Source organism: Corynebacterium tuberculostearicum (assembly GCF_032821615.1).
Classification (GTDB): Bacteria; Actinomycetota; Actinomycetes; order Mycobacteriales; family Mycobacteriaceae; genus Corynebacterium; species Corynebacterium tuberculostearicum_H.
In genome coordinates this window covers 171,930-584,810 of sequence record NZ_JAVBIF010000001.1, presented here as the reverse complement: position 1 = coordinate 584,810, position 412,881 = coordinate 171,930, and the positions used below count along the sequence as shown (strand labels likewise).

General features: G+C 59.4%; 377 protein-coding genes, 9 tRNA genes, 1 other RNA gene, 6 pseudogenes and 1 riboswitch (1 of these 394 cut by a window edge). Of the genes and pseudogenes, 252 read left to right on the top strand and 141 right to left on the bottom strand.

Features of this window, described 5'->3' with window-relative positions; all coding sequences use genetic code 11:
• Nucleotides 1–254: 254 nt before the first annotated feature.
• Nucleotides 255–629 (top strand): hypothetical protein, encoded by a 375-nt coding sequence (locus RAE09_RS02790; RefSeq protein ID WP_316980874.1) that lies wholly within the window; start codon nt 255–257, stop codon nt 627–629.
• A 153-nt stretch (nt 630–782) separates the two neighbouring features.
• Here RAE09_RS02790 and RAE09_RS02785 read toward each other — a convergent pair whose 3' ends face one another.
• The 6 genes and pseudogenes from RAE09_RS02785 to RAE09_RS02760 form a co-directional block, all read right to left on the bottom strand.
• Nucleotides 783–1,481, bottom strand: a complete 699-nt coding sequence (locus RAE09_RS02785) for a hypothetical protein (RefSeq protein WP_316980873.1) — start codon at nt 1,479–1,481, stop codon at nt 783–785.
• Nucleotides 1,482–1,640: 159 nt separating this feature from the next.
• Nucleotides 1,641–2,771 (bottom strand): DUF3322 domain-containing protein, encoded by a 1,131-nt coding sequence (locus RAE09_RS02780; protein ID WP_316980872.1) that lies wholly within the window; start codon nt 2,769–2,771, stop codon nt 1,641–1,643.
• Nucleotides 2,758–6,129, bottom strand: coding sequence for an ATP-binding protein (locus tag RAE09_RS02775; protein ID WP_316980871.1), 3,372 nt, complete (start codon nt 6,127–6,129; stop codon nt 2,758–2,760). Before RAE09_RS02775 ends, RAE09_RS02780 begins: the two co-directional genes overlap by 14 nt.
• The gene (locus RAE09_RS02770; protein WP_150850728.1) at nt 6,113–6,763 is read right to left on the bottom strand and encodes a DUF4194 domain-containing protein; all 651 of its coding nucleotides are present in this window, start codon (nt 6,761–6,763) and stop codon (nt 6,113–6,115) included. Before RAE09_RS02770 ends, RAE09_RS02775 begins: the two co-directional genes overlap by 17 nt.
• On the bottom strand, nt 6,760–8,193 hold the full coding sequence (locus RAE09_RS02765) for a DUF3375 domain-containing protein (protein WP_250410223.1): 1,434 nt from the start codon (nt 8,191–8,193) through the stop codon (nt 6,760–6,762). The genes RAE09_RS02770 and RAE09_RS02765 overlap by 4 nt, the downstream gene beginning before the upstream one ends.
• Nucleotides 8,194–8,702: 509 nt before the next feature.
• Nucleotides 8,703–8,858 (bottom strand): annotated as a pseudogene (locus tag RAE09_RS02760) (organic hydroperoxide resistance protein); the annotation flags it as partial.
• Between the two features lie 195 nt (nt 8,859–9,053).
• On the opposite strand from RAE09_RS02760, the gene RAE09_RS02755 reads away from it, so the two are divergent.
• Both RAE09_RS02755 and RAE09_RS02750 read left to right on the top strand, forming a co-directional pair.
• Entirely contained in the window at nt 9,054–9,338 is a 285-nt protein-coding gene (locus tag RAE09_RS02755; protein WP_316980870.1) for a zinc-binding dehydrogenase, read from the top strand.
• A complete protein-coding gene (locus RAE09_RS02750; RefSeq protein ID WP_250410174.1) occupies nt 9,335–9,622 on the top strand; it encodes a hypothetical protein in 288 nt (95 codons plus the stop codon). Before RAE09_RS02755 ends, RAE09_RS02750 begins: the two co-directional genes overlap by 4 nt.
• Nucleotides 9,623–10,086: 464 nt before the next feature.
• On the opposite strand, the gene RAE09_RS02745 is transcribed toward RAE09_RS02750, so the two are convergent.
• From RAE09_RS02745 to RAE09_RS02735, 3 genes are all read right to left on the bottom strand, one after another.
• Nucleotides 10,087–11,052: a Fic family protein gene (locus RAE09_RS02745; RefSeq protein ID WP_179386785.1), complete on the bottom strand. Its 966-nt coding sequence runs from the start codon at nt 11,050–11,052 to the stop codon at nt 10,087–10,089.
• A 490-nt stretch (nt 11,053–11,542) separates the two neighbouring features.
• Nucleotides 11,543–11,962, bottom strand: a complete 420-nt coding sequence (locus RAE09_RS02740; protein WP_316980869.1) for an organic hydroperoxide resistance protein — start codon at nt 11,960–11,962, stop codon at nt 11,543–11,545.
• Between the two features lie 54 nt (nt 11,963–12,016).
• Nucleotides 12,017–12,436, bottom strand: coding sequence for an organic hydroperoxide resistance protein (locus RAE09_RS02735; protein WP_316980868.1), 420 nt, complete (start codon nt 12,434–12,436; stop codon nt 12,017–12,019).
• A 90-nt stretch (nt 12,437–12,526) separates the two neighbouring features.
• Here RAE09_RS02735 and RAE09_RS02730 point away from each other — a divergent pair, with 90 nt between their 5' ends.
• From RAE09_RS02730 to RAE09_RS02720, 3 genes are all read left to right on the top strand, one after another.
• Nucleotides 12,527–13,009, top strand: coding sequence for a MarR family winged helix-turn-helix transcriptional regulator (locus tag RAE09_RS02730; RefSeq protein ID WP_316980867.1), 483 nt, complete (start codon nt 12,527–12,529; stop codon nt 13,007–13,009).
• 98 nt (nt 13,010–13,107) lie between these two features.
• Nucleotides 13,108–13,677 carry a Panacea domain-containing protein gene (locus tag RAE09_RS02725; RefSeq protein WP_316980866.1) on the top strand — a complete coding sequence of 190 codons (570 nt, stop codon included), beginning with the start codon at nt 13,108–13,110 and terminating at the stop codon, nt 13,675–13,677.
• Between the two features lie 17 nt (nt 13,678–13,694).
• On the top strand, nt 13,695–14,054 hold the full coding sequence (locus RAE09_RS02720) for a type II toxin-antitoxin system death-on-curing family toxin (RefSeq protein WP_208853986.1): 360 nt from the start codon (nt 13,695–13,697) through the stop codon (nt 14,052–14,054).
• A 29-nt stretch (nt 14,055–14,083) separates the two neighbouring features.
• Here RAE09_RS02720 and RAE09_RS02715 read toward each other — a convergent pair whose 3' ends face one another.
• From RAE09_RS02715 to RAE09_RS02700, 4 genes are all read right to left on the bottom strand, one after another.
• Nucleotides 14,084–14,695, bottom strand: coding sequence for a hypothetical protein (locus RAE09_RS02715; protein WP_316980865.1), 612 nt, complete (start codon nt 14,693–14,695; stop codon nt 14,084–14,086).
• Between the two features lie 38 nt (nt 14,696–14,733).
• Nucleotides 14,734–16,305: a PTS ascorbate transporter subunit IIC gene (locus tag RAE09_RS02710; protein ID WP_250410179.1), complete on the bottom strand. Its 1,572-nt coding sequence runs from the start codon at nt 16,303–16,305 to the stop codon at nt 14,734–14,736.
• Nucleotides 16,306–16,316: 11 nt separating this feature from the next.
• Complete coding sequence (locus RAE09_RS02705) at nt 16,317–17,132, bottom strand: PTS sugar transporter subunit IIA (protein ID WP_316980864.1); 816 nt, start codon at nt 17,130–17,132, stop codon at nt 16,317–16,319.
• Nucleotides 17,133–17,304: 172 nt separating this feature from the next.
• The gene (locus RAE09_RS02700) at nt 17,305–18,300 is read right to left on the bottom strand and encodes a DUF5067 domain-containing protein (protein WP_316980863.1); all 996 of its coding nucleotides are present in this window, start codon (nt 18,298–18,300) and stop codon (nt 17,305–17,307) included.
• A 111-nt stretch (nt 18,301–18,411) separates the two neighbouring features.
• Here RAE09_RS02700 and RAE09_RS02695 point away from each other — a divergent pair.
• Together RAE09_RS02695 and RAE09_RS02690 are read left to right on the top strand one after the other, a co-directional pair.
• Nucleotides 18,412–18,485 (top strand) — tRNA-Ile (locus RAE09_RS02695).
• Between the two features lie 108 nt (nt 18,486–18,593).
• Nucleotides 18,594–19,649: a trimeric intracellular cation channel family protein gene (locus RAE09_RS02690; RefSeq protein WP_316980862.1), complete on the top strand. Its 1,056-nt coding sequence runs from the start codon at nt 18,594–18,596 to the stop codon at nt 19,647–19,649.
• 66 nt (nt 19,650–19,715) lie between these two features.
• Here the strand turns inward: RAE09_RS02690 and RAE09_RS02685 are convergent, their stop codons facing one another.
• Nucleotides 19,716–20,252: a hypothetical protein gene (locus tag RAE09_RS02685; RefSeq protein WP_250410181.1), complete on the bottom strand. Its 537-nt coding sequence runs from the start codon at nt 20,250–20,252 to the stop codon at nt 19,716–19,718.
• A gap of 143 nt (nt 20,253–20,395) precedes the next feature.
• Here RAE09_RS02685 and RAE09_RS02680 point away from each other — a divergent pair, with 143 nt between their 5' ends.
• A complete protein-coding gene (locus tag RAE09_RS02680; RefSeq protein WP_316980861.1) occupies nt 20,396–22,000 on the top strand; it encodes a mechanosensitive ion channel family protein in 1,605 nt (534 codons plus the stop codon).
• Here RAE09_RS02680 and RAE09_RS02675 read toward each other — a convergent pair.
• Entirely contained in the window at nt 21,997–22,137 is a 141-nt protein-coding gene (locus tag RAE09_RS02675) for a hypothetical protein (protein WP_302258343.1), read from the bottom strand. The genes RAE09_RS02680 and RAE09_RS02675 overlap by 4 nt on opposite strands.
• Between RAE09_RS02675 and RAE09_RS02670 the strand changes: the two genes are divergently transcribed.
• Entirely contained in the window at nt 22,136–23,224 is a 1,089-nt protein-coding gene (locus RAE09_RS02670; RefSeq protein WP_316980860.1) for an alkene reductase, read from the top strand. The genes RAE09_RS02675 and RAE09_RS02670 overlap by 2 nt on opposite strands.
• 147 nt (nt 23,225–23,371) lie before the next feature.
• Here the strand turns inward: RAE09_RS02670 and RAE09_RS02665 are convergent, their stop codons facing one another.
• Nucleotides 23,372–25,042: an alkaline phosphatase D family protein gene (locus RAE09_RS02665; RefSeq protein ID WP_316980859.1), complete on the bottom strand. Its 1,671-nt coding sequence runs from the start codon at nt 25,040–25,042 to the stop codon at nt 23,372–23,374.
• A 352-nt stretch (nt 25,043–25,394) separates the two neighbouring features.
• Between RAE09_RS02665 and RAE09_RS02660 the strand changes: the two genes are divergently transcribed.
• Nucleotides 25,395–26,189, top strand: a complete 795-nt coding sequence (locus RAE09_RS02660) for a serine hydrolase domain-containing protein (RefSeq protein ID WP_316980858.1) — start codon at nt 25,395–25,397, stop codon at nt 26,187–26,189.
• A gap of 475 nt (nt 26,190–26,664) precedes the next feature.
• Nucleotides 26,665–27,075 (top strand): hypothetical protein, encoded by a 411-nt coding sequence (locus tag RAE09_RS02655; RefSeq protein WP_200435398.1) that lies wholly within the window; start codon nt 26,665–26,667, stop codon nt 27,073–27,075.
• 79 nt (nt 27,076–27,154) lie between these two features.
• On the opposite strand, the gene RAE09_RS02650 is transcribed toward RAE09_RS02655, so the two are convergent.
• A complete protein-coding gene (locus RAE09_RS02650; RefSeq protein WP_200435399.1) occupies nt 27,155–27,940 on the bottom strand; it encodes an HAD-IIA family hydrolase in 786 nt (261 codons plus the stop codon).
• Complete coding sequence (locus tag RAE09_RS02645) at nt 27,937–28,230, bottom strand: acyl carrier protein (RefSeq protein ID WP_005324371.1); 294 nt, start codon at nt 28,228–28,230, stop codon at nt 27,937–27,939. The genes RAE09_RS02650 and RAE09_RS02645 overlap by 4 nt, the downstream gene beginning before the upstream one ends.
• A gap of 27 nt (nt 28,231–28,257) precedes the next feature.
• Between RAE09_RS02645 and RAE09_RS02640 the strand changes: the two genes are divergently transcribed.
• Nucleotides 28,258–29,256 (top strand): alpha/beta fold hydrolase, encoded by a 999-nt coding sequence (locus RAE09_RS02640; protein ID WP_316980857.1) that lies wholly within the window; start codon nt 28,258–28,260, stop codon nt 29,254–29,256.
• A gap of 115 nt (nt 29,257–29,371) precedes the next feature.
• Here RAE09_RS02640 and aceE read toward each other — a convergent pair whose 3' ends face one another.
• A complete protein-coding gene (gene aceE, locus RAE09_RS02635) occupies nt 29,372–32,119 on the bottom strand; it encodes a pyruvate dehydrogenase (acetyl-transferring), homodimeric type (protein ID WP_316980856.1) in 2,748 nt (915 codons plus the stop codon).
• A gap of 338 nt (nt 32,120–32,457) precedes the next feature.
• On the opposite strand from aceE, the gene RAE09_RS02630 reads away from it, so the two are divergent.
• On the top strand, nt 32,458–32,856 hold the full coding sequence (locus RAE09_RS02630; protein WP_316980855.1) for a DUF3052 domain-containing protein: 399 nt from the start codon (nt 32,458–32,460) through the stop codon (nt 32,854–32,856).
• Between the two features lie 68 nt (nt 32,857–32,924).
• A tRNA-Val gene (locus RAE09_RS02625) sits at nt 32,925–32,997 on the top strand.
• Nucleotides 32,998–33,136: 139 nt separating this feature from the next.
• On the opposite strand, the pseudogene RAE09_RS02620 reads toward RAE09_RS02625, so the two are convergent.
• Nucleotides 33,137–33,421 (bottom strand): annotated as a pseudogene (locus RAE09_RS02620) (IS256 family transposase); the annotation flags it as partial.
• A gap of 143 nt (nt 33,422–33,564) precedes the next feature.
• The gene (locus tag RAE09_RS02615) at nt 33,565–34,302 is read right to left on the bottom strand and encodes a GAP family protein (protein WP_256042106.1); all 738 of its coding nucleotides are present in this window, start codon (nt 34,300–34,302) and stop codon (nt 33,565–33,567) included.
• Nucleotides 34,303–34,370: 68 nt separating this feature from the next.
• Here RAE09_RS02615 and RAE09_RS02610 point away from each other — a divergent pair, with 68 nt between their 5' ends.
• Nucleotides 34,371–34,994 carry a TetR/AcrR family transcriptional regulator gene (locus tag RAE09_RS02610; RefSeq protein ID WP_256042107.1) on the top strand — a complete coding sequence of 208 codons (624 nt, stop codon included), beginning with the start codon at nt 34,371–34,373 and terminating at the stop codon, nt 34,992–34,994.
• Here RAE09_RS02610 and RAE09_RS02605 read toward each other — a convergent pair.
• The 3 genes from RAE09_RS02605 to RAE09_RS02595 form a co-directional block, all read right to left on the bottom strand.
• On the bottom strand, nt 34,991–36,181 hold the full coding sequence (locus RAE09_RS02605; protein ID WP_316980854.1) for an IS1249 family transposase: 1,191 nt from the start codon (nt 36,179–36,181) through the stop codon (nt 34,991–34,993). The genes RAE09_RS02610 and RAE09_RS02605 overlap by 4 nt on opposite strands.
• Nucleotides 36,182–36,416: 235 nt before the next feature.
• A complete protein-coding gene (locus RAE09_RS02600) occupies nt 36,417–37,436 on the bottom strand; it encodes an SURF1 family cytochrome oxidase biogenesis protein (protein WP_316980853.1) in 1,020 nt (339 codons plus the stop codon).
• 10 nt (nt 37,437–37,446) lie between these two features.
• Complete coding sequence (locus RAE09_RS02595) at nt 37,447–37,938, bottom strand: low molecular weight protein-tyrosine-phosphatase (protein WP_316980852.1); 492 nt, start codon at nt 37,936–37,938, stop codon at nt 37,447–37,449.
• A 95-nt stretch (nt 37,939–38,033) separates the two neighbouring features.
• Here RAE09_RS02595 and RAE09_RS02590 point away from each other — a divergent pair, with 95 nt between their 5' ends.
• The 5 genes from RAE09_RS02590 (at nt 38,034) to RAE09_RS02570 (ending at nt 42,903) form a co-directional block, all read left to right on the top strand.
• Complete coding sequence (locus RAE09_RS02590; protein ID WP_316980851.1) at nt 38,034–39,173, top strand: Nif3-like dinuclear metal center hexameric protein; 1,140 nt, start codon at nt 38,034–38,036, stop codon at nt 39,171–39,173.
• The gene (locus tag RAE09_RS02585; RefSeq protein ID WP_005324390.1) at nt 39,174–39,890 is read left to right on the top strand and encodes a zinc ribbon domain-containing protein; all 717 of its coding nucleotides are present in this window, start codon (nt 39,174–39,176) and stop codon (nt 39,888–39,890) included.
• Entirely contained in the window at nt 39,890–41,020 is a 1,131-nt protein-coding gene (locus RAE09_RS02580) for a bifunctional RNase H/acid phosphatase (protein ID WP_316980850.1), read from the top strand. The genes RAE09_RS02585 and RAE09_RS02580 overlap by 1 nt, the downstream gene beginning before the upstream one ends.
• A 15-nt stretch (nt 41,021–41,035) precedes the next feature.
• Nucleotides 41,036–41,483: RNase P RNA component class A (rnpB, locus tag RAE09_RS02575), an RNA gene on the top strand.
• A 25-nt stretch (nt 41,484–41,508) separates the two neighbouring features.
• Nucleotides 41,509–42,903 carry an RNB domain-containing ribonuclease gene (locus tag RAE09_RS02570; protein ID WP_316128197.1) on the top strand — a complete coding sequence of 465 codons (1,395 nt, stop codon included), beginning with the start codon at nt 41,509–41,511 and terminating at the stop codon, nt 42,901–42,903.
• Between the two features lie 12 nt (nt 42,904–42,915).
• On the opposite strand, the gene RAE09_RS02565 is transcribed toward RAE09_RS02570, so the two are convergent.
• Entirely contained in the window at nt 42,916–44,190 is a 1,275-nt protein-coding gene (locus tag RAE09_RS02565; RefSeq protein ID WP_316980849.1) for a galactokinase family protein, read from the bottom strand.
• Nucleotides 44,191–44,449: 259 nt separating this feature from the next.
• Between RAE09_RS02565 and RAE09_RS02560 the strand changes: the two genes are divergently transcribed.
• A complete protein-coding gene (locus RAE09_RS02560) occupies nt 44,450–44,638 on the top strand; it encodes a hypothetical protein (RefSeq protein ID WP_204611356.1) in 189 nt (62 codons plus the stop codon).
• Nucleotides 44,639–44,697: 59 nt separating this feature from the next.
• Here the strand turns inward: RAE09_RS02560 and RAE09_RS02555 are convergent, their stop codons facing one another.
• Both RAE09_RS02555 and RAE09_RS02550 read right to left on the bottom strand, forming a co-directional pair.
• Nucleotides 44,698–46,434, bottom strand: a complete 1,737-nt coding sequence (locus RAE09_RS02555; RefSeq protein WP_316980848.1) for a CYTH and CHAD domain-containing protein — start codon at nt 46,432–46,434, stop codon at nt 44,698–44,700.
• 136 nt (nt 46,435–46,570) lie between these two features.
• Nucleotides 46,571–47,629, bottom strand: coding sequence for a DUF2786 domain-containing protein (locus tag RAE09_RS02550; RefSeq protein WP_316980847.1), 1,059 nt, complete (start codon nt 47,627–47,629; stop codon nt 46,571–46,573).
• A 192-nt stretch (nt 47,630–47,821) separates the two neighbouring features.
• Between RAE09_RS02550 and RAE09_RS02545 the strand changes: the two genes are divergently transcribed.
• From RAE09_RS02545 to RAE09_RS02520, 6 genes are all read left to right on the top strand, one after another.
• Nucleotides 47,822–49,159 (top strand): glutamine synthetase family protein, encoded by a 1,338-nt coding sequence (locus RAE09_RS02545; protein WP_005324400.1) that lies wholly within the window; start codon nt 47,822–47,824, stop codon nt 49,157–49,159.
• A 7-nt stretch (nt 49,160–49,166) separates the two neighbouring features.
• The gene (locus tag RAE09_RS02540; protein ID WP_316980846.1) at nt 49,167–52,238 is read left to right on the top strand and encodes a bifunctional [glutamine synthetase] adenylyltransferase/[glutamine synthetase]-adenylyl-L-tyrosine phosphorylase; all 3,072 of its coding nucleotides are present in this window, start codon (nt 49,167–49,169) and stop codon (nt 52,236–52,238) included.
• A 97-nt stretch (nt 52,239–52,335) separates the two neighbouring features.
• Nucleotides 52,336–52,680 (top strand): hypothetical protein, encoded by a 345-nt coding sequence (locus RAE09_RS02535; RefSeq protein ID WP_179386756.1) that lies wholly within the window; start codon nt 52,336–52,338, stop codon nt 52,678–52,680.
• Nucleotides 52,637–53,140 carry a hypothetical protein gene (locus RAE09_RS02530; RefSeq protein ID WP_302258207.1) on the top strand — a complete coding sequence of 168 codons (504 nt, stop codon included), beginning with the start codon at nt 52,637–52,639 and terminating at the stop codon, nt 53,138–53,140. The genes RAE09_RS02535 and RAE09_RS02530 overlap by 44 nt, the downstream gene beginning before the upstream one ends.
• A gap of 145 nt (nt 53,141–53,285) precedes the next feature.
• Nucleotides 53,286–53,504, top strand: a complete 219-nt coding sequence (locus RAE09_RS02525; RefSeq protein ID WP_284765722.1) for a hypothetical protein — start codon at nt 53,286–53,288, stop codon at nt 53,502–53,504.
• A gap of 10 nt (nt 53,505–53,514) precedes the next feature.
• A complete protein-coding gene (locus RAE09_RS02520; protein WP_316980845.1) occupies nt 53,515–54,222 on the top strand; it encodes an AAA family ATPase in 708 nt (235 codons plus the stop codon).
• Nucleotides 54,223–54,236: 14 nt separating this feature from the next.
• Here RAE09_RS02520 and RAE09_RS02515 read toward each other — a convergent pair whose 3' ends face one another.
• Nucleotides 54,237–55,544 (bottom strand): MFS transporter, encoded by a 1,308-nt coding sequence (locus RAE09_RS02515; protein WP_316980844.1) that lies wholly within the window; start codon nt 55,542–55,544, stop codon nt 54,237–54,239.
• A gap of 39 nt (nt 55,545–55,583) precedes the next feature.
• On the opposite strand from RAE09_RS02515, the gene thrC reads away from it, so the two are divergent.
• From thrC to RAE09_RS02495, 4 genes are read left to right on the top strand one after another with little or no spacing between them, the layout of a single operon-like run.
• Nucleotides 55,584–57,026, top strand: a complete 1,443-nt coding sequence (gene thrC, locus RAE09_RS02510) for a threonine synthase (protein ID WP_316980843.1) — start codon at nt 55,584–55,586, stop codon at nt 57,024–57,026.
• Nucleotides 57,027–57,029: 3 nt separating this feature from the next.
• On the top strand, nt 57,030–57,176 hold the full coding sequence (locus RAE09_RS02505; RefSeq protein ID WP_005328137.1) for a hypothetical protein: 147 nt from the start codon (nt 57,030–57,032) through the stop codon (nt 57,174–57,176).
• Nucleotides 57,154–57,987, top strand: a complete 834-nt coding sequence (locus RAE09_RS02500; RefSeq protein WP_250410201.1) for a trypsin-like serine protease — start codon at nt 57,154–57,156, stop codon at nt 57,985–57,987. The genes RAE09_RS02505 and RAE09_RS02500 overlap by 23 nt, the downstream gene beginning before the upstream one ends.
• A 29-nt stretch (nt 57,988–58,016) precedes the next feature.
• Nucleotides 58,017–58,562 (top strand): NUDIX hydrolase, encoded by a 546-nt coding sequence (locus tag RAE09_RS02495; RefSeq protein ID WP_250410202.1) that lies wholly within the window; start codon nt 58,017–58,019, stop codon nt 58,560–58,562.
• A 2-nt stretch (nt 58,563–58,564) separates the two neighbouring features.
• Here RAE09_RS02495 and RAE09_RS02490 read toward each other — a convergent pair whose 3' ends face one another.
• The 5 genes from RAE09_RS02490 to glnA all read right to left on the bottom strand — a co-directional run bounded on the left by RAE09_RS02490 (nt 58,565) and on the right by glnA (nt 62,987).
• Nucleotides 58,565–58,939, bottom strand: a complete 375-nt coding sequence (locus RAE09_RS02490; protein WP_316980842.1) for a hypothetical protein — start codon at nt 58,937–58,939, stop codon at nt 58,565–58,567.
• Nucleotides 58,939–59,148 (bottom strand): hypothetical protein, encoded by a 210-nt coding sequence (locus tag RAE09_RS02485; RefSeq protein WP_250408622.1) that lies wholly within the window; start codon nt 59,146–59,148, stop codon nt 58,939–58,941. Before RAE09_RS02485 ends, RAE09_RS02490 begins: the two co-directional genes overlap by 1 nt.
• 24 nt (nt 59,149–59,172) lie before the next feature.
• Nucleotides 59,173–60,138 (bottom strand): TDT family transporter, encoded by a 966-nt coding sequence (locus RAE09_RS02480; protein WP_316980841.1) that lies wholly within the window; start codon nt 60,136–60,138, stop codon nt 59,173–59,175.
• 172 nt (nt 60,139–60,310) lie between these two features.
• Nucleotides 60,311–61,216 (bottom strand): Abi family protein, encoded by a 906-nt coding sequence (locus RAE09_RS02475; protein WP_316980840.1) that lies wholly within the window; start codon nt 61,214–61,216, stop codon nt 60,311–60,313.
• A gap of 337 nt (nt 61,217–61,553) precedes the next feature.
• Nucleotides 61,554–62,987, bottom strand: a complete 1,434-nt coding sequence (gene glnA, locus RAE09_RS02470) for a type I glutamate--ammonia ligase (protein ID WP_005324424.1) — start codon at nt 62,985–62,987, stop codon at nt 61,554–61,556.
• 118 nt (nt 62,988–63,105) lie between these two features.
• Here glnA and RAE09_RS02465 point away from each other — a divergent pair, with 118 nt between their 5' ends.
• Complete coding sequence (locus RAE09_RS02465; protein WP_316980839.1) at nt 63,106–63,579, top strand: RDD family protein; 474 nt, start codon at nt 63,106–63,108, stop codon at nt 63,577–63,579.
• A 75-nt stretch (nt 63,580–63,654) separates the two neighbouring features.
• Here RAE09_RS02465 and RAE09_RS02460 read toward each other — a convergent pair whose 3' ends face one another.
• The 7 genes from RAE09_RS02460 to sucB form a co-directional block, all read right to left on the bottom strand.
• Nucleotides 63,655–64,440, bottom strand: a complete 786-nt coding sequence (locus RAE09_RS02460) for a DUF4191 domain-containing protein (RefSeq protein ID WP_250408625.1) — start codon at nt 64,438–64,440, stop codon at nt 63,655–63,657.
• An 81-nt stretch (nt 64,441–64,521) separates the two neighbouring features.
• The gene (gene lipA / locus RAE09_RS02455) at nt 64,522–65,586 is read right to left on the bottom strand and encodes a lipoyl synthase (protein WP_005327094.1); all 1,065 of its coding nucleotides are present in this window, start codon (nt 65,584–65,586) and stop codon (nt 64,522–64,524) included.
• A gap of 127 nt (nt 65,587–65,713) precedes the next feature.
• Nucleotides 65,714–66,517, bottom strand: coding sequence for a lipoyl(octanoyl) transferase LipB (gene lipB, locus RAE09_RS02450; protein WP_005324431.1), 804 nt, complete (start codon nt 66,515–66,517; stop codon nt 65,714–65,716).
• A gap of 80 nt (nt 66,518–66,597) precedes the next feature.
• Nucleotides 66,598–66,990 (bottom strand): glycine cleavage system protein GcvH, encoded by a 393-nt coding sequence (gene gcvH / locus RAE09_RS02445; RefSeq protein ID WP_250408626.1) that lies wholly within the window; start codon nt 66,988–66,990, stop codon nt 66,598–66,600.
• A 36-nt stretch (nt 66,991–67,026) separates the two neighbouring features.
• Nucleotides 67,027–68,139 carry a glycine cleavage system aminomethyltransferase GcvT gene (gene gcvT / locus RAE09_RS02440; RefSeq protein ID WP_316980838.1) on the bottom strand — a complete coding sequence of 371 codons (1,113 nt, stop codon included), beginning with the start codon at nt 68,137–68,139 and terminating at the stop codon, nt 67,027–67,029.
• 2 nt (nt 68,140–68,141) lie between these two features.
• Nucleotides 68,142–70,985, bottom strand: coding sequence for an aminomethyl-transferring glycine dehydrogenase (gene gcvP / locus RAE09_RS02435; protein ID WP_316980837.1), 2,844 nt, complete (start codon nt 70,983–70,985; stop codon nt 68,142–68,144).
• Between the two features lie 293 nt (nt 70,986–71,278).
• Nucleotides 71,279–72,970, bottom strand: a complete 1,692-nt coding sequence (sucB, locus tag RAE09_RS02430) for a 2-oxoglutarate dehydrogenase, E2 component, dihydrolipoamide succinyltransferase (RefSeq protein ID WP_316980836.1) — start codon at nt 72,968–72,970, stop codon at nt 71,279–71,281.
• A gap of 125 nt (nt 72,971–73,095) precedes the next feature.
• Between sucB and RAE09_RS02425 the strand changes: the two genes are divergently transcribed.
• Nucleotides 73,096–73,506: an oxidoreductase gene (locus RAE09_RS02425; RefSeq protein ID WP_204608291.1), complete on the top strand. Its 411-nt coding sequence runs from the start codon at nt 73,096–73,098 to the stop codon at nt 73,504–73,506.
• Here the strand turns inward: RAE09_RS02425 and thiC are convergent.
• The 3 genes from thiC to RAE09_RS02410 form a co-directional block, all read right to left on the bottom strand.
• Nucleotides 73,498–75,279 (bottom strand): phosphomethylpyrimidine synthase ThiC, encoded by a 1,782-nt coding sequence (gene thiC, locus RAE09_RS02420; protein WP_179386740.1) that lies wholly within the window; start codon nt 75,277–75,279, stop codon nt 73,498–73,500. The two genes, RAE09_RS02425 and thiC, sit on opposite strands and share 9 nt — an antisense overlap.
• Nucleotides 75,278–75,388, bottom strand: a riboswitch (TPP riboswitch). (Overlaps the previous gene by 2 nt.)
• A gap of 316 nt (nt 75,389–75,704) precedes the next feature.
• Nucleotides 75,705–76,241 carry an isochorismatase family protein gene (locus RAE09_RS02415; RefSeq protein ID WP_250412996.1) on the bottom strand — a complete coding sequence of 179 codons (537 nt, stop codon included), beginning with the start codon at nt 76,239–76,241 and terminating at the stop codon, nt 75,705–75,707.
• A 38-nt stretch (nt 76,242–76,279) separates the two neighbouring features.
• Nucleotides 76,280–77,767 (bottom strand): leucyl aminopeptidase, encoded by a 1,488-nt coding sequence (locus tag RAE09_RS02410; protein ID WP_316980835.1) that lies wholly within the window; start codon nt 77,765–77,767, stop codon nt 76,280–76,282.
• Nucleotides 77,768–77,870: 103 nt separating this feature from the next.
• Here RAE09_RS02410 and RAE09_RS02405 point away from each other — a divergent pair, with 103 nt between their 5' ends.
• A complete protein-coding gene (locus RAE09_RS02405) occupies nt 77,871–78,968 on the top strand; it encodes a branched-chain amino acid aminotransferase (protein WP_394371980.1) in 1,098 nt (365 codons plus the stop codon).
• A gap of 7 nt (nt 78,969–78,975) precedes the next feature.
• Here RAE09_RS02405 and RAE09_RS02400 read toward each other — a convergent pair whose 3' ends face one another.
• A complete protein-coding gene (locus tag RAE09_RS02400) occupies nt 78,976–79,770 on the bottom strand; it encodes a nicotinate-nucleotide--dimethylbenzimidazole phosphoribosyltransferase (protein WP_316980833.1) in 795 nt (264 codons plus the stop codon).
• Nucleotides 79,771–79,781: 11 nt separating this feature from the next.
• Complete coding sequence (locus tag RAE09_RS02395; RefSeq protein WP_316980832.1) at nt 79,782–80,474, bottom strand: DUF3043 domain-containing protein; 693 nt, start codon at nt 80,472–80,474, stop codon at nt 79,782–79,784.
• A 141-nt stretch (nt 80,475–80,615) separates the two neighbouring features.
• On the opposite strand from RAE09_RS02395, the gene RAE09_RS02390 reads away from it, so the two are divergent.
• Entirely contained in the window at nt 80,616–80,960 is a 345-nt protein-coding gene (locus RAE09_RS02390) for a HesB/IscA family protein (protein ID WP_005324455.1), read from the top strand.
• A 66-nt stretch (nt 80,961–81,026) separates the two neighbouring features.
• On the opposite strand, the gene asnB is transcribed toward RAE09_RS02390, so the two are convergent.
• Complete coding sequence (gene asnB, locus RAE09_RS02385) at nt 81,027–82,949, bottom strand: asparagine synthase (glutamine-hydrolyzing) (protein WP_316980831.1); 1,923 nt, start codon at nt 82,947–82,949, stop codon at nt 81,027–81,029.
• 390 nt (nt 82,950–83,339) lie between these two features.
• Here asnB and ctaC point away from each other — a divergent pair, with 390 nt between their 5' ends.
• The 12 genes from ctaC to RAE09_RS02325 all read left to right on the top strand — a co-directional run bounded on the left by ctaC (nt 83,340) and on the right by RAE09_RS02325 (nt 96,548).
• Nucleotides 83,340–84,413, top strand: coding sequence for an aa3-type cytochrome oxidase subunit II (gene ctaC, locus RAE09_RS02380; protein ID WP_005324460.1), 1,074 nt, complete (start codon nt 83,340–83,342; stop codon nt 84,411–84,413).
• Between the two features lie 19 nt (nt 84,414–84,432).
• On the top strand, nt 84,433–84,864 hold the full coding sequence (gene ctaF / locus RAE09_RS02375; protein WP_005328946.1) for an aa3-type cytochrome oxidase subunit IV: 432 nt from the start codon (nt 84,433–84,435) through the stop codon (nt 84,862–84,864).
• 547 nt (nt 84,865–85,411) lie between these two features.
• Entirely contained in the window at nt 85,412–86,023 is a 612-nt protein-coding gene (gene ctaE / locus RAE09_RS02370) for an aa3-type cytochrome oxidase subunit III (protein WP_430516378.1), read from the top strand.
• 53 nt (nt 86,024–86,076) lie between these two features.
• Nucleotides 86,077–86,964: a cytochrome bc1 complex diheme cytochrome c subunit gene (qcrC, locus tag RAE09_RS02365; RefSeq protein ID WP_250412999.1), complete on the top strand. Its 888-nt coding sequence runs from the start codon at nt 86,077–86,079 to the stop codon at nt 86,962–86,964.
• The gene (gene qcrA, locus RAE09_RS02360) at nt 86,961–88,181 is read left to right on the top strand and encodes a cytochrome bc1 complex Rieske iron-sulfur subunit (protein ID WP_005324466.1); all 1,221 of its coding nucleotides are present in this window, start codon (nt 86,961–86,963) and stop codon (nt 88,179–88,181) included. The genes qcrC and qcrA overlap by 4 nt, the downstream gene beginning before the upstream one ends.
• Nucleotides 88,181–89,803: a cytochrome bc1 complex cytochrome b subunit gene (gene qcrB, locus RAE09_RS02355; protein WP_179386733.1), complete on the top strand. Its 1,623-nt coding sequence runs from the start codon at nt 88,181–88,183 to the stop codon at nt 89,801–89,803. Before qcrA ends, qcrB begins: the two co-directional genes overlap by 1 nt.
• A 961-nt stretch (nt 89,804–90,764) precedes the next feature.
• Nucleotides 90,765–91,394, top strand: coding sequence for a C40 family peptidase (locus RAE09_RS02350; RefSeq protein ID WP_005324468.1), 630 nt, complete (start codon nt 90,765–90,767; stop codon nt 91,392–91,394).
• Between the two features lie 114 nt (nt 91,395–91,508).
• Nucleotides 91,509–92,552 carry a C40 family peptidase gene (locus RAE09_RS02345; protein ID WP_005328943.1) on the top strand — a complete coding sequence of 348 codons (1,044 nt, stop codon included), beginning with the start codon at nt 91,509–91,511 and terminating at the stop codon, nt 92,550–92,552.
• On the top strand, nt 92,553–93,656 hold the full coding sequence (locus RAE09_RS02340; RefSeq protein WP_316980830.1) for a glycosyltransferase family 4 protein: 1,104 nt from the start codon (nt 92,553–92,555) through the stop codon (nt 93,654–93,656).
• Nucleotides 93,657–93,694: 38 nt separating this feature from the next.
• Nucleotides 93,695–94,627 carry an ROK family protein gene (locus tag RAE09_RS02335; RefSeq protein WP_200435430.1) on the top strand — a complete coding sequence of 311 codons (933 nt, stop codon included), beginning with the start codon at nt 93,695–93,697 and terminating at the stop codon, nt 94,625–94,627.
• A gap of 23 nt (nt 94,628–94,650) precedes the next feature.
• Entirely contained in the window at nt 94,651–95,391 is a 741-nt protein-coding gene (locus RAE09_RS02330) for a lysophospholipid acyltransferase family protein (RefSeq protein WP_316980829.1), read from the top strand.
• A 62-nt stretch (nt 95,392–95,453) separates the two neighbouring features.
• Nucleotides 95,454–96,548: a hypothetical protein gene (locus RAE09_RS02325; RefSeq protein ID WP_050776594.1), complete on the top strand. Its 1,095-nt coding sequence runs from the start codon at nt 95,454–95,456 to the stop codon at nt 96,546–96,548.
• Here RAE09_RS02325 and RAE09_RS02320 read toward each other — a convergent pair.
• Complete coding sequence (locus tag RAE09_RS02320) at nt 96,454–97,635, bottom strand: glycosyltransferase 87 family protein (RefSeq protein WP_316980828.1); 1,182 nt, start codon at nt 97,633–97,635, stop codon at nt 96,454–96,456. The genes RAE09_RS02325 and RAE09_RS02320 overlap by 95 nt on opposite strands.
• A gap of 74 nt (nt 97,636–97,709) precedes the next feature.
• Here RAE09_RS02320 and RAE09_RS02315 point away from each other — a divergent pair, with 74 nt between their 5' ends.
• Together RAE09_RS02315 and RAE09_RS02310 are read left to right on the top strand one after the other, a co-directional pair.
• Nucleotides 97,710–98,219, top strand: coding sequence for a polyadenylate-specific 3'-exoribonuclease AS (locus RAE09_RS02315; protein ID WP_204611416.1), 510 nt, complete (start codon nt 97,710–97,712; stop codon nt 98,217–98,219).
• 44 nt (nt 98,220–98,263) lie between these two features.
• Nucleotides 98,264–99,652 (top strand): class II 3-deoxy-7-phosphoheptulonate synthase, encoded by a 1,389-nt coding sequence (locus RAE09_RS02310; protein ID WP_316980827.1) that lies wholly within the window; start codon nt 98,264–98,266, stop codon nt 99,650–99,652.
• Here RAE09_RS02310 and RAE09_RS02305 read toward each other — a convergent pair.
• Complete coding sequence (locus RAE09_RS02305) at nt 99,649–101,001, bottom strand: protein kinase domain-containing protein (protein ID WP_316980826.1); 1,353 nt, start codon at nt 100,999–101,001, stop codon at nt 99,649–99,651. The genes RAE09_RS02310 and RAE09_RS02305 overlap by 4 nt on opposite strands.
• Before the next feature lie 10 nt (nt 101,002–101,011).
• On the opposite strand from RAE09_RS02305, the gene RAE09_RS02300 reads away from it, so the two are divergent.
• Entirely contained in the window at nt 101,012–101,416 is a 405-nt protein-coding gene (locus RAE09_RS02300; protein WP_080970387.1) for an Rv2175c family DNA-binding protein, read from the top strand.
• On the opposite strand, the gene RAE09_RS02295 is transcribed toward RAE09_RS02300, so the two are convergent.
• The 3 genes from RAE09_RS02295 to RAE09_RS02285 are packed head-to-tail and all read right to left on the bottom strand — an operon-like array spanning nt 101,385 to nt 104,568.
• Nucleotides 101,385–102,875 (bottom strand): alpha-(1->6)-mannopyranosyltransferase A, encoded by a 1,491-nt coding sequence (locus tag RAE09_RS02295; RefSeq protein ID WP_316980825.1) that lies wholly within the window; start codon nt 102,873–102,875, stop codon nt 101,385–101,387. The two genes, RAE09_RS02300 and RAE09_RS02295, sit on opposite strands and share 32 nt — an antisense overlap.
• 8 nt (nt 102,876–102,883) lie before the next feature.
• Nucleotides 102,884–103,963 (bottom strand): polyprenyl synthetase family protein, encoded by a 1,080-nt coding sequence (locus RAE09_RS02290; protein ID WP_316980882.1) that lies wholly within the window; start codon nt 103,961–103,963, stop codon nt 102,884–102,886.
• 50 nt (nt 103,964–104,013) lie between these two features.
• Nucleotides 104,014–104,568 carry a GNAT family N-acetyltransferase gene (locus RAE09_RS02285; RefSeq protein WP_005324493.1) on the bottom strand — a complete coding sequence of 185 codons (555 nt, stop codon included), beginning with the start codon at nt 104,566–104,568 and terminating at the stop codon, nt 104,014–104,016.
• A 227-nt stretch (nt 104,569–104,795) separates the two neighbouring features.
• Here RAE09_RS02285 and RAE09_RS02280 point away from each other — a divergent pair, with 227 nt between their 5' ends.
• The 21 genes from RAE09_RS02280 (at nt 104,796) to RAE09_RS02180 (ending at nt 126,729) form a co-directional block, all read left to right on the top strand.
• Nucleotides 104,796–105,227 (top strand): SAV_6107 family HEPN domain-containing protein, encoded by a 432-nt coding sequence (locus tag RAE09_RS02280; protein ID WP_204608338.1) that lies wholly within the window; start codon nt 104,796–104,798, stop codon nt 105,225–105,227.
• Nucleotides 105,228–105,336: 109 nt separating this feature from the next.
• A complete protein-coding gene (locus RAE09_RS02275; protein ID WP_302258156.1) occupies nt 105,337–105,735 on the top strand; it encodes a DUF3040 domain-containing protein in 399 nt (132 codons plus the stop codon).
• A gap of 450 nt (nt 105,736–106,185) precedes the next feature.
• The gene (gene mraZ, locus RAE09_RS02270; RefSeq protein ID WP_005324499.1) at nt 106,186–106,620 is read left to right on the top strand and encodes a division/cell wall cluster transcriptional repressor MraZ; all 435 of its coding nucleotides are present in this window, start codon (nt 106,186–106,188) and stop codon (nt 106,618–106,620) included.
• Nucleotides 106,621–106,778: 158 nt separating this feature from the next.
• Nucleotides 106,779–107,819, top strand: a complete 1,041-nt coding sequence (rsmH, locus tag RAE09_RS02265) for a 16S rRNA (cytosine(1402)-N(4))-methyltransferase RsmH (protein ID WP_302258155.1) — start codon at nt 106,779–106,781, stop codon at nt 107,817–107,819.
• Nucleotides 107,816–108,613 carry a hypothetical protein gene (locus RAE09_RS02260; protein ID WP_225746719.1) on the top strand — a complete coding sequence of 266 codons (798 nt, stop codon included), beginning with the start codon at nt 107,816–107,818 and terminating at the stop codon, nt 108,611–108,613. Before rsmH ends, RAE09_RS02260 begins: the two co-directional genes overlap by 4 nt.
• 195 nt (nt 108,614–108,808) lie before the next feature.
• Nucleotides 108,809–110,680, top strand: coding sequence for a peptidoglycan D,D-transpeptidase FtsI family protein (locus RAE09_RS02255; protein ID WP_371744516.1), 1,872 nt, complete (start codon nt 108,809–108,811; stop codon nt 110,678–110,680).
• A 9-nt stretch (nt 110,681–110,689) separates the two neighbouring features.
• Nucleotides 110,690–112,225 (top strand): UDP-N-acetylmuramoyl-L-alanyl-D-glutamate--2,6-diaminopimelate ligase, encoded by a 1,536-nt coding sequence (locus tag RAE09_RS02250; protein WP_302258152.1) that lies wholly within the window; start codon nt 110,690–110,692, stop codon nt 112,223–112,225.
• A 2-nt stretch (nt 112,226–112,227) separates the two neighbouring features.
• Nucleotides 112,228–113,757: a UDP-N-acetylmuramoyl-tripeptide--D-alanyl-D-alanine ligase gene (locus RAE09_RS02245; RefSeq protein ID WP_302258150.1), complete on the top strand. Its 1,530-nt coding sequence runs from the start codon at nt 112,228–112,230 to the stop codon at nt 113,755–113,757.
• Nucleotides 113,758–113,787: 30 nt separating this feature from the next.
• A complete protein-coding gene (gene mraY, locus RAE09_RS02240; protein ID WP_005328919.1) occupies nt 113,788–114,894 on the top strand; it encodes a phospho-N-acetylmuramoyl-pentapeptide-transferase in 1,107 nt (368 codons plus the stop codon).
• Between the two features lie 42 nt (nt 114,895–114,936).
• Nucleotides 114,937–116,328 carry a UDP-N-acetylmuramoyl-L-alanine--D-glutamate ligase gene (gene murD, locus RAE09_RS02235; protein ID WP_316980824.1) on the top strand — a complete coding sequence of 464 codons (1,392 nt, stop codon included), beginning with the start codon at nt 114,937–114,939 and terminating at the stop codon, nt 116,326–116,328.
• Between the two features lie 29 nt (nt 116,329–116,357).
• On the top strand, nt 116,358–117,758 hold the full coding sequence (locus RAE09_RS02230) for an FtsW/RodA/SpoVE family cell cycle protein (RefSeq protein WP_302258148.1): 1,401 nt from the start codon (nt 116,358–116,360) through the stop codon (nt 117,756–117,758).
• A 23-nt stretch (nt 117,759–117,781) separates the two neighbouring features.
• Nucleotides 117,782–118,882 carry an undecaprenyldiphospho-muramoylpentapeptide beta-N-acetylglucosaminyltransferase gene (gene murG, locus RAE09_RS02225; protein ID WP_302258146.1) on the top strand — a complete coding sequence of 367 codons (1,101 nt, stop codon included), beginning with the start codon at nt 117,782–117,784 and terminating at the stop codon, nt 118,880–118,882.
• Nucleotides 118,883–120,346 (top strand): UDP-N-acetylmuramate--L-alanine ligase, encoded by a 1,464-nt coding sequence (gene murC / locus RAE09_RS02220; protein WP_302258144.1) that lies wholly within the window; start codon nt 118,883–118,885, stop codon nt 120,344–120,346.
• Nucleotides 120,346–121,017 (top strand): cell division protein FtsQ/DivIB, encoded by a 672-nt coding sequence (locus RAE09_RS02215; RefSeq protein ID WP_302258142.1) that lies wholly within the window; start codon nt 120,346–120,348, stop codon nt 121,015–121,017. Before murC ends, RAE09_RS02215 begins: the two co-directional genes overlap by 1 nt.
• A gap of 312 nt (nt 121,018–121,329) precedes the next feature.
• Complete coding sequence (gene ftsZ, locus RAE09_RS02210) at nt 121,330–122,649, top strand: cell division protein FtsZ (RefSeq protein WP_269953148.1); 1,320 nt, start codon at nt 121,330–121,332, stop codon at nt 122,647–122,649.
• 24 nt (nt 122,650–122,673) lie between these two features.
• Nucleotides 122,674–123,405, top strand: coding sequence for a peptidoglycan editing factor PgeF (gene pgeF / locus RAE09_RS02205; protein ID WP_316980823.1), 732 nt, complete (start codon nt 122,674–122,676; stop codon nt 123,403–123,405).
• Nucleotides 123,405–124,103 carry a YggS family pyridoxal phosphate-dependent enzyme gene (locus tag RAE09_RS02200; protein ID WP_316980822.1) on the top strand — a complete coding sequence of 233 codons (699 nt, stop codon included), beginning with the start codon at nt 123,405–123,407 and terminating at the stop codon, nt 124,101–124,103. The genes pgeF and RAE09_RS02200 overlap by 1 nt, the downstream gene beginning before the upstream one ends.
• Nucleotides 124,104–124,207: 104 nt before the next feature.
• The gene (locus tag RAE09_RS02195) at nt 124,208–124,660 is read left to right on the top strand and encodes a cell division protein SepF (RefSeq protein WP_316980821.1); all 453 of its coding nucleotides are present in this window, start codon (nt 124,208–124,210) and stop codon (nt 124,658–124,660) included.
• A 75-nt stretch (nt 124,661–124,735) separates the two neighbouring features.
• Nucleotides 124,736–125,029 (top strand): YggT family protein, encoded by a 294-nt coding sequence (locus RAE09_RS02190; protein WP_250412550.1) that lies wholly within the window; start codon nt 124,736–124,738, stop codon nt 125,027–125,029.
• 203 nt (nt 125,030–125,232) lie between these two features.
• Nucleotides 125,233–126,408, top strand: coding sequence for a DivIVA domain-containing protein (locus tag RAE09_RS02185; protein WP_316980820.1), 1,176 nt, complete (start codon nt 125,233–125,235; stop codon nt 126,406–126,408).
• Between the two features lie 99 nt (nt 126,409–126,507).
• Nucleotides 126,508–126,729, top strand: a complete 222-nt coding sequence (locus RAE09_RS02180; RefSeq protein WP_250412552.1) for a zinc-binding dehydrogenase — start codon at nt 126,508–126,510, stop codon at nt 126,727–126,729.
• 75 nt (nt 126,730–126,804) lie between these two features.
• Here the strand turns inward: RAE09_RS02180 and RAE09_RS02175 are convergent, their stop codons facing one another.
• Nucleotides 126,805–127,806 (bottom strand): HNH endonuclease signature motif containing protein, encoded by a 1,002-nt coding sequence (locus tag RAE09_RS02175; RefSeq protein WP_316980819.1) that lies wholly within the window; start codon nt 127,804–127,806, stop codon nt 126,805–126,807.
• 288 nt (nt 127,807–128,094) lie between these two features.
• On the opposite strand from RAE09_RS02175, the gene ileS reads away from it, so the two are divergent.
• On the top strand, nt 128,095–131,265 hold the full coding sequence (gene ileS, locus RAE09_RS02170) for an isoleucine--tRNA ligase (RefSeq protein WP_316980818.1): 3,171 nt from the start codon (nt 128,095–128,097) through the stop codon (nt 131,263–131,265).
• Nucleotides 131,266–131,334: 69 nt separating this feature from the next.
• Here ileS and RAE09_RS02165 read toward each other — a convergent pair whose 3' ends face one another.
• The 6 genes from RAE09_RS02165 to RAE09_RS02140 all read right to left on the bottom strand — a co-directional run bounded on the left by RAE09_RS02165 (nt 131,335) and on the right by RAE09_RS02140 (nt 137,606).
• Nucleotides 131,335–132,567: an MFS transporter gene (locus RAE09_RS02165; RefSeq protein ID WP_005324537.1), complete on the bottom strand. Its 1,233-nt coding sequence runs from the start codon at nt 132,565–132,567 to the stop codon at nt 131,335–131,337.
• Nucleotides 132,564–133,208, bottom strand: coding sequence for a GntR family transcriptional regulator (locus tag RAE09_RS02160; protein ID WP_005324538.1), 645 nt, complete (start codon nt 133,206–133,208; stop codon nt 132,564–132,566). The genes RAE09_RS02165 and RAE09_RS02160 overlap by 4 nt, the downstream gene beginning before the upstream one ends.
• Nucleotides 133,209–133,273: 65 nt before the next feature.
• A complete protein-coding gene (locus tag RAE09_RS02155) occupies nt 133,274–133,897 on the bottom strand; it encodes a metallophosphoesterase (protein ID WP_316980817.1) in 624 nt (207 codons plus the stop codon).
• Nucleotides 133,887–135,551, bottom strand: coding sequence for an ABC transporter permease (locus RAE09_RS02150; RefSeq protein WP_316980816.1), 1,665 nt, complete (start codon nt 135,549–135,551; stop codon nt 133,887–133,889). Before RAE09_RS02150 ends, RAE09_RS02155 begins: the two co-directional genes overlap by 11 nt.
• A 3-nt stretch (nt 135,552–135,554) precedes the next feature.
• A complete protein-coding gene (locus RAE09_RS02145) occupies nt 135,555–136,616 on the bottom strand; it encodes an ABC transporter substrate-binding protein (protein WP_316980815.1) in 1,062 nt (353 codons plus the stop codon).
• 9 nt (nt 136,617–136,625) lie between these two features.
• Nucleotides 136,626–137,606 carry an ABC transporter ATP-binding protein gene (locus tag RAE09_RS02140; RefSeq protein ID WP_316980814.1) on the bottom strand — a complete coding sequence of 327 codons (981 nt, stop codon included), beginning with the start codon at nt 137,604–137,606 and terminating at the stop codon, nt 136,626–136,628.
• Nucleotides 137,607–137,764: 158 nt separating this feature from the next.
• Between RAE09_RS02140 and RAE09_RS02135 the strand changes: the two genes are divergently transcribed.
• Nucleotides 137,765–139,153 carry a DNA polymerase IV gene (locus RAE09_RS02135; RefSeq protein WP_316980813.1) on the top strand — a complete coding sequence of 463 codons (1,389 nt, stop codon included), beginning with the start codon at nt 137,765–137,767 and terminating at the stop codon, nt 139,151–139,153.
• Here the strand turns inward: RAE09_RS02135 and RAE09_RS02130 are convergent.
• Nucleotides 139,150–140,043 (bottom strand): asparaginase, encoded by an 894-nt coding sequence (locus RAE09_RS02130; RefSeq protein ID WP_316980812.1) that lies wholly within the window; start codon nt 140,041–140,043, stop codon nt 139,150–139,152. The genes RAE09_RS02135 and RAE09_RS02130 overlap by 4 nt on opposite strands.
• A 108-nt stretch (nt 140,044–140,151) precedes the next feature.
• Here RAE09_RS02130 and RAE09_RS02125 point away from each other — a divergent pair, with 108 nt between their 5' ends.
• Nucleotides 140,152–140,802, top strand: a complete 651-nt coding sequence (locus tag RAE09_RS02125) for a hypothetical protein (protein ID WP_179386707.1) — start codon at nt 140,152–140,154, stop codon at nt 140,800–140,802.
• On the opposite strand, the gene RAE09_RS02120 is transcribed toward RAE09_RS02125, so the two are convergent.
• Nucleotides 140,803–141,744 (bottom strand): hypothetical protein, encoded by a 942-nt coding sequence (locus tag RAE09_RS02120; RefSeq protein ID WP_200435449.1) that lies wholly within the window; start codon nt 141,742–141,744, stop codon nt 140,803–140,805.
• Nucleotides 141,745–141,785: 41 nt separating this feature from the next.
• Here RAE09_RS02120 and lspA point away from each other — a divergent pair, with 41 nt between their 5' ends.
• Genes lspA through RAE09_RS02095 form a run of 5 tightly spaced genes read left to right on the top strand, consistent with a single transcriptional unit; the run spans nt 141,786 to nt 145,109 of the window.
• Nucleotides 141,786–142,277, top strand: a complete 492-nt coding sequence (gene lspA, locus RAE09_RS02115; RefSeq protein WP_394371979.1) for a signal peptidase II — start codon at nt 141,786–141,788, stop codon at nt 142,275–142,277.
• Entirely contained in the window at nt 142,270–143,196 is a 927-nt protein-coding gene (locus RAE09_RS02110; RefSeq protein ID WP_204608391.1) for an RluA family pseudouridine synthase, read from the top strand. Before lspA ends, RAE09_RS02110 begins: the two co-directional genes overlap by 8 nt.
• Complete coding sequence (locus RAE09_RS02105) at nt 143,193–143,729, top strand: hypothetical protein (protein ID WP_040425205.1); 537 nt, start codon at nt 143,193–143,195, stop codon at nt 143,727–143,729. Before RAE09_RS02110 ends, RAE09_RS02105 begins: the two co-directional genes overlap by 4 nt.
• 60 nt (nt 143,730–143,789) lie before the next feature.
• Entirely contained in the window at nt 143,790–144,830 is a 1,041-nt protein-coding gene (locus tag RAE09_RS02100) for an HNH endonuclease signature motif containing protein (protein ID WP_250412561.1), read from the top strand.
• Nucleotides 144,831–144,839: 9 nt separating this feature from the next.
• Nucleotides 144,840–145,109, top strand: coding sequence for a permease (locus tag RAE09_RS02095; RefSeq protein WP_200435451.1), 270 nt, complete (start codon nt 144,840–144,842; stop codon nt 145,107–145,109).
• Here the strand turns inward: RAE09_RS02095 and rarD are convergent.
• Nucleotides 145,096–145,965 carry an EamA family transporter RarD gene (gene rarD / locus RAE09_RS02090; RefSeq protein ID WP_316980811.1) on the bottom strand — a complete coding sequence of 290 codons (870 nt, stop codon included), beginning with the start codon at nt 145,963–145,965 and terminating at the stop codon, nt 145,096–145,098. The genes RAE09_RS02095 and rarD overlap by 14 nt on opposite strands.
• A gap of 27 nt (nt 145,966–145,992) precedes the next feature.
• Between rarD and dnaE the strand changes: the two genes are divergently transcribed.
• A complete protein-coding gene (gene dnaE / locus RAE09_RS02085) occupies nt 145,993–149,565 on the top strand; it encodes a DNA polymerase III subunit alpha (protein WP_005328847.1) in 3,573 nt (1,190 codons plus the stop codon).
• A 72-nt stretch (nt 149,566–149,637) separates the two neighbouring features.
• Entirely contained in the window at nt 149,638–150,828 is a 1,191-nt protein-coding gene (locus RAE09_RS02080; RefSeq protein ID WP_316980810.1) for a cobalamin-independent methionine synthase II family protein, read from the top strand.
• A 49-nt stretch (nt 150,829–150,877) separates the two neighbouring features.
• Here the strand turns inward: RAE09_RS02080 and RAE09_RS02075 are convergent, their stop codons facing one another.
• Nucleotides 150,878–151,363, bottom strand: a complete 486-nt coding sequence (locus tag RAE09_RS02075; RefSeq protein ID WP_005324567.1) for a hypothetical protein — start codon at nt 151,361–151,363, stop codon at nt 150,878–150,880.
• Between the two features lie 62 nt (nt 151,364–151,425).
• Nucleotides 151,426–153,291, bottom strand: a complete 1,866-nt coding sequence (locus RAE09_RS02070; RefSeq protein WP_316980809.1) for a choice-of-anchor I family protein — start codon at nt 153,289–153,291, stop codon at nt 151,426–151,428.
• A gap of 99 nt (nt 153,292–153,390) precedes the next feature.
• Here RAE09_RS02070 and ilvA point away from each other — a divergent pair, with 99 nt between their 5' ends.
• The 4 genes from ilvA to RAE09_RS02050 are packed head-to-tail and all read left to right on the top strand — an operon-like array spanning nt 153,391 to nt 155,929.
• A complete protein-coding gene (ilvA, locus tag RAE09_RS02065; RefSeq protein WP_250409989.1) occupies nt 153,391–154,659 on the top strand; it encodes a threonine ammonia-lyase IlvA in 1,269 nt (422 codons plus the stop codon).
• Entirely contained in the window at nt 154,659–155,297 is a 639-nt protein-coding gene (locus tag RAE09_RS02060; RefSeq protein WP_250409990.1) for a YigZ family protein, read from the top strand. The genes ilvA and RAE09_RS02060 overlap by 1 nt, the downstream gene beginning before the upstream one ends.
• A gap of 2 nt (nt 155,298–155,299) precedes the next feature.
• Entirely contained in the window at nt 155,300–155,539 is a 240-nt protein-coding gene (locus tag RAE09_RS02055) for a hypothetical protein (protein WP_250409991.1), read from the top strand.
• Nucleotides 155,540–155,929, top strand: a complete 390-nt coding sequence (locus tag RAE09_RS02050; RefSeq protein ID WP_023021235.1) for an RNA-binding S4 domain-containing protein — start codon at nt 155,540–155,542, stop codon at nt 155,927–155,929.
• A gap of 22 nt (nt 155,930–155,951) precedes the next feature.
• Here RAE09_RS02050 and RAE09_RS02045 read toward each other — a convergent pair whose 3' ends face one another.
• The 5 genes from RAE09_RS02045 to RAE09_RS02025 all read right to left on the bottom strand — a co-directional run bounded on the left by RAE09_RS02045 (nt 155,952) and on the right by RAE09_RS02025 (nt 161,765).
• Nucleotides 155,952–156,950, bottom strand: coding sequence for a GTP pyrophosphokinase (locus RAE09_RS02045; RefSeq protein ID WP_316980808.1), 999 nt, complete (start codon nt 156,948–156,950; stop codon nt 155,952–155,954).
• A 10-nt stretch (nt 156,951–156,960) separates the two neighbouring features.
• The gene (locus tag RAE09_RS02040; protein WP_316980807.1) at nt 156,961–157,431 is read right to left on the bottom strand and encodes a hypothetical protein; all 471 of its coding nucleotides are present in this window, start codon (nt 157,429–157,431) and stop codon (nt 156,961–156,963) included.
• A gap of 229 nt (nt 157,432–157,660) precedes the next feature.
• Nucleotides 157,661–158,992 (bottom strand): exonuclease domain-containing protein, encoded by a 1,332-nt coding sequence (locus RAE09_RS02035; protein WP_250409993.1) that lies wholly within the window; start codon nt 158,990–158,992, stop codon nt 157,661–157,663.
• Between the two features lie 13 nt (nt 158,993–159,005).
• Nucleotides 159,006–161,204, bottom strand: a complete 2,199-nt coding sequence (gene glgX / locus RAE09_RS02030) for a glycogen debranching protein GlgX (protein ID WP_302258099.1) — start codon at nt 161,202–161,204, stop codon at nt 159,006–159,008.
• Nucleotides 161,205–161,225: 21 nt separating this feature from the next.
• Nucleotides 161,226–161,765 carry a TetR family transcriptional regulator gene (locus tag RAE09_RS02025; protein WP_250409995.1) on the bottom strand — a complete coding sequence of 180 codons (540 nt, stop codon included), beginning with the start codon at nt 161,763–161,765 and terminating at the stop codon, nt 161,226–161,228.
• Between the two features lie 164 nt (nt 161,766–161,929).
• Here RAE09_RS02025 and RAE09_RS02020 point away from each other — a divergent pair, with 164 nt between their 5' ends.
• Together RAE09_RS02020 and RAE09_RS02015 are read left to right on the top strand one after the other, a co-directional pair.
• On the top strand, nt 161,930–162,724 hold the full coding sequence (locus RAE09_RS02020; protein ID WP_250409996.1) for a hypothetical protein: 795 nt from the start codon (nt 161,930–161,932) through the stop codon (nt 162,722–162,724).
• A gap of 82 nt (nt 162,725–162,806) precedes the next feature.
• A complete protein-coding gene (locus RAE09_RS02015; RefSeq protein ID WP_250409997.1) occupies nt 162,807–163,211 on the top strand; it encodes a hypothetical protein in 405 nt (134 codons plus the stop codon).
• A gap of 9 nt (nt 163,212–163,220) precedes the next feature.
• Here RAE09_RS02015 and RAE09_RS02010 read toward each other — a convergent pair whose 3' ends face one another.
• Nucleotides 163,221–164,117: a YbjN domain-containing protein gene (locus RAE09_RS02010; protein ID WP_179386696.1), complete on the bottom strand. Its 897-nt coding sequence runs from the start codon at nt 164,115–164,117 to the stop codon at nt 163,221–163,223.
• A gap of 127 nt (nt 164,118–164,244) precedes the next feature.
• Here RAE09_RS02010 and hisD point away from each other — a divergent pair, with 127 nt between their 5' ends.
• The 15 genes from hisD to RAE09_RS01935 all read left to right on the top strand — a co-directional run bounded on the left by hisD (nt 164,245) and on the right by RAE09_RS01935 (nt 177,398).
• Complete coding sequence (gene hisD / locus RAE09_RS02005; protein WP_302258072.1) at nt 164,245–165,555, top strand: histidinol dehydrogenase; 1,311 nt, start codon at nt 164,245–164,247, stop codon at nt 165,553–165,555.
• Entirely contained in the window at nt 165,556–166,686 is a 1,131-nt protein-coding gene (locus tag RAE09_RS02000; protein WP_302258070.1) for a histidinol-phosphate transaminase, read from the top strand. It begins immediately after the preceding gene.
• Nucleotides 166,683–167,285, top strand: a complete 603-nt coding sequence (hisB, locus tag RAE09_RS01995; protein ID WP_302258068.1) for an imidazoleglycerol-phosphate dehydratase HisB — start codon at nt 166,683–166,685, stop codon at nt 167,283–167,285. The genes RAE09_RS02000 and hisB overlap by 4 nt, the downstream gene beginning before the upstream one ends.
• 5 nt (nt 167,286–167,290) lie before the next feature.
• Entirely contained in the window at nt 167,291–167,458 is a 168-nt protein-coding gene (locus RAE09_RS01990) for a hypothetical protein (RefSeq protein WP_005324605.1), read from the top strand.
• Complete coding sequence (locus RAE09_RS01985; RefSeq protein ID WP_302258066.1) at nt 167,455–168,705, top strand: MFS transporter; 1,251 nt, start codon at nt 167,455–167,457, stop codon at nt 168,703–168,705. The genes RAE09_RS01990 and RAE09_RS01985 overlap by 4 nt, the downstream gene beginning before the upstream one ends.
• A 3-nt stretch (nt 168,706–168,708) precedes the next feature.
• The gene (gene hisH / locus RAE09_RS01980; protein WP_179386691.1) at nt 168,709–169,341 is read left to right on the top strand and encodes an imidazole glycerol phosphate synthase subunit HisH; all 633 of its coding nucleotides are present in this window, start codon (nt 168,709–168,711) and stop codon (nt 169,339–169,341) included.
• Nucleotides 169,342–169,355: 14 nt separating this feature from the next.
• Nucleotides 169,356–170,144 (top strand): bifunctional 1-(5-phosphoribosyl)-5-((5-phosphoribosylamino)methylideneamino)imidazole-4-carboxamide isomerase/phosphoribosylanthranilate isomerase PriA, encoded by a 789-nt coding sequence (gene priA / locus RAE09_RS01975; protein ID WP_316980806.1) that lies wholly within the window; start codon nt 169,356–169,358, stop codon nt 170,142–170,144.
• A gap of 3 nt (nt 170,145–170,147) precedes the next feature.
• Nucleotides 170,148–170,930, top strand: coding sequence for an inositol monophosphatase family protein (locus tag RAE09_RS01970; protein WP_316980805.1), 783 nt, complete (start codon nt 170,148–170,150; stop codon nt 170,928–170,930).
• Nucleotides 170,931–170,960: 30 nt separating this feature from the next.
• Entirely contained in the window at nt 170,961–171,731 is a 771-nt protein-coding gene (gene hisF / locus RAE09_RS01965; protein ID WP_316980804.1) for an imidazole glycerol phosphate synthase subunit HisF, read from the top strand.
• Nucleotides 171,728–172,090, top strand: a complete 363-nt coding sequence (gene hisI / locus RAE09_RS01960; RefSeq protein ID WP_239234739.1) for a phosphoribosyl-AMP cyclohydrolase — start codon at nt 171,728–171,730, stop codon at nt 172,088–172,090. Before hisF ends, hisI begins: the two co-directional genes overlap by 4 nt.
• Nucleotides 172,087–172,725 carry a TIGR02234 family membrane protein gene (locus tag RAE09_RS01955; RefSeq protein WP_005324612.1) on the top strand — a complete coding sequence of 213 codons (639 nt, stop codon included), beginning with the start codon at nt 172,087–172,089 and terminating at the stop codon, nt 172,723–172,725. Before hisI ends, RAE09_RS01955 begins: the two co-directional genes overlap by 4 nt.
• Nucleotides 172,726–172,809: 84 nt before the next feature.
• A complete protein-coding gene (locus RAE09_RS01950; RefSeq protein ID WP_179386685.1) occupies nt 172,810–173,640 on the top strand; it encodes an indole-3-glycerol phosphate synthase TrpC in 831 nt (276 codons plus the stop codon).
• Nucleotides 173,641–173,685: 45 nt separating this feature from the next.
• Nucleotides 173,686–174,639 (top strand): prolipoprotein diacylglyceryl transferase, encoded by a 954-nt coding sequence (gene lgt, locus RAE09_RS01945; RefSeq protein WP_250410006.1) that lies wholly within the window; start codon nt 173,686–173,688, stop codon nt 174,637–174,639.
• 159 nt (nt 174,640–174,798) lie between these two features.
• A complete protein-coding gene (gene pyk, locus RAE09_RS01940; RefSeq protein WP_100067822.1) occupies nt 174,799–176,214 on the top strand; it encodes a pyruvate kinase in 1,416 nt (471 codons plus the stop codon).
• Nucleotides 176,215–176,507: 293 nt separating this feature from the next.
• Nucleotides 176,508–177,398 carry a cation diffusion facilitator family transporter gene (locus RAE09_RS01935; RefSeq protein ID WP_005324622.1) on the top strand — a complete coding sequence of 297 codons (891 nt, stop codon included), beginning with the start codon at nt 176,508–176,510 and terminating at the stop codon, nt 177,396–177,398.
• A 30-nt stretch (nt 177,399–177,428) separates the two neighbouring features.
• Here RAE09_RS01935 and RAE09_RS01930 read toward each other — a convergent pair.
• Nucleotides 177,429–178,156, bottom strand: a pseudogene (locus RAE09_RS01930) (IS1634 family transposase); the annotation flags it as partial.
• Nucleotides 178,157–178,192: 36 nt separating this feature from the next.
• Nucleotides 178,193–179,536, bottom strand: coding sequence for an IS256 family transposase (locus tag RAE09_RS01925; RefSeq protein WP_302258054.1), 1,344 nt, complete (start codon nt 179,534–179,536; stop codon nt 178,193–178,195).
• 72 nt (nt 179,537–179,608) lie between these two features.
• On the opposite strand from RAE09_RS01925, the pseudogene RAE09_RS01920 reads away from it, so the two are divergent.
• Nucleotides 179,609–180,697 (top strand): annotated as a pseudogene (locus tag RAE09_RS01920) (alkaline phosphatase); the annotation flags it as partial.
• A 70-nt stretch (nt 180,698–180,767) separates the two neighbouring features.
• Here RAE09_RS01920 and RAE09_RS01915 read toward each other — a convergent pair.
• Together RAE09_RS01915 and RAE09_RS01910 are read right to left on the bottom strand one after the other, a co-directional pair.
• Entirely contained in the window at nt 180,768–183,158 is a 2,391-nt protein-coding gene (locus RAE09_RS01915) for a glycogen/starch/alpha-glucan phosphorylase (protein ID WP_316980803.1), read from the bottom strand.
• A gap of 98 nt (nt 183,159–183,256) precedes the next feature.
• Nucleotides 183,257–184,462 carry an amidohydrolase gene (locus RAE09_RS01910; RefSeq protein WP_316980802.1) on the bottom strand — a complete coding sequence of 402 codons (1,206 nt, stop codon included), beginning with the start codon at nt 184,460–184,462 and terminating at the stop codon, nt 183,257–183,259.
• Between the two features lie 36 nt (nt 184,463–184,498).
• Between RAE09_RS01910 and RAE09_RS01905 the strand changes: the two genes are divergently transcribed.
• On the top strand, nt 184,499–184,897 hold the full coding sequence (locus RAE09_RS01905) for a hypothetical protein (protein WP_005325290.1): 399 nt from the start codon (nt 184,499–184,501) through the stop codon (nt 184,895–184,897).
• Here RAE09_RS01905 and RAE09_RS01900 read toward each other — a convergent pair.
• On the bottom strand, nt 184,894–185,976 hold the full coding sequence (locus RAE09_RS01900) for a glycerate kinase (RefSeq protein ID WP_005325289.1): 1,083 nt from the start codon (nt 185,974–185,976) through the stop codon (nt 184,894–184,896). The genes RAE09_RS01905 and RAE09_RS01900 overlap by 4 nt on opposite strands.
• A 199-nt stretch (nt 185,977–186,175) precedes the next feature.
• On the opposite strand from RAE09_RS01900, the gene gdhA reads away from it, so the two are divergent.
• On the top strand, nt 186,176–187,522 hold the full coding sequence (gene gdhA, locus RAE09_RS01895; RefSeq protein ID WP_316980801.1) for an NADP-specific glutamate dehydrogenase: 1,347 nt from the start codon (nt 186,176–186,178) through the stop codon (nt 187,520–187,522).
• Between the two features lie 200 nt (nt 187,523–187,722).
• The gene (locus tag RAE09_RS01890; protein ID WP_200435476.1) at nt 187,723–188,481 is read left to right on the top strand and encodes a DivIVA domain-containing protein; all 759 of its coding nucleotides are present in this window, start codon (nt 187,723–187,725) and stop codon (nt 188,479–188,481) included.
• 191 nt (nt 188,482–188,672) lie between these two features.
• Here RAE09_RS01890 and RAE09_RS01885 read toward each other — a convergent pair whose 3' ends face one another.
• Nucleotides 188,673–189,320 carry a hypothetical protein gene (locus tag RAE09_RS01885; protein ID WP_005328791.1) on the bottom strand — a complete coding sequence of 216 codons (648 nt, stop codon included), beginning with the start codon at nt 189,318–189,320 and terminating at the stop codon, nt 188,673–188,675.
• A gap of 150 nt (nt 189,321–189,470) precedes the next feature.
• Between RAE09_RS01885 and RAE09_RS01880 the strand changes: the two genes are divergently transcribed.
• The 16 genes from RAE09_RS01880 (at nt 189,471) to ffh (ending at nt 210,086) form a co-directional block, all read left to right on the top strand.
• A complete protein-coding gene (locus RAE09_RS01880; protein ID WP_316980800.1) occupies nt 189,471–190,016 on the top strand; it encodes a YceD family protein in 546 nt (181 codons plus the stop codon).
• Nucleotides 190,013–190,783: a ribonuclease III gene (gene rnc / locus RAE09_RS01875; protein WP_005325284.1), complete on the top strand. Its 771-nt coding sequence runs from the start codon at nt 190,013–190,015 to the stop codon at nt 190,781–190,783. Before RAE09_RS01880 ends, rnc begins: the two co-directional genes overlap by 4 nt.
• A 2-nt stretch (nt 190,784–190,785) precedes the next feature.
• Nucleotides 190,786–191,601: a bifunctional DNA-formamidopyrimidine glycosylase/DNA-(apurinic or apyrimidinic site) lyase gene (gene mutM / locus RAE09_RS01870; protein ID WP_005325283.1), complete on the top strand. Its 816-nt coding sequence runs from the start codon at nt 190,786–190,788 to the stop codon at nt 191,599–191,601.
• A gap of 53 nt (nt 191,602–191,654) precedes the next feature.
• Complete coding sequence (locus RAE09_RS01865; protein WP_005328783.1) at nt 191,655–193,154, top strand: alanine/glycine:cation symporter family protein; 1,500 nt, start codon at nt 191,655–191,657, stop codon at nt 193,152–193,154.
• A gap of 16 nt (nt 193,155–193,170) precedes the next feature.
• Nucleotides 193,171–193,455: an acylphosphatase gene (locus tag RAE09_RS01860; RefSeq protein ID WP_034668477.1), complete on the top strand. Its 285-nt coding sequence runs from the start codon at nt 193,171–193,173 to the stop codon at nt 193,453–193,455.
• A 78-nt stretch (nt 193,456–193,533) separates the two neighbouring features.
• Nucleotides 193,534–197,055, top strand: a complete 3,522-nt coding sequence (gene smc, locus RAE09_RS01855) for a chromosome segregation protein SMC (protein WP_316980799.1) — start codon at nt 193,534–193,536, stop codon at nt 197,053–197,055.
• Between the two features lie 91 nt (nt 197,056–197,146).
• Complete coding sequence (gene ftsY, locus RAE09_RS01850) at nt 197,147–199,126, top strand: signal recognition particle-docking protein FtsY (protein ID WP_316980798.1); 1,980 nt, start codon at nt 197,147–197,149, stop codon at nt 199,124–199,126.
• Nucleotides 199,127–199,497: 371 nt separating this feature from the next.
• On the top strand, nt 199,498–202,476 hold the full coding sequence (locus RAE09_RS01845; RefSeq protein WP_316980797.1) for a DUF4040 family protein: 2,979 nt from the start codon (nt 199,498–199,500) through the stop codon (nt 202,474–202,476).
• Nucleotides 202,476–202,952: a sodium:proton antiporter gene (locus RAE09_RS01840; RefSeq protein WP_005325274.1), complete on the top strand. Its 477-nt coding sequence runs from the start codon at nt 202,476–202,478 to the stop codon at nt 202,950–202,952. The genes RAE09_RS01845 and RAE09_RS01840 overlap by 1 nt, the downstream gene beginning before the upstream one ends.
• Complete coding sequence (locus RAE09_RS01835) at nt 202,952–204,493, top strand: monovalent cation/H+ antiporter subunit D family protein (RefSeq protein ID WP_316980796.1); 1,542 nt, start codon at nt 202,952–202,954, stop codon at nt 204,491–204,493. Before RAE09_RS01840 ends, RAE09_RS01835 begins: the two co-directional genes overlap by 1 nt.
• Nucleotides 204,494–205,027 carry a monovalent cation/H+ antiporter subunit E gene (locus RAE09_RS01830; RefSeq protein ID WP_005325271.1) on the top strand — a complete coding sequence of 178 codons (534 nt, stop codon included), beginning with the start codon at nt 204,494–204,496 and terminating at the stop codon, nt 205,025–205,027.
• Nucleotides 205,024–205,314, top strand: coding sequence for a cation:proton antiporter (locus tag RAE09_RS01825; protein WP_005325267.1), 291 nt, complete (start codon nt 205,024–205,026; stop codon nt 205,312–205,314). Before RAE09_RS01830 ends, RAE09_RS01825 begins: the two co-directional genes overlap by 4 nt.
• Before the next feature lie 3 nt (nt 205,315–205,317).
• Complete coding sequence (locus RAE09_RS01820; RefSeq protein ID WP_005325266.1) at nt 205,318–205,686, top strand: Na+/H+ antiporter subunit G; 369 nt, start codon at nt 205,318–205,320, stop codon at nt 205,684–205,686.
• A 230-nt stretch (nt 205,687–205,916) separates the two neighbouring features.
• The gene (locus tag RAE09_RS01815; protein ID WP_250410019.1) at nt 205,917–206,255 is read left to right on the top strand and encodes a P-II family nitrogen regulator; all 339 of its coding nucleotides are present in this window, start codon (nt 205,917–205,919) and stop codon (nt 206,253–206,255) included.
• Between the two features lie 6 nt (nt 206,256–206,261).
• Nucleotides 206,262–208,385: a [protein-PII] uridylyltransferase gene (locus RAE09_RS01810; RefSeq protein WP_302258025.1), complete on the top strand. Its 2,124-nt coding sequence runs from the start codon at nt 206,262–206,264 to the stop codon at nt 208,383–208,385.
• A 51-nt stretch (nt 208,386–208,436) separates the two neighbouring features.
• Nucleotides 208,437–210,086, top strand: coding sequence for a signal recognition particle protein (ffh, locus tag RAE09_RS01805; protein ID WP_005325263.1), 1,650 nt, complete (start codon nt 208,437–208,439; stop codon nt 210,084–210,086).
• Between the two features lie 150 nt (nt 210,087–210,236).
• Here ffh and RAE09_RS01800 read toward each other — a convergent pair whose 3' ends face one another.
• Nucleotides 210,237–212,504, bottom strand: coding sequence for an acyltransferase family protein (locus tag RAE09_RS01800; RefSeq protein ID WP_302258023.1), 2,268 nt, complete (start codon nt 212,502–212,504; stop codon nt 210,237–210,239).
• Between the two features lie 352 nt (nt 212,505–212,856).
• On the opposite strand from RAE09_RS01800, the gene rpsP reads away from it, so the two are divergent.
• The gene (gene rpsP, locus RAE09_RS01795) at nt 212,857–213,372 is read left to right on the top strand and encodes a 30S ribosomal protein S16 (protein ID WP_005328760.1); all 516 of its coding nucleotides are present in this window, start codon (nt 212,857–212,859) and stop codon (nt 213,370–213,372) included.
• Between the two features lie 219 nt (nt 213,373–213,591).
• On the opposite strand, the gene RAE09_RS01790 is transcribed toward rpsP, so the two are convergent.
• Together RAE09_RS01790 and RAE09_RS01785 are read right to left on the bottom strand one after the other, a co-directional pair.
• On the bottom strand, nt 213,592–214,278 hold the full coding sequence (locus tag RAE09_RS01790; protein WP_294164266.1) for a TetR/AcrR family transcriptional regulator: 687 nt from the start codon (nt 214,276–214,278) through the stop codon (nt 213,592–213,594).
• A gap of 38 nt (nt 214,279–214,316) precedes the next feature.
• A complete protein-coding gene (locus tag RAE09_RS01785; RefSeq protein WP_150851172.1) occupies nt 214,317–214,721 on the bottom strand; it encodes a cupin domain-containing protein in 405 nt (134 codons plus the stop codon).
• Between the two features lie 106 nt (nt 214,722–214,827).
• Between RAE09_RS01785 and rimM the strand changes: the two genes are divergently transcribed.
• The 13 genes from rimM (at nt 214,828) to RAE09_RS01720 (ending at nt 227,269) form a co-directional block, all read left to right on the top strand.
• Nucleotides 214,828–215,325 (top strand): ribosome maturation factor RimM, encoded by a 498-nt coding sequence (rimM, locus tag RAE09_RS01780; RefSeq protein WP_302258018.1) that lies wholly within the window; start codon nt 214,828–214,830, stop codon nt 215,323–215,325.
• Nucleotides 215,322–216,194, top strand: coding sequence for a tRNA (guanosine(37)-N1)-methyltransferase TrmD (gene trmD / locus RAE09_RS01775; RefSeq protein WP_302258016.1), 873 nt, complete (start codon nt 215,322–215,324; stop codon nt 216,192–216,194). Before rimM ends, trmD begins: the two co-directional genes overlap by 4 nt.
• Before the next feature lie 495 nt (nt 216,195–216,689).
• Complete coding sequence (locus RAE09_RS01770) at nt 216,690–217,322, top strand: hypothetical protein (RefSeq protein ID WP_316980795.1); 633 nt, start codon at nt 216,690–216,692, stop codon at nt 217,320–217,322.
• A 146-nt stretch (nt 217,323–217,468) separates the two neighbouring features.
• Nucleotides 217,469–219,802, top strand: a complete 2,334-nt coding sequence (locus RAE09_RS01765) for a Tex family protein (RefSeq protein ID WP_316980794.1) — start codon at nt 217,469–217,471, stop codon at nt 219,800–219,802.
• A gap of 173 nt (nt 219,803–219,975) precedes the next feature.
• Nucleotides 219,976–220,320: a 50S ribosomal protein L19 gene (gene rplS / locus RAE09_RS01760; RefSeq protein ID WP_005325245.1), complete on the top strand. Its 345-nt coding sequence runs from the start codon at nt 219,976–219,978 to the stop codon at nt 220,318–220,320.
• 183 nt (nt 220,321–220,503) lie between these two features.
• A complete protein-coding gene (lepB, locus tag RAE09_RS01755) occupies nt 220,504–221,307 on the top strand; it encodes a signal peptidase I (protein ID WP_316980793.1) in 804 nt (267 codons plus the stop codon).
• Nucleotides 221,285–222,022: a signal peptidase I gene (lepB, locus tag RAE09_RS01750; protein WP_005325241.1), complete on the top strand. Its 738-nt coding sequence runs from the start codon at nt 221,285–221,287 to the stop codon at nt 222,020–222,022. Before lepB (RAE09_RS01755) ends, lepB (RAE09_RS01750) begins: the two co-directional genes overlap by 23 nt.
• A complete protein-coding gene (locus tag RAE09_RS01745) occupies nt 222,009–222,650 on the top strand; it encodes a ribonuclease HII (RefSeq protein WP_005325240.1) in 642 nt (213 codons plus the stop codon). Before lepB (RAE09_RS01750) ends, RAE09_RS01745 begins: the two co-directional genes overlap by 14 nt.
• Before the next feature lie 62 nt (nt 222,651–222,712).
• Nucleotides 222,713–223,018 (top strand): DUF2469 domain-containing protein, encoded by a 306-nt coding sequence (locus RAE09_RS01740; protein ID WP_005325239.1) that lies wholly within the window; start codon nt 222,713–222,715, stop codon nt 223,016–223,018.
• 172 nt (nt 223,019–223,190) lie between these two features.
• A complete protein-coding gene (locus RAE09_RS01735) occupies nt 223,191–223,589 on the top strand; it encodes a YraN family protein (protein ID WP_150850567.1) in 399 nt (132 codons plus the stop codon).
• Nucleotides 223,576–225,138, top strand: coding sequence for a YifB family Mg chelatase-like AAA ATPase (locus tag RAE09_RS01730; RefSeq protein WP_316980792.1), 1,563 nt, complete (start codon nt 223,576–223,578; stop codon nt 225,136–225,138). Before RAE09_RS01735 ends, RAE09_RS01730 begins: the two co-directional genes overlap by 14 nt.
• Nucleotides 225,135–226,316 (top strand): DNA-processing protein DprA, encoded by a 1,182-nt coding sequence (gene dprA / locus RAE09_RS01725; protein ID WP_316980791.1) that lies wholly within the window; start codon nt 225,135–225,137, stop codon nt 226,314–226,316. Before RAE09_RS01730 ends, dprA begins: the two co-directional genes overlap by 4 nt.
• A gap of 35 nt (nt 226,317–226,351) precedes the next feature.
• Nucleotides 226,352–227,269 (top strand): tyrosine recombinase XerC, encoded by a 918-nt coding sequence (locus tag RAE09_RS01720; protein ID WP_316980790.1) that lies wholly within the window; start codon nt 226,352–226,354, stop codon nt 227,267–227,269.
• Here the strand turns inward: RAE09_RS01720 and RAE09_RS01715 are convergent.
• On the bottom strand, nt 227,266–227,787 hold the full coding sequence (locus RAE09_RS01715; protein ID WP_316980789.1) for a M23 family metallopeptidase: 522 nt from the start codon (nt 227,785–227,787) through the stop codon (nt 227,266–227,268). The genes RAE09_RS01720 and RAE09_RS01715 overlap by 4 nt on opposite strands.
• Before the next feature lie 378 nt (nt 227,788–228,165).
• Between RAE09_RS01715 and rpsB the strand changes: the two genes are divergently transcribed.
• Nucleotides 228,166–228,999 (top strand): 30S ribosomal protein S2, encoded by an 834-nt coding sequence (gene rpsB / locus RAE09_RS01710; RefSeq protein WP_316980788.1) that lies wholly within the window; start codon nt 228,166–228,168, stop codon nt 228,997–228,999.
• A 159-nt stretch (nt 229,000–229,158) separates the two neighbouring features.
• Here the strand turns inward: rpsB and RAE09_RS01705 are convergent.
• A pseudogene (locus RAE09_RS01705) lies at nt 229,159–230,455 on the bottom strand (IS3 family transposase).
• A gap of 285 nt (nt 230,456–230,740) precedes the next feature.
• Between RAE09_RS01705 and tsf the strand changes: the two are divergent.
• From tsf to RAE09_RS01685, 4 genes are all read left to right on the top strand, one after another.
• Nucleotides 230,741–231,553: a translation elongation factor Ts gene (gene tsf / locus RAE09_RS01700; protein ID WP_005325225.1), complete on the top strand. Its 813-nt coding sequence runs from the start codon at nt 230,741–230,743 to the stop codon at nt 231,551–231,553.
• Between the two features lie 265 nt (nt 231,554–231,818).
• Entirely contained in the window at nt 231,819–232,505 is a 687-nt protein-coding gene (pyrH, locus tag RAE09_RS01695) for a UMP kinase (protein ID WP_023027755.1), read from the top strand.
• A gap of 71 nt (nt 232,506–232,576) precedes the next feature.
• A complete protein-coding gene (gene frr / locus RAE09_RS01690; protein ID WP_005325221.1) occupies nt 232,577–233,134 on the top strand; it encodes a ribosome recycling factor in 558 nt (185 codons plus the stop codon).
• Between the two features lie 148 nt (nt 233,135–233,282).
• Complete coding sequence (locus RAE09_RS01685) at nt 233,283–234,161, top strand: phosphatidate cytidylyltransferase (protein WP_005328723.1); 879 nt, start codon at nt 233,283–233,285, stop codon at nt 234,159–234,161.
• 83 nt (nt 234,162–234,244) lie between these two features.
• On the opposite strand, the gene RAE09_RS01680 is transcribed toward RAE09_RS01685, so the two are convergent.
• Entirely contained in the window at nt 234,245–234,652 is a 408-nt protein-coding gene (locus RAE09_RS01680) for a LapA family protein (protein ID WP_005325219.1), read from the bottom strand.
• An 82-nt stretch (nt 234,653–234,734) separates the two neighbouring features.
• Between RAE09_RS01680 and rlmN the strand changes: the two genes are divergently transcribed.
• The 3 genes from rlmN to RAE09_RS01665 are packed head-to-tail and all read left to right on the top strand — an operon-like array spanning nt 234,735 to nt 238,306.
• On the top strand, nt 234,735–235,859 hold the full coding sequence (rlmN, locus tag RAE09_RS01675; RefSeq protein WP_005325218.1) for a 23S rRNA (adenine(2503)-C(2))-methyltransferase RlmN: 1,125 nt from the start codon (nt 234,735–234,737) through the stop codon (nt 235,857–235,859).
• 18 nt (nt 235,860–235,877) lie between these two features.
• On the top strand, nt 235,878–236,708 hold the full coding sequence (locus RAE09_RS01670) for an ABC transporter ATP-binding protein (protein ID WP_005325217.1): 831 nt from the start codon (nt 235,878–235,880) through the stop codon (nt 236,706–236,708).
• A 5-nt stretch (nt 236,709–236,713) separates the two neighbouring features.
• Nucleotides 236,714–238,306, top strand: coding sequence for a hypothetical protein (locus RAE09_RS01665; RefSeq protein WP_200435499.1), 1,593 nt, complete (start codon nt 236,714–236,716; stop codon nt 238,304–238,306).
• 187 nt (nt 238,307–238,493) lie between these two features.
• Here RAE09_RS01665 and RAE09_RS01660 read toward each other — a convergent pair whose 3' ends face one another.
• Nucleotides 238,494–239,000, bottom strand: a complete 507-nt coding sequence (locus RAE09_RS01660) for a DUF2631 domain-containing protein (protein ID WP_005325215.1) — start codon at nt 238,998–239,000, stop codon at nt 238,494–238,496.
• Nucleotides 239,001–239,132: 132 nt separating this feature from the next.
• Between RAE09_RS01660 and dxr the strand changes: the two genes are divergently transcribed.
• The 5 genes from dxr (at nt 239,133) to map (ending at nt 245,660) form a co-directional block, all read left to right on the top strand.
• The gene (gene dxr / locus RAE09_RS01655; RefSeq protein WP_005325207.1) at nt 239,133–240,293 is read left to right on the top strand and encodes a 1-deoxy-D-xylulose-5-phosphate reductoisomerase; all 1,161 of its coding nucleotides are present in this window, start codon (nt 239,133–239,135) and stop codon (nt 240,291–240,293) included.
• Between the two features lie 14 nt (nt 240,294–240,307).
• The gene (locus RAE09_RS01650; protein WP_005325205.1) at nt 240,308–241,516 is read left to right on the top strand and encodes a M50 family metallopeptidase; all 1,209 of its coding nucleotides are present in this window, start codon (nt 240,308–240,310) and stop codon (nt 241,514–241,516) included.
• Nucleotides 241,517–241,625: 109 nt separating this feature from the next.
• Nucleotides 241,626–242,789 carry a flavodoxin-dependent (E)-4-hydroxy-3-methylbut-2-enyl-diphosphate synthase gene (gene ispG / locus RAE09_RS01645; RefSeq protein WP_179386645.1) on the top strand — a complete coding sequence of 388 codons (1,164 nt, stop codon included), beginning with the start codon at nt 241,626–241,628 and terminating at the stop codon, nt 242,787–242,789.
• Nucleotides 242,790–242,870: 81 nt separating this feature from the next.
• Complete coding sequence (locus tag RAE09_RS01640; protein ID WP_316980787.1) at nt 242,871–244,724, top strand: penicillin-binding transpeptidase domain-containing protein; 1,854 nt, start codon at nt 242,871–242,873, stop codon at nt 244,722–244,724.
• Nucleotides 244,725–244,790: 66 nt separating this feature from the next.
• A complete protein-coding gene (gene map / locus RAE09_RS01635) occupies nt 244,791–245,660 on the top strand; it encodes a type I methionyl aminopeptidase (RefSeq protein ID WP_005325202.1) in 870 nt (289 codons plus the stop codon).
• A gap of 195 nt (nt 245,661–245,855) precedes the next feature.
• Here the strand turns inward: map and RAE09_RS01630 are convergent, their stop codons facing one another.
• From RAE09_RS01630 to RAE09_RS01615, 4 genes are all read right to left on the bottom strand, one after another.
• A complete protein-coding gene (locus tag RAE09_RS01630) occupies nt 245,856–246,257 on the bottom strand; it encodes a hypothetical protein (RefSeq protein ID WP_005325201.1) in 402 nt (133 codons plus the stop codon).
• Nucleotides 246,258–246,305: 48 nt separating this feature from the next.
• On the bottom strand, nt 246,306–246,665 hold the full coding sequence (locus RAE09_RS01625) for a hypothetical protein (RefSeq protein ID WP_005325199.1): 360 nt from the start codon (nt 246,663–246,665) through the stop codon (nt 246,306–246,308).
• Between the two features lie 316 nt (nt 246,666–246,981).
• Nucleotides 246,982–248,385 (bottom strand): mycothione reductase, encoded by a 1,404-nt coding sequence (gene mtr, locus RAE09_RS01620; RefSeq protein ID WP_316980786.1) that lies wholly within the window; start codon nt 248,383–248,385, stop codon nt 246,982–246,984.
• Between the two features lie 27 nt (nt 248,386–248,412).
• Nucleotides 248,413–249,441 (bottom strand): alpha/beta hydrolase, encoded by a 1,029-nt coding sequence (locus RAE09_RS01615; RefSeq protein ID WP_005328696.1) that lies wholly within the window; start codon nt 249,439–249,441, stop codon nt 248,413–248,415.
• A gap of 264 nt (nt 249,442–249,705) precedes the next feature.
• Between RAE09_RS01615 and mqo the strand changes: the two genes are divergently transcribed.
• Nucleotides 249,706–251,202 carry a malate dehydrogenase (quinone) gene (mqo, locus tag RAE09_RS01610; protein ID WP_005325195.1) on the top strand — a complete coding sequence of 499 codons (1,497 nt, stop codon included), beginning with the start codon at nt 249,706–249,708 and terminating at the stop codon, nt 251,200–251,202.
• A gap of 85 nt (nt 251,203–251,287) precedes the next feature.
• Here mqo and RAE09_RS01605 read toward each other — a convergent pair whose 3' ends face one another.
• Together RAE09_RS01605 and RAE09_RS01600 are read right to left on the bottom strand one after the other, a co-directional pair.
• On the bottom strand, nt 251,288–252,643 hold the full coding sequence (locus RAE09_RS01605; protein ID WP_316980785.1) for a protein adenylyltransferase SelO: 1,356 nt from the start codon (nt 252,641–252,643) through the stop codon (nt 251,288–251,290).
• Complete coding sequence (locus RAE09_RS01600) at nt 252,644–253,465, bottom strand: PhzF family phenazine biosynthesis protein (protein ID WP_316980784.1); 822 nt, start codon at nt 253,463–253,465, stop codon at nt 252,644–252,646.
• 364 nt (nt 253,466–253,829) lie between these two features.
• On the opposite strand from RAE09_RS01600, the gene RAE09_RS01595 reads away from it, so the two are divergent.
• The 5 genes from RAE09_RS01595 to RAE09_RS01575 all read left to right on the top strand — a co-directional run bounded on the left by RAE09_RS01595 (nt 253,830) and on the right by RAE09_RS01575 (nt 258,558).
• Nucleotides 253,830–254,717 carry a sensor histidine kinase gene (locus tag RAE09_RS01595; RefSeq protein ID WP_236587096.1) on the top strand — a complete coding sequence of 296 codons (888 nt, stop codon included), beginning with the start codon at nt 253,830–253,832 and terminating at the stop codon, nt 254,715–254,717.
• Nucleotides 254,710–255,453, top strand: coding sequence for a response regulator (locus RAE09_RS01590; RefSeq protein WP_302257982.1), 744 nt, complete (start codon nt 254,710–254,712; stop codon nt 255,451–255,453). The genes RAE09_RS01595 and RAE09_RS01590 overlap by 8 nt, the downstream gene beginning before the upstream one ends.
• Nucleotides 255,454–255,519: 66 nt before the next feature.
• Nucleotides 255,520–256,419, top strand: coding sequence for an ABC transporter ATP-binding protein (locus RAE09_RS01585; RefSeq protein ID WP_179386638.1), 900 nt, complete (start codon nt 255,520–255,522; stop codon nt 256,417–256,419).
• Nucleotides 256,420–256,464: 45 nt separating this feature from the next.
• Nucleotides 256,465–257,217 carry an ABC transporter permease gene (locus tag RAE09_RS01580; RefSeq protein ID WP_316980783.1) on the top strand — a complete coding sequence of 251 codons (753 nt, stop codon included), beginning with the start codon at nt 256,465–256,467 and terminating at the stop codon, nt 257,215–257,217.
• 27 nt (nt 257,218–257,244) lie between these two features.
• Nucleotides 257,245–258,558: a DUF4921 family protein gene (locus tag RAE09_RS01575; protein ID WP_316980782.1), complete on the top strand. Its 1,314-nt coding sequence runs from the start codon at nt 257,245–257,247 to the stop codon at nt 258,556–258,558.
• Nucleotides 258,559–258,588: 30 nt separating this feature from the next.
• On the opposite strand, the gene yaaA is transcribed toward RAE09_RS01575, so the two are convergent.
• Nucleotides 258,589–259,311, bottom strand: coding sequence for a peroxide stress protein YaaA (gene yaaA, locus RAE09_RS01570; protein WP_316980781.1), 723 nt, complete (start codon nt 259,309–259,311; stop codon nt 258,589–258,591).
• A 31-nt stretch (nt 259,312–259,342) separates the two neighbouring features.
• Between yaaA and RAE09_RS01565 the strand changes: the two genes are divergently transcribed.
• Together RAE09_RS01565 and RAE09_RS01560 are read left to right on the top strand one after the other, a co-directional pair.
• The gene (locus tag RAE09_RS01565) at nt 259,343–261,112 is read left to right on the top strand and encodes a proline--tRNA ligase (RefSeq protein ID WP_316980780.1); all 1,770 of its coding nucleotides are present in this window, start codon (nt 259,343–259,345) and stop codon (nt 261,110–261,112) included.
• Between the two features lie 40 nt (nt 261,113–261,152).
• A complete protein-coding gene (locus RAE09_RS01560; RefSeq protein ID WP_316980779.1) occupies nt 261,153–261,515 on the top strand; it encodes a DoxX family protein in 363 nt (120 codons plus the stop codon).
• Between the two features lie 121 nt (nt 261,516–261,636).
• Here RAE09_RS01560 and RAE09_RS01555 read toward each other — a convergent pair whose 3' ends face one another.
• The gene (locus RAE09_RS01555; RefSeq protein WP_049361177.1) at nt 261,637–261,966 is read right to left on the bottom strand and encodes a transglycosylase family protein; all 330 of its coding nucleotides are present in this window, start codon (nt 261,964–261,966) and stop codon (nt 261,637–261,639) included.
• A 181-nt stretch (nt 261,967–262,147) separates the two neighbouring features.
• A complete protein-coding gene (locus RAE09_RS01550) occupies nt 262,148–262,999 on the bottom strand; it encodes a DUF4439 domain-containing protein (protein WP_250410050.1) in 852 nt (283 codons plus the stop codon).
• 38 nt (nt 263,000–263,037) lie between these two features.
• Between RAE09_RS01550 and rimP the strand changes: the two genes are divergently transcribed.
• The 9 genes from rimP to RAE09_RS01505 all read left to right on the top strand — a co-directional run bounded on the left by rimP (nt 263,038) and on the right by RAE09_RS01505 (nt 272,564).
• Entirely contained in the window at nt 263,038–263,577 is a 540-nt protein-coding gene (rimP, locus tag RAE09_RS01545; RefSeq protein ID WP_316980778.1) for a ribosome maturation factor RimP, read from the top strand.
• A 23-nt stretch (nt 263,578–263,600) separates the two neighbouring features.
• The gene (nusA, locus tag RAE09_RS01540) at nt 263,601–264,617 is read left to right on the top strand and encodes a transcription termination factor NusA (protein WP_198491606.1); all 1,017 of its coding nucleotides are present in this window, start codon (nt 263,601–263,603) and stop codon (nt 264,615–264,617) included.
• Between the two features lie 84 nt (nt 264,618–264,701).
• Nucleotides 264,702–265,049 carry a YlxR family protein gene (locus RAE09_RS01535; protein WP_049361181.1) on the top strand — a complete coding sequence of 116 codons (348 nt, stop codon included), beginning with the start codon at nt 264,702–264,704 and terminating at the stop codon, nt 265,047–265,049.
• Nucleotides 265,050–265,155: 106 nt separating this feature from the next.
• Nucleotides 265,156–267,987 carry a translation initiation factor IF-2 gene (gene infB / locus RAE09_RS01530; RefSeq protein ID WP_316980777.1) on the top strand — a complete coding sequence of 944 codons (2,832 nt, stop codon included), beginning with the start codon at nt 265,156–265,158 and terminating at the stop codon, nt 267,985–267,987.
• Nucleotides 267,988–268,250: 263 nt separating this feature from the next.
• Nucleotides 268,251–268,694 (top strand): 30S ribosome-binding factor RbfA, encoded by a 444-nt coding sequence (gene rbfA, locus RAE09_RS01525; RefSeq protein WP_239194447.1) that lies wholly within the window; start codon nt 268,251–268,253, stop codon nt 268,692–268,694.
• Nucleotides 268,695–269,657 (top strand): DHH family phosphoesterase, encoded by a 963-nt coding sequence (locus tag RAE09_RS01520; protein WP_239194446.1) that lies wholly within the window; start codon nt 268,695–268,697, stop codon nt 269,655–269,657. It abuts the gene before it with no gap.
• A 20-nt stretch (nt 269,658–269,677) separates the two neighbouring features.
• Nucleotides 269,678–270,994: an MATE family efflux transporter gene (locus tag RAE09_RS01515; protein ID WP_040425272.1), complete on the top strand. Its 1,317-nt coding sequence runs from the start codon at nt 269,678–269,680 to the stop codon at nt 270,992–270,994.
• An 86-nt stretch (nt 270,995–271,080) separates the two neighbouring features.
• Nucleotides 271,081–271,893, top strand: a complete 813-nt coding sequence (locus tag RAE09_RS01510) for a metallophosphoesterase family protein (RefSeq protein WP_316980776.1) — start codon at nt 271,081–271,083, stop codon at nt 271,891–271,893.
• Nucleotides 271,890–272,564 carry a 4'-phosphopantetheinyl transferase family protein gene (locus tag RAE09_RS01505; RefSeq protein WP_316980775.1) on the top strand — a complete coding sequence of 225 codons (675 nt, stop codon included), beginning with the start codon at nt 271,890–271,892 and terminating at the stop codon, nt 272,562–272,564. The genes RAE09_RS01510 and RAE09_RS01505 overlap by 4 nt, the downstream gene beginning before the upstream one ends.
• Here RAE09_RS01505 and truB read toward each other — a convergent pair.
• The gene (gene truB / locus RAE09_RS01500; protein ID WP_316980774.1) at nt 272,561–273,454 is read right to left on the bottom strand and encodes a tRNA pseudouridine(55) synthase TruB; all 894 of its coding nucleotides are present in this window, start codon (nt 273,452–273,454) and stop codon (nt 272,561–272,563) included. The two genes, RAE09_RS01505 and truB, sit on opposite strands and share 4 nt — an antisense overlap.
• 23 nt (nt 273,455–273,477) lie before the next feature.
• Here truB and RAE09_RS01495 point away from each other — a divergent pair, with 23 nt between their 5' ends.
• From RAE09_RS01495 to RAE09_RS01480, 4 genes are all read left to right on the top strand, one after another.
• Nucleotides 273,478–274,500, top strand: coding sequence for a bifunctional riboflavin kinase/FAD synthetase (locus RAE09_RS01495; protein ID WP_316980773.1), 1,023 nt, complete (start codon nt 273,478–273,480; stop codon nt 274,498–274,500).
• Nucleotides 274,501–275,433: a nucleoside hydrolase gene (locus RAE09_RS01490; protein WP_316980772.1), complete on the top strand. Its 933-nt coding sequence runs from the start codon at nt 274,501–274,503 to the stop codon at nt 275,431–275,433. It abuts the gene before it with no gap.
• Nucleotides 275,434–275,602: 169 nt separating this feature from the next.
• On the top strand, nt 275,603–275,872 hold the full coding sequence (gene rpsO / locus RAE09_RS01485) for a 30S ribosomal protein S15 (protein WP_005278802.1): 270 nt from the start codon (nt 275,603–275,605) through the stop codon (nt 275,870–275,872).
• A gap of 144 nt (nt 275,873–276,016) precedes the next feature.
• On the top strand, nt 276,017–278,263 hold the full coding sequence (locus RAE09_RS01480; RefSeq protein WP_316980771.1) for a polyribonucleotide nucleotidyltransferase: 2,247 nt from the start codon (nt 276,017–276,019) through the stop codon (nt 278,261–278,263).
• Between the two features lie 96 nt (nt 278,264–278,359).
• On the opposite strand, the gene RAE09_RS01475 is transcribed toward RAE09_RS01480, so the two are convergent.
• A complete protein-coding gene (locus RAE09_RS01475) occupies nt 278,360–279,058 on the bottom strand; it encodes an AMIN-like domain-containing (lipo)protein (protein ID WP_316980770.1) in 699 nt (232 codons plus the stop codon).
• Between the two features lie 113 nt (nt 279,059–279,171).
• The gene (locus RAE09_RS01470; protein WP_316980769.1) at nt 279,172–279,561 is read right to left on the bottom strand and encodes a VOC family protein; all 390 of its coding nucleotides are present in this window, start codon (nt 279,559–279,561) and stop codon (nt 279,172–279,174) included.
• A gap of 141 nt (nt 279,562–279,702) precedes the next feature.
• Between RAE09_RS01470 and dapB the strand changes: the two genes are divergently transcribed.
• The 7 genes from dapB to RAE09_RS01435 all read left to right on the top strand — a co-directional run bounded on the left by dapB (nt 279,703) and on the right by RAE09_RS01435 (nt 289,845).
• Nucleotides 279,703–280,449, top strand: coding sequence for a 4-hydroxy-tetrahydrodipicolinate reductase (gene dapB, locus RAE09_RS01465; RefSeq protein WP_250412626.1), 747 nt, complete (start codon nt 279,703–279,705; stop codon nt 280,447–280,449).
• Nucleotides 280,450–280,452: 3 nt separating this feature from the next.
• On the top strand, nt 280,453–281,199 hold the full coding sequence (gene thyX, locus RAE09_RS01460; RefSeq protein ID WP_316980768.1) for an FAD-dependent thymidylate synthase: 747 nt from the start codon (nt 280,453–280,455) through the stop codon (nt 281,197–281,199).
• 56 nt (nt 281,200–281,255) lie between these two features.
• The gene (gene dapA, locus RAE09_RS01455) at nt 281,256–282,164 is read left to right on the top strand and encodes a 4-hydroxy-tetrahydrodipicolinate synthase (RefSeq protein WP_316980767.1); all 909 of its coding nucleotides are present in this window, start codon (nt 281,256–281,258) and stop codon (nt 282,162–282,164) included.
• Between the two features lie 2 nt (nt 282,165–282,166).
• Complete coding sequence (locus RAE09_RS01450; protein ID WP_316980766.1) at nt 282,167–284,317, top strand: ribonuclease J; 2,151 nt, start codon at nt 282,167–282,169, stop codon at nt 284,315–284,317.
• 58 nt (nt 284,318–284,375) lie between these two features.
• Nucleotides 284,376–285,011 (top strand): TIGR03085 family metal-binding protein, encoded by a 636-nt coding sequence (locus RAE09_RS01445; RefSeq protein ID WP_250412628.1) that lies wholly within the window; start codon nt 284,376–284,378, stop codon nt 285,009–285,011.
• Nucleotides 285,012–285,227: 216 nt separating this feature from the next.
• A complete protein-coding gene (locus tag RAE09_RS01440; protein WP_394371982.1) occupies nt 285,228–288,554 on the top strand; it encodes an FtsK/SpoIIIE family DNA translocase in 3,327 nt (1,108 codons plus the stop codon).
• A 169-nt stretch (nt 288,555–288,723) separates the two neighbouring features.
• Nucleotides 288,724–289,845: a TerC family protein gene (locus tag RAE09_RS01435; protein ID WP_316980764.1), complete on the top strand. Its 1,122-nt coding sequence runs from the start codon at nt 288,724–288,726 to the stop codon at nt 289,843–289,845.
• Here RAE09_RS01435 and RAE09_RS01430 read toward each other — a convergent pair.
• Nucleotides 289,842–290,129, bottom strand: a complete 288-nt coding sequence (locus tag RAE09_RS01430; protein WP_294164118.1) for a YciI family protein — start codon at nt 290,127–290,129, stop codon at nt 289,842–289,844. The two genes, RAE09_RS01435 and RAE09_RS01430, sit on opposite strands and share 4 nt — an antisense overlap.
• A 59-nt stretch (nt 290,130–290,188) precedes the next feature.
• Here RAE09_RS01430 and pgsA (RAE09_RS01425) point away from each other — a divergent pair, with 59 nt between their 5' ends.
• The 4 genes from pgsA (RAE09_RS01425) (at nt 290,189) to RAE09_RS01410 (ending at nt 292,711) form a co-directional block, all read left to right on the top strand.
• Nucleotides 290,189–290,773 (top strand): CDP-diacylglycerol--glycerol-3-phosphate 3-phosphatidyltransferase, encoded by a 585-nt coding sequence (pgsA, locus tag RAE09_RS01425; RefSeq protein ID WP_239277515.1) that lies wholly within the window; start codon nt 290,189–290,191, stop codon nt 290,771–290,773.
• Between the two features lie 7 nt (nt 290,774–290,780).
• Nucleotides 290,781–291,278, top strand: a complete 498-nt coding sequence (locus tag RAE09_RS01420) for a CinA family protein (protein WP_294164115.1) — start codon at nt 290,781–290,783, stop codon at nt 291,276–291,278.
• A gap of 26 nt (nt 291,279–291,304) precedes the next feature.
• Nucleotides 291,305–291,667, top strand: a complete 363-nt coding sequence (locus RAE09_RS01415; protein WP_049377430.1) for a helix-turn-helix domain-containing protein — start codon at nt 291,305–291,307, stop codon at nt 291,665–291,667.
• Nucleotides 291,668–291,850: 183 nt separating this feature from the next.
• Nucleotides 291,851–292,711, top strand: coding sequence for a PspA/IM30 family protein (locus tag RAE09_RS01410; RefSeq protein ID WP_005325125.1), 861 nt, complete (start codon nt 291,851–291,853; stop codon nt 292,709–292,711).
• A gap of 79 nt (nt 292,712–292,790) precedes the next feature.
• Here the strand turns inward: RAE09_RS01410 and RAE09_RS01405 are convergent, their stop codons facing one another.
• Genes RAE09_RS01405 through RAE09_RS01395 form a run of 3 tightly spaced genes read right to left on the bottom strand, consistent with a single transcriptional unit; the run spans nt 292,791 to nt 294,678 of the window.
• Nucleotides 292,791–293,411 carry an energy-coupling factor transporter transmembrane component T family protein gene (locus RAE09_RS01405; RefSeq protein WP_316980763.1) on the bottom strand — a complete coding sequence of 207 codons (621 nt, stop codon included), beginning with the start codon at nt 293,409–293,411 and terminating at the stop codon, nt 292,791–292,793.
• Nucleotides 293,412–293,422: 11 nt separating this feature from the next.
• Nucleotides 293,423–294,115 (bottom strand): energy-coupling factor ABC transporter ATP-binding protein, encoded by a 693-nt coding sequence (locus RAE09_RS01400; RefSeq protein ID WP_316980762.1) that lies wholly within the window; start codon nt 294,113–294,115, stop codon nt 293,423–293,425.
• Nucleotides 294,115–294,678 carry a biotin transporter BioY gene (locus RAE09_RS01395; RefSeq protein WP_316980761.1) on the bottom strand — a complete coding sequence of 188 codons (564 nt, stop codon included), beginning with the start codon at nt 294,676–294,678 and terminating at the stop codon, nt 294,115–294,117. Before RAE09_RS01395 ends, RAE09_RS01400 begins: the two co-directional genes overlap by 1 nt.
• Before the next feature lie 163 nt (nt 294,679–294,841).
• On the opposite strand from RAE09_RS01395, the gene RAE09_RS01390 reads away from it, so the two are divergent.
• The 5 genes from RAE09_RS01390 to RAE09_RS01370 all read left to right on the top strand — a co-directional run bounded on the left by RAE09_RS01390 (nt 294,842) and on the right by RAE09_RS01370 (nt 299,288).
• The gene (locus RAE09_RS01390) at nt 294,842–295,057 is read left to right on the top strand and encodes a DUF3046 domain-containing protein (RefSeq protein WP_005325117.1); all 216 of its coding nucleotides are present in this window, start codon (nt 294,842–294,844) and stop codon (nt 295,055–295,057) included.
• 182 nt (nt 295,058–295,239) lie between these two features.
• Nucleotides 295,240–296,376, top strand: coding sequence for a recombinase RecA (gene recA, locus RAE09_RS01385; protein ID WP_005328639.1), 1,137 nt, complete (start codon nt 295,240–295,242; stop codon nt 296,374–296,376).
• Nucleotides 296,377–296,426: 50 nt separating this feature from the next.
• Nucleotides 296,427–297,029: a recombination regulator RecX gene (gene recX, locus RAE09_RS01380; RefSeq protein WP_023021362.1), complete on the top strand. Its 603-nt coding sequence runs from the start codon at nt 296,427–296,429 to the stop codon at nt 297,027–297,029.
• Nucleotides 297,030–297,073: 44 nt separating this feature from the next.
• Entirely contained in the window at nt 297,074–298,636 is a 1,563-nt protein-coding gene (miaB, locus tag RAE09_RS01375) for a tRNA (N6-isopentenyl adenosine(37)-C2)-methylthiotransferase MiaB (protein ID WP_285439544.1), read from the top strand.
• 22 nt (nt 298,637–298,658) lie between these two features.
• Complete coding sequence (locus tag RAE09_RS01370; RefSeq protein ID WP_316980760.1) at nt 298,659–299,288, top strand: Rv2732c family membrane protein; 630 nt, start codon at nt 298,659–298,661, stop codon at nt 299,286–299,288.
• Between the two features lie 11 nt (nt 299,289–299,299).
• On the opposite strand, the gene RAE09_RS01365 is transcribed toward RAE09_RS01370, so the two are convergent.
• A complete protein-coding gene (locus RAE09_RS01365) occupies nt 299,300–300,430 on the bottom strand; it encodes a GNAT family N-acetyltransferase (protein WP_316980759.1) in 1,131 nt (376 codons plus the stop codon).
• Entirely contained in the window at nt 300,430–301,734 is a 1,305-nt protein-coding gene (locus tag RAE09_RS01360; protein ID WP_302257929.1) for a DUF349 domain-containing protein, read from the bottom strand. Before RAE09_RS01360 ends, RAE09_RS01365 begins: the two co-directional genes overlap by 1 nt.
• Before the next feature lie 136 nt (nt 301,735–301,870).
• On the opposite strand from RAE09_RS01360, the gene RAE09_RS01355 reads away from it, so the two are divergent.
• The 3 genes from RAE09_RS01355 to dapF are packed head-to-tail and all read left to right on the top strand — an operon-like array spanning nt 301,871 to nt 304,232.
• Nucleotides 301,871–302,470 (top strand): hypothetical protein, encoded by a 600-nt coding sequence (locus tag RAE09_RS01355; RefSeq protein ID WP_316980758.1) that lies wholly within the window; start codon nt 301,871–301,873, stop codon nt 302,468–302,470.
• On the top strand, nt 302,470–303,366 hold the full coding sequence (miaA, locus tag RAE09_RS01350) for a tRNA (adenosine(37)-N6)-dimethylallyltransferase MiaA (protein ID WP_316980757.1): 897 nt from the start codon (nt 302,470–302,472) through the stop codon (nt 303,364–303,366). The genes RAE09_RS01355 and miaA overlap by 1 nt, the downstream gene beginning before the upstream one ends.
• A 5-nt stretch (nt 303,367–303,371) precedes the next feature.
• A complete protein-coding gene (gene dapF / locus RAE09_RS01345) occupies nt 303,372–304,232 on the top strand; it encodes a diaminopimelate epimerase (RefSeq protein WP_316980756.1) in 861 nt (286 codons plus the stop codon).
• Between the two features lie 39 nt (nt 304,233–304,271).
• On the opposite strand, the gene RAE09_RS01340 is transcribed toward dapF, so the two are convergent.
• Both RAE09_RS01340 and RAE09_RS01335 read right to left on the bottom strand, forming a co-directional pair.
• On the bottom strand, nt 304,272–304,883 hold the full coding sequence (locus tag RAE09_RS01340) for a hypothetical protein (protein WP_394371978.1): 612 nt from the start codon (nt 304,881–304,883) through the stop codon (nt 304,272–304,274).
• 36 nt (nt 304,884–304,919) lie between these two features.
• Complete coding sequence (locus tag RAE09_RS01335) at nt 304,920–305,717, bottom strand: hypothetical protein (RefSeq protein WP_302257923.1); 798 nt, start codon at nt 305,715–305,717, stop codon at nt 304,920–304,922.
• 75 nt (nt 305,718–305,792) lie between these two features.
• On the opposite strand from RAE09_RS01335, the gene hflX reads away from it, so the two are divergent.
• The 3 genes from hflX to RAE09_RS01320 all read left to right on the top strand — a co-directional run bounded on the left by hflX (nt 305,793) and on the right by RAE09_RS01320 (nt 309,719).
• The gene (gene hflX / locus RAE09_RS01330) at nt 305,793–307,286 is read left to right on the top strand and encodes a GTPase HflX (RefSeq protein WP_150851071.1); all 1,494 of its coding nucleotides are present in this window, start codon (nt 305,793–305,795) and stop codon (nt 307,284–307,286) included.
• 31 nt (nt 307,287–307,317) lie between these two features.
• The gene (locus tag RAE09_RS01325) at nt 307,318–308,598 is read left to right on the top strand and encodes a uracil-xanthine permease family protein (RefSeq protein ID WP_040425259.1); all 1,281 of its coding nucleotides are present in this window, start codon (nt 307,318–307,320) and stop codon (nt 308,596–308,598) included.
• A 131-nt stretch (nt 308,599–308,729) separates the two neighbouring features.
• Nucleotides 308,730–309,719, top strand: coding sequence for an HNH endonuclease signature motif containing protein (locus tag RAE09_RS01320; RefSeq protein ID WP_302257920.1), 990 nt, complete (start codon nt 308,730–308,732; stop codon nt 309,717–309,719).
• Between the two features lie 68 nt (nt 309,720–309,787).
• Here the strand turns inward: RAE09_RS01320 and RAE09_RS01315 are convergent, their stop codons facing one another.
• Genes RAE09_RS01315 through RAE09_RS01305 form a run of 3 tightly spaced genes read right to left on the bottom strand, consistent with a single transcriptional unit; the run spans nt 309,788 to nt 313,208 of the window.
• On the bottom strand, nt 309,788–310,057 hold the full coding sequence (locus RAE09_RS01315; RefSeq protein WP_005325102.1) for an HPr family phosphocarrier protein: 270 nt from the start codon (nt 310,055–310,057) through the stop codon (nt 309,788–309,790).
• Between the two features lie 54 nt (nt 310,058–310,111).
• Nucleotides 310,112–312,229, bottom strand: coding sequence for a PTS fructose transporter subunit IIABC (locus RAE09_RS01310; protein ID WP_316980754.1), 2,118 nt, complete (start codon nt 312,227–312,229; stop codon nt 310,112–310,114).
• A gap of 13 nt (nt 312,230–312,242) precedes the next feature.
• Nucleotides 312,243–313,208, bottom strand: coding sequence for a 1-phosphofructokinase family hexose kinase (locus RAE09_RS01305; RefSeq protein WP_200435542.1), 966 nt, complete (start codon nt 313,206–313,208; stop codon nt 312,243–312,245).
• Between the two features lie 197 nt (nt 313,209–313,405).
• Between RAE09_RS01305 and ptsP the strand changes: the two genes are divergently transcribed.
• The gene (gene ptsP, locus RAE09_RS01300) at nt 313,406–315,094 is read left to right on the top strand and encodes a phosphoenolpyruvate--protein phosphotransferase (RefSeq protein WP_316980753.1); all 1,689 of its coding nucleotides are present in this window, start codon (nt 313,406–313,408) and stop codon (nt 315,092–315,094) included.
• A 21-nt stretch (nt 315,095–315,115) separates the two neighbouring features.
• Here the strand turns inward: ptsP and RAE09_RS01295 are convergent, their stop codons facing one another.
• Nucleotides 315,116–315,898, bottom strand: coding sequence for a DeoR/GlpR family DNA-binding transcription regulator (locus RAE09_RS01295; RefSeq protein ID WP_250408393.1), 783 nt, complete (start codon nt 315,896–315,898; stop codon nt 315,116–315,118).
• 359 nt (nt 315,899–316,257) lie between these two features.
• A complete protein-coding gene (lexA, locus tag RAE09_RS01290) occupies nt 316,258–316,962 on the bottom strand; it encodes a transcriptional repressor LexA (protein ID WP_150851050.1) in 705 nt (234 codons plus the stop codon).
• A gap of 730 nt (nt 316,963–317,692) precedes the next feature.
• On the opposite strand from lexA, the gene nrdR reads away from it, so the two are divergent.
• A complete protein-coding gene (gene nrdR, locus RAE09_RS01285; RefSeq protein WP_005328590.1) occupies nt 317,693–318,151 on the top strand; it encodes a transcriptional regulator NrdR in 459 nt (152 codons plus the stop codon).
• On the opposite strand, the gene hrpA is transcribed toward nrdR, so the two are convergent.
• Nucleotides 318,148–322,035: an ATP-dependent RNA helicase HrpA gene (gene hrpA, locus RAE09_RS01280; protein WP_316980752.1), complete on the bottom strand. Its 3,888-nt coding sequence runs from the start codon at nt 322,033–322,035 to the stop codon at nt 318,148–318,150. The two genes, nrdR and hrpA, sit on opposite strands and share 4 nt — an antisense overlap.
• Before the next feature lie 106 nt (nt 322,036–322,141).
• On the opposite strand from hrpA, the gene RAE09_RS01275 reads away from it, so the two are divergent.
• Entirely contained in the window at nt 322,142–323,050 is a 909-nt protein-coding gene (locus RAE09_RS01275) for a hypothetical protein (protein ID WP_150850341.1), read from the top strand.
• 89 nt (nt 323,051–323,139) lie between these two features.
• On the opposite strand, the gene RAE09_RS01270 is transcribed toward RAE09_RS01275, so the two are convergent.
• Nucleotides 323,140–324,084 (bottom strand): hydrogen peroxide-inducible genes activator, encoded by a 945-nt coding sequence (locus RAE09_RS01270; protein WP_150850342.1) that lies wholly within the window; start codon nt 324,082–324,084, stop codon nt 323,140–323,142.
• A 160-nt stretch (nt 324,085–324,244) separates the two neighbouring features.
• Here RAE09_RS01270 and RAE09_RS01265 point away from each other — a divergent pair, with 160 nt between their 5' ends.
• Together RAE09_RS01265 and RAE09_RS01260 are read left to right on the top strand one after the other, a co-directional pair.
• A complete protein-coding gene (locus tag RAE09_RS01265) occupies nt 324,245–324,838 on the top strand; it encodes a peroxiredoxin (RefSeq protein WP_023021385.1) in 594 nt (197 codons plus the stop codon).
• 97 nt (nt 324,839–324,935) lie between these two features.
• The gene (locus RAE09_RS01260; protein ID WP_005325083.1) at nt 324,936–325,460 is read left to right on the top strand and encodes a carboxymuconolactone decarboxylase family protein; all 525 of its coding nucleotides are present in this window, start codon (nt 324,936–324,938) and stop codon (nt 325,458–325,460) included.
• A 108-nt stretch (nt 325,461–325,568) separates the two neighbouring features.
• Here the strand turns inward: RAE09_RS01260 and RAE09_RS01255 are convergent, their stop codons facing one another.
• On the bottom strand, nt 325,569–326,465 hold the full coding sequence (locus tag RAE09_RS01255; protein ID WP_316980751.1) for an NAD(P)/FAD-dependent oxidoreductase: 897 nt from the start codon (nt 326,463–326,465) through the stop codon (nt 325,569–325,571).
• Between the two features lie 225 nt (nt 326,466–326,690).
• Here RAE09_RS01255 and RAE09_RS01250 point away from each other — a divergent pair.
• A pseudogene (locus RAE09_RS01250) lies at nt 326,691–327,731 on the top strand (SulP family inorganic anion transporter); the annotation flags it as partial.
• Nucleotides 327,732–327,775: 44 nt separating this feature from the next.
• On the opposite strand, the gene RAE09_RS01245 reads toward RAE09_RS01250, so the two are convergent.
• On the bottom strand, nt 327,776–330,319 hold the full coding sequence (locus RAE09_RS01245) for a DEAD/DEAH box helicase (protein WP_316980749.1): 2,544 nt from the start codon (nt 330,317–330,319) through the stop codon (nt 327,776–327,778).
• Nucleotides 330,320–330,353: 34 nt separating this feature from the next.
• The gene (locus RAE09_RS01240; RefSeq protein ID WP_302257904.1) at nt 330,354–331,418 is read right to left on the bottom strand and encodes a PAC2 family protein; all 1,065 of its coding nucleotides are present in this window, start codon (nt 331,416–331,418) and stop codon (nt 330,354–330,356) included.
• Between the two features lie 243 nt (nt 331,419–331,661).
• Here RAE09_RS01240 and RAE09_RS01235 point away from each other — a divergent pair, with 243 nt between their 5' ends.
• A complete protein-coding gene (locus tag RAE09_RS01235) occupies nt 331,662–332,747 on the top strand; it encodes a DUF4192 domain-containing protein (protein ID WP_316980748.1) in 1,086 nt (361 codons plus the stop codon).
• Nucleotides 332,748–332,759: 12 nt separating this feature from the next.
• Here RAE09_RS01235 and galE read toward each other — a convergent pair whose 3' ends face one another.
• From galE to RAE09_RS01190, 9 genes are all read right to left on the bottom strand, one after another.
• Nucleotides 332,760–333,746 (bottom strand): UDP-glucose 4-epimerase GalE, encoded by a 987-nt coding sequence (gene galE, locus RAE09_RS01230; protein ID WP_198493185.1) that lies wholly within the window; start codon nt 333,744–333,746, stop codon nt 332,760–332,762.
• Nucleotides 333,747–333,748: 2 nt separating this feature from the next.
• The gene (locus RAE09_RS01225; RefSeq protein WP_040425254.1) at nt 333,749–334,426 is read right to left on the bottom strand and encodes a metal-dependent transcriptional regulator; all 678 of its coding nucleotides are present in this window, start codon (nt 334,424–334,426) and stop codon (nt 333,749–333,751) included.
• A gap of 222 nt (nt 334,427–334,648) precedes the next feature.
• On the bottom strand, nt 334,649–335,662 hold the full coding sequence (locus RAE09_RS01220) for a sigma-70 family RNA polymerase sigma factor (RefSeq protein WP_005325073.1): 1,014 nt from the start codon (nt 335,660–335,662) through the stop codon (nt 334,649–334,651).
• A 181-nt stretch (nt 335,663–335,843) separates the two neighbouring features.
• Nucleotides 335,844–336,635, bottom strand: coding sequence for a helix-turn-helix transcriptional regulator (locus RAE09_RS01215; RefSeq protein WP_394371977.1), 792 nt, complete (start codon nt 336,633–336,635; stop codon nt 335,844–335,846).
• Nucleotides 336,636–336,779: 144 nt separating this feature from the next.
• On the bottom strand, nt 336,780–338,153 hold the full coding sequence (locus RAE09_RS01210) for an L-serine ammonia-lyase (RefSeq protein ID WP_316980747.1): 1,374 nt from the start codon (nt 338,151–338,153) through the stop codon (nt 336,780–336,782).
• A gap of 46 nt (nt 338,154–338,199) precedes the next feature.
• A complete protein-coding gene (locus RAE09_RS01205; protein WP_005325068.1) occupies nt 338,200–339,615 on the bottom strand; it encodes an SLC5/6 family protein in 1,416 nt (471 codons plus the stop codon).
• A 358-nt stretch (nt 339,616–339,973) separates the two neighbouring features.
• On the bottom strand, nt 339,974–340,417 hold the full coding sequence (dtd, locus tag RAE09_RS01200) for a D-aminoacyl-tRNA deacylase (protein WP_200435550.1): 444 nt from the start codon (nt 340,415–340,417) through the stop codon (nt 339,974–339,976).
• Nucleotides 340,418–340,459: 42 nt separating this feature from the next.
• The gene (locus RAE09_RS01195; RefSeq protein ID WP_316980746.1) at nt 340,460–342,031 is read right to left on the bottom strand and encodes a class I SAM-dependent methyltransferase; all 1,572 of its coding nucleotides are present in this window, start codon (nt 342,029–342,031) and stop codon (nt 340,460–340,462) included.
• A 15-nt stretch (nt 342,032–342,046) separates the two neighbouring features.
• Nucleotides 342,047–342,421 (bottom strand): DUF3099 domain-containing protein, encoded by a 375-nt coding sequence (locus RAE09_RS01190; RefSeq protein ID WP_316980745.1) that lies wholly within the window; start codon nt 342,419–342,421, stop codon nt 342,047–342,049.
• Between the two features lie 137 nt (nt 342,422–342,558).
• On the opposite strand from RAE09_RS01190, the gene RAE09_RS01185 reads away from it, so the two are divergent.
• Nucleotides 342,559–342,810: a DUF3039 domain-containing protein gene (locus tag RAE09_RS01185; RefSeq protein WP_005325062.1), complete on the top strand. Its 252-nt coding sequence runs from the start codon at nt 342,559–342,561 to the stop codon at nt 342,808–342,810.
• A complete protein-coding gene (locus RAE09_RS01180; protein WP_005328565.1) occupies nt 342,807–344,573 on the top strand; it encodes a DEAD/DEAH box helicase in 1,767 nt (588 codons plus the stop codon). Before RAE09_RS01185 ends, RAE09_RS01180 begins: the two co-directional genes overlap by 4 nt.
• 85 nt (nt 344,574–344,658) lie before the next feature.
• Here the strand turns inward: RAE09_RS01180 and RAE09_RS01175 are convergent, their stop codons facing one another.
• The gene (locus RAE09_RS01175) at nt 344,659–346,128 is read right to left on the bottom strand and encodes an RNA polymerase sigma factor (RefSeq protein ID WP_316980744.1); all 1,470 of its coding nucleotides are present in this window, start codon (nt 346,126–346,128) and stop codon (nt 344,659–344,661) included.
• 200 nt (nt 346,129–346,328) lie between these two features.
• Nucleotides 346,329–347,087 (bottom strand): polyphosphate--glucose phosphotransferase, encoded by a 759-nt coding sequence (gene ppgK, locus RAE09_RS01170; protein WP_316980743.1) that lies wholly within the window; start codon nt 347,085–347,087, stop codon nt 346,329–346,331.
• On the opposite strand from ppgK, the gene RAE09_RS01165 reads away from it, so the two are divergent.
• Together RAE09_RS01165 and RAE09_RS01160 are read left to right on the top strand one after the other, a co-directional pair.
• On the top strand, nt 347,086–347,973 hold the full coding sequence (locus tag RAE09_RS01165; RefSeq protein WP_316980742.1) for an inositol monophosphatase family protein: 888 nt from the start codon (nt 347,086–347,088) through the stop codon (nt 347,971–347,973). The genes ppgK and RAE09_RS01165 overlap by 2 nt on opposite strands.
• Nucleotides 347,974–348,085: 112 nt before the next feature.
• Nucleotides 348,086–348,376, top strand: a complete 291-nt coding sequence (locus RAE09_RS01160) for a DUF4193 domain-containing protein (protein WP_005325023.1) — start codon at nt 348,086–348,088, stop codon at nt 348,374–348,376.
• Nucleotides 348,377–348,487: 111 nt separating this feature from the next.
• On the opposite strand, the gene RAE09_RS01155 is transcribed toward RAE09_RS01160, so the two are convergent.
• Nucleotides 348,488–349,024, bottom strand: a complete 537-nt coding sequence (locus RAE09_RS01155) for a DUF3093 domain-containing protein (RefSeq protein WP_394371976.1) — start codon at nt 349,022–349,024, stop codon at nt 348,488–348,490.
• 64 nt (nt 349,025–349,088) lie between these two features.
• Between RAE09_RS01155 and dut the strand changes: the two genes are divergently transcribed.
• The 5 genes from dut (at nt 349,089) to dxs (ending at nt 354,578) form a co-directional block, all read left to right on the top strand.
• Nucleotides 349,089–349,562: a dUTP diphosphatase gene (gene dut, locus RAE09_RS01150; RefSeq protein WP_316980741.1), complete on the top strand. Its 474-nt coding sequence runs from the start codon at nt 349,089–349,091 to the stop codon at nt 349,560–349,562.
• 48 nt (nt 349,563–349,610) lie between these two features.
• Nucleotides 349,611–350,558, top strand: a complete 948-nt coding sequence (locus RAE09_RS01145; RefSeq protein ID WP_316980740.1) for a DUF3710 domain-containing protein — start codon at nt 349,611–349,613, stop codon at nt 350,556–350,558.
• A gap of 17 nt (nt 350,559–350,575) precedes the next feature.
• Nucleotides 350,576–351,298, top strand: a complete 723-nt coding sequence (locus RAE09_RS01140; protein WP_316980739.1) for a DUF3159 domain-containing protein — start codon at nt 350,576–350,578, stop codon at nt 351,296–351,298.
• The gene (locus RAE09_RS01135) at nt 351,291–352,514 is read left to right on the top strand and encodes a class I SAM-dependent RNA methyltransferase (RefSeq protein WP_316980738.1); all 1,224 of its coding nucleotides are present in this window, start codon (nt 351,291–351,293) and stop codon (nt 352,512–352,514) included. The genes RAE09_RS01140 and RAE09_RS01135 overlap by 8 nt, the downstream gene beginning before the upstream one ends.
• A gap of 138 nt (nt 352,515–352,652) precedes the next feature.
• Nucleotides 352,653–354,578 (top strand): 1-deoxy-D-xylulose-5-phosphate synthase, encoded by a 1,926-nt coding sequence (gene dxs / locus RAE09_RS01130; RefSeq protein WP_316980737.1) that lies wholly within the window; start codon nt 352,653–352,655, stop codon nt 354,576–354,578.
• A 20-nt stretch (nt 354,579–354,598) separates the two neighbouring features.
• On the opposite strand, the gene RAE09_RS01125 is transcribed toward dxs, so the two are convergent.
• A complete protein-coding gene (locus tag RAE09_RS01125; RefSeq protein ID WP_316980736.1) occupies nt 354,599–355,843 on the bottom strand; it encodes an HRDC domain-containing protein in 1,245 nt (414 codons plus the stop codon).
• 1 nt (nt 355,844) lies between these two features.
• Nucleotides 355,845–356,504 (bottom strand): DUF3000 domain-containing protein, encoded by a 660-nt coding sequence (locus RAE09_RS01120; RefSeq protein ID WP_005325015.1) that lies wholly within the window; start codon nt 356,502–356,504, stop codon nt 355,845–355,847.
• A 146-nt stretch (nt 356,505–356,650) separates the two neighbouring features.
• On the opposite strand from RAE09_RS01120, the gene hemQ reads away from it, so the two are divergent.
• Nucleotides 356,651–357,352 carry a hydrogen peroxide-dependent heme synthase gene (gene hemQ, locus RAE09_RS01115; protein WP_316980735.1) on the top strand — a complete coding sequence of 234 codons (702 nt, stop codon included), beginning with the start codon at nt 356,651–356,653 and terminating at the stop codon, nt 357,350–357,352.
• A gap of 113 nt (nt 357,353–357,465) precedes the next feature.
• On the opposite strand, the gene msrB is transcribed toward hemQ, so the two are convergent.
• From msrB to RAE09_RS01090, 5 genes are all read right to left on the bottom strand, one after another.
• On the bottom strand, nt 357,466–357,888 hold the full coding sequence (gene msrB / locus RAE09_RS01110; RefSeq protein WP_005328550.1) for a peptide-methionine (R)-S-oxide reductase MsrB: 423 nt from the start codon (nt 357,886–357,888) through the stop codon (nt 357,466–357,468).
• Nucleotides 357,889–357,897: 9 nt separating this feature from the next.
• The gene (locus RAE09_RS01105; protein WP_005325012.1) at nt 357,898–359,049 is read right to left on the bottom strand and encodes a glycosyltransferase family 87 protein; all 1,152 of its coding nucleotides are present in this window, start codon (nt 359,047–359,049) and stop codon (nt 357,898–357,900) included.
• 18 nt (nt 359,050–359,067) lie between these two features.
• Nucleotides 359,068–359,754 carry a pyrimidine reductase family protein gene (locus RAE09_RS01100; protein ID WP_005328546.1) on the bottom strand — a complete coding sequence of 229 codons (687 nt, stop codon included), beginning with the start codon at nt 359,752–359,754 and terminating at the stop codon, nt 359,068–359,070.
• Nucleotides 359,755–359,826: 72 nt separating this feature from the next.
• Nucleotides 359,827–360,729 (bottom strand): DMT family transporter, encoded by a 903-nt coding sequence (locus tag RAE09_RS01095; RefSeq protein ID WP_198493269.1) that lies wholly within the window; start codon nt 360,727–360,729, stop codon nt 359,827–359,829.
• Nucleotides 360,730–360,802: 73 nt separating this feature from the next.
• Nucleotides 360,803–360,874: transfer RNA gene (locus RAE09_RS01090), tRNA-Val, on the bottom strand.
• Nucleotides 360,875–361,119: 245 nt separating this feature from the next.
• On the opposite strand from RAE09_RS01090, the gene RAE09_RS01085 reads away from it, so the two are divergent.
• The 15 genes from RAE09_RS01085 (at nt 361,120) to RAE09_RS01015 (ending at nt 370,546) form a co-directional block, all read left to right on the top strand.
• Nucleotides 361,120–361,195: transfer RNA gene (locus tag RAE09_RS01085), tRNA-Gly, on the top strand.
• 47 nt (nt 361,196–361,242) lie between these two features.
• Nucleotides 361,243–361,314: transfer RNA gene (locus tag RAE09_RS01080), tRNA-Val, on the top strand.
• 38 nt (nt 361,315–361,352) lie between these two features.
• A tRNA-Gly gene (locus RAE09_RS01075) sits at nt 361,353–361,428 on the top strand.
• 30 nt (nt 361,429–361,458) lie between these two features.
• Nucleotides 361,459–361,529, top strand: a tRNA-Cys gene (locus tag RAE09_RS01070).
• A 27-nt stretch (nt 361,530–361,556) separates the two neighbouring features.
• A tRNA-Val gene (locus RAE09_RS01065) sits at nt 361,557–361,628 on the top strand.
• 44 nt (nt 361,629–361,672) lie between these two features.
• Nucleotides 361,673–361,745, top strand: a tRNA-Gly gene (locus RAE09_RS01060).
• A 530-nt stretch (nt 361,746–362,275) separates the two neighbouring features.
• The gene (locus tag RAE09_RS01055; protein ID WP_316980734.1) at nt 362,276–362,842 is read left to right on the top strand and encodes a copper resistance CopC family protein; all 567 of its coding nucleotides are present in this window, start codon (nt 362,276–362,278) and stop codon (nt 362,840–362,842) included.
• The gene (locus RAE09_RS01050; RefSeq protein ID WP_316980733.1) at nt 362,842–363,444 is read left to right on the top strand and encodes a copper chaperone PCu(A)C; all 603 of its coding nucleotides are present in this window, start codon (nt 362,842–362,844) and stop codon (nt 363,442–363,444) included. Before RAE09_RS01055 ends, RAE09_RS01050 begins: the two co-directional genes overlap by 1 nt.
• A gap of 2 nt (nt 363,445–363,446) precedes the next feature.
• A complete protein-coding gene (locus RAE09_RS01045) occupies nt 363,447–364,673 on the top strand; it encodes a Dyp-type peroxidase (RefSeq protein ID WP_316980732.1) in 1,227 nt (408 codons plus the stop codon).
• 77 nt (nt 364,674–364,750) lie between these two features.
• On the top strand, nt 364,751–366,814 hold the full coding sequence (gene thrS / locus RAE09_RS01040; protein ID WP_316980731.1) for a threonine--tRNA ligase: 2,064 nt from the start codon (nt 364,751–364,753) through the stop codon (nt 366,812–366,814).
• A gap of 49 nt (nt 366,815–366,863) precedes the next feature.
• A complete protein-coding gene (locus tag RAE09_RS01035; RefSeq protein WP_150850607.1) occupies nt 366,864–367,400 on the top strand; it encodes an HIT family protein in 537 nt (178 codons plus the stop codon).
• On the top strand, nt 367,393–367,998 hold the full coding sequence (gene pgsA / locus RAE09_RS01030; RefSeq protein ID WP_005325002.1) for a phosphatidylinositol phosphate synthase: 606 nt from the start codon (nt 367,393–367,395) through the stop codon (nt 367,996–367,998). Before RAE09_RS01035 ends, pgsA (RAE09_RS01030) begins: the two co-directional genes overlap by 8 nt.
• Nucleotides 367,999–368,037: 39 nt before the next feature.
• Complete coding sequence (locus tag RAE09_RS01025) at nt 368,038–368,982, top strand: phosphatidylinositol mannoside acyltransferase (RefSeq protein WP_005328534.1); 945 nt, start codon at nt 368,038–368,040, stop codon at nt 368,980–368,982.
• Nucleotides 368,982–370,085: a glycosyltransferase family 4 protein gene (locus tag RAE09_RS01020; protein ID WP_250412774.1), complete on the top strand. Its 1,104-nt coding sequence runs from the start codon at nt 368,982–368,984 to the stop codon at nt 370,083–370,085. The genes RAE09_RS01025 and RAE09_RS01020 overlap by 1 nt, the downstream gene beginning before the upstream one ends.
• Nucleotides 370,085–370,546: a hypothetical protein gene (locus RAE09_RS01015; RefSeq protein ID WP_005328532.1), complete on the top strand. Its 462-nt coding sequence runs from the start codon at nt 370,085–370,087 to the stop codon at nt 370,544–370,546. The genes RAE09_RS01020 and RAE09_RS01015 overlap by 1 nt, the downstream gene beginning before the upstream one ends.
• Before the next feature lie 21 nt (nt 370,547–370,567).
• On the opposite strand, the gene RAE09_RS01010 is transcribed toward RAE09_RS01015, so the two are convergent.
• Complete coding sequence (locus tag RAE09_RS01010; RefSeq protein ID WP_316980730.1) at nt 370,568–371,905, bottom strand: DUF2029 domain-containing protein; 1,338 nt, start codon at nt 371,903–371,905, stop codon at nt 370,568–370,570.
• A 182-nt stretch (nt 371,906–372,087) separates the two neighbouring features.
• Between RAE09_RS01010 and RAE09_RS01005 the strand changes: the two genes are divergently transcribed.
• The 13 genes from RAE09_RS01005 (at nt 372,088) to RAE09_RS00945 (ending at nt 387,680) form a co-directional block, all read left to right on the top strand.
• The gene (locus RAE09_RS01005; RefSeq protein WP_316980729.1) at nt 372,088–372,960 is read left to right on the top strand and encodes an acyl-CoA thioesterase; all 873 of its coding nucleotides are present in this window, start codon (nt 372,088–372,090) and stop codon (nt 372,958–372,960) included.
• A 93-nt stretch (nt 372,961–373,053) separates the two neighbouring features.
• The gene (locus RAE09_RS01000) at nt 373,054–373,809 is read left to right on the top strand and encodes a YebC/PmpR family DNA-binding transcriptional regulator (protein WP_005328529.1); all 756 of its coding nucleotides are present in this window, start codon (nt 373,054–373,056) and stop codon (nt 373,807–373,809) included.
• Nucleotides 373,810–373,989: 180 nt separating this feature from the next.
• Complete coding sequence (ruvC, locus tag RAE09_RS00995; RefSeq protein ID WP_005328522.1) at nt 373,990–374,556, top strand: crossover junction endodeoxyribonuclease RuvC; 567 nt, start codon at nt 373,990–373,992, stop codon at nt 374,554–374,556.
• Nucleotides 374,557–374,590: 34 nt separating this feature from the next.
• Nucleotides 374,591–375,208, top strand: a complete 618-nt coding sequence (gene ruvA / locus RAE09_RS00990) for a Holliday junction branch migration protein RuvA (RefSeq protein ID WP_005328521.1) — start codon at nt 374,591–374,593, stop codon at nt 375,206–375,208.
• A 21-nt stretch (nt 375,209–375,229) separates the two neighbouring features.
• A complete protein-coding gene (gene ruvB / locus RAE09_RS00985) occupies nt 375,230–376,309 on the top strand; it encodes a Holliday junction branch migration DNA helicase RuvB (RefSeq protein ID WP_316980728.1) in 1,080 nt (359 codons plus the stop codon).
• A gap of 72 nt (nt 376,310–376,381) precedes the next feature.
• Nucleotides 376,382–376,744, top strand: a complete 363-nt coding sequence (gene yajC, locus RAE09_RS00980) for a preprotein translocase subunit YajC (protein ID WP_316980727.1) — start codon at nt 376,382–376,384, stop codon at nt 376,742–376,744.
• Nucleotides 376,745–376,982: 238 nt separating this feature from the next.
• Nucleotides 376,983–378,875 carry a protein translocase subunit SecD gene (gene secD / locus RAE09_RS00975; RefSeq protein ID WP_316980726.1) on the top strand — a complete coding sequence of 631 codons (1,893 nt, stop codon included), beginning with the start codon at nt 376,983–376,985 and terminating at the stop codon, nt 378,873–378,875.
• 2 nt (nt 378,876–378,877) lie between these two features.
• Nucleotides 378,878–380,038: a protein translocase subunit SecF gene (gene secF, locus RAE09_RS00970; RefSeq protein ID WP_316980725.1), complete on the top strand. Its 1,161-nt coding sequence runs from the start codon at nt 378,878–378,880 to the stop codon at nt 380,036–380,038.
• 53 nt (nt 380,039–380,091) lie between these two features.
• The gene (locus RAE09_RS00965) at nt 380,092–381,759 is read left to right on the top strand and encodes an ABC transporter substrate-binding protein (RefSeq protein WP_316980724.1); all 1,668 of its coding nucleotides are present in this window, start codon (nt 380,092–380,094) and stop codon (nt 381,757–381,759) included.
• A 53-nt stretch (nt 381,760–381,812) separates the two neighbouring features.
• Nucleotides 381,813–382,358: an adenine phosphoribosyltransferase gene (locus tag RAE09_RS00960; protein ID WP_005324978.1), complete on the top strand. Its 546-nt coding sequence runs from the start codon at nt 381,813–381,815 to the stop codon at nt 382,356–382,358.
• Between the two features lie 86 nt (nt 382,359–382,444).
• Nucleotides 382,445–384,733, top strand: coding sequence for a RelA/SpoT family protein (locus RAE09_RS00955; RefSeq protein WP_316980723.1), 2,289 nt, complete (start codon nt 382,445–382,447; stop codon nt 384,731–384,733).
• Between the two features lie 204 nt (nt 384,734–384,937).
• On the top strand, nt 384,938–387,010 hold the full coding sequence (locus tag RAE09_RS00950; RefSeq protein WP_316980722.1) for a bifunctional metallophosphatase/5'-nucleotidase: 2,073 nt from the start codon (nt 384,938–384,940) through the stop codon (nt 387,008–387,010).
• A gap of 97 nt (nt 387,011–387,107) precedes the next feature.
• Entirely contained in the window at nt 387,108–387,680 is a 573-nt protein-coding gene (locus tag RAE09_RS00945) for a DUF421 domain-containing protein (protein ID WP_179386574.1), read from the top strand.
• Between the two features lie 130 nt (nt 387,681–387,810).
• On the opposite strand, the gene RAE09_RS00940 is transcribed toward RAE09_RS00945, so the two are convergent.
• Together RAE09_RS00940 and RAE09_RS00935 are read right to left on the bottom strand one after the other, a co-directional pair.
• The gene (locus RAE09_RS00940; RefSeq protein WP_179386573.1) at nt 387,811–388,098 is read right to left on the bottom strand and encodes a hypothetical protein; all 288 of its coding nucleotides are present in this window, start codon (nt 388,096–388,098) and stop codon (nt 387,811–387,813) included.
• A 357-nt stretch (nt 388,099–388,455) separates the two neighbouring features.
• Nucleotides 388,456–389,316: a peptidylprolyl isomerase gene (locus tag RAE09_RS00935; protein ID WP_316980721.1), complete on the bottom strand. Its 861-nt coding sequence runs from the start codon at nt 389,314–389,316 to the stop codon at nt 388,456–388,458.
• Between the two features lie 143 nt (nt 389,317–389,459).
• Here RAE09_RS00935 and tpx point away from each other — a divergent pair, with 143 nt between their 5' ends.
• The 3 genes from tpx to hisS all read left to right on the top strand — a co-directional run bounded on the left by tpx (nt 389,460) and on the right by hisS (nt 391,972).
• Nucleotides 389,460–389,957, top strand: a complete 498-nt coding sequence (tpx, locus tag RAE09_RS00930; protein ID WP_316980720.1) for a thiol peroxidase — start codon at nt 389,460–389,462, stop codon at nt 389,955–389,957.
• A gap of 84 nt (nt 389,958–390,041) precedes the next feature.
• Nucleotides 390,042–390,677 (top strand): MBL fold metallo-hydrolase, encoded by a 636-nt coding sequence (locus RAE09_RS00925; protein WP_005328505.1) that lies wholly within the window; start codon nt 390,042–390,044, stop codon nt 390,675–390,677.
• A gap of 5 nt (nt 390,678–390,682) precedes the next feature.
• The gene (hisS, locus tag RAE09_RS00920; protein ID WP_250408462.1) at nt 390,683–391,972 is read left to right on the top strand and encodes a histidine--tRNA ligase; all 1,290 of its coding nucleotides are present in this window, start codon (nt 390,683–390,685) and stop codon (nt 391,970–391,972) included.
• Nucleotides 391,973–391,999: 27 nt separating this feature from the next.
• On the opposite strand, the gene RAE09_RS00915 is transcribed toward hisS, so the two are convergent.
• The 7 genes from RAE09_RS00915 to ypfJ all read right to left on the bottom strand — a co-directional run bounded on the left by RAE09_RS00915 (nt 392,000) and on the right by ypfJ (nt 399,587).
• Nucleotides 392,000–392,575 carry a TetR/AcrR family transcriptional regulator gene (locus RAE09_RS00915; RefSeq protein WP_005328503.1) on the bottom strand — a complete coding sequence of 192 codons (576 nt, stop codon included), beginning with the start codon at nt 392,573–392,575 and terminating at the stop codon, nt 392,000–392,002.
• Nucleotides 392,576–392,585: 10 nt separating this feature from the next.
• Entirely contained in the window at nt 392,586–393,995 is a 1,410-nt protein-coding gene (locus RAE09_RS00910; RefSeq protein ID WP_316980719.1) for an L-serine ammonia-lyase, read from the bottom strand.
• 170 nt (nt 393,996–394,165) lie between these two features.
• Entirely contained in the window at nt 394,166–394,825 is a 660-nt protein-coding gene (locus RAE09_RS00905) for an FMN reductase (RefSeq protein WP_005324961.1), read from the bottom strand.
• 2 nt (nt 394,826–394,827) lie between these two features.
• A complete protein-coding gene (locus tag RAE09_RS00900; protein WP_316980718.1) occupies nt 394,828–395,940 on the bottom strand; it encodes an LLM class flavin-dependent oxidoreductase in 1,113 nt (370 codons plus the stop codon).
• Between the two features lie 75 nt (nt 395,941–396,015).
• Complete coding sequence (locus tag RAE09_RS00895) at nt 396,016–396,738, bottom strand: CBS domain-containing protein (protein ID WP_302257826.1); 723 nt, start codon at nt 396,736–396,738, stop codon at nt 396,016–396,018.
• A 143-nt stretch (nt 396,739–396,881) separates the two neighbouring features.
• Nucleotides 396,882–398,468, bottom strand: coding sequence for an inorganic phosphate transporter (locus tag RAE09_RS00890; protein ID WP_316980880.1), 1,587 nt, complete (start codon nt 398,466–398,468; stop codon nt 396,882–396,884).
• 240 nt (nt 398,469–398,708) lie between these two features.
• Nucleotides 398,709–399,587: a KPN_02809 family neutral zinc metallopeptidase gene (gene ypfJ / locus RAE09_RS00885; protein ID WP_316980717.1), complete on the bottom strand. Its 879-nt coding sequence runs from the start codon at nt 399,585–399,587 to the stop codon at nt 398,709–398,711.
• Nucleotides 399,588–399,831: 244 nt separating this feature from the next.
• Between ypfJ and aspS the strand changes: the two genes are divergently transcribed.
• From aspS to aroB, 11 genes are all read left to right on the top strand, one after another.
• Nucleotides 399,832–401,664 (top strand): aspartate--tRNA ligase, encoded by a 1,833-nt coding sequence (aspS, locus tag RAE09_RS00880; RefSeq protein ID WP_316980716.1) that lies wholly within the window; start codon nt 399,832–399,834, stop codon nt 401,662–401,664.
• A gap of 123 nt (nt 401,665–401,787) precedes the next feature.
• Nucleotides 401,788–403,002: a phosphotransferase gene (locus RAE09_RS00875; protein WP_316980715.1), complete on the top strand. Its 1,215-nt coding sequence runs from the start codon at nt 401,788–401,790 to the stop codon at nt 403,000–403,002.
• Nucleotides 403,003–403,045: 43 nt separating this feature from the next.
• On the top strand, nt 403,046–404,437 hold the full coding sequence (locus RAE09_RS00870) for a replication-associated recombination protein A (RefSeq protein WP_316980714.1): 1,392 nt from the start codon (nt 403,046–403,048) through the stop codon (nt 404,435–404,437).
• Nucleotides 404,438–404,538: 101 nt separating this feature from the next.
• On the top strand, nt 404,539–407,223 hold the full coding sequence (gene alaS / locus RAE09_RS00865; protein ID WP_316980713.1) for an alanine--tRNA ligase: 2,685 nt from the start codon (nt 404,539–404,541) through the stop codon (nt 407,221–407,223).
• Between the two features lie 10 nt (nt 407,224–407,233).
• The gene (gene ruvX, locus RAE09_RS00860) at nt 407,234–407,785 is read left to right on the top strand and encodes a Holliday junction resolvase RuvX (RefSeq protein ID WP_316980712.1); all 552 of its coding nucleotides are present in this window, start codon (nt 407,234–407,236) and stop codon (nt 407,783–407,785) included.
• A gap of 38 nt (nt 407,786–407,823) precedes the next feature.
• On the top strand, nt 407,824–409,017 hold the full coding sequence (gene mltG / locus RAE09_RS00855) for an endolytic transglycosylase MltG (RefSeq protein WP_316980879.1): 1,194 nt from the start codon (nt 407,824–407,826) through the stop codon (nt 409,015–409,017).
• 31 nt (nt 409,018–409,048) lie between these two features.
• Entirely contained in the window at nt 409,049–409,876 is an 828-nt protein-coding gene (locus RAE09_RS00850; RefSeq protein ID WP_316980711.1) for a shikimate dehydrogenase, read from the top strand.
• Nucleotides 409,877–409,982: 106 nt separating this feature from the next.
• Entirely contained in the window at nt 409,983–410,384 is a 402-nt protein-coding gene (locus RAE09_RS00845; RefSeq protein ID WP_316980710.1) for an A24 family peptidase, read from the top strand.
• Nucleotides 410,385–410,452: 68 nt separating this feature from the next.
• On the top strand, nt 410,453–411,664 hold the full coding sequence (gene aroC, locus RAE09_RS00840; RefSeq protein ID WP_316980709.1) for a chorismate synthase: 1,212 nt from the start codon (nt 410,453–410,455) through the stop codon (nt 411,662–411,664).
• Between the two features lie 3 nt (nt 411,665–411,667).
• Entirely contained in the window at nt 411,668–412,204 is a 537-nt protein-coding gene (locus RAE09_RS00835; protein ID WP_005328489.1) for a shikimate kinase, read from the top strand.
• Nucleotides 412,205–412,269: 65 nt separating this feature from the next.
• Nucleotides 412,270–412,881: the 5' portion of a 3-dehydroquinate synthase gene (gene aroB / locus RAE09_RS00830; RefSeq protein WP_316980708.1), read on the top strand. 459 nt of this gene lie beyond the right edge of the window; 612 of the gene's 1,071 nt are visible here — the first part of the coding sequence; its start codon is at nt 412,270–412,272; its stop codon lies off the right edge, out of view.

The window sequence follows — 412,881 nt, the reverse complement described above, 5'->3', positions numbered from 1 at the left end:
GCAGACGGCACTCCTGGTGCAACCTTCTAGCCCCCGATGACTTCGAGGCGCTTAATTCAGCTACACTGACCCAAGCAGCATAGCTAACCCCCGACGTGTCTACTTTCCGGGGGCCAGGCCCGTATTTGAATGAGGACGCAGATCCATGGATCAGGACTGTACGTGCAATTAATGTTGTTGTTAACGGCTACGAAAACTCGGGTGGGAGGAATAATGCGTCACCCTACAGTGAAGCGACAGCAGATCACATAAAGATGAAGCAGGCATTCGCTTCTCAGGGGTATGGGAAATCGCAGAAACTCTTGAACTGCACAGATTTGGTAGCGGAATATTTCGATGGCTTCCAGGGCGGAGAAATGTACAGCCGGTTCAATCGGTCCGTGCATCATAATGTGGTGAGACAAATTGAGCTCGCATTAGCTCAAGACAGAGATGAGCGTCAGAATGCAGTTGAAACCTTTGAAATTGCTATTCGGGCTGCAATTGCGGTCGGTGCAGCGGCTTTTAGCCTTCAAGAGTTTAGACACTGCAGCGGTGTCGATGTCGACCCGATCCATGCTTTAAGAGATGTCTTTGAGGATTGGACCTCTTATCTCGACCACCTGGGCAAACAGGGATTTGTTGCCTAGCTCCGTCAGCTCGCATGTAACTCGTCATGATGCTCCTATAGAGCTGCTATTGACTCTAAAGGGGGTGGTAGGGCATAATCTTTAGCAGGAGCAGCCCTACATCATGTACAGCTGCTCGACCCTCACCGAGGCTACTGGCAGGTGAGGGTCATTTTATTGTGAATTCCAGTTCGGCTTCGGGAATGCTTGCTTCGGAGTTACCTTTAGAATTTCGCAATGCTCTTCCAAGTATTTCTGGTATAGAAATGTGCTTTGCCCTCCGTGGGTAAAAGTGCGCCTGTATGTAAAAGCGACGAGGTCCGGTATCCAAAGGCAAGTTTCATCGGCAGGGCTAATCCATGCCAAACTGATTCCAGAGTGCAGTGACTTTTTCTTGCGCATGCGCTTGAGGGTATTTCTGTCTTTATCGTTATCTGACTGAGAGTGGCGTGCTTCGAAAATTATGCCTTTCAGAGAAGGCTCATTCTTGGTGAGTGCAGTAATGAGCAGTTCAAGGCAATCTTGACGAGCATGCTCAATATCCTGATTTCGTTGCAGTGGTCGAAGGCAGGCTATATATTGCAAATCCTCAAAGTCATCGCATAACTTGAGCATTTCTTCGACTTTCTTCCGGCCATCACAACTGCGCATCGATTCGGTCGTATGCCAATAGTTCGACTGTGCAGTCTCCCTGAGGAGGCTCCGAGTGTTACTAAGGTGTTCGAATTTGATGGCCGTGCCGACCAGGATATAGAAAGATTCTGAAAAGTCCTCCTCTGGTGCAACGTAGCTTTCGTCGATGAAGGCAATGATGTCATCAGGTTTTGAGCGTTGGAAAATACGTAATAGGGAAGGGTGAATCCGGTCTGGCAAAGGCCTCTCCAAATGAAAGATTGAATTATATGTTCGAATACTACTTAAGCATATGTATCAGGGGCAGACAATGTTTAGAGCTAGTTTGTGTAACGGTTCCGAGCTCAATTATGCGACAGCCGCGCCATTCGGTTTCCGGGCGTGATTTTAAACGTTAGATCAATCTAATTTGTGGTGGATGGCGTCGCTCGCGTGTGTGAAAGGGATTCGCTCTTGCTCAATTCGCAGCCTGCCCTCGGTGAAGAGTAGACGGTAGGCTTCCTGCTCTTCGGTGGTGAGGTGGGTGAGCGTGGCTGAACCGTCGCCTGGGTCGGGGACAGCGAGGTGCTTAAACGCAGTTACGGTAGCAGTATCCATGAGCAGAGATGCGGTGTGGGGGAAGCGGGCGCGCACGGCGTTGAGGATGCTGAAGCCCGCAGCGTCGAGATCACCCCAGTAGGTGATTTCAGATTGGTGGAGCCAGTTGAGGGCGTGGAGCTGATGCGCTGCGGTGCCGGAACCTAAGACAGCAATGGTGGGCGGAGCGGCGTCCGAAAGCACAGGTAAAGCCAGAAAAGTTTGTTTATTTTCCACGATGAGCACTCGCGGTGGCCTGGTGGGGAAAAGGGATGCGGCGTGGGAGAGTGGAATCTCGAGGTCGGACACTGCCGGGACGTGGTTGAGATAGCGCAAGCGAATACGGGCGTCGCTGCGGCGCAGTCCTAGTTCCGCGATGCCGAAAGGAGAAAGCAGGGTTAGCAGCAGGCGCCGGTGGGACCCGATCCACTTGCCATCAACGCCCTCTACGGGGACGGCGCGTTCCCACTCACCCGAATCGGGATGGGTGAGCAACCAGTTCAAACACGGTCTCAAGCAATGCAGGTCGTAGGCGCTTAAGTCTTTCCACTGCTTGTAAGCACGGTGAACGGTGTGAGCGAAGTCAGGGTGCTCGGGGAAAATCGAGGCGATCTTTTGAGCTCTTTGAACCGCATGCGAGTATGTTGTGGCCATGCCTGCTGCGGAAGCGATGCGTTCAGGTCCATCAATTACCACGCGTACAGGCACGGAATTGGTGCCCAGCCCAGTACGCGACCAATTGCGGGACTCGTAGATAACCTCTTCCTGGTGCGGCCAGCGCTGCCAGGCGCGGATGAATTCTTGGGTCATTGGTAAATCGCGTTTGGCGGTGGCTGCCGTCGGTGGATGTAGCGGCCAGTCCAAACGGAGGGAATCCGGCGAAGATAGCGCCTCCGCAAAGTGGTTGCGCAAGAGCTTTGCCGCATGTGCTTGTAGGTCTTTAGGAATCCGCATTGGGGTCCTCCTGGGGATACGAGGCGGCGTCGATAAGTGAATAGCCTGTGCGTGCCTGTGGACGGCCATGAATGATGGGCTCGTCGTAGTTGACCACGATTGTGCCGTCGACGTAGGGCGATAATGTTTGAATCAGCTTGAATGGCGTTGCCAAAATCATGTGGAAACCAAACGATTCAAACACAGACATTGCCGTGCGGGTAAAGGCTGGATCTGCGCGGTCAAAAGCTTCGTCCAAAATGATGGAACCATAGGTGGGAACATCCTGATCCGGCTCCGCTAGCCGGAAACGCAGGGCCGCAGCCAGGCAGAAGAAAACTAGCTTTTGTGCCTGGCCACCAGAGAGGGAAGCAGAATCCTGATAAGTATTGGCGGTTGTTCCATCGGGGTAGCATTCGCGGCCGATGAAGCTTACGTGTTTTCGGGTATCAAGAACCAGGTTGCGCCAACGAATATCTTCCGGTTGGGTTGAACCCAAACGGCTGAGAATTTTATCCAAAGCATGGTAGCGCCGCAACGCCGCTTCCGGCTCATCTGCGCTGATCTCGGCCAGGCTATGCGAAGTCGCGGAATCTAGATCTCGCTGGAAATCCTGTACTACCTGGCCGCGAGCGTCTTTCACATCAATTCGCAAGATACGGTCGCCATTAAAGGGCGAGCGCTCCAGCGACTTATTGATAAATTCCATACGCAGCTCGATATCGCTGCGAGCGTGGCGCAACGAAGAAGCAAGGTGAGACAGATTTTGCACCGTTGTTCCGTTGAGTAGTTCCAAGAACTGAGCACGGAAATCGGCAAGGCGATCGGCCCGAAGGAACTTCAACTTTTCAATGCCCTCACCGGCAAAGTTTGCCTGTGGCTGTAAATCCGCAGATTCCGCTGGCCACTGAGACAAGTATTTGTGGAGAACGGAGACAATCTTGGCATTTATCTCCTCGATGTTTCGTGCAGCCGCGCGGGATGTATCGTGCAGGCTGTTTTGTACTGCATCGCGCCGGGAATCGATGTCATCGATGGAAAGCTTGCGCTTTCCGTTGTGGAGGGCCTCTTTGACCTCCTTGGCTATAGCTTCGTCAGCGATGGTAGGTACGGTGCCGATGTTCTGGCGACGCTGTGTGGAGCGCTGGAGATCGCCCTCAATGCTTCCAAGGTGCTTTTGAGATTGCTTAAGGCGGGCACGGGCTGCAGCTAGCCTATCCTTTGCTCGATTATGCGCGGCATGTAGGGCTTTCGCCTCGGGTGACGAGGCAAGAGAATCATATTGCCGTTGCAGATCTCGTTTGCGAGTTTCTGCAGATGCGGTATCAATATCCTGAAACTTAGTCTCTAACACCAGTTTCGCTTTATCGCGTTGAGTGCGCAGGATATCCATTTTTCGGTTTAAGTCTTGAACTAGCTTGGCGGTGGCACTGGCATGGGCTTTTGCTTTATCGAGTTGCGTGCGCAGCAGCTCAATCTTGGCGTCATTGGTAGAGCCCACCCGGTACCAGCTGGTGCCGGAAAAACGCCTGCGGTCGTCTTTAATAAAGCGGGTAGACCCATCTTTATCCTTAGGGCGGCTTTCTAAGCCATCGCGAGTAACAGCTGGGGTCTTAGTTACCTGTTCGAGCGCCGCGACTGAACTGACACATTCGTAGTTAAATCGGCGTGAAATATGATGGCGGACCCACGGTGCCATAGGGTGGTCTTGGAAATCCAGCTTGTGAATGAGTTGTTGTGGGCTACGCGCAGTTGCTGGTGCGGGTGCAAACTCAGGGATGGTTCGGTATTCGAGCCGGGTCCCCACGTCCCGAGAATTGACCCACTGATTAATCGCTTTCTGTGCGCTTTCCGGAACCAGCAGGGTAGCAGCAAACCCGTGAAGAAGCTTTTGGAGGACCGGCTCCCATTCCGTCTGTTGCGGACTAATATCCATGAGCTCACCAGCAAACGGAAGTTCTGACTCGGCGTACCCCGTATCGTGAGCGAGCTGGGACCGTAGCTCTACCAATGCTTTGTCTATGTTGGTGTTTCGCGAACCGAAAGAAGCGAGTTCGCTTTTCAGAGTGGCAAACGTTGTCGCGGCGTCGCGAGCAGCTACTCCAGCCTCTTGCTGCTGATTGATGAGCTTGGCAGAGTCAGATTCGAAGTCCGCGATGCGCAGCTTCGCATTAGCCTGAAGTTCCGCAAAGCCATGCGGATTGAACTCATAATTGTCGGTCCACCGGCCGGCGGCAGTGGCCAAGCGCCGGAATTCTTTGGAGCGGTGCTCGATTTCTTTTTCAGCAGTCTCCATTTTTGCGCTTAGGGCATCGAGCTCGCCGGCACTAAGTTGAGACACAGCCACTGCTGCTAACCGCTCCGTCTCGTCGAGGTGTTTGACCTCGTCCTCGAGAGACTCGGCATCTGATTGAGCCTCAGCCAACTGCGCGTTTAGCGCTCTGATTTGATAGTCCAATTCCTCAGCCACCATGCGAGCTCGGACCGCTGGTAGCGCTTCACTCATGGCCTCGGCCTTGTGCTTGGCAGATTCTGCAACATCTCGCTGCGCATGCAGACGAGGAAGGGGAGCGAGTGTGTCAATCTGTGCTTTGACATCCTCCACCCGCAGGTAAGCTTGGCGGAGGTCCTCGAATTGCTCCACAGCTTCATCGGCTCGCTCGAAAGTAGAGGGCTTGTCCAGCATGTAGCCTCGGAAGAGCTGATCCAGGCTGGATAGGGACTTAGCGGATTGAGTGCGGTGCAGGAGCACCTGGCCTAGTTCGCTTTTGATCCCAAGGCGCTTACGAAAGCGATCTGCGAACGTACTATACGTCTGTGTGAAAGATGCCCCTGGTCCCTTATATAAAGCTTTAATCTTGCGGGTATCTAGGCTCCGCGTGAGCAGGGAACTCAGCTTATCGATGTCCTCATCTCCCTGCACCACTCCGTAGAGTTTCTTAACCTGGCTCACGGAATTTTCACCGCCATTGAGGCGGAAAATAGCAATGAGGGTATGCTGCTTTCCAGCTCCGTTATCGTAGGTCAGGGCCACAATTGAATTCGTTGCGCCCGTTCGCAGGTACTCGGGAGCAATCTCACCCGTCTGTGTATTTTCCTGTTGCCGCCATGCACCACGCACATAGGATACGAGATTGCGACCATCATGCCGCCCAAGGTCCTGTTGCGATGCCGCGTTAAATTTCAGATCTTTCTGCGGTACTAACACCGCCGACATTGCATCCAATAAGGTAGATTTGCCGGAACCGGATCCGCCGGTGATTAGGAAACCCTTTCTAGCTACGGGGATGGAAAAGTATCCGTGAAATGTGCCCCAGTTAATTAATTGGATGCGGCTTATCCGGTATTGGCCTTGGTAAATTTTAGTCATTCGAATCATCCTCTTGGCCATTTCCTGTCTCCGCTAGGCGGGCGTACTCGTCCCGGATGGCGGTAACTGTGGCGGAATCGAAAAGCTGGCGCAATACGGGGGAAACCTCAAACCGGCCTTCAGTCTCAGTAGCGCTTAACAGTGAATATTCATTGCGGATGCGTTTGATTGCTGCATTGAAGCGATTATTGAATCCGGCCTCGTCTCGGTTATCAACCGCGCGGACGTACCCGATTCCCTCTCGCAGGTCTTCCACGTCCACGATTACACGTTCGCCAGGTAGCGCCAGCCCCAGTTCTTGGCGCAGGTTTAACAAGATGGCTGTGTCGATGTGCTTGAGCTTATCCGTGCGCAGCACCTGCGGAATAGCTAACGTTTCTTCTTCCACCATTCGGGTGAAGGCGAATCCTTCTGCTTCATCGATAACGAGCTCGAGAAATAACTCGTGCAGTCTAGCCCGCAGGTTTTCTTCGTCTGAAATAATCGCAGCCCACAAGACAGGTTCCTTCTGTGCTCGAATAAGTGGTCCTTTTAGCAGCTGTACCAACGCGCGGCGTGAGTTATACGTCAGCGTTCCTTTATCGCTATTCCAAAGCGGCGGTTCATGCTCGGAATCGACGCGGTGATTAAGTGCAGCGGTCACGATAGCTCCTCAATGGTGGTGCGGTCGAAATACATAGTGGGAATGAAGGCGGCGCGTGTTGCGCCGTTTTCTTCGGTCCAAAAGACCTTCTCCGTGGAATTTCTCAAGTCAGGCAGGGGGTGCTGATCCGCAATGTGCACCAAGCCCACTACACTAGCTAAGCCTTGCGTGGCAGGGTAGGCCTGCAATACTTGGCCAATGGTGCACGGGCCCGCCTTATCGACGGCCTTTCGAATCATCTCGTGCAACTCTTCAAAGTCAATCTCTGATTCGCGCACTAGCTCGAGTAATGCTTCTGCGTTTTCCTCGCCTGGCTGGAACGCCTCAGGTGATTCCTCTACTACCTCTCGACCTGGGTTGGCTAAGCGAATGCGTGAAACGGAGTGGATGGACATACCGATGCGCTGCAGCGGCGTCTCCATTCGGTGAAAGGCCTTGAGCTCAGAGTTCTGCGCAGCATCAATGGCCATACCGCGCGCCTCTCTTAGGAGCTCAATCATGCGCCTGTCTTCTGCGAATTGCTCTGAGGAAACGTAGTTGCGCAAGCTACGCGCCAAGCCAGTCATCGTCTGGTTGACATCGAAACTCGTGTCTTCCATATCGCGGAAAAGATTTCGCAGGTGCTGCCGCATTTCTGGCGCCAGCTCCTGGCCGGTATCGCTTTCTAAAACTTCTTTTATCCACTGGTCCAACCATGCACTGCGTTCCCTATCCATAAGAAGGGAATAGAATCCGCGGAAACTGCGTCCAGCCTCAGATTCAGCAATATGGTCCACGCCGGTGAAGATCTCTTCGAGCACATCGCCGCGGTATCCCTCTGGGTCTAATAACTGCCGGCGTAGTTGATGATTGAGGGCCTCAAGTTCGTGGCGCACTCGGGCGAAATCGCTCGGTACCGCCGTTGCCATATTAAGCACGTCTTGTACACGTTCTTCTGTCTCTGCTGAGGTTAAGGATTCGAACTGTCCTAAACGTGCCTTTTCAATTTCCTGGTCAATGCGGTTCCGTTCTGCCTCGAGACTGGCAACGCGACTGGCGATGTCCTTATTCGTGTCCCTTGCTAACCGTTGTAGGGCCGAGCTAATGGATTCCACCCGTGATGCTGTGACGGCAGATACCGGTGACTCCCACCGCTCGATGGCCTCTAGAGCAGAAAGTGCGTCTTCGCTTGGTTCCAACGTTTCGCCGTGTGAACTTTTACCTGATTTTCTCACCAACCATCCTGCTTTTACCCAGTCAGTGCAATAACTCTGGGGCGTACGGGGCATGGCAAAATCGTTGGCAATAACCTCAAAATCAGTGACCATCAACTCGTATACCTCCGCCGCTGGCCGTGCTCGGGTACCGCGGGGGAAGTACTCTGCGATCAGCGCCAAAATTACCGGCGCGTTATCAGCCGCAAGCAGTCGTACCGCCGCAGAATTGTGCATTAACCGTCGCAGTGAGAGGGCCCTAGCTTCAACAGACATGACTCGATTTTGACAGCTGTGGCGGACATGTGCAGTGGTGTCTGGTTCATTTATTCGATTTTTGGGTTTTCGAGTAGGGGTGTAAAGAGGATCCGTGCGCGACATGTGGCAGAATTCGCCGTGCCGGTGACAGGTCATTTAGCCCGTCCGAACCGTCGACGATGTGGACAACTCCAATGAAGTACCGGGAATTGGTTTTTCACCGACGCCAAAGACGGAGCAGAGTCAGGGTATTGCGTGATGTAGGATTCGCCTGATTTTCGTTTGTAAAAGATGATGAAACCAGTCATACTTCCGCTTTCTCAAAGTGCGGATTAATTTATCTAAGCAAGCCCAATGATTTTGAGTTTCCCGCAGATAGTGTCGGCTGTATTCAAGACTCCGTTATTTCAAGGTTGGCAGTAAATTGTGAAAAGAAACCCCTCACCACAGCAATGCTGTAGCGAGGGGCTAGAGGCTAGACGCCAGGATTAGTCCTGTGCAACACCAACGTTGACCTCGATGTTGCCGCGGGTGGCTTTGGAGTAAGGGCACATCTGGTGGGCGGCGTCGGCAAGCTCTTGTGCCTTGTCGTCCCCAATGCTTGGATTGGTGACCTCGAGATTGACGCAGAGGTAGAAGCCCTCACTGCAGCTGCTTACGTCCTTTGGTTGGTCATAGTGAAATCTGGATCGGAATTCTTGACTATTACGCGCTCGCCTCGGTCTGCTCCGATGGAGAGTGTTTTGGCGGGAGCACTGCGGGTTCGTTGCCTAACAGGGGCGAAGGCCGCGCTTGGCGATGTCCCCGCCTCAATCGTCTCCTGTGCCGGAGCCACCGTTATGGCTGCCCTCGATACGGCCTGTCCCTCCATGGACTCGTTGAAGGAAAAGCGGGTCCTAGTCGTGGGCTTAGGCATGCTCGGTCTCCTTGCAGTGGAGGCCGCTTTGCGCGCGGGCGCTGCCGTCACCGCGACGGATCCCAACTCTCATCGGCGCAGGTACGCTGCTCAGCTGGGTGCCTGCATCTCCGGTTTTAGTGACTTCGATCCCGCTTTAGATATTGTTGAGAACTTCGACGTCGCGCTGGAATTCTCCAGCTCGCCCAAGGTGTTATCACCTGTTTGAAGCCTCTCGACATTAATGGCGTGGCCGTACTCGCCGGTTCCGTTGCGGACAGCCCTGCTATCGACTTGGACCCCGAATGGATTGTCCGCGGCTGGCGCACTGTTACCGGCGTGCATAACTACGAGCCGCATCACCTTGAGCAGGCCGTCGACTTACTTGCCGGCTCCCGCATTGACTGGCAATCTGTCACCGATGGCCCTATCACCCTCTCCCAAGTTCCCGAGGCATTTCACCGTTCGGCAGGGGAGGGGATGCGGAGGGTGGTTGACCTTAGCGAGTCATAAATCGCAGGAGAGCAGCGCCTTAGCTTTGTAGGCAACGTATTTCTTCCGCGACGCTAGCTCCGCCGATTTCGTCCACTGTGCTTGGGAATCCGCCGCGAAGCGCGGCGTGGCACTCGCCCTCTATGCCACCTGAACCTGAATTGCCACGTTTCTCGCTGGGGAGAGTACTAGGAAGAATTAGCGGGGCTAAGATATGGACAGAGAAACCCTATTTATTAAAAATCGACGATTTTATAAAATAGCCATCCACTCTGGGGATCTTATTGCTAAAAACCCGCGTTTTTATCAATAAGGATCCGCAGCGGTGACTACAGGAGTGGAATGCACAGCAGCGCGAAGGGGCACGGCGTGTTGGGCACCAGGTGTTAAGGATTAGATGTACTACGACTGCTAGGTTGGCCCCTTTCTCATTATCAGCATTGAGAACTCGACAAGAAGGGCAGTATCTCTCACTACGAGTGTTGCTATTCAATGTCTAGAAACTCACGGGCTTCTTCCGTGAGTGCAAAAGAGAGCGGCTTGTGTGACCGCTCTTCCAAGAGCCCTTCCTTAACTAGACGTTTCGTATCGGCACGGACGGTTTGCTTACTTTTATCCAAGTAGGTCGCTAGAGTGTCGAGATCGAGTCCTAAGAGAGGGCCAAAAAGCGCGGCTTGTCCCATTATGAAGAGGATATTAAGTCGGCGATCCTCTTTGGAAGTTCCAGGCCCATTTCGCAGTTCTTGAATTCGGCCTTCGAGTTTCTCGAGGGCGAACTTTTTTCGCTCAAGTGAGTTTAATAGAGATTCTTGCGCCGAGCTCAACATCTCTAGGAGCGCAATGACAAAAAACGTTGCCTCGCCACGATTGAGAGGCTCTTCGGTGACCGTGAAGGACTTGTAGTATTTTTGCCGGTCTTTCGAGAGCTCTCGAGAAAGAGACATCGCGGTGGGTACAGAAAGTATTTCTCGCAGCTTCAAGCCCATGAGAAACCGGCCGAGACGGCCATTGCCATCATAAAATGGATGCGTGTGCTCGAACATAAAATGCCCTGCTAGGGCATTAATGAGGCCGTTTGAAGTAGACGCTTGACACGCCAGGAACTGTTGGAGCCTGGTTCGAATATCTTGCTCGTTGTGAGCCTCGGACGTGAATTGGGTGCTGCCGCCAAAGATGTGGACAACGCCATTTCGAAACAGCTCACCGTCGATACCATTCTCAGCATCGATTTCTCCTTTGAGGAGAGAATCGTAGAGCGCGCGAATATCTTCAAGCTGAGTGGGAAAGCTGACCTCACTTCCATCGAGTCCGGTAAGCGAAGAATATAGCGCTGACATTTCCTCGAAGCGCTTGGTGGAAGTAGAATCCGCCTTGGATAAAGCTTCCGCGATTTCTTTCTTTGTGGAATGAACGCCTTCAATCTCGTTCGAAGATTGAATTTCTTCAATCAAGAGTTGAAAAATGTAGTGGCGCGTCGCAGCTTTAGGTAACAGGGACCATAACCGGGAAATAATAACTTCTCGGCGCCATACCTGTTCACACAAGGAGTGGAGCCGAGTGGTAACAACAACAAAGAGGTCTTTTCCGCGCACCTGATAGTCCCAACAGATTGTACTCGGACTCTGCAGCCTAAGAGCGTGAGCCTCGTCGACGGAGGATTGTCCGTGTGAAGACTGATGGAAAATAGACTTTAAAGAGTGATAAGAGTGTGCCATCGAGGTTCCTTCTATTTGTTAAAAACGCGCCTTTTTATAATTTAGCTCCACCCTACGGCGGGCTTATTGATGAAACGGCGCGTTTTTATCAATAAAGTTCTGGACTGGCCGCCGCGCCGAGCCGTCTTCCAGAGCAGAAGACCAATCTGAGAGGTTGCACAAGGCATAAAAATACCCACGCGGCGCTGAAAGTAGCGCGGCGTGGGCTGGGGGAGCGGACTAGAAACTAGTCCTGTGCAACACCAACGTTGACTTCGATGTTGCCGCGGGTGGCCTTGGAGTAAGGGCACATCTGGTGAGCGGCGTCGGCAAGCTCCTGTGCCTTGTCGTCCTCAACGCCTGGGATGGTGACCTCGAGGTCCACGCCGAGGAAGAAGCCCTCGTCGTTCTTGCCCAGGGAAACGCGGGCACCGACGGTGGAGTTCTCCACGTCTACGCCCTTGTCCTTGGCCACTGCCTTCAGTGCGGAGTGGTAGCAAGCGGCGTAACCGGCAGCGAAGAGCTGCTCCGGGTTAGCGCCCTCACCGCTGCCGCCCATCTCCTTTGGGGCGGTCATGGTGAAGTCCAGATCGGAATCCTTGACTACAGAGCGGCCGTCGCGGCCCGCGCCGGTGGAGAGTGCTTCGGTGGTGTAAACGGCGTCCATGATGACTCCTTTTCTATTGGGTCTTTGTACGTCCGCCGATTGTACGCAAGAACGCTAGTCTTCGACGACGCTGACGGTGACCTCGATATTGCCGCGGGTGGCGTTGGAGTAGGGGCAGACCTGGTGGGCGGCGTCGGCAAGCTGCTGCGCAGTGGCACGGTCCTGGGCGGGGATGGATACCTCCAGCTCTACTGCCAGCTGGAAGCCTTCGCCCTGCTTATCGATGCCCACTCGTGCCCCCACGGCCGAATCTCCCAGCTCGACCTTCTGGCTGCGCGCCACGGCCTGCAGCGCGGAGTGGAAGCACGCGGCATAGCCGGCGGCAAAGAGCTGCTCCGGGTTAGCACCCTCGCCGCTGCCGCCCATCTCCTTGGGGATGGCCAGGGCAAAGTCCAGGTCCGAGCCCTTGATGGCGGCGTGGCCGTTGCGGCCTGCTCCGGTGGCGAGGGCCTCGGCGGTGTACATGGCGTCCATGATTGCTCCTTTCAGTAGGTGCTCGAAACGGTTTTGATTGTACACAATTAAATCGGATGCAATGTTTTGCTGACGTCTATACTTTTGGCCATGAATGACGCGCCCACTGATCGCCTCGCCCTGGATAGTCAGCTGTGCTTTGCGCTCTACCGCGCCAATAGGGCAGTGGTGCGCTCCTACCGCCCGCTGTTGGCGGAGCTCGGCCTGACCTATCCGCAGTACCTGGTCATGTTGGCGCTGTGGGAGGCAGATGAGCCGGTGCCGCTGAAATTCATCGACTCCCGCCTGGGCCTGGATAGTGGCACGCTCACGCCGCTGCTCAAGCGCTTGGAAAAGCAGGGCTATGTGGAGCGTTGGCGCGACCCGAACGATGAACGGCGCACCCTCGCTGCCCTGACTGCCGACGGCGCCTCCCTCCGCACCCGTGCCGAATGCATCCCCGAAGCCATGGCCGCGGCCTATAAGGAGGTAGGCCTCGACCTTGCCGAGTTCAAGAAATCGCTGGACATCCTCGCCGGCGTGCCCGTGGACGTGGAGCTGCCGTGGCCTTCTGAGGATGACTTTGTAGGTTAAAGTGTGGCCTTCATATAGCAGATGAGGACGGCTATACTGGCTTAAGAATTTTGGCTCTTTACACGTAAAAATTGTTTCGCACTATGAGAGGAGGGGCCATGGCTACAGCAGTAGACGTCGCGCAGGTTATCTACAACAAACTGGGGTGGGTCGATGCGTGGAAGCTGGAGAAGCTTACGTATTACTGCCAAGCGTGGAGCCTGGGCTGGTACGGGCGACCTCTTGTCTCGAATGAATTTCAGGCGTGGAAGGACGGTCCGGTTGAACCCGACCTCTATCGCGAGAATAAATATCAACGCTCCGAGAAATCCTCCACGGTGTTACCGGGAGCTGATGTAGAGGCAATAGGGGAGGAAGCCGAAAAGATCATCGATGCTGTGATTGCCTTTTATGGTGATAAGACATCCAACGAACTGATTGAACTTACGCACTCGGAACGTCCATGGATTGTCGCTCGTGGTCAGATGGGCCCCGAGGCGAATGCTAACGAGCCGATTTCGCAGCTGGAAATGAAAAAATACTATGCCTTGCAGGAAGCACGTGGAGCTGAGGGGCCGACGCGGCCTATGCTTTCGGTGCAGCATCTTTCCGGCAGTGACCTCCAGCAGCGCTTGCAAGCTTCAGTAGAACGCTGGAAGGGCGCTCTTGAGATTCTTGCAACCCGATGAATGAGTACTGCCTTCCGGTGGAAGACGTGGTTCGACTGAACCGTCAACTTATCGGTCGGGATGGCAACCTCCTCGATCGGTCGAAACTTGAGTCAGCGTTGGCCACCCCTTTACAAACCTTCGGCGGAGAGTACTTGCACCCATCTGCACTGGATAGGGCTGCAGCGTTGTTGCACTATCTGGCAAAAGCGCATGCATTCGTTGACGGCAATAAGCGAATCGCCTGGGTATGTGCCTCCACCTACCTAGAAATCGAAGGCTTTGGGCTGGGGCCAATCCCCGATGAAGAAATTGTGGAGCTCGTTGAAACCGTGGCCGCTGCGCGCGATAAGAAGGAAGGCTTCATTGCAGAATGGTTTGCTGAACGGTTGATCTAGTTCGGTCTGGTTAGTTTCTTGGCTAGCGGTTAGTTCGTGGTGGCCACGCGCTTGGTCCACACGCTCCTATCCGCGGTTTCAAACGAGGCACTCACCGTTCTATCGCTGGGCTTTTCGCAGGTGAGCACTCGCTGGTCGCTGCCCATGCGGCAATCCAGGTTATAGGACTGCTTGGTCACCGGGCTGCTGGCGGTGATATCTGCGTGGTATACCGCCGTCACCGTGGGATCTTTCGAACGCATGGTGTAGCTAGCCTGCATCGCGGCATCGAAGACCGCGGCGGCGAATTCGCATGAAGTCAGATCGCCGGCGTCGATGGAATCGCCCGATGACGATGTGCCGCAGTAGCCGCCAATCTGGCCCGCGTTGATGTTGTGGTTGCCGCCGGCCGGCGGTGCGGGCTGCTCCGGTTCGGCCTGTTTGGTGACTGTCTCGGTGCGGCGTTGTTTCGTTTCCTTTTCCGGGCTGGATTCTTTTTCGGCTTTGCCCGCAGCGGAGCTATTGTCCTGTGCGGTGGAGAAGGCCGGCTCATTCGCCGGCGCGGAGTTGTTATCGGAATCGGAGCCGGAGCCGCAGGCGCTTACGGTGAGGCCAGCGGCGAGAAGGATGGACGCTAAGGGGAATAAGGAAGGGCGCTGCATAGGGGATACTGTAGCGCCCTTTGGGGTGTGGCGCGGGGCTAGTGGTCTACGCGGGTGGGTGGAACCGGCGCGCCCTCAGGTGGTAGCACCTTGGGATACTTCTTGGCGGTGCCGGAAGAAGTGGCAGCCGCGGTTGCGCCCTCGGTGGTACCGGCGGTGCTAGTAGGGGAAGGACGGTGCGGGGAGGGGTCCCAGTGGGCGTCGACAAGCGTGCGCTGGCATACCCAGCCCAAGGCCAAGATGGCCAGCGCGATAAGGGCAATGAAGAAAAGCCCCAGAGCGCCATCGGCGTGGATGGACCAACCCAGCAGCAGGCCGAGCCAGCCAAAGTCAGCATCGCCGAAAGTGGTATTCGCCGAGCCGAAGGAGCCCAGGACGCTGAGGAGGAATGCCGGCAGGAAGGTAATGATGAGGCCGTTGACAAAGGCGCCGAGTGCCGCGCCGCGGCGTCCACCGGTGGCATTGCCGTAGACGCCGGCCGCGCCGCCGGTAAAGAAGTGTGGCACGAGGCCCGGCAGAATCAGGGCCACGCCAAAGGCTGGGTTGAGCCAGGTGGAAAGCACGGCAAGGCCCACCAGTCCGCCCACGAAGGAAGAGATGAAGCCGATGAGGACTGCATTCTGGGCATAGGGGAAGACGATGGGCGCATCCAGTGCGGGAATCGCGCCGGGCACGACCTTGGCCGCAATGCCCTGGAACGCGGGCACGAGCTCGCCCAAAATGGTGCGTACGCCAAAGAGGATAACGGCCACAGCCACGCCGAACTGGAGGCCTTGGGTGACGGACTGCATCAAGAAATTGCCCACATTGGTGGCACCATCAGGGAAGGCGGTAAAGGCTTCCTCCGAACCGGCGCGGGCAATGAATAGCACGGCGAGCACAACGTACATCAGCGCCATGGAGAGCGCGGTTGCCACCATAGAATCGCGCAAAAAGCGCAGGCCTTCCGGTAGCTTTAGGTCTTCAGTAGAGGGCGACATCTTCTTTCCCTTGCCGCCCACCAGCTTGCCGACGCCGCCCGCAGCCAAGTACCCCATAGTGCCGAAGTGTCCGATGGCAACGGAGTCATCGCCGGTAATCCGGCGGGTAAACGGGTGCGCGATAGCCGGCAGCGAGACCATGAGAATGCCGAGCAGGGCCGCGCCAAAGGCGATGACGATCCAGGACGAGTACCCGGCAGGGGCGAGCACCATAGTGAGAAGCGTGGCCATGAATAGGACGTGGTGGCCGGTGAGGAATACGTAGCTCATGGGCGTGAAGCGGGCGAGGAGTAGGGAGACCACAAAGCCGAGGATCATAATCCAGGCGACCTGGCTGCCGAACTGGTCTTGGGCAATGCCTACGATTGCCTCATTGGTGGGAACCACGCCTTGCGCGCCGGTAGCGCCCGTAATCATGGCGCCGAGCGGCTCCAGCGAATCGGTGACGAGACCGGCGCCGGCACCGATGAGCAAGAACCCAAGCGTGGCCTTGATGGCGCCGCCAATGGTTTTGCCGGTGCCGCGCCCCATCGCGGCCAAGCCGACCGCGGTGATGATGCCGATGAGGAATGCCGGTACGGAGAGGATCTCATTGACAAGGAAGTTTGCTATAGCAAGAAGAAAATCCATGAGGATGCTCCTTAGATGTCATAGAGCTCGCGCAGAGCCCCATCGATTTCAGACATAGAGGTGAAGTCTTGAATGACGTAGACGGGAACGCCGACATCGCCAAGCGTTGCCGCAATCTCGCCGGAGGTGAGCAGGAAATCCGCCTCGCTCGCCCGACCCTTGGCGGAGATGGTGTCCGTGGCTTCAACATTCAGGTACGGTCCCCAGCCCCATTCATCGAGAACCTGCTCGAGCGTGTTCTTAAGGAATAGCGAGGTTCCCAGGCCGTTGCCGCACACCGTGAGGATCTTTCCCTTGGACGCGACAGAATCTGCGGCCGTGTGCTTTGTTTCCTGGGACGCGGGCGCCGCTTTCGGATCGGCCGCTGGCTGCTTCTTGCTCGAAGTCGATGCGGTGAGAACCGCGCGCAGTTCCTCTTCGGATTCTGCCCGATTGAGCTCGGCGCGCTTGGTGGCAAGCAGCTTTGCCAGTTGTTTCATCGCCTGCAGATGCTCGGAGTCATTGCGCGCTGCGAAAGCTACGACCAGGTCGACGGGATCGTTAGAGTCATGGCCGAATTTCACCGGCTCATCTAGGCGTACCCACGACAGGGAAGTTTCCTTCACCGCCTCCGAAGGGCGCGCGTGCGCAAAGGCGAATCCCGGCGCCACCACGATATAGGGGCCCGTTTCCTCCACGGAGTGCATCATTGCCTCGGTGTAATCCGCGGTGATCGTGTCTGCTTCTTCCAGCAGCGAGCCCGCCAGCCGGATGGCCTGCCTCCAGTTATCCGCGGCGCCGTGCAGCTCCACCGCGCCGGGCACCAAAAGGGAATCTAGTGTCGCCATGTGTATCTCCCATCACAAAAATAGTGACATCGGGGTGAATGTCACTGATGATTCTATGCTGTGGAGAAATCGGAGGTAAAAGCAGGGGTAACGTTTGCACAGGCTTAAACCCGAACCGCCTCGAGTTGAGTGGGATTGAGGCTGGGCAACCACTTCCACCTCGGAACTGGAGCTAGATGGAATGAGTGTCTTTCTCGTTTTTCTTAGGTAGCTCCGGGCTCGAGTCTTCGTCCTTTGGCGCGGGATCCATCGGGGTAGATTCCTCCAGCTTATAAGTCTGCGAGCCCACTTCTTCCTCGCCGTATTTTTCCCTGGCTACCAGTTCTACTGGAGTGGTGAGGTCATCAAGCTCGAAGGCGGCGGAGCTCTTGACCGTGCCGCCCTTCTTGATCTTGTCCAACATGTTGTCAGTATCGATGTATTCGCTAAAACCGGTTTTGAGCTCATTGACGGAGTTCTCGTCGTTATCCTGGATTGCGGTGAACATGGAGGAGAAATCCGCTGTGCGCAGCTCTTTGTCGGTCTTATTGGTCATCTCGTAGTCAAATACGATGATGGGCTTATCGCCAATCCGGTTTCCAGGGGAGCCCGGATCGATAACGTGGTGTCCGGTGATCTTGACCGTAGCGGTGGGCAGCTCCAGAATGTTGTCTTTGAAAGAGCGGGTGGCATCGGTGTTTTGGAGCTCATTTTTGGTTTCGGGCTCGTCGCTAATCTTCTTTAACGCGACGTCCAGTGGGACACTTTCCGTCTTGAACTTGAATTTAAGCTGATCGTCTTCGAGCTTGAAGTCTAGGTTGTCCGGCATCATGTCATCGGATACGGGATCCACGCCGCCGGCGTCTTTCTTGGAAGCTACCGTCTCGCCCTTGGCTGCCTTGGCGGCGTCAAAGGTTCCAATCCATAGTGGCTCATTATTGCCGGAGCCGTAATCCCACTCCACGGTGATCACATCATCGGTCACGCTGGCGGTGAAGGTAGATGTGTGCTCACCTTCGCCTATTTTTTGTTCCCACGTGCCAATGACGGCTTTCGCGTCTTTGGTAGAACCTTGGCTGTTAGAGGAGTTTTCGTCGGAGTTAGTGGAGGAGGCCTGGTCCGAGTCGGCGGAGCAGGCGGAGAGGGTTAGGGCAGCGGCGATAAGGAAAGAGGCTGTGATGTGGCGCATAATTTACTTATACCGGATGGGGCTGCACTGCGCTGGGCAAATTGGTCTTTAGCCTCGGATTGGCTACTCTTTTGAGAGCGGATCTTCGCCCTAGCGGTGTGTGATCCGCGTGGGGCTATAGCTCAGTCGGTTAGAGCTACGGACTCATAATCCGTTGGTCCCGGGTTCGAGCCCCGGTGGCCCCACGGTGAGAGGGAGGCGTCGGCAAGCAAGGCCGGCGCCTTTTCTGGTGCCTGGCTGCGCATATGGGTGTGCTAATTGCGCGGTGGCGGGTGGTGAAGTCTAATAACCATATGGTTGAAGTGGATCCGCTCATTGAATCTCTCTACCGCTGGTCCGATATCAGCGGCGTGCTGCTGATGGGAATCATCGGCGGCACTATGGCGCGCAAGCGCGGCTATGACATCATCGGCTTTTTCTTCATCGCGATGTTTTCTTCCCTGGGCGGCGGCATGGTGCGCGATGTCCTTATTAACCGCGGCACGGTGGCGGCCATGAGCCAGCCGGAGTACCTCTACCTGGCCTTTGCTGGTGCGCTCATTGCCCGCTTTGTCTACTTCAAGGGCAAGACCTGGGATTATCTGCAAGCGCATGGCGACGCCGTCGTGTCCGGCCTCTGGGCCGCCACCGGCGCAGTTAAGGCAATTACCTATGGGCTGCCGCTTATCCCGTGCATCATGATGGGCGTGTTTACCGCCACCGGCGGATCCATGATTCGTGACATCGTCATGGGGCGCGAGCCTAGCATCTTTGGCGATAACCAGCCGACGGTCATCCCGGCCGTGGCCTGCGCAATCATCGTCTTGGTGGGCCACCACTATGACATGATGGCCGTGGGCATGATTATCGGGCCGCTGGTTTCCATCTTCTTGGCGCTGCTGGGCATTTGGGCCGGCTGGCGCGTGCCGGCCTACCAGGAGTGGGCGCCGATTAATCACACCGCGGCGCAGGTGAAGGTGCTGGCGAAGAAGGCGGAGAATAAGAGCCGCGCGGTGGGCCGCCGCTTGGAGCCGCACCGCGTGCGCTCGTGGCGCCACCGCCAGATGGAGGCCGCACTGCAGCGCCGCATCGAAAAGGAAGTGCGCTCCGGCAAACGCCGCAAGGAGGCCGCGGCGGAGGCCAGCGAGTTTATGCAGTCGTTTGAATCGGACGTCGATCAGCTCAGTGCCCAGACCGCGGAGTCCGAGAACACCGACTTTGGTATGGACCTGAGCGGTGACTCCTACGAGGCAGAAGAGCAGGCCTCCCATGAGGAATCGCAGCGCCTGCTGGATTCCATCTTGGAAGATGACAAGCTTACTGATGAACTCATTGACCGCCTCATGAAGCGTTATAACTCCCGCGACTAGGCCTGTGGGTTCGGCGCGGTGGTTTAGCGCGGCGGCCTAGCTCGCGGCGGCCTAGCGGGAAACGGCCTAGCGCCCCACCGCGCCGCAGACCTGCGGATCCGTGATGTAGCCCTGTTCGCAGCCATATTGGGTCTGGATTTCTCCGGAGCTCTTATTCCGGTTGCCATTGGCGTCATTGCCATAGCCGCACAGGTAGGCCGGGCAATCCGCGCTCGGGCCGCCGTTATTGGCTTGGCCCTGCTGTGGTGCCTGTTGCTGTGGCGCCGGCTGGACCGGTGGCTGGTTATTGGATTCCTTGCACAGTCCGGCAAACTCCACCCAGGTGCCGTCCGCGCACTGGTACCCCGCGGTATTGGCCTGCTGCTGGTTATTCGTCGCCGGCTCCGGAGTCTGCGTGCGTGGCTCGCGCTCCTGCGGAGTTTCGGTCGTGGTTTCTTCCGTGGTCGATTCCTCGGTGCTTGTTTCGGTGGTGCTGGTCTCGGAGGCAGTCTCCGTCACGGTTTCCTTCACCGTGGAGATGGTGGTGGCGGTGTCGTCGCTGCCGCCGCAGCCAGTGGTAAAGAGGGCAAGGGAAAAGAAGGGGATAAGGAATGATTTCTTCATGCCCCACAGAGTAGCCAAGCCCGGCCGAGCCCGCAGGAGTTTGCGCAGGGCATAGGGGGTGCGCGTCGGAAGGAGCGGGGTTTGCATGGTTGCTGGCAGTCAACTGGCATCTAGTTTTCAGGCACGCGGCTTAATCTAGAGGCATGAATCTGAAGTATTACTTCTACGAGCTGTGGAGCCTCTTTGTTGACCACGGCTTACCGCTTATCGCGCTATTGCTGATAGGCATTTTGATCCCGCGCATCGGCAGGCTGGCCATCCGCATCATGGAGCGCGGCCTCGATGAAGACGAAGAAGCCACCAAGGCGCGCCTGGCACTGACCGGAGCGCTGGTCTACATCGTGCAGGCAGCAGCGTACTTCCTCATCATTTGGGCCGCGTTGACCAATCTCGGCGTGCCCGCGGTAGGTGCGGCAGTGCCGGCGACGATAGTCTCGGCCGCCGTGGGCTTTGGCGCCCAGTCCATCATTGCGGACTTTCTCTCTGGCTTCTTCATCCTTTCGGAAAAGCAATTTGGCGTGGGCGACTACGTCAGCTTTGATGGCGTGACTGACGTGGAAGGAACCGTGGTGATGCTGACCCTGCGCACTACCAAGGTGCGCACACCCACCGGCGAGCTGGTCACCGTGCCCAATAGCTCGGCCGGCGCGGTCACCAATTACTCCCAGGAGTGGTCGCGCGCCGTGGTCAACTTTGACGTGCCGGTGCAAGAAGGCGAGACCCTGCCAGAAATCACGCGCCGGGTGCGCACGATTTCCGAGCAAGCCATCCAGGAACCGTCCATCGCCGTAGACGTCAATGGCGAGCTCGAGGTGCTGCCGGCCACCCAGTTGGTTGCCCCGCAGGCCGCCGGACAGTCGTGGCATGTGACCTACCGCGTGTTGGTTACCGTAAACCCCGCCCGCCAGTGGGCGGTGGAGCGTGCCATTCGCTCCGCGCTGCTTTCCGAGTTCTGGGATCACTACAACGTGGCCGACTTGGACGAAATCCAGCGCCCGCTTCTTCCGGCAGGCGACAATCCAGCGGCACAAGAGTCCGTCAAGGATGCCTCCGCGGCAGGGGAGGGCTCGCGCCCCGATTCCCGGCCAGAACACCAGTCACCCGAGGCGGATGGCCCGAAAAGCGATGGCCCCGGAAAGCCCGCGCTGCCGGATGAGGAGGACCAGGAGCCCGAGCCCACCCAGGGCATCTGGCGCGCGCTGGAGACCAATACCAAGTTCCAGAAGATCGCCACCATTGGCGGCCGTGTCCGCGCCTCTACCACGGGCCTCATCCTGGCTCTGCTCGTCGTCGGCGCCCTGGCCCTGGCCTCAAGCAATCCCGAAAACGGCGATGCGGGCTGGCTTTCGCCCGAGCACTGGCGCGATAGCGGCGCGGCGGCCTCTTCCTCGCAGCTTTCCGACGCTCCCTCCACCAACCCCACCCCCGAATCCACCGAGACCGGCACGCAGTACGAACCGGCGGAGGACAGCACTGCTCCCACAGAGACCGCCAACCCGCAAGGCTCTAATGGCGCTGGCGCGACCGATTCGCCTGCCGGCGGCGGTAGCGGCGGCGGTCAGGAAACTGACGCTACCGGCAATGCCTCGCCCGCGCCGAGCGCCGCCAACGGCGCAGATAACGCCGGTGCTGGCTCGGACAACGGCTCCGGCAACGCCTCTAATGCAGGCGGAGATGCCGGCTCCGGCACCCAAGCGTCCGGAACCGCCGGTAGCACCGGCCAAGAGATCCCAGCAGAGCCGCGCTAGTAGGGCTGGCCTTCTACAGTAAGTCGGTCCGTCCAGCGCTCATTATTGGGCGAGGTAAAGCTGGCATACACGCTGGTGTCATCGTCCTTTTGGCAATGGTGAAATAGTGCAGCCCGGCTGCGCGTTGCACTGGGCATGACTTCACTTTTCGAACCACTGGAACTTGGCCGATTCAAGCTAGATAACCGCGTCACCATGGCGGCGCTGACCCGCCAGCGTGCAGGCGAAAGCGGTGTACCTACCGAGCTGCACCAGAAGTACTACTCGCAGCGCGCCACGGCTGGTCTGGTGGTTACGGAGGGAACTTTCCCGGCGTGGACCAACCGCGCATTCCCGGGCCAGGCAGGCATTGCCACCGATGAGCAGGCAGAAGGCTGGCGCGCCGTCGCAGACCGCGTGCACGAGGAAGGCGGCACCCTGTTCATGCAGATCATGCATGGCGGCCGCACGAGCCACCCGGACCTGATTGACGGTGCGAACCCGGAGGCGCCGAGCGCCTTTGACTGGGGCGGAACCGTGCGTGGCTTCGCTGGCAAGATGGATGCGCCGGTGCCGCGCGAGCTGAAGAAGGAAGAGCTGCCGCGCATCGTGGATGAATTCCGCCAGGGCGCGCGCCGGGCTATTGATGCTGGTGTCGACGGCGTGGAGATCCACGGCGCCAACGGCTACCTGCTGCATGAGTTCATGGCGCCGTCTGCCAATAAGCGCGAAGATGAATTCGGCGGCAGCCCGGAAAATCGCTGGCGCCTGCCAGAGATGGTCATTCGCGCTGTGGTGGAGGAGATTGGTGCCGACCGCGTGGGCGTGCGTTTCTCCCCGGCACACAACGTGCAGGGCGTCATCGAAGACGATCAGGAAGACATGCTGGCCACCTACGGCGGGCTTCTCGACGCCCTGGCACCGCTGAACCTGGCCTACGTATCCCTGCTGCATGGCGAGCCGGACAGCGAGCTCATCGCCACGCTGGCGCAGAAGGCACGCGCAAACGGCGTGACCAAGGTGCTCATGAATGATGGCTTCCCCACGATGACCTCCAAGGAGGATGCCCAGCGCGAAATCGAGCTGGATTACGTGGATGCCGCAGTAGTAGGCCGCGAGCTCATCGCCAACCCGGACCTGGTGCGCCGCTGGCGCGAGGGCCTTGAGCTTAACGAGCCGGACCAGGATACGTTCTACCTGGGCGGCGAGCGCGGATACATCGACTATGAGTATGCCGCGGACTAGGGAAGAATCCGCGGCACCAAAGGGGGCCCGAGAGGCGGGCGAGTGATAGGTAGTGAAATTCCCCAGAGAGGGTCTTTCACTATCTCTATCGAAGGTGTACTACTCGTTCGTTAACATCGAGTACCTGTCATGTGACAGAACTTACAACTATTTGCTGTAGCCCTCGCCCGGGCGCCAGGTCATGGTCACGGCCTCGCGCACCGGGGACTTGGCAGTGAGCAGGTTATCCACGCGCAACCAGTGCATTTCCGCCGAATCCGGGCGCACGGTGACAAAGCTGTAGCCGTGGTGGTCCAAATCCACGTGGCGGGTATGTGGGTTGGCGCCCATCAGGTAGCGCTCGGCCAACTTGGACAGCTCATTGCCCTCCGGCAGCTTCAGCTGCTCGTTCACGTTGGGCGCAGACACGGAGGCGCAGACCATTTCGGCGCCGAAGATGCGGCCATCCTTGCTGATATTATGCGCCCACTCGGAGTGGATATCGCCGGTGACAAAGAGGGTGTGGGAGTCGTGCTTTGAGAGGGCGTCGATAAGCAAGCGGCGCTCCGCCGAGTAGCCATCCCACTGGTCGCCGTTGACCGGAATGCCGGTGATATTGGAAGACAGCGAGGAAGAGACCGGCTTGGTCTTGTCATCTTGTTGCAGGGTAGCCAGGTTCATAGGGGAGAACATGACGGAATTGCCCAGCATATTCCACTTGGCAGAAGAGGTCTCGATCTTATTGAGCAGCCAGTTGTACTGCTCGGAGCCAAGCATCGTGCGGCCCTCTGCAGCCATCTTGCGCGGGCCAAAGCGCACCTGCTCATCGCGGTAGGTGCGCAGGTCCATCATGGTCAGCTCCACCAGATCGCCGAAGGTCAGACTGCGGTAGAGGTGGCCCTGCTCGGATGGGTTGGTCGCGCGCACCGGCATCCATTCGAAGTAGGCCTGCATCGCGGCCTTGCGGCGGTCCAGGAAGGCTCCTTCCTCGCCTTCGGTGTGGTTCTCGGCGCCCTCGCGCCAGTTATCGTTGGCCACCTCGTGGTCATCCCACACCACGACCCACGGCAGCGCGGCGTGTGCGGCCTGCAGGTTCTCATCGGTGTGGTAGCGGCCGAAGCGGATGCGGTAATCCTCCAGCGAGATAATCTCGTGCGCCGGGTGGTGCAGGCGCACCGGGCCATAGCCGGAGTATTCGCGCTGCGGATACTCGTAGATATAGTCGCCCAAGAAAATCATGTAATCCAGCTGGTCCGCGCGGCCGCGTTGGGCAATATCGCCATAGGCATTGAAGAAGCCGGACTCCCAGTTAGCGCAGCTAGCCACACCGAAGGTGAGCTCCTCCGGGGAGGCGCTCAGCGCCGGGGCGGTCTTGGTGCGGCCGACGGGCGAGTACTTTTCCTGTGCCTTAAAACGGAAGAAGTACACGGTCTCCGGCTCCAGGCCGTGCGGGTCCACGTGCACGGTGTGGTCCTGGTTGGCATCGGTGGTCACTTCGCCCCGCTTGACGACGTCCCCAAACCCCTCATCCTTGGCAATTTCCCACTCCACTCGGGTGGCCTCGCCCAGTCCGGATCCCGGCATGGCATCGGCATCCGGGGTCACGCGGGTCCACAAGATGACCGAATCCGGAATCGGGTCACCCGAGGCCACACCGTGGAGGAAGGGTCGCTCGCCCAGCTTCGGCTCCACCATGTGCTGCTCCACGCGCGGCGAGAGGCTGCTTTGGGCATTGGCGGCTGCACCGGACAGAGCGATGGCGGCACCGGCGGTACCGGTGGATTGCAGGAAGCGGCGGCGGTTAACTGCGCTGCCCGTGTTCTTAGAATTATTAGACATGGTTGAAAGTTTTCTCATGTCTAGTGGGTGTGCAACCGTTTCCTGTCCGATTCCATAAAATGTTCTTGTTGTTTTAACCGGTGGTTTACTTGGGCGGCCTCCTGTGGAGCTGACGCGTCTGGCGGTTGGGCGGTTTCGAGGGGCTTTCGCCGGCTTCTGTGGCTTAGGTCCATTCTGATCGGGCTGATTTGAGGCCTATAGGGCTGAATTGAGGGGTCCATTCGCTCAGATCGGCCCGATCACCTTGGACCTAAGGTGTGCGGAACCCAGTAGACCTAAGGAGTGACCGGCTCGAAAAGGCGCGCCCAAAGCGGTCCATTCCTTCCGAATGCGGCTCAGTAGGCTAGAGAGTATGAGTGAATTTAGCCAAATTAGCCAGTGGCCCGCGGATACGGTGGCCGGAGCCTTGCTGCACCGCGGCGAAGTGCAAGAAACGGTGGGGGATACCGCCCGCGAGTTCCCGGTGGCATCGGTGACCAAGCTGGTCGCAGCCTACGGCGTGATGCTGGCCGTGGAAGAAGGAGCCGTGGAGCTTGAGCAGCCAGCCGGCCCGGAAGGCTCCACGCTCGAGCACCTGCTTGCGCATGCCTCTGGGATTTCCTTTGATTCCCGGGAGTCGCAAAAGCCGGTGGGCGAGCGCCGCATCTACTCCTCGGCCGGTTATGAGTGGGCCGCGGATACCGTGGCCGAAGCCACGGGCATGGACTTTGCCGAGTACCTGCGTGAAGGCATATTGGCCCCGCTGGGCATGGAGTCCACCCGGCTCGAAGGCTCGGCCGGCCACGGTTTGGTCTCCACGGTGGAGGACCTCGCGGCCTTCGCTGCGGAAGTTCAAGACCCACAGATTTTGCACCCCTCCACCGTGGCCGATATGCGCCGCGTACACTTCGGCGGCCTGCGTGGCATCGTTCCGGGCTACGGCAGCTTCAAAGACTGCACCTGGGGTCTGGGCTTTGAAATCCGCGGCGACAAGGATCACTGGATGGGCGCCCTGCCTGCCGACGCCGTCGGCCACTTCGGCATGTCCGGCACCTACCTCTGGGTCGCCGGCGACTATGCCATGGTCGCGCTCACAAACCGCGACTTTGGCGAATGGTGCAAGCCGCTCTGGCACGATATGAATACCGCCATCTGGAACTCTTTATAATCCGCCCGCTGTGGCGGAGCGAGCGCCTTCCGCTGAGGGGAGCTGTGTGGTGGAAGGCTCCCCCGTGGGGCGGGGAGAAGTCGGGGAATTTCGTGCGAGAAGGGGCCATCCTGCGCGGGAAACCGGTGCGAGCGCACGGGCGGCGGTTGCGTGGGGGCCTAGTAGCGCGTTCCCGTGCGTGAGCAGGGCTTCTGTTGCCCGCCGTCAAGGAAGGCAAGAATTTTCTCAGCAAACTCCAAATTTCACATTTGTAACATTGGTTTCACCTGCAACTTTAGCCCCAGTCTGTACCTAGGGTTGAGGTTTAGCGAATGGGGGTTGAAGTGAAAGTTGAGGGTTGTAGGGAGGGGTGTGGCGCAGGAAAATTGTGAGCAGACGCATCAGACAGTTCGTTGGGGAAGACGAAGCTCGTCTTGCATCGCGCCGGGCCGGCAGGCCTCGTGCGGTGGTGATCTATGTCGAGGGAGAATCGGCTATGAATACGTGCGTTAACCCTGCGCCGGTTGAACAGCCGGCCTCCACCTCCACGTGGCCCTCCGTCAACGGCGGCGCCACCGTGGTCACTGGTGTGCTTAAGATTTCCGGGATGCCGCGCAAGCTGCGCTCGGAGATTGAACACGCCATGGATCGGTGCATCCGTACCGAGTCGGAATTTATCATTCCGGGCGATGACCCACTGACCGCTCAGTGGTGCACTCGTTGGTTCCGGGATGGGCTTTCCGTAGCGGCGCTTGCCCAAGGCGGGAGCGCCTGCGCCAACGCGGGCAGCGGTATCGGCTGCCACCAGGTGCTTACCGGCACCCGCGAGGAGCTGGACGCGCTTGATTGCGTCGTGCGCTACCTCGCGCAGCGCCACGGCTTTAGTGCTGCCGTGCGCCTGCCGTAGAAGGCACGAAAGGGGTTGGACCAGCTGCTGCTGGCCAACCCCTTTCTTTCTGTCGCCGGATGGTGCGATTAGGAAAGAACTATTCTGCTTCCGCGAAAGGATCCAGGATCTTGTCTGGCAGCTCGGCCACGGACTTCAGCACGGCCGACGGGCGGTATGGGTAGCGGGAAATCTCGTGGTCATCGGAAATGCCGGAGCGCACCAGTACCGTGCGCATGCCGGCCTCAAGGCCCGCCTTCACGTCTGTATCCATGCGGTCACCAATCATAACCGTGTGCTCCGAGTGGGCGCCGATAGTATTCAGCGCAGAACGCATCATGACCGGGTTAGGCTTGCCCACGTAATAAGGCTCGCGGTTGGTGGCGGCGGTAATGAGCGCAGCTACGGCGCCGGTAGCCGGAAGCACGCCCGTGGGGGCGGGGCCGGTGACATCCGGGTTGGTGGCAATAAAACGCGCACCATCGCGGATGAGGTTAATGGCGGTGGTAATCGCCTCAAAGGAGTAAGTGCGGGTCTCGCCAAGTACAACGAAGTCCGGGTCATCGTTGGTGAGGATCCAGCCCGCCTCGTGCATGGCGGTGGTCAGGCCGGATTCGCCCACTACGTAGGCCTTGCTGGAGCTTACCTGGCTGGAAAGGAAGTTCGCGGTAGCGGTAGCGGAGGTCCAGATGCGCTCTGCAGGGATATCCAGGCCGGTATTGCGCAGGCGTGCAGATAGGTCCCGCGGGGTTGACATGGAGTTATTGGTCAACACCATGTACTCGATGTCATTGTCTTTGAGTGCCTGGATAAATTTATCGGCGCCAGGGATCATCTCACCTTCTTTGATGAGCACGCCGTCCATGTCTGATAGATAAGAAATCATTGGTGATCCTCCACATACTCGGCGATATCGCCGATGGTTTCGCTGTTGAGCATCGTCTCCTCAGAAAAACGCACCTGGAAGGCCTCTTCCGCGCGAACGGTAAGCTCCACCAGATCGAGCGACTCCACGCCGATATCCTTCAGGCGGGTCTCGCGGCCCAGGTCCTCCTCGGTCCCGGTGACCTTGCGGATAAGTGCGATAAGCTGGCCGAGAGTATCGCGCTCCGGCTCCTTGTCCGGCGCACTCGCATTGAACTTTGCCTGCAATTGGGCACTGAGGTCGTTTGCCATGCCCACCAGTCTAGTATTGATCCCGTTATGGCATTGAGAAAACGTTCTTCCGTTGTGGCGCGTAGTTGGCTCAAGCGCCTGCGCCCCTCGCACCGCGCCGAGCTAGAAAAGCTCTATGGCGGATTGCATGATCCCTCTACCGAGCCGGGGCTTACCCACATCAGCGCGTCTGGCACCGTGGACCACGGTGGCCTAGACATCGCCTGGTACGAAGTTGGCCAAGAGGATGCCCCGGTGACGGTGGTCTTCATCCACGGCTATTGCCTGTCTTCAGAGGCCTATTATGACCAGGCCAATTACCTGCGCGACCGCAATGCCCGCGCACTGTTGGTGGACCTGCGTGGGCATGGGCAATCCTCCACGGTCGCCCCAGAAGAGTGCACCATTGATGCGGCTGCCGACGACGTCCTAGCCGTCATCCGCGAGCGCGCTCCCCACGGCAATCTGGTCATCGTGGGCCATTCCCTGGGCGGCATGGTTGCCTTGAACCTCATCCGCCGTGCGCCGGCCGAGGTGTATGAGCGCATCAAGGGCGCGTTGCTGATTTCTACCTCTATGCGTCGCTTTGCGGCCAAGGGCGTGGCCCAGATTTTGCAGTCCAAGTCCCTGCACGCGCTCTACCGCCTGTGCCTGCGCCTGCCCGGGCGCGTCGATAGTGCCCGCTTTGAAGTTGCCCGCTTTATCGCCCCGCTTTTTGCCGTGACCCTAGCCGGCTTTCCCCAGATGGAGAAGCTGCAGTTCCACGTTGCCATGCTTCTCGATACCCCTTTGGCCTCCTACTCCGGCTTCTTCGATGACCTTTTGGATCACGCCGAGTATGGTGCCGCAGAACGGCTGGCAAAACTCCACGGTGAGGTAGTGGTGGGCACCGCCGATATCGTGACCCCGCGGTCGCAATCCGAAGTGCTCTGTGAGAATTGGCCCGCCGCGAGCCTGCAAACGGTGGAAGGCTCCGGGCACATGGTGATTCTTGAAGACCCTGAGGCCATCTCCGCGGCGCTCGGCCGCGTCCTCGACGCGATATAGGCAGGCCGCTCGATAGAGCCATTCTTGAGGCATGCAAAAAGGCGCCGCGGCGGGAAGCCGGCGGCGCCTTACTTGCAACGCAGTGGTGCGGGTTTAGCCCGCACCAGTGCGGGGATTAGTCCTCGATGTGGGTGGTAGCGGTGGGATCATCCAGCTTGAGATCCTTGGCTGCCTTCTCCACAACGGAGCGCTCAATCTTGCCCTCGCGAGCCAGGCCATCGAGTACGGCGACGACGATGGACTCGGCATCGATGTTGAAGTAGCGGCGTGCGCCCTCGCGAGTATCGGAGAAGCCGAAGCCATCCGCACCCAAGGTGATGTAGGTACCTGGGACGTACGGACGGATCTGCTCCTGCAGCTCGGTGGTGAAGTCAGAGACGCCAACGAACGGACCCTCGTAGCCCTTGAGCTGGGAGGTGGCAAATGCCTCGGTCGGCTCCTCGCCCTTGCGCAGGGCCTCCTTGTTGCGGCGGGCACCGTCGCGGGCCAGCTCGTTCCAGGAGGTGACGGAGAAGATGGAGGCCTTGACATCGAAGTCGTCGGCAAGCAGCTGCTGCGCGCGCAACGCCTCGTGCACGCCCACACCGGAAGCCAAGATATTGGCAGCAATGGATCCGCCCTCAGCGGTGTTGAAGTGGTAGATGCCCTTGTGCAGGCCCTCCACGTCCAAGTCCTCCGGCTCGGCCGGCTGGTGCACCGGCTCGTTGTAGACGGTGAGGTAGTACATGATGGCCTCGTTGTCCTCGCCGTACATGCGCTCAATACCGCGGGAGACCAGGTGCGCAACCTCGTAGCCAAAGGCCGGGTCATAGGAAACTACAGCCGGGTTGGTAGCGGCCAGGACAGGGGAGTGGCCGTCCATGTGCTGCAGACCCTCACCGGTCAGGGTGGTGCGGCCGGCGGTAGCACCGATAATGAAGCCGCGGCCCATCTGGTCACCAGCTGCCCAGAAGGCATCGCCGGTGCGCTGGAAACCGAACATCGAGTAGAAGATGTACAGCGGAATCATGGCCTCGCCCTGGGTGGCGTAGGACGTAGCTGCCGCGGTGAAGGAGGCGGCGGCACCGGCCTCAGAAATGCCCTCGTGCATGATCTGGCCGTCGGTGGCCTCGCGGTAAGAAAGCATCAAGTCGTGGTCAACCGGCACGTAGTTCTGGCCGCGCGGGTTCCAAATCTTCATGGTGGGGAACCAGGAGTCCATACCAAAGGTACGAGCCTCGTCCGGAATGATCGGCACGACGCGCTTGCCCAGCTCCTTGTTGCGCATGATCTCCTTGAAGGTGCGCACCAGGGCCATGGTGGTAGCTACTTCCTGCTTGCCGGAGCCCTTGCGCACGGAGCGCAGCTTATCCAGCGCAGGTGCCTCAAGCGGGGTGAAGTCCTCACGGCGCTCCGGCAGGAAGCCGCCGAGCTCTTTACGACGCTCCAGCATGTACTTGATCTCCGGGGAATCCTTGCCCGGGTGGTAGTACGGCGGCAGGTACGGATCCTTCTCCAGCTCCTCATCGGAGAACGGAATCTCCTGCTTATCGCGGAAGCGCTTCAGATCATCCAGGGTCAGCTTCTTCATCTGGTGGGTGGCGTTGCGGCCCTCGAAGTTGTGGCCCAGGCCATAGCCCTTAATGGTGTGCGCCAGGATGACGGTTGGCTTGCCGGTGCCCTTGTTCTCCAGCGCACGGGCGTAGGCGGCGTAGACCTTGCGGTAATCGTGGCCGCCGCGGCGCAGTGCCCAAATCTCATCATCGGACATGTCTTCTACCAGCTTGGCCGTGCGCTCATCGCGGCCGAAGAAGTGCTCGCGCACATAGGCGCCGTCGTTGGCCTTGAAGGTCTGGTAGTCACCATCGGAGGTGGTGTTCATGACGTTGACCAGGGCACCCTCGGTGTCCTTTTCCAGCAGCTTATCCCAGCCGCGGCCCCAAATAACCTTGATGACCTCCCAGCCGGCGCCGCGGAAGAAGGACTCCAGCTCCTGGATGATCTGGGTATTGCCGCGAACCGGGCCGTCAAGGCGCTGCAGGTTGCAGTTGACCACGAAGGTGAGGTTATCCAGCTCGTAGAGGGATGCGATCTGCAGCAGACCGCGGGATTCTGGCTCGTCCATCTCGCCATCGCCCAAGAAAGCCCAGACGTGCTGGTTGGAGGTGTCCTTGATGCCGCGGGTCTCCAGGTACTTATTAAAGCGTGCCTGGTAGATAGCGTTAATCGGGCCCAAGCCCATGGACACGGTGGGGAATTCCCAGAACCATGGCATCAGGCGCGGGTGCGGGTAGGACGGCAGGCCCTCGCCCTCACCGCGGGAGACCTCTTGGCGGAAGCTATCAAGATCCTTTTCGGTTAGGCGGCCTTCCATGTATGCGCGCGCGTACATGCCCGGGGAAGCGTGGCCCTGGAAGAAGACCTGGTCGCCGCCCGAAGGATCGTCCTTGCCCTTGAAGAAGTGGTTTAGGCCGACCTCATACAGCGGGGCAGCGCCTGCGTAGGTGGAGATGTGGCCGCCCACACCAATGCCCGGGCGCTGTGCGCGGTGCACCATGATGGCTGCGTTCCAGCGGATCCAGCGGCGGTAGCGCTTTTCCAGCTCCTCATCACCTGGGAACTCCGGCTCCATGGTGGTGGGGATGGTGTTGACGAAGTCCGTAGACGTCAACGATGGCATCTCAACGCGCTTCGCAGTGGCGCGCTCGAGCAGGCGCAGCATCAGGTAGCGGGCGCGCTCCGGATCGGAGTGGTCCAGCAGACCATCGAGGGAGTCCATCCACTCGCGGGTCTCTTCTGGATCATTATCGTGAAGATACGATGCAACGCCGTCGCGGATGAGGGGGAAGTTGGAGTCGCCCTGGTGGGCGTCCTTCTCGGCCATTTAAACCTCCTATTTAAGGGTCTGCACAGTTTGCTTACTAGGATACGCGCTCACAGATCCACAGTCGTTGTGAAGTCCGACTTAAGGGGACGTGCGGTACGTTACATCGCCATAACCAGTATCTTTGTAAATTTCGGTGGGGTAAAAGAGGGTAGTTTGCTAACTCTGTGGAGCCAGCTGCGCTGGCGGCAGGGCCTGCAAAATGGGGGGAATTGCGGCCCTTAGGCGGGTAAAAGGGGCCGGTGGGCGTTAAAATACTTCTATTAAGCCGCGATTTACCCGCAGGATGCGGGCGATACGCGGACCAGACATTCACTAAATTAGGAAGGAAATGCATAGTGGCTGACGCTGCAGTCAAGCTCGGAATCAAGGAAGGGCAGATCGCCCTGGAGCTTGGTTGGGACGAGGATTGCGATACCGCAATCTCTGAATCGATCGAGGCCGTGCTCGGCGACGACTTCTTGGAAGAAGAAAATGACGAGCTGTGCGATGTAGTCCTTCTTTGGTGGCGCGAAGAAGATGGCGATCTTGTGGATGGACTGGTTGACGCGAGCCGCCCGCTGGCTGAAAACGGCGCGGTTTGGCTACTTACCCCAGGTGCGGGCAAGCCAGGCACCGTTGAGCCTGGGCTTATCTCTGAGTCCGCTCAGCTGGCAGGCCTAGTGCAGACCAAGGCGGAGCGCCTAGGCGAGTGGCAAGGCTCTTGCTTGGTGCAGCGCGGATACACGAAGAAGTAGGGCTTTACCTGCCGATTTGTGTTGCTCGAGCAACCTGCGCTACTGTTCTTTACAGCGCAAGAGCGCATGCGGCTTTAGCTCAGCTGGAAGAGCAATTGGTTTACACCCAATAGGTCGGGGGTTCGATCCCCTCAGGCCGCACAACACAGACCGCCTCTCGGATAGATTTCCGGGAGGCGGTCATTTTCGTATGCGCGGGCAGGGTGGGATATGGGGATATGCGACAAAATGTGTGTCTTTTTGTGTTGCCCCGTGTCTGGCTCGGCGTGTCGCGCGGGGGTTAGATTTGGCCTTTCTGGATGCCGATTGAGTGGGTGTAGTCGGTGTCGATAGCGTTGTCGTTGAGGGCTGGTTGTCCGGTTTCGTGGTCGGCTTTGTTCTCGTTGTGGGTTATGTCTGTGACTTTGGCGAGTTGGTCATTACCCCAGTTGCACTGCTTGGCGATTTCAACGGGATCGTCAGGCAGTTGCGTTTTTGAGTAGAGCCACCATTCCAGCATCTTGCGTTGTTGTTCTCCTGACCTACCTCGATGCATTCGTGCGAGCAGCTTCAGCTGGGAGTTCACCTAGAGCAAACCAAGGCGTTGATCATAGCCAATGTCATCGACGCCGACACCGCCACTCCGGCAGGCAAGGAGATTGCAGCCTAAAGACTAACCACACTCAGGCCCGTGCCGGACCCGATCCCTGTTAACAGATCACCGACGATTCAACGTGTCGAAGTGGCGAACCACAAAATCGAGGCGGCTTGGGCAGCGAGGATGAATCCCACGATGCCAATGATCCAAGCAGTAGTGCTCTGCGCGTTCCTCATGAGCCAGTTGTTTAGGCGAATCAACGGTTTTTCGATCGCGGAGCGGGCCACTATTCGGATGCAAGTGAGTAAGAGGGCCGGAAGGATCATTACGAAGCAATAGCCCAGCAAGAGCAGCAAATTGCTGGGGAATCCGGGACCCTCGGCCGTGATGATGCCGATACCCGCGAGGTAGGGCAGCATGGTTGCGGCTTCGAAGAATACGGCGACGAGGGCCAATCCGATGAGCGAGCCGGTGGTGCTCGAAGAGGATTTTCCGCTCATGACCTGCGAACGCCACCTCAATATTCGGTTATCCCCACGTGCTGCTCGCTCCGCAGCGCGTGCTCGAGCTTTCTCGGTGTCCATGAAATGGCTTATTACCAGCAATGCAATCCCTGTGATGAGCTGCACATACCGAAAGCTCGCGGACTCGAACAGATGACTATAAGAGCCAAGTAGCGACGTAGCCCCAAACAGCAATGCCACGCCCAGTGCGAAATAAGAGCCTGCCACAACACTCAGAAAGAGCAGGAGCCTACCGATCCGCAAGCGTCCAGGTGCCGTTAACAAGCCGAGAGGGATCAGGAGGGTGCCGAAGCTGGTCGAATCGATGAGGGCTAGGACGACGAGGCTGCCGATGGTCGCGATCATCACGGGCCTTTCTGAGTAGCACGACTGTGTTAGATGAGACTTTAACACAGTCGTGCTAAAGTTTTTTTGTGGCGCCAAGACTCGACATCGAAGAAAGAAAAAAGCAGCTCGCTGAGGCCGTATGGCAGATCATTCTGGAGCGCGGCATTTCGGCCGTCTCTGTAAGGAACGTGGCTGAGCAGGCGGGAATCGTTGTTGGCTCACTGCGGCATGTGTTTCCCACCCGCGCCGAGTTGATGAAGTTCTCGGCTGAGCTAATGGTGCAGCGCGCAACAGAACGGGTGCTTTCCGTTCCCCCCAGTGATGAGCCGCAGCAATATGCGCTTGAGATTGTGAGGCAGCTGTTGCCATTAGAGGCGGACTCGCGCGCTGAATTTGAGGTCAACCTCGCACTCGCAACCGAAGTGCCAGCGCTTCCAGAGCTGGCCTCTATTCGGGACGAAGCCCACCAGAAACTCCATGGAGTGGCACTGCGCTTAGTCGAATTGGTGTCTGGTCATTCTCGCGGGTCGGAAGAAGTTGAGGTGAGTGCGCAACGGTTGCATGCGCTGATCGACGGTCTTGCATTCCACTTGCTGCACCGTCCCGTGGAGGACGATCCGCAGTGGGCCCTCGACATCATTCGCGCTGAATTAACAGCCATCCCCAAAAGTGTGTCCGGTCGGCGTGTCGTCGGACGGTCTTTTTGTTAGCGTCCGACCCAACCTTTTCTGATTCCTATGTTGTGTTGGTAGTCGGTTCCGATACCGTTGTCGTAAAGGGCTGGTCGTCCGGTTTCGTGGTCGGCTTTGTTCTCGTTGTGGGTTATGACTGTGACTTTGGCGAGTTGGTCATTACCCCAGTTGCACTGCTTGGCGATTTCAACGGGATCGTCAGGCAGTTGCGTTTTTGAGTAGAGCCACCATTCCAGCATCTTGCGTTGCCGTTCTCCTGACCTACCTCGATGCATTCGTGCGAGCAGCTTCAGCTGGGAGTTGATACCGCCTTCCAAGCTGTTGGTGGTCGCTACCCACAATTCGGGCTCAATGGCCTCCGGTGGTGGTTGAAGAAATCCGAATAGGTAGTCGTCGTTGGCGAGATGTTTGAGCGAGTTAAATGCTTGGCGAACTCGGATGTGCGTGAACTCCCATTGTGTGCCCGTTGGGTCGCGCTGTTTGGGTAGCTTCGTCTTCTCATTGAGAAATGTGCGATACACCTGCCCAAACTCATGCAGCAGGGTGCCCCATTCCCGTGCCTTGTTGAGGTCTTTGATCTTGGTCAGTCGCAGCGCAAGGCGGTATAACGCCGTGCCCGCATCCGTCCTAGGCCGTGAGGTGAGATAGCGCCGAACAACGCGTTGGGCATGAACTAGGCAGCGTTGAATCATGGTGTTTGGCCACAGGGCTTTTATTGCTGACCAGGCTCCTAATCCGCCGTCGAGTACTACACATAGTAGTGGTTGTAGCTTTGAGAGCAGTCTTTTGTAGGCCTTCGTGGATTCTGTCTTACACCAGTGCCAGCACAGTACATGGGTGCGTGATGCTGCAGTGAGTAGGCATCCGCCATTGGCGTAGGTTCCGTCGATGAAGACTTGGTCGTAGATGCGGTTCTTATCTGGGGTGTTGGGAATATCGATAAGCCAGAACGGTTCGAATTTGCGGTTTAGAGTCCATCGGCTGCATCCGCGGGCTTCGGCAAGTTGGCTCAACGTGTGGTTGCCACTCGTATAGGAGATGAAGGCCTTGAAGTCGGCGATGTGGGTAAGGTCTGTTCGCTTTTTGGTGGTGGAAGTACCGCAGTTGCGGCTGATGCAGCGCCATCTAGTAGTGCCTTTTGTTGTTGTGCCGTTTTTCTTCATTTGCCCTGTACAAACCGGGCATCGTGGTCGATTCTTAGACATGAAGACGAATCAAACCGCACGTGCTAGCACAAGTACGGTTCAAAACCCGGGATTGGTCGAAATCCACCCCGATATATTGCCTGCCGGAATATACACGCAGCTTTTAGCAATTGTGACCAGCAGACTTCAAGAAGATCAGACACACTTTTTGCTACTTAGCCCCTAATGAGCGCGGCTGCTTCTCAGGATGTGACTAAGTACTAAGGCCCTTCGGTCACGGCTGCGCGATGTCGGTTTAGTAGCGCTCTCGGCGGCGCTTGTTTAGCTTGGCGTAGTGATCCGGCTTCGAGTCGCCGTAGCGGGAACGATTGCGGCGGCTGGCGGCGTGCGAGGAGGACGCGGCGGGAACGGCTGCAGCGTTTTCTGTGGTGCCTTCTGCCGCGTCATCTGCGGCGATGTGGCCGTCATGCTGAGAGCGGTTAGGAGAAGGGGCTTCTGCGGGCACGGAGTCCGCACTGGGGGCGCCGGCGGGCTCGGATGGGGTTGAGGCATCGGCGTCGAGGGCGGCGAGGGCCTCTTCCTCTTCGCGCAGGCGGCGGCGCTCACGGATTTCGGACCATACGAAGTAGCCCAAGCCCAGCGGGGCCATGATGCCGAAGGCAATCCATTGGTAGCCGTAGGAGAGGTGGTTGCCGCGGTCGAGCTGCGGGATAGGCATGGCGTTGAGCACGCCGGGCTGGTCGGCGGAGAGTTGGATGTAGTCGTGGGCCAAGGGGGCGTCGATAAGCGAGGCAATCTGCTCCGTATGGATGGAGTAGACCTGCTGGTAGCCCTCCCGTTTAATGGGGGCGGACTGGTGCTGAGCCTCATCGGCGCGGATCATTCCGGTCAAAGTCGTTTCGCCAGAAGGGGCGGCGGGAATATCCGGCACGGCGTTGGCCTCGCCGGCCTTGACCCAGCCGCGGTTAACCAGGATGGTCAGGCCGGAATCGGTGCGGAAGGGAACCAGAGATTGGTAGGACGGACCGGAATCGACCGGGCGCAGGCGCAGCAGCACCTCATCCTGCGGCAGGTAATGGCCGTGCAGGGTGGCGCGGGACCACTCATCGTCCTTGATAGCGCCGTTGCCATCCACGAGGTCTTCCACCGGCTTAGGGTCAGCCTCATAGGCGTGGGTGATGAGCTCGTTGCGTTCCACAATGTCATCGTCCTTGCCCAGCTGCCACGGGGCGAGGACGGTAAAAGCGAGGTAGGAAAAGGCCACGACGAACAGCAGCAGTAGAACCCAACCCGGCTTAAGGAACGTCTTTAGCATGGGGCCTAGTTTAGTCGTGGTTAGCGCGAATCCAATCCAGCAGGCCAGGCACGGCGGCCTCGATATTCTTGCGCGTGGTCTCGAAATCCGCTGTGGAACCGTAATAGGGGTCTGCCACGTCCGCGTCCTCCGGGGAGTTGGGGTCGAAGCTGCGCATCAGGCGAATCTTGTCGGGGTCGATGCCGTGCTCAATGAGGGCCTCGCGGTGGCCCTTGTCCATGGCAATGAAGAGATCAGCGTCCATGTGCTCGGCGCCTAGCTTGGCCGCGCGGTGGGAACCGACATCGTGGCCGCCGCGGCGCAGCTCGGCAATCGCGCGCTCGTCCGCGCCCTGGCCCACATGCCAGCCGCCCAGACCGCAGGAATCTACGGTGGCGACGAGGTCTAGCATGTCCTTTTCCATTTCATCGCGCACGATGATTTCTGCCATGGGGGAGCGGCAGATATTTCCGGTGCAGACAAAGACGAGGTAAAGGCCGGAGCGGGTATCGGATTCGGTCATGCGGAAAACCCCTTCGCGCGAATAGTACTGTGGTGCGGAAGATAGGATATAGCAGTAGTAACTATTCCATGAAACGAGCATAAAGGAGCACCTCTATGTCCGCTGTGAGCGTGGGCGATGTCCGCCGCGTACTCGATGAGGCCTACCCGCCGCACTTGGCGGAAAAGTGGGATGCCGTGGGGCTTATCTGCGGCGATCCGGCCGCGGAGGTAAAGCGGGTGGCCTTTGCTTTGGACTGCACCCAGGCGGTGGCCGAGCGCGCGGTGGAGCTTGGCGCGGACATGCTCGTGGTCCACCACCCGTTGCTTTTGAGCGGGGTGGAATCCGTGGCGGCCGATACGCCCAAGGGCAAGGTAGTGCACACGCTGGTCAGCAATGGCGTCGCACTCTTTGCGGCCCACACCAACGCGGATAAGGCGCGGCCGGGCGTCAACGACAAGCTCGCGGAGCTGGTAGGCATCAATCCCGGCCGGCCCATCGTGCCGGAGCCCCAGGGCGTGGATAAGTGGGGCGTGCACGTGCCGGTCGCCGCGGCCGAGGAGGTAAAGCGGGCGCTTTTCGACGCCGGCGCGGGCCACATCGGCGCCTACTCTCACTGCTCCTTCGATATCGCCGGCACGGGCCAATTCCAGCCGGAGGAGGGCGCTGACCCCACCGAGGGTGAGATCGGTGCGCTGCACCGCGGCGAGGAAATCCGCGTCGAGTTTGTCGCCCCAGCCGCACTTCGCTCCTCTTTGCTGAAGGCCCTGCACACCGCCCACCCTTATGAGGTGCCGGCCTATGACATCACGGAAACTGCCGGCCACCAGGACCTGGACAAGGCGCTTGGCCTCGGACGCGTGGGAGAACTGCCGCAGGAGATGACCCTCCGCGAGTTCACCCAGCAGGTGGCCAACGCCCTGCCGGAGACCGCCTGGGGCATCCGTGCCGCCGGCGATCCGGACCAAAAGGTGCGCACCGTGGCCGTGTCTTCCGGTTCGGGAGATTCTTTCCTCTCCGCGGCCGCGAAGCTAGGCGTGGACGTGTATGTTACCTCGGATCTGCGCCACCACCCGGTGGATGAGCACCTGCGCGCCGGCGGCCCCGCCGTCATCGATACCGCCCACTGGGCCAGCGAATTTCCGTGGACGGCCCAGGCGCGCGATATCGTAGAGAATGCTTTAGAACTGGATACGGAAATTATTAGCCTGCGCACCGACCCGTGGACTATCTCTGCGCACCCAAAGGAGTCATAAGTGAAACTATCGCAAGAACTACAGCCGGTACTGCTGGAGCTGGCCAACCTGGAACGCTCGCAGGGCCATGGTGCTGAGAAGGAAATCCCGGAACAAGCCGAGTATGACAAGGCTAAGGAGGAGCACAAGCGCCTGCTGGATGCCTCCGGTTCTGCGCAGATGGCCGTCGATGACATGGAGACCGAAATCCTGCGCATCCAGGCCGATGAGCGCAAGCTGCGCCAGCGCGAGCGCGATGATAAGCGCCAGCTCGGCGCCGCAGTGGATCCAGAAACGCGCAAGGACCTAGAGCACGACCTCTACGCTGCCAAGTCCCGCATCGCAGATCTCATGAGCGAGCTGCAGGAGGCGCATAACGAGGTGCACGCGCTGCGTTCCAATTTGGATGTCCACGGTGCGCGCGTTTCTGATTCCGAGCGCAAGCTGGAAAAGCTGCGCCGTGCGGCCGAGGCGGCTAAGGAAGCGGCCGCCAATCAAGAAGATCCGGCCGTGCGCATCGGTGAGCTGCGCGATCAGCTGCCCGCTGGAGTGCTCAGCGAGTACGATACCCAGCGCGAGGAAAATGGCGTAGGTGCCGCCCAGTTCAAGGCCAACCGCGCCTGCGGCGGCTGCTTCATCGTCTTGCCGCCGGCCGAGCAAAACGCTGTGCGCAACGCTCCGGCCGATGAGCTGCCGCAGTGTGGCGATTGCGGCTCCTACCTGGTGCGCCTGGTCTAATGAAGGTCATCATCTACGCCGATGGCGGCTCCCGCGGCAACCCCGGGGTAGCCGGTTCCGGCACCGTTATCTATGACGGCAGCGGGCAGCGCATCCTGCGCGAAATTGTCTACGTGGTAGGCACCAAGTCCACCAATAACGTCGCTGAGTACAACGGCCTGCTGCGCGGCCTTGAAGCCGCCGCCGAGATGGGCGCTACCGAGGTGGAATTCCACATGGATTCCAAGCTGGTGGTGGAACAAATCAACGGCCGCTGGAAGATTAAGCACCCCGATATGCAGAAGCTGGCCCTGCGCGCCCGCGAATACATCAACGGCTTTTCTTCTTTCAGCCTGGATTGGGTGCCGCGCGCCAAGAATAAGGTGGCAGACGCCCTGTCCAATGACGCCATGGATGCCGCGGCCGCCGGGCACCCGGAAGGCATCGTTGCTAGCGAAGAAGCCGCCGAGCCAGCCCCGGCCGGTGAGCAAGACACCACCGCGCCGCACCCCACCGATTGGCTGGGGGACCGCGGTCCTACCACCCGCTTTATCTTGCTGCGCCACGGGCAGACGGAGATGTCGGCCGCCAAGCAGTACTCCGGCCGTGCCAATCCGGGCCTTACCGAGCTTGGCCAAAAGCAGGCGCTCGCCGCGGCGCAAGCGCTTGCCGATGCCGACTTTGACGCCATCGTCTGCTCGCCCCTGCGCCGCTGCCAAGAGACCGCGGCGGCCGTGGCCAATGGCCGCGATATCGAGGTAGAGACCGTCGAAGGCCTCATCGAGGTGGACTTCGGCGCGTGGGAAGGCAAGACCGCGGCCGAGGCCCACCAGCGCGATCCGGAACTCCACGAGGAGTGGCTGCATGATGCGAGCGTCGCCTGTCCGGGCGGCGAATCGCTGCAGGCGGTCAACCGCCGCGTGCGCACCACCCGCAAGGAGCTCCAAGAGCGCTTTGCGGGCAAGACCGTGCTGGTGGTCAGCCACGTCAACCCGATTAAGTCCTTCATCCGCCAAGCCCTCGATGCGGGCCCTGCCACCTTTGGGCACCTCTTCCTAGACCTGGCTGCCATTTCGCGGGTGGAATTCTGGGAAGGCGGCTCTATGGTGCACGGATTTAACGATGTGGGCCACCTGGCGGGCCTGCGCTAGAATAAGGAACGCGAATGAGCCGGCCGGGTGATCGCGTCGCTTCAAACGGGCAGCCACGTGCTGCCGCGTGGGCGCCGAGGAAAGTCCGGACTCCACAGAGCACGGTGGTTGCTAACGGCAACCCGGGGAAACCCGCGGGCAAGTGCAACAGAAAGTAGACCGCCTTGTGCCTCCACTTGGTTTCGGCCACGTTGGAGCCACAAGGTAAGGGTGAAACGGTGCGTTAAGAGCGCACCAGCACCGTCAGTGATGGCGGTGGCTGGGTAAACCCCACCGGGAGCAAGGCATCACGGCCCCGCCACGTTGCGGGGCCCGATCAGGCGTTTTAAGGCTGCTCGCTCGAGCCTGAAGGTAGCTGCTGGAACCAACTGGCAACGGTTGGTCTAGATGGATGTTCACCGCGCGGTGCTCCTTGGGGAGTGTCGCGGTTAGACAGAATCCGGCTTATAGGCCGACTCATTCGCCCTACTACGTTTATGGTGGTGGGCATGAAGCTCTACGCCGCCCCGCTCGATTTCCGCGCCATTGCCGCAGAATTTTCGGTAGCCACCGATTTTCCGGCCGAGGTCACCGCCCAGGCCGCCCGCGCGCAGGACCGCTACGCCGACTCGCGCCGCGACGCCCGCGATATTCCCTTCGTGACCCTGGATCCCGCCGGCTCCATGGACTTGGATCAAGCGGTCTACATCGAAGAACACGAGGGCGGATACCGCGTCTTTTATGCCATCGCGGACGTTGCTGCTTTCATTGAGCCCGGCAGCGAGCTGGAACGCGAATCCTTCCGCCGCGGCCAGACCATCTATCTTCCCGATGAACCCGCGCGCCTGCACCCGCCGGAGCTTTCCGAGGACCGAGCCTCGCTGCTGCCCGGCACCGATAAGCCGGCCGTGTTGTGGACCTTTGACTTGGATGGCAACGGCGAGGTGGAGTCCTTCCACGTCGAGCGCGCGCTCATTTACTCCCAGGCCCGCCTGGATTATGAAGGCGCACACGCGGATCTGGCGGCCGATACGCTCCACCCATCCATTGCGCTGCTGCCGGTGGTCGGCCGGCTGCGCCAGGAATCTTCCCTGCGCCGTGAGGCCATTTCCTTGCGCCTGCCCTCCCAGCGCGTGGTGGAAAATGACGATGGCACCTTTGAGCTCATCATCGAGCCACGCTATGAGGTCATGGACTATAACTCCGAAATTTCCCTGTTGGCCGGCATGTGCGCTGGGCGCCTCATGCAGGAAGCTGGCGTGGGCTTCTTGCGCACCCTGCCCGCGGCTGAACCGGAGCACGAGCGCCAATTTCGCGCCGAGGCGCAGGCCCTAGGCTTTGCGCTTGGCGACGCCCCCATTCCCCAATTCCTCCTCACCATCGATGCTGATTCCCCGCGCGGCATGGCCGTCATGCGCGAGGCCCAGAGCTTGCTGAGGGGCGCCGACTATGCCTGGCTAGGCGAGCAGGAGGCGCAGGTACACGCCGGTATCGGTGGTTACTATGCCCACGTCACCGCGCCGCTGCGGCGCCTTTCCGATAGGTTCGCCACGGAGGTATGCCTCGCCCTGTGCGGCGGTTATGAGGTTCCCGAGTGGGTAACAGGCAGCGCCACGGAGGTCATCGGGGCGATGCGTTCGACCTCGCAGCTCGCCTCCCAAGTGGATAAGGCCTGCCTGAATCTGACTGAGGCCACCGTGCTGCGCCCTTGGCTCGGTACCAATTTCTCAGCCACTGTGGTCCGCGCCGATCCGAAGCGGGACAAGGCACGGATTTTCGTACCGGAGCCACCCGTCTTCGCCCAATGCGTGGGCGCACCGGAAACCGGCAGTGAGACCACCGTTTCGCTGGTGACGGCGGATACCGATTCGCGCGAGGTTCTTTTTGCGTGGCCGGCTGACTAGCCGGCAAGGCTCCTAGCTTTCGCCGCGGGCGGCCTCGCCTGGCTGCAGCTCGACGACGAGCAGGCCATCTTCTGCAAGGTCAGCTGCAAAATTGTGCGCGTTTTTCGCCGGCACATAAGCGATGACCGCGTTCGAGGTGCCGGCATGCGCCGAGCGACCCGCTACGGCACCGCGAACCGTGACCAGCTCGGCGAGCTTTTCTGCCGAATCCAAGCCGTAGATATTGGCCAAGGAAGACTGCGACTGCAACAGGATAGGGAAGAGCTCCGCGCCGCGGTGCGAGCGCAGGCAGCGCGCAAACTTCTCTACGCGCTCAGTTTCTTCCTCATAAAAGGCCATCCACTCCGTGGCGGCGCTGATGCTCGGGCGGCCTTCCTCGCCGTAGACCTTGTGCACGGCCTTTAGCCAGTCGAGAACGCGCTGTTGGGCGTCGGGAAGCAAGCGCAGCGAATCGGTGCCAAAGGAGTGGCACGCATCATCGATAAAGCGCTGGCGCTGGCGGATATCGGCGATGGTCCTTTCCTCCTGCGCGGAAAAATCCTCCGGCACCGCTACCGCAAAGGCGGACATCTCGCGGCCCACCACGTGCGGGGCGTGGGTGACAGAACCATCGGCGTAGTCCATAATGCACACGCCCTCACCAGTGCTGCGCAGTGCTGCGCTGTGGCGTGCGCGCAGCGGCGGCCGCGCTGCGAAGGTAGAAACGGCCTGGGTGCATACATCCGCCACCCGGGCCCTTAGCGGCGCATCGAGGTCCGCATCCGCTCCCATGAGCGCTAGTGCCACCGCGACGTCCGCGGCGGCGTCCGCACCCAGACCCGCGCCTTCCGGAATATCCGTGGCAATGGTGATATCCGCACCCGCCGTCTCCCGGGAAAGCAACTGACGATTAATCATCGTGTGGACAATGCCACCCACGCGGGCCGCCAACCCACCTTGTGGTGCCGGCGGAATAACAGGCTGGCCTTCCGCATCCGTGGTGGGCTGTTGCGCCGTTGCCAGCTCTGCAAGCGCCTGCAGGCTAATCGAGTCATGAGCAGTCTCGCCCTGAGCTGGGTGGAAATGTACGGCCACCACGCCGTCGGTGCGCGGGCCTACCGCCGCTGCAGCGCGCAACTTTCCCACACACATGGCGACAATGCCGCCGAAGTGATCAATATGTTCACCGATGAGGGACCACGTTGCCGGCGCGCTGGCGGTATGCGTTGGAGCGCTGCCCGTGAGTTCGGTATGTGCTCGGGCGGCGCGCTCGGCTACGGGCTCTGCAGGCGTTGACCACAGTGGCATGGGTGCTAAAGCTCCTTTTCCAGGTTCTGGGACCAGTAGTCTTCGTTGCCCCACACACGCGGCGGTGCGTTTAAAGCAACGAACGCCCGCCACCAATGTGCGCGGTGGCGGGGAATACGACATGGATTCGTATAAAAGAATTGTGCTGCCCCACATTCTAGCGGGCATCAATGGGACAGCGTGGGTAGTGTGGGCACAAACCATATCAGCGGCAGCACTTAGCCGGTGCCGCTGATGCAACAACTGAGAGGATAGTTTCATGAGCGATGCAGACCAGAAGTGGTTCTTTGATCCCACCACTAAGGAAGTCAGCCAAGGCAAGACCTCTGGCTGGGAAAATCGGATGGGCCCGTATGACACCCGCGAAGAGGCAGAAAACGCCATCGGAATCGCGCAAGCCCGCAATGATGCGGCAGACGCCGCAGACGAAGAAGATGACTGGAAGTAAATAACTCCCAGCCAACTCTTTCTAAGCCGTGTTTCCCAGCACCTGCCCGGGAAGCGCGGCTACTTTAGTTTCTTGCGCAGCGGCTTAAACGCGGCCTTGATGTCTTTGAAAGACTCGGCGTAATCATCGAGAGCCTTTAGGCCAATGGTTCGCTCGCGCTGGTAGAGCAGGCCATAGCCAAAGGTATTCTCCCCACGACGGCGAGCGGACTCTGCCAACTCGAGCAGCTTATCGCGCGAGGTCACGGAATCCTGGAAGTCACCGAGCACCGACTGCATCTGCTTGCAGGCCTTGTAGAGGCGCTTGGTCTTGAGGCTGGTGGCAGAACCAGCTGCTTCAGCCGCATAGCGCAGCTTCTTTGCTGCCTTGCGCATATCGTGGAAATAATCCTCGCGCTCGTGCAGGGACAGTTCCTGGTTATCCCAGTTCTCCACGGCCTTTTTATGGCGCTTGACCAGCTTGTTATAGGCCTTTTCAAGGTGCTGCGCCATCACGGTATCCATGTCGGCGGACTTGTCCTTGGACTTCTTTTTCTCCGGCTTCTTTGCGGCCTTGTCTGCAGCAGGTGCGCTGTCCTCGCTGGATTCGGCAGGAGTAGCGGCGTCCTCTTCCGCAGAGGACTGCTCCTCCGGCTGCTCCGCCTCACTTGCTGCCGGGGCGGAATCCTGTTGCTTATCGGCCGTTGGCGGGTCTGCGAGCAGGCGATCAAGAGACTCCAGCAGCTCAAGGTAGCGCTCGGAATCCAGGGCTGCGATAACGCGGCGGTGCGCGCGGCGGTAGGCGTTGCCCATATCCTGTGCAATGTGCTCGCGGGTGGAGTCATCCAAGGTGTCAGAATCTTCGGACTCCAGCAGCTTCTGCCAGCGTTCTTCCACAACTTCCGCATCGCGAGCAACGCCCAAGATGCCGGCAAGTTCCTTGAGATCGGCTTCAATCTTGTCGATTTCTGGGCCGACAACGATGCCATGGAAGGTCTGCAGGTGGCTGCGCAGTTCGCGGGTGGCTACGCGCATCTGGTGAACCGAATCCCACTCATCGCGGCGCACGCGAGGGTCATAATCAACTAGCTTGTCGCGGTTGGCTTGGAGTGCGGTGATGACGGCCGCGGCAGGGGAGTCTGGGTCCACATCCGGCGATACCAGGGCTGGAGGCAGCGGGGCATTGGCGTAGGAATCGCCCAAAGCAGACTTCAGCTTGGACGGGGAGGAAGAAACGCGCGCACCGGCACCGATAAGCAGGGAAGTGGCACGGCGAATGAATTGCGTACCTTCCTCAGTGCCAGGAAGCTCACCGGCGAGCTCTACTTCCCACTCGCGCCACGACTGCTGCTGGCCACCTGGAAGGAAGGAAAAGGCGGTGACGTGGTCATCGCAGAATTCTGCTACCGGCTTATTATCGGCATCCGCTAGGACCATCTCGGTGCGCTTGTTGTCTACCTGCGCAATCGGGGTGAGTTCGTTGTGGCGGATAATGGAGCGAACCTGGTGGAGAAGCTCCTCCGGTACTTCGTAGCGGCCATCGACAGGTTCACCCAGCTCGGCATGGATTTCGGTGCGGCCAGCCTCGCTAGGAATCTTGATATGCCAGCCATCATCATTGCCACCGGTACGGCGGCGGAGGGTGACCTTTGCGTGGGTGAGGCGGAGGTCTTCGGTGTCGTAGTAGATGGCAGAAAGCGCGTGGTGGCGCGTGTCTGCAACGTGGTCAACTCCCTCGAGGCGGGTCAGTTCAGGGAGCTGAGTGGACTCGGCTACGGAGAATTTCGCTTCAACTTCGAGAAAAGACTGTGTAGACATTCACGTACCTTTTACTTTCTAGACCAAATAAATCTCACCGGTGATCCTACCCGTTAAGCACTCGTTGCGGTGCCACTCCTCGCCCCCGTTCGCTAGCAGGGAACGGGAAGGAAGAACGGTGTTGAACAGGGGAAAATTACTGCGTAATTTCTGGAACCGAACCGATCCCGGAAGCATCGCCGCCTAAGTGAGATTTATCGGCAGCGGCAATGCCATCGTTGATGCCGTGCATGCTGTTCATGGAAAGCGACATTTCCGTCAGGTTGGGGAAGAGACGATTGCGGGTATCGATGGCGTGATCGGTGCGCGCCTGTAGCGCCGGAAGGGTTTGGGTAGCTACAGTCTCTGCGTGGTGTGAGCAGTACTGAGACTCCCGCAGGTTTTCTGCAATGCCGTCCTCATTTGCTTGGGTGAGCAATTCACCGATGCGGGCGGCATAAGAGAGCCGGAAACTACGGCGATAGGCAGCGGTAGAGCCCGTAGCGCGGGCAATTTCTGCGCCGTCACCATTGCGCATGAACCAATCGCATTGACGGTTGAGGGAGGCAAAAAGGTCGGCGCAATGGGCGGCGTCGGCAGGGGCGCCAATCACACAGGCCAAGCCCTTGTCATGAATAAGGAGAGTAGTGCATCCATTGGCGTCAGAGATAGTGCTTAATAGGGAAGCCTGGTGCTTGATATACGGCGGGTGGATGTGCACGCGGTGGGAAATAAGATCAGGTAGCTCGGAGGTAAGGAGATCCTCGATGCGATACTTCTGCTGCAGGGACTGCGCCTTAGAAATGAGAACCTCGGCCTCATCCTCAAAGCTGGTAGATTCCGCTTTTCGCAAAAGGCCTAGTACCTTTTCGCGGATCTTGCGCTGCTTATCGCTAAGCCCATCCTCCCGCAAGGATTCGCCGGAGGCTAAAAGCTCCGTATCGCGAAGCCTTGGCAAGTGGATGAGCTCTTTCATAATGGCGCGCAACTTATCGCGCGGAATGAAATTCTCCTGCGGAGGGGCCATCTGGAGCCATGCTTTGCGCAGCGCAGGGGAGGTAATTCGTGCCGGTACATGGGGGCTCGCACGGTAAATAATGGGGTAGGCGTGCGGACCTAAGACGTGTTCTAGGTCCGCCGGCGCCCAACCTTGTTGTGCGGCGGTGATGAGGCGTTCGATTACGTGAGCAGAAAGGTCATCGCAGTGGGTGGTCATAAAGTTTCGTCCTTTAAGAGGTGTACGTGTGTTCGCTTGCCCACTTAGCAAAGCATGCGCTGACGCTGGATCCTGCCGGAAAAGCCCCCGCTAGCCACCCCCTGGATACTCTTGCGACCTGCACATTTCGCCCTGGAAAAATTGTCGCATGAACTGCACATCCCTCGGGGGAGAGCCGGTAAGGTCTAAAGCATGAATAGCCAACACGAATTTGTCTTGCGCACCGTTGAGGAACGCGATATCCGCTTTATCCGCCTGTGGTTTACGGATATTCTGGGCGCCCTCAAATCCGTGGTCATGAGCCCGTCCGAGCTGGAATCGGCCTTTGAAGAAGGTGTTGGCTTTGATGGTTCTTCCGTAGAGGGCTTTTCTCGCATCTCTGAGTCTGACACCATTGCCCTGCCAGATCCCTCCACCTTTCAGATTCTGCCCTTTGATATGGATGAGCCGGACCTGCAATCGGCCCGCATGTTTTGCGATATCGCACAGCCAGACGGCCAGCCCTCCATGGTGGACCCGCGCCATATCCTGCGCCGCCAGGTCACCGAGGCCGCCAACGATGGATTTACCTGTATGGCTTCGCCAGAAATCGAGTTCTATCTCCTCGAGCGCGGCCGCGAACTCACCGACTTGGTGCCCACGGATAACGGCGGTTACTTCGACCAAGCAACGCACGATACCGCCCCGCTTTTCCGCAGGAAGGCAATGCTAGCGCTGGAATCGCTGGGAATTGCCACGGAGTTTAGCCACCACGAAACCGCGCCGGGCCAGCAAGAAATTGATCTGCGCCATGCGGACGTGCTCACCATGGCCGATAACATCATGACCTTCCGGCACGTGATCAAGCAGGTGGCCACCAACTCCAACGTGCGCGCCACCTTCATGCCTAAGCCCTTCGAACATTTACCGGGCTCAGGCATGCACACCCACTTGAGCCTTTTTGAAGGCCAATCCAATGCTTTCCACGATCCGGATGATGAATTCTCTTTGTCCCAGACCGGCCGCCAGTTCATCGCCGGCATCTTGGAGCACTCCACGGAGATGTCCGCGATTGTGAATCAGTGGACCAATTCTTATAAGCGCCTAATGTTCGGCAACGAGGCGCCGGGCGCAGCCACCTGGGGAGTATCGAATCGCTCCGCGCTGGTCCGCGTTCCCACCTACCGGCTTACCAAGGAAGAATCGCGCCGGGTAGAAATCCGCTCCATTGATGCCTCGATGAACCCCTACCTGGGATATGCGGTGCTATTGGCAGCAGGCCTGCGAGGCATCCGCGAGGGCTACGAGCTCGATGATCCGGCCGAGGACGATGTCCACCAGCTCACCCGCCGCGAGCGCCGCGCGATGGGCTATAAGGATCTACCCACCAGCCTGGATCAGGCCTTGCGCGAGTTTGAAAAATCCGAGTTCATGGCAGAAGTCTTGGGCGAGCACGTCTTTGAGTTCTTCCTGCGCTCCAAGTGGGATGAGTGGCATCACTATCAGAGCCAAATCACCACCTTTGAGCTGCGCAATAACCTGAACTTCTAGGAGAGAAATGCGTCCTGCTGCTGTGCCTTCACCGGCCACACTAGGTCTTACCCGCCCGCATGCTGCGCAGGATATTGAGCAGCTGGGGTGGAAGAATCCGGAATCAGCCGATCTGTTGTGGACCCTCGCTGCCGTGGGTGACCCAGACCTGGCTCTCAATAATCTGATCCGTATCTATGAACAAGCCCCAGAGCTAGATGATGCCGTGCGGTCCAATGAAACCTTGCGCGTGCGCCTCTTCGCACTACTGGGGGCGTCGACCGCCTTTGGCGATCATCTCGCGGCGCACCCTGAACTGTGGCGAGAATTAGAAAAACCCCTTCCGCAGTCCGAAGAGATGCTGCAAAGCTTGCTCGGTGCCGTCGACGCCGAGCCCGCAGACTTTGCGGATGACATTGACCTTCCCGATCCAGCGCGCGAGGACTTGAGCGCGGCGGGCACTTACCGTGCCGGCGAGGGGGAGCATAAGCAGGCGCTGCGCACGACCTACCGCACTTTGATGATGCGCATTGCCGCCTGCGATGTGGCGGGCACTTTTCATTCGCGCAAGGGCCAGACCAAGCTGCAGCCGGAGGTAGGGTTCCGCCAGATTACGGCGCTGACTACCGCGCTTGCCGACGCCGCCTTAACCGCCTCCCTTGCCTGCGCCGTGCGCACCATTTACGGCGATGACCCCTTGGATGCACAGCTGGCTGTCATGGCGATGGGCAAGTGTGGCGCAGGAGAGCTGAACTATATTTCCGATGTGGACGTCATTTTCGTCGGCAGCGAGGCAACCCCTAGGGCCACGCGGCTGGCGGCGGAGTTTAATCGCATTGGATCCACCACCTTTTTCGAGGTGGATGCGAACCTGCGCCCCGAGGGAAAGTCGGGCGCATTGGTGCGCACTTTGGAATCTCACGTGGCCTACTACAAGCGGTGGGCGGAGACGTGGGAATTCCAGGCGCTCCTTAAAGCGCGCGCTATGACCGGCTACCTCCCGCTAGGCCAGGACTATTTGGACCAGATCCGACCGATGGTGTGGACGGCGTCGCAGCGCGAGTCCTTTGTTGAGGACGTACAGGCCATGCGCCGCCGCGTGCTGGCCAATGTTCCCGAGGAGCTCAAGCACCGCGAACTCAAGTTGGGCGTGGGCGGCCTGCGCGATATCGAATTTGCTGTCCAGCTCCTGCAGTTGGTCCATGGTCGCTCCGATGAGACGCTGCGGGCGCTTTCCACGGTGGAGGCGCTGGAGGCGCTGATTTCAGCGGGGTACGTCGGCCGCGAGGACGGCACCCAGCTCATTGAAGCCTATGAGTTTCTGCGCCTGCTTGAGCACCGCCTGCAATTGGAGCGCTTCCGCCGCACGCACACGCTGCCGGAAAAGGACGATGAAGAGGGGATGAAGTGGCTGGCGCGCATCGCCGGCTTTTATCCGCAGGGCACCAAGTCGGCGGCCGAGCGCATGCTGTCGCACCTGCGCCGGATCCGCCTGCGGATCTCCGAGCTGCACTCGCGCCTGTTCTACCGGCCGCTGCTTAATTCCGTGGTCACCATGTCCGCCGATGAGCTCAAGCTTTCGCCGGAGGCCGCCAAGCTGCAGCTGGCCGCGTTGGGCTATAACCACCCCGAGCGCGCATTCGAGCACCTGACTTCCTTGGCAGCGGGAACCTCCCGCAAGGCACGCATTCAGGCAATCTTGCTGCCTACCTTGATGGAATGGCTCGCCGATACCGCAGACCCCGATATGGGCCTGTTGAACTATCGCAAGCTCTCGGAGGCCGCGAACGATAGGTCGTGGTTCTTGCGCATGCTGCGCGATGAAGGAATTGTGGGCCAACGGCTCATGCACATCCTGGGTACCTCGCCGTTTACCTCTGATCTAATTATTAGCGCGCCGGATTCGGTCAAGCAGCTTTCCGACGGCGCCACTGGCCCCAAACTGCTAGAAACCAAACCCGAACAGGTTTCCAAGGCGCTGGTCAATTCCAGCAAGCGCCACGCCGACCCGGATAAAGCGGTGGCGGTGGCGCGTTCGTTGCGCCGAGTGGAGTTGGCCCGCATCGCCAGTGCGGATTTGCTGGGCTTCATGCCGGTCAAGCAGGTGTGCCATGAGCTATCCACAATTTGGGATGCCGTCCTTGAGGCTGCACTTCGCGCCGAGGTGCGCGCGTGGCGCCTTGCCAACGAAGACGCAGAGCCGCCAGCGCGCATCGCCGTCATTGGCATGGGCCGCTTGGGAGGCATGGAGCTGGGCTTTGGCTCAGATGCGGATGTGCTCGTCGTAGCAGAACCTAGCGAACCGGCCGATGACTCTGGCGCGGAAGGGGAGGCCGTGAAGTGGGCTATCGGGATCGTCGATAAGCTCCGGCGCCGCCTGTCTAAGCCTTCGGGCGACCCGCCGCTGGACGTCGATTTGGGCCTGCGCCCAGAGGGCCGCTCCGGTGCGGTGGCGCGCACCATCTCCTCCTATGAGCGCTACTACCGCGAGTGGGGCGAGTCTTGGGAGCTGCAGGCATTGTTGCGCGCGGCCTTCGTGGCTGGCGATAGGGAAGTAGGCGAGCGATTTATGTCCATGGTCGATAGCTTCCGCTACCCAGAAGGCGGTGCCAGCGCCTCGACCATTCGCGATATCCGGCGCATGAAGGCGCGCGTGGACAATGAGCGCCTCCCGCGCGGCGCGGACCGCAATACTCATACCAAGCTGGGGCGCGGTGCGCTCTCAGATATTGAATGGACTGTGCAGCTCCTGACCATGATGCATGCCCACGAGTATGCCCAACTGCACGATCCGTCCACACTGCGCGTGCTCGATGCCTTGGAGGAAACCGCAATCCTGTCTGCCGAGCAAGTCTCGGACCTGCGCGAGGCCTGGCTTATGGCTACCGACGCCCGCAATGCACTGGTGCTCGTGCGCGGCAAGCGCGTGGACCAGTTGCCCGGGCCCGGCCCGCAGCTGGCCCAGGTAGCCGGTGCCGCTGGCTGGCCGCCGGAGGAGAACCAAGAGTTTCTAGAAAACTATCTGAAACTTACCCGCCATGCCCGGAAAGTTGTAGATGAGGTCTTCTGGGGCGAGGAGGAATCCTTCGAGCATTCTTAGAGTTAGCCTTGAAAGTCCCCGATGTGCGCATTGTGGCCTTACTTTTTGCACTTTCGGACTCTAAAGTGGGATGGGAATAGGAAAGGACTGGCTAGTTATGTCTTTTAAGCTGCAACTCGATGTGGACAATGCCACGGTGGGCGAACTATCCGCGCTGCTTTCCGCAGCGCGTGCCGCGGGCGTGCGCGACGGTGACGCTCTCCACCTTGATGGCACCACCTTGACCATCGAGGTCTCCACGCCGCGGGAGGAAAAGCCAGTGCCGCCGCGGCCAGAATCAGCACCGCACAATTCTCGCCAGGCACCTCGCTCGTGGGGGCGCGCCGACCGCATAGGAGAGGCCACCATCCGCTCCATCATCGACGCCCTCAATGATCGCGGCGAGAACCCTCGCGGCAATGACTACGGTTCCTTCGGCGATGGCGCTGGTTACCATGGCTAAAATCAGCGGAGTGTATCGACATAAGCTCATCTACCTGTGGGCCTTTGTAGCCGTGGCCGTCATCGTGGCTATCGCTGTCGGGGTGTGGGCTACCAATCGCGATAATCCCCCCAAGGGGACGAAGACGGTGGGCGAGGCCGTGGCTGGTGGCGTGGTTCAGGAAGACATGCCCGCACAGGTCAATGGTGACATCAAGGCCGATGATTCCACCGACGCCAACCGCGTGACCTCCCTGGCGAAGGCGCTGGGCATCCCGCTCAATTCCGTCCCGCGGGATATTACCCAGACGGAAAACGGCAAATCCGATGTGCGCGTCTACCTCGAGCGCGAGCTCAACAGTGCGGTGGAGTCTGGTGACATCAGCGAATCAGATGAAAAGGCAGTCCTCGTAGCATTTGAGCGAGGCCTTGTGATGCCGGCCAGCGATGGCATTGTGGCCGAGAGCTATCCAGCAAACTAGCCCTTTATTTCCTCGCGAACTGGGCGCGAAAATTCAGGCAACCCGCAGCTAGGCGGCATGGCCTTGGCAGTAACTCTTCCTAAGGTAAAACATCACAAATTGGTAACGGGCAGGGTGCTCGGTGCCGAAGCCTCTGGAGGAGACTATGACTTTCAAGACCACGCTGTCGACCGCGGCGGGAGTACTCGCCGCCATTGCCATCCCCATCACCGGCGGGGTAGGGGTGGCTTATGCCGTCAATACCGTGCCGGCCGATACCATCGCCCAATCGGTTCCGGCCGGCGATTTGGGTGACCACCTGAAAAACTTTGGCGCGGCGGCAGCGCAGGAAGATGCGCTGCGCGTACTCGATGAACTGAATTAACCTAGGGCCTATGCTGGTTGATGCCCTAAGCCTGAAGTTTAAGCCCGAGGACTACCGCGCCGAGCTGCCCGTCTTCGACTACTTAGTTGATTTGGGCAGCTTCAAGCTGCGAAGCCCCGTCACCGTCTTTGTCGGTGAAAATGGCATTGGCAAATCGAGCTTGCTCGCTGGCGTAGCTAGTGATTTGGGCTGTTCACCTGCGGGCGGCCGCATGGATGACCCAGATGAAATCGTTCCTCGCAGTCCCATTCGCTGCGATACGGAGGAAGTGATCCAGCGTGCCTACTTCTTGCGCGCCGAAAAGCACGAGTACTTGATTGGACGTGGGGATTCAGCGGCCGAACGTGGCGGCCGTTCGACTCTTTCTCAAAACGTGGATTTGTCCCGCCGCTCGCACGGACAATCCGTCTTCGACCTGCTTTACGAGCACATCAATGGCCAAGGCGTGTACATCCTTGATGAGCCAGAGTCTGGGCTGTCCGTTATCCGGCAACTGGCCCTTGTAGGGGAAATTGCCCTAGCAGTTGACCGCGGCGCACAGGTCATTATTGCCACGCACTCGCCGATTCTTCTGGCCTGCCCTGGTGCGGACATTGTGGAGCTCAACGATACTGGCTTTGAACGCATCGCCTTCGACGAAGCGGAAGCCGTGGCGGCTACCCGGGAGCTTTTGGCGGACCCTGAGGGGACAATTCGCTTTATTCTCAACCCGGAGTAATCAGTCGAGGGCTGCTAGGCAACCTCCACGATGGTGACAGAAGGCCCGTCCTCGCCGGCGCGGCGGCGAAGGAAGTGGGTGATGATCACACCAATCATGCCTACTACCCAGACGGCTAGCACCGCAGCCGCGGCGGCAGTGAAATCCGGCATGGAGTAATCAGGGGCGTCGGAGGAGTGGTCCAAGACCATGCCGAAGAGCTGCGCACCCAACATGCCGGAGGTAAACCCGCCCATATTGCCTAGGCCCGTAGCGGTGGCCACCACGGAGCGGTCCATGCGCTCACGCACGATATCGAAGCCATAGTTGGCCGTTGGCGTGCAGAGCGCAGTAATGAAGGACACCACCAAAATTGCGGCCAAACCGCTGTCGGTGCCAAAGGCAAAGAAAAGCAACCACGCAAGTACGTGAACCGCGACAAACCCGAGGCTAAGCCACGGGCGGACATGCTGCGCGCGGGAGGAAATCTTGCCGTGCAAGGGGCCAACGAAGACCAAAAATACCGCCAGCAAGGTGAGCACCAGGCTGGACTTGGCCTTGGACATCTCCATGCCTTGGGTCATCATGGGCATGCCCCACAGCATGACAAAGACGATGAGCGGGAGCATGCCAATGTAGTGGATGAAGTAAGCCTGCCAGGCCACTGGGGAACGGAATACCGTTTTCAAGCGGGCCGGGATGCTGGTGGCCTGCGAGTTGGGTGGTTCCTTCTCCGTGGGGATAATCCCTAACTTCTCTGGTGAGTCTGCCACCGCCACGATGGCGGCGATTGCTACCAGGATGCCCACCGCGCCAAGGGTAACGAAGGCAGCGGTCCATCCGGCCGCACCCAGCAACCACAGGAAGGGAACCGCGGAAATGAACTGACCCATTTGCCCCAGCGAGGACGTCACCTGGGTGAACATGGGTGTGCGGTGCAGTGGGAACCAATAAGGCAGGATGCGCATCACGGAGAGAAACGCTGTGGCATCGCCTGCGCCGATGAGCACGCGCGCGGCAATGGCTACGCCATAGCTGGTGGTAAAGCCCAGGACGACCTGGCCAATGCCCATAATGACCGCGCCGACCACGAGGAGGAGGCGTGGGCCAAATTTATCGATCAAGATGCCGGTGGGGATTTGGGCTAGGGCATACACGCCCAACTGCACAGAGGTAAAGACCGCGATACGGCCGGCATCGACATCGAAGCGCTCAATGGCATCCAAACCGGCCACACCAAAAGAGGTACGGCCGGTAATCGCTACGAGGTAGACCGCCATGGCGGCTACCCAAATGCTTAAAGCCTGAGTGGTAATGACTTCTCTGGGATTCGGCTGCGACATGGCTGATACCTTACGCCTTAACTACTAAGATTCTTTTGTGTGAAGTACATTTCGACCCGCGATACCGCCCGTCAGCCCGCATCTTTTACAGATATTCTCCTCGGCGGGCTTGCCCCCGATGGCGGTTTATACCTGCCGGAGAGCTACCCACAGCTAGATACCGCCACTTTAAATTCATGGCGCACGCTCTTAGCAGACAAAGGCTACGCGGCACTTGCGGCCGAGGTACTTAAGCTTTTCATTGACGATATTCCAGCGCAAGACATCGAGGCCATCGCCGCGCGCGCCTATACCAGCCCTAAGTTCGTGGACCCGGAAATCGTTCCCGTCACCGAATTAGGCGAGGGCCTTTTCATCGGCCATCTATCCGAAGGGCCAACTGCAGCATTTAAGGACATGGCCATGCAGCTTTTGGGTGAGCTCTTTGAATATGAGCTCGCCCGCCGCGGCGAGACCCTCAATATTCTGGGCGCTACTTCCGGCGATACGGGGTCCTCTGCAGAGTATGCGATGCGCGGGCGCCATGGCATTCGCGTCTTTATGCTCACCCCAGCCGGCCGGATGACGGCCTTCCAACAGGCGCAGATGTTTGGGCTGGATGACCCGAATATCTTCAACATCGCTCTCGATGGCGTCTTCGATGATTGCCAGGATGTGGTCAAGGCGGTATCGGGAGATGCTGATTTTAAGGCCGCCTACCGCATCGGCGCGGTCAATTCCATTAACTGGGCACGGCTGATGGCCCAGGTGGTCTACTACATCTCCTGCTGGCTCAAGGTCACCGAAACCGCCGATCAGAAGGTTTCCTTTAGTGTTCCCACCGGTAACTTTGGCGATATCTGCGCCGGCCACATCGCCCGCCAGATGGGCCTTCCCATTGATCGCCTCATCGTGGCCACCAATGAGAACGACGTACTGGATGAGTTCTTCCGCACCGGCAACTATCGGCCGCGCCCAGCCGCAGAGACCATGGCTACCTCGTCGCCGTCCATGGATATCTCCCGTGCCTCGAATTTTGAGCGCTTTGCGTTTGACTTGCTCGGCCGCGATGCAGCCGAAACCGCGGAGCTTTTCGGCACTAAGGTGAAAGAGGGCGGCTTTAGCCTCGACCAGGAGAAGATTGCCACTGCCCGCGAAGACTATGGTTTCCTGTCTGGTTCTTCCAGCCATGCCGATCGCCTAGCCACCATCAAGGACGTGCACGAGCGCTTTGATTACCTGGCGGATCCGCACACGGCCGACGGCATCAAGGTGGCCCGCGGCGCACAGCGCGAGGGCGTAGAAACGCCAATCGTGTGTCTAGAGACTGCGCTGCCGGTGAAGTTTGCTGAGACCATCACGGAAGCCATCGGCTCTGCCCCTGAGCCGCCCGAGCGCTTTGCCGGCATCCTCGATACTGAGCGGCACGTCAAGGACTTGCCTAATGATGCCGCGGCGGTCAAGGATTACATCACCACGTCGATTCAGAAAACGGAGGTTTAGACCATGGCCCTAGAAAATTTTGCCGGCCCGGAACACTACACCGAGTTTGATCCGGAAAAGTTCATCCGCGATCTCAAAGCCCAGGCGGAGATGGATGCGGAAGAAGATAATAAGGACAACGCCGGGGATGCGGACGCGGAAAGCAACTAGCGTCTTTGTAGCGTGCACGGCCGCGTTTCTTGCGGCCTGCAGCCCGGTGCGGGGTGGGGAAGAGCCAAGTTTCTCCGCCCTGTCTTCTAAAAACCTCATTCCCAATGAGTCCTATTCCCCGGCCACGGCGCCGCTCGCTCCGGGCACCGCCTTGGATCTCTCCGGCGATGAACCGCAGCCGGGTGCCTACTTCAACTACCAGTCTTGCACCGCGGCGTGGTCATTTACGCTTGCCGACGCCCGCACGATCGCCGTCACCGCTTCCCATTGCGGCAAACCCGGCGATAAGGTCTGGGCCGGCACTGCCGACGGCGACTTTAGCTACCCCGCCGAGCCTATCGGCGAGGTCATCTACTCTGATTTTTATGCCGAAGACAGCCACGACCTCGACGTGGCCTTTATCGAGATCACCGGCAGCGCTGACTACTACGTCCCCGGAGCGGTAGACAATAGCGTCGCCACGTCCTTGGCTCACCTGCCGCTTCATGTGTGCAAGCTTGGCCGCGTGACTGATGAGACCTGCGGCACGCTTATCCATGGTGCGGCGATGGCGCAGCTGAACTCGGGGGGACTCCAGCGGGATTCGATCGCCGCTAGGGCGCGCGTATGCAGTACCAATGGTGACTCCGGTGGTCCGGTGTATGGCGAAGTAGAAGGAAAACAAACCATCGTGGGCGTGGTCTCCGGAACGACACAGCGCCTCGAAGAAGGCCACACCTGCGAGACCACGCAGACAGACATGGAGCTGTCTTTCACGTTGGCCACCGATATTCAGGTTCTAGCTAAAGAGGTCTTGGGACCCATGGCCTAAGTGCGCCGCACTGGTCTACGCTAGGTGGCATGCCGACTCCAGATTTTATTGTTCAGCTGCGCGAAAAGATTGGCCATGATCAGATCTTTGTGCCAGCCTGCAGCGCCATCATCATTCGCGATGTGCCGGCAGACGCCGCGCTGTGGGAAGTCCCCTCCGTACTGCTAGTAAAGCGTTCCGATAACGGTACGTGGACCCCGGTGGAAGGAATCTGCGAGCCAGGCGAGGAAATTACTACCACCGCGCTGCGAGAAATCAAAGAGGAAGTCGGTCTCGATGCCAAGGTGGAAGCGCTATTAGGCGTGGGGCAGTCCGGACCAGTGACCTACCCCAACGGCGATGAGTGCACCTTCATGGGAACCGCACTGCGCGTATCAGTAGCGGATGGCGCAGAGCCGGTCATCAGCGATGAAGAAAATACCGAGGCTGGGTGGTTCTCCGTGGCAAAGCTTCCCGATAGCGTTTCGCGCCGCCACCGCCTCATGATTGCCGACGCCGTAGCCCAAATGAAACATCCCCGCGGCTTTGCCCCGCGCATGGGCTGGATGAAGCGCAGCGAACGACCGGGGCTCTAGGGCTAGTCTTCTGCGGCGTCGGCAAGCAGCCCGCACAACTGCTGCGGATTCTGGGCGGCGATGAGTTCTTGTGCAATGCCAGCGCGCGCATCGGCCGTGTCGTCCTTGCTGCCGCAGGAAATCACGGTATCGCTGATAGTAAGCAAAAGCTTTCCGCGCCGGGCTAGGTCATAAAAGAGCGGGCAGTCTTGCGCGCCCCAGCGCCATGCAGTGGCGTAGAAGTCCCGCGCGCCTGAGCCAAGCCAGGACGTCTCCAAGAGCAGGTGGCCGCGGCGCAGGTAGATGCCGTCTCGCTGCAGGCTGGCGAGTACGTCTCTCACCGCAGCCAGGTTGGCGCGATCCCAAGCGATGAAGGTGATGGGGGAGCAGCTAAGCATCAGCGGCGCCGGCGACAGTTACCATCTGCGCGGCCGCCGGAGTAGGCGCGCACGGAATTCTCGCCGCCTTCGGGCCCCAAGTCATCGATGCCCCAGGAATCCTCCGCATAGATTGCGTATTCCCTGCTCCAGTGCTCGCGTCGCGGTCGCGCCTCACGCGTACGGCGGCGTGTGCGGCGCTTGCCTCGTTCGAAGCTGGCGTCTCGCATAGTGGCTGCGCCTCCTTGCTACCTTTAGGGCCCAGTCTTAATGAGTGGCTCTTCAGGGCCGGTTTCCTTCTTTCCTTCCCACACCCAGCTGAGGAAGCGGGTGGAGCACAGCATCCAGTGTGCGGTGAGGAGGACGGGGATGGTGAGCGCAATGGCGTCGATAAGCTCGGAGCCATTGACCAATGCCAGCTGGTGGCCGCCCATGCTCACGGTTCCCGGCGGGAACGTGCAAGACCACCACGCCGGGGAGTACGGAACCCACCGAGCCACATTGGGATAGAAGGTAAACATCGCGTAGATGGACAGTGGAATGGCGATGATAAGGGCCGTAACGCCGTAATAGATGGACACCGTGCCGGGGAAGAGAATCTGCATTGCCGTGGTGGACTGGCCCACCACGCCTAGCGGGACCCATGCGGTGGCTGATTTGGCGCCGGTGAAATCCACCTTGCCGTGCCATGCCGCCCAGTACACGCGGGCGAAGGTGGGCACCGCCGTCACCAGGGACATGAAGAAAAATACCGTACCCATCACGTGGTAGAGCGGGCCGTAATCATTAGCCAGCCAACCGGAAACGGAAGCCGAAATCATAGGGCCGACCAGCGGCAGGCCCCAGGTGAACTTCGGCTCGCCATGAAAGCGCGTGAGCTGGATAGCCCACGTAATAACCGTAACCGGGCCACCGATCCAAAAGCCCACGAGGCGGAATGTAGGGATATCCGTCAGACCCGAAAGCGCGGCACCGAGCGCCAAGATTCCGATGAAAAACATCGACCACTCCGCCATAGTGGTGCGCTCAAAGCTGGGGTGGCGGTAGCGCAAGAAGCCCGCGGTGAGAACGACAAAGATGACGCACGCGATGGCGGCAAAAATGCCGGCCAGGATCATCATGCCTTCTTCCACGAGCAGGCGCGAGACGATGGAGGTGCCCATGAGGCTGCCTCCCCACGCGGGGCCAGGGGCTGGGAGTTGGCGGAATCTATTAGTCACACCCACATGTTAATTTCTTTCGGTCGGGTTATCAGAATTTTGCTGTCGTTTTTGCTGGTGAGAACTCTCGCTAAGCGTGCATTTAGGGGCGGGGGTCAAACCCACGTGAATGTGTGTCTGGGGTCGCAAGAAAAGGGCTGGAATACCATTGCGTGTTCATACAGCAAGGAGGCTATGAATGATGAGGATTCGCTATACCTTGGTGGAAATCCGGATTTCGTTCGACCAGCTTCATATACTCATCCAAAAATCCAACCCACGAATTCGTAAGGAAGAGAAAGTTATCAAGGGCTACAATTACTGCTAGTAGCGAGTTCTCGCCGTAATTTTGACCTAAAACTTTCTCAGCACGCCGCTTCGTAGCATTGGATACTGCAGGTTGGTCCAAAACGAAACCGTTCCATAACCGAGCTGAGTGAGCACACTTATTTCTCACGAAAGTAAAAGAGCGCAATTGGCGCGCTAAATATTGTTTCTTTACGCCAAGAATGGAACAAGTCTTTGCGTAAACTTGGTTGTTGTCGTTTCGGAAGCTTATTGCTTTCGACAACGTACCAAAGGACAGAGCCTCGACGGCCACCCAAATTGGGACATCGTAAACCCACCTTTCAGTGTCGGACCCTGAGTCCTTTTGGTATTTATGGAGGTATGGTTTCTTAGACCGCTTGAGCCCACTGATAATTAGATCGTGTGTGGGCGGCATGGCCGGATTTGGTGGGCGCCGGTACGCAGTGGGCTGAAGATACTTCTCATAAGGAGAATGGATTTCACCTTCGCTGAGCGCAAAGGCCGTCCTGGCAGCAAGCTCTGCTTCTTGGAGCCCGCGGAGAAGGAGAGAACGAAGTTCGATGTCCAACCGGTAGATGTTAACTATTTCATCCCACTGGGTGCCAGGAAAGAATCTGGCTTCGTCACCGGCTAAGTTTTCTTGGAAGTACCGCATGTAGCCCGAAAAGCGGTAATAATTTTGACGCTCTAGGAAATTTTCAGCGGATTTTTCGGAAGGAAGGATTAACCCACGGCGTTGAATTAAACTGACTTGCTCTTCAATGCTAAGGAACTTCTTCCTGCGGTTCATTGCTTCAGAATAGCAAAGCCCCCCTCTCATATTGAGCTGTTCCTATGGGAAGCTTGGAGGGGGTATCGGTTGACTAAAGTATAGCGCAAAATGCGCAATCTTAGTAATCATTTGCGCAAGGTTTTGCTCAAGTGCCATGCATCTGAAAACGCTGCGATAGTCAAACAACAAGGAGTGGGGCACCGCCAAGAACCGAGGGCGCTTGTCAATGTTGGGTGCAAAACTTCTGAAGCCAAAGTGCACATAGATCTGCAAGGCCCCCAATCGGCACTCAGCAATTAGGGAGCCTAGGAAGGCGGAAAGCCGGTGGCGAGAGGGGGCGTCGGCAAGCGTAGCTCTAGCAGTCGTAGTACATTTCAAATTCCTGCGGGGTAGGACGCAGGCGAACCGGGTTGATCTCGTTCTCGTACTTGTAGTTGATGTAGGTCTCGATGAGATCCTCGGTGAAGACATCGCCTTCGGTGAGGAAGTCCATATCCTCCTGCAGGGCCTTCAAGGAAGCCTCGAGGGAGGTCGGTGCCTGCGGGATGGACTCAGCCTCTGCCGGCGGCAGCTCGTAGAGGTCCTTATCAACTGGAGCGTGCGGCTCAATGCGGTTCTTTACGCCGTCGATGCCGGCCATCATCATGGCGGCAAAGCCCAAGTACGGGTTGCCGGATGGGTCCGGTGCGCGGAACTCGATGCGCTTGGCCTTCGGGTTGGAACCGGTAATCGGGATACGGATAGCGGCCGAGCGGTTGCGCTGGGAGTACACCAGGTTGATCGGAGCCTCGAAGCCTGGCACCAGGCGGTGGTAGGAGTTCAGCGTCGGGTTGGTGAACGCAAGAACTGCACCGGCGTGGTGGAGGATACCGCCGATGTAGTAGCGGGCGATATCGGAAAGGCCTGCGTATCCAGCCTCATCGTGGAAGAGAGGCTTGCCGTCCTTCCACAGGGACATGTGGGCGTGCATGCCGGAACCATTATCGCCAGCCAGCGGCTTAGGCATGAAGGTTGCGGTCTTGCCCCACTGTGCCGCGGTCTGCTTGACCACGTACTTGAAGGTCTGGATGTCATCGCCCGCGTGCAACATGGAGTTGAAGCGGTAGTTGATCTCATTCTGGCCGGCACCGACCTCGTGGTGGAAGCGCTCGACATCGAAGCCAACCTTCTGCAGGTTCTCTACCATGGCGTCGCGCACCTCACCGTGCTTGTCATACGGCGCGGTGGGGAAGTAGCCGCCCTTCATACGGGTCTTGTAGCCGGTGTTCGGGGTGCCGTCGAAGTTGGTTTCGCTATCGCGGTTCCACCAACCTTCATCGGAATCAACCTCGTAGAAGCCGTGCTGGACGTCGGTGCCAAAGCGCACGGAGTCAAAGAGGTAGAACTCGGCCTCAGCGCCGAAGTTGCAGGTATCGGCAATGCCGGTGGACTGCAGGTACTCTTCTGCCTTGCGCGCGATGTTGCGTGGGTCGCGGGAGAAAGGCTCAAAGGTAAATGGGTCGTGGACGAAGAACTTGATGTTCAGGGTCTTGGCCGTGCGGAACGGATCGATATGCGCGGTGGCTGGATCCGGCAGCAGGGTCATGTCGGACTCATCGATGGTGGTGAATCCGCGGATAGAGGAGCCGTCGAAAGCGAGGCCGCTTTCGGCATCTTCTACAGTGAACTCTTCTGCTGGGATGGAAAAGTGGTGCTCGGTGCCTGGGACGTCCGTAAAGCGGATATCGACGAACTTTACGTCCTCGTCCTTAATAAATTGGACGATGTCCTGCACTGTCTCGAAAGACACGTTTGTCTCCTCGTTGTTGACCGGTGAATTGTCTCTCTATAGCCTACTAGGTTCGCGCCCGAGGCATCGCGATTCCCCTCGTTTCACATCTCACTTTGTGCCCGCTAGATTGGTGAGCATGGCAGATAAGCGTACGTGGCTCGACGGGCCGAATATTCCGGGCGAATACGATGACATGGAAGGTCCCGGCCGCTGGCCGGGCGAAAAGCTCGGCCTTCCGGAGTCCGGGCCGGGGTCACTGGCCCCCGTTGGCCGCCGCGCCGGCGCCGTGGCCATTGACTGGATCGTGTGCATGCTCATTGCCAACCTGATCCACATGTTCACCACGGAATTGGGCGGTGTGGCCTTCTTGGGCTACGCGCTGTGGGTAGTCATGGGCATCGTCTGCGGTTGGCTCTTTGCCCGCACCCCCGGCATGCTGCTGCTGGGGATGGGCGTGGCGCGACTCGATGTCCCCGGTGCCCACGTGGGCCTATGGCGCGCGGCGCTGCGCACGGTGCTCACCGGTGTGCTGTTCCCGGCGGCCATGGTTGATGCGGATGGACGCGGAATGCACGACCGCGCCACCGGCACCATCGTTATTCGCTCCTAAGGTGCCCGACTTTTCTGGGTATAAGAAAATCCCTGCTACGCCGTCGACGGTGTAGCAGGGATTAGCTTTAGGCGCTTATTTATTCTTCTTGCGCTGCTGGGCGCGGCGCATGCGGCGGTTCATGCCGGCCATGTTCTGCGCCTGGTGGGGCATAGGGCCCTTAGGCATGCCCGGGGTGGTACCCGGCATGGAGTCCATGGCCTCGATGCGGCGGATGTTTTCGTAGGTTTCGTTCTTATTGAAGTTGCGCGGCAGCTTCATGACCTTATTGCGCAGCTTGGATACGGGAACCTCGTCCTCGCCGTTGCCTACGAAGATCTCGTAGACGGGAACGCCGCCGGCGATCTTGTCTACACGCTTCTTAAGCTGGTTCAAGGTGGGGCGTACGCGATTCTTATTGCCCTCGCAAACGAAGATGACGCCGGCGTTGCCGATGACGCGGTGGATAAGATCCTGCTGGCGGGTGGCGGCCACACCGGTCTTTACGGACCACACGATGCCCACGGTATTACGGAGCTGCTGCTCCAGCGCCCAGCCGGCAGCGCCCGGCTGGTCTTCCACGCGCTTGTACATATCGCGCTCAAGGCGGCGGGTGAAGAGGAACATAGCGAGCAGCGCGCCGATGCCCAAACCGAGGATGAGCATGAACCATTCGCCGCCAAAAAGCATGCCAATGAGGAAGAAGAGCAAGCCCATGCCCAGGAAGGCACCCAGCATGATGGGGATAAGCGCCTTATCCTGCTTGCGCTGCATATTGAATGCTTGCCACATCTGGGACCAGGTTTGCTTACGCTGCTGGCGCTTGGCCGCGCGTTCTTGCTTCTTTGCAGCCTTTAGTGCTGCCTTGTCATCTTTCGCCATGGCTCCTACTTTAAAGGTCAACGGGCATAAATGTTAAAACGGCCCACGCGAAAAGCGCAGGCCGTTATGAAAACGTTCGGTTTAGCGGATGGTGGCCGCCGCCGAATTTGCATTAGCCGGGGTCTTGGCCATGCGGGTGGTCACTGGAGTCTCTTCCGAGGGGCCGTACTTCTCCAGCAGGGTGGAGGCCTCTTGGGCGGTGGCACCCTGGGAGGTCTCGGCCAGGTGCTTGAGGTTTTCCGGCAGCTCGAAGCCGCGCTTTTCCATGGCCTGCACGTAGAGGCGGCCGGCGCGGTAGGACGAGCGCACCAGCGGGCCGGACATGACGCCGCCGAAGCCGAGCTCCTTGGCCAGCTTGGAGTGGGCGACGAATTCCTCTGGGCGCACCCAGCGCTCAATCGGGTGGAAGCGCGGGCCGGGGCGCAGGTACTGGGTGATGGTGATGATATCGCAGCCGGCAGAACGCAGGTCACGCAATGCTTCCTCGACCTCATCCTCGGTCTCGCCCATGCCCAAAATCAGGTTGGACTTGGTAATCAGGCCATAGTCGTGGGCCTGGCGGATAACGTCCAGGGAGCGCTCGTAGCGGAAGGCCGGGCGGATGCGCTTAAAGATGCGCGGCACGGTTTCCAGGTTGTGGGCGAAGACCTCTGGCTTGGCCTCAAAAACTTCTTCCAAAAGGTCCGGCTTGCCGGAGAAATCCGGGGTGAGGTTTTCCACGCCGGTGTGCGGGTTAAGCTCGTGAATCTTGCGCACGACCTCGGCATAGAGCCAGGCGCCCTCATCCGGAAGATCGTCGCGGGTAACGCCGGTAATGGTGGTGTAGTTAAGGTCCATTTCCCGGATATTTTCGGCCACGCGGCGCGGCTCGTCGCGGTCGAGTTCTTCCGGCTTGCCGGTGGCAATATCGCAGAAGTCGCAGCGGCGGGTGCACTTATCGCCACCGATAAGGAACGTAGCCTCGCGGGATTCCCAGCACTCGTGGATATTCGGGCAGCCTGCCTCTTGGCACACGGTGTGCAGGGAGGCGCCGGCCACGCGGGACTTCATGTCCTCGTAGCCCGGGCCGGTGCGGACCTGGTTGCGAATCCAGCGTGGCTTTTGTTCGATGGGTGACTCCGCATTCTTCTTTTCAATGCGGAGCATCTTGCGTCCTTCAGGCTTTACAGTCACAAAAACTCACTTTATCGGTTGATGGTGGTGATGGCTAATAGCTCTTCTAGGTATATGTCGCCGCAGTCACATCCTATTCCGCGCCAGCCCCGAACGAGGGCTACTGCTGCGCTTGCCGACGCCTCTCCCGTGCCCTTTCATTAGCCAGCTTCGTGGGATCCGGGGCTGAGCCGAAGGTGTGGTCGGCAACGATGAGGCGGCCCGAGAGGGCGTCGTCCAGCGCTTGCAACAGCGGCTGGGTGGCATCCTCGAGGGTGACTTGGTGGCCCAGTTCTAGGGACAGGGTGGTCACGTCGGCGTCATCGATGCCGCAGGCCACGATGTGGTCGTAGTACTCCAGCGTATTGCAGCAATTGAGCGCCAAGCCGTGCATGGTCACCCCGCGGGTAATGCGGATGCCTAGGGCGGCAATCTTGCGGTCGCGCTTCGGGGCAGCCGGATCCTTGGCCTGGGTGGTGGAGGGGACCCATACGCCCGATCGGCCGTCGATGCGCCCAGCGGTGGTCACCCCCATCTGGCGAACCGTCTGGATGGTGGCTTCCTCCAAGCGGCGGACATAGTCGACGACGTCGACAGGCTCAGCCAGTTTGATAATGGGGTAGATGACCAGCTGGCCCTCGCCATGCCAGGTAATGCGCCCGCCGCGGTCCACGGTGATAACGGGCAGGCCGTTATCGGGCATATCCTCTGGCTGGGTGCGCTTGCCGGCGGTATAGATATTGGGGTGCTCGACCACAAGCACCACGTCGCCCTGCTCGCCCTTGGCGCGGGCGGCCGCTACCTCGGCCTGGTAGTCCCACGCCTCTTGGTAGTCCATCCGGCCTAAGAAACGGACCTCTAGTGGCTTATCGGAGGCGCGAATGGAGCGCTCGGCGGGGAAGAAAGGATCGCGTGGTGCAGTCATAGCCTCAAAGTTTCCTCTGGTGCGGCGGGCAAAGCAAAGCGGGAGGATGCGCGTGGCACACCCTCCCGCGTGGGGCCGAATTAGTCCAAGCCGTTAGCGGATGCGTAGGCGGCGGCATCCATGAGCTCGCCTGCCTCATCTACCTCGACCTCGAACAGCCAGCCCTCACCGAACGGATCGTTGTTGATGACGGCGTAGTCATCGTGCACGGCCTCGTTGACGTCCTTGACGGTGCCGGTGACAGGGGAGTAGAGGTCGGAGACGGACTTGGTGGATTCCACCTCGCCGCAGGACTCGCCGGCGGTGACGGTATCGCCCACCTCCGGTAGCTCAGCAAAGACAACCTCGCCCAAGCGATCGGCAGCGACGGAGGTAATGCCGATGCGCACGGTAGCGCCTGCGACGGCGTCAGCGGTGGCGTTGACCCACTCGTGGTCTTCGGAGTAGGAGAAATCTTGTGGAAGGGTAGCCATGGTGATGTAGTCCTTTCGGGCTCGTTGAGAAAGTGTTTACTTATCGCGCTTGTAGAACGGCAACGCGGTTACTTCAAAAGGATAGCGCTTGCCGCGGATCTCTACTTCGACTTCGGCGCCGGGCTCGAGTCCGGCGCTGGTTTCCAGCAGCGCGATGGCCACTGGGTGTCCCAGGGTGGGGGAAGGCTGGCCGGAAGTGACGGTTCCGACCTTCTTGTCTCTCACGAATACTTCGGCTCCGGCGCGCGCGGCGCGGCGCTGCGTGGAGGTGAGACCGGTGATCGCTACCTGTGGGCCTTCGGCGGCGCGCTGGCGGATGACCTCGGCGCCGACGAAATCGGCCTCCTTCTTGGCAAAGGCGCGCGCCATGCCCGCCTCTACCGGGGTGATATCGCGAGAGAGCTCGTTGCCGTAGAGCGGCATGCCGGCCTCGAGGCGCAGGGAATCGCGGGCGGCAAGGCCGCACGGCTTGAGGTCGTATTCCGCACCAGCCTTGAGCAGTTCTTCCCACAGCTGCGGGGCATCGGAGTTATACACGATGAGCTCGAAGCCATCCTCGCCGGTGTAACCGGTGCGCGCGATAATGGCGAACGTGCGCGCTACCTTGCCCATGGTGGCGGCGTAGTAGCCGAGGTTATATACCTCGTCCTGCTTATTGTCTTCTACCAGCGGCACGAGGATTTCTGCGGCCTTAGGGCCCTGGACGGCGATCATGGCGACGTCCCGGGACTCGTTCTTCAGAGTCACATCGAAGCCCTCGGCGCGATTGTTGAGCTCGTCCCATACGGTATCGGCGTTGCCGGCATTCGGGACGACGAGGAATTTGTCCTCTTCAAAGCGGTAGGTAATCAGGTCATCGATGATGCCGCCGTCTTCAGCGGTAATCATGGAGTACTTGGCCTTGCCCACCTTGAGGGGCTCGAAGTTGGAGATGAAGGCATAGGACAAGAACTTGCCGGCGTCGGCGCCATTGACCCAGATTTCGCCCATGTGGGATAGGTCAAAGAGGCCAGCGGTGCTGCGCACCGCGCGGTGCTCGTCCAGCTCGTTCTGGTACTTCAAGGGCATGTTCCACGGGCCGAAGGCCGTGAAGGTGGCGCCGAGCTTGTCGTGCTCGGCATGGAGTGGGGAGGTGAGTAGTTCGGTCATGGTTACTCCTCAGAATCGTCGATGTCGAAAGCTTCTGGTGGTGGGCAGCTGCAGACCAGGTTGCGGTCGCCGTAGGCCTCGTCGATGCGGCGCACCGGCGGGAAGTACTTGTAGCTGTGGCGTAGGGATTTCACGGGCCACGCGGCCTTTTCGCGGCTGAAGGAGAACTCCCACGTATCGGAGCCGATGGACTCCGCGGTAAATGGTGCGTGGTGGATAACGGAGCCTTCGTAGGAAACCTCGCCGTCGATGATCTCTTGGATCTCGGCGCGAATGGTGCGCATGGCCTCAATGAAGCGATCCAGCTCACCCAAGTCTTCAGACTCGGTGGGCTCGACCATGAGGGTGCCGGCCACCGGGAAGGCGAGGGTCGGTGCGTGGAAACCAAAGTCCACGAGGCGCTTGGCTACGTCGGCTGCGGTGACCCCGGAGGCGTCGGTAAGCGCGCGCAGATCCAGGATGCATTCGTGCGCCACCAAGCCAGCGTTGCCGGTGTAGAGCACAGGGAAAGAATCTTCCAAGGACTTGGCCAAGTAGTTCGCGCCCAAAATGGCGTGGGCGGAGGCCTGCGCCAGTCCCTGTGCACCGGTCATAGCGAGGTACGCCCAGGAAATCGGCAGCACACCGGCCGAGCCATACTTGGTATTGGTAATTGGTACGCCCTGACCTACCGGGGTAGCGGTGGTGGCATCCAGCTGCGGATCCGCGGCGTTGGTGGGCAGGAAGGGGATGAGGTGCTCGGCCACGGCGACCGGACCCACGCCCGGGCCGCCACCGCCATGCGGAATGGTAAAGGTCTTGTGCAGGTTGAGGTGGGAAACATCGCCGCCGAACTGGCCTGGGCGGGCCCAGCCGGTCAGCGCGTTCATATTCGCACCGTCGATGTAGACCTGGCCGCCCACCGCGTGGACCTTATCGCATACGTCGCGGACCTCGGGGTCAAAGACACCGTGGGTGGACGGGTAGGTCACCATGATGCCGGCGATGTGGTTGCCGTGCTTGGCAATCTTGTCATCCAAATCCGCCAGGTCAATAGAGCCATCCTCGGCGGTCTTGACCACAACAACGCGCAGGTTAGCCAGCGTTGCCGAGGCCGCATTGGTACCGTGCGCGGAAGCTGGGATGAGCACTACATCGCGCTCGTTATCGCCATTGGCTACGTGATAGCGGCGGATGGCCAAAAGACCCGCCAGCTCGCCCTGGGAGCCGGCATTGGGCTGGATGGAGACCTTGGCGTAGCCGGTTACCTCGGCCAGCCAGCCCTCAATCTCTTCTACCAAGGCGCGCCAACCGGCGGTCGTTTCTTCTGGTGCGTAGGGGTGGATGCCTGCAAACTCCGGCCAGGAGATGGGTTCCATGGCGGCGGTGGGGTTGAGCTTCATCGTGCAGGAGCCCAGCGGAATCATGGTGCGGTCGAGCGCCAGGTCCTTATCGGCCAGCTTGCGCAGGTAGCGCAGCATCTGGGTCTCGGAGTGAATGCGGTTGAAGATTTCGTGCTGGAGCGGCTCCTCGCCGCGCTGCAGGTTCTCCGGCAGGGCAAAGTCGGCCTCAGCAGTTTCGGCGCCGAAGGCCTGGGCGAGCTTAGCGACGTCCTCCTTGGTTGCCGACTCACCAAAGGACACCGATACCTTGTCCTCGTCAATGACGCGCACGAGGTAGCCCTCCTTCTGGAGGTCAACCTTGATGGTGGCGGCGTCTACGCCGGCGACGGTAACGGTATCGAAGAAGTCCTCGGACACGAGTTGCTTTCCAGCATCCTTGAGGGACTGTGCAAAGGAGGAAGCGAGCGCGTGGACGCGCTGGGCAATGGCCTTGAGGCCTTGCGGGCCGTGGTAGACGGCGTACATGGAGGCGACATTAGCCAGTAGTGCCTGCGCAGTACAGATATTGGAGGTAGCGCGTTCACGGCGAATGTGCTGCTCGCGGGTCTGCAGCGCTAGGCGGTAAGCGGGGCGACCATCCGCGTCCTTGGACACGCCTACGATGCGGCCAGGCATCTGGCGCTTGAGCTTTTCCGTGACCGCCATGTACGCAGCGTGCGGGCCGCCGAAGAAGAGCGGAACGCCAAAGCGCTGGGAAGAACCGAGCACAATATCGGCGCCCAGCGAGCCAGGTGCCTCCAGCAGGAGCAGCGAAAGCGGGTCGGTGGCCACGGTAGCCAGAGCGCCGCGGGTGTGCAGCTCCTCGATGATGGTGGAGGGGTCAAAGATATCGCCCTCGGTACCGGTGTAGGCGATTACTGCGCCGATGAGATCCTCGCCCACGAGGCCTTCGCGCAGGTCCACGATTTCTACCTCAAGGTCAATTGCGCGGGCGCGCTCCGCGGCGACGGTAAGCACCTGCGGGTGCAGGCGAGAATCCAACACCACGCGGCGACCCTTCTTGACCGCGCGGGACATAAGCCCCACGGCTTCCGCGGTGGCGGAGGCCTCGTCCAGCAAAGAAGCATTCGCGATGGGCAGACCGGACAGGGACTCAATCATGGTCTGGAAGTTCAATAGCGCTTCAAGACGACCCTGGGAGATCTCTGGCTGATACGGGGTATAGGCGGTGTACCATCCCGCATCTTCCAATAAACCGCGACGGATGACCGCGGGGGTGAGGGTGTCAGAAAAGCCTTGTCCGTAGAAGGACTTCAGCACGGTGTTCTGGTTGGCGTACTCCCGCAATGTAGCCTGCGCTTCATCTTCCGAGAGTGCCTCAGGAAGCTGAGGCAGTTCTGCGGCGCGGATCTTTGAGGGAATGGCGGCATCGACCAGCGCGTCCACGCTGTCGTAGCCTACTTTCGCAAGCATGGTGGCCTGCTCCGCAGAATCCGGCCCTAGGTGGCGGGAGATGAATTCCATGTCAGTGAGACTCCTTAATAGGGGGACAGTGGCTGTAACCGCCCCAATTATATGTTTAACAATCGGTGAGCCGATCCCGCTTTGGAAACTTTTATGCAGCGCGTCACTGTATAGAACTGCACCCAGTGCGCTCACCATGGGCTTAGGGGCGAGGCTCCCTCAACACCTCGAATAAAAAGGGATGGATTAGTCCGGCGTTTTCGGATCCGTCACCCCCACTTGGCACCCCAGATATAGCTAAAGCCTCTTAGCCCCGCAGTGGGGCTAAGAGGCTTTAAGCGGCGATAGAACCTTTAGACTTCGAGGTCTGCCTGGAAGTCAGCGGTCTGCAGGCGGTCCTTGATGGTGGTGATGAAGCGGCCTGCGTCCGCACCGTCCACTACCTGGTGATCGTAGGTGAATGGCAGGTAGCACATCTGGCGGATGGCGATGGCGTCCTGGCCATTCTCGTTGACAACAACCGGGCGCTTTTCGATAGCCGCGGTGCCCAGGATGCCGGCCTGTGGCGGAACCAAGATCGGGGTATCGAGCATGGCGCCCTCGGAACCGATGTTGGTCACGGTGAAGGTAGCACCGGTGAGATCGTTCGGCTTCAGCTTGTTATTGCGGGCCTTATCGGCCAGCTCTGCAATCTGCTGAGCGATCTGCGGCAGGGTCATATCCTGTGCCTTGTGGATGACCGGGGTGAGCAGGCCCTTCGGGGTGTCAACAGCGATAGCGATGTTGACGTCCGAGTGGTAGGTCATCTCCTTGGTCTCTGGGTTGTAGGACGCATTGACGTTCGGGTGGGAGACCAGAGCCTCGGCGGTAGCCTTCACGATGAATGGCAGGAAGGACAGGTTTGCACCGTGCTTGTCGATGAACGCCTGCTTGTTCTTCTTGCGCATATCCCAGATGGCAGTCATGTCGACTTCCTGGACGTGGGTCAGCTGCGCGGAAATCTGCAGCGCCTCCACCATCTTGGCGGCGGTGATTTCGCGGATGCGGTTGACCTTTTGGGTGGTGCCGATGAGCTCCTGCTTGGCCGGATCCACGGACTTGGTGGACCAACGTGCGCGTGGGGAGTTATCGGACTGTGCGGCAGACTTGGCAGGTGCATCGCCCTCGCCAGCAGCGGCGAGCACGTCCTGCTTGCGGATGCGGCCGCCCACGCCGGTGCCCTCAACGGTGTTGAGGTCTACGCCGTGCTTTTCAGCCAGCTTGCGTACCAGTGGGGTGACATAAGGAACGTTGTCGCCATTGTTGACCTTGGCAGAGGTGTTCAGGGAGGAATCCTGCGTGGACTCCTTCTTTTCCTCAGCCTTTGGCTCTGGCTTCTTCTCTTCCTTTTCTTCTGCCTTGGGCTCTTCCTTCTTTTCTTCCTGTGGCTCTGGCTTGGCCTCGGAGGAGGATGCGGTGGCGTTTTCGTCGCCGATGCGGGCGATGACTTCGCCGACCTCGATGGTGTCGTCCTCGTCGGCGAGGATTTCTACCAGGGTGCCTGCTACGGGGGAAGGAATTTCGGTGTCGACCTTGTCGGTGGAGACCTCGAGCAACGGTTCGTCTACCTCGACGGTGTCGCCAACGGACTTCAGCCACTGGGTGATGGTGCCTTCGGTGACGGATTCGCCGAGTTCTGGCATTTCCACGTCGGCTGCGTCGCCGGAGCCGCCGTTGGAGGAGTCAGCCTTCGGCTCTTCCTTCTTTTCTTCTGCTTCTTCCTCGCCCTTATCAGCGGAGGAGTCGTTGGATGCGGAGCCTGCCTCATCCTCGTCACCGATGATGGCGATGACTTCGCCAACCTCGATGGTGTCATCCTCGTCAGCCTTAATTTCAATAATGGTGCCGGCTACGGGGGAGGGGATTTCAGTATCGACCTTATCGGTGGAGACCTCGAGCAATGGTTCGTCGACCTCGACGGTATCGCCGACGGACTTGAGCCACTGCGTGATGGTGCCTTCGGTTACGGATTCGCCCAGCTCGGGCATCTCAACGGAGTTCGCCATGAGTTATAAGACTCCTCGAAAGTTGGAAGTGTTCTATCGCTACCCGACAATCTTACAGCGTGATGCTCACCCTCGTGCAGATGTGGGGTTAGTAACTACCCTCCTTCCGGGTAAGCTAGGCAATTATGTTCAACCCTTTCCGCCGCAATAAGTCCAGATCGTCGCTGCGACCACCCCGCGGACCGGGGGAGACCGTCCGCCCGGAAGACGCGCAGGATCTGCAACAGTGGGCCGCCGGAAAGGCTTTTGTAGAAGCCTTTGTGGAGCCGGAAACGGTAGTCAATGAGATGTCCGTTGTTGTTGTGGATGAAAACGGCGATTTTATCCGGCGCCGTATTGGCGGGCCGAAAGGCATCGATGCGGTGGCCAAACTATTGAGCTGCGATATTTATGATGTAGAAGAAACCGGCTATCCGCAGCGCATGCGCGATCGCATGGAAAGGCAGCGCATCTTGCGCAAAAGGGAAGAGCAAAGGCAACGCCGCGCCCGATTTGAGCGCGGCGAAAATCCCGATACAGGGCGAGAGCTAAGCTAGGTCAGCATCCTCGCGTAAATAAATTTGAGACCCGTTGCGGCGGAATTCGGCGGATTTTTCCTGCATACCTTCCTCTGGTGCTGAGCCGTGGGCTGCCGCGCGGACCTGGTCGCCCAGCGTCGGCATGCCCAGCTCGGCCATTTGCCCGCCGAACATCTCGCGGATGTCTTGGCTAATGCGCATGGAGCAGAACTTCGGCCCACACATGGAACAAAAGTGTGCGGTCTTTGCTGGCTCAGCAGGCAACGTTTCATCGTGATAGGCCTGCGCGGTCTCTGGGTCGAGGGAGAGCGCAAATTGGTCATTCCAGCGAAATTCAAAGCGGGCCTTGCTCATGGCATCGTCCCAAGCGCGGGCGCCTGGATGTCCCTTGGCCACGTCCGCTGAATGCGCCGCAATCTTATAAGTAATGACGCCAGTTTTTACATCATCGCGGTTGGGCAGTCCCAAGTGCTCCTTCGGCGTGACATAGCACAACATGGCTGTACCACCCATTGCGATATGGGCGGCACCGATGGCGGAAGTGATGTGATCATAGCCAGGGGCGATATCGGTAACTAGAGGGCCGAGGGTATAGAAGGGGGCATCTGAAGCCCAGTCCTGTTCGAGTTCGTTGTTTTCTTGAATCATGTTGAGCGGCACGTGTCCGGGGCCTTCCACCATGACTTGGACGTCATACTCCCAGGCGCGGCGGGTAAGCTCGCCGATAGTCTTTAGCTCTGCAAATTGGGCGGCGTCGTTGGCATCGGCAAGGCTGCCGGGGCGCAGGCCGTCGCCAAGCGAAAATGCAACATCGTATTGAGCGAAAATCTCGCACAGCTCATCGAAGTGCTCGTACAGAAATGACTCTTTGTGGTGAGCAAGGCACCATCCCGCCATGATGGAGCCACCGCGGCTGACAATGCCGGTCACGCGATTGCTTGCTAGCGGTACATACGCCAAGAGCACACCGGCGTGAATGGTCATATAGTCCACACCCTGTTCGCATTGCTCGATGACGGTATCGCGGAAGATTTCCCAGGTCAGATCCTCTGCCACGCCATTGACCTTTTCCAATGCTTGGTAAATAGGCACGGTGCCAATGGGAACTGGGGAATTGCGCAGAATCCACTCGCGGGTGGTGTGGATATCGTCACCAGTGGAAAGATCCATTACGGTGTCCGCGCCCCACTGGGTAGCCCAGCGCAGTTTGGACACTTCTTCCTCGATGGAGGAGGTAACCGCGGAGTTACCAATATTGGCGTTGATTTTGGTGAGAAATTTTCGCCCAATGATCATGGGCTCAGACTCGGGGTGGTTGACATTATTAGGGATAATGGCGCGGCCGCGAGCTACCTCAGCGCGAACGAATTCCGGATCGCAGTGCTCACGCAGTGCTACGAATTCCATTTCGCGGGTGATGATTCCTTGGCGAGCGTAGTGCATTTGAGTTACGCGGCGCCCAGGCTGAGCCTTAAGCGGCGGGCGCTTAGAGCCTTTCCACTCTTGGGAAGACGCCCCGCGGCGCTGTGCGGCACGTCCATCGTCAGCCAGCTCGCGGCCGCGACCGGCGTACTCTTTGGTATCTCCGCGCTCGCTAATCCACTCGCTGCGCAGGGTCGGTAGCCCCACTTCAGGTGCGCATTCTGGCCCACGTGTGCGGTAGACGCGGAAGGGCTCATTGGGGCCTTGTGGGGAATCATCCAGTTGGATTTCGGTCTCTGGAACTTCTAGACCGTCGTGGTGAATGGGGGAATAGGAATGCTTAGGGTGGTTTTCTGGGGCAGCCGTCATGGCAAGCGCTCCTCTCTTCCTTCGTAGGTATTAACCAAACAGGTTCGAACGGTCTATGCGCAGCTTTAGCGCACTCTCAGCCCGTGCTCGGGCACCCGTGGGGACGCAGATCACCCTATAACAATCGTCTCGCGTAGCGCAGAGCTTTCGCCAATTTGGTGGAGACGCATTTGCCGAGGTGAGGTAGTAGGAGCCTTGGTGGCACAATTCAACAGGAAACTTTCAGGTACTTGACACCCGGATCCAATATCGGCATTCCATACTTAATTCATGCGTTTGAGAGAGCGCATGCGAGAGAGATAGAGAGAACCCCTCCCGTTTCCAGAGGGCGGCTACTTTAGCCGATACATGGAAACACCTTGTAGAGAGACGCCAGCGGCCCTCGGGCCAGATTCGGTTCGAGGGCCGTAGGCGTTTTCCTGTGTTTAGCAGATGGTGGCGCCGGCAGCGGCCAACTCTTGCAACGCGGCTTCGCCGCGGGCTTCGTCCACTGGGGAGCAATATTCACGCAGTACGCGGACGGTAAAGCCTTCTTTAAGGGCGTCGGCAGCCGTGGCACGCACGCAGTGATCGGTGGCAATGCCCACGATATCCACGGCGTCAACGTGGCGCTCGCGCAACCAGTCAGCGAGCAAGGTGCCGTTCGCAGCGCCTTCGAATCCGGAATAGGCGGCGGTGTATTCTCCCTTGCGGAAGTAGGCTTGCGCCGGCCCGATGGCCTCATGCATGGCCGCCCCGTGGGACTCGGCTACGCAGTGCACCGGCCAAGAATCGACAAAATCCGGGTCCTTTGAAAAGTGAGAACCCGGATCGATATGCCAATCCTGCGTGGCTACGACGGTTTCGTAGTCCTGTTGCAGGGAGGCGATTTTTGCAGCAACCTCATTGCCCCGCTCAGTGCCTAAGGCGCCGCCGGGGCAGAAGTCATGTTGTACGTCAACGATGATTAAAGCAGGCTTCATGCCTCTAGGATTCTAAACGCACTAAGCCTGTTGTGGTGCTACTTTGATTCAGCAATCTCGCGCAGGGCGGCAATTACCGTGCGGGTGGGTACGCCGGTGCCCATCTTCGGGGTGTATCCATAAGCGCCCGTGGTGTTGAAGGAAGGGCCTGCCACGTCGATATGAGCCCATTCGATTCCCTCGCCCACGAAGTGCTGGAGGTAGGTGCCGGCGTATTCCATGCCGCCCTCACGCTTGGCGTTGATATTTCGGATATCGGCGCTGGCGGACTTCACGGATTCCTCGTGTTCCTCTAGCAAAGGCATGGCCCATGCCTTTTCGCCCACCTCGCGGCCAATCTCGGCCATGCGATCGCGGAATTCTTCCGAGCCCATCACGCCGGCGGTGCGCTCACCCAGGGCGACCATCTGGGCACCGGTCAAGGTCGCGGTTTCGATGAGGTAATCGGGCTTGTCCTCGCTGGCGCGCGCAATGGCGTCGGCAAGCACGAGGCGGCCCTCCGCATCAGTGTTGAGAACCTCGGAGGTAATGCCGCCGTAGTGGGTGATGACGTCACCCGGGCGGGTGGCATCGCTGCCCGGCATGTTTTCTGCCAGCGGCAGGGTAGCGGTGATGCCCACCTTCAGATTCAGCTTTGCCGCAGCGATAATGGCCGCGGCCATTGCAGCGGAACCGCCCATGTCAGAAATCATGTCCCACATCTTGGCGCCCGGCTTGAGGGAAATACCGCCGGTATCGAAAGTGATTCCCTTGCCTACTAGGGCGACGTGGCGCTTGGCCTTCTTCGGCTTCCAGCTCAAGCGGACCAACCGCGGCGGACGTGCGGACCCACGGCCGACGGCCATGATGCCGCCAAAGCCCTGCTTTTCCAGTGCCTTTTCATCCAACACCTCCACCTCAAGGCCGGCTTCTGCCGCTTGGGCAGACAGGAACGCGGCGTAGGTTTCTGGGTAGAGCAGGTTGGAAGGGGTATTGACCAGATCGCGAGCGATGAGGACGGACTCGGCGGTAATCTTGGCGCCGTCGAATTCCTCTTGTGCGGACTTCTCCGCCACCACGGTGTAGGTGGTGGTTTCCGCGGCCGATTCAGAGCGCAGGCCAGAGTACTTATAGCCGCCGAGGATGAGGCCTTCTACCACTGGGGTGATACCAAAATCGCCTAGCGAGGTGGCTACGGCCCCCACCTTGGTGATGGAACGCGCGGCCTGCCCGGCAGCGCGGCGCAGCGTCTCATCGTCTACCTCTTCAGCATCGCCCAAGCCAACGGCGATAATGGAGGCCACGCCGGCCTTAGCCGGAGCCGGCACGCGCGTGACCTCACCGGCCTTGCCAGAGGCCCCTACGGCCACTAGTGCTTCATAAGTGGAGCGCAGCGCTGCGCCCCCAAGCAGATCGGTGCCTGGCAGCTCAAGGCCGCCTTCGCCCTCGAATGCAGCGATCAGCAGTGCTTCTGCTTTCTTAGGAACCTTCTTTCCCAGCTTTACCTGGGGAAAGTGGCCGCGTGCGGGTAGATCGGTCTGTGCCATTGTGTCCTCCTTTATGGAAAGGCTTATCAATCTTCCCTCCACTGTACCGCGCGGCGATGAACTTATTCCTGCCTCGCTATAGATAAAGGGGTAGATTGTGGGCATGCTTGATTACACGATTACTCGTACCGATAACCCCACGTCCGCGGAAGAATTGAGAGAGATCCTCGCCAACCCCGGCTTTGGCAAGCACTTTACGGACCACATGGTCACCATTGACTGGACCGAAGAAAAGGGCTGGCACGATGCTCAGGTGCGCCCGTACGGACCGATGACCATGGAACCTGCCAGCAACGTATTCCATTATGGGCAGGCAATCTTTGAAGGCATCAAGGCCTACCGTCAGCCGGATGGTTCTATCGCTACCTTCCGGCCGGACCACAATGCGCAGCGCTTTATCAATTCTGCTGAGCGCCTGGCTATGCCCGAGCTTCCGCAGGAAGATTTCATTGAGTCCCTGCGCCAATTGGTGGAGGTGGATCAGGACTGGGTACCGGAAGCCGGTGGGGAAGCGGCGCTGTACCTGCGCCCGTTTATGATCTCCACCGAGGTCTCCTTGGGCGTTCACCCCGCCAATTCCTACCGCTACGTGCTCATTGCCTCCCCAGCGGGCTCCTACTTCAGCGGCGGGATCAAGCCAGTATCCGTCTGGCTATCCACTGACTACGTGCGCGCAGCCCCTGGCGGCACCGGCGCGGCCAAGTTTGCGGGCAACTACGCAGGCTCACTCTTGGCGCAGGCCCAGGCAGATGAAAAGGGCTGTGACCAGGTGGTCTGGTTGGACGCCATCGAGCGCCGTTACATCGAGGAGATGGGCGGAATGAACCTGATGTTTGTGTATGGCTCTGGCGATAGCGCGGAGATTGTTACACCAGAACTATCGGGCTCTTTGCTACCCGGCATTACCCGCGAATCCCTATTGCAGGTAGCCCAGGATTTGGGCTACAAGGTCACCGAGCGCCGCATCACTACCGAAGAGTGGCAGCGCGATGCCGAATCCGGCGCTATGTCGGAGGCCTTTGCCTGTGGCACTGCCGCAGTTATCACTCCGGTGGGCCACGTGCTGGGAGACTCTGCCGACTTCCAGGTCAATGGCAATGAAGCGGGTGAGATCACCATGGCCCTGCGCGAGCGCCTCACCGGAATCCAGCGCGGCGCAGTGGAGGATACCCACGGTTGGCTCCATACCCTAGTGAAGTAGTCCCCGCTTAGGCGTCCGCGGCGATCTCCACGCCGGTGAGCAGCAGTGGCAGCGCCGCGAGGGCACCGAGCGTAGGTTGTGGCTCCATTCCCAGTTCCAGCAGGGGGTGGAGCCCTAGCTTTTCCAGTGCCAACTTGTGCGCAGGGGCAGTGGACAGCGTGGTGGCGAAGAGCCAGTCTTTCACACCGGGATTATCGCGCTCGGCAAGGAGCGCGGCGGTGGCGGTCAAGGGGGCGTCGACAAGCAGGGGCGTACGGCGCTCCGCGGCCTGGGTAATAAACCCCACCGTGGCTGCTAGAACCGCAGACTGGCACGATTCAACCAGCTCCATGCCCTCGAGGTTGCGCGCGCGGAACATGGCGTCCCGGATTGCGGTGACCTCGCGCTTCCAGGTTTCTACGCTGCGCTGCTTGCCGACGATCACTACTGGCTCCGTCTGCGTCATCGTCGCCATTACCACGGCCGGTACTCGGGCGAGCTCTTCGCCGCCGGGAATGAGTAGGTCAGCCCCGGCATCAATTTCCGCATCTGCCGTAGCGGCTCCAAGGCTGTAGGCCTGGGAATAATCCGTCACGGTGACTACATTCAGCCCGGCCTCGGCGCGACGCGCGGCGGTCTCAGCAGCTGAAAGCGAGGTCTCTTGATCCGCGAAAATCACGGCCCGCACGCGCCGCGGCTCATGGGCAGGCGCCGCGCCTTGGCAAGCAGCCAGCCATTGAGCGGCGTCGGTCAGGCGCCCCCAAGGGGCGAGCCGTGCGTCCTGTGCGGTATGTGCCTGCTTATCGGGTTGCGGAATGGCCATGAGTATTCCCCCTAAACGTCAGCGCCGAGCTCCACGCGGGGGCGCGGGATGCGCCACTTGCGCGGCTGGCTGGCGCGGGAATACGCATAAAAACCAAGGCTAAAGCCGGCTTCGGTAGTGCCAGGGAACTTGGCGCGCACGGCATTATTGCAGCGGCGGGCCAAAATGACGCCCTCGATGGCGAAGATCACGAGGATGACCATCGCTACCGCGTTGATGATTGTTGCAATGCTGGGTACCGCGTAGGTCAAGAACATGACCACGATGAGTACCAAGGCCATCGGCATGACCCAGTTGCTCAGGCTGCGGCGGGCATCCACCCAATCGCGTACATAGGCGCGCACTTGACCCCGGTCGCGGGCGGGCAGGAAGCGCGGATCGCCTTCTGCCATGCGGGCCTGCTGCTCGCGATTGGCCTGCTGGCGCTCTTGGCGCTCCTTCTTCTTATATTCCTTCCACTCGTCCTTGCTCATGGACTTCTTCATGTCCTTGCGATGCTGGTAACGCTGTGCATCGGACATGCCATGGGGATCGCGCTTTACGCCGCGCGCAATCTCTTGCTCTGAGCGCTTTGGCGTAGGACGACCCTTCGGTGGGGTATAGCCCTTGCGCTGGGGCTCTTCCTGAACTTCTGCCTGATCCTTGGCTTGAACAGGAGCAGGCTCAGTGGAGGTCTTGTCATCTTTTTGCCACGGGAGTTTCACGCTCCTCACACTACAAGGTTTAGGTGTGAATAGGGGAATAGGCCCGGCACAGATGGTGTTGAAGGTATGGGCTACCTTTTCCCACCTGAACTAACCGGGTAGGGTAGTGGCAACGAATCCAATACTTATTGAGGAGAAGTGATGACCGCTCCAGCTTCCGCAACCGGCGTCATTCTGACCGAAGCAGCAGCCGCAAAAGCAAAGGCGCTGCTTGATCAGGAGGGCCGCGACGATCTCTCCCTGCGCATTGCCGTTCAGCCTGGTGGCTGCGCTGGCCTGCGCTACCAGCTCTACTTTGATGACCGCACCTTGGATGGTGACAAGGTTGACCAGGTAGGCGGCGTAAACCTCGTTGTGGACAAGATGTCCGTTCCCTACCTGACCGGTGCCAAGATTGACTTCGCTGACACCATCGAGTCCCAGGGTTTCACCATTGATAACCCGAATGCCACCGGCTCTTGCGCTTGTGGCGATTCCTTCAACTAAAGAGAAGGAAATACAAAGAGGGTGGGTGCCACTGGCACCCACCCTCTTTGTATGTGTGGAAGGCTCTTAGAGCTTGACCGGGTAGTCGCGCTGCTCGATCTGTGGATCGATGCGCTTTTCCACAAAGATGCCGTGCCAGATCATAAAGGACAGCACGGTCCACAAACGGCGGGAGTGATCGGAAACGCCATCTCGGTGCTCCTTGAGCATCTCGAGAACTTCCTTCTTATTAAAGATGTCCTCGGTCTGGGACTCATTGATGGTGTCCTGGGCCCAGCCGTATAGCTCATCGCCGGCCAGCCAGTGGCGCATCGGCACTGGGAAGCCCAGCTTCTTGCGGTGTAGAACATGCGCCGGGACGATCTGCTCCATGGCCTTGCGCAGGGCGTACTTGGTGGTGCCGTGAGAAATCTTCAGGTCATAAGGGATGGACTCGGCAACCTTGAAGACTTCCTTGTCCAAGAATGGCACGCGCAGCTCCAGCGAGTTGGCCATATTGATCTTATCGGCCTTGACCAGGATGTCACCGCGCATCCAAGTGAATAGGTCCAAATGCTGCATGCGTGCGACCGGATCAAAGTCTTCGGACTGGGCGTAGATGGGGGCGGTAACCTCGCGGTGGTCCCATTCGCGCTTTGCCCACGGGATAACGCGCTGCATCTGCTCAAAGTTGAAGGAACGAGCGTTGCCGTAGTAACGCTCTTCCATCGTCATCGAACCACGGTTGAGCAGGGACTTGCCCTTCATTCCCTCGGGTAGAACCTGGGAAAGCTTGCCCAGACCGCGGCGCAGTGGGGACGGGACCTTTTCAAATGGAGCGAGGGACAGTGGTTCCTTGTAGATGGTGTAGCCGCCAAAGAGCTCGTCCGCGCCCTCGCCGGAAAGAACTACCTTGACGTGTTTGCGGGCCTCCTGCGCCACAAAGTACAGCGGCACCAGCGAGGGGTCAGCCACCGGATTGTCCAGGTACCACATGATCTTCGGGATGGACTCGGCATATTCTTCGGGGGAGACAATCTTGACGATGTGCTCCACACCAATAGCTTCCGCGGACTCCGCTGCGACATCGACCTCAGAGTAGCCCTCGCGCTCGAAGCCGGTGGTAAAGGTAAGTAGATCTGGGTTGTGGCGCTTGGCCAGGGTGGCAATAGCGGTGGAGTCAATGCCGCCAGATAGGAAGGAACCCACGGTGACGTCGGCACGCATGTGCTTAGCGACGGAATCTTCCAGCGCCTCCGCAATGCGGTTAAATAGCTGCTGCTCTTCGCCTTGCTTTACCTGCTGTACAGGGAAGCGGGGCTTGAAGTAGCGCTCGGCGACAACATCTTCGCCCGGGCGAAGAGTGACAGTGCAGCCGGATTCAACGCGGCGAATATTCGCGTGGAGGGATTCTGGCTCCGGGACGTATTGCAGGTCCACGTAGTGCTCAATGGCGCGTCGGTCAAGGTTGAGCTCTAGACCAATCTCGTCCGCCATTTCAAGGATGCACTTCATCTCCGAAGCGAAAACGGTGCCTGCCTCGGTAGTGGCGTAATACAGCGGCTTGATGCCAAATTGGTCGCGAGCAGCAAACATCGTCTTGGTGTGGGTGTCCCAGATGACAATGCCGAACATGCCGCGCAGATGGTTGACTACGTCCTTGCCCCAGTGGTGGTAGCCCACCACGATGGGCTCGCCATCGCCCTCGGTGTGGAAGGTGTAGCCGAGGCCCTTGAGCTCCTCGCGCAGCTCCACGTAGTTGTAGATTTCGCCATTAAAGGTCATGGCGTAGCGGTCGGGCTCGTCCTCCGGGCCCCAGCGGAGGGGCTGATGGGAATGCTCCAGGTCAATAATGGACAGGCGGTTGAAGCCGAAGGCGGCATCGCCGTCATGCCAGGTGCCGGCCGCATCTGGGCCGCGGTGGCGCATGCAGGGCAGGGAACGTTCCAGCGCGTCAACGTACTTATCTACGTTGCCTGTGGCGGCGAGCATGCCAAGAAGTCCGCACATGAAAAGATTGCTCCTTATATATAAGCGTCTATTGCTAGTCACCCACTTTACGGCTAGAGGGCGTGAAACCAGAACACGCCACGGCTTAAGGAAACCTGCCGACTGCCTTGGAATTAGCTTCCCCGATAGGGGTGCGAACTTTCGGATGATGGTTCGGCCCGATTCCTGTGAATTGGCGCACATGGATTCAGTGGCTGCTGGGGGTGCGGTTGGAACATTGTGCAGGTGGGGCGGTAACCTACCAGAAGGAGAATATGAAATGAGTGCACTAGGTGCCCTTTTGTGCCTTTAAACAGGCTGGGAATCTGGCAATTATCCTCTATTCTGGTTGGGTAAGAGTGCTCTGTGAGTATTCGAGAAGTTTTGTGTGGACAGAAAGGCAGAACACACGTGGGACAGCGTAATAAGCGCACCTTTGCCCGTAAGGCGGGCGTAGCTGGCGCACTTGCCCTGGGTGGACTCGCTCTGGCAGGTTGTGACGTTCAGGCGCCAACTGCTGTAGAGAACCTCCTGGGATTCGGTTGGCCGAAGGGTATTACCCCTGAGGCAGAGGCCATGTACAACTTCTGGATTTGGGTCTGGGTTGCGGCATGGATCGTTGGTTTTATTATGTGGGGCCTGTTCCTCACCGCAATCTTCCGCTGGAGCGCGAAGAAGGCAAAGAAGGATGGCAAGGGCGAGTTCCCGCGCCAGATTCAGTACAACGTTCCGCTGGAGATGGTTCTGACCATCGTCCCGATCCTCATCATCATGGGCCTGTTCTTCTTTACCGTTCAGACTCAGCAGAAGGTCACCGCCTTGGATAAGGATCCGAAGGTGGTCGTTGACGTTACTGCATTCCAGTGGAACTGGAAGTTCGGTTACGCCGAGAATCACGTCAATGGTGAGAACTACGACGGTGCCGACAAGGAGCGTCAGGCTGAGGCAGAGAAGACCGCTCACGACCCTGAGGGTGTGGACAACCCGAACCCAATCCACGGCAAGTCCATGGGCGACCTTTCCTACTTGAACTACAACAAGATTGAGACCGTCGGTACCACCGAAGAGGTTCCGGTTCTGGTTCTTCCTTCCGATACTGCGATTGAGTTCCGCCTCGCTTCTGGCGACGTGTCCCACGCATTCTGGGTACCGGAGTTCTTGTTTAAGCGCGACGTCTACGCACACCCAGAGGCAAACGCTCAGGAGCGTAGCTTCCAGGTGGAAAAGATTGAGAAGCAGGGCGCATTCGTTGGCCGTTGTGCCGAGATGTGCGGTACCTACCACTCAATGATGAACTTTGAAATCCGCGTTGTCTCTCCGGAGGACTTCAACACCTACCTGAAGTTCCGTGAGGACAACCCAGAGGCCACCAACGCGGAAGCCCTGGAAGAAATCGGCCAGGACCCATATGCGGTAACCACCCACCCGTTCTCCGGCGAGCGTGACACCGCTAAGGGCGACAACTACGTAAACACCGCGGCATAAGAGATAAGGACACAACACAATGCGTGCAACATCGAAAGTCTTTTACTCAATCGCGACGTACCTTCTTGTCTCGCTGATTGTCTACATCTTCGGCGTCACCTTCGTTAAGGACGATGGCTACCTCTACGGTGCCGAGTGGGTTGGCATCGTGGGCATGTTCCTCGCCTTCCTGCTGTGCATGATGCTGGGTGCTTACCTTCACTTCACTGATGACCGCAGCGACGTCCTGCCAGAGGATTGGGAAGAGGCAGAAACTGAAGATGCCGCTGGCATCCTTGGCTTCTTCTCCCCAGGCTCCATCTGGCCGCTGGCTATGACTGGCGCCATTGGCCTTCTTGGCTTGGGAATCATCTTCCTCTACTTCTGGCTGATTGCCCTCGGCGCTGTCTGCCTCATCGCAGCCTGCACCGGCCTGTCCCTGCAGTACGGCTTGCCGAAGGAAAAGCACTAATTCCTTGATGTAAAGGAATCCCTGCCTAAAACTTCTCCGCCCTCCTAGTCTTCATGGCTAGGAGGGCTTTGGCGATCTCGCGTCGTTCGCGCCGTCAGAAAGTTCCCGAAAGTTTCAAAAAGTTTTACCGGTGGGGGAGGGAGCACTGATTCTGCCGCATGTTCGCGATAACATTTCTTCTGCATTCGGGCACGTAAGACCCGATTTTTGCGGGGGTCGTTCGAAAGTTGTAAAGCAGGGCGTTTAGGGGGCGCGTGGAATGTGATTTATCTCTCCGGACAACAGAGGTGGGGCACACGGATTGGTGCATCGATAAGCGGGGGCTTCGGGAGTCTGGGGTGCTTCGGAATTTCAGGGTGGGGGCCGTCGTGTGGTGTCACCTGCAGTAATGGGGCGTCGGAAAGCGCGGCGAAAAGTTCCCGGTTGGAAAAATAAAGTTTTGAACCTATTCGTGCTGAACGTTTGCTGGACAAAGCGTCAAAAACGAATAGAGATAGCGGGGGGAATCGAGGTGACTTCAGCGCCCGGAACAGCCATAATGGCCACTGTGACGAGCGTAGTTTCTAACCAAGGTATGACAGCACCACGTGCTGCCTCACTGAACCGACCCAATATGGTCAGTGTGGGCACTATCGTGTTCCTGTCTCAGGAATTGATGTTCTTTGCCGGACTGTTCGCGATGTGGTTTACCTCGCGAGCAAACGGTCAGGAAGGCGATTGGGCGGAACACACCGCTCATATCAACCTGCCGATGGGTTTCCTCATCACGGCAGTGCTGATTTCATCTTCTGTGACCTCGCAGTTCGGCGTGTTTGCCGCAGAAAGGGGTGACGTTTACAAGCTTCGACTCTGGTACACCGTGACGTTGGTACTGGGCGTTGTGTTCCTAGGCATCATGGCGTTTGAGTGGACCGAGTTGATTCACGCAGGTGTGACTGTGCAGTCCAGCGTCTTTGGTTCGGTGTTCTACATCATCACCGGCTTCCACGCTGCGCACGTGACCGCGGGTCTGATTTCTTTTGCAATCATTCTCGCCCGCGTTGCTAAGTCCAAGTTCACGCCGGCACAGGCGACCGCAGCAATGGCAGTGTCCTACTACTGGCACTTCGTTGACGTTGTGTGGATCGGCGTCTTCACCGTTATTTACTTGGTCCAGTAGCACTGGCCAAGATCCCCAAACAGTCCTCCCGTGTTCGAGTTATCTAAAGGAAAATGATGGATAACAATTCGCAGTCCGTGGCAGTGGAGCAGACCACTGCGGCGGCTAAGAAGACCCGCCGTCGCCGCAAGGCGAAGCGCACCCTTGCCGGTGGCTTCGCTTTGGCGATTGGCCTGTCCGGTGCGGGCGTCTTGGCTTCTGCCTTGACCCCGGACGCACAGGTCGCCACGGCGGAAAAAGATGACCAAGCCCTCGTCCAAGAGGGTAAGGACATCTATGACACCGCTTGTATCACCTGCCACGGTGCCAATCTGCAGGGCATCGAAGGTCGCGGTCCGTCCCTCGTTGGTATCGGTGCTGGCTCCGTGTACTTCCAGGTGCACTCCGGCCGTATGCCGATGATGTCTAACGACGCCCAGGCAGAGCGTAAGGCTCCTCGCTACACCGAGCAGCAGACTCTGGCCTTGGCTGCATATGTTGCAGCCAACGGCGGCGGCGCAGACATTGTCTACGACGACGACGGAAGCGTTGCTCAGGAATCGCTGCGTGGTGCTAACTACAATGGCGAAATCCAGGCAGAAGACGTAGCGAAGGGCTCCGAGCTCTTCCGCATGAACTGCGCTTCCTGCCACAACTTCACCGGCCAGGGCGGCGCCCTGTCCTCCGGTAAGTTCGCTCCGGAGCTGGCTCCGGCAAGCGAGCAGGAAATCTACCAGGCAATGCTGACCGGTCCGCAGAACATGCCTAAGTTCTCCGACCGCCAGCTGACCGCAGACGAGAAGAAGGACATCATTGCCTACCTCAAGTCTGCAAAGGAAACTCCTTCCCCAGCAGGTTGGGACCTCGGCGGTCTTGGCCCAGTAGCGGAAGGCCTGGCAATGTGGATTATCGGCATTAGCGCCCTGTGCGCTGCCGCTATGTGGATTGGATCGCGCTCATGAGCAATGTGAAGAAGAATTACACTAACGCTGAGCTCGACAAGATGAGCAACGATGAACTCGCTGCTCTTGGTACCGAGCTCGACGACGTCACCGTTGCGTTCCGTAAGGAACGTTTCCCGGTTGAAGGTGACCCGGCTGAAAAGCGCGCTGGACGTAACGTTGCTATCTGGTTGTTCCTGTCCGTCATCGGAGGCCTCGGATTCCTCGGCGTTTACCTGTTCTGGCCGTGGCAGTACAAGCAGCTAGGGGAGGAGGGCCACATTTGGCACACCCTCTACACCCCTCTGCTGGGTATTACTGCAGCCCTCGCAATTTGCGGCTTGGGCATCGCCATCGTTCAGTACGTTAAGAAGATTCTCCCTGAGGAGATCTCCGTTCAGCGTCGTCACGACGGTCCTTCCGAAGAAGTTGACCGCCGTACCCTGACCGCTCTTCTGAACGATTCTTGGAAGACCTCCACTCTGGGTCGCCGCAAGACCGTTCAGGGTCTGTTGGGCGGCGCCGGCGTTCTGTTCGGTCTTACCGTGATTGCTCCGCTGGGCGGCGCAATTAAGAACCCTTGGAAGGTTCGCCACAATATGAACTATGCCGGTGACGGCACTCTGTGGACTTCCGGTTGGACCATGCACAATGAAGGCGTCAAGCTCTACCTGGCGCGCGACACCGGTACTATCGCCGAGAAGCACTCTGGCGAAACCGGTGAGCACTACAGCACCAAGGGTGTTACCCGCTTGGTTCGTGTGCGCCCGGAGGATCTGGCGGCAGGCGGCATGGAGACCGTCTTCCCGCTGGCAGAAGAAGACGTTAACGATGGCGACAAGTACGATGCCGAGCGCGATGTCTACGAGCACCACATGCACTCGATTCACGGCAACCGCAATGCGGTCATGCTGATTCGCCTGCGTCATAATGACGCTCAGAAGGCAATCGAGCGCGAAGGTCAGGAAGACTTCCACCACGGCGATTACTACGCCTACTCCAAGATCTGTACCCACATCGGTTGCCCGACCTCTCTGTATGAGGCGCAGACCAACCGAATCCTGTGCCCGTGCCACCAGTCGCAGTTCGACGCTTTGCACTACGGCAAGCCGGTCTTCGGCCCGGCTGCCCGTGCACTGCCACAGCTGCCTATCACGGTGGATGACGAGGGCTACCTCGTTGCACAGGGCAACTTCATTGAGCCTGTCGGCCCGGCATTCTGGGAGCGTAAGTCATAATGAGCAATAAACTCGCCCAAATGGGCAACAACATGGATGAGCGCTATAGCGCCGCCGGCGTGCTGAGGACTCAGCTGAACAAGGTCTTTCCGACCCACTGGTCCTTCATGCTCGGTGAGATGGCGCTATACAGCTTCATCATTCTTGTACTGACCGGTATCTACCTGGCGCTGTTCTTCGACCCTTCCATCACCAAGGTCATTTACGACGGCACCTATGCACCGCTTAACGGTGTAGAAATGTCCCGCGCATATGCCACCGCGCTGGATATTTCCTTCGAAGTTCGTGGTGGCCTGTTCGTGCGCCAGATGCACCACTGGGCAGCTTTGCTGTTCATGATGTCCATGGTTGCGCACATGCTGCGCATCTTCTTCACCGGCGCATTCCGTCGTCCGCGTGAGGCAAACTGGATCATCGGTTGCGCACTTATTCTGCTGGGCATGATCGAGGGCTTCCTTGGTTACTCCCTGCCGGACGACCTGCTTTCCGGTGTTGGTCTGCGAATCATGTCGGCCATCATCCTGGGCCTGCCGATTATCGGCACCTGGCTGCACTGGGCAATCTTCAGCGGTGACTTCCCGTCTGACCTGATGCTGGATCGTTTCTACATCCTGCACGTTCTGGTTATTCCGGGCATCATCCTTGGCCTGATTGCAGCCCACCTGATTATGGTTTGGTTCCAGAAGCACACCCAGTTCCCTGGACCGGGTCGTGCAGAGAACAACGTGGTTGGCGTCCGCATTATGCCGGTCTTCGCCACCAAGGCTATTGGTATGGGCATGATGGTTGCTGGCGTACTGGCGCTGATGTCTGGTCTGCTGACCATCAACGCCATCTGGACGCTTGGACCTTATAACCCATCCCAGGTTTCCGCTGGTTCTCAGCCGGATATTTACATGCTGTGGACTGACGGTGTTGCCCGTGTCATGCCGGCATGGGAGCTCTACCTCGGTAACTACACCATTCCTTCCGCGTTCTGGGTAGCTCTGCTGTGTGGCCTCATGGTCGTCCTGCTTATGTCTTACCCGTTCTTGGAGAAGAAGTTCACCGGTGACGATGCACACCACAACCTACTGCAGCGTCCGCGCGATGTTCCTACCCGCTCCGCTATTGGTGCGGCTGCCATCGTGTTCTTCCTGCTGGTTACCCTGTCCGGTGGTAACGACCACGTGGCACACTTCTTCCAGATTTCGCTGAACGCAATGACCTGGGTTGGTCGTATCGGCCTCATCGTGCTGCCACCGATTGCGTACTTCATGACCTACCGCATTTGCGTTGGTCTGCAGCGCTCTGACCGTGAGGTGCTGGAGCACGGTATTGAAACCGGCGTTATCAAGCAGATGCCGAATGGTGCCTTCATTGAGGTTCACCAGCCACTCGGCCCGGTTGACGCCGATGGTCACCCGGTTCCGCTCGAGTACGCAGGCGCTCAGGTGCCGAAGCAGCTCAACCAGCTTGGCTTTGCGGACTCCGAGACTCAGGGCACCTTCAGCCCTGATGATCCGGCCCTCATGCACCGAGTACACGAAATCCACTCGGATAACCACGACGAGGAAGCGGAGATGTTCCGCCGCCTCAACGAGGCTAACCGCCGTGAGGACGAGGAAAACGGCCGCATCTAACCGCTTTTCCTGAGGACTTCTCGAAACACGCTCACAGACCCGCCCTTGCTCCTATTAAAGGAGCAAGGGCGGGTCTTGCGTATGTAAAGATCAATTCCGAACCCAGTCCTTATTCTTCTAGCTGCAACAAGAGATTTTGAAGGGGGAGCTGTTGCGCTTCTGTGAGTCTTTATGAATCTTGAAGCATTTGAAGGGCTGCTGCTGAAGCTTGTTGTGTAGTCGGTTTAGTACGTGTTCTGGTGCGCGAATTGTCGGTGGTTAGTGGTTCTCTCATGCTTTGTAGCTTTAGGAGCCTAGTGCGTGGGCTCAGATGGGTGTGGATGCCGGAAGTCTTTGTTTGCTGGAAGCACGTTTCGCTCGTCGATTGAGCGCGTTAGGGGGCGTCGGAAAGCGGTTTAGCTAGAACCACCGCAAGGAAAGGCGGCAAAGCGGGGCGCAGTTGCGATGAAAACTAGGCTCTAGGCGTGCGGTAGAGGAGTCAATTGGTGGGGAAGAAGGGGCTGCCAAAATGTCTTAGTGCTGAAAGTCACAATTTAGAATTCTCTTAATTGTTAAGCGTTTTCTTAGTAAGGGTAATTCTTGGTCGGGTGTCTGTCATCCTCTGTCGTTTGTGCAGCTTGTGACCTTAAAGCCTCTAATTCTGGTGGGAACTAGCGTCCGTGTGGAGGTTAAATCTCGACAAGGTCAACGGAAGGTAACGAAGCGATAACAAACGTTATCTTGGTGTCGCGAATGGACATTGCTTGTGATGATTTCGTAACCTATTCGAGACATTGAGTTACCGCCCGAAAAGGTGCTCAATCTAAACAGAAGAATTACAGCGCCGCATCTGGCCCCTCCTACTGAGGGGCCGAGCGGAGGAAATCCTAAAGGAACGGATTCCCAACGAACGCTAGTCCCCCAGGGTCAGAGCTTCCTTTATAAGGGGAGTAGGCGCGCAGGAAGATTTGGAGTTTTACTCATGGCACAGCACCGTCGTCAGGGCATGAAGAACACCCGTCGCATCGCATCTACTGCAGCACTGGCTGCAACCGCCGCCGTCGTCGCACCGGGCGTCGCACAGGCAGCAGAGGTCGTCGTACCTAATACTGACTACCGCTTTGAGGTAGCAGGTCTGGAAAACGTCCCGAACATTGACCAGGTTCCGAACATCGACCGCTACGTTCCGTCCCTGGGTAAGGTTTCTAACCAGCAGAACACCAACTACGCAGCAGCTGGCCACAAGCAGGCCGCTCCGGCACAGCAGACCGTTGGCCAGAAGGCACTGGCTGCAGCACGCTCCGTCATCGGCTCCCCGTACGTATACGGCGCCGCTGGCCCGAACGCCTTTGACTGCTCCGGTCTGACCAGCTGGGCATACGCTCAGGCTGGCAAGCAGATTCCGCGTACCTCTCAGGCACAGGCTGCCGCCGGTACCCCGGTACCGCTGGATCAGCTGCAGCCGGGTGACATCATTGCTTACTACGGTGGCGCTTCCCACGTTGGTATCTACACCGGCCACGGCACCATCATCGACGCCCTCAACTCCGGCGTCCCAGTTCAGGAGCGCGACCTGAACTACATGCCGATTCACTCCGCAGTTCGCTTCTAAGAAGCAGCGGATCTAGCCCTCCCCTTCGCGGGGAGGGCTTTGTCGTGCATTAGGGGGTAAAACCCGCTATAGTTAATACGATTTCTAAAATTTTCTTAGTCTAAGGGTCCTTACGTGTCTAAACGAGTACTTCCTGCAGCTGCACTTGTGGCGGCTCTTGCTGTTTCGTCGGTTTCTGGGATTTCGCAGGTTGTTGCGCAGGAGGCGGCTCCACAACAGGAGAGCGCCACCGAAGATGTGGACGCCTTGGTAAAGCGCGTTGGCGAAGTTGCGCGCAAGGTTTCTGCCAAGAATGAAGAAGTAAAAGAGCTCGAGGTCAAGCTCGAGGAAAAGCAGGCTGAGGTTGCTGAATCTGAGCAGGCCGCCGCTGAGGCACAAACGCGTGCGGACGATGCGAAGGGCGATGTTTCCACCCAGCAGGACCGTGTCAACGGCATCGCACAGTCGCGCTACCGCGGTGATTCCCGTTCGGCAGTGTCTGGGGCCTTGGCAGCGGAAGATCCTTCCGATGCCGTAGAGCGCATGGGCTACCTCGGCGCGCTTTCCCGCAAGGCCCAGCGCACTCTTGATGCAAAGGCTAATGCCGCTTCCATGGCGGAAGAGGAAAAGCATAAGGCTGCCGACGCCGCCGCGAAGGTGCGCGAGGAAAAGAAGGCGCTGGAAGAGCAGCGCGAGGAGCTCCTCAAGGAGAAAGAGGAGCTGGAAAAGCAGCAAAAGGACATCGAAAAGCAGGTGGACGCCCTCGATGAACAGCAGCGCGAGGCCTGGGAAGGCCAGTTCGGCGGATCTGATAAGCCGGATATGGATTTGGGCGAGGTCGCAGACGGCGCTGCTTCCGCAGCGTTGTCGAAGCTGGGCGCCCCATATGGCTGGGGTGCGGCTGGCCCCGATCAGTTTGACTGCTCCGGCCTGATGTTCTGGGCATATCAGCAGATCGGCAAGTCCATTCCGCGTACGTCCCAAGCTCAGATTGCCGGTGGCACATCGGTACCGCTGGAAGACCTACAGCCGGGCGATATCGTGGGCTATTACCCGGGAGTAACTCACGTGGGCATGTACATCGGTAATGGCCAGGTAGTCCATGCCTCTACCTATGGCGTGCCTGTTCAGGTGGTACCGCTAAAGTCCATGCCGATTACCGGAACGGCGCGGTACTAAGTGGCCCGCGTTCTGCTGGTAACCAATGACTTTCCGCCCAAGATTGGCGGCATTCAGTCTTACCTGCGCGATTTCGTAGCAACCTTAGACCCGCGCGACGTCGTGGTCTTCGCCTCAACCCAGGAATCGCCGGCGGAATTCGATGCTGGGGTGGACTACAAGGTCATTCGCTGGCCTCGCCGCGTGATGTTGCCGACGCCCGCCACGGTGCGTCGGATGCAGGAGATCATCCGCGCAGAAAATATTGACATCGTATGGTTTGGTGCAGCCGCGCCCCTTGCTTTGATGGGCAAGGCCGCAAAGGAGGCGGGGGCGACCCGTGTGGTAGCTACGACGCACGGGCACGAAGTGGGGTGGTCAATGGTGCCCGTTGCTCGGCAGTGCCTGCGCCGCATTGGTGACAATGCTGACGTGATTACCTATATTTCCGACTACACCCTACGTCGGTTGCGTCGACCATTTGGACCGAATCCGCGCTGGGAGCACCTGCCTTCCGGAGTGAGCGTGGAAGGTCTTTCTCCAGCCACGCCGGAGCAACGCGCAGCGGCGAAGGCAGAGTTCGGGGTCAGCGGGCCGACCATCGTCTGCATTTCGCGGTTTGTCCCCCGTAAGGGGCAAGACCAGCTGCTCCGCGCTATGCCTCTAGTGCGTGAAGAATTCCCGGATGCACGGCTACTGCTTATAGGCCGCGGACGCTATCGCTCGGCCCTAGAGCAACTGGCGGAAATGTACTGCCCGGACGCAGTGATCCAAGAAGCAGAAAGCATTGAGACTGCTTTGCACGCAGCGGATGTTTTTGCCATGCCGGCACGCACCCGTGGCGGTGGGTTAGACGTCGAGGGCTTGGGAATCGTGTATTTGGAGGCCCAAGCGTGCGGCCTGCCAGTTATCGCCGGAGACTCCGGAGGAGCACCGGAGACGATGACGGGGGAGACGGGGGTCGTCGTCAAGGGCGCCTCTGTGCCGGAACTAGCTGAAGCGTTGAAAGCTCTCCTGGCCGACCCGCAGCGTAGGCTGCGCATGGGGCAGGCGGGGCGTCGCCATGTGGAAGAGAATTGGACGTGGCGGATAATGGGGCAGCGATTGCGGCAGCTGATGTCTTGATGTGACCCTAACCCGGTTGTCGGTATATTCTGTTATGCATGCTTAAGAACAACTCCGCCGATCTGACTATCGGCTTCGACGTCGGTGGCACCAACGTGCGCGGCGGAGTGATCACTCGGGAGGGTGAGATTCTCGCGAGCCGCACGGTTCCTACTTCCATGGACGCCGAGCAGCTGGAAGCGGATATCGTGGGCATCGTCGATGAGCTACGCGGCGACTATGAGGTGGACGCCGTTGGCCTCGCCTTGGCGGGATTTTTGGATCCTACGTGTGAGGTAGTGCGCTTCGCCCCGCACCTTCCCTGGCGGCACGCTAATGTCCGGGAATCGCTCTCGCAGAAGCTCGGTATGCACGTGCGGTTGGAGCATGATGCAAATTCCGCCGCGTGGGGTGAGTGGTGCTTTGGCGCCGGCCGTGGAGCGGAGGATTGGGTTTTCTTTGCGGTAGGAACAGGTATCGGTGCCACTCTGATGACGCATGACACCATCTACCGCGGCGCGTTTGGCACCGCGCCAGAATTTGGTCATATCGTGGTAGTCCCTAATGGTCGGCAGTGCTCCTGCGGTAAGCGCGGCTGCTTGGAACGCTATGCCTCCGGCACCGCGTTGCCGGATACCTGCGCCGATTTGCGTGGGAGCTATGAAACCTCGCTGCCGGCTGAGCCCACCGGTAAGGAAATTACCCAAGCGGCGCGCCGTGGAGATCCGCTTGCCGTAGCGGTAATGGAAGACTTCAGCCGGTGGCTGGGCCAGGGCCTATCCATTGTTGCTGATGTTTTGGATCCGGAGCTCATCGTGCTCGGCGGCGGCGTATCCCAAGATGCGGACCTCTACCTCGAGGGCGCTGCCCAAGCCATGGGGCAGGATATTGTCGGGGCAGGGCATCGCCCCCTCGCACGTGTTGCCACCGCAGAATTAGGGTCGGCAGCGGGTATGATTGGCGTAGCCGATTTGGCCCGCAGCGGCCGTTAAAACTAACAAAGGACGACCTGGCGATGAAAAACAAGTGGTACTGGGCTTTTAAGCACATCTTCTTCGGACCCGCCCTGCGAGTATGGAATCGCCCGTGGACCGAGGGCATCGAGAAAATCCCCGCTGAGGGTCCTGCGATTTTGGTGTCGAATCACCAGGCCGTCATGGATTCCTTCTTCTTTCCTTTGGTGTGCCCGCGCCAGATCACGTTTCCGGCTAAGTCGGAATACTTCACCACTCCGGGTCTTGTCGGCAGCCTGCAAAAGTGGTTCTTTACCTCGGTAGGCCAGGTCCCCATTGAGCGCGATAGCGAGGACGCAGGCGACGCCATCGTGGAAACCGCAGAGGGTATTTTGTCCCGCGGCGATCTCTTCGGTATCTATCCGGAAGGAACTCGTTCCCCAGATGGCCGTGTGTACAAGGGCCGTACCGGCATGGCGCGCATCGCCATGGAGACTAATCAGCCAGTATTTCCCATTGCGATGATCAATTCGCGCAAGGCCAATCCCATTGGCTCGTGGATTCCCCGTCCATTTAAGGTTGGCGTGCGGGTAGGAGACCCCATTTGGCCGCATGAGTGGGCCAAGGAGCGCGGGATGAATCCGGCCGAGCATGAGACTATCCGCGCCTTCACGGATTTTGTGATGCGCGATTTGGCCGAGCTGAGCGATAAGCCTTATGTTGATGTGTACGCCTCCGATGTGAAGGCTTCGCTTAAAGCCGGCCATGGTTACCCCGCCGGCGCCGAATACAAGGGGAGGTAATCACTATTCCCAAGGCCCGCTTAGCTTGGCCAGATACCGCTAAAGGCGTATCCATTATCGGCGTGGTGCTCTTGCACGTCACGCTGGTGGTTCCGGAAGGTGAGCTAACGTGGTTGGCTGACCTAAACATGTGGCTGGACCCGCTCCGCCTACCCTTGTTTTTCCTCGTATCCGGCTATTTCTCTACCAAGATCTTTCGCTATTCTTTCAGCGAGCTTTTTACCCGCCGCCTTTGGTTTTTTCTCGTGCCCTATACGGTGTGGATGACCGTTGAGCTGTGGACTAAGCGCATCGAGTACCACTGGGTATTTGGTGATCCCTATCTGCAGCTTACGGATCTGCTCTATAACCTGCTGCTGGGCCATACCATGGCGTGGTTCATTCACGCGCTTATCTTTTTCAATATATTTTTGTGGGCCGTACGCAAGTTGCCCGCGTGGGCAGGCATTGGCCTGAGCTTTGCACCGCTGCTGTTTATAGCGTGGCAGGATCATTACTACTTTATTGGCAAGGCAATCATGTTCTTGCCCATCTTCGTCGGTGCGGCCTATCTCCGCGGGCCTATTACGCGGTTTGCCGACGCCGCCGAAGCACCCTTCAAAGGCACCTTCCGCAAGGGCTCTATGTGGGCATATGGCGCGGCAATCATCAGCTACATCGCGGGACTAACCATCCGGCACACCTGGAATTCCGTCGAAGGCGAGGTAGCGGTGCAGTGGCCTCTGCCAGGCGGGGACATTCTTGGCCGAGGCGATCTAGACCTGTTGATCCGCTTTGCGGAGCAGACGCTTGAAACCCCAGCGGGCATTGTTGGTGCTGTCCTTATTAGCCATATTCCGGCTCTGTCCACTTTTGTAAAGTTCGTGGGCCGGCATACCCTGCCCATTTACTTGGCCCACCCAATCGGCATGACGCTGGGGTACGGCTTCTTCATGGCCCACCGCGATTATGTGGTGAGCCTTGCTGGCCAGTGGCCGATGGAAAACACCTGGTTCTGGATCGGAATGTGCTTCTTCTACTCCGCAGCGGCATCGGTAGCGCTCTGGGTCCTCGGGAAGGTCCCTATCCTTGGCTGGACGCTGGTTCCGCCGCGGATTGATAAGCGCCGGCCCGTCGTAGAGCCAATGGTAGCGAGCAAAGAACCAGCAGAGCGGTAACGATGGCGTAGTCATTGCCCACGATGTGCTGCCACCATGCCCAGTCCAGCTCTTGCTCATTGGCATGGGGGACAAGCCAATGACCGCGGGCCAAAAGCGCCAGCCACGTCAGCGCACCGAGCACCCAGTGGCGCTGCGCCACTAGCAGCACACCCGCCAATACCAGCCAGGTGAAGTGGTGTGACCATGACACCGGCGAGCACAGGAGCGATACTGAAGCGGCCAGCAGCATGAGTACCGCCTGGTTCTCGTGGGAGAGGCGCTCCATGGCAAACCATACGATGGCAACGACGAGGACGACGGCCACAAGCCACAGCTTTTCAGCGTGGTCGGGGGCTAGGCGGCTAAAGAAACCGCGCAGGGATTGGTTGGAGCTATAGGCAAGTCCACCGATGCGGTTGGAATCGCGCAGCGTTTCGCTCCAGTACTGGATGGAGCTATGCGGATTGCAGGCGAAGGCGATGAGTCCGGCTGCCAGGAAGGAACCGAGGGCGCTGAAAAATGCGCGCCATTCGCGGCGAACGAAAAATACGGCGAGAAATACCGCAGGGGTGAGCTTGATCGCCATAGCGATGCCGGTAAGCACGCCCCTGCCGCGTCCGGGGCGCAGCCAGAGGATATCGACCACGACGAGTGCGGTGAGCAGGATGTTGACCTGCCCGAAGCTAAAGGTCTCCGTTACCGGCTCCGTAAGCATTGCCGCTAGCAGCGCCCAGCCTGCCCAGCCAGGGCAATCAACGGCGCGCAGAACCAAGGCTATGCAGCCCCACAGCGCAAGAAAGGAGGCGACAGATACGAGGATGCTCGCCGCGGTGAGGGGAATCCAGCTCAGCGGGGCAAAGAGCAGCGCCGCAAAGGGCGGATAGGTGAAGGGAAGAGAGACATCGCGATTGCTGCCAACGAGGTAGTCCTTGGCATAGAGGTCGCTGCCAAAGCCGGTCCCGCCTTCGCGGTAAACATCCAGGTCAATGTGGTAATACGTGGAAAAACGGCCGGAGAAAAGCTCCGGGATATCAATGAGCCACCAGAGGGCCACGAGGGCAGAGAGGCACAAGGGCAAAGCAGTAAACCACAAAGATTTCTTCACGCCAGAAGTGTACAACCGTCTCTTTAAGGGGCCAATTTATCGCCGCAGACTAGGCGGCGCTAGGCTTGGGAGACGTGCGCTACTTCTATGACACCGAATTTATCGAAGATGGACAAACCATTGAATTGGTCTCCATCGGCATCGTCGGTGAGAATGGCAGCGAGTACTACGCCGTGTCTACGGATTTCGATCCGTCCAAGGCCAATTCTTGGGTCAAAGACAATGTATTGGCCAAGCTGCCTAGCCCGCGGGACCCAGTGTGGAAACCTCTGGAGACCATTCGCGCGGAGGTCTTCGAGTTTCTTACCCAGAGCTCAACCCCGGTAGAGCTGTGGGCGTGGGTGGGCGCGTATGATCATGTGGTCTTGGCGCAGCTGTGGGGCGATATGGCCGGATTGCCTAAGCGCATGCCACGCTATACCCGCGAGCTGAAGCAGTACTGGGAGTTTGCGGGGCGTCCTAGCCTGCCGGCTGTGCCTAAGGGCAATCACGATGCGCTTGTCGACGCCCGCCATAACCTCGCCAAGTTCCGTGCCTGCGCCCAGGTGCTTCCGCTGTCTAAGGGCAATAGAATTAATATCTAAAATTTAACTAACGCGCGATAGGCGCTTGATGGTTAAATAGCAGTGTGAGTTGGACAGTAGATATTCCGCAAGGCGTTCTCCCAGACCTCCCGCCATTGCCCGCCGGCATCGACGAGGTCTTCCAGGACGTCATCAAGCGTGACGCAAAGCAGCAGCCCAGCTGGGATACTTCCCAGGCCGATAACGTGCGCAAGATTCTCGAGTCTGTGCCACCCATCGTGGTTGCGCCGGAGATCGAGGCGCTCAAGAAGAAGCTGGCAGACGTTGCCTTGGGTAACGCCTTTTTGCTGCAGGGCGGCGATTGCGCGGAGACCTTTGAGTCCAATACTGAGCCGCATATCCGTGGCAATGTGAAAACGCTGCTGCAGATGGCCGTGGTGTTGACCTACGGCGCATCCGTTCCCGTGGTTAAACTCGGCCGCATCGCTGGCCAGTACGCCAAGCCACGTTCTTCTGATACGGACTCCAATGGTTTGCTGAACTACCGCGGTGACATTGTCAACGCCGTGGAGCCGACCGATGAGGCTCGTCGCCACGACCCAGCCCGAATGATCCGCGCTTACGCGAACTCTTCGGCGGCAATGAACCTCGTGCGTTCTTTGACCTCTTCCGGCACTGCGGATCTCTACCGCCTGCATGAGTGGAACCGCGAGTTCGTGCGCAAGTCCCGCGCTGGTGCCCGCTACCAGGACTTGGCCCGGGAGATTGAAAACGGCTTGAACTTCATGAATGCCTGTGGCGTGCACGATGACACCCTGCGCTCGGCCGATATCTACTGCTCGCACGAGGCGTTGCTGAAGGACTATGAGCGCTCCATGCTGCGCTTGGGCCAGGACAATAACGGCGATACCAAGCTCTACGATCTCTCCGCACACCAGGTGTGGATCGGTGAGCGCACTCGTGGCATCGAAGATTTCCACGTGAACTTTGCGGCGATGATTGGTAACCCAGTGGGCATCAAGCTGGGACCGGGCGTCACCCCGGAGCAGGCCGTGGAGTACGCGGAAAAGCTGGACCCGAATCGCGAGCCGGGGCGCCTGACCATGATCTCGCGCATGGGCCACGATAAGGTGCGCACGGTTCTGCCTGCCATTGTCAAGGCGGTGGAAGACTCCGGCCACAAGGTGGTATGGCAGTCCGATCCGATGCACGGCAATACCTTCACCGCCTCCAATGGCTACAAGACTCGCCACTTTGACAAGATTGTGGACGAGGTCCAAGGCTTCTTCGAGGTGCACCGTGAACTGGGCACCCACCCGGGTGGCGTACACCTTGAGTTCACCGGTGAAGACGTCACCGAGTGCTTGGGCGGCGCCGAGGACATTACCGACGTGGATCTGCCGGGCCGCTACGAGTCGGCTGTGGATCCGCGCCTAAATACGCAGCAGTCGCTCGAGCTGTCCTTCCTTATCGCGGAGATGCTACGTAACTAGATCCACAGGTGCGGCGTCATGCCGTAGAGCGAGGAGCCGAACCACCACCCGCCGATAGCCACTGCGCCCACCGCAATCGCGACCACTACTAAGTACAGCACTAGTGATAGCGGATTGCGGTTGGTCAGCGGACGCTCGGCGGGTTCTTCATGTGCGCTTTGGACCGGCTGCTCGGGGGCAGGGGCAGGTACCGGCGCAGGGGCAGAAGCAGCCGCCGGTGCGAATGGTTCGATTGGGGGCTCGGTCGCGGAATACGGCTGTGCCTGGGGGCGTGACATTGATTGCGGCTCCGGTTCAGGAGCGGCCCCGGCCTGTGGCAAATCCAGTTTCGTCTCGAAGCTAAGTCGCTGCGGCGGGATGACTTCAGTCGGGCCGCCGTCGAGATGCTCCGTTTCACCCTGAGGAATGCTGCGGGTGGGTTCGAAAATTTCCGTGGCTCCGGTGCCCGAAAAATCCGTGGGTGCTTGTGCCGTGCGCGCCGCGGCAGCGTTCCTTGGCACGGGGATGGTCACGTCCGGAAGATCGAGCTCTCGGCATACATCATCGAGCGCCTCGAGGAATTCTCCGGCGTCGGCGAAGCGCTCGCGGGGATCGCGGGCGGTGGCGGTGGCCACGAGGGCGTCGACAAGCTTGGGCACCCCAGAAATCCGCGAGGACGGCGCGGGGACGTCGGAATCCAAGCGGGCAGTGGCGTGCGCCAGGGGAGTATCCCCCGAAAAAGGAACGGTGCCGGTAAGAAGCTCGAAGAGGACAATGCCGGCTGAATAGACATCAGAGGCCGGTGTAATTTCTTCGCCCGTGACCTGCTCCGGGGCGAGGTAGGATACGGTGCCCACAATCATGTCCGAGGTAGCCTCGGCATTGGTGGCACGCACCAGCCCAAAATCGCCCACCTTTACCCGGTGATGGGAGGTAATAAGCACATTATCGGGCTTGATGTCGCGGTGGATGAGCCCGGTCGAGTGCACCTCTTCCAAGCCGCGCAGCACATTGCGCAGGGTAGAGGTGGCCGCCTGCACCGGAAAGGGGCCGCCCTCGGCCAGTAGCTCGCGTAGCGTACCGCCGTCGATGAGCTCCATGATGAGATAAATGGGCTCGCCTTCGGCGGAAAAATCGTGAATAGCCACGAGATTGGGATGCTGCAAGCGGGCCATGGCGCGAGCCTCGCGAGAAAAACGCTTGATAAAGACCGGGTCATCGGAATAGCGCTCGTCCATGACCTTGGCCGCGACCGCTCGCCCCAGCCGCATGTCCACGCAGCGATAGACGGTAGACATGCCACCGCGGGCAATGGGGCGATCGATCCGGTAACGATTCTCCAGAACGTCACCAATTTCCAACCTAGTCATGCTTCCCAGTATGGCCGATCATCTAGCCCGCGTTAAAGTAGAAAACGTGACTAACCAAGAAAAATCCCTCGATTCCTTGCTCGCTAACGAAGAACTGCTCAGCATGCAGCAGGTGGCAGAAAAGCTAGACCTACCCATCACGCGCGCTTATGACCTGCTCCAGGACCGAAAGTTCATTGCCTGGGATTCCCCAGAAGGAAAGCGCGTACCTCTGGCCTTCTTCAACGACAAGGGTGTGATTGCCAAGCATGTAACTGCCGCAATTACCGTGTTGACAGACGGCGGCTATAAGGACGACGAAATCTTCAAGCATCTCTTTACCGAGGATGACTCGCTGCCGGGCCGCCCGATCGATGCCCTGCACGGTCACCTTGCCCGCGAGGTTATTCGGCGCGCGCAGGCTGCCGCTTTTTAGGCACGCCTTCAAAGATCCACTGGGTGGCAAACCACGCCACCACAATCATGCCGATCACCCAGAACCAGTTGTAGAGCTGGTGATTGCCATCGCCGGAGAACGAGACGCCAATAAACAGGGCCACGCCGGTGGTGAATTTGATGAGCCAGAGCGGCGGCCGGAAGGTGCCCATCAGGGTAAAGATAGAGGCGTAGTACCACGGCAGGGTCACGGCATTGAAAACAAAGGCAACTTGGTACGCGGCCGCGGTGCCCATAATGGCGTCGCGGTTGTCCTTGCGGCAAAGCCACCACACCGCCACCAGCCCAATGAGCATGCAGGCCATGGCGATGCTGCGCAGGACGGCCAGGATGGCGTTATAGGATGCATCCGGCATAAATATTTGTACCGCTGGGAAGATAATATCGGTGGCCAAGGTGGGACCTGCCAGCGGGTTAATCACCTTGGAATTGCCGCTTACCTGCGATAGCCAGCCCCATGACGTGCCGGAAACCCACGTGATGAAGGCTACTGCGGCGATGATTTCTGTCACTGCGGCGATGCCAGATAGCACAAAGACAGCAAGTTGTCGCCACTTACTGGAGCCCTTGGGAGCGTAGTGGTGGAGCATCAACCATACGATAAACGGTGCCGCAATAACCGCAGTTGCCTTCATAGCCACGGCCGTGCCCACGAGGAGGAGGGCGGCGTGGAAGCGCTGATGCAATGCCGCTAGCAGGCCGATAGACACGAGCCCCACCATGAGCGACTCATTATGCATGCCGCCGATAAGGTGCACGATAATAACTGGATTAGCTACACCAAGCCACAGTGCTACCGCCGGATCAGCACCGAGTTTGCGGGCGATGTGGGGGATTGACCAAGCGATGGTAACAAACCCAAGCAGAGAAAGAATCTTATAGATCACCACGCCTGCAGTGACGTTATCGCCTACCAGGCTGGTGACCAGTTCTCCTATCCACAGGTGGAGGGGACCATAAGGTGTGGTGGTATTGCGCCAATCTTGTGATACCTCAAGGAGGAAGGGGCCGGGGTTAACGGCGGCCCCTTCGGTATACGGATCGAAGCCATCGCGAACCATTGCACCTTGCATAAGGTAGGAATACACATCGCGTGAGGCCAATGGTCCGGCTAATAAAAGGGGAGCTACCCAGGCGATGAGAATGCGCTGGATGTCCCGCAAGCCGCCCTCGGGGAGAGGATTTTTGAGCTGCGGGCGAATGATGGTGCGCCCAGCAAGCACCCACGCTGCGGCTAAGAGGAAAATACCCACCCAGTACAGCGCGAGGCCGAGATTGCGCCCGTGCCCATAAGACAAGAAGCCAATATTTAATGCTTCGAGGAGTCCTCCACGGTTGCGGGTGGCGCCGCCAGAAAAGGACGCGAGCAACAAGATGCAGGAGGCAGATAGCCCCAGCGGCAGCGCGCGTGGAATGGGAAAAGAGTACGTCTTTGCCACGGGACAACCTACTTGCGGCGAGCAGTGGCCTTGATCGCCAACTGCTCTAGGGCTTCGGTCACCGCGGGATCCACCTGTGCGGCGCGCAGGTGCTGCAGGCCCGATTGCGTTAGGGCATCGATGCGGCGCTCAATTTCTTCTGGTGCGCCCGAATCAGCGATGATCTGGGCCAAGCGCGATAGCTCCTGGGGATCTGAGGTGCGGCCAATGAGCTTGCGCAAGGTAGCAGCAGCTTGTGGATCAGACTCATCCGCGCGCTGGAGCGCTAGCGCCAAAAGTTCGGTTCGCTTGCCTTCGCGCAGATCATCACCGGCAGGTTTGCCGGTTACCGCGGGATCGCCAAAAACACCCAGCTGATCGTCGCGCAACTGGTAGGCAATGCCAATATCGTGCCCATAGCCGCGGAAGGCTGCGATAAGTTCCTCGCTCGCACCGGCGATGGCGGCGCCCAAGTGCAGCGGGCGTTCAATGGTATAAGCGGCCGTCTTATAGCGGTTGACGGAAATGGCCAGCTCTACCGATTCGGAACCTGCCGCCTCCAAAGAGATATCCAAGAGCTGCCCGCCGATAACCTCAGTGCGCATGCCGCGCCACGGGCTGCGGGCACGGTGCAAAGCGGCCGCACTCAGGCCGGAATCTTGGAACATGTCCTCTGCGTACACCAGCGCTAAATCGCCCACCAAGATTGCTACGGAGGTGCCGAAGAACTCTGGGTCTCCCAAGTATTCCGATTCGCGGTGCAGCTTTTCGACGCCCCGGTGCACCGTAGGATTGCCGCGACGGGTATTGGAAGCATCGATAATGTCATCGTGGATAAGGGCGCAGGCCTGGATAAATTCCAAAGAGGCGGCCGCGCGGAGCATAGCCGCGGGATCTTCTTCTCCTCGACCTGCGGCAAGGTAGCCCGCCCAGGCATAGGTAGGCCGTACTCGCTTGCCGCCGTCAAGCACGAAGGATTCCAAAAAACTCACGGCCTTGGTTACAGGGGCGCCAATTGCGGCCACCTGCTCTCGGCGTTGATCGAGAAAGGTGGCGAGTTCCTCGCGCACCGCACCGGGGATGTCCGCAAGCTCAGGAATATTCTGCATAGTCACACCCCACACGATACCGGCTAGGTTGCGCAAGAAATAACAGAGGTTTACAGCGGCAGGCTCGCGCCCAATATGGCAAAGGGGCGGGAATCGGCGGGGTAGAGATGATCACGGAGGACATCGAAGAAGCCAGCGGCTCTATAAAGGCGGAAGGCGCCATTATCCTCGTTCGGCACCTCGGGTGTGGACAACAGTGCGTAGCGCGCCGGGGCATTCCATAGCAATCCCTCTAATAGTTTTCTGCCTAGGCCGTGCCCCTGGTACTGCGGCAAGACGTGGATCTCTGCCAACTCAAAGTAGTTGCGCACAATATCCCACTGCTCTTCGGTGGGCCCGCCTTGTAGTCGGAGCCCCCGGCGAAGCTCAGTGTCCCACCAGCTATCTGGGGAGCCTAAGAAGCCGTAGGCCACTCCAACGATGCCATTGTCATGGGTGACAATCTGCGCGCTGAATCCGGGGCGGGTCACGTCATTTCGCCAGCTTGAGATGCGGCTATGCAAGATCGCGGGATTGTAGTGCATTGCCTCGATGTAGATTTCCACCAACTGCGGGGCTAGCAGGGAGAATTCCGGCGGGGTTAGGCGGCGAATTTCAAAGCTCACACTTCCTATGACACCAGATGTCTGTAGCGGAGGGAAAGCGAGGCTCACTCCGTTCTTCGAAAGCCGCAATAGGGAATCGAACAAGCGGGCTGCAGTTAAGTTGTGGCCTGCAATTAACGTTGATCAAATCGAACAGGTGAACTATTATCAAGGGTGGAATGTCTGGCGGCTTGCTTAGGGTCGGGGGCAGTTCAACGACGTTATTTATTTAGTTAAGGGCAAAGACAATGGCACAGATTATTTCGGCAACCCGTACCCGTTCTCTTGGGCGAGAAGGCGGCAAGCGGGCACGGTTCCTCTTTCAAGCACGAGAATTATTAGACGCGGCGCGCGGTTATGCGGCTGAGGGGCGATTCGATCAAGCCTTGGAGGTGGCGTACCAATCGGCTCTACGTACTGCTGGCGCACGAGTAGCTGCATCTGTAGTGGCTCGGCGCCGCCGCCTTCCCTCCAGTGCATGGGATCGTTTAGCGCTCGTCGGTGTGGAAGACAAGCGGTGGGCTGAATCCTTTAAGGGATATTCGCGGACTCGTGCGCGCGTGTCTTCGGGGCTGGATGAAGCGCCGAGCGAGGAATATGTTTATGGCCTCATGCAGCATGCCGCACAATTTTTGGATGAAAGTGAGGCGGGGACTACTTTCGGCTCTTTTGCTGCGTAGTCACTCCGTGGGGGCGCTCACTACCTTTTGGGGAACATGCTGATTATTCTGGGCGTTAATATAGATAGAACTATTACCGCCCGAAGCTCAATCCCTAGTTGGAGGAACAGTGTCCCTTTCCGAGCAGGAGCAGCGCACGCTCCGTGAAATTGAGGAATCGTTACTTGCTGACGATCCTAAGTTTGGCGCTTCCGTTTCTGAGCCTACGTCGTTTGGTGGATCTGGCGGTGCGGTAACCCTCCGAGGTGTAGCGCTCGTTGTCGTTGGGCTGTGCATGCTTGTCGGCGGTGTTGCTCTCGCGCAGCAAAGCCTGTGGTTTATCGTGCTTTCTATCGCGGGCTTTTTGGTGATGTTTGCCGCCGGCGTGTGGATGCTGCGCGGAGATGGATCTGGGCATTCTGCTCAGGGTTATTATTCCGGCGCTCGTGCAAAGAAGTCCGCGTCCCGCAGTGGTGGAGTCAGTGGCAAGTTGGAGGAAAACTTCCGTCGCCGCTTTGAGGAGCGTTAGCGCTTTTTCATTTAGTTCGCCCCGGTTGGCCCAGTGAGGGTCAACCGGGGCATTTTTGTATCTCGCCAAAATTCCCCACTTTGCCCCACGGATGAGGCGCTGGGTGGGCAATGGTGGGGTGGTTGCCCCATGGACTTAGCTAAAAGTCCTTGATAACACAGCATATGGGGTTGGTGTGCGGAGTGAGGCTCATTATGTTGGTGTTGCGGGTGGGGTGAAAGAGGTGGTTGCGGCAGGCTGTCAAGGCCTTTCGTGGGATTTCTTCCCACTGGAAAAACTGCTATCTAGCTGCAGGTAATCGAGGGCAATCTGCGGGACACGCCGCTTTAAGTGGGTTAGGTGGGGGAAAGTGGGGTAGAGTGGGGCGCAGCGGAGGAAAGAGGGGCTCAAGGGTCTCGATTCTGAAGTAAGAGAATCCGGAGTTTTCGAGTAAGGAAGGTGGACGCCGGGATGTTTCTCGGAACCTACACTCCGAAGCTCGATGACAAGGGACGTCTTACGCTTCCGGCAAAGTTTCGCGATGAACTCGCGGGTGGCCTCATGGTCACCAAGGGGCAGGACCACTCGCTGGCCGTGTACCCACGGGAGGAATTTGCGGCACGCGCGCGGAAGGCTGCGGCGGTTTCTCGAACCAACCCAGAAGCACGTGCTTTCATTCGTAACTTGGCAGCAAGTGCGGACGAACAGCGGCCGGATGGGCATGGGCGCATTACGTTGTCTGCGGGGCATCGGGAATATGCCAACTTGTCCAAGGAGTGCGTTGTGGTTGGCTCTGTGGACTTTCTCGAAATTTGGGACGCAGCCGCGTGGGCTGAGTACCAGTCGCAAACTGAAGATGCTTATTCGGCAGCAGATGCTGATGACGTGCTGGCGGGCTTGCTCTAAGTCTGCACAAGAGTGCGTGTAAGGACTCTGTCCGAGGCGGATGATTCTGGTGTACTTCCCCGATATCAGAAACCTGCCTCGGACAGGGCCCTATACGCACTCGCATGCTTTCCACCACTGGAAGTCAGGGAATTTGAGAAAGGGGGTTGCGGGGAGACATGGCTACCAAAGACCTAAATTATGATGTGGCCGAAAACCACGGCCACGTGCCGGTCATGCGCGAGCGCATGGCTGATCTCCTGCGCCCCCAGGTAGAAGCGGCGGGGGATAAGGCAGTGCTTGTCGACGCCACCTTGGGCGCCGGTGGCCACACCCGCTACTTCCTGGAATCTTTCCCCAAGGCTCGAGTCATTGGCGTTGACCGCGATAAGCAGGCGCTGCGCAATGCAACCGAACGTCTTGCGCCCTACGGCGATCGCTTCGTTGGCGTTAATGCACGATTCGATGAGCTGGGCAGCGCCATCGCGGAAGGGGAGGGCGATATCTTTGATTCGGCTCGCTCTGTAGGCATTGCCGGCGCCCTTTTTGACCTTGGTGTTTCCTCAATGCAGCTAGACCAGGCTGACCGCGGATTCGCTTATAAGGCGGATGCACCGCTGGATATGCGCATGGACCCTTCGCAGGGGATTACTGCGGCGGATGTACTCAATACCTATTCGCACGGTGACTTGGCTCGCGTCCTCAAAACCTATGGTGATGAGCGTTTCGCGGGAAAAATTGCCTCCGCCGTGTTGAAAGAGCGCGACAAGGAGCCTTTCGAGAACTCCGCGCGGCTCGTTGAGCTGCTCTATGATGTCATTCCCGCTGCGACCCGCCGTACCGGAGGGCACCCCGCCAAGCGCACCTTCCAGGCGCTGCGGGTTGAGGTCAATCGCGAGTTGGAAGCTATTGAAAATGTCCTGCCGGTTATAACCCAAGCGCTTTCGGAAGGCGGCCGTGCCGTATTCATGAGCTACCAATCTTTGGAAGACCGCATCGTTAAAGCAGCCTTCAAAGAACTGACTACGTCCAAGACGCCGGCTGGGTTGCCGATGGATCTGCCAGGCACCGCGCCGAAGTTCAAGATCGTTACGCGCGGGGCGGAAAAGGCCTCTGAAGAGGAAATCGCGGAAAATTCGCGAGCCGCGTCGGTGCGTGTTCGTGCCATCGAAAGACTCGAGGGAATGCCAGAATTTCTACCGCCGGGAGGCAGGCAATGAGCACCATCCCACGCCGCAACCACCTAAAGACTGACAGCCGCGACAGAGAGGCCACTCGCACCATGGGCGCCAGCCGAGACTTCACCACCGGAATCGATACCGGAGCCCCGACGGCGCTGCGCGAGCGTCCCAGCACTAAGCGTGCCCCGAGCCGCACTCGCGTGCCGCACCGCAGCACTAAGCGACTGGGTTCGAAGCAGGTGGTTAGCTTCCGCGGCCGTCAGCTGCAGCCGCAGACGAAGAAGAACGGGCTCCTTACCCGGTTGGGTGTCATTTCCCTCACGCTGCTTATCGTCGGCGTGGCTTTGGCCATGTGGCTGTCGGGTCTGTCTACCAAGCAAACCTTTGCCATCCAGCAGCTGACCGTGCAGGATTCCCAACTGGATAACCAGATTGAGACCCTCAACCGCGATGCGGAGAATCTCAGCTCTTCTGCTGATATTGCGCGCCGCGCGGATGAAATGGGAATGGCTATTCCCAAGCAGCCGGGTATTGCGGAAGTTGGCGGCGATGGAAAGATCGTCGACAAGCGCGAAGGCACCCCGGATACCGAAAAGCTCATTGATGTCAACGGTGAACCAATCCGCCCGGGCCAGGCTTCTAGCGACCCAAAGGATACGGAGGGGATGTCGGATTCCCTCAATGCCGTGCCACAGGGACAGCAGCGCACCAGCAATGGTGGCGATGCCGGCGACCGCAACTCGGACCGTGAGACCAGCGATGCCGGTGCCGCCCAGGAGAATGCGCGACCTAACCTTCCGGCCCGTGCGCCGTATGCCAGCCGCGCCGAGTAGCTAGGGAAGAATAATCGGTGAAAAAGATGATGCTCGCGCGTGGTGGCGCGGGCATTCTCACTTTTGTAGGGCACAATCAATACACGCAAGAAATTGTGGCGGAAATAGGGAAGGTGACACTGGACTGTGACTACGCCAAGTAAGGCTAGGCGCCGCCCGCGCCGCTCGACCAGCTCCGCGGTGCCGCAAAAGAAGATGATGCGCAAACGCCTGCGCATCATCGTATCCGTGGTGCTCGTGGCGATGGTTGTCCTCGCTGGCCGCTTGGCCTGGGTACAGCTCGTGTGGGGCCCGGACCTTTCCGCCAAGGCCGTAACGCAGCGCGAGCGCGTTTATATCGAGCCGGCCCGCAGGGGAGAAATCTTAGACCGCGATGGCCAGCGCTTGGCCTACACGATGAAGTCTCGTTCCTTGACCGTCTCACCGACCCGCCTGCGCGATGAGCTAAAGGACAAGGCCGAGATCGAGGCCCAGAAAGATGGCTCGACAGAGGGCATGGATGATAAGAAGCTGGATAGCTTCCTCACCAAGAAGATGGAGGAGACCCTCAAGGACATGTCTGAGGGAATCCCGAAGCTGATTGAGGATTCCGGCGCCTCTACCTCCAAGGTGGATAAGGACGACATCCTCAATAAGCTGAAAGCCGATACCCAGTATGAGGTACTGGTGCGCAACGTCGATCCGGATGTTGCCGTGGAGATCGCCAATAAGTACCACGGAGTGGCAGCGGACCGCCAAGACATTCGCCAGTACCCCAACGGCGCCATTGGTGAAAACGTTGTGGGCAAGGTGTCGATGGACGGCCATGGCCAGTTCGGTTTCGAGGCCGCGCGCGATACGGAGCTTACTGGCATTGACGGCCAGTCCACCGAGGACGTCTCCGCAGATGGCCAGGTGATTCCAGGCACTCTGCGTGACGTCGTGGATACCGTTGATGGTCGCGACGTCACCCTCACTTTGGATCTGGACCTGCAGACCTACGTTCAGCAGAAGCTGGAAAAGGCCAAGGCCAACTCCAAGGCTTCTGGTGCGGAAGCAGTAGTTCTCGATGCTGCCACCGGCCAGGTGCTTGCCATGGCCAATACCGATACCGTGGATCCCAATAAGAATGTTGAGGATCAGCTTGATGAGGGTAAGGACTTTGAAAACCGCAGCGTTTCCCATCCTTATGAGCCGGGTTCTGTAGCCAAGGTGGTTACCGCGGCTGCTGCACTGCAGGAGGGCGTGACCACCCCGGATGAGGTGCACCAGGTCCCCGGTTCCATCGATATGGCGGGCGTGACGGTCAACGATGCCTGGGAACACGGCACCGAGCCGTATACCACCACCGGCATCTTTGGTAAGTCCTCCAACGTCGGCACCTTGATGATCGCCGATAAGTTGGGCCAAGAAAAGTACGCCGAGTACCTCAAGAAGTTTGGGTTGGGCAATACCACCGGTATTGAGCTGCCGAACGAATCGGCCGGCAGCGTCCCAGACTTGGAGCAATGGTCCGGCGGCACCTTCGCTAACCTGCCTATTGGCCAGGGCCAGTCGTGGACCACTTTGCAGATGGCCAGCGTCTACCAAGCGTTGGCCAATGGCGGCGAGCGTATCGAGCCGCGCATCATTGACTCGGTCAAGGGCCCAGACGGCAAGGACGAAAAGCTAGAGGAACCGGAAAAGAACCAGGTGGTAAGCCCGGAGACTGCCAAAACCACGGTGGATATGTTCCGCGCCGTCTTCCAGGACGATGATGCCGGCCTGCAAAACGGTACGGCCGGCAATGCGCAGCTTAAGGGCTATCAGCTTTCCGGCAAGACCGGTACGGCCCAGAAGGTGGACCCAAATACCGGGGCGTATTCGAATTCCGCCTATTGGATCACCTTTGCCGGCATTGCGCCGGCCGATGATCCGCGCTTCGTTGTTGCCGTCATGCTGGATGAGCCTAAGTCCGGCGTGGAGGACAATGGAGGCGGCGGCCAGTCGGCGGCACCTATCTTCCGCGATATCGCCTCGTGGCTACTTAATCGTGACAATATTCCGACTTCGAAACCAGCACCGCGGCTGACCCTGCGGGCACAATAGGAGCTTAGTATGACCGTTTCTTTGGATACTCTCGCCCAGCTTTCTGGCGGGCGCGTCATTGGTGATGCCACCGTGGAGGTTTCCGCGTGCGGGCTGGATTCTTCCCGTTTGCCGGAAGGCGCGCTCTTTGCCGCCCTGCCGGGCACGCGCGTACACGGCGCGCAGTTCGCTCGCGATACCAAGGCGGGAGCTGTGCTTACCGACGCCGCCGGACTCGACCTGCTTACCGAAGCCCAAGAGACCCGCCCCATCTTGGTGGTAGAGGATATTCGTGCCGTGCTCGGTCCAATCTCCGCCGAGATTTATGGCCACCCCACCCGCGACCTGACGGTTATCGGCGTTACCGGCACCTCCGGCAAGACCACCACCAGCTACTTGCTGGAGGCCGGCTTGCTCCACGCCGGGCATTCTGTGGGCCTAATCGGGACCACCGGTACCCGTATTAACCGCACGCCGGTTCCCACCTCGCTCACCACGCCTGAGGCGCCGACCCTACAAGAGCTTTTCGCGCGCATGAAGAACGAGGGCGTTACCCACGTGGTGATGGAAGTGTCCTCGCACGCGCTGGAGCTAGGACGCGTGCGCGGAACTCGGTTTGCGGTAGGCGGGTTTACGAACCTGAGCCAGGACCACCTTGATTTTCACCCCACCATGGAGGACTACTTCCAGGCTAAGGCGAAGCTTTTCGCCGGGGAACAGGCGGCGGAACGAGCCGTCCTCTGCATCGATGATGAGTGGGGCGAGCGCATGCGCGGCGTCGCCAAGAGCGCCGGCCACCCAGTTACTACGGTTGCCACCCAGGGCGCTTCGGCCACGATTAGCGCGCGCCAAACCGCCGCTGAGGCCACCGGTGCCCAGGAGGTAGCCCTGAATTATGACGGTGCCGATTTCACCTTCCGGCTGCCGCTGCCTGGCGAGTTCAATATCGCCAATGCCTGCTTGGCGCTCGGCATGGCCACCGCGGTAGGAGAGGACCCAGCGGAGTTCCTGTCGGGCGTGGAGAAGGTCGCAGTCCCCGGCCGAATGGAGCGCATCGACCGCGGCCAGGACTTTGTGGCCGTAGTGGACTACGCGCATAAGCCCGCGGCCATCGCTGCGGTGCTCGACACCTTGCGCGGCCAGCTGGAGGGAACCACGGGGCGCGTCGGCATTGTCGTCGGCGCCGGCGGAGACCGCGATAGCTCTAAGCGCCCCATCATGGGCGCAGCCGCAGCCAGCCGCGCAGACCTTACCGTGGTGACCGATGACAACCCTCGCTCCGAGGACCCCGCCACCATTCGCGCGGCGGTGATGGAGGGCGCACGGGAAGCCGCCCCGCAGGGCGATATCCGCGAGGTAGGCTCACGCGCCCGTGCCATCGATGAGGTCGTCGATTGGGCCGAGCCGGGCGATGCCGTCATCGTCGTGGGCAAGGGCCACGAGGTGGGACAACTCGTGAACGGAAAGACGTTGCACTTTGATGACCGCGAGGAAATGGCCCGCGCTATCGAGGAAAAGCTGGCCGGAACCCCGCACCGCGATACTCTTGGGGATGCGAAGGAGTAGACATGATTCCACTTTCTATTGCCGATATTGCCGAAATTACCGGGGGCAGCCTCGATTGCGTGTCTGACCCAGACCAGCGCGTTACCGGGTTCATCGAATTCGATTCCCGGAAGGTAACCAAGGGCGGGCTTTTCCTTGCCCTGCCCGGTGCCCGCGTGGATGGCCACGACTATGCAGAAAAGGCCATCGAGCAGGGCGCAGTGGCGGTGCTGGCGGCGCGGCCGGTGGGGGTTCCGGCGGTCGTCGTCAAGCCCCAAGGCCGCGTTACCGGTGATGCCGCCAACGCGGATATCTATGCCCACGACGAGGACGGCTCGGCCGCCGCGGTGGTGCAGGCGCTTTCCGATATCGCGCGGGAGGTCACCCGCCGCCTGACCGCCGAGCAAGGCCTAGACATCGTGGGCGTAACCGGCTCGGCCGGAAAGACCTCCACCAAGGACCTACTGGCCACGATTTTCCGTGCTGAGGGTGACACCGTTGCCCCTCCCGGCTCCTTTAATAACGAGGTCGGCCTGCCGTATACCGCTTTGCGCTGCGATGAGCACACCCGCTTCCTAGTTGCCGAAATGTCTGCCCGCGGCATTGGTCATATCCGCCACCTGACCACCATCACCGCGCCTACTGTCGGCGTGGTACTCAACGTTGGTACCGCGCACTTGGGTGAGTTTGGCTCACGCGAGAATATTGCCCAGGCCAAAGGTGAGCTCGTGGAAGCCTTGCCCTCGGCCGCTGAGGGCGGCGTCGCCGTGCTCAATGCCGATGATCCCTTCGTCGCCGGCATGGCGCCGCGCACCTCAGCCAAGGTCGTCTACTACTCGGCCAATAAGCCGCCGGCTTCCGACGCCCAGTACTACGCCAGCGATATCCAGCTCGATGACGTCGCCCGCCCCTCGTTTGTGCTGCATGCGCCGGGAACGGACCCACTTCCGGTGAAGCTGCAGGTCTTTGGCAAGCACCAGGTCTCTAACGCTTTGGCAGCGGCCGCCGCGGCTATTGAATCGGGCATGGACCCGCAGGTGGTAGCTAATGCGCTATCCGGGCACCAGAATGCCTCGGAACACCGCATGGACGTGCGTACCCGCCGCGATGGAGTAACCACTATCGATGATTCCTATAACGCCAACCCCGATTCCATGCACGCTGCCATTGCCGCGCTGGCCTATACCTCGGCCGCCCGACCGGATGCCCGCGCCATCGCCGTGCTCGGTGAGATGGGCGAGCTCGGCGGAGAAGCGGTGGCTGCCCACCGCGCATTGGGAGAGGTGCTTTCCAAGTACCACGTTGACCACCTCGTGGCCGTGGGAGACAACGATAATATGAGGGCCATGGTTGAAGCCGCACAGGTGCGGGGTATAAATACTACTATCAGCCCGGATGTTGACGCCGCTGCGGCGGCGGTCGAAGACATCATCAGGGTAGCGCCTGCCGGCATCGAAGATTGGACCGGGCGCGAGGCCAAAGATGTAGTCCTCATCAAGTCATCAAATGCCCAGCGCCTGTGGCGCGTGGCAGAACAGCTCAATCGCCGTTAGTCCTCAGTACAAGGAGAAAGACCTCTAGCAATGACTCAGATCATTATCGCGGGCATCCTCAGCTTCCTCGTCGCGATCTTTACCACTCCCATGTTGGTGCGCTACTTTTCCGGCGTAGGCAAGGGGCAAGAAATCCGCGAGGACGGACCGCAGCTGCACCTGCGCAAGCGCGGCACCCCCACCATGGGCGGACTGGCGATTCTGCTGGCCATCACCGTGGCCTACCTCGTGGTGGGAATTTATGCCCGCGTGACCGGTAACGGTGGTTTTAGCCCCTCCGGTCTCTTGGTCTATTTCCTCACGATGGGCCTGGGCGGTCTGGGTTTTGCCGATGACTTCATCAAGCTGTTCAAAAAGCGCAACCTCGGCCTGAACAAGACCGCCAAGCTGGTTGGTCAGCTGGCCGTGGCGCTCATCTTCGGCATCCTGGCGCTGCAGTTCCCAGACGAGCACGGATTGACCCCAGCGTCTACCAACCTTTCCTTCGTTCGCGATTTTGAAACCTTCGACATCGCCGTGGGCGGCGCCATCATCGGCACCATTGTCTTCCTGGTCTTTCTCTATCTACTCATTGCTGCGTGGTCGAACGCCGTGAACCTCACCGACGGACTCGACGGCTTGGCCGCAGGCACCACCGCGATGGTGATGGGCGCCTATGCACTGATTTCCTTCTGGCAGTTCCGCAACTCTTGCGCCGTCTCGCCAGCGGCAGGGTGCTACGAGGTTCGCGATCCGCTCGACTTGGCCGTGCTGGCTGCAGCTGGCCTGGGCGGTTGCTTGGGCTTTTTGTGGTGGAATGCCGCACCGGCCAAGATCTTCATGGGCGATACCGGTTCGCTTGCACTCGGCGGCCTCGTCGCCGGCCTCTCGGTGACGACTCGCACCGAACTGCTCATGATCATCATCGGCGCCATCTTCGTGATTGAGACGGTCTCCGTCGTCATCCAGATCATCGTCTTCCGCAGCACCGGAAAGCGCTTCTTCCGCATGGCGCCCATCCACCACCACTTTGAAAATGGTGGCTGGGCCGAGACCGCCGTGGTCACCCGCTTCTGGCTGCTAAGCGCCATGGCCGCTATCGCCGGCGTATGCATCTTCTACGGCGACTGGCTGTCTGCCGTCGGCTTTGCTTCCTAAGACTCACGCCTTTTTAGCTTTATCGAGGAAAGAGGAATAGAGATGACCGAGTTGCCATCCTCGTTGCGCGGGCGAGTGCTCGTAGCCGGGGCGGGAGTATCGGGGCGCGGTTGCGTCGCTATGCTGGCAAGCCTCGGGGTGGATACCACCGTGGCAGATTCCAACGAGACCGCGCTGGCGGAATTGGCGGAGGAATACGGGGTAGCAACCGTCTCCGTCGATTCCGCCTCCCAAGGCGATTTTGACCTGGTGGTTACTTCGCCGGGCTGGCGTCCCGATTCGCCCTTGTTGGTCGCCCTCCAGGACGATGGGGTAGAGGTCATCGGCGACGTGGAGCTCGCGTATCGCCTGGATCGTGCGGGTGTCTTCGGCGCCCCGCGCACCTGGCTGGTAGTTACCGGAACCAACGGCAAGACCACCACTACCGGCATGTTGGCCCAGATTATGCAGGCAGATGCCAAGCGCACCGGCAAGCGCGCACTGGCGGTGGGCAATATCGGCGTTTCGCTTTTCGACGCCCTCACGGCCACCCCTCGCCTCGACGTTCTCTGTGCCGAGCTATCTTCTTTCCAGTTGCATTGGTCCAGCCATTTGCGCCCGGATGTGGGCGTGCTACTGAATTTGGCTGATGACCACCTGGATTGGCACGGATCGTTTGATGCCTATGCCCGCGCGAAGGCCAAGGTGCTCTCCGGTGAAGTCGCTGTAGTGGGCAAGGATGACGCCGAGGCGGTCCACTACGCCGCGGATACCGCAGACCTCTTCGGCTTTACTGCCGCTGAACCTACACAGGGAGAGGTGGGCGTAAGTGCCGGCCGTCTTGTCTCGCGGCTTAACGAGAAGCGCGAGGATCTCGCGTCCGCAGAGGGCATCGAGCCCGCCGGCCTGGCAGGAGTCCTCGACGCTGCGGCCGCAGCCAGCGTCGCGCGTCTGGCAGGCGCCACCCCAGAGTCCATTGCGCAGGGGCTGGCCGCATATACCGTCGCCGGGCACCGCGGCGCTGTGGTCCATGAGCATTCCGGCATTACGTTCATCGATAATTCCAAGGCCACCAACCCACATGCGGCGGATGCGGCGCTCAAGAGGCTCAATTCCGTGGTCTGGATTGCCGGCGGGCAGTTGAAAGGCGCGGAGGTGGACGGGCTCGTCGCCAAGCACGCCGCCCACATCAAAGCCGCGGTAGTCCTGGGCGTGGATAGGGAAGAGGTTGCCCGGGCCCTCGCCGCCCACGCGCCGCATGCCCCGGTGGACGTCATCGAAACGCAGGAGCCTTTCGCAGCCATGAATGCTGCGGTGGAGGCTGCACTGCAACACGCCGGTGCCGGCGATACCGTTCTTTTGGCGCCGGCTGCGGCATCGTTAGACATGTATACCGGCATGGCTCAACGCGGTGATGTATTCGCCGCGGCCGCGCGGGAGCTTACCCGCAACTAGAGCTATAGATTTAAGGATCAGGAGAACACATGACGGCCACCTCCCAGCAGCGCCCGCGCTCCAAGAGTTTTGGCGACCGCGTTCGCGAGCTGCGCGAGCGAGCCCGCCAGGAAGCAGGCCTTGATTACCAGCTGCTGCGCTTTATCATCTTCTTCCTCGTAGGCATCGGCGTGCTCATGGTCTTTTCTTCCTCCATGGCTACTTCCCTGACCGAGGACGGCGGAGTATGGAACCAAGCATTGCGCCAGTGCGTGATGGTGTTCTTGGGTCTCGTTGCCTTTTGGTTTGGTCTCAAGGTGTCGCCGCATACCCTGCGCAAATGCGTGCCGTGGATTGTGGGTTTGTCCATCATTTTGCTCATCGCGGTGCTGATCCCTGGCGTCGGTACCGGCCGTGAAGAGGTAGGTTCCCAGTCCTGGATTTACTTGGGGCCGTTCTCCCTGCAGCCCTCGGAGCTTGCCCGCGTCGCCGTAGGCATGTTTGGTGCGACCGTATTGGCGGATAAGGAGCACAAATCCATGAAGGTGACGGATCCCTTCATGATGTACTCCCTCATTGCCGGCGGTATGTTCTTGCTCATCGTCCTTCAGGGCGACTTGGGTATGGCTTTGTCCTTTGCCCTCGTGGTTGTCTTCACCCTGATTTTCGCGGGTGTCGACTGGCGCGTTCCGGCGACCATCGGCGTCGCAGCCGTGTGTGGTTTGCTGTTTATCTTCCTTTCTGGCGGCTTCCGGTCCAACCGCTTCCACACCTATTTCGACGCCCTCGTGGGCAATATCTCCGATACTCAAGGTACGGGTTTCCAGTCCTATCAGGGCTTTCTCTCGCTTGCCGACGGCGGCTTCTGGGGCGTTGGCATTGGCCAATCCCGTGCCAAGTGGTTCTACCTGCCGGAGGCGAAAAATGACTTTATTTTCGCCATCGTGGGTGAGGAACTCGGCTGGTGGGGCGGTGCGCTCGTCATCGTGCTCTTCGCCGCACTGGGCTATGTGGGCCTGCGCACTGCGATGCGCGCACAGAACCAGTTCCAGTCCCTGCTGGCCGCAACGCTGACCATCGGTGTGGTCACGCAGGCCTTCGTCAATATTGGCTACGTCATCGGCCTGCTGCCGGTAACCGGTATTCAGCTGCCCATGATTTCGGCCGGCGGTACCGCAGCGATCATCACGATCGGCTCGATGGGCATCTTGTGCAACGTGGCGCGTCACGAACCGATGCAGATTTCCGCCATGCAGAATTTCGGTCGCCCGCTGTTCGACCGTCTCCTTTTCATCGGCGAGCCGCAGCCGGTGCCGCAGCCGAAAAAGAAGCAGCATGGCCGTCACGCCCGCCCGCAGGAGCCGCGGTCCCGCGTGCGCGAGGAGCGCTTTGGTCGCCCCGTGACCGGAAGCGGCCGCCGCTATCCGCGCGCCGAGCGCCGCTATCGATAGGTGGCGCTGGTAGCCTTTAGGCTATGAATTCCACGCCTATTTCCGTCGTCATCGCAGGTGGCGGCACCGCCGGACACATTGAACCCGCCCTCGCCGTGGGCGAAGCTTTGCGCGAGCGCCACGGCGCACGCATCACCGCTCTCGGTACCGAAAAGGGCCTCGAGCGCGATATCATTCCCGCCCGCGGCGTGGACCTTAGCCTGATTACCCCCGTGCCAATCCCGCGCAAGGTCAACGCGCAGCTCTTCAAGCTACCGTTCAACCTCTCTCGCGCGGTGGGGGAGGCCAAGCAGGTACTCAAGGACGTCGGGGCGGATGTCGTCTTTGGCACCGGCGGCTACGTGGCCGGGCCGGCTTATATCGCTGCGCGATCCCTCGGCATCCCGTTTTATGTTCTCGAGACCAATGCTTTGGCTGGAATGGCCAATAAGCTCGGCGTGAAGATGGGTGGCATTGGACTCAACGCCCACCCAGATTCCGGCATGCCGGGCGAGGTCGTTGGCATCCCCGTTCGCCCGAGCCTGGCGGAGGACCCGAATGGCAACCTGGCCGCAGACGCGCGCACCAAGTGGAACTTGGCCGAGCTTCCCACCATTCTCATCACCGGCGGGTCCCAAGGCGCGGCCAGCATCAACCGCGCCGTTGCTGGAGCGGTGGAGGACTTGGCACAGGACTTCCAGCTCCTGCACGCCTATGGCAAGAAGAATGATCCGCCCGCGGAACACCCCAACTACGCCGCGCTCCCGTATATCGAGGACATGGGATCCGCCCTTGCGGTAGCCGACCTCGTCGTGTGCCGCTCCGGCGCGATGACCGTTGCCGAAGTATCCGCCGCAGGCCTGCCGGCCATCTACGTTCCGCTGCCGCACGGCAATGGCGAACAGGCGCTCAATTCCCGCGACGTGGTCGAGGCAGGCGCCGCCATCCAGATTCCGGACGCGGAGCTGACCGCAGAGCGACTCATCTCCGAGGTGCGCGGCATTCTCGATGACCGACAACGCCTCGAGTCGATGACGCACGCCGCCGCCCATGCCAGCGCCGGCGACGTGGCAAATACCATCGCAGACCGCATCGCCGCCCGCGTATCCGAGGCCGAAGACGCCGCTGGAAGGAAGGATAAGTAAATGACCGATCCCGCACACTACGATCTGCGCCGCGTCCACCTCATCGGCATTGGTGGTTCCGGCATGTCGGGGCTCGCGCGAATCCTCGCCGCTCGCGGCGGAGTGGTTACAGGTTCCGATGTCAAAGACTCCACCCCGGTTGAGGTGTTGCGCACCATGGGTGCCAAGGTCGCCATCGGCCACGCCGCAGAAAACCTGCGACTGTCTGGTGAACTGCCCACCGTCGTCGTTACTTCTTTCGCCGCCATCCCCCAAGATAATCCGGAGCTGGTAGCCGCAAAGGATAACGATATCCCGGTAATTCGCCGCTCCGATCTGCTCGCCGCCTTGATGGAAGGCCACAAGCAGGTGTTGCTGGCTGGCACCCATGGCAAAACCTCCACCACGTCCATGACCGTGAGCGCGATGCAACACGCGGGTCTCGATCCTTCCTTCGCCATCGGCGGCCAGCTCAATCGCGCGGGCACCAATGCCCACGGTGGCACCGGGGAAGCTTTCGTCGCCGAGGCCGATGAATCTGATGCCTCCCTGCTGCGCTATAGCCCCGATGTTGCGGTGCTCACCACCATCGAGCCCGATCACCTCGACTTCTTCCACGGCGAGGAAGCCTACTTCCAAGTTTTTGATGACTTTGCTGACTTGGTCACTCCGGAGACCGGCTATCTCGTTGTGTGCGCTGAAGACGAGCACGCTGCCCGGGCTGGCGAGCGGGCGCTGGAGCGCGGGATCAACGTCGTAGCCTACGGCTCGCCGGAGAAGTCTTTCACCTCTACCGTGCCGCTGGCCGCCGAGCTGGTCCGCGAAGAGACCACCGCGGAAGGCATGGACACCACCGTCAAGCTCGACCTTCCTGGCGTTTCTGAAACCGTGCGCTACGAGCTGCAGATCCCAGGCCACCACATGGTGCTCAATTCCATGGGTGCCTTGATCGCCGGTGTGCTCTCCGGTGGCACCCCGGCCGCCATCGCCGAGGGTTTGGCTGACTTTAGCGGTGTGCGCCGGCGCTTTGAGTACCGGGGGAGCGTCGACAAGCAGGGCAAACCCGTGCGCGTCTTCGATGACTATGCGCACCATCCCACCGAGGTTGCGGCGGTGCTCCGGGCCGCGCGCGCCAAGGTTGAGGCGGAAGGCCACGGCGGGCGCGTCATTGCCTGCTTCCAGCCGCACCTGTACTCACGCACCATGGAATTCGACGCCGAGTTTGCCCAGGCACTCTCGCTTGCCGACGCCGCCGTGGTACTCGATATCTACGGCGCCCGCGAACAGCCCGTGGAGGGAATTACCTCCCGCATCATTACCGATAAGATGCCCGCTGATATGCAGGTCATCTTCGAGCCGGATTTTTCCGCCGCCGCCCGCGACGTTGTGTCGGTGGTGGAGCCAGGCGATGTGGTGCTGACCATCGGTGCTGGCTCGGTAACCATGGTGGCAGCGGAAATCCTCGATGAATTGCGGGCAAGCTAGTGCGCGTATCCGCAAAGCTCATCGCTGGGGTCATCGCTGCAATTGTCGCTGTGGTCCTCATAGTGGCCGCCGTGATGTGGACAGTTCCCGTCCTAAAGATACGTAATTTTCAGGTGGAAGGCGTCCACCAGCTCGATCCCGCACAGGTGGAGGAAGCCTCTGGGGTTCCCAAGGGCGAAAATTTGCTGCGCGTTAACGCGCGTGAGGCAGCTTCCGGCGTTGCTGGATTGGACTGGGTCGATTCGGTGACAGTCTCTCGCGATTTCCCTTCGACCTTGACCATCAACGTGGCCGAGCACAAGGCCGTGGCGTTTGTAAAGCGCGATAATAAGCCCTTCCTGATCGATGATAAAGGCGAGGAATTTACCTCCGCTGAGCCTCCCGCGGGCGCGGTCGAGGTGACGGGTTCCGTTGATAGCGGCTCCCCGCAAACCCAGGATGCGGTGCGAGCGATTGCAGCGCTTTCCGACGACGTCCGCAACCAAGTAGCAAAGCTCGAAGTAGCGGGCGAATACTCGCTGACTTTCACCACTAAAGACGACCGGCGCGTCTTCTGGGGTGCCAGCGATTCCAACGATGAGGACAAGGCACATGCCTTCGCCACCGTGTTGAAGATGGAAGGCCGCGAGTGGAATATTTCCAACCCTGAGTTGGTCACCACCCGCGGATAGGGCGACGGGTGCCCCCGCAGGTGCCTTTATCGCGCTTGTAGGCCCGTGCAGCACCGCTTAGGCGTGTGCGCTGCACGGGCCCATTTCAGTGCCTGAACCATGGGGCGGATGATACGGGTGTGACTAGCAAAACCGCAGGTGAGAAACCCTAAAGTGGAACTTGAGGGTCTCGACACGCGGAAAATGTGCGTGAAAATTACACCGCTGTCGTTAAAGATGGAAAGGAACGCGATTCGCCCTCGGCGGACCGCATTACATTCCTCGTTTAATGCACGTGCAGACTTAAAGTAGCGAAAGGTGAGACCAACTCACATGATCTCTTCCAATAACAATCTCGCGGATATCAAGGTCGTCGGCGTCGGCGGTGGCGGCGTCAACGCCGTCAACCGCATGATCGAAGAAGGCCTCAAGGGCGTTCAGTTCGTCGCCATCAACACCGACTCCCAGGCCCTCATCTTCTCTGACGCAGATACCAAGCTCGACATTGGCCGTGAAGCCACCCGCGGCCTCGGTGCCGGCGCTAACCCTGAGGTAGGCAAGACCTCCGCGGAAGATCACAAGTCCGAAATTGAAGACGCCCTCGAGGGCTCCGATATGGTCTTCGTGACTGCCGGCGAGGGTGGCGGCACCGGCACCGGTGCTGCTCCGGTCGTGGCGTCTATCGCGAAGAAGATGGGTGCGCTGACCGTCGGTGTTGTCACCCGCCCGTTTAAGTTCGAAGGCGCTCGCCGTACCCGCCAGGCCATGGCCGGTATTGAGGAGCTGCGCGAGGTCTGCGATACCCTCATCGTCATCCCGAACGATCGCCTGATGCAGCTCGGTGGGGAAGAGCTCTCCATCGTTGAGGCTTTCCGCGCTGCCGATGAGGTGCTGCATAATGGTGTGCAGGGTATTACCAACCTGATCACCATCCCGGGCATGATCAACGTCGACTTTGCGGACGTTCGCTCCGTCATGTCTGACGCTGGCTCCGCGCTCATGGGTATCGGTTCCGCCCGCGGTGATAACCGCGCCATGACCGCTGCTGAGCAAGCCATTAACTCCCCGCTGTTGGAATCCACGATGGAAGGCGCCAAGGGCGTGCTGCTGTCCATCGCCGGCGGCTCTGATCTTGGCCTGCACGAAGTAAACGCCGCTGCCTCCATGGTGGAAGAGCGCGCTGACGAAGACGTCAACCTCATCTTCGGTACCATCATCGACGACACCCTGGGCGATGAAATCCGCATCACCATCATCGCCACCGGCTTCGATGCCGAGGCCAATATGACCCAGGCCGCTGCGCAGCAGCAGCCGCAGCAGGAACAGCGCAAGCCCGGCTCCCTTTTTGACAATCGCCAGCGCGAGACCGCAGAGCCCGTCACCCCGGCACCGGCGCAGCCTGCTGCCGCTCAGCCGGCACAGGATGACTACTCCCCGCGCCACTCCTACGAGCCGCGCGCCGGCCAGGAGCGAGAGCGCTACACCCCGCAGCGCCCTGCCGAGGAGCGTCGCCCAGAATCTAGCGGTCTGTTCACCAACTCTGACCGTTTCTCCCGCGAGGAACGCCGCGATGATTACCGTTTGTCCCGCCCGTCCCAGCGTCGTGACGATGACGGCGACGACGATCTGGACGTGCCTTCCTTCATGCGCTAAGCGCAAAGCGCTACGCTGGTGTGCATGCCAGTAAACGAGGAACATCGCACCACACGCCCCGTCCGCATGGTTTTTACTAGCCGTGCTGGCGGGGCGTCTGCTATTCCATACGACTCTTTTAACTTGGGGCACCACGTCGGCGATGACCCCGCTGCGGTTACCGCTAACCGCGAGCGCCTGAAGCGCGTGACCGGTCTGGACGACATCGTGTGGATGGAACAGCTACACACCAATACCGTCACCGTCGTCGATGGTCCACGGGACGAGCCCGTGCCAGCTACAGACGCAATTGTCACCACCCAGCGACGCCTCGGGCTGGGCGTCCTCGTCGCTGATTGCACGCCGGTGCTGCTTGTCGACGTCGCCGCTGGTGTCATCGCCGCCGCCCACGCCGGCCGCCTTGGCGCCCGCAACGGCATTGTGGTCAATACCGTGCGCGAAATGCAGAAGCTTGGCGCACAGCCCGAGCGCATTCAGGTGGTTATGGGTCCGGCTGCTTCGGGCAAGAACTACGAGGTGCCCGAGGAAATGGCCACTGACGTCGAGCGTCGCTTGCCCGGCTCCAAGACACGGACGTCGAAGGGCACGTGGGGCATTGATGTGCGGGCAGGGCTGATTCGCCAGCTTATGGGGCTAGGCATCACCGCGATTGAATCCGACCCGCGCTGCACCATTGAAGACGAAGACTTCTTTTCCTATCGACGCGAAGGCACCACCGGCCGCCAGGCCGGACTAATTTGGTTGGAGGCTAAGTAATGTCAGACCGAAAGGCACAGCTAGATCACAACCTATCGGCCACCCGTGCCGAGATTGAAAGGCTAGCAGCGCAGTCAGGGCGAAAACCGCCGCAGCTGTTACCAGTAACGAAGTTTCACCCAGCTGCGGATATTTCTCTGCTGGCAGATCTAGGAGTTACCGACGTCGCCGAAAACCGAGAGCAAGAAGCCCGCGCCAAGGCCGCTGAGCTGCCGCAGCTGTGTTTCCACATGATTGGCCAAATCCAGACCAAGAAAGCCAACCACGTAGCCCGATGGGCAGCCAGCGTGCATTCGCTAGATTCCCTCAAACTCGCCCACGCGCTAGAGAGGGGAGTTTCCTTAGCCAAGGAACGAGGCGAGCGCGAAAACAATTTGCCGGTATTTATCCAAGTCTCCGCCGACGGCGATGGCGCTCGAGGTGGGGTAACTCCGGACGCGCTCGATGAGGTCGTGCGTGCCGTGGAAAAAGCGCAGCACCTAGAACTTGCCGGCCTCATGGTCGTTCCGCCCCTCGACGCCGACGCAGGTGAGGTATTCCGGAACGTGCGTGGAGAGGTAGATCGCTTATCGTCTGAGCTCAATCGACCGCTGAAAATGTCTGCTGGCATGAGTGCGGACATCGCCGAGGCAATTGCTGCGGGCAGCGATATCGTGCGTGTCGGAACCAGTATCATGGGGCCGCGACCAGTAGGTTAAAAACATCGCAAAAGCGCATTTCACAGCGTAAATCACATGAGTCACACCAGACACATTTTACGCGTTTAGACTTGTACAAATTTAGGTCAGAGGGAGACCCAAAAATGTCATTCATTGATAAGACGAAGGATTTCTTCGGGCTGGGCCCGGTGGACATCGAAGAGGACGATGCCTACTACAACGAGGAGCCGCGTTACTCCGAAAAGAGCTCCTCGGCCTACGCACCTCGCCGCGCCCCGCAGTCCTATGAGTCGGCGCCAGTACACGAGGAATTCGTTCCGACCATCGTGGCTATTTCGTTGACGTCTTTCAATGATGCCGCCAAGGTAGGCGAGCCCTTCCGCGACGGTGATGCTGTGGTCTTCGAGCTGACTGACGCCGAAAAGGCCACCGCCAAGCGTTTCATCGACTTCGCTGCCGGCCTCTGCTTTGGCCTGGAGGGCCGTATGCTCAACCTCACCAAGGGCATGGACACTGAGCGCAAGGTCTTTTCCATCGTGCCGAAGTCTGCAGACATTGCAAAGCACGAACTCGAGCGTGCCGCAGGCCTGCGCTAAAGCGGCACGGTTTATTTAGCCTCCGCGGGTGCCGATTGGGCACCCGCGGGGGTTTATTCGATAGGCTCGGTCATTGTGACACAACTCGGAATTATTCTTATCCTGCTCGTGCGGATCTACACGTGGGTGCTCATCGCCCGCATCATTATTGAGATGATCCAGTCCTTCTCGCGGCAGTTCAACCCTCCACGCTGGTTCATGGTTATAGCGGAGCCTTTGTTTGTGATTACGGACCCGCCGGTCAAGGCGTTGCGGCGCCTGATCCCGCCCCTGCAAATGGGTGGCGTAGCGCTTGATGTATCGGTGCTTGTACTGTTCGTCTTGCTCTCGATACTCACACTGATCTTGCAGATGATTTTTCTGACTTAACACCCCCGTCGCCTCGAAACCTGTGGTAAACGTTGAGACTCGGCGGGGCGTCGATTATTGTGGGCGTTTGGTTACGATAAATCGCGATAACCCGTATTATGAACCACATGTACCTTTGTGGGGAAGGTTTAGTTAGGCCTGAACCGCACTCCTAAGGCCCTGGAAGCTCCGGGGTTGTACCAACCTGAAGGGGAAGAGAAGACATGCCACTGTCACCAGCTGATGTTCACAACGTCGCGTTCAGCAAGCCGCCGATTGGCAAGCGCGGCTACAACGAAGACGAGGTGGATCAGTTCCTCGACCTCGTAGAGGACGCCCTTGCCCAGCTGCAGGATGAGAACGAAGACCTGCAGGCTCAGGTCAGCGATTTGAACTCCCAGGTTAAGGCGGGTGCTGGTGCCGGCGCTGCTGGTACCGCAACTGCGGCTCCCACCCGCACCGATGAGGCTGCGCTGCGTAAGGAGATTGAGGCCAAGCTGCGCGCGGAGTACGAAACCAAGCTGGCGGACTCCAAGTCCGAGGTTTCCCGTGCCAAGGAAGAGACCAAGAAGGCACAGGAGCAGGTTAAGGCTGCCCAGGCTGAGGCTTCCAAGGCACAGGCGTCTGGCTCCGCTGCTGCTTCCTCTTCCGCAGACCTGAAGGCAGCCCGCGATGAAGCGGCTCAGGCCAAGAAGGACGCCGAGGCAGCTCGCGCCGAGGCAGCCCAGGCAAAGAAGGACCTCGAGGCTTCCAAGAAGGAAAACGACGAGCTGAAGAAGTCCGCTTCCGCAGCTGGTTCCTCCAAGGCTGGTGCAGCGGCAGCGGGTATCGCAGGTGCTGGTGTTGCACAGACCGCCGATGGCCTGGCTACCCCGGAAACCCACATGCAGGCTGCCCGCGTTCTGGGTCTGGCACAGGAGATGGCAGACCGCCTGACCTCCGAGGCTCGTGCGGAGTCCGAGTCCATGCTGTCCGAGGCACGCACTGCAGCCGAGAAGCAGCTGAGCGATGCAGATTCCCGCTCCAAGGCACAGCTTGCCGACGCCCAGAAGAAGTACGACGCCCAGCTGCAAGATGCAGATTCCCGCTCCAAGAAGCTGGTATCTGACGCTGAGGTTAAGGCAAAGCAGACCGAGTCTGATGCTTCCTCCCGCGCAGAGGCGCAAATCCGTCAGGCTGAGGAGAAGGCCGCGTCCCTGCAGGCCGATGCCGAGCGCAAGCACACCGAGGTTATGAACACCGTCAAGCAGCAGCAGACCGCACTGGAGGCTCGCATCTCCGAGCTGCGCACCTTCGAGCGCGAGTACCGCACCCGCCTGAAGACCCTGCTGGAGTCTCAGCTGGAAGAGCTGGCTACCCGCGGCACCGCCGCACCGAACGGCGAGGCTGGCAACAACTAAGCCACCCCGTTCTTCCTAGCGCCCCCGCCACCGCGGCGGGGGCGCTATTGTTGTTTTAGACCGTCGTGCTATAGCCCGCCCCTACCGAAAGGAACCACTGTGCTCGTAGCCGCTTTAGTTCTCGCCCTCGTGGCATTCGTGGCCTTGGTCAACTTTGTTATCTCGGGTGCAGATTGGTCGCTGTATATCGTTTTTGGCGCCGCCGGCGTCGGACTCGTGTGCTTCATCCTGGACTGGGCGCATAAGCATCGCGCTGACAAAGCCTCAGCAACTGAATCCCCCGAGGAGGAGGCGCTGCGCGCAGCCTTCCGCGAGGACTAACGCCGCGAGACCCAAAGCTTTCGGTTGCAGGCATGCCAATAAGGCGCACGAGGCGCCTTATTCTGCAGTCGGGCTCTAGCAATCGGGCGGTTGCCACCGAATCCGTCCGTTGGTTCGGGCAAGTTGCCCGCGCAGCGGCGGGGCATTGGGATCGTCATCGTTCGCGCCATTGTGGTACGCGCAGGCTGTGGATAAGTTCGCGATATTGGTCAATCCACCGTGCAACCACGGCTCCAAATGGTGAATTTGGCATTCGTCAGCAGGCTTAGCGCAGCGCGGCCATGGGCATACCGGATTTTCCGCGCCCGCCATCAACCGCTGCTTGGCATTGGCGAAGCGCTCCGTGCGGTACAGGTTCACCGCGCCTTCATAGGGGCTCACCAGAGTAATGAGCCCATGCTCCTTGAGCGTGCGGCGCACATACTGCGCTCCCGTAAGCGTTGCTCCGTTGGTCATCTGCAAGGTGATTTCCTCGCCATCACCGTTGACGATGCGCACGTAGTCTTCCAAGCGCACGATGACATTGGTTACCACCGTGCTTCGTTGCGCCGTATCGTTGCCGAAGAAGGTATCTTCCACCACATTCAGTGGCTTTTTATCCTGGTTCTCCACCGCCGCGTGGAGGTCTGCAATAAACGAAGACGAGCCGTCGATCGCTAACGTCCATGGCGCATCCTTGCGGCGGATGATGCGTACACCAGGCTTCACCTTGCGCTTTTTCTTCGGAACCTTGGATTGCGCCAGCTTTTCCAGTGCCGCTGCTGTGGCCTTGGTGGTGCATAGCTGTTCGCGGAGGACCCAGGCGTCGAAAAGCGTGGGCATCTTGCGCGCATACTTTTCAATGATGGATAAAGCTACGATGGAATGCCCATTGTGCTGGGCACCTTCGATAGCACGACGACGCTTTCTAGTGAACTTGGTCGTGCCGCAGTACGCCTCTTTTAGCAATGCCAACTCGCGGGCCGTCTTTTCAGCGGCGCCTCGCGCGCAGAGGTCGTCCTCAGACATGCCTGCGCACCCGAGGACGATGTCCATCCCGGGTGCCATGGCTGCGAGGTAAGTATCTAGCGCGTTCACGATTCACAATTTATTTCCCCGCGCAAGCCCCCACAAGGGAAAATTTTTAGCCTGTGGATAACTTCTTGTGCACGAAGATTCTGGGGCGCTATACTGTGGCCTACACGCAGTGATCCGGCCATCACCGGGGAGCAATTCAGAAGAACAGCCAGTGTGGCCCAGTAGAACTGAACGGGTGGGACCGTCAACTCCTTCACCGAAACGAAGCGGAGCCTTCGGGCTCAAGCAGGGTGGTACCGCGAGCCTTGATGGCGCGTCCCTGCACCGTGTTAAGAGTGAAGGATAATTATGGCGAAAAAGGTTTACCCCAAGGTCGACATGACTGGCGGCTCCAGCCGCTTCCCAGATATGGAAGAGGAAGTCCAGAAGTACTGGAAGCAGGATGATACCCTCCAGGCTTCGCTAGAAAAGACCAAGGACCGCCCAGAGTACATCTTTTATGATGGCCCTCCATTCGCAAATGGCTTGCCGCACTATGGCCACCTGTTGACCGGTTATGTGAAGGATATCGTCCCGCGCTATCGCACCATGGCCGGCAATTACGTGCCTCGTGTCTTCGGCTGGGATACCCACGGTCTGCCCGCAGAGCTGGAGGCGGAAAAGCAGCTGGGTATCACTGAAAAGGCGCAGATCGAGGACATGGGCTTGGAAAAGTTCAATGAATACTGCGCCAAGTCCGTGCTGGAGTACACCGACGAGTGGGAAGAGTACGTCAACCGCCAGGCCCGCTGGGTGGACTTTGACAACGGCTACAAGACCATGGATATCAACTACATGGAATCGGTCATGTGGGCGTTCAAGGAGCTTTATGACAAGGGCTTGATCTACAAGGGCTTCCGAGTTCTTCCGTACTCTTGGGCGGAGCACACTTCTTTGTCCAATCAGGAGACCCGCCTGGACGATTCCTATAAGATGCGCCAGGATCCGACCCTGACCGTTACCTTCCCAGTGGAGGGCGCGCGCGAGGGAAGCGCGGCAGAAAAGACGTTGGCGGAGCACCCTGCGCTTGCCGACGCCTCCTTCCTCGCCTGGACCACCACCCCCTGGACCTTGCCTTCGAACGAGGCCTTGGCGGTTCATCCAGAGGTTACTTACGTGCTCTTTAAGGCTACGGAGGGTGATTTCGCCGGCCGTACCTTCATCATGGCGGAAAACCTGCTGGCCACCTTGGAGAAGGAACTAGGGGAGGCCGAGGTACTGGAGACGTTTACCGGCGCGCAACTCGAGGGCTTTACCTATGAGCCTATCTTCGGCTTCTTCCCGGATCTGCGCAATGCCTACCAGGTCTTGATCGCTGATTACGTCACCACAGAGGACGGCACCGGTGTGGTTCACCAGGCTCCTGCGTTTGGTGAAGACGATATGAATACCACCAATCAGTACGACATCGAGCTGGTCATCCCGGTGGATGAGGACGGTAAGTTCACCTCGCAGGTTCCGCCGTATGAGGGCCAGCTGGTCTTTGATGCGAATAAGGACATCATCAAGGACTTGAAGGCTGCTGGGCGAGTGGTGCGCCACGTAACCATCGAGCACCCCTATCCGCACTCGTGGCGCTCGGGCGAGCCGCTTATCTACATGGCGCTGCCGGCCTGGTTCGTGAAGGTGACCGAGTTCCGCGATCGCATGGTGGAGCTTAACCACAAGGAGATTGAGTGGCTGCCGGAGCATATCCGGGATGGCCAGTTTGGCAAGTGGCTCGAGGGAGCGCGCGACTGGAATATCTCCCGTACCCGCTACTGGGGTGCACCTATCCCAGTGTGGATGTCCGATGATGACAACTATCCGCGCATGGATGTCTACGGCTCTTTGGACGAGTTGGAGCGCGATTTCGGTGTCCGTCCGGAGTCGCTGCACCGTCCGCACATCGACGAGTTGGTGCGCCCGAACCCGGATGATCCGACCGGTAAGTCGATGATGCGCCGCGTGCCGGACGTATTGGATTGCTGGTTTGAGTCCGGCTCGATGCCGTTTGCGCAAAAACACTACCCATTCGAAAACAAGGAATGGTTTGAAACCCACTCGCCGTCCGACTTCATTGTGGAGTACTCCGGTCAGACGCGTGGTTGGTTCTATGTGATGCACGCGCTGTCCACCGCGCTTTTTGATCGCCCGGCGTATAAGAAGGTCGTGGCCCACGGCATCGTGCTGGGCAACGATGGCCTTAAGATGTCTAAGTCCAAGGGCAACTATCCGAACGTCAACGAGGTCTTTGATCGCGATGGTTCGGATGCCATGCGTTGGTTCCTGATGTCTTCGCCTATCCTGCGCGGAGGCAACCTCATCGTGACCGAGCAGGGCATTCGCGAGGGCGTGCGCCAGGCTATCCTGCCTATCTGGAATGCCTATACTTTCCTGCAGCTCTACGCAGAGAAGGAAGCAAAGTTCGACACCAGCTCCGCGCATGTTTTGGACCGCTATATCTTGGCCAAGACCCACGACGTCGTGGCCAATGTCAACGCGGCGCTTGCCGATACCGATATCGCCACGGCAACCGAAGAAGTACGCCTGTTTGCCGACGTCCTGACCAACTGGTACGTCCGTCGCTCGCGTGATCGTTTCTGGGAGGGCGAGGACGCCCATCCTGAGGCGTTTAATACCTTGTACACCGTGCTGGAGACCGTGACTCGCGTGGTGGCACCGCTGCTACCGCACGTGGCGGAGGTTATCTACCGCGGGCTTACCGGTGAGCGTTCGGTGCACTTGGCAGACTACCCGCAGGCCGCGGATTACCCTTCTGATGCAGATCTCGTCTCTGCGATGGATGCGACCCGCGCGGTGGCCTCGGCAGCGTCCTCGGTGCGCAAGTCCAATAAGCTGCGCAATCGCTTGCCGCTGCCGAAGCTAACGGTGGCCCTCGACGGGGCGCAGCGCCTGGCGGACTTTGCCGATATCATTCGCGACGAGGTCAATGTCAAGGAAGTTGAGCTTACTGACGACGTCGATTCGGTAGGCACCTTCCAGGTTGTCTGTAACGCGAAGGTTGCCGGCCCGCGCTTGGGCAAGGACGTGCAGCGCGCCATCAAGAACCTCAAGGCTGGCAACTACGAACGCCGCGGCGAAGAGGTTGTAGTGGACGGCGATATCGTGCTTGGCCCGGATGAGTACACCGAGCGCCTGCAGGCAGCGAATCCGAAGTCGACCGCGCGTATCGAGGGCCTTGACGGCCTGGTAGTACTCGATACCGAGGTGACCGAAGAGCTCGAGGCCGAAGGCTGGGCGGCGGACGTTATCCGCGGCCTTCAGGATGCCCGCAAGGCTTCTGGGTTCGAGGTCTCGGACCGCATCGCGGCCGTGCTCTCTGTCCTAGAGGAGAAGAAGGCCTGGGCGGAGCGTCACGCCGACCACATCGCCGGTGAAGTGCTCGCCACCGATTTCCAGGTGACCACCGAGGCGCTCGATGGTGCGGACGTGCACGAGGTGGTGAAGGGGGTTAAGGCTACCGTCGTTAAGCAGTAGCGCCTTAGCCGCCACCTAAAAGTAATTGCCCAGCCTTAGCGGCTGGGAAATTTTTATGAGTGATAGGACTTAACGGACTGGGCCGGGCAGGTGAGCGCGCCAACCGAGGACCACGTTAACGAGGCAGCACAGTGCAAGCACGGCGCCAATGAGGAATAGGGTGGTAAAGCCGAGCAGCGGCGCGAGTGCGCTGAAGGCCATGGGGATAAAGAAGCCGGTATAGGACACCGAGTAGTAGACGGCGGTGAGGCCGGCGAGTTCTTCGGCGCGGGCGATGCGCTGGACCTCGGAGAGACCGGCGACAAGGGCGAGGCCGTAGCCTGCGCCCATGACGGCGGCACCGGCGATGCCGAGCGGCAGCGACCGAGTATGAGAGGCAACCGCGCCGAGGATGGTGCCCACGGTGATAACGCCCATGGCAACTGCGGAAGCGCGGGCGGAGCGGCTGGTATCGATAACCTTGCCGAGCATCTGGATGCCAACGCCGCAGCCCAAGGTGATAACGGTCATCAGGCCGGAAAAAGCGATGGGGGCATCGCCAGCGGACTCGGACAGAAGCTGGGGCAGGAGGGCATAGGCGGCGCCAGCGCAGCCGAAGACCCACGGGGCGACCGGCAGAACAATGCGCACGAAGCGGTGGTGCGCTGCGGAGGGAATGTGCAGCATGCGCAGCATGTCGCGGATGCTTAAGTCAAGGAAGGTGTCTTTTACCGTAGCGCCACGCGGCGGGCGGGTTTCCGGGGTCTTCATCAGCCAGATAGCGGTGGCAACGGTGAGGAGGATGTGCAGGATATACGCCAAGTGGGTCGGCCACGGACCCCACTGGGCCAGCACCGATGCGAGGCCGGCGCCGATGAGGAAGCCTAAGGTCAGACACATCGAGGCGTGGCGCGGGCCGGCAGCGGGATCGCCGCCAGCGCGGGTGATGAGCTCTGCCACCCACGTGGAGCCGACCGCCATGACGATGCCCAAAGCCAAGCCGCACATGATGCGGCCCACGGCGATGACGAGTGGCTCGTTCGGTGCGATGGACAAAAGGAAGGAACCGAGCAGCGATAGTGGCGCGGCAGGCAGCATCGTGGGGCGGCGGCCGATGTAGTCCGAAAGTGGGCCAGAAATCAGCAGCGCAGGCACGATGCCGAGCACGTAGGCGGCCAAGAGGCCATTGACGGTGACCTGCGAGAAGTGTGACTCCTCGCGGTACATAACTAGGAGAGGGGTGAACTCATTGCCGCCCCACGCGACAGCGACCATGCTGCCAGCGACGGGAAACCATGAGTGTTTGGCAAACTTTTCGGTCATAGTTGATTCCTCGAGTTGGTTAGGTGGGTGTCCAATGCGGAAAGGTAGGCGTCGAGGTCGCCGGTGCGGAGGGCATCGGCAAGCGTGCGGTGCTGATCCACGAAGGTGCGGGCGCGGGCTACGTTGCGGCCAATGGCCGTGGCGGTAAAACGCTGCTGGCGTTCGCGCAGCTGGTGTCCCAGCCCGGCTAGCAGGCTATTGGCACCGCCATCCATGATGATCTGGTGGAAACGCGCATCAAGATGCGTATAGGCATGCAGGTCTGCGCCATCCAACGCAGTGTCCTGCTCCGCGATGGTCGCGTCCAGCTGATCAGCGATGTCCGCGCGCTCGGCATCAGACATTGCGCAGATCTTTTCAGCACAGTGCCTATCCACGAGTAAGCGTGCCTCATAGACCTCGCGGATTTCTTGCGGGCTGATCGGCACGATGAGCGCACCCCGCCTGGGGTAGAGCTGCAGAAAGCCTTCGACCTCTAGGCGCAGGAAAGCCTCGTGCATCGGGGTGCGGCTAATTCCCATTTCGGTAGCCAGGGAGGCCTCGGAAAGCATCTGCGAGGGCTCGAAGGAGCCGTCAATGATCTTCTCTTTGACGAAGTCATAGGCGCGCTCCGCGGCAGGCTGCATTCGTTCATTGGACATGCATCCATCTTGCATGCAAGCTTGCATGCAAGCAAGCGTGCGGTGGCACTTTGTGGGGAACGGATCTAGCTAGGCAAACGTGTGACGTGGCACGTATCGGGGTCGAAGAGTAAGCCGTGGCCCATGCCGACCCAGCCGATGAAGGGGGCGTCGGCAAGCGTGTGCGGAGAGTGGACGTGCCCAAGGATCCAGGCATCGGCCTCGCTGGCCTGTAGCTCAGCCACGGAAAGCGGCAGGCAGGTGCCTTTAGAAAACTCACCGGTGACGGAAGAATGTAGGAGGCCGAGGACGGGGCCGTCGCTCGGGCGCGGCGGAAGCTGGAGGCGGCGCGGGTCCGGATCGGTGGCCACCGCTGCGGTTAGAACCGTGGTGTTTCCTATGCGAAAGGAGTGCACCTGCGTGCCGTGGACCGTGACCTCGGGCGGGAAGTCCAGACTGTGGTGGGTATCGTGGTTGCCAGAAATGAAGTGGACCTCGCCGAACAGTGTGGCAGCGTGGGCCATTACGGCGCGGGCCTGGGGCACGAATTCGGACGCCTCAGCGTTGCGGTCAATGATATCGCCCAAGCACACGCACGCCGTGGCCCCTCTATTGGCGGCAACCTCGAGTGCCTGCAGGGCCCAGTCCAAGCCGGGGGCGCCCGCGCGGCCTAGGTGCAGATCGGCAAAGACAAAAATGCTAGCGGGCATGTGCGGCCTTTCGGTTTTGCCACCACGTGATAGCTACCAAGACAATTGTGGACGTTCCGACACCGATGAGCGTCATAGCCATGGCCTCGGCACGGTGTCCTTGATCGAATTGGTTCATAATCCATGGAGCCAAGAGGTTGACCTGGCTGGGACGAATAAGCGAGGACATGACCAGCTCGCGGATGCCTACGAAGAAGGCGAGGAGCCAGCCAGCGAAGATGCCAGGAGCAAGCAGGGGCAGGGTAATGCGCCCAAAAGTTTGCAGAGTTGAGGAACCCGAAATCGCGGCGGCCTCGTACATGGTGGGGGAGATGGACTCGGCTGAAGTCTTGATATTTTGAATGGTCATGGGCAAAAAGAGCACCGTAAAAGCCATGACCAGCATGCCCATCGTGCCGTAGGGCGACCAAGACAGCCAAGGAGAGTTCCACAGCAAAATAAAGCCAATGGCCAGCACGATGCCCGGTACGGTATCGGGGGCGACGGCCAAGAAATCGCTCAGCTTTGCGCCTATGAAGCTTTGGCGGCGGGTGAGCACCGTGACGAGGACACCTAGTGCTACGGCAGCGGTGGCGCCAAGGGCACCCAGGCCGATGGAGCGAATCAGTGCTTCCTGTGCGGTGGGCATCTGCACAACGATGGAGAAGTAATCGAAGGTGAGGTTATTGGGCGTAGGTGGGGCCGAGCGCAGGATGGTCATCGCGGACAAAGTGATGGAAAGATAGGGAATGACCACCGAAGCCAAGAGGATGACTGCGGTAATGAGTGCGCCGAGGATAGAGCCGACTGGGCTGAGGCGGATGAGCACGGGGCGGCTTACACGTCCGCCGCCGGTGAGATCGTGGCGCGAAATCCACTGTTGGAATGCCCACGCAGCCACGCCAATGGCAAAGAGAACCGAAGAGGACGCGGCGGCGCTGGAAAAGTCGAGGGGGTCGATGGTGACGTCTTCATAAATAGAGGAGACGAGCACCTTGTATCCGATGGCATTGCCCAGCGTAACTGGGGTGCCAAACTCGCCGGCGGCCTTGATGAAGATAATCAGCGCGCCGAGGGAAAAGGGGCCGATTATGTTCGGAGCGATGATGCGCACGGCCTGTTGCCAGCGACTCGCGCCGGCTATTTGTGCCATCTCCAGGGTGGACGCCGGAATGGAATTCAGGCAGGTGCGCAGGATGAGATATAAGAAAGGGAAGAGCTCCGCGGCCATGATGAAGGCCATGCCCCATACCGAGTAGATGGCATCGTGGGCGAGCTTGCCGGCGCCGTGGCCGAGTAGCATCTCGGCCACACCACCGCGGCGGGTGAAATCCATCCACGCCATCGCTGCCGCAAAGGGTGGGGTCATAAACGGGATCATGATGACGATCTCGATCCAATTGGCCCTGCTAAACCGCGTCCACGAACGGAGGAAGGCGAGCGGCGCGGCCATAAGCGTGGCAAAAGCCACGACCAGCACGGAGAGCAGGACGGTATTGCCAAGGATGTGCAGCATGTCCGGTTGGATAATGCTGCCTAGGGCTGAGGGCTCATCGTGGTAGCCCACGGCCGCGTTGACCAGCACGGAGGCTAGCGGCGCGGCGACGAGGGCGAGCAAGATGAGAAGGACCCCGTAGATCCCAAGGCGACGTTGGGGAGTGGTGGTGGAGCTCATCGGTTACTTCAGGTAGCGCTTGGCAAAGGTTTCCTTGATGTCCTTGGACTGAGAAACCAAGCCATCGAGGTCATCGTTGAGGGTCTTAATCTCATCCAGCTTCGGGCCATTCTTTGGAGCGATGTCCTTATTGGCCGGGATCATGTTCTTGGAGGCCGAGATCTCCTGCGCCTCATCGGAGAACATGAAGTCCACGAAGGCCTCTGCGGCTTCCTTGTTATCGGAGGACTTGAGGATCATGACTGGGCGCGGGGTGACCGTGGTACCGGAAGTAGGAATGGCGACCTCGAGCGGCTCGCCCTTCTTCTGCGCGGAGTATGCGGAGTAGTCCACGCCGCCGAGGACAATGCCGCGCGAACCGGAGGTGACCTGGTCCAGCGCTGGGCCATTGGCGCCTTGGACGATCATGCCGTTGTCAAAGAGCTTGTCAAAGAGAGCCCAGGTCTTCTCCTCGCCCCATTGGTCCACCATGGCCGCGATGAGGTCGGCTGCGGTACCGGATTCGCGCGGGTCCGGCATGATGATTTGGTCTTTGTACTTCTCATCGGTGAGGTCCTCCCAGTCCTTCGGGGCCTCGTCCACGACGTTGGTGTTGGTTACCAGCGCTAGGGCCGAACCATCGCGGCCGGTAAACGCCCCGCTTTCCGACGCCCACTTGGACTCAATCTTGTCCGCTCCCTCCGGCGTGTACTTTTCAAGGGCGCCGGACTTTTCCTGCTTGCTAGCTGCCGCCCAGGAGGCGAGGTAGACCACGTCAGCCTGCGGGTTGGCTTCCTCGGCCTTGAGCTTGGCGGTGATCTTGCCGGTGGTATCGGCAAAAACATTGACGTGGACGTCGGTCTTTTCTTCGAAGGCCTCCACGAGGGCGTCGGTAAGCCCCTGCGGGTTAGCCGAGTAGTAATCCACCTCGCCGGACAGGCCTTCAGGTGCCTGCCACTTTTCGGCAGAAGAGGTGGACTGGTCGGTGGCGGTATCGGCGCTATCCTCGACGGATCCGCAACCGGTCAAGGCGAGCGCACCAGCAGCGGTGGTGGCGATGGCGGCAGTAAACTTTTTGGTGAACATGTGTGGCTCCTATGCAGAAAGAGAAGATGGATAGTTGAGGTGGACGGTCTCGCCGCGAGTGATGCGGCGCGGTGAAAATGCCACCCACGGCTCCTCGGCCCCGGGAACATTGCAGCGCAACTCGTAGCGCCCGCCGATGTAGTGAGCGCCAAGAACCTGCGCCTCGACCCGGCGCGGGGAGGCGCCGGTGTCCTCCTCCGCAGTGGTGACGGTGAGATTTTCTGGACGCACGCTGGGCAGCTGTGGGTGGCGGTTCATGGTGCCTACGAAGCCAGCGATGAAATCGGTGGCCGGCTGTTCGTAAAGGGTGACCGGATCCGCGAATTGTTCGATATGGCCCTGATTCATAACCACGACGCGATCCGACATGGCAAGTGCCTCGGCTTGGTCGTGCGTGACGTAGATGACCGTCAGCCCCAGCTCCTGTGCCAGCTGGGTGAGCTCGGCGCGGATTTGCACGCGCAGCGCGGCGTCGAGGGCGGACAGTGGCTCATCCATGAGCAGGAGGTCCGGATTCGAAACCAGCGCACGGGCGATGGCGACGCGTTGCTGTTGGCCGCCGGAGAGCTGGTTTGGCCGCGCCTTCGCTTTGCTGGTGATGCCCACCATGTCCATGCAGGCACGCACCTTCTCGGACCGCTGGCCTGCCGCCACCTTATTGCCTGGGGTTGTCAGCGGAAACTCGATGTTCTTTTCCACCGTCATGTGCGGCCACAGTGCGAGGTCTTGGAAGACCATAGACAGCCGGCGCTTGTTGACGGCCACATTGGTCCGCGGACCATAAACCTCCCTCTCACCAATGGCAATGGTGCCCGCATCAGGAGTTTCCAACCCGGCGATGCAACGCAGCAGGGTGGACTTACCGCAGCCGGAAGGTCCGAGAATAGAGATGAATTCACCGCGGTTGATGCTTAGATCGGTCTCGTGGAGGCCCGTATTATCGGCGAATTCGCGCTTAACGCCGCGCAAGATGACGTGGGGTGAGTTCATAATCAGCGAAATACTTTCTTCAAGAAATAACCTCGAAAAAGATAAGGCCGCAATATTGCATGTGGGTGACGTGAAGATGGAAAGAAATAAAAGCTTTAATTAACGGCACGCAAACACCCAGGAGTGCATGTGGAGGTGCGCCTATTAGACTGGGCCGCATGCAACGCTGGGTTCTACACATCGACATGGACGCGTTTTTCGCCTCCGTCGAGCAGCTGACCCGGCCTACCCTGCAGGGGCGTCCCGTCCTGGTGGGAGGTACCAGCGGGCGCGGCGTGGTGGCCGGCGCCTCCTATGAGGCGCGCGTGTACGGTGCGCATTCGGCCATGCCGATGTACCGCGCGCAGCAGCTTGTTGGACTTCGCGCGGTGGTGGTGCAGCCGCGCCGGGCAGTCTATTCAGCAGCCTCGCGGCGCGTATTTGGCATCATCGCGCAACACGTGGAGGTTATCGAGCAGCTTTCTATCGATGAAGCCTTTATGGAACCCGCCGCCTTGGAAGGAGCGAGCGCGGAGGAGGTCAAGCGCTGGGCGGATGAGCTGCGCGCGCTCATTCGGGAGGAGACGGGTCTGCCGTGCTCCATTGGGGCGGGCTCGGGCAAACAATTTGCCAAGATTGGCTCCGGCGAAGCGAAGCCCGACGGCACCTTTGTTATTCCGGCGGAGCGCCAGCTAGATATGCTGCACCCCCTTGCGGTGAACAAGCTGTGGGGAGTCGGCCCGGTGACTGGGGCGAAGCTCAAGTCCATCGGCGTAGAAACCATTGGGCAGCTAGCGGCGATGACGCGCAAGGAAGTAGAGATTTCCATCGGCAGTGTGGTGGGGCTGCAGCTGTGGCAGCTGGCCCGCGGCATTGATGACCGTGAGGTGGCGCCGCGCGCTGTTTCTAAACAGATTTCTACCGAGCACACCTACCCGAAAGACCTGCAGACCGCCCCTGAGGTCGATGCAGCCATCACTCGCGCGGCGGAGGGTGCGCACCGCCGGCTGCTTAAGGATGGGCGCGGTGCGCGCACCGTTACGGTGAAGCTGCGCATGGCGGATTTTCATATCGAATCGCGCTCGACCACCTTGCCCTACGCGACTGACGACGCCGCCGTGCTCACCGCCGCCGCTTTCAAGCTCGCCCGCTACCCCGATGAGCTAGGGCCCATCCGCCTGGTAGGGGTGAGCTATTCCGGCCTAGAGGCCGCTCGCCAAGACGTGCTTTTCCCGGAGCTCGACCGCGAAATCGTGCGCCCTGCACCGGCGGTCATGGACTATGAAACTGGGGTGAGCGATGACGCAACACCGGCCATACCAGCGCCTACGGTGACGGTGGAGGAAGAAACCGATAACCAGTGGCACGCAACGCAAGACGTCTTCCACCCCGATTACGGCCACGGTTGGATTCAAGGCGCCGGCCACGGGGTGGTCAGCGTGCGCTTTGAAACCCGCGCCACGGGGCCCGGGCGCACCAAATCCTTCGCGGCCGACGATCCCGCGCTCGTGCCAGCAGACCCGCTCGACTCGCTGGATTGGCAGGACTGGCTAACCAGCGAGGACTAGCCCTCCTGGGCAAAAAGCTCCGCCGGATCGGTGCCGGTGGCTAGCGCCGCCGCGAGCAGGATTCGCGCTTGGCTCGGGCGGAACCATCCGGCGTTGATGGCGCCACGCTTCCCCAGGCTCGCACCCCCGCCGTCGCCGCCATAAGCCAGCGCCGTCGGGCCATAGGGTGTGCGGGTAGAAATAATAACGGGGAGGCCGGCGTGGAGGGCGTCGGCAAGCGCGCGGCCCATCTCCTCGCCCATGTTTCCCGAGCCCATGGCCTCCACAATGAGACCGGAGGTAGGGGAGTTTACGGCGGCGTCGACCAGCAGGCGGCCCGCTCCCGGATAGGCGGGGATGATCTCGATACGCTGCGACGCCAGCGGGGCAGGATTCAATCGCGGGGTGGTGCCAGGAACGGGCAGCGACTCAAACCCGTGCAGGTCACTGGTGTGCCGCTTACGCGCACCGCGCGCCGGAATGGTCTCGCCGCCGAAGCAAAGGAAAACCCCAGGGTGCCCGCTGGCCGCTAGCTCGCGGGCAGCCCGCAGATTGGTGGGGCCGTCGGCCGCGGGGTGATCGTAGGCGCGCTGCGCGCCCGTAAGCACGATGGGCTTTTCCCCTCCACAGAAAATCTCCAACGCCAGCGCGGTTTCCTCCATGGAGTCGGTGCCATGGGTGATGATCACGCCACCGATGTCCTCGCGCGCGGTGTGCTCGTTGACCACCGCAATGAGCTCATCGAGGTCCGCCAGGGTAATAGAGGACGAGTCGAGCTGGCGAAACTCCACTACCTCGGCGTCGATTTCAGCGGCAAGGTCCGCGCCGGAGATTGTGGGAACCAGGGAACCATCGGCCACGGTGGTGCACGCGATCGTGCCGCCGGTGGCGATCAAAGCAAGTCGGGTCATGCACTCAAGGTTAAAGAAATCTCCGCCCACGCGGCGGGCGCAGCCCGGAAAAGGCTGGTGCAGCTGTAAACTGATGGGAGTTTAGAACCCAGACGTGAGGAGTTAGAAGTGAAATTCCGCAAGTTTAGCGCCGCGTGCCTCGCACTGACCGCGGCCACCGCCCTGGCCGCCTGCTCTTCCGACGACGAGCAGGACGATACCGCCGCCACCAACACCGAGGCGCAGGAATCCGCCTCTTCCGACGGCGATTCCGCCGCCCCAGCGCTGCCATCCCCGGCGGATCTCAACGCCATCCTGGCCAAGGCCACGGATCCGAACGCCTCTGAGCAGGAAAAGACCGCCACCGTGCAGGGCGGCGAGACCGCACCGGAAATCTTTGACACCATGGCACAGTCCAAGGCGGAATCCGGCGCCGAGTTCGAGGTCGTCGATCCTGTGCTTCCGGGCTATGACCCGCAGTCCGTGCTGACCACCGTGAACTTCACCACCGCTGACGGCCAGCAGCAGACCGCTGAACAGGTGGAATTCGTGTACGAAGACGGCACCTGGAAGCTCTCCAAGGCGTGGGCTTGCACGCTCATCCAAAACACCGTGCCGCCGGAGCAGGTTCCGGAAATGTGCGCGGATACCGGCGCCGGTGCCTCTGCACCCGCCCCGGCACCGGCCGAGGGCGATGCTGCCCCGGCTGAAGGCGACGCCCCGGCTGCCGGCGCCGAGCAAGCTCCAGCCGAGGCCCCTGTAGAAGCCCCGGCCGAGTAACTAGGTGAAGTTCAGCTCCGTCAGGCTCGACTGCACCACGCGCAGCTCCGAGCCGGCGGCGCCATAAATGACCTTCGTGTCGAAAGACACGTCACCGCCCACGGGCAGCGGCTTGCTCAGGTCTACCGTGATGTTGCCCTTGGATTGGGTGCTGGAGTCCACAACCTTGAGCTCCTTGTCCTCCAACTCCGTGCCCTGGGCCTGGCCCTCAAACGACAGCGCGCCTAGCGACGGCCGCTGTTCTACCTCTACGTTGAGCTTGACCTGGTCGCCCTCGATGGAAGCGACCGTATAGCGCGTGGTCTGCAGCAGGGTGGACTCGCCGGTAACGCGCGAATCCACCGTCCAGCTCGCTCCCTTGCCTACCTCCTCGGTGGGGAAAACCACGGGCAGGGCCGTCAGCTTCATAATTGCCTGTTCCACGGAGCCACGGGCTTCATCCGTGGCCTCCTGGGGTGCGGCAAGGCGCAAGGAATTCATCTGGCCGGTATTTTGGCCTCGCCAGCCAAATTGAAATCCCTCGGCCGAAGAGACGTCGGTGTCGCCAGAAGTTTCCGGCGCACCGGCCGTGACGAACGCATTGCGGGTGGCGGGCAGCTGATCTTCAACGTCCTCGCTAGCTTTATCTACCTTGGCCGATAGCGGCAGGGTAGTGGTGGTCGATTCGACGTCGGAGGCCTGAAACTTCTCGGCCGCTGACTTTTTGAGCAGGTCCTGCGAAAAACCCTCGGTAACGCGGTAGTTCACGTCCTGCGTGGAGTCGATATCGCGGTATTCCAGGAGCTTTTTCTCCCCGGTGCCGGGATTGTCCACGGTGACGCGTGGGGCGTCGATAGTCAGGCCCACGGGCTGTTCTACCGCGGGTCCCGGCTTTTCATAGGAACACGCCGTAAGCGCTACGGCGGCTGTGGTCAGGGCTGCAAAAACTTTGACTCGAAACACGCTTACCAAAATACCGGACGCTCCCGTTTAGAATAGAGCGGGTGAGTCAAAAACGAAGGAGCAAGACAGGACTTATCGCCGCGGTTGTCATCGCCGTGGCGCTGGTGGACCAAGCCGTGAAACAAATAATGCTCTCCATCCTTACGGAGGGCGAGCCCCTGCCGGTCATTGGGGATTGGTTCCGGTTTACCCTGCTTTTTAACCCTGGCGCGGCCTTTTCCATGGGCGGGGAGGGTTCGACGTGGCTTTTTACCACCATCCAGCTGGTCTTTGTGCTCGGCGTGGCCATTGCCGCCCCGCGCATTACCCACTCCGGACAGGCAGTGGGCCTAGCGCTCATCGCCGGAGGCGCGCTGGGTAATTTCGCTGACCGCATCTTCCGCGCCCCCGGCTTCTGGTTCGGGCACGTGGTGGACTTTATTTCGGTCGGCTCTTTCGCCGTGTTCAATATTGCGGACGCGGCCATTACCTGCGGCGTGGTGCTGTTCATTATCGCCATGGTGCTGGAGGAAAGGAAGGCCGAGCATGAATAGGCAGATGCGCAGCTTCCCCATTCCTGAAGGCCTAGAAGGCATGCGTGCCGACGCCGCCCTGGCCAAGCTCCTTGGCCTGTCCCGTAGCGCCACCGCGCAGCTGTGCGCCGAGGGCAGTGTGACCATCGATTCCCAAGAGCTGGGCAAGTCCGAGCGATTGACTTCCGGCAACGTGGTCTCCGTGCTTTTGCCGGAGCCAGAAAAGCCGTTGCTGCCGCGCGAAGAGCTGGTCGAGGGCATGGACGTGCTTTACAACGATGCCGATATCATCTGCGTGCATAAACCGGTGGGCGTGGCCGCGCACCCCAGCGTGGGGTGGGACGGGCCGACGGTGATTGGTGGGCTGCGCGCGGCCGGTTATACCGTGGCTTCGTCCGGGCCGACCGAGCGCCAGGGCATCGTGCACCGCCTCGATGTGGGCACGTCAGGCGTGATGGTCGTGGCTTCCTCGGAGCGCGCTTATTCCGCGCTCAAGCACGCCTTTAAGTACCGCAGCGTGAAAAAGACCTACCACGCCGTGGTGCAGGGGCTGCCGGATCCCATCGAGGGCACCGTTGATGCGCCCATCGGCCGCCACCCCAAGTCGGGCTGGAAATTCGCCGTGCTTGACGACGGCAAAGCGGCCGTCACCCATTACAGCCTCATCGAGGCCTTCCGCGAGGCCAGCCTCATCGAGGTGCACCTAGAGACCGGCCGCACCCACCAGATTCGCGTGCACATGTCCGCCACCGGCCACCCGTGCGTGGGCGACCCAATGTACGGCTCGGATCCCAACTTGGCTAAGCGCCTTGGGCTTCAGCGTCAATGGCTGCACGCGGTAAAGCTCGGCTTTACCCACCCCGGCACCGGCAAGTGGTTCGAGATTGAAGCGCCGTACCCGGCCGATCTCGAGCACGCTTTGGAGGTTCTGCGGGGATGAGGAAGGTCTACCGGCGGCGTCGGCTAGCGGCCCTGGCGGTGCTTGCGGTGCTTTTCTTGGCCGCGCTCGCGCTTTTTGGCGCCCTAGGGACCCAGGCCTCTTCGCAAGTACAAGGCGATCAGCTCGGCCCGGATGGCGAGACGCGCGCGGAGTATATTGCGCGCGTATCCGGTAGCGACATTCCGGACGCGCCTGCCTACGCCCTTGTTACCTTCGACGAGGATTTGCCACCCGTAGCCGCCGCGGCCGCCGTCGCCGCCGCCCCGCGCATGGATGCCATCCTTATCGGCTCCACCGCCCCCATTGACGTCCCCGAACCCACCGCCGGCGAGGACCGCGCCGCTGTCATCCAACGCGCCTTCGACCGCATCGATGCCTCCTATGGCCAGCGCCCCTCCGCGGTGAGCGCCGCCGTGGTGTGGGGGTCGGGCGCGCAGCTTGCCGACGTCGCCTCCACCCCCTCCGTCGCCGCCGTCGAACCCGCACCCGCGGACGCCGCCTGGGGCAGCTTCGCCATCCGCCCTCCCAGCTAATATCGCCCTCCTGGGACCTGTGGCGCGCGGTGGCCGCCCAGCGCTTTTAGCATCGAGGGCATGGAACACATTCGGGCTTATATCGCGGCGCTCAACTCGGCGATGGACCTCCTCGCCGAGGCCGCCGACGCCTCCGCCGCGGACCTTACCGCCGCCGGCATGCCCGATGCCACGGCTGACACTATTGCGCAGCTCGCGCAGGTCTACTTCGGGACCACCAGCTTTCGCCGCCGCCAACGCCGCGCGGTGGACGGGGCCCGCCGCAACCGGCATTCGCTGCCGACGCTGGCGGTCATCGAAAAGCATGCCCGGCGCGCGCCCACGCAAGCCCGCGCCTGGGCCCTGCGCGCCGAGCTCACCCATATCGCGTGCGATACGCGGGAGATGGAAAGGCGTGCTCGCAAAAAGCTGCGCGAGATGCGCGCGCCGCGCGAACCCAAGCCGGGGGTGCGGTTGCGCCGCCGCGCCGCCGGCAAACCCTGGACGCTGTCCATCACTGGGCCGTCCGCACTCATCGCCGAGTTACACCAGCATGCCGGTTCGCTTGCCGACGTCACCTCCCTCTTCCGCACCGGTACCGGCGCCGCCGCAACCGTGCGCACCAACGTTGTGGTGCCACTGGATAAGTTGGTTGGCGTGGCCCATGGCAGCGACGATGTGGTGTTGACCATGACCAATGGCGCGCAGATTACGGGTGCTGAATTGGCCCAGCGTGCGCTTGCCGAGGAGGGATTTGTCACCCTGCTCCACCCCGTAGAGGGCCCAGTGAACCTGTACCGCATGCGCCGCGGGGCCACCTGGAAGCAGTTCATGATGGCCGCGGCGGAAAATCCCACCTGCCCGGTCAAGGGATGCAATAAGCCCGCCGATGAGTGCCAGGTTCACCACATCTTCAGTTGGGCCGGCGGCGGGTGGACCAATGCGAAGAACCTCACCACCGCCTGCGCCTATCACAACGGCCGCAATGATGACCATCGCACCGGCCCGCCGCGCAATGGCCGCTTCGAGCGCACCGCCCGCGGCGTTCGCTGGGTTAACCCCTGGGATCCGCCTCCACCGGACCTCGTCGATACCGGGCCCACGAATACGACCACCGCGTAGACTAGACCTATGTCCTCACGCCAGCCCTTTTCGCAGTGGATGCCCAACTACAAATTTGGCTATATCGCCGCGTGGGTCGCGGTGGTGGTTTCCGGCATCGCGCTTTTCATCGGCCTTGTCACCGGCGGCACCTCGATGACGCTGGTGTTTTCCGGGATCGTATGTGCCTATGGCATTTTTCTCGTCGTGGTGATGCCGCGTTGGGCGCTGCGGGCAGAAGAGGAACAGGCGGCGCGTCGCCGCGCCCGCGCTGCCCGCGAGGAACTTAAGCGCTCCTAGCCATGCGCACCAAGTCGGTGACGTAAATCGCCACCGCCACGCCGATGATGCCGAAGCCGATCCAGCGGTGCGTTGAAAAGTGCTCGTGGGTGACAAAGAGAGCCCACAGCATCTGCATGATGGGGGTGAGGTATTGGAGCATGCCGATCGTCGATAAGCGCAGTGTCCGTGCGCCCTCCGCAAAGCAGAGGAGCGGCAGCGCGGTAATCAAGCCGGCGCTGACCAAAAGCAGCGCGTGGCCGACTCCCTCGCTGGCGAATGTGCCCTGGCCGCTTGTTTCTAGCCACAGGATGTAGCCCACCGCCAGCGGTGACATCACGAGCGCCTCCGCCGCGACCGAGACGGCCGAGGACACCCGGACCTGCTTTTTGAGCAGCCCATAAAAGCCGAAGCTGAAGGCCAGCAGCAGCGAAATGTATGGCGCCTGGCCGGTAAAGAACGTCAAGTACAGCACCGCGATGGCCGCAACGCCCACCGCGCCGGCCTGCCACGGCCGCAGCCGCTCCTTCAAAAACACCATGCCGAGGGCGACCGACACCAGGGGATTGATGAAATATCCCAGCGCCGCATCGGCCACGTGGTTGCTATTAATCGCCACCACGTAGGTGCCCCAATTGACCGTGATGAATACACCCGCGGCCGCAAGCCAACCCCACGTGCGCTTGTCCATGCGCGCCATTTCTCGCCACCGGCCGCCGAGGAGCAAAAATCCCGTGACCAGTACCGCGGTCCACAACACGCGGTGGGCCAGGATTTCTAGCGGCGATGCCGGCAGCAAGAGAGGAAAGAACGCGGGGAAAAATCCCCACATGATGTAGGCGGCGAGCGTGTAGAGCATCACAAAATAATAGCCCATTTTGACCGCCCCGCTATGATGAGCCGCATGGCCAAAAACTCCTCCTTCGTCCACCTGCACAACCACACCGAGTTTTCCATGCTGGACGGCATGGCCAAGGTCGATATGCTGGCAGACGAGGTGGTTCGCCAGGAGATGCCGGCCGTCGGCATGACCGACCACGGCAATATGTATGGCTCTGATGCCTTCTACCGCCGCATGACCGGTGCCGGTGTCAAGCCGATCATCGGCATCGAGGCGTATATGGCGCCTGAATCCCGCTTCAACAAAAAGCGCGTGCTGTGGGGCACGCCGGATCAAAAGCGCGACGACGTCTCCGCGTCCGGCGCCTACCTCCACCAAACGATGATCGCGGAGAACGCCACCGGCCTGCGCAACCTCTTTACCTTGTCCTCGCTGGCTTCCTATGAAGGCCAGTTGGGCAAGTGGCCGCGCATGGACGCCGAGCTCATCGCCGAGCATGCCGACGGCATCATCGCCACCACCGGTTGCCCCTCTGGCGACGTCCAGACCCGCCTGCGCCTCGGCCAGTTCAACGAGGCGCTGGAGGCCGCGGCCATGTGGCAGGACATCTACGGCAAGGACAACTTCTTTTTGGAGTTGATGGACCATGGGCTGGACATCGAAAAGCGCACGCGCGATGGCCTGCTAGAAATCGGCCGCAAGCTGGACTTGCCGCCGCTGGTGACCAACGACTGCCACTACGTGCTGGAGTCCCAGGCGCCGGCGCACGAGGCGATGCTGTGCGTGCAGACCGGCAAGACTTTCATGGATCCGGACCGCTTCAAGTTCGGCGGCACCGGCTACTACATTAAGTCGGCCGCGCAGATGCGCGAGACCTGGGACGATATGATTCCAGATGGCTGTGATAACACCTTGTGGATTGCCGAGCGCGTGCAGGACTACGGCGAGATCTGGGAAGAACACACCCACGATCGCATGCCTATTGCCGACGTCCCCGAGGGCCACACCCCAACCTCCTGGCTCACCCATGAGGTGATGGAGGGCCTGCAAAAGCGCTTCCCCGGCCAGGATGTACCGGAGGAATATATCGAGCGCGCCAAGTATGAGATCTCCGTTATCGAGATGAAGGGCTACCCGTCCTACTTCCTCATCGTGGCCGAGCTCATTAAGCACGCGCGCTCCGTGGGTATTCGTGTGGGGCCGGGCCGTGGTTCGGCGGCCGGTGCGCTCGTCGCCTATGCGCTGACCATTACCAATATCGACCCGCTGGAGCACGATCTCCTCTTCGAGCGATTCTTGAACCCTGAGCGCCCTTCCGCACCCGATATCGATATCGACTTCGACGACCGCCGCCGTGGTGAAATGATTACCTATGCGGCCGAGCGCTGGGGTGAGGACAAGGTGGCGCAGGTGATTACCTTCGGCACGGTGAAGACTAAGCAGGCCATTAAGGACTCGGCCAAGGTGCACTTTGGCCAGCCCGGCTTCCAGATGGCCGACCGCATCAACGGCGCGCTGCCGCCGGCCATCATGGCCAAGGACATTCCGCTTAAGGGCATCACGGACCCGGACCACGAGCGCTACTCAGAGGCCGCCGAGGTCCGCCAGATGGTGGAATCCGACCCGGATGTGAAGAAGATTTATGACACGGCGCGGGGTTTGGAGGGCGTCGTCAGGCAGGCGGGCGTGCACGCCTGTGCGGTGATTATGGCTTCGGTCCGGCTCATGGACCACATTCCAATGTGGAAGCGCCCGGCCGACGGCGCTTATATCACCGGCTGGGATTACCCGGCGTGCGAGGCCATCGGCCTGCTGAAGATGGACTTTTTGGGCCTGCGCAACCTCACCGTTATCGGCGATGCGATTGAAAACATCAAGCGCAACCGCGGCGAAGAAATCCACTTGGAGCAGCTGCATGCCGACGACCCCAAGGTTTCCAAGGTCTATGACCTCCTCTCGCGCGGCGATACGCTGGGCGTCTTCCAGCTCGACTCCGGCGGCATGCAGGAGCTGCTCAAGCGCATGAAGCCGACCGGCTTTAAGGATATTGTGGCCTCCCTTGCGCTCTACCGCCCAGGCCCGATGGGTGTGAACGCCCACTGGGACTACGCGGACCGCAAGAACGGCCGCAAGGAAATCACCCCAATTCACCCGGAGCTGGAAGAGCCGCTCAAGGAAATCCTGGATGAGACCTACGGCCTCATCGTCTACCAGGAGCAGATCATGCGTATCTCGCAGAAGGTCGCCAACTACACAGCCGGCGAGGCAGATGGCTTCCGTAAGGCAATGGGTAAGAAGAAGCCCGAAGTGCTGGCCCAGCAGTACGACAAGTTCTGGGGCGGCATGCAAGAAAACGGCTACTCCAAGTCCGCCATGGACGCGCTGTGGGGCACCATCGAGCCCTTCGCGTCCTACGCGTTTAACAAGTCCCACGCCGCGGGCTACGGCTTGGTGTCCTTCTGGACAGCCTATCTCAAGGCCTACTATGCACCGGAGTATATGGCCGCGCTGCTGACCTCGGTGGGCGATAAGAAGGATAAGTCCGCCATTTACCTTTCGGACTGCCGCCACCTGGGCATCAAGGTGCTGCCGCCGTCCGTCAACGAGTCCGAGGAGGACTTCCAGGCGGTGGGAGAGGATATCCGCTTCGGCATGGGCGCTATCCGCAATGTGGGCTCGGAAGTGGTGGAATCCATCATCAAATCCCGCCACGACAAGGGCGCGTTTACCTCGTTTAGCGATTACCTGGACAAGATCGAGCTCGCCGCCTGCACTAAGCGCGTGACAGAAGCGCTGATTAAGGCCGGCGCCTTCGATGACTTGAACCACCCGCGCAAAGGCCTCATGCTCATCCACGAGGACGCGGTGGATGCGGTGCAAACCACCAAGAAGGCCGCGGATAAGGGCCAGTTCGATCTCTTCGCTGGAATTGGCGGGGGAGAAGACGATGCGGCCTCCAACGCTTTTGCCCTGGATATCCCAGAAGACAACTGGGATCGTAAACACGAACTTGCCCTCGAGCGCGAAATGCTGGGCCTGTACGTTTCCGGCCACCCTCTCGATGGTTTCGAGGAGGCGCTAGCCGCGCAGACGGATACCCCGCTGACCAAGATCCTCAACGACGAGGTGCATAACGGCCAAGAGCTCATCATCGGTGGCATCATTTCGGGCGTGGACCGACGCTTTTCCAAGCGCGATGGCTCGCCGTGGGCCATTGTCACGGTGGAAGACCACAACGGCGCGCAGGTGGAAATCTTGGTATTCAACAAGGTGTACTCGCTCGTCGCCCCGCAGATTGTGGAGGACAATATCATCCTCGCGCGCGTGAACGTCAAGGTGCGCGATGAGCGCCGCTCGCTGTTCTGCTCCGATATCCGCGTGCCGGAGCTGGGCCCGGGCGGTGGCGCCGGCCTGCCGCTGCGCCTGACCATGCGCACGGATCAGTGCACCATGGAGAATATTGCCCGCCTCAAGCAGGTCCTGCTCAAGAACCAGGGCGAGTCGGATGTCTACCTCGAGCTTGTCGATGGCTCCGAGTCCACCACCATGATCCTCGGCGACCACCTGCGCGTGGAGCGATCTGGCAACCTCATGGGCGACCTCAAGGCCACCATGGGCGCGGGCATATTAGGCTGAATTTAAACTCGGCGGCGGCAGGCACCCTCCACTAATCTAGACAGCACAGTCTATATCGATGGAGGAAACCTGATGGTGAACAAGATTCGCACCACCCATGTCGGCTCACTGCCGCGCACCCCGGAGCTGCTGGAAGCCAACCTGCAGCGCGGGGAGCTGCCGGCCGCGGAGTTTCAGGGGATTTTGGAGGCTGCGGTGGCGGACGTCGTCAAGCGGCAGCTCGATCTCGGCCTCGATATCATTAACGAGGGCGAGTACGGCCATATCACCTCTGGCGCGGTGGATTATGGCGCGTGGTGGAATTATTCGTTTAGCCGCCTGGGTGGGCTGACAATGACGGATACTGACCGCTGGGAATCGGCCGAGGTGGTGCGCTCTAAGCCGGGTGAGCCGCGGCTGACGTCGTTTATTGATCGCCGCGACCGCGCGCTGTTCTCGGAGGCCTATAATGACCCGGATTCTGGCATCTTCACCGGCCGCGCCAAGGTGGCGAACCCAGAGTTTACCGGACCGGTAACCTACATCGGCCAGGATGAGGTCGCCGCCGATGTGCGCTTGCTTGCCGACGCCCTCCCGGCCGGCACCCCCGGCTTCATCGCCGCCCTTTCGCCCGGCTCGGCAGCGCGCCTGACCAACCGCTACTACGACGATGAGCATGAGCTGCTTGCCGACGTCGGCCGCGCCATGCGTACCGAATACCAGGCCATCACCGACGCTGGGCTTACTGTGCAATTCGACGCGCCCGACTTGGCTGAGGCTTGGGACCAAATCAATCCCGAGCCGTCCGTGAAGGACTTCCGCGGTTTTATTCGCGAGCGCATCGACGTCCTCAATGATTCCATCGCCGGCCTGCCCAAGGAACAAACGCGCCTGCACATCTGCTGGGGCTCCTGGCACGGCCCGCACGTTACCGACGTGCCCTTTGCGGATATCATCGAGGAAATTCTGCGTGCCGAGGTCGGCGGATTCTCCTTCGAGGCCGCTTCGCCGCGCCACGCGCATGAGTGGCGCGTGTGGCAGGACCACGCGCTGCCCGAAGGCACTGTGATTTACCCGGGCGTGGTATCTCACTCCACCAACGCGGTAGAGCATCCGCGCCTCGTGGCCGATCGCATCATCCAATTCGCTGAGGTAGTCGGCCCCGAAAACGTCATCGCGTCGACCGATTGCGGCTTGGGCGGCCGCCTGCACCCCCAGATTGCCTGGGCGAAGTTGCAGTCCTTGGTCGAGGGCGCGGAGATTGCTACCCGCGAACTCTTCTAAAACACACAAAGCCGCTCCGGAGCTCCGGAGCGGCTAAATTATTCAGTGCTTAGAAGCGCACGCCCAGCTGCTTGAGGGCATTCTTCATCGGCTCCAGCACGGCCGGGTTCACCTTGGCAACCATGGTGAAGGCCTGCAGCAGCGCGGCAACGAGGCTGGCAGCCACGGTAACCCAGCTCATGACCTCGAGGAACTTCTCTGGGGAAGAGGAACCCCAGATAGGCAGGCGCTTGAGTGCCTCGATCTGTTGCGCCTCTGCTTCCTCGGCTACGCAGTCCGGCTCCTTTGGCATTCCGGAAGAGCCGTAGCCGTTGGCCAGGCCCTGCATGAGCTCCTGCGGGGTGCGGGCGGAAGATCCGAGCTCGCCGCTCTCAATCTTCTTGAGGTGCTCTTCCTTGGCGTTGTCGACCTCGGCCTGGCATTCGGCCGAAATCTCCTTCGGCTTATCTTCTGCGGCAGAAGCGGTTGCTGGTGCAACGAGGCCCGCTGCCACGGCGGTGGCGGCGACGAGCGAAGTGCTGAGACGGTTGCGCATGGTTCTCCTTTAGAGTGAGAGGTATTAGCCTCAAACAATTTAGCAGGTAAATCCCGGAAGGTCTATGGCAATAGCTTGCGCACCTGCGCCGGCAACAGCGCATAGAACTCGTCGACGGTCTTCGGCAGGAAGCCCAGCGCCCCGCCAATCAGGGCGCCAAGACCTACCAAACCAGCCACGATGCCCACGCCGGCAGCGACGCTGCTGCCGCTGCTGCTGTTGCTGGAACCGTCGGAGCTGCCGGATGCGGTAGGGGAGTCGGGGTTGTCGGAGGCGTCGGCAAGCAGGTCCTTGACGGAGAACACGGTGGTGGTGCCGGATACCTCGTTGCCGGCGATGAGAAGGGCGTCCTCGGCAGGGGAGTCAGCGGCGGGAACGAAGGCTAGACCCTCTGGTCCGAGGTCGCCGGCCTTGGTGGTTGCAGCAACATCGTCCTCGTCGTAGCCAACGGAGAAATCGCGATTGTTGACGTAGGTGACAAATTTTGCCTCGGCGGGAGTGGTTACGTCATAGACAAAGATGCCGCCCACGCGCTCTGCGCCGATGAAGGCATAGGTGCGATCGCCAACCTTGCCGATGGTCAAGGCTTCCGGCTCTGGTCCCTTGTTATCGGAGCGGTCATCGAAATCCGGATCCTCGTTATCAGCGTTGAAGTTCAGGCCGGGCATATCCTTAGTGATGTTCTCGAAGTCCGCACCGGAGTCGAAGACGACGTTGCCCTCGGCGTCGTAGATGCTAAAGGAGCGTGAGCCATAGGAATACAGGTCGTCGAAGCACTCTTTTTCTTCGTTCCAGCCAGAAGCGTTGGTGAGTTTGAGGTTGCCGGCAAACTTCTTATCCTCAATGCCCTCGGGAAGCTCGAGATCGTCGCAGACCTTGCCGGCCTTTACTAGGTCCTTGAGCTCTACTTCGTCGGTATAGCCTCCCCACTCGCGGGCATCGCCCTCGTTGGCGGTGGCGAAATAAGTCTGGCCCTCCGACTCGAAGGCGCCGATGGAGTCCGGCATGGACAGGCCCTTGACCGGAATGGTGCGCAGCTCCGCGGCGTCATCCTTATTGGACGGATCCAGCGGCACCTGGGAGTGGTCCGCGATATGGGCGGGGATTACCTTTTCCACGGTGGCGGACTCGATATCGATGACCGCGATGGCGTTGTTTTCCTGCAGCGTGGCGTAGGCCTTGCCGCCCGCGGAAGAAATGTATTCCGGTTCGAAGTCCCGCGAAGGCAGGTTATGGTGCTCGGAGGGGCCGAAGACACGGATCGAGGGGTCGAGGTCGGCGGTGTCAAAGGCGGTGAAGTCGGCCGTGCGGACGTCGCCAAGCGCGGGCGCTGCGACGTCCTCGGGCAGGCTGATGACAGAAATGGAGCCCTCTGGGTCCTTGAGGTAGGCGGTGCCCTCGGCGTTGAGGGCGTCGGAAGGCTCGCCCTCGTTGGCAACCAGCGCGTGGCGGCCGTCGGCGGTGAGGTGCACGTTATCGGGCAGGGCGCCTACGCCTACGCGCCCAAGCTCCTCGCCGGTTTCGGCGTTGAAGAACAGCGCCTCGCCGTTGTCGGTTTTGTCCGCCTGCTGTACCGCGGCGACGGCCAGGCCATCGGGTCGCACGGCTACGGAGTTGATTTCCTTGTCCCCGCCGGCGGAGACGGCGCCGATCTTGCGCGGCTTAGTGGGATCGGAGGCGTCCAGGATATCGACCTCGCCGGAGCGCGCATTGACGGTGAGGATGCGCTGGGACGCAGCGTGGTAGGCGACGATTTCGGCGGCGGATTTGCCCAGCACGCCGGATTCATGGGAACCGATGGGGGTCAGCTGCAGTGCCGCGTTGGGGGCGGAGTGTTCCAGCACGGTATCCACGATATGGGCGTGGGCGGCCGGGGCACAGGCGAGGACGAGCGAGGAGGTAACGCAGAGAGAGATGCGCTTAAGCATAAGTATTCCTTTCTTGTGGTTATGTCCACTATTGCTGATGGAGGTAACGGTGCAACTAAAGGACAGTGAATTTCCAGTGAATGGGTAGACTGTCAAGACATGACTGATTCGACCATCCATGCATCCGATATCCAGCAGGCGCAGGCGCGGATTAGCTCGGAAATCGCCCCGACTCCGCTGCAGTACTGCGCCCGGCTGTCGGCCGAGACAGGCTGCGAGGTCTATCTCAAGCGCGAGGATCTGCAGGACGTGCGCTCCTATAAGATTCGCGGCGCGTTAAACGGTATGTCGAATGTTCCCCAGGAAGAGCGCGGCCGGGGAATTGTTACGGCCTCGGCCGGCAATCACGCGCAGGGCGTGGCCTATGCCTGCCGCACGATGGGCATTGCCGGCAAGATTTTCGTGCCGGAGCCCACGCCGATGCAAAAGCGCGACCGCATCCTGGCCCATGGCGGCGACCAGGTGGAGCTGGTGGTGGTCGGCGCCAACTTCGACGAGGCAGCCGCGGCCGCGCATGCCGACGCCGCCGAGCGCGACGCCACCTTCATCGAGCCCTTCGACGCCCGCGATACCATCACCGGACAAGGCACGGTCGCGGCGGAGGTTCTGGCGCAGCTTTCGGCCAAGGGCAAGTCGCTCGATACCATCGTCGTTCCTGTGGGCGGCGGCGGCCTGATTTCTGGCATCACCTCCTACGTGGCGGATATGGCGCCGCAGACCCGGGTGGTGGGCATGGAGCCGGAGGGGGCGGCGTCGCTCAGAGCGGCGTTTGACCACGGCGGACCGGTCACGCTGGAGGAGGTCGACCCCTTCGTGGATGGCGCGGCCGTCAAGCGCCTTGGCGCGCTGCCCTATGAGATTTTGGCAGCCAATCGCGAGCGCCTGAGCTTCGACACCGTGTCCGAGGGCGCGGTGTGCACGGATCTGCTTAACCTGTATCAAAATGAGGGCATCATTGCGGAGCCGGCCGGTGCGCTGTCGGTGGCGGGCTTGCACCAATTGGACCTGGAACCAGGCTCAACGGTGGTGTGCGTAATTTCCGGCGGCAATAACGATGTGCTGCGCTACGCCGAAATCATGGAACGCTCCCTGGTCCACCGCGGCCTGAAGCATTATTTCTTGGTGAATTTCCCGCAGGAGCCGGGCCAGTTGCGCCATTTCTTGCACGAGATTCTGGGCCCGACCGATGACATCACGCTTTTTGAGTACCTCAAACGCAATAACCGCGAGACGGGTGCCGCGCTGGTGGGCCTGCAGCTTAGCCGTGCCGAAGATCTCGAGGGCCTGCTAGAGCGCATGGGAGAATCCAAGATTTCGGTGCAGTACCTCAAGCCCGGCACCCCCGAGTATGAATTCCTCGTGGCCTAATGCAGGATTCTTATCGTCGCCCAGTAGGCCAGGTTGAACACGAAATTGAAATTAAGCGGTCCCGGTTTATTACCTTGATCGGCCGCGTCACCAATGAGGAAGAGGCCCGCGCGTTTATCGACGCCGCCCGCAGCCGCTTTCCCGACGCCCGCCACCACTGCTCCGCTTACGTCTACCACGTCGATGGCGCGAACCCGGTGGAGCGCTCCTCCGATGACGGCGAGCCCTCCGGCACGGCTGGAAAGCCGATGTTGGACGTGGTGAAGGGCTCCGGCATGCTCGATGTGTGCGCGGTAGTCGTGCGCTACTTCGGCGGCATCAAGTTGGGGGCCGGCGGGTTGGTGCATGCCTATGGCGGCGCGGTGAGCGAGGCCATGGAGAAGGTGCGCGCGGTAACCAGGGCGCGCCGGGAGCTTTATGCGGTGGAGTGCCCGCATGCGACGGCCGGGCGCGTGGAAGCGGACCTGCGCGGGCGCGGCTATGAGATAACCGATACCGCCTATGCGGCCGCGGTCACCTTTACCGTGGCCGTGCACCCAGGCGGGCTGGACGAGCTGGAAGCAACGCTGGCAGCGATCTCGCAGGGCCAGCTCGAGGCGGCAGAGGCCGGCAGCGCGTGGGTTGAGGTAGGATCCTGACCATGAGTATGCAGCAACGACCGAATAACCCCATTGCGCAGCGCAAGCAGCAGGTGCGCAAGCACTCCCGCAACGCCGTCGTATGCGTGGCCGGCGGCCTCGGTGTGGGCGTAGTGCTCGGCGTGCTTTCGGTTAACTTCTGGGCCTGGATGCTACTGGGGGCCATCGTCGCCGTCGCAGGTGGCGGCTATAACTGGCTGAAGATCCAGAAAATCGTCAACGAGAACCACAACCAGTACTAGATGCCGGCACCGCAACCTAGCGGCCGCCCCGTCAGGATCGATGCCTGGGTGTGGGCCGTTCGCATGTTTAAAACCCGGTCTGCGGCCGCGACCGCCGTGCGCGCCGGGCACGTAAAGATCAATGGCGAGGCCGTCAAGCCTTCCCAACAGGTGGTGCCGGGCGACCGCGTGCGCGTATGGCGCAACCACCACGAGCATGACCTCGAGGTTTTAGCGACCGTCGCCAAGCGCGTCGGCGCGCCCGTCGCGCGCACCTGCTATACGGACCATGCGCCACCGCCGCCGCCCAAGGAGTTTATGCCGTCGGTTCCCGTGCGCCCGCGCGGTGCTGGCCGGCCGACGAAGAAGGAACGCCGCGACATGGAGAAATTCCGCGGCGGTTTCCGGTAAGTTACCGAAACATACTGCGCGACTAGTGGGCGGCGCGTAGCGCTTTCAGGCGCGCAGTAAGCCGCCGCTTGCGGCCCGGGCGGTCGCCGGATTCGGCGGTGGCCTCGATGTGTTGCTTGCCAAATTTGTTGAGCAGGAGGTCGTCGATAAGCCGCACCTGGCCGGGGCGGAAGCGGTAGCGCATGGCGTCGTGGACGTGAGCAATGGCGGTATCATCCAGCAGCTGCTCAAGCTGACCCAAGTGGCGCACGTCGTTTTGCTCCAAGAGCTCCGCCAAGAAGCGGTAGTGCTCCGAGCGCGAGAGCGGGAAGCGATTACCCAAGATGATGGCGAGCACGCCCGGCAGGGTCTCGGCGGTAAGCTCGACGTCCTTGTCGGTTTCTGTATCGGGGGCCTTGAGGGCGGCGATCTCATCGAATTGCTGGTCTGCAAGCTCGATAAGCCCCGCGGCCAAGGTAAAGAGACGATCTACCTCCGGCGAGGGTGGGTTCGGCCCCTGCTTATAGCGGATATCGTGCTCAAACTCCGCCCACGCGTGCTGCAGGACGGTGCGAATCTGCACCTCAAAGGTCCAGCCCACGTAGGCGGCGAGCTCTTCCATTGCAGCCGCGCTATCTTCGGTCACAGTCAGCACCAGGTGGTGGGAGCCGTAGCCAAAGCCGCCGGAAATGCGAGTCTCGGCCGCTTTGTCAACGGAGCGTTCAACCTTAAAGGATTCACCAAAAACGCCTAGCGCTTCTGGAATAGCGGTGGAGTGATACAACGTCACACGCACGCCCATCACATCGTGGATCTCTTGCCAGGGCTGGGGATAGACAAAATCGCCGTTCTCGCGGCGCTTTTTGGCCTTCGCCTTCAGTGAGGGCCAGGTTTTGACGCGGGTAGAGACGCGGTCGAAGATGATGCCGGCGTCATTGAGGAGGTCCTCGATGGCGGTGCGGAAGTCCACCGCGGCGGTGGGGTGGCTGCGCGCCCAGTCGTGGTACTGGTTGCTCAGCCGCGACATCCTACTTTCCGGCATGGTGCTCCTTTCATAACTCCCGCGGGAATCCGTTAGACCATACTAGCGGGCGTGGGTGGAGCACGGTGCGATGGCGGGGCACGCGCGCGACGGCATCGGCGGCCAGTTGGCGGGCATAGGTGTCCGGCAGGTGGGCAAAGGCAAAGAGCGTGGCGGAGTCCGGCACCAGGTAGGTCAGGGAGTGCGATCGCAGGAGGCGGCGCATGTGCTTGTCCAGCACGGTAAAGGTCTCTGGGTGGGCAATCCAGGAGGAAATCGGTGCGCCGTGGGAGCGGACCTGCAAGCCACCGAAACGGGCGGCGGAAGGAAGCTCGCAGGCGGCGGGGCGGGTCCAAAAGCGCAGCCCTTGCGAATCGAGTGCGGCGCGCTGCAGGTTATGGGAGGCGTGGTTCCATGCTCGGCGCGCGGAGATATCCATGTCCGCGAGGCCGCGGTGACTGAGCCGGCGAAAGGTCTGCTTGCCGGGAAAGACCAGAGCCATGGACAGGCTGGGGGAGAGCTGGATGGTGGCGAGGGAGTCGCAGAAGCCGTCGTCAGAAAGCCGCTGTTCTTTCAGCCACGAGCGGGCAAAGAGCGCAGGCAGAGCAGGTTTGCGGTGGTGGGACGAGGCGGGCGCAGGGCGACGGTCACGGCGGTTTCTCCAGTGTGGCGGTAGGGTGCGGTCGCCTTTATTGGACTGGAGAAACCGCCGTTTGGTTCCCGGGGTGGGCCTAGAAGGGCGGCTCGGCGTCGAGTTGCAGCTCAGCAAAGAGCTTATCGGCCGGCCAGATGTCGATTTCTTGGCCCTTGGCCTGCAGCTCCTCCGCGCGCTTTTCCTTGGAGGTCTTCTTTGCCCATTCGCCCACGATAAGCAGGGTGGACTTTTTGGTGACGTTCTTTGCCACTTGGCCGCCACGCTCGGCGATGCCCTGCCACAGCACGCCCTTATCAAAGGGCTCGAAATCGCCGGTGAGGGTGACGTGCTGGCCGTAGAGTGCGCCGTCCGGGTCGGCGTCGGGGTTTGGCTCTGGGATTGTGTCCGGGGTGGCGACGGACTGCCACGGGGCGGGCCCGCGGGACTTCTTCTGTGCGGAGCCGGCCGCTCGGGTCTGGTCGCGGAAGTCGGTCCCAGCGCCGAGATCCGCGGCGGAGGTGGGGGCGGTGTGGGCACGTAGGATAGGCAGGATGTCCTCGGAATCGAGGCGGCCCAAGGTGAATTCGCGTGCGGTGAATAGGTCGCGGATGCTGCCGGTGTGCCCGAAGCGCTCGGCCAAGCGGGCGATGATTTCGCCGGCCGCACGGGCATCCTCGGTGGCGTCGTGGTGGCTGAAGTCCGGCGCAGACAGGTGGGCGGCGACGGTGGGCAGTTTATGGTTGCGTACCGAAATGACCTTGGCCTTGGAGGCATCGCGGGACAGCGCGAGGGAGCAGGCCAGCGGCACGGTGGGCACCTCGGCGCCAGCAGTAAGCAGGCCGGAGCGCAGTGCGGTGGAATCAAACTGGGCGTTGTGCGCGACAAGCACGTCGCCGCCGAGGAAATCGAAGAGCTCCTTGGCGACGTCGGCAAATGCCGGCGCCCCTTCCACATCGTCCGCGGTAATGCCGTGGATGGAGACGTTGATATCCGCGAAGTGCTCGAGGCCTGGTGGAGGGGTGCACAGCCAGGACCGGGAGGCGGTCTCCTGGCCATCGCGGAAGCGCACCGCGCCTATTTGGCAGATAGAACCCCAGTTGTCGTTGGCCGTTTCCACGTCCACAGCAGTGAAATCAAGGCCGGGGATGGTGGCGGCGGAAGAGGGTGCTTCGCCGCGCTGTGCGGCGGAAATGGCGCGGGCGACGGCCTGCGGGTCTTGGTGCGGGGCGAAGGCGATAGTGCCGGCGGCGCCCAAGTCCAGGGCGCCGAAGCCGGTGGGGGTCGGTTCACTCACGTGCACGGTGTCGATGGACTCAAGCGGGATATCTTCAGTGGCGGGGGCACCGAGGCTGGTAGCCAGCAGGGTGCGGTGGAGCACGAGTTTATCCGCTGTGACATCGATGAGTGCGCCGTGCGCGGGAAATGACACGAGGGGCCTTTCTCTAGGAATCGAAAACGGGCGGTTCAACCTGACGCAGAATCAGCGTTGAACGCGGCTGCACCGTGATCGTACCCTCTGCCTCAATGAGGGTTTCCTCCGCGGGGTAGCCGCCGGAATCGGCGGTATCGACCATCAGCCGCCACGTAGCGCCGAGATCCTTGGTGGGCAGGGTGAACTCGATTTCGCCGTCGTGGGAGTTGAAAATCATGATGAAGGAATCATCGGTGATGCGCTCGCCGCGGGCGGTCGTTTCCGTAATCGCATTGCCATTGAGGTAGACCATGAGGGCGCGGCCGAAGTCGTGGTCCCAGTCGTCTTGGGTCATCAGGCGGCCCGAAGGAACCAGCCAGGCGATATCGCGTTCCTTGACGTCCGCGCCGAGTGGGCCGCCGGCGAGGAAACGCTTGCGGCGGAAGACGGGGTGATGGTTGCGAATGGACAGCACGCGCTTGGTAAAGCCCAGCATCGCGGCAGATTTTTCTTCCTCCAGCATGGACCAGTCCATCCACGACAGCTCGTTGTCCTGGCAGTAGACGTTATTATTTCCATCCTGCGTGCGGCCGAATTCATCGCCATGCGAGAGCATGGGAGTGCCCTGGGAGAGCAGGAGAGTGGTCAGGAAGTTGCGGGCCTGGCGGCGGCGCAGCTTGCGGATATCGTCGTTATCGGTGGGGCCTTCCTCGCCACAGTTCCAGGAGCGGTTGAAAGATTCGCCGTCGCGGTTGTCCTCGCCATTGGCCTCGTTGTGCTTGTTGTTATAGGACACAAGATCGCGCAAGGTAAACCCATCGTGAGCGGTGATGAAGTTGATGGAGGCGGTGGGGCGGCGGTCATTATCGGCATAGAGGTCCGAAGAGCCGGTCAGGCGGGAGGCGAATTCACCTAGGGTAGCGGGCTCGCCGCGCCAGAAGTCGCGCACGGTATCGCGGTACTTGCCGTTCCATTCGCTCCAAATCGGCGGGAAGTTGCCCACTTGGTAGCCATCGTGGCCGATGTCCCACGGCTCGGCGATGAGCTTAACCTGGCTGACAATGGGGTCTTGCTGGACTAGGTCGAAGAAGGTAGCGAGCTTGTCGACGTCGTCAAGCTCCCGCGCCAAGGTCGCCGCCAGGTCGAAGCGGAAGCCGTCGACACGCATCTCCGTAACCCAGTAGCGCAGCGAATCCATAATGAGCTGCAGCGAGTGCGGGTGGCGGACATTGAGGGAATTGCCGGTGCCGGTGTAGTCCATGTAGTGGGCCTCATCGCCCTCGACGAGGCGATAGTAGGCGCCATTGTCGATGCCGCGGAAAGCAATGGTCGGGCCCATGTGATTGCCCTCGGCGGTGTGGTTATAAACCACGTCGAGGATGACCTCGATGCCGGCCTCGTGGAAGGCGCGAACCATGGACTTGAACTCGGAGACCACCTCGCCCGGCTTCTTGGCAAAGGCATAGTCATGGTGAGGGGCGAAAAAGCCGAAGGTGTTATAGCCCCAGTAGTTGCGCAGGCCCAGGTTGCGCAGGCGATCGTCCTGCAGGAATTGGTGGACGGGCATGAGCTCGACGGTGGTAACGCCAAGCTCTTTGAAGTAGTCAATGACGGCAGGGTGGGCCATGCCGGCATACGTGCCGCGGAGCTCTTCCGGCACGTCCGGATGGGTCATGGTCATACCCTTGACGTGGGTTTCGTAGATGACCTTTTCGTTATCGGGAATATGGGGGCGGTGGTCGCTGCGCCAATCAAAGAAGGGGTTAATGACCACCGACAGCATGGTGTGGCCCAGCGAGTCTTCTTCGTTGCGGCCGGTGCCGGGTTCCTCGGCATGAATGTCATAGGAGTAAAGGGAGGCATCGCCGTCGAACTCGCCGTCGAACGCCCTGGCATAGGGGTCTACAAGGAGCTTGGAAGGGTCGCAGCGCAGGCCGTTTTCTGGTTCATAGGGGCCATAGACGCGGTAGCCATAGCGCTGGCCAGGGGTGACATTGGGGAGGTAAATATGCCACACATGGGCGGTGACCTCCGACATTTCGATGCGTTCTTCGTTGCCTTCTTTGTCGATGAGGCAGAGCTCGACTTTGTCTGCTACCTCGGAAAACAGGGCAAAGTTGGTGCCGGATCCATCGAAGGTGGATCCCAGTGGGGTGGGTTTGCCGGGCCAGATTTGGCGACCGTAGCTCTCGGTGGGCGTGGGGACTGCGTCCATGGCGGGAGTGTTCATGCCCACGAGCATAACCACTTTTTAGTCACCGGCGCCGTGCGTAAGTCCAGCGTTAATAATGCGTACGCCGCGTATGAGGTCTGCGCGATAATCTGCGGCGGGAGTCTCGCCGGTGGTTTCTGCAAGCTGGCGTTGGGACTGTTCCATCAAGGTGGCGCCGAGCACGAGGTGAATGGCGGAGAGCGCGGCGGCGCGGTGGGCGCTGTCGGCAGCAAGGGTGCTGCGCGTGGCAGCAGCGGTGAAGGCCGCCAAGAGGCGGTCCCAGGCGGGGGCCTGCGGGAGGGAGAGGCCGGCAATGACTACCTCGGCGCCGTCACGGCGGGCGAGCAATAAATCACGAAGATTGAGGCTGATATCCTCGAGCGACTCCCCAGAAACGGGGGAGATGATGTCCTGCGCTAAGGCTGCAATGAGCGCCTGCTTATTGGCAATGTGCCAGTAGAGCGCGCCGGGGGCGACGCCGAGGGAGGAAGCAACGCGGCGCATGGTGACGTCGCCAAGCCCGTAGGTATCAAGCAGGGAAAGAGCGGCGTCGATAATACTCTCGCGGTTTATGTGCACCTTGGCAATTGTACGGACTTGGCCGGGCGGGACGGTAGTTCACAGGTTCTTTTAACGGAGTCTCAATGTCATTTCCATCGTCGGGTTGTTAGTATTGCGAAGACAAATAAGAGGCCGCCCTTGGGGTGGCTTCACATTCGCAAGATTGATTCAGGAGCTTTCCCTTGTCCTTTTTGACCCCTGCAAAGAAGTCCCTCATCGCAGTTGCGCTGGTCACCCCGCTGGCTTTGGCTGCGTGTGGTTCGGATGACAATGACGATTCCAAGAAGGCTGCCGCCACCACGGCATCCAAGTCTTCTGAGGATAAGTCTGCAGATAAGTCCGAGGGCAAAGATGCCGATAAGTCCGAGGACAAGGACAAGGACAAAGACAAAGAAAAGGATCAGAATAAGGACGGCGAAAAGAAGGACGCCGCTGCGGGTGCAGAAGGCAAAGAAGGCGAGGACGGCGCTGCCGAGGGTCCGGATCAGCTGGCCAACCCGCTGAACAATGGGGAGGATCCTTTCGCTGGAGCGAAGGATATCAAGCCGATCGAAGGCGGCCAGGCCGCTAATGATGGCGATAAGCAGGCCATCGAGCAGCTGGTTCGCGGCCAGCACGAGATCGATAATGTGAAGGAATACTTCAACTACATGCCGCAGCACGCCTGCCAGGCAGTCCGCGATGAGCAGTCCCAGGAGTTCGGCCAGTACCAGCAGTACGTCGATAGCCTGCCGAACCAGTCCTTTGCTGAGTACGCCAACACCATGCGCCAGCAGGGCGGTGGCAACCCCGAGGTAGAGAAGTTCGCTGGCCAGCTGGAGTCCATCCCGCAGTCGACCAAGCTGCAGTCCGTCAACGACGTTGTGGTCAATGGCGACGATGCTTCTGCAACCGTCAGCGTGTCCAATTCTGAGGGCACCGAGACGTCTACGGTTCGTTTCCGCCGCGAGAACGGCAACTGGACCTTCTGTAACTAAGTTGTCATTGTTAAAACTCCGGTTACCCCGCACCCTAGGTTTTGGTGCGGGGTTACTCGCGTGTGCGCTCCTGGCGTATGGCGTGGCCGGTGCGCTGTGGGGGCTTTTCCGGCCGACACTTACCGGCCATGAGGTGGATGACGGCGGCTATGCCATCGATGCGATGGGAAACGCCCAGTTCGTCGCCTTTATCACTTTTGCCCTCATTACCGGCCTGCTTGGTTTGTTCTTGGGGTTGGGCGCGTATCTCCGCCGGCAAGGGCGGGGCTTGTCGATGCTCCTGTGGGTCGGGGTGTGTGCCCTGGCTGGGGCGGCGTCGTTTTATGTCTTTGGCGGGGTCACTGCTACGCATCCGCCAGAAAACCCAGGGGAAGTCGTAGAGTTCGCCCCAAATTTCTCCCCGGCCATCTCGTGGGCGGTAGCGCCCTTTATGGCGATGTTTGCCTATTGGTCCACGGCCTTTGTGAGCGCCGATGAGGATTGGTGATCCGCGCGTCTAAGGCCATTCGACGGGGGAGGCGCCGGTTACTTCGTGCGCGATGTCATCGATGCCGTGCAGGATGTGCTTGAGCCCGCGGCCGATGGCGCTAAATAGTTGCGGCCGGGTAAGTCCCGCGGCGGTAATGGTGGCGGCATCCATCCGCACCTGCAGGCCCTCGGAGGTGTGGTGGCAAAATGCCACGGCGCCGTGGTGGGCGCGATTCCAGTCATTGCAAATGAGGAATAGCCGGGTAAATTCCGCCTCGTCCAGGCTGGGGTCCCAATGCCCTTTGAGAATGAGGCTGGGCCCGTTGTCCAGTGCGAAGGCGAAAAGGACGTCATTGACCCAGGCGTAGATGGCGGTGGCGCCGTCGCTTTGGAAGCGTTGGATGCCGATAAGCGGCAGGATCTCGGCCACGCTATCGAGGGTGAAGGGTTCTAAGGGGGCGTCGGCAAGCGGGGCAAGCTCCGGTGAGGCTTCGCGCACGAGGCCGGGGTGCGACTGAGCGAGCAGATCCATGAGGACCTCCGCGTTGCGCAGCGCCGGTAGGAGGAATGCCGCGAGCTGTTCGCGGCTGGGGGAGGTGTCGGCCGGCAGATAACTATGGCCAGACACGCTCACGCAGTCGGGCTGGTCATAATCAACCACGACGGCCGGGGAGAGGCAATCGTGATTCCACTCGTTGGCCAAGTGCGCGAGCTCAGAGATCTCGCTGAGATCGACGCCGCCGCGGGGGCTGGTGTGCAGGTGGAGCACCGGTTCTTCCAGCTGGTCTACAAAAATGAAAGTGGAGCCACCGGCCGCATGCGGCACGAGTAGCTCGCCAGTGGGCAGGGTCCAGCAGGAAACATCATTATCGCGGGCGATGGTGCAGGCATGCGCGAGCAGAAGAGAGGGTTCAATCTCGCTCATCGCTGCCACCACCTTAAAGCTGTGTTGACATCGAGTCTATAGCCCAAACCGGCCCCCTCGCTGGCGTTTGGCCATTAGGATATTGGTTTAATAACAGAAATCCGATTGGCAAAAAGGGGATCCGGGAATGCTCCGCACCATCGATTTGCGTGGCCAAGAGCTGCGCCCCGCCCAGCTGCGGCGAGTTTTGCCGCGCGGTGGCACCGACGTCGCCGCCGTGGTGGACAAGGTGGCGCCGCTGGTTCATCGAGTACGTCACGAAGGCGCGGCGGCGGCCTTGGACTATGGCGAGCAATTCGATGGCGTGCGTCCAGCCCATCTGCGGGTGCCCCAAGCGGAGTTGGAGAAGGCCGCTTCCGGTCTAGACCCGCAGGTGCGCCAAGCGATTGAGGCCTCCATCGAGAGGGTTCGCAAGGTTCACGCCGAGCAAAAGCCGGCCGCGCACACCACCGAGCTGGCACCAGGTGCCACGGTGACCGAGGTCTTTCGCCCCATCGAGCGCGTTGGGCTATATGTGCCGGGAGGCAAGGCGGTCTATCCGTCCTCGGTGATTATGAACGCCGTGCCAGCACAGGCGGCCGGCTCGGAAAGCTTAGTGGTAGCCTCGCCGCCACAAAAGGAATTCGGCGGTCTGCCGCACCCCACGGTGCTGGCCGTGTGCCAGATGCTGGGCGTGGACGAGGTCTGGGCGGTAGGAGGCGGCCAAGCCATCGCGCTGATGGCCTACGGCGATGATGACGCCGAACTAGCCCCGGTGGACATGATTACCGGTCCTGGAAATATCTTCGTCACCGCAGCCAAGAGGTTGGTGCGCGGCGTGGTGGGCACTGATGCCGAGGCCGGGCCGACCGAAATCGCCATTATCGCTGATGACACCGCGAATCCGGTGTATGTGGCCTATGACCTCATCTCCCAGGCCGAGCATGATCCGATGGCCGCGAGTGTGCTCATTACGGCATCGCCAAGCCTGGCTCAGCGTGTGAAAACAGAGGTAGAGGCGCGCTACGGCGCCACCGCTCATGCGCAGCGGGCGGCCGAAGCTCTAGGCGGCGAGCAATCCGGAATTGTGTTGATCGATTCCCTGGACGCAGCGGTGGCGGTGGCCAATGCCTATGCCGCTGAGCACCTGGAAATCCACACCGCAGAGCCCGGCGCGGTGGCCGAGCGGATTAAGCACGCCGGTGCCATCTTTGTAGGGGACTTTGCTCCAGTGCCGCTCGGAGATTACGCGGCCGGCTCCAATCACGTATTGCCCACCTCCGGTACGGCGCGCTTTTCTGCCGGCCTCTCTACCCATACCTTTCTGCGGCCGGTCAACCTTATTGAGTATGACCGAGCTGCGTTGGAAGAGATTGCCCCGCACGTCATCGCCTTTGCGGAGGCCGAAGGGCTGCCCGCCCACAGCGAGGCTATCCGCGCCCGATTCGAGGAGAAGTAAATGACGCACCTTAATGATCTTCCCCTGCGCGAGGAGCTGCGCGGCAAGTCTGCCTATGGGGCGCCGCAACTCCACGTGGCCTACCAGCTCAATACCAACGAAAATCCCTATCCTCCCTCGCAGGCACTAGTGGATGACCTGGTGGCGGAGACCCGGCGCCTTGCCACCACACTCAATCGCTATCCGGAGCGCGATGCGGTGGAGCTGCGCCAGGCCCTGGCGGACTACGTTTCTGGACAAACCGGGGTGCGCGTGGGCTCTGAACAGGTATGGGCGGCCAATGGCTCGAATGAGATTCTGCAGCAGCTGTTGCAGGCATTCGGCGGTCCGGGCCGCAGCGTCCTTGGTTTCACCCCGTCTTATTCCATGCACCCTATCCTCGCGGACGGCACCCATACGCAGTTTGTGGAATGCCCGCGCGATGAGAATTTCCGCATTGATATGGACCGGGCGCTCGCAGCCGTGGCGCAGCACCAGCCGGATATCATCTTTGTGACTACGCCGAATAACCCCACCGGCGGGGTGACCAGCGTGGACGATATTGCCGCGCTTGCCGACGCCGCCCCAGGCATCCTCATCGTCGATGAAGCTTATGGCGAGTTTTCTTCCTCGCCTTCTGCGGTGACGCTGCTGGATAAATACCCCACGAAGCTGGTGGTCTCGCGCACCATGTCTAAGGCCTTCGATTTTGCCGGCGGCCGCCTCGGGTATTTCGTGGCGGACCCGGCCTTTGTGGAGGCCGTAATGCTGGTGCGCTTGCCGTATCACCTGTCCGTGCTTTCCCAAGCTGCGGCGACGGTGGCGCTGCGCCATAGCGCGGATACGCTCGCCACCGTGGAAAAGATCGCCGTCGAACGCGAGCGGGTGGCCGCTCGCTTGCGCGAACTGGGCTATACCGTCCTGCCGAGCGAATCCAATTTTCTCTTCTTCGGCCGCTTTACTGACCAACACCGCGTGTGGCAGCAGTTCTTGGATAAGGAAGTACTCATCCGCGATGTTGGCATCGCGGGCCACCTGCGCATGACCGTGGGGCTGCCAGAAGAAAATTCGGCCTTTTTGGCCGTAGCCGAGGACCTTGCGGATACAGTAGTGGCTGATTCCCCGGCCGCAGGTGAAAGGAGCGAAGGATGAGCAACCGTGTAGGGCGCGCCCAGCGGGCGACGTCGGAATCGCAGATTTCTGTGGTCATTGACCTCGATGGCACGGGGCGCAGCGATATTTCCACCGGACTGCCTTTCTTTGACCACATGCTCACGGCCTTTGCTACTCATGGCAGCTTCGATCTCACCGTGCAGGCGGAGGGCGATGTGGAGGTAGACGCCCACCACACTGTGGAAGATACCGCCATCGTGCTCGGCACCGCGCTGCGTGAGGCGGTGGGGGATAAGGCCGGCATTCGCCGCTTTGGCTCCCAGCTTTTGCCCATGGATGAAACCTTGGTGGAAGCGGTAGTGGATTTTTCTGGTCGCGCCTATTTCGTCATGAACAGCGAACCAGAGCACCTGCAGTGGCAGACCATCGGTGGGCATTACGCCACCGTGATAAACCGCCACTTCTTTGAAACGCTCGCCACCCACGCTGCGGTAACGCTCCACCTCAACGTGCGCTATGGGCGCGATCCGCACCACATTACGGAGGCGGAGTTTAAGGCCGTCGCGCGTGCGCTGCGCGGTGCGGTGGAATTCGACCCCCGCCAGACTGGAATTCCATCGACGAAGGGAGCACTCTAGAACGCATGCACTTTATGATCTTGGTCCTCTTCCTCGTAGCTGGCATGCTGGTGGGAGGCGCATGGTCTGCCTACCAACAGGGGTCGAAGGCAATGACAGTAGTAGCCTCTCTTTTGGCCGCAATCACCGTGGTAGCAGCAATCTCGTGGATGGTAGGAGCGTTTGGTAAATGAGCACAACCCAAGAAACTAATATCTGGAAGGTTCCGGGCTATACCGCGACCATGTTGGCCATTGCCGCAGCCTTCGGTGCGTGGTCCATTCTCCTTCCAGTGGTGCCGCTAGCGGTGATTGACTCTGGTGGCTCAGCTACCTTGGCGGGCTCATCCACAGGCATCTTCATGGCCTTTACCGTGTTGACCCAGATCATCTCCCCGTGGCTCCTGCGCCGGTGGGGCTACCGCCGTGTGATGGCACTGTCCGCTTTTACCTTGGGCGTACCTGCCTTTGGCCACCTACTGGGAACTGATGCCTGGGTAGTCCTGCTCTTTTCTGCCATGCGCGGCGTGGGCTTTGGCGCGCTGACTGTTTCTGAGTCCGCGCTCATTGCGGAACTGGCGCCCGTACGCTTGCTGGGCAAGGCTACCGGCATGATTGGTGTCTTTACCGGCCTGGGGCAGATGGTCTTTTTGCCGCTGGGATTGATCATGGCGGAAAAGCTGGGATATGCCTCGACCTATATCACCGCCGGCATCATTGGCTTTGTGGGCTTTGGTCTGTGCCTGCGCATTCCCAAGATTAAGGTCACCCTCGCCTCCGATACTGAAGAGGAGCCGAACCTGATCCGCGTTCCTACGTGGAAGCTGGTGCTCGTTCCTGCGCTGGCGCTGACTACCTTCTCTATGAGTTACGGTGCCGTGTCGTCCTTCCTGCCGCCGGCGGTGCAAGAACTTGATGCCGAGCGCGGCGCTAGCTTGGCCGGCTTCATGCTGTCCATCGTGGGCGGCGCCGCCATGATTTTCCGCTACTTTGCCGGCATGGTGGCAGACCGCGTAGGCACCCCAGGCCGTCTGTATATCCCCAGTCAGATCATGGCCATCGTGGGCGTGCTCACCATCGCCGTCCCGCTGTACCTCGACGGTTCCGTGTGGTGGCTCGTGCTGGGTGCCTTTCTCTTCGGTGGCGCCTTTGGTATTGCCCAAAATGAAGCCCTGTTGTCGATGTTTGACCGTCTGCCACGCGAGCGCGTCTCGGAAGCTTCGGCCATCTGGAATATTTTCTATGATGGCGGCACTGGCTTGGGCTCGACCCTCTTGGGCGCCTTGGTCGCCGGCTACGGCTATGCAGGGGCTTTTGGCGCCGGCGTGGTCATCCTCGTCGCCGGCGTTGTGATGACGCTGGCAGATTTTATCCTTGGGCGCACCCGCGTGAGCGAAACCAACGATATCCGGACGCGACTGCGTCGCATGCGTAAGGTATAGCCCATGGCAAAGACGGTCGCATTATTGGATTATGGCGCGGGCAATGTGCGCTCGGCCCAGCGCGCGCTGGAGCGAGTGGGCGCGGACGTCACCGTTACCGCGGACCCTAAAGAAGCGGTGGAAGCGGACGGTCTGCTTGTCCCTGGCGTGGGTGCCTTTGCTGCCTGCATGCGCGGGCTACGGGCGGTGCAGGGCCCTCGGGTCATCGGCCAGCGCTTGGCAGGAGAGCGGCCGGTGTTGGGCATTTGCGTAGGCATGCAGGTCCTTTTCGACGCCGGAGTGGAACACAACATCAACTCCACCGGCTGCGGCGAGTGGCCCGGCACCGTGGAAAAGCTGCAATCTGCGGTGCTGCCGCATATGGGATGGAATACCGTAGAGGTACCCGTCGGCAGCGATATGTTTGCCGGAGTGGCCGAAGACGAGCGGTTTTATTTCGTGCATTCCTACGGCGTTCGCCGGTGGGAATTGGAAACGGAAATTACCCGTCCGCCGCAGGTGAGCTGGGCCGAGCACGCGGGCGATAGGTTCGTCGCGGCCGTAGAAAACGGCGCCCTGTGGGCGACCCAATTCCACCCTGAAAAATCCGGGGACGCCGGTGCACAGCTTTTGGAAAACTGGATGCGTACGCTCTAGGTAGGATGAAGAATATGACTTTTACGCTCTTGCCAGCAGTCGATGTATCTCAAGGCCGAGCCGTGCGCTTGGATAAAGGCGAAGCAGGCACCGAAACCTCGTATGGTTCCCCGCGCGATGCCGCACAAAAGTGGCAGTCCCAGGGTGCGCACTGGCTGCATTTTGTGGATTTGGATGCGGCTTTCGGCCGAGGCTCCAACCACGAGGAAATGGCGATGATTACCCGCGAGCTGGGGGTAAATGTGGAGCTTAGCGGAGGCATTCGGGACGATGCCGCGGTGGAGCGCGCACTGGCTACCGGTGCGCAGCGCATTAGCATCGGCACGGCTGCTCTAGAGCAGCCGGAATGGATTGAGGACATCCTCGCGCGCTACGGAGATAAGATCGCCGTGGACCTTGCCGTGCGCGAAGATGGCGGCGAATGGCGTACCGCCGGCAATGGCTGGGTCTCCGATGGCGGCGATCTGTGGGAGGTACTCGAGCGCCTCGATGCCGCCGGATGCCAGCGCTTTGTGGTGACAGACGTATCTAAAGACGGCACGCTCACCGGACCTAATATTGAGCTCCTGCGCGAGGTAGCGATGGCAACGGAGGCAAAGATCACCGCCTCCGGTGGCATTTCTAGCGTGGAAGACCTGCGCGAGCTTGCGCTTTATGTAAATGAGGGCATCGATTCCGCCATTGTTGGCAAGGCCCTGTATGAGGGGAAATTCACCCTCGACGAAGCACTCGCTGCGGTGGCCGAGGTAGAGCCGCTGCCGGCGGAAGAAACCATTGACCCTTTCGACCCTGAGGACAACTAAGTCATGATGGAACCCCGCGAGTTGGTGGCCTTCGCGGAGGCGGCCGTAGACCAGATAGAACCCATTTTTCGCTCCGGCCTCGGAGCTGCGCCCGCCCGTTTTAAGGGGCAGGGAGATTTTGCCACCGAGGTAGATCTCGTCATCGAGCAACAGTTGCGCGATATCTTGACCCAGATGACCGGCATCCCGGTCTATGGAGAAGAATCAGGCGGCAGCGTGCTCGATACCGTGTGGGTGGTAGATCCGATCGATGGCACCGCAAACTACTCTGCCGGAAACCCCATGGCCGGCATCCTGGTGGCGCTCATTCATGAGGGTGCGCCTGTTGCCGCGGTATCTGACTTCCCGCTCTTGGGGCGTCGTTTGGTCACCTGCGATGGCGCCCCACTGCGCTCGGTAGGTGGGCCGACCACTGGCTTCGGCGGAGGGGACGATGCGATGGGTTTTGATGAGGCGCGCGGTCACGTGGGGTGCTCTTCGCACCTGCCCACTGACATTTTCCACGAGCTGCGCGAGACCGGACTGCGCCCGCGAATGACCGGTTCTGTGGGGCTTGATAATGCCTTCGTCGCGCAGGGTGTGTTTGATGGGGCGATTAACTTCTCTCCGCACCCATGGGATAACGCCGCGGGAGCACTGCAGATTCAGGCCGCTGGTGGCGTTGTCACCGATCCGGAAGGAAATCCGTGGACTGCGCAGTCGCGCGGCATGGTGGCAGGTACCCCGCAGGTTCATGCCACCATCGTGGATATCTTGTCTCGTCATACCGGTACTTTTCACCGCTAAGACTAAATACCCGAAAAGGAGGCGGCCGCCATGGCTGTAGCCGTACGCGTGATCCCCTGCCTAGACGTGGACCAAGGCCGCGTGGTCAAGGGCATCAACTTTGACAACCTGCGCGATGCCGGCGACCCAGTGGAGCTGGCCGCGCGTTATGACGCCCTAGGAGCCGATGAACTTACCTTCTTGGATGTCTCTGCTTCTAAACAAGGCCGTTCCACCATGCTCGAGGTCGTGCGCCGCACTGCGGACCAGGTATTCATCCCCTTGACGGTGGGTGGTGGAGTTCGCAGCGTTGATGACGTCCGGGAATTATTGCGCGCCGGGGCAGATAAGGTCTCTGTAAACACCGCGGCCATTAAGAATCCGGAACTGCTGCGCGAAATGGCTGAGATTTTCGGGGCCCAATGCATCGTGCTGTCCGTTGATGCCCGCCGTTGCCACGAAGAGTATGCGCCATCCGGCTTTGAGGTCACCACGCACGGCGGTACGGAATCGGCCGGGATCGACGCCATCGAATGGGCGCGCCGCGGCGAAGAACTCGGCGTAGGGGAGATCCTCCTCAATTCGATGGATGGCGATGGCACAAAGCAAGGGTTTGACCTTGAGTTGCTGCGCGCTGTGCGTGCAGCGGTGACCGTTCCCGTTATCGCCTCTGGTGGTGCGGGAAGCGCTGCGGACTTCCCACCGGCAGTTGCGGCCGGCGCCGATGCCGTCTTGGCAGCAAGCATTTTTCACTTCGGTGAGGTAGAAATCCGCGACGTGAAAGACGCCCTTGACGCTGCTGGCTACGAGGTGCGTCGATGAGTAGCCCGGGCGACTTTGAACTTCACGGGGACATCGCCAAGCAGCTCAAGCGCAATGACCAAGGCTTGGTGCCGGCCATTGCCCAAGCTGAGTCTGGTGAGGTGCTGATGATGGCCTGGATGGATGATCACGCTTTGGCCCATACCCTCGCCACCCGCAAAGCAACGTATTTTTCGCGCTCGCGCAATGAATATTGGGTCAAGGGAGAAACTTCTGGAAATACCCAAGAGGTGCTGGGCGTTCGCCTTGACTGCGATGGAGATACTATTCTGCTGACCGTGCGGCAGCGCGGCGGCGCCTGCCATACCGGTGACCGCACGTGCTTTGACGCCACCGATCTCCTAGGAGGGCAACCGTGAAGGCTAGACGCCTTGGACCACTACTTATCGCTGTAGGAGCCATCGTAGTGTGGCTGTCCTCCCGTGCTACGTGGGTGGTAGCTGCCAGCGAAGACGACAAGGCCGGTTCTGCGGCCAATGACATCATCGGCTCGGCCTGGTCGCTGGAAATCATGGCCTTGACCCTAGTTCTGGTAGCCGGTGCCGTCGCAGGGATGGCGCTGCGGCGCGTAGGTAGGCGAGTAGTGGGCATCGTGTGCGCCCTCGCGGCCGCAGCTAGTGCATGGACCCCGGTGAGCCTGTTGACTGCGGGCGCGGACGCCGAGCGCGCCCAGAAGATCCTGCAGGGAGCCTCAGCCAATGAAAACGCCGTAGACTCTGCCCAGATTTCTGACTGGGCCACGGTAGTTTCCACCGAGGTGCATTCCCTGGGACCAATTCTGGCCCTAATAGGTGCGGCAGCGGCCCTCTTCGGTGCGGTCATGCTTGCGCGCAATCCAGGCGTGGATAAGGCGAAGGCGTCTAGCAAATACGAAACCCCGGCAGCACGACAAGCAAAGCTGGAGGAGGATTTGGAAACCTCCTCCGACTCTGGCCGCGTGATGTGGGACGCCCTTGATAGTGATATCGATCCCACCGATATGGACAAAAAATAGCCCCGTTTCCTGTGTAATTTCCGGAACGGCACGCTAGCGGGTTAACCTAAGTGTGATTTTAATCGCCCGTGGAGGGAGGTGCTGATGCCTACGCCCATTGCCGTTGACCACCTAGTTGCAGGAGTCTTGGAGGACGTCGCTGCGCGGGAAGCTCGCGTGTCTTTCAAAGAGGTGAAAGCCCGCTCGCGTGACATGGAACCTCCCCGGGATGCCCGCGCGGCTCTGCTGCGTACAGGCTGCTCGGTCATCACGGAGCTCAAGCGCGCCGTACCCTACGGCGGCGAGATCGCTCATGTTGGCTCTGCGGAACAGATGGCGGAATGGGCCCGCACCTTTGAACACTGCGGCGTACATCTCATGGCATGCCAGACTGATTTCCGCCGCTTCCACGGTTCTTTAGAAGACATGGCAGCTGCCCGTGCTGCGATTGATATTCCCATGATGTCGCGCGATCTCATCGTGGACCCTTACCAAATTCATGAAGCCAGGTGCTTTGGGGCCGATGCCATTCCGCTGCAGGTAGAGCTCTTAGAGCAAGCTCGCCTGGAGGCACTTTTAGACCGCGTGGAATCGCTCGGTATGACCGCCATCGTAGAGGTACGCAACTGCGCAGAGGTCGACCGCGCAATCAAGGCAGGAAGTAGCGTCATCGCCATCAATGCGTGGTCGTTGGCTTCGGATGCCATTAACCGCGAGGCGTTTAATGATATCGCCCCAGGCCTGCCAGAATCCATCCTGCGCATCGCAGTAGGCGGGGTAAACAACGCGCGCAATCTGTTTCACTATGCTTCACGCGGCGCCGATGCAGTTTTGGTGGGCGAATCCGTCATGGCTGCCCAAGATCCTACGGCGCTGGCGCGCTCCTTGGTGGCTGCCGGGCAGCATCCAGCGTGCCCCGCGCGCAAGATAGATTAAGGCCCCAACTAGCTGGTGGGGTGGGGGATAAGGCACACTAGCTACGTGCACACAGAAATTCTTGCAAATATTCCGTCTCCACCGCAGGGCGTGTGGCAGTTGGGACCCATTCCCATTCGTGCCTATGCGCTGTGCATCATCGTAGGGATTATCGTCGCCCTGCGAATGACCTTACGCCGCTACACCGCACGCGGCGGTAACCCAGACACAGTATGGGATGCCGCCATCGTGGTCATTCCAGCCGGCATCATTGGCGGGCGTCTTTACCACGTCATTACCGATAACCAGAAGTACTTCTGTGATAGCTGCAATCCCGCGGACGCGCTGAAGATTACCAATGGCGGCCTGGGCATTTGGGGCGCCGTAGCCTTGGGCGCACTAGCTTTGTGGGTGCTTTTCAAAGTGAAGAAGGTGCCGCTCGGCCCCTTTGCTGATGCGGTGGCGCCAGGCCTCGTCCTTGCGCAGGCGATTGGACGCCTAGGTAACTGGTTTAACCAAGAGCTCTATGGGCGCCCGACCGACGTTCCGTGGGCTTTAGATATCTATTACCGCGTCAATGAGAACGGCGGCTATGCTCCCGTTTCCGGACACTCCACGGGTGAGGTCATGACGTCGGTGCACCCGACCTTCCTGTACGAGCTCGTGTGGAATGTCCTGGTCTGCCTTTTCCTCTTGTGGGCTCATAAGGCCTGGAAGTTGGGCCACGGCCGCGTCTTTGCCCTCTATGTCATGGGATATACATTGGGCCGCTTCTTTATTGAAGGGATGCGTTCCGATGAGGCGACCCATATCTTTGGGATCCGCGTGAATATCATCGTCTCCCTAGCGATTTTTATCATCGCCGCGATTGTCTTCTTCGTGCTTGATAGACACCGCCAGGGGCCAGAGTCCCCCGAAGAGGTAGATCCTAAGTATTGGGCGGAGCGCCGGGATACTGATGAGCACAGCCCTGAGCACGCGGTATCTGATGGGCAGCAACCGGGTTCATTATCGACGTAAATACTGCCCAAGTTTGCCCGGTTAGATTTGGTTTTGTGGGAAATGGGGCATTTTGTGGTGTCCGTTCAGAAAATGGAACCAAAAAATTGTGGCCCCAATCTTTTCGAAGGAGTAGGTTGGGGAGTGTTCAATTTCCCCCGACGGAATAGGCCAATAATGCTGGATAGAAGAACGAAGATTGTTTGTACTCTCGGCCCTGCCGTTGCTAGCGAGGACGGCATCTTGCGCCTCGTACAGGACGGCATGGACGTTGCCCGCCTGAATATGTCTCACGGCGAGCATGCAGACCACGAGGCGAATTACAACTGGGTGCGCCAGGCCACCGATAAGACCGGCCGCGCCGTAGGTATCTTGGCGGACCTTCAGGGTCCCAAGATTCGCCTTGGCCGCTTTATCAACGGCGAGGAGCAGTGGGATAACGGCCAGATCGTCCGCATCACCGTGGACGATATCGAAGGCACCCATGACCGCGTTTCCACCACCTACAAGGGCCTGGCCAAGGACGCCAAGCCAGGTGACCGCCTGCTGATCGACGATGGCAAGGTTGCCGTTGTTTGCAAGGAAGTCGACGGCAACGACGTCGTCTGTGAGGTCACTGAAGGTGGCCCGGTTTCCAATAACAAGGGCGTTTCCCTTCCTGGCATGGATATCTCCGTGCCGGCTTTGTCGGAAAAGGATATCGCTGACCTGCGCTTCGCTTTGAACCTTGGCGTTGACCTCGTGGCGCTGTCCTTCGTCCGCTCCCCAGCAGACGTGGATAAGGTCCACGAGATTATGGACGAAGAGGGCCGCCGCGTTCCGGTCATTGCCAAGCTGGAAAAGCCCGAGGCGGTAGACGCGCTCGAGTCCATCGTGCTGGCATTCGATGCCATCATGATTGCTCGAGGCGACCTCGGTGTTGAGGTGCCGCTGGAGCGCGTGCCACTGTTCCAGAAGCGCGCTATCCAGATTGCTCGCGAGAACGCTAAGCCGGTCATCGTGGCTACCCAGATGTTGGATTCCATGATTTCCAACCTGCGCCCGACCCGTGCAGAGGCTTCTGACGTAGCTAACGCCGTTCTCGACGGCGCCGATGCCGTCATGCTCTCTGGTGAGACTTCCGTGGGTATTGACCCGCAGAACGTCGTGCGCACCATGTCCAAGATCGTGGCTAATGCTGAAGATGGTGGCAAGGTTCCACCGCTGTCCCACGTTCCGCGCACCAAGCGTGGTGTGGTGTCCTATTCCGCCCGCGATATTGCCGAGCGCCTCAATGCAAAGGCCATCGTAGCCTTTACTACCTCCGGCGATACCGCTAAGCGCGTGGCTCGCCTGCACTCCCAGCTTCCGCTGTTGGCGTTTACGCCGGACCCAGCGGTTCGCTCCCAGCTAGCTTTGACGTGGGGTGCTGAGACCTTCTTGAGCCCGCACGTTAAGTCCACCGATGACATGATGGAAGCTATCGATGATGCATTGCTGGAGATGGACAGGTACGAGGAAGGCGACATGATTGTCGTCATTGCTGGTACTCCTCCAGGAATTGCTGGCAACACCAACATGATTCAGTGTCACTTGTTGGGTGAAACCAAGAAGTAGATTTTTGGCACGAGCGCCGCGACCCACCCTTTAACACGTTCCACGGCTCGCGGCGCTTTTCTATATACATTTATACAAATGTAGATTTATATTTACCTCGAGTACACTCAGCGGTTGCTTTCCTGACATGCGGCTGCAGTACTTTTTGGTTGTTCATGTTTCAGCTTCTCTACACATTCAAAGGACAACTGCACAATGACCTAAATCAGGCCGACTTGGCCTCAGTGGCTGCGCTTACCGCCATCCATTTTCAATTAATTGTCAATAAGCGTCGACGGGGATAGGCTGAGTGCATGGCACACGAGCACCACGACCACGATCACTCCAGCACGCCGCTGCGCGCACTCTTGATTGCGCTAGGCATTACCGGCACCGTCTTCTTCGCGGAGCTGATCGGCGGCTGGTTGGCGGGTTCGATGGCGCTGATGGCGGATGCGATGCACATGCTTTCCGACGCTGCGGGGTTGATCATCGCGGTGTTAGCGGTGTTGGTTGGGCGCCGACAAGCATCGGCTCAGGCCACGTACGGCTACCGACGAGTGGAGGTGCTTGCTGCACTGGCGAACGCAGTGATGGTGCTGGCGATCTCGGTGTGGATTGTCGTCGAGGCGGTGCGCCGCCTGCAGAGCCCGGCCGAAGTGCAGGGAAAAACGATGCTGATCATCGCGGTGATCGGCCTGGTGGCGAATGCGCTATCGGCGTGGGTTCTGCACCGGCACCGCAAATCCTCGATCAACGTGGAGGGCGCGTTCTTGCACGTGTTAGTGGATATGCTCGGCTCGATCGCAGTAATCGTGGCCGGCATCGTGGTACTGACCACGGGGTTTGTGGCGGCGGACGTGATCGCCTCCCTAGCGATCGCGGCGATGGTGCTGCCGCGCGCTTGGCAGCTCATGCGGCTTTCGGCGAGCGTGCTGCTCGAGCAAGTCCCGGCGGACTTCGACGCCAGTGCGATCGAGCCCGCGCTGCGGCAGGTCGAGGGCGTTGCTGACATCCACGACCTGCACCTGTGGAGCCTGGACGGCGTGAACGTGCTCACGACCGTGCATATCGTGCGCGACGGCACCGTCGGCACCGGCCCGCTGTTGGATGCCGCCCAGCAGGCCCTGCGCGAACACGGTATCGAGCACTCCACCATCCAGATTGAGCACCCAGAGCACGAATCCCACGAGACGGTGTGCTGATTCCCTTCTAACCTGACTTAGGCCAATTTTGTGCGGAAGTTCGCGGCCGGTGATTACTTGGATGGTGGCAGTGAGGTCGGGCGGGAATGGTACGGCGGCGTGAATGGTTTCGCCGCCAACGACGAGTTGAAAGCTGCGGTATTTCTTGAGTGTTCTCACGAGGCGTTTGATGAAGTGACCACTGCGGGTCTCCATCAGGTGGGTCACGGCTAGTGCTGCCATCACAATATTGAGATGTGCTGTGATCGAGTTTTGTTTCCTCGCATAGATTGGGCGTGCTTTCAGGTCTGATTTCGACATCCGATACGACATTTTCAATGTGGAATAGCCTGCGGTAATGCCCGATAACCTCCTGGGCGGGAAGAGCGGTCAGGTCGGTTTCATAGCCTTTAATTCCGGCTAGGGCTCGGTGTTTGGCAGCAAGAGCGTAGTTGACCTTCTTGTTCGGGGTGGAAAGATCGAAATAGCGGTTGCGCTTAATGGCGATTTCGCCGTCAACAGCGCGTTTGGCTTTTGCGACTTGCTCTTTGATTCCGCGCAGGCCGCGTCTGGCCCGATCATAGGAGTACTGGAAGTGGGTCACCGTATTCGGGGTTGTGTGTTTGCGCGCATCGCTTGCCGAGGCTTGTGTCCAGATCTGGCCGTGGGCGTAGGCTTCACCAGGGATTTCCCGCCGCCAGGTTTCAATCACCTCAGGCACGGTGGGGTTTCACCGACAAAATGTAGTGCAGACCTGCATCTATCAATGCTTGCTTGTTCGGAGGGTATCAAGTTGTTTGTGTGTGGGGCTAGGTTTATAGGTATTTGTCGAAGCTGTCGGGGTAGGCCACGGCCATTTGGTTAATGGCTTGTTTCCAGCCGGAAACTCGGGCTCCTTCCATGAGTCTGCCGGCTGTTGCTGAGACTCGTTTGCCTTGCTTTGCCCTCTTTGCGGCTCGTTTGTCTTCGATGTTGCAGATCATCAACCATAGCGTCTTGAGCGCTGATTCATTGTTAGTGAACTGCACCCTGTTGTGGGTAGCTTTCCGCAGTTCATTGTTGAATGATTCAATCGAATTCTTCGTGTAAATGACCTTGCTGGCTGCTGGTGGGAACTGGAGAAACGGTACGAAACGCGCCCATGCATCTCGCCAGACTTTGACTGAGCGTGGATACTTTTCTGCCAATTCAGAGGCTTCAAATTCGTCTAAGGCAGCCTTAGCTGTGGACTCGTCCGTGGCGGTGTAAATCTTTTTCAACGCGGCCGATACGCCACGGCGATCTCCGTAGGCTACCCACCGGTTAGCGGCACGAATCAGGTGCACGATACAGGTTTGCACCATAGAGTTCGGCCAGGTTGCCTTTACTTCTTCCGGCAAGCCTTTCAGCCCGTCACAGCAGACGATAAAGACGTCTTTGACCCCACGATTGGAAAGATTGGCACATACCTGCGCCCAAAATGAAGCGCCTTCTTCTTTGGCAATCCACAATCCCAAAATGTGCTTAATACCGTCCAGGTCCACGCCGATTGCCATGTACGCAGATTTGTTGACTACTCGGCCGCCGTCGCGGACTTTAATGCGCAACGCATCGAGAAAAATGACCGGGTAGAACTCGTCTAGCTGGCGGTTTTGCCAGATCATGACCTCATCGAGGACGGCGTCAGTAACCGCTGAAATCGTCTCATGGGAAATATCAACACGCATCGCCGTTGCCATATGATGCTGGATATCCCTAATTGTCATCCCACCGGCGTACAAGCTAACGATCATGTCATCGACATCAGTCAATCTCCTCGAGCCTTTAGGGACCATAGTCGGAAAGAATGTTCCAGCCCGATCTCTTGGCACATCAACGGTGACTGGCCCGTAGTTAGAATCCACGGTCTTTGGATACGACCCGTTGCGGTGATTGTCTGTTCTAGCTGCAGCTTTAGCGCTCCTGTCGCCAGACTCGTAGCCCAGGTGGGCATCCATTTCAGCGTTGAGGCCTCTGGTAATCGAGGCTTGTAACATGCCGCGAACCAGGTCGTTGGCATCCGTTGTAGACGTGCCTAGGTCATCAATCAGCTTCGCGATGTCAGGGTTAGCAAGCAGCTTCTTTTCAATCGCATCAATCTTGGCCTTATCAGCCGGATCTCGTCTCGCCACAGTAGTCATTCTGGTCCATCTCCTTATGCGGGTTAGGTACCCACACACAAACCATCAGACACTCTCTATTCCGAAGCCACTCCGGCGGCGTGGGCCGCGCACAACAAGGACCGCGATAAGCTGCAGGACATTAGCCGTGAGATGCTCGGCAGCGACCTCGACGTGGTCATGGCAGCTGGTCACCCGTTCTACGACAATGACCACCAAAAGGTCGATACTCCGGACTACAGCTTTATGTACGAGGAGGACTACGCCAAGCTGTCCGCTGGCGAGGCCGACTGGAACTACTTTGAGTCCAACGATGACTTTAAGAAGATGGCGGAAGGCGACGTCAAGCCGGACCAGAAGTACTGGGGTATCGCACAGGTAGGATCCACCCTGCAGAACTCCCGCTCTGGCGAGGCGAAGGCACCGCACTCTGACCCGCTTAACGACGTCGTGGATCTCCCCACCATGACCACCGGCGCACTCAACGCACTGGGTCAGGATGAGGATGGATTCTCTGTCATGATTGAGGGCGGTGCCATTGACTGGGCCGGACACGGCAATAGCCCGGTGCGCGACATCGAAGAGACCCAGGACTTCAACAAGTCAGTCGACGCCGCCATCAAGTGGGTAGAGGAGAACTCTTCGTGGGAGGAGACCCTGCTGGTCGTTACCGCAGACCACGAGACCGGCTATCTCTCCGGTGCGAACGAGGCCCCGACTGAGGATAACCCTGAGGCGGATAACCGCTTCAATGCAATGGAAGGCGAGAAGGGCAAGGTTGCTCGCCACGGTTGGTACTCCGGTCAGCACACCAACCAGCTGGTTCCGTTCTTCTTCAAGGGCGCCGGCTCCGAGGACATTATGGCTCGTACCTCTGGGACCGATTCGGTCCGTGGTGACTACATCGACAACACCCTGGTAGCCAACTTGACCTTTGATGAGTGGTGGAACGATGGCTCCGGCCAAGCAGACGATCCAGAGCAGCCAGGAGATGCTGCCAACCCGTCCGATGGCGCCGGCAAGGAAGGCAGCAGCAAGGGCTTTGCAGCTGGTCTAGCTACGGGGCTGGGGATCCTGGGCGCCGTTGTCGGCGGCCTCGGCTTCCTGGCTACGCAGATGGGCGTGCTCAACATCGACCTGAAGCCCATCTATGAGCAGCTCAAGCGCGTGGGCCTGCGCTAAACAGAATCAGGCACACCGCCTTACTAAAGGTCCTGCCCTTCGCTGTGGAAGCGAAGGGCAGGACCTTTTCTTAGCGCTGGGAAATCGGGGTCGGTTGGATCTTCCACACCTCGTTCGCGTAGTCCGCGATGGTTCGGTCCGAGGAGAAACGACCGGAATAGCAGATATTCAGCCATGCCTTCTTTGCCCACGCAAGCTCATTCTCTTCATACTCCGCGGCCATGCGGTCGCGGGTCTCGCGGTAGTCGGCGAAGTCACCGAGGACGTAGTACTGGTCTTGGGCGTGCTCCCCGAAGCCGTCGAGAAGCGAGGAACGCAAATCGCCGAAGATGCCGGCATTGTCGGCGCCCAGGGTGCCGTCGACAAGCGCATCCAGCACGCGGGCCAAGCCTGGCACGCTCTGGTAAAGCTCGCCCGGGTTGTACTCGGCGCGCAGCTGCGGCAGCTCCTCATTGCGGGCGCCGAAGATATAAGCGTTGTCCTCGCCGACCGCCTCGACGATTTCCACGTTTGCTCCATCCATGGTGCCCAAGGTCAGCGCGCCATTCATCATGAACTTCATATTGGAGGTGCCGGAGGCTTCCTTACCAGCCACAGAAATCTGCTCGGAGATATCAGCGGCCGGGATGATGTGTTCGGCGGGGGAGACGTTGTAATTCTCTACGAAGACGACGCGGATGATGTCCTTGGTGGCTGGGTCGTTATTGACCAGATCCGCGATGGTGTTGATGAGCTTGATAATCGCCTTGGCGCGGTCGTAGCCCGGCGCGGCCTTGGCACCAAAGATGAAGGTGCGCTTCGGCACGGTTTCGCCTTCGTCCTTGATGCGGAAGTAGAGGTCGAGGACGTAGAGGGCGTTCATCAGTTGGCGCTTGTACTCGTGCAGGCGCTTAATCTGCACGTCAAAGATGGAATCGGGGTCGATTTCAGCGCCTTGGTGGTCGTTGACCCACTGCGCAAAGTCGCGCTTATTGGCCTGCTTGATGGCGATCAGTTCTCGTAGTAGGTCAGCATCGTCGGCCTTATCGGCGAGTCTGGCCAGCTGGGTGAGGTCAGTAACCCACGCATCGGAACCAGCCTGCTGGGTGAGCAGTTCTGCCAGGCGGGGGTTGCACATCTTCAGCCAGCGGCGCGGGGTGACGCCATTGGTCTTATTGTTGAATTTTTCTGGCCAGAGCTCATGCCATTCGGACAGCGTATCGGCCTTGATGATTTCGGTATGCAGGGCGGCGACACCGTTAATGGAGTAGGCGGCGTAGCAGGCGATCCAGGCCATGTGAACCTGTCCGTTGGACACCGGCGCCATGTAGTCAATGCGACCCTGATCCAAGCCGCGGTGGGCCATATCTTCGCGGAAGCGGCGATCGATTTCCTCCACCAACTGCCAGATGCGCCAGAACAGCTTTTGGAAGATGGACACTTCCCAGCTCTCCAGTGCCTCTGCGAGCACGGTGTGGTTGGTGTAGGCGAAGGTCTCGGTGACGATCTTCCACGCCGCATCCCAGCTCAGACCATGGTCATCGAGCAGAATGCGTAGGAGCTCGGGGATGGCGAGCACTGGGTGAGTGTCATTGAGCTGGATGGCGTTGTACTGCGCAAAACCGGTGAGGTCCTCGCCGTGCTGGGCAATGTAGTTATCCACCATGGTCTGCAGGGATGCGGAGACAAAGAAGTACTGTTGGCGAACGCGCAGTACCTTGCCCTCGTAGGTGGTGTCGTTGGGGTAGAGCACGCGGCAGATATCCATGACGCGCTCGCGATCGACAATGGCCTCCGTAAAGCGCTGGGAGTTGAAGGCGTCGTAATCGAATTCATCGATGGGCTCGGATTTCCACAGGCGTAGCGTGCCTACGTTATCGGTTCCGTAGCCGGTGATAGGCATGTCATAGGGAATGGCGCGCACATCCATGTCATCGAAGTGGACGCGGCGTTGCTCGGAGGCGCGGCGGATGATGAAGTCATAGCCGTTTTCCATCCATGCATCAGGTTGTTCCTTCTGGAAGCCATTCTCAAAGGACTGGCGGAACAGGCCGTAACGGTAGAGCAGGCCATAACCGGTAACAGGGTAGTCCTGGGTGACAGCGGAATCGAGGAAGCACGCGGCAAGGCGGCCGAGGCCACCGTTGCCGAGCGCGGCATCGTGCTCGGCGTCGAGGACATCGCTCAGCTCGTGGTCGGCAGCGGTGGCGGCAGCTTTGGCATCGTCGACCAAACCCAGGTTGGTGAGGTTATTGAGCAGCGCGCGGCCCTGCAGGAACTCTGCGGAGAAGTAATGCTGCTGGCGGGTTGCAGCATAGGCGGAACGGGTGCGCTCCCAATTATCGGCAATCTGCTCCATGACGGCACCGGATAGGCCCGACCAGAACTTGCGGTAGGAAGCGCTGTGCGGGCTCACACCGGAGGCCGCACGAACATGGGAGGGAACGGTGGATTCGAAAACAGAATGCCGTGGCTGGCTCATGTGAAACCTTAAGTTAGTGGGAAGTCACGAAACGCCTGCCAGCTTAATAGGATTGGCGCCGCCTTGCAGGGAGGAATAGGAAAAGGCGCGCCGGGTACCTAGGGCTTTGCCAAGTAAGTCAATGCCGCACCATACGCTGCTCGAGTGGAGGCGTAGACGGTCGGGGCGTAGTCCGGCAGGAAGGTCGCCTGGTGGTTGACAGGTGGATCCTCTAGCTCATTTTCCGGGGTGCAGCCGATGTGCCAGAAGACATAAGGTACGCCCCATGCTTGTGGTAGATAGCAAAAGTCCTCAGAGGCGGTAGAAGGGGCGGCGATGACCGAATCGGAGCCGAAGGCGGCATCGAAAACCTCGGCCACTGGTGCGTGGGCCGTGGCGTCGTTATCGGTGACCTCGCCGTGAGCGTAGTACTCAAAGGTCGGGTCTTGCTCGCTTCCGGACGCCACGCACTCGGCCTTGACCATGCGCTCGAGGGAAGCATAGACCTTTTCCGCGAGTGCGGGATCGTAATAGCGCGTATTGAGCACGAGCTCGGCGGATTCGGGGATGATGTTGTTTTTATCGCCGGAGTGTAGCTCGCCTACAGAGATGACAAAGAACTCGTGTGGGGCAACTTCGCGGCCCACGATAGCTTGGAGGCGGGTGACGATCATGGCCGCGATATAGGTGGGGTCGATGGAGTTATGGGGCATGGAAGCGTGGGCCGATTTTCCAAAGACGCGAATGCGCAGGGAATCGCAGCCGGCCATGATGGGGCCTGCGGTGTGGCGTACAGTACCGGCGCGGCCGGGCATGATGTGTTGGCCTAGGCAAATATCGGGACGAGGCACACGATCGATGAGGTTATCGGCCAACATGTCCTTAGCTCCCACGGAAGATTCTTCGGCCGGTTGGAAAAGAGCGAGGAAGGTGCCGGACCAGGTGCTCCGGGAGGCGTCGAGAAGCGCGCAGGCACCCAGCAGCGCCGTGGTGTGCATATCGTGCCCGCAGGCGTGCATCTTTCCATTAGTGGCGGAATAGGACACGCCGGTGGCCTCTTCCACGGGTAGGCCGTCAAAGTCCGCACGCAGCAAAGCAGTGGGGCCATCGCCGTTGCGGAAGATAGCGACCATACCAAAGCCGCCGATGTTTTCTACTACCTCGCAGTCAAAATCGGCGAGTTTGGCGCGGATGCGACTGGCGGTGCGCTCCTCTTCATGCGAAAGCTCGGGGTGGCGGTGCAGGTCCTCATAAAAGTCCTGCTGCCACCCCAGATCGGCTTCCTGGGAAGTGGTGAGCTGGGCGATGCGGGCAGAATCAGACATGGTTTCACACCTTAGGGATTGGGTAGGGTTGGCGCTATGCCGGTTATTCAATTTGATGTTTTGGTTCCCAACGCGCAAGCAGAGCGCGTCGCGGACATCTTTACCGCCGCCACCGACAAGCTGGTGGAGAGCGGTTCGCTTTCCTCAGCTGACGTTACCCGCCCAGAGGCGCCGCAGTTTCCAGAGGGCTTGGAAGAGCAGCTGCGGCAAAATTATCGCGACGAGCATGAGGACCGCGACCTTGCGGACGCGAGCGTGCACCGCTATGACATCGCGGTGGCGGGCGTGAGTGGCTCGGTTAACCAGCTGGGCATGGTGCTCTCGCGCCTTCTCACCCCGCATGCAGTGCTGCCCAAGGACCACGTATTGCTAGAAGATGAGCTGGCGCATGAGCGGCCCGCCATCTTCCCGTGGTCGCTGTCCATTCGGCCTTAGAGCTGCTTGACGATGTCCCCGGCGGCCGCCGCCAGCTGCTGGGCTAACGAGCCCTCTTGGCTAAGGGGAGCGCAGTAGGCGTCGGTGTCATGCTCGAAGGAGCCGGCGATAATGCCCACCGGAGTTCCGGCTTGCCGGGCAAGATCCGTGATGGTTCCGACTGCCTTGCCGGTCAGAGACTGTTCATCAAAGCGGCCCTCGCCGGTAATGACGAGATCGGCCGAAGCGATCTTTTCCGGAAGGCCCAGTGCAGCGGCCACGTGCGTGCCGCCGGACAGGACGCGCACGTGTTCGTCTGAACCCCAGAGGGTGCGCGAAAGCCAGGACAGGCCAATGGGAAGGCCACCCGCGGCGCCATAATATGCAGAATCTGCATCGGTGCCGGTAACCGTGCATGCTTGGAGCATGGCGCCGGCCAGCAGCGCTACTTGTTCGCCTTGAGCTCCCTTTTGGGGGCCGTACATGGTTGCCGCCTGCACTGGGGTAGCGCGGGTATCTGCCAGCAGTGTGAAGTCAAGCATGCCCGCCTTGATATTGAGCTGCGCGGTATCGATGTGGTCCAGCTGAACTAGGGGAGCGCCGCCCTTGGGTAGGGCATAGCCGCGGGAGTCGTGCGCGGCGGCGCCGAGTGCGGTGAGGATGCCCATCCCGGCGTCAATGCTGGCGGTGCCGCCCAATCCCAACACGATCGAGGTAGCACCGCGGGTTTCTGCGTCCGCGATCAGCACGCCGGTGCCATAGGAATCGGCGTGCAGCGGATCAAGGCTGTCCTGTACAGCGGGCAGCCCGGTGGCAGAGGCGACGTCAATGAACGCAGTGGTTCCGGCGAGGACATAGCTTGCCTGAGTCAAGCGGCCAATGGCGTCGGTAGTGGGCAGGGTAATGGTCTCGGCGGATTGTCCGCCGGCCGCTGCTGCCTGCGCGAGGACGGCAGCGGTGCCCTCGCCGCCATCGGCCATGGGCAGGGTGGTCACCGTGGCGTCGGGAAGCGCTTGGCGCACCCCCATAGCAATGCTGGCTGCGGCCTCGGGCGCGGAGGCGGTGCCTTTAAATGAGTCTGGGGCGACAACAATATGCATGCCCGTGATTATAAAGCCCGCCCGCGCTGGGGCACGGTGCGACTTAAGATTCGAACGGTCTACAGAAAATATTTAACTTTATTGTCGCTGGTAAAAGGCGTTGTATGTCTCCCTAAAGCCTCGAACCTGCTTGCATTATCGGTAGTTTGATAGGAAACTGGTATCTGTTCTTACAAGCCCACAGAATGGAATGCACACCATGTCAGTAGATAGCCAAATCTCTGAGTACTACGACAAATTGCTCAAGCGCAATGCGGGAGAACCGGAATTCCACCAAGCGGTTTCTGAGGTCCTGGATTCGCTGAAAATTGTCCTAGAAAAAGACCCGCAGTACGCGGACTACGGCCTGGTGGAGCGCCTGTGCGAGCCTGAACGCCAGCTCATCTTCCGCGTGCCATGGATCGACGATAGTGGCGACATCCAGGTCAACCGCGGCTTCCGCGTTCAGTTCAACTCCGCGCTCGGCCCCTACAAGGGTGGCCTGCGATTCCACCCCTCGGTCAACCTGGGCATCATCAAGTTCCTTGGCTTTGAGCAGATTTTCAAAAACTCCCTGACAGGTCTGCCCATTGGTGGCGGCAAGGGCGGTTCTGACTTTGATCCTAAGGGCAAGTCCGAGGTAGAGGTCATGCGCTTTTGTCAGTCCTTCATGACCGAGCTGCACCGCCATATTGGCGAATACCGCGACGTGCCGGCCGGTGACATTGGCGTCGGCGGCCGCGAGATCGGCTTCCTTTTTGGCCAGTACCGCCGCCTGACCACCCAGCATGAATCCGGCGTCCTCACCGGCAAGGGATTGACTTGGGGTGGCTCCCTGGTTCGTACCGAGGCCACGGGCTTCGGCACCGTCTACCTCACCAATGAAATGATGAAGACGCACGGCGAGTCTTTCGACGGTGCCAAGGTTATCGTCTCCGGTTCTGGCAACGTGGCCATCTACGCCGCAGCCAAGGCCCAAGAGCTTGGCGCTACCGTCGTTGCGATGTCCGATTCCTCCGGCTACATCACTACCCCTAGCGGCGTGGACATTGAGCTGCTCAAGGACGTCAAGGAAACCCGCCGTGAGCGCATTTCCACCTACGCCGAAGAGGCTGGAAACGGAGTGGAATTCCACAAGGGTGGAAATATCTGGGAAGTACAGGCAGACGTGGCTTTGCCGTGCGCCACCCAAAATGAGCTCGATGGCGAGTCCGCCAAGAAGCTCGTTGACGGCGGCGTGCGTTACGTAGCCGAAGGCGCCAATATGCCCTCTATCCCAGAGGCGGTCCACGTCTTCCAAGAATCCAAGATCAACTTCGCGCCGGGCAAGGCAGCCAACGCTGGTGGCGTTGCTACCTCCGCGCTGGAAATGCAGCAAAACGCATCCCGCGACTCCTGGTCCTTTGAGTACACCGATGATCGCCTCCACGCGATCATGTCCAATATCTTTAAAAACATCGATAGTACGGCCAAGGAATATGACCGTGAAGGCGATTATGTTGCCGGTGCAAATATTGCTGGCTTCAAGAAAGTAGCGGACGCCATGTTGGCACAGGGCGTTATCTAGCTGCTCATTTCTTCTTTCACGCTCCCTTTCTGTGCTGCCTTTGTGTAGTGGAGAAGGGGAGCTTGTGCTGTAAATACGCGCCATAGATTGCGTGAGTGGGCGGGTGCAAGGCGATTGTCGGCACTGGAGGGTAAATCCGCAGTACACACTCGGTGTGTGGCCTCCACGTCTGGCACGTGAGGGCATGTAAAATTCGCAGCATGTACCGTGTCTTTGAGTCCCTAGATGAACTAGTCCAGCACTTGGAAGAGGCCCATAGCCTCCCCATGACCTCTAATTGCATGGTTCCGCGCCATGAAATGCTCGCGCTTCTCGACGACCTCCGTAACGCCCTGCCCGTTGAAATTGATGACGCGCAGGATGTCTTGGATAAGCAGGATGAAATCCTCCACGGCGCCGAAGAGCGTGCGGACCAGACCATCAATGATGCTAATGCGCAGGCCGACGACATCGTGGGCCATGCTCGCGAGGAAGCGGATGCCACGGTCTCCCACGCAGAACAGCATGCCGCCAAGCTAGTGGCTGATGCTGAAGCTCGCGCTCAGTCCATGGTGGAACAGGCCCGCGCGGAAGCAGACCGCACCATTGCTCAGGCGAATGACGAATATGAGCGTTCCGTTGCAGAAGGCCGCGCCGAGCAAGAGCGTATGGTTTCGGAATCTGAAGTTGTGCGCCGCGCTGATGAGGAAGCACACCGCATCGTGGAGTCCGCCCACACTGAGTCCAACCGTCTGCGCAGTGAATGCGATGAGTTTGTAGACGGCAAGCTAAGCGAATTTGAAACCACCCTCAATGGGCTGCTGCGCACCGTAAGCTCCGACCGCTCTGCACTGCGCGGCGGTGCCGGGGTCCGTTCCCGCGGCGGCGACTACCAGCCCTCGAGTCGTGCCGGCGGTGTTGCGGGCGGCTCCCGCTACGCAGAAGGCGAGAACTACGAGCGTCGCTATAACGAGCGCTAAACCTTTAAATTCTTTCTGCCCTTAAGCTTCATTTCCCGGAGGCACCCGGGCTAAGGAGCTTAAGGGGTGAGGGGTGGTTTAGCCCCTTATATCAGGCACGGCCAAAGGCTCTGGTGGGTGGGCAGACGGTTTGTCGTACACCGTCTGCCCACCCACCAGAGCCTTTATGTTTTCCTACCAGCGCAGGCAGTTCAGGAGGTTGCGCGGGAGCGAGGCTGTGTGGTGGGCACTGCCGTATTCGGTGCATGGGGAGCAGCTGTTAACGGCGTGTGTGTGGACGTGGCGCTGCTTTCCTTCCTCGATGTGAGACGCGCAGGCGCGGCGGATTGGACGGCCATACATGCTGCAATGATTGTGGTCACTAATCCAGGGAAAAGGAATGCAACGAGTGCGGTAAAGAAATAGGAAGACAGCGACGTCAAAGAACTATCACTAAAGTTCTGCGGAAAGCACACGGCGCACATACTCACTAGCGCACCTGTGGCAACCAGCATGGTGCCTACAGAAATAAGCGCCGTGGGAATGGTCTCCCGAGAAAACCAGGTAATGGCGCCTGCGCTTAGGGAAAAGATGAGTGCGCCGGTGAGCACCGAAAGGTCCATGCCAGTGGGCAATACCAGGATGGTGCCAGCTATCAAACCAGCAATGATGCTGCAGATGAGTGCAGTAAAGAGGCGAATCCCACTAGCGCCATAGATTCCTGAACGGTCCGGCCGTGGAGTCGCGTGCACGAGCGTGCCGGCAATGGTTAATACCGCGGCAGGAAGGCAGCTAAACACGGCGAATCCGAGTGCGATGCTGCGTGGATCCGTGGAGGCTAGCGCCAAGTGGTAAGTCATGCCTCCACACTAAAGATGGCTTTGGCTTGGGAAAAGGCTAAGCCGGAAAGGCATAGGCCCTTTTACTTTAAACGACAGACTCTTGACAGAAAGTTTGCCTGTGCGGGCCGCTAGGCGGAGTTTGCGGGGCAAGGTAGACTACCTAGTGTTATGACATCACCATTGAAGTTCGATGTGGGCGAATTGTTGAACGCCCAAGGCGCTGACGCACTGCCGGAGCAACGCACCCAGACCGGCCCCGCACCTGAGAGGATCGGCGTCGAGATGATCGCTATTCCGAAGGGTGAGGAGCTCACCGTAGACGCCACCTTGACCCCTCTAGGTGCAGGTGTCTTGGTGGATGCCAACGTATCTGGACGGCTGACAGGGGAATGCTCCCGGTGCTTGAAGGAACTGCACCCAGAGCTGGACTTGCATGTCACGCAGGTCTTTGCTGCCGATGAATCCTTCGTCTCAGGCGATGATCCTGCAGCCGATGATGAAGGCTCCGGAGATGAGATTCCGGAGATCGAAGACGATGAGCTGGATCTATTGCAGGCCGTGATCGATGAGGCAGGCCTCAACCTTCCCTTCGCGCCGGTGTGTGAGGACCGCTGTGAGATTGACACGCCTGAAGGGGTGACCACCGGTATCTCTGGCGAAGAAGAGGAAGACAAGGTCGATCCCCGCTGGGCTGGTTTGGAGAAGTTCCTATGAGCCGCAAAAAGAAGCTAACCGGGGAAGAGGCACTGGCAGCCGAATTTGCTGCAGTAGACCACAGCCCACTGTTGGAATCGCTCGGCGTGGACTTGCAGCCAGAACACCTGCGTTTGGCGCTTACTCACCGCTCTTTTGCCAATGAGAATGGGCATTTGCCTAATAACGAGCGCTTGGAGTTTCTGGGCGATGCGGTGCTGGGCCTGTCGGTGGCCTCCCAGCTCTACATCACTTATCCCTCTCGTCCGGAATCGGATATTTCCAAGATGCGTGCCTCGATCGTCTCGCGCTACGGACTATCGGATATCGCTCGTGAGATAAACCTCGGCCCACACATTTTGCTGGGCAAGGGAGAGCAGTCCACTGGTGGCCGCGATAAGGATTCCATCCTTGCCGATACCACCGAGGCGATCTTTGGCGCCATCTACCGCGAGCATGGATTCGAAACTGCGCGAGATGTCATCCTGCGCCTATTTGCAGAAAAGATCGACAATGCGACCGTGAGTGGCCGCCATCTGGATTGGAAGACCACTTTGCAGGAGCTGTGTGCCGAGCTTAAGGCACCGATGCCGGTCTACTCGGCTACCTCCACCGGCCCAGAACATGACCAGACCTTTAACGCGGTAGCTACCGTCGCTGGTCTGACCGTGGGCAATGGAGTGGGACACAATAAGAAGCTGGCCGAGCAGCAAGCAGCTCAAGAGGCGTGCCAGACTTTGCGTGAGACTCCTCTCTTGGTGCAGGGCACTGCGCATAAAGAAGGCTAAGCATGCCGGAACTGCCGGAAGTCGAGTCCGTCCGCCGGGGTCTTGAGCCCCACGTGGTGGGGCGGACTTTTGAGTCTGTGCAAGTCCTGCACCCGCGTGCCAACCGTGGCCAAGATGAGCCACTCTCCGGTCTTCTTATCGGTAAAGAGGTCGCCGCTGTGGCTCGGCGGGGAAAGTTCATGTGGCTGGAATTTGTGGGCGAAGATTCCATGGATCCCCACCGCGACGTCCTCTTCATCCACTTGGGCATGTCGGGCCAAGTTCGAATCGGCACGACCGATTCGCCGCATCTGCGCATTAGCGCTCAGCTAAGCGGTGGGGTAGAGCTTAGCTTTGTAGACCAGCGCACCTTTGGCTATTGGCTCTATGCACCGTGGGCGAAGATCTCGCACATTGGCATTGACCCGTTGGAACCAGACTTCGACATTGTGGCAACCGCACGGCGCTTGCGGGCCAAGAAGACTGCAGTAAAGACTGCACTATTGGATCAAACCTTGGCTTCTGGAATCGGCAATATCTATGCCGATGAATCCCTGTGGGCGGCACAGATTCCGCCCCGCAAAAGGGCATCGACGTTGCGGCAAAAGGATGCCGTAGCTCTGCTTGAAGCGGCCCAAGAGGTCATGGCCGCCGCCCTAAAAGTGGGTGGCACGAGCTTCGATTCCTTGTACGTCAACGTGAATGGTGAATCGGGATACTTCTCGCGGTCCCTGGCCGCGTATGGGCGGGCTGGCCAGCCCTGTCAGCGGTGTGGTACGCCCTTGGAGCGCTGCGTAATTTCAGGGCGTTCCACCCATTTCTGCCCCCATTGCCAATAAGTTATGGCGCATGGGGTTCACGTTGTGAACCTCAAGGCAGTAAATTATTCTGCATGGATTTTCTTGAAAATGTCGTAACGACATTTAATGACGGCGTATGGTCGTGGATTCTGCCCTGGCTGCTCATCGCTGCGGGCCTATTCTTCGGCATCCGTACCGCTTTGGTGCAGGTGCGCATGGTGCCGGATATGTTCCGCGCGGTCGTCGAGCGGCCAAAGGGGGAGGGCCGCGATGAGGATGAGGACTATGGCGGCATCTCTGCTTTCAAGGCCTTTACTATCTCGGCCGCCTCCCGCGTTGGCACCGGCAACGTGGCCGGCGTGGCTGTGGCCATTTCCGTGGGCGGCCCAGGTGCAGTCTTTTGGATGTGGCTCATCGCCATCCTCGGTGGCGCAACTGCATTCATCGAATCCACCCTGGCGCAGCTGTGGAAGGTGCGAGATGGTGACGGGTACCGCGGCGGCCCTGCGTACTACATGAAGCGCGGTTTGGGCTGGGGCCCGCTCGGTGTTCTTTTCTCCATCGCTATTGCCTTTACCTTTGGCTTGGTCTACAACGCCTTCCAGACCAACGCCATTGCAGATGCGGTGTCCTTCTCCTTTGACCGCGATGACACCATGTTCCGCTCCATCATCGGTGTTGTTATTGCCGTGGTTGCAGGCCTCATTATCTTTGGCGGCGTCAACCGCATTGCCAATATCACCCAGATCATCGTGCCATTTATGGCGGTGGCCTACCTGCTCGTCGGTGGGTTTGTTGTCATCACCAACTTTGACAAGGTGCCGGGAATGATTGGCGATATCGTCGGCCACGCTCTGGGTATTAAGGAAATCGCTGGCGCCGGTCTTGGTGCGGCCATGATGAAGGGTATTCAGCGCGGACTGTTCTCCAACGAAGCTGGTGAGGGCTCTGCTCCGAACGCAGCCGCTACCGCGGCAGTGTCCCACCCGGTCAAGCAGGGTTTGGTTCAAACCCTCGGCGTGTACTTTGACACTTTGGTGGTGTGTACCATCACCGCCTTTATCATCCTGCTGGGACCAGAGATTGCCTACGGCGCCGAAGCAGAAGGCGTCTCCTTGACTCAGGCGGCACTGTCTTCTGAGGTGGGCGACTGGGGCATCCACTTCGTTAGCTTCATCCTCTTCTTCCTGGCTTTCTCCTCCATCCTGGGCAATTACTACTTGGCGGAATCTAACCTGGAATACCTCACCCAGAGCAAGCCTGCGTTGGTGATTTTCCGCCTCGTCGTTCTCTTCTTCGTTTGGTTTGGCGCAGTGGGCTCCCTGCCGCTGGTCTTTGCGTTGGCCGATACCGGTGCGGCAACCATGGTGATCCTCAATATTATCGCCATCGTGCCGCTATCCGGTGTGGCGATTAAGCTGCTCAAGAATTACAACGAACAGCGCAGCCACGGCATTGACCCGGTATTCCACCGCGATATGATGCCGGAACTGAAGGGCGTAGAGTGCTGGGACGGATCCGATCCCGTTACTCGCCGCAGCGAAGAGGATCGCCGCGTATTGCGCGATAAGGGACACCACGACCGCTATTAGAAATTTGGGAGGCCGCATGGCACTGGAGAGAATGACCGCTTTTGTCCATGGGCACGTCCAAGGAGTGGGCTTTCGTTGGTGGACGCGCTCCCGGGCCTTGGAGCTCGGTTTGAGCGGGCATGCCACCAATCTGAGAGATGGCCGGGTGCAGGTGGTAGCGGAAGGCCCGCGGGAGAAATGCGAGGACTTGCTGGGCCTCCTCAATGAGCAGCCGAGTACGACCCGCCGCCCGGGAACGGTGGATCTGGTTGTCGAACAATGGGCTTCCCCTAAGGGCGAATCTGGCTTCATCGAACGTTAACTCGCAGCACAAGCCCGCCGAAGCGAGCCTCTAGGCTCGGCTGGGCAGCTGCGTTCAAGGCTTGCTAAACTTACCCAAATGCACCTGAAATCGCTGACGCTGAAAGGCTTCAAATCATTCGCGTCGGCGACGTCTCTGAAATTCGAGCCCGGAATTTGCGCCGTCGTCGGACCGAATGGCTCCGGCAAGTCCAATGTGGTGGACGCCCTGGCCTGGGTTATGGGTGAGGGAAGCGCCAAGACGCTGCGCGGCGGAAAGATGCAGGACGTCATCTTCGCCGGCGCCGGCGACCGCAAGGCTCTGGGGCGCGCCGAGGTCACCCTCACCATCGATAATGCGGACGGTGCGCTGCCGATCGAATACTCGGAAGTGTCGGTCACCCGCCGCATGTTCCGTGATGGTGCCAGCGAATACGAAATCAATGGCTCCAAAGCGCGCCTGATGGATATTCAGGAGCTGCTATCTGATTCCGGTATTGGCCGCGAGATGCACATCATCGTTGGCCAAGGCAAGCTTTCTGAGATCCTAGAATCGCGGCCTGAGGATCGGCGCTCGTATATCGAAGAAGCCGCGGGTGTACTCAAGCACCGCCGCCGCAAGGAAAAAGCGCAGCGCAAGCTCACCGGCATGCAGGCCAATTTGGATCGCTTGCAGGACCTTACTGATGAGTTGGGAAAGCAGCTCAAGCCTTTGGCCCGCCAGGCTGAGGCCGCGCAGCGCGCCGCCACTGTGCAGGCTGATCTGCGCGACGCCCGCCTGCGGCTGGCAGGAGATAGGGTGGTGCGCCTGCGCAGCAAGTTCCAGGAGGCCGAGCGCGCGGCAGAAGTCTTAGCCGAGCAGGTAGAAGAAGTTACCGCGCAGTTGGAAGAAGCAACAGGTTCGCAGCTAGAAGTGGAAGCCCAGCTAGAGGAGGTAAACCCCAAGGCGGATGCTGCCCAAAAACTGTGGTTCGATCTGTCCACACTTTCCGAGCGCATTTCCGCGACCCTGCGTATCGCGGAGGAACGAGCGGCCAATGCCGGCGCACAGGTGGCCTATTCTGGCCAGGATCCGGATGACCTAGAGGCACGGGCTGCCCGCGCGGACGAAGAACATGCAGAGCTTCTCGCCGCAGCGGAGGAGGCTGCGGAACGCCTGGAGGCTATCCGCGAAGAGGTAGCAGAGCGCCGTGAGGCATTCGAGGCCGCGGAGCGCGAACACATGGCGCAGCTGCGTGCCATTGCGGATAGGCGCGAGGGCGTCGTCCGCCTCATCGCCGCAGAGGAAAAGGCGGCAGGCCAGGTTACTTCGGCCGAAGAGGAGCTGGCGCGCCAAGAGGAGACCCTGACTTCTACCAAGCAGCGCACCCAAGCCGCCCAGGCGGAAGCCGATGAGGTGGCGGATAAGCTGCAGTCTTTGGCCGGCGAGCGTGAGCCGCTTGAGGAAGCCCATGTGCGGGCGGCCAGTGAATCGGGTGCGGCCGATAAGCGTTTGGAGCAGCTTCGCGACGAGCAGCGCGAGCGTGAGCGCGCTGTCTATACCCTGCGTTCCCGCATCGATACCTTGGCCCAGACCGCGCCGGAAAAGATTGAGGTAGGCGAGCATTTCCAACCGTTGGCGGAGTTCATTACCACCAAGTACGAGACCGCGGTAGCTGCCGCGTTGGGTGCTTTTGCAGAGGCCCAGGCGGGCGAGATTTCTGCCCAGCTGATTGCGGACTTGGAAAAGGGCACGCGCTCCGCGCTTATCGACGTCTCCGTGGCCGCCCCCGCCACTTCCTGGCGCGTGGATGCGACTTTGCCCACAGGCGCCTCGTGGTTGCTCGACCACATTGCAGTAGTCCCAGAAGTCTCTGCAGCGCTGCACCGCCTCCTTGCGGATGTCGTGCTCGTCTCCGATGTCGCGGAGGCGAAAAAGCTGGTGGCCGAGGACCCTCGCCTGCGTGCCGTCACCGAATCCGGCGTGGTGCTGGGTGAAGGTTGGGTAGAAGTGGGCACCGGTGCTTCATCCACCGTTGAGGTTTCCGCTCGCATCGCGGAGGCAGAGGAGCAGCTGGAATCCGCCACGCAGGAGCTGGAAGAACTCTCCGGCACGCTCGAGGGCGCGAAGATCGCGGCGGAGGATGCCCGCGTGACTGCAGCCTCGGCGAAGGCTGCCTTGCGCGAGCACGATACTGAAGTCGATGCGTGGAAGCGCGATCACCAGCGCCTGCTCAAGCAGTACGAGGCCAATAAGAACGAGCACGAGAAGGCCGCGGCGCGGGCGACCGAGATCGAGGTCAAGCTCACCGAGGCCCGCACGCAGCTTGCCGACGCCCGCGATAGGCTCGCCCGCGTCGATGCAGACGAGCAGCCCGACGAGCCTTCTTCGGTAGAGCGCGACGAGGCCTCCGCTGCATTAGAGCAGGTCAAATCCATGGAAATGGAGGCGCAGGTGGCAGCCCGCTCGGCCCAAGACCACGTGGGTCAGGTAGCGGGAAAGGGTGAGGCGTTGCGTCGCCAAGCGCAGCATGAACGCCAAGCCAAGGCCCGCCATGAGCAGGCCATGGCGCGGCGCAAGGCCCAGGGCGAGTTGGCTGGTGCGGTAGCCAAGCATTCACGCGATCTGGCCGCGCGCGCCACGCAGCTGCTTGAGCGCGCTACCTCTGAGCGCGATGACTACTTTGCGCAGCGCACCTCCCTCAACTCGCAGCTACAGCAGGTCAAGCAACACGTCTCGGCCGCGCGGCAGCAGCTGGACCGGCTGACCAACCGCGCCCATGACTCGGAAATTGCTCGCTCCCAGGCGCAGGTGCGTGTGGACGAAGCAGAAGCCAAGATCGTGGAGCAGCTGGGCATTGCGATTTCGGATCTTTTGCAGGACTACACTCCAGGCGAAGATTTCGACCGCGGGGCGGAAAACGCGCGCTTGAAACAAGCAGAAAAGGACCTCAATTCACTAGGCAAGGTCAATCCGCTCGCGCTGGAAGAATATAAGGCTTTGGAGGAGCGCTATTCCTTCCTGTCCACTCAGTTGGAGGATGTTATCCAAGCCCGCAAGGATCTTGCGGGTGTTATCGAGGATGTAGACGCGCAGATTTTGCAGCTGTTTACCGATGCGTGGCATGACGTCGAAGCAGAATTTCCAAAGGTTTTCCAGACCCTTTTCCCCGGTGGCGAGGGACGCCTTATCCTCACAGAGCCGGACGATATGCTCACCACCGGCATCGAGGTGGAAGCACGCCCACCGGGCAAGAAGGTCAAGCGCCTGTCCTTGCTATCTGGTGGAGAGAAGTCGCTTACTGCCCTTGCGATGCTGGTAGCTATCTTCCGCGCCCGCCCCAGCCCGTTCTATGTCATGGATGAGGTTGAGGCAGCGCTTGATGACGTCAACCTGCGCCGCCTCATTGCCCTCTTTGAGGAGCTGCGTAAAGACTCGCAGCTCATCGTCATTACGCACCAAAAGCCGACGATGGATGTCGCCAACGTCCTCTATGGCGTAACCATGCGCGGCGATGGTGTTACTCGCGTGATTTCGCAGCGCATGAATCCCGCAGGCAGCGCCCCTGGAACGGAGCAAGCCAGCGAGGATGCCACTCGCTTGGGTGTAGATGCTCCCCGGGGTGACGAGGCGGGGAAGTAACCTGGGGCTCGTCCACTTCCCGCAGGACCCCTTCCCGCTATAGGAGGGGGTTTGACGTGCCGCGAGCTGAGAAGACTGGCACTATAGAGGCATGAATTCTTTATGGTTATGGATCGGCATTGCGATCGTCGTCATCGTGCTGATTATTCTTTTCGTAGTAATCGGCAAAAAGCGCGGCGACGCCAAGAAGGTGTCCTTTGATAAGCCTGCTGAGGAAGAACCGAAGCAGCTGACCCAGGAGCAAAAGTCCGGCAACTATCAAGCCAAGTCCGGCTTTAAATTCGCTCCTGCTGGCGGCGCTAAGGAAGCGCAGAAAGCCCCGGTTCAGGCGGACAAACCCGGCGCGAACAAGCCTGCCCCAGAAAAACACGCTCAGTCGCAGCAGGCCGCTAAGGCAGAGCCGAATGCTACCGCCATCGCCAACGAGCAGCTCAGCGGCAAGACCTCACAGTCTAAGGAAAAGTCGCAGGCACAGGCTAAGCCGCAGGCTGATAAGCCACAGTCTGCTCAGCCCACGACTGATGCCGCGGCAAACAAGCCCGTGGCCGACAAGCCTATGGCAGACAAGTCTGTGGCAGAGGAACCAGAAACCAAGACGGCACCTCAGCAGGAGAAGCCGGCGAAGACCGACAAGCCGGCAGAGCCTTCTAAGCAGGCCCAGGCCCAAGCGCCAGCGGAGGAGAAGAAGCAAGCGGCAGAATCTTCCGCTGATAAGGCAGACAAATCCCAGTCCAAGGGAGCTGGCGCTGCGGCGGCGGCTGCTGCTGGCGCGGCAGGCGTAGCGGGTGCGGCAGCTGGGGCGTCGGAAAGCGAAGAATCGCAGGCGGACCGTGCCCCAGAAAAGGCTGAGCAACCAGAAGCTGCACCCAAAGCAGAAGAGCCGGCAGCTTCCGAAAAGGCAGAAGATCCAGAAGACGTTGTCTCCGTGGAAAATGCCGAGGTAGAAGAGGAGTCCCCAGTCTTCGACGAGGTTGTTGAAGACAATGATGCGGAAGACATCGAGGAGCGGGTGGACGACCGCGAGGAGGCCGAAGAGGCCGCAGCTGCTGCCGAGGCGCAAACCGGTGCAGCCGAAGCTGCCAAGGAACAGACCGAGGCTCCAGAGGGCGAACCTGCTCCAGCGCCAGCTCCGCAGGATGATATCGCACCCGCCGGTGGGCGTCTTGGCCGTTTGCGCGGGCGCCTTTCGCGCTCGCAAAATGCCATCGGCCAAGGGCTCATGGGAATTTTGTCCGCAGGCGATCTGGATGAAGACGCCTGGGAGGAAGTCGAAGACACGCTCATCATGGCGGATTTGGGTACCAAGTCCACGATGAAGGTGACCGATTCCCTGCGCGAGAAGATTGCAGAGCGCGGCGTCTCCAGCGAGGATGAGGCACGTGCCATGCTGCGCGAATGCCTGATTGAAGCAGGCCACCCAGAGATGGATCGCTCCATTAAGGCCATGCCGAATGAGGGCAAGCCGGCCATCGTGATGGTCGTCGGTGTCAATGGCACCGGTAAAACCACAACCACCGGCAAGCTTGCTCGCGTGCTGGTAGCCATGGGCCACAAGGTCCTTTTGGGTGCGGCCGATACTTTCCGTGCTGCGGCCGCTGATCAGCTTGAGACGTGGGGTCGCCGCGTTGGCGCCGATACCGTGCGCGGCAAGGAAGGCGCTGACCCAGCATCGGTAGCCTTCGACGCGGTAGCAACCGGCGTGGAACAGCAAGTAGATGTGGTCTTGGTCGACACCGCAGGCCGCCTCCACACCTCCACGGACTTGATGGACCAGCTGGGCAAGGTCAAGCGCGTGGTGGAGAAGAAGACCGATGTGGACGAGGTCCTGCTGGTATTGGATGCCACGGTGGGGCAGAACGGCCTTACTCAGGCGCGCATTTTCCGCGAGGTAGTAGATATTACCGGTGTGGTTCTCACCAAGCTGGACGGCACTGCCAAGGGCGGAATCGTCTTCCAGGTACAAGAAGAATTGGGCGTACCAGTCAAGCTTGTGGGCTTGGGCGAAGGCGCCGATGATCTCGCGCCGTTCGAGGTTGAAGGCTTCGTCGATGCCCTCTTGGGTGAGAAGTAGTAGCTAAGCTTGTAGCTCCCCCTGCATATCGGGTGCCACGTACGTGCACCACGGTGTGCTGGGGGAGTCCTTCGTTTTCATGGGCGAGTTAAAGCGTGCAGTAATCTCGCGAATTCTTTTCGCTCTCATCTCGCTGTCGGTTCGCAGACTATGCAAAAAGGCCTATGCAATTGGCGCGGGAATAAGTCCTGCTGAGCGCCTGTGAATTCTCTGCCTGCGAGCGTAATTGTGGCGGTTGTGCTTGTCTTTTATGAAGCGTAGGGGAATGCTGCAATGTGGTTTGACCTTGGCGGGAATGGTAGCCTGAAAGGGCTGTATTTAATGCGAAATTCGCATTAAACCTAGACCAAGGTTCGTGAGGCAAGTATTTCGTGACGCTACTTTATGCAGTCCTCCTCGCGGCGCTGGCAGTGATCTTGGCACCGGTAACCGTAAAGGTTATTGACCGAAAGGCAGGCTATCCACTAGCTGGCCTTTTTCTTATTGCAGCGGTCCTCATCGCCAAGGAATTTCCTGCCATTGCAGCCGGGGAGGAATTAAGTTTCCACGCCACTTGGGTGCGTGATTTCATCGCACCAGGCGTCGACGTAAGTTTTGCTCTCCGCGGGGACGCGTTGAGCATCTTCTTCGCTATGTTGGCGCTGGTCATTGGCGCCGTCGTTTTCACTTATTCGGCGGCCTATCTGCCCAAGAATGAGGGCAATACCAGCTTTTATACCTTGATGACAGCGTTCACGCTGTCCATCTTGTTGCTGGTTCTGGCCAACGATGTGGTGGTTTTGTTCCTTGCTTGGGAGCTAGTCTCCTTGGCTTCGTTTATGTTGATCGCTCGCTCCGGTTCAGGCGGCGAGGCTGGTTCGCAGCGCACACTGATCCTGACCTTTATTGGTGGATTGACCCTGCTGACCGGCTTGGGTATTGCCGCGACGGTGACCGGAACGACTACCGTTTCTGAGATCTTGGCGTCCCCTGTATGGACGGAACGCCCAGGGGTAACGGCAGCCGTAGCCGTGTTGATTGCGGCGTCCGCCTTTACTAAGGCGGCACAGTTCCCATTCCATTTCTGGTTGCCAGAGGCTATGGCCGCCGCCACGCCGGTATCGGCTTTCCTTCACGCGGCAGCGGTGGTCAAGGCCGGTGTGTACCTGCTTATTCGTTTTTCCACCATCTTCCACGACGTGGCGGTGTGGAATTGGTTGCTCATCGTCGTAGGCATGGGCACCGCGGTGATGTCCGCGGTATTTGCAGTGCAGAAGACGGATCTGAAGAAGCTTACGGCCTATTCCACCGTCTCCCATCTGGGCTGGATTGTTGCCACCATTGGCGTGGGCACCCCGTTCGCTATCGCCGCAGCGTTGGTCCATACTCTGGCGCACGCGCTGTTTAAGTCCTCGCTGTTTATGCTCATTGGCGTCATCGACCACGAGGCTGGGTCGCGCGATATTCGCCGCCTTGGACCACTGTGGAATAAGATGCCGTGGACTTTTGGTTCCGTAGTAATTGGTGCGGCCTCGATGGCCGCGGTGCCACCGCTTCTGGGCTTTGTGTCCAAGGAAGGAATGCTCACCGCGTTTGAAGACGCCCCGATTGGCGGTGCGGGCCAGGTAATCCTGCTCATCGTTGCCGGCATTGGTGCTTTCTTTACCTTTACTTACTCCGCAAAGATTGTCTTCGGCGCCTTCTTTGACGGACCTCGCGACATGGGAGATGTCCATGAAGCACCAGTGTCGCTGTGGCTACCTGCAGCTTTGCCGGGCTTTATGTCTCTGCCGCTGGTATTTGTGCTCGGGCTCTTTGACGCCCCGATCGATGATGCAGTGGCTGCCGTGGGATTGGAGCATCATTCGCACCTTGCCCTCTGGCACGGGCTCAACGTTCCTTTCCTTATCTCGCTAGTGGTCCTCATCCTCGGTATTGCTGGCATCTTTGCCCGCAAGAAGATGTGGGAAAGCTTTGAAGCTCACGAGTTCATGCCGCGCAGCGGCAATGATTTGCTGTACTCCTTGATGAAGGGCTGCTCCCAGTTGGGGCGCGTCTTGGGCAAGATGTCCGACTCGCATAATCCGTCCCGCCACATGCTGCCGATTGTCATTTTGATCATCGTGCTGGCTGCCACCACCCTCATCCGCGATGGCGTCGACGGGGTAGCGCTGCAACCACGGGTAGATGGTCTGGATAACCCATGGGACCTGCTGCCACTGGGCATCATCGCTCTGGCGATGTTTGGATTGGTTCGCACCCAGAATCGTTTGACCGGTGCCATCATGATTGGCATTGCCGGCTCGGGCGTGACCCTGCAGATGTTCCTGCTGGGCGCACCTGACGTGGCGCTGACCCAGTTTATGGTGGAGGCCCTGTCCGTCATCGTCATGATGATGGTGCTGCGCTACCTGCCAGAAACCTTCCATCCGGTGAAGAACAAATCCCGCAAGACCGGCTCCATCGTCATTGCGGTCTTGGCCGGCGTGGCTGCGTTCCTGGGCGTGTGGGGACTCATGGGTCGACACGAGCGCTCCGATTTGGCCATGTGGTACCTGGACAATGCTCCGGACATCACCGGCGGCGACAACGTTGTCGCTACTATCATCGTGGAGTTCCGTGCACTCGATACCTTGGGCGAGCTTTCCGTACTGGGCATGGCTGCGGTGGTTATTGCAGCCATCACCACGACGTTGCCGCGATTCCCGTTCAAGTCAGGTACACGCCCAGCGCCGTTTGGCCAGTCCCAGCTGAACTCCGTGCCATTGCGCAAGGGCGTGCACGTGGTTATCCCGCTGTTGGTCATTATGTCCGTCATCGTTTTCTTCCGCGGGCACAATGCCTCCGGCGGCGGCTTCCCCGCAGCGCTGATCATGGGCGCGGCAATCGGGCTTATCTATCTGTCCCGTGGCTCCGATGAAATTGTTTTCGGCCGTATGACTCCGATTCACCTGACCGGTATCGGCATCATCACAGCCTTGATCGCCGGCTTTGTGGGCTACTTGCACCACGGCATTGGCAATGGTGGCTTCCTGGCTGCCATCCATGCCGAAGCCTTTGGCCAACACTGGACCACCTCGCTCATCTTCGACTTGGGCATCTACCTAGCGGTGCTGGGCATGTTGACCATGGCGATTAACGCTTTGGGCGGCTATTTGCGCCCAGGTACTGAGCGCGACTTCTTGCCATGGGTCCATGATGATGATTCCGCGCTGCCTACGACTCCGCGCATTTCGCTCGAGGATGTCGACGATCCGTACCCAGACCCGATCAACCCTTCGACCGATCCGTTGGCCTTGCTGACGCCTTCGGAAGCAAAGACGAAGAGGAAGAATAAGCGCTCCGCGGCTAACCGGGGAGGGGAGAAGTAATGATCCTTGCATTGACTATTGCTTTGCTCATCGGCAGTGCTGTCTATCTCATTCAGCAGCGCGGCTTGGTACGCATCGTGCTGGGCATGATGGCCTTTGGTCACGGTGCCAACCTGATGCTGCTGGCTACGGGCGTGTATTCCTACCGCGGAGAGTCCTTCCCATCCCAGGTTCCGCACGATCAGATGGCCGACCCGCTGCCGCAGGCCTTCGTGCTGACCGCCGTTGTTATTTCCATGGCAACCTCGACCATCTTGTTGACGATGGCGGCCATGGGCAAGAACGACGACACCGACGTGGTGGAGCCGGTTGATGACAACACCATCGACCATGCCTTTTCGACCTTGGGACGCGACGCCCAAAATCGCCAAATTTTGGAGGAATCCACCAATCAGCTTGACCGAATTGGTCAGGTTGACCACAACACTCCCGTTGCAGAACGCGGGGCAACTCAACAGAAGGAGGATGACAAATAATGGCTGATGCTGTAGCTCAACTCCTTCCGCTATTTCCAGCGGTCCCGCTGATTGCAGCGGCCTTCGCACTGCTGGCACCGTGGCGTGCGGTACGCGATTCCATCATGCTTATCATCCCGGGCGTTGGAATTTTCGCCGGCTTGGGCCTGCTCATCTACACCATGAACAATGGGGTAGTAGCCCATACTGTTGGCCTCTACCAAGGCAATGTGGGTATCCCGTTTGCGGCGGATGCCTTCTCCGCGTTGATGATCATTACTACGATGATCGTCGCGTTTGGTGCCAACTGGTTTGCCATTGTGGGTGGGGAGACTAAGTCTCGTTACTATCCATCGCTCACCCTGATTTTGATTACCGGTGTGTGCGGTGCATTGCTGACCGCCGACCTCTTTAACTTCTTCGTCTTCATTGAGGTCATGCTTCTGCCGTCCTACGGCCTTATCACCATGTCTGGTACGTGGTCGCGCTTGGCAGCCGGCCGTGCCTTCGTCTTGGTTAACCTTTTCGCCTCCACCTTGTTGGTTGTTGGCGTGGGTTATATGTATTCGGTTACCGGTGCGGTCAACCTAGGCGCACTGAAGGGCGCAGCGGCAGGCAATGGGCCGGTGACCGTGGCAGCAGGCTTGATCCTCATTGCGATTACCGCCAAGGCCGGCGTGTTCCCCGTGCAGTCGTGGCTGCCGCGCACCTACCCAGGAACCTCCGCCGCGGTGATGGGCCTGTTTTCCGGCTTGCACACCAAAGTGGCCGTCTACATGCTCTACCGCCTGTACGTGCAGCTATTCGATCTGGAACAGCGCTGGAATGTGTTGATCATCGTCATCATGATTATTTCCATGATGATCGGTGCCTTCGGCGGCCTAGCGGAAAATTCCATCCGCCGCGTTCTCGGCTACCAGATGCTCAACGGCATGCCTTTCATTTTGGTCATGCTTGCGTTTGCCTCTGATGACCCACGTCGCGCACTGGCAGCTGGCATCATGTACACGATTCACCACATGGTGACCGTTGGTTCGCTGATTTTGGCCTCTGGTGCCATTGAGGAGACCTACGGCACGGGCTTGCTCAGCAAGCTTTCCGGCCTTGCTCGCCGCGACCCCATCATCGCGTGGATTTTCGCTGCCGGTGCATTCTCCGTCGTGGGCTTCCCACCGTTCTCGGGTATGTGGGGCAAGTTGATGATTGTTTTCGAGATCGCCCGCGTGGGTGGTGCTTGGGCCTGGATTGCTATCGCGGCCATCATCATCGCTTCCTTCGCTGCCTTCTTGGCCATGCTGCGCGTGTGGCGCAAGGTCTTCTGGGGCAAGGGCCTGCCGGAGGACAAGGTTCCGGATGAACTGGTCATCCGCAAAAAGCTCATGGCCCCATCCGCCGCTCTCATCCTTGGTTCGCTGTGCATGTTCATCTTCTCCGGCATCGTCCTCGATGTCGTGGATGCTGCAGCGGAGCAGCTTTTGGACACTAACGCATATACTGAAACCGTCTTGGGCGACGAGCCGATTGCCGTTCCCACTATCGATGAAATCCAGGAGGGCCGTTAAATGAACGCAATTGTGTATGCATTGTGGCTCATCAAGGAGATTTTCGTCGCCGGCATTAGCTTGGCACTGGCGGCCTTCAAACCGGATAACGAATATAACCCAGTTATCATTCGTTACCCACTGCGCGTGACTAGCGCCTGGGAGATCTTCTGGTTTACGTCTTCCATTACCGCAACCCCGGGCACGCTCTCACTCGGTTTGCGCGAACCGCCCCGCAAGGGGCTGCCCCGCATCGTGCTAGTACAGGCAGTCCAAGGATCTGACCCGGCGGGAATCGTCGCTGATCTTGCTGATATGGAACAGCGCCTCGCCCCGCGGGTTAAGGACATCGATTACGGCGTCCCGGGTCAAGGGGAGACTACAGAATTGGATGAGGCTTTCTACGAGTATCCGCTCGAGTCCGTCGGTCGTTATATGCGCTCGCCTGACTTGGCACGGGCGGAGGACACTCCGCTTTCAGAAAGCGAAGCGGACGTCGAAAAGCCAAAGCGCCGCGCCCGCAACGTACAACGCAGAAAGGAGACCGAGCGATGATTGACTTTGCCACATTGTCCCCGTTCGGCTGGGTCGTATTTGTATGCGTATTCATCATGGGCGTCGCCACGTGGTGCGGCGTGCTGCTGGCGCTTCGCACGCGCGATGAGCTCACCCGCGCCATTACCTCGGATATCGTTTTCTACGGCATGATCTGCATGTATTTGGCGTGGTCGATGACCAATAACGCCCCGATGGCGTATTACATTGCACTCCTTGGAGCCATTGCCGCCGGTGTGCTACCGACGCTATCGATGGCCCGCATCATTTCGAAGGGCAGGCGATAAACCATGGCCATTTCTGAAATTATCGCCTCGGTTCTGCTTATCATCGCTACGCTCTTGGTGGTCGCTACGGTGGTGTCTCTGTGGCGAGCGCCCGATGCCTTGACCCGGGCCAACCTGCTGGGCCCCACTGTGGGACTTGCGGTACCGCTGATTATCGTGGCCAAGCTGGTCGTAGATTTTGGCCGCGATGGCTTTTCGCTGTGGCTGCTCATCCAGGCACTGATCGCCTGCTTCGGTGTATGGATCATCGGCTCGGTAGGTTCCTTTTATCTGGGCCGCTCCATCTATGGCGTAACCGTCACCGACGTCAAGCACGCCAAGCACACCAATAAGGAAGTTCAGACCGTGCAAGCAGAGGAAGACGATATCTAGTCTTCTTCAGCTCCTTCTGGCGGCGAGCCTTTTCTGCTCCTGTGCGTAGCTGCGGGGAGAACAGAACAGCTCGCCGCTTTTCTGGTTGCACAGTGGGGTCTTCTGAGCCCACCAGCGCCCTGGATTCACAATGTGGAAAAGTTGCACAGCAATTGCTGTGCTCGGGCTAGAATGGATGCACGTTATTCGGTGCCTCTAGACCCGCCCCGAAGAGTTAGCAAGGAGTAACAATGAAACTCATCACGGCCATCGTTAAGCCCTTCACCCTGCCGGACATCCGCCAGGCTCTGGAGCAGCAGGAAGTACGCGGCCTCACTGTTACAGAAAGCCAGGGCTTCGGACAGCAACGTGGGCACAGCGAGGTATACCGAGGGGCAGAATACGCCACTGACTTTGTGCCCAAGGTCAAGCTGGAGGTTGTTGCGGCCGATGACCACGTCGAAGACATCATTAACGCCATCGTGGATGCTGCCTACACGGGAAAGATCGGCGACGGCAAGCTGTGGGTAACCCCAGTTGAAGATGCCATTCGTGTGCGCACCGGCGAGCGCGGCGAGGCGGCACTTTAAGCCCGCATGCATACCGCCGCACAGATTCGCGCCGAGGCCCATGCCTCGGCGCTTCGTGTATTGCGCAGTCTCGAGCTTCCACCTGGAACCGCGCTCGCTGCCACCGGTTCCTTTGCCCGCAATGAGATGACTCCGTACTCGGATATTGATGTCATCCTCATCTATCCGGAAGGCCACGAGCCAGATCCGGCTTTGGTGGAGCAGCTGTGGTATCCCGTGTGGGATGCTAAGTACCGCCTGGATTATGCCCTGCGCACCCCACAAGAGTGCGGGGCGATTGCCGCCGAGGATGCCTCTGCCGGCTTTGCCCAGTTGGATTTGGCCTTTGTAGCAGGACGCAAGGTCCTGGTGGATGAGGCGCGGGCGCAATTGCTTGCGGCGTGGCGGCGCCAGCTGCAGCGCGGCTTTGATGACTTCTTGGATACCGCGATTACTCGGTGGAAACGTTCGGGCGCGGTGGCAGCGATGACGAACCCGGACCTGAAGAATGGGCGCGGGGGACTGCGCGATATTCAGCTCTTGCGCGCGATGGCCTTGGGAAACCTGTGCGACTTTCCAGATCTGGACGGTGAGCAGCGGCTGCTTCTCGACGCCCGCACGCTCCTGCACGTCACAGCCCGGCGCCACCGGGACATACTGGATCCCGAGTTCGCCGCGGACGTAGCGGCGGATCTGGGGTTTGAAAGCCGCTACGCACTGACGGCAGCTTTGGTCAGTGCGGCAGCCACGGTCAATAAGGCGGTGGAGCGCGGCCTTGCAACCGCCCGTGGGGTACTAGGCCGTAATGCTTCAGCGTCCGGCCGGGGTCGGCGCCGCCCGCTCGATGTGGACGTCGTGGCTGAGGCCGGCAGTATTTTCCTTTCGCGCAAGCCAAATGTAAAGGACCCGTGGCTGCTCACCCGCGTGGCGGCTGCCGCGGCACGCACGGGATATATCATCGCCGAGTCCACGTGGCACCAGCTCCAAGATCTGCCCGAGCTGCCGCCACGATGGCCTCGGGCAGCGGTGGATGATTTCTTCGCTATTTTGTCCTCCCCGCGATGCACGCCGCGCGTCATACAGGACTTGGACCGCTATGGCCTGTGGGAACGCTTAGTCCCAGAATGGGGGCATGTGCGCGGCTTATTGCCGCGCGAGCGCAGCCACGTCCATGCAGTGGACCATCATCTCATCGCTACGGTAACGCGGTGCGCGGAGATGCGTACCTCGGTGGCTCGTCCGGACTTATTGCTTTTGGCCGCGCTTTACCATGACATAGGCAAGGGCTACGGGCTCCCTCATGCCCAAGTAGGTGCGGAGATGATTACCCGTCAGGCAGCCCGTATGCGGTTGAGCGTCGCCGATAGGTCGCGCGCCCAAACCCTGGTGGCAGAACATACCACCTTGGCGCGGTTAGCGGCGACGATGGACCCGGCTTCCGATGGCGCTCGCGACGCCCTCTTGGCTGCCGCGCATTATGATCAGCTAACTATTTCCCTGTTAGCGGTTTTGGCAGAGGCGGATGCCCAATCGACCGGGCCTGGCGTGTGGACACCGCGAGTGGAGCAAGCACAGAAGCTGATCGTTGCGCGGGCACTCGAGGCGCTCAAACCGCGTGTTCTCGACCGCCCTGCTGTGCATGTACCCCTATCTACCGAAGGCGTTGCGCTCAAAGTGGATTGGGAAGACCAAGAAGTCAGCGTGTCGTGGTGCGGTACCTCTCAAGGGGAGCTAAAGCGCATCTTCGCCTTGTTATCGGCGCTGGGGTGGACCATCGTGCGAGCGAATATCGTTCGCGAGGACGATGGTGCCTATAAGGCGGAGTTTTTCATCCGCACGGTGCAGCAGACCCTAAAGGAAGCAGCGCAGGAGATAAGGTTTATCCAGTCCTATAACTCACGAACTTATACGGAGCTGCCGGTCATAGCAGGGGAGGTGACCACCGCGGCATTCGATGTGGGCGGTATTTTGGTCATCCGGACGGTCGAGCGCATCGGCGCTTTAGGCCACTTGGTAGAGGCACTGCCGGACTTTGTGTGGCTGCGCCATGAGGTTATGGGCGCGACAATGATCGTCAATGTGTACCTCGCCGGGCAGGTTTCTCGCGCTACCGTGGTGGGGAATGTGACCAGGGCCCTGGCTAGGGACTAAGATTGAATAGTTGAACTTTAGATCGATCTAAATTAAGGGAGCGCATCCGTAGTGTTTGACTCACTATCAGACCGCCTACAGTCAGCCCTGGCGGGCCTGCGCGGTAAGGGCAAACTGACCGAGGCTGATATCAATGCCACCGCTCGCGAGATCCGCCTCGCGCTGCTGGAAGCCGACGTGTCTTTGACCGTCGTCCGTGGTTTTATCAAGCGCATCAAGGAACGTGCCCGCGGCGCGGAAGTCTCTGAGGCGCTCAACCCGGCGCAGCAGGTAGTCAAGATCGTCAATGAGGAGCTCATTGAGATCCTTGGTGGCGAAACCCGCCGCCTGAACTTGGCTAAGAACCCGCCGACGGTGATCATGCTCGCCGGCCTGCAGGGTGCTGGTAAAACCACCCTGGCCGGTAAGTTGGCCAAGCACCTAGCTAAGCAGGGCCATACCCCGATGCTGGTGGCCTGTGACTTGCAGCGTCCAGGCGCGGTGCAGCAGCTGCAAATTGTCGGCGAGCGCGCTGAGGTGCCGACTTTCGCACCGGATCCGGGAACCTCCCTAGACTCCAACGAGCATGAAATGGGTACCTCGCACGGGGACCCGGTGGACGTCGCCAAGCAGGGCATTGCTGAGGCTAAGCAGAAGCAGCACGATGTGGTCATCATCGATACCGCTGGCCGCTTGGGCATTGATGAGACCCTGATGACGCAGGCTCGCAATATCCGCGATGCCGTCAACCCGGACGAAGTCCTTTTTGTCATCGACTCGATGATCGGCCAGGACGCCGTGCAGACGGCCGAGGCCTTCCGCGATGGCGTGGACTTTACCGGCGTCGTTCTCACCAAGCTGGACGGTGACGCCCGTGGTGGTGCGGCCTTGTCTATCCGTGAGGTCACCGGCAAGCCCATCATGTACGCCTCTACCGGTGAGAAGCTCGATGATTTCGATGTCTTCCACCCGGAGCGCATGTCCAGCCGCATTCTGGGTATGGGTGATTTGCTCTCCCTTATCGAGCAGGCTGAAGCAACCCTGGACCACCAGAAAGCCGAAGAGGCAGCCTCTAAGCTGGGCTCTGGCGAGCTGACGCTCAATGACTTCCTTGAGCAGATGCTGATGATCCGCAAGATGGGTCCCATCGGCAATCTGCTGAAGATGATGCCCGGCGGCAAGCAGATGAATGAAATGGCCGCCATGGTGGATGAAAAGCAGCTGGACCGCATCCAGGCGATTATTCGCGGTATGACGCCGCAGGAGCGCGAGGATCCGAAGATTCTCAATGCTTCGCGCCGCAAGCGCATTGCTAATGGTTCTGGTGTTAGCGTTTCCGAGGTCAACCAGCTCATTGAGCGCTTCAACCAAGCTAAGAAGATGATGTCCAAGATGGCCGGCCAATTCGGCATGGGCGGCATGGGTGGTCGCTCCGCTACCAAGAAGAAGCCCAAGGGTCGCAAAGGCAAGAATGGCAAGCGAAAGAAGGGCAAAGGCGGCGGCAACCGCGGCCCGAAGATGCCGGGCGGTATGCCGGGCATGGGCGGAATGCCAGGAATGCCCGGTGGCGGCGGCATGCCGTCCATGGAGGAGCTGCAAAAGCTCCAGCAGCAAATGGGCGGCGGCGGTGGCATGCCAGGTATGCCCGGCATGCCAAAGATGCCGAAGGGAATGGAAAATATCGACCTCGACAACCTGGACTTTGGCAAAGGTAAAAAGTAGTTTTCCCAGCCTTAAAGCATAAAGAAGGAGGCTTCCGCGTTGCTGCGGGAGCCTCCTTTTTGTGCGGCTTGCCGACGCCGCCCTAAGCCCCAGCGCACCTTCGCATGAGGCGCCTTCGCTCTCGGAGCTTGTGCGCGACCGAGCTATGGCCTAGACCGCATCGTCTCGTGCGGCGTTGGGGTAAGGGACTGGGTTGGCATGTTGCTTTCCGGCGTCGGTAGGTGCTGCGGGCGCTTGCTCCACGGCTCCTGCAGCCTGCTCCGGTGGAATATCAGGGGCTTCCTGCTGGACTTTTTCCCCGTTGAGGAAGGGCTTTAGGGCCTCGCGGATCATTGGCATTGCCGATTCCGCAAAAGCATTGGTGATGTGGTGCATGTCGCGGTAGACCATCGTATTGCCGATGATGACGGGGCAGTCACCATTGGCATCGCAGAACCACGGAGCGGTATCGATCGAGAGCATATTCTGGTACTTCGACAGCACGACTGCACCGGGATCATAAGGCTGGTAGACCTGCTCAACGCGCATGCCGCAGCCGTAGGCATCTTCAGTAGCGACGTAGCACTCATCAAACTCGCGAGGGCGGCCTTCTTCATCGAATCCCCACGGGTTATCGCGGAAGCCCAAGAAGGGAATATCGCGTTCGGCCAATTCCTCCCAGAATGCCTGGTAGCCGGCGGGCACGGCATCGGGGCCGGTGCCAAATTCATTTTGCGGGCGAGTGGTATTCGAGATGACCAAGGCCGGGTTCGCCTCTTCGATGCGATCCATGACCAGCTTGCCCCACTCGGCACACTCTGGGGTCACGGTGACATCGTCACCCAATTCAATCGGGCATCCCTGGCGCAGCAGCGGTACCAGCTTAAAGCCCATTTCCTTGCCTAAGCGGTCCAGCGGGGCAGAATACTGCTCCGCGTGGGAACCGCCCACCAAATAGACTTCCTTCTCTGCGTTGAGGTCACCGAAAATGCAGGGGGTCTTTCCATCCTTGCGGGTTTCGAAGAAGAAGTCAGCAGGCTGGCTATCTGGCACGAAGCACCAATTTGTCGCTACTGGTGGCTGGATTCCGCCGGCCAGAATCGGATCAGGCTTGACCTCCACGTTATCCGGCGGGGTGATGTCGTTGATGAACGTCGTTGCGCCGGGGTAGAGGGCAGGATCCAAAAGCTCCGCATCAGCATCATCAAGGGTGCGCATCCACAGTGGCTGGATAGCCAAGAGGCCGACAACAGCCGCAGCGACTACGACGCCGCCCACACCGCGGGCGGCACCGGCGGGTTTCTGCAAGGTCGAAAGGCCCTTACGTACCGGCAGATCCTCGGCCGTGGGGCGCTTGCGATGCTGGCGCAGGGGCTTTTCCAAAAAGCGGTGCGTGAGGTCCGCCAACACTAGCGAAATGACGATAATGATGACGCCCAACCACCACGACGGGGTTTCTTGACCCAGGTAGGAGGTGGACAAAATGAGCAATGGCCAGTGCCACAGGTAGAGCGGGTAGGCTACATCGCCCAGCCAGCGCGCCTGCTTGGAGGCCATGGCCTTGGAAATTTTGCCACCGCCGCCCAATATAATGAGCACGGCGCCGCCTAGTGGCAAGAGGGAAAGCGGGCCAGGATACGCAGTGGTATCCGCGATGATGGCACCAGTAAAGATGAGCATCAGAAGGCCCAGGCCGGTAAAGAGGTCATAGAGGCGGGCTGGAATCTTCCAGGAGGAACCGTAGATGGCCAAGACCGCGCCCAAGGTCAACTCCCAAGCGCGTGACCAGGTGGAATAGTAGTTCTCCGGAGTTCCGTAGAGGCCGTGGCGCGAAGCATAGGCGAAGGAGGCGATGGTGACCACGATGAGGATCGGGCCAGCAATCTGGTTGACCGTGGGGAAGCTGCGCTTGCCCAAAGGCTGCTGCTTCGGCCGGAACTTCATGATGGCAGCCAAGATGAGCGCGAAGGCAATGCCCATGATGTAGAACTGACCCTGCACGGCCATGGACCACATGTGCTGCAGCGGTGAGGTATCAGCCGCGGCCGCCGTGTAGTCGGCGTTTTGTTCCGCTAGCTCCCAGTTCTGGTAGTACAGCATGGTGGCTGTAATCTGCTGGGTGAGCTCGGTGCGCATGAGCTGCGGGGTGAAAACGCGCACCAGAATGTAGGTCACGCCGATGACCAAAACCAAACTTGGTACCAGGCGCCGCAAGGTTCGCCAGATAGGCCACCATGGGTTCAGGGAGGCGTTGGGCTTGTTTGCGTAGCGCAGCTGGGAGCCCAAGAAGAAGTAGCCGGATAGCAGCAGGAATACGTCGACGCCGCCGGATACGCGTCCGACGAATACGTGGTAGATAACTACTAGGCCGATGGCAATACCGCGCAGACCATCAAGGTCATAGCGGTACCGGAAATTTCGCGGTGATTCTTTAGTCATAAACTGTCTTTTCGTGCGCCTATGCCCGGATGGTGGGGCGGAAGGCGCGCCATACATATGAAACGAAATGTCTATATTCGGCCCTTAAGGGTACTCTGCTTCAGTATCGCAGGCATAACGAACCTGCGTGCGTGGCGTAGTAATTTTTGAAAATGCAGCTGCTCGCGCTAAAATATTCCAGGTTGTCTGCTCGTATTTCTGAGCTAGATAAACTGAAGAACGTAATATTCTGCGTAGCACCGTTTCCGTCTACGGTCGGCCGGTATGTCACGCGCAGATAAAATCCAAGGGTTGAACCGGCGCACAATCTCGTGCGCGTCTGTACTGCCCAGTGACTAGTAAAGGAGCCAACATGGCTGTCAAGATCAAGCTGCAGCGCCTGGGCAAGGTCCGCGCTGCTGAGTACCGCGTTGTTATTGCAGATGCCCGCACCCGTCGTAACGGCAAGGTCATCGAGAACATCGGTATCTACCACCCGAAGGAAGAGCCTTCCCTCATCCAGATCGATTCCGAGCGTGCACAGCACTGGCTGTCCGTTGGCGCACAGCCAACCGAGCCGGTTCTCGCGCTGCTGAAGATCACCGGTGACTGGCAGAAGCACAAGGGTCTGCCGGGCGCAGAGGGCACCCTGAAGGTTGCTGAGGAGAAGAAGTCCAAGCTGGAGATCTTCAACGAGGCACTGGCTGAGGCTAACAACGGCCCGACCATCGAGGCCATCACCGAAAAGAAGAAGAAGGCCAAGGAAGAGGCTGAGAAGAAGGCCGCTGAGGAAGCTGCTGCTGCAGAGGCTGCCGCTGCTGCCGCCGGCGAAGCTGACGCTGAGGCCGAGGAGAAGGCTGAGGAAGCTTCCGAGGAGTCCGCAGAGTAATCTGCCTCCCTTGCTAAGCGCATAGCGCTTTTAGCTTCGGGCCCCGCCGCTACGATCACTGGTCGTAGTAGCGGGGCCTTTGTAGTTTTTGGGTGCTAATGCCGGCACACGAAAACGACCGCACACGCTAGTCCGTGGCGGGGCTGCGTGCGCGGTCGCAATTGAAAGTGATGCGCTAGGAAACGTGCGGCATCTCTCTCGGGGATGGCTGGTTCGCCCTTAGTTCTGTGGCTTGTAGTTGGAGTAGCGGCTGTAGACGTTAGAGGGATCCTTAAAGTCCATGCCGCGCAGAGCGCCTGTAACAACCGGTGTGAAAAGCTCGAGGATCTGCTCGCGTGGAAGCCGGGACATAGGGCCGTTGATGGCAAGTACGGTAAAACCGTGAATGGCCGACCAGGCCAGCAGAGCATTCTGCATGAAATATGTAGCGTCAGTGGTATTGTCCAACGCTTCCGCGTGGCGGGACAACAGGGCGAAGAAATCGCGAATCTGCTGTAGGTGATCCATCTTCGGATCATCTTCCGTATTGGGATCTACACCAAGCATGAAACGCAGCGCCTTCCACTCCAGCATGCAGCGGAAGAAATTGGTCTCATCCAAGGCAAACTCGAGGTAAGCGTAACCAATCTGCATCAGGTGCTCTGGAAAATCTAGGCCCTCTGCAGTCTCGGTAGTCTCGTGTAAACGCTGGACCAACTCATCGGTGGCAAGCTCAGCGACCTTATCGTGCAGTTCTTCTTGGTCCTTGAAGTGGCGGTATGCGGAGGTAGGGGACACTCCCGCTTCGCGGGTTACCGCACGAACGGTAATTGCGTCGGGGCCGCTTCTTTTGCCTAGTTGAACAGCGATACGGAGCAGCTCATCGTGGAGGTTTCCATGATGGTAGGGCTTATTGTGCGTTTCCATAAAACTCATTTTATCAACAAAACCTATGTACGTATAAATTATTTAGTCAGCATGGTGAGCAGCAAAATTGCGGGGGTAGAAGGGTCGCCGCTCTCGCTTGTAGCCTCGACTTTATGTACCTCATATGCAGGAAGGTGCACGATAGAGCCGGGGGTGAGCGTGATGGTTTCACTGCCGTAGCTGAAGTCAAGCTCACCGCGCAGCGCCTGCACGGTGATCGGATGTGCGGCCTTGTGATCGGGCAGGGACTGTCCTGGTGCAAAGCTAAAGAGAATGAGGTTGGCACCATCGGCGCTCAGGACGCGCTGTACGCCCGGGCGCGGGCGGTGCGGATCGGTATCAGGCGCGATGTCCAGAAGGTTTAGTGCGGACATGACGGAATCCTCACCTGAATGAGAAGCCGCGCCAAACGTGTCCGGGGAGTTGGTCGGTAGATCGCTCATAAGCCCACTTTAACGGCAACAATACTCAAAATCTGGGTTTGCTTTCCACAGCGCCAAAATTCATGACTGACAAGGGCAAAGAGGTCTGTGTTGTAGACTTTCCGCTATGGAATTGATGATTGGTCGCGTGATTAAATCGCACGGCGTGAAAGGTGAAGTCGTAGTCGAGGCCACTACTGATGAACCGGAGGTGCGCTTTGCTGTGGGGGAAGTGCTTCATGGCACGCAGGGCAAGAAGGAGCACACTCTAACTATCAAGGCGGTCCGCAGCCATAAGGGAAGGTTGCTCGTTACCTTCGAAGAGATCAAAGACCGTACCGTGGCGGATAGCCTCCGCGGTACCAAGTTCTTTGCCGCGCCGCTTGACAGTGATGATGATGGCTTTTACGACCATGAGCTGGAAGGGCTCCGCGTACTTCTGGAAGGCGAGGAGATCGGTGAGGTCACATCGGTCATCCACGGCGGAAGTCAAGATTTGTTGGAGGTAAAACTCGACAACAGCAAGGAGGCGCTCATTCCCTTCGTGCATGCCATTGTTCCTGAGGTGAACCTAGAGGCTGGAACGTGCACCATCGATCCGCCGGAAGGACTGCTTGACCTATGAGGCTTGACGTCATCACCATTTTTCCGGAGTACCTGGACCCGTTGCGGCATGCGCTTTTGGGGAAGGCCATTGAACAAGGTCGCCTTGAAGTAGGTGTGCACGATCTGCGGCAGTGGGCTACGGATGCGCATAAGTCTGTCGATGACTCGCCGTTCGGTGGTGGCCCCGGCATGGTTATGAAGCCAGAAGTTTGGGGGCCGGCGCTCGATAGCGTCGCCACGCGGGAAAGTGCGCCCAATCTAGAGTCTGCGCTGCCACACCTGAACCGTCCGCGCCATGACGAATTAGAAGGGGTAGAGGCACAAGCCTATGCGGTTGATGCCACGGCCGATGAGGATAGCGACCTTCCACTGCTTATCGTGCCGACGCCGACGGGAAAACCGTTTAGCCAAGCAGATGCGCGGGCGTGGTCCAATGAGGAGCACATTGTTTTTGCCTGCGGGCGTTATGAGGGCATCGATCAGCGCGTGGTGGATGACGCCGCTCGGCGCTACCGTGTGCGCGAGGTTTCCATCGGCGATTATGTGTTGATCGGTGGGGAAGTGGCAACGTCGGTGATTGCAGAGGCCGTAGTGCGACTCATCCCCGGGGTGTTGGGAAATAAGCGCTCTCATGAGGAAGATTCTTTTTCTGATGGTCTATTGGAAGGCCCGAGCTATACCAGGCCGCGAGAGTGGCGTGGTCTAGCCGTGCCGGACGTGCTCACCTCGGGAAACCACGGTTTGGTTGACAAATGGCGGAGGGAACAGGCATTGCTGCGCACGTGGCAACGCCGTCCCGAACTTTTGGAGGCGGCTGAGCTCGATAAACAAGACAGGGCTTTCATCGCGCAGTTGGAACAAGAAGCTTACGCACAGGGTGAAGGCTAATGGAGGTAAGCGCTGACCTCTCGGTACTCTTAGTAACCCAGGAGTGGGCGAAAAGCCTCGAAGCATTGCCAGAGGCGCTGCGTGCACGGGGCTTTGAGCCGCTTAGTATTTTCACTCTTCAGGTAGCGGAGGAAAGCTCGGAAAGCAGCCCGCTAGCGCAGGAATATCGCTTCAGATTCGGCCAGTGGCCACAAGGAATTCCGGTGTGGCGGCTCATCGTTAACGGAGAGACCACACAGCCCCTGGCTGCAGTAGCTTCCTTAGTAGCAGACTGCTTGCCGCCGGCAGTCTCGTGGGTAGGCAGTGTGGAAATCGGTTTTACGGAGATGGGGCTTGGTGCCCCGGCGGTGTGGCGGGCGGATTCTGGGTTATAAGCGGAATCTGGACAATTATTTAGCGCTTTTTCATGCCTAAACTGCAGCGCATATGCCTTCTAAGGTTATAGTGAAGGGGACATTCCCTCTAGATTCCTATTCCCAAGGTGGTCCCTGAATTATGACGACTCCCAATGGCAATAACTACGGTGGATATAACCAGCAGCCGCCTCAGTACAATCAGCAGTATTATTCCCAGCCGCAGCAAAGCGGTGGCGTAGGCGGCGCCACCATCGCCGCAATTATCGCAGCAATTGTGGCGATCATCGCGGTGGCCGCCATGGTTATCATGTTCGTGACCAATAACAAGGATGATGCATCGACCAGCGCTGCTGCCGATAGTCAATTCCAGCAGGCGGATGCGAATAGCGGCTCCGGCTCTAACAAGCAATCCGGTTCCTCGTCCAAGGACGATGCGGACGATAAGGATGAAGACTCCAGCCCGGTCACGGTGACTAAGACCAAGGATGCCCCAGCGCCAGCGCCGGCACAGGCAGCGTCTTCTGGCAGCAGCAATGGGCACTCTTGGAGTGACTTCACTAGCTACTATCCAGCTACCAGCAAAACCTCCAGCGGTTTTGCCAGCAACGTCTATACCGCGTTTATGAATAACTGGGTCGCCGGCGGCGGCACCGGCGCTACCTTGAGCGTCTACTCGCCGGCCACCGGTGGTACCTACACCATGTACTGCTCCGGTAGCTCTTCGCGCGTTTCCTGCTCCGGCGGCGATAACGCCCGCGTGGTTATCTACTAAGAGCGCGCCGCAGCAACCTCCTTTCCCTTACTGGGAAAGGAGGTTTTGTGCGTCTAGGGGGCGTCGGCAAGCGAAGGTAGCAGAGGAGCCGTGCGGTAAATTGGGTGGGTCTAATCCCAAACCTCGAGAAAGAGTGAGGAGACCACGTGAATATTGCGGCCACTATCGCCGCCGAGCTCAACGTCAAGGAATCGCAGGTTTCTACCGCGTTGCAGCTGATTGCGGAGGGCAATACCGTCCCGTTTATTGCCCGCTACCGCAAGGAGGCCACCGGCGGGCTGGATGATTCCCAGCTACGCACCATTGAAGAGCGTGCGAATTATTTAAAGGAACTACAGGAGCGCAAGGAGACCATCCTTGCGGCGATTGAAGAGCAGGGCAAGCTTAGCGACGCCCTCAAGGAGCAAATCCTTGCCTGCGACACCAAAGCGCGCCTAGAAGATTTGTATCTGCCGTATAAGAAGCGCCGCAAAACCAAGGCCGATATTGCGCGCGAAGCTGGCCTGGAGGAGCTGACCGATAAGCTCATTGCGGATCCCAACGCCGCTCCGGAAGAGTTGGCACAGGCCTTTATCACCGAGGGCTTTGAGGACACCAAGAAGGCCCTCGACGGTGCCCGCGCCATCTTGGTGGATCGCTTCGCGCTCGACGCGGATCTGGTGGGTGAAGTACGCGAGCGTATGTTCACTGAGGGCTCCATGGGCGCGCACGTTGTTGAGGGCAAGGAAGCTGAGGGCGCGAAGTTTAAGGATTACTTCGATTTCAACGAGCCTTTCCACAAGCTGCCTTCGCACCGCATTTTGGCGCTGCTGCGTGGCGAGAATGAGGGCGTGCTGCAGTTGCAGCTAGATGCCGGCGATGACGCCGATTACGAGGACGCAATCGCCTCCCGCTTCGAGTTGGATCGCTCCTCCAAGTGGCTTGCCGACGCCGTCCATTGGGGCTGGCGCACCAAGCTCTATATTTCCTCCAGCCTGGACGTTCGCATGCGGCTAAAAGAGATCGCGGAGGAAGGCGCGCTGAAGATCTTTGCCACCAATTTGCGCGACGTGCTGCTCGCGGCACCTGCTGGCCAGCGTGCCACCATCGGCTTGGATCCGGGTTACCGCAATGGTGTGAAGTGCGCGGTAGTGGACAAAACCGGCAAGGTGCTCGATACCGCCATTGTCTACCCGCATCAGCCGCAGAACCAGTGGAGCCAAGCAGTTCAAACGCTGTCGACCCTGTGCGCCAAGCATTCTGTAGACCTTATGGCCATCGGCAACGGCACCGCCTCCCGCGAGACCGAGAAGCTTGCTCAGGAAATTGCGGACCTAATTAAACAGGCCGGCGGCCAGCGACCCACGCCCGTCGTGGTTTCCGAGTCCGGCGCCTCGGTCTACTCCGCCTCGCCGCTTGCGGCAGAAGAATTCCCTGACATGGATGTCTCGCTGCGCGGTGCGGTTTCCATCGCTCGCCGCTTGCAGGATCCTTTGGCTGAGTTGGTCAAGATCGATCCGAAGGCCATTGGTGTGGGGCAGTACCAGCACGACGTTAACCAGACGGCGCTCGCCCGCACTCTTGATGGCGTGGTGGAAAGTGCGGTAAACGGCGTGGGTGTTGATCTCAATACCGCTTCCGTCCCGCTGCTTGAACGCGTAGCGGGTGTCAATTCCACCATCGCCGCCAATATCGTTTCCTACCGCAATGAACACGGTTCTTTCGCTTCCCGCAAGGAACTGAAGAAGGTACCGCGTCTTGGACCTAAGGCCTTTGAGCAGTCTGCAGGCTTCCTCCGTATCAACGGCGGTACCGATCCACTGGATTCCTCTGCCGTACACCCAGAGGCCTATCCTGTCGTCTCCCGCATCGCGGAGAAGACGGGCCTGGGTATTTCTGAACTTATTGGCAATACCCGCGTACTCAGCACGCTGGCGCCAGCAGACTTTGCGGATGAGACTTTCGGCATTCCTACGGTGACCGATATCATCGCCGAGCTGGATAAACCCGGACGCGACCCGCGCCCTGAGTTCAAGACTGCCACCTTTAAAGAAGGCGTACATAAGGTCTCCGATCTCACCCCGGGCATGATTCTTGAGGGCACGGTGACCAACGTGGCGGCATTTGGCGCCTTCGTAGATGTTGGAGTCCATCAGGATGGCCTCGTCCACGTTTCTGCCATGAGCCACAAGTTTGTCTCCGATCCACACGAGGTCGTACGCTCTGGCCAGGTGGTCAAGGTGAAGGTCATGGAGGTTGATGTGGAGCGCCAGCGCATTGGTCTCTCCCTCCGTTTGGATGATGAACCGGGGCAGCCGGCTCCCAAACGCCGCGGTGATTCCCCACGTGGCTCCTCCAAGTCCGGCGGCAGGGGAGAAGGAAAGCGCTCCGGCCACAAGTCCGGCCGCGGATCCCGGGGCGGCTCGCGCGGCCGCACGGGTGGTGCAGGCAGCGCTGGCGGCGGAGCTATGGCCGATGCCCTGAAGAAGGCAGGCTTCTAGGTGCCTCCCACTGCGGTGAAACATCGTGGTCGGGCAAGGCAGGATGCGATATGGGAATTTGGTTCCGGCTGGCGTATGTGGAAAAATAGTGCACCGTTCTATGTAACGGGCACGAACCGGTTAGGCAGTACGCCGCTAGGGTCCTCTGTCCCAAACTGAAAAGGAATATTGGCATGTCCAACATTATTGACAAGGTCGATGCAGCACAGCTGCGCGACGATATCCCGTCCTTCCGCCCAGGCGATACCCTCGACGTTAACGTAAAGGTTATCGAGGGCAACAACGAGCGTGCACAGCTCTTCAAGGGCATCTGCATCCGCCGTCAGGGCTCCGGCATCCGTGAGACCTTCACTGTCCGTAAGGTTTCCTTCGGTATCGGCGTTGAGCGTACCTTCCCGGTTCACTCCCCGAACCTGGAGTCCATCAAGGTCTCCCGCCGTGGCCGCGTCCGCCGTGCAAAGCTCTACTACCTGCGCGATCTGCGCGGCAAGAAGGCTCGCATCAAGGAGCGTCGCTAGTACTAGCGCGCTGCGCGCCAGCTTCCCCTTGCACCCAACTGTGGGTGCAAGGGGATTTTTAATGCCCAACTGCGCTTATTTCAAAGTTAGAAGCATGATCTAAACGGAAAGTTCACTGTGAATCCTCCTGCAGCGAGGGGGATAAGACCGGAAACGGGGCGTGGGGTTGCTAGGATCTAGCGCGTGAATAAAGACAGCATCTCGCAGGAACAGCCGCCAGAAGGCGAGGGGGCCCACCCAGTACAGGGCGACGCCACTCAGCAAAGCAAAGAGGCGACTAAGAAGAAAGAAATGCCGTGGCTGCTGGAAACCCTTCTGGTAGTGGCGACGGTTCTCGTGATCGTCGGACTATTCCAGAACTTTATCGGCCGGCAGTATGTGATCCCATCGGGTTCGATGGAGCCGACTCTCCACGGCTGCGAGGGCTGCACGAATGACCGTATCTTTACAGAAAAGATCTCTTACTACGGTGACGGCGAGCCAGAACCAGGCGATGTCGTTGTATTTAAAGGCACTGAGGACTGGAATTCCAGCTACGTCTCACCGCGCTCGTCCAATCCGATCATTCATGGCGTGCAGGATGCGTTGAGCTTCGTATCTTTGGCACCGCCAGACGAAAATACTCTGGTCAAGCGCGTGGTTGCTACCGGCGGACAGACGGTGTCCTGCCAGGAGGGCGATCCTGCCGTCATGGTAGATGGCAAGCCCATCGAACAAGACTATGTGCAAGACCCGCCAACGTACCCGGTAGATGAGTCGACCGGCTCGGAGGCCTGCGGTGGTCCGTACTTTGGTCCCGTCGAGGTACCGGAGGGCAATATCTGGGTGATGGGCGATAACCGAACTGCTTCGGCCGATTCTCGTTACCACATGACCGATAAGTTCCATGGCACGGTTCCAGTAGAAAACGTCCGCGGCAAGGTGAAATTCGTATTCTGGCCGTTTACCCGCATTGGTGGGGTCGATGACCCGGACATTCAGGAATAAGCCTTCCTCCCAACGCCTGCGCACCCGGGATTTTCTCATCCCCGTGGTGGCAGGCTTTGTCCTGCTAGTGCTCCTGCAGGCGCTAGTGGGGCGGATGTATGTCATTCCTTCTGCTTCGATGGAACCCACCCTGCACGGGTGTGCCGGCTGCAAAAATGATCGCATTGCCGTGCAAAAGGTCAGCTACTACTTCACGGACCCCAAGCCTGGGGAGGTTGTGGTTTTTGAAGGGCCCGAGTCGTGGAATAACGAGTTTGAGGTCAATCGCTCGTCCAATATTTTTGTGCGCGGCGCACAAAATGCCTTGGCGGCCGTAGGGCTGCTTCCTAATGGGGAAAATATCCTGGTAAAGCGCGTTATTGCTACCGGCGGGCAGACGGTGAGCTGTCAGGCTGGCGACCCTGCGGTCATGGTGGACGGAAAGCCTATTGACCAATCCTTCGTTCTCGATCCACCGGAGATTCCCGTAGACCCCAGCGTGGGCTCGCAGGAGTGCGGCGGCGAGTATTTTGGCCCGGTCACCGTCCCCGAAGGAAACCTTTGGGTGATGGGTGATAATCGCACCAACTCCCTCGATTCCCGTGCGCACTTGGGCGACCACCTGCAGGGCACCGTGCCCGTAGACAATGTCCGCGGGCGCGTCGAGGCCGTCATTTTGCCGCTTTCGCGTTGGGGCGGGGTGGAGCATCCGGAAATTTCGCATGCGGCGGCTTAAACAGCGACGCACCTACGAGGTCGCATTGAGCAAGGCCGGTTTAGGTCCGGTAGCCGGCGTGGATGAGGCTGGGCGCGGTGCCTGCTGCGGACCGATTACCATCGCAGCCTGTGTCATGCCCGATCGACCGATCAAGGAGTTGGCACAGCTTACAGATTCAAAGAAGCTAACTCCCAAACAGCGCGAGAAGCTCTTTCCTCTCATTAAAGACAAGGCTGTGGACTGGTCTGTGGTGCATATTGGTGCGGGGGACATCGATAAGCGCGGCATCCAACACGCCAATATTTCCGGCATGCGCAGGGCGGTTGCGCGCCTGGAAGCGCGTCCGGGCTATGTGCTTACCGACGCCCTCTTTATCCCCGGCCTCACCCAACCCCACCTGCCCATTATTGGCGGCGATGCGGCCGCACGGTGTATCGCCGCGGCGAGTGTATTGGCCAAAGTCAGCCGCGATCACCTGATGCACGAACTGGATGTGCGGTACCCCGGATACGGGTTGGCCAGCCATAAGGGGTATGGGACCAAGGCGCATGAGGCCGCAATTGCGGCGCTAGGAGCGTGTCCGGAGCACCGGATGAGCTACGAGAATGTCCGTCGCGCTCATGCGGAGTTTGCCGCGCGTGCCTAGCTAAAATCTAGCCTTTCTCGCGCTAAGCTATAGCGAGCTAACCCACAACCTGGAGGTCCACCGTGAGTGCAGAGGAACTCGATAACTACGAGGCTGAGGTAGAGCTGTCCCTCTACCGCGAGTACCGAGACGTTGTCAGCCAGTTTTCCTATGTCGTTGAAACTGAGCGGCGCTTTTATCTGGCTAATGCGGTAGAGCTCATTCCGCATACCTCTGGGCCTGATGTCTACTACGAGGTGCGCATGTCCGATGCTTGGGTATGGGATATGTACCGCTCCGCGCGCTTTGTGCGCTACGTCCGCGTTATCACCTACAAGGACGTCAACATCGAGGAGCTGGATAAGCCGGAATTCATGATGCCGGAATAGTTTTGTCAAGCCGGCGCACGCGGCGCCGCGCCCTAGCTGTGGATAACAGAGTTGCAGAGCCTAGTTATCCACAGCTAGGGTCTTTTTGCTTTTGCGTCCCTTGTGTAAGCCTTACCAGCTGCGGTGTTCTGTGCTGGCCAATGAATTTCCCAACGCACAAGGATAAACCGCAATGCACTTTAATTCAGAACACCGCTTGGCCACGAAGAAGCCTCGCCATAAACAAGTCTTAGGCAAAAGGGGAGAGGCCTTCGCAGCGCGCTATCTGCGCGAGCGCGGGGCAGAAATCATCGCTGCCAACGTCTCTTATCGGGTGGGAGAAATCGATCTCATCGCCCGAGAACCTAACGGAACCATCGTCTTTGTCGAGGTTAAGACCCGCGCCAATTCCAACTACGGGGTAGCTGAGGCCGTAACCCCGCAGAAGCTCGCGCGCCTGCGCAAAGCCGCGGCGCAGTGGCTCGACGGAAGGCCTCTGTCTGAGGTGCGATTCGACGTCATTGCCTTGGTCGCGCAGGGGCAAGGATTCATGCTGGAACACTTCAAGGCGGTCGAAGATGGCTCTAGGTAATTGTTTGACCATGTCCCTCAATGGAGTCCTAGCTCAGTTGGTTGAGGTAGAAGCAAACGTTGGCCATGGGCTGCCAGGGATACACGTTGTAGGCCAGACGGATACCGCAATCTCCGAATCCCGGGACCGGATCAGGACCGCAGCCTTTAATTCCCATCTTCCCTGGCCCAAGACCAAAGTGGTGGTCTCCATGTCCCCGGCTTCGCTTCCCAAATCCGGGTCCCACTTTGACCTACCCATAGCGCTTGCGATCCTCGCGGCACAGGCGGAGGCCGACTTCCCGTCTTATGGCAGTACTCCCTCGCCCGCCCAACGTCTCCAGCGCACCTTGGTCCTGGGCGAGCTCGGTCTCGACGGCTCCGTTCGGTCTGTAGCAGGCATTATCCCCGCTCTTCTCGCCGCACGGGAACAGGGAATAACAACTCTTATCGTTCCGCCTGGCAATGCCGCAGAGGCCACATTGGTGCCGGACATGGACGTACTCGTTGCGTCGTCGTTGAAGGAAGCCTTCAGCTGGGCTTGCAGTAACCGTGGGCTGCCGCAGGCTGGAAGCTTTTCGGGGTCGCTCAGCCCCGCGCCTGCGGCGGCGTCGCGACTCGACTTTAGCGATATCGCTGGTCAATCCAATGCCAAATGGGCTGCCGAGGTTGCTGCTGCCGGCGGCCACCACTTGATGATGATCGGGCCGCCTGGGTCTGGAAAGTCCATGATCGCCTCGCGCCTGCCCACCATCCTGCCTACCCTTACCCCAGACCAGCAGGTTGAAACCACCGCAATTCATTCGCTTACCGGAACTCCAGGTGAGGTCGTCGAGCGCGCCCCGTTCATCGCCCCGCATGCCTCGGTTACTCGGGCGGCTTTACTTGGCGGCGGTTCCGGACATCCGCGCCCTGGTGCGGTGAGTTTGGCTCACAATGGTGTGCTCTTTCTCGACGAGGCCAGTGAGGTAGCCGCGCCAGTACTCGATGGTCTGCGTGCACCGCTGGAGGAAGGACACGTGCGGTTGGCGCGCTCGCGCCGCGAGGTCACCTATCCTGCTTGCTTCCAATTGGTCATGGCGGCAAATCCGTGCAGGTGTGCGGCCGAAGACCCGTCTAAGTGCAGGTGCAACCCCCATGAACGAATGAACTACCTCTCCAACCTCTCCGGACCGTTGCGAGACCGTTTGGATATGGTGGTCACCTTAAGCGGGCAGGCGGCAACAATTAACGCGGACGGTGAAGAGGAATCCGCAGTCATCGCCGAGCGCGTCGCCGCTGCCCGTGAACGCGCTGCCGCGCGCTGGTGGGCGGATGGTATCACCGCGCGCACCAATGGGGAAGTTCCTTCGTCCTATTTGCGCCGAAAGAGGCCCGCTGCGGAGGCTGCAATGGTCATGTTGTCTGCCTACTTGGCTGAAGGCGAAATATCCCAGCGCGGAGTGGACCGCGTATTGAAACTCTCCTGGACTCTGGCCGATCTAGCAGCAAAGGCGCAGCCGGACTTGGACGAAGTGGGGCGCGCGCTCGATCTGCGCGGCTCAATTAACGTCGGGAGGCTCGCAGCATGAGCGAACTTGACCTCTCTACTCCGTATGCGACCTGGGTATATCTCAACCGGGTGGTGGAAGGCCCCTCTGCTGCACTGCAGGCTCTGCTCACGCAATACCCAGCTGAGGAAATCGCCCACGGAATCTACAATCGCGCCGACTGGATAGGTCCGCTTTTGGCGCGCACGGCCTCCCGCTATGACTGGTTGCGGCAAGCCGAAGACATGGCGGCTGCCGAAAAAGTCGGGGCCCGGCTCATTACGGCAGAAAGCCCAGAGTGGCCCACAGAGGAGTTCGACTCTGCATTCGGCTTTTATCAGCACAGCGGGGAAGCCCCAGCTACTTTTGATGACCAAGCATTGCCACCGCATAGCCTGTGGGTGCGCGGTGCGCCATTGCAGGCAGAGGTTGCTCAAGCTGTGGCCATCGTCGGTACTCGTGCCATCTCCCGCTATGGCTGGCAGGCCACCCAAAACGTCGTGTCCGGATTGGTTCAGCATGAATGGACTCCAATATCAGGCGGCGCGCTGGGAGTGGATACCGTCGCGCACGAAACAGCGTTGCACAACAACGGACGCACAGTAGCCATAGCAGCGTGTGGCATCGATAGGGATTACCCAGCCCGCAATGCCAACTTATTCGCCAAGATTGCGGACAATGGTTGCATCATCTCTGAATTCGCGCCGGAAACCGCGCCGAAGCGCCACCGGTTCTTAACGCGCAATCGCTTAGTGGCAGCATTGAGCCACGGCACCGTCGTTATGGAGGCGGCATTTCGATCTGGCGCATTGAATACCCTCAACTGGGCAGAAGCGCTTGGGCGAGTTGCGATGGCGGTGCCGGGGCCGATAACTACTAGCGGCTCGTTGGGCTGTCACCAGCGCATTCAAGAAGGCCGCGCACAGCTGGTTACCAGTGCTGATGAAATTCGCGCTCTAGTAAGTCGCGCCGGGGAAGTAGACCCAGGCGCACAGTACGAAATCAATTTTGCGGCAACCATGACCCAACGCCTCTCCCGCAATGAGTTGCGCGTCTTTGACGCGACGCCACCGTTAGGACAAGAAAAAGCAACGGCAGAAGACATTGCCCGTGAAGCGGGATTCCGTTTACCGCTGACAGTTCACTTACTTCTGGCGCTGGAAAAGATGTGCGTTGTCGTCCGGCATGGCAATACCTGGGCACGCCGGGAAACGGAATAAATGGCACCTGCGTTTGGCGAGTACACTGCTGTGGCATGAGTGAAGATGGAAAGTCCGCGAAGGCTCCGAAAGTTGAGGGGCAGATGGCTGAGGCCATTGAGGACTTCGCGGATTTCCAACTACATGTCAAAGGCCGCGCAGAAGCGACGGTGCGCGGGTATCGCTCCGACTTGCGCGACCTTGCACGCAGCGTGCCTACCTTCGCGGAGTTTGACCTCAACAGCCTACGCCAATGGTTGGCCGAGGCTGTTGCGGAAGGAAAATCGCGTTCCACCCTGGCACGGCGCACCGCGGCAGCGAAGGGATTTTCTACTTGGGCAGTGCGCGAAGGGCACCTTAAGCGAGACGTTGCTGCCCGCTTAGTTACGCCCAAAGTGGGGCGTCATCTTCCCACGGTTCTCGCTCCGGAGCAGGCCGGCGAGCTTATGGGCAATGCGGTCTCTGCAGATGAAGTCCACTTCCTTCGCGATAGCGCCATCCTGGAGTTGCTCTATGCCTCCGGTATGCGCGTGGCGGAGTTGGTCCGGCTGGACCTAGGCGATATTGATTTTCAACGCGGTACCTTGCATGTCACCGGTAAGGGCAATAAGCAGCGCGTAGTACCTTTCGGCCACGCAGCGGAAGACGCCTTAAAGCAGTGGATTGACAAAGGCCGTGGAGAAATCGCCTCGGCTGAAACTGAAGCGGTCTTTGTTGGCAGCAGGGGAGGGCGCATCGATCAACGCCAGGTGCGCCGCATTGTAGAAAAGGCCGCCAAAGTCACTGGTACACAGGGGCTTACCCCGCACGGGGTGCGCCACTCTGCCGCAACCCACCTTTTGGAAGGCGGGGCGGATTTGCGCGTAGTGCAAGAACTGCTGGGGCACTCCTCGCTTAATACCACGCAGATTTATACCCACGTGTCCGCGCAGCGCTTGCAGCGCGTATACGATCAAGCCCATCCCCGAGCCTAAAGCGGTTTGAGGCGAATTACCGGCATATCCAGCAGAGTTAAAGGATCGATGTAGGTATCTTTTGCAATGAGTGCGCCCCAGTGCAGTCCGGGGTAGTCATCGACGGGATTGCCTAAACGGCCTATCACTTGGCCCTCGCGGACTTCTTGGCCCTGCTTTACGGAGCCGTGCACGGGCTGATACGTCGTTCTCACTCCATCCGCGTGGGCTATGGAGACAACTGGTTTGCCAGCAACCGTGCCCACAAAGGCGACCTTGCCGTCTTCGGCGGCTACCACCGGCGAGCCCACCGATAGGGCCATGTCGACGCCGCGGTGGCCAGGGCTCCACTTTTGTTCGGGGGCATCGAATCCACGCAGTACCCGCGCTGGGCTAGGTTTGCCGGAGGCGGGGTCGACATAGGCTGTGGCCGGTGGGCAACACAGAATAAGAAGCGAAAGAAGGGTGAGGAAAGCGGCGGGGAGGAAGGTGGGGCGTCGGCAAGCGGGAAATGTGGAGGAGGAAAGAAACTGATTCATGGGCACAGTGTCCGCCGGAGGCAAGCGGTTGGGAAGTGAGTTCTCCTTTAGTTGTGGACAACTTGGGTTGCATGATGTGATTGAGTCGATTGTGACGATTGAGGCAAAGTGGCTGCGGCGAAGTTGTGGATAAGCTGACTTCGGTTTGGAAAAACCAGCGTAAGGGGATTATTCTTTGTGGCAGCAGTGTGTCCACCTCGTGGAGGCATTGACTACGCGCGGCGAAGTTGTCGCTTCCTGCTGGAAGGAAGAGACAGCCTGACGGTTGACGTGGTCCTTGGAAACAAGGTGTCAGCGGGGCCTTCGTTGCTAGGGTGCGGAATAAAACACCGCACAATTGGAAAACCGAAAGACAAGATAAAAGAAAGCGAGCGAATCATGGCAGTTGTAACCATGCGCGAGCTCCTCGACGCTGGTGTGCACTTTGGCCACCAGACCCGTCGCTGGAATCCGAAGATGCGTCGTTTCATCTTCACCGACCGTAACGGCATCTACATCATCGACCTGCAGCAGACGCTGACCTACATTGACGAGGCTTACGAGTTCGTCAAGGAAACCGTTGCACACGGCGGCACCATCCTGTTCGTTGGTACCAAGAAGCAGGCTCAGGAAGCAGTTGCTGAGGAAGCAACCCGCGTCGGTATGCCTTACGTCAACCACCGCTGGTTGGGCGGCATGCTCACCAACTTCCAGACCGTTTCCAAGCGTCTGAAGCGCATGAAGGAGCTTCAGGCAATGGACGAGCGTGAGGACGGCTACAAGGGCCGCACCAAGAAGGAAGTTCTCATGCTCAACCGTGAGCGCGCCAAGCTCGAGCGCGTTCTGGGTGGCATCTCCGATATGGCCAAGACCCCGTCCGCACTGTGGATTGTTGACACCAACAAGGAGCACATCGCGGTCAAGGAAGCTCACAAGCTGAACATCCCAGTTGTTGCCATCCTGGACACCAACTGCGACCCGGACGACGTTGACTTCCCGATCCCGGGCAACGACGACGCCATCCGCTCCACCAAGCTGCTCTCCGGCATCGTTGCCTCCGCTGTTGAGGAAGGCAAGAAGGCTCGTGAGGAGCGTCAGCTAGCTGCAGCTAAGGAAGCTGCCGGCGACTCCGCTGAGAAGGAAAAGCGTGACGCTGAGGCAGCTGCCGCAGCTTCCGACCCGGCTTCTGCGGAAAAGTCTGAGGAAGCATCCGCAGACAAGGTCGAGAAGTAGTCTTAACTTCTCGCTAGGAATCTTCCTTACCTGCGTTTAACTGAATACCCCACGCACTTTTGGTGTGGGGCAGCAAGGGAGTAATTCCTACCCAAGGCTGTTTACCAACCCCCGCCACCGTGCTTTGAACTGGCCCCCGAAAGTTGGACTGGTTTAATTCTAGGCGGTTAGGGCTTCAAGGGTCTGATTTCGATATTGCATCGGGGTCAGGCCCTTGAGTCGTTGTTGGATGCGTTCGGTGTTGTACCACTGGATGTACTCGTCGATGGCCTGGTTGAACTCTGCGACGGTGTCGAAGACTTCTCCGTGGTACATCTCGGTTTTCAAGTGCCCGAAGAAATTCTCCATGACCGCGTTGTCGTAACAGTTGGCTTTACGCGACATCGACTGAACACCACCGTTGTCATGAATCAAGTTGCGCCAGGACGAATGCTTGTACTGGAAACCTTGATCGGTATGCATCATCCACCCAGGCTCAGGCGCACACGTTTTAATCGTCTTAGTTAAAGAATCGGCGGTAAACGCTGTCGACGGCGATGTAGCCACGGTGTGGGCAACGATTGAACGGTCGAACAGATCCATCACCGGTGACAGGTAGACCTTGCGGCCTGCGACCCTGAACTCGGTGACGTCGCTAACAAAGACGGTATTTGGCTTATCTGGAGTGAACTTGCGGTCAAGTGTGTTGTCGGCAATGTGGCTGATCGTCCCGTTATAAGAAACATATCGCCTGCGCTGGCGGACCTTGGCTCGAAGCCCCATCTCGCGCATGAGTTTGTAGACGAGCTTGTGATTGACCACCCACCCCTGGTTGCGCAGGTCAAGTAGCACTCGTCGGTAGCCGTAGCGATACTTGTTGCGCTCGAAGCTTCCCCGGATCGCGTCTTTGAGCGCAGCGTGCTTATCCGGATCGCTGAGTCGTTTCTGGTGATAGAAGAATGTCGACCGTGCCATGCCGGCCGCATCCAAAAGGTATTGCAGACGATGCCGTGACTTGAGGATGACAATCGCCTGGACCTTCAGGCGTGTCCCTGATTCCTCAAGTCCCGCAATTTTTTTAGATATGCGTTTTCCGCTTCCAACCGCGCGATCTGGCGACGCAGCTTCGCTTCCTCTGAAAGCGGCTTCGGCGTGCCCGAACCCTTGGGCCTGCCCTTCGGCTTCGGTTTTAGTGCCTCATAGCCACCTTTACGCCATTTCCTCGACCATCCGCCGACCAAGTGCTCTGATGACAGGCCAAACTCGCGCGCAAGATCCATCGCTGTCTCACCAGAAAGGTGGCGTTGGACAACTTCCTTCTTGATTTCGAACGAATACTGCTGCTTAGTCGGTTTTTCCACAAGACATAGTCTGCCATGCAGCTTAAACCGACGACAGAGCATACGGGCGGCGTATGTGGAGACACCAAGAGCAGTAGCAGCGGCACGATAGCCCACGCCTTGCTCAAATAGTTCAACCAACTGCTCCCGCTGATGCTCACTCACCAAACTTCGAGCTCTCAATGAAAACTACTCCCCACTAATCGGAAACTGATTTCTCAGTCCAACTAATGGGGAGCAGTTCACTTTAACGGCGGCGGGGGTTGGTTTTATCTATGCTGGGTTCTGCTGAAGCCAGCTCCACCTTTATGCAGAGGTGGGAAAGGGGTGGTTTCTGCCACCCTAAAGCGGCGCGATTTCACCGCGTCGACTACGCTGTTTGAACGAACACTGTTTGATTTTCAAGGAGGATCGCCCCAACTATGGCGAACTACACTGCTGCAGACGTCAAGGCACTGCGCGAAGCTACCGGCTCCGGCATGCTCGATTGCAAGAAGGCTCTGGAAGAGTCCAACGGCGACTACGACAAGGCCGTTGAGTACCTGCGCATTAAGGGCGCTAAGAACGTCTCCAAGCGCGCTGACCGTGAGGCTACCGAGGGTCTCATCGCCGTTTCCGGCAACACCATGGTCGAGATCAACTGTGAGACCGACTTCGTTGCTAAGAACGAGGCTTTCAAGACCTTCGCAGCCAAGATTGCTGACGCTGCTGCTGAGGCCAAGGCAAACTCCGCTGACGAGCTCAACAACATTGAGATCGACGGCAAGAAGGTCTCCGAGGTCGTGGACGAGGAGTCCGCAAAGACCGGTGAGAAGCTGCAGGCACGCCGTGCAGTTACCGTAGAGGGCGACAACGTTGCCGTTTACCTGCACCAGCGTTCCGCTGACCTGCCGCCGGCAGTGGGCGTTCTGGTTTCCTACGAGGGCAGCGAGGAAGGCGCTCACGCTGCAGCCCTGCAGATTGCTGCAATGAACGCTGAGTACCTCACCCGCGAGGACGTTCCTGCAGAGATCGTCGAGAAGGAACGCGAGATCGCTGAGGCCACCACTCGTGAGGAGGGCAAGCCAGAGGCAGCCCTGCCGAAGATCGTGGAAGGCCGCCTGAACGGCTTCTTCAAGTCCATCGTTCTGCTTGAGCAGGCTTCCCTGTCTGATAACAAGAAGACCGTAAAGCAGGTTGCTGAAGAAGCTGGCACCACCATCACCGGCTTCGTTCGCTACGAGGTTGGCGCTTAAGCCCACCGCGCTTTAACAACTAGCCCACGAAGGACTATCCTTCGTGGGCTTTGTTGTGCGCTCACCGTGCCGACTCGTGCGGATGGACAATCCGCAGGAAAGGGACCGGCACGTCGCAATTGCCTACTGGCCTGCACCGGCGGGCGGTGTGAGGATGCGAAAGATATATGGGTAAGATAGGGCGGAGATTGAAACTGCCCCGCGTTAAGGAGACGAAGTAGGCGTGACTGCCGCAGATATTAAGCGAACCGGATACAAGCGAGTAATGCTGAAGCTGGGCGGTGAGATGTTCGGCGGCGGCAAGGTCGGCATCGACCCAGATGTGGTTGAAAACGTAGCCCGCCAAATCGCCGAGGTCTCCCGCCAGGGAATCGAAATTGCAGTGGTTATCGGCGGCGGAAACTTCTTCCGCGGCGCGGAGCTTTCCCAGCGCGGCATGGACCGTGCTCGCTCGGACTACATGGGCATGCTGGGCACGGTAATGAATTCCCTTGCATTGCAGGACTTCCTCAAGCAGCAAGGCGTCGACTGCCGCGTGCAGACCTCCATCAACATGGCGCAGATTGCCGAGCCGTACCTGCCGCTGCGCGCTGACCGCCACCTGGAAAAGGGTCGCGTGGTTATCTTTGGCGCCGGCATGGGCATGCCGTACTTCTCCACGGATACCACTGCCGCGCAGCGAGCCCTGGAAATTGGCGCTGAGGTTCTTTTCTTGGCCAAGGCGGTCGATGGCGTCTACTCCGATGACCCACGCACCAACCCGGATGCGGAACTGTACTCTGAAATCACTCCGCGTGAGGTCATTGAAAAGGGCCTCAAGGTTGCAGATGCCACGGCCTTTAGCCTGTGCATGGACAATGATATGCCAATTTTGGTCTTTAACCTGCTGGAGGAGGGCAATATCGCCCGCGCCGCAGGCGGCGAAGTTATCGGCACGCTGGTGCAGTCCTAATACTGTAAGGGCCGCGAACCTGCTACCTTTTTATACAGCCACCCCTATTCGTTTAAGGATGATTTAACCTCATGATCGATGAGATTCAGCTCGAAGCAGAAGAGCACATGACCGCTTCCGTCGAGCACACCCGCGAGCAGCTGGTGACCATTCGTACCGGCCGCGCGAACCCCACCATGTTCAACGGCTTGGTAGCCGAATACTACGGTGTACCTACTCCGATTACCCAGATGGCTACCATTTCCGTACCGGAGCCGCGCATGCTGCTCATCAAGCCTTATGAGCAGTCCATGATTCATGAGATTGAAAACTCCATCCGCAACTCGGATTTGGGCGTGAATCCCACCAACGATGGTCAGGTTCTGCGCGTGACCGTTCCGCAGCTCACGGAGGAGCGTCGTAAGGAAATGGTGAAGCTGGCCAAGAGCAAGGGCGAGGACGGCAAGATTGCTATCCGTAATATTCGCCGCAAGGCCATGGAGCAGTTGAAGAAGCTGCAGAAGGACGGCGACGCCGGCGAGGATGAGGTCATCGCTGCGGAAAAGGAAATGGAAAAGATTACTTCCGGCTACATCGAGCAGGTGGACAAGCTGGTAGAAAATAAGGAAAACGAGCTGATGGAGGTCTAAGACCTCCCGTCATTGCCGCCGTGCCCGTCCCCGGCCGGCGGCGCTTTTTCTGTTCCGCGGCCTACATCTCCGAAGTTAGGAGTAGGGGAGGTCGAGCAGTAGAAGTCAGCGAGGGGCGCGAAAGAAGTAGTGAAAGGAGCCGGTCACGGTGAGTGACGCCATTAACCGCCGATTGCCTCAGCCGAAGAATGGTGCAGGCCGCGATTTGCCGGCCGCTATCGGCGTTGGCGTAGGCCTTGGCGCACTTGTCGTGCTCGCCGTATGGGCTGGACCACTCGCGTGGTACGCGGTCGTGGCCCTTGCAGTTGGCGTTGCCATGTGGGAGGTGCTCAGCCGCCTGCGGGAGCATTCCTACTATATTCCGCGCACGCTGCTCATTATTTTGGGCCAAGCCATGGTGTGGGTCTCGTGGCCACTGGGCGCGCCCGGCCTTGTTGCGGTCTATGTCACCGCTGTGCTGGCGCTCATGTTTGGTCGCCTCTTCCATAATGGTCGCCATCGCCCGCCAATTAACTACCTGCGGGATATGTCCGTCGGCATTTTTGTGCTGACATGGATTCCGCTTTTTGCCACCTTCGCAGCAATGCTGTCGCTGGTATCGACCCCGTTTGCCAGTGGTGCCGCTTCCATCGTCGTCTTCATGTTGTGCGTGGTGGCCTCCGATACTGGTGGCTATATCGCTGGCGTGATGTTTGGCTCGCATCCCATGGCCCCTGCGGTGAGCCCCAAGAAATCGTGGGAGGGCTTTGCCGGGTCCATCCTTTTTGGCGTGGTCACCGGCGCGCTTACCGTGAAGTTCCTGCTCCATCACGATGCCTGGGTGGGCGGCCTAATGGGGCTTGGCCTTGTCATTTGTGCCACCTTGGGCGACTTAGTGGAATCACAGTTTAAGCGTGAGCTGGGAATCAAGGATATGTCGGCCTTGCTGCCAGGCCACGGTGGACTGATGGACCGCCTGGATGGCATGCTGCCTTCCGCCATGGTCACCTGGGTGGCCATTAGCTTCCTGGCAACGTTTACGCCATAGAAGCAGCGGGTACGCAAAAGCCGCCTCTTCCCAAGAGTCCTTCTTAAGAAGGCAGGAAAGGGGGAGAGGCGGCTTGTTGAGACTTATACCTGCTGAGCCTGTTTGCGCAGTTGGCGGCGCAACTCAAACATGCGCCAGCCACCCACCAGAGCCATGATGAGTGCTCCGCCAATGGCGAAGATGAGGAAAGCAATTCCGGCAGGGAATTCACCGGACCAGCCTAGGAAGTTCATGGGAACCTCGTGCTGGTTTTGCATGATGAAAACAATGAGGACAATCAGCAGCAGGAAATCTACGATGAGCGCGATCCAAGTGCTGGCTGCGAAAGATCCCTTCGCCTTGCCGGAAGGCTGGGTGGAGTGAGAAGTAGAGTCAGAGACCGTCGGCTCTAGGCTAGAATCGGTCTCCGGTGCAGAAGTGTTCAGCTCCGTCGAGGAGAGGTCTGCGTCGGAAGAAGAAAAGTCATCTGCGGGGTAATTCGGATTTGTCATGCATCCATTATTTCTTTAAACCTGTCGATTATGCCACTTGGCATGGCTTTCAATTGGAAAAACCCACGCAGACCGTGGAAAGATGGGCAACACTATGGCTCAACCAGTGAAACTTAACTTCTCCGCCCCGCGCCGCGGACTTCCCCCTAAGCACTTCGCGGACCTGACCGAAACCGAGCGTATTGACAAGCTCGCAGAAATTGGCCTGCCTAAATTCCGCGCAAAGCAGCTGGCTAAGCACTATTACGAGCACTATACCGACAATGTAGAGGATATGACCGATATCCCCGCCGGCAAGCGTGAAGCAGTTAAGGAAGCCTTCTTCCCTGAGCTCATGCAGCCTATCCGGACTACTTCCACGGATGACGGCGAGACCACTAAGTCCCTGTGGCGTTTGCATGATGGCACGCTGCTGGAGTCGGTTCTGATGCGCTACCCCGGACGCGCTACGTTGTGTATTTCTTCCCAAGCCGGCTGCGGTATGGCCTGCCCGTTCTGCGCTACCGGCCAGGGCGGTCTAGACCGCAACTTGTCCACGGGCGAGATCGTTGAGCAGTTCCGCCATGCTGCAGCCGCGATGGCAGCAGAAGGTGGCCGCCTGTCCAACGTGGTCTTCATGGGCATGGGTGAGCCACTGGCCAACTACAAGCGCGTGGTGCAGGCCGTGCGACAGATTACCGGCCAGGATGGTGCCGGCTTTGGTCTTTCCCAGCGCAACGTGACCGTGTCTACCGTGGGCTTGGCACCGGCAATCCGTAAGCTGGCGGACGAAGATTTGGCCTGCACGCTCGCCGTTTCCTTGCACACTCCGGATGATGAGCTGCGCGATGGTCTCGTGCCAGTCAATAACCGTTGGTCCGTCGATGAGGTGCTCGATGCTGCGCGCTATTACGCGGATAAGTCTGCTCGCCGCGTGTCCATCGAGTATGCCCTGATTCGCGATAAGAATGACCAGGATTTCCGCGCGGATATGCTGGGCCGCAAGCTGCATCAGAAGCTGGGCTCCAAGGTTCACGTCAATGTCATTCCGCTGAACCCCACGCCGGGCTCGGAGTGGGATGCGGCCCCGCAGGACCGCCAGGACGAGTTCGTGCGCCGCGTACAGGCCCAAGGCGTTCCTTGCACGGTGCGCGATACCAAGGGCGATGAGATTGCGGCAGCGTGTGGTCAGCTCGCAGCGGATGAACGGGAAGATAAGTCCGCCTAACTGATAACATTGGCGGATATGATTATTCCGAATTATCCACCGCTTGCAGATGACCCCACCGCGCAGGCCTTTGCCGTGCGCGGTCTGAATAAATCTTTCGCTGGACGCCCCGCGGTGTCGAATTTGAGCCTTGACATTCCGCGGGGCTCTATTTATGGCATCGTCGGCCCTAATGGCGCTGGCAAGACCACCATGCTGACCATGGCGTGTGGTCTGATGCGCCCCGATAGCGGTGAGGCGTTCATCGCTGGGCACAATACGTGGCAGGAACCGATTGCGGCTAAGGCGGCGATGGGCCTGCTCATTGATGGTGCTCCCGTCTTTGACCGCTTGTCTGGCCCGGAGTACCTGTTTTATCTCGGCGCTTTGCGCAGCATGAACCAAGCCGAGGTGGAGCGCCGCAGCGCACAGCTGCTGGATGCCCTGCAGCTTGCCGACGCCGCCGATAAACCCATCGCGGACTATTCCGCCGGCATGACTAAGAAGATCCTTTTGGCAGGTGCGCTCCTGCATAACCCAGAGGTAGTGATCCTCGACGAGCCTTTGGAAGCGGTGGACCCAGTCTCCGGCCAGCTCATTCAGGAGCTCTTGCGCGCCTATGCCGCCCGCGGTGGCACCGTAATCCTGTCTTCACACGTTATGCAACTGGTGGAGGGCTTGTGTGATCATGTAGCCATTATCGCGGGAGGACAGGTGCTATCTGCTGGCCACGTCGAAGAGGTGCGCCAAGGCGGTAGCCTGACGGATGCCTTCATCCACTTTGCCGGTGGGAGTGATTTTGATGCGGGCTCTTTCGACTGGCTGCGTCGTGAAGGCGGCGAGCCGCAGCGCGGGGAAGGGGAGGCGTAGGCGCAATGACTTCGACGCTCCTCAAGCTGCACCGCACACTGTGGGCGCGCAATCTCAAGGCGAATGCCGCGGCGGTCATGATCCCTATCTGCCTCTTGCTCTATGGTCTCATCGGCCTTGCGTCGCTAGGAGCTCTTGCTGCGGCAGATATCTCCATCGGAACTGGAAAAATGCAAGCGCTGGCCGTGGCACCTGCTGTAGGCACGCTGGCCTTTATCGTTATTACCCTCATCATGCCCAGCGGGGAGAATCAGCTTTCTGCCCGTGAGCTTTCCGCGTTGCCGGTGCGGTTAAAAGACATCACACCGGCGCTTGCTATTGCCTCAGTGCTCAATCTGCGCGCTCCAGTATCAGTCTTGCTCTCCATCGCTTATGCGGTGGCGGGAAGTGTGATCTTGGCGGCCAATGGCAAGGCATTGTTCATCGTGCCCTTCTGCCTGGGCATGCTCTTTGCCCTAGTACTGACGCTGGTTTTAGTGGACCTCGCGGTCTATGTCGGGGTTACTGTCGCGGAGCTAAGCTCGACCACCCTCAAAGTTTTGGGTGCGCTGGCGGTGTTCTTGCTCATCTTTGGTTCGAATCGGCTTGCGTCCCTCGCGGGCTCGGACTTCCCATTGGGAACTGTGGGCGAGGGTCTGGCTTGGACGCCTGTAGGTGCACCTGTGGGCTGGGCGCTCGCGCTCGCCCAAGGCGAACCAGTAGTAGCCTTCTTGCAGTTTCTCATCGCCGCGGCGTCGCTGGGCGCAGCCATCTGGGCGTGGCACCGGTTGCTGCGCCTGCAATTCGAGCGCCGCGCACTCTTGTCTCCGAAGCACCAACGCCGCGAAAAGGCGAAAGGGATTAACCGCTTTTCCTTGGGCTCCTTTTCCTATCGCGGACCAGCTGCGATGGAATTTACGCGCTCGTTGCGCTACATCTTCCGTGACTCCCGCCTTATCGGAACCATCATCATGCAGCCGATTCTGGCAATCGTCTTTATCATTCAAGGCTTTACTACTGATTCCGTCATGCCGTCTATAGGAGTGCTATTTCTGGGACTCTTCGGCGGAATTGTAGCCACAAATGATTTTGGCTATGACGGTCCAAGCCTGTGGGTAAAGATGGCCGCACCAGTTCGTCCGCGCACGTTTCTCTACGCGCGGCACTGGGCGCACTTGGCGCCCACAGCCATAACTTTCGTCCTCTCGGCGGCGGTGCTTTTCGCGGTGAGCGCCGACAAAGCGCTCACCGGGTGCTTGATGGTGGTCGCACTGGGAATTTTCATTTCTTCTGCAGGATTGTCATTGCTGCTATCCACCTTTAATCCCTTTGCCACCGCGCGGCCCGGTGGCAGTATGTGGGCAGATAAATCCGGCTACTCGGCCAGTGCCTTCTTAAGCGCCATTTTGAATTTGTTTATTGGTTGGACGCCGATTATCCCTGGCGTCATTCCAATGGCCATCGGCTACGGCTCGAATATGGTACTGGTTGCGCTGGGGTTTATCCTCGTCATCGTGGTTCCAGTTGCGTGTTATATCGTTGCCCTCCGGGTAAGCGGAAAACGCGTGGACAACTCCCTGCCTGAGATTTACGCCAAGGTGGGGCACTGGGTGTCTTAATCCTCCGGCCCCCGCGACAGTGGCCGTATCGCTGCCCTCCCAGGGCGCGGTTGGGTCCGTGGGGCTGGGAGTGGGTCCTAAACGACAGAATGTGTTGGTGAGGAGGAGGGGCGTCGCCAAGCGGAGGCATAAAGAAACCACCGACCTTCGCGGGGAAGGGCGGCGGTAGCTAAAGCGTACTAAAAGCTTAGAGCGTGTGCTTGCCGGAGGAAACCGGGGTGGCGTTGTTGGTGCCTGGCTCAACGCGCAGGTGAGAAACGCGGGAAGGCTCAATGTTGAGCGCGCGCAGCTGGGAATCGGTCAGCTCGGCGTATACGCCGGTGTTGGTCTTCTGGTCGTAGACCCAGTCCGGCTCCTGGTGGCCCACCGGCTGGTTGCGGGCGGTCACGGTGCGGACCTGGTGCAACTTAGGCTGGAAAGCGTGGATGAGCAGGCCAACGGCGATCAAGATAGCCAAGGCAATGAGCCAGATGGTCTCAACGTGGCCCTTGTGGTTACCAAAGTTGTAGGCAAGCAGGAACAGGACAGAGATCCAACCGGCGATCTGTACGCCAGAGCGGCTGATGCGGGACCAACCGAATCCTGCGGATGGGACGTCCTCAGTAGAAACACCGTCAAATACCTGCGGTACCGGCTTGTGGGAAGACACTTGCTCTCCTTCGCTTCTGCGTGTGTCCGTCTGTGCGATGGGCATGCGGGCACACCAATGCCATTTGTCTGCTACACATTCTAAAACATCGCACCTGAGATGGCGATTAAACACCCCCGTCGCAGTGCGGCGTACCTGGCGCGCACGCCCAATGGTGGTGGGCGCTAGGGTGGAGGCGTGACTACTCAGCGAATACTCATTCTTGGTTCCACCGGTTCAATCGGCACGCAGGCTCTGGAAGTCATTGCGGATAATCCCGATAAATTCGACGTCGTGGGAATCGCTGCGGGTGGCTCCAACCCGCAGCTCATCATCGAACAAGCCCGTAGCCTCAACCTTTCGTTTGACCACGTTGCCGTGGCCAACGAGGCCGCCGCCGCCGAGGTGTCGGCCGCTTTAGGCGGTTCGGTCTTGAGTGGCGCCGACGCTGCAGAGCACCTAGTGCGCTCGGCCCCGGCCGATACGGTACTCAATGCCTTGGTGGGGTCTTTGGGGCTCAAGGCCACCTTGGCCACTCTGGAGATGGGCGAGTATTTAGCCTTGGCCAATAAGGAATCCCTCGTGGCGGGTGGCACGCTGGTTACGCAGAAGGCGCGCCCTGGCCAGATTATCCCTGTTGACTCGGAGCATTCCGCCATGGCGCAGTGTCTGCGTGCCGGCGAGGAGGGGGAGCTGGATAAGCTTGTCCTTACCGCCTCTGGTGGCCCCTTCCGCGGTTGGTCGCGCGAAGAGATGTGGGACGTGACCCCTGAGCAGGCAGCGCAGCACCCTACCTGGTCCATGGGGCAGATGAATACCCTCAACTCTGCCACCCTCATTAATAAGGGCCTGGAGCTGATTGAAGCCACCCTGCTCTTTGACATCGCCCCGGAGCGCATCGACGTCACCGTGCACCCGCAGTCCATCATTCACTCCATGGCCACCTTCAAAGACGGCTGCACTATCGCTCAGGTCTCGCCGCCGTCAATGAAGCTGCCCATTTCGCTGGCGATGAATTGGCCGCACCGCGTACCAGGCGCCCAGCCGGCCTTGGACTTTGCGCAGGCGCATGACTGGCGTTTTGAGCCGCTTGACGATGCCGCCTTTCCCGCTGTCAACCTCGCCCGCCGGGCCGCGGCCGAGGGAACAGGGGTCATTTATAATGCCGCCAATGAGGAGGCAGCGGCCGCGTTCTTGTCCGGGCGCATCCATTTCCCGGAGATCGTGGACGTCGTGGGCACGATCCTTGATTCCGCATCCGAGTTTGCTGGTGTAGTCTCTAGCCTCGATGAAATCCTCGCGGTAGAAAGCGAGGCGCGCAGGCGCGCGAATGCGCTGATTGATTCGCTGGCTGACTAGAAAGCTTTCACACCATGGCAAACTTGCTGGGCATTGTGTTTTTCGCCCTTGGCATCGGGCTTACCGTAGCGCTGCACGAAGCAGGCCATATGCTCACCGCGCGCGCCTTTGGCATGCGCGTGCGCCGTTATTTTATTGGCTTTGGGCCGCGCCTATTTTCCTTCCGGAAGGGCCATACCGAATATGGGCTTGCGGCCTTCCCTGTGGGCGGGTTTTGCGATATCGCTGGCATGACGGCTCAGGATGAATTCCTCACCGAGGAAGAAGAACCCCATGCGATGTATAAAAAACCGTGGTGGCAGCGCATTATCGTGATGGCCGGCGGCATCGGTGTCAACCTGATTTTGGGCTTTGTCATCCTCTACTTTGTGGCGATGACGGCCGGCCTGCCCAATCCGGATGCTGATGTTCGCCCGCGCGTGGGCGAGGTGACTTGCTCGGCCAATCAGAAGCCGAACCAAGAGCTAGAGACGTGCACGGGTAAAGGCCCCGCTGGAAAGGCCGGCGTGCAGGAGGGCGATATTATTGTGGCCCTCGATGGCCAGAAGCTGGATTCTTTTACCCAGCTGCGCGATGAGGTAATGCAGCGCCCCGGCGAGACCATCACGCTGACGGTTGAGCGCGGTGGGGAAGAAAGGGACTTCCCGGTTCAGCTCGATACGGTCAAGCGATTGAACCACGACGGCGAGCTAGTGGATGCTGGCTCAATTGGGCTGAGCAATCAGCTTATCGATGTCGTCGAAAAGCACGGCGCCGTCGACGCCCTGCCAGCAACCTGGCGCTTCAGCACCTACTCGCTGGAAGCCACGGTTGACGGTCTCAAGCAATTCCCCGGCAAAATTCCGGGTGTGGTGGCCTCCATCTTCGGCCACGAACGCGAGGCCGATGGCCCGATGTCCGTCGTCGGCGCTTCCCGCGTGGGCGGCGAATTGGCGGAGCGCTCCCTGTGGTCGATGTTCTTTATGATGCTGGCCACGCTGAACTTCTTCCTCGCGCTCTTTAACCTGATTCCGCTGCCGCCTTTTGACGGCGGACATATCGCCGTCATCATCTATGAAAAGCTGCGCGATGGCATCCGCAAAATGGCGGGCAAGCCAGCTCTGGGGCCGGCCGATTACACCAAGTTGATGCCGGTGACCTATGTCATGGCCGCGCTGCTAATGGGCGTTGGGGCCATCGTGATCGTCGCCGATGTGGTCAACCCCATTCGGCTATTTGGCTAGCCGCCGCAGCCCCCCGCTGCGTGCACTTCAGGCATAAAGCAAGCAGTGCTAGAGTGGGGGCGTTAATCACCCACCGTATGTATTTACTGTGCTTCAGCAAGGAGAATTCATGTCGACCCCCATCGGTCTAGGAATCCCAGACGGCCCACCACCAGTCCTGCACCCGCGCCGCAAGACTCGTCAGCTGCAGGTGGGCCCGGTCGGCGTCGGCTCTGACTCGCCCATCTCGGTGCAGTCAATGACCAATACCAAGACGCACGACATCAACGGCACGCTGCAGCAGATCGCGCAGCTGACCGCTTCCGGCTGCGATATCGTGCGCGTGGCTTGCCCTAAGCCCATCGACGCGGAGGCACTTCCGGCCATTGCCAAGAAGTCTCCGATCCCGGTGATTGCGGATATCCACTTCCAGCCGAAGTACATCTTCCAGGCCATCGATGCTGGTTGCGCCGCCATCCGCGTAAACCCGGGCAATATCCGCGAGTTCGATGGCCGAGTGAAGGAAGTTGCTAAGGCCGCAGGCGATGCCGGCATTCCCATCCGCATCGGCGTGAATGGTGGTTCTTTGGACAAGCGCCTGCTGGAAAAGTACGGCAAGGCCACCCCGGAGGCACTCGTCGAGTCCGCTATTTGGGAGGCTGGCCTCTTTGAGGAGCACGGTTATGGCGATATCGCTATTTCCGTTAAGCACTCCGATCCGGTTCTGATGGTGGAGGCCTACCGCCAGCTGGCGGAAAAGACTGATTACCCGCTGCACCTCGGCGTGACCGAGGCTGGTCCGAAGTTCATGGGCACCATCAAGTCTTCCGTGGCCTTCGGCGCACTGCTGGCAGAGGGCATTGGCGATACCATTCGCGTGTCCCTGTCCGCCCCGCCGGTAGAGGAAATCAAGGTGGGCGACCAGATTCTGCAGTCGCTCAACCTGCGCCCGCGCAAGTTGGAAATCGTCTCCTGCCCGTCCTGCGGCCGCGCCCAGGTGGACGTTTACAAGCTGGCAGAAGAAGTTACCGCCGGCTTGGACGGCATGGAGTTCCCGCTGCGCGTTGCCGTGATGGGCTGTGTTGTCAACGGCCCAGGCGAGGCCCGCGATGCCGATCTCGGTGTTGCTTCTGGCAATGGCAAGGGTCAGATCTTTGTTAAGGGCGAGGTTGTTCGCACCGTGCCGGAAGACAAGATCGTGGAGACCCTCATTGAAGAGGCCATGCGCATTGCCGATGAGCAGGGTATGGAAGCCGTGGAAGGCGCCAAGGCTGAGGTTCGCGTAACCCAGTAATTCACCCACTTTGAGCAGACTGCCCCGCACTTCGGTGTGGGGCAGTCTTTTTTGGCGCTTGCGCTGCTAGAGTGCCAAGACATGAAGAAGTTGGTCGCGCTGGTTGCAACTATCACGCTCGCCTCCACCAGCGTGGTTGCCTGTACTCCGAAGCCGGTTTCTGCGGAACCGGTGGCGGAAGAATTCCTCCAGGGGATGGAGTCCCGCAATAATGACGGTTTAGCCGCGCTTACCGACGCCCCCTCGGACGCCACCTCCGCCCTCGATGCCACCTACTCCGGCCTGCAAGCCGAGGGGCTCGACATTGAGCTTCAAGGCGTGGACCAGGATGAGAACCTCGCCACGGCGAACTACAAGGTCACCTGGGACCTGCCCAAGGATCGTACCTTGAGCTATGACACGCAGATGACGCTGACCAAGACTGAGGATGAGTGGACGGTGCGGTGGAAACCGAGCCTTATCCACCCAGACCTGGGAGCAAATCAGCACTTGGAACTGCGTGCGCTGGAAGCAGAGCGCGCCAGCGTGGTTTCTTCCAACGGGGTGGAATTGATGAGCCCGGGGTTGAATTACCGGCTGGTGGTAGATACCAGCTCGCTGGATGATGTGCGGCCCACCGCTTCCAAGATCAGCGGCGCACTAGCTGCCGCCCACCGCCAGGATGACTCCATTGCGGAGATGGATGCCAAGGATCTGGCGAAAAAATTGGAGGATGCAGACGGCTCCTTTTCCGTCACCATGTTTACGGAGGATCAAGCCAAGACCGTGCGCCCCAAGGTGGAAGGCATAGACGGCGTGCGCCTCAATGAAGAACCGGCTCTGGTCACCCGCGACCGTGGCCTGGCACCCGATCTGATGTCGCGCGTGCGTTCCGCGGTTCAGGATGAGGTCGATGGCCAAACCGGCTGGTCCATTTCCGTGGTCAATGAAAATGGTGCGGCGCTCTCTGATGTGGAAAAGCACGACCCTGATGCGGCGCCGTCGATCAAGGTAGGTCTGGACTACGACGTGCAGCGTGCCGCGCAAGAGGCGGTCAATGAGCGTGCCGATTCCCAGGCCATGCTCGTAGCCATTCGGCCCTCCAATGGCGATATCTTGGCCGTCGCCCAAACCGAGAAGGCCGATGAAGATGGCGACGTAGCCCTCCAAGGTCAGTACCCTCCGGGCTCGGTGTTCAAGATTCTCACCGCCGCGGCCGGCGTAGAAAAGCAGGGGCTTAATACCGATACCATCGTTCCGTGCCCTGGCACCATGGATATCTTTGGCCGCGTGGTGACCAACTATAATGCCTTCGCCCTAGGCAGCGTTCCGCTCAGCCAAGCCTTTGCACAATCGTGCAACACTACCTTCGCGGATATTTCCACCAAGCTTAAGCCTGGTGAGTTGAAGGATATGGGCAAAAAGTTTGGCTTCGGCGTGGAATACGAAATCCCAGGCCTTACTACCATTACCGGTTCCATTCCGGAGGGCAAAGAACCACTCGAGCGCACTGAAGCTGGCTATGGACAGGGTTACGACTTGGCTAGCCCTTTCGGCATGGCGCTTGTCTCCGCAACGGTTGCTAATGGCAAGACGCCTACGCCCACGCTTATCGAAGGCCACGAAACCAAAGCCTCCGATAAGCCGCAGCAGATTTCCAAGCCCGTGCTGGACAATGTCCGCGCCATGATGCGCCAAGTGGTCACCAATGGCACGGCCCGCAGCATGGCTGCTGGCGGCACCATCTACGGTAAGACCGGTGAGGCCGAGATTAATGAAGGTTCGCACGCCTGGTTTACCGGTTACCGGGAAGAAGACGATATCGCCTTTGCCACCCTCGTGGTTTTGGGCGGCGGCTCCGATGTCTCGGTCAATATCACTAGCAACTTCTTGCAGAAGGTCGATGACTACCGGTCCGGACCGCACGAGGGTGCGGCTCCGCCGGCCGAAGGGTAGAAACCCCGCCTGTCCTCGTGACCCCGGCTGCTGCATTATGGGCGCAGAGGACTACCATGGGAAACCATGAGTAATCGAGGAAAGCTAAAGCCAGGCAAGCCCACTCCGATCCTCACCGTGCCGGAGAGCATCGAGCGCCCCGAGTACGTGTGGAAAGACGAGGTGCAGGAGGCCGTAGGCGAGCCCTACGTCCAGTCCCCAGAGGTCATTGAGAAGATGCGTGAGGCCTGCAAGATTGCAGCCAACGCCCTCAAGGAGGCGGGAAAGGCCGTGCAGCCGGGCGTAACTACCGATTATGTAGACCGCGTCGCGCACGAGTACATGTGTGACCACGGCGCTTACCCGTCCACGCTGGGCTACCGCGGCTTCCCCAAGTCCAGCTGCGTGTCCCTCAACGAGATTGTCTGCCACGGCATCCCGGATACCACCGTGATTGAGGATGGCGACATCGTCAATATCGATATCACCGCTTATAAGAATGGCGTCCACGGCGATAATAACGCCACCTTCCTCGCCGGTAATGTCTCCGAGGAACACCGCCTGCTGGTAGAGCGCACCAAGGAGGCCACCATGCGCGGCATCAAGGCCGCAAAGCCCGGCCGTGAGATTAACGTCATTGGCCGCGTTATTGAGTCTTATGCCAAGCGCTTCGGCTACAACGTCGTGCGCGATTTCACCGGCCACGGCGTCGGACCAACCTTCCACAACGGTCTTGTGGTCCTACACCATGACTCGACCGTGTACCGCGACATCCTTGAGCCTGGCATGACCCTAACTGTTGAGCCGATGATTAACCTCGGCTCCTTGGATTACGAGATCTGGGATGACGACTGGACCGTCCAAAACACTGACGGCAAGTTCACTGCCCAGTTTGAGCACACCCTCGTCATCACCGAAGACGGCAATGAAATCCTTACCATTCCAGATGAGGACTAGTACTTAGTCTCAGAACAAACTGAAGGTCGCCTCCATTTCCAGAGAAGGGGAGTGGGGGCGGCCTTTGTTTTGCCGACGTCCCACGGAGCCGTTGGCAATATTGGAGTGACTTCGCATAGCAAAAGGGGCCTCGTTCTTAGTAGAACGAGGCCCCGAGCAAGCCCTAGCTATCTAGAGCCAATCTGCGGCTAATGATTAGCGGCGGAAGATTGGGTCCAGGATGTGCTGCGGGAGGATGCCGTTGTAAACAGCGTAGTTGTAAGCACCGATCAGGGCGCCGATTGCGGAGGTGATGCCCAGAGCAACGGTGCCGTCGCGCCAGATCTCGCCCCAGCGAGGGTTGTTCTCGCCCTTCTCCTCGCCCAAGAGATTGTGGCCGGTTACCTTCTGATCCTTGTCAGCGTTAGCACCGATCTTGGAGGACAGGGTCGGGTACTCGGCGTCGTCAGCCTTGGTGTCCTTGATGACGGAGGAGAGGTTCTCGGCCAGGGAAGCACGCTCGTTGGTGGTGTCCTCAGCGGAAGCGACAGCGACGCCGCCGAAAGCGACGGTAGCGGCGGTAGCAGCAGCAACGGCTGCAGTGCGGAAGTTACGCATTGTGAAAATTACCTTTCGGAAGTTTTGATGAAGCCTTATGGCTGTTGCTTAGAAGGAAGGGCCGTGGTTGATGAAGTTGTAGACCGGGCCGATGACGCCGCCCAGAACAGCACCGATGCCGCCCAGGATGGTAAGGGAGTACAGAACCTTAGCCCATACCGGCTGCTCGGAGAAGTCCTTGGAAGAACCGAAGATCTTGGTGCCGTCAGCTTCCTTCTCGCCCTCGAGCTTCAGATTCTGGTCTACCTTGCTAGGGAAGCTCTGGCCCTTGGAGGGGGAGCCCTCGTTGGTGGCAGGAGCGGTCTGAGCGGCGTCGGAAGAGCCCTCAGCTGCTACGGCAACGGTGGTGCCGCCGAAGGCAACGGCGAGAGCGGTTGCGCCAGCGATTGCTGCATTGCGGATACGCATATCAAAATTCCTTAAAAGTCGTACTTGCAAGGCTTCCGCACTGGGAAACCAAAGTGTTATTGAATACACAGGCGGTATTCATAAACACGCGGTAGCCGTGTTCGTATCGGCTCGAGCCGGTGTCCCAAGTGAATTTAGTAAAACTCCCGTCCTTTTGCACGTCAAAGACCGGAATTTCAGCGATTAAATTAATTTGGGCCCCTTTATGGTGGTGAATTTCCTGAAATTGTGAATGGGACTTCCTTGGCGTGAAGTGGGAAAACGTCCTAAACCCTGGGAAGAAACTGGAGGAGTGTGAGAAGGATCACGTAACAGTTCACTTATTCCACTCCAGTCCCAAAAGGGTATTTTCCACTACTTCTGGCAGCGCAGGGTGGATCCAATATTGGTTGCGAGTGAATTCCCGCATGTCCAACTTGTAGGCCATCGCGGTAATCAATTGCTGGATCAAGGTTGAGGCCTGCGGGCCCATCAGGTGCGCGCCGAGAAGCTGCCCAGTGGAGCGGTCTGCTACCAGCTTGCAGATTCCGGTGTGATCTTCCATAGCCCAGCCGTAGGCAACGTCGCCAAAGTTCTGTACCTTGACGGTGACGTCGAAGCCCTTCTGGCGTGCCTGCTTCTCAGTTAGGCCCACTGTGGCGATTTGTGGGTGGGTAAAGATCGCGGCAGGGACATTGTCGTGGGGCAGTGGGCGGAGATCTTCGGGGTGGAGCAGGTTGTGCTGCACGGCGCGGGTCTCCGCATTGGCTACGTGCTTGAGCATGTACGGCGAGGAGACATCGCCAAGCGCCCAAACACCCTCGGCGGTGGTGCGGCCGAACTCGTCGGTGCTCACGCGGGCGTCGGCAAGCAGCTCAATGCCTGCCTTATCCACATCCATCTGATCGCCATTTGGAGTGCGACCTGTGGCAACCAGGATTGCCTCTGCTTCTATGGACTCACCATTGTCCAATTCCAACCGCACGCCCGTGTCAGTTTCCTCGAGCTTGGTGCCATTGGCTATGCGCACGTCGAAGCGATCGCGAGCAATTTGGTTGAAGCGGCTGGACAGTTCATCGTCCAGGTGGCGCAGCAAGGTCTCGGAGCGATTGACCACGGTCACCTTGGTGCCGAGGCCGTCAAAGACATGAGCAAACTCCATGGCGATATAGCCACCGCCTACCACGATGAGGCTTTCTGGCTGGTGGTCCATGCGCATGATGTCTTCATTGGTGTAGTACTTCACGCCCGAGTTGGCATAGACCTCCGGAATGACCGGACGGGAGCCGGCGGCAATGACGATCTGGTCGCCGCTGATGACATGCTCGCCGGTCTGAATGGTCTTCGGGCCGACGAAACGGGCGTGCTCATCAAACACGGTAATGTTCGGGGTTTCTTCGCCGCGACGGTACTGTTCGCCGCCCTGGGCAATCTGGTCGATGCGGTTGGTAAAGACCCGGTCCACGATGGAATCCCAATCCACGCTAGTGACCTGAGCATCAAGGCCGAGCCGGCCGGCCTCGCGCGCCGCTAGGGCAATATCGGCGGCGTAGACATACATCTTGGTGGGAATGCAGCCTACGTTGAGGCAGGTCCCGCCAAAGGTGCCCTTTTCAATGATGGCGATTTTCCGGTCATCAAAATCCGGGCTAGGGATGGAGTTTCCGGAGCCAGTGCCGATGATGATGAGGTCGAAATGTTCCTCGGCAGCGGGCGTGTGGGACTGGTGTGAAGTAGTCACGTTTATTCCTTATATATAGGGGCTTAATTACTGAGTAGATTGTGGGGTTTCTAGGACGGTGGGCAGCCACTTGTCACAGGCGTCAAAAGCTTCTTGGAGCGGGTCCGGAAGCGATAGGAACACATCGTGCCTAGCCCCCTTGATGGGATGCAAGGTGTAGTGGGCACTAAGTTCCTTTGCCCAGCGCCGCGTTTGCGCAACGTCGATGATGACATCTGCGTGGTTCACGCTGTCGGAGTAAGGCTGACCCAATTGGGTGCGAGTGGACTGCAGCGTCAAGATGGGGACACCGGCATCAACGCGGCCGCTGTGAATAGCATCAAAGCCGTGGAATACCGCGGCTATCCAACCGACATATTTCTTATGGCCCGCCAGTGGCTTAAAGCGGAGGTCAAAATTCCATTCGCCGTAGAAATCCTTATGCACGGACTCGCCGTAAGCAGTGAGGTTGCCACCAGGCAGGGGAGTCATGGGGGCGATGCGGCCCAATGTGTAGAGCAGCGGCTTGAGGGGAGTGAGGACCTGGCCGGGCACGCCCATCATGTCCAGCCATGGACTATTAAGGATGAGGCCCGCCAAGCGTTGGTGGCGTTCTTGGTCGGTTCGGCGCAGATGATCCATCCACAGCGGGGCGATCAAGCCACCGGTGGAGTGGGCGATGAAGATGACTTCATCATTGGGGATCGCATCAAGAGCGGCGGTGAGGTCTGTAAAGTACAGCGCCAGGTCCGAAGCATAGTGCCACGACTGGCCCGAGCGGCGCGAGCGGCCGCACTTGCGCAGATCGATGGCATAAAAGTCATAACCCTCGGCGGCAAAGTGCTCGGCTACGTGGGTGTGGAAGAAATAATCGGTCATGCCGTGTAGCCACACCAGTGCCGGGCGAGACGGGGCGGCTGACTCACGTGCAGTATCGCCCGCATGCTCCGGCGCGTAGTGCACCAGGGTGGTGACCACGTCGCCCTCGCCATCGGGGTCTGTACCCAAGTCAATGGTGGCAGCTTCATAGTCAGGGCCAAGCTTGTCTGGGCCCCATACCGGGGAGTGTGTAACCATGCCTCGATTCTAGGTGCAACGAAGAATTTATGGTGCTGCCGGTGGGGTGTAAATAGTGGGGGCGGAAATTCCCACATTTTCGCCACTGGTCTGGGGGAGAAATCCCAAATTGGATGAGAAAAGCGTAGAGTAAGGCCTTAATGCGTGACGCACTGCCAGGTTGTCATAGTGCAGCGATGGTGGCGCGGGGCGCTAAGCGCTAAAAATCAAGGCGTAGACCGCGCCGATGGATATCTATTTTCAATTCGAAGAGGTAATAACACAGTGTCCTCCGCTAAGAAGACAGCACAGGTTGTAGACGAGGTCGATGTAGCACTAATCGGTGCTGGCATCATGAGCGCCACCCTGGGTGCTATGCTCCGCGAGTTGGAGCCCAGCTGGACCCAAATGGTCTTTGAGCGCCTCGATGGCCCCGCTTTGGAGTCCTCCTCCCCGTGGAATAACGCCGGTACCGGCCACTCCGCACTGTGCGAGCTGAACTACACCCCGGAGAAGAACGGCCGCATTGATATCTCCAAGGCTCTGGGCATCAACGAGAAGTTCCAGAAGTCTCGCCAGTTCTGGTCCCACCAGCTCAACAACGGTATTCTCACCGACCCGAGCGAATTCATTAATCCGGTTCCGCATGTGTCCTTCGCACAGGGCGAAATCCAGGTAGATTACCTCAAGCGCCGCTATGATGTGCTGAGCGAGAAGCACATGTTCCCGGGCATGCAGTTCTCCGCGGACGATTCTGATTTTGCTGAGAAGCTGCCGCTGATGGCGAAGGGTCGTGATTTCTCCAATAAGGTGGCCATTTCTTGGACCGACGCTGGTACCGACGTGAACTTTGGCGCGCTGACCAAGCAGTTCCTGACCGCAGCTAAGGCCTCCGGCACCGAGATCCGCTACGGCCATGAGGTCATCGACATCAAGCGCGATGGCTCCGCGTGGAAGGTGTACTCCAAGAACAAGCACACCGGTGACATCACCGTAGTCAAGGCAAAGTTCGTCTTCGTCGGTGCCGGCGGTTACGCCTTGGACCTGCTGCGCAAGGCAAAGGTGAAGGAAGTTGCCGGTTACGCAGGCTTCCCGGTATCCGGCCTGTGGCTGCGCTCCAAGAACCCAGAGCTTATTGAGCAGCACCAGGCGAAGGTCTACGGCAAGGCTGCCGTGGGTGCCCCGCCAATGTCCGTGCCGCACCTGGATACCCGCGTGATCGACGGCGAGAAGGGCCTGCTCTTCGGACCTTACGGTGGTTGGAGCCCGAAGTTCCTGAAGAAGGGCACCTACCTGGACTTGTTCAAGTCCATCCGCCCAGACAACATCACCTCTTACCTTGGTGTTGCCGTGCAGGAGTTCGGCCTGACCAAGTACCTGGTCGATGAGGTGCGCAAGAGCTTCTCGGACCGCGTGGAAGCCCTGCGCGAGTACGTACCGGAAGCAAAGGAAAGCGACTGGGAGACCGTTATCGCTGGCCAGCGCGTCCAGGTGATTAAGCCTGCTGGTGCTCCGCAGTTCGGATCCCTCGAGTTCGGCACCACCTTGGTGAACAACCAGGAGGGCAATATCGCCGGCCTGCTTGGCGCTTCCCCGGGTGCATCCATTGCCCCGGCCGTCATGCTGGAGCTGCTGGAGCGTTGCTTCGGCGAGCACATGATTGATTGGGCAGACAAGATTCGCGAGATGGTTCCGTCTTATGGCATCAAGCTGCGCAACGATGAGAAGCTGTACGACGAGATGTGGGAGTACACCCAGAAGACCCTGAAGCTGGACCGCTAAGAGCTAGCTTTCGGCCTCACAAACCCTCGCACCCCCTTCGTGCCGGTGCGAGGGTTTCGTGCGTCCTAGGCAGGTAATGGCAGCCCTAGGTGCCGCAGTAGGTGAGGTAGCCCTCGAGACCATTAGGATCCGGCGATTCGAACGTGGAGTTGGGCTCCCACGGGTGGGTGACCGCGTGGAGGAGCTCCTGATACGGGCCCATCTCCCCGCGTTCGGCAGCATCCAGCGCGGATTCTACAGCGAGGTTGCGCGGGATAACCCGCGGCATGGCGCTATCGACGCGGGAAGGATCGGGCGAGGACGCAAGGTAGTCATCCAAGAAGTCTCCCTTGGCAAAGAGCTCGCGGGCGTGGGTGTGGTGGCCTGCGGCGGCGTCGGCAAGAGCGCGGTGAGCCAGCGTGATATCTGGGCCGTTGAGCTGCATGGCAGCCGCATAAGAAGAAGCGACTTCTAGAGAGGTATCCAAAGCCTTCGCCACATCTGCCCTGCGCTGGTCCGCAAAGCGGTCGGTAAAGCCGTTGATGGATTCTTGGGCAAAGCTCATGGCCTTATTCATGTCCATATCAAAAAGCGGCAGGAGGGATTCCGCCAAGCGGGCCAGGTTCCATCCCAGAATGGAGGGTTGATTGCCAAAGGCATAACGGCCCTGCCTATCGATGCTGGAAAAGACCGTCGCGGGCGAATAGGCCTCCATAAAGGCACAGGGGCCATAGTCAATGGTTTCGCCAGAGATGGTGGTGTTATCCGTATTCATCACGCCATGAATAAAGCCCAAGCGCATCCAGTGGGACACGGTGCGGATCTGCGCATCCATCACCTGGGTGAAAAATTCCTGGTAGTCCGCGCCAGGGTAGTGGCGAGCAATGGCATAGTCGGCCAACTGGCGGGTGTAATCCGTCTGCGCGGCTAGGTGAAAGGTGCCGACGCGGATATGGCTGGCTGCCACGCGTACCACAATGCCGGCCGGTTGCACGTGCCCGCGCTGAATGGGCCGGCCGGTGGAGATAACCGCCAGCGCCCGGGTGGTGGGAACACCCAAGGCATGCATAGCCTCAGAGATTAGGTACTCGCGCAGCATGGAAGATAGCGTTCCGCGGCCATCGGACCCGAGGCGGGAAAAGGGAGTAAGCCCAGTCCCTTTGGCATGGAGATCCCACAAACGGCCGTCCTTTTCTACCTCGCCTAAGAGCATGGCCCGGCCGTCTCCCATCTGCGGGTTAAACGCACCGAATTGGAAGCCGGAATAGGCCATAGCGTGGCCGCCTGCTCGGCCGGTAAGGAAATCTATGCCCTCGGAGGAGCGCAGCCAGTCCGGGTCAAAGCCCAACTGACTAGCCAGTTCCTCGTTCAAAATGACCATCTCTGGGTTCGGCTGCTCCTCACCCTCGGTGGGGCGAACCAAGTGGGGGAGCTTCTGGGCAAAATCGTGGTGTAGCTGCATCTAAACCTCCAGTGTTCCGCGCACGCGAATCTGGGCGCGACCGCCTACCCAAATATCCGTGCCGTCATCGTTGATAAATACTTCGCCCGCTCGGCCTATCTGGCTGCCTTGTGTTGCGGTATAACGCGCCGGCACCACGTTGCGCGAGCGCATAAACTGCGCGGCGCCGCCATTGAAAGAACCGGTGACTGGGTCTTCGAATTGCGTGGTAAAGGCCCGAACCTCATAGGCCGACTCACCCTCTGCGGCGTTGGGATTAAGGCCCACTACGCCGACCTTGGGGCGCTCGGATCGAGGCTCAACCGCGCGCACCGCCGCGGCATCGCGTAATTGCAGCAGGCGCCAGCCCGGGCCATTGTCCACCCAGCCATGGTCAACAATATCCGCGCTATCTAGCCCCAGCCCACCGCAGGCCTCCTTCAGATCCGCCGGGCTTAGCGGTTCATCGCGGCGCAGCGGCGGGGTAGCAAAGGACAAGACTTCGCCCTCTTCGCGGACGGTTACCAAGCCCACGCCGCATTCTTGGACGATAGTTCCCTCTGTCTGCGGGTTATTGCCTAGCGCCCGCCACGCGGCAGCGCTGCCCAAGGTGGGGTGGCCGGCAAAATCAAACTCCTCGTACGGGGTGAAAATGCGCACGCGGTAGTCCGCGCGGGCGTCGTGAGGCTCGAGCAAGAAGGTAGTCTCAGAAAAGTTGGTCCAGTTCGCGATTGCCTGCATCTGCTCGGTACTTAGCCCATCGGCGCCCGCAATCACCGCCAAGGCATTGCCGTTAAAGGCACCCGTGGCAAAAACATCAACCTCAAAGAACTCGTGGTGCATGCCCGCCAGTCTAGTCAGCCCCAGGGATGAGGACTATGGCCTAGGGCCTGCGCTAGCCTAGAAAGCCATGAAGAAGCTATGGCCCGATGCACTTCGCGCGTGGGTAGGCCCACCGTGGAGAATTATCATTCCGCTGTTTTTCTGGGGGGCTTCGGTGCCGGCGGCAGAAGGTGTTATTGATAGAACTTCGCTTTTCCAGGAGCTGGTTCTCGTACTTTATACAGTCGTTATTCCACTAGCACTCTGGCTACACCCCAAGCTCAGGGAATATGCCATCGGGGTCACTGCTATCACACTAACGGTGTGCATCTTTACCCCGCTTGCTGCAATGGGCAACGCTCACTTTTTCCCTTTGGCTTACTGCGTGTTTCTGATAGGAGCACATTCACCCAAACGACTACAGCGAATCTGGATAGGGTGGATTGCCTTTGGCTCCTTGGCGGCCACCGCAGCGGACCTATACGGGCGGAGGATTATCAGCGGCATCGATTTTGGCCTCGAAGACACCACTGTTGGCCCGCTTCCTGCCTTCGCCTCCGTCGTCATCATCGCGTGGCCGGTCATGGGCTTTTTCTTCCTGCTTGGCACCAATGACCGCAAAAAGCGCGAGGACCAGCAGCTTCTGATTGAACGTGCGGAGATGGCCGGCGCGGTAGAGCGCAACCGCATCGCCCGCGAAATGCATGACATTGTGGCGCATAACTTAGCGGGCGTTATCGCTCTTGCCGACGGCGCCCGGTTCGCCGCCGCCAAAAATCCCGCAGCGGCCACAGAAGCCTTAGAAACCATCGCCTCTACCTCCCGCGATTCCCTCAAACAGATGCGCGGATTGCTCTCCGTGCTGCGAGATGGAGATTCCCGCGCCGATACCAAGGCGCCCGGCGCGAGTGATATCGCAGGACTCATCTCGGAAGCCCGCCGCAGCGGTTTCGATATCACCGTGCACGGGCTGGAGGACCTGCCGACCGAAAGCGACGAGCTCTATCAGTTCACCGTCTACCGCGTGGTGCAAGAGATTTTGACCAATATGCTCAAGCATTCCCGCGATAAAAGGGGAGTGCTGCGCTTTCGCTCTACTGGAAGCGGCCTAGTATTGAGCGCCGATAACCCGGCCGCACGCACGCCGGACAATCACGAGCCCGGTTACGGGCTCATCGGGATGAGCGAGCGCGTTAGGGCCTATGGCGGCAGCGTTGCTACCCGCACAGAGGACGGACACTTCTTTATCACCGTGGAGGTACCCAATGACTAACTCTGAGCAGCCAGCAAGATCGCATGCCGCTCCCATCCGCATTGGCCTAGTAGATGACCAGCCCCTCGTGCGCGCCGGGTTCGCCATGCTCCTTGGCTCCCAAGAGGATTTAGACGTTGCCTGGCAGGCATCCGATGGCGATGAAGTCCTCGACCTCGCCCGCGCGCAGCCTGCCGATATTGTGCTCATGGATGTCCAGATGGCCCGCGTCAATGGCATCGCCGCCACCGAAAGGCTGCTGCCGGAATTCCCGGATACCCAAGTCATTATGCTTACCACCTTCGATGACCAGAACTTTGTCCATGGCGCCATTTCCGCCGGGGCTTCCGGATTCCTGCTCAAAGACGTCGAACCGGAAGATCTCCTCGCCGCCATTCGCACCGTACATTCCGGCGAGGCCGTCCTTTCACCGCGCATTACCGCCCAGGTGCTGCAGCAACTGCGCAGCGAGCAGTCCGCGTCACAGCCTAATTCACATGCCACCCCCGTTGCGGCAGCGGCTACCGCCCCTCCGGCAGAAGATCTCACGCCACGCGAGCTAGACGTCCTCAAGCTGATGGCACTGGGGTATTCGAATACCGAAATCGCGGAGTGCGAGTTCGTCTCCATGGCCACGGTCAAGACCCACGTACGCCATATCTTGACGAAAACCGGCTCGCGCGACCGCGTGCATGCTGTGCTCTACGCCCTTACCCATGGCGTGGTCTCGGTGGAGGAACTGCTGTCTCATCCCTAGGTATGACCTGCTAAATCACTCCCAAGGATGGTTACTTTGTGCCGGTCAGGCGGCACGATGGGAACCATGCTCAAAGTTTCACACCTTTCCAAGAATTTCCGTTCCTTTAAAGCAGTAGATGACCTCTCCTTCGAGGTTCCTGACGGTCAAGTCACCGGCTTCCTCGGACCGAATGGTTCCGGCAAATCCACCACCATGCGCATGTGCGTGGGGCTGGAGAATCCGACTTCCGGCACCGCGACTTTTGATGGCACGCCTTTCCGTGAACTGTCCAATCCCGCCACCATGGTGGGCACCTTGCTGGATGCGAACTGGTTCCACCCGGGCCGCAGCGCCCGTGCCCACCTGGGCTACATGGCCGCGCTGCAGGGCGTGTCTATGAACCACGTGGATGACACCTTGGACCGCGTCGGCCTAACTCAGGTAGCCACTAAGCGCGTGGGCGGCTATTCGCTAGGCATGAAGCAGCGCCTGGGCCTTGCTTGTGCGCTCATCGGCGAGCCGAAGCACTTGCTTCTCGACGAACCCGTCAACGGCCTCGACCCCGAAGGCGTGCACTGGATGCGTGCCCGCATCCGCGAATTCGCTGAGGCCGGTTGCTCCGTGCTGGTTTCCTCCCACCTACTTTCGGAAATGCAGCTCACCGCCGACCGCCTCGTAGTCATCGGCAAAGGCAAGCTGCTGGGCGAGGGCACGGTGGAAGAGTTCGTCAACGGCACGGGAGGCGCAAGCCTCGAGGTAATTGTGGACCAGCCCGATGAACTCCTGCGCCTACTGCACGGCACCGACGCGGAGACCTCCTTTGACGGTGAAGTCTTGCGCGTGCGCGGCCTCGAAGGCTCCGACATCGGCCGCATCTGCCTGGATAACCGCATTCTTATCTCCAGCTTGGAACGCAAACAGCCCTCCTTGGAAGAGGCCTACCTCGGCGCGACCGCCGACCACGTGGCCTACCGCTCTGCATAGTTTTTCACCTGCACAATACGCTCCATCTGCAAAGGATAGATTCACATGAACGCTCTGATTTCTGAATCCCGGAAACTATTTTCGCTCCGCTCTACTTGGATATACCTCGCCGTAGTTTCAGCTGGCATGGCTGCCGGCGCTGTCTTGTTGGCTTGGGCGAATGACTTCAATGGTACGGTCGACGGCAAGTTCGAGGCTGTCGATGTGTCCATTTCCGGTTCACTCGCCATTGTCGTGATGGTGTTTGCTGCCGCCATGATGGTAGGCGGCGACCAAAGTAAAGGAACAGTTTCATGGTCATACCTCTCATCAAATCGCCGCGTAGGTATAGTGCTGAGCCAATTTTTCATCATCACCTTTTCGTTACTGCTCGCGGCCACACTGGGAATGGTGGTAGCCACGCTGTTGATTACTGCCTTCGGAGGTGATTTCAATTTTGACAGCTTCATGCATTGGCCGGATAACAAGGGGTTCATCCTTGCCTACGTTGAGTGGACTGTCTTTATCCTGTTAGCTACCAGCTTGGCGTACCTTTTGCGCAGTGGTGCATTCGCAGCGATGATTCTCGTGGCAGAGTATTTCGTCATTGAAACCGCCCTCGATGCCGTTAGCGCTCCTTGGGCGAAGGCTATCCTCCGCGTGCTACCTGATGCCAACGCTTGGGGGCTAGTAATGGGCGCCAACCGCAGTGGTGATGAGCAATCTCGAGCCGTTGCCGCTGTCGTTCTAATCGTGATGATCTTGCTCACCGTTGGTGGGGCCTGTGCGGTGGCGCGTCGTCGCTCTGTTGCGAAATAGCTACTAGGAGTTACTACCCTAGTGGGCATGAGTGATGCACTTTTTGCCCGCATAGAACCTATCCAGACCATGCGGGATGGCACGGTCAAGCAGGTCAACCCGTTCTCTGGGACCGAGGTGTGGACCGTGCCGGGCCGCGGCAACCGCCCGCTGTCCACGCCAGTGGCTAACCCACAGCCACTGCACGAAGAAGACTTCACCCACCGCTGCGCTTTTTGCTCAGGTCGCATGACCGATACCCCGCCGGAAAAGGCTCGCATTCTGCCGTCCGGCGGGATTGTGCGTGGATTGCCCTTGAGCGAATACGGCCACACCGTCCCGGCCTTTCGCCGCATTCCAAATCTGTTTGAAATCGTCTCCTTTGACTATTGGCACGCCAACTACGGCTTCGACATGGATGCTGAGACCCGCCAACGCATGGACAACTACCTTGCAGATCCTGCCGGCCGTGAACATGTGCTCAATATCGTGCGCACGAAGCGCAAGGCAGCGCACCTTCCTGAAGCAAGCGAAGAGGAACTTATAGAACAGGCGGCGGGCTTTTTCGCAGGTGGCCACGACGTCATCGTGGCGGGCCGCCATTTTGAGCGCGGTGCACAGGATGATTCCCAAGTGGTATCTTCCGGCACCCTCAGCGCCGAAGAGCACCTGCTCTTTATGCAGCTGACTATTGACGCCATGCGCGACCTCTACGAACGCAACCGCTACGCACCCTATGTGGTGGCCTTCCAAAATTGGCTGCAGCCAGCCGGCGCCTCCTTTGAGCACCTGCACAAGCAACTCGTTGCCATCGATGACCGCGGCATGGCCTCCCACCGGGAGGTACAGATGCTGCGCAGCAATATGAATATGTACAACGAGTGGGCGGTGGACTATGCCGCTAGCCGCAACCTCATCATTGCGGAAAACGACCATGCCGTCCTCTTCGCCGGCTTTGGGCACCGCTATCCCACCTTGGAGGTCTACTCCAAGTCCGCGACCTGTGAGCCCTGGCGGCAGTCGGAAGAAGAAATCCGCGCCATGAGCGACCTCGTCCACGCCGCCCACGCCGCAGTGGGCCGCGAGGTGCCCTGCAATGAGGAATGGCACCACAAGCCTGCCGATGTCGACGTGGCTCAGCCATGGCGCATTCTCATCAAGCTCCGCATTTCTACCCTTGCCGGATTCGAAGGCGGCACCAAAATTTATCTCAACACCATCTCGCCCTGGGATCTGCGCGATAGGGTAGTAGGCAAGCTTTACCCCTTGCGCGAGTCCGGGCATGTTGCCCGCTCGGTTCGCGTGGCTACCGAATGCTCGGTACAGCGCAATAGCCTGCTGTATAACCCGCAGCTGCGCTAGGCAAGCTGTGCTGAGTCGTTCAAGGTGGGCTTAGCGCTTGACGACGAGCGTAAGCTCACTCGACCCAGGCCCCGGCTCCTCAACGGTCATACCCGCGGCGCGCGCGATGGCGGCAACGTCGGCGGCGCTATAGGCGTCGGCAGGCGAGAGCGCCAACTCGCGGGCTAACAGGCCCTTGTAGTGCTTATTGAAGTGGCTGACCACCTTGCGCGATCCATCGTCCTGCACGCTTTCCACCCGTACCGTTACCGCATCCTTTACCCGGCCGAGCTGCTGGTAAGTGCCCGAGCGCAGATCCACAATAAGCTCGTCCACCCCCTCGAGCGCCTGGGCAATCTGCTTGCCCCAGCGCGACTTCATGGTGCGGCCGCCAAGCTTCGAGCCACCCGAAAGCCGGTAATGCGGAATGGGGTCGCTGGCGCGGAGGACACCAAAGAGGGCGTCGCCAATAGCAAGGCGATCCCATGTGGGCAGGGAAGGGGCATCCAAGGCATCAAAAAGCACGCCGGTATAACGCAACACGGCAGGCATGGTGGGGGTGGTAAAAAGCCCCTGATTGGATTCGGCCTCACCACGCAGCTTTTCCGAAAGCTTGAGTACCTCCATGGCCTCGTCTACCGGAAGAGACTGCAGCTCAGCGGCAATTTCTTGCCGGGTGGCGTGCAATTGCGGAAAGGACAGTTGGCTGAAGTCAAGGGGCTGTCCCGTACCGCCATGGGCCTTAGTTTCTGAAGGAGGGAGGATAATGAGCATATATACAGGGTAGCGGGGTATATTTTTGTACATGATTACCCGCCTTTCTGAACTATTTCTCCGTACCCTCCGTGAGGACCCCGCCGATGCCGAGGTCCCCAGCCACAAGCTGCTCGTACGCGCCGGTTATGTACGCCGCGTCGCGCCGGGCGTGTATACCTGGCTGCCGTTGGGTCTGCGCACCCTGCGCAAGATTGAAGATGTAGTCCGTCAGGAAATGGACGCCATCGGCGGCCAGGAAATGCTCTTTCCTGCTTTGCTGCCGCGCGAGCCTTATGAGAAGACCAACCGCTGGGTGGAATACGGCGATAACCTCTTCCGCCTCAAGGACCGCAAGAACGCAGATATGCTGCTTGGCCCTACCCACGAGGAAATGTTTGCCAGTGCGGTCAAGGATATGTACTCCTCCTATAAGGATTTCCCGGTTACGCTGTATCAGATTCAGACCAAGTACCGCGATGAGGAGCGCCCTCGTGCTGGTGTGCTGCGTGGCCGCGAATTCACGATGAAGGATTCCTATTCCTTCGACATGACCGATGAGGGCTTGGACGAGTCCTACGGCCGCCACCGCAAGGCGTATCAGAATATCTTCAACCGCCTAGAGATCGATTACGCCATCTGTAAGGCCACCTCTGGTGCCATGGGCGGCTCCGCCTCCGAGGAATTCCTCGCCGTATCTGAGGTAGGCGAGGATACCTTTGTGCGCTCCACCGAGGGCGACTACGCAGCCAACGTCGAGGCCGTGGTGACCCCAGCACCGGCGGAGAAGGATATTGAGGGCCAGCCAGAGGCACAGGAGCATGACACCCCGGGAGCAGAGACCATTGAGAAGCTGGTCGAATGGGCCCAGGGCGCAGGCATTACTGTCGACGGCCGCGAGGCCACCGCGGCAGACACCCTCAAGTGCATGATGGTCAAGCTCTACCACCCGGCCGTGGAGAGCGAAGAGCGCGAGTCCGAGTTGGCTGCCGTTCTCATCCCTGGCGATCGCGAGTTGGATGAGAAGCGCCTTGAGGCCGCACTCGAGCCGGTGGAGTTTGAGCTGGCCGGGGACAAGGACTTCGCAGACAATGACTTCTTGGTCAAGGGCTATGTGGGCCCGCGCGCTTTAAACGCCAATGGCATCAAGGTCCTGGCCGATCCGCGCGTGGTCAAGGGCACGGCGTGGATTACCGGTGCCGATGCGAGCGAGCGCCACGTGGTTGGCTGCGTGGCCGGCCGCGATTTCACCGTGGATGAGTTCATTGAGGCCGCAGAGGTTAAAGAAGGCGACCTGGCTCCTGAAAACCACGGCACCTTGACCTTGGAGCGCGGCATTGAGCTCGGTCATATCTTCCAGCTGGGCCGCAAGTACACCGAGGCCTTCGATGTCCAGATTCTGGACGAAAACGGCAAGCGCGCCGTTCCTACCATGGGGTCCTATGGCATTGGCATTACCCGCATGCTGGCCGTCCTGGCTGAGCAGCGCCACGATGACAAGGGCCTCAACTGGCCGGTTGCCGTCGCTCCTTACCAGGTACACGTAGCCGTTGCCAACAAGGATGCAGCAGCCATGGAGGCCGGCGACAAGCTGGTAGAAGAGCTATCTGCCAAGGGGCTCGAGGTGCTCTTCGATGACCGCCCAAAGGTCTCCCCAGGCGTGAAGTTCAAGGATGCAGAGCTCCTTGGCATGCCCTTCGTGGCAATTCTGGGCCGTGCCTTCAAGGAAGGCAAGATTGAGCTGCGCATCCGCGGGGGAGAGACCCTCGAGGTTCCAGCCGAGGACATCGTGGACAAGATCCTCGAGCTCGTGCGCGGCTAATTGTCCTCGCACGGGCCCGCGGCGGGGTACCGTGGAAGGCATGAACTTTCAAAAGAATGGGCTTTCCACGGTGCTTTCAGCAATGGGCGTATTGCATTTTGTGAAGCCGAATACTTTCGAATCCATTGTCCCGCCGCAACTGCTAGGTCCTGCGCGGTTCTATAACTTTGCTTCGGGCCTGTGGGAGATTGCCACCGGTGCCTTGCTTCGCCGCCGCGCCACCCGCGGCTTCGGCGGTGCCTCCGCACTCGCGCTCTTTGCAGCGGTGTGGCCGGCCAATATGTACCACGCCTGGATCGAGCGCAAGGCAGGGTGGCCAAAGAAGCTCTACCACATCATCCGCCAGCCGCTGCAGGTGTTGTTGATGATGTATGCCTGGAATATCGCCAAGCATGAGGCCTAAAGCCGCCTTGGCTGCATGCTAGCCAGCTAGGTCAAGCACAAAACCGGCCTCCTCCCTTACTCCGCGGGGTTTAGCGGGAAGGGGAGGAGGCCGGTTTCGTGTTAAATGCCGAAGCTAGAAACTAGCCGGCGACGGGGCCGCCGCAGTTAGGCCAAGCAGCAGCACCCTGGGTGGCCAGGACGCTTTCGGCCACGGCAATCTGTTGCTCGCGGGTTGCCTGGTCAGCGGTCGGGGCGTACTGAGTGCCGCCATTGGCAGCCCAGGTCTGCGCGTTGAACTGCAGACCACCCTGGTAACCGTTTCCGGTATTGATGTGCCAGTCACCGCCGGACTCGCAAGCAGCTACCTGATCCCAGGCGCTAGCCGGTGCGGCGGTAGCAGCAGGCGCGGCCAAGCCAGCAAGGCCGAGTGCCGCGGCGGATACGGTCAACATGGTCTTCTTAGAACGCATTGAGAGGAAACTCCTTCTCTTTGTGTCTGTTTAGCTTGCGGAATCTCCTGCAAGCTCATGGTGAACCAACCTACGCATGCTGGAGGAGCCGAGGCAATGCATAGGGCCGTAGAGGTTGCTGCCATTTCGCTGGCCCGTTGTCAGGGGATGGACAGGTGGGGCTGGCCGGGGTGGTAGTGGTCTAGCGCATGCCGTGGGACTCCGCCGCGATACCAATGAGCCACGTAACCCATTCCTGATCCGGGGATTCTTCTTGCGCTGCACCTGTGGCGGCGGCGGACCACTTGCGGCCGTCGTTTTCGGCAAGGCCATCGATAAAGCCCAGCGCGGAAGCAGAATCGTGGGGTAGTTCTTGCTCTCCGGAAGTATAGGCCGACTCCGGCTGCGGAATGTTGCCGTAACGGGCTAGTGCATACTGGAGGGCGTCGATGCGGCGATGATGAACAGCTAGGCGATGATCCACCTTGTCCTCGTGCTCGGGGCCAACGTAGGCGCGCGCGAAATCTAGACCGTATACCTGCTCATACTCCCAGCTCAGGAGATCAGCAGCGCTTTTTTGCTCCGGTTGGGAAAGCTCGGGGATATCGGGGGCATCGCCAGGCAGCCAAGCATTGAGCGCGATGGCCTGCTCGGTAACTAGGGTGCGCGATTCAACGGTGACCTCATCGGCTGCCTCGGTGGTAGCGGAGGCGGCATTTTCCATAATTTCGCCAGAGTCTGCGGCGTGATTGGCCTCGGTAGGGCGCTCTACCTCGCAGGAGCGTGGGGGATTGCCAGCATCATCCGTGCCGCATAGCCGTGTAATTTCGGCATACAGGGCGTCCGCCTGGGAGCTGCGCAGCCCTGCGGCATGGTCATCGACGCCGCTGAGGGACAAGGCGTCGGTGGCGGCGGCGTCGGCAAGCGCCAGCAGCCTGCTCTCTGGCCGCGGGCCAAAATAGTCGACGACGGAATCAACCGCTTGGCACCCAGCCAAGGCGGGCAGGGTGGCGGTTGTGGCTACGAGGGTCAAAGCTATACGTCGGCGGTTCACGCAAAAGACTGTACCCCGTAGCACGTAGGCTAGTGGGCATGGCTTTCCCAGATGCACAACAATTGACCGATCTCCTGCAACCCAAACTAGCTGAGCGGGGATTGGACGTAGAAGACATTAAAACCACCAAGGCGGGAAAGAAATCCCAGGTCATTATCCGTATTGATGGCGATAAGCGCCCTAGCTCCGATGTGTTGGAGGAAGTATCCAACGAGATTTCTGCCTTCTTTGATGACAAGGAAGCGCAAGGAGAGCTGAACTTCGGCGCCGGCTATACCTTGGAGGTCTCCACCCCCGGCGTGGACCTGCCGCTCACCGCCCCGCGCCACTGGCGCCGCAATCGGGGGCGCAAGGTCTCCTTTGACCTTGGCGATGGCAAGACTCAATCGGCGCGCATTGGCGCGCTTAACGACGCCGCCGATGCCGTAATCCTCATCACGGCAAGCAAAAAGGACGTGCAGGTGCGCGCTGAACGATTGGAAAACATTGCCCGGGCAGTGGTAGAAATTGAGTTTGCACAGCCGTCCGAACAGGAGTTAGAGACAGTGCGCAAGACGTTTGAAGAAGCCGAGAATTAACCGGCAACCGAGAGGAATGACAAGTGAATATTGATCTACAGGCACTTCGTACCATCGAGTCCGAGCGCAACGTCCCCGTAAAGGACTTGCTGGAAGCGATTGCGGGTGCCTTGTTGTATTCCTACCTGGATTACCGCGAGTCTAATGCTGGCGGCAAGGTAGAAGGTGCCAAGTCCCGCGTCGATATCGACGCCACAACCGGTGCAGTCAGCGTCATTGTCTCGGAGCGCGACCCAGAAACTGGGGAAGTAACCACCGAATACGATGACACCCCGGAAAACTTTGGACGCGTGGGCGCACAGGCCGTGCGCGAGGCCATCCTGCGCAAGCTGCGCGAGGCCGAGGCAGAGCGCACCTATGATTCCTACTCGGAGCTCACCGGCCGCGTTGTCAGCGGCATCGTCCAGCGCGATGCGCGCGCTAATGCCCGCGGAATCGTCGTGGTCCAGCTGGGCTCTGAGCTGGAGTCCCAGGACGGCATCTTGCTGCCGGCCGAGCAGATTCCGGGAGAAAAGCTCGAGCATGGTGACCGCATTAAGGCCTATGTCGTAGGCGTTAACCGCAACGGCGCCCAAGTACAGATCAATCTCTCCCGCACCCACCCGGAGCTGGTGCGTGGCCTTTTCGAGCTCGAAGTTCCAGAAGTTGCTGATGGCACCGTAGAAATGATTGCCATCGCCCGCGAGGCGGGACACCGCTCCAAGGTGGCTGTTGTGGGCCATGCCAAGGGCCTCAACGCTAAGGGAGCCTGCATCGGCCCGCGCGGTCAGCGCGTCAACAACATCATGCGCCAGCTCGGCGGTGAGAAGATTGACATCATCGACTTCAGTGAGGATCCAACGGTCTACGTAGGCAACGCATTGGCCCCCTCGAAGGTGGTTAAGGTCACCGTTGTGGACAACGAGGCGCAAATCGCGCGCGTGGTGGTGCCGGATTACCAGCTGTCCCTGGCTATTGGTAAAGAGGGGCAGAATGCCCGTCTTGCTGCCCGTTTGACCGGTTGGAAGATCGATATTCACTCGGACGCTGACGCTAATTAAGGATCTGCGCTTTTGTAGCGTAGGCTAGTAAACGGCCCAGTTGCAGATTGGGGCATATTGGCGACGCGAAAAGTAAGGAGTTGGATGTCTGAGAGGCAAAGACTCCGGACCTGCATCGCTACTCGCCGCCGCCTGCCAGATACGGACTTGCTACGGGTGGTCATCGACCGTGATGATCCGCACGGCCGCCGTCTGGTAGCAGATCCACACCGCCGGCTTCCCGGCCGCGGGGCGTGGATTAGCCCCACACTTTCTGCACTCGAGCTAGCGGAGCGCAAACGCGCCTTCAAGCGCGCGCTTCGCACGTCCGCACCCGTGGACACAGGTCAGGTACGGCAGTACTTGGAAGCGCATAGCCGACAAGTACCTAGCGCGGAAGATGCCGCGTTAGATTCGTACGAACCAGAGTTACAAAGGAAGACCGAACACTGATGAGCGCACAACGATGAAGCATCAGCGATGAAAGTCCTACACACCTAACTAGGGGTCAGGCCAGTTTCCGCGGCCTTGACTCCTAGTCGATACCAAGAGGAGACAAGTGCCCGGAAAGCTACGTGTTCACGAGCTCGCAAAGCAGCTCGGAGTAACCAGCAAGGAACTGCTCGCCACCCTGAAGGAACAGGGTGAGTTTGTAAAGACTGCTTCTTCCACCATCGAACCGCCGGTGGTTAAGAAGATGCGAGCACATTATGAAGCACAGTCCGGCGGCGATGACGCCGCCGAGAAGAAGCAAGACAATAAGCCTGCCAAGGGTGCCGCTAAGAGCACCGCAAAGGCGAGCGCCCCTAAGCCGGGCTCGAAGTCTGCTGCCCCTAAACCGGGCGCAGAGGCGCCTAAGCCGGGCGCGAAGGCCGCTGCCCCGAAGCCCGGTCAGGGCGCACCGAAGCCAGGTCAGGGTGCTGCTAAGCCCGGCGCAAAGCCAGCTGCCCCGAAGCCGGGTGCTCAGGCGCCGAAGCCTGGTGCTATGGCTGCTGCACCGAAGCCTGGCCAGGGCGCACCGAAGCCAGGCCAGGCTGGCGGCAAGAAGTCGGGCGAGCGCCCGACCCCAGGCAATTCCATGCCTCGTCCAATGCCGAAGCCAGGCGGTTCCCGTCGCGTAGCCAATAACCCGTTCTCCACGGGTGGCGGCGACAACCGTCCGGGCCCCCGCCCAGGCGGCTCCAAGGGTCAGCGTGGCGGCAATAAGCCCGGCGATAACCGCGGCAAGCGCGGCGGCCAGAACGAGGGCGGAAATAGCCGCCAGGGAGGCAATAACCAGGGTGGCGGCGGTCGCCGTCCATCCCCGGCTATGATGCCGTCCCACCCGAACCCTGCGTCGATGCCGTCTAAGGCACCGAGCGGCGGTGGACGCGGCGGCCGCGGTCGCGGCGGTCACGGCGGGCCAGGCCACGGTGGCCCAGGTGGCGGCCGTCCAGGCGGCTTCCGCGGAGGCGGACGCGGCGGACGTCGCGGTGGCACCGCAGGTGCATTCGGCCGTCCAGGTGGCGCTCCACGTAAGGGCAAGAAGTCCAAGCGTCAGAAGCGCCATGAGTACGAGGAGCAGCAGAAGCATGTCGTAGGCGGCGTGCGCTTGCCCGACGGCAAGGGCCAGACCGTCCGCCTGCGTCGCGGTGCATCCCTGTCTGACTTCGCCGAGAAGATCGGCGCGGATCCAGCAGCACTGGTACAGGCACTGTTCAACCTCGGTGAAATGGTGACCGCAACCGCTTCCGTATCGGAAGATACGCTGCAGCTGCTCGGCTCCGAGATCAACTACAACGTCGAGGTCGTCTCCCCTGAGGATGAGGACCGCGAGCTGCTCGAGTCCTTCGACCTGAAGTTCGGCGAGGATGAAGGTGGCGAGGAAGCACTGGAGAATCGTCCTCCAGTCGTCTCCGTTATGGGCCACGTTGACCACGGTAAGACCCGCCTGTTGGACGCCATCCGTAAGACCAACGAGGGCGCCCGCGAGGAAGGCGGCATCACCCAGGGCATTGGTGCCTACCAAACCACGGTGGACGTGGACGGCGAGCGCACCATCACCTTCCTGGATACCCCGGGCCACGAGGCCTTTACCGCCATGCGTGCCCGTGGTGCTAAGTCCACCGACTTGGCCATCCTCGTGGTTGCCGCCGATGACGGCGTCATGCCACAGACCGTGGAGGCCATCAACCACGCCAAGGCTGCCGATATTCCGGTCGTCGTGGCTGTGAACAAGGTGGATAAGCCGGAAGCTCAGCCGGATAAGATCCGTGGCCAGCTCACCGAGTACGGCCTGGTTCCGGAAGAGTACGGCGGCGACACCATGTTCGTGGATATCTCCGCGAAGCAGGGCAAGAACATTGACCAGTTGCTTGAGTCGGTTATCTTGACCGCGGATGCCGCCTTGGAGCTGACCGCTAACCCAGACATGGACGCACAGGGCGTGGCCATTGAGTCGCACCTGGATCGCGGCCGTGGTCCGGTGGCAACGGTCATCATTCAGCGCGGTACCTTGCACGTGGGTGACTCCATCGTCGTCGGTGATGCGCACGGTCGTGTCCGTCGCATGCTCGATGAGTTCGGCGGCGACGTCGAAGAGGCTGGTCCATCCCGTCCGGTACAGGTCCAAGGTCTGTCCGGTGTGCCGGGTGCAGGCGATAACCTGCTCGTGGTAGAAGATGACCGAGTTGCCCGCCAAATTGCTAACCAGCGTGATGCTCGCAAGCGCTCTGCCCTGCAGGCCAAGCAGCGCAAGCGCGTCTCCCTGGAGGATCTGGACAAGGTATTGCAGGAGACTTCGACCCTCAACCTCATCCTCAAGGGCGACAACGCCGGTTCCGTCGAGGCATTGGAAGATGCCCTGCTGGATATCAAGACCGAGGACGAAGTCGAGCTCAACATCATCGACCGTGGTGTCGGTGCTGTGACCGAGACCAACGTATCTCTCGCAGCGGCTTCCGACGCCGTCATTATTGCCTTCAACACCCGTGCGGAAGGCAAGGCGACGGAGATGGCCACCCAAGAGGGCGTGGATATTCGTTACTACACGATCATCTACAAGGCCATCGAAGAGGTCGAGGCTGCGCTCAAGGGCATGCTCAAGCCAATTTACGAGGAACGCGACACCGGTGCGGCCGAGATCCGCGCCCTGTTCAAGTCCTCCGCGGTGGGTACCATCGCCGGCTGCATGGTTACCGAGGGCAAGGTTGTCCGCAACGGCAAGGTTCGCCTGCTGCGCGATAACAACGTCATCACTGCCGACGCCAAGATTGAGTCCCTGCGTCACGAGAAGGACGACGCAACCGAGATCAAGGCCGGCTATGAGTGCGGTATGGTGCTCTCTTACCCGGATATTCAGGTAGGCGACATCATCCAGGCCTACGAAGAGGTCGAGGTTCCGCGCGACTAATCGCCGCCGTCTCAAGGCCCGCTTCCGCTCCCGCCGTCCCCACTGAATGTGCTGCCAGCACTCAGTAGGGAAGGCCCGGGGAGATGGGAAGCGGGCCTTGTGCTATTCCTGCGTCTGTGAGTTGAGGGCGCCGTGGGCGCCGCTGCCTACAGGCGCTGCCGCGACGGGTTTTCATTGTCCGGTATTCGGCACTAAACTGGTGGTTTCTTGTACCGGTTGGCGGTAATTTTAGAGATAGATTCTTTTCGAGCTGGGAGGTTCACATGGTCGATCACGCACGCGCAGCGCGCATGGCCAAGCGCATTCAGGAAATCGTGGCAAGCGCCATCGAACGCCAGATTAAGGATCGCCGCCTCGAGTTGGTGACCATTACGGATACTCGAGTCACGGGCGACCTGCACGATGCCACCGTTTTTTATACCGTGCGCGGAAAAGACATCGACTCCGAGCCAGACTTCGCTCAAGCAGAAGAAGCCCTCAAGCGCGCTAAAGGTCAACTGCGCAAGATTGTGGGTGATCAACTCTCGGTGCGGTTTACCCCGACGCTCACCTTCGAGGTCGATACCGTTCCGGAGGCCTCCGCTCATATGGAAGAACTTCTGGCCCGTGCTCGCGCCCGCGATGAAGAACTGGCAAAGCTGAAGGAAAACGCCCAGCCGGCAGGGGATGCGAACCCGTATAAGACCTCCGATGAAGACGAGGCTTAAGTGACTAAGAAGCAATACCAGCCGGCAGTTGCCGCTTTGCATGATGCTCATAGCATCTGCATTGTGACGCACCTGCGGCCGGATGCCGATGCCATCGGCTCTGCTGCGGCGTTGCTGCTCGCGCTGCGCCAACGGGGCAAAGATGTGTGTGCCGTTGTGGGCCAGGAGCGGGAAATTTCCCGTAACCTTTACACCATTCCTGCCGCCGACGACGTCACCACTAGTCGTGAGCTGCCGGAAGGCTATGACCTCTACGTCACCGTTGATTGTGGTTCTTTGGACCGAACGGGCTTTTTTGCGGATCGGATTGAGCAGCTAGCCCAGCAGGGCCGGGTTCTGTGCATTGACCATCATTCTTCTAATCCAGGGTTTGGTGCCATCAATGTGGTGGACACTGAATGTGAATCCACCACCGTGGTGTTGCTGAGCATCTTGGATTCATTGGAGATTCAGATTGACCGTCATATTGCACACTGCTTATATGCCGGTTTGATGACCGATACTGGCAGCTTCCGCTGGGGTAGGCCGGCTATGCACGATATTGCTACCCGCCTCATGCACTACGATCTGGATACCAAGCAGATCGCAGCTGACCTGTTAGATTCCACCACTCCGGACGATCTTCAGATGATCGGTAGGGTATTGGCCGGTTTGCGCCTCGAAGAAGCAGGGGAGCACACCCTAGGCATTCTCGTCGCGCGGCTGGAAGATATCCAGGGACACTCCGATTCGGCTGTCGAATCACTAGTGGAGTTCGTTCGCGCGCTTGAAGGAACCACCGTCGGCGTGGTGTTTAAGGAACAAGCTCCGGAGGTGTGGGCAGTTTCTTTGCGTTCTTCTCGCATCGATTGTTCTTCGGTGGCGCTAACCTTCGGCGGCGGCGGGCATGTACCGGCCGCGGGCTATACCGCCTACGGGGCTCCGGAAAAAATTATTAAGGAATTGGTGGCCGCTATCCAATGAGAAATAGGCAGACGGATGGAATGAACGCTCAGGATCGCTCCACCGCTGGCACGGTAACCGCACGCGAGGTCTTTGGCCTCGCGTTTCCCGCGCTTGGCGTACTTGCGGCCATGCCGCTCTACCTTTTGCTAGATACCGCGGTTGTTGGTCGTCTAGGTGCCCAAGAGCTCGCCTCACTTGCTGCAGCCACCACAATTCACTCCGTGGTGACGACACAGTTGACTTTCTTGTCCTACGGCACGACCGCTCGTTCTGCTCGGCTCTTTGGCTCCGGCAAACGCGAAGCTGCGGTTGCTGAAGGCGTGCAAGCCACCTATGTGGCCCTAGGAGTAGGCGGGCTGCTCGCGGTAATCATGTGGATTTTTGGCGGCGTATTTGCACGCGCCTTAACCGGTGATCCCACCACGGCCGCCGGGACGGCCTTGTGGCTGCGCATCGCAGCACTGGCTATTCCCGTTACTTTGGTGGAAATGGCCGGAAATGGCTGGATGCGCGGTGTCCAAGATACGAAGAAGCCGCTGTACTTTACTTTGTCTGGCATGATTCCCGGCGCTATTGCGGTGCCCATCTTCGTCCATTTCTGGGGGCTGGCAGGCTCGGCCATTGCCACGGTATTAGGCATGAGCATTATTGCCGCGCTATTCGTCCGCGAATTGCATAAGGAACATACCGGCTCCTGGCAATTTCAATGGCATGTGGTACGCGAACAGCTCATCTTAGGCCGCGATCTTATTTTGCGTTCAGCCAGCTTCCAGGTGGCCTTTCTTACCGCCACGGCTGTGGTTTCCCGCGTTGGTACCGCTTCTTTGGCCGGTCACCAGATCATGATGCAGCTGTGGAACTTCATGTCCCTCATCTTGGATTCGTTGGCCATTGCCGCGCAATCATTGACTGGTGCTGCACTAGGTGCTGGCTCTGCGCGGCACGCACGCAGTGTGGGCAGCAAGGTGGCGTTGTACTCTACGATTTTCTCTGGCCTCTTGGCTGTCGTATTTGCTGCTGGTGCAGGGATTATTCCGCGCATCTTCACCTCCTCTCCGGAAGTGCTCGATGCCATCTCTAAGCCGTGGTGGATCCTGGTAGCCATGGTTATCGGCGGTGGCGTGGTCTTCGCCTTCGATGGTGTCTTGCTCGGCGCCGGCGATGCTGCGTTCCTGCGCACGCTGACCATTTCTTCGGTCCTAGTGGGATTTTTGCCGGGCGTTATCTTGGCGCACTTTATGGGCACAGGCTTAACCGGCGTGTGGTGTGGCCTCGCCGCCTTCATTGCTTTCCGCATGGTGGGTGTCGTCTACCGGTTCCGATCGATGAAATGGGCCGTAGTGCAGGAGGGCTAGCTGCGCTAAAGTGGGCGTGTTGATACTCTCGCGTGGTGTGCGGCTACGTGCAGCGCGCAGCTTCTAGGAAGACAGGTGAGAAACCTATGCCAACAGTGTGGGCGGTTTCTGACCTGCATGGAGCGGTCAGCGCCAATAGCGAGCGCATTGATCAGCTTACTCCGCCCGATCCTGCGGATTGGCTGATTGTAGCTGGGGACGTCGCAGAGCGTACCGATCTCATCATTCGTATTTTGCGCCAGCTCAATGATCGCTATGCCAGGGTCATCTGGGTGCCGGGCAACCATGAGTTATTCTCCCGCTCCCAGGATCGGTATCAAGGCCGAGAAAAGTATGCGCACCTAGTGGAAAGGTGCAGGGAGATTGGAGTTATCACTCCCGAAGACCCGTATCCGGTATTTCACGGGACCACCATCGTTCCGCTATTTACTTTGTATGATTACAGTTTCCGTCCGCATGGCCTTAGCGTGGACGAAGCCATTGAGGCGGCGCGCGCAAAACAACTGATGATGACCGATGAGTTCGCCATCGCCCCCTTCGTAGACGTGCGGGCGTGGTGTTGGGACAGGTTGGCCTATTCCATCAAGCGCCTTTCCCGAGTACATGGTCCTACCGTGTTGGTTAACCATTGGCCGTTGGTCCAAGAACCAACCATGCTGTTGCGCTTTCCGGAAATTGCCTTGTGGTGCGGAACTAGGCATACGCGGTCGTGGCCGCGGCGCTATAACGCGCAGTCCATCATCTATGGGCACCTTCATATGCCGTCTCGCATGAATGTGGACGGCGTTGACCACATCGAGACGTCATTGGGGTATCCACGCGAATGGCAGGGGCGCGACAGCACCCAGACGTGGCCCTATCCGGTACTGCGTTCTTTTGAAGGGGAGGAGGCACGATGATGCATCCAGAGCTATTTCCTGAAAGTGCGCGCTATTGCTATGTGCGCACGGATTCGGGCTATGCGGATTTGGCTAATTTTGAAGGCCTCGCGGCTGAAGAAAAGTCTCTCGTTTCCCAGGCAGTTGATGTACGCAAGGCCGAGTTCGGTGATGCTCGGTGGTGTGCGCACCGAGCCTTGCAGGAATTAGGTGCCAGCCCGGCGACGCCGATTTTGCGCGGCGAGCGCGGCATGCCGCTGTGGCCAGAAGGCTTTGTCGGCTCGATGACGCATACCGAGGGGATGCGAGCTGCGGTGGTTGCCCCTACCTCAGCCTTAAAATCCGTGGGCTTGGATGCAGAACCCGCCGAACCGCTGCCGGATCATGTGCTCACCATGATCGCCCGAGCGGGGGAGATGCCGCAGCTTTTGCGGCTTCGTGAGGCGGGGATTACCTGCCCGGACCGATTGCTTTTTTGTGCCAAGGAGGCCACATATAAGTCGTGGTTTCCCATGACCTTTCGCTGGCTGGACTTTGACCAAGCAGAAATTGACCTGCGCGAGGATGGCACGCTTATTTCCTATATTTTGGCTAGGCCCACACCGGTGCCTTTTATCACCGGGCGTTGGGTAATCAGAGATGGCTACGTTATCGTCTCCACCTCGGTTCCGGCTTTAGACTTTAGCAATTAAAGGGTAGAGGGCCGTGCCACAAACACGGTGGCCAGGCGCTTGCCTTTTTCTTTAATGAGCGCCACCGCTTGGCCATTAGGGGCCACAGCAGCGTGGACGCCCTTGAGTCCGCGGGGCTCTAGCCACTTGCCCATGGCGAGGGCGGCTGCCTCCTCCTCTGTGACGGAAAGGACGGGGAAGCAGCGAGCCAAGGCCTCATCCAAGCTGAGGGAAAGGCGCGGGGAATCGGCCAGGGCGTCGAGCGAGAGGGCGTCGGCAAGCGCAAAAGGCCCCACCTCAGTGCGGCGCAAGGCGGTCAGGTGCCCGCCCACCTGCAGGGCCTCGCCCAGATCGCGGGCTAGGGAGCGAATATAGGTACCGGAAGAACAATCCACCGTGACGTCTAGATCGATGTAGTCGCCCTCGCGGCGCTCTGCCAGAACGTCAAACTTATCTACCGTTACTGGGCGGGCGGGAATGTCTACCTCCTGGCCCTCCCGCACCAGCTCATGGGCGCGGCGGCCGTTAATTTTAATAGCGGAAACGGCCGCGGGCTTCTGCATGATGTCGCCGGTGAGCTTGGCAATCTCTGCCTCGATTGCGGCGCGGTCAATGGCTGCAGCGCTAGCGCCCCAAGAGTATTCTCCCTCGGCGTCATCGGTTGTGGTGGCGGCGCCCAGGCGAATGGTGGCGTCATAGGACTTAGTGGAGGCAACCATGTGGGCCAAGAATTTGGTGCCACGCTCCATGCCAAGGACAAGCACGCCGGTGGCCATGGGGTCGAGGGTGCCGGCGTGGCCTACCTTCTTTGTGTGAAAGCACCTGCGTAGGCGGCCGACAACATCGTGGGAGGTCATGCCGGCGGGTTTGTCTACGATGACGAGTCCGGAGTTTGCGAGCGCATCAGTCATAGCCTCTAAGTCTATGCTCTACGATGGTCTGCGTGGATATTTGGTACGGAATCGATGACATCCCCGCGGAAGTGGGCCCAACGTCAATAACCATCGGAGTCTTTGACGGCCTGCACCGCGGCCATCAGCAGCTCATCTCCGCCTGCGTAGAGCACGCACGCGCTCATGGTGAGCGCCCTGTCATGGTGACCTTTGACCCGCACCCGGTATCGGTATTCCTCCCAGAGCGTGCGCCCCTGGCGGTGCTGAGCTTTGAACGCCGACTTGAACTGGCCGAGGAGATGGGCATTGCTGCCGTGCTCGTTATTGACTTCACCCGCGACCTTGCTGGGGTGGAGCCACGGCCCTACGTAGAAGATTTATTGGTAGGAAAGCTCGCAGCCCAGCACATCGTGGTAGGAGAGAACTTCACTTTTGGCGCCGGCGCGACCGGAACCGCCCAGGCTATGCAGGACTTTGGTGCCGAGTTTGGCTTTAGCGTGGACATCGTTCCACTGCTGGATGATAAGGGCGTGCGCATTTGTTCCACCCACATCCGTGAGTGCCTTGCGCAGGGGGACATCGAATCCGCAAACTGGGCTCTCGGTCGCCATTTCACCGTGACCGGGCCCGTAGTGCGCGGCGCAGGACGTGGAGGCAAGGAGCTCGGATTTCCCACGGCCAATCAGTATTTCCCGGATACGGTGGCCATCCCGGCCGATGGTGTGTACGCGGGCTGGTTCATCGTCCACTCTGATTCCTCTATCGAGGGGGATATGCGGCCTGGCGTGGCCTATGCGGCCGCCATTTCCGTAGGCACCAACCCCACCTTTGGCGATGAGGAGCGCTCTATCGAGTCCTTTGTGCTCGACCGCGACGCTGACCTGTATGGCTACGAGGCTACGGTGCACTTTGTGGGCCACCTCCGCGATATGGTGAAGTTCAATTCCGTAGACGAGCTGCTTGAGGCCATGGCCAATGACGTAGCCAAGGCCCGCCAGGTGCTCGCTGCCGACGCGAAGGCGCAGGGCTGGACCGCGAAAGACTACTTCCTGCGGGAGAAATAAATGAAGGCGATTCTCGATCTTGATACCGGCATTGATGATGCCCTAGCGCTGGCGTATGCCATCGCCCATCCGGACCTGGACCTCATCGGCGTGACCTGTACGTACGGCAACGTGACCGTGCCCTTGGCCGTGCGCAACACCCTGGCTCTTCTAGAGCTGCTGGGCCAAGACGATATTCCAGTGTTTGCCGGGCCTAGCCCGGATGGGTTTCGGCCAAGTGAGATTTCTTCCTTTATTCACGGCCACAACGGCGTGGGGGAGGTCCTGCTTCCGCCGGCAACTACCCAGGCGCAGTCCCAACCAGCGGCCGATTTCCTCATCGAGGCTCTGCACGAGCACGGCGATGATCTAGTAATCATTCCGACCGGCCCGTCCACCACGATTGCTGCCGCCATGCAGCAGGACCCCTCCTTTGCCACAGCCGCACACCTAGTGATGATGGGTGGGGCTCTTACCGTTCCTGGCAACGTCACGCCGTGGTCTGAGGCCAATATCTCCCAGGATCCGGAAGCTACCGATTACCTCTTCCGCCACACGAGCGATACCACCATGGTGGGCCTGGATGTCACCTTGCGCACCCTATTGACCACGGCGGAGTCCGCTCGTTGGCGCGCTACCGGCACCCACGCCGGCCGCATTTTTGCGGACATGGTGGACTATTACATCCGCGCTTACGCCACCACATCGCCGCACTTGGGCGGGTGCGGCTTGCACGATCCATTGGCCGCTGCGGTGGCAGCAGATGCCACGCTTGTCGACGTCCTTTCGATAAACCTCAAGACTGACACCACCGGCCCTACCCGTGGACGGACAATCGCGGATGAAAAGCGATTGGATGCGCCGCCCACCGCACGGGTGGCTGTGGGTGTGGATAGTCAGCGTTTTGTGCGAGAGTTTGTCGAACGCCTTGAGACGCTCTTCAGCCAGCTCTAAAAGCACAGCCTAGAAGCCATGTGGTTTTGATTTTTTCTGCCTGGGCGCTGTAAGGTGTTTGTTTGGCTTAGCGACTGCGGTTCACAGCAGTTGCGGCACGCACAAGCAATGCGCATCGCGCTGGCTTATGCGTCACGATAATGTGGACTGAAATAAAGGAGAAATACTCATGGCATTGACCACTGAGAAGAAGGCCGAAATCCTCAAGGAGTACGGCCTGCACGAAACCGATACCGGTTCCCCTGAGGCACAGGTTGCCCTGCTGACCTCCCGCATCAATACTTTGACCGAGCACCTGAAGTTCCACAAGCACGATCACCACTCCCGTCGTGGTCTGCTGCTGATGGTTGGTCGCCGTCGTGGCCTGCTGAAGTACCTGGCTGAGAACAACGTTGATCGCTACCGTGATCTGATCTCTCGCCTGGGTCTGCGCCGTTAATTCCGGCCCAGCTTCGGCCACCTCGCCCCGCCCTTTGGCGGGGCTTTTGTGGTTTTTCTGTTAGAATTTGACACCGTTGTCATAGACAAAAATCGACCAGGCGGCATCGACGATCGCCTAAACCACTCAAGGAGACATTTTTTAATGAGCGTTCAGAACTCCGTCGAGTTCAATATTGACGAGGACTTTGGCATTACCGAGGCCATTGCCACGCTAGACAATGGTGACTTTGGCACCCGCACCCTGCGCTTCGAAACCGGCCAGTTGGCTCGCCAGGCAGACGGCTCCGTGACCACCTACTTGGACGATGACACCATGTTGCTGGCCACGACCACTGCGTCCAACCAGCCGCGCGAGGGATTCGACTTCTTCCCCCTGACTGTGGACGTAGAAGAGCGTATGTACGCCGCCGGCAAGATTCCGGGCTCCTTCTTCCGCCGTGAGGGTCGCCCTTCTTCTGAGGCCATCCTGGCATGTCGCCTCATCGACCGCCCGCTGCGCCCAACCTTTGTCAAGGGCCTGCGCAATGAGGTACAGGTCGTTGTCACCGTGATGTCCCAGGATCCGGAAGAGTACTACGACGTCGTTGCCATCAACGGCGCCTCCGCCGCCACCCAGCTGTCCGGCCTGCCCGTCTCCGGTGCAGTCGGCGGTGTCCGCATGGCACTGATTGCTGACGATAAGCACCCGGAAGGCCAGTGGGTAGCGTTCCCGAATCACGAGCAGCACGAGCGCGCTCTCTTTGAGATGGTCGTTGCAGGCCGCATTGTCAAGAAGGGCCGCAAGGACGACGTAGCCATCATGATGGTTGAGGCCGGTGCTGGCACTAACGTTGCTGAACGCATTGCCGACGGCGCTCCTGCACCGCAGGAAGCAGCCGTCGCTGAAGGCTTGGAGGCAGCAAAGCCTTTCATTAAGACCTTGTGCGAGGCCCAGAACGGTCTGGCGGAGCGTGCCGCCAAGGAAACCCAGGAGTTCCCGCTTTTCCCGGCATACGGCGATGATGTCTTCGCTGCAGTGGAAAAGGCTGCTACCAAGAAGCTAGAAAAGCTGCTGACCATCCCGGGCAAGCAGGAGCGCGACGATGCCACCAATGAATACATGGAGCAGGTCGAAGAAAAGCTCTTGGACCAGTTCGAGGACTTGGAAGAATCCGATGCGTCTAAGCAGATCCGCGGCGCTTATAACGCTTTGATGAAGCAGATCGTGCGCCAGAAGATCCTCTCCGAGGGCTTCCGTATCGATGGCCGCGGCGTTACCGATATCCGTGACCTCTCCGTTGAGGTGGACCTGGTTCCGCGTGCTCACGGTTCCTCCTTGTTCGAGCGCGGTGAGACCCAGATTCTGGGTGTTACCACCCTGGACATGCTCAAGATGGAGCAGCAGATTGATTCCCTGACCCCGGTGGAATCCAAGCGCTACATGCACCACTACAACTTCCCGCCATTCTCCACTGGCGAGACCGGCCGCGTGGGCTCCCCGAAGCGCCGCGAGATCGGCCACGGTGCTTTGGCCGAGCGTGCTCTGCTTCCGGTCATCCCATCTCGTGAGGACTTCCCATACGCCATCCGCCAGGTCTCTGAGGCCTTGGGCTCCAATGGCTCTACCTCCATGGGCTCTGTGTGTGCCTCCACCTTGTCCCTCTACAATGCCGGCGTTCCGCTGAAGGCTCCGGTAGCTGGCATCGCTATGGGCTTGGTCTCTGGCGAAGTAAACGGCAAGGAGAAGTTCGTCGCCCTGACCGATATTCTCGGCGCCGAGGATGCCTTTGGCGATATGGACTTCAAGGTCGCCGGTACCTCTGAGTACATCACCGCCCTGCAGCTGGACACCAAGTTGGATGGCATCCCGTCCAAGGTCCTGGCCCAAGCACTGGAGCAGGCTCGCGATGCCCGCTCTACCATCCTGGAAACCATGGCTGAGGTCATCGATACCCCGGACGAGATGTCTGGCCTTGCTCCGAAGATCACTTCCGTGAAGATCCCGGTTAATAAGATCGGTGAGCTTATCGGACCAAAGGGCAAGACCATCAACCAGATCACCGAGGAAACCGGCGCCGATGTCTCCATCGAGGATGACGGAACCGTCTACGTTTCCGCTGCCACCGGTGAGGCTGCGGATGCTGCCATTGATAAGGTCAACTCCATTGCCAACCCACAGCTGCCGAAGGTAGGAGAGCGCTTCCTGGGCACCGTGGTAAAGACCGTGCCGTTCGGCGCATTCGTTTCCTTGACGCCGGGTCGCGATGGCTTGATCCACATTTCCAACCTGGGTGGCGACGAGCGCATCGAGAAGGTAGAAGACGTCATCAACGTTGGCGATAAGGTTCAGGTAGAAATCGCGGATATCGATAACCGCGGCAAGATTTCCCTGGTTCCGGTTGAGGACTAATCCCTAAACCCAAAGAAGGCTCTGCCTTCCAGTTTATTCGCTGGAAGGCAGAGCCTTTCTTCGTAGGTGTGCACCGTTTAGAGGCGCCGCTAAACCTTAGTTCTGGAAGTCAATGACCACGCGCGACGGGTCTTTCAGATACGTCACGGAATAGGCGGTCTTCTTCTCTAGACCGATAATGAGCTGTGTTTGCGCCTCAAAGGTGGTGGTGTAGTTGACTGCGCTGACCACCCCGGCACCAGGGGTAGTGCCTGGCTGCATGTACTTTGCTTTCAGCTCTGGGGTAGAAGGCCACGGCGTCCCCTCGATGCCTAAGTTGAGGAAAGTATTCCCTTGGACCTCGACCGGCTTGCCGGATGCCTGCTGGGCAGGGCTATCGGTATAGGACGTAAACCAGCCCGGTTCACCTTCGCCCTCCAGGTCGATGACGACGCGGGTGAAGCCATCGTGTGCTCCCACTCGCACACCCGTGGGAATGAGGTTTCCGAGCCCCTCCGGCATGTGCTGTTGGTCCTCGAGAGAGGCCGTGCCCATACCGGCGAACGCCATTGGGGCTGAGTCTTGGGGGAGCTTCTGCTTTTCTGCATCCGCTGCCGAGGTACTGCGCGGGGCAGAAGAAGTAGCAGGGGTAGCGGAGCTGGTCGGAGCATCAGCCGTGTCGGTAGTTGACTGAACCTCACTAAATGCCGGTGTGCCTGCCTGCGTAGTGTCTTTATCGGAACAAGCGGCAAGTGCTAACGCGCATCCTGCACTGATGGCCACGGCGATAGTGCGAGAGAAAATTGAGGGAGACATATTCATCACTTCCTTGGTGCTTACCGTGTCGTTACACCCATTCTACTGGGGCGGATGGGACGGGCAGTAGGAAGTGATGCAATTGTTAACCCGTGTGAGAGGGGAGGGTGCGGCTACTTCTTTAGTTCCACCAGCTGAATAAGGTTGCCCACGGTGTCATCGAATACAGCGATGATGGACGGGCCAACATCGGTGGGCTCCATGGTGAACTTCACGCCCTTGTCACTGAGCTCTTTGTATTCTTTTTTCACATCGGCGGACAGGAACTGGGTGGCTGGAATGCCGTCGGCCTTGAGTGCTGCGGCATAGTCTTTGGCAGCGGGATGGCCCTTCGGCTCCAAAAGTAGCTCGGTATCTCCCTCACCTTCAGCATTGGTGACGGTGAGCCAGCGGAAATCGCCGTGGGTTACGTCATCCTTAACTCGGAAGCCAAGGGTATTGACGTAAAAATCGTGAGCGCGGGCAACGTCGTCTACAGGAACGGAAGCGATATAGATCTGCATGCCCGCCATCCTAGTGAGAGTGAGGGGCATCGTCGGAGAGCGCAAGTCCGTTCCAAGGAAGGCGAGGAATTGCGCAACCCCCATGCGCGTTAGGATGGGGAGAAAAGTACTACCGATGTGGCTGAAGAAGGAGAACACACCATGGCTATCAAGGTTGGCGTACTAGGCGCGCACGGACGCGTAGGCCAGGCAATCGTTGCAGGTGTCAACGCGGAAGATGACCTCGAACTGGTAGCGGAAATTGACCGCGGTGATGATCTGCAGCAGCTTATCGACGCCTACGCAGAGGTCATCGTGGACTTTACCCAGCCAGATTCGGTAATGGGCAACCTGGAGTTCTGCATTGCCCACGGAATCCACTGCGTGGTGGGAACCACCGGCTTTGATAAGGAGCGCTTGGCTCAGGTGGAGGAATGGACCAAGCAGGACGGTGCCGGCAATGTCCTCATTGCGCCGAACTTTGCCATTTCTGCAGTTCTCACCATGGTGCTAGCTAAGCAGGCTGCCAAGTTCTTTGAGACTGCAGAGGTTATCGAATTCCACCACCCAACCAAGTTGGATGCGCCGTCCGGTACTGCGATCCATACCGCTGAGGGAATTGCCGCCGCCCGCAAGGAGGCTGGTCTGGGAGACATGCCGGATGCTACGGAAAAGCAACTCGATGGTGCCCGCGGTGCCACCGTCGACGGTATTCCGGTTCACGCAGTACGCACCCGTGGCATGGTGGCACACGAGGAGGTCATCTTTGGTGCTCAAGGTCAGTCGCTGACCATCCGCCAGGATTCTTATGACCGCGCTTCCTTTACTCCGGGCGTCCTGGTGGGCGTGCGCCAAATTGCGGATCACCCGGGCCTAGTCGTAGGCCTCGATAAGTACCTGGGGCTTTAAGCCATGGCTAAAGCAAGTGAGCTAGACATTCAGCTCATTGCCGCAACACAGTTCCACGCCCCGCAGGGCGTGGAGTGGCACGCGGATGACTCGGCCTCTGATGGGGAAGCACTTGTCGAGTTCGCTGGACGGGCCTGCTACGAGTCTTTTGATAAGCCAAATCCCCGGACAGCAACCAATGAAGCCTACCTGCACCACATCATGGAGGTAGGCCATACTGCGTTGCTCGAGCATGCCACGGCCACGATGTACATCACGGGGCTGTCGCGGTCGGCGAGCCATGAGCTCGTGCGCCACCGGCACTTTTCTTTCTCGCAGCTCTCCCAGCGCTTTGTTCACCCAGAAGAGACCGAAGTAGTCCTACCAAAACTGGTGGCTGAAGACGAGCAACTAAGTCGATTGGTCATGCAGGCGGTTGATGAGACCCGCTTTGTCTACGATGAACTGCTTAGCGCACTAGAAGAGAAGCTGGATGAGCCCAACGCTCTCCTGCGCAAAAAGCAGGCCCGTCAGGCGGCGCGTGCTGTGTTGCCAAACGCCACAGAAACGCGCATCGTTGTCACTGGCAACTATCGTGCGTGGCGGCATTTTATTGGTGCACGGGCCGCCGAGCAGGCGGACGAGGCACTCCGCCACGTTGCGGTGGAGTGCCTGAAACTGCTGCAAAGCAAGGCTCCAGTGCTCTTTGATGATTTCAATATCACCACTCTTGCTGATGGGACCCAGATGGCGGCAAGCCCCTACGCCTAACACGCGCGAGACCCCGATGCGGCTAATTGCAAGCCAAAAGGGTAATCTTGACGGCTATGAGCACAGGTATGACAGCAAAGACTGGCGTCGACATCTTTGGACGCATCGGCATCGCCATGGTCACCCCGTTTGACCGTGACGGTGCGCTGGACGTTGCAGCAGGTCGTCGCCTAGCAGCTCATCTCGTTGACAATGGCGTTGATTCGCTCATCCTTGGTGGAACCACCGGCGAATCACCGACCACTTCAGTTGAAGAGAAGCTGGAGCTGCTCAAAGCCGTAAAGGAAGAAGTAGGAGACCGCGCAAAGCTTTGCGCCGGTGCCGGAACGAATGACACCGCATCCTCCATTAAGCTGGCTCAGGCCACCGCTGAAGCGGGGGCAGACAGCTTGCTAGTGGTAACTCCCTACTACTCCAAGCCTTCACAAAAGGGCGTTTACGAGCACTTTGCCGCAGTCGCGCAAGCCACGGATCTACCGATCTGTGTCTATGACATCCCTGGCCGCTCGGGCATCCCAGTGGCGCCGGATACCCTCCGCCGCCTTGCGGATTTGCCGACCATCCAAGCCGTAAAGGACGCCAAGGGCGACCTTCCTGCGGCCGCAGAACTCATCCAAGAAACCGGTTTGGCTTGGTATTCCGGTGATGATCCGATCAACCTGCCGTGGCTTTCCCTCGGCGCATCTGGTTTCATCTCCGTTATCGGCCATGTTGCACCGCGTGCCTTGGTAGAACTTTATGAAGCTTTCGACGCGGGCGATATGGCCCGCGCCCGAGAAATCAATGTCACTACGCTCCTTCCGCTAACCCATGCACAAGCTCGGTTGGGTGGAGCGACGTTTGCAAAGGAAGCCCTGCGCCTGCAGGGCATCGAAGTTGGCGATACCCGTCTTCCTATCACCGCTGCGAGCGGGGAGGAACGCGAGGAACTTCGCCGTGATCTGGAACAATCTGGAGTCCTCTAAGAATGAATGAACCCCGTAACCGTTCCCGCAAGGTGACCCGCAAGGCGGGCCCACCGGCGGAAAACGAAACCGCCTCTAACGAGGCGGCTTCGCCAGTTTTCCAAGCCCCAGCAACTGACGCGGGCAATTCCGCGCAGGATAATTCCGCTAAGGGCGATAAGGATAATTCTGGCAAGAAGAATTCTTCCGACAACCACAACGAAGGTGGCGGCAACAACCGTCGCTCCCGTTCCCGTGGCAGCCGCGGCCGTGGCCGTGGTGGAAACGGCAACGGCAATGGCAATAACCACGGTGGAAACAATAACCACGGCGGCAAGAACGGCAATGGCAACGGAAAGAACGGCAACGGTAAGGGCCGCGGCCGCAACAACCGTGGCCGCCGCAACGTGCCCAAGTCTATGCAGGGCGCGGATCTGACCAAGCGCCTGCCGGAGCCACCGAAGCAGCCAAAGGATGCCCTGCGTATTTACGCTCTGGGCGGTATCTCGGAGATCGGCCGCAACATGACCGTCTTCGAGTACGGTGATGACCTCATCATCATCGACTGTGGTGTGCTCTTCCCATCCTCTGGTGAGCCAGGCGTGGACCTCATCCTGCCTGACTTCGGCCCGATTGAGAAGAAGGTCCACAAGGTCAAGGCCCTCGTCGTTACCCACGCGCACGAGGACCACATCGGTGCTATCCCGTGGCTGCTTAAGCTCCGTCCGGATATCCCCATCGTTGCTTCCCGCTTCACCATCGCGCTTATTGCTGCAAAGTGTAAGGAGCACCGCCAGAAGCCGAAGTTCGTCGAGGTTAATGAAAAGTCCGACGTAACCTACGGTCCGTTCCGCGTACGCTTCTGGGCAGTCAACCACTCCGTACCGGATGCCTTGGGCATCATGCTGGGAACCCCAGCCGGCAATATCATCCACACCGGTGACATCAAGCTGGACCAAACCCCGCTGGATAACCGTCCAACGGACCTCCCAGCCCTGTCCCGCTATGGCGATGAGGGCGTTGACCTCATGCTGTGTGATTCCACCAATGCCACCGTCCCCGGTGTTTCGGCATCTGAGGGTGATATTCCTGCCAACTTCAAGCGCCTCGTTGCTGGCGCTAAGCAGCGCGTTATCTTGGCTTCCTTCGCCTCCAACGTTTACCGCGTCCAGGCCGCTATCGACGCTGCCGTGGCAAACGGCCGCAAGGTGGCCTTCAACGGCCGTTCGATGATGCGCAACATGGAAATCGCGGAGAAGATGGGCTTCTTGAAGGTCCCACGCGGCACCATCATCCCCATCGATGAGGCCTCCAAGATGGCTCCGCATAAGACCATGCTGATAACCACCGGTACTCAGGGTGAGCCTATGGCAGCTCTGTCGCGTATGGCTCGCCGTGAGCACCGCCAGATTACCGTCCGCGATGGCGATACCATCATCTTCTCTTCCTCGCTCATCCCGGGCAATGAGGAAGCCGTCTACGGCGTTATCAACATGCTGTCCCAGATCGGTGCCAACGTCATTACCAACCAGGACGTAAAGGTGCACGCTTCCGGTCACGGTTACGCTGGCGAACTGCTCTTCCTGTACAACGCTGCGCGCCCGCGCAACGCGATGCCGGTACACGGCGAGTGGCGCCACCTGCGCGCCAATAAGGAACTGGCTATCTCCACCGGTGTGGACCGCGACCGTACGGTGCTGGCACAAAACGGCGTCGTCGTGGACCTGCGCAAGGGGCGCGCCGAGGTCGTAGGTCAGATGCAGGTGGGCAACCTGTACGTCGATGGCGTGTCCATGGGTGATGTGGACGCTGATACCTTGGCTGATCGCACCAACCTGGGTACCGGCGGCGTGGTTTCTATCACCTGTGTGATTGATAACCGCACCTCGCGCCTGCTGGAGCACCCAACGGTATCTACCACAGGTTTCTCCGATGACGACCGCGGCATCGTGCCGGAGGTTGCGGAGATGGTGGAAAACACCATGAACGATCTTGCCGCAGAGGGCGAGAACGATACCTACCGCATGGTGCAGAAGCTGCGCCGTAAGGTATCCAAGCTCATGGATTCCAAGTACAAGCGCGAGCCGGTTATCCTTCCGACCATCGTGCCGACCAACTCCGGCCCTTTGGTTACCGATGAAGAAGACGTCGACGCTTCACGTGAGTCCCTGTAAGTAATACGGGTTCCTCGCGCTAAGTGAGACAAAGCCCCAGCATGCCAGTTAGCTCGGTATGCTGGGGCTTATGTCGTTTTCTTCTGCTGAGCGCGCCAAAATGGTAGCGCTATTTCATAAGCTTGGTCCCGATGCCCCTACCTTGTGCGAGGGCTGGACAACCCGCGACCTAGCCGTGCATTTGTGGGTGCGGGAAAACCGCCCCGATGCCGCCGCCGGCATCTTCGTCAACGCACTGTCCGGCCGTCTGGAAAAGGAATCACGCAAGGTGGCCGAGCGCGATTTTGATGAACTGGTTGATGACTGGGGGAGGGGACCTGCTGCCTATAATCCCGTCCGGTTCGTGGATGCACAGCAAAATTTTGTGGAGCACTTTGTTCACCACGAGGACATTCGTCGGGCTAATGGCATGGGCCCACGCGACTTTTCGGCACACATCAAGCAACAGATGCATAGCTACCTAAAGCCCTTGGCAAAGGTGGCCCTGCGCAAATCTGAACGTCCGGTCATTCTGCAGCCGGAAGGATTGCCGCGAATCGTTGCCGCAGATACGCATGGCGTGGTGGAGAAGGGCGATGCCGTGGTTCGCGTTTCAGGCGAGGTAGGCGAGCTCATCCTCTGGTCCTTCGGGCGTGATGCTGCTGAAGTCAAGATTGAAGGTGACTCCGAAGCCATCGTAAAGTCAATTCTCTAATCTTGATTAATCGCGGTTTCTTAGCTGTGGGGTGCGTGGGAAGCGTTCGCCGTGAGATTGTGGGTCCAGGAGTTAGGGAAACGCGTGTGGCTAATGTGATTTATGGGGTGGCGCGGTTAAGGTAGAGGCATGTCTGTCAAAAATGCCTCTTCGCGCGGAACGCGCCGAAAGTCGAATCGTTCACGGCCGTCGGGCCGCAGCCGGTCCGGTGCTGGCATGCCGGAAACCTTGGCTATGACGTCTTCGCATCGGCGCGCGGCGGCGACCTCGCAGGAGCGTACGGGCAGTGCGTTCCGGGCCGTCGGCAAGGGCTTGGGCGTTGCCTTTGGTGCCACGGCCCGCGGCATGGGAAATATGGCGCGGGGTGTAAGCCATGGCGTGGCCGGGCTCAAGCCCAGCGAAGACATATATGACACCGAGGAGTACGAGACGACGAGGGAGCCGGAAGAAATTTCTGCACGCGGGGAGAAAAAGAAGAAGAGCAAGGTTACTCGGGCGCGCGATGTAGCCGCGGAAGAAGAGCTTTCTACGATGGAAGCAAGCGAGGAAGAATCACGCGGTATTCAGGTGAAAAATCCTGATGCGGTGGCACTCGTTTTAATCGGCATCGCCATCGTGCTTGCCGCTACCGTCTGGTTTGGGGTTGCCGGCCAGGTAGGCGCCTGGGTGGGCAATATCGTCCGCTATGTCATTGGTGCAGGCGCCTGGGTGCTGCCGGTGGCACTGGTGGCCTTGGCCATTTCCTTGATGATGGATATCTCCGGCCCAGCGGGGCACTTTAAGCCGCGCATTGTGGGCGGTATCAGCATCATCGTCCTTGCCATGCTCAGCTTGATCCACATCTTTGCTGGCACCCCTGAGCTTGGCTTTACCCCGGACAGCGCCGGTGGTGCTGGCGGTGTAATCGGCTACGCTATCGGCGGCCTTCTGGAGACGGCCTTTACCTCTTTCGTCGCAGTGCCGTTGCTTTTCCTCGTCATTATCTACGGCGCCCTATTGGTCACCGGCATTACTATCCGCGAGGCCTATGAGTTGGTGGCTGATGCCATTGCTGCGGCCTTCTCCCGCTTTGGTGGTACGGATGAAGACTATTACGACGAAGAGGGCGATGACCTCTACGGCCACGTGACTGGCGATATTGATGACATCGCGGAAGGCCGTGAGCGCAGCGAGCGCCCAGCACGACCTGTGGCCAAGCGTCGTTCCTCTGAGCGTGGTGGAAGCCTGCGCGCTTTCCGACGCCCCACTGAAGACCCCGCCCCGCGTGGTTCTTCTTATCCGGTAGATTCGCCTGCTACAGCAGAGGAGGAACAGGCCACCCGCGCCTTTAGTGCACCGACGCGAGGCGGGTTCCAGTCCGTGTCTAACGCCGCTGAAAAGCCTGTCTCCCGCGATATTGGGGATACCGATGAGATCCCGGTGGTAGACGACGCCGCTGCGTCATCGCCAGCACAACCTGACTCCGGACATCCAGAAACGACCCGAGTGCTGGGCACTACTCGTCAACGTCCCACTTCTGCTTCCACTCGCTCGGCTACGGCGACGGGCTCTGATGCTGGCACCGCCGCCGGTAACGCCATTGGCTCGGCCGCTGGTGCGGCTGCGGGTGCTGCCGGTGCTGCGGGGGCGGCAAGTGGCGCAGCAAAGACTGCTGCTGCGGGTGCTGCCGGTGCCGCTGGCGCTGCAGCAGCCGGTGCAGCTGCAGGCGCTGCTGGATCCGCGGTGGAAGGAGGCGCTGATGCAGTATCGTCCGCGCACGAGAAGGCCCGCCAACTCTTCCGCGAGCGCTCCGGACGCGACGCTACGACCGGTGCACAGGTGGACTCCACCGAGCCTGCGGCCGAGTCCGCAGGGGAAACGGGTACTTCTGCTGCTCCTGCGCCGTCCGCGCAGTTTGGCAATGAAAACTACGCGGTTCCCACCACAGACCTGCTGACCCCGGGCACTCCGGCCAAGGAGCGCACGGAGATTAATGACCGCATCATCGAAGCGATTACGGATGTCTTCGAAGAGTTCAAGGTCGATGCCCAGGTAACCGGCTTTAGCCGTGGCCCAACAGTGACCCGTTATGAAATCGAGCTAGGACCAGGCGTCAAGGTATCGAAGATTACGAACCTGCAGTCCAATCTGGCCTACGCCGTGGCCACGGATAATCTACGCTTGCTCACTCCCATCCCCGGCAAGTCGGCCGTCGGCATTGAGGTTCCGAACCCAGACCGCGAGATGGTGCACCTGCGCGAGGTGCTTGATGCGCCAAGCATGACCAGCTCACCGGATCCCATGCTCATCGGTTTGGGCAAGGACATCGAAGGCGAATACACCTCGTTCTCGGTGCAAAAGATGCCGCACTTGCTGGTCGCCGGCGCTACCGGTTCCGGTAAGTCCGCTTTCGTTAACTCCATGTTGGTCTCGCTGCTTACCCGAGCCACCCCTGAGCAGGTTCGCCTCATCTTGGTGGACCCGAAGATGGTGGAACTTACCCCGTACGAGGGCATTCCGCACTTGATCACGCCCATCATTACCCAGCCGAAAAAGGCCGCAGCAGCCCTGCAGTGGCTGGTGGAGGAGATGGAGCAGCGATACATGGATATGAAGGCTGCTCGCGTGCGCAAGATTGAGGACTATAACCGCAAGGTGATCTCCGGCGAATACCAGGCACCGGCAGGATCCGAGCGCGAGGTACGCCCGTACCCGTACATCGTCTGTGTCGTTGACGAGCTGGCGGACCTGATGATGACCGCGCCAAAGGAGATTGAGGACTCCATCGTTCGCATCACCCAGAAGGCGCGTGCCGCCGGTATTCACCTGGTGCTGGCAACCCAGCGCCCGTCCGTTGACGTGGTGACCGGCCTGATTAAGACCAACGTGCCTTCACGCTTGGCCTTTGCGACGTCCTCACTGACGGACTCCCGCGTTATCTTGGATCAGGGCGGCGCGGAAAAGCTAATTGGCATGGGCGATGGCCTCTTCATTCCGCAGGGCAAGCGTCCTGTGCGTATGCAGGGCGCATTCGTCTCGGATGATGAAGTCATGGCGGTTGTCGATGCCGCCAAGTCGCAGGCAGCGCCGAACTATACCGAGGGCGTGACTGAAGAGAAGCAATCCGAGGCCAAGCAGGAAATCGATGAGGAAATTGGCAAGGACATGGACGACCTCCTCGAGGCCGTCGAGCTGGTGGTCACCGCCCAGTTGGGCTCGACCTCGATGTTGCAGCGTAAGCTGCGCATCGGTTTTGCCAAGGCCGGCCGCCTCATGGACCTGATGGAATCTCGTGGCGTCGTCGGACCGTCCGAGGGCTCCAAGGCCCGCGAGGTCCTAGTGAAGCCGGAAGAGCTCGATACCATCATCTGGATGATTAAGGGCGCCGATCCTGCCGAAGCCCCGAAGGAGATTCAGGAGGAGATGCAGCAGCAAGAGCAGGAGGAAGCTGCCGCTACTTCCGACGCCGATTCTTCCGCAGGCGCCGATTCCTCCCCGCAGGGCGATGCAGGCGACACCCGTACCGTCCAGGCAACGTATAACCCTTCGGCAGGTGCCTTCTAAGTTCGTGTAAAGTTGAACGAGTCTTGGAGGGGAGTACCCCATCCTTCGGCATTGATCGTCAGCACGGTAGCGTTACGCTCCCGGTCGTGCCGGCCCAGCTGCAGTTATCTAGCCGGGCGGGGGAGACCTCCGGTCAATTTGTTGTATCTTCGACCGGAGGGATGTACCAATGCACGTGCCATTGTGGATCTGGGCGATTTCCATCGTCGTCATTCTTGGTTTCTTTGTTTTTGATTTCTACTCCCACGTGCGCACCCCGCACGAGCCGACGCTGAAGGAATCCGGGTTCTGGACCCTATTCTACGTCGGTGTCTCTTTACTTTTTGGTGCCGGCGTGTGGGCCGTTTGGGATCACGAGCACGGCATTCAATACTTCACGGGTTACGTGACCGAGAAGGCGCTATCCGTAGATAACCTCTTTGTTTTCGCGCTTATCATGGGCGCCTTCAAGATCCCGCGTAAGTACCAGCAAAAGGTATTGCTCATCGGTATCGTCATCGCCTTGGCATGCCGCTTGGTATTCATCCTTTTGGGTGCTGCGGTCATCGCGGCGTGGTCCGATATCTTCTACCTGTTCGCGATATTCCTTATCTACACAGCGATCAAGCTCATTGTCGATGAGATTCGCGACGCCCCCGAAACCGATCCCAATGACATGGGCATCATCAAGCTGATCCGCAAGGTAGTCCACGTCACCCCGCGCTATCACGGCGATAAGCTCACGCACCGCGTGGAAGACTCCTCGGGCAAGCGGAAATTCGCGTTCACCCCGCTATTTATTGCGTTGGTGTCCATTGGCCTTATCGACGTGATGTTTGCCTTCGACTCCATCCCAGCCATCTACGGCATTACCTCGGAAGCGTTCTTGGTCTTTACCACCAATGCCTTCTCCCTCATGGGCTTGCGCCAGATGTACTTCCTGCTGGATGGCCTATTGGATCGCTTGGTGTACCTGCCCTATGGTTTGGGCATCATCTTGGGCTTCATCGGTGTAAAGCTCATGTTCCATGCGCTGCATGAGAATAACTTGCCGTTTGTAAACGGCGGCGAGAACGTGGAGTCCATCCCAGAATTTTCCACTATCACCTCTCTTATTGTGATCGTGGGCGTCCTAGTCATTACGGTTATCGCCTCGATTATCAAAAACAAGCGCGATGAGAACCAGGGCGGAGTACCGGTATCGCACAACCACTTCGACTGGGACGAGGAAGGCAATAAGATCGTCCGCAACAAGAAGGGCGAATTCTTGGGCAAGGCCGAAGACCTGCCCAAGGAAGAGCTACCGCACTAGAAGCGGGCGTTGACGGGATTCCATTCGCGGAAGCTGCGGCCGGTAATGCAGCCGGCCTGGTAGAAGGGGTCTTGGTCCATGAGGGCGATGGCGTCGGCGACCACGGCGTCGTCGCCAAGCCCCACGATGATGAGCGCGCCGCCCTTGGAATCCGTCAACGGGCCAGTGGCAATGATGGTGCCCTCCTCAAAAAGCTGCGCGGTAAACTCGCGGTGCGCGGGGCGGGCCTTAGCAATCTCAGGATTATTAGGGTTGTAGTCGTAGCTCACAGCAAAATACTTCATGCTTCGCATTTTAAAATGCAGGGGCATCCAAGCGCAGGTGCTTGGTGCTAACAGGTAGTATGTATAACGTGAATCAACCCGGAACACAGTCAGCGCAATCCTCGGATGTGAATCCACAGGTATCCAATTGGAACCTGCCAAATATTCTCACCAGCCTGCGCATTCTTTTCATTCCGGTTTTCGCATGGCTGGTGATTGCCGGCCATGACTGGTGGGCTTTTGGCCTATTTGCGGCCCTAATGCTGACAGATAAGCTCGACGGGGACATCGCACGTGCCCGTGGCCTTATCACCAATTTTGGCAAAATCGCTGATCCCATCGCGGATAAAGCGCTTATGACTACCGCATTGGTGTGCCTCAACATCATTGGGGTACTGCCAGTGTGGATTACCGTGGTCATTCTCATCCGTGAGTTCGGTATCACCATCTGGCGTATGGTTTTGTTGCGCCGCGGCAAGGTCGTTCCTGCTTCGAAGGGCGGCAAGCTGAAGACTGTATTGCAATCCTTGGCAGTCGGGCTGTATCTGTGGCCCTTGCCGGAGTGGATGAACGTTCCTACTTTCCTGGTGATGCTCTTGGCTGCAGTGGTGACCGTGGTTACCGGCGTTCAGTACCTCATCGACGGCAAGAAGCAGAATAGCTAGGTAGTTCATGAGCTCCATGGCGGCCCGCCTCGTATCTGAACTCACCGAGCGCGGCGAAACTTTGTCCTTTTGTGAGTCACTTACTGCTGGGTTGGCCAGCGCCACGGTGGCTTCCGTCCCTGGAGCTTCGGCTGTGTTGCGCGGAGGGCTTGTAACATATGCCACCGAGGTGAAATCCCACTTTTTGCACCAACCGGTAGCCGATATCGAAGCAGCCGGTGTGGTTTCTGGGGAGACCGCCCTTGCAATGGCGCGCGCGGCGGTGGCAGAAACCGCTGCGGACTGGGGGATAGGCCTTACCGGGGTGGCGGGACCAGACCTACAGGAAGGCAAGCCGGCGGGCACGGTTTATATCGGAATTTTTTCTCCTAGCGGAGTCAGTTTTTCGCAGCAGCTGTCCGGGTTGGGGAAAGAGCGAAACGAAATCAGAGAGGCCACGGTCGCAGCCGCCTTGCGGCTCCTGGGCTCAACTTTGGAAGAAAATCCGGCACTGCGGGAACAATAACGAGACAAGGAGCGTTGACCATAGTGATGAACACTTCTACTGCAGTCCTCGAACACTCGGTAAACAGCGCTACTGCACCAGCGGCGCCCGCCACTGCTCGTACCCCTGAGCCGCTTTTGCGTGAGGCTCTTGGGTTGACGCTGCGTGCCTTCCGCGCGGACAAGGGAGTGACCCTGCGGGAATTGGCCGGGGTCGCCCGCGTGTCGCCGGGTTACCTTTCAGAGCTCGAACGCGGTCGCAAGGAGGTCTCCTCTGAGCTCCTTGCGTCTGTGTGCCACGCGCTAGATTGCTCGGTCTCTGACGTATTGATTGAAGCAGCCGGTTACATGGCCCTGCCCTCCATGGATGAGGAGCTAGCCCATACGGCACCTGCCGCATCAGAGCTTTAGCCCACAGCGGTCTATGTCAACAGCCGGCCTATTCTCTCGCGAGGAGGGTCGGCTGTGATGGTTAAGGGGGGCGTCGGCAAGCGCCCGCGACCGTGGGGAATGCAAGCGGTAGAAACAGTGCTTCGCTAGTATAAACAGCAGAACATTACGCACATTTTTAACCTAGAAAGGTTGAAGCACACCATGGCGAACCCATTTGTTAAGGGCTGGAAGTACCTGATGGCACTCTTCGATAATAAGATCGAGGAAAACGCCGATCCGAAGGTGCAGATCGAGCAGGCTATTGAGGATGCTCAGCGCCAGCACCAGGAGCTGTCTCAGCAGGCGGCCGCCGTGATTGGTAACCAGCGCCAGCTGGAAATGCAGCTTAACCGCCGTTTGGCAGAGGTAGAAAAGCTGCAGGGCAATGCTCGCCAGGCTCTGGAATTGGCTGATCAGGCCCGTGCCAAGGGCGATGAAAATAAGGCCGTGGAGTACGAGAATGCGGCAGAGGCCTTCGCTGCCCAGCTGGTTACCGCGGAAGAGTCCGTGGAAGATACCAAGAAGCTGCACGACCAAGCACTGCAGCAGGCAGAAAAGGCCAAGAATGCGGTTCAGCGCAACAATGCCGCGCTGCGCGAAAAGGTCAATGAGCGTTCCAAGCTGCTTTCCCAGCTGGAGCAGGCAAAGATGCAGGAAAAGGTCTCTGAGTCTTTGAACTCCATGAACGAGCTGACTGCCAATGGCAATACGCCGTCTCTGGATGCTGTACGCGATAAGATTGAGCGCCGTTACTCCAAGGCACTCGGCCAGGCTGAGCTTGCTGAGAACTCCGTGGAAAACCGCATGGCCGAGGTACAACAAGCTGGTATTCAGATGGCCGGTCATTCCCGCTTGGAGCAGATTCGCAGCGAAATGAACTCTTCTAAGTCCGTGGAAGGTAATAAGGCTCAGGCCATTGAGGGCAATAAAGCGTCCGGCTCTGCTGCCGACAACGCTGCTCAGCCAGGCAGTGCCAACAACGATGCTGTGCAGGCCCGTCTGCGTGAGCTGCGTGGGGAGTAAACCCCCGACAGTCTTTTAAATAATTATCGCCTCCCTCGGCCATCATGTGGTGGTGCAAGGGAGGCGATAACTTTTGCTGCTAGTCGCCGACGCCGCGGGCCTGCAAAGCCTCACCCATGGCGCGCGCTCGCCGGATGGAGCGAATGATAACCGGGGTGCCAAATGCGAGCGGGGACATCCCGGCACCGCGCGCTTTGCGGGCATCTAGGACTTCATAGACGGTTTCAAACATCAACGGGATGAGACGAATAGTCAGTGACATAGCCAAGCTGATGTTTTCTACCGGTATTCCGAAGCGCTTTAGGGGCTGTAGCGACTCTTCCAGCGACTCCATAATCTCATCGACCGTGGAGGTCAGCGTGAGCAAGAAGGCAGCCATCATAGCGGCGAAGACATTGAGGAACATCACCGCCGCATAGTCGAAGTCCTTTGCCCACCATTGAAAGCCAGCTAGGGGGACTAGGAAAAAGAGTGGCGGCCAGATCTGACTCCACGCAATGCCCAGTGGAATCTGGGCGCAAGCATAGAGAAAGACGACAAAAATGACACCGCCTGCTGCCCACGGAATGGACTTGAAAAAGATGCTGGTGACCAGGATAAAGACTAAGAGGAATGCGATCTTCCTACTGGGCTTGATGCGGTGAACAAAGCTCGTGCCGTCAACATAGACCGAAAGTGGGAGATTCGTGCGTCGTTGCATGACAATTCTCCCTACAGCGGCCGCTGGGCCATGAGGTCTTGGTAAAAAGCTATGACCTCCGCCGGCCGGCCATCCGCGGCGATGCGGTGGTTATCGATGCAAATGACCCGATCAAAATCGCGCAGAAAGTCCAGATCGTGCGTCACCACAATTAGTTGCTGTTCCAATCGCGCGAATTCTCTTTTGATTCGATCGCGGTTGCGCAGATCGAGCAGGGTAGTGGGCTCATCAGCGATGATGAGAATCGGGTCGATGACCATGACCGCTGCCAGCGCGAGGAGCTGCTTTTGTCCGCCGGAGAGCGTATGCGGTGAGCGCTCAGCAAAGTCGGCGAGCCCAAAGCGCTCGAGGACAGCATCAACACGGGCGAGTCGCTCGTGTTTGGGCAGCTTAAAGCGGCGGAGCGAAAAGGCGACGTCATCGCGCACATTGGGCATGACAATCTGGTTTTCAGCATCCGAAAAGACAAACCCCACCTTTTCGCGTACCTTTTTGCCCTGCTTGGCGACGTCCATCTGGTCCACCGTCACCGTACCTTCACTAGGTTCGCCCAACCCATTAATGAGCCTGGTTAAGGTGGATTTTCCGCCACCATTCTGGCCGATGATGCCAATGCGTTGTTCGGTGAGGGTGAGGTTGATGTCCTCGAGCACCACGGTGTCATCAAAAGCCACCGAGACTGAGGAAAATTCGATCGTGGGCACTAGGCAGCCTTTCGTCCCATCAGATCGGGGAAGGCAGCGTGAACACCGAGAGCGATGATGACGGCAACGACAAGCTTTCCGGCATCGACGGGGATGAAGGGCAATTGGGCGGCGAAGGCTGGACCAATCTCCAAGCCGGAGCGGATCATGAGACCAAAGGCGCCGCAGATGTACTGGACGGCAAGGCCGGCAACGGCAGCAATGGCAAGGATGACCGCCATGCCGCCCTTGTTCTTAGGGGAGCGGTAGGCAATTGCACCTGCAACCGCTGGCGAGAGAACATAGCCGATGATGTAGCCTGCGGTCGGGCCTGCCAGCGCGCGCAGCGTGGTACCGCCACCTGCCAGAACTGGGAGGGCGAGCCCCAGGAACAAGAAGAGTAGTCCCACGTAACCGCCGCGCTTGCTGCCCAAAATTAGGCCGGCGAGGATCAGCGCTGCGTTTTGCAGCACAATGGGCACGCCGGCTGAACCGACGGGGATGGATACGAAGGCAAGGACAATGACGAGAGCGGTAAACACGGCAACATAGGCAATGGTGGTTGCCAGAGAGTTCTTTTTCATGCTCAAGAGGTTAGCACTGCATGAAAACTGCAGACAATTGAGGGTTTTGAACGGTGTTCATTTGAGGCTGACAATGCTAAGCCAGAGAGATAGCGGCGGGCCCCCAATTGACGTTCTCCGGCCTGCTGGCGTCCGTGCTTTAGTGCTGAGTAGGATGGCGCGCATGCGATTGACCGAGTATCACCAGCTCATTGTGGATGAATTTGGCGAGTCTAAGGGAAAGTGGATTAGCCACTCCCATGTCCTGCCTGACCTCGGGGCGACACCCGATGAGCTTATCGAACGCGGCGTCGATCCGCGTCGCGTCTGGCTGAGCCTGTGCGATGACTTTGATGTACCGAAGGAGCGCAGGTTGGGGGTCGATTACCCTACTTTATAGCGGCGTCGAATTTGACGGACTGGCGTGTTCACTTTCAAAATTCGAACAGATGTATGTAAGATGGCGGAAGTGTCGATGCAGTCGTCTACAGTGGGATGGCGTTGACGGAGGGAACCGTTTGAGTTCCACGGCAGTCTAATAATGCGTTAGTACATCGTCGTTAAAGATAAGGATGAAAGTTAATGGCAACCAAAAAGAAGTCTTCTTCTGCCGCCTCTAAGGGAGATGACCGCCAAAAGGCCCTCGATGCCGCAATGGCCATGATTGAGAAGGACTACGGCAAAGGCGCTGTGATGCGCCTGGGCGATGACAACCGCCCACCGATTAAGGCCATTTCTTCCGGTAATACCGCAATCGATGTCGCTCTGGGCATTGGCGGTTTCCCGCGCGGGCGCATCGTAGAGATTTATGGCCCGGAGTCTTCTGGTAAGACCACTGTTGCGCTGCACGCTATTGCATCCGCGCAAAAGGACGGCGGCATTGCCGCGTTTATTGACGCCGAGCACGCGCTCGACCCGCAGTATGCTCGCCTGCTTGGCGTGGATACCGATAACCTCTTGGTTTCCCAGCCAGATACCGGCGAACAGGCCTTGGAGATTGCCGATATGCTGGTGCGCTCTGGCGCAATTGACATCATCGTCGTTGACTCCGTAGCTGCCCTTACCCCGAAGGCGGAAATTGAAGGTGAGATGGGCGATAGTCACGTCGGCCTCCAGGCCCGCCTGATGTCCCAGGCGCTGCGCAAGATGACCGGTGCCCTGTACAACTCCGGTACCACCGCTATCTTCATTAACCAGCTGCGCGAAAAGATTGGCGTGATGTTCGGCTCGCCAGAGACCACCACCGGTGGTAAGGCGCTCAAGTTCTACTCTTCCGTGCGCTGCGATATCCGCCGCATCCAGACCTTAAAAGATGGCCAAGATGCCATCGGTAACCGCACCAAGCTCAAGGTAGTAAAGAACAAGGTCTCGCCACCATTTAAGATTGCCGAGTTCGACATCATGTATGGCGAAGGCATCTCTCGCGAGTCCTCCATCATTGACCTTGGCGTCGAAAACGGCTTCATCCGCAAGTCCGGCTCTTGGTTTACCTACGAAGGCGACCAGTTGGGCCAGGGTAAGGAGAAGGCGCGTAATTTCCTGAAGGATAACCCGGATCTGGCCAATGAAATCGAGCAGAAGATTTTCCAGAAGCTCGGTATCGGCGAGGCCGCGGCCGAAGGCGAGGAGGGCGCTGCGATGGACGTTCCTGGTGCCGATGACCCATTGACCGATGAGTCCGTGGATCTCGTTCCAAACGTCGATTTTGATGACGACTAAAATCGTCTAACCCGTCCCCATACAGTCCGCGTACCTTTAGAACCTGCATCATGAATCAGCCCGCCCCCGAAAAGCTCGCTCAACTCCGACAGGCCCTCGAAGCCTATGAGAATGGAGCAGCTGGGGGCGGGCTTTTTGATCGAGAGGCAGAAGAAGCTAAGGCCAAGGTCCGCTCTCGGGCGCTGGGTCTTTTGGATCAGCGTTCTAGGTCCCGGAAAGAGCTTTATGACCGTCTAGTAAAGGCCGAGTTTGAGCCAGATGTCGTTGAGGACGTGCTAGATGATTTAGCCCACGCGGGCCTGGTGAACGACGCCGCTTTTGCACACGAGTGGGTGCGCCAGCGCCATAAGCGGCGCGGCAAGTCCAGCTCGGTTCTCAACAGGGAATTGCGGGAAAAGGGCGTGAGCGAGGCTGACCGTGCTGAGGCCCTCGAGCAAATTGACCCTGCCGATGAACAGGCCATGGCACAGGCCCTTGCGGAAAAGAAGGCTCGCTCCATTAAGACCGTTCCCCCGGATCGCAAGGAGCGCGACAAGGCCCTACGCCGCATCGTGGGTGTGCTGGCACGCCGCGGCTTCAATGAAGGGATGTCGCTACAGATCGCAATCGCAGCGCTTGACGCGCGGTGCGCGGAGCTGCGCGCAGAGGACTGATACGGCCAGGTAGGGTAGCGCCGGAATGGCCAAGTCCGGCAGTTATGAGATGCCTAGCTTCATGGCTAAACTATGCCGACGTGGAGCAGACAATCGCAGATAACCGTACTTATGAAGTCCGAACTTTCGGCTGCCAGATGAATGTGCACGATTCAGAGCGCATCTCTGGCCTCTTGGAGGAGGCCGGCTACGCGGCCGCCGGCGAAGGCGTGGAGCCAGATCTCATCGTCTTCAATACCTGCGCCGTGCGCGAAAATGCCGATAAACGGCTCTACGGCACCTTGGGTGCCTTGAAGAAGACAAAGGAAAATCATCCCGGCATGCAAATTGCCGTGGGTGGTTGCTTGGCGCAGAAAGACAAGGACACCGTCCTAGATAATGCCCCGTGGGTTGATGCTGTCTTTGGCACCCACAATATGGCGGCCCTGCCGACGCTGCTAGAGCGCGCCCGGCACAACGACGAAGCACAGGTGGAAATCGTTGATTCCCTCGAGGCCTTCCCGTCGGTCTTGCCAGCCAAGCGTGAGTCTGCCTATGCCGGCTGGGTTTCTGTTTCCGTAGGTTGCAATAACACCTGCACGTTCTGCATCGTTCCTTCCCTGCGCGGCAAGGAAGAGGACCGCCGGCCCGGCGATATCTTGGCCGAGGTCAAAGCCCTAGTAGATCAGGGCGTATCCGAGGTCACCTTGCTGGGGCAAAACGTCAATGCTTATGGCGTCAATTTCGCCGATCCCGAGATGCCGCGCGACCGTTTCGCCTTTTCTAAGCTTTTGCGCGAGGTAGGCAAGATCGAAGGCCTTGAACGCCTACGTTTTACCTCCCCGCACCCAGCGGAGTTTACTTCGGACGTCATCGATGCCATGGCCGAGACCCCGGCCGTGTGCCCGCAGTTGCATATGCCGCTGCAGTCTGGCTCCGACAAGGTCCTTAAGGACATGCGCCGTTCCTACCGCACGAAGAAGTTCCTGCGGATTCTGGACGAGGTACGGGATAAGATTCCGCACGCCGCAATCACGACCGATATCATTGTGGGCTTCCCAGGCGAGACCGAGGAAGACTTCCAAGACACCATGGAGCTAGTGCGCCGCGCTCGTTTCGCCTCGGCCTTTACCTTCCAGTATTCGCCGCGTCCGGGAACCCCGGCTGCGGAAATGGAGGACCAGATTCCCAAGGAGGTCGTCCAGGATCGTTTCGAGCGTCTCGTTGCCCTGCAAGATAGCATCCAGGCCGAGGAAAACAAGAAGCTCATCGGCACGGATGTGGAGCTTTTGGTGCAGGCCGAAGGCGGCCGCAAGAACGATGAAACCCACCGCATGACCGGCCGCGCGCGCGATGGACGCCTGGTGCATTTCACCCCGGTTGATTCGGAAGGCACGGATATTTCGGCGGAGATTCGCCCGGGCGATGTGGTGCATACCCAGGTCACCGGTGCGGGCTCCTTCTTCTTGCTTGCCGACGCCGCCGTGACCTCCCACACCCGCACCAAGGCCGGCGACATGTCTGCTGCCGGCGAAACGCCTACCACCGCACCCATCGGCGTCGGTCTGGGATTGCCGTCGATTGGCAAGCCCGCGGTGGCCGAGTCCGGCGATTCCTGCGGTTGCTAGCAGGGGAGTAGGCTAGGGAGCCATGACTGAGGAAAATTCGACCACCGCAGCCCACAATGCAGCTAACGCTGAGCGGAGAGCAGCACAAACAATGGACCTCGGCGGTCACAAGGTGACGCTGTGCATTGCAGTGGTGGCCTATATCCTCTACCTGGTTTTGCCCTACGCCGGCTCGGCCCACGGTTGGGAGGCATTGACCTTTGGCACCACCTCAAGTGGCGTCAGGATTTCCATCATGGAAACCGTCTCCGCGTGGCTCGCGCTCATTGGGTTGGGCATTCTTACTCCGGTGACGCTGTTCACCCGTCGCGCTACGCCGGGGCTCATTGCATGGATGCTGGTGACGGTGTCCTTCTTTGCCAACCTTTGGGGCTTCTGGTTCCGTGGCTCTACTGCCGACGGGGCGTCGCTGGGCATGTGGGTAGGAATGCTGGCTACTTTCCTCGCATTTCTGGCTTATAGCACGGTGGCGCTGCGCCGCAGCCCAGAGCAGAAGGCCGCCGAAGCCCGCGTGCGCGCCACCGCCGGACAGCTCGATGAGGTGGGCGAATTTCAATCCAGGATTGACGCGGCACCGCAGCGGGAGCCACTGGTGGACAATCGCCGCAAGCAAGCCGCCGAACGCCACCGCGCCCAGCGCGGCGAGCAGTAGGCCTACCGCCACTAGTCCCGCAGCTGCAATTCCCACGCAGAAGAACGGGAGAGTTCCCGGGCGCCCAGGCTGCGGTAAATGGCATTCATTGCCGCGTCCTTGGCGGCAACGGAACAATAGCAGCGCCGCACTCGCGGCCAATAGCCTGCCACCTCATGCAGCGCTGTGAGCTTGGCTAGCTGCGCAAGTCCGCGGCGGCGGTGCGGGCGATCGGTCACAGTCAGAGTCCACTCGCATACTTCAGGATTCGCGTCCTCGTGCCGAGCCATTTCGGTTAGTGCGAGAATGCTCCCGTCCTCAGCGGTGAGTGCTATAAGAAGCGTGTGCCCGCGGCGAGAGCGCAGGCGGCTGTGCGCTTCGCGCAATCGAGCACGCGTCCACACGATGGGCTCCACCGTCAGATCACCAGTTTCCGCGTCGGCGGAAGCTAGGCTAAGCAGCCGCATGACCTCGTCGAGGTAGCCCTCAGGGATGTCGTAATCCGGCCAGACTCGGGCGGTGATTCCCGCCGGGAGCAGTGCTGCGACAGGGCTTTCGGGGATATCCATCACCAGCTGGTGCTCCGCATGCCTCTGCGTAAATCCCAACTCGCGGTAGATGCTGCCCATAGCGTCGTAGTCTGGGTCCGCGCCCGGCGGGTGCAATAGTCCTACGTGCGCTACGGTGCGGCCGAGTTTACGGGCCAGCTCCAGCGCCTTCGCACCCATCCACTCAGCAACCTTGCGCCCTTCCTCATCGAGTTGCTCGCCGGGCAGAGGCAGGTCGCACAGCACGCATTCAATCTCTGCGGCCTCGCGCTCCTCCAACAGCGGCAGGCTGATGTGGATGAACCCGAGGTAATCCAGCTCCGGGCTCGGCTCCACCGAGGGGATGAGCGGCAGTCCCAGCTCAGAAACCTCACCAAGGGTGGAGTCGCCGTCCACTACGGCAAAGAGATGGGTCTGTGATTCGCTAGAACCCTGCAGACGCTGAACCACGCGGCCGGGCGACGTCGACGCCGCGGCATCGCCGCTTGCTTCTTGGGCCGCCAAGTTGGCCCAAAAGACGAAGCTGCGAATGCAGTCCGCAGGTTCGCTGGGCCGGGCGTCAGTGCTAGGCGAGTGCGCCGGCCGCGGTGGCCGCGCAATGTGGACGAGGTGCACTACTTATCGTTAACGGCGTTAGCGGCGGCGTCGGCAAAAGCCTGCCACTGCTCCGCCTGCGCGCGCAGATCAGCGGCCTTTTTCGCATTGCCCTTGGCCTCAGCTGCCTCGGCCTGGGAGTTAAACTCGTCGACCTTAGCTTGGAACTGCGCCACGCGTGCTTGCGCCTCTGGGTCGGTGCGGCGCCACTCGGACTTTTCTGCGTCAGCGACGCGCTGCTCCAGCGCCTCAATCTTGGACTCGTACTCGCGCACCTGCTTGCGGGGAACGAAGCCAATCTCTTCCCACTTTTCCTGCAGCTCGCGCAGCTTAGCCTTCGCACCCTCAATGCCCTTGGACGGGTCGATCTGGCCGTCGTACTCCGCAATCAAGGCGTCCTTGGCCTTGGCATTTTCCGCAAACTCACGGTCGCGCTCGTCATTGACGGCATTGCGGGCATTGAAGAACTTGTCCTGGGCGGCGCGGAAGCGGGCCCACAGCTTATCGTCCACGTCGCGCGGGGCGCGGCCGGCGGCCTTCCATTCGGTCATCAAATCGCGGTAGGCGCGGGCGGTGGGTCCCCACTCGGTGGAATCCTGGATGGCCTCGGCACGCTCGACGAGTTCTTCCTTCTTCTTGCGGGCAACCGCACGGGCGCGGTCCAGCTCGGCAAAGTGGGAGCCGCGACGGCGGTTGAAGGAGTCGCGGGCGCGGGAGTAGCGCTTCCACAGGGCATCATCGGTCTTGCGATCAATGCCCTTAATCTGCTTCCACTCTTCTAGGATGGCGCGGATGCGGTCGCCTGCGGCCTTCCATTCGGTGGAGTTTTCGGCAATTTCTTCTGCCTCAGCTGCCAGCTTTTCCTTGGCAGCGATAGCTTCCTCGCGGCGGCGCTCCTTATCGGCCTGCGCCTGCTCGCCGGCTTCTACCGAGTGCTCAATGACGGCAACAAGGCGGCGGTCAAGGGCTGCGATATCACCGATCACCGCAGCGGTAGGCAGGGTGTCGCGCAGTTGCGCTGCGGTCTTCTTGATGCCAGCGGCCTCACTAGGGTTGGCGCGCAGGCGCGCCTCGAGCAGTTCAATTTCGGTGGAGAGGTCGTCGTAGCGCGCGCCGTAGTGCTGTAGGCCCTCCTCGGGGGTGCCGGCCTGCCATTCGCCAATCTTGCGTTCGCCCTCCGGAGAGGAAACGAAGACGGAACCATCCGCGTCGACGCGGCCCCACTTGGCTGGGTCATTCTTGCTGGGTGCCTGGACGGGAACAGGCTTTGCGGTGGGACGAGGGCCCTTCTTGGGCATGGAACCTGGGGTAGGGATGGGAGACATGACAAGCCCTCCTATGCATAGATCGCCGCGCGTCACGGCTGCCGAATAAAATCACTGGATACATTACCGCGAATATCCCGCGCGTGCCCAGATTCTATTTAATTACCTCCACTTGGGTAGATAGTATGGAGGAATAATGTTCAATCTCATGGTAATGCCAGCCTCACCCGCGCTGGCCGTGGAGCTTTCCTCCAATGACGCCGCCTCCCGCGCACTGCTTGCCGCTGCCCGCACCCTTGCGGTGGAAGCTGCGGCCGCCGGCATAACGCAGGTAGATATCGTCGGCAGCCAGGACAAGCGCTGGTACACCGCCCACACCGGCAGCTTAAAGGCGTGGGGTGCGGCCACGAACCTAGGCGGCGGCAATTATCTACCCGAGATTATGGCCCGTTACGTGCTGCACAGCGTGCCGCAGCTTAACGCCCGCGCTAGCCGGGAGCACATTGGCCAGCCGGATCCGGCGGCGCTCACTATCGTCGTGGCAGATGGCAGCGCGGGCCTGACCGAGCGCGCCCCCTTGGCGCTCGTTCCCGGTGCCCAGGAAGCGCACGAGTGGTGCGAGGAGGTGCTGATGGGGGCGTCGGCAAGCAAGGTCGGCGAGTGGCTGTCCCAGCGCGGTGTGGTAGAGCCTGCACTGTGGGAGGAGTTAGCAGGACTACAGCCAAAGAAGGCGCAATTGCTGGCTACCGACGCCACCTTGGGCGTCGGCCGCTACGTTGCAGGATGGGAGGTCTAATGCGCCCCATTGCAGTGTTTGGACCCACCGCTTCCGGCAAATCTGCGCTGGGGTTGGCGCTGGCGCAGGAGCTGGACGGTGAGGTGGTCAACGTCGATTCCATGCAGCTCTACCGCGGTATGGACATTGGCACCGCCAAGCTCACCCCGGCTGAGCGCGAGGGAATCCCGCACCACCAGCTCGATGTGTGGGCCGTGACTGAGACCGCTTCTGTGGCGCGCTACCAGCGCGATGCCATCGCGGACGTGGAAGGCATCATGGCCCGCGGCAAGACACCAATCTTGGTCGGCGGCTCCATGCTTTATGCCCAAGCGCTTGTCGACGACTGGCAGTTCCCACCCACCGACCCCGCTGTCCGCGCCAAGTATGAGGCCCGGCGCGTAGAAATCGGTACCGATGCCCTGCATGAGGAGCTGGCGCAGGTGGATCCGGCCGCGGCCAAAATCATTGAAGATAAGGACCCGCGGCGCACCGTGCGCGCCCTGGAAGTCATCGAGTTAACCGGCAAGCCCTATAAAGCCAGCCAACCGCCGAAGGACGCCCCGCCGCGGTGGGGTACCCGTCTGCTCGGCCTGCGCACCACCGCAGACTGGCTCAATCCGCGCATCGAGCTGCGCACGCGCCAGATGTTTGAGCGCGGGCTCATCGAGGAAGTCGAGCGCCTCCAAGCTCAGGGCTTGGTGGCCGATTCCACGGCCGGGCGTGCCATAGGCTATGCGCAGGTATTCCAAGCCCAGCGTGGCGAACTTACGTGGGATGAGGCCGTCGAGCGCACTATTACCGGGACACGGCGCTACGTGCGCCGCCAACGTTCCTGGTTCAACCGGGACAAGCGCATCACGTGGTTGGATGCCGCGGGCGATACGACCGCCCAGGCGCTGCGCGCGCTAGGGTAGGGAGCATGAAATTTGCCAAGGGTCATGGAACTGAGAACGACTTTGTCATCGTCGAAGACCACGCGGCCGCCACGCCGCTTGCCCCCGAGCGCGTAGCGGCGCTGTGTGATCGCCGCGCCGGTATCGGCGGCGATGGTGTGCTGCGCGTCGTGCGCGCCGAGGCCCTGCTCGCGGCCGGGGAAGTCGAGGCGCTGGCCGAGGGCATCGCGCCCACTGACTGGTTCATGGACTATCGCAACGCTGACGGTTCCGTGGCCGAAATGTGCGGCAATGGCACCCGCGTTTTCGCCCATTGGCTGCGCTCGCGCGGCCTCGTCGAAGAAGACGAGTTCACCATTGGCACCCGTGCCGGCGCCAAGCGCGTGACGGTGCACTCGTGCGATGAGCACGCGGCCGAGGTCACCGTGGAGATGGGACCGGCCGAAGTAACGGGTGTATCCACCGCGTCCATGGCAGGAGAAAGCTACGCCGGTCTAGGCGTTGACATGGGCAACCCGCACCTCGCGGCCGTGGTGCCGGGGCTGGACGCCGAGGGACTTGCGGCCAAGACTTTCGAGCAGCCCGTCATCGATGAGTCTTTCTTCCCGGCCGGCGTGAATGTTGAGGTTGTGACCCCGCTGCGCGATGGCCACGTGCACATGCGCGTCTTTGAGCGCGGGGTAGGAGAGACCCGCTCTTGCGGCACCGGCACCGTGGCGGCCGCGACCGCCGCGCTTGCCGACGCCGCCGTTGACCACACCACCACCCCTCACGGCACCGTGCACGTACACGTTCCCGGCGGGGAAGTGACGGTGGACATCTACGAGGGTGGCTCGCGCCTGACCGGCCCGTCCGCGATCGTCGCCACCGGCGAGACCTCCCTTTAGACCGCGTCGGGCCCGACGCGCGCGGTGAGCGGTGAGTGCTTAGGCGCTGCGCCCTTCGTTTTCCTCTTCCTCGAACGCTTGCTCTTCGAGGGCTTGGCGGCGCAGGGCGCGATTTTTTACTTCGTTCTTTTCATACTTTGGCCCGAGCGCAAAAGCGGCGCGGCGGGCCGACAGCCAGGTTTCCTTGAGCTCGCGGGCTCGTTCATCGGTCACCCTGAGCAAGGATTCCAGCTCGTTGGTGCTGACCTCTTCCGCAGTCACGCGCAGGTTCAACCGGCGCAGGAATCGCCGAGCGCCCGAGATCTCATAATGGAATGCTTCGATGGTGGGGTCGGAGCAATCCAGATCTAAAAGCGCGGGCCGGTAGAGCGTGCGGTCCGCGATCTTCTCGGCCGCCTCGGAGGACCGGAAGTCTTCGTACTCCGCCAAGACGTCCTCAATATCTTCGGCCGAGAGCCGAATAGAGCTGCGCAGCGCCGCCTGCTCCGAGGCGTCCGGCCGGGTGTGGAGCATAAGCAGCGCCGCCGCGATAAGTAGTGCCGCGATGAAAACCCCGGGAAGTTTTAGGGTTGCCACAACCGCCACTGATCCCACCAGGATCAGCGCGAGGACCAGCACCCGCCGGTTTCTCGCATTTTCAGGGAAGGGCATCCACACAGCTATTTCACCAGACCTTCGCGTCAGCTCTTAGTGGCCGCCGCAGCCGCAGCCACCAGAGCCACAACCGCAGCCAGCGCCGTCGCCGCAGCCACCGCTGGGCATTTCAATAGAAGCCGTCAGCAGGGCGGTGCCGGCCACGATAGTGTCCTTGGCAGGCAGCTCGTCGTTACCAGCAGGCAGGCAGAGATCGAAGGGAAAGAGGCCGTCCATGACGAGGTGGGCGAATTTCTCGCCGGTTAGCTCATTGGTACGCCACTCGGATTCCATGACGCGGGCCGCAAAAGTCGCGGCCGGGGTAGGAACCTCCGCGCCTGAACCGGAGGAAATAACCTTCGCTCCTGCGGACTCGAAGAGCGCCGGGAACTCGCCCTCGGCCGCCTCGTAGGCATCGGCCGACTCGTAGGTGCGGATATCGAGGCCCATGGCGGTGAGGGAGATTTGCTGCCATTGCTGCAAGGGTTCGTCGGCAAGCAAAGGCCCCTGCGCCAGGTTCGCGGTGGCCTGGGCGATGGTGGTGCCGAAAGGATCGATAATCTCCAGCAGCGCGAGAACATCGTTGACCATCTCTACGTGGGCGAACCCTTGCGTAACCGCATTGAAGCCAATGAAAGTAGCAAAAGGTTCCACCGCGAGAATATTGAGTTGCGCGCCCGATGGATCGGTGAACTGGATCAGCTGACCACCGCGTACCTCACCGGTAACGGCCAAGCGATCGCTAGCAATAGCGGCCTCGACAGCATCCTGCCAGCGTTCGAAATTGAGGCCAATGGCCTGCATCTCGGTATTCTGCTTCACCCCAGTGTCCTTATCGTTCATGCCCGCCATTGTATCGCCTTGTGCAGCCAGCTAAGAATCCGCAATTCCCGCTTTCGGCCGTAACGTGCCAAAATGAGAGGTAGTATGACCGAATTTTCCCAGCACAATAACGACGATCTCCTCGCCCGCGCGTTCCGCTTTAACGACGCCCCGGCCGCACCAGAGGCGACGCCCACCACCGGTGACCTTGACCTGGCAGAGCGTAACGCCTTCCGTCGCGTTACCCGTGAGACCACCATCCGCGCCGAAGACACCACCGATGGCTATGAGGTGGAGTACCGAAAGCTGCGCCTCGAGCGCGTCATCCTGGTGGGCGTGTGGACCGAAGGCACCGTGGCCGAAGTCGAAGCCACCATGGACGAGCTCGCGGCGCTGACCGAGACCGCCGGCGCCGAAGTAGTAGAGATGATCTACCAAAAGCGCGATAAGCCTGATTCCGGCACCTTCATTGGCTCCGGCAAGGTCAAGGAATTGCGCGACATCGTCGAGGCCACCGGCGCCGATACCGTGGTGTGCGATGGCGAGCTCAACCCCGGCCAGCTCACCGCTCTCGAGCGCGCGCTTAACACCAAGGTCATTGACCGCACGATGCTCATCCTTGACATCTTTGCCCAGCACGCCAAGTCCAAAGAGGGCAAGGCGCAGGTTTCCTTGGCGCAACTGGAATACCTCTACACCCATACCCGTGGTTGGGGCGGCAACCTTTCGCGCCAGGCGGGCGGCCGCGCCGGCTCCAACGGCGGCGTGGGCCTGCGTGGTCCCGGTGAGACCAAGATCGAGACGGATCGTCGCCGCATCCGCACGGAGATGGCCCGGCTGCGCAAGGAGCTGCGCGCTATGAAGACCGCCCGTGAGGTCAAGCGTTCCAAGCGCCAGCGCTCCACCATCGCGCAGATAGCCATTGCCGGCTACACCAATGCCGGAAAGTCCTCGCTCATTAACGCTATGACCGGCGCCGGCGTGCTGGTGGAGGACGCACTCTTTGCCACGTTGGACCCCACCACTCGCCGTGCCACGCTTGCCGACGGCCGCCAGGTCGTCTTCACCGACACCGTCGGCTTTGTCCGCCACCTGCCCACGCAGCTGGTCGAGGCCTTCAAATCCACCCTGGAAGAGGTGCTGGCCGCCGATATTATGTTGCACGTGGTCGATGGCTCTGACCCCTTCCCGCTCAAGCAGATTGAGGCCGTCAACCAGGTCATCTATGACATTGTCGCGGAAACCGGCGAGCAGGCCCCGCCCGAGATCATCGTGATCAACAAGATCGACCAGGCCGACCCGCTTGTGCTCGCCGAGTTGCGTCACGTACTCGACCACGAGGATGTTGTCTACGTATCCGCGCGCACGGGCGAGGGAATCGACGAGCTGACCGCGCGCGTGGAGCTTTTTCTCAACTCCCGCGATAGCCACGTCAAGCTGCAGGTTCCCTTCACCCGCGGCGATGTGGTCGCCCGCGTTCACGCCGAGGGCACGGTGCGCCACGAGGAGTACACGGCCGATGGCACGCTTGTCGACGTCCGCCTTCCCGCACCCACCGCCCGCGAACTCGCCGAATTCATCGTGGAGGAAGTTTCCTAAAACCAACCTGGGTGATCCATAATTAAGGCTCGTGAGCTTAAAAGGTTGGACCGTCCACGGAGACGGTAAAAGGATTGCACCGGGCGCGGTCGTGGCGCCGGAAGAACGACTCAGCTGGGGCCGAACCATCGGCATCGGAATGCAGCACGTGGTGGCCATGTTCGGCGCTACGCTTTTGGTTCCCACTTTGACCGGATTCCCCGTCAATACGACGCTGCTCTTTTCCGGTCTCGGAACCATTTTGTTCCTGCTTATCACGCGCAACCGGCTGCCGTCTTACCTCGGTTCCTCGTTCGCGTTCATCGCGCCGCTTTCGGCGTCGCAGCAGTACGGTATTGCCGCGCAAGCTGGCTCCATTTTGGTCACCGGCCTCGTCTTGGCCGCGGTGGGTGTGGCAGTCAAAATCGCCGGCCGCCGCGTGCTCGACGCCGTCATGCCGCCGGCCGTCACTGGTGCAATCGTGGCCCTCATCGGCCTGAACCTAGCGCCGAATGCGGCCGAGAACTTCGCCTCCCAGCCGCTCGTGGCCGCCGTGACGCTGCTCGTCATCTTGCTGGCCACCGTGGCCGGCCGCGGTATGGTCTCGCGCCTATCCATTCTGCTCGGCGTGGTCGTCGGCTGGGTCTTCGCCGCGCTGACCGGCAACCTCGGCGATGACGCCGTCGCGGCCATCGATGCCGCCCCGTGGGTGGGCCTGCCGGAATTCCACGCGCCTTCCTTCAACGTCTCCGCCATTGCCGTGGCACTTCCCGTACTGGTAGTTCTCATCGCGGAAAACGTCGGCCACGTCAAGGCCGTCTCCGAGATGACCAAACGCGACCTCGATGACCTGGCCGGTGACGCCCTGATCGCCGATGGCCTCGCGTCCACCCTTGCCGGCGGCTTCGGCGGCTCCGGTACCACGACCTACGCCGAAAATATCGGCGTCATGGCCGCAACGCGCGTGTATTCCACCGCCGCTTACTGGGTAGCAGCCTTTACCGCCATCCTTTTGGCCTTCGTGCCGAAGTTTGGTGCGCTGATTTTCACCATCCCGACCGGCGTTCTGGGCGGCGCCTGCATCGTGCTGTATGGACTCATCGGCATGCTAGGTGTGCGCATCTGGATGGACAATAAGGTCAATTTCAATAACCCGGTCAACCTGACTGCGGCCGCGGTGGCGCTTATCGCGGGCATTGGCAACCTGACCCTCACCGTGGGTGGGGTTTCCCTCGAGGGCATTGCGTGGGGCTCGGTAGGCATCATCGTGGCCTATCCGATTATGAAGAAGCTTTACGATTCCGTCGGCGAGGGTCACGGCGCCAAGTACTAATTTTCCACCTGTGGATAACTGCCCGTCGCGCGCCCGCGGCGGGCAGTGTTGTTGACGGGCCAACGCGGGTTATCCACAGCGGGCCGATATGCGGCTCGCGTGGGCGTGTGGGGGCTATTTAACTTAGCGGCATGACCGCATTGGACGCATACTTAAACGCCGTGAACGCCGGCATGGACATTGTCGCCGCCGTTCAAGGGCTGAGCGATCGCGAGCTCATCGCGCGGGGCGCCTCCGACATCGCCGCGCGCGACCTGCTGCGTCTATGCGATACCTATTTCGGCCGGTGCGGCTTTGCTGCTAAACAGCGAGCGGCGCGGCAGACTAGGCATTCCCTCGACGTGCTACTGCTGATTGAAAAATACGCCTTGCGCTTGCCGACGCAGCGCGATGCCTGGACCCTACGCACCGAACTGTGTTCCTTTCGCGGCAGCGCCACCGCCTTGGAAAAGCGTGCCCGCGCTTTGGTACGCGAGCTGCGACCGCGCCGCGCGCCCGAAAAGGGAGTGCGCATTACCCGCCGCTCCGGCGGCCCATGGTCACTGACCATTACCGGGGATTCGGCCGATGTGGCGGATATGCACGCTGCATTGGATGCCAATAAGCCCCTGGAATCTGCCAAAGACCTCTTCTTTGGCAAGGCGGATGCAACGCGGGCGACGGTGACGACGCAGGTGGTTCTCACCCTTGACGAGCTCGACCGAATAGTCGACGGCGGCGGCGAGGAAATTACCCTCCAACTCACCAATGGCGCTCGAATCACCGGAGCGGAGCTTGTCGCGCGGACACTGAGCGAGCACGGCTATGTCACGCTCGTCCATCCCCATGAGGGGCCGGTCAACCTCTACCGGACCTCGCGCGTGGCCAATGACAAGCAGCGGCTCATGGCGGCTGCGGTCAACCCGGTATGCCCGTGGGAGAGCTGCAACTATCCCGCCGACAGGTGCCAGATTCACCACCTCAAAGCCTGGAAGCATGGCGGCGAGACCAACGCTGCGAACCTTGCGACCTGCTGTCCCTATCACAATGGCGTCAATGACGATGACCCCAACGCCCCGCCGCGCCGTGGCCGGCTAGCCCGGGTGCGCGGGCAGGTGAGGTGGGTGCCACCGTGGGGATAGGTGGCGTCGGCAAGCGAAAAGCTCCCTACCGCAAGGGTGGGGAGCCTAAAGTGGAACCGTTTTAGGACTTAGGAAGCGTCCAGGTCCTTCTCGATGAGAGCAGCAATCTTTTCCACTGCTTCTTCGTTTTCGGAGGTAACGGTAACCTCATCGCCCTGTTCTGCGCCAAGAGCCATGATCATCAGGGAAGAGGCCGCATCGGTCTCATCCTCATCATCATCGCCGACCAGGTTGAGGAAGATATCCTCATCGAACTCGCCGGCAGCGTCCGCGATAATAGATGCAGGACGTGCGTGCAGGCCTACAGAGGAGCCAACCTTTACAGTCTTGGAAGCCATCGAAAATATCCTTTCTTACGGGGATTTTTAGAATCCAGTGTACGAGTGTTTGGTTTATGCTGCCACGTTCTGGGCGGCTTCTTCGGCGGCCCTGTTAGGCCAGAATTGCTTCATCGCCAGCACCGCCGCAGTGGAGACAACCACGCCGGCCGCGATGGCCACGAGGTAGCCCCAGAACGGGTCGATGGCGAAGAAGACGAACACGCCGCCGTGCGGGGCACGGGAACCGACCGACAGGGCCATCGAAATCGCGCCCGTCACCGCGCCGCCGGCCATCATCGAAGGGATGACGCGGAACGGATCGGCCGCCGCAAACGGGATGGCGCCCTCCGAGACGAAGGACAGACCCAGCAGCCAGGCAGACTTGCCGTTCTCCTGCTCGGCCGGGGTAAACAGCGACTTGCGGATAAACGTAGCCAGCGACAGCGCAATTGGTGCGACCATGCCGGACGCCATGACGGCGGCCATGATCTGCATGGAGGACTCGTCACCGGTAGACAGCCCGGCCGTGGCGAAGAGGTAGGCCGCCTTATTGACTGGGCCGCCCAAGTCGAAGCACATCATCAGGCCGAGAATGATGCCCAGCAATACAGCCGAGGAACCGGACATGGACGATAGCCAATTTTGCAGGCCTTCCATGATGGCTGCCAACGGTGCACCCAGCAGCAGGTACATTGCGAGGCCGACGATTAGAGAGGTCAGCAGCGGGATAATAACAACCGGCATGAGCGAGCCTAGCCAACGCGGTACCTTCCAGTTGCCAATCCACATCGCGATGAAGCCTGCCAGCAGGCCAGTAACCAGGCCGCCGATGAATCCAGCGCCCAAGATAACGGCGATGGCGCCGCCAGCGAAGCCCGGAGCAATGCCCGGACGGCCGGCCAGCGCAAAGGCGATGTAGCCCGACAGCGCGGCGACGATGAAGCTCATTGCTGTTTGGCCTATAGCGAAGAGAACTGCGCCAAGGTAGAGCAGCAGGCCGGAGCGCTCGAAGTGCATGAGTTCGCCGTCAATGGTCACGTCGTGGCCGGGGAGGTTGCCGAGCGAAAAGTCCGTCGATAGTGCCTGCCAGCCGTTGGCCATATCGGCGCCGCCGAAAAGGAAGCCCAGGGCGAGCAGCAGGCCGCCGGCCGCGACGAACGGGACCATATAGGACACGCCGGTCATAATTGCCTGTTGGATGCGCTTGCCCCAACCGAGAGACTGACCTTCTTCTTCCGCGTCGGCGCGGGTAGCGGTGCCAGAGACCTTGTGGGTGTGCGGGTTGTGAGCGGCAGCGACGGCCTCGTCGAGCATGGTGCCGGGCTCATTGATGGCGCGTTTGACGCCGGATTCGATTACCGGCTTGCCGGCGAAGCGTTCGCGGTCGCGCACGCCGACGTCCGTGGCGAAGATGACCGCATCGGCCGCGTCGATTGTGGATTGGGAGACAGACTCATTATTAGACGAGCCCTGCGTCTCAACGGTCAGAGATACGTCGTCACGCTCGGCCGCGGTTTGGGTGAGGGCGTCGGCCGCCATGTAGGTGTGGGCGATGCCGGTGGGGCAGGCGGTGATGGCCACGATGCGGGTGACATCGGCCGAAGGCTCTGCGCTGGCAGGGGTTGCGGCCGAGGGCGCGGCGGCGGAGGAGCCGGCGGCACCGGCACCGGTTGCGGCAGTGCCGGCAGCAGCGCCCTGGGCGGCTGGGTCTTCGACTGGCTTCTTCTTCGGCTTTTCGGCATTGACAACGTCCAGCACAAGCCGAACGATTTCCTCCTTGGTGGGGGCGTTGCGCAGGGACTCGAGGAAGTCCTTGCGTACTAGAGCGCGGGCCAACTTGGACAAAATCTTCAAGTGGGCTTTGCCGCCGCCGGCCGGAGCAGCGATGAGAAAGACCAGCTGGGCGTCGCCGTCGGGGCCGGAGAAATCCACGCCGCGGCTTAGGCGGGCGAATGCGAGGGTGGGTTCGGTCACTGCCTCGGAGCGGCAGTGCGGAATGGCGACTCCGCCAGGGACGCCGGTGCCGGCCTTGGCCTCGCGGTCGATGGCGGGCTGTGCCAAACCGGCGATGTCGGTGGCTCGGCCGGTGTCATGGACTAGCGTGGCCAGGTTAGTGATGACGGAGTCAACGCTGTCGCCGAAGTCGGCGTCGAGCGCGACTAGGTCGGTAGTGATGAGGTCGGAAGCCATGATTAGGCACTCCTTAGGCTAGCGAGTTCACGAGGGTATGTGCGATATCGAGTTCTTCTGGGCGAGGGAATTGGGTGCCTTGTTTGGATGCAGCCGCAGTTCCGTAGGCCACCGACTGCGCGAGACTATCGGCCGGCGACTTACCGGTGGTGCGGCCGAGGAGGTATCCGGCGAGCGCGGCGTCACCGGCGCCTACGGTGGATTTCACCGTTGCTGGCGGTGGAGTTGCAGCCCAAGCGCCATCCGCGGTAACCAGCACCGCGCCGGCACCGCCAAGGGTGACGAGTACTTCTGCGATGCCCTGCTTGACGACGTCCCGGGCCGCCCGAACAACCCCCGAGTACTCGCCGCGTGCGGCCTGGTTTTCTAGTTCGCGGCCGTCGGTTCCGGTGAGCTGGCCGAGCTCTAGGCCGTTCGGCTTAATGAGATCCGGCGCAGCAGAATTGAGGCTTTCGCCAATGGCCTGCATTGGGGCATCTGACGTATCGACGGCAATGCGAGCCTGTGGTGCGGCCGCGCGGACCGCGGAGATGAGGTCGCAATACCAATCGGTGTTAACGCCACGCGGCAGGGAGCCGGCTAGGACCACCCAGTCGGAGGCAAGGGCGCGGGCGGTGAGCTCGGAGGTAATGGCTTGGGAGTCGGCGTCGGAAAGCGCAGGGCCTGGGCCGTTGACCTTGGTGGTAGTGCCATCAGGCTCTGTGATGGTGGTATTGACGCGAACTGTGCCGTCCATGGGGATTGCAGAGGAAGGCAGCCCGGCCGAGTGGATGAGATTTAGGAAAGAATCGGAGTCGTGGGCCGGGAAAAGAGCCAAGGATTGCTCGCCGGCCAAGTGCACGGCATGAGTGACGTTTACACCCTTGCCGCCAGCAACCTGTGTGACCTCGCTGGCCCGGTGGACATCACCGGAGGTCAATGGCTCGCTGAGCACAAGGGTGGCGTCGATACTGGGATTGGGGGTCAGCGTGAGAATCAAGTCGTCCCTTTCGCAGGTTGTATATTGGGGCCGAACGCCGTTGGAGAGGACCTCGCGGGCATGGCCCGCCCTTAATGTTGATTCTTGTCCGATTGTGTCCGAAAGTCAACAGAATTTCTGTGGTATACATTGCTTTTCTATCCGATTTGTGGTGTTCTGGAAGTTAATAAACCGCTATCTTCGAAGGAAGTACGCTCATGGAAAACGCGTCTGAGTCCACAATCAAAGGAACCGGTGTCGTTGCCGGAGTCGCCTACGCCGAAGCCGTGTGGGTCCGCCCTCGCCCGGCCCTGCCTACCGAGGGAAGCATTGACCCAGAGCAAGCGAGCGATTCTGAGTACGACCGCTTCCTTGCGGCCGTAGATACTGTCGCTGGCCGCTTGGAGCAGCGGGCTGCTGCCGCCGAAGGCCAGGCTGCGGAAGTTCTGACTGCAACGGCCGGCATGGTCAAGGACCGAGGCTGGCATAAGGCCGTGCGCAAAAACATCCGCACCGGCCGGAATGCGGAGTTCGCTACTGTCGGCGCCACCGATAAGTTTGTCACCATGTTCGAAGCCGCCGGCGGAGTGATGGCAGAGCGCACCACTGACTTGAAGGACGTGCGCGACCGCGTAATCGCAGAGCTGCGCGGCGAGGACGAGCCGGGCCTGCCGCTCGTAGACGGCGAGGCCGTGCTGTTCGCGGACGATTTGGCCCCGGCCGATACCGCGACGCTGGATACCAAGCACATCAAGGCCCTTGTTACCGAACTTGGTGGACCTACCAGCCATACGGCCATCATCGCCCGTCAGTTGGATATTCCGTGCATCGTTGCTGTAGGTGCCGCGCTGAGCGATATTGAAAGCGGCACGCTGGTATTTGTCGATGGCGCAGTGGGCGCCGTCACCCTTGGGGCCGACGAAGAGGCTTCCAGAAAGGCTGTGGCCGAGTATCGCGAGCGGGCGGCACGCGTTGCTCAGTGGCGCGGCCCGGCGGAAACCAAAGATGGCCACCGCGTGCAGCTGCTTGCCAACGTCGCTGATGGCAACGCCGCCCGCATTGCTTCGGATTCGCAGGCAGAGGGTATCGGCCTGTACCGCACGGAACTATCGTTCCTCTCGGCCAGTGAAGAGCCCAGCGTTGACGAGCAGGCAAAGATTTACGGCAAGGTCTTTAATGCCTTCCCTGAATCCAAGGTTGTCGTGCGTACGCTAGATGCTGGCTCCGATAAGCCCATTTCCTATGCCACGCTGAGCTCCGAAGAAAACCCAGCATTGGGTGTTCGTGGTCTGCGTATTGCACGCGATAATGAGGCTCTGCTGACCCGCCAGCTGGATGCGATTGCCCAAGCGGCTGAGGCTCGCGATGACAAAGCCTCTACCTGGGTGATGGCTCCTATGGTTGCCACCTCTACCGAGGCCCAGTGGTTTGCTAGCCTGTGCCGCGAGCGCGGCCTGACTGCCGGCGCCATGATTGAGGTTCCGGCCGCAGCGCTCATGGCGGATAAAATCATGCCGCACCTTGATTTCGTGTCCATCGGCACTAATGACCTGACTCAGTACACTATGGCCGCGGACCGCCTGTCGCCTCAGCTGGCCTACCTGACCGACCCGTGGCAGCCGGCTGTGCTGCGGCTCATTCAGCACACCTGCATCGTGGGCCAGGCCAATAACGTTGCGGTAGGCGTGTGCGGTGAGGCGGCGGCCGACCCAATGCTGGCCTGCGTGCTTACCGGCTTGGGCGTAAATTCGCTATCCGCAGCGTCGACCGCAGTTGCGGGCGTCGGCGCGCAGCTGGCAGAGGTTACCTTAGAACAGTGCCAGCAGCTTGCCGAGGTGGCACTGGATGCGGAAAGCCCTGACGCTGCCCGTACCGCAGTGGTAGAACGCATGGAGTCCTTCGCCTAAAGGAGGCGAAGGATCGGGGGATTACTCGCTGGCGAGCACGACCTCAATTTCGCGCTCGCGCAGCGCCTCCACGAAGGAATCGGGGGCAGCGGCGTCAGTGATGACGACGTCGATATCGGCGGCAGAGGCGAAACTTACCAAGTAATCATTGCCCAGCTTGCTGGAGTCACACATGACCACTACTTTGTGGGCATTGGTGACAAAGGCGGATTTGATGGCTGCCTCTTGGGAGTCGGCCGTCGACAAGCCATGGTCCAGGGTAAGGGCATTGGTGCCGATAAAGGCGACGTCGGCACGCATCATCGCCAGGGTGCGCAGTGCGGTATCGCCAACGACGGCCTGGGTAATCGCGCGGACCGTACCGCCAAGTAGCTGGACGTCTGGCACACCGTTGCTTGCTAGCGACAGAGCAATAGGCAAGCTATTGGAGACAATATTGAACTGCGCTTGCGGGTATTGCTGTCCAATGAGCTCCGCGAACGCGTTAATGGTGGTGCCTGCGTCCAAGAAAATGCTGCCGCCGCCGTGGGGGAGAAAGTCGAGGGCCGCGCGGGCGATGGCTGCTTTTGCACCGGAGGCGGACCGCTGGCGAGTATCCAAGGTAAGCTCCGCGGTTTGGAAGGTTTGGGAGGCTACCGCGCCGCCGTGCACGCGGTGGACGACGCCCTCACGATCAAGCACGGCAAGGTCGCGCCGAATGGTCTCGGCCGTGACTTCGAAGCGCTCTGAGAGTTCAGTGACGTTGACACGGCCTTCAACGGCGGTGAGGGAAGCAATTTGGCGACGCCGCTCTTCTGCGTACATGATTCCTCCTTGAATCTAGAGACATCGCGTCATGGCGTGGGGGTAAAAATTGCCACTTTATGCGGAAGTGAAAATCCGGCGATGTTGTTTTGCTTAGTCCATTGTCTCAAAAATCGGGAATAAACGGACTAAAGTAAAAATTTGCACGGCTGCATTCAATACCCGGTGCGCTGAAGTACCTGGTCAGAGGTAAAAGTGGGAAAGTGGGATTTTCGTCTCTTTTGGTGTCCGGGTCCGAAATGGAGCCAAAATGGGGGTGGCAGGAAACGGGCCGCGTCAACGAAGGGTGTACATAGGTAGGCCCCGCGAGGGCCACGCTTGGCCCTTGCGGGGTCATAGAATCTGCGTCAGGTGCGTGGTTAAAGCTTACGGAATACCGATACGACCTTGCCCATGATTTCCGCATCATCGCCGTTGATGGGAGCGTAGGCCTCATTGTGAGGAAGTAGCCACACACCGGAGGAATCGCGGTGGAACTCCTTGACGGTAGCTTCAGATCCTTCGAGCAGGGCGGCCACGAACTCGCCCTCCTCTGCGACTGACTGGGAACGAATGATTACCCAGTCGCCGTCAAGGATGCCGGCATCCTGCATCGAGTCGCCGACTACTTGCAGCATATAAAGGTCGCCGCCACCGACCACCTCGTCAGGCATGGGGAAGTATGTGTCGACGTTTTCCTCTGCGGTAATGGGTGCTCCCGCAGCGATACGGCCGACCACAGGAATATAGGAAACGGCACCTGCATCCTCCGGAACTTGCTGCTCGGGCTTAGCCGGCTTGCGGCCAGGCTTTTTGGCGCCATCATCCGTATTAAGGTGGCGAACATCTACGGCACGCGGCTTATTAGGGTCTCGGCGCAAAAACCCTTTCTCTTCCAATTGTTTTAGCTGATAGGCAACCGATGACGTGGACTGCAGCCCCGCTGCGTCACCAATTTCGCGAATGCTTGGTGGGTAACCACGCAACATAACGGCGTCACTAATGACATTGAGGATGCGTCGCTGGCGGTCAGATAGGGAGGCGTAGTCGGTCTTCTCGGTGGTCTTCTTTGGCTTGCGGCCCATTGCTGGCTCCTCGGAGGGGATCGGGTGGATTTATCGGTGGTCTGTTAGCTGGCGGCGCTGAAAGTTGCCACACGTCATTTGTAGCACGAAAAGTACAGATGTTCGAGATTTGCTCGTTGGGGTGGACAAGTATTCGAAGCGATGCTATAAATCGAACGTACCAACTAAATCGAACATTATGGCGACTGGGGGTCATGACGTGTCGCATGAGGTGCCTACGGTGGGTTCAGTCGTCGAAAGGAAAGTCATGTCTCTGCTGATCAATTCTCGCAATAACCTGGTAACTCGCAACGCTACCGAACCTGTAGTGGTGCCTTCTGCATCCGTATGGGATGTGGAGCGTGGCTACGGTTCTGCCGTCCGCGGTACTGCAAACTCTCGGTATGTTCGAACTCTACGTGTGGAAGATCGCACGACCTATCGTTCGAACCGCACGTCGGCCGGAGGCTCTGGGGACAGATCGAATAGGGGCCGAAACAGCGTGGGTGAGTCGAACACAGGTAACTACGCATTGGGCGCAGTGTTTGGTGTAGCGGTCTTTGTGGGCACTTTGCTAGGAGGACTAGCTGGTGCTGAAGGAAACAGTGCACCGCAACCGCCGGCTTCTAATGTGCAACAAGTAGAGGCTGCAGTAACACGCTAGGGGGACCGGTGGGGGCGAAGCCCGGTGGTCGCACGGAATTGAAGGTGAGTAAACTACTGGCGTAACAACGTCAGTGAAAGGACCACTGTGTATTGCCCCTTTTGTCACAATGAGCAATCCCGCGTCATCGACTCGCGTGTGGTCGATGCTGGAGCGTCGATTCGTCGCCGGCGCGAGTGTGCTTCGTGCAAGGGGCGCTTTACCACGGTTGAGAAGGCCGTGTTGCTTGTGGTGAAGAGAAACGGTCTGGCCGAGCCTTTCAGCAGAGATAAATTGATTCGCGGTGTCCGCCGTGCCTGCCAGGGGCGAGATGTAAGCGACGATGCCCTGAAGAAGCTGGCGCAAGAAGTGGAGGAGACCGTGCGCAGTCATGGCTCCTCGCAGGTCAACGCGAACGAGATTGGCTTGGCTATCCTGGAACCACTGCGGGACCTTGACGAGGTGGCCTATCTGCGCTTCGCCTCCGTGTATAAATCCTTTGAAAGCGCAGATGACTTTGAATCCGAGATTCGCCTGATGCGAAGGCGCGATCGCGAGGACTTTTAGCGCAGTTTGTCCACCGCCTTTTGGATGCGCCGGAGTGAAACGGCATGGGCTGTGCCAAGGCGCTGAGCAAAAAGGGAAACTCGAAGTTCCTCTATCATCCAACGCACGTCCTTGACCTCGCGGGTCTTTTCGCGGCCGGCCGGTAGATTGCGCAGGCGGTTGGATAGGTAGGCCTTGGCGTTATCAACCTCGGCTTGACGGTCTGCATCGCGGTCGGGGTCAAGGTTCATATCCTCTAGGCGAATGCGCATGGCTTGGATATATCGCGGTAGATGGCGCAGATGGGACATTCCATGGACAGTGATGGCGTTTCGGGGAAGGAGGAAATCCAGTTGTGCGCGCATGTCATCGATTGCTGGACCGTCCCAATGAGCGAGTTCCGCTCGCAGGTTGGAGTACTCGGCGAGTCCGGGGGCAATAGCTACCACTGCCTGGCGTACGCGGCCTGGGACCTGGGGCTTGACGGTGTCTTTAAGCTTCTGAAACGCCGCGGGGGTGCGGACGGGCCCGCCGGCTTCGAGCATCAGGTCGCGGATCGCGGCGATGCGGGCGTCATTGACAAGGCCGTCGGCGCCGCCGTGCGGATAGGAATCGACGGCGACGCGCTGTTGCAATGGCAGGCCCTTGACCATTTGGGAGGCGTTGACGGATATCTCACGCATGAGGAGCGTAAGGGTGGTCGTTACCATGGCGGCATCTGCGGCGGCCTTGGTGGGATGAACCTTGAGTTCGACGCCGTCCTTGGTAGCGACCAGGGCAGGGTAGGCGGTGACTTCGTGGCCGTCGACGGTGGTCGTTACCGTGTCATCGATGGTGCCGAGGGTGTCGTCGGTCCATTCGCTGACGGCGGTGGACTCGGAGGTGCGCGAGACGCGGGATACGGAGGACTTGATGTGTCCGGCCTGCCGTCGGACGAGCGCCGCGAGGTCGCGGTCCGAGTCGACGATTTTGCCGCGCTTATCGATGGCCCCGTAGTTCATCCGCAGGTGGGCGGGTAGCTTGCTGGCCTGGAAGTCGGTGGCGTTGATTCCTTGACCGCCGAGTTCGCGGAGGACGTCGGCAAGCTGCTGCGTGATGGAGCCTTCATAAGGGATGAGGCGGTCGACGGCGCGCTCGGCAAATTCGGGCGCGGGTACGACAGTGCGGCGCAGGGCCTTGGGCAGGCTGCGGATGAGCTCGGTGACGAGCTCGAGACGCAGACCCGGAACGAGCCAATCGAAGCCTTCGGTATCCAAGCCGGCGAGCATAGGAATGGGAACCATTACGGTGACGCCGTCGAGAGGATCGCCGGGCTCGAACTTGTAGGTCAGTTCGTAATCGATAGAGCCCTTGCGCCAGTGGTCGGGGAAGGATTCCTCGGTGACCTCGTGGGAGTCGTCGATGAGCTTTGCGGGATCAAAATCCAGCAGGTCAGGAGTGCGGCGGCGCTCCTTTTTCCACCACGAGTCAAAGTGGCGGCCAGTGGTAACTTTTTCCGGAATGCGCTGGTCATAGAAATCGAAGAGCGTGTCTTCGTCTACGATGAGGCCGCGGCGGCGGGCCTTTTCTTCGTATGCGGCGGCGTCGTCAAGCGCTTGGGCGTTGGCCTTGAAGAAGGCGTGGTGGGTGTTCCAGTCTCCGGCGATAAGGGCGTTGCGGATGAACATATCGCGGGCAGCGGCGGGATCGACGCGGTGGTAGGGCACGGTGCGGTCGGCCACGATGGGCACGCCGTAGAGCGTGGATTTTTGGTGCGCGATGGCGGCGGCGCGCTTGCGGGACCAGGTGGGCTCGGAGTAGTTGTGCTTGAGCAGGTCCGCGCCGAGCTTTTCTACCCAGGCAGGATCGATGGCGGCGACATCGCGCGCCCAGAGGCGGGAAGTTTCCACCAGCTCGGCAGCCATGAGGAACTCGGGAGGCTTTTTAGCCAGGGCGGAGCCGGGGAATACCAGGAAGCGGGTGTTGCGCGCGCCCTGGAACTCCTTGGAATTGCCATCGCGGGCGCCGATATTGGAGAGCAGGCCCGAAAGGAGGGACATGTGGATGTCATCGGAGCGGCGCTCGGTGCCTTCCTGGTAGGTCCAGCCCAGCTGCTTGGCGACGTCCTTGAGCTGGCGCACCAAGTCAAACCACTCCCGGATGCGCATGTAGTGGAGGAATTCCTGCTTCATGCGCTTGCGGAACTTATTGCCGGATTGCTCATTGCGGGTTTGCTTGATGTAATCCCACAGCTTGAGCATGGACAAGAAATCCGAGGTCTTGTCCTTGAAGCGGGCGTGGGCTTGGTCGGCCTGGGCTTGGAAGTCGAGGGGACGCTCGCGCACATCTTGGATGGTCATGGCGGCAACGATGACCATGACATCATCAAGGCATCCGTTGGTATTGGCTTCAATGAGCATGCGCGCCATGCGCGGATCCAGGGGGATGCGGGCAAGATCGCGGCCGATGGTGGTCAGCGAGGGCTTGTCTTGCTTGTCGTGGAGGGCACCGAGCTCGTGGAGAAGCGTGAGACCATCGCGGATGGCCTTGTGCTCGGGCGGCTGGATGAAGGGGAATTGTTCGATGTCGCCTAGCTTGAGCGAGACCATCTGCAAGATGACGCTGGCGAGGTTGGTGCGCAGAATCTCTGGGTCGGTGAATTCGGGGCGGCTTTCAAAGTCCTGTTCGCTATAGAGGCGAATGGCGATGCCATCGGCAACGCGGCCGCAGCGGCCGGAGCGCTGGTTGGCGGAGGCCTGCGAGATAGGCTCGATAGGCAGGCGCTGGACTTTGGTGCGCGTGGAATATCGCGAGATACGGGCGGTGCCGGTATCGACGACATAGCGGATGCCGGGCACGGTAAGCGAGGTTTCGGCGATATTGGTGGCCAAGACGATGCGGCGGCCGCGGTGCTCGCTAAACACGCGGTGCTGCTCTTGGTTAGATAGGCGGCCAAAGAGGGGAGTGACCTCGACGTTTTTCCACTTTTTGCCTTCGATGGCCTCCATGGCATCGCGGATATCTCGCTCGCCAGGAAAGAAGCACAGGATATCGCCGTCGCCTTCACGCATGAGCTCTTCGATGGCCTCGGTCAAGCCGTCGAGCGGGTCTTGGTCTACGACTTTTCCGCCGGCCTCGAATTCGAGTGGCCGGTAGCGGATTTCTACGGGGTAGGTGCGGCCGGAGACCTCGATAATGGGGGCGGGGTTGCCGTCGGCGTCGGCAAAATGGGCGGCGAAGCTTTCAGGGTCGATGGTTGCGGAGGTGATGATCACCTTGAGGTCGGGACGCTTGGGCAATAGGCGCTTCAAGTAGCCCAAGAGGAAGTCAATATTGAGCGAGCGCTCGTGGGCCTCATCGATAATGATGGTGTCGTACTTATTAAGGAAGCGGTCGCGTTGCATCTCGGCGAGCAGAATGCCGTCGGTCATCAGCTTGACGGCGGTGGTCTCAGAGACGCGGTCATCGAAGCGGATGGCGTAGCCGACGGACTCGCCGATTTTCTGGTCCAGTTCCGAGGCGATGCGTTCGGCCACGGTGCGCGCTGCAATACGGCGCGGCTGGGTATGGCCGATGAACCCGCGCCGGCCGCGGCCTAGCTCGAGACAGATTTTCGGGATCTGGGTGGTCTTACCAGAACCGGTCTCACCAGCGATGATGACGACCTGGTTGTCCCGAATTGCCTCGGCGATATCGTCCTTGCGGGCGGTGACGGGGAGGGCGTCGGGGTAGGTGATGCTGGGAACGGCGGCGTCGGTAAGTGCGACGCGATCGGCCGCGGCATGGATTTCAGCGCCGATTTCTTGCAGAGCTTTAGGCGCACGGGCCTTCTTGAGGCGGCGGCGGAAGGAGCGCGCCTCGGCCAAAGTGACATTTTCGAGTGCGGCGAAGAGCTCGTCGCGAGAAGGGGATTCGTTCTTAGTCATGACTAGGCAACGAGTTTACCCGTCCACCTGAAATGAGGAAAAAGTTGTTAAAGTTAAAATACTTATCCATTTTTCTATGTGCATTCCTGAAGGAGGAGCACCGCCTATGACAAACCCGTATGCGGGTGGAAATGATGATTTTCCGCGCTACGAGCCGACCGATCACCCCGAGGACCGACCAAACTACGGACAGCTTCCGTCCTATGGCGGAAGCCATGAAGAAAATACCCAAGGCTATGTGGGCTACCAAGCAGGCCAGCGGCCGTTTACCGGTAAGGCCTCCGCAATAGATGCGGTTTCTTGGGCTTTTCGGACTGTCTTTGGCAATTGGAAGCTGTGGATTCTGGGAGCACTAGCGCTTTTTGTTCTAAGTATCGTTTTTGTAGCCATTGCTGGCGGCATTAATGCCGCGAGCTACTCCGGCTCGGGTGAGCCAACCGCGGGTTCTTGGGTTTCTCAGCTCATTTCGACTGTCCTAAGCCTTGTATTGTCGCTGGTAATTATGCGCCTAGCGCTTTTCCAGATCGATGACGCCCGCACCGGTTGGGGTTACCTTTTTAAGAACGTGCGTTGGTGGCAGCCGCTGGTCATCATGCTTGTCATCGGGGCGGTGGCGAGCCTCATTGCATTCGCTGCAGTAGGCGGAACTGTCTATGGGTTGCTTAACGACGCCGAGAATATGACGGAGGACGAAGCAGTTGCGGCAGTATTAAGCGTCATGGGCATCATGGCCGTGATTTCGCTGATTAGCTTCTTTATCCAACCATTCTTCTCGCTGATGCAATGGTTCGCGGCCGACGGCGATAGCGTTGGTGACGCCGTGAAGAAGGGCTTTCAGGCAGGTAAGAACAACTACGGTCAACTGTTGCTACTGGCAATTTTGAACTTTTTCATCATCATCGGCGGCTTCTTGCTTTTAGGTATCGGCCTTATCGTGGCGTATCCGGTGACGCTCTTGGCACAGGCGCATATGTTCCGCCAGTGCGCGGGGCGCAACATCTTTCCACAGGCGTAGCGCACCATAGTTGAAGGCCACCGTTCCAGTTAGGGGCGGTGGCCTTTGGCGTGCTTGGCGACGCCCCCGTGTGGGGCCGCCGGGTGAGACTACTGCCGGGAGCGCTCAATCGCCTTGTTATAGGCGGAGGTGATGAGCGTGCCGAATTCGCGGAATTCCTCGGCGCGGGCGGCGGAGGAACGGAACACGAGGCCCACCTCGCGCTCGGCGGTGACATCGGAGGCAAAGTGGGCGATGGCGACGTCCTTGCCATGGCATTCGGTGGCCAGGGCGGATTCGGGGACGAGGGTGCAGCCCAGGCCGCCCATGACCAGCTGCATGATGGTGGTTAGGGAAGAGGCCCGGGTGACGGAATTGGTGGCCTCGGCTGGGTTGATATCGGCATGGCGGCAGAGGTCGACTACTTGGTCGCGCAAGCAGTGGCCGTCGTCAAGCAGCAGTAAATCCAAGTCCTTGAGCTCCGCAAGCTCGACATCCTCGCGGCCGGCGATGGGGTGATCGGGCGGGCAGACAATGGAGAATTTCTCCGTGTACAGCGGGCTATCGACCATGCCGGTGGCCTCCGACGGAAGGGCCATGATGGCAAGATCCAAGTTGCCATTGCGCAGGCGAGTAATGAGGTGCTGGGTTTGCTCCTCGACGAAGCGCGGCTCGAGGTCCGGGTAGGCTTCAGCCAGCATGGAGAGTAGATCGGGAAGGATGTAGGGGGCGATGGTGGGGATAACGCCGATGGTCAGCGGGCCGGCGAGGGTGCCGTTGGCGCCGCGAGCGTGGGCGAGGAAGGTATCGGCGGCTTCAAGAGTGGCCTTGGCGTAGGGGAGGAGGGTCTCACCGGCCGAGGTGACGATGACTTTGCGGGTAGAGCGCTCGATAAGCTGCAGGCCCAAGCCCTGCTCGAGGGCAACGAGGCCCTGAGAGAGGGAGGGCTGAGAGATTTCGAGTTTGGCGGCCGCGGTACCAAAGTGCTTGTTTTCCGCAACGGTGACAAAGGTGCGCAGCTGAGCAAGTGTAGGGCGATACTCTTTATTATGCATGCCTATCACTCTAACACTTACCTATAGGATTTGCTATTGACGCGAGCGGAAAAGATGGTATAACTGATCGTGTTGGGCCGGACACGGTCCGGCCCCGCTGCTTGTACGCCAAGCGGCAGGAAACTTAGAGGAAAAGCCTTTGCTAAAGGAGTTGAAGACTATGCCTATTTTGACCGTCGGCGAAAAGTTCCCAGAGTTCAACCTCACCGCCCTGACCGGTGGCGACCTGCACGACGTCAACGCTAACCAGCCGGAGGACTACTTCGAGCAGGTATCCTTGGACAAGTACGAGGGCAAGTGGAAGGTCGTCTTCTTCTACCCGAAGGACTTCACCTTCGTTTGCCCGACCGAGATCGCTGCCTTTGGCAAGCTGGACGAGGAGTTCCAAGACCGCGATACCCAGATCCTCGGCGGCTCCACCGATAACGAGTTCGCTCACTTCAACTGGCGCGCAACCCACCCAGAGCTGAAGGAAGTTCCTTTCCCGATGTTCTCCGACGTGCGCCACGACCTCATCCGTGCACTGGGCGTAGAAAACGCTGATGGCGTTGCTGACCGCGCTACCTTCATTATCGACCCAGATGGCGTTATCCAGTTCGTTTCCGTTACCCCGGATGCTGTCGGCCGTAACGTAGACGAGGTTCTGCGCGTGCTCGACGCCCTGCAGTCCGAAGAGGTCTGCGCTTGCAACTGGGAGAAGAACGACCCAACCAAGAACATCAACAAGATGGACGTCGTTCAGTCCGCACTCTAAATCTCACTGAGATGCAGGTTTACCCCGCTTTCGTGGCGGGGTTTCCTTTTGAATCCAGCGCAGCAAATTCCTATCAAAATATCAAAGGAGAAAAGTTATGTCTATTGATAATCTGAAGTCTTCCCTACCGGAGTACGCCAAGGACCAGAAGCTCAACTTGGGCACCCTGACCCGTTCCAAGGACCTGGACGAGGAGCAGCTCTGGGGCTGCCTGCTGGCATCGGCCGCCGCAACCCGCAATGACACCGTGCTGTCTGAGATTGCGGAGGAAGCAAAGGAGCACCTGTCTGAGGAAGCTATCGAGGCAGCCTACGGCGCAGCCACCGTTATGGCTATGAACAATGTTGCCTACCGCGCCAAGGGCTGGTTGGGCGATGACTACGCACGGGTTAAGTTCGGCCTGCGCATGAACATTATCTCCAAGCCAGGCGTGGACAAGGCCAACTTCGAGCTGTGGAATACCGCAGTCTCCGCCATCAATGGCTGCGAGCACTGCTTCGGCGCCCACGCCCAGGAAGTCAACGAGGCTGGCCTGAGCAAGGAGCAGATCTGGGAGGCCGTTAAGGTCGCTGCCGTAGTTCAAGCTGTGGCACAGGCTGTCCAGATTGAGGCCGCACGCTAAAAGTCTGGCTTATAGCCGCCCTCGCGCTTGCCGACGTCCCCCCAGCTCCAGCGAGTGTGGGTCTTCCGGATTGGTCTGGATGATGGCTTTCATGCCACACCACCGTATTTAAATCCAATCGTCCTCGACGAGGAAGGCATTGACCGCAATGGCGGCGGCGGTGGCCTCGCCCATCGCCATCGCTACCTGCGCCGGTGGGTTGACCACGTTGCCTACGGCCCAGATGCGCGGGTGGCTGGTGGCACCGGCGAGGCCCGTTTTGATCAGGCTGCCGCCCATGCCCGACGGCGGACTGTGGCGCTGAAGATTGAGGTCAGCGAGGAACTCATCGTGAGGGCGGGGAATGGGCATGTAAAACAGTGCATCGACGGCATGCTCGTCGCTTTCCAGCAGGACTTTTCCGTCTTGGAAGGCGGTGACGGGGCCGTCGATAAGCGCAATGCCCCGCCGAGTCAGGTCCGCGCGCTGCTCGTCGGTGAATTCCATTCCATTGGTGAAGAAGGTGATGTCCTTCGACCACTGGCGCAGAACCGCGGCATGGTGGAAGGAGAACTCGCCGATGTAGAGCACGCCGAGCTTCTTGTCCGCCACCTCGTATCCGTGGCAGTAGGGGCAGTGGAGGACCGTATTTCCCCAGTTTTCTTGCAGGCCCGGGATAGCTGGGTGCTCGTCGTCCACGCCGCTGGCGACGATGATAGAGCGGGCAGCGATGGTCTCACCGTTGCTCAACGTGGCGGTGAGCGTGCGGTCATTATCGGTGACGGAATCCACGGTGGCGTTCACGATCTGCGCGCCATAGCTGCGCAGCTGCTCCTTGCCGCGCTCTTGAAACTCAAGGGGTGGCGTGCCCTCGAGGGCAATGACTCCATGAATTTCATGGGCGAAACGGTTGCGGGGAGTGGCGGAATCAACAATGAGCACGCTGCGGCGGGCGCGGACCATGACTAGGGCTGCCTGCAGGCCGGCCGCGCCACCGCCGATGATGAGGGTATCTACTGTCTGCATGGCCCCGAGTAAACCAGAGGAGGGTTTAAATGGCAATGGTTTTCAGTAGTTTGTGGCAGGCGTCACGCCCAACCCTGACTTGGCCAAGTTAGTGCCGAAGGGTTGGGGTGTGGTGGGAATTCGTCAACATGAGGCATCGGCCAGAATCGGGAATCCGGCCGTCGAAGGAAGGCGCCTTGTGTATCCTTTGGGTGTCGTTGAGCCTTTAAGGAGCAAGAAAGTAGCATGACCCACCCCTCCACCGTCTCTAAGGTGGGCATCCGATCCCGTGCCCTGCGATTCGCACCGCGCCGCTCGGACTGGTCCCGCGTGACTATCGGGCGCGACCTTTCGGCCGGCCTTATGGTGGCCCTAGTCGCACTCCCCCTGGCGCTCGGCTTCGGCGTTGCTTCTGGTGTCGGCGCGGCAGCTGGAATTACGACGGCCATCGTCGCGGGCATCCTGTCCGCAGTCTTCGGCGGTAGCAACGTCCAGGTAAGCGGCCCGACCGGCGCAATGACCGTGGTGCTCATCCCCATCGTGGCCGACCATGGTGCCGATGGGGTGCTCGTCGTTGGCGTGCTGGCGGGGCTCATGCTGCTCTTGCTGGCATTCACCGGCGCTGGCCGCGCGATGAAATACATGCCGTTGCCTGTCATCGAAGGTTTCACAGCCGGTATTGCGGTGATCATCGCCCTCCAACAGCTACCTGCAGCACTCGGTGTTGACGTAGATGGCGAGAAAGTCCTCGGGTTGGCGTGGGACGCAATCAAAGCTTGGCTAGATGCTCCGGTATGGCAGGCGCCCGTTATGACCCTCGCGGTGGCGGCCGGAATCGTGGTTGCTGCCCGCATTCGTAGTGGCTTTCCCGCGGCGCTGGTGTTGGTAGCTGCTGCGACGGCCATCAACATGCTGGCAGACAGCGGTCTGAAGACTATCGGCTACATCCCGTCGACGTTGCCTGCCCCGCGCTGGCCGCAGATCCCGTGGGAGCACCTGGATTCCTTGCTGTTGGCAGCGGTCGCCGTCGCAGCGCTCGGTGCGTTGGAATCGTTGCTGTCAGCGACGGTTGCCGACGCAAAGACTGTCGGCGACCGGCACGATCCTGACCGCGAGCTCTTTGGGCAGGGCGTGGCCAACGTCGTCGCGCCCCTGTTCGGCGGGATCCCCGCAACAGCCGCGATCGCCCGAACTGCTGTCAACGTGCGGGCAGGCGCGGGCACACGCCTGGCAGCGGTGTTCCATTCGCCGCTCCTGCTCGTCGCCGTACTCGTTGCGGCCCCCCTTACCCCGGGGCGAGGCAACCAGGGTGGCTTTGTCGTTTTCGCTGGCTAATACTCCACGCGCAGGTCCGCTAGGCGGACTTCGCCGGCTTCATCGGAGGCGTCTAGATCTACCGTAGCGACGAACTGGTAAGCATGGTCGCCGTCGGGGTCCTTGATGATCTGGCGCACCGACCAGGCTCGCGAGTCAGTATCGCCAAGGCGGAAGAACTCTGGGCCGCGGGCCTCGGGGCCGGAATCGATGTCATCATATTCATCGAAATAGTCATCCAGGATAGCGCCGAAGTCCGGCACCTCGTCCAAGTAATCGAGCAGCTCCGCCAAGCGGTCTTCCTTTTCCAAAGCAAAGAGCTGCACCAAGCGGAACATGTAATTGCGCACCATGATGGTAAAGGCGCGGCGATTGGACGTGAGCGCGGTGGGATCCTCCACGCCAAAGGCCAGCTCGCGGTCCACCGTGTCTTGGTCGATGGGGGAGTCCTCGCCGGCCATTTGCGCCCATTCGTCGACAAGCGAGGAATCCACCTGGCGGATAAGCTCACCTAGCCAGATGACGATGTCTTCGAGTTCTGGCGTGTTGTACTCGTCCGGAATGGATTGCTTAAGGGTACGCCAGGCGTCGGTCAGGTAGCGCAAAATCACGCCCTCGGAGCGGGCCAAGCCGTAGGTGGCGACCAAATCCGAGAAGGTCATGGCGTTCTCGAGCATGTCGCGCACCACGGACTTGGGACGCAGCTCGAATTCCTTGACCCACGCATTGGTTTCAGCGAAAGTATCGTAGGCCTGCTCCAATAGCTCCTCGAGCGGCTTTGGCCAGGTGATGTCTTCTACGATATTCATGCGGTCGGTGTAGTCCACCCCGTCCGCCTTCAGCGCGGCGATCTCTTCGCCGCGGCGCTGCTTCTGCTGGGCAATGAGCACCTGGCGCGGGTCATCTAGGATGGCCTCAAAAACGGAAATAACGTCCAGGTTATAGGTCTCCGCTTCCGGATCCAGCAGCGAGAGCGCCGCCAGCGCGAATGGGCCCAGCGGCTGATTGAGCGCAAAGTCACGCGGCAGCTCTCGCACCAAATGGTAGGGGCGGCCGTAGATATCCAATCCCTTGGTGGACTTTTGCACCACGCCGGAATCCACTAGCCCGCGGAAGAGATCGAGCGCGGTGAGGATGTCCTTATTCTGTTTGCTGCGGTTATCGTGGTTATCCCGCAGCAGGTGGCGCATGTGCTCATAGCCATTGCCGTGGCGCGCCAAGACATTGAGCAGCATGGAATTAGAAACGCGGAACTGAGACGTCAGTTGCTCCGGTTCAGCCTCAGTAAGGCGCGCGAAGGTCTTCTCGGACCAGGACACCTCGCCTTCGCGGGCGGACTTTTTCTTGAGCTTCTTCAAGCGCTTGGGGTCATCGCCGATGCGGCGGCGTTCCTTAGCATTTTCGATCTCATGCTCGGGGGCCTCGACCACCACTGTGCCTTCGGTGTCATAGCCGGCGCGGCCGGCGCGGCCGGCAATCTGGTGGAATTCGCGCGATTTGAGGATGCGTTGGCGCTGGCCGTCGAACTTGGCAAGCCCAGTCATCAGCACGGTGCGGATGGGCACGTTAATGCCCACTCCCAAAGTATCGGTGCCACAGATGACTTTAAGCAGGCCCTTTTGCGCCAGGCGCTCTACCAAACGGCGATATTTGGGCAGCATACCCGCGTGGTGGATGCCGATGCCCTTGCGCAGGAGCTTGGACAGATCCTTGCCAAAGGCAGTGGTGAAGCGGAAACCACCGATTTCCTGGGCAATGGCTTCCTTTTCATCCTTAGTGATGATCCCCGAAAGTGAGGTGAGCGCCTGGGCGCGCTCGGCCGCTTCACGCTGCGAGAAGTGCACCACGTAGATGGGAGCCTTCTTATCGGCCAAGAGCTCCTCGATGGTCTCGTGCACCGCGCTAAAGACATAGGAAAAGTCCAGCGGCACGGGCCGCGTGGAGCCGGCGACGAGGTTGGTGGCGCGGCCGGTACGGCGGGTGAGATCCTCTTCTAGCCACTGAGTATCGCCCAAAGTGGCAGACATGAGCAGGAACTGCGCCTTGGACAACTCCAGCAGCGGCACCTGCCAGGCCCAACCGCGGTCCGGCTCGGAGTAGTAGTGGAACTCGTCCATCACTACCTGGTCGATATTGGCTTCGGCGCCATCGCGCAGCGCAATATTGGCCACAATCTCGGCGGTGGCGGCGATGATGGGGGCATTGCCATTAACGGTGGCGTCGCCAGTCATCATGCCCACATTCTCGGCACCGAAGATATCGCAGAGGGCAAAGAACTTCTCGCTCACAAGGGCCTTAATCGGCGCGGTATAGAAACTGCGCTGGCCACGAGCTAGGGCGATGAAGTGTGCAGCATTAGCCACCATGGACTTACCCGAGCCCGTAGGGGTAGCGAGGATGACATTATCACCGGCCAGAATACCGAGCGAGGCTTCTTCCTGCGCCGGGTACAAATTGATACCCCGGCCGGTAGTCCACGAGGTAAAGGTATCCCAAATTGCCTCGTCTACGAGGGACTCGGGTACTTCCGTTAAATCTGGCAGCAGCTGAGATAAGTTCACCCCCACCACCTTAGCGGCGATGGGGGCGGGTTAGTTAGATATCGTCACCTAAGTCGCCCTCGCCCGAAGTAGAATCAGGGCCATCCTTCCCATCATCGGACTGCGGGCCTTCCTCCTCGGCGGAATCTTCGCGGTCATCGATCTCGGTATTGATGATCTGCTGGCTTTCTTCTTCATCCAAGGAAGCCAAGAATGCCTGGAATTCCTCGCTGATTTCCTCACCGGTAGGCATGGGCTCCTCGCCAGGCATGATTGCCTGCGGATGCTCCTTGCGGTAGCGCTCCATATAAGCGTCATACTGCTGCTCGAGTTGTTGGACTACGCCTTCAATCTCATCCGAGCCACCAACTTGCTCCTCCAGCTGGCTTTCCACGCGAGAAATATCGGCCTCAATGCTGCCCAAAGGAATATTGAGGCGCGCCGCCCGAGCCACCGAATCCAACAACTGGTACGTGGCCTGCGGATAAGGCGAAGCGGCCAAATAATGCGGCACGTGGACGGTATATCCAGCCACCGTGCGGTGCTTATCCGCCAGAGCCTTTTCCAAGTACAGCGCGGCGGAGCCTGGCACCATCATGGTGGAATCCATCGAGAGCATGTGCTCGGTCAAGCGGGAGGAGGTGCCATGGGCCGTGACCACCGTGGGGCGGGTATGCGGCACCGGCATCGGCGCGGCATAGAGCATGATGGTGTCTTCAATATTGAACTTTTCCACCAGCTTCACCACGGCCGTAGTGAACGCCTCCCAGCGCATGTCTGGTTCAGGGCCAGACAGCAGTAGGAAGGTCTTGCCGGAATTATCGCGCAGGACCTTAATACCAAGATCCATGGACTCGATTTCCAGCGCCCGATCCTTATCAATCGTGATGGCTGGGCGGCGCGAGCGGTAATCAATCAGCTCATCAGAGTTAAACGATGCCAGCTGACGGCCTTCCAAAGCGGCCTTCAGGTGGTCAGCACTTGCCTCAATGGCCTGGCCAGCGTCAGCATATCCGTGCATGGCAACAATCATGGTGGGGCCTTGTCCGTCACCGGAATCATCCCTAATCACCGGAGCCGGATATTCCAGCTCATACATGCGGCGATCTTCTTCGTGCATGTTGTGTTACCTCCTTGCTTTCTTACCTACCCCAACGCCGCGTGCGTGCTTACTATTCCCGCGCGCACTGCGAGGCTAAATAAACAATTGTGCCCCAAACCGCTGCGCATTGCCAGCGCAATTCCGGGCGGGGTGTGGAAAAGCCGCTTGCCGACGCCCCCTTCACCCCACCTATCCACAGATCCCCCTTACCTAGCACTAATTGGCCTATGCACAGTTGCGCGCGTGTTTGAAGCTGGGGCTATGGACATCACAACACCAACTCAGCCCATCCGTACGCCCGGCGATATCCTCGCCAATATTCCAGGAATCCTCGGATTCTTTCCCACCGAATCAGTCATCCTCATCTCCATCCAACCCAGCCAACGCGGACACAGCATCGGACCAGTAGCCCGCCTCGATCTGCACGATGTGCCTGGTGCCCTGCACGAAGTGATGGAAGCGTTTCACTGCGGAAATCCCGAAATCAACTTCTGCTTCGTGCTCTCCCAACGCGAGGAGGGAGAGCTTTGGGATATTCTGCAGTCTCTTTACCATTTCCAAGACCGGACAGGTATGGGCATCGATGCCTGCTGGCTGGCCGAAGAACTATCCACCGATACCGCCTATGACCTCATCTTTGGCCACGCCACAGAAGGCGGCGAGGGCCCGCTGCAGAATTGGATGGAAGGAACCATACCCGCCATCTCGACGAGCCACACGATGCGCGCCTGCGTGAATAATGGCATGCTTCCGGAACTTAGCCGTCATGACTTGGTCCAGCGCTTTAAGGACCCGAACCCCTACTTTGGGGAAGAAGAGATTAGGGCCATGGAGCGATGCGCCGAAGAGATTGCCCGCCAATTGCGCGCCGGGCACGGGTACGGCACTACAGATCCAGTGCAGGTGGTCAAACACCTCATTGCCGATGTTCGCTATGTGCTCAGCGAAGTCGAATCGCTGGAGGAAACCCTAGAAAATGAAGAATTGTTGTGTGTGGCAGCTATGTGGATGTCTACCACTTGGACCCGTGACCTGGTCATTGCAGAGCTCGTCTCCGCGCCGCAGGAAGCAGGAGACCTGTTATTGGCGGTAGCCCGTACATTCCAGGGGTCTATTCGCTATAACGCCCTAGCTTTGTATGCTGCTAGCCAGGTGTCCCACGAATTCGGAATTTATGCCGGTCCGGCGCTTTCCGTAGTAGTAGAAGAGGCGCCCCATCACAATTTGGGGCGCCTCATAGCGCAGGGATATCGCAGCGGCATGGGAAAGCGGTTGGTCTCCAGCCTATGCCATGGTTGCGAGCTAGCCCGCGAAGCGGCGGGGCTCCGCGTTGACAGCCCCGCCTAACACGCGCGGCGTCTAGGACCGCTTTGCGGAATGTGCTTTATCGCCGAGCTGTCGGGTGAAGTTCCACGCGTCGGTGACGATGGTTTCCAGGTCCGTACGGGTGGGATTCCACCCGAGTTCCCGCTGAATCTTCTCAGAGGAAGCGATGAGCGTAGCTGGGTCGCCCGCGCGGCGCGGGGCCACCTCAGCCGGAATGTCGTGGCCGGTGACCTTGCGGCACATCTCGATGACCTGCTTGACGGAGTACCCATCGCCAGAACCCAGGTTGTAAATGCGGTGCTTGCCAGATTCATTGGACTCAAGGGCAAGCACGTGGGCGTCGGCTAGATCGCGGATATGGATGTAGTCACGCACTGGGGTGCCGTCTGCGGTCTCCCAGTCATCACCGAACATGAAGATCTTATCCCGGTGGCCCAAAGCAACCTGCAACACGATGGGGATGAGGTGGGTTTCTACCTCGCGGTTTTCGCCGATATTTCCGTAGGCGCCTGCCACGTTGAAATAGCGCAGCGAGGTAGCGCCAAGGCCGTAGGCGTGGGCAAAGGACGTGATCATGTAGTCGATGGCCAGCTTGGTCGCACCATACGGATTGGTGGGCTGGGTTGGCATGTCTTCCGTAATCGGGACCTGGTCGGGCTCACCGTAGGTTGCAGCGGTGGAGGAAAAGACGAGGTTTTTGACGTCGTTATCCCGCATGGCATTAAGCAGCGTCAGGGTAGTAACGACGTTGTGCTGCCAGTACTCATCTGGTTTTTCGACGGATTCGCCCACCAAGGAGCGCGCAGCGAAGTGAATGACGCCTTCGAAGCCACCTTCGCCCAAGACATCGGCAGCCTTGTCCGCGACGTCGCCCTCGACGACGCGGGCGGCTTCCGGAACGGCCTCACGGTTGCCAGTGGAGAAATTATCGATGATGGTTACGTCATGGCCTTGTTCGACTAATACTGCGGCGCAGACGCTGCCCACGTAGCCGGCGCCACCTGTGACAAGAAGCTTCATGGTTATACCTCCACGCGCACAGCGTGCGCCAAATCGTCGGAAAGCACGACGCTGCCGCCCTCAGGCGTCGACAGTGTAATCGTGCCGCTGTTATTGACCACGGACACCTTCGCGCCCACACGAATGCCGGCATCGGTGAGCTCTTGGAAGGTGCCATCATCAACCTGCAGGATTTCATTGACCTGTATGACGGTAGCGGAGACCTGCTCGCCATTGGGGAGATCGACCGCGCGGGTGCCCTGGTCCGGCTGCGGAACTTCGAAGCCAAGTGCAGACAGCGCCGGAATAGGATTGCCAAAAGGCGACCGCGTCGGATCATCGAGAACGGCGACCATGCGCTTTTCCACCTCTTCGCTCATGACGTGCTCCCACCGGCAGGCCTCGTCGTGGACCTTGGCAATGTCGAGCCCCAAGACGTCGGTAAGCAAACGCTCTGCCAACCGGTGCTTGCGCATGACTGCGGTAGCTAGGTCGCGGCCCTTGTCCGTGAGATCCAAACTGCGGTCGGTGCGCACGTGCAAAAGGCCATCGCGCTCCATGCGAGCTACAGTCTGAGAAACCGTAGGCCCAGATTGCTCCAAACGCTCCGCAATGCGGGCGCGCAGGGGAGTGATGCCTTCTTCCTCTAGCTCGTAGATGGTCCGCAGATACATCTCCGTTGTATCAACTAGGTCCCTCACGTGGGCATACCTTTCTGTGTGAATACAGTTACGCGGCTATAGTCCCGCCCAAGAACGGGAAAGCGCTTTCTAGACTCTGCAGTCCAGATTAGCCTACCTAAGGCTTGGCTCGCCGCTAGGAACCAAGCCGATGCCTTATCAACGCCAAAACCCGAGCCCATGGCGGTACGTTGCCAAATGGGCCCGGGGAGAGGGTGTGCTGCCGAATACAGTAGGCGTGGATTACAAAGCGTACTCGCGCAGGCGATCGGCGCGGTTGCCATCGCGCAGCTTAGCCATGACTTCGCGCTCAATCTGGCGTACACGCTCGCGCGAGAGGCCGAAGCGGCGACCAATCTGATCCAAGGTGCGCGGAACACCATCATCGAGGCCGTAGCGCAGGCGGATGACGTCCTGCTCGCGCTTTTCCAAGGTGTCAATCACACCGCGGATATCGGAGTGGCGCATAGAAGCGACGACCGCAGTTTCAGCATCGGTAGCTTCCGCGTCTTCGATGAAGTCACCCAAAGGAGCTTCTTCATCGGTACCTACCGGCATATCGAGAGAGACCGGATCGCGCGACTGGCGCAGCAGCATCTCAATCTTGTTCTCATCAATACCGGATTCTTCCGAAAGCTCCTCGTTGGTAGCTTCGCGGCCCAAGGATTGATACATCTCGCGCTTAATGCGGGAAAGCTTGTTTACCTGCTCCACCAAGTGGACTGGGAGGCGAATGGTGCGGGACTGGTCAGCCATGCCGCGGGTAATCGCCTGGCGGATCCACCACGTGGCATAAGTGGAGAACTTAAATCCCTTGGCGTAATCGAACTTCTCCATTGCGCGGATAAGACCCAAGTTGCCCTCCTGGATGAGATCCAGCAGTGGCATACCGCGGCCGGTGTAACGCTTTGCCAGCGAGACAACGAGGCGCAGGTTGGCTTCGAGCAGGTGGGAGCGTGCCTTCTTGCCTTCACGGGCGAGGATCTTAAGGTCGCGCTTTTCTGCGCGGGTGAGCTTTTCTGCGTTATTGAGCTTGTACTCCGCGTACAGACCAACCTCAATGGCCTGAGCGAGTTCTACCTCATCTTCCGCGCTGAGTAGTGCGGTCTTGCCGATGCCGTTGAGGTAAACGCGGACGAGGTCGGCAGAAGGATTATCGTTGGTTTGGTTGCGGCGAGATCCGCGGTCTACTTCCTGTTCTTCATCAGTAGTGGCACTTGAAGTGCCCTTGGCGGTGGTGGCAGATGTCTTCGTCATAGTGAAGCCTCCTGAATTTGTCGCCGGTTTCACAAAGTACAACGGAGTCTGTAGCGATTTAGTTCCCGGTGCGGAGAGAATCAGTAAAAACAGTTGTTCCCCGTGGTACAAATCCACCTTTTCGGGGGAGAGGTACCACGGGGAAGGCTACGAGCGGCGAGTAGCTAGAAATGTGGGACTACTATCCACGCACCTGCACGAGGTAGCGGTAGATGGTGGGCTCAGATACGCCGAGACGCTCTGCAGCTGCGGCAATTCCGCCTTTAAGAAGGAAGAATCCTGCATCCTCAAGGTCAGAAACCACCTCGAGACGCTCTTCGCGCTGCATGCGAGGAACTGGCGTGCTCTGGTTAGAAATCGCAGAGTTCAGCATGGAATCGAGAAGGTGCTCCACGTTAGAACGCAAAGACTCGCTGACTTCTTCCTTCTCTGGCTCCTCTTCCGTAGCCTCGTCTTCTGGAATCGGGTCTGGTACCGCAACGGGCCGCTGCGGCTGCTCTTCTGTGCCGGGGTAGCCGCCGAAGGCCTTTGACTTATCAAATGCGGGATCATCGGCGTTGCCAATAAGTGCGGCGGCAGCATCGCGAATGTGTACCAACTCGGAGACATCGACATTGATGCACAGCATGCCGCGCATATGGCCGGAGTCATCTCGGATGAAGTAGCTTGAAGAACGGCAAATCTTGCCTTCCGCATTGACGGCGCGGTAGCCGGTCATCATGGGGATTGCTGCGGCATCGCCTTGTTTCATAAACCACAAAGCGAAATCGGTCACCGGGCCGCCTAGCTGCCGGCCGGAGATGTGGCCGTTGGCGATGGCCATGATGGATTTATCGGGGACGTCGAGATCGTGGAGCACGATTTCGGTGTTGGGGCCCATTGCCTTACCGAGGAATTCGACGAGGGGAATGTACTGCTCGAGGAAGTTTTCTTCGGAGGCATTGCCGCTAGGGAAGTTCATTAGCTGAAGCATGTCCTTTAATTCCTGTCAGGTTATAGAGAAGATATCACACGGAAGCGAATAGGCGGAAAGGGAACCAGCGCCAAGAAAGCCGGGTGAACACAAGCGGCTTAGCGCTGTGCTCACCCGGCTCATCGCTTCTTTATAGGGTGGTCTCTATCCGCACACCGGAACTGGTGGGTGAACTGCTAGGGCCAGGCCACCTTGTGAGGTTTCCCTGTACTTGGCGTTCATATCCTTACCAGTCTTATACATGGTCCAGATAACTTCGTCCAAAGAAACGCATGGCTTGCTCTCGCGCTCCAGCGCCATACGTGCGCTGGTGATGGAATCAACGGCAGCGACAGCGTTGCGCTCAATGCAGGGTACCTGAACCTGTCCGAGGACCGGGTCACAGGTCAGGCCAAGCTTGTGCTCCATGCCGATCTCGGCTGCGATGCATACCTGCTCTGGGGTAGCGCCCATGAGCTGGGCGAGACCGCCAGCAGCCATGGAGCACGCTACACCAACCTCACCCTGGCAGCCGACCTCAGCGCCAGAGATGGAAGCGTTCATCTTGTACAGGGAAGCAATCTGGTTGCAGGCGAAGATGTAATCAGCAAACATCTCGGTGGTAACGGGCTCAACGAACTTGTCGTAGTAGGCCAGCACTGCCGGGACAACGCCGCAGGCGCCGTTCGTAGGAGCGGTAACAACGCGGCCGCAGGATGCATTCTCTTCAGAGATAGCCAGAGCGAACATATTGACCCAGCTGAGGATGTTCAGACCATCGTGCGGCTCGGACTGCTCGAGACGACGCTTGAGGGCAGCCGCGCGACGCGGAACGAGCAGGGAACCAGGCAGCGGACCATCGGAGGAGGAGCCGCGCTCGATGCCGGTATACATGACATCGCGAACCTTGCGCAGGTGCTCATTGACCTCTTCTTCGGAACGAAGTGCCAACTCATTGGCCAAGCCGAGCTCCGGAAGGGTCATGTTGTTCTTTTCGCACAGTTCGAGCATTTCTGCAGCGCTGGCGTACGGGAAGGGGATATCAACCTTGGCGTCCGTGCGCTTGGCAAAGTCTTCCTGCTTGACGATGAAACCGCCGCCGACTGAGTAGTAGGTCTTGTGCAGGATGTCTTCCTCGCCAGCGAAGGCGATAAGACACATGCCGTTTTCGTGCATTGGCAGGTACTCGTCGTGGAAGAAGAAGCCGCCGTCCTTGGGGAATTCTACCTCGTGGGAGCCGCCCAGCATGAGCTTCTCGCTGCTGCGGACGTTCTTCATGAATTCGGAGATGCCGTCGATATCAACCGTCTCTGGCTCTTCACCGGCGAGACCGAGGAGGATGGCCTTGTCGGTGGAGTGGCCGATGCCCGTGAGGGAGAGGGAGCCGTAGACATTTGCCTGAACTCGAGTGACCTTGTCAAAGAGGTCCTTTTCCTTGAGCTCGTCCACGAAAGCCTTGCCGGCTTTCATTGGCCCAAGAGTGTGTGAGCTTGAGGGGCCGATGCCAATCTTGAACATATCGAAGATGCTGATGAACATTGTTCTTTCCTTGAATCCTCTGCGATTTTCTCGTCTGCGGCGGTGCTTAGAAAGCCTGGACGATGGAGTAGATGATGGTTGCTAGGGCGACGAGGCCCATGAAGAAGACGAAGTAGTTGGAAGCCTTGCCCTTGTAGCGCTTCAGCGCAGGAACCTTGTGGATGGCGACCATTGGGATGATGAAGAGCATGATGGCAATCGTCGGGCCACACAGGGTTTCAATCATGCCCAGGATGGATGGGTCAGCCCAAGCGACGAGCCAAGCGGTGACCAGCATGAAGATGAGGGTGATGGTATCGAGCTTGTGGGCGGACTCTGCGTCGTCCTTGCTTGCGTTCTTGCTGCCCTTGATGACGAGGCCTTCGAAGCCTTCGGCTGCGCCGAGGTAGTGGCCGAGGAAGGACTTAGCAACTGCAATCATGGCGATGACTGGGGCAATCCACTGGATAAGTGGGTTATCGAAGTGGTTGGCCAGGTAGGACAGGATGGTGATGTTTTGTGCCTTAGCTTCTGCCATGTCAGCCGGGGAGAGGCTCAGGGCGCAAGAGAAGACGAAGAACATAACCACGACGACCATGAGGATTTCTGCGCGGAGCAGGGTCTTGCGGGACTTGGCCTCAGCGAACTTGCCGTAGGTCTGGCGGCGGTCAACGGCGAAGGAGGAAATCATCGGGGAGTGGTTGAAGGAGAAGACCATAACTGGGACCAGAAGCATCAGGGTAACGCCCATGCTGTGGCCAGAAGCCTCGCGAGCAACGTTGAGGTCGAAGGAATCAAAGAGCGCGGTATTCCACTTCGGGATGAGGTAGAGGGAAAGCAGAACCAGGATGCCGATGAATGGGTAGACCAGGTAGGACATGACGTGAACTACGACGTCCTTGCCCATGCGGACGACTAGGATGAGGCCGCCTACCAGCAGGAGGGAGGTAAGCCAGCGGTCTGGCGGGGTGATTCCGAGCTGGTGCTCCAGGAAGGAGTTGACCGTGTTGGTGATGGTGACCGAGTAAACCAGCAGGATGGGGTAGACCGACAGGAAGTACAGGATGTTCATCAGAACACCGGCCTTCTTGCCAAAGTGTTCCTCGACGACGTCCGTGAGGTCACCGTCTGGCTTGGAGCTGGACAGTACCAAGCGGGTCATTCCGCGGTGAGCCCAGAAGGTCATTGGCAGTGCTACGACCGTCATGATGATTAGTGGGATGATGCCGCCGATACCGGCGTTGATGGGGAGGAAGAGGACGCCGGCGCCGATTGCGGTGCCGAACAGGGAGAGCATCCATACGGTGTCTTCCTTATTCCACTTCGGTGCACCCTCCTGGCCATCAAACGGGGTGTCAATGCCAGGGGCTGGTGCGGATTCTTTGGAGGAGGGAGCTGCCTTGGAGGTCTTGAGATCCTGGGGCATCTCAGCCTGGTTCTCTGGGTGCTGGGCTTTGTTGCGCCGCGTGATTGAGTGGGACATTTTCTTTCCTACATTTAGTTGGTCGGCCGAAGCGTTTGGGCTTCTGCAACCATGATTGAGAAAATTTCTTCTCACTCAATTTTGCGTTTGTAGGATTTTGAGAAATTATCTCGCATCCTGCATATCCAGCCCTTTTGCTTCGCTGTGCCTTCAGTATAGAACAAAACCTTGCAGGGTGATAATAAATTATTGCACTGCGAGTAGGGTATTTATCACTCTCTGAGAATTTGCATTCCCCAGTGCTTTATGGCTTGCTCTACACAAAATCCGGAAAAGTGGTCTAGGTCACGGGGTAGCTTGTAAAGGGCCTGCTTAACACGGTTTTCAGATCTCGCGGGCCAGAAATTGAGGGTGCGGGCTAGGTCTCTACCAAGACGGTGAAAGGTCCTTCGTTCACAGAGGAAACGCGCATTTTAGCCCCGAATTGGCCTGTTTCTACTGACACGCCGCGTTCCCTGAGGTTCGCAATAATTGCCGCGATGACCGGTTCGGCCTCGGGTCCTGGAGCGGCATCCGCCCACGAAGGGCGCCGCCCTTTGGCAGTGCGGCCGTACAAAGTAAATTGGCTCACCACAAGCACAGGGGCTGCGGAATCAATGACTGATACTTCGCCATCAAGAATGCGCAGTTCTGCAATCTTGCGTGCCATCTTCTCAGCGCGGGGCTGCCAATCATGCATATCCTCGCGCGAGACGCCAACTAGAGCGAGAAGGCCACCCGTTTCGGGGCAATCGATGGCTCCTACGGTTTCTCCATCGACGGTCACTGTGGCCTCTGATACCCGAGTCAAAACTGCGCGCATGGTTTACTTCTCCTTATATAGCGAGTTGGGGACAGTGTGGATTTAGCTGAGGTCCGGCGAATCGGTATTCAAGAGGAGATCAGCGGGGATAAGCAGGCCATGTCGGACCATATCGATCACGGCAGGTAGGGCGGCAGCAGTAAGTTCTGCTTCGTCGAATCCATGTGCCGCCGCATACAAGCCGATGGTTTCTTCAAGGTTCAAGCCCTGTGGGTTGAGCCCGGCGACAATGGCAGCGATGTGTTCATCTACTTCGTGGCTCCAGCGCGGACCGTCTGTGCGAGTAAGACGTAGAGCGGCTCGTGTAAAGCCCTGGCCCAATTCCGCATCTGGGGTGCTGATATCTTCGCGTGCCAGCCCCGGGCGTACCTGGAAGTGCTTTCCCTGGAGCTCGCCGGGTACGAGGTCGCGCAACCACGCTACACGAGCAAAGTATTCCTCTACTTCAGGGCCAAGTGGGTCGCTAAAGGCCTGGGGCATTTCTTCGGCCAAGATATCGGCAGGTTCATCGTCGCCGATGCGTTGGATAGCGACAAATCCAAAGCCAATGCCATTGACCTCGTGCTGCTGGAAATGCTCCAGCCAGGCGCGAGAGCGCTCTTGTCCTTCAGGGGAGCGTACATCCAGGGATTCATCCTCGAGCCAGGTGGACACATAGAGTGCGGGATCGGCTACGTCGCGCTGGATGATCCAGGCGGCAATTCCTTTGTCCGGCAGCCAGGAAGCAACGCGTTGCTGCCAGGTCTCGCCGCTGGTGTGTACCCAAGCTGCCAGAAGGTGAGCCGTTCCGCCGGGGGTTAGGTGATCGGTGGCCCGAGAGACAACCAGCTCGCTGGCACCGTCCAGATTTAACCCGGAATCGCGGTAGACGTGGCCAACTTCGGGAAGGCCAACAACAAAAGGTGGGTTAGCTACGAGGCGGTCAAAGCGGCGGCCGGCTACGGGGTCGAACCACGAACCTTGCAGCAATTCCACTTTCTCGCTATCGCCAGTAGCGGCAATGGTAGCCTCGGCCAATTCCAACGCACGCTCATGCACGTCGGTGGCGGTAATCTTTTCAGCGCAATCGAGCTGCCCCAGCAATTGGACGCCCGAGCCAGTGCCTAGATCTAAGACGCTGCCCACTGGGCTTACTGGCGTGGATTGCAGCAGGGAGAGGCTTGCCGCGCCAACGCCAAGCACATGGTCTGGGCCAGGTACGTGGTCGACCAAGGAGGCGTCGACGTCGGAGAAGATGAGACGGTTGGCGCCAACGATGGTGTGGGGGCGGATATCGAGGGCGATGTAGGCCTTGCCATGGGCGTCGGCAAGCGCAACATTGGCATCGAGCAACTGGGTAGCCAGGCGCGCGCCTACCGCCTCGCCCAAAAGCGTGGCCGGCAGGTGTTCATGCAGGAGGAAGAAGCGGATTAAAAGATCTAACTGAGATTCGCTGTGCGCGGCGAGCGCAACTGGTGCTGGTTCGCCGCGGAAGAGGGCCTCGGTAACTTCCGGACCTAGGTGCCCGGCTACGCCATCGGTAGTAAAACCGGCGGCGGTAAAGACGTCGGAAAGCTCTGCGGCCAGCTTGGCTAGCGCGGAGGCATCAAAGTCTGGGCCAAAAGCGGTCGTCATATAAGCAGGAATCCTTTACTCTTCTTCGTGATCAATGATGTCGTGGTGTGCCTCAATAGGCCGGGCGGTGCCGCCGGAAACCTGTGGGGCGTGGGACTGGCTATAAAGTTGCCGGTTCATGGCTGGCTTGTACACGTTTTTCTCGCGCTTATCCTTCTTTTCGCCCCGGCCGTTGCCAATCACCACGGCTATCCAGGGGAGGGGAAATGTCACGCCCACAATGATGGCGGCTAAAAGCCACCAATGCATATAAAGGAAGAAGCCGGCGATGAGCAGGGAAGGAACGCGCAAAAACTGAAAGATTCCGTACCGAATTTCGCGGCGCTTGCGGTCCTGGCCAGGCGAGAGCTTGGCATCTGTGATGAGGTAGCGCTCTTTTTTGCCAAACAACCTAGACTCGGCTCCCCTCGTGTGCGTCGGAGTTCCCTCGATAAGGGGAGTGGGGCGCAGTGGCTGGCGAGCATGACGTGTACATGTTCTCCAAGGGTAGCCGCCTGACTCGCAAAGTTCGATGCCGATGCGGCAAAATGGAGTGCGTGACTACGACTACGAAGACAATTGAACGGCCAGATATTCGTGAAGACACTTCGACGACGGATAATGACACGCCGAAGTTCTTCCACTACGTCAAAAAGGATCACATCCTCGATTCCGCGGTGAACGGCAAGTACGTCGTTGCGCTGTGCGGCGAAACTTTCCCGGTGACCAAGCAGGCAAAGCCGGGTTCTCCGGTGTGCCCCGATTGTGAGCGTGTGTATAAGGGTCTGCGCCGCAAGTGAGGACTTTTAAAAAGACTAACCTTCGCGCCTGGCAGCAATCCGCCCTCGATAAATTCCTCGCCACTAAGCCGCAGGACTTCATGGCGGTGGCGACCCCGGGCGCCGGAAAGACTACCTTCGCGCTGCGCATTGCCACCGAGCTCATGGAAGACCGTACGGTCGAGCGCGTAATCGTGGTGGTGCCTACCGAACACCTTAAGACCCAGTGGTCTAGCGCTGCAGCGCGCGTAGGTCTAGCTCTAGATCCCGCGTTTAGCAATTCCTCTGCCGTTAATCCCTCCATGGACGGCATTGTGGTGACCTATGCGCAGGTGGGTATGCACCCCTTTAAGCACCGCGCGGTGGCCTCTGCTCGGCGCACTTTGGTAATTCTTGATGAGATTCACCATGCAGGCGACGCTAAGAGCTGGGGTGATGGTGTCAAGGAAGCATATGACGACGTTAACCATCGCTTGGCGCTGACGGGTACTCCGTTCCGTTCCGATGACTCTCCCATCCCATTTGTTCAGTATGTAGACGATGGGGAGGGGCACAAGGTCTCCCGCTCGGACCATACCTATGGCTACGGAGATGCGCTTGCCGACGGCGTCGTGCGCCCCGTTGTCTTTCTTTCTTACTCTGGCGAAGCCCGCTGGCGCGATTCGGCCGGTGAGGAGCATGCAGCCCGTTTGGGCGACATTATGAATGCGGAGCAAACCGCCCGAGCGTGGCGCACCGCCTTGGACCCCAAGGGCGAGTGGATCCCTGCGGTGCTGCAGGCGGCGCATACCCGCCTGATGCAAATGCGACGCAATATGCCGGATGCCGGCGGCCTGGTGCTGGCTTCGGATACGACGACCGCACGCGCCTATGCCAAGATCCTCAAGCAGCTTTCCAATACACCGGTGTCGGTGATTTTGTCTGATGATCCCGGCTCCTCGGACCGCATTCAGGAGTTTTCTGAGTCCACCGATGAGTGGATGGTGGCAGTCCGCATGGTGTCCGAGGGCGTCGACGTCCCGCGCCTAGCGGTGGGCGTTTATGCTACCTCGGCATCGACCCCGCTCTTTTTCGCCCAGGCCATCGGCCGCTTTGTGCGCTCGCGCATGCCGGGCGAGACGGCATCGGTTTTCCTTCCTTCGGTTCCTGTCCTGCTGGGCTTGGCCGAAAATATGGAAAAGTCCCGCGACCACGTCTTGGGTGAAGAAAAGCCCGACAAGGAAGGCTGGGATGACGATCTGCTAGAGCAGGCGAATCAGAAAAAGACCGAACCAGACATGCTGGAGAAGTCTTATGAGTCGCTTGGTGCTGAAGCAGAGTTTTCGGGACTGCTCTACAACGGTTCTCAGTTCAATACCGGGGATATGACCACCGATGAGGAAGCGGACTTCCTAGGTATTCCCGGGCTACTGGATGCGGACCAAGTCAAAGATTTGCTGCGCAAGAAGCAATCCGAAGAAATGGACCGCCGCGAAGCGGAGGAAAAGGCGCGGCGCGCTGCTGAGGCGGAGGAAGCTCACCGCCGCAAGCTCTACGGCATGGACTATGCGCCGGCCTCGCGGAAGAAGTCTATGGAGTCTGAGTCCAGCGACACCGGAGTCGTCGATGAGCTAGGCCAGCTGCGCAAAGAGCTCAATACGGTCGTCTCCATCGCTGCCCAGCGCTCGGGCCGCCCGCACGGTGCTATTCACACTGAGGTGCGCAAGGCCTGCGGCGGCCCGCCCACCGCGCTGTGCAATGCTGACCAGCTACGCGAGCGCATCGAATATCTGCGCAAGTGGTAGAGCGGCCGTTGGAGGCCTAGGAATAACTACGAAAAAGCCCGCACCGAAATTGGTGTGGGCTTTAATTCGCGTGCAGCTGCAGCGATTAGTCGAGGTAGTCGCGCAGAACCTGCGAACGAGATGGGTGGCGCAGCTTCGACATCGTCTTGGACTCGATCTGGCGAATGCGCTCGCGGGTAACTCCGTAGACCTGGCCGATTTCGTCTAAAGTGCGCGGCATGCCATCGGTCAGTCCAAAGCGCAGGCGAACTACGCCGGCTTCACGCTCGGAAAGGGTGGTCAGCACGTCTTGGAGCTGATCCTGCAGCAAGGTGAAGGAGACGGCATCGACCGCGATGACGGCCTCAGAGTCCTCGATGAAGTCACCCAATTGGGAATCGCCTTCGTCACCGATGGTCTGATCCAAGGAAATGGGCTCGCGGGCGTACTGCTGGATTTCGAGCACCTTTTCCTCGGTGATATCCATCTCCTTTGCCAGCTCCTGCGGGGTAGGCTCGCGGCCCAAGTCCTGCAAGAGCTCGCGCTGGATGCGGCCCAGCTTGTTGATGACCTCCACCATGTGCACTGGGATGCGGATGGTGCGAGCCTGGTCAGCCATGGCGCGGGTAATGGCCTGGCGGATCCACCAAGTGGCGTAAGTGGAGAACTTATAGCCCTTGGTGTAATCGAACTTCTCTACCGCGCGGATAAGGCCCAAGTTGCCTTCCTGAATGAGGTCCAAGAAAGCCATGCCACGGCCGGTGTAGCGCTTGGCCAAGGAAACCACGAGACGCAGGTTGGCCTCCAGCAGGTGGTTCTTGGCCTTGCGGCCATCGCGGGCGATGCTGCGCAGGTCGCGCTTTTCCATGGGGGAGAGCTTGGCGGCCTTATCGCCTTCGGCGCGGGCCTTTTCCATCTCGTCCATGCGGTGCTGTGCGTACAGGCCAGCCTCGATGCGCTTGGCCAAGGAAACCTCTTGCTCGGCGTTGAGCAGGGCGACTTTACCAATCTGCTTGAGGTAGGCACGGACGGAGTCAGCAGAGGCGGTTAACTGCGCGTCCTTGCGTGCCTGACGCAGCGCAGCGGACTCTTCCTCGTCCCAGACGGAAGAGGAGTCTTCCTCTTCTTCCTCATCGTCGTCGTCCAAGTCCTCTTCGAGGTCATCGTCCTCGAGGTCTTCGCCGGCATCGAAGTCATCATCGTCTTCGATGTCCGAATTGGTGGGATCGAAGTCGACGTCTTCGTCGTGCTCGTCCTCCTCGAGCTCCTCTTCTGCTTCCGGCTGTGCCTGCTTTTCGGACTCGGCTGGGGATTCCTGCTTCTTTGCCGCGGATTTGCGGACCGTCTTCTTAGTGGCCTTTTTCGCAGACTTCTTAGTGGTCTTCTTGGCCGACTTTTTGGCGGTCTTCCTCGCAGTCTTCTTGGCTGTTTTCTTAGCGGTCTTTTTGGCCGTCTTCTTAGCCGTCTTTTTCGCGGTTTTCTTTGCCGTCTTCTTGGCGGTCTTCTTTGCAGGAGTAGATGCCTCAGCGTTTTCGCCCTCGCCGAGTGCCTGGTCTGAAGATTCAGTGGCTGCCACGTACGCCCTTTCGACTAACTTCTTGATTGAAACAGCTCAGTGCGCCCTAGTGGGGCGCTCGTGCATCAGTGTGATGTTAACGCGTTGTGGCCTTAAGCAGGCCAGACACGCCCTAGAGCTATTTAACTTAGGATCGACCGCCCAGTATAGAGGATCTTTCCAATCTGCCGGTGGATAGGGTCACCTGCAGTGCGTAAATACTACGGTTTCAAACCGTCTACCGCCGCCATCGCAGCTCCGACAATTCCCGCGCGATTGCGCAGTTGTGCAGGCATGACGGGGGTTTCAATATCAAGGTGTGGGCCCCACTTTTCAAACTTGCGGGAAATCCCACCCCCAATGAGGAAGGCCTGCGGGTTAAAGAGCTTTTCATATTCCGCGAGGACCTTGTTGAGTCGTTTAGTCCACTGCTTGTACTTGAGTCCCTCGCGGTCCTTTACGGCCGAGGACGCAATTTTCTCAGCCTCGTCATCGCCCACCGTGAGGTGTCCCAGTTCGGTATTAGGGAATAGCTGGCCGTCTAGGAAGAAGGCCGAACCGATACCGGTGCCCAAGGTTAGGAAGATTACGGAGCCCTGCTTGGCGATGTCCTCTCCGTAGGCAACCTCGGCTAGTCCCGCCGCGTCGGCGTCGTTAAGCACGGCAAAATCCGCATCCAGGTAGTCCGCGAAGAGCTCTGTGGCGTTGACCCCAATCCAATCCTTGGAAATATTTGCCGCAGTCTCGACTTCCTGGTTGCGAACCACGGAAGGCAGGGTGATGCCAACGGGGCCGTCCCACTGCTTTTCCTGCACGATTTGGGCTACTACCTTGGCAACTTCATGCGGCGTAGACGGCTGTGGGGTGGCGATCTTCATGCGTTCACCCACGAATTCGCCGGTGGCAAGGTCCACCTCAGCGCCTTTAATGCCGGAGCCTCCGATATCGATGCCAAAGGAATGGCCAGAAAGAGTAGTCATGCCCGACAGTCTAGAAGAAGGCACAATAGTTGGCATGACTGAGCAGATCGATTTTCTCCAATTGCGGGATTTTGCCGTTTCTACCGCCACTCGCGCTGCGGAATTAATTACTACGCGGCGTGCAGAATTAGTCGCAGGTGACGGCATCGCGGCGCATACCCACACCAAGTCCAGCGACGTAGATCCCGTAACGGAGGTTGATACCGCGACAGAGGAGTTCATTGTCACCACCATCCGCACCCAGCGCCCCGGGGACGGAATTTTTGGCGAAGAAGGCGCCAATGTGGAATCGACCAGTGGCGTTACCTGGATTGTCGATCCGATTGATGGCACCGTGAATTTCCTCTACGGGGTGCCGGACTACGCCGTATCCATTGGTGCGGAATACCAAGGTCACCTCGTCGCTGGCGCGGTGGTCAACGTAGCGCGCGGGCGTACCTATGCTGCCGCAGCCGGCCAGGGTGCCACGGTCACCGGCCCAGACGGAATTGAGCACGCACTGCGGTGTGGCCAGACACAAGATCCTGCGTTGGCCTTGGTCGCAACCGGATTTGGTTACGAAGCTGACCGGCGTGCGGCCCAAGCGGAGCTTCTCACCAAGCTTCTGCCTAAGGTGCGTGATATTCGCCGCATCGGCGCTGCCGCGCTCGACCTATGCCGTGTGGCAGAGGGAACCGTTGATGCCTACTTTGAGCACGGCATCAATGCGTGGGACTTCGCCGCAGGGGCAATCATTGCTCGCGAGGCAGGTGCGGTAGTGCGCCATCCAGGCTTTGATAAAGGCTCCGCCGATGGTGAACTTACCTGGGCCGCGGGGGCAGATTTGGCCCCCGCATTCGAAAAGCTTTTAGCAGCGCACAGGGCCACGGACGCGCTGCGGGGGTAATAGTTTCCCACGCCGGCAAGCGGTGAGATGACATCGAGCCATTTGTGCTTTACTATGCGCGATCGATAAATACCCATTCCTTAAAGCAACTTGACCATTAGGGGCGTGCATTATGGCCACCGATTATGACGCACCGCGCCGGCGCGCGGAAGATGAACTCGAAACTGACTCCCTAGAAGGACTCAAAGCCGCTGAGAGCGATAACAACGGCATGGATGATGACGGAGAAATCGTCGAAGCCTTCCAGCCGCCATCAGTAGACCTCACGGGCGAGGAGCTTAATGTTGAGGTAGTTCCACGTCAGGAAAATGAGTTTACCTGCGGTTCGTGTTTCCTAGTGCAGTCAAATAAGCGTTACTCCCACGAAGAGGACGGCCAGCCAATCTGCAAGGATTGCGCCTAAAGGAATACGCAGCAGAAACGAAACCCCGCACTCGGCAACTTTTCACCTGCCGAGTGCGGGGTTTGCTGTAGCAACCACCACATTTTTTGTGGTGTGCGAAGTCAATAAAGATTAGTGCTGTTCCGGAACGAAAGCGTGGAGCAAAGCCTCCGGATCCTTCGAGGCGATGAGCCAATAAGGAGTATCGTCCTCTGGATCATTGAGCACCATCATGGCGTGCTTATCCACCCAAGCGTGGGAGACCAAAAACGCTGCGGGATCGAGCTGCGGGCCCAGCGCGTTGCGCCGTGCAGATTTGGGAACGGTGATAGACCGTGACACGACGTCGTTAGGCAGTTGGGCGTCTTTGACCGTGAGCCAACGCGTTCCGTCCGGGTCGCGCTCTACCTTGATGACTGTATTGGACCAGGTAATAAGTACCCACACGGCGATAGCGCCAAGGAGGATCGCGGGAATAATGGTCCACCACATGTTGCGGTTAAGGCCGGCAGTAGCGGAAGTAAGTGCCACGATGGCGGCTGCAAAAAGCCAAAAGTACCAAGGGACCCATTGGCGTTCGCGGTAGAGCACCTGAGGGGCCACCGTACCCTGTGCCGAAGCGGCGCTTGACGGTGCCGGAGTTGCGGAAGTAGCAGATGTATCAGACACGTCTAGTCAGTCTAGTCCACACGCGCCGCAGAATGAACCTCCCAAGGCAGGTAGGATTGGCCAGGTGACTGACTCGATTCCGCATTCTCAACCAGAAAGCCCCTTTGGGGACATTAAAGTCAAGCGCCTGGATAAGGAGCTTCCACTGCCGCACCGCGCCCACCGTGGTGACGCCGGTGCGGACCTCTATGCAGCAGAATCTCTTACCCTGCAACCCGGCGAGCGCGCCCTCGTCGGCACCGGGATTGCCATTGCGCTGCCACTAGGAACAGTTGGTTTAATTCACCCGCGCTCCGGACTAGCCGCCAAGCAGGGGCTATCCATTGTCAATACCCCGGGCACGGTGGATGCCGATTACCGCGGGGAGATCAAGGTCTGCCTCATCAACCACGACCGGCACGCTCCCATTGAGATCGAACGCGGAATGCGCATCGCTCAGCTCGTGGTCCAGCGCGTAGAGCTGGTGGGGTTTGCTGAGGTTGAAGAGTTGGATGACACCGTCCGCGGAGCCGGCGGCTATGGCTCTACCGGTGTGTAGTTAAAGCAGTAGAGACTCAACGAGACTTTTAGAAAGGACGTAGCACCCATGGGAATCTGGCCCTTTGGCAAGAAGAAAGACGAAGAAAAGAAGGCTCAGGAAAAGCCTGCAGCACAAAGCGAAAAGCCGGCGGACCCCACGTCCGCGGATGCAGAGGCGCAGGAGACCTATGCTCCGGTAGGCGACACCGCAGCAGATGCTGCGGCGGCTTCTGGCAATGAACCCCGCGAATTCGCCCATGATGCCATCAACGGCCAGACCGGCCCCTTTGATGGCGACTCCGTCGATATCGAGACCTTTGATTTCAGCGACTTTTCCATTGGCGTATTAGATCTGGGGTCCCTGCGCATCCCACTGCCAAAAGAATCCCAGGTACAGGTGGAAATGGGCGAACAAGGCCCACGAATGCTGCACATCGTGACCAAGGTAGGCCGAATTACCCCAGTAGCCTTTGCTGCCCCACGCAAGCCGGGCCAGTGGGCAGAATCCGTGGAGGAAATCAAGGAGGGCATGAGCCGCGACGGACTTACCGTTACTACCGAGCCAGGCCCTTGGGGTGCTGAGGTCGTGGGCAAGAACGACAACGGTCAGGTCCGCGTTATCGGCGCAGATGGTCCGCGCTGGATGCTGCGCATGACCCTGGCCGCGCCGGCCGGTATGGAAGCAGACCTAGCAGACATGGCCCGCGAGGTTGCTGCCCGTACCTTCGTCTACCGCGGGGACGACCCCATCCTGGCGGGAAATGCTTTGCCGGTCATTATGCCCGAGCAACTCGTAGAGCAGGTCAAGCAGGCCATGGACCAGCGCCAGCAAGAACAGCAGGCAGCCGCTAATGCTCAACACCACCCAGAAAACGGCGTGGGCGGCCCCGACCCTGCGGCAGAAGCAGAGGCGGAGCAACACTTGCGCGATTTGGGCGGTACCCCACAACAGGGTGAGAATGGATCGTCCCCGCAGAATCCCGATGAGGGCTCTGCACCTGATTCCAAGAACTAGGCAAAGCAGTAAACCACGTGACACATTCTTCCTCGCCGCAACCTTCCCCGGACGCTAAGAACCTGGACTCTGAGGAGTCTGCTGCCGAACCCACCCTGCTGGAGCAGATGGGGGGCATATCAGGGCTCGTGTCGGCCACCTTGCCGGTCATTGTGCTGATTCCTGTCAATAATTTCTTTGGGCTGGGGCCAGCCTTGGCGGCGGCGCTCGGCGTGGCCGTTGTTATTGCACTCTGGAGGGTTGTCCGTAAAGAGACCCTGCAGCCGGCCATATCGGGTCTGCTGGGAGTGGCTCTTTGCGCTGCCATCGCCTGGTTTACCGGTGACGCCAAAGGGTATTTCTTGTACGGCATCTGGATGTCGTTGGCACTGTGCATTGCCGCTGTACTATCAATCCTCTTCCGGTGGCCCGCTGTGGGTGTCATCTGGAAAGGGATTAACGGCGAGGAAATGAAGTGGCAAAAGGTTGCTCAGGCGCGCCGGGCTTATGCCATCGCTACCGGCGGGTGGGCGGTCATCTTCCTGGCCCGCTTTGTTATTCAGCGCGCCATTTATGATGCGGATGCAACCACTGCCTTAGGGGTGACCCGAATCCTGATGGGGTGGCCATTGACGCTTCTGGTTACGGCGCTAACCGTGTGGATGGTGCGCCGCGCGGATGCAGCCGTGGACGCAGCAGCAGGCACAGGTGAGCACACTAACGCAGAACAAGAACAAAAGTCTGAGGCAGAAAATGACTGAATCAACGATGAGCCGCGGCGATAGTCTTGAGGTCACCATTGACCGCATGGCACACGGCGGGGAAGGAATTGGCCAGGCGCCGGATGGGCGAGTGGTATTCGTTCCTCGCGCTTTTCCCGGTGACGTCGTAAAGGCTACGGCCGGCCGTGTAAAGAAGTCGTTCATTAAAGCGGAACTGGAAAGCGTACTAAGCCCAGGGCCGCTGCGCGTACCATCGTCTTGTCCTGCGGCCGCGCAAGGAGCTGGCTGCTGTGATTTCGCCGAGCTGGATCCAGCGGCCGAAACCGGAATCAAGGCAGAGATCTTGTCGGAGCAGCTGCGCCGCACCGGCGTTGTCACCGGCGAGGAACTGAACATTGAGCAGCACACCCTAGAGCCGGTACGGGGATGGCGCACACGGGTGAGGTGGGGCGTCGACAAGCAAGGGCGCGCTGGAACCCGTCAGCGTCGGTCCAATGAGCTTATTACGGGCGCTGCCTGTACACAGCTGGCTCCGGGATTGGCAGACGGGCTCGTTGGAGAAGGTGCGCGCCGGTTTACCCCAGGTGCTGAGGTCATCGCCGTTCTCGATGGCGAGGGCAACCGCCACGTGGTAGAAACCCGCAAGGCCCCACGCGGGCGCCGCGTGGAGACCATCCGTGAGGTGGTAGAAGGCAGCGGCAAGGTGCACGAGCATGTCGACGGGCGGACGTTTAGCTTTCCTGCTACGGCCTTTTGGCAGGCCCACAGCCAGGCACCGGCGGCGTATACCGAATTAATAGCGGAGTGGCTCGGGGAGCGCGAGTACCAAGAGCACACCGCCTGGGATCTCTACGGTGGCGTTGGCCTCTTCGTTCCAGTATTGGCCCACGCCGTGCAGGGCAAGGTTATCTCCGTGGATTACTCGCCGGCGGCTACGGCCGGGGAACAGGCCGCCCTTGCGGACTGCGATGTGGAAGTAAAGTCCGCGAAGGTCGAGCAAGTCGCCGCCCAGCTTTCCAAGCCTGGCGCTGTAGTCCTTGATCCGCCGCGCACCGGAGCAGGGGAGGATGTGATTCGTTCCGTGGCGGCCGCTGCACCCCAGACGGTCGTTCACGTGGGATGTGACCCCGCCACCTTCGCGCGCGACTTGGGATACTGGAACCAGCACAGATACGGAATAGAAAAGATGGCGCTGATTAACGCGTTCCCCGGAACACACCACTTTGAAACGATTGCGCTTATCACCCCTGCCTAATGAGCTAAAAGGGCTCCGGGGCGGGGTGCGGCACGTTGCCGCGCTGTTCTCGGAACATTGACCGATATAATATTCACCGCCCGCCGCGGGTACGGTAGAAAAGAAGAACTAAGCACAGAAGGAGTTGAAGGCCGCTCCATGACTATCTTGGATACCATTAACTCACCGCAGGACCTCAAGGCACTGTCTGCAGACAAGCTTGAGGAGCTGGCGGCAGAGATTCGGCAGCGCCTCATTGACAAGGTCTCCGTCACGGGCGGACATCTGGGGCCTAACTTGGGCGTGGTGGAATTGACCATTGCGTTGCACCGCGTATTTGATTCTCCGCGCGAGCCCATTATTTTTGACACTTCGCACCAGTCCTATGTGCATAAGATGTTAACTGGGCGCACGGATCAATTCGATACCTTGCGGCAAAAGGACGGCCTTTCGGGGTATACGGACCGCGGCGAGTCCGAGCATGACTGGACCGAATCCTCCCACGCTTCGGCGTCGCTGTCTACGGTTGATGGCTTGTCTAAGGCCTTCAAGATTCGCGGCGACGGTCACCGCAATGTCATCGGTGTTGTCGGCGATGGCGCCCTGACCGGCGGCATGTGCTGGGAGGCGTTAAACAATATCTCTGAAGACAAGGGCCGCAATGCGGTCATTGTGGTCAATGACAATGGCCGTAGCTATTCGCCCACCATCGGTGGCATTTCCGAAAACCTTGGCCGCATCCGCTCCCAGCATGGGTATGACGAGCTCATGGAGCAGGGCAAGCGCCGCCTGAAGCAAATGGGATGGGTAGGCGAGCGTGCCTTTGATGCTTTGCACGCCATGAAGGAAGGCGTTAAGTCCACCGTCTTGCCTACCGAAATGTTCCCGGAACTGGGCATGAAGTACATCGGCCCCATCAATGGCCACAATATCGATAGCTTGGTGCATGCCCTGACTTATGCCCGCGATTATGACGGGCCCATCATCGTGCACGTGGTTACCGAAAAGGGCCACGGATTTGCCCCGGCTGTCAATGAGCCGAAGGACCAGATGCACTCTACCGGTGCTATCGATCCGGTCACCGGCGTGGCTAAGGGCACCAAGCAGCCTGGCTGGACGGCTGCCTTTTCAGAAGAGCTGTTAGCCGCTGCCGAAAAGCGCGATGACATCGTGGCCATTACCGCTGCCATGGCCGGTCCTACTGGGCTCGCTCCCTTCCAAGAGCGCTTCCCAGAGCGATTCTTTGATGTGGGAATTGCCGAGCAGCACGCAATGACCTCTGCCTCCGGTCTGGCGCTTGGCGGGATGCACCCCGTCGTGGCGGTGTATTCCACCTTCTTAAACCGCGCCGTAGATCAGGTCATTATGGATATTGCGCTGCTAAAGCTGCCGGTAACCATCGTGCTTGACCGCTCCGGAGTTACCGGTTCCGATGGCGCTTCGCACAATGGCGTGTGGGATATGGCGCTCATGAGCATTGTGCCGGGAATGCATATTGCCGCCCCGCGCGATGGCGCGCGCCTGCGGGAGCTCTTCCGTGAGTCGTTAGAGATTGAATCTGGCCCGTCCGTGGTCCGCTTCCCTAAGGGCAACCTGCTGCCAGATATGGAAGCGGTGGATACGTTGGGCGATGGCGTAGACATCCTGCACTATGGCGAAGCCGATGCCGGCGAGGACACCCCTGAGGTGCTCATCGTTTCCATCGGTGCCATGTCCGCGCGCAGCATCGAGGCTGCGAAGCTGCTGGGCGAGCAGGGCGTGAACGTTACCGTTGTTGACCCGCGTTGGGTAGCGCCGGTGGCAAGCTCTGTGGTGGCTCTCGCCGCTGACCACGACTTGGTGGTTACGGCAGAAGACGGCCTTGTTCGCGGCGGTATTGGCTCCATGATTTCGGAGGCCCTCAGCGCAGCCGAGGTCGATACTCCTGTGCGCCGACTCGGCGTTCCGGGTTACTTCCCTAAGCACGGCTCCCGCGGCGAGGTTTTGGAAGAGTTCGGGTTGACGCCTGAGCTTATGGCGGCGTCGATAAGCGAGTGGCTAGAAAACCTCACCGCTGATGCCAACGCGCGAGGAGAAGAGAGCTAAACCTAGCCCGCTAAATATTCCTAGAAAAGACCGTCCACGATAATCGGGGCGGTCATTTCTATTTGCCATTCGCGCGCGCCCTCCGTGCGGAGGAAGGCAGCGACGTCGCCTGGCTGCCGGATGGCGCCGGCGACAGAATCAGGTCCGCGGTGGCGCTTATTGGCGCGCACACCTACCTTCGCCCATACCGCTGCACGCACAGCGGCAGGGCGGATAAGAAGTTCGGATGGCATCCCGAGTTCGGTCGCGAGATCGGCGATGTCCGCGCGGATAGTTTGGTATATCTCCCATAGTTCCGGGTAGTCCTTGGCCCAAATGGTTTTGGAAGGGACCGGTTGTGGGGCGCGATGGACGCGAGGCCGTTGCTGCGGGGAAACGGTGCGCGCTTGGTTAAGCACAGCCATCCACCGGGCGGTCGCGCCCTTGCGCCGGCGGGGAAATCCCTTAACGCGGGCAAGATCGCCGGCAGTGGTGGGAAGGGTGCGCGCAATTTCTACCAGCGTCTTATTTGCTAATACCCGCCCGGGTGCAGTGTCCGTGCGCCGAGCGATGGCGTCGCGCTTAAACCACAGCTCTCGAGCAGCAGCGAGCTGACGGCCGCTGCGCAAACTGGAGATGCCCTTCAGATCGCGCCACGTGTGTTGCTGGGGAGCGAAGTCTCCGGAATGTTCCTGGACTATGGCGGAAAATTCCTCTAAAGCCCAGTCCATTTTGTTTTGTTCGGCCAAAATGTCACGCAGGGCGTCGGCTAGCTCGAGGAGCAGTTCCACATCGAGCGCGGCGTAGGCCTTGAGTTCCTCGCTAAGCTGCGGGGTGGACCAGTCGGCGTCGCCGTAGCCCTTTTCCAATTCGACGTCAAAAAACTCTGCGACCATAGTTCCCAGATTGGGCCGTTCAAATCCCGCGAGACGTGCCGCCAGTTCGGTGTCAAAGATGGAGCCGGGAAAGAGACCGAGCCACCCGAGACAAGGCAAATCCGAATGGGCGGCGTGAATAATCCACTCCGTGCCGTTGAGCACTGGGGCAAGGGCGGCCGTGAGCTCCTCGCGGTGGCCCTCAGGGGCAAAAAGCATCGTGCCAGCGCCGCGCCGGCGAATTTGCACCACGAAGGCGCGGTCATCGTAGCGATAGCCGGAGGCGCGCTCGGTATCGATGGCAAAGGGGCCCGTACCCGCGGCGAGGCGGGCTGCGGCAGCGGTGAATTCCTCCGGGGTAGAAGAAACCGGGGGGATGCCCTCGAGCGGCCGGCTGCGCAATTCTGGCATATTAGCGGCCGAGCTCGGTGACGCCCTCAGGGGGTAGGCCGGCAACGTTGGCCAATACCTGGGCAAAGGCCTGCACGTGGGGTGCGAGATCGAGGCCTTCGGCAGTCCACGAAGCGCGCATTTCGATCTGGTAGGCGCGCGGTGGGCCGCCAATCTCGCCAAAACGCACGGACGCGGTGGAAGTGACGGTGCCGCCCAGATTGGTGTGGCCGGCACCCTCCTTTTCTAAGCCTTCGTTGAGCCATTGCCACGCCACATCGGGCAAGAGTGGATCGCCGGCTACGGCGTCGTCCATATCCGCCTGGATATAGGCCACAAGGCGCATGGCGCCCTCCCAAGCTTCCTCAGCGCCCGGATCGTGGAGCAGGATGAGGCGACCAAAGGCGTCGCCCTCTGCATCGGTGGGCACGATATCTGGGTTGTCTTCGTTTCCCACTTCGAGGCCGATTGCGTGGCTAAACGGCGCAAGGCGTTGCGGTGGGCGAATGGAGCCTAGGGTTATCTCAGGGCGCAGGTCGGCCGCGTGCATGGACTCCACTGCTTGGGTGAAGGCGGCGGGGGTGGCTGGCTCGTGGCTTTCCGCCTGCCCGTGCAAAGGGGTGGGGGCGGATGCCTCGGCGCTGCGTGGGGTGGTCGATTCGGAATTGCTCACGACGTTCAAGCTATAGTTTCGCGGCCTCTAGCTGGGGGAGGCGCGCCGACGCGTGGGCGTGTCGTCCTCCTCGTGGCCGGGAAGTGACAAGTTTCCATATCCAACTTATGATGGATATGTTCGTTAACCCAAAGGCTTCTGCAAAGGAGAACGCAATGGCGAAGCTTGACTACAAGGAACTCAACGCGGTTCAGCAATATTCCCAGCATGCAGTTTTTAAGGTGATTCCGGGCGCGCTCGGCACCGAGCGAGCGGAGACTATCGCCCAAGCGCAGGAGTTCTTTGCCGGCGTGGAAAAGGCCGGGAAGGTAACGGTGCGCGGCATTTACGACCTCACGGCTATGCGCGATTCCGCCGACTTCATGATCTGGTGGCACGCTGAAGAATTCTCTGACCTGCAGAAGGTCTTTGGGGACTTCCGCCGCGAGACCACCCTGGGGCAAGTCAGCGAAGTGACCTGGGTGGGCAATGCCTTGCACCGTCCAGCAGAGTTCAATAAGTCCCACCTGCCATCCTTCATCATGGGTGAGGAGCCGAAGGAGTGGATCTCGGTATACCCCTTCGTGCGCTCTTATGACTGGTACACCATGGACGAGGAAAAGCGCCGCCGCATCCTCATGGAGCACGGTATGCAAGCGCGCGACTACCCCGATGTGCGTGCAAATACCGTCCCAGCCTTTGCCCTGGGGGACTATGAGTGGATTTTGGCCTTCGAGGCGGATGAGCTCCACCGCATCGTCGACCTGATGTACCTGATGCGGTACACCGAGGCCCGCCACCACGTGCGGGAAGAGATTCCCTTCCACACCGGCCGCCGCGTCAAGGACGTAGCAGAGCTTATCGCAGTACTGCCCTAAAAGAAGTGCCGCCCAGCAGTAGCCCTGCTTGGCGACGTCCCCTCTTAGCCGCGCCCCGTCACTAGCCTGCACGTTAGGCTGCTGACGGGGCGCGCTTTCTTGTGCCTGCCACCTTAGGCGGTGCCACCTTCTACCGGCTTTTCCTCCAAGTCCAGGCAGATGGAGTTGATGCAATAGCGCAAGTCGGTGGGGGTATCGTAGCCCTCGCCCTCAAAGACGTGCCCCAGGTGGGATTCGCAGTTGGCGCACAAAACCTCTACACGGCGCATGCCTAGCGAGTTGTCTTCGCGCTCAATGATTTTGTCCCCTGCGAGTGGGGAGAAGAAGGAAGGCCAGCCGCAGTGGGACTCAAACTTTTCCGTAGAGCGGAAAAGCTCCGTTCCACACGCGCGGCAAGAATAGACCCCCTCGGTGGTGGTATTGGTGTACTCGCCTACGTGGGGCGGCTCGGTGCCGGCTTCGCGCAGGACGTAGTATTCCTCGGGACTTAAGCGCTGGCGCCATTCGGTATCGGCAATGAGCTTGAAATCGGTCATGGGCCGAGTCTAAACCGTGCTGCGCGCGGCACGCCACCAGCCGGCAACCGTAGCGAAAATTGCGACGATAAGCAGCGCCCATCCCGCCGTGGCCGTGAAAAAATTCATCCACCGACCAGCATCCGGGTGCGCTGTAGACGCCCAGGAAACGGGAGCCAAATAGAGAAAGGCCGCAAACCACGCACCCGCAGAATGGAAAACCGAACGCTTGAGCACCACGGTAAACATCAATGGGAATAGCCACATGGAGTAATACTGCTGGCCAAGAGAAGACAGGAAGAAGATACCCACCATGATCGCCCCGCTGGTCGTTAGCGCCCACAAGGTCGGGTCGGAATTGCGGAAGCGCAAAAGCCCGAGAATCGCTGCGGCCGAAAGCGCGGCAAATATCAACCACACGGTCCAATACAGTCCCGCGCCAAAGTCAACGTAGGCGTGGAAGCCTGCCCAGGAAGAATTGGCATAGTCACGGGTTTCTGAGAGGTAGGGCAGGAGGTTATCCACAAAGCCGCTAGCGCCCGGCACGAGCGGCCACGCTAGGAGGTTGAGAATTACCGGTAGGCCAATGCCAGTCGCGAGACTGCGCCATTGCAGCTTGACCAAGGGTAGGAAGAGCAACGGCGCAAATTGCGGCTTAATGACGATGGCCAAGCCAATGACTACGCCTGCCACCCAGCCCAGCCATGGGGTGCGCTCGGCGCGCACGAAAGCCCACAAGAACACGGCCATGCATAGCAAGAGAATGCCATTGATATTGGTAAATGCGAGCGTATTGGTCACCGATTCGGTGACAAAGGCCAAAGCGATAGATACTGGCCACACTGCCGAAGTAAGTGTGCGGCCCACTACAAGGGTGAGCACCGCTAGCGCTGCCACGATTGCAGCCGCGTTGGCGACGATGAATAGTCCCCGTGCTAGCGAAAAATCGATGTGCGCTAGCGGTGCGAGCAGCAACGTGGCTCCCGGGGTATACAGGTACAGCGGGTCAACGTGGTTATAAGCCTGCTCATAGACCGGCTGGCCAGAGGACATGCGTGCCACAGCGTTAAACACGGTGGTGAAATCATCCGTCGGCGTGCCATTGCGCGCGATGATGAACACGCGATGCACAACAAGCAGGATGGCCACGGGCCAGGCGGCGGCATTGATTCGGGAATTCACGGCCCCTTAGTCTACGGCCTAGCGGGCGCGGGAATACCGCAGAAACACCGTGCCATCCTTATCGTCCGCCACATTTTCTAACTGCATGCGGCGATGGGAATGCTCGCCCTTAAAGGTTGCCATGGGAGTTTCCACACCAGTGGATAGATGTGGGTCCAGCGTCAAATACATCTGGTCGATGGCATCGATGTCTACCAGCTGCCCAATCATTCCTGGCCCGCCCTCGCAGAGCACGCGCTTAAACCCGCGGTCCTTTAAAACGGATATGTAGTCCTGCACGGTTCCTTCGCCAGCATCGCAGACTTCCGCGCCTGTGGATTCGATGGTCGCGATGCGCTTTATAAGCTCTTGATTGTCCCGGCTGCTATGGGGGATCAGGATGATGGGAGGGGTAGTGAAGTCTGTGAAGAAGTCCGCGGTGATATCGAAATCAAGGCTGCGGGAAGGCACGGCAATAGGAGCCGGCCGCGAACCATCCCCGTTAGGTTGTACTCCGGAGTAGTCCTCCGCGCGCACCGTTTGCGCACCCACCAGCACGACGTCTGCCCAATTACGTAGAGCAGCAAAAAGCTGCCCATCAGTGTCGTTTCCCATGTCTTCGGATACATGGTTCATGGTTGCCGATCCAGTTAGTGTGCTGACCATATTTGTGCGGACGGTGAATACATCACCGGAATCGGGGCCCAATAGCGAAGAAATATCCATACTTTCCCAGCCTAGTCAAGGCACCAGATGCCCAGCACGGCACAGCGAAGGATAGAACCACAGGAGAGGGGCTTACACCAGGCGGATGAGGATTACGCCGACCAAAATCACTGCAATACCGGCTACCTGGCGCATTGCTACGCGGGCGCCTCGCAGACGATCGATCAGCACGGAGCCCAACATGGAACCAAGAAGGGTTGCCACCACAGTAAGCCCAGTGCCAATCTGCGGCACTAAGGCCGCGTTGCCAAAGACAAACATGGCTCCCAATGTGCCGCCTGTCCACATCCACCAGGGGTTAGCCTTTCCCTCAGGACGCTCAATGCGAGGGCGCCAGCGCAAAACAATATTGAGCATTACGAGCGTGGAAACGCCAATGCTAAAAGACACCAAAGCCGCACTAACGGGCGACCCGGTAATCTGGCCCAGGTGGCCGTTAATGGCGGATTGGCTTGCAGTAAAGCAGCCAAAGACAAAGCCTGCGAGGCGCCAAAGCCACAACGCCATAGCGCTGTCTCCTTGCTTCGTCGGCGCGCCGGGGCTGGCGACGATAGAAATCACTCCACCGAGGACAATTAGTGCCCCAAGGGCGCGAATCAGGGAAAGTGGGGAAGTGGGGGAGGCAAACATCCCAAAGTGGTCGATGACAAGGCCCATCATGATTTGGCCCGCGATGGGAAGGACTACGGTCTGGACCGCACCCAGATGAGGAAACAACAGGATATTTCCAGTAAGCGCAACCACGCCGAGCAGACCACCGAACCAAATCCACAGCGGTTCCCCAAAGGCGCGGGAAATGCCAAACTCGCCGCCGGTGACGGCTGTCGCGATGACAAGCAACGTCATCGTGCCCACGGCAAACGAGATGAGCGAAGAGGAAAACGGCGTGCCAGTAGATGCGCGCAGGCGCGTATTAACCAGGGTCTGAACGGGCAGAACGAGTCCGGCGAAAATGCCTAAGAGAATCCACAACACGTCGGGACACTTTACAGACATATAAAGAAACCTGCCCAAGCTCCTATGGAGGGGAGCGATGGACGGGAAATAGTGGTCCTAACTGGGATTGAACCAGTGACCTTTCCGGTGTGAACGGAACGCTCTCCCACTGAGCTATAGGACCTTGCGGTCGCTAAATCTACACCGCACCAAATTCAAACACCTAATTGGCTGGGCAGGAGTGCGCATCAAGGGGAGGTGGCCTGCGGTCCACTGTCTTGGGAGAATCACACCAGTGTGTTTTGGGATGGCTCGAATGTGAAAAATCGGTGCCAGAAAGAATGCCGCTGGGCTGGGGATTTGGAAACTGGCGCGGAGCACGATAATGTTTCTTCTCGCACCGCAACGGTACAAAGTTCGCGGGGCAATGCGGATGTAGCGCAGTTGGTAGCGCATCACCTTGCCAAGGTGAGGGTCGCGAGTTCGAGTCTCGTCATCCGCTCCACGCTTTTCTTGGGTTTCACCCGTGAAGAGTGATTCTAAATGAATAGCGCGCGATTAGCTCAGTGGGAGAGCGCTTCCCTGACACGGAAGAGGTCACTGGTTCAATCCCAGTATCGCGCACAAGGACTTTGTCCTAGAAACCGGGCCTGGTTTCGCATGCGGATGTAGCGCAGTTGGTAGCGCATCACCTTGCCAAGGTGAGGGTCGCGAGTTCGAGTCTCGTCATCCGCTCCAGCACTGTATTGTGTGAGGCGGTATCGCCACGGTGGAATGGCCGAGTGGTGAGGCAACGGTCTGCAAAACCGTGCACACGGGTTCGATTCCCGTTTCCACCTCAACTTCTTAATGCCTTCGGGCATTAAGCGCGATTAGCTCAGTGGGAGAGCGCTTCCCTGACACGGAAGAGGTCACTGGTTCAATCCCAGTATCGCGCACGAGAGTCCTATTTGGGGCTCTGCAACAAACTCCGGTTTGTTATGCGGATGTAGCGCAGTTGGTAGCGCATCACCTTGCCAAGGTGAGGGTCGCGAGTTCGAGTCTCGTCATCCGCTCAGGTGAGCCGCCCTAGAAATAGGGTGGCTTTTCGCATGTCTAGCTAGGATCGCAGGGTGAACAGCTGTTAGTTGCAGTAGCCACAGTGGAAGGGGTAGCGATGTCACGCAATGTTTTAGTTCCGCTACTGGTGGGTGCCTCAGGCTGCCTGTCACTCTTGGTAGGAAGCGCACTATTTGCTGTGGGGCTATCGGAGGCGGATATCGGTGGCAATTCCGGTAACGCGATTTGGCCCTGCGCTCTCATCGTTGCAGGTACGGTTTCGATAGTCACTGCCTTGATGCTGACTGGTCCTGCATTTGAAAGCAGGCGTGCTGGGGAATGCTGAGGGAGCCAGCTCCAATCATTGAGTTGGCATTCCTTAAATAGTGATAAATGCCTCTTTTTATTCAAGGCGGGGAACTTGTGCGCACTACAGCCCGACATATGACTCGACGCGCTGCTTATCGCGATTGCCGCTCCGGCAAACCGCGCGGCTAGTATGTCTGACAATTCAACTTGTGCATTTTCAACACAAAAGGAGCTATTTATGGGCTACCGCGTACCTTGGCTGCGCCGCACGGCGGCAGCAGTCGGCACTGCAGCACTAGTTCTGGGCGGGTCGATGCCGGCCGCCTTCGCGCACGACTCCGTTATTGGCGGTTCGGTCAAAGACGGCGACCAACTCGACGAGTTTCCGAAGGAAATCACCCTCGAGTTTTCTGGTATCCCCAAAGAAGACTTCAATACCTTTGCCGTGACCAACGCGGATACTGGTGAGAAACTCTTTAGCCAGGAACCGAAGCTCAATGAGCGGGATCTCACCATTGAAACCCCTGCGGATGTCCACCCTGGGCCGGGTAATTACCAGGTGGGTTTCCAGATCACGTCTTCGGACGGACACGCTACCCGCGGGGGAGTGGAATTCTCCGTCAAGGGTGACGCGACCGAGGGAACCGAGGCGGCTGAAGCTGATTCTGCGTCCGAGGATGGGGATGAGGGCCTACCGACCGCGCTGAAAATCATCCTGGGGGTGGGCGGCGTTTTGGCGATTGCCGCAGTAGTTGCCCTATTTATGGCCAAGTCTCGTCGCATTGATTCGGAAGGTGAAAAATAATGTCTAAGATTTCTAACATTGCCCTTGTGGGCTTGACAGTGGCCGGCCTCGCCCTGGCAGGTTGTTCCCCACAGAACCAAAATGACTCCACCGAGTCGAAGGCGGATGCCACCACCAGCGCTGCGGAGAAGTCCTCCTCCGCCGCAGCCGAGGACCTGACCTTCGAAGATGCCGTCGTGCGCGCCAATGAGGACAAGGACATGACTGCCATTTTTGGCACCTTGGTGAACCACACCGATAAGGACATTGCCATCACCGGATTTTCCACCAGCCTTAACGCCAAGGTGAATCAGATCCATGAGACTGTCGACGGCAAGATGCAAGAAATGTCGAGCCCGTTGGTAGTTAAAGCCGGCGAGTCCCACGAACTGGCACCAGGCGGTGACCACTTCATGCTCATGGAAATGGAAAACCACATCGCTCCCGGCGAATCCCTTGACCTCACGGTGAAACTGGAAGGCGGCGAAGAGCTCGATCTGGGCGAGATTCAAACGCGCAGCATGCCCGCGGGCGATGAGGACTATGGCGATATGGAAGGCCACGATATGTCCCACATGGAGCACGGGGATATGGAGCACAACATGAAGGGCCACGACCACTAGTCATGTCGGAATTCAGCAGAAGGGGATTTCTTACCGGCGCTGCGGTATCGACTAGCGCCTTCGCGTTGGCAGGCTGCAATAACCAGGGTTCTTCCCCGGGTGCTGAGGCCCAGGAGCAGCCTGCGCTTGCCGACGCCCTCGTGGCTTTCGACGGCGAGCATCAGGCGGGCATTGCTACTGCAGAGCAGGCGCACCTGAACCTGGTGGGGTTTGACCTTAAAAGGGGCGTCGACAAGCGGGGGTTTGCCAGCCTGATGAAATTGTGGACCGAGGACGCCCGGGCACTGTGTACGGGGGAGGCGCCGCTAGGCACCCTGGAGCCGGAAATGGTTGAACAGCCCGCCAACTTGACCATCACCTGTGGTCTAGGCCAGAAGGTTTTCTCCCTGCTCGGCGTGGAGAAACCACACTGGCTGGGAGATGTGCGTTCCTTTAAGCGTGATGAGCTGCAACGACAATGGGGACAAAGCGATATAGTCCTCCAGATTTGCTGCGATGATCCGCTGATGAACACTTATGCGCTGCGCCACATGGTGCGAGCCGGCGAACACTATGCCAGCGTGAAGTGGCTTCAGCAAGGATTTATTAATGCCTTTGGCAGCCACGAAAAGGGCGCTACCGCGCGCAATATGTTCGGGCAAAAGGACGGAACCGTTAATCCGCGCAGCGAGGAAGATTTTGCAGCCCAAGTGTGGATCGATGAAGGGCCGAAGTGGGCGCAAGGGGGAACGGCGATGGTAGTGCGCCGCATCCGGATGAACGTGGATACCTGGGAGAAACTAGATCGCTCTTCCCGCGAGAATGCTGTCGGCCGAAAGCTCGATACCGGCGCCCCGCTTACCGGTAAAGAAGAGTTTGACGCCGCGGACTTTGAAGCGGTGGATGACTACGGCCTGCCAGTGATCGATAAAAACTCGCACATGGCCGTTGCCGCCCCGCCGGCCGATCATCCAGAGCAGCGCATCCTACGCCGCCCGTATAACTATGAGTTAGCTCCCGATGGCAAGGATGGGCAGCTTTCCAATATTGGCCAGGTTTTCATCTGCTATCAGCAAGATCCCACCAAGCAATTCGAGCCTATCCAGGCCCGTTTGGATAAATCGGACCTGCTGAACGAGTGGCTGACCCATATTGGCTCCGCTATGTATTTCTGCCCGCCGGGCACCCTTGCTGCCGATGGGCGTGAATCATGGTGGGCAAAATCGCTCTGCGAGCATGCGGGGTTGTAGAATGGCTATCCGTAAATTTAAATAGCGGACGCGGCCAGGTATGCCGCCGACGCACGAGCGCATAAAGGAGCGCGATTATGGCGGAACTCATCCCCGCAGTACCGGTCAATTACGATTCCTTCACCGTGCCCGCCGGCCAGGCCGTGGGCGCAGCAATGCGAGAGCTCAACCTTCCCAACAAGGGCTCTGAGGCTGTCGTAGTCGTTCGCGGTGAGGACGGCACTCTCTTTGATTTGTCGCACACCCCAGACACGGAGTCCACCTTTACCCCGGTTGCCGCCAGCGAGGAAGACGGCCGCGCCGTCATCCGCCACTCCTGCGGCCACGTTATGGCGCAGGCCGTGCAGGCCGAGTTCCCCGGCACCAAGCTCGGCATCGGCCCGGCCATTGAGAATGGCTTCTACTTCGATTTCCAGACCGCCGAGCCTTTCACGCCGGAAGACCTCAAGGCGATTGAAAAGCGCATGAAGAAGATCATCAAGGGCGGCCAGCGCTTCGAGCGCCACGTCTATGAATCCGCGGAGGAAGCGGAAAAGGCCCTCGCCGAGGAGCCTTTCAAGCTCGAGCTGGTCCAGGACAAGGGCAATGTTGACCCTGACTCCGACGAGGCCGCAGAAGTCGGTTCCGGCGATCTCACCCACTATGACAACATCAACCCGCGCACCGGGGAAGTAGAGTGGTTCGATCTCTGCCGCGGACCGCACGTACCGACCACCAAGTACATCCCGGCTTTCACCCTGACCCGTTCTTCTGCTGCCTACTGGCGCGGCGACCAGTCCAAGGCTGGCCTGCAGCGCATTTACGGCACCGCTTTTGAGTCCAAGGAGGCGCTGGAGGCCTACCAGACCATGGTGGAAGAGGCTGAAAAGCGCGACCACCGCCGCCTGGGCCAGGAACTAGATCTCTTCTCCTTCCCAGATGAGATTGGCTCCGGTTTCCCGGTATTCCACCCGAATGGCGCGACCGTTCGCATGGAGATGGAAAACCACTCTCGCAACCGCCACGTACAGGCTGGGTACTCCTTTGTTAATACCCCGCATATCACCAAGGGTGACCTATTCAAGAAGTCTGGCCACCTAGACTTCTACGCCGACGGTATGTTCCCGCCGATGCAGCTCGATGGCGAATATGACGAAGAGGGCAATACCGTCAAGGAACCGCAGGACTACTACGCCAAGCCCATGAACTGCCCGATGCACAACCTGATTTTTGCATCCCGTGGCCGTTCCTACCGCGAGCTCCCGCTTCGTCTATTTGAGTTCGGTACCGTCTACCGCTACGAAAAGTCTGGCGTGGTCCACGGCCTGACCCGTGCCCGCGGCTTTACCCAGGACGATGCCCACATCTACTGCACCGAAGAGCAGCTGGAAGAAGAGCTAACCAAGGTCCTCGACTTCATCATTTCCTTGCTGAAGGACTACGGCCTGTCTGACTTCTACCTGGAGCTTTCTACCAAGGACCCGAATAAGTTCGTCGGTTCCGATGAGATCTGGGAGCGCTCTACGTCTATCCTGCAGTCGGTCGCAGAAAAGTCCGGCTTGGAGCTGGTTCCGGATCCCGCAGGTGCAGCCTTCTACGGCCCGAAGATTTCTGTGCAGGCGCGCGACGCCATCGGCCGTACCTGGCAGATGTCTACCGTGCAGTTGGACTTCAACCTGCCGGAGCGCTTCGAGCTGGAATACACCGCGTCGGACGGCACTAAGAAGCGCCCAATCATGATTCACCGTGCGCTCTTCGGCTCCATCGAGCGATTCTTTGGCGTCCTGCTGGAGCACTACGCCGGCGCCTTCCCAGCATGGCTAGCACCGCACCAAGTGGTGGGCATTCCGGTGGCTGACGAATTCTCCCCGCACCTCGAAGAGGTTGCCACCCAGCTGCGTCAGAAGGGTATCCGCGCCGATGTGGATACCTCTGATGACCGCATGCAGAAGAAGATTCGCAACCACACCACCGGTAAGGTTCCGTTCATGCTGGTGGCTGGCGCGCGCGACGTAGAAGCTGATGCCGTATCCTTCCGCTTTCTCGATGGCACCCAGGTCAATGGTGTGCCGGTAAAGGAAGCCGTGGAGCTCATTGCCGCATGGGTAGCAGAGCGTAACAACGAGCAGCCGACCGAAGAGCTCATCAGTGCCCGACGCTAAAGAGACAAACGAAACCGACAGCTCCGCCGTCGCTGAAAGCCAAGCTGCGGTGGAGACCTTCGTTGACTCAGGTGCTGGCGAGCCGGACCGTCTTGAGCGGTTATGGGCGCCTTATCGCATGGCCTATATTGCCAAGCGCTCTAAAGACCCCTTCGTGGAAGCCCCGAAGGGCAGCGATGAGGACGGGCTCATTATTGCTCGCGGCAAGACCGTCTATGCATTGTTGAACCTGTTTCCGTACAACGCCGGGCACCTCATGGTGGTGCCGTATCGCAAGGAATCGCAGCTGGAGAACCTTACGCAAGAGGAATCTCAGGAGTTGATGGCCTTCGCGCAAAAGGCGGTTCGAGTGCTCAAACGAGTCTCACACCCAGAAGCCATCAACGTAGGACTCAACCTGGGTCGTGCTTCGGGCGGCTCGGTAGGAGACCACCTGCACCTGCATGTGGTGCCAAGGTGGCCCGGGGATAGTAACTTTATGACTGTCCTCGATGGGACTAAGGTATTACCGCAGCTTCTGCAGGATACGCGCCGCGTGCTGGCAGAAGGATGGCGCGAGATGGAAGAGGAGGATTCGCGTGCTTAGCGTGCATGGGCGAAAGCCCGCCGCCGTGGTGGTGGAACCTATAGCCAAGGCCTTTTTAAAGCTGGGCCTGACCCCGAATGTGGTCACGGTTGTGGGTACCATCGTCACCATTGCGATTTCGGTGATCCTTATTCCTACCGGCCACCTCTTTTTCGCTGCGGTCCTGTCCGGTCTCTTCGCCGCTTTCGACATGCTCGACGGCACCATGGCGCGCCTGAGCGGCAAGGCTACTGCCTTTGGTGCGACCTTGGATGCGTCCTGTGATCGCATCACCGATGGCGCATTGTTCAGTGCTATTGCATGGTGGCTGATTTATTCTGCGGATTCTTCCCGCATCACGGTCATTGCCTGCTTTGTCACCTTGGTATGTTCCCAGGTCATTTCCTATATCAAGGCTAGGGGAGAAGCGTCCGGATTCAAGATGGTCGGCGGCCTTATCGAGCGTCCCGAGCGGCTTATTTTGGCCCTGGGCGGCATCGGCCTCGAAGGCCTAGGAGTACCGCATGCCATTGAGGTTGCGCTGTGGATCTTGGCCGTGGGCTCCGTCTTTACCGTGTGCCAACGTATGGTTATCGCCGCCCGCCAGGAGCAGCAGTAGCTCATACTGCACCACCTAAAACCAGGAGGTTGTAACACCATGTGGGACAAAGAAGACCTCTCCGCGGCGGGTTACCTCGCGGGGTGGAAGGTGGTGCGCCGTCTGCCCGAGCCCATCGCGCGCACGCTTTTTCGCTGGGGTGCGGACTACGCAAGCGGCAACGGTCGCGGAATGGAGGGCTTGCGCCGCAACCTGGCGCGCGTGGTAGGCCCAGAAAACGTTACCCGCGCGTTGGTGCGCGATTCCGTGCGCTCCTATATGCGCTATTGGATGGAGGCCTTCCGCCTGCCAGCCATCCACGGTGATGCCGGGCTGCATGAGCGCTTGCTCAGTGGCTTGGAAGGCCTCGAGCATTTTGATGCTTCGGCTCAATCCGGGCGCGGCACCATTTTGGCGTTGCCGCATTCCGGGAATTGGGATATGGCGGGCGTCTTCCTCGTTGGCCATTATGGGCAGTTCACCACCGTTGCGGAGCGCCTTAAGCCCGCAGTGCTTTTCGACGCCTTTGTGGACTACCGCGAAACCCTTGGCTTTGAGGTTCTTCCCCTCACCGGCGGCGAATCCTCGCCTTTTGCCCGCCTCAAAGAGGTGCTGGAAGCCGGTGGCGTGGTCTGCCTGCTGGCTGAGCGCGACCTGACCCGAAGCGGCGTTACCGTGGATTTCATGGGGGAAAAGGCCAATATGGCCGCCGGTCCCGCACAGCTTGCTATAGAGACCGGCGCCGCCCTGCACGTGGTGCACTCGTGGTTTGAGGGCGAGGGCTGGGGGCTCTCTGTGTCTCCTGAGCTCGAGGTAACGGACCTGCAGGAGACAACTCAGCGCATGGCCGATGGCTTCGCCGCCAATATCCGCCGCCACCCGGAGGATTGGCATATGCTGCAGCCGCAGTGGAATGTGGACATAGAGAGGCGTCGGCAAGCGCGGGCGGGCAAAGAAGCCCGCAATGCCCGCCACACCGGGCCATCGCAGGAAGGGGAGAGCTAGTGCGCATAGGAATCGTGTGCCCCTATTCCTTCGATGAACCAGGTGGAGTTCAAGCCCATATCCTTGATCTAGCCACAGTTTTCATTGAGCAAGGGCACCACGTTCAGGTCATTGGCCCCGCTGCGGAATCCACCCAGCTGCCGGATTTCGTAGTCAAGGGAGGGCCGGCTTTCCCCATCGCGTATAACGGTTCGGTGGCGCGCCTGTCCGTGGGACCGCACGTAACACGCAAGGTAAAGCAATTCATCAAGGAGGGCGACTTCGATGTCTTGCACATCCATGAGCCTAACTCCCCGAGCTTTTCCATGACCGCGCTGGCCGTGGCCCAAGGCCCACTGGTGGCGACGTATCACGCTTCCGCGTCTAGCTCCCTGGTGCTGACTCTGGCCAAACCATTCCTCGTTCCCTTCTTGGAAAAGATCCGCGGCGGCATCGCGGTATCCGATATGGCGCGGCGGTGGCAGGTGGAGCAATTGGGCGGCGACCCGGTGCTCATTCCCAACGGCGTGGATACATCGGTCTACGCGCAGGCTCGGCGCCGCAGCCCGGCCAAAGCCCCCGGCGATCCCTTGGAAGTTGTCTTCTTGGGACGGTTGGATGAACCGCGCAAGGGCCTCGATATCCTGCTGAGCGCGCTGCGCCAAGTACACCACGATATCCGCGTGACCATCATGGGCGGCGGCCGCGCCCGCGAGGTTGAGGGCGTGGATTTTGTCGGCCGGGTCAGTGACGCCGAAAAGGCAGAAATCCTGGGCCGTGCCGATGTCTACGTGGCCCCAAATACTGGTGGCGAAAGCTTCGGAATCGTGCTCGTAGAGGCTATGGCGGCCGGCGCGGCTGTTGTTGCTTCTGACCTCGAGGCTTTCCGTGCGGTGTGCAATGCCGATTCCGACGAGGTTGCCGGCGCACTCTTTCGCAATAAAGACAGCGAGGATCTGGCACGCGTCCTCAACGAGGTGCTTGATGATGCCGAGTATCGGGCCCAGTTGGTGCGCAATGGCGTCCAACGCGCCAGCACCTATGATTGGGACCATGTAGCGGCGGCCGTGATGCAGGTCTACGAGACTGTCCAAGACGGTACCAAGGTGAGGGTAAAGCGTTGATGGCCATAGAAATTGCCCTAGTCCTCTTCCTACTTATCATCGTAGGTTTGTGGGCGCTTTTTACCGCCCAGCGGCTTAACTCGCTGCACATCCGCACTGATGCCTCGCTGGCCCAGCTACAGGCGGCACTAGACCGCAGGGCAGCGGTGACAGCGGCCGTTGCACCAGAGCTCGCGGCGCTAGCTCAGCGGGCGGAATCTACCGAGCTCTATCAAGGACACTTCGAACCGCGCACGATGGCCGAGCGGGAACTATCTGCCGCCATCGTGCGGGAGTTTCCCGCGGACCGTCGCCCGGCCGCGCTTGCCGACGCCGAGGGCCGCATCCAGCTTGCCCACCGCTTCTACAATGAGGCGGTCAGCGACACTCGGGCGCTGCGTCTGCGACCTGCGGTACGGCTCTTTCATCTGGGCGGCACCGCGAAGCTGCCGGAATATTTTGACTATATGCTGGCCGAGTAGGCAGCAGGTCTACCTCAAGATTTAGGAGGCAAGTGCGTGCCGGCCGCGTCGGCGACGGAATACCGGCTTCGCCTCGGTGCTAGCGGCCGAGTCTTCCTCCGGGGCGTTAGGCGCTTGCTGCTGCATCTGCGCCCGCTCGATCTTTGAAGCCAACGCCACCTCGACTGCAAACCAGACAAGTCCGATGATGGCCATGACAACGATGAGGATATTGCGGGCTACCAATAGGTAGACGGCGAACATGTTCTCGCCCACGTGGTTCCAGATGTAGTCATAGTTGAATGGGTAGACCAAGGTGCCCAGCACGGCGGCGATAATGGTGCAGGACGCTAACAAGGCTTGGAATATCCGCACGGAGGCGAATCCTTGCGGCAGGCGCTGGCGGATCACTACGGCAAGCAGGGGGCCCAGCCAGACGATGTATTGCGGGGAGAAAACCTTATTCGTCGCGATAAGAAGCAGGACCGTAACGGTAAAAAACGCCATGGTTGTGCGGGTGGTCCATCCGCCGGTGCACAGCCGGTACAGCGCCCAGCCCACTGCGAAGACGAGCATGGCAATGGTGGCAATAGTGCTCCACGTCATTGCGGTATCTACGCCAGGCCCGGAAATCTCAAAGCTCTTGGACGGGGCGTAGCCCAGGTGCCAGCGCCCTGGAGTGCGATGTGCCTGCAGCAGCAGGAACGTCGCCGGGATGGACTCCAACTGGAGACCGCGCACGCCCTGATAGTTCAGCGGTGAAAGCAGGCGCTCGGTACCAGAGGCAGCAATCGTGACGGTGCAGACTGCGACGATGGTGCAGAAAAACGCGAGTAGGCGTTGCCAGGTTGCGGATCTGTTGAAGCGGCCCACTAAGCCGGCAGCGAGGACTCCTGGCCATAGCTTCATCGTGGTGGCAAAACCCAGTACCGCCGAGGCGATGAGCGGGCGGGTAGCTAGAAGGGCAGCTGCCCCGGCCACGGCTAGGGCGGGGAATATATCGAGACGCCACACAAAGGTGTGGCCAGCTGCGGTGCCAAAGAGGACCCAGAACCAGGCGGCCTGGAAACTGCGCGGTTGAGTCGCGTGGTGACGCAGGAGGAGGGCTAAAAAGGCGGCGTCCACTAGCAGGGTCATGATGGTGAAGCCGATATAGAATGCGTTGATATTCTCGCCGGTGAGCCACCCCAAAAGCACCGTGGGCCACGTGCCCGCGTGAGGGTATTCGGTCATCTTTGTCGGGTCATCGCCAAAGCGTCCAGCAAAATAATATGCGACATCGCCCCTGGGATTGTGGTTAATCTTGAGTAGGTAAATAAGGACAAGGCGGGCGATGACCCACCCAATCCATACTGCTGGAACAGAAGCGATGCGTTTCACTCGAAAGACTTTATTCAATGCGCGCTTACTTCGGTAGCGGACATAGTTTCTTCTAGAAAATTCCTCTACTTTTGCGCCCAGAAGTGGGGGACGAATTGGAAAAACAAACTGTCGGCTCGTCCAGTGAGTAGTGTGGACAGCAAACGCTGGGAGAAGTGACGTAGAGCATAGGGAGCGTGCAGATGGCATCCATTCGCGAGGTCTTGGCCGTCGAGGAAACGAAAACGGCCGATGTCTTTACAGGCCCTGCTGTGGAGTCGCGGATTGAGCGTACCTTTGGCGGGCAGATTGCTGCGCAAGCAGTGGCCGCAGCCCAGCGCACTGTGTCTGGCAAAGAAATCCACTCCCTGCATGGTTACTTTGTAGGCCCTGGCGATGTGAGCCGGCCGATTGAGATCCGGGTCGAACGCATTCGGGAGGGGAGATCTTTTGCCAACCGGCAGGTACGCGTCTACCAGGGACATGTGCTCCTTTTTACTCTTATGGCTAGTTTCCATCGCGACGGGGATCGCGGCCCGCAGCATCAGGATCCTGCGCCAGAGGTGCCAGGGCCCGAGGAAGCAGCTCGGATGGGCGGCGGAGCCCCGTACTCCACCCGGATCATCCTCAAAGAGTGGGAGGAGTGGGATATTCGCCTCGTGCCAGAAGAAGGCCGCGATCCGGTGGCTGCAGAGCGCACCGGTGCCGGCTATCGGTATATCTGGTTTCGCAATACTGCCAGCCTGCCTGCGGATTCTTCCTTTCACCGTGCGGCGCTGACCTATATGTCTGATATGACGCTGATTCGCTCCGCGCTTATTCCGCATCAGGGAGAAAAGGTGCAATTGGCCAGCCTTGACCATGCGATATGGTTCCTGCGCCCCTTCCGCGTGGATGAGTGGTTGCTGTATGAGCAGGTATCACCCACAGCGTCGAATGCTACGGCGGTTGCGCGTGGCAAGATTTTTACCGAGCAGGGTGAATTGGTGGCGTTGGTGAACCAAGAGGGGCTTACGCGTTACTTAGATGAAAATTTGGGCAGCGGCTCTGCCCATGGCAATTGGCACAATGTATAAGAGTGTCCCGCTTATAAGGGGGTCGCTTTCACGCATTCGTGCAGCACACGTATAATTGCCACCAGTTTCAGCACCCGATTAGAAAGGGACTACATGTCAGGCCACTCGAAATGGGCAACTACCAAGCATAAGAAGGCTGCCAACGATGCCAAGCGTGGCAAGGAATTTGCCAAGCTGATCAAGAACATCGAAGTGGCGGCTCGTACTGGCGGTGGTGACCCAGCGGCTAACCCAACACTTGATGACATGATCAAGAAGGCCAAGAAGGCCTCCGTCCCCAATGACAACATTGAGCGTGCTCGCAAGCGCGGTTCCGGTGAAGAGGCCGGCGGCGCCGATTGGGAAACCATCATGTACGAAGGCTACGGCCCGAACGGTGTAGCCATGCTCATTGAGTGCCTTACGGATAACCGCAACCGTGCGGCGACCGACGTGCGCACTGCGATGTCCAAGAACGGCGGCAACCTGGGTGAGTCCGGCTCTGTGGCCTACATGTTCACCCGTACCGGCTACGTCTTGGTAGAAAAGGGCGAGCTGACGGAGGATGACGTCTTGATGGCCGTGCTGGAAGCAGGTGCGGAAGAGGTCAAGGACCAGGGCGAGAAGTTTGAGATTGTTTGCGCGCCGACGGACGTGCAGGCAGTCAAGGACGCGCTCAAGGAAGCTGACATTCAGGTTGATGACTCCGACAATGACTTCCGTGCGTCTGTCGAGGTGCCGCTGGAGGCCAATGACGCCAAGAAGATTTTCCGCCTCATCGACGCCTTGGAAGACTCCGACGATGTGCAAAACGTCTACACCAATATGGATCTCTCCGACGAGGTTCTGGCCGAGCTGAACGAGGACTAACCACCTCGTAGCAACGACGGCTCTTAGCGCCGGTAGCGCTCCGCGGATATTGTTCGCAGGAGGCGTTGCCGGCGCTTTTCCATGGGTTGACTGGATGCTACGCTTGTAGAACACCTGTGTGTAGTCCATAATGGGGCGGTAGGCAGTGCACGGTGGTGCCGACATGACAATGGGGGAGAGATGAACCTAGAAGGAATGCGCGTGATGGGAATTGACCCAGGCTTGACGCGCTGCGGACTGTCCGTGGTTCAGGCTGGTCGTGGCCGAGCAATCCTTCCCGTTTCGGTCGGCGTGGTTCGCACCCCCAGTGATAAGGACTTGACGGAGCGCCTCCTGCGCCTTTCGGTGGCAGCGAAAGAGTGGATGGATGACTATTCGCCAGATGTGGTTGCGATCGAGCGCGTCTTCGAACGCGGCCAGGTGTCCACAGTCATGCAAACGGCCCACGTCGTAGGGGTGCTGGTGCTGGCTGCGGCTGAACGTGATATTCCGGTGTACATGTACACCCCGTCCGAGGTGAAAAAGGCCATCTCTGGGAACGGACGCGCAGACAAGAAGCAGATGACCACCATGATTACCCGTATTCTGGGGTTGACGGAGCCGCCCAAGCCTGCCGACGCCGCCGATGCACTTGCCCTGGCGGTATGTCATTGTTGGCGTGCCCCTGCTATTGCGCGGATGGACCGGAATGGTCTTGGGCTTGGGGCCAAGACAAGTGGCGTGCGCGGACAAGCTAAGAAGCGGTAGAGAAATTTACTGAGAGTGGAAGGATGAGAAGCCAATGATTGCTGCACTGCGTGGAGAGGTAATCCATATTGGACTCGACCATGGGGTTATCGATTGTGCAGGCGTGGGGTACAAGTTTCTGGCTACCCCAAAAACACTGGGCACCTTGCGCCGCGGGGAACAAGCCACGGTCCTTACTAACTTGGTGGTCAAGGAAGATTCTCTGACTCTCTATGGCTTTAGCGCTGATGAGGATCGCGAGATGTTCCACGTGCTGCAATCCGTGTCCGGCCTAGGGCCTAAACTTGCCTTGGCGGCGCTGTCGGTCATGGGGGCAGGGGAGCTTGCTGCGGCAATTGGTGCGGAAGATGTGAAGGCGCTGCAGTCTATCCCGGGCGTCGGCAAGCGTATGGCCCAACGCTTGGCGCTGGAGCTGAAAGATAAGGTAGCGGGTTTTGCGCCAAGCGAGCCTGCCGCCGCAGGCTCGGTTGAGACCGCCATCGCGCCGGCCGGTGGTGCCGTGGTAGAGAGCGTGACTGAGGCACTTGTTGGCCTTGGGTTTACCGATAAAGGAGCGCGTCCCGTGGTGGAATCCGCCTACGCGGAAAATCCCGATGTCGATACGTCTTCTCTCTTGCGTGCGGCGCTGGCGCAGTTGGGCAAGAAGAAATAACCGGCAGGAAGGCTGAAAATCATGTCCGATATTGAGCGCACCGAATTTAACCTCCCCGACGGCGTCGACGCGGCGCATTCTTCGCAGCGCAATAGCGACGTCGAAGCGACCGCACACTCCGAGGAACATGATATTGAGCGGTCATTGCGCCCGAAGTCGCTGGATGAGTTTATAGGCCAGCCCAAGGTGCGCGAGCAGCTTTCCTTGGTGATCAAAGGCGCTAAGAATCGTGGAGTTACGCCGGACCACGTTCTGCTCTCTGGCCCGCCTGGCCTGGGTAAGACCACCATGGCGATGATTATCTCCCAGGAGTTGGGGACTTCGCTGCGTATGACCTCTGGGCCGGCTTTGGAGCGCGCCGGCGATTTGGCCGCGATGCTTTCAAATTTGATGGAAGGTGACGTTCTTTTTATTGATGAAATCCATCGCATCGCCCGGCCAGCAGAAGAAATGCTGTATATGGCAATGGAAGATTTCCGTATTGACGTCATCGTGGGCAAGGGGCCTGGGGCTACCTCCATTCCGCTGGAAATCCCGCCTTTTACCCTGGTAGGGGCTACAACACGCGCCGGCATGCTTACTGGCCCCCTGCGTGATCGATTCGGCTTTACTGCGCAAATGGAGTACTACGACACGGCTGACTTAACTCAGGTGATTAAACGTGCGGCGCACATCTTAGACGTAGATATTGACCATGATGCAGCGGTAGAAATTGGTTCTCGTTCGCGTGGCACCCCGCGTATTGCTAACCGTCTCTTGCGCCGCGTTCGCGACTATGCCGAGGTCAACGGTACGGGTTTGATTGATCTTAGTGCGGCCCAAGGGGCGCTCGAGGTCTTCGACGTGGATGATATGGGGCTTGACCGCTTGGACCGGGCGGTACTCGATGCCTTGATTAAGGGGCACGGCGGCGGACCAGTCGGCGTGAGCACCCTTGCCATTGCGGTGGGCGAGGAGCCCTCGACGGTGGAAGAGGTGTGTGAGCCCTATTTGGTGCGTGCCGGGATGATTGCGCGAACAGGACGCGGCCGCGTAGCTACCGCTGCTGCGTGGCGGCACTTGGGGCTAACTCCTCCTGAGGGGGCAGCCGGCCTGTTTTAATTCCAGGCGCCAGCCTACTTGGTTAAGCATTCTGGTTTTTGTGTCCACTTCCGTCTGGCACACTAGGAAGCTATGGAAATCATCATTCTCATCATTATTGGCATCTTGTTCGTCATTCCCTCTTTCATGGCTATGCGAAAGCAGCGCCAGCGCCAAAATGATATGCAGGCCCTACAAAATTCCCTTAAGCCGGGCGATTCCATCGTCACCGCGGGTGGTGTGCACGGCGTGGTGCGTAGCACCAGTGACAAGGATGTGGATCTAGAAATCGCCCCAGGAGTGGTGGTTACTTTTGACAAGATGGCCGTGATCCGCACCGAGCAGGAAGCCAATGAGCTCGAGCGCCCAGCAGCTGCTGAGGAAGCAAACGGCGATGCGGAAGATAACCTGTCTGATGGCAATACCCCTCCGTTCGACGGCGAGGAGAAGAACTAAACCCGCCTCTCCCTGAGAATTATCTTAACGTTTGCTAGGTGGTGGAAACTTTGTGGAGCGTAGACCCCATCACACTTTGGGCCTTATCTGGCCCTCGTTAAGGAAAATTCCGTCTCATGACGTACGATGGTGCGTTGTTGACGTGCCTGCGCCATCCGGTCGGGCCGTAATTATTGTCTAAACACCCTGTTATAAGCAGCACAGGAGATTATCGTTGTCCGCATCATCCCGTGGCGCTATGAAAAATAGCCAACGCCAATGGCCGAAGCGCGCTATCGCGTTATTCGTTCTCATTGTGGTTGTTATCTATGCGCTTATCTTTCTTACTGGTAGCCGTCAAAGTACGCCGAAGCTCGGCATTGACCTGCAAGGCGGTACTCGCGTAACGCTTGCTCCGCAAGGCGAGGAACCCACTCAGGACCAGCTCAAACAAGCACGCACCATCTTGGAACAGCGTGTCAATGGTATGGGCGTTTCTGGCTCTGAGGTTGTCATTAACGGCAATACCCTGGTTATTACCGTGCCAGGAGAGGACGCTTCCCAAGCACAGGCCGTAGGTAAGACCTCGCAGCTCTTCTTCCGCCCAGTGGCTAAGCCATCCATGCCGGATATGGGCAAGCTCAATAAGGAGCTAGAAGACATGGCCAACCGCTGGGTAAAGTATGGCGTGCTAAGCGCAGACGAAGCGAACAAGCAGATGGATCAAGGCGTCAAGGCCATCTCTGCGCAGGAAGCGCAGATGACCGGACAGAAGCCAAAGGAGAAGAAGGCTCCAAAGGTCAGCGCTAAGCCCCTAGATAAGCCAAGCAACTCCATTGAGCAGTCGAAGCGCCGTGATGAAATCACGGAGATGTTGCTCAAGGACCGCCAGTCCGAGGATCCGACGACCCAAGCCGCAGCTTCGATGCTGATGACCTGTCAGGGCGATACCGATCCGCTGGCTGGCGCGGACGATCCGGCTAAGCCATTTGTTACCTGTGATTATTCCAAGGGCAACCCGTACGTCCTCGAGCCCGCGCCACTTCTTAACGGCATCAAGGATGAAAATGGCACCCGTCTAACCGGCAATGAGATCAATACCAATGGTCCTATCGAAGGCGGTATGAACAACAAAACCGGCCAAATGGAGATCAACTTCTCTTTCAAGACCGGAGATGGACCAAATGGTTCCCAGACGTGGGCGGACCTCACCAAGGAACACCTCAACGACCAAGTCGCCATTACCCTTGACTCCGCAGTTATCTCTGCACCGGTGATCCAGGGCGCAACTCCAGTTGGCTCCGCAACCTCTATTACTGGTGATTTCAGCCAGGAGGAAGCACAGAACCTAGCCAATAACTTGAAGTATGGCGCACTGCCGCTGTCCTTCGCCGGTGAAAATGGCGAGCCGGGCGGTACCATTGAGTCCATTCCGCCGACACTGGGTAAGGCCGCCCTGCAGGCCGGCCTTATCGCGGGCCTGGTCGGCTTGGTGCTCGTGATGGCTTATTCGCTGTACTACTTCCGCGCACTGGCCGGCGTCTCCCTCGTCTTCCTCATTGCTTCTGGCCTGTTGACCTATGGTGCCTTGGTGCTGCTGGGTCGTTGGATCGGCTACTCACTGGATCTCTCCGGTATTGCCGGTCTGGTCATCGGTGTGGGTGCAACGGCTGACTCCTTCGTGGTCTACTACGAGCGCATCAAGGATGAGCTGCTTGAGGGACGCACTTTCCGCTCTGCTACGCAAAAGGCGTGGGAGCGTGCTCGCGCCACCATCGTGACCGGTAACGCGGTGACCCTCATCGGCTCCGTAGTGGTCTACTTCCTGGCCATCGGTGAGGTTAAGGGCTTCGCCTTTACCATGGGCCTGACCACGGTCTTCGACCTTGTCGTATCCTTCTTGGTCATGGCACCACTGATGCAGTTGGTGGGCCGCCGTCCAGCTGCAGCCAAGCCTTCGATGAACGGCCTTGGCGGTATCTATGCCTTGGCGGAAGAGCGTCGTGAACGCGGCTATTTCGGCTCGGGGCATCGCAAAGCAGGCTCCACTAAAACCTCCGCAACCAAGGAGGCAGCCACCACAGAAACGGCAGCACATACTGCCGCAGGAACCGCACGTCCCGTTGATGCTGCGGAAGATGAGGAGAAATAAGCATGGCTGTTTCGACTAAGCACAAGATTTCCCGAATGGACCGCCTCTACGAGGATGAGCGCGGTTATGACTTCGTTGGCCGCACCAAGCTGTGGTACGGCATCACCGCCGCGCTGATCGTGGCCGCCGTGGCCGCAATCCTATTTCGCGGCTTCAGCCTCTCGATTGACTTCGAAGGCGGCACCACGCTGTCCATGCCGGCAGGGGACCTTAAGGAAGAAGAAGTAGGACGCGTCTTTGAAGATTCCACCGGCGTAGAACCCGAGCAGGTACATATCGTAGGCTCCGGCAACTCCGAGACCTTGGAGATTGTCTCCGAACGCCTCAGCCAAGAAGAGGTGAATGCGGCTCGTACCGCTATCTACGAGGACTTTAAGCCGAAGGATGAAGAAGGTAAGGCCACTCCGGATGCCATCGGTTCGTCCACGGTATCTGAGTCCTGGGGTTCTGCCATTACCCAGCGCATGCTTATCGCCATGCTGGTCTTCTTGGTAGCTGCCACCGTTTATGTGGCCATTCGCTTGCAGAAGAACATGGCTTTTGCCGCTATCATCGCCCTGATTGCAGACGGCGTGATTATTGCCGGCATTTATGCGCTCTTCGGATTCCAGGTTTCCCCTGCTGTCATCATCGGTCTGCTTACCGTCCTGACCTTCTCCATGTATGACTCGGTCATCGTCTTTGACAAGATCAACGAGAACACGGAAGGCCTGGAGGGCCAGCGCAAGAAGACCTTTGCTGAGCTGACGAACCTGGCGATTAACCAGACGGTCATGCGCTCGATTTCTACCTCGGTGATTTCTGCGCTGCCGATTATCGCGCTCTTCGTGGTGGCCGTATGGCTCATGGGCATCGGTACTCTGCGCGATTTGGCACTCATCCAGCTCATCGGTGTGGTTGAGGGTATTTTCTCCTCCATCTTCTTCGCTACGCCATTGGTTGTCACCTTCGCCAATATGTCTAAGAAGATAAAGCGCCACAATAAGCGCGTAACGGACTACCGTGCTGGTAAGGATGAGAAGGGTGCTGCAGAAGATGACGCACCCGCAGCGGGGCGCACCGTGGTTTCGCCAGTAAGTGCTCAGTCCACCCCGGCTGGCAATGAGGCCGAATCGGCGGAGTCCACCGGACACCCTGGCGCAACGTGGCGGCCAGGCAGGTAACTTCCGGTAGTAAAATTCAGGCGGATCGCTAGCTGAAGTGAGGGCACACAACCATGCTTAAGGAAAAGAGCAGTTCTGGAGGACGTCATTGGGGGAGGCGGGCCCTTGCTTCATGCGTATCCGCACTCGCCCTGGCTGCTTCTGCCTGCAGCGGGCAGGGTGGCGAGGATGATTCTTCGGCTACGCCCCAGGAACCAGAATCCTATGGATACTTTGGGTACCAGGTAAATTCCCGTCTGGCCACTACCAACGCAGGCACCTCCTTTGGTTCTGCCAGCTCCGCCGGACTCTTGTCCACGCGCCTATATCCTGGCCTTTTCGTACCTGGTCCCGCGGGCGAATTGATCCCCAATGCAGACCTAGTAGAAACGGAAGAGCTCCCGCCCGCTGAGGGCAGCGACCAGCGCAGCGTCCAGCTGACCTTGGCCGAGGATGCCGTCTTCTCCGATGGCACTCCCGTGACCTGTGATGATTACTTTTTGACTTACGTTGCCGGCACCCATCCGGCTGAATTTGCCTCCCATATGCCGCTGATGAATGACATTGCGAATTTCAGCTGCGAACCCCACAGCAAATCGTTTACGTTGACTTTTAATAAGGATCAGGGGCAGCGCTGGCGCCATATGTTTGGCGCCGGAACGGTCATGCCCGCCCATGCGCTGGCAGAAAAGGCTGGGTTGAGCCTAGAGGAGCTTAATGCGGCGCTGGCAGCCGAAGATATGCAAGCGCTAGATCCAGTTACCCAGGCATGGCGGTATGGCTTTTCCGTGGCAAAGGATCAACTCGATCCAAAACTGCAAGTGTCCTTTGGCCCTTATGTCATCGACAAGGTAGGCGATGAGGGCGAGGTTATCCTCAAAGCGAATGAAAAATACTTTGGTGATGCGCCAGCCGAGGACCATGTTGTGGTGTGGCCTGCGGATGCTGACGCGCAGAAGCTGGTAGATAGGGGGGCGCTGCGAGTGGTCGACGCCGCCAGCGCAACCCCTGACTGGCTTGAGGGCACACAAAGCGAGTCAGGGGAGGACTCTTATGAAGCTTCCCCAATGGCAGGCGAGCTAACGGATACTCTGACGCTGTCTGAGGCTGGAGTATTCGCCGAGCCGTGGGCCCGCGAGAGCTTCGCTGCGTGCGTCGATCAGCAGGCGGTTGCTCAGGCTAGCTCCGCGGCCTCTGGCGTAGAGGTGCCACCGGCTTATGTACGCACCGTTTCCGTCACCAACCCGGTTGCCGGCGGCCTCGACAAGATGGGCAAGGAGCACCAGGGTACCGATCTAGCGCAGGCGGGGAAACTGAATGGAACGACCATCAAGGTCGGCTACTTAGGACCGGATAAGCGTTACGCAGCGATGGTGGAACAGCTCCGTGCATCCTGTGAGCCAGCCGGTATTACCATCGAGGACGCGTCCGCTGAGTTCATGTCCCAGCACTACTTGGAAATGGATCCAGAAACCTGGGCACCTACCGTCGACGCCTTCCTCGGCCCGGTCGATCCCCAGACGGAGTATTCCACGGTGGAGTCCAGCATGAAGAACTCTGCGGAGCTGAAGAAAACAGAAGAGGCTCTGTGGAAGGACGTGCCATCCATTCCGCTCTCCGCGCAGCCGCGCGTCTTCCTCGTCCACCGCGACGTGGAAGGTGTCCTGCCGTACACTGGCGTCTCGGGTATCGGTTGGAATATGGACCGCTGGCACAGCACCGCCCCAACGGACAAGGAATAGGCCCCGCATATCGGGCGTTTACGACCTCTCGCAATTATTTCTCAAGGAAGATTATGAGTTCGCACTACGAATCAGCAGCACAGGCACTCAAGGACAAGGTTCGCCTCGTTCAAGACTTCCCAGAGGAGGGCATCCTCTTTGAGGACCTCACCCCAGTCTTGGCGGATCCAGAGGCATTTCGCACCGTAGTGGACGGCTTGGCGGCCGCCTGCGAGGAATTGGGCGCAGATATGATTGGCGGCTTAGACGCCCGTGGATTCCTCCTCGGCTCGGCCGTCGCCTACAAGATGGGCCTGGGTATCCTGGCCATCCGCAAGAAGGGCAAGCTTCCCCCTCCGGTATATACCGAGGAATATGAGTTGGAGTATGGCTCTGCGGCGCTGGAGATTCCAGCCAGCGGCGTTGACATCAAGGGCAAGCGCGTAGTGCTTGTCGACGACGTCCTGGCCACCGGTGGCACCCTCCACGGTGCCAAGCTCTTGCTTGAGTCCGCAGGTGCCGAAGTCGCTGGCAATGTGGTGGTGCTGGAAGTCAAGGGTCTCAACGGTCGTGAGCGTTTATCCGGCCCGCCGCTCATTGTGTTGAATGCCACAGACTAAGATGGGATGTCTAAGCTAGATCCCACGATCTAGATGGACATGAGGCCACAAGGCCCGTGGCACTGTGAAGGGCGGTAGATTTGGCCATGGACAAACCCGTAAAGCGCCAGTCCGGCGGCGGAATGCGCAGTATGTCGGCGCGTCTAGCTCGTTCGCTTACCGGCGGCCGAGTGAAGGTGAATCCGGTGCTGGACCCGTTGATGTCCATTCACCGCAAGTTTCATCCCAAGGCCGATGCCGATTTGCTCAATCGCGCCTATGACACCGCGGAGCGGCTCCATGAGGGTGTCTTTCGCAAATCCGGAGAACCGTATATCACTCACCCGCTCGCCGTGGCGACGATCGCGGCAGAGATCGGTATGGACACCACCACCATTGTTGCAGCGCTGCTGCACGACACCGTGGAGGATACGGACTATTCTCTAGAGGACCTCACCCGAGACTTCGGTCCGGAGGTGGCTCGCTTGGTCGATGGCGTGACCAAGCTGGACAAGGTGGCACTGGGGTCGGCCGCAGAGGCCGAGACCATTCGTAAGATGATTGTCGCCATGGCCACCGACCCCCGAGTCCTGGTCATTAAGGTCAGCGACCGCCTGCACAATATGCGTACGATGCGGTTCCTCCCGCCCGAAAAACAGGCTAAGAAGGCGCGGCAAACCCTCGAGGTTATCGCGCCGCTAGCTCACCGCCTCGGCATGGCCAGCGTGAAGTGGGAGCTGGAAGATCTGTCCTTTGCCATCTTGTATCCGAAGAAGTACGACGAGATCGTGCGCATGGTGGCAGATCGCGCCCCCTCCCGCGACCGCGCACTGAAGGAGATCATTAGCCAGGTCAGTGGGGCGCTGAAGGAAAACGGCATTGAAGCCGAGGTTATGGGCCGACCAAAGCATTACTGGTCCATCTATCAAAAGATGATCGTGCGCGGCCGTGACTTCGCGGAGATCTTCGACCTCGTAGGAATCCGCATCTTGGTCGAGGACGTCAATAGCTGTTATGCCGCAATTGGCGTGGTTCACTCGATCTACCAAGCTCTGCCCGGGCGCTTCAAGGACTATATTTCCTCCCCACGTTTCGGCGTGTACCAGTCCCTGCACACCACGGTGCTGGCAGATGGTGGCGCTACCTTGGAGGTCCAGGTACGTACCCACGAGATGCACTACAACGCTGAGTTCGGTGTGGCTGCTCACTGGCGCTACAAAGAAACCAAGGGCAAGAACTCGGGCCACCAGGAAGAAGTGGACCAGATGGCGTGGATGCGCCAACTTCTGGACTGGCAGAAGGAAGCCGCCGATCCCAACGAGTTCCTCGACTCGCTTCGCTACGACCTGACCGCCAAGCAAATCTTCGCCTTTACCCCGAAAGGCGATGTGGTGAACCTGCCTGCCGGTTCAACTCCGGTGGACTTTGCCTACGCAGTACATACTGAGGTCGGGCACAGGTGTATAGGCGCCAAGGTCAATGGCAAGCTAGTCGCGCTCGAATCGAAGCTAAAATCCGGCGACAAGGTGGAAATCTTTACCTCCAAGGATCCCAATGCTGGTCCGTCCCGCGATTGGCAGGATTTCCTGGTGTCCGCTCGCGCCAAGACCAAGGTGCGGCAGTGGTTTGCCAAGGAACGCCGCGAAGAACACTTGGAAGCCGGCCGCGATGCCTTGGCTACCGAAGTCCAGCGCGGCGGCCTGCCTATGCACCGCCTGTTTACCGCCAGCTCCATGAAGCAGGTAGCGGAGCAGCTGCACTACGCCGACGTCGATTCGCTGTATACCGCCATCGGCGCGGGCCACGTATCTGCTCAACACGTGGCCAACCAATTGGTTGCCATGTTCGGCAACCAAGACGATGCCATTGACACCCTGGCCTCGCGCACGCCACTGTCTGAGATTGAGCACTCCCGCGCCCAACACACTGAAGACTCGGCATCGGGCACTGGCATCTTGGTGGAAGGCAGCCCCGATGTGATGGCAAAGCTTGCCAAGTGTTGCCAGCCCGTGCCGGGCGATGCCATTTTCGGTTTCGTTACCCGCGGCGGGGGAGTCTCCGTGCACCGAGCCGACTGCACTAATGCGGAAAAGCTCAAGGCAGAACCAGAGCGCATGTTGGAGGTGGCCTGGTCTTCTGGTACCTCCGCAACGGGCGCTTTCTCGGCGACGCTGCAATTGGAAGCCCTCGACCGTCAGGGCCTCCTTTCAGAGCTCACTCGGGTAATGAGCGATGAGAACATCAACGTTTTGACCATGAACTCGAATCGGGGCGATGACCATATCGCGACGGTAAGGTTCACATTCTCCGTTTCGGATACCAAGCAATTGGGAACCTTGATGACCACACTGCGCAATACCGAAGGCGTCTTTGACGTTTACCGCGTAACCGCCTAAGGCGCTGTGCCCCACCCTCAAGGAGGGGCGGGGCAAGCAATGCAAAGGCATCGGGGAGGTTACTTGTATGTGAATTCTTGACTGCTGCAAGGTAAAACTCCAGCAAGCAAGCTTGATTTCTCCTGCCAAGTAGTTAGCGAAGCGATATAAATTATGAAGCGATATAAATTATCCTGTCGCTTTCTACTATCTAGGAGTACTTCAATGCAGTTCCGTCGCATCGGCCAGCTTGTGGCCGCCACTACCGTTTCCGCTGTTGCTCTCTCCGGCGCGCAGGCGGTGGCACAGGAAAACAAGACCACCATCTCCGTCACCAATATCACCGATATTCACGGTCACTTGGAAGACAAGATTGGTGACCCAGCCAAGGCCGGTGATGAGATCGGCGTAGCTCGTCTGCAGACCCTCATTAAACAGGTAAATGAGGGTCAGGAATTCAACCTGACCTCCTCGGGCGATAACGTGGGTGGCTCCGCCTTCGTATCTGCAATTTCTGATGACAAGTACACCCTTGAGGCTCTCAATCAGATGGGCATGAAGGTGTCAGCGGTGGGCAACCACGAGTTCGATAAGGGCACCGAGGATCTCACCGAGCGCATTCAGCCGAACTCTACGTACCCCATCCTGGGCGCAAACGTGCTTAAGGATGGTCAACCCTTGCTCGAGCCTTCTCACGTTGAAGACGTCGACGGCGTCAAGGTGGGCTACGTTGGCACCGTAACGGAGAACACCAAGTACAAGGTATCCGCGGCGAAGATCCCGGGCGTTACCTTCACGGACCCAGTAAAGGCAACGAATGAAGAGGCCACCCGCCTGAAGGAATCTGGCGAGGCGGACGTCGTCGTCGCGCTCTTCCACGAGGATGCCCAAGACTATGCCGAGGGCTTCAATAAAGACGTAGACGTGCTCTTCGGCGGCGATACCCACCAGCGCACCAAGGGCGAAATCCCCCGCGAAGGTGCCCTTCCATTGCAGTGGGCAGAGGGTCATGAGTATGGCAAGCTGCTTAACGACGTCGACATCACCTTTGACAAGTCCGCCAAGAAGGTAACCGACATCAAACTCAGCCAGTACGATGCTACGGATGCTGCCGATGTTGAGCCGGACGCCGAGATTGCGGACCTCGTTGAGAAGGCACAGAAGGAAGCCGAGGTTGAAGGTTCTAAGACAGCCGGCAATGTGAAGCAAGACCTGTTCCGTGGCTCTGACGAAGGCGCAGAGGCTGGTTCCAACCATGGCGTAGAATCCACTCTCAATAACTTCATCGCAGAAGGCCAACGCTATGCCATGAGCAAGCAGGTAGGCAAGGATATCGAAATCGGTGTGATGAACGCCGGCGGTGTACGTGCCGACCTAAAGGGCGGAGATGTTACCTACAAGGACATCTTTGAAGTACAGCCTTTTGGCAACTCCGTGATTACCGCCAAGATTTCTGGTGAAGATTTCATCAAGGCATTGGACAACCAGTGGCAGGAGGGAAGCCGTCCACGCCTTGCCATGGGGATTTCCAATAACGTCCAGGTGGTCTACGACCAGAAGGCCGGCAAGGGCGAGCGCGTAAAGTCCGTGACTATCAATGGCGAGCCAATTGATCCGAAGAAGGATTACTCCATTGCGCTGTCTTCCTTCCTTGCTTCCAGTGATGAAGAAGCAGGCGGTGACGGCTACTTCAACGCTGGTTCCATCAAGGACAAGAACGATGTGGGCTACATGGACACTCAGGCCATGATCGACTACATCAAGTCGGGTGAATCGGAGGTCCGCACCGGCCAGGGCCAGATCGGTGCACACATTGAGGGGGACGTGAAGCCGGGTGAGGAAATCACGGTGAACCTGTCCAGCCTCAATTACTCCACCGAGGGCGAGCCGATGGCGAAGAAGGCAACCGTGAAGTTGGGCGACGCTGAGCAGACCGTAGACATCGACAACGCCGCACAGGAAGGCGATGCGCATTTTGGTGAGCGCGGTCGCGCAACGGTAAAGCTCACCGTTCCAGAGAACCTGAGCGGCAAGCAGAACCTCGAAATCACCACTGACGCAGGCACCAAGGCAACCTTGCCTATCGAGGTAAGCGGCGAGGGCTCCGAAGAGCCGGGAGCTAAGCCTGCGCCAAAGGGCTCTTCCTTCTCTTCCAACGGCTCTTCCGTGGGTGGCGCAGTATTCGCCATCGTTGCAGCGCTGGTAGCTGGCGTTGCGGTTGTGGGCATGAACCCGCAGATTCTTCCTGCTCCAGCGCGCAAGATGATTGAGGACCTGCGCAAGCAGTTCCACATCTAGGACAGCACAGCACTAGGCGGAGCGGCTCTTCCTGAACAGGGGAGTGACGCTCCGCCTTTTCTGTATGTCTAGCGGCTGCCGGGTAACCTAAGCAGTCGTGGACACTCTAGAACTCTTCCTGCGCGAGATTACTTATCAGCTGGGTATTGAATGGCACCGTATTCCCGTTGTCGTGCTGGCGACTTTGGGTATCTACCTATCCTTCATGGTTTTGGTGAAGGTATTCGGCTCTCGCGTACTTACGTCCATGACGGCCTCAGATGCCATCATCATTATTATGTTTGGCGCAGTCGCGGGCCGTGTCATCGTGGGCAATCCACCGACCCTTGCCGCCGGCGTCATCGGCCTGACCACGCTGATGGCGCTCGAAGCTGCCTTCGGTACCATTCGCAAGGTAGTGAAGTGGACGCGCTTTCTGGACCGTCGTCCCATCCTTTTAGTCTTTAGCGGTGAGATGGTTGAAGATAACCTGACGCTGGCTCACATTACAGAATCGGATATCTACTCGGCGGCTCGTAGAGCCGGCATTAGCCGCATGGAAGACGTGCAGATAATGATCCTGGAGCCTACGGGCCACATCTCCGTCATCAAGGTCGGTCAAACCATCGACCCAGAGCTTTTTAAAGACCTCGTGGGGTCCGAATACATCGAAGACGCTAAAGACTCTTAGGACGCACCTCACAGCTTGGCCAGAAGCGCAAAGGTCATCTGTAGGCTCCCTTTACCCAAGAGCGCACGAAAAAGCCGCTGCATTCCACTTAGGGAAGCAGCGGCTTAAGAATCGCTATGAAGCGGTGACTTTACTTGTTGCCGAAAGGCAGGTCGAGGTACTTGTTAGCGAAAGCAAACAGGGTGCCCAAAGCGCCGATAATAGCGGTGACAACGCCGATCCAAGCCTTGATCTCCTTTGGATCTGCGTCCTTGAGGGAGGAACCCTGCTCAGCCGGCTCAGCTGGCTTGGTGGTGGTCGGCTTAGCAGTGGTGGACTGGGTGGTCGACTCAGCAGCGGTAGCTACAGTGGTGCCAGCAAAGGTCATGGACAGAGCGGTTGCGCCAGCAACGAGTGCCTTGCGGGAGAAAAGCTTCATTTTTTGATTCCTAACAAGCTTGGTGTGTTCAAAGACGTTTCAAATACTAGACAGGCCGACAGGCTTCCGCAACAGTATCGGCAGGTTTTTGCTCACTGGCTGAACTAGCTGAAAGCCCGCTGTGTGCTGCGTGTTTACTACTGTGATTCTTGTGATCTAGAGGAATTTTAGTGTTCTCCTGTTTCTGCAGCTTAACCCTCATAATCGGGTTCAGTATAATTTAAGGAAAGGATGAGCCCCGGCGCATTCGTCCACGAGCTGTGTGGTGAATGGCCGGGGCTTTGTGCCCGCCCCCGTTAGGGGGTGTGGTGCGGTGGAGCTAAGAGGGGGCGTCGCCAAGCAGGGCTTTTCTGCCGCCTAAGCCTTGACGGTTGCCTTCTTAATCTTGACTTCCTTGGCAGGCTTGCCATCTGGTTGGCCGCCTTCGACGCCATTCTTGGCAATCTTGTCCATCGTCTTCATACCCTTGTCGGTGATGGTGGCGAAGTAGGTGTAGCTCGGGGCCAGCTCAGAATCGTCGTAGTTGAGGAAGAACTGGGAACCATTGGTGTCTGGGCCGCTGTTGGCCATGGCGACGGAGCCGCGCGGGTAGACAACAGGCTTCTGTGCGTCCTTCTCGTCCACCTCGTCGGTGGGGTACTCATCGGCGAAGCTGAAGCCAGGACCGCCGGAACCGGAACCGGTGGGGTCGCCGCATTGCAGCACGTTGAGTCCGCCTGAGGTCATACGGTGGCAGACGGTGTCGTCGTAGTAGCCCGACTTGGCCAGCTCAGAAATAGCGTTGGTGGTACATGGCGCCTTGGCGCGGTCCATTTCCATCTCAATGGTGCCCTGGTTGGTTTCAAAGGAAACGGTGACGGTGCCCTTGGTGGAAATATCCTTGCCGTTCGGCTTCTTTGCGCCGTTGGATTCTTGCCCGTTGTCCTCATACTTACAGGTCACAGTATCCGGCAGGGCCTTAGCGCGCTTGTCAGCGATGGGCTGCGCCTGTGGGGTTTCCTGCGAGGTCTCAGCTGCGGAAGACTCCTCAGCCTGTACGTTTTCATCGTCGCCTTCGCGGGTGGACAAGAAGTAAATGCCGCCGACGAGGGCGAGAATTACTACGAGGGAGGCGGCAACAACGCCGAGCGGGCGTGCCTTTTGCTTGCGTTCGCGGGATTTCAGCTCGCGCTCGAGCTTGCTCAGCGCCTCTTCGCCGCGCTTTTGATTATTTGGCACCGGGAGTCAACCTTTCTAGCGATTATCGGTGGCATGATTCAACCTGACCGATTCTAGCGGTTCCCGACAGCTGAGAAAGCGTTGGCATGGAAAATTGAGCAAGTTAATAGCTCTAAAGCCCAATCATAAGTACGCTGGTTTCTATGGTTGAACCAGATTTTACCGATCCGCCAACGCCCACCGTTGGTGAACTTCCCCCAGTGGGAGACCCGCTGCCCGAGTTTGAACTCATCGGTACCGACCTGCGTCAGATTACCAATGAGACCTTTGCGGGCACGCGCCTTATTATTTCCATCTTGCCCTCTATTGAAACCCCTGCCTGTCAGGAGCAGCTGCGCCGTTTTCATGAGCAGGTTTCTCAGCTAGATAACACTAAGCTTCTCTCCGTTTCTCTCGATTTGCCCTTTACCCTCAAGCGCTTTTGCGCGGCTGACGGCATTGATGATGTCATCGCTGCCTCCGCATTTCGCTCTGACTTTGGTGAGAAGTTCGGCGTGACTGTGCGCGATTCCGTCTTGGAAGGCCTGCTTGCCCGCTCCGTGGTGGTGGCTGATGAAAACCACAAGGTCATCCACACTCAAATGGTTCCAGGTGTGGTTACCGAGCTTGATTATGACGAGGTCTGGGATATTTTGCGTTAAGCCGTTCGGCGCTGTCGGCCTCTACTCATCATGAAAATGGGGGAGGCCGGCTCTTTTTTGTTTCGGGCAGCTAGGGTAGTGGGTATGGAAATCTACGGTTTTACTGCCGGTCCGTTTCAGACCAATACCTATGTGATTGCGGAAGGCCGCCGCGCCTTCATAGTGGACCCGGGCATGGATGCGATGGAAAAAGTCCTCGAGCATGACTTGGACTATGAGGCTATCGTGCTCACCCACGGCCATATTGACCACACTCGGGATGCCGGATCTTTGGCAGAAGAGCTCGACATCCCTGTTTATATCCACCCGGCTGACAAGTTCATGCTTGACAGCGGTGAAGGTGTTTCGCCCCAGGCGCAAGAGCTTTTCGACGCCGCCCATATGACCCCCATCTCCGACCTCCGCGAGCTACGCGATGGCGAAACCCTGGAGCTTATCGGTCATACCTTTGCTCTCAAACACGCGCCCGGGCATTCGCCGGGATGCGTGATGATTGTCTCCGAGGACTTTGCTTTAACAGGGGACGTGCTCTTCGCCGGGGCCATTGGACGCACCGACTTACCTCACTCGGACCCCAATGCCATGCAAAAATCTCTTGCCGGCCCAGTGTGGAGTCTGCCCGATAACCTTGACATTCTGCCCGGTCACGGTCCCACCACCACGATGCGCAAGGAGAGGGCGACCAATCCCTTCTTCGCAACATTGAGGGAGGTACTGTAATACCCGTGAGTAAAAAGAAGCAGTTCCAAGCCCTGTCCGCCCCCAAAGGTGTCCCAGACTATTTCCCGCCACAGTCGGCCGCATTCTATAAGGTGCGCCAGACCATGGTGGAGCAGGCACATCTGTCCGGCTTCCAGCACATTGAGCTGCCCATTTTCGAAGACACCGCGCTTTTCGCCCGTGGCGTGGGCGAGTCCACCGACGTGGTGTCTAAGGAGATGTACACCTTTGCCGATCGCGGCGACCGCTCCGTTACTTTGCGCCCGGAGGGCACCGCTGGCGTGATGCGCTCGGTCATCGAGCACAACCTAGACCGCGGCCAGCTGCCCGTGAAGCTCAACTATTTTGGCCCCTTCTTCCGCTATGAGCGCCCCCAGGCTGGCCGCTACCGCCAGCTACAGCAGGTTGGTGTAGAAGCCATTGGCGTAGACGATCCTGCGCTTGACGCCGAGGTCATCGCTTTGGCGGATCGTTCCTTCCGCGCGCTGGGGCTAAGCGGCTTCCGCCTCGAGCTCACCAGCCTGGGCGATCGCAACTGCCGCCCGGCTTACCGCGAGAAGCTGCAGGAATTCCTCTTTAAGCTCGACTTGGATGAAGAGACCCGGCACCGTGCAGAGATCAACCCTTTGCGCGTGCTGGATGACAAGCGCCCAGAGGTCCAAGAGCAGCTTGCCGACGCCCCCTTGATGCTCGACCACCTCAATGACGAATGCCGCGATCACTTCGAAACGGTCACCGGCATGCTGGATGATATGGGCGTAGCCTACGAGATTAATCCCCGTATGGTCCGCGGCTTGGACTACTACACCAAGACCTGCTTCGAGTTCGTCCATGACGGACTTGGTGCGCAGTCCGGCATTGGTGGCGGTGGCCGCTACGACGGGCTGATGGCCCAGCTGGGCGGTCAAGACCTATCTGGTATCGGCTACGGTCTGGGCGTCGACCGCGCCCTGCTAGCGCTAGAGGCTGAGGGCATCACCCTCGACGGCGTTGAGTCGCGCGTGGATGTCTTTGGCGTTGCACTGGGTGCTGCCGCCAAGCGCACCATGACCACCCTGATCAATGACCTCCGCAAGGCTGGAATCTCTGCGGATATGTCCTTTGGAGACCGCGGCCTGAAGGGCGCGATGAAGGGTGCCGACCGCGCCGGTGCACGCTTCGCGCTGGTCTTGGGCGAGCAGGAGCTAGAAAATGGTACGGTTGCGCTCAAGGACCTTGCCGCCCATGAGCAGCACGACGTAAAGGTTTCTGACCTAGTGTCCGTACTTGCTCGGGAAATGAACGGCGAGGCCTAAATTTCCTTTAGCCGGTGGGCATTGCGCTTAGGCGCGGTGCCCACTTTTTATGCCCGCCAGAAAGAGGTCAATGATCTTTTCTTGAATATCCGGCTGGTAGGCATCGATATCAACCTCGCGGGGTCGTGCCAGGCTCAACAGTCCCACAATGAATTCGAGGTGGGTGACGCCGGGGCCAATCTCGCCTTGCTCTTGGCCCAGCTCAATAAACCGTCGGCCGTTGCGCTCTAGGAGATCGCGCTGGGCAGTCAGCTCGGGGCTCAGAGAGTCCAAATCCTGCGGGACGAACGCTGGAATAAGGGTGTTCAGTCCCATGGTCAGGATATGAGTGGCGTAGGTCCGGACGTAGTCTTGCCCAGAATGGGTGGAGTTCTCAAAGTCCGCGATGAGGCGCTGTTGAAACTCGGCAAAGCCATCACCCATATATTCCGCGCACGCGCGGATAAGGCTCGCACGGTTGGGGAAATTGCGATAGACCGTAGCCACACTTACGCCAGCCTGCGTAGCCACCTTTTCCAAAGCGACATCATCGCCGTGGGTACGAAAGAGCTGGCATGCCGCAGCGATAATGGCGGTGCGGCGGTGAAGAGCATCTGCGCGCATGCAGTCCTTTTTAACACTCCACCTGCGAAACGCTAAAGCCCATGGTCTTGGCCAATCCGCCCAGGGAGGTCTCCTTATACTTGGAGAGCATATCGCGGCCGGTTTCAGCCATGGTTTGTACCGCATTATCCAAGGTCACGTGGTGAGTGCCTTCTCCCATTTTGGCCATGCGCGCGGCGTTGATGGACTTTACCGCGCCAATGGCATTGCGCTCGATGCACGGAATCTGCACCAATCCGCCAACTGGGTCGCAGGTCAGCCCCAAGTTATGCTCCAATGCGATCTCCGCGGCATTTTCTATCTGCGCCGGAGTGGCGCCGAGCAGCTCTGCCATACCCGCAGCGGCCATAGCGGAGGCGGAACCTACCTCGCCTTGGCAGCCCACCTCAGCTCCGGAGATGGACGCATTTTCTTTGATGATCATGCCGATAGCACCGGCGGTCAATAGGTAGCGCCGGGCGGTAGAACGGGTGAAGTCTGCGCGGAAATCGCGCGCATAATGCAGTACCGCTGGAATGATGCCGCACGCACCATTGGTAGGTGCGGTAATGACGCGGCCACCGGCCGCGTTTTGCTCATTGACCGCGAGGGCGTAGAGATTGACCCACTCCATGGCAGAGAATCCGCAGCTGGTGTCATCCTGATTTTCCAGCAACTGGGCGTACATCTTTGGGGCGCGACGCGGCACACGCAGCCCACCCGGTAGTAGGCCCTTGGTGGAAATGCCTTCGGTCACACACTCCCGAATGATGTCCCAGACCAGATCAAGGTGCCGCAACACGAATTCGGCGCCGCCTTCGTCACGGTGCAAGGTCTCCTCGTTGGCTAGCACGATCTCCCAGATTGCCTTGTCATGGGCTTCGCACAGATTGAGCAATTCTTCGCCCGTGGTGAAATGATAAGGAACGGTGTCATCAACCTGGGCGGCGGCTACGCCGGCGGGAACCTCATGGCTCTCGGCGACTTCCGCATCGAGCTCGGCGCGGGAGAGGATAAAGCCGCCGCCGACAGAAAAGTACTCTTCCTTTTCTGCGAGCAGGTTTCCGCTGTCATCCCAGGCGCTAAAAATCATGCCATTCGGGTGCTGGGGCAGCGGTTCATTATCAAAGACGATCTCATAGTCCACCGTGCCCCGGGGACCAGAAATAGTTCCTTCGCTGGGGATAAAGCCGCCCGCGTGAGGTTCGGCGTCGATAGGCACGCTTAGCGGATCCCAGCCAGCGAGCCCAAGGATAACGGCGCGATCGGAAGCGTGGCCACGGCCAGTGGCGGAAAGCGAGCCGCGCAACTCCGTATAGACCTTAGCTGGGTGCTTCTCTAGGGAATCGAGGAATTGCTTAGCCGCGCGCATGGGCCCGACGGTGTGCGAAGAGGAAGGGCCAATGCCGATGGAGAAGATGTCCGTGACGCTAATTGTCATAGTTAAGCTGTGCCGAACCTTTCTGAAGGGATAGCTATAGGGTGCTTGCTGTGCCGTTATTGGGGTCAAGCTGGACCCAAAGGGTAGAGGCAGATTTTATGTGACCAGGGTAGCGAAAGTCACACCTTCTATCAATCGCTGTCTATGCGTAGCGCTGCTTGCGTTGTGGCTTATTTGCCGTACCCATTCAGGAGCTTGTCGAGGGGGATGAAGTTCTCCTTTGCTAGCCGTACGGTGGAGCGGCCTCCCAACCCAGTGAGATCGCCGGCAATTCCTGGCACCCGGTCCCGCGGGGTAACGATCTGGTCAGCCAGCTGGATGGCTGAGCGCTCAATTCTGGAGGCAATGCGCTCGCCCTCCGGAGTGCCTAGGTCTTCTGCGGCCTGAAAAACACCCGTCGGCACGATGTTTGCGTGCAATTGGTTAAATAGCGGGCGGAGCGCGTAGTCCAAAATGAGGGCATGGCGCGAAGAACCGGCCGTCGCTGCGATGATGGTGGGAAGGTTGTCGAGGGCATGGGGCTCCAAGGTGTCAAAGAACATCTTGAAAAGGCCCGAATAGCTGCCTTGGAATACAGGGGTGACGGCGATGAGTCCATCGGCATCGGCAACTTGCTGCTTGGCTCGAGACAAAAGGGGCGTTTGCGCAGTCTGATCGGTCATGGCGGTAGCTAGTTCGAAAGCGAGATCGCGGACCTCAATGACATCGATTTCGGCTCCTTCACCGCGCGCGGAGATTTTGGCGCGGGTGGCTTCTGCGAGCATGTCCGCCAACCTGCGAGAGGAAGACGGCTGCGAAAGGCCAGCTGAGACAACGAGGAGGGAGCGCATAACTAGTTTTCCTTTCCTGGGCTGACCTGAAGGTGCGAAGGATGAGGCGCAGAGAGCAAGCTTGCGTGCGTCGGCGGGTCAGAAGGCACGTGGCTCGGACGGCGCTGCTCAAAGCGGCGTCGCAGCTCGGGGACAACCTGCGTGCCTAGGATTTCTATCTGTTGGAGGACTACTTCTTGTGGAAGTCCCGCGTGATCGATGAGGAATAGCTGGCGCTGATAGTCACCGGCCCAGTCAGCGAAGCTGAGGGTCTTTTCAACTACCTGTTCCACGGTGCCGACGGTCAGTGGAGTCTGCGCCGTGAAATCCTCGAGGCTTGGCCCGTGGCCATAGACTGGGGCGTTGTCGAAGTAGGGGCGGAAGAAGTCTTTAGCTTCCTGTTCGGTATCGCCGATGAAGACTTGGCCGCCAAGTCCGACGATTGCTTGGTCCGCTTGACCATGGCCATAGCTTTCAAAGCGACGGCGGTAGAGGTCCACCAACTGGGCAGTGTGCTCCTTATTCCAGAAGATATTGTTGTGGAAGAAGCCATCGCCGTAGTACGCGGCTTGTTCGGCAATTTGTGGCGAGCGAATGGAACCGTGCCAGACAAAGGGCGGAATTCCATCCAACGGTGCCGGAGTAGCGGTAAACCCTTCTAATCCCGCGCGGAACTTTCCTTGCCAGTTAACGACTGGCTCGCGCCACAGCCTGCGCAGCAGGTGATAGTTCTCAATAGCCAAAGGAATGCCCTGCTGGATATTTTTGCCAAACCAGGGATAGACTGGGCCAGTATTTCCGCGTCCGAGCATGAGGTCTACGCGGCCTTCAGCAAGGTGCTGCAAAAATGCATAGTCCTCGGCGATCTTAACCGGGTCATTAGTAGTGATGAGCGTGGTTGCAGTAGATAGCTGCAAGCGTTTCGTTTGCGCCGCGATATACGCCAAGTGCGTTGTAGGAGAGGATGGCACGAAAGGTGGGTTGTGGTGCTCGCCGGTGGCAAAGACGTCAAGGCCAACCTCTTCGGCTTTCAACGCAATCTCCGTCAAGTTGCGGATGCGCTCAGCCTCAGTGGGTGTCTTTCCTGAGATGGGGTCGGTAGTTAAATCCCCGATAGTGAAGATGCCGAATTGCATGGTTGCCTTTCTATGCGGTGCACAGGAGTAAAGATAGACACAGTGCCGACTGCGGAAAAGCCGACTGCGGGAGAATTATTCCCATTCTATGGCATCAAAAAGTGCCGGTAGATCGGCCGGTGCAACGAGGCGTAGGGGCCTCTCAGTGACCTTGCCGTGTTCCGTGATGACCGCTGCGCATGGGCGATGTCCTTGGTTGTCGGTTTCTGAAAGGGCGTCCACCGTTTCCTGCACGCTGACTGTGCGGGTAAGAAAGATAGCGCGATCACTGGGTTCTTGATATTCCACAATGTCCGCGATGTCCGCCGCATCGAGCACGTGATTATCGCTGAGGTCCCCGGCTACCCATCGCGCAATGGTGTTGGTGGTTAGCAAAGCGGTGAAGCGGCCCTCATCGTAGATGGGGATTTGAGAGAAGTCCTTATCCTTTATGACGCTAAATGCCTCCATGATGGAGGTCGCAGAGGTCAAGGTAAATACCTTCTGCGGCTGCAAAACGTGGAGTGTGTCGGGCGGGGACACCACGATGTCTCGGAGAGCTGAGATCTGCTTGACCACTGCTTCGTGCGGTTCAGCGATGGGCTCTGATTTGTAGTAACGCCCGTGGGCAATGGCATTGCGAAGGTTGGAAAAATCTTTCAGCGCCTCGGCTTGCTTGCCAGAAAGCATGTGTTTGTCTCGCGCCTTGTCTACTATCCACCGAAAAGAATCTGAGTTCTCAGCGTTGAGAGCCGAGCGCAAGTGTTGTTCTATGTCGTTGAATGCGGCCAGGAATGCAGTAGCTCGGTGCGCGGTCATATGGGCCAGTGTAGAGAAGGGGGCGTCGCCAAGCAGGGCGTTAGTCCAAGCCAACCATTGGAAAATCCGCTAGCCCCGGCTCGATGGCCGGTGCGGCTAGCGGATGAAATGGGGTGCCGAGGATAAGCGGCGCTGAGCTACCCCTAGAAGACTACGCGCAGCACAGACACAGTAATAGCAGCGATGACTGCCGCGGCGGGCAGGGTGATGACCCACGCCAAAGCGATAGGCTTCATCAGGTTCCAATTAGCTGCCTTGTTGACAATGCCTACGCCCAGCACGGCGCCGATGAGGATGTGGGTGGAAGAAACCGGTAGGCCGAGGATCGATGAACCCATCACCACAGCGGCGGCGGCAAGCTCAGCAGCAAAGCCGGAGGAAGGGTGCATTTGGGTAAGGCCTGAGCCCACGGTCTCAATCACGAAGCGGCCGATGAACCACAAGCCAGAAATCAGGGCAACGCCCATGGCAATCATGACGGCAACCGGCACGGCAGCCTCATCGCTGACTTGGTCGGTCTTGAGGACGTCAATAACCGCAGCGAAGGGGCCAATGGCATTGGCAATGTCGTTGGAACCGTGGGAGAAGGCGAAGGCGGAAGCGGTAAATACCTGCATCCAAGAAAAGAGAAGGAAGGTGGACTTAGCCAGCGACTTCTTCTTCAGGGAGCGGGCGAAAATGAAGACGGCCATCCATACCACTGCGCCGACCATGCCCATGACCAACAGGTTTTGAAGGACGCTGAAATCGAGTCCGGTGTGCTTCAGTCCCTTGAACATCACCATGGCGGAGATGATGATGGCACCAATGGCGGCTAGTACTGGGACCCAGCTTTCCAGGGCGCGGTGAGCCTTGACATCATCCATGTCCTTGTTGAGGTTATACAGATCGCGGTAATACTCAGATTCCAGCTGATCCGGATCAAAGTCTTCTTCTGCCACCAAGGCGGCGTCCCGGGCCATGGCGTTGGTGTAGCTGATCTGCTGGATTTCATTGAGGCGAGCAAAGCGAGACTTGTGCTCTTGGCGCAGCTCCGCACGACGGGTCTTGAGTTCGCGCAGCTTCTGGTCAGCTTCCTCGTTATAGACCAAGATTGAGGTCTTAATCCACTTAAACAGGATGAAAGCGGCGAGACCGCCGAGGACAGGGGAGAGCACCCACGAGATGGCAATAGTGCCAATCCCGCCCCACTGCACCATGTCCAGGCCGCCCTTGCCGGTGACGAAGCCGACGGTGAGCGCAGCGCCGACGATGCCGCCAACGATGGAGTGAGTGGTAGACACCGGCCAGCCCATACGGGTGGCAACGAGGAGCCAGATGGCCGCGCCCAAAAGGGACGACATCATGATGTAGACGAACTCCATGGGGTCGAGCCCATCGATGGCGTCAAGGTCGACGATGCCAGAACGCACGGTATCGGTGACCTCGCCGCCGGCGAGGATGGCGCCAGAGACTTCGAAGATGGCGGCGACAACGAGGGCCTGCTTCATGGACAGCGTACCGGCACCTACGGAGGTACCGAAGGAGTTGGCAACGTCATTGCCGCCAATATTGAAGGCCATGAAGAGAGCGAAGAGAATGGCAGTGCCAAGCAGAATAGGTTTAGAGCCATCGACGTAGTCGTAGCCCCAGATCATAAAACCGATGAGGGTAACGGCTGTGACGCCGCCAAAGATGGCGTGCCAAATCCAGTCGTTGCCCTTGCCATTGACGGCCTCAATGTCCGTCATCTGGGTGGTAGGGGTAGACACAGAAAGAACCTTTCAGGAAAGCGTGCACGAGGGGAATGGCCGCGCTTGTCAGCGTGGCGGAAAGGATTCTCAAAGGGAATTCTTATGTAGAGAATGCACGCTCAGACTAAAGGCCCTAGGTGTCGGGAAAGTGAACTCAAGATGTGGAGTTTGTAGAAGCAATGTGGCTATTTGCGAACATAATGGCCGCCGCTTTACGCGACGGCCACGTTGTGAGTATTAGCCGCGGTAGGCGCCGCGCTCCAGGGTGTCGCACTGGGACATCTTGCCAGAGTTATATCCGGCAAGGAATGCCTTCTCACGCTGCTCGGAGGAACCGTGCGTCCAGGAGTCGGGCTGGACCTGGCCGCCGGAGCGGCGCTGGATATTGTCATCGCCCACCGCCTGGGCTGCCGCGACAGCGTCTGAGACCTGTTCCTTAGTAATCGGCTCGAGCAAGGGGTTATCGCCCTTGTCGGCGTAGGAAGCCCATAGGCCTGCGTAGCAGTCAGCCTGGAGCTCGATCTTCACCGCGTTGGAATCGGCGCCTGGGTCGTTATAGTCCGACAGGCCGAGGGTGCCCTCAAGGTTTTGAATGTGGTGGCTGAACTCGTGCGCCACGATGTACATGCGGGCCAAAGGGGCATTTTCCGCGCCGAAGTTGCGCAGGGAATCAAAGAACGCGGTGTCGAAATAAGCGGACTCATCGCGCGGGCAGTAGAAGGGGCCGGTAGAAGAAGAGGCCGCGCCGCAACCGGTATTAACGCCGCCGTGGAAGACCACGCGCTCCGGCTCGGTGTATTGGATATCTGCCTGTTCCGGCAAGACCTTGGACCAGACGTTATCCACGCTGCGACCGGTGAACTCTACGAGGCATTCATCCTTGGTGTTGCCATCTTCTGCGGTTTCGCATTCGGGGCTTTCGCCCTGTGCGGCACCGTCGGATTGGGTCTGCTCGCTGCCCAGAATTGAGCCCAAGTCTGAGGGATTGCCGCCCAAGAGGAGGAAAAGGCCTACTAGAACAATCGAGCCGACGCCACCGCCAATGGCGATACCACCGCCACCACCACCCGAACGCGCTTCTTTGCCGCCGAAATCGGCACCTGATCTAAAAGTCATGCCTAAATAGTGCCACATGGCCCCCTCATACACAGGATGGAGATTGCTGCAAAGAGGCCGAAGGAGGGAAACGGTGGCTCTTCTGCGGCCTTCGGGGTTAGCTTGCGTCCACCTAACTGCGCTCCGCGTACCGGTAGGGATGTAGAATTGTGCGCGTTCCTAGTCTTGTGCTTGGTTTGGCGCGCGCTGTTTACGCGTGGCGGGACCCGCAAGTGACACAATTTTCAGAAGGGATTGAACAACAGTGCTGCGTACCCACTTAGCAGGTGAGCTCCGCAAAGAACTCGCAGGAGAGACCGTCACCCTAACCGGTTGGGTTTCCCGCCGCCGCGATCACGGTGGTGTGATCTTCATTGACCTGCGCGATCGCTCCGGCATCGCCCAGGTCGTCTTCCGTGAATCTGACGTGGCGGAGCGCGCCCACGACCTGCGTTCCGAATACTGCGTTAAGGTCACCGGTACCGTGGAGCCTCGCCCAGAAGGCTCGGAAAACCCCAACCTGCCGTCCGGTGAGATTGAGGTCAACGTCGCAGATCTTGAGGTTCTGAATAAGTCCGCAGCGCTGCCATTCCAAATTGATGATCCTTCCACCTCGGGTGAGGTAGGCGAGGAGACTCGCCTAAAGTACCGCTACCTGGACCTGCGCCGCGAGCGCCAGGCACAGGCACTGCGCCTGCGTTCTGCAGCCAACCGCGCAGCCCGCAAGGTACTGGATTCGCATGACTTTGCTGAGATCGAGACTCCAACCCTGACCCGTTCCACCCCGGAGGGCGCACGCGACTTCCTGGTTCCCGCGCGCTTGAAGCCAGGCACCTGGTATGCACTGCCGCAGTCCCCGCAGCTTTTCAAGCAGCTGCTCATGGTCTCCGGTATGGAGCGCTACTACCAGATCGCGCGTTGCTACCGCGATGAGGACTTCCGCGCTGACCGCCAGCCGGAGTTTACCCAGTTGGACGTGGAGATGTCCTTCGTAGACCAGGACGATGTCATCGCCTTGGCGGAAGAGATCGTCACCGAGCTGTGGAAGCTCATCGGCTACGAGATCAAGACTCCGATCCCGCGCATGACCTACGCCGATGCGATGAAGTACTACGGTTCCGATAAACCGGACCTGCGCTTTGACATCAAGATTGTAGAGTGCACCGAGTTCTTCAAAGACACCACTTTCCGCGTCTTCCAGAACGAATACGTCGGCGCCGTGGTCATGGAAGGCGGCGCCTCCCAGCCACGCCGTCAGTTCGATGCTTGGCAGGAGTGGGCAAAGCAGCGTGGAGCCAAGGGTCTCGCCTACATCACCGTGGGCGAGGACGGCACCTTGGGCGGTCCAGTAGCTAAGAACATCACCGACGCCGAGCGTGAGGGCATTGCAGAGCATGTCGGCGCTAAGCCGGGCGACGCCATCTTCTTTGCCGCCGGTGACACCAAGTCTTCCCGCGCCCTGTTGGGCGCTGCACGTGGCGAGATTGCAAAGAAGCTGGACCTAATCAAGGAAGGCGACTGGGCCTTTACCTGGGTCGTAGACGCTCCACTCTTTGAGCCTTCCGCTGATGCGACCGCTTCCGGCGACGTCGCGCTGGGCCACTCTAAGTGGACCGCGGTTCACCACGCCTTTACCTCCCCGAAGCCGGAGTACCTGGACAACTTTGACCAGAACCCGGGCGAGGCGCTGGCGTACGCCTATGACATTGTCTGCAATGGCAACGAGATTGGCGGCGGCTCCATCCGTATCCACCAGCAGGACGTGCAAAAGCGCGTTTTCGACGTCATGGGAATCGGTGACGAGGAGGCTCAGGAGAAGTTCGGCTTCCTGCTCGATGCTTTCCAGTACGGCGCCCCACCACACGGCGGCATCGCCTTCGGCTGGGACCGCATCGTCTCCCTGTTGGGCGGCTTCGACTCCATCCGCGACGTCATTGCGTTCCCGAAGTCCGGCGGCGGCGTGGATCCGCTTACCGACGCCCCGGCGGCAATCCCTGCCGCACAGCGTAAGGAGACCGGCGTAGACTACAAGCCGGAAAAGAAGAAGGAACAGGAAAAGTCTGGTTCCACTGCGGGTGAAACCGCTGAGGAGAAGTAAGCAGAAGGCTTAAACCTCAGCCTTTAAGGCGCACCGTGCGGGGCACATCGTAGTCCGCTGCAATTTCGCTGCGGGCGAACTTGTGACCCCGCTTTGGTGTGAGGGGGCATACTGGATAGAACTATGGTTGATAACGAAGCTGTGCTATCACCCGAGGATGTCATCAAGGCCGCCTCGGAGATGCTGTCGCGCCGTTTTGGTGGCACCCCGGAGATGTCGAGCGTGGAGCGCTTGGACGGTTCCGGCATTGCAATGGTCCTGCGTGCCAGGATTGCCCCCGGAGCCTTCCTGCCGCACCGCTCGGTAGTCATTAAGTACAACCCGGTCACCGGCTATGGCGTCGACGATGCCGCGATGCTGCGCGAGGTGGTGGCTTATCAATTCACCACCGCGTTATCTGAGGACGTGCGCCCCGGACCCGTACTTCTTGCCCACGATCTGGAGCAGCGCATTATCGTGCTGACGGACTTAGGTGAGGGCGAAACGCTTGCCGACGTCCTTGTTCAGTCCACCGATGATGATCGCGTGCGGGTGCTGCGCTCGCTGGGCAGTGCGTTGGGGCACATGCACGCTGGAACCGCGGGCCATGAGCAAGATTATGAAACCCTGCTCAATAGGATGCTGCGCAAGAATCCGGACTTGGCCCCGCACCAGTCCGTGCGCGATGAGGCGCTGGAGCGCTCCATTGGCATCGGCCTCGACTTGCTGGATAAAGCCGGGCTTGAGGCACCGGCCAGCTTCCGGGATCTTGCGGATCAAGCCGCACGCTCCCTGGCATCCGGCAAGGACCGAGCCTTTACTCCCTTCGACCTTTCACCGGATAACATCATTGTGTCCCAGCGCCTGCACTTCTTGGACTATGAATGGGCAGGATTCCGCAATGTTGGCTTCGACGTAGCCTGCGTTATCGCCGGCTTCCCGCAATTTCTTTTCTCCAAGCCGATTACGGACGAAGAGGCAGATATCTTCATCTCTGCTTGGTCTCGTGCCGTATCTGAGGTGTGGCCGCTATTTTCCAATGCGGACGAAATCCACGGCCTTATCGTGGCGTCGCTCATCGGCTGGGCGTTATCGAGCGTGACCACGATGCACGCCGGCGGTATCGAAGGGCTGGTTGCCCTAGCCAGGGGAGAAGCCGAAGTGGTCCACGATCCGCAGCGCTCCATCTTGCGTCCGGCCGATCACGGACCATTCACGGAAGATGAATTGCTCGTGCGGCGCGACCTCTATGAAACCTTTGAGGCGCTATCTCGATATGCCGCGCGCTGCGATCGCCCCGCCTGCGAGCCCATCGCGGCATTTGGCAGCGCCATTGCGCGCCGCTTGGATGACGAATAGACAATCACGATGTGCCCGCACCCTTATAGGAGGTAGCTTTCCAGTGTCTCAAGACTCATTATTTGGCGGGCCCACTCCGGACCGCAGCGCGTCGGCGCTGCCCGGCAAGAACCTTTTCGCCACCCACGCTGGGTCCCCACTGGCGGCGCGGATGCGCCCACAAAACCTCGATGAAGTGGTCGGACAAGACCATCTTCTGGCGCCCGGCAAGCCATTGCGCCGCCTCGTGGAAGGATCAGGAGAGGCCTCCGTCATCTTGTACGGGCCGCCGGGCACCGGCAAGACCACCATTGCCTCGCTCATCGCCAGCCAAATGGGGCAGAACTTCGTGGGCCTTTCCGCGCTTGATTCGGGCGTCAAGCAGGTCCGCGAGGTCATCACCCACGCCCGGCAAGAGCTCATTCATGGCCGGCGCACGGTGCTGTTCATTGATGAGGTACACCGATTTTCCAAAACCCAGCAGGACGCACTCCTCGCAGCCGTGGAAAACCGCACGGTACTGCTCGTCGCGGCAACGACGGAAAACCCTTCCTTCTCCGTCGTCGCGCCGCTTTTGTCTCGTTCGCTGCTGTTGCAGCTGCATTCGCTCAGCGACGATGACTTGAGGGGCGTCGCCAAGCGCGCGCTAGAAAGCGACCGTGGCCTAGGCGAGCGCAAGATTCGGATTACCGATGAAGCCTTGGACCAGTTGGTACTCCTCGCCGGCGGCGATGCGCGGCGCACGCTGACCTATCTCGAGGCCGCGGCAGAGGCGGTTGACGATGGCGGGGAGATTACCCCACAAACGGTCACGGACAACGTCAATAAGGCGGTGGTGCGCTACGACCGCGACGGCGACCAACACTACGACGTGGTTTCCGCGTTCATTAAGTCCATTCGCGGCTCCGATGTCGACGCTGCGCTGCATTATCTCGCCCGCATGGTAGAAGCCGGGGAGGACCCGCGCTTTATCGCCCGGCGGCTCATTGTGCACGCCTCCGAGGACATCGGCATGGCCGATCCGACCGCGCTCCAGGTGGCCGTGGCGGCGGCCGAGGCCGCTCAGCTCATTGGCATGCCAGAAGCGCGAATCCCGCTCGCGCAAGCCACCATCCACCTGGCCACCGCGCCGAAATCGCCCTCGGTTATCTCTGCCATCACGCAGGCCCAAACCGATGTAGCGGCCGGCAAGGTGGGCCATGTGCCACCGCACCTGCGCGATGGGCACTATGAGGGCGCCAAGCGGATGGGAAATGCCGTGGGCTATGTCTACCCCCACGATGATCCCCGCGGCGTTGTAGAGCAGCAGTACCTGCCCGATGAGCTGGAGGGCTCGGTTTACTATGAACCCACCGATCACGGGGCTGAGAAGCGAGTTTATGACTATATAGGCCGCTTGCGCAGCATTATTCGCGGCAATCGCGGCCCAGGCAAAAACGCTCGCCGGTCGCGCTGATCCCCACCGATGGGAAATCGCTGTGCAGCGAAGGGTAGAGTTGGGCGGGTTAGAAACTTCTTGATAGAAGATGAAAGCTCAGACAGTTAGGATTGTTGCTCGTGAAGACTCATGAGATCCGGGAACGGTTTACCCAGCACTTCGTCAATTCTGGTCACGAGGCAGTACCAAGCGCCTCGCTGATCCTGGATGACCCTAACCTGCTTTTCGTTAATGCCGGCATGGTTCCGTTTAAGCCCTACTTCCTAGGCCAGCAGAACCCGCCCTTTGCCAAGGGCCTTGCTACTTCCATCCAAAAGTGCGTGCGCACCTTGGACATTGATGAGGTGGGCATTACCACCCGCCACAACACCTTCTTCCAGATGGCCGGCAACTTCTCCTTCGGCCAGTACTTCAAGGAAGGCGCCATTACCAACGCCTGGACCTTGCTTACCGGCTCCGTTGATGAGGGCGGCTTTGGCCTAGACCCAGAGCGTTTGTGGGTTACGGTCTACCTCGATGATGACGAGGCCGCCGAAATTTGGCGCGACAAGATCGGTGTTCCAGAAGAGCGCATTCAGCGCCTCGGCATGGAGGACAACTACTGGTCCATGGGTATCCCTGGACCCTGTGGCCCGTGCTCCGAGATCTATTATGACCGCGGTCCTGAGTACGGCAAGGACGGCGGCCCGATTGCCGATGACAACCGCTACATGGAGATCTGGAACTTGGTCTTCATGCAAAATGAGCGTGGCGAGGGCATTGGCAAGGGCAACTTTGAGATCGTCGGCGAGCTGCCCAAGAAGAACATCGATACCGGCCTGGGCATCGAGCGCGTGGCCTGCATTTTGCAGGACGTAGACAACGTCTATGAAACGGACCTGCTGCGCCCAGTTATTGACGTAGCTGAGGAGCTTACCGGCGCCACCTATGGTGACAAGGCCTCCCACGAGGACAATATCCGCTTCCGCGTGGTAGCTGACCACTCCCGTACCGGCATGATGCTTATCCTGGATGGCGTGACCCCGGGCAACGAGGGCCGCGGGTACATCCTGCGCCGCCTGCTGCGTCGCATTATCCGTTCCGCCAAGCTGCTGGGTGCTAAGGGCGCCACCATGGAGCGCTTCATGAATACGGTCATGGATACCATGACCCCGTCCTACCCGGAGATTGCGGACAACCGCGAGCGCATCCTGCGCGTTGCCGTGAATGAGGAAAAGGCCTTCCTGAAGACCCTCGAGTCCGGCACCCGCCTCTTCGATGATGCCGTCCAAGAGCTTAAGTCCACTTCCCGTGCGAAGACCGCAAAGGTCCTGCCGGGCGAGAAGGCCTTTGAGCTGCACGATACCTACGGTTTCCCCATCGACTTGACCTTGGAGATGGCCCAGGAGGCCGGCCTTGAGGTCGACATGGATGGCTTTAACGACGCCATGGGCGAGCAGCGCCGCCGCGCCAAGGCCGATAATCAGGCCAAGAAGCACGGCCACACTGATCTTTCCCTCTACCGCGACTGGGTAGACAATAACCCCACCGTCTTCACCGGCTTTGAGGAGCTTACTTCCGACGCCCGCGTGATCGGCCTCGTCCGCGGTGGCGAGAAGGTCGATCAGGTGCACGAGGGCGAGCAGGTTGAGGTCATCTTGGACCACACCCCGCTGTACGCCGAAGCTGGCGGCCAAATGGCAGACCGCGGCCGCATCATGGCCGGCGAATCCCTGCTGGAGGTCAACGACGTTCAAAAGATCGGTAAAAAGCTGTGGGTACACAAGGCTACGGTTACCGCCGGCGGCCTTGACTTGGGCATGTCCGTTGAGGCGGCCGTCGACGAGCAGTGGCGCCACGGTGCCACCCAGGCACACTCTGCTACGCACCTCATTCACGCCGCACTGCGCCAGGTGCTTGGCCCCACCGCCGTCCAGGCCGGCTCCATGAACCGGCCGGGCTACCTGCGCTTTGACTTCAACTACACCGAGCAACTCAGCCAGGCGCAGTTGGAAGAGATTGCTTTGATTACCAACCAGGCAATCGACTCCAACTTTGCCGTGAACACCATTGAGACCTCCCTGGAGGAGGCCAAGGCCATGGGCGCTATGGCACTATTCGGTGAGAACTACGGCAAGGAGGTCCGCGTAGTAGAAATCGGCGGACCGTTCTCCATCGAGCTGTGCGGTGGTACCCACGTTGGTTCCTCCGCTGAAATCGGACCGGTGTCCGTGCTGGGTGAGTCCTCCGTTGGCTCTGGTGCTCGCCGTATCGAGGCCTACTCCGGTTTGGATGCCTTCCGTTATTACTCCAAGGAAACCGCCTTGGTAGAGGGCGTTTCCCGCGAGCTGAAGGTGCAGACCGAGGATCTGCCAGAGCGCATCGCGCAGCTGTCTGAAAAACTCAAGGCAGCGGAGAAGGAAATTGAGACCCTGCGCAAGCAACAGCTGGCTGCGCGTGCTTCCGAGTTCGTCAGCGCGGCCAAGGACATCAATGGATTCAAGGTCATTGCGCTGACCTTGCCGGAAGGCACCACCGGTGGCGACCTGCGCACCGTTGCAACGGACCTGCGCAACCGCCTGCGCGAGGAAGAAGCCGTCATCGTCCTGGGCGCCGAGGACAAGGGCAAGTTCCCATTCATCGCGGCAGCCACGGACAAGGCTGTTGGCCGCGGCGTAAAGTCCGGCGACATCGTCAAGGAGTTTGGACAGTACGTCGACGGCCGTGGTGGCGGTAAGCCGGATATGGCCCAGGGCTCTGGCGCTACTGCAGCCGGCGCTGAGCGCGGCTTTGGGGCCGTCAAGGACATGCTCGAGTCCCTGTAGGAGTTCGACCGTGGCAAAAGTGGAACCAGATACCCCCGGAGTTGATGACCCAGGGCAAGGCCGCCGGATTGCGCTCGATGTCGGCACGGTGCGCATTGGTGTGGCAGTGTCCAATAGGGAAGCAACGCTTGCCACCCCAGTGGAGACCGTGCGCCGAGAAACCGGGTTCAAAGACCGCGATAAGGGCGATATTGACCGCATCCTGGAGCTCATTGATTCCTATGATGCAGTTGAAGTTGTCGTTGGCCTGCCACGGGACTTGCAGGGAAATGGCTCCAAAAGCGTAAAACATGCTAAGGAAATTGCGTTTCGGATCCGCCGTCGGTTGAATCGAGATGCAAATATAGATAAAGTTCCACCACCAGTACGTTTGGCTGATGAGCGTCTGACTACCGTGGCAGCAACCACCGCGCTGCGCGCGTCCGGCGTGTCCGAGAAGAAGGGCCGTAAAGTCATCGACCAAGCAGCAGCGGTGGAGATATTGCAGACTTGGTTGGATGGGCGCGCGAGCGCGCTACGATCCCATGATGCAATAGACCAGCCTTCAGACTCAGGAGACTAAAACACGTGAGCCGTAACCAAGAACGCCTCGGCCGATCGATGGAGCCGAAATACGTCAAGCGCCGCCAGCGCGGCATTGCCGTTGTCATTGCGTCCATCATCGTCATCCTTGGCGCCCTTATCTACATCGGATTCCGACTCGGCAATACCTCCGCCGATTATGAAGGAACCGGCAACGGTACCACCCAGCTGGTGGAGGTGCCGGAAGGCTCGTCCATGTCCGAGCTCGGACCTGCATTGGTAGAAAAGAATGTGGTGAAGACGCAAGACGCTTTCGATTCTGCTGCGTCGATGAACCACGGCGCGAGCCAAATCCAGCCGGGCTTCTATCGTCTGCAGGAAGAAATGAGCGCGGACGCGGCAGTCGAGGCACTGCTGGATGAGAATAACCGCGTGGACATGCTCGAGGTCCAAGGTGGCGCCACCTTGGAGGACGTCAAGGTTGTGGGCGGAGACGTCCGCTACGGCATTTACTCCCTGATTTCTGAGGTCAGCTGCAACGATGGAAGCTGCCTGAAGAAGGAAGACCTGGAAAAGGTTGCCGCCGAAACCGACCCAGCCGAGCTGGGCGCACCGGAGTGGGCCTTGGACGCTATTAATAAGCGCGGCAATGACCCCAAGCGCATTGAGGGCCTTATCGCGCCAGGCCAGTACGTCTTGGACCCCAATATGGAGGCCAAGGATATCCTCAAGGATCTCATCACCCGCTCCACCAAGCGTTACAACGAAACAAATATTGAAGAACGCGCAAAGGCCATTGGACTGAGCCCATACGAGCTGCTCACCTCCGCTTCCTTGGTGGAGCGCGAGGCACCGGCAGGCGAGTTCGACAAGGTTGCCCGCGTTATCCTCAACCGTTTGGACGAGCCAATGCGCCTGGAGTTTGACTCCACCGTGAACTACGGCTTGGAAGACGTTGAACTGGCCACCACCGATGAGGCCCGTGGGGAGAAGACCCCGTGGAATACCTACGCGAAGGAAGGCCTACCAGATACCCCGATTGCTTCTCCTTCGGACGATGCAATCAAGGCCATGGAAGAACCGGCTGAGGGCAACTGGAAGTTCTTCGTCACCGTGGACGAGGAGGGCACTACCGTCTTCTCCGATACCTACGATGAGCACTTGGGCCGCGTTGATGATGCCATCCGCTCCGGCGTGCTTGACTCCAAGCGCGAAGGCGAGGGCGCTGGTTCCGGCAACGGCGACGCCGCTGCCGAGCAGCCCGCCCAGTAGAGTCGCGACAACCACAAAGAGGTAGAACACCATGCCACGTGCGGCGGTCCTTGGTAGCCCCATCAAGCACTCCTTGTCTCCGGTGCTCCACAATGCTGGCTACGAGGCCGCCGGGCTGGCCGGTTGGGACTACACCCGCTGTGAAACATCGGCGGAAGGCTTGCCGGAATTGGTGGCGGCAAGCGACTCAGAGTTTGTTGGTTTCTCCGTGACCATGCCCGGCAAGTTTGCCGCCCTCCGCTTTGCGGACACCGTAAGTGACCGGGCCCAACTGATTGGCTCAGCAAATACCTTGGTGCGCAGGGCTGATGGTTGGTATGCGGACAATACCGATACCGAGGGCGTACGCGGTGCGCTCGCCGAACTTCTGGGGGATGATCCAGCAGCTCATGCGCTGCTCATTGGTGCTGGGGGCACCGCTCGTCCCGCGTTGTGGGCGCTTTCCGAGCGCGGGGTGAAAAAGGTTACGGTCCTCAACCGTTCCGACCGCAGCACCGAACTTTTGCCGCTCGCGCAGAACCTAGGGCTGGAACTTTCCTTTGTTAGCTTCGACGGGGACTTATCCGCGCTGGCTCGCAGCGTCGATGTCATTGTGTCCACCGTTCCAGCCGCGGCGGTGAAAGATTATGTCTTTGACCTCGCCCACGCACCGGTGCTGGACGTCATCTATGATCCCTGGCCTACACCGCTGACCACGTGCGCGGCGGCCAATGGGTACAAGACCGTGGGCGGGCATGTCATGCTCGCGCACCAAGCATTTAGCCAGTTCGAGCAATTTACCGGGGTGGCCGCCCCGCGGGAAGACATGCTGAAGGCATTGCACGAGGAGCTGCAGAAGCGGTCGCAGACGACTAAGTAAAAAAGGGGGCGTCGGCAAGCGCGGGCTGGAATCCCCGTGTAGCAGGAGCTGCGGATTTCGCCATGTAGACATTGGCGCCCAGCGCTTCCTCACAGCGTGCCTTAGAGTGATCCCCGTGCTAATAGTCGGGGGAATTATTTATGGTTTGTGGGCAGCAACCTTGTCTTGGTGGGATATTCGGCAGCGCCGATTGCCAGACTGGCTGACGCTTCCAGCTGCGATGGTCTCGCTCGCCGTTGCCAATTGGAGTGGGCTGTGGTGGCCGGGGCTGTACCTGGTGCTAGGGCTGGCCCATGCAGGCGTGGGTGGAGGCGACATAAAACTCGCCTGGCCCCTAGGAATGCTGGTGGGGCATGTGGCTGGGTTTATGGGGGTGGTAGCAGCAAGCGGCAGCGCGTCCCTCCTGACTCTTATGTGGTCTGCATGCAGTGGGCAGAAGGAGAGCCCGCATGGTCCTGCAATGTTGCTAGCGGCAACGGTCGTTATCGCATGTGCGCACCCTCTTTGAGGGGGTGGAAGAATATATTGCGGGGCCAAGTTGGTACTGGATTGGCCAGGCCGTGCGATAATACCCGCATGCTTCGTTGGACTACTGCAGGTGAATCCCACGGCCAGGCTCTTATTTCGATGCTGGAGCACATGCCCGCCGGGGTCCCTATTACCCGCGCCGATATTTCCCATCAGCTTTCCCGGCGCCGCCTAGGCTATGGCCGCGGTGCCCGTATGAAGTTTGAGGCTGATGAGGTCACCGTGCTGGGTGGAGTCCGCCACGGGCTTACCTTGGGTAGTCCCATCGCCATCATGATTGGCAATACGGAGTGGCCCAAGTGGACCACCATCATGTCGGCCGATCCGCTGGATATGGACGATGAAGACACTATTAAAGCGATGAACTCCGGCCGCGGTGCCGCCTTGACTAGGCCGCGCCCCGGGCACGCTGATTTTGCCGGAATGGTGAAGTACCGCCACAGTGAAGCACGCCCCATCCTCGAGCGTTCCTCTGCGCGTGAGACGGCGGCGCGAGTGGCCGCAGCTACCGTTGCGCGCAATTTCCTGCGCGAGACCCTCGGCGTCGAGGTTCTCTCCCACGTGATTTCCATTGGCGCTTCCGAGCCTTATGAGGGGCCTGCGCCAGCGTTCGCGGACATCGAGGCTATCGATGCCTCGCCGGTCCGCGCCTGCGATAAGGCGGCTGAAGCCTCCATGATCGCGGAAATTGAGGCCGCAAAGAAGCAGGGCGATACCTTGGGCGGCATCGTTGAGGTTGTGGTCGATGGCCTGCCTATCGGCCTGGGCTCGCATGTTTCCGGCGATGACCGCTTGGACGCCCAATTGGCCAGCGCCTTGATGGGTATTCAGGCTATCAAGGGCGTGGAAATTGGCGATGGCTTTGCCGAGGCCCGTCGTCGCGGTTCTGTTGCCCACGATGAGATGGTGCGAACCGAAGACGGGGTATCCCGCCTTAGCAACCGTGCTGGCGGACTCGAAGGCGGCATGACGAATGGGCAGCAGTTGCGCGTGCGGGCGGCAATGAAGCCGATTTCTACCGTGCCGCGTGCCTTGCGCACCATTGATATGGAGTCTGGCGCTGCAGCTACTGCCATCCACCAGCGCTCAGATGTGTGCGCGGTTCCGGCGGCGGGCGTCGTTGCAGAAGCAATGGTTGCCCTCGTTCTTGCGCGCGCTGTGCTAGAAAAATTCGGCGGCGATAGCCTCGAAGAAACCTCTGCGGCCATCGCCGCGTATGATAAATACGTTTCGGACCGCCTTGCTTTTGACCAGGAGTAAGTTATGACCACCCCAACCGCCGTTACGGGCCTGCCCCGTCCACGCGTTGTTTTGGTTGGCCCGCCAGGTGCGGGTAAATCCACCATCGGCCGCCGCCTTTCCCACGCCTTGAGCTGCGAACTGGTGGATTCGGACCACCTTATCGAACAGGCTAAGGATAAGCCGTGCGGAGAAGTCTTTAGCGAGCTTGGTGAACCAGACTTTCGCGCGCTCGAAGCCGAGCACGTTGCTGCGGCACTGCGCACCGGTGGAGTAGTCAGCCTCGGCGGCGGGGCAGTGCTGACGGACGCCACCCGTGAGCTGTTGGAGCGCCATACCGTCATCTTTTTGGATATCTCGCCCGAAGAAGGCGCACGGCGGACGTCCGGGGATAGCAATCGGCCGGTTCTCGCAGCCGCAGATCCCCTTGAGCACTACCGCAACCTCGTGGAGGCGCGCCGCCCCTATTACCAAGAGGTGGCCGATTACCGGGTACGCACCGATGCCCGGACCCCACAGCAGGTAGTGGGCGATATCCTCGGCTTCCTCGATACCCTGTAGATTCCCCGCCGCGCTAACACTAGTTGCTCGCCCCATTGGCTCGGCGGCGAACGGAAAGGACCACCATGCCCAGCATTGCCGTTAATGGACCACAGCCCTATGAAGTTCGCATTGGCACCGATCTCAACCAGGACATTGCGCGGCGCTGTGCGGAGATTGGTGCAGGCCAGGCGGGCATTATCTGCCAGCCGCCGCTGCGCGCCGCGGCCGAGCGCCTAGCGGAACTCGTCGCCGCTGAGGGGGTGGAGCCTACGCTTATCGACGTCCCCGATGCCGAGGCCGCCAAACAGCTCAGCGTCATCGGTAGCGTATGGGATCAGCTGGGGGAAAAGGGCTTTAACCGCCGTGACGTCATCATTGGCCTCGGCGGTGGCGCCACCACCGATCTGGCTGGGTTCGCTGCGGCCGGGTGGATGCGCGGCATCAAGGTTATTCAGGTGCCCACCACGCTCTTGGCCATGGTTGACGCGGCCGTCGGCGGCAAAACCGGCATCAATACCGCAGCCGGCAAGAACCTCGTTGGCGCCTTTCATGAGCCAGATTCTGTGTTTGTGGATCTCGAGCGCCTGGATACCCTACCCGCGGCGGAGATCATTGCTGGCTCGGCAGAAATCATCAAAACCGGATTCATCCATGACCCGGTGATCCTTGAACGCTATGACAGCGACCCCGGCGCA

What these genes read in the sequence shown, in the direction of transcription:
- RAE09_RS02790 (WP_316980874.1), top strand. Translation starts at nt 255, where the DNA reads ATGAAGCAGGCATTCGCTTCTCAGGGGTATGGGAAATCGCAGAAACTC.
- RAE09_RS02780 (WP_316980872.1), bottom strand. Translation starts at nt 2,771, where the DNA reads ATGCGGATTCCTAAAGACCTACAAGCACATGCGGCAAAGCTCTTGCGC.
- RAE09_RS02775 (WP_316980871.1), bottom strand. Translation starts at nt 6,129, where the DNA reads ATGATTCGAATGACTAAAATTTACCAAGGCCAATACCGGATAAGCCGC.
- RAE09_RS02765 (WP_250410223.1), bottom strand. Translation starts at nt 8,193, where the DNA reads ATGCACAATTCTGCGGCGGTACGACTGCTTGCGGCTGATAACGCGCCG.
- RAE09_RS02755 (WP_316980870.1), top strand. Translation starts at nt 9,054, where the DNA reads ATGGCTGCCCTCGATACGGCCTGTCCCTCCATGGACTCGTTGAAGGAA.
- RAE09_RS02740 (WP_316980869.1), bottom strand. Translation starts at nt 11,962, where the DNA reads ATGGACGCCGTTTACACCACCGAAGCACTCTCCACCGGCGCGGGCCGC.
- RAE09_RS02735 (WP_316980868.1), bottom strand. Translation starts at nt 12,436, where the DNA reads ATGGACGCCATGTACACCGCCGAGGCCCTCGCCACCGGAGCAGGCCGC.
- RAE09_RS02730 (WP_316980867.1), top strand. Translation starts at nt 12,527, where the DNA reads ATGAATGACGCGCCCACTGATCGCCTCGCCCTGGATAGTCAGCTGTGC.
- RAE09_RS02725 (WP_316980866.1), top strand. Translation starts at nt 13,108, where the DNA reads ATGGCTACAGCAGTAGACGTCGCGCAGGTTATCTACAACAAACTGGGG.
- RAE09_RS02715 (WP_316980865.1), bottom strand. Translation starts at nt 14,695, where the DNA reads ATGCAGCGCCCTTCCTTATTCCCCTTAGCGTCCATCCTTCTCGCCGCT.
- RAE09_RS02710 (WP_250410179.1), bottom strand. Translation starts at nt 16,305, where the DNA reads ATGGATTTTCTTCTTGCTATAGCAAACTTCCTTGTCAATGAGATCCTC.
- RAE09_RS02705 (WP_316980864.1), bottom strand. Translation starts at nt 17,132, where the DNA reads ATGGCGACACTAGATTCCCTTTTGGTGCCCGGCGCGGTGGAGCTGCAC.
- RAE09_RS02700 (WP_316980863.1), bottom strand. Translation starts at nt 18,300, where the DNA reads ATGCGCCACATCACAGCCTCTTTCCTTATCGCCGCTGCCCTAACCCTC.
- RAE09_RS02690 (WP_316980862.1), top strand. Translation starts at nt 18,594, where the DNA reads ATGGTTGAAGTGGATCCGCTCATTGAATCTCTCTACCGCTGGTCCGAT.
- RAE09_RS02685 (WP_250410181.1), bottom strand. Translation starts at nt 20,252, where the DNA reads ATGAAGAAATCATTCCTTATCCCCTTCTTTTCCCTTGCCCTCTTTACC.
- RAE09_RS02680 (WP_316980861.1), top strand. Translation starts at nt 20,396, where the DNA reads ATGAATCTGAAGTATTACTTCTACGAGCTGTGGAGCCTCTTTGTTGAC.
- RAE09_RS02670 (WP_316980860.1), top strand. Translation starts at nt 22,136, where the DNA reads ATGACTTCACTTTTCGAACCACTGGAACTTGGCCGATTCAAGCTAGAT.
- RAE09_RS02675 (WP_302258343.1), bottom strand. Translation starts at nt 22,137, where the DNA reads ATGCCCAGTGCAACGCGCAGCCGGGCTGCACTATTTCACCATTGCCAA.
- RAE09_RS02665 (WP_316980859.1), bottom strand. Translation starts at nt 25,042, where the DNA reads ATGTCTAATAATTCTAAGAACACGGGCAGCGCAGTTAACCGCCGCCGC.
- RAE09_RS02660 (WP_316980858.1), top strand. Translation starts at nt 25,395, where the DNA reads ATGAGTGAATTTAGCCAAATTAGCCAGTGGCCCGCGGATACGGTGGCC.
- RAE09_RS02655 (WP_200435398.1), top strand. Translation starts at nt 26,665, where the DNA reads ATGAATACGTGCGTTAACCCTGCGCCGGTTGAACAGCCGGCCTCCACC.
- RAE09_RS02650 (WP_200435399.1), bottom strand. Translation starts at nt 27,940, where the DNA reads ATGATTTCTTATCTATCAGACATGGACGGCGTGCTCATCAAAGAAGGT.
- RAE09_RS02645 (WP_005324371.1), bottom strand. Translation starts at nt 28,230, where the DNA reads ATGGCAAACGACCTCAGTGCCCAATTGCAGGCAAAGTTCAATGCGAGT.
- RAE09_RS02640 (WP_316980857.1), top strand. Translation starts at nt 28,258, where the DNA reads ATGGCATTGAGAAAACGTTCTTCCGTTGTGGCGCGTAGTTGGCTCAAG.
- aceE (WP_316980856.1), bottom strand. Translation starts at nt 32,119, where the DNA reads ATGGCCGAGAAGGACGCCCACCAGGGCGACTCCAACTTCCCCCTCATC.
- RAE09_RS02615 (WP_256042106.1), bottom strand. Translation starts at nt 34,302, where the DNA reads ATGATCGCGACCATCGGCAGCCTCGTCGTCCTAGCCCTCATCGATTCG.
- RAE09_RS02605 (WP_316980854.1), bottom strand. Translation starts at nt 36,181, where the DNA reads ATGTCTAAGAATCGACCACGATGCCCGGTTTGTACAGGGCAAATGAAG.
- RAE09_RS02600 (WP_316980853.1), bottom strand. Translation starts at nt 37,436, where the DNA reads ATGCTAAAGACGTTCCTTAAGCCGGGTTGGGTTCTACTGCTGCTGTTC.
- RAE09_RS02595 (WP_316980852.1), bottom strand. Translation starts at nt 37,938, where the DNA reads ATGACCGAATCCGATACCCGCTCCGGCCTTTACCTCGTCTTTGTCTGC.
- RAE09_RS02590 (WP_316980851.1), top strand. Translation starts at nt 38,034, where the DNA reads ATGTCCGCTGTGAGCGTGGGCGATGTCCGCCGCGTACTCGATGAGGCC.
- RAE09_RS02580 (WP_316980850.1), top strand. Translation starts at nt 39,890, where the DNA reads ATGAAGGTCATCATCTACGCCGATGGCGGCTCCCGCGGCAACCCCGGG.
- RAE09_RS02570 (WP_316128197.1), top strand. Translation starts at nt 41,509, where the DNA reads ATGAAGCTCTACGCCGCCCCGCTCGATTTCCGCGCCATTGCCGCAGAA.
- RAE09_RS02565 (WP_316980849.1), bottom strand. Translation starts at nt 44,190, where the DNA reads ATGCCACTGTGGTCAACGCCTGCAGAGCCCGTAGCCGAGCGCGCCGCC.
- RAE09_RS02560 (WP_204611356.1), top strand. Translation starts at nt 44,450, where the DNA reads ATGAGCGATGCAGACCAGAAGTGGTTCTTTGATCCCACCACTAAGGAA.
- RAE09_RS02555 (WP_316980848.1), bottom strand. Translation starts at nt 46,434, where the DNA reads ATGTCTACACAGTCTTTTCTCGAAGTTGAAGCGAAATTCTCCGTAGCC.
- RAE09_RS02550 (WP_316980847.1), bottom strand. Translation starts at nt 47,629, where the DNA reads ATGACCACCCACTGCGATGACCTTTCTGCTCACGTAATCGAACGCCTC.
- RAE09_RS02545 (WP_005324400.1), top strand. Translation starts at nt 47,822, where the DNA reads ATGAATAGCCAACACGAATTTGTCTTGCGCACCGTTGAGGAACGCGAT.
- RAE09_RS02540 (WP_316980846.1), top strand. Translation starts at nt 49,167, where the DNA reads ATGCGTCCTGCTGCTGTGCCTTCACCGGCCACACTAGGTCTTACCCGC.
- RAE09_RS02535 (WP_179386756.1), top strand. Translation starts at nt 52,336, where the DNA reads ATGTCTTTTAAGCTGCAACTCGATGTGGACAATGCCACGGTGGGCGAA.
- RAE09_RS02530 (WP_302258207.1), top strand. Translation starts at nt 52,637, where the DNA reads ATGACTACGGTTCCTTCGGCGATGGCGCTGGTTACCATGGCTAAAATC.
- RAE09_RS02525 (WP_284765722.1), top strand. Translation starts at nt 53,286, where the DNA reads ATGACTTTCAAGACCACGCTGTCGACCGCGGCGGGAGTACTCGCCGCC.
- RAE09_RS02520 (WP_316980845.1), top strand. Translation starts at nt 53,515, where the DNA reads ATGCTGGTTGATGCCCTAAGCCTGAAGTTTAAGCCCGAGGACTACCGC.
- RAE09_RS02515 (WP_316980844.1), bottom strand. Translation starts at nt 55,544, where the DNA reads ATGTCGCAGCCGAATCCCAGAGAAGTCATTACCACTCAGGCTTTAAGC.
- RAE09_RS02505 (WP_005328137.1), top strand. Translation starts at nt 57,030, where the DNA reads ATGGCCCTAGAAAATTTTGCCGGCCCGGAACACTACACCGAGTTTGAT.
- RAE09_RS02500 (WP_250410201.1), top strand. Translation starts at nt 57,154, where the DNA reads ATGCGGACGCGGAAAGCAACTAGCGTCTTTGTAGCGTGCACGGCCGCG.
- RAE09_RS02495 (WP_250410202.1), top strand. Translation starts at nt 58,017, where the DNA reads ATGCCGACTCCAGATTTTATTGTTCAGCTGCGCGAAAAGATTGGCCAT.
- RAE09_RS02490 (WP_316980842.1), bottom strand. Translation starts at nt 58,939, where the DNA reads ATGCTTAGCTGCTCCCCCATCACCTTCATCGCTTGGGATCGCGCCAAC.
- RAE09_RS02485 (WP_250408622.1), bottom strand. Translation starts at nt 59,148, where the DNA reads ATGCGAGACGCCAGCTTCGAACGAGGCAAGCGCCGCACACGCCGCCGT.
- RAE09_RS02475 (WP_316980840.1), bottom strand. Translation starts at nt 61,216, where the DNA reads ATGAACCGCAGGAAGAAGTTCCTTAGCATTGAAGAGCAAGTCAGTTTA.
- RAE09_RS02465 (WP_316980839.1), top strand. Translation starts at nt 63,106, where the DNA reads ATGGCAGATAAGCGTACGTGGCTCGACGGGCCGAATATTCCGGGCGAA.
- RAE09_RS02460 (WP_250408625.1), bottom strand. Translation starts at nt 64,440, where the DNA reads ATGGCGAAAGATGACAAGGCAGCACTAAAGGCTGCAAAGAAGCAAGAA.
- lipA (WP_005327094.1), bottom strand. Translation starts at nt 65,586, where the DNA reads ATGCTCCGCATTGAAAAGAAGAATGCGGAGTCACCCATCGAACAAAAG.
- lipB (WP_005324431.1), bottom strand. Translation starts at nt 66,517, where the DNA reads ATGACTGCACCACGCGATCCTTTCTTCCCCGCCGAGCGCTCCATTCGC.
- gcvH (WP_250408626.1), bottom strand. Translation starts at nt 66,990, where the DNA reads ATGGCTACCCTTCCACAAGATTTCTCCTACTCCGAAGACCACGAGTGG.
- gcvT (WP_316980838.1), bottom strand. Translation starts at nt 68,139, where the DNA reads ATGACCGAACTACTCACCTCCCCACTCCATGCCGAGCACGACAAGCTC.
- gcvP (WP_316980837.1), bottom strand. Translation starts at nt 70,985, where the DNA reads ATGGAATTCATCTCCCGCCACCTAGGGCCGGATTCTGCGGAGCAGGCC.
- sucB (WP_316980836.1), bottom strand. Translation starts at nt 72,970, where the DNA reads ATGGCGAACTCCGTTGAGATGCCCGAGCTGGGCGAATCCGTAACCGAA.
- RAE09_RS02425 (WP_204608291.1), top strand. Translation starts at nt 73,096, where the DNA reads ATGTTCAACCCTTTCCGCCGCAATAAGTCCAGATCGTCGCTGCGACCA.
- thiC (WP_179386740.1), bottom strand. Translation starts at nt 75,279, where the DNA reads ATGACGGCTGCCCCAGAAAACCACCCTAAGCATTCCTATTCCCCCATT.
- RAE09_RS02415 (WP_250412996.1), bottom strand. Translation starts at nt 76,241, where the DNA reads ATGAAGCCTGCTTTAATCATCGTTGACGTACAACATGACTTCTGCCCC.
- RAE09_RS02410 (WP_316980835.1), bottom strand. Translation starts at nt 77,767, where the DNA reads ATGGCACAGACCGATCTACCCGCACGCGGCCACTTTCCCCAGGTAAAG.
- RAE09_RS02405 (WP_394371980.1), top strand. Translation starts at nt 77,871, where the DNA reads ATGCTTGATTACACGATTACTCGTACCGATAACCCCACGTCCGCGGAA.
- RAE09_RS02400 (WP_316980833.1), bottom strand. Translation starts at nt 79,770, where the DNA reads ATGGCCATTCCGCAACCCGATAAGCAGGCACATACCGCACAGGACGCA.
- RAE09_RS02390 (WP_005324455.1), top strand. Translation starts at nt 80,616, where the DNA reads ATGACCGCTCCAGCTTCCGCAACCGGCGTCATTCTGACCGAAGCAGCA.
- asnB (WP_316980831.1), bottom strand. Translation starts at nt 82,949, where the DNA reads ATGTGCGGACTTCTTGGCATGCTCGCCGCCACAGGCAACGTAGATAAG.
- ctaF (WP_005328946.1), top strand. Translation starts at nt 84,433, where the DNA reads ATGCGTGCAACATCGAAAGTCTTTTACTCAATCGCGACGTACCTTCTT.
- qcrC (WP_250412999.1), top strand. Translation starts at nt 86,077, where the DNA reads ATGATGGATAACAATTCGCAGTCCGTGGCAGTGGAGCAGACCACTGCG.
- qcrA (WP_005324466.1), top strand. Translation starts at nt 86,961, where the DNA reads ATGAGCAATGTGAAGAAGAATTACACTAACGCTGAGCTCGACAAGATG.
- qcrB (WP_179386733.1), top strand. Translation starts at nt 88,181, where the DNA reads ATGAGCAATAAACTCGCCCAAATGGGCAACAACATGGATGAGCGCTAT.
- RAE09_RS02350 (WP_005324468.1), top strand. Translation starts at nt 90,765, where the DNA reads ATGGCACAGCACCGTCGTCAGGGCATGAAGAACACCCGTCGCATCGCA.
- RAE09_RS02335 (WP_200435430.1), top strand. Translation starts at nt 93,695, where the DNA reads ATGCTTAAGAACAACTCCGCCGATCTGACTATCGGCTTCGACGTCGGT.
- RAE09_RS02330 (WP_316980829.1), top strand. Translation starts at nt 94,651, where the DNA reads ATGAAAAACAAGTGGTACTGGGCTTTTAAGCACATCTTCTTCGGACCC.
- RAE09_RS02305 (WP_316980826.1), bottom strand. Translation starts at nt 101,001, where the DNA reads ATGACTAGGTTGGAAATTGGTGACGTTCTGGAGAATCGTTACCGGATC.
- RAE09_RS02300 (WP_080970387.1), top strand. Translation starts at nt 101,012, where the DNA reads ATGGCCGATCATCTAGCCCGCGTTAAAGTAGAAAACGTGACTAACCAA.
- RAE09_RS02290 (WP_316980882.1), bottom strand. Translation starts at nt 103,963, where the DNA reads ATGCAGAATATTCCTGAGCTTGCGGACATCCCCGGTGCGGTGCGCGAG.
- RAE09_RS02280 (WP_204608338.1), top strand. Translation starts at nt 104,796, where the DNA reads ATGGCACAGATTATTTCGGCAACCCGTACCCGTTCTCTTGGGCGAGAA.
- mraZ (WP_005324499.1), top strand. Translation starts at nt 106,186, where the DNA reads ATGTTTCTCGGAACCTACACTCCGAAGCTCGATGACAAGGGACGTCTT.
- rsmH (WP_302258155.1), top strand. Translation starts at nt 106,779, where the DNA reads ATGGCTACCAAAGACCTAAATTATGATGTGGCCGAAAACCACGGCCAC.
- RAE09_RS02260 (WP_225746719.1), top strand. Translation starts at nt 107,816, where the DNA reads ATGAGCACCATCCCACGCCGCAACCACCTAAAGACTGACAGCCGCGAC.
- RAE09_RS02255 (WP_371744516.1), top strand. Translation starts at nt 108,809, where the DNA reads ATGATGCGCAAACGCCTGCGCATCATCGTATCCGTGGTGCTCGTGGCG.
- RAE09_RS02250 (WP_302258152.1), top strand. Translation starts at nt 110,690, where the DNA reads ATGACCGTTTCTTTGGATACTCTCGCCCAGCTTTCTGGCGGGCGCGTC.
- RAE09_RS02245 (WP_302258150.1), top strand. Translation starts at nt 112,228, where the DNA reads ATGATTCCACTTTCTATTGCCGATATTGCCGAAATTACCGGGGGCAGC.
- mraY (WP_005328919.1), top strand. Translation starts at nt 113,788, where the DNA reads ATGACTCAGATCATTATCGCGGGCATCCTCAGCTTCCTCGTCGCGATC.
- murD (WP_316980824.1), top strand. Translation starts at nt 114,937, where the DNA reads ATGACCGAGTTGCCATCCTCGTTGCGCGGGCGAGTGCTCGTAGCCGGG.
- RAE09_RS02230 (WP_302258148.1), top strand. Translation starts at nt 116,358, where the DNA reads ATGACGGCCACCTCCCAGCAGCGCCCGCGCTCCAAGAGTTTTGGCGAC.
- murG (WP_302258146.1), top strand. Translation starts at nt 117,782, where the DNA reads ATGAATTCCACGCCTATTTCCGTCGTCATCGCAGGTGGCGGCACCGCC.
- murC (WP_302258144.1), top strand. Translation starts at nt 118,883, where the DNA reads ATGACCGATCCCGCACACTACGATCTGCGCCGCGTCCACCTCATCGGC.
- ftsZ (WP_269953148.1), top strand. Translation starts at nt 121,330, where the DNA reads ATGATCTCTTCCAATAACAATCTCGCGGATATCAAGGTCGTCGGCGTC.
- pgeF (WP_316980823.1), top strand. Translation starts at nt 122,674, where the DNA reads ATGCCAGTAAACGAGGAACATCGCACCACACGCCCCGTCCGCATGGTT.
- RAE09_RS02200 (WP_316980822.1), top strand. Translation starts at nt 123,405, where the DNA reads ATGTCAGACCGAAAGGCACAGCTAGATCACAACCTATCGGCCACCCGT.
- RAE09_RS02195 (WP_316980821.1), top strand. Translation starts at nt 124,208, where the DNA reads ATGTCATTCATTGATAAGACGAAGGATTTCTTCGGGCTGGGCCCGGTG.
- RAE09_RS02185 (WP_316980820.1), top strand. Translation starts at nt 125,233, where the DNA reads ATGCCACTGTCACCAGCTGATGTTCACAACGTCGCGTTCAGCAAGCCG.
- ileS (WP_316980818.1), top strand. Translation starts at nt 128,095, where the DNA reads ATGGCGAAAAAGGTTTACCCCAAGGTCGACATGACTGGCGGCTCCAGC.
- RAE09_RS02165 (WP_005324537.1), bottom strand. Translation starts at nt 132,567, where the DNA reads ATGACCGAAAAGTTTGCCAAACACTCATGGTTTCCCGTCGCTGGCAGC.
- RAE09_RS02160 (WP_005324538.1), bottom strand. Translation starts at nt 133,208, where the DNA reads ATGTCCAATGAACGAATGCAGCCTGCCGCGGAGCGCGCCTATGACTTC.
- RAE09_RS02155 (WP_316980817.1), bottom strand. Translation starts at nt 133,897, where the DNA reads ATGCCCGCTAGCATTTTTGTCTTTGCCGATCTGCACCTAGGCCGCGCG.
- RAE09_RS02150 (WP_316980816.1), bottom strand. Translation starts at nt 135,551, where the DNA reads ATGAGCTCCACCACCACTCCCCAACGTCGCCTTGGGATCTACGGGGTC.
- RAE09_RS02145 (WP_316980815.1), bottom strand. Translation starts at nt 136,616, where the DNA reads ATGTTCACCAAAAAGTTTACTGCCGCCATCGCCACCACCGCTGCTGGT.
- RAE09_RS02140 (WP_316980814.1), bottom strand. Translation starts at nt 137,606, where the DNA reads ATGAACTCACCCCACGTCATCTTGCGCGGCGTTAAGCGCGAATTCGCC.
- RAE09_RS02135 (WP_316980813.1), top strand. Translation starts at nt 137,765, where the DNA reads ATGCAACGCTGGGTTCTACACATCGACATGGACGCGTTTTTCGCCTCC.
- RAE09_RS02130 (WP_316980812.1), bottom strand. Translation starts at nt 140,043, where the DNA reads ATGACCCGACTTGCTTTGATCGCCACCGGCGGCACGATCGCGTGCACC.
- RAE09_RS02110 (WP_204608391.1), top strand. Translation starts at nt 142,270, where the DNA reads ATGAATAGGCAGATGCGCAGCTTCCCCATTCCTGAAGGCCTAGAAGGC.
- RAE09_RS02105 (WP_040425205.1), top strand. Translation starts at nt 143,193, where the DNA reads ATGAGGAAGGTCTACCGGCGGCGTCGGCTAGCGGCCCTGGCGGTGCTT.
- RAE09_RS02100 (WP_250412561.1), top strand. Translation starts at nt 143,790, where the DNA reads ATGGAACACATTCGGGCTTATATCGCGGCGCTCAACTCGGCGATGGAC.
- RAE09_RS02095 (WP_200435451.1), top strand. Translation starts at nt 144,840, where the DNA reads ATGTCCTCACGCCAGCCCTTTTCGCAGTGGATGCCCAACTACAAATTT.
- rarD (WP_316980811.1), bottom strand. Translation starts at nt 145,965, where the DNA reads ATGGGCTATTATTTTGTGATGCTCTACACGCTCGCCGCCTACATCATG.
- dnaE (WP_005328847.1), top strand. Translation starts at nt 145,993, where the DNA reads ATGGCCAAAAACTCCTCCTTCGTCCACCTGCACAACCACACCGAGTTT.
- RAE09_RS02080 (WP_316980810.1), top strand. Translation starts at nt 149,638, where the DNA reads ATGGTGAACAAGATTCGCACCACCCATGTCGGCTCACTGCCGCGCACC.
- RAE09_RS02075 (WP_005324567.1), bottom strand. Translation starts at nt 151,363, where the DNA reads ATGCGCAACCGTCTCAGCACTTCGCTCGTCGCCGCCACCGCCGTGGCA.
- RAE09_RS02070 (WP_316980809.1), bottom strand. Translation starts at nt 153,291, where the DNA reads ATGCTTAAGCGCATCTCTCTCTGCGTTACCTCCTCGCTCGTCCTCGCC.
- ilvA (WP_250409989.1), top strand. Translation starts at nt 153,391, where the DNA reads ATGACTGATTCGACCATCCATGCATCCGATATCCAGCAGGCGCAGGCG.
- RAE09_RS02060 (WP_250409990.1), top strand. Translation starts at nt 154,659, where the DNA reads ATGCAGGATTCTTATCGTCGCCCAGTAGGCCAGGTTGAACACGAAATT.
- RAE09_RS02055 (WP_250409991.1), top strand. Translation starts at nt 155,300, where the DNA reads ATGAGTATGCAGCAACGACCGAATAACCCCATTGCGCAGCGCAAGCAG.
- RAE09_RS02050 (WP_023021235.1), top strand. Translation starts at nt 155,540, where the DNA reads ATGCCGGCACCGCAACCTAGCGGCCGCCCCGTCAGGATCGATGCCTGG.
- RAE09_RS02045 (WP_316980808.1), bottom strand. Translation starts at nt 156,950, where the DNA reads ATGCCGGAAAGTAGGATGTCGCGGCTGAGCAACCAGTACCACGACTGG.
- RAE09_RS02040 (WP_316980807.1), bottom strand. Translation starts at nt 157,431, where the DNA reads ATGGCTCTGGTCTTTCCCGGCAAGCAGACCTTTCGCCGGCTCAGTCAC.
- glgX (WP_302258099.1), bottom strand. Translation starts at nt 161,204, where the DNA reads ATGAACACTCCCGCCATGGACGCAGTCCCCACGCCCACCGAGAGCTAC.
- RAE09_RS02010 (WP_179386696.1), bottom strand. Translation starts at nt 164,117, where the DNA reads ATGAGCGAGATTGAACCCTCTCTTCTGCTCGCGCATGCCTGCACCATC.
- hisD (WP_302258072.1), top strand. Translation starts at nt 164,245, where the DNA reads ATGCTCCGCACCATCGATTTGCGTGGCCAAGAGCTGCGCCCCGCCCAG.
- RAE09_RS02000 (WP_302258070.1), top strand. Translation starts at nt 165,556, where the DNA reads ATGACGCACCTTAATGATCTTCCCCTGCGCGAGGAGCTGCGCGGCAAG.
- hisB (WP_302258068.1), top strand. Translation starts at nt 166,683, where the DNA reads ATGAGCAACCGTGTAGGGCGCGCCCAGCGGGCGACGTCGGAATCGCAG.
- RAE09_RS01990 (WP_005324605.1), top strand. Translation starts at nt 167,291, where the DNA reads ATGCACTTTATGATCTTGGTCCTCTTCCTCGTAGCTGGCATGCTGGTG.
- RAE09_RS01985 (WP_302258066.1), top strand. Translation starts at nt 167,455, where the DNA reads ATGAGCACAACCCAAGAAACTAATATCTGGAAGGTTCCGGGCTATACC.
- hisH (WP_179386691.1), top strand. Translation starts at nt 168,709, where the DNA reads ATGGCAAAGACGGTCGCATTATTGGATTATGGCGCGGGCAATGTGCGC.
- priA (WP_316980806.1), top strand. Translation starts at nt 169,356, where the DNA reads ATGACTTTTACGCTCTTGCCAGCAGTCGATGTATCTCAAGGCCGAGCC.
- RAE09_RS01970 (WP_316980805.1), top strand. Translation starts at nt 170,148, where the DNA reads ATGATGGAACCCCGCGAGTTGGTGGCCTTCGCGGAGGCGGCCGTAGAC.
- hisF (WP_316980804.1), top strand. Translation starts at nt 170,961, where the DNA reads ATGGCTGTAGCCGTACGCGTGATCCCCTGCCTAGACGTGGACCAAGGC.
- hisI (WP_239234739.1), top strand. Translation starts at nt 171,728, where the DNA reads ATGAGTAGCCCGGGCGACTTTGAACTTCACGGGGACATCGCCAAGCAG.
- RAE09_RS01950 (WP_179386685.1), top strand. Translation starts at nt 172,810, where the DNA reads ATGCCTACGCCCATTGCCGTTGACCACCTAGTTGCAGGAGTCTTGGAG.
- RAE09_RS01935 (WP_005324622.1), top strand. Translation starts at nt 176,508, where the DNA reads ATGGCACACGAGCACCACGACCACGATCACTCCAGCACGCCGCTGCGC.
- RAE09_RS01925 (WP_302258054.1), bottom strand. Translation starts at nt 179,536, where the DNA reads ATGACTACTGTGGCGAGACGAGATCCGGCTGATAAGGCCAAGATTGAT.
- RAE09_RS01915 (WP_316980803.1), bottom strand. Translation starts at nt 183,158, where the DNA reads ATGAGCCAGCCACGGCATTCTGTTTTCGAATCCACCGTTCCCTCCCAT.
- RAE09_RS01910 (WP_316980802.1), bottom strand. Translation starts at nt 184,462, where the DNA reads ATGTCTGATTCTGCCCGCATCGCCCAGCTCACCACTTCCCAGGAAGCC.
- RAE09_RS01905 (WP_005325290.1), top strand. Translation starts at nt 184,499, where the DNA reads ATGCCGGTTATTCAATTTGATGTTTTGGTTCCCAACGCGCAAGCAGAG.
- RAE09_RS01900 (WP_005325289.1), bottom strand. Translation starts at nt 185,976, where the DNA reads ATGCATATTGTTGTCGCCCCAGACTCATTTAAAGGCACCGCCTCCGCG.
- gdhA (WP_316980801.1), top strand. Translation starts at nt 186,176, where the DNA reads ATGTCAGTAGATAGCCAAATCTCTGAGTACTACGACAAATTGCTCAAG.
- RAE09_RS01890 (WP_200435476.1), top strand. Translation starts at nt 187,723, where the DNA reads ATGTACCGTGTCTTTGAGTCCCTAGATGAACTAGTCCAGCACTTGGAA.
- RAE09_RS01885 (WP_005328791.1), bottom strand. Translation starts at nt 189,320, where the DNA reads ATGACTTACCACTTGGCGCTAGCCTCCACGGATCCACGCAGCATCGCA.
- RAE09_RS01880 (WP_316980800.1), top strand. Translation starts at nt 189,471, where the DNA reads ATGACATCACCATTGAAGTTCGATGTGGGCGAATTGTTGAACGCCCAA.
- rnc (WP_005325284.1), top strand. Translation starts at nt 190,013, where the DNA reads ATGAGCCGCAAAAAGAAGCTAACCGGGGAAGAGGCACTGGCAGCCGAA.
- mutM (WP_005325283.1), top strand. Translation starts at nt 190,786, where the DNA reads ATGCCGGAACTGCCGGAAGTCGAGTCCGTCCGCCGGGGTCTTGAGCCC.
- RAE09_RS01865 (WP_005328783.1), top strand. Translation starts at nt 191,655, where the DNA reads ATGGATTTTCTTGAAAATGTCGTAACGACATTTAATGACGGCGTATGG.
- RAE09_RS01860 (WP_034668477.1), top strand. Translation starts at nt 193,171, where the DNA reads ATGGCACTGGAGAGAATGACCGCTTTTGTCCATGGGCACGTCCAAGGA.
- smc (WP_316980799.1), top strand. Translation starts at nt 193,534, where the DNA reads ATGCACCTGAAATCGCTGACGCTGAAAGGCTTCAAATCATTCGCGTCG.
- ftsY (WP_316980798.1), top strand. Translation starts at nt 197,147, where the DNA reads ATGAATTCTTTATGGTTATGGATCGGCATTGCGATCGTCGTCATCGTG.
- RAE09_RS01840 (WP_005325274.1), top strand. Translation starts at nt 202,476, where the DNA reads ATGATCCTTGCATTGACTATTGCTTTGCTCATCGGCAGTGCTGTCTAT.
- RAE09_RS01835 (WP_316980796.1), top strand. Translation starts at nt 202,952, where the DNA reads ATGGCTGATGCTGTAGCTCAACTCCTTCCGCTATTTCCAGCGGTCCCG.
- RAE09_RS01830 (WP_005325271.1), top strand. Translation starts at nt 204,494, where the DNA reads ATGAACGCAATTGTGTATGCATTGTGGCTCATCAAGGAGATTTTCGTC.
- RAE09_RS01825 (WP_005325267.1), top strand. Translation starts at nt 205,024, where the DNA reads ATGATTGACTTTGCCACATTGTCCCCGTTCGGCTGGGTCGTATTTGTA.
- RAE09_RS01820 (WP_005325266.1), top strand. Translation starts at nt 205,318, where the DNA reads ATGGCCATTTCTGAAATTATCGCCTCGGTTCTGCTTATCATCGCTACG.
- RAE09_RS01815 (WP_250410019.1), top strand. Translation starts at nt 205,917, where the DNA reads ATGAAACTCATCACGGCCATCGTTAAGCCCTTCACCCTGCCGGACATC.
- RAE09_RS01810 (WP_302258025.1), top strand. Translation starts at nt 206,262, where the DNA reads ATGCATACCGCCGCACAGATTCGCGCCGAGGCCCATGCCTCGGCGCTT.
- RAE09_RS01800 (WP_302258023.1), bottom strand. Translation starts at nt 212,504, where the DNA reads ATGACTAAAGAATCACCGCGAAATTTCCGGTACCGCTATGACCTTGAT.
- rpsP (WP_005328760.1), top strand. Translation starts at nt 212,857, where the DNA reads ATGGCTGTCAAGATCAAGCTGCAGCGCCTGGGCAAGGTCCGCGCTGCT.
- RAE09_RS01790 (WP_294164266.1), bottom strand. Translation starts at nt 214,278, where the DNA reads ATGGAAACGCACAATAAGCCCTACCATCATGGAAACCTCCACGATGAG.
- RAE09_RS01785 (WP_150851172.1), bottom strand. Translation starts at nt 214,721, where the DNA reads ATGAGCGATCTACCGACCAACTCCCCGGACACGTTTGGCGCGGCTTCT.
- rimM (WP_302258018.1), top strand. Translation starts at nt 214,828, where the DNA reads ATGGAATTGATGATTGGTCGCGTGATTAAATCGCACGGCGTGAAAGGT.
- trmD (WP_302258016.1), top strand. Translation starts at nt 215,322, where the DNA reads ATGAGGCTTGACGTCATCACCATTTTTCCGGAGTACCTGGACCCGTTG.
- RAE09_RS01770 (WP_316980795.1), top strand. Translation starts at nt 216,690, where the DNA reads ATGACGACTCCCAATGGCAATAACTACGGTGGATATAACCAGCAGCCG.
- rplS (WP_005325245.1), top strand. Translation starts at nt 219,976, where the DNA reads ATGTCCAACATTATTGACAAGGTCGATGCAGCACAGCTGCGCGACGAT.
- lepB (WP_005325241.1), top strand. Translation starts at nt 221,285, where the DNA reads ATGACCCGGACATTCAGGAATAAGCCTTCCTCCCAACGCCTGCGCACC.
- RAE09_RS01745 (WP_005325240.1), top strand. Translation starts at nt 222,009, where the DNA reads ATGCGGCGGCTTAAACAGCGACGCACCTACGAGGTCGCATTGAGCAAG.
- RAE09_RS01735 (WP_150850567.1), top strand. Translation starts at nt 223,191, where the DNA reads ATGCACTTTAATTCAGAACACCGCTTGGCCACGAAGAAGCCTCGCCAT.
- RAE09_RS01730 (WP_316980792.1), top strand. Translation starts at nt 223,576, where the DNA reads ATGGCTCTAGGTAATTGTTTGACCATGTCCCTCAATGGAGTCCTAGCT.
- dprA (WP_316980791.1), top strand. Translation starts at nt 225,135, where the DNA reads ATGAGCGAACTTGACCTCTCTACTCCGTATGCGACCTGGGTATATCTC.
- RAE09_RS01720 (WP_316980790.1), top strand. Translation starts at nt 226,352, where the DNA reads ATGAGTGAAGATGGAAAGTCCGCGAAGGCTCCGAAAGTTGAGGGGCAG.
- RAE09_RS01715 (WP_316980789.1), bottom strand. Translation starts at nt 227,787, where the DNA reads ATGAATCAGTTTCTTTCCTCCTCCACATTTCCCGCTTGCCGACGCCCC.
- rpsB (WP_316980788.1), top strand. Translation starts at nt 228,166, where the DNA reads ATGGCAGTTGTAACCATGCGCGAGCTCCTCGACGCTGGTGTGCACTTT.
- tsf (WP_005325225.1), top strand. Translation starts at nt 230,741, where the DNA reads ATGGCGAACTACACTGCTGCAGACGTCAAGGCACTGCGCGAAGCTACC.
- pyrH (WP_023027755.1), top strand. Translation starts at nt 231,819, where the DNA reads ATGCTGAAGCTGGGCGGTGAGATGTTCGGCGGCGGCAAGGTCGGCATC.
- frr (WP_005325221.1), top strand. Translation starts at nt 232,577, where the DNA reads ATGATCGATGAGATTCAGCTCGAAGCAGAAGAGCACATGACCGCTTCC.
- RAE09_RS01680 (WP_005325219.1), bottom strand. Translation starts at nt 234,652, where the DNA reads ATGACAAATCCGAATTACCCCGCAGATGACTTTTCTTCTTCCGACGCA.
- rlmN (WP_005325218.1), top strand. Translation starts at nt 234,735, where the DNA reads ATGGGCAACACTATGGCTCAACCAGTGAAACTTAACTTCTCCGCCCCG.
- RAE09_RS01670 (WP_005325217.1), top strand. Translation starts at nt 235,878, where the DNA reads ATGATTATTCCGAATTATCCACCGCTTGCAGATGACCCCACCGCGCAG.
- RAE09_RS01665 (WP_200435499.1), top strand. Translation starts at nt 236,714, where the DNA reads ATGACTTCGACGCTCCTCAAGCTGCACCGCACACTGTGGGCGCGCAAT.
- RAE09_RS01660 (WP_005325215.1), bottom strand. Translation starts at nt 239,000, where the DNA reads ATGCCCATCGCACAGACGGACACACGCAGAAGCGAAGGAGAGCAAGTG.
- RAE09_RS01650 (WP_005325205.1), top strand. Translation starts at nt 240,308, where the DNA reads ATGGCAAACTTGCTGGGCATTGTGTTTTTCGCCCTTGGCATCGGGCTT.
- ispG (WP_179386645.1), top strand. Translation starts at nt 241,626, where the DNA reads ATGTCGACCCCCATCGGTCTAGGAATCCCAGACGGCCCACCACCAGTC.
- RAE09_RS01640 (WP_316980787.1), top strand. Translation starts at nt 242,871, where the DNA reads ATGAAGAAGTTGGTCGCGCTGGTTGCAACTATCACGCTCGCCTCCACC.
- map (WP_005325202.1), top strand. Translation starts at nt 244,791, where the DNA reads ATGAGTAATCGAGGAAAGCTAAAGCCAGGCAAGCCCACTCCGATCCTC.
- RAE09_RS01630 (WP_005325201.1), bottom strand. Translation starts at nt 246,257, where the DNA reads ATGCGTAACTTCCGCACTGCAGCCGTTGCTGCTGCTACCGCCGCTACC.
- RAE09_RS01625 (WP_005325199.1), bottom strand. Translation starts at nt 246,665, where the DNA reads ATGCGTATCCGCAATGCAGCAATCGCTGGCGCAACCGCTCTCGCCGTT.
- RAE09_RS01615 (WP_005328696.1), bottom strand. Translation starts at nt 249,441, where the DNA reads ATGGTTACACACTCCCCGGTATGGGGCCCAGACAAGCTTGGCCCTGAC.
- RAE09_RS01605 (WP_316980785.1), bottom strand. Translation starts at nt 252,643, where the DNA reads ATGCAGCTACACCACGATTTTGCCCAGAAGCTCCCCCACTTGGTTCGC.
- RAE09_RS01600 (WP_316980784.1), bottom strand. Translation starts at nt 253,465, where the DNA reads ATGCACCACGAGTTCTTTGAGGTTGATGTTTTTGCCACGGGTGCCTTT.
- RAE09_RS01590 (WP_302257982.1), top strand. Translation starts at nt 254,710, where the DNA reads ATGACTAACTCTGAGCAGCCAGCAAGATCGCATGCCGCTCCCATCCGC.
- RAE09_RS01585 (WP_179386638.1), top strand. Translation starts at nt 255,520, where the DNA reads ATGCTCAAAGTTTCACACCTTTCCAAGAATTTCCGTTCCTTTAAAGCA.
- RAE09_RS01580 (WP_316980783.1), top strand. Translation starts at nt 256,465, where the DNA reads ATGAACGCTCTGATTTCTGAATCCCGGAAACTATTTTCGCTCCGCTCT.
- RAE09_RS01575 (WP_316980782.1), top strand. Translation starts at nt 257,245, where the DNA reads ATGAGTGATGCACTTTTTGCCCGCATAGAACCTATCCAGACCATGCGG.
- yaaA (WP_316980781.1), bottom strand. Translation starts at nt 259,311, where the DNA reads ATGCTCATTATCCTCCCTCCTTCAGAAACTAAGGCCCATGGCGGTACG.
- RAE09_RS01565 (WP_316980780.1), top strand. Translation starts at nt 259,343, where the DNA reads ATGATTACCCGCCTTTCTGAACTATTTCTCCGTACCCTCCGTGAGGAC.
- RAE09_RS01560 (WP_316980779.1), top strand. Translation starts at nt 261,153, where the DNA reads ATGAACTTTCAAAAGAATGGGCTTTCCACGGTGCTTTCAGCAATGGGC.
- RAE09_RS01555 (WP_049361177.1), bottom strand. Translation starts at nt 261,966, where the DNA reads ATGCGTTCTAAGAAGACCATGTTGACCGTATCCGCCGCGGCACTCGGC.
- rimP (WP_316980778.1), top strand. Translation starts at nt 263,038, where the DNA reads ATGGCTTTCCCAGATGCACAACAATTGACCGATCTCCTGCAACCCAAA.
- RAE09_RS01535 (WP_049361181.1), top strand. Translation starts at nt 264,702, where the DNA reads ATGTCTGAGAGGCAAAGACTCCGGACCTGCATCGCTACTCGCCGCCGC.
- rbfA (WP_239194447.1), top strand. Translation starts at nt 268,251, where the DNA reads ATGGTCGATCACGCACGCGCAGCGCGCATGGCCAAGCGCATTCAGGAA.
- RAE09_RS01515 (WP_040425272.1), top strand. Translation starts at nt 269,678, where the DNA reads ATGAACGCTCAGGATCGCTCCACCGCTGGCACGGTAACCGCACGCGAG.
- RAE09_RS01510 (WP_316980776.1), top strand. Translation starts at nt 271,081, where the DNA reads ATGCCAACAGTGTGGGCGGTTTCTGACCTGCATGGAGCGGTCAGCGCC.
- RAE09_RS01505 (WP_316980775.1), top strand. Translation starts at nt 271,890, where the DNA reads ATGATGCATCCAGAGCTATTTCCTGAAAGTGCGCGCTATTGCTATGTG.
- truB (WP_316980774.1), bottom strand. Translation starts at nt 273,454, where the DNA reads ATGACTGATGCGCTCGCAAACTCCGGACTCGTCATCGTAGACAAACCC.
- RAE09_RS01495 (WP_316980773.1), top strand. Translation starts at nt 273,478, where the DNA reads ATGGTCTGCGTGGATATTTGGTACGGAATCGATGACATCCCCGCGGAA.
- RAE09_RS01490 (WP_316980772.1), top strand. Translation starts at nt 274,501, where the DNA reads ATGAAGGCGATTCTCGATCTTGATACCGGCATTGATGATGCCCTAGCG.
- rpsO (WP_005278802.1), top strand. Translation starts at nt 275,603, where the DNA reads ATGGCATTGACCACTGAGAAGAAGGCCGAAATCCTCAAGGAGTACGGC.
- RAE09_RS01480 (WP_316980771.1), top strand. Translation starts at nt 276,017, where the DNA reads ATGAGCGTTCAGAACTCCGTCGAGTTCAATATTGACGAGGACTTTGGC.
- RAE09_RS01475 (WP_316980770.1), bottom strand. Translation starts at nt 279,058, where the DNA reads ATGTCTCCCTCAATTTTCTCTCGCACTATCGCCGTGGCCATCAGTGCA.
- RAE09_RS01470 (WP_316980769.1), bottom strand. Translation starts at nt 279,561, where the DNA reads ATGCAGATCTATATCGCTTCCGTTCCTGTAGACGACGTTGCCCGCGCT.
- dapB (WP_250412626.1), top strand. Translation starts at nt 279,703, where the DNA reads ATGGCTATCAAGGTTGGCGTACTAGGCGCGCACGGACGCGTAGGCCAG.
- thyX (WP_316980768.1), top strand. Translation starts at nt 280,453, where the DNA reads ATGGCTAAAGCAAGTGAGCTAGACATTCAGCTCATTGCCGCAACACAG.
- dapA (WP_316980767.1), top strand. Translation starts at nt 281,256, where the DNA reads ATGAGCACAGGTATGACAGCAAAGACTGGCGTCGACATCTTTGGACGC.
- RAE09_RS01450 (WP_316980766.1), top strand. Translation starts at nt 282,167, where the DNA reads ATGAATGAACCCCGTAACCGTTCCCGCAAGGTGACCCGCAAGGCGGGC.
- RAE09_RS01445 (WP_250412628.1), top strand. Translation starts at nt 284,376, where the DNA reads ATGCTGGGGCTTATGTCGTTTTCTTCTGCTGAGCGCGCCAAAATGGTA.
- RAE09_RS01440 (WP_394371982.1), top strand. Translation starts at nt 285,228, where the DNA reads ATGCCGGAAACCTTGGCTATGACGTCTTCGCATCGGCGCGCGGCGGCG.
- RAE09_RS01435 (WP_316980764.1), top strand. Translation starts at nt 288,724, where the DNA reads ATGCACGTGCCATTGTGGATCTGGGCGATTTCCATCGTCGTCATTCTT.
- RAE09_RS01430 (WP_294164118.1), bottom strand. Translation starts at nt 290,129, where the DNA reads ATGAAGTATTTTGCTGTGAGCTACGACTACAACCCTAATAATCCTGAG.
- pgsA (WP_239277515.1), top strand. Translation starts at nt 290,189, where the DNA reads ATGTATAACGTGAATCAACCCGGAACACAGTCAGCGCAATCCTCGGAT.
- RAE09_RS01420 (WP_294164115.1), top strand. Translation starts at nt 290,781, where the DNA reads ATGAGCTCCATGGCGGCCCGCCTCGTATCTGAACTCACCGAGCGCGGC.
- RAE09_RS01415 (WP_049377430.1), top strand. Translation starts at nt 291,305, where the DNA reads ATGAACACTTCTACTGCAGTCCTCGAACACTCGGTAAACAGCGCTACT.
- RAE09_RS01410 (WP_005325125.1), top strand. Translation starts at nt 291,851, where the DNA reads ATGGCGAACCCATTTGTTAAGGGCTGGAAGTACCTGATGGCACTCTTC.
- RAE09_RS01405 (WP_316980763.1), bottom strand. Translation starts at nt 293,411, where the DNA reads ATGCAACGACGCACGAATCTCCCACTTTCGGTCTATGTTGACGGCACG.
- RAE09_RS01395 (WP_316980761.1), bottom strand. Translation starts at nt 294,678, where the DNA reads ATGAAAAAGAACTCTCTGGCAACCACCATTGCCTATGTTGCCGTGTTT.
- RAE09_RS01390 (WP_005325117.1), top strand. Translation starts at nt 294,842, where the DNA reads ATGCGATTGACCGAGTATCACCAGCTCATTGTGGATGAATTTGGCGAG.
- recA (WP_005328639.1), top strand. Translation starts at nt 295,240, where the DNA reads ATGGCAACCAAAAAGAAGTCTTCTTCTGCCGCCTCTAAGGGAGATGAC.
- recX (WP_023021362.1), top strand. Translation starts at nt 296,427, where the DNA reads ATGAATCAGCCCGCCCCCGAAAAGCTCGCTCAACTCCGACAGGCCCTC.
- miaB (WP_285439544.1), top strand. Translation starts at nt 297,074, where the DNA reads ATGAGATGCCTAGCTTCATGGCTAAACTATGCCGACGTGGAGCAGACA.
- RAE09_RS01370 (WP_316980760.1), top strand. Translation starts at nt 298,659, where the DNA reads ATGACTGAGGAAAATTCGACCACCGCAGCCCACAATGCAGCTAACGCT.
- RAE09_RS01360 (WP_302257929.1), bottom strand. Translation starts at nt 301,734, where the DNA reads ATGTCTCCCATCCCTACCCCAGGTTCCATGCCCAAGAAGGGCCCTCGT.
- RAE09_RS01355 (WP_316980758.1), top strand. Translation starts at nt 301,871, where the DNA reads ATGTTCAATCTCATGGTAATGCCAGCCTCACCCGCGCTGGCCGTGGAG.
- miaA (WP_316980757.1), top strand. Translation starts at nt 302,470, where the DNA reads ATGCGCCCCATTGCAGTGTTTGGACCCACCGCTTCCGGCAAATCTGCG.
- dapF (WP_316980756.1), top strand. Translation starts at nt 303,372, where the DNA reads ATGAAATTTGCCAAGGGTCATGGAACTGAGAACGACTTTGTCATCGTC.
- RAE09_RS01340 (WP_394371978.1), bottom strand. Translation starts at nt 304,883, where the DNA reads ATGCCCTTCCCTGAAAATGCGAGAAACCGGCGGGTGCTGGTCCTCGCG.
- RAE09_RS01335 (WP_302257923.1), bottom strand. Translation starts at nt 305,717, where the DNA reads ATGGCGGGCATGAACGATAAGGACACTGGGGTGAAGCAGAATACCGAG.
- hflX (WP_150851071.1), top strand. Translation starts at nt 305,793, where the DNA reads ATGACCGAATTTTCCCAGCACAATAACGACGATCTCCTCGCCCGCGCG.
- RAE09_RS01320 (WP_302257920.1), top strand. Translation starts at nt 308,730, where the DNA reads ATGACCGCATTGGACGCATACTTAAACGCCGTGAACGCCGGCATGGAC.
- RAE09_RS01315 (WP_005325102.1), bottom strand. Translation starts at nt 310,057, where the DNA reads ATGGCTTCCAAGACTGTAAAGGTTGGCTCCTCTGTAGGCCTGCACGCA.
- RAE09_RS01310 (WP_316980754.1), bottom strand. Translation starts at nt 312,229, where the DNA reads ATGGCTTCCGACCTCATCACTACCGACCTAGTCGCGCTCGACGCCGAC.
- ptsP (WP_316980753.1), top strand. Translation starts at nt 313,406, where the DNA reads ATGGAAAACGCGTCTGAGTCCACAATCAAAGGAACCGGTGTCGTTGCC.
- RAE09_RS01295 (WP_250408393.1), bottom strand. Translation starts at nt 315,898, where the DNA reads ATGTACGCAGAAGAGCGGCGTCGCCAAATTGCTTCCCTCACCGCCGTT.
- lexA (WP_150851050.1), bottom strand. Translation starts at nt 316,962, where the DNA reads ATGGGCCGCAAGCCAAAGAAGACCACCGAGAAGACCGACTACGCCTCC.
- hrpA (WP_316980752.1), bottom strand. Translation starts at nt 322,035, where the DNA reads ATGACTAAGAACGAATCCCCTTCTCGCGACGAGCTCTTCGCCGCACTC.
- RAE09_RS01275 (WP_150850341.1), top strand. Translation starts at nt 322,142, where the DNA reads ATGACAAACCCGTATGCGGGTGGAAATGATGATTTTCCGCGCTACGAG.
- RAE09_RS01270 (WP_150850342.1), bottom strand. Translation starts at nt 324,084, where the DNA reads ATGCATAATAAAGAGTATCGCCCTACACTTGCTCAGCTGCGCACCTTT.
- RAE09_RS01265 (WP_023021385.1), top strand. Translation starts at nt 324,245, where the DNA reads ATGCCTATTTTGACCGTCGGCGAAAAGTTCCCAGAGTTCAACCTCACC.
- RAE09_RS01260 (WP_005325083.1), top strand. Translation starts at nt 324,936, where the DNA reads ATGTCTATTGATAATCTGAAGTCTTCCCTACCGGAGTACGCCAAGGAC.
- RAE09_RS01255 (WP_316980751.1), bottom strand. Translation starts at nt 326,465, where the DNA reads ATGCAGACAGTAGATACCCTCATCATCGGCGGTGGCGCGGCCGGCCTG.
- RAE09_RS01240 (WP_302257904.1), bottom strand. Translation starts at nt 331,418, where the DNA reads ATGCACGAAGAAGATCGCCGCATGTATGAGCTGGAATATCCGGCTCCG.
- RAE09_RS01235 (WP_316980748.1), top strand. Translation starts at nt 331,662, where the DNA reads ATGGACATCACAACACCAACTCAGCCCATCCGTACGCCCGGCGATATC.
- galE (WP_198493185.1), bottom strand. Translation starts at nt 333,746, where the DNA reads ATGAAGCTTCTTGTCACAGGTGGCGCCGGCTACGTGGGCAGCGTCTGC.
- RAE09_RS01220 (WP_005325073.1), bottom strand. Translation starts at nt 335,662, where the DNA reads ATGACGAAGACATCTGCCACCACCGCCAAGGGCACTTCAAGTGCCACT.
- RAE09_RS01215 (WP_394371977.1), bottom strand. Translation starts at nt 336,635, where the DNA reads ATGCTTCAGCTAATGAACTTCCCTAGCGGCAATGCCTCCGAAGAAAAC.
- RAE09_RS01210 (WP_316980747.1), bottom strand. Translation starts at nt 338,153, where the DNA reads ATGTTCATCAGCATCTTCGATATGTTCAAGATTGGCATCGGCCCCTCA.
- RAE09_RS01205 (WP_005325068.1), bottom strand. Translation starts at nt 339,615, where the DNA reads ATGTCCCACTCAATCACGCGGCGCAACAAAGCCCAGCACCCAGAGAAC.
- dtd (WP_200435550.1), bottom strand. Translation starts at nt 340,417, where the DNA reads ATGCGCGCAGTTTTGACTCGGGTATCAGAGGCCACAGTGACCGTCGAT.
- RAE09_RS01195 (WP_316980746.1), bottom strand. Translation starts at nt 342,031, where the DNA reads ATGACGACCGCTTTTGGCCCAGACTTTGATGCCTCCGCGCTAGCCAAG.
- RAE09_RS01185 (WP_005325062.1), top strand. Translation starts at nt 342,559, where the DNA reads ATGGAGTGCGTGACTACGACTACGAAGACAATTGAACGGCCAGATATT.
- RAE09_RS01165 (WP_316980742.1), top strand. Translation starts at nt 347,086, where the DNA reads ATGCCCGACAGTCTAGAAGAAGGCACAATAGTTGGCATGACTGAGCAG.
- ppgK (WP_316980743.1), bottom strand. Translation starts at nt 347,087, where the DNA reads ATGACTACTCTTTCTGGCCATTCCTTTGGCATCGATATCGGAGGCTCC.
- RAE09_RS01160 (WP_005325023.1), top strand. Translation starts at nt 348,086, where the DNA reads ATGGCCACCGATTATGACGCACCGCGCCGGCGCGCGGAAGATGAACTC.
- RAE09_RS01145 (WP_316980740.1), top strand. Translation starts at nt 349,611, where the DNA reads ATGGGAATCTGGCCCTTTGGCAAGAAGAAAGACGAAGAAAAGAAGGCT.
- RAE09_RS01135 (WP_316980738.1), top strand. Translation starts at nt 351,291, where the DNA reads ATGACTGAATCAACGATGAGCCGCGGCGATAGTCTTGAGGTCACCATT.
- dxs (WP_316980737.1), top strand. Translation starts at nt 352,653, where the DNA reads ATGACTATCTTGGATACCATTAACTCACCGCAGGACCTCAAGGCACTG.
- RAE09_RS01125 (WP_316980736.1), bottom strand. Translation starts at nt 355,843, where the DNA reads ATGCCAGAATTGCGCAGCCGGCCGCTCGAGGGCATCCCCCCGGTTTCT.
- hemQ (WP_316980735.1), top strand. Translation starts at nt 356,651, where the DNA reads ATGGCGAAGCTTGACTACAAGGAACTCAACGCGGTTCAGCAATATTCC.
- msrB (WP_005328550.1), bottom strand. Translation starts at nt 357,888, where the DNA reads ATGACCGATTTCAAGCTCATTGCCGATACCGAATGGCGCCAGCGCTTA.
- RAE09_RS01100 (WP_005328546.1), bottom strand. Translation starts at nt 359,754, where the DNA reads ATGGATATTTCTTCGCTATTGGGCCCCGATTCCGGTGATGTATTCACC.
- RAE09_RS01055 (WP_316980734.1), top strand. Translation starts at nt 362,276, where the DNA reads ATGGGCTACCGCGTACCTTGGCTGCGCCGCACGGCGGCAGCAGTCGGC.
- RAE09_RS01050 (WP_316980733.1), top strand. Translation starts at nt 362,842, where the DNA reads ATGTCTAAGATTTCTAACATTGCCCTTGTGGGCTTGACAGTGGCCGGC.
- RAE09_RS01045 (WP_316980732.1), top strand. Translation starts at nt 363,447, where the DNA reads ATGTCGGAATTCAGCAGAAGGGGATTTCTTACCGGCGCTGCGGTATCG.
- thrS (WP_316980731.1), top strand. Translation starts at nt 364,751, where the DNA reads ATGGCGGAACTCATCCCCGCAGTACCGGTCAATTACGATTCCTTCACC.
- RAE09_RS01025 (WP_005328534.1), top strand. Translation starts at nt 368,038, where the DNA reads ATGTGGGACAAAGAAGACCTCTCCGCGGCGGGTTACCTCGCGGGGTGG.
- RAE09_RS01015 (WP_005328532.1), top strand. Translation starts at nt 370,085, where the DNA reads ATGGCCATAGAAATTGCCCTAGTCCTCTTCCTACTTATCATCGTAGGT.
- RAE09_RS01005 (WP_316980729.1), top strand. Translation starts at nt 372,088, where the DNA reads ATGGCATCCATTCGCGAGGTCTTGGCCGTCGAGGAAACGAAAACGGCC.
- RAE09_RS01000 (WP_005328529.1), top strand. Translation starts at nt 373,054, where the DNA reads ATGTCAGGCCACTCGAAATGGGCAACTACCAAGCATAAGAAGGCTGCC.
- ruvC (WP_005328522.1), top strand. Translation starts at nt 373,990, where the DNA reads ATGAACCTAGAAGGAATGCGCGTGATGGGAATTGACCCAGGCTTGACG.
- ruvA (WP_005328521.1), top strand. Translation starts at nt 374,591, where the DNA reads ATGATTGCTGCACTGCGTGGAGAGGTAATCCATATTGGACTCGACCAT.
- ruvB (WP_316980728.1), top strand. Translation starts at nt 375,230, where the DNA reads ATGTCCGATATTGAGCGCACCGAATTTAACCTCCCCGACGGCGTCGAC.
- yajC (WP_316980727.1), top strand. Translation starts at nt 376,382, where the DNA reads ATGGAAATCATCATTCTCATCATTATTGGCATCTTGTTCGTCATTCCC.
- secD (WP_316980726.1), top strand. Translation starts at nt 376,983, where the DNA reads ATGAAAAATAGCCAACGCCAATGGCCGAAGCGCGCTATCGCGTTATTC.
- secF (WP_316980725.1), top strand. Translation starts at nt 378,878, where the DNA reads ATGGCTGTTTCGACTAAGCACAAGATTTCCCGAATGGACCGCCTCTAC.
- RAE09_RS00965 (WP_316980724.1), top strand. Translation starts at nt 380,092, where the DNA reads ATGCTTAAGGAAAAGAGCAGTTCTGGAGGACGTCATTGGGGGAGGCGG.
- RAE09_RS00960 (WP_005324978.1), top strand. Translation starts at nt 381,813, where the DNA reads ATGAGTTCGCACTACGAATCAGCAGCACAGGCACTCAAGGACAAGGTT.
- RAE09_RS00955 (WP_316980723.1), top strand. Translation starts at nt 382,445, where the DNA reads ATGGACAAACCCGTAAAGCGCCAGTCCGGCGGCGGAATGCGCAGTATG.
- RAE09_RS00950 (WP_316980722.1), top strand. Translation starts at nt 384,938, where the DNA reads ATGCAGTTCCGTCGCATCGGCCAGCTTGTGGCCGCCACTACCGTTTCC.
- RAE09_RS00940 (WP_179386573.1), bottom strand. Translation starts at nt 388,098, where the DNA reads ATGAAGCTTTTCTCCCGCAAGGCACTCGTTGCTGGCGCAACCGCTCTG.
- tpx (WP_316980720.1), top strand. Translation starts at nt 389,460, where the DNA reads ATGGTTGAACCAGATTTTACCGATCCGCCAACGCCCACCGTTGGTGAA.
- RAE09_RS00925 (WP_005328505.1), top strand. Translation starts at nt 390,042, where the DNA reads ATGGAAATCTACGGTTTTACTGCCGGTCCGTTTCAGACCAATACCTAT.
- RAE09_RS00915 (WP_005328503.1), bottom strand. Translation starts at nt 392,575, where the DNA reads ATGCGCGCAGATGCTCTTCACCGCCGCACCGCCATTATCGCTGCGGCA.
- RAE09_RS00910 (WP_316980719.1), bottom strand. Translation starts at nt 393,995, where the DNA reads ATGACAATTAGCGTCACGGACATCTTCTCCATCGGCATTGGCCCTTCC.
- RAE09_RS00905 (WP_005324961.1), bottom strand. Translation starts at nt 394,825, where the DNA reads ATGCGCTCCCTCCTCGTTGTCTCAGCTGGCCTTTCGCAGCCGTCTTCC.
- RAE09_RS00900 (WP_316980718.1), bottom strand. Translation starts at nt 395,940, where the DNA reads ATGCAATTCGGCATCTTCACTATCGGGGATTTAACTACCGACCCCATC.
- RAE09_RS00895 (WP_302257826.1), bottom strand. Translation starts at nt 396,738, where the DNA reads ATGACCGCGCACCGAGCTACTGCATTCCTGGCCGCATTCAACGACATA.
- RAE09_RS00890 (WP_316980880.1), bottom strand. Translation starts at nt 398,468, where the DNA reads ATGACGGACATTGAGGCCGTCAATGGCAAGGGCAACGACTGGATTTGG.
- ypfJ (WP_316980717.1), bottom strand. Translation starts at nt 399,587, where the DNA reads ATGACTTTTAGATCAGGTGCCGATTTCGGCGGCAAAGAAGCGCGTTCG.
- RAE09_RS00875 (WP_316980715.1), top strand. Translation starts at nt 401,788, where the DNA reads ATGGTTGATAACGAAGCTGTGCTATCACCCGAGGATGTCATCAAGGCC.
- mltG (WP_316980879.1), top strand. Translation starts at nt 407,824, where the DNA reads ATGGAGCCGAAATACGTCAAGCGCCGCCAGCGCGGCATTGCCGTTGTC.
- RAE09_RS00850 (WP_316980711.1), top strand. Translation starts at nt 409,049, where the DNA reads ATGCCACGTGCGGCGGTCCTTGGTAGCCCCATCAAGCACTCCTTGTCT.
- aroC (WP_316980709.1), top strand. Translation starts at nt 410,453, where the DNA reads ATGCTTCGTTGGACTACTGCAGGTGAATCCCACGGCCAGGCTCTTATT.
- RAE09_RS00835 (WP_005328489.1), top strand. Translation starts at nt 411,668, where the DNA reads ATGACCACCCCAACCGCCGTTACGGGCCTGCCCCGTCCACGCGTTGTT.